General features: G+C 44.9%; 410 protein-coding genes, 4 tRNA genes, 1 other RNA gene and 10 pseudogenes (2 of these 425 only partly in view). 204 read left to right on the top strand and 221 right to left on the bottom strand.

Going from position 1 to position 461,373, the window contains the following annotated elements:
* The 7 genes from NQ546_RS08700 to NQ546_RS08670 form a co-directional block, all read right to left on the bottom strand.
* Positions 1 to 2,039, bottom strand: partial view of a TonB-dependent receptor gene (locus tag NQ546_RS08700; protein WP_004289744.1) — the 5' portion only. 898 nt of this gene lie to the left of the window's left edge; the window shows 2,039 of its 2,937 coding nt (coding positions 1–2,039); the start codon lies at positions 2,037 to 2,039; the stop codon falls past the left edge of the window.
* Positions 2,040 to 2,051: 12 nt separating this feature from the next.
* Positions 2,052 to 2,831 carry a glucosamine-6-phosphate deaminase gene (locus NQ546_RS08695; RefSeq protein ID WP_004289743.1) on the bottom strand — a complete coding sequence of 260 codons (780 nt, stop codon included), beginning with the start codon at positions 2,829 to 2,831 and terminating at the stop codon, positions 2,052 to 2,054.
* Positions 2,832 to 2,842: 11 nt separating this feature from the next.
* Positions 2,843 to 4,081: a beta-L-arabinofuranosidase domain-containing protein gene (locus NQ546_RS08690; RefSeq protein WP_004289742.1), complete on the bottom strand. Its 1,239-nt coding sequence runs from the start codon at positions 4,079 to 4,081 to the stop codon at positions 2,843 to 2,845.
* Between the two features lie 27 nt (positions 4,082 to 4,108).
* Positions 4,109 to 6,631 carry a family 20 glycosylhydrolase gene (locus tag NQ546_RS08685; RefSeq protein WP_004289741.1) on the bottom strand — a complete coding sequence of 841 codons (2,523 nt, stop codon included), beginning with the start codon at positions 6,629 to 6,631 and terminating at the stop codon, positions 4,109 to 4,111.
* 23 nt (positions 6,632 to 6,654) lie between these two features.
* Positions 6,655 to 8,058: a glycoside hydrolase family 28 protein gene (locus NQ546_RS08680; protein WP_004289740.1), complete on the bottom strand. Its 1,404-nt coding sequence runs from the start codon at positions 8,056 to 8,058 to the stop codon at positions 6,655 to 6,657.
* Positions 8,045 to 8,887 carry a sugar phosphate isomerase/epimerase family protein gene (locus tag NQ546_RS08675; RefSeq protein ID WP_239463451.1) on the bottom strand — a complete coding sequence of 281 codons (843 nt, stop codon included), beginning with the start codon at positions 8,885 to 8,887 and terminating at the stop codon, positions 8,045 to 8,047. The genes NQ546_RS08680 and NQ546_RS08675 overlap by 14 nt, the downstream gene beginning before the upstream one ends.
* 98 nt (positions 8,888 to 8,985) lie before the next feature.
* A complete protein-coding gene (locus NQ546_RS08670) occupies positions 8,986 to 10,224 on the bottom strand; it encodes an Nramp family divalent metal transporter (protein ID WP_004289738.1) in 1,239 nt (412 codons plus the stop codon).
* Between the two features lie 325 nt (positions 10,225 to 10,549).
* On the opposite strand from NQ546_RS08670, the gene NQ546_RS08665 reads away from it, so the two are divergent.
* Positions 10,550 to 11,629: a LacI family DNA-binding transcriptional regulator gene (locus NQ546_RS08665; protein WP_004289736.1), complete on the top strand. Its 1,080-nt coding sequence runs from the start codon at positions 10,550 to 10,552 to the stop codon at positions 11,627 to 11,629.
* Between the two features lie 162 nt (positions 11,630 to 11,791).
* On the opposite strand, the gene NQ546_RS08660 is transcribed toward NQ546_RS08665, so the two are convergent.
* Positions 11,792 to 12,259, bottom strand: coding sequence for an HU family DNA-binding protein (locus NQ546_RS08660; RefSeq protein ID WP_004289735.1), 468 nt, complete (start codon positions 12,257 to 12,259; stop codon positions 11,792 to 11,794).
* A 507-nt stretch (positions 12,260 to 12,766) separates the two neighbouring features.
* Between NQ546_RS08660 and NQ546_RS08655 the strand changes: the two genes are divergently transcribed.
* Positions 12,767 to 14,638 carry a BACON domain-containing protein gene (locus tag NQ546_RS08655; RefSeq protein ID WP_004289734.1) on the top strand — a complete coding sequence of 624 codons (1,872 nt, stop codon included), beginning with the start codon at positions 12,767 to 12,769 and terminating at the stop codon, positions 14,636 to 14,638.
* Here the strand turns inward: NQ546_RS08655 and NQ546_RS08650 are convergent.
* Both NQ546_RS08650 and NQ546_RS08645 read right to left on the bottom strand, forming a co-directional pair.
* Positions 14,635 to 15,249: an HU family DNA-binding protein gene (locus NQ546_RS08650; protein ID WP_004289733.1), complete on the bottom strand. Its 615-nt coding sequence runs from the start codon at positions 15,247 to 15,249 to the stop codon at positions 14,635 to 14,637. The two genes, NQ546_RS08655 and NQ546_RS08650, sit on opposite strands and share 4 nt — an antisense overlap.
* Before the next feature lie 275 nt (positions 15,250 to 15,524).
* On the bottom strand, positions 15,525 to 15,656 hold the full coding sequence (locus NQ546_RS08645; protein WP_004289732.1) for a hypothetical protein: 132 nt from the start codon (positions 15,654 to 15,656) through the stop codon (positions 15,525 to 15,527).
* A 129-nt stretch (positions 15,657 to 15,785) separates the two neighbouring features.
* On the opposite strand from NQ546_RS08645, the gene NQ546_RS08640 reads away from it, so the two are divergent.
* The 3 genes from NQ546_RS08640 (at position 15,786) to NQ546_RS08630 (ending at position 18,471) form a co-directional block, all read left to right on the top strand.
* Positions 15,786 to 16,469: a hypothetical protein gene (locus tag NQ546_RS08640; RefSeq protein WP_004289731.1), complete on the top strand. Its 684-nt coding sequence runs from the start codon at positions 15,786 to 15,788 to the stop codon at positions 16,467 to 16,469.
* 138 nt (positions 16,470 to 16,607) lie between these two features.
* Positions 16,608 to 16,817 (top strand): hypothetical protein, encoded by a 210-nt coding sequence (locus NQ546_RS08635; RefSeq protein WP_004289730.1) that lies wholly within the window; start codon positions 16,608 to 16,610, stop codon positions 16,815 to 16,817.
* Positions 16,818 to 16,824: 7 nt separating this feature from the next.
* Positions 16,825 to 18,471, top strand: coding sequence for an RluA family pseudouridine synthase (locus NQ546_RS08630; RefSeq protein WP_167319254.1), 1,647 nt, complete (start codon positions 16,825 to 16,827; stop codon positions 18,469 to 18,471).
* A gap of 23 nt (positions 18,472 to 18,494) precedes the next feature.
* Here NQ546_RS08630 and nfo read toward each other — a convergent pair whose 3' ends face one another.
* From nfo to NQ546_RS08615, 3 genes are all read right to left on the bottom strand, one after another.
* The gene (gene nfo / locus NQ546_RS08625; RefSeq protein WP_004294172.1) at positions 18,495 to 19,328 is read right to left on the bottom strand and encodes a deoxyribonuclease IV; all 834 of its coding nucleotides are present in this window, start codon (positions 19,326 to 19,328) and stop codon (positions 18,495 to 18,497) included.
* A 22-nt stretch (positions 19,329 to 19,350) separates the two neighbouring features.
* On the bottom strand, positions 19,351 to 19,662 hold the full coding sequence (locus NQ546_RS08620; RefSeq protein WP_004289727.1) for an MGMT family protein: 312 nt from the start codon (positions 19,660 to 19,662) through the stop codon (positions 19,351 to 19,353).
* Positions 19,663 to 19,789: 127 nt separating this feature from the next.
* Positions 19,790 to 20,272, bottom strand: a complete 483-nt coding sequence (locus tag NQ546_RS08615) for a PepSY-like domain-containing protein (protein ID WP_004289726.1) — start codon at positions 20,270 to 20,272, stop codon at positions 19,790 to 19,792.
* A 168-nt stretch (positions 20,273 to 20,440) separates the two neighbouring features.
* Here NQ546_RS08615 and NQ546_RS08610 point away from each other — a divergent pair, with 168 nt between their 5' ends.
* Both NQ546_RS08610 and NQ546_RS08605 read left to right on the top strand, forming a co-directional pair.
* Positions 20,441 to 20,896 carry a GNAT family N-acetyltransferase gene (locus NQ546_RS08610; RefSeq protein WP_004289725.1) on the top strand — a complete coding sequence of 152 codons (456 nt, stop codon included), beginning with the start codon at positions 20,441 to 20,443 and terminating at the stop codon, positions 20,894 to 20,896.
* Complete coding sequence (locus tag NQ546_RS08605) at positions 20,889 to 21,263, top strand: nitrous oxide-stimulated promoter family protein (protein WP_004289724.1); 375 nt, start codon at positions 20,889 to 20,891, stop codon at positions 21,261 to 21,263. The genes NQ546_RS08610 and NQ546_RS08605 overlap by 8 nt, the downstream gene beginning before the upstream one ends.
* Here the strand turns inward: NQ546_RS08605 and NQ546_RS08600 are convergent.
* Together NQ546_RS08600 and NQ546_RS08595 are read right to left on the bottom strand one after the other, a co-directional pair.
* Complete coding sequence (locus NQ546_RS08600) at positions 21,209 to 21,415, bottom strand: hypothetical protein (RefSeq protein ID WP_081446759.1); 207 nt, start codon at positions 21,413 to 21,415, stop codon at positions 21,209 to 21,211. The genes NQ546_RS08605 and NQ546_RS08600 overlap by 55 nt on opposite strands.
* A 2-nt stretch (positions 21,416 to 21,417) precedes the next feature.
* Entirely contained in the window at positions 21,418 to 21,882 is a 465-nt protein-coding gene (locus NQ546_RS08595) for a MaoC family dehydratase (RefSeq protein ID WP_004289723.1), read from the bottom strand.
* Between the two features lie 204 nt (positions 21,883 to 22,086).
* Here NQ546_RS08595 and NQ546_RS08590 point away from each other — a divergent pair, with 204 nt between their 5' ends.
* From NQ546_RS08590 to NQ546_RS08575, 4 genes are read left to right on the top strand one after another with little or no spacing between them, the layout of a single operon-like run.
* A complete protein-coding gene (locus tag NQ546_RS08590; RefSeq protein ID WP_004289722.1) occupies positions 22,087 to 23,976 on the top strand; it encodes a PAS domain-containing sensor histidine kinase in 1,890 nt (629 codons plus the stop codon).
* A 9-nt stretch (positions 23,977 to 23,985) separates the two neighbouring features.
* A complete protein-coding gene (locus NQ546_RS08585) occupies positions 23,986 to 24,396 on the top strand; it encodes a secondary thiamine-phosphate synthase enzyme YjbQ (RefSeq protein WP_004289721.1) in 411 nt (136 codons plus the stop codon).
* 9 nt (positions 24,397 to 24,405) lie between these two features.
* Positions 24,406 to 25,131, top strand: coding sequence for an SDR family NAD(P)-dependent oxidoreductase (locus NQ546_RS08580; RefSeq protein WP_004289720.1), 726 nt, complete (start codon positions 24,406 to 24,408; stop codon positions 25,129 to 25,131).
* Positions 25,132 to 25,171: 40 nt separating this feature from the next.
* On the top strand, positions 25,172 to 26,152 hold the full coding sequence (locus NQ546_RS08575; protein ID WP_039953146.1) for a lytic transglycosylase domain-containing protein: 981 nt from the start codon (positions 25,172 to 25,174) through the stop codon (positions 26,150 to 26,152).
* 57 nt (positions 26,153 to 26,209) lie between these two features.
* Here the strand turns inward: NQ546_RS08575 and NQ546_RS08570 are convergent, their stop codons facing one another.
* From NQ546_RS08570 to NQ546_RS08520, 11 genes are all read right to left on the bottom strand, one after another.
* Positions 26,210 to 26,983 (bottom strand): TIGR03915 family putative DNA repair protein, encoded by a 774-nt coding sequence (locus tag NQ546_RS08570; RefSeq protein ID WP_004289718.1) that lies wholly within the window; start codon positions 26,981 to 26,983, stop codon positions 26,210 to 26,212.
* A gap of 7 nt (positions 26,984 to 26,990) precedes the next feature.
* A complete protein-coding gene (locus NQ546_RS08565; RefSeq protein WP_039953144.1) occupies positions 26,991 to 28,256 on the bottom strand; it encodes a putative DNA modification/repair radical SAM protein in 1,266 nt (421 codons plus the stop codon).
* A gap of 209 nt (positions 28,257 to 28,465) precedes the next feature.
* On the bottom strand, positions 28,466 to 29,563 hold the full coding sequence (locus tag NQ546_RS08560) for a glycoside hydrolase family 88/105 protein (protein WP_004289715.1): 1,098 nt from the start codon (positions 29,561 to 29,563) through the stop codon (positions 28,466 to 28,468).
* Between the two features lie 39 nt (positions 29,564 to 29,602).
* The gene (locus NQ546_RS08555; RefSeq protein ID WP_167319253.1) at positions 29,603 to 31,138 is read right to left on the bottom strand and encodes a DNRLRE domain-containing protein; all 1,536 of its coding nucleotides are present in this window, start codon (positions 31,136 to 31,138) and stop codon (positions 29,603 to 29,605) included.
* Positions 31,139 to 31,180: 42 nt separating this feature from the next.
* A complete protein-coding gene (locus NQ546_RS08550; protein ID WP_004289713.1) occupies positions 31,181 to 33,238 on the bottom strand; it encodes a formylglycine-generating enzyme family protein in 2,058 nt (685 codons plus the stop codon).
* A 16-nt stretch (positions 33,239 to 33,254) separates the two neighbouring features.
* Positions 33,255 to 33,878 carry a fasciclin domain-containing protein gene (locus tag NQ546_RS08545; RefSeq protein ID WP_167319252.1) on the bottom strand — a complete coding sequence of 208 codons (624 nt, stop codon included), beginning with the start codon at positions 33,876 to 33,878 and terminating at the stop codon, positions 33,255 to 33,257.
* A gap of 23 nt (positions 33,879 to 33,901) precedes the next feature.
* Positions 33,902 to 35,350 (bottom strand): RagB/SusD family nutrient uptake outer membrane protein, encoded by a 1,449-nt coding sequence (locus tag NQ546_RS08540; RefSeq protein ID WP_004289711.1) that lies wholly within the window; start codon positions 35,348 to 35,350, stop codon positions 33,902 to 33,904.
* A gap of 23 nt (positions 35,351 to 35,373) precedes the next feature.
* The gene (locus NQ546_RS08535; RefSeq protein ID WP_004289710.1) at positions 35,374 to 38,436 is read right to left on the bottom strand and encodes a SusC/RagA family TonB-linked outer membrane protein; all 3,063 of its coding nucleotides are present in this window, start codon (positions 38,434 to 38,436) and stop codon (positions 35,374 to 35,376) included.
* A 24-nt stretch (positions 38,437 to 38,460) separates the two neighbouring features.
* On the bottom strand, positions 38,461 to 40,428 hold the full coding sequence (locus NQ546_RS08530) for a hypothetical protein (protein WP_004289709.1): 1,968 nt from the start codon (positions 40,426 to 40,428) through the stop codon (positions 38,461 to 38,463).
* Positions 40,429 to 40,495: 67 nt separating this feature from the next.
* Positions 40,496 to 41,734, bottom strand: coding sequence for a DUF2264 domain-containing protein (locus tag NQ546_RS08525; RefSeq protein ID WP_050764428.1), 1,239 nt, complete (start codon positions 41,732 to 41,734; stop codon positions 40,496 to 40,498).
* Positions 41,735 to 41,757: 23 nt separating this feature from the next.
* Positions 41,758 to 42,987 carry a DUF2264 domain-containing protein gene (locus tag NQ546_RS08520; RefSeq protein ID WP_004289707.1) on the bottom strand — a complete coding sequence of 410 codons (1,230 nt, stop codon included), beginning with the start codon at positions 42,985 to 42,987 and terminating at the stop codon, positions 41,758 to 41,760.
* A 193-nt stretch (positions 42,988 to 43,180) separates the two neighbouring features.
* Here NQ546_RS08520 and NQ546_RS08515 point away from each other — a divergent pair, with 193 nt between their 5' ends.
* Entirely contained in the window at positions 43,181 to 47,179 is a 3,999-nt protein-coding gene (locus NQ546_RS08515; protein WP_239463452.1) for a hybrid sensor histidine kinase/response regulator transcription factor, read from the top strand.
* A 307-nt stretch (positions 47,180 to 47,486) separates the two neighbouring features.
* Here the strand turns inward: NQ546_RS08515 and NQ546_RS08510 are convergent, their stop codons facing one another.
* The gene (locus tag NQ546_RS08510) at positions 47,487 to 47,663 is read right to left on the bottom strand and encodes a histone H1 (protein ID WP_004289703.1); all 177 of its coding nucleotides are present in this window, start codon (positions 47,661 to 47,663) and stop codon (positions 47,487 to 47,489) included.
* Between the two features lie 149 nt (positions 47,664 to 47,812).
* Between NQ546_RS08510 and NQ546_RS08505 the strand changes: the two genes are divergently transcribed.
* Together NQ546_RS08505 and NQ546_RS08500 are read left to right on the top strand one after the other, a co-directional pair.
* Positions 47,813 to 48,454 (top strand): AlbA family DNA-binding domain-containing protein, encoded by a 642-nt coding sequence (locus NQ546_RS08505; protein WP_004289702.1) that lies wholly within the window; start codon positions 47,813 to 47,815, stop codon positions 48,452 to 48,454.
* 79 nt (positions 48,455 to 48,533) lie between these two features.
* Entirely contained in the window at positions 48,534 to 49,160 is a 627-nt protein-coding gene (locus tag NQ546_RS08500) for a hypothetical protein (RefSeq protein ID WP_004289701.1), read from the top strand.
* Between the two features lie 62 nt (positions 49,161 to 49,222).
* Here NQ546_RS08500 and NQ546_RS08495 read toward each other — a convergent pair whose 3' ends face one another.
* The gene (locus NQ546_RS08495; protein ID WP_004289700.1) at positions 49,223 to 50,290 is read right to left on the bottom strand and encodes a GNAT family N-acetyltransferase; all 1,068 of its coding nucleotides are present in this window, start codon (positions 50,288 to 50,290) and stop codon (positions 49,223 to 49,225) included.
* Between the two features lie 110 nt (positions 50,291 to 50,400).
* On the opposite strand from NQ546_RS08495, the gene NQ546_RS08490 reads away from it, so the two are divergent.
* From NQ546_RS08490 to NQ546_RS08480, 3 genes are all read left to right on the top strand, one after another.
* Positions 50,401 to 50,985 (top strand): uracil-DNA glycosylase family protein, encoded by a 585-nt coding sequence (locus NQ546_RS08490; RefSeq protein WP_004289699.1) that lies wholly within the window; start codon positions 50,401 to 50,403, stop codon positions 50,983 to 50,985.
* Between the two features lie 75 nt (positions 50,986 to 51,060).
* Positions 51,061 to 51,133 (top strand) — tRNA-Trp (locus NQ546_RS08485).
* A 388-nt stretch (positions 51,134 to 51,521) separates the two neighbouring features.
* Positions 51,522 to 53,153 (top strand): glycoside hydrolase family 43 protein, encoded by a 1,632-nt coding sequence (locus NQ546_RS08480; protein WP_004289698.1) that lies wholly within the window; start codon positions 51,522 to 51,524, stop codon positions 53,151 to 53,153.
* A 177-nt stretch (positions 53,154 to 53,330) separates the two neighbouring features.
* Here the strand turns inward: NQ546_RS08480 and NQ546_RS08475 are convergent, their stop codons facing one another.
* Both NQ546_RS08475 and queD read right to left on the bottom strand, forming a co-directional pair.
* Positions 53,331 to 53,876: a 7-carboxy-7-deazaguanine synthase QueE gene (locus NQ546_RS08475; protein WP_004289697.1), complete on the bottom strand. Its 546-nt coding sequence runs from the start codon at positions 53,874 to 53,876 to the stop codon at positions 53,331 to 53,333.
* Between the two features lie 11 nt (positions 53,877 to 53,887).
* Positions 53,888 to 54,220: a 6-carboxytetrahydropterin synthase QueD gene (gene queD / locus NQ546_RS08470; protein WP_004289696.1), complete on the bottom strand. Its 333-nt coding sequence runs from the start codon at positions 54,218 to 54,220 to the stop codon at positions 53,888 to 53,890.
* Between the two features lie 121 nt (positions 54,221 to 54,341).
* Here queD and NQ546_RS08465 point away from each other — a divergent pair, with 121 nt between their 5' ends.
* Positions 54,342 to 54,701, top strand: a complete 360-nt coding sequence (locus tag NQ546_RS08465; RefSeq protein ID WP_004289695.1) for a YbaN family protein — start codon at positions 54,342 to 54,344, stop codon at positions 54,699 to 54,701.
* Between the two features lie 29 nt (positions 54,702 to 54,730).
* On the opposite strand, the gene NQ546_RS08460 is transcribed toward NQ546_RS08465, so the two are convergent.
* A complete protein-coding gene (locus tag NQ546_RS08460; protein ID WP_004289694.1) occupies positions 54,731 to 55,312 on the bottom strand; it encodes a 5'-methylthioadenosine/S-adenosylhomocysteine nucleosidase family protein in 582 nt (193 codons plus the stop codon).
* A gap of 319 nt (positions 55,313 to 55,631) precedes the next feature.
* Between NQ546_RS08460 and NQ546_RS08455 the strand changes: the two genes are divergently transcribed.
* The 4 genes from NQ546_RS08455 (at position 55,632) to NQ546_RS08440 (ending at position 58,786) form a co-directional block, all read left to right on the top strand.
* On the top strand, positions 55,632 to 55,925 hold the full coding sequence (locus tag NQ546_RS08455) for a hypothetical protein (protein WP_004289693.1): 294 nt from the start codon (positions 55,632 to 55,634) through the stop codon (positions 55,923 to 55,925).
* 14 nt (positions 55,926 to 55,939) lie between these two features.
* Positions 55,940 to 56,230, top strand: coding sequence for a cell division protein ZapA (locus NQ546_RS08450; protein WP_004289692.1), 291 nt, complete (start codon positions 55,940 to 55,942; stop codon positions 56,228 to 56,230).
* A 125-nt stretch (positions 56,231 to 56,355) separates the two neighbouring features.
* On the top strand, positions 56,356 to 57,900 hold the full coding sequence (rny, locus tag NQ546_RS08445; protein WP_004294189.1) for a ribonuclease Y: 1,545 nt from the start codon (positions 56,356 to 56,358) through the stop codon (positions 57,898 to 57,900).
* 136 nt (positions 57,901 to 58,036) lie between these two features.
* On the top strand, positions 58,037 to 58,786 hold the full coding sequence (locus NQ546_RS08440) for a copper homeostasis protein CutC (protein WP_039953138.1): 750 nt from the start codon (positions 58,037 to 58,039) through the stop codon (positions 58,784 to 58,786).
* Positions 58,787 to 58,819: 33 nt separating this feature from the next.
* On the opposite strand, the gene NQ546_RS08435 is transcribed toward NQ546_RS08440, so the two are convergent.
* From NQ546_RS08435 to NQ546_RS08420, 4 genes are all read right to left on the bottom strand, one after another.
* A complete protein-coding gene (locus NQ546_RS08435) occupies positions 58,820 to 61,519 on the bottom strand; it encodes a transglutaminase-like domain-containing protein (RefSeq protein WP_004289688.1) in 2,700 nt (899 codons plus the stop codon).
* Positions 61,520 to 61,642: 123 nt separating this feature from the next.
* Positions 61,643 to 62,056 (bottom strand): DUF2141 domain-containing protein, encoded by a 414-nt coding sequence (locus tag NQ546_RS08430; RefSeq protein WP_004289687.1) that lies wholly within the window; start codon positions 62,054 to 62,056, stop codon positions 61,643 to 61,645.
* Between the two features lie 50 nt (positions 62,057 to 62,106).
* Positions 62,107 to 64,032, bottom strand: a complete 1,926-nt coding sequence (locus NQ546_RS08425) for a TonB-dependent receptor plug domain-containing protein (protein ID WP_004289686.1) — start codon at positions 64,030 to 64,032, stop codon at positions 62,107 to 62,109.
* A gap of 157 nt (positions 64,033 to 64,189) precedes the next feature.
* The gene (locus tag NQ546_RS08420) at positions 64,190 to 65,089 is read right to left on the bottom strand and encodes a LytTR family DNA-binding domain-containing protein (RefSeq protein ID WP_004289684.1); all 900 of its coding nucleotides are present in this window, start codon (positions 65,087 to 65,089) and stop codon (positions 64,190 to 64,192) included.
* Between the two features lie 205 nt (positions 65,090 to 65,294).
* Here NQ546_RS08420 and NQ546_RS08415 point away from each other — a divergent pair, with 205 nt between their 5' ends.
* Positions 65,295 to 65,435, top strand: a complete 141-nt coding sequence (locus NQ546_RS08415) for a hypothetical protein (protein ID WP_021939747.1) — start codon at positions 65,295 to 65,297, stop codon at positions 65,433 to 65,435.
* 95 nt (positions 65,436 to 65,530) lie between these two features.
* Here NQ546_RS08415 and NQ546_RS08410 read toward each other — a convergent pair whose 3' ends face one another.
* The 5 genes from NQ546_RS08410 to NQ546_RS08390 all read right to left on the bottom strand — a co-directional run bounded on the left by NQ546_RS08410 (position 65,531) and on the right by NQ546_RS08390 (position 70,663).
* Entirely contained in the window at positions 65,531 to 65,905 is a 375-nt protein-coding gene (locus tag NQ546_RS08410) for a YccF domain-containing protein (RefSeq protein WP_004289682.1), read from the bottom strand.
* 47 nt (positions 65,906 to 65,952) lie between these two features.
* On the bottom strand, positions 65,953 to 67,050 hold the full coding sequence (gene dinB, locus NQ546_RS08405; protein ID WP_004289681.1) for a DNA polymerase IV: 1,098 nt from the start codon (positions 67,048 to 67,050) through the stop codon (positions 65,953 to 65,955).
* A 71-nt stretch (positions 67,051 to 67,121) separates the two neighbouring features.
* Positions 67,122 to 68,231: a DUF4136 domain-containing protein gene (locus NQ546_RS08400; RefSeq protein WP_259812423.1), complete on the bottom strand. Its 1,110-nt coding sequence runs from the start codon at positions 68,229 to 68,231 to the stop codon at positions 67,122 to 67,124.
* 611 nt (positions 68,232 to 68,842) lie between these two features.
* A complete protein-coding gene (locus NQ546_RS08395) occupies positions 68,843 to 69,550 on the bottom strand; it encodes a murein L,D-transpeptidase catalytic domain family protein (RefSeq protein ID WP_004289679.1) in 708 nt (235 codons plus the stop codon).
* 84 nt (positions 69,551 to 69,634) lie between these two features.
* The gene (locus NQ546_RS08390; RefSeq protein ID WP_039953215.1) at positions 69,635 to 70,663 is read right to left on the bottom strand and encodes a L,D-transpeptidase; all 1,029 of its coding nucleotides are present in this window, start codon (positions 70,661 to 70,663) and stop codon (positions 69,635 to 69,637) included.
* Positions 70,664 to 70,882: 219 nt separating this feature from the next.
* On the opposite strand from NQ546_RS08390, the gene NQ546_RS08385 reads away from it, so the two are divergent.
* Positions 70,883 to 72,838: a heavy metal translocating P-type ATPase gene (locus tag NQ546_RS08385; RefSeq protein WP_039953137.1), complete on the top strand. Its 1,956-nt coding sequence runs from the start codon at positions 70,883 to 70,885 to the stop codon at positions 72,836 to 72,838.
* An 18-nt stretch (positions 72,839 to 72,856) separates the two neighbouring features.
* Positions 72,857 to 73,291, top strand: a complete 435-nt coding sequence (locus tag NQ546_RS08380; RefSeq protein WP_004289676.1) for a Fur family transcriptional regulator — start codon at positions 72,857 to 72,859, stop codon at positions 73,289 to 73,291.
* Between the two features lie 5 nt (positions 73,292 to 73,296).
* On the opposite strand, the gene NQ546_RS08375 is transcribed toward NQ546_RS08380, so the two are convergent.
* Positions 73,297 to 74,313: a LacI family DNA-binding transcriptional regulator gene (locus tag NQ546_RS08375; protein WP_004289675.1), complete on the bottom strand. Its 1,017-nt coding sequence runs from the start codon at positions 74,311 to 74,313 to the stop codon at positions 73,297 to 73,299.
* Between the two features lie 140 nt (positions 74,314 to 74,453).
* Positions 74,454 to 74,850, bottom strand: a transfer-messenger RNA (tmRNA) gene (ssrA, locus tag NQ546_RS08370).
* Between the two features lie 321 nt (positions 74,851 to 75,171).
* Here ssrA and NQ546_RS08365 point away from each other — a divergent pair.
* Entirely contained in the window at positions 75,172 to 76,224 is a 1,053-nt protein-coding gene (locus NQ546_RS08365) for a DUF4831 family protein (protein ID WP_004289674.1), read from the top strand.
* On the opposite strand, the gene NQ546_RS08360 is transcribed toward NQ546_RS08365, so the two are convergent.
* The 15 genes from NQ546_RS08360 to NQ546_RS08290 form a co-directional block, all read right to left on the bottom strand.
* The gene (locus NQ546_RS08360) at positions 76,221 to 76,565 is read right to left on the bottom strand and encodes a PqqD family protein (RefSeq protein ID WP_004289673.1); all 345 of its coding nucleotides are present in this window, start codon (positions 76,563 to 76,565) and stop codon (positions 76,221 to 76,223) included. The two genes, NQ546_RS08365 and NQ546_RS08360, sit on opposite strands and share 4 nt — an antisense overlap.
* 10 nt (positions 76,566 to 76,575) lie before the next feature.
* Complete coding sequence (locus NQ546_RS08355) at positions 76,576 to 78,240, bottom strand: MFS transporter (protein WP_004289672.1); 1,665 nt, start codon at positions 78,238 to 78,240, stop codon at positions 76,576 to 76,578.
* Positions 78,241 to 78,429: 189 nt separating this feature from the next.
* Positions 78,430 to 78,792 (bottom strand): preprotein translocase subunit SecG, encoded by a 363-nt coding sequence (secG, locus tag NQ546_RS08350; RefSeq protein WP_004289671.1) that lies wholly within the window; start codon positions 78,790 to 78,792, stop codon positions 78,430 to 78,432.
* Positions 78,793 to 78,796: 4 nt separating this feature from the next.
* The gene (locus NQ546_RS08345) at positions 78,797 to 79,675 is read right to left on the bottom strand and encodes a hypothetical protein (protein WP_004289670.1); all 879 of its coding nucleotides are present in this window, start codon (positions 79,673 to 79,675) and stop codon (positions 78,797 to 78,799) included.
* 7 nt (positions 79,676 to 79,682) lie between these two features.
* Positions 79,683 to 80,207, bottom strand: coding sequence for an LptE family protein (locus tag NQ546_RS08340; RefSeq protein ID WP_004289669.1), 525 nt, complete (start codon positions 80,205 to 80,207; stop codon positions 79,683 to 79,685).
* A complete protein-coding gene (locus NQ546_RS08335; protein ID WP_004289668.1) occupies positions 80,194 to 81,447 on the bottom strand; it encodes a sigma-54 interaction domain-containing protein in 1,254 nt (417 codons plus the stop codon). The genes NQ546_RS08340 and NQ546_RS08335 overlap by 14 nt, the downstream gene beginning before the upstream one ends.
* Before the next feature lies 1 nt (position 81,448).
* A complete protein-coding gene (pdxA, locus tag NQ546_RS08330; protein ID WP_004289667.1) occupies positions 81,449 to 82,546 on the bottom strand; it encodes a 4-hydroxythreonine-4-phosphate dehydrogenase PdxA in 1,098 nt (365 codons plus the stop codon).
* A 2-nt stretch (positions 82,547 to 82,548) separates the two neighbouring features.
* The gene (locus NQ546_RS08325; protein WP_004289666.1) at positions 82,549 to 83,607 is read right to left on the bottom strand and encodes a DUF4837 family protein; all 1,059 of its coding nucleotides are present in this window, start codon (positions 83,605 to 83,607) and stop codon (positions 82,549 to 82,551) included.
* Between the two features lie 69 nt (positions 83,608 to 83,676).
* Positions 83,677 to 84,714, bottom strand: a complete 1,038-nt coding sequence (rlmN, locus tag NQ546_RS08320) for a 23S rRNA (adenine(2503)-C(2))-methyltransferase RlmN (RefSeq protein WP_004289665.1) — start codon at positions 84,712 to 84,714, stop codon at positions 83,677 to 83,679.
* A gap of 149 nt (positions 84,715 to 84,863) precedes the next feature.
* A complete protein-coding gene (locus NQ546_RS08315) occupies positions 84,864 to 87,002 on the bottom strand; it encodes a peptidylprolyl isomerase (protein WP_004289664.1) in 2,139 nt (712 codons plus the stop codon).
* A gap of 123 nt (positions 87,003 to 87,125) precedes the next feature.
* Positions 87,126 to 88,382 carry a hemolysin family protein gene (locus NQ546_RS08310; RefSeq protein ID WP_004289662.1) on the bottom strand — a complete coding sequence of 419 codons (1,257 nt, stop codon included), beginning with the start codon at positions 88,380 to 88,382 and terminating at the stop codon, positions 87,126 to 87,128.
* A 4-nt stretch (positions 88,383 to 88,386) separates the two neighbouring features.
* Entirely contained in the window at positions 88,387 to 89,013 is a 627-nt protein-coding gene (gene lptC, locus NQ546_RS08305) for an LPS export ABC transporter periplasmic protein LptC (protein ID WP_004289661.1), read from the bottom strand.
* A 4-nt stretch (positions 89,014 to 89,017) separates the two neighbouring features.
* Positions 89,018 to 90,337: a tetratricopeptide repeat protein gene (locus NQ546_RS08300; protein WP_004289660.1), complete on the bottom strand. Its 1,320-nt coding sequence runs from the start codon at positions 90,335 to 90,337 to the stop codon at positions 89,018 to 89,020.
* Between the two features lie 48 nt (positions 90,338 to 90,385).
* Positions 90,386 to 91,648, bottom strand: coding sequence for a membrane protein (locus NQ546_RS08295; RefSeq protein WP_004289659.1), 1,263 nt, complete (start codon positions 91,646 to 91,648; stop codon positions 90,386 to 90,388).
* Positions 91,635 to 92,366 (bottom strand): type III pantothenate kinase, encoded by a 732-nt coding sequence (locus tag NQ546_RS08290; protein ID WP_004289658.1) that lies wholly within the window; start codon positions 92,364 to 92,366, stop codon positions 91,635 to 91,637. The genes NQ546_RS08295 and NQ546_RS08290 overlap by 14 nt, the downstream gene beginning before the upstream one ends.
* Positions 92,367 to 92,780: 414 nt before the next feature.
* On the opposite strand from NQ546_RS08290, the gene lnb reads away from it, so the two are divergent.
* From lnb to NQ546_RS08265, 5 genes are all read left to right on the top strand, one after another.
* Complete coding sequence (gene lnb, locus NQ546_RS08285) at positions 92,781 to 94,004, top strand: lipoprotein N-acyltransferase Lnb (RefSeq protein ID WP_004289656.1); 1,224 nt, start codon at positions 92,781 to 92,783, stop codon at positions 94,002 to 94,004.
* On the top strand, positions 94,004 to 95,572 hold the full coding sequence (locus NQ546_RS08280; protein ID WP_004289655.1) for an alkaline phosphatase family protein: 1,569 nt from the start codon (positions 94,004 to 94,006) through the stop codon (positions 95,570 to 95,572). Before lnb ends, NQ546_RS08280 begins: the two co-directional genes overlap by 1 nt.
* A 175-nt stretch (positions 95,573 to 95,747) precedes the next feature.
* Positions 95,748 to 99,044, top strand: a complete 3,297-nt coding sequence (secA, locus tag NQ546_RS08275) for a preprotein translocase subunit SecA (protein WP_004289654.1) — start codon at positions 95,748 to 95,750, stop codon at positions 99,042 to 99,044.
* A 126-nt stretch (positions 99,045 to 99,170) separates the two neighbouring features.
* Positions 99,171 to 100,265, top strand: coding sequence for a DUF6340 family protein (locus NQ546_RS08270; protein WP_004289653.1), 1,095 nt, complete (start codon positions 99,171 to 99,173; stop codon positions 100,263 to 100,265).
* A gap of 67 nt (positions 100,266 to 100,332) precedes the next feature.
* Complete coding sequence (locus NQ546_RS08265; protein ID WP_004289652.1) at positions 100,333 to 100,779, top strand: hypothetical protein; 447 nt, start codon at positions 100,333 to 100,335, stop codon at positions 100,777 to 100,779.
* Between the two features lie 169 nt (positions 100,780 to 100,948).
* On the opposite strand, the gene NQ546_RS08260 is transcribed toward NQ546_RS08265, so the two are convergent.
* A complete protein-coding gene (locus NQ546_RS08260) occupies positions 100,949 to 103,633 on the bottom strand; it encodes a valine--tRNA ligase (RefSeq protein ID WP_004289651.1) in 2,685 nt (894 codons plus the stop codon).
* 216 nt (positions 103,634 to 103,849) lie between these two features.
* Between NQ546_RS08260 and NQ546_RS08255 the strand changes: the two genes are divergently transcribed.
* Positions 103,850 to 104,950, top strand: coding sequence for a DUF3810 domain-containing protein (locus tag NQ546_RS08255; protein ID WP_004289650.1), 1,101 nt, complete (start codon positions 103,850 to 103,852; stop codon positions 104,948 to 104,950).
* A gap of 3 nt (positions 104,951 to 104,953) precedes the next feature.
* Positions 104,954 to 105,748 carry a nucleoside triphosphate pyrophosphohydrolase gene (gene mazG, locus NQ546_RS08250; RefSeq protein WP_004289649.1) on the top strand — a complete coding sequence of 265 codons (795 nt, stop codon included), beginning with the start codon at positions 104,954 to 104,956 and terminating at the stop codon, positions 105,746 to 105,748.
* A 77-nt stretch (positions 105,749 to 105,825) separates the two neighbouring features.
* Here mazG and NQ546_RS08245 read toward each other — a convergent pair whose 3' ends face one another.
* The 7 genes from NQ546_RS08245 to NQ546_RS08215 form a co-directional block, all read right to left on the bottom strand.
* Entirely contained in the window at positions 105,826 to 106,305 is a 480-nt protein-coding gene (locus tag NQ546_RS08245; RefSeq protein ID WP_004289648.1) for a hypothetical protein, read from the bottom strand.
* A 32-nt stretch (positions 106,306 to 106,337) separates the two neighbouring features.
* Positions 106,338 to 106,706 (bottom strand): hypothetical protein, encoded by a 369-nt coding sequence (locus NQ546_RS08240; RefSeq protein ID WP_029429360.1) that lies wholly within the window; start codon positions 106,704 to 106,706, stop codon positions 106,338 to 106,340.
* A 48-nt stretch (positions 106,707 to 106,754) separates the two neighbouring features.
* Positions 106,755 to 107,309: an RNA polymerase sigma factor gene (locus NQ546_RS08235; protein ID WP_004289646.1), complete on the bottom strand. Its 555-nt coding sequence runs from the start codon at positions 107,307 to 107,309 to the stop codon at positions 106,755 to 106,757.
* 53 nt (positions 107,310 to 107,362) lie between these two features.
* Complete coding sequence (locus NQ546_RS08230) at positions 107,363 to 108,277, bottom strand: ribonuclease Z (RefSeq protein WP_004289645.1); 915 nt, start codon at positions 108,275 to 108,277, stop codon at positions 107,363 to 107,365.
* A 158-nt stretch (positions 108,278 to 108,435) separates the two neighbouring features.
* Positions 108,436 to 110,229 (bottom strand): 30S ribosomal protein S1, encoded by a 1,794-nt coding sequence (gene rpsA, locus NQ546_RS08225; protein WP_004289644.1) that lies wholly within the window; start codon positions 110,227 to 110,229, stop codon positions 108,436 to 108,438.
* Between the two features lie 182 nt (positions 110,230 to 110,411).
* Positions 110,412 to 111,239 carry a type II pantothenate kinase gene (coaW, locus tag NQ546_RS08220; protein ID WP_004289643.1) on the bottom strand — a complete coding sequence of 276 codons (828 nt, stop codon included), beginning with the start codon at positions 111,237 to 111,239 and terminating at the stop codon, positions 110,412 to 110,414.
* Positions 111,240 to 111,297: 58 nt separating this feature from the next.
* A complete protein-coding gene (locus NQ546_RS08215) occupies positions 111,298 to 113,550 on the bottom strand; it encodes a DUF5686 family protein (RefSeq protein WP_394366442.1) in 2,253 nt (750 codons plus the stop codon).
* A gap of 237 nt (positions 113,551 to 113,787) precedes the next feature.
* Between NQ546_RS08215 and NQ546_RS08210 the strand changes: the two genes are divergently transcribed.
* Positions 113,788 to 115,977, top strand: coding sequence for a glutamine synthetase III family protein (locus tag NQ546_RS08210; RefSeq protein WP_004289641.1), 2,190 nt, complete (start codon positions 113,788 to 113,790; stop codon positions 115,975 to 115,977).
* 297 nt (positions 115,978 to 116,274) lie between these two features.
* Positions 116,275 to 116,976 carry a Crp/Fnr family transcriptional regulator gene (locus NQ546_RS08205; RefSeq protein ID WP_004289639.1) on the top strand — a complete coding sequence of 234 codons (702 nt, stop codon included), beginning with the start codon at positions 116,275 to 116,277 and terminating at the stop codon, positions 116,974 to 116,976.
* 84 nt (positions 116,977 to 117,060) lie between these two features.
* Here the strand turns inward: NQ546_RS08205 and trxB are convergent, their stop codons facing one another.
* From trxB to NQ546_RS08190, 3 genes are read right to left on the bottom strand one after another with little or no spacing between them, the layout of a single operon-like run.
* Positions 117,061 to 117,996: a thioredoxin-disulfide reductase gene (gene trxB / locus NQ546_RS08200; protein ID WP_004294224.1), complete on the bottom strand. Its 936-nt coding sequence runs from the start codon at positions 117,994 to 117,996 to the stop codon at positions 117,061 to 117,063.
* 29 nt (positions 117,997 to 118,025) lie between these two features.
* The gene (locus tag NQ546_RS08195) at positions 118,026 to 118,658 is read right to left on the bottom strand and encodes a LolA-like putative outer membrane lipoprotein chaperone (RefSeq protein WP_004289637.1); all 633 of its coding nucleotides are present in this window, start codon (positions 118,656 to 118,658) and stop codon (positions 118,026 to 118,028) included.
* Between the two features lie 20 nt (positions 118,659 to 118,678).
* Positions 118,679 to 121,186 carry an FtsK/SpoIIIE family DNA translocase gene (locus tag NQ546_RS08190; protein ID WP_004289636.1) on the bottom strand — a complete coding sequence of 836 codons (2,508 nt, stop codon included), beginning with the start codon at positions 121,184 to 121,186 and terminating at the stop codon, positions 118,679 to 118,681.
* A 183-nt stretch (positions 121,187 to 121,369) separates the two neighbouring features.
* On the opposite strand from NQ546_RS08190, the gene NQ546_RS08185 reads away from it, so the two are divergent.
* From NQ546_RS08185 to NQ546_RS08145, 9 genes are all read left to right on the top strand, one after another.
* The gene (locus NQ546_RS08185) at positions 121,370 to 121,924 is read left to right on the top strand and encodes a DUF5063 domain-containing protein (RefSeq protein ID WP_004289635.1); all 555 of its coding nucleotides are present in this window, start codon (positions 121,370 to 121,372) and stop codon (positions 121,922 to 121,924) included.
* Between the two features lie 10 nt (positions 121,925 to 121,934).
* Positions 121,935 to 122,567: a 3'-5' exonuclease gene (locus tag NQ546_RS08180; RefSeq protein WP_004289634.1), complete on the top strand. Its 633-nt coding sequence runs from the start codon at positions 121,935 to 121,937 to the stop codon at positions 122,565 to 122,567.
* Positions 122,568 to 122,591: 24 nt separating this feature from the next.
* Entirely contained in the window at positions 122,592 to 123,773 is a 1,182-nt protein-coding gene (locus NQ546_RS08175; RefSeq protein ID WP_004289633.1) for a class I SAM-dependent rRNA methyltransferase, read from the top strand.
* A gap of 390 nt (positions 123,774 to 124,163) precedes the next feature.
* Positions 124,164 to 125,429, top strand: coding sequence for a nucleoside permease (locus NQ546_RS08170; RefSeq protein WP_004289632.1), 1,266 nt, complete (start codon positions 124,164 to 124,166; stop codon positions 125,427 to 125,429).
* Between the two features lie 4 nt (positions 125,430 to 125,433).
* Positions 125,434 to 126,012: a bifunctional nuclease family protein gene (locus tag NQ546_RS08165; RefSeq protein ID WP_004289631.1), complete on the top strand. Its 579-nt coding sequence runs from the start codon at positions 125,434 to 125,436 to the stop codon at positions 126,010 to 126,012.
* Positions 126,013 to 126,018: 6 nt separating this feature from the next.
* Positions 126,019 to 126,717: a 16S rRNA (uracil(1498)-N(3))-methyltransferase gene (locus NQ546_RS08160; RefSeq protein ID WP_004289630.1), complete on the top strand. Its 699-nt coding sequence runs from the start codon at positions 126,019 to 126,021 to the stop codon at positions 126,715 to 126,717.
* A 6-nt stretch (positions 126,718 to 126,723) separates the two neighbouring features.
* The gene (locus NQ546_RS08155; RefSeq protein WP_004294227.1) at positions 126,724 to 127,830 is read left to right on the top strand and encodes a DUF4836 family protein; all 1,107 of its coding nucleotides are present in this window, start codon (positions 126,724 to 126,726) and stop codon (positions 127,828 to 127,830) included.
* Between the two features lie 10 nt (positions 127,831 to 127,840).
* Complete coding sequence (locus tag NQ546_RS08150; protein ID WP_004289628.1) at positions 127,841 to 128,485, top strand: ATP-binding cassette domain-containing protein; 645 nt, start codon at positions 127,841 to 127,843, stop codon at positions 128,483 to 128,485.
* A gap of 29 nt (positions 128,486 to 128,514) precedes the next feature.
* Positions 128,515 to 129,732, top strand: a complete 1,218-nt coding sequence (locus NQ546_RS08145) for a hypothetical protein (protein WP_004289627.1) — start codon at positions 128,515 to 128,517, stop codon at positions 129,730 to 129,732.
* A 10-nt stretch (positions 129,733 to 129,742) separates the two neighbouring features.
* Here the strand turns inward: NQ546_RS08145 and NQ546_RS08140 are convergent, their stop codons facing one another.
* Positions 129,743 to 133,831, bottom strand: a complete 4,089-nt coding sequence (locus tag NQ546_RS08140) for a hybrid sensor histidine kinase/response regulator transcription factor (RefSeq protein ID WP_004289626.1) — start codon at positions 133,829 to 133,831, stop codon at positions 129,743 to 129,745.
* Between the two features lie 447 nt (positions 133,832 to 134,278).
* Here NQ546_RS08140 and NQ546_RS08135 point away from each other — a divergent pair, with 447 nt between their 5' ends.
* The 4 genes from NQ546_RS08135 (at position 134,279) to NQ546_RS08120 (ending at position 143,884) form a co-directional block, all read left to right on the top strand.
* Complete coding sequence (locus NQ546_RS08135) at positions 134,279 to 137,344, top strand: SusC/RagA family TonB-linked outer membrane protein (protein ID WP_021940051.1); 3,066 nt, start codon at positions 134,279 to 134,281, stop codon at positions 137,342 to 137,344.
* Positions 137,345 to 137,359: 15 nt separating this feature from the next.
* Positions 137,360 to 139,306, top strand: coding sequence for a RagB/SusD family nutrient uptake outer membrane protein (locus NQ546_RS08130; RefSeq protein ID WP_004289623.1), 1,947 nt, complete (start codon positions 137,360 to 137,362; stop codon positions 139,304 to 139,306).
* A 97-nt stretch (positions 139,307 to 139,403) separates the two neighbouring features.
* Entirely contained in the window at positions 139,404 to 141,863 is a 2,460-nt protein-coding gene (locus NQ546_RS08125) for a glycosyl hydrolase 115 family protein (RefSeq protein WP_021940050.1), read from the top strand.
* Positions 141,864 to 141,871: 8 nt separating this feature from the next.
* A complete protein-coding gene (locus tag NQ546_RS08120; RefSeq protein WP_021940049.1) occupies positions 141,872 to 143,884 on the top strand; it encodes a glycosyl hydrolase family 67 middle domain-containing protein in 2,013 nt (670 codons plus the stop codon).
* Between the two features lie 232 nt (positions 143,885 to 144,116).
* Here NQ546_RS08120 and NQ546_RS08115 read toward each other — a convergent pair whose 3' ends face one another.
* Positions 144,117 to 145,226, bottom strand: a complete 1,110-nt coding sequence (locus NQ546_RS08115) for an endo-1,4-beta-xylanase (RefSeq protein ID WP_004289618.1) — start codon at positions 145,224 to 145,226, stop codon at positions 144,117 to 144,119.
* A gap of 52 nt (positions 145,227 to 145,278) precedes the next feature.
* Positions 145,279 to 147,150, bottom strand: a complete 1,872-nt coding sequence (locus NQ546_RS08110; protein ID WP_004289617.1) for a sialate O-acetylesterase — start codon at positions 147,148 to 147,150, stop codon at positions 145,279 to 145,281.
* Between the two features lie 447 nt (positions 147,151 to 147,597).
* Between NQ546_RS08110 and NQ546_RS08105 the strand changes: the two genes are divergently transcribed.
* The 6 genes from NQ546_RS08105 to NQ546_RS08080 all read left to right on the top strand — a co-directional run bounded on the left by NQ546_RS08105 (position 147,598) and on the right by NQ546_RS08080 (position 160,049).
* Entirely contained in the window at positions 147,598 to 149,307 is a 1,710-nt protein-coding gene (locus NQ546_RS08105; protein WP_004289616.1) for a GH35 family beta-galactosidase, read from the top strand.
* Between the two features lie 43 nt (positions 149,308 to 149,350).
* On the top strand, positions 149,351 to 150,982 hold the full coding sequence (locus tag NQ546_RS08100; protein ID WP_004289615.1) for a sialate O-acetylesterase: 1,632 nt from the start codon (positions 149,351 to 149,353) through the stop codon (positions 150,980 to 150,982).
* A 45-nt stretch (positions 150,983 to 151,027) separates the two neighbouring features.
* Positions 151,028 to 152,524 (top strand): MFS transporter, encoded by a 1,497-nt coding sequence (locus tag NQ546_RS08095; RefSeq protein WP_004289614.1) that lies wholly within the window; start codon positions 151,028 to 151,030, stop codon positions 152,522 to 152,524.
* 89 nt (positions 152,525 to 152,613) lie between these two features.
* Positions 152,614 to 153,585: a glycoside hydrolase family 43 protein gene (locus NQ546_RS08090; RefSeq protein ID WP_004289613.1), complete on the top strand. Its 972-nt coding sequence runs from the start codon at positions 152,614 to 152,616 to the stop codon at positions 153,583 to 153,585.
* A 79-nt stretch (positions 153,586 to 153,664) separates the two neighbouring features.
* The gene (locus tag NQ546_RS08085) at positions 153,665 to 155,674 is read left to right on the top strand and encodes a hypothetical protein (protein WP_021940047.1); all 2,010 of its coding nucleotides are present in this window, start codon (positions 153,665 to 153,667) and stop codon (positions 155,672 to 155,674) included.
* A 280-nt stretch (positions 155,675 to 155,954) separates the two neighbouring features.
* Positions 155,955 to 160,049: a two-component regulator propeller domain-containing protein gene (locus tag NQ546_RS08080; RefSeq protein ID WP_004289610.1), complete on the top strand. Its 4,095-nt coding sequence runs from the start codon at positions 155,955 to 155,957 to the stop codon at positions 160,047 to 160,049.
* A gap of 75 nt (positions 160,050 to 160,124) precedes the next feature.
* Here NQ546_RS08080 and NQ546_RS08075 read toward each other — a convergent pair whose 3' ends face one another.
* From NQ546_RS08075 to NQ546_RS08060, 4 genes are all read right to left on the bottom strand, one after another.
* Positions 160,125 to 162,707, bottom strand: a complete 2,583-nt coding sequence (locus tag NQ546_RS08075; RefSeq protein ID WP_004289609.1) for a glycosyl hydrolase 115 family protein — start codon at positions 162,705 to 162,707, stop codon at positions 160,125 to 160,127.
* Between the two features lie 91 nt (positions 162,708 to 162,798).
* On the bottom strand, positions 162,799 to 165,990 hold the full coding sequence (locus NQ546_RS08070; protein WP_004289608.1) for a glycosyl hydrolase family 95 catalytic domain-containing protein: 3,192 nt from the start codon (positions 165,988 to 165,990) through the stop codon (positions 162,799 to 162,801).
* 84 nt (positions 165,991 to 166,074) lie between these two features.
* Positions 166,075 to 168,516, bottom strand: a complete 2,442-nt coding sequence (locus NQ546_RS08065) for a glycosyl hydrolase family 8 (protein WP_004289607.1) — start codon at positions 168,514 to 168,516, stop codon at positions 166,075 to 166,077.
* Between the two features lie 63 nt (positions 168,517 to 168,579).
* Positions 168,580 to 170,526, bottom strand: coding sequence for a glycoside hydrolase family 97 protein (locus NQ546_RS08060; protein ID WP_004289606.1), 1,947 nt, complete (start codon positions 170,524 to 170,526; stop codon positions 168,580 to 168,582).
* A 243-nt stretch (positions 170,527 to 170,769) separates the two neighbouring features.
* On the opposite strand from NQ546_RS08060, the gene NQ546_RS08055 reads away from it, so the two are divergent.
* Together NQ546_RS08055 and NQ546_RS08050 are read left to right on the top strand one after the other, a co-directional pair.
* Positions 170,770 to 173,877: a two-component regulator propeller domain-containing protein gene (locus NQ546_RS08055; protein WP_004289605.1), complete on the top strand. Its 3,108-nt coding sequence runs from the start codon at positions 170,770 to 170,772 to the stop codon at positions 173,875 to 173,877.
* A 261-nt stretch (positions 173,878 to 174,138) separates the two neighbouring features.
* Complete coding sequence (locus tag NQ546_RS08050) at positions 174,139 to 176,592, top strand: glycoside hydrolase family 31 protein (RefSeq protein ID WP_004289604.1); 2,454 nt, start codon at positions 174,139 to 174,141, stop codon at positions 176,590 to 176,592.
* A gap of 111 nt (positions 176,593 to 176,703) precedes the next feature.
* On the opposite strand, the gene NQ546_RS08045 is transcribed toward NQ546_RS08050, so the two are convergent.
* The 4 genes from NQ546_RS08045 to NQ546_RS08030 form a co-directional block, all read right to left on the bottom strand.
* A complete protein-coding gene (locus NQ546_RS08045; protein ID WP_004289603.1) occupies positions 176,704 to 179,097 on the bottom strand; it encodes a beta-xylosidase family glycoside hydrolase in 2,394 nt (797 codons plus the stop codon).
* 43 nt (positions 179,098 to 179,140) lie between these two features.
* On the bottom strand, positions 179,141 to 180,289 hold the full coding sequence (locus NQ546_RS08040) for an alpha/beta hydrolase-fold protein (RefSeq protein ID WP_029429358.1): 1,149 nt from the start codon (positions 180,287 to 180,289) through the stop codon (positions 179,141 to 179,143).
* 311 nt (positions 180,290 to 180,600) lie between these two features.
* Positions 180,601 to 181,239, bottom strand: a complete 639-nt coding sequence (locus tag NQ546_RS08035) for an HU family DNA-binding protein (RefSeq protein WP_004289601.1) — start codon at positions 181,237 to 181,239, stop codon at positions 180,601 to 180,603.
* Positions 181,240 to 181,253: 14 nt separating this feature from the next.
* Positions 181,254 to 181,622: a hypothetical protein gene (locus NQ546_RS08030; RefSeq protein WP_004289600.1), complete on the bottom strand. Its 369-nt coding sequence runs from the start codon at positions 181,620 to 181,622 to the stop codon at positions 181,254 to 181,256.
* A gap of 311 nt (positions 181,623 to 181,933) precedes the next feature.
* On the opposite strand from NQ546_RS08030, the gene NQ546_RS08025 reads away from it, so the two are divergent.
* Positions 181,934 to 182,461, top strand: a complete 528-nt coding sequence (locus NQ546_RS08025) for a BT4734/BF3469 family protein (RefSeq protein WP_004289599.1) — start codon at positions 181,934 to 181,936, stop codon at positions 182,459 to 182,461.
* 40 nt (positions 182,462 to 182,501) lie between these two features.
* Here the strand turns inward: NQ546_RS08025 and NQ546_RS08020 are convergent, their stop codons facing one another.
* The 8 genes from NQ546_RS08020 to NQ546_RS07985 all read right to left on the bottom strand — a co-directional run bounded on the left by NQ546_RS08020 (position 182,502) and on the right by NQ546_RS07985 (position 199,691).
* Positions 182,502 to 184,490, bottom strand: coding sequence for a cellulase family glycosylhydrolase (locus tag NQ546_RS08020; protein WP_004289598.1), 1,989 nt, complete (start codon positions 184,488 to 184,490; stop codon positions 182,502 to 182,504).
* Positions 184,491 to 184,594: 104 nt separating this feature from the next.
* The gene (locus NQ546_RS08015; RefSeq protein ID WP_004289597.1) at positions 184,595 to 186,754 is read right to left on the bottom strand and encodes an endo-1,4-beta-xylanase; all 2,160 of its coding nucleotides are present in this window, start codon (positions 186,752 to 186,754) and stop codon (positions 184,595 to 184,597) included.
* Positions 186,755 to 186,765: 11 nt separating this feature from the next.
* Positions 186,766 to 187,812 carry a DUF5627 domain-containing protein gene (locus NQ546_RS08010; protein WP_004289596.1) on the bottom strand — a complete coding sequence of 349 codons (1,047 nt, stop codon included), beginning with the start codon at positions 187,810 to 187,812 and terminating at the stop codon, positions 186,766 to 186,768.
* A gap of 29 nt (positions 187,813 to 187,841) precedes the next feature.
* Complete coding sequence (locus NQ546_RS08005) at positions 187,842 to 189,650, bottom strand: RagB/SusD family nutrient uptake outer membrane protein (protein WP_004289595.1); 1,809 nt, start codon at positions 189,648 to 189,650, stop codon at positions 187,842 to 187,844.
* A 16-nt stretch (positions 189,651 to 189,666) separates the two neighbouring features.
* On the bottom strand, positions 189,667 to 192,531 hold the full coding sequence (locus NQ546_RS08000) for a SusC/RagA family TonB-linked outer membrane protein (protein ID WP_004289594.1): 2,865 nt from the start codon (positions 192,529 to 192,531) through the stop codon (positions 189,667 to 189,669).
* A 44-nt stretch (positions 192,532 to 192,575) separates the two neighbouring features.
* Entirely contained in the window at positions 192,576 to 194,519 is a 1,944-nt protein-coding gene (locus tag NQ546_RS07995; RefSeq protein ID WP_039953214.1) for a RagB/SusD family nutrient uptake outer membrane protein, read from the bottom strand.
* 11 nt (positions 194,520 to 194,530) lie between these two features.
* Positions 194,531 to 197,692 (bottom strand): SusC/RagA family TonB-linked outer membrane protein, encoded by a 3,162-nt coding sequence (locus NQ546_RS07990; protein ID WP_004294249.1) that lies wholly within the window; start codon positions 197,690 to 197,692, stop codon positions 194,531 to 194,533.
* 265 nt (positions 197,693 to 197,957) lie between these two features.
* Entirely contained in the window at positions 197,958 to 199,691 is a 1,734-nt protein-coding gene (locus NQ546_RS07985; RefSeq protein WP_004289591.1) for a glycoside hydrolase family 43 protein, read from the bottom strand.
* 751 nt (positions 199,692 to 200,442) lie between these two features.
* On the opposite strand from NQ546_RS07985, the gene miaA reads away from it, so the two are divergent.
* The 12 genes and pseudogenes from miaA (at position 200,443) to NQ546_RS07925 (ending at position 214,748) form a co-directional block, all read left to right on the top strand.
* Entirely contained in the window at positions 200,443 to 201,363 is a 921-nt protein-coding gene (gene miaA, locus NQ546_RS07980) for a tRNA (adenosine(37)-N6)-dimethylallyltransferase MiaA (protein ID WP_004289588.1), read from the top strand.
* Between the two features lie 69 nt (positions 201,364 to 201,432).
* Entirely contained in the window at positions 201,433 to 202,359 is a 927-nt protein-coding gene (locus tag NQ546_RS07975; protein ID WP_004289587.1) for a diacylglycerol/lipid kinase family protein, read from the top strand.
* Positions 202,360 to 202,427: 68 nt separating this feature from the next.
* The gene (gene kdsA, locus NQ546_RS07970) at positions 202,428 to 203,228 is read left to right on the top strand and encodes a 3-deoxy-8-phosphooctulonate synthase (RefSeq protein ID WP_004289586.1); all 801 of its coding nucleotides are present in this window, start codon (positions 202,428 to 202,430) and stop codon (positions 203,226 to 203,228) included.
* A gap of 76 nt (positions 203,229 to 203,304) precedes the next feature.
* Positions 203,305 to 206,124, top strand: a complete 2,820-nt coding sequence (locus NQ546_RS07965) for a M16 family metallopeptidase (protein ID WP_039953213.1) — start codon at positions 203,305 to 203,307, stop codon at positions 206,122 to 206,124.
* Positions 206,125 to 206,224: 100 nt separating this feature from the next.
* Entirely contained in the window at positions 206,225 to 207,712 is a 1,488-nt protein-coding gene (locus NQ546_RS07960) for a DUF5687 family protein (protein WP_004289584.1), read from the top strand.
* Between the two features lie 25 nt (positions 207,713 to 207,737).
* Complete coding sequence (locus tag NQ546_RS07955; protein WP_004289583.1) at positions 207,738 to 208,502, top strand: ABC transporter ATP-binding protein; 765 nt, start codon at positions 207,738 to 207,740, stop codon at positions 208,500 to 208,502.
* Positions 208,499 to 209,011: a C40 family peptidase gene (locus tag NQ546_RS07950; protein WP_004289582.1), complete on the top strand. Its 513-nt coding sequence runs from the start codon at positions 208,499 to 208,501 to the stop codon at positions 209,009 to 209,011. Before NQ546_RS07955 ends, NQ546_RS07950 begins: the two co-directional genes overlap by 4 nt.
* Before the next feature lie 101 nt (positions 209,012 to 209,112).
* Positions 209,113 to 209,766 (top strand): annotated as a pseudogene (locus NQ546_RS07945) (HAD family hydrolase); the annotation flags it as partial.
* A 360-nt stretch (positions 209,767 to 210,126) separates the two neighbouring features.
* Positions 210,127 to 210,444 carry a 50S ribosomal protein L21 gene (gene rplU, locus NQ546_RS07940; protein WP_004289580.1) on the top strand — a complete coding sequence of 106 codons (318 nt, stop codon included), beginning with the start codon at positions 210,127 to 210,129 and terminating at the stop codon, positions 210,442 to 210,444.
* A 22-nt stretch (positions 210,445 to 210,466) separates the two neighbouring features.
* Positions 210,467 to 210,736 carry a 50S ribosomal protein L27 gene (gene rpmA / locus NQ546_RS07935; RefSeq protein ID WP_004289579.1) on the top strand — a complete coding sequence of 90 codons (270 nt, stop codon included), beginning with the start codon at positions 210,467 to 210,469 and terminating at the stop codon, positions 210,734 to 210,736.
* Positions 210,737 to 210,931: 195 nt separating this feature from the next.
* Positions 210,932 to 212,206, top strand: a complete 1,275-nt coding sequence (serS, locus tag NQ546_RS07930; protein ID WP_004289578.1) for a serine--tRNA ligase — start codon at positions 210,932 to 210,934, stop codon at positions 212,204 to 212,206.
* Between the two features lie 235 nt (positions 212,207 to 212,441).
* Positions 212,442 to 214,748, top strand: coding sequence for a bifunctional dihydroorotate dehydrogenase B NAD binding subunit/NADPH-dependent glutamate synthase (locus NQ546_RS07925; RefSeq protein WP_004289576.1), 2,307 nt, complete (start codon positions 212,442 to 212,444; stop codon positions 214,746 to 214,748).
* A 169-nt stretch (positions 214,749 to 214,917) separates the two neighbouring features.
* Here the strand turns inward: NQ546_RS07925 and panD are convergent, their stop codons facing one another.
* Both panD and panC read right to left on the bottom strand, forming a co-directional pair.
* Entirely contained in the window at positions 214,918 to 215,271 is a 354-nt protein-coding gene (gene panD, locus NQ546_RS07920; protein ID WP_004289575.1) for an aspartate 1-decarboxylase, read from the bottom strand.
* Positions 215,272 to 215,295: 24 nt separating this feature from the next.
* Positions 215,296 to 216,141 carry a pantoate--beta-alanine ligase gene (panC, locus tag NQ546_RS07915; protein WP_004289574.1) on the bottom strand — a complete coding sequence of 282 codons (846 nt, stop codon included), beginning with the start codon at positions 216,139 to 216,141 and terminating at the stop codon, positions 215,296 to 215,298.
* Between the two features lie 246 nt (positions 216,142 to 216,387).
* On the opposite strand from panC, the gene NQ546_RS07910 reads away from it, so the two are divergent.
* Both NQ546_RS07910 and NQ546_RS07905 read left to right on the top strand, forming a co-directional pair.
* Positions 216,388 to 217,212: a glycogen/starch synthase gene (locus tag NQ546_RS07910; RefSeq protein ID WP_004289573.1), complete on the top strand. Its 825-nt coding sequence runs from the start codon at positions 216,388 to 216,390 to the stop codon at positions 217,210 to 217,212.
* A 22-nt stretch (positions 217,213 to 217,234) separates the two neighbouring features.
* A complete protein-coding gene (locus tag NQ546_RS07905; RefSeq protein ID WP_004289572.1) occupies positions 217,235 to 218,839 on the top strand; it encodes a DUF4270 domain-containing protein in 1,605 nt (534 codons plus the stop codon).
* A gap of 86 nt (positions 218,840 to 218,925) precedes the next feature.
* Here the strand turns inward: NQ546_RS07905 and NQ546_RS07900 are convergent, their stop codons facing one another.
* The 4 genes from NQ546_RS07900 to NQ546_RS07885 all read right to left on the bottom strand — a co-directional run bounded on the left by NQ546_RS07900 (position 218,926) and on the right by NQ546_RS07885 (position 224,536).
* Positions 218,926 to 220,356, bottom strand: coding sequence for a glycoside hydrolase family 57 protein (locus tag NQ546_RS07900; protein WP_004289571.1), 1,431 nt, complete (start codon positions 220,354 to 220,356; stop codon positions 218,926 to 218,928).
* A gap of 17 nt (positions 220,357 to 220,373) precedes the next feature.
* Complete coding sequence (locus NQ546_RS07895) at positions 220,374 to 221,639, bottom strand: glycosyltransferase family 4 protein (RefSeq protein WP_004289570.1); 1,266 nt, start codon at positions 221,637 to 221,639, stop codon at positions 220,374 to 220,376.
* Between the two features lie 14 nt (positions 221,640 to 221,653).
* A complete protein-coding gene (locus NQ546_RS07890; protein WP_004289569.1) occupies positions 221,654 to 223,594 on the bottom strand; it encodes a glycogen debranching enzyme N-terminal domain-containing protein in 1,941 nt (646 codons plus the stop codon).
* Between the two features lie 345 nt (positions 223,595 to 223,939).
* Positions 223,940 to 224,536, bottom strand: a complete 597-nt coding sequence (locus NQ546_RS07885) for a MarC family protein (protein ID WP_004289568.1) — start codon at positions 224,534 to 224,536, stop codon at positions 223,940 to 223,942.
* Positions 224,537 to 224,716: 180 nt separating this feature from the next.
* Here NQ546_RS07885 and NQ546_RS07880 point away from each other — a divergent pair, with 180 nt between their 5' ends.
* Complete coding sequence (locus NQ546_RS07880) at positions 224,717 to 225,385, top strand: Crp/Fnr family transcriptional regulator (RefSeq protein WP_004289566.1); 669 nt, start codon at positions 224,717 to 224,719, stop codon at positions 225,383 to 225,385.
* 77 nt (positions 225,386 to 225,462) lie between these two features.
* Here the strand turns inward: NQ546_RS07880 and guaA are convergent, their stop codons facing one another.
* Positions 225,463 to 227,016, bottom strand: a complete 1,554-nt coding sequence (gene guaA, locus NQ546_RS07875; protein ID WP_004289565.1) for a glutamine-hydrolyzing GMP synthase — start codon at positions 227,014 to 227,016, stop codon at positions 225,463 to 225,465.
* A gap of 114 nt (positions 227,017 to 227,130) precedes the next feature.
* Here guaA and NQ546_RS07870 point away from each other — a divergent pair, with 114 nt between their 5' ends.
* From NQ546_RS07870 to NQ546_RS07850, 5 genes are all read left to right on the top strand, one after another.
* Positions 227,131 to 228,093 (top strand): Abi family protein, encoded by a 963-nt coding sequence (locus tag NQ546_RS07870; protein ID WP_004289564.1) that lies wholly within the window; start codon positions 227,131 to 227,133, stop codon positions 228,091 to 228,093.
* 317 nt (positions 228,094 to 228,410) lie between these two features.
* Complete coding sequence (locus NQ546_RS07865) at positions 228,411 to 229,121, top strand: DUF5039 family protein (RefSeq protein ID WP_004289563.1); 711 nt, start codon at positions 228,411 to 228,413, stop codon at positions 229,119 to 229,121.
* Positions 229,122 to 229,228: 107 nt separating this feature from the next.
* Entirely contained in the window at positions 229,229 to 229,318 is a 90-nt protein-coding gene (locus NQ546_RS07860) for a hypothetical protein (RefSeq protein ID WP_259812422.1), read from the top strand.
* Positions 229,319 to 229,332: 14 nt separating this feature from the next.
* A complete protein-coding gene (locus NQ546_RS07855; protein ID WP_259812421.1) occupies positions 229,333 to 229,431 on the top strand; it encodes a hypothetical protein in 99 nt (32 codons plus the stop codon).
* Positions 229,432 to 229,437: 6 nt separating this feature from the next.
* The gene (locus tag NQ546_RS07850; protein WP_004289562.1) at positions 229,438 to 229,851 is read left to right on the top strand and encodes a DUF2442 domain-containing protein; all 414 of its coding nucleotides are present in this window, start codon (positions 229,438 to 229,440) and stop codon (positions 229,849 to 229,851) included.
* Positions 229,852 to 230,222: 371 nt separating this feature from the next.
* On the opposite strand, the gene NQ546_RS07840 is transcribed toward NQ546_RS07850, so the two are convergent.
* From NQ546_RS07840 to NQ546_RS07815, 6 genes are all read right to left on the bottom strand, one after another.
* Complete coding sequence (locus NQ546_RS07840; RefSeq protein WP_004289561.1) at positions 230,223 to 230,447, bottom strand: hypothetical protein; 225 nt, start codon at positions 230,445 to 230,447, stop codon at positions 230,223 to 230,225.
* A gap of 3 nt (positions 230,448 to 230,450) precedes the next feature.
* Complete coding sequence (locus NQ546_RS07835) at positions 230,451 to 231,260, bottom strand: glycosyltransferase family 2 protein (protein ID WP_004289560.1); 810 nt, start codon at positions 231,258 to 231,260, stop codon at positions 230,451 to 230,453.
* Between the two features lie 307 nt (positions 231,261 to 231,567).
* A complete protein-coding gene (locus NQ546_RS07830) occupies positions 231,568 to 232,464 on the bottom strand; it encodes a glycosyltransferase family 2 protein (RefSeq protein ID WP_004289559.1) in 897 nt (298 codons plus the stop codon).
* A gap of 18 nt (positions 232,465 to 232,482) precedes the next feature.
* Positions 232,483 to 233,778 carry an O-antigen polymerase gene (locus tag NQ546_RS07825; protein ID WP_004289558.1) on the bottom strand — a complete coding sequence of 432 codons (1,296 nt, stop codon included), beginning with the start codon at positions 233,776 to 233,778 and terminating at the stop codon, positions 232,483 to 232,485.
* Entirely contained in the window at positions 233,771 to 234,493 is a 723-nt protein-coding gene (locus NQ546_RS07820; protein ID WP_004289557.1) for a glycosyltransferase family 2 protein, read from the bottom strand. The genes NQ546_RS07825 and NQ546_RS07820 overlap by 8 nt, the downstream gene beginning before the upstream one ends.
* Positions 234,494 to 234,787: 294 nt before the next feature.
* Positions 234,788 to 234,973 (bottom strand): hypothetical protein, encoded by a 186-nt coding sequence (locus NQ546_RS07815; RefSeq protein WP_004289556.1) that lies wholly within the window; start codon positions 234,971 to 234,973, stop codon positions 234,788 to 234,790.
* A gap of 172 nt (positions 234,974 to 235,145) precedes the next feature.
* On the opposite strand from NQ546_RS07815, the gene NQ546_RS07810 reads away from it, so the two are divergent.
* A complete protein-coding gene (locus NQ546_RS07810; RefSeq protein ID WP_004289555.1) occupies positions 235,146 to 237,257 on the top strand; it encodes a BT4734/BF3469 family protein in 2,112 nt (703 codons plus the stop codon).
* 151 nt (positions 237,258 to 237,408) lie between these two features.
* On the opposite strand, the gene NQ546_RS07805 is transcribed toward NQ546_RS07810, so the two are convergent.
* A complete protein-coding gene (locus NQ546_RS07805) occupies positions 237,409 to 237,633 on the bottom strand; it encodes a DUF4248 domain-containing protein (RefSeq protein ID WP_021939644.1) in 225 nt (74 codons plus the stop codon).
* A gap of 199 nt (positions 237,634 to 237,832) precedes the next feature.
* Between NQ546_RS07805 and NQ546_RS07800 the strand changes: the two genes are divergently transcribed.
* Complete coding sequence (locus NQ546_RS07800; protein ID WP_004289553.1) at positions 237,833 to 238,300, top strand: HU family DNA-binding protein; 468 nt, start codon at positions 237,833 to 237,835, stop codon at positions 238,298 to 238,300.
* Positions 238,301 to 238,357: 57 nt separating this feature from the next.
* Positions 238,358 to 238,465, top strand: coding sequence for a smalltalk protein (locus tag NQ546_RS07795; RefSeq protein WP_021939643.1), 108 nt, complete (start codon positions 238,358 to 238,360; stop codon positions 238,463 to 238,465).
* Positions 238,466 to 238,673: 208 nt separating this feature from the next.
* Here the strand turns inward: NQ546_RS07795 and gmd are convergent, their stop codons facing one another.
* The 8 genes from gmd to NQ546_RS07755 all read right to left on the bottom strand — a co-directional run bounded on the left by gmd (position 238,674) and on the right by NQ546_RS07755 (position 246,130).
* A complete protein-coding gene (gmd, locus tag NQ546_RS07790; RefSeq protein ID WP_004289550.1) occupies positions 238,674 to 239,765 on the bottom strand; it encodes a GDP-mannose 4,6-dehydratase in 1,092 nt (363 codons plus the stop codon).
* Positions 239,766 to 239,808: 43 nt separating this feature from the next.
* Positions 239,809 to 241,002 carry a glycosyltransferase gene (locus tag NQ546_RS07785; RefSeq protein ID WP_004289549.1) on the bottom strand — a complete coding sequence of 398 codons (1,194 nt, stop codon included), beginning with the start codon at positions 241,000 to 241,002 and terminating at the stop codon, positions 239,809 to 239,811.
* A complete protein-coding gene (locus NQ546_RS07780; RefSeq protein WP_004289548.1) occupies positions 240,995 to 242,086 on the bottom strand; it encodes a DegT/DnrJ/EryC1/StrS family aminotransferase in 1,092 nt (363 codons plus the stop codon). Before NQ546_RS07780 ends, NQ546_RS07785 begins: the two co-directional genes overlap by 8 nt.
* 87 nt (positions 242,087 to 242,173) lie before the next feature.
* The gene (locus NQ546_RS07775) at positions 242,174 to 242,812 is read right to left on the bottom strand and encodes an acetyltransferase (RefSeq protein ID WP_004289547.1); all 639 of its coding nucleotides are present in this window, start codon (positions 242,810 to 242,812) and stop codon (positions 242,174 to 242,176) included.
* A gap of 9 nt (positions 242,813 to 242,821) precedes the next feature.
* The gene (locus NQ546_RS07770) at positions 242,822 to 244,174 is read right to left on the bottom strand and encodes a lipopolysaccharide biosynthesis protein (protein WP_039953208.1); all 1,353 of its coding nucleotides are present in this window, start codon (positions 244,172 to 244,174) and stop codon (positions 242,822 to 242,824) included.
* A gap of 211 nt (positions 244,175 to 244,385) precedes the next feature.
* The gene (locus NQ546_RS07765; RefSeq protein WP_004295517.1) at positions 244,386 to 245,021 is read right to left on the bottom strand and encodes a sugar transferase; all 636 of its coding nucleotides are present in this window, start codon (positions 245,019 to 245,021) and stop codon (positions 244,386 to 244,388) included.
* A 37-nt stretch (positions 245,022 to 245,058) separates the two neighbouring features.
* A complete protein-coding gene (locus tag NQ546_RS07760) occupies positions 245,059 to 245,541 on the bottom strand; it encodes a UpxZ family transcription anti-terminator antagonist (RefSeq protein ID WP_021939850.1) in 483 nt (160 codons plus the stop codon).
* A gap of 55 nt (positions 245,542 to 245,596) precedes the next feature.
* Positions 245,597 to 246,130: a UpxY family transcription antiterminator gene (locus tag NQ546_RS07755; protein ID WP_115615904.1), complete on the bottom strand. Its 534-nt coding sequence runs from the start codon at positions 246,128 to 246,130 to the stop codon at positions 245,597 to 245,599.
* 662 nt (positions 246,131 to 246,792) lie between these two features.
* Here NQ546_RS07755 and NQ546_RS07750 point away from each other — a divergent pair.
* Positions 246,793 to 247,968 (top strand): TlpA disulfide reductase family protein, encoded by a 1,176-nt coding sequence (locus tag NQ546_RS07750; protein ID WP_004289544.1) that lies wholly within the window; start codon positions 246,793 to 246,795, stop codon positions 247,966 to 247,968.
* A gap of 130 nt (positions 247,969 to 248,098) precedes the next feature.
* On the opposite strand, the gene mscL is transcribed toward NQ546_RS07750, so the two are convergent.
* Complete coding sequence (gene mscL, locus NQ546_RS07745; RefSeq protein WP_004289543.1) at positions 248,099 to 248,533, bottom strand: large-conductance mechanosensitive channel protein MscL; 435 nt, start codon at positions 248,531 to 248,533, stop codon at positions 248,099 to 248,101.
* 141 nt (positions 248,534 to 248,674) lie between these two features.
* Between mscL and gap the strand changes: the two genes are divergently transcribed.
* The 6 genes from gap (at position 248,675) to NQ546_RS07715 (ending at position 255,122) form a co-directional block, all read left to right on the top strand.
* On the top strand, positions 248,675 to 249,685 hold the full coding sequence (gap, locus tag NQ546_RS07740; protein ID WP_004289542.1) for a type I glyceraldehyde-3-phosphate dehydrogenase: 1,011 nt from the start codon (positions 248,675 to 248,677) through the stop codon (positions 249,683 to 249,685).
* A 141-nt stretch (positions 249,686 to 249,826) separates the two neighbouring features.
* On the top strand, positions 249,827 to 251,884 hold the full coding sequence (locus NQ546_RS07735; RefSeq protein ID WP_004289541.1) for a M3 family metallopeptidase: 2,058 nt from the start codon (positions 249,827 to 249,829) through the stop codon (positions 251,882 to 251,884).
* The gene (locus tag NQ546_RS07730; protein WP_004289540.1) at positions 251,881 to 252,399 is read left to right on the top strand and encodes a DUF4847 family protein; all 519 of its coding nucleotides are present in this window, start codon (positions 251,881 to 251,883) and stop codon (positions 252,397 to 252,399) included. The genes NQ546_RS07735 and NQ546_RS07730 overlap by 4 nt, the downstream gene beginning before the upstream one ends.
* 14 nt (positions 252,400 to 252,413) lie before the next feature.
* A complete protein-coding gene (locus tag NQ546_RS07725) occupies positions 252,414 to 252,851 on the top strand; it encodes a dCMP deaminase family protein (RefSeq protein ID WP_004289539.1) in 438 nt (145 codons plus the stop codon).
* Between the two features lie 74 nt (positions 252,852 to 252,925).
* Positions 252,926 to 254,671, top strand: coding sequence for a S41 family peptidase (locus tag NQ546_RS07720; protein ID WP_004289538.1), 1,746 nt, complete (start codon positions 252,926 to 252,928; stop codon positions 254,669 to 254,671).
* Positions 254,583 to 255,122 carry a 5-formyltetrahydrofolate cyclo-ligase gene (locus NQ546_RS07715; protein ID WP_004295412.1) on the top strand — a complete coding sequence of 180 codons (540 nt, stop codon included), beginning with the start codon at positions 254,583 to 254,585 and terminating at the stop codon, positions 255,120 to 255,122. The genes NQ546_RS07720 and NQ546_RS07715 overlap by 89 nt, the downstream gene beginning before the upstream one ends.
* A gap of 28 nt (positions 255,123 to 255,150) precedes the next feature.
* Here the strand turns inward: NQ546_RS07715 and NQ546_RS07710 are convergent, their stop codons facing one another.
* A complete protein-coding gene (locus NQ546_RS07710; RefSeq protein ID WP_004289536.1) occupies positions 255,151 to 255,441 on the bottom strand; it encodes a DUF721 domain-containing protein in 291 nt (96 codons plus the stop codon).
* The gene (gene recF, locus NQ546_RS07705) at positions 255,438 to 256,574 is read right to left on the bottom strand and encodes a DNA replication/repair protein RecF (protein WP_004289535.1); all 1,137 of its coding nucleotides are present in this window, start codon (positions 256,572 to 256,574) and stop codon (positions 255,438 to 255,440) included. The genes NQ546_RS07710 and recF overlap by 4 nt, the downstream gene beginning before the upstream one ends.
* A gap of 181 nt (positions 256,575 to 256,755) precedes the next feature.
* On the opposite strand from recF, the gene NQ546_RS07700 reads away from it, so the two are divergent.
* From NQ546_RS07700 to NQ546_RS07660, 9 genes are all read left to right on the top strand, one after another.
* Positions 256,756 to 257,439: a tetratricopeptide repeat protein gene (locus NQ546_RS07700; RefSeq protein WP_004289533.1), complete on the top strand. Its 684-nt coding sequence runs from the start codon at positions 256,756 to 256,758 to the stop codon at positions 257,437 to 257,439.
* 132 nt (positions 257,440 to 257,571) lie between these two features.
* Positions 257,572 to 258,066 carry a 6,7-dimethyl-8-ribityllumazine synthase gene (ribH, locus tag NQ546_RS07695; RefSeq protein WP_004289532.1) on the top strand — a complete coding sequence of 165 codons (495 nt, stop codon included), beginning with the start codon at positions 257,572 to 257,574 and terminating at the stop codon, positions 258,064 to 258,066.
* Between the two features lie 72 nt (positions 258,067 to 258,138).
* Positions 258,139 to 258,221, top strand: a tRNA-Tyr gene (locus NQ546_RS07690).
* Positions 258,222 to 258,229: 8 nt separating this feature from the next.
* A tRNA-Gly gene (locus NQ546_RS07685) sits at positions 258,230 to 258,302 on the top strand.
* A 116-nt stretch (positions 258,303 to 258,418) separates the two neighbouring features.
* On the top strand, positions 258,419 to 259,633 hold the full coding sequence (locus NQ546_RS07680; RefSeq protein WP_050764423.1) for a site-specific integrase: 1,215 nt from the start codon (positions 258,419 to 258,421) through the stop codon (positions 259,631 to 259,633).
* Positions 259,634 to 259,702: 69 nt separating this feature from the next.
* A complete protein-coding gene (locus NQ546_RS07675) occupies positions 259,703 to 260,698 on the top strand; it encodes a hypothetical protein (protein ID WP_229094540.1) in 996 nt (331 codons plus the stop codon).
* A 256-nt stretch (positions 260,699 to 260,954) separates the two neighbouring features.
* Positions 260,955 to 261,437, top strand: coding sequence for a hypothetical protein (locus NQ546_RS07670; protein WP_004289528.1), 483 nt, complete (start codon positions 260,955 to 260,957; stop codon positions 261,435 to 261,437).
* 68 nt (positions 261,438 to 261,505) lie between these two features.
* Positions 261,506 to 261,679 carry a hypothetical protein gene (locus NQ546_RS07665; protein ID WP_004289527.1) on the top strand — a complete coding sequence of 58 codons (174 nt, stop codon included), beginning with the start codon at positions 261,506 to 261,508 and terminating at the stop codon, positions 261,677 to 261,679.
* Positions 261,657 to 263,459 carry a DEAD/DEAH box helicase family protein gene (locus NQ546_RS07660; RefSeq protein WP_004289526.1) on the top strand — a complete coding sequence of 601 codons (1,803 nt, stop codon included), beginning with the start codon at positions 261,657 to 261,659 and terminating at the stop codon, positions 263,457 to 263,459. The genes NQ546_RS07665 and NQ546_RS07660 overlap by 23 nt, the downstream gene beginning before the upstream one ends.
* 167 nt (positions 263,460 to 263,626) lie before the next feature.
* Here NQ546_RS07660 and NQ546_RS07655 read toward each other — a convergent pair whose 3' ends face one another.
* On the bottom strand, positions 263,627 to 264,427 hold the full coding sequence (locus NQ546_RS07655; protein WP_004289525.1) for a hypothetical protein: 801 nt from the start codon (positions 264,425 to 264,427) through the stop codon (positions 263,627 to 263,629).
* Positions 264,428 to 264,637: 210 nt separating this feature from the next.
* A complete protein-coding gene (locus NQ546_RS07650; RefSeq protein ID WP_004289524.1) occupies positions 264,638 to 264,883 on the bottom strand; it encodes a hypothetical protein in 246 nt (81 codons plus the stop codon).
* Positions 264,884 to 265,530: 647 nt separating this feature from the next.
* Here NQ546_RS07650 and NQ546_RS07645 point away from each other — a divergent pair.
* The 22 genes from NQ546_RS07645 (at position 265,531) to NQ546_RS07540 (ending at position 280,610) form a co-directional block, all read left to right on the top strand.
* Positions 265,531 to 266,553 carry a DUF3871 family protein gene (locus tag NQ546_RS07645; protein WP_004289522.1) on the top strand — a complete coding sequence of 341 codons (1,023 nt, stop codon included), beginning with the start codon at positions 265,531 to 265,533 and terminating at the stop codon, positions 266,551 to 266,553.
* Positions 266,554 to 266,919: 366 nt separating this feature from the next.
* Positions 266,920 to 267,567 (top strand): recombinase family protein, encoded by a 648-nt coding sequence (locus tag NQ546_RS07640; protein ID WP_004289520.1) that lies wholly within the window; start codon positions 266,920 to 266,922, stop codon positions 267,565 to 267,567.
* A gap of 514 nt (positions 267,568 to 268,081) precedes the next feature.
* The gene (locus NQ546_RS07635) at positions 268,082 to 268,594 is read left to right on the top strand and encodes a lipocalin family protein (RefSeq protein WP_004289518.1); all 513 of its coding nucleotides are present in this window, start codon (positions 268,082 to 268,084) and stop codon (positions 268,592 to 268,594) included.
* 52 nt (positions 268,595 to 268,646) lie between these two features.
* Positions 268,647 to 269,021 carry a hypothetical protein gene (locus NQ546_RS07630; RefSeq protein WP_004289517.1) on the top strand — a complete coding sequence of 125 codons (375 nt, stop codon included), beginning with the start codon at positions 268,647 to 268,649 and terminating at the stop codon, positions 269,019 to 269,021.
* 118 nt (positions 269,022 to 269,139) lie between these two features.
* Positions 269,140 to 269,526 carry a HEPN domain-containing protein gene (locus NQ546_RS07625; protein ID WP_004289516.1) on the top strand — a complete coding sequence of 129 codons (387 nt, stop codon included), beginning with the start codon at positions 269,140 to 269,142 and terminating at the stop codon, positions 269,524 to 269,526.
* Positions 269,505 to 269,801 (top strand): nucleotidyltransferase family protein, encoded by a 297-nt coding sequence (locus NQ546_RS07620; protein ID WP_004289515.1) that lies wholly within the window; start codon positions 269,505 to 269,507, stop codon positions 269,799 to 269,801. Before NQ546_RS07625 ends, NQ546_RS07620 begins: the two co-directional genes overlap by 22 nt.
* A gap of 146 nt (positions 269,802 to 269,947) precedes the next feature.
* Positions 269,948 to 270,051, top strand: a tRNA-Gly gene (locus NQ546_RS07615).
* A gap of 132 nt (positions 270,052 to 270,183) precedes the next feature.
* A complete protein-coding gene (locus tag NQ546_RS07610; protein WP_004289513.1) occupies positions 270,184 to 271,461 on the top strand; it encodes a phage integrase SAM-like domain-containing protein in 1,278 nt (425 codons plus the stop codon).
* 349 nt (positions 271,462 to 271,810) lie between these two features.
* A complete protein-coding gene (locus NQ546_RS07605; RefSeq protein WP_004289512.1) occupies positions 271,811 to 272,812 on the top strand; it encodes a DEAD/DEAH box helicase family protein in 1,002 nt (333 codons plus the stop codon).
* A 68-nt stretch (positions 272,813 to 272,880) separates the two neighbouring features.
* Positions 272,881 to 273,693, top strand: coding sequence for a hypothetical protein (locus NQ546_RS07600; protein ID WP_004289511.1), 813 nt, complete (start codon positions 272,881 to 272,883; stop codon positions 273,691 to 273,693).
* Between the two features lie 257 nt (positions 273,694 to 273,950).
* Positions 273,951 to 274,223 (top strand): hypothetical protein, encoded by a 273-nt coding sequence (locus NQ546_RS07595; RefSeq protein ID WP_004289510.1) that lies wholly within the window; start codon positions 273,951 to 273,953, stop codon positions 274,221 to 274,223.
* 930 nt (positions 274,224 to 275,153) lie between these two features.
* Positions 275,154 to 275,447, top strand: coding sequence for a hypothetical protein (locus NQ546_RS07590; RefSeq protein WP_004289507.1), 294 nt, complete (start codon positions 275,154 to 275,156; stop codon positions 275,445 to 275,447).
* A gap of 18 nt (positions 275,448 to 275,465) precedes the next feature.
* Positions 275,466 to 275,642: a hypothetical protein gene (locus tag NQ546_RS07585; protein ID WP_004289506.1), complete on the top strand. Its 177-nt coding sequence runs from the start codon at positions 275,466 to 275,468 to the stop codon at positions 275,640 to 275,642.
* 14 nt (positions 275,643 to 275,656) lie between these two features.
* Positions 275,657 to 275,989 carry a hypothetical protein gene (locus NQ546_RS07580; RefSeq protein ID WP_004289505.1) on the top strand — a complete coding sequence of 111 codons (333 nt, stop codon included), beginning with the start codon at positions 275,657 to 275,659 and terminating at the stop codon, positions 275,987 to 275,989.
* Positions 275,990 to 276,000: 11 nt separating this feature from the next.
* Positions 276,001 to 276,297 (top strand): hypothetical protein, encoded by a 297-nt coding sequence (locus NQ546_RS07575; protein WP_004289504.1) that lies wholly within the window; start codon positions 276,001 to 276,003, stop codon positions 276,295 to 276,297.
* A 4-nt stretch (positions 276,298 to 276,301) separates the two neighbouring features.
* Entirely contained in the window at positions 276,302 to 276,559 is a 258-nt protein-coding gene (locus NQ546_RS07570; protein WP_004289503.1) for a hypothetical protein, read from the top strand.
* A gap of 474 nt (positions 276,560 to 277,033) precedes the next feature.
* The gene (locus tag NQ546_RS07565; protein ID WP_004289501.1) at positions 277,034 to 277,321 is read left to right on the top strand and encodes an LPD11 domain-containing protein; all 288 of its coding nucleotides are present in this window, start codon (positions 277,034 to 277,036) and stop codon (positions 277,319 to 277,321) included.
* A gap of 36 nt (positions 277,322 to 277,357) precedes the next feature.
* Entirely contained in the window at positions 277,358 to 277,591 is a 234-nt protein-coding gene (locus NQ546_RS07560; RefSeq protein WP_004289500.1) for a hypothetical protein, read from the top strand.
* Positions 277,592 to 278,347: 756 nt separating this feature from the next.
* The gene (locus NQ546_RS07555) at positions 278,348 to 278,731 is read left to right on the top strand and encodes a single-stranded DNA-binding protein (protein WP_004289499.1); all 384 of its coding nucleotides are present in this window, start codon (positions 278,348 to 278,350) and stop codon (positions 278,729 to 278,731) included.
* Between the two features lie 377 nt (positions 278,732 to 279,108).
* The gene (locus NQ546_RS07550) at positions 279,109 to 279,636 is read left to right on the top strand and encodes a hypothetical protein (RefSeq protein ID WP_004289498.1); all 528 of its coding nucleotides are present in this window, start codon (positions 279,109 to 279,111) and stop codon (positions 279,634 to 279,636) included.
* A 418-nt stretch (positions 279,637 to 280,054) separates the two neighbouring features.
* The gene (locus NQ546_RS07545; RefSeq protein ID WP_229104432.1) at positions 280,055 to 280,225 is read left to right on the top strand and encodes a nitrate ABC transporter permease; all 171 of its coding nucleotides are present in this window, start codon (positions 280,055 to 280,057) and stop codon (positions 280,223 to 280,225) included.
* A gap of 70 nt (positions 280,226 to 280,295) precedes the next feature.
* Positions 280,296 to 280,610 carry a hypothetical protein gene (locus NQ546_RS07540; RefSeq protein WP_004289495.1) on the top strand — a complete coding sequence of 105 codons (315 nt, stop codon included), beginning with the start codon at positions 280,296 to 280,298 and terminating at the stop codon, positions 280,608 to 280,610.
* 181 nt (positions 280,611 to 280,791) lie between these two features.
* On the opposite strand, the gene NQ546_RS07535 is transcribed toward NQ546_RS07540, so the two are convergent.
* The gene (locus NQ546_RS07535; RefSeq protein WP_005777181.1) at positions 280,792 to 281,073 is read right to left on the bottom strand and encodes an HU family DNA-binding protein; all 282 of its coding nucleotides are present in this window, start codon (positions 281,071 to 281,073) and stop codon (positions 280,792 to 280,794) included.
* A 434-nt stretch (positions 281,074 to 281,507) separates the two neighbouring features.
* Positions 281,508 to 282,140 carry a recombinase family protein gene (locus NQ546_RS07530; RefSeq protein WP_004289492.1) on the bottom strand — a complete coding sequence of 211 codons (633 nt, stop codon included), beginning with the start codon at positions 282,138 to 282,140 and terminating at the stop codon, positions 281,508 to 281,510.
* A gap of 235 nt (positions 282,141 to 282,375) precedes the next feature.
* Here NQ546_RS07530 and NQ546_RS07525 point away from each other — a divergent pair, with 235 nt between their 5' ends.
* From NQ546_RS07525 to NQ546_RS07495, 7 genes are all read left to right on the top strand, one after another.
* Entirely contained in the window at positions 282,376 to 283,425 is a 1,050-nt protein-coding gene (locus tag NQ546_RS07525; RefSeq protein ID WP_004289491.1) for a hypothetical protein, read from the top strand.
* A 26-nt stretch (positions 283,426 to 283,451) separates the two neighbouring features.
* On the top strand, positions 283,452 to 283,904 hold the full coding sequence (locus NQ546_RS07520) for a hypothetical protein (protein WP_004289490.1): 453 nt from the start codon (positions 283,452 to 283,454) through the stop codon (positions 283,902 to 283,904).
* Between the two features lie 10 nt (positions 283,905 to 283,914).
* Positions 283,915 to 284,313, top strand: a complete 399-nt coding sequence (locus NQ546_RS07515) for a hypothetical protein (RefSeq protein WP_005777184.1) — start codon at positions 283,915 to 283,917, stop codon at positions 284,311 to 284,313.
* Positions 284,310 to 284,888 carry a hypothetical protein gene (locus NQ546_RS07510; protein WP_004289488.1) on the top strand — a complete coding sequence of 193 codons (579 nt, stop codon included), beginning with the start codon at positions 284,310 to 284,312 and terminating at the stop codon, positions 284,886 to 284,888. Before NQ546_RS07515 ends, NQ546_RS07510 begins: the two co-directional genes overlap by 4 nt.
* A gap of 2 nt (positions 284,889 to 284,890) precedes the next feature.
* A complete protein-coding gene (locus NQ546_RS07505; RefSeq protein WP_005777197.1) occupies positions 284,891 to 285,733 on the top strand; it encodes a hypothetical protein in 843 nt (280 codons plus the stop codon).
* A gap of 221 nt (positions 285,734 to 285,954) precedes the next feature.
* Positions 285,955 to 287,412: a MobV family relaxase gene (mobV, locus tag NQ546_RS07500; RefSeq protein ID WP_004289486.1), complete on the top strand. Its 1,458-nt coding sequence runs from the start codon at positions 285,955 to 285,957 to the stop codon at positions 287,410 to 287,412.
* A gap of 55 nt (positions 287,413 to 287,467) precedes the next feature.
* On the top strand, positions 287,468 to 288,958 hold the full coding sequence (locus tag NQ546_RS07495) for an OmpA family protein (RefSeq protein ID WP_004289485.1): 1,491 nt from the start codon (positions 287,468 to 287,470) through the stop codon (positions 288,956 to 288,958).
* Positions 288,959 to 289,041: 83 nt separating this feature from the next.
* On the opposite strand, the gene NQ546_RS07490 is transcribed toward NQ546_RS07495, so the two are convergent.
* The 8 genes from NQ546_RS07490 to NQ546_RS07455 form a co-directional block, all read right to left on the bottom strand.
* A complete protein-coding gene (locus NQ546_RS07490) occupies positions 289,042 to 289,185 on the bottom strand; it encodes a hypothetical protein (protein WP_153880974.1) in 144 nt (47 codons plus the stop codon).
* A 68-nt stretch (positions 289,186 to 289,253) separates the two neighbouring features.
* Positions 289,254 to 292,286, bottom strand: a complete 3,033-nt coding sequence (locus NQ546_RS07485; protein WP_004289483.1) for a fimbrial protein — start codon at positions 292,284 to 292,286, stop codon at positions 289,254 to 289,256.
* Between the two features lie 24 nt (positions 292,287 to 292,310).
* The gene (locus NQ546_RS07480) at positions 292,311 to 293,357 is read right to left on the bottom strand and encodes a FimB/Mfa2 family fimbrial subunit (RefSeq protein ID WP_004289482.1); all 1,047 of its coding nucleotides are present in this window, start codon (positions 293,355 to 293,357) and stop codon (positions 292,311 to 292,313) included.
* A 35-nt stretch (positions 293,358 to 293,392) separates the two neighbouring features.
* A complete protein-coding gene (locus tag NQ546_RS07475; RefSeq protein WP_224200307.1) occupies positions 293,393 to 294,373 on the bottom strand; it encodes a fimbrillin family protein in 981 nt (326 codons plus the stop codon).
* Positions 294,374 to 294,644: 271 nt separating this feature from the next.
* On the bottom strand, positions 294,645 to 295,739 hold the full coding sequence (locus NQ546_RS07470; RefSeq protein WP_004289480.1) for a fimbrillin family protein: 1,095 nt from the start codon (positions 295,737 to 295,739) through the stop codon (positions 294,645 to 294,647).
* A gap of 85 nt (positions 295,740 to 295,824) precedes the next feature.
* On the bottom strand, positions 295,825 to 296,850 hold the full coding sequence (locus NQ546_RS07465) for a DUF5119 domain-containing protein (protein ID WP_004289479.1): 1,026 nt from the start codon (positions 296,848 to 296,850) through the stop codon (positions 295,825 to 295,827).
* Positions 296,847 to 298,109, bottom strand: coding sequence for a DUF3575 domain-containing protein (locus NQ546_RS07460; RefSeq protein WP_004289478.1), 1,263 nt, complete (start codon positions 298,107 to 298,109; stop codon positions 296,847 to 296,849). The genes NQ546_RS07465 and NQ546_RS07460 overlap by 4 nt, the downstream gene beginning before the upstream one ends.
* Before the next feature lie 304 nt (positions 298,110 to 298,413).
* Entirely contained in the window at positions 298,414 to 299,073 is a 660-nt protein-coding gene (locus NQ546_RS07455; protein ID WP_004289476.1) for a recombinase family protein, read from the bottom strand.
* A 659-nt stretch (positions 299,074 to 299,732) separates the two neighbouring features.
* Between NQ546_RS07455 and NQ546_RS07450 the strand changes: the two genes are divergently transcribed.
* On the top strand, positions 299,733 to 300,647 hold the full coding sequence (locus NQ546_RS07450; protein WP_004289474.1) for a hypothetical protein: 915 nt from the start codon (positions 299,733 to 299,735) through the stop codon (positions 300,645 to 300,647).
* A gap of 204 nt (positions 300,648 to 300,851) precedes the next feature.
* Here NQ546_RS07450 and NQ546_RS07445 read toward each other — a convergent pair whose 3' ends face one another.
* From NQ546_RS07445 to NQ546_RS07430, 4 genes are read right to left on the bottom strand one after another with little or no spacing between them, the layout of a single operon-like run.
* Positions 300,852 to 302,216, bottom strand: a complete 1,365-nt coding sequence (locus NQ546_RS07445) for a WG repeat-containing protein (protein WP_004289473.1) — start codon at positions 302,214 to 302,216, stop codon at positions 300,852 to 300,854.
* Between the two features lie 12 nt (positions 302,217 to 302,228).
* Entirely contained in the window at positions 302,229 to 303,284 is a 1,056-nt protein-coding gene (locus tag NQ546_RS07440) for an SH3 domain-containing protein (protein ID WP_004289472.1), read from the bottom strand.
* Positions 303,281 to 303,994, bottom strand: coding sequence for a hypothetical protein (locus NQ546_RS07435; protein ID WP_224200305.1), 714 nt, complete (start codon positions 303,992 to 303,994; stop codon positions 303,281 to 303,283). Before NQ546_RS07435 ends, NQ546_RS07440 begins: the two co-directional genes overlap by 4 nt.
* A 19-nt stretch (positions 303,995 to 304,013) precedes the next feature.
* Positions 304,014 to 304,910, bottom strand: coding sequence for a BatD family protein (locus tag NQ546_RS07430; RefSeq protein ID WP_004289470.1), 897 nt, complete (start codon positions 304,908 to 304,910; stop codon positions 304,014 to 304,016).
* Positions 304,911 to 305,569: 659 nt separating this feature from the next.
* Between NQ546_RS07430 and NQ546_RS07425 the strand changes: the two genes are divergently transcribed.
* The 3 genes and pseudogenes from NQ546_RS07425 (at position 305,570) to NQ546_RS07415 (ending at position 308,702) form a co-directional block, all read left to right on the top strand.
* Complete coding sequence (locus NQ546_RS07425) at positions 305,570 to 306,793, top strand: site-specific integrase (RefSeq protein ID WP_004289468.1); 1,224 nt, start codon at positions 305,570 to 305,572, stop codon at positions 306,791 to 306,793.
* Positions 306,794 to 306,824: 31 nt separating this feature from the next.
* Positions 306,825 to 307,934: pseudogene (locus tag NQ546_RS07420) on the top strand (site-specific integrase); the annotation flags it as partial.
* Positions 307,935 to 308,222: 288 nt separating this feature from the next.
* Positions 308,223 to 308,702 carry a hypothetical protein gene (locus tag NQ546_RS07415; RefSeq protein WP_004289465.1) on the top strand — a complete coding sequence of 160 codons (480 nt, stop codon included), beginning with the start codon at positions 308,223 to 308,225 and terminating at the stop codon, positions 308,700 to 308,702.
* 44 nt (positions 308,703 to 308,746) lie between these two features.
* Here the strand turns inward: NQ546_RS07415 and NQ546_RS07410 are convergent, their stop codons facing one another.
* The 13 genes from NQ546_RS07410 to NQ546_RS07350 all read right to left on the bottom strand — a co-directional run bounded on the left by NQ546_RS07410 (position 308,747) and on the right by NQ546_RS07350 (position 321,368).
* Positions 308,747 to 311,437 carry a calcium-translocating P-type ATPase, PMCA-type gene (locus NQ546_RS07410; RefSeq protein ID WP_004289464.1) on the bottom strand — a complete coding sequence of 897 codons (2,691 nt, stop codon included), beginning with the start codon at positions 311,435 to 311,437 and terminating at the stop codon, positions 308,747 to 308,749.
* A gap of 26 nt (positions 311,438 to 311,463) precedes the next feature.
* Positions 311,464 to 311,637 carry a hypothetical protein gene (locus NQ546_RS07405; RefSeq protein WP_004289463.1) on the bottom strand — a complete coding sequence of 58 codons (174 nt, stop codon included), beginning with the start codon at positions 311,635 to 311,637 and terminating at the stop codon, positions 311,464 to 311,466.
* A 46-nt stretch (positions 311,638 to 311,683) separates the two neighbouring features.
* Positions 311,684 to 312,004, bottom strand: a complete 321-nt coding sequence (locus NQ546_RS07400; protein WP_004289462.1) for a hypothetical protein — start codon at positions 312,002 to 312,004, stop codon at positions 311,684 to 311,686.
* 49 nt (positions 312,005 to 312,053) lie between these two features.
* On the bottom strand, positions 312,054 to 313,532 hold the full coding sequence (locus tag NQ546_RS07395) for a helix-hairpin-helix domain-containing protein (RefSeq protein ID WP_004289461.1): 1,479 nt from the start codon (positions 313,530 to 313,532) through the stop codon (positions 312,054 to 312,056).
* A 12-nt stretch (positions 313,533 to 313,544) separates the two neighbouring features.
* Positions 313,545 to 314,927 (bottom strand): PP2C family serine/threonine-protein phosphatase, encoded by a 1,383-nt coding sequence (locus NQ546_RS07390; RefSeq protein WP_004289460.1) that lies wholly within the window; start codon positions 314,925 to 314,927, stop codon positions 313,545 to 313,547.
* Between the two features lie 2 nt (positions 314,928 to 314,929).
* Entirely contained in the window at positions 314,930 to 315,976 is a 1,047-nt protein-coding gene (locus NQ546_RS07385) for a TerY-C metal binding domain-containing protein (RefSeq protein WP_032597359.1), read from the bottom strand.
* Positions 315,977 to 315,982: 6 nt separating this feature from the next.
* On the bottom strand, positions 315,983 to 316,618 hold the full coding sequence (locus NQ546_RS07380) for a vWA domain-containing protein (RefSeq protein WP_032597360.1): 636 nt from the start codon (positions 316,616 to 316,618) through the stop codon (positions 315,983 to 315,985).
* Positions 316,619 to 316,679: 61 nt separating this feature from the next.
* Positions 316,680 to 317,318, bottom strand: coding sequence for a vWA domain-containing protein (locus NQ546_RS07375; protein WP_004289457.1), 639 nt, complete (start codon positions 317,316 to 317,318; stop codon positions 316,680 to 316,682).
* Positions 317,315 to 317,926 (bottom strand): TerD family protein, encoded by a 612-nt coding sequence (locus tag NQ546_RS07370; RefSeq protein WP_004289456.1) that lies wholly within the window; start codon positions 317,924 to 317,926, stop codon positions 317,315 to 317,317. The genes NQ546_RS07375 and NQ546_RS07370 overlap by 4 nt, the downstream gene beginning before the upstream one ends.
* A 29-nt stretch (positions 317,927 to 317,955) precedes the next feature.
* Complete coding sequence (locus NQ546_RS07365) at positions 317,956 to 318,591, bottom strand: hypothetical protein (RefSeq protein ID WP_004289455.1); 636 nt, start codon at positions 318,589 to 318,591, stop codon at positions 317,956 to 317,958.
* A 10-nt stretch (positions 318,592 to 318,601) separates the two neighbouring features.
* The gene (locus tag NQ546_RS07360) at positions 318,602 to 319,255 is read right to left on the bottom strand and encodes a TerD family protein (RefSeq protein WP_234231018.1); all 654 of its coding nucleotides are present in this window, start codon (positions 319,253 to 319,255) and stop codon (positions 318,602 to 318,604) included.
* 45 nt (positions 319,256 to 319,300) lie between these two features.
* Entirely contained in the window at positions 319,301 to 319,858 is a 558-nt protein-coding gene (locus NQ546_RS07355) for a TerD family protein (RefSeq protein ID WP_004289453.1), read from the bottom strand.
* Between the two features lie 112 nt (positions 319,859 to 319,970).
* Positions 319,971 to 321,368: a hypothetical protein gene (locus tag NQ546_RS07350; protein ID WP_004289452.1), complete on the bottom strand. Its 1,398-nt coding sequence runs from the start codon at positions 321,366 to 321,368 to the stop codon at positions 319,971 to 319,973.
* A gap of 781 nt (positions 321,369 to 322,149) precedes the next feature.
* Here NQ546_RS07350 and NQ546_RS07345 point away from each other — a divergent pair.
* Complete coding sequence (locus NQ546_RS07345) at positions 322,150 to 322,446, top strand: helix-turn-helix domain-containing protein (protein ID WP_004289450.1); 297 nt, start codon at positions 322,150 to 322,152, stop codon at positions 322,444 to 322,446.
* 32 nt (positions 322,447 to 322,478) lie between these two features.
* The gene (locus NQ546_RS07340; RefSeq protein ID WP_039953117.1) at positions 322,479 to 322,772 is read left to right on the top strand and encodes a helix-turn-helix domain-containing protein; all 294 of its coding nucleotides are present in this window, start codon (positions 322,479 to 322,481) and stop codon (positions 322,770 to 322,772) included.
* A gap of 88 nt (positions 322,773 to 322,860) precedes the next feature.
* Here NQ546_RS07340 and NQ546_RS07335 read toward each other — a convergent pair whose 3' ends face one another.
* Genes NQ546_RS07335 through NQ546_RS07325 form a run of 3 tightly spaced genes read right to left on the bottom strand, consistent with a single transcriptional unit; the run spans position 322,861 to position 325,749 of the window.
* Positions 322,861 to 323,235 (bottom strand): transporter, encoded by a 375-nt coding sequence (locus NQ546_RS07335; RefSeq protein WP_039953116.1) that lies wholly within the window; start codon positions 323,233 to 323,235, stop codon positions 322,861 to 322,863.
* 13 nt (positions 323,236 to 323,248) lie between these two features.
* On the bottom strand, positions 323,249 to 324,499 hold the full coding sequence (locus tag NQ546_RS07330; RefSeq protein ID WP_004289447.1) for a site-specific integrase: 1,251 nt from the start codon (positions 324,497 to 324,499) through the stop codon (positions 323,249 to 323,251).
* 20 nt (positions 324,500 to 324,519) lie between these two features.
* Entirely contained in the window at positions 324,520 to 325,749 is a 1,230-nt protein-coding gene (locus tag NQ546_RS07325) for a site-specific integrase (protein WP_004289446.1), read from the bottom strand.
* Positions 325,750 to 326,034: 285 nt separating this feature from the next.
* Between NQ546_RS07325 and NQ546_RS07320 the strand changes: the two are divergent.
* Together NQ546_RS07320 and NQ546_RS07315 are read left to right on the top strand one after the other, a co-directional pair.
* Positions 326,035 to 326,277 (top strand): annotated as a pseudogene (locus NQ546_RS07320) (tyrosine-type recombinase/integrase); the annotation flags it as partial.
* A gap of 28 nt (positions 326,278 to 326,305) precedes the next feature.
* Positions 326,306 to 326,671, top strand: a complete 366-nt coding sequence (locus NQ546_RS07315; protein ID WP_004289443.1) for a hypothetical protein — start codon at positions 326,306 to 326,308, stop codon at positions 326,669 to 326,671.
* 36 nt (positions 326,672 to 326,707) lie between these two features.
* On the opposite strand, the gene NQ546_RS07310 is transcribed toward NQ546_RS07315, so the two are convergent.
* Positions 326,708 to 327,019, bottom strand: a complete 312-nt coding sequence (locus NQ546_RS07310; protein WP_004289442.1) for a helix-turn-helix domain-containing protein — start codon at positions 327,017 to 327,019, stop codon at positions 326,708 to 326,710.
* Positions 327,016 to 327,309, bottom strand: coding sequence for a helix-turn-helix domain-containing protein (locus NQ546_RS07305; RefSeq protein WP_004319131.1), 294 nt, complete (start codon positions 327,307 to 327,309; stop codon positions 327,016 to 327,018). The genes NQ546_RS07310 and NQ546_RS07305 overlap by 4 nt, the downstream gene beginning before the upstream one ends.
* Before the next feature lie 542 nt (positions 327,310 to 327,851).
* Between NQ546_RS07305 and NQ546_RS07300 the strand changes: the two genes are divergently transcribed.
* From NQ546_RS07300 to NQ546_RS17445, 8 genes and pseudogenes are all read left to right on the top strand, one after another.
* Positions 327,852 to 328,103 (top strand): hypothetical protein, encoded by a 252-nt coding sequence (locus NQ546_RS07300; protein ID WP_004303766.1) that lies wholly within the window; start codon positions 327,852 to 327,854, stop codon positions 328,101 to 328,103.
* Between the two features lie 12 nt (positions 328,104 to 328,115).
* Positions 328,116 to 329,108 carry a hypothetical protein gene (locus NQ546_RS07295; RefSeq protein ID WP_004289438.1) on the top strand — a complete coding sequence of 331 codons (993 nt, stop codon included), beginning with the start codon at positions 328,116 to 328,118 and terminating at the stop codon, positions 329,106 to 329,108.
* A gap of 45 nt (positions 329,109 to 329,153) precedes the next feature.
* Positions 329,154 to 329,564 carry a PcfK-like family protein gene (locus tag NQ546_RS07290; protein ID WP_009132163.1) on the top strand — a complete coding sequence of 137 codons (411 nt, stop codon included), beginning with the start codon at positions 329,154 to 329,156 and terminating at the stop codon, positions 329,562 to 329,564.
* 2 nt (positions 329,565 to 329,566) lie between these two features.
* Complete coding sequence (locus tag NQ546_RS07285) at positions 329,567 to 330,850, top strand: PcfJ domain-containing protein (RefSeq protein ID WP_004289436.1); 1,284 nt, start codon at positions 329,567 to 329,569, stop codon at positions 330,848 to 330,850.
* A gap of 42 nt (positions 330,851 to 330,892) precedes the next feature.
* Positions 330,893 to 331,210, top strand: coding sequence for a hypothetical protein (locus NQ546_RS07280; protein WP_004289435.1), 318 nt, complete (start codon positions 330,893 to 330,895; stop codon positions 331,208 to 331,210).
* A gap of 45 nt (positions 331,211 to 331,255) precedes the next feature.
* Positions 331,256 to 331,396 (top strand): annotated as a pseudogene (locus tag NQ546_RS07275) (DUF6956 domain-containing protein); the annotation flags it as partial.
* Positions 331,397 to 331,549: 153 nt separating this feature from the next.
* Entirely contained in the window at positions 331,550 to 331,792 is a 243-nt protein-coding gene (locus NQ546_RS07270; protein ID WP_039953114.1) for a hypothetical protein, read from the top strand.
* A 390-nt stretch (positions 331,793 to 332,182) separates the two neighbouring features.
* Positions 332,183 to 332,644, top strand: coding sequence for a plasmid mobilization protein (locus NQ546_RS17445; protein ID WP_004289433.1), 462 nt, complete (start codon positions 332,183 to 332,185; stop codon positions 332,642 to 332,644).
* Positions 332,645 to 332,932: 288 nt separating this feature from the next.
* Here the strand turns inward: NQ546_RS17445 and NQ546_RS07255 are convergent, their stop codons facing one another.
* From NQ546_RS07255 to NQ546_RS07235, 5 genes are all read right to left on the bottom strand, one after another.
* A complete protein-coding gene (locus NQ546_RS07255) occupies positions 332,933 to 333,793 on the bottom strand; it encodes an RteC domain-containing protein (RefSeq protein WP_039953202.1) in 861 nt (286 codons plus the stop codon).
* A gap of 180 nt (positions 333,794 to 333,973) precedes the next feature.
* Positions 333,974 to 336,721, bottom strand: coding sequence for a fimbrillin family protein (locus NQ546_RS07250; RefSeq protein ID WP_004289431.1), 2,748 nt, complete (start codon positions 336,719 to 336,721; stop codon positions 333,974 to 333,976).
* Positions 336,722 to 336,739: 18 nt separating this feature from the next.
* Positions 336,740 to 337,060 carry an HU family DNA-binding protein gene (locus tag NQ546_RS17340; RefSeq protein WP_004289430.1) on the bottom strand — a complete coding sequence of 107 codons (321 nt, stop codon included), beginning with the start codon at positions 337,058 to 337,060 and terminating at the stop codon, positions 336,740 to 336,742.
* Positions 337,061 to 337,253: 193 nt separating this feature from the next.
* Entirely contained in the window at positions 337,254 to 338,210 is a 957-nt protein-coding gene (locus tag NQ546_RS07240; RefSeq protein WP_004289429.1) for a DUF5119 domain-containing protein, read from the bottom strand.
* Positions 338,207 to 339,505, bottom strand: a complete 1,299-nt coding sequence (locus tag NQ546_RS07235; protein ID WP_039953199.1) for a DUF3575 domain-containing protein — start codon at positions 339,503 to 339,505, stop codon at positions 338,207 to 338,209. Before NQ546_RS07235 ends, NQ546_RS07240 begins: the two co-directional genes overlap by 4 nt.
* Positions 339,506 to 339,845: 340 nt before the next feature.
* On the opposite strand from NQ546_RS07235, the gene NQ546_RS07230 reads away from it, so the two are divergent.
* The 10 genes and pseudogenes from NQ546_RS07230 to NQ546_RS07185 all read left to right on the top strand — a co-directional run bounded on the left by NQ546_RS07230 (position 339,846) and on the right by NQ546_RS07185 (position 344,971).
* Positions 339,846 to 340,502 carry a recombinase family protein gene (locus NQ546_RS07230; protein WP_004289426.1) on the top strand — a complete coding sequence of 219 codons (657 nt, stop codon included), beginning with the start codon at positions 339,846 to 339,848 and terminating at the stop codon, positions 340,500 to 340,502.
* A 59-nt stretch (positions 340,503 to 340,561) separates the two neighbouring features.
* On the top strand, positions 340,562 to 340,996 hold the full coding sequence (locus tag NQ546_RS07225; RefSeq protein WP_039953112.1) for a VOC family protein: 435 nt from the start codon (positions 340,562 to 340,564) through the stop codon (positions 340,994 to 340,996).
* A 197-nt stretch (positions 340,997 to 341,193) separates the two neighbouring features.
* Positions 341,194 to 341,667: pseudogene (locus NQ546_RS07220) on the top strand (DinB family protein).
* 159 nt (positions 341,668 to 341,826) lie between these two features.
* Positions 341,827 to 342,162: a DUF3795 domain-containing protein gene (locus NQ546_RS07215; RefSeq protein WP_199176032.1), complete on the top strand. Its 336-nt coding sequence runs from the start codon at positions 341,827 to 341,829 to the stop codon at positions 342,160 to 342,162.
* A gap of 33 nt (positions 342,163 to 342,195) precedes the next feature.
* The gene (locus NQ546_RS07210) at positions 342,196 to 342,324 is read left to right on the top strand and encodes a VOC family protein (protein WP_004289421.1); all 129 of its coding nucleotides are present in this window, start codon (positions 342,196 to 342,198) and stop codon (positions 342,322 to 342,324) included.
* A gap of 25 nt (positions 342,325 to 342,349) precedes the next feature.
* Positions 342,350 to 342,511 (top strand): VOC family protein, encoded by a 162-nt coding sequence (locus tag NQ546_RS07205; RefSeq protein WP_004289420.1) that lies wholly within the window; start codon positions 342,350 to 342,352, stop codon positions 342,509 to 342,511.
* 8 nt (positions 342,512 to 342,519) lie between these two features.
* A complete protein-coding gene (locus NQ546_RS07200; protein ID WP_004289419.1) occupies positions 342,520 to 343,071 on the top strand; it encodes a ClbS/DfsB family four-helix bundle protein in 552 nt (183 codons plus the stop codon).
* 21 nt (positions 343,072 to 343,092) lie between these two features.
* Positions 343,093 to 343,731, top strand: a complete 639-nt coding sequence (locus NQ546_RS07195) for a GyrI-like domain-containing protein (protein WP_004289418.1) — start codon at positions 343,093 to 343,095, stop codon at positions 343,729 to 343,731.
* Positions 343,732 to 343,750: 19 nt separating this feature from the next.
* On the top strand, positions 343,751 to 344,365 hold the full coding sequence (locus NQ546_RS07190; protein ID WP_004289417.1) for a DNA alkylation repair protein: 615 nt from the start codon (positions 343,751 to 343,753) through the stop codon (positions 344,363 to 344,365).
* 16 nt (positions 344,366 to 344,381) lie between these two features.
* A pseudogene (locus NQ546_RS07185) lies at positions 344,382 to 344,971 on the top strand (type 1 glutamine amidotransferase family protein).
* 512 nt (positions 344,972 to 345,483) lie between these two features.
* Here the strand turns inward: NQ546_RS07185 and NQ546_RS17335 are convergent.
* Together NQ546_RS17335 and NQ546_RS07175 are read right to left on the bottom strand one after the other, a co-directional pair.
* A pseudogene (locus NQ546_RS17335) lies at positions 345,484 to 346,077 on the bottom strand (N-acetyltransferase).
* Between the two features lie 2 nt (positions 346,078 to 346,079).
* Positions 346,080 to 346,247, bottom strand: a complete 168-nt coding sequence (locus NQ546_RS07175) for a hypothetical protein (protein ID WP_007219681.1) — start codon at positions 346,245 to 346,247, stop codon at positions 346,080 to 346,082.
* Between the two features lie 459 nt (positions 346,248 to 346,706).
* On the opposite strand from NQ546_RS07175, the gene NQ546_RS07170 reads away from it, so the two are divergent.
* From NQ546_RS07170 to NQ546_RS07140, 7 genes are all read left to right on the top strand, one after another.
* Positions 346,707 to 347,192, top strand: coding sequence for a hypothetical protein (locus NQ546_RS07170; protein WP_007219816.1), 486 nt, complete (start codon positions 346,707 to 346,709; stop codon positions 347,190 to 347,192).
* Between the two features lie 17 nt (positions 347,193 to 347,209).
* Positions 347,210 to 347,635: a PcfK-like family protein gene (locus tag NQ546_RS07165; protein WP_004289410.1), complete on the top strand. Its 426-nt coding sequence runs from the start codon at positions 347,210 to 347,212 to the stop codon at positions 347,633 to 347,635.
* 2 nt (positions 347,636 to 347,637) lie between these two features.
* A complete protein-coding gene (locus tag NQ546_RS07160; RefSeq protein WP_004289409.1) occupies positions 347,638 to 348,903 on the top strand; it encodes a PcfJ domain-containing protein in 1,266 nt (421 codons plus the stop codon).
* 441 nt (positions 348,904 to 349,344) lie between these two features.
* Positions 349,345 to 349,695 carry a hypothetical protein gene (locus tag NQ546_RS07155; RefSeq protein ID WP_004289407.1) on the top strand — a complete coding sequence of 117 codons (351 nt, stop codon included), beginning with the start codon at positions 349,345 to 349,347 and terminating at the stop codon, positions 349,693 to 349,695.
* On the top strand, positions 349,692 to 349,886 hold the full coding sequence (locus NQ546_RS07150) for a hypothetical protein (RefSeq protein ID WP_004289406.1): 195 nt from the start codon (positions 349,692 to 349,694) through the stop codon (positions 349,884 to 349,886). The genes NQ546_RS07155 and NQ546_RS07150 overlap by 4 nt, the downstream gene beginning before the upstream one ends.
* 12 nt (positions 349,887 to 349,898) lie before the next feature.
* Positions 349,899 to 350,183 (top strand): hypothetical protein, encoded by a 285-nt coding sequence (locus NQ546_RS07145; RefSeq protein ID WP_005776176.1) that lies wholly within the window; start codon positions 349,899 to 349,901, stop codon positions 350,181 to 350,183.
* Between the two features lie 331 nt (positions 350,184 to 350,514).
* Positions 350,515 to 350,883 (top strand): hypothetical protein, encoded by a 369-nt coding sequence (locus tag NQ546_RS07140; protein WP_004289403.1) that lies wholly within the window; start codon positions 350,515 to 350,517, stop codon positions 350,881 to 350,883.
* 58 nt (positions 350,884 to 350,941) lie between these two features.
* On the opposite strand, the gene NQ546_RS07135 is transcribed toward NQ546_RS07140, so the two are convergent.
* The 17 genes from NQ546_RS07135 to NQ546_RS07055 all read right to left on the bottom strand — a co-directional run bounded on the left by NQ546_RS07135 (position 350,942) and on the right by NQ546_RS07055 (position 368,432).
* Entirely contained in the window at positions 350,942 to 352,627 is a 1,686-nt protein-coding gene (locus NQ546_RS07135; protein ID WP_004289402.1) for a zincin-like metallopeptidase domain-containing protein, read from the bottom strand.
* A 5-nt stretch (positions 352,628 to 352,632) separates the two neighbouring features.
* Positions 352,633 to 353,244, bottom strand: a complete 612-nt coding sequence (locus NQ546_RS07130; protein ID WP_004289401.1) for an OB-fold nucleic acid binding domain-containing protein — start codon at positions 353,242 to 353,244, stop codon at positions 352,633 to 352,635.
* An 84-nt stretch (positions 353,245 to 353,328) separates the two neighbouring features.
* Positions 353,329 to 353,505: a hypothetical protein gene (locus NQ546_RS07125; protein WP_004289400.1), complete on the bottom strand. Its 177-nt coding sequence runs from the start codon at positions 353,503 to 353,505 to the stop codon at positions 353,329 to 353,331.
* 12 nt (positions 353,506 to 353,517) lie between these two features.
* Complete coding sequence (locus tag NQ546_RS07120) at positions 353,518 to 355,026, bottom strand: glucosaminidase domain-containing protein (RefSeq protein WP_004289399.1); 1,509 nt, start codon at positions 355,024 to 355,026, stop codon at positions 353,518 to 353,520.
* Positions 355,027 to 355,030: 4 nt separating this feature from the next.
* Complete coding sequence (locus tag NQ546_RS07115) at positions 355,031 to 357,364, bottom strand: zincin-like metallopeptidase domain-containing protein (protein ID WP_004289398.1); 2,334 nt, start codon at positions 357,362 to 357,364, stop codon at positions 355,031 to 355,033.
* A 32-nt stretch (positions 357,365 to 357,396) separates the two neighbouring features.
* Positions 357,397 to 359,202 carry a hypothetical protein gene (locus tag NQ546_RS07110; protein ID WP_004289397.1) on the bottom strand — a complete coding sequence of 602 codons (1,806 nt, stop codon included), beginning with the start codon at positions 359,200 to 359,202 and terminating at the stop codon, positions 357,397 to 357,399.
* A gap of 15 nt (positions 359,203 to 359,217) precedes the next feature.
* The gene (locus tag NQ546_RS07105; RefSeq protein ID WP_039953110.1) at positions 359,218 to 359,502 is read right to left on the bottom strand and encodes a hypothetical protein; all 285 of its coding nucleotides are present in this window, start codon (positions 359,500 to 359,502) and stop codon (positions 359,218 to 359,220) included.
* Positions 359,503 to 359,525: 23 nt separating this feature from the next.
* Positions 359,526 to 360,356: a M23 family metallopeptidase gene (locus NQ546_RS07100; RefSeq protein WP_004289395.1), complete on the bottom strand. Its 831-nt coding sequence runs from the start codon at positions 360,354 to 360,356 to the stop codon at positions 359,526 to 359,528.
* Between the two features lie 25 nt (positions 360,357 to 360,381).
* Positions 360,382 to 361,047 carry a hypothetical protein gene (locus NQ546_RS07095; RefSeq protein ID WP_004289394.1) on the bottom strand — a complete coding sequence of 222 codons (666 nt, stop codon included), beginning with the start codon at positions 361,045 to 361,047 and terminating at the stop codon, positions 360,382 to 360,384.
* A 14-nt stretch (positions 361,048 to 361,061) separates the two neighbouring features.
* The gene (locus NQ546_RS07090) at positions 361,062 to 361,745 is read right to left on the bottom strand and encodes a hypothetical protein (RefSeq protein ID WP_004289393.1); all 684 of its coding nucleotides are present in this window, start codon (positions 361,743 to 361,745) and stop codon (positions 361,062 to 361,064) included.
* Between the two features lie 27 nt (positions 361,746 to 361,772).
* The gene (locus tag NQ546_RS07085; protein WP_004289392.1) at positions 361,773 to 362,468 is read right to left on the bottom strand and encodes a hypothetical protein; all 696 of its coding nucleotides are present in this window, start codon (positions 362,466 to 362,468) and stop codon (positions 361,773 to 361,775) included.
* Complete coding sequence (locus NQ546_RS07080; RefSeq protein WP_004289391.1) at positions 362,449 to 362,946, bottom strand: PH domain-containing protein; 498 nt, start codon at positions 362,944 to 362,946, stop codon at positions 362,449 to 362,451. Before NQ546_RS07080 ends, NQ546_RS07085 begins: the two co-directional genes overlap by 20 nt.
* Positions 362,943 to 364,331 carry a toprim domain-containing protein gene (locus NQ546_RS07075; protein ID WP_005776169.1) on the bottom strand — a complete coding sequence of 463 codons (1,389 nt, stop codon included), beginning with the start codon at positions 364,329 to 364,331 and terminating at the stop codon, positions 362,943 to 362,945. The genes NQ546_RS07080 and NQ546_RS07075 overlap by 4 nt, the downstream gene beginning before the upstream one ends.
* Before the next feature lie 41 nt (positions 364,332 to 364,372).
* A complete protein-coding gene (locus tag NQ546_RS07070; RefSeq protein WP_004289388.1) occupies positions 364,373 to 365,821 on the bottom strand; it encodes a toprim domain-containing protein in 1,449 nt (482 codons plus the stop codon).
* 8 nt (positions 365,822 to 365,829) lie between these two features.
* On the bottom strand, positions 365,830 to 367,404 hold the full coding sequence (locus NQ546_RS07065; protein WP_004289387.1) for a hypothetical protein: 1,575 nt from the start codon (positions 367,402 to 367,404) through the stop codon (positions 365,830 to 365,832).
* Positions 367,405 to 367,428: 24 nt separating this feature from the next.
* Positions 367,429 to 367,653: a hypothetical protein gene (locus tag NQ546_RS07060; RefSeq protein ID WP_004289386.1), complete on the bottom strand. Its 225-nt coding sequence runs from the start codon at positions 367,651 to 367,653 to the stop codon at positions 367,429 to 367,431.
* Positions 367,654 to 367,673: 20 nt separating this feature from the next.
* Entirely contained in the window at positions 367,674 to 368,432 is a 759-nt protein-coding gene (locus tag NQ546_RS07055) for a DUF4099 domain-containing protein (protein WP_004289385.1), read from the bottom strand.
* Between the two features lie 140 nt (positions 368,433 to 368,572).
* On the opposite strand from NQ546_RS07055, the gene NQ546_RS07050 reads away from it, so the two are divergent.
* Positions 368,573 to 369,367, top strand: a complete 795-nt coding sequence (locus NQ546_RS07050; RefSeq protein WP_004289384.1) for a M23 family metallopeptidase — start codon at positions 368,573 to 368,575, stop codon at positions 369,365 to 369,367.
* 104 nt (positions 369,368 to 369,471) lie between these two features.
* Here the strand turns inward: NQ546_RS07050 and NQ546_RS07045 are convergent, their stop codons facing one another.
* The 5 genes from NQ546_RS07045 to NQ546_RS07025 all read right to left on the bottom strand — a co-directional run bounded on the left by NQ546_RS07045 (position 369,472) and on the right by NQ546_RS07025 (position 372,229).
* Entirely contained in the window at positions 369,472 to 369,732 is a 261-nt protein-coding gene (locus tag NQ546_RS07045) for a hypothetical protein (RefSeq protein ID WP_007219807.1), read from the bottom strand.
* Between the two features lie 12 nt (positions 369,733 to 369,744).
* Entirely contained in the window at positions 369,745 to 369,894 is a 150-nt protein-coding gene (locus NQ546_RS07040) for a hypothetical protein (RefSeq protein WP_004289382.1), read from the bottom strand.
* A gap of 476 nt (positions 369,895 to 370,370) precedes the next feature.
* Positions 370,371 to 370,955 (bottom strand): GNAT family N-acetyltransferase, encoded by a 585-nt coding sequence (locus NQ546_RS07035; protein ID WP_004289380.1) that lies wholly within the window; start codon positions 370,953 to 370,955, stop codon positions 370,371 to 370,373.
* Between the two features lie 4 nt (positions 370,956 to 370,959).
* Positions 370,960 to 371,718 carry a LytR/AlgR family response regulator transcription factor gene (locus tag NQ546_RS07030; protein WP_004289379.1) on the bottom strand — a complete coding sequence of 253 codons (759 nt, stop codon included), beginning with the start codon at positions 371,716 to 371,718 and terminating at the stop codon, positions 370,960 to 370,962.
* The gene (locus NQ546_RS07025) at positions 371,693 to 372,229 is read right to left on the bottom strand and encodes a sensor histidine kinase (RefSeq protein WP_004289378.1); all 537 of its coding nucleotides are present in this window, start codon (positions 372,227 to 372,229) and stop codon (positions 371,693 to 371,695) included. The genes NQ546_RS07030 and NQ546_RS07025 overlap by 26 nt, the downstream gene beginning before the upstream one ends.
* 35 nt (positions 372,230 to 372,264) lie before the next feature.
* Between NQ546_RS07025 and NQ546_RS07020 the strand changes: the two genes are divergently transcribed.
* The gene (locus NQ546_RS07020; protein WP_004289377.1) at positions 372,265 to 372,552 is read left to right on the top strand and encodes a hypothetical protein; all 288 of its coding nucleotides are present in this window, start codon (positions 372,265 to 372,267) and stop codon (positions 372,550 to 372,552) included.
* 410 nt (positions 372,553 to 372,962) lie between these two features.
* Here NQ546_RS07020 and NQ546_RS07015 read toward each other — a convergent pair whose 3' ends face one another.
* Positions 372,963 to 373,139, bottom strand: a complete 177-nt coding sequence (locus tag NQ546_RS07015; protein ID WP_004289376.1) for a hypothetical protein — start codon at positions 373,137 to 373,139, stop codon at positions 372,963 to 372,965.
* Positions 373,140 to 373,370: 231 nt separating this feature from the next.
* On the opposite strand from NQ546_RS07015, the gene NQ546_RS07010 reads away from it, so the two are divergent.
* The 16 genes and pseudogenes from NQ546_RS07010 to NQ546_RS06935 all read left to right on the top strand — a co-directional run bounded on the left by NQ546_RS07010 (position 373,371) and on the right by NQ546_RS06935 (position 387,510).
* The gene (locus NQ546_RS07010; protein WP_004289374.1) at positions 373,371 to 373,817 is read left to right on the top strand and encodes a hypothetical protein; all 447 of its coding nucleotides are present in this window, start codon (positions 373,371 to 373,373) and stop codon (positions 373,815 to 373,817) included.
* Positions 373,818 to 373,861: 44 nt separating this feature from the next.
* Positions 373,862 to 374,233 carry a hypothetical protein gene (locus NQ546_RS07005; RefSeq protein WP_007478980.1) on the top strand — a complete coding sequence of 124 codons (372 nt, stop codon included), beginning with the start codon at positions 373,862 to 373,864 and terminating at the stop codon, positions 374,231 to 374,233.
* A 51-nt stretch (positions 374,234 to 374,284) separates the two neighbouring features.
* Positions 374,285 to 374,698 (top strand): single-stranded DNA-binding protein, encoded by a 414-nt coding sequence (locus tag NQ546_RS07000; protein WP_004289372.1) that lies wholly within the window; start codon positions 374,285 to 374,287, stop codon positions 374,696 to 374,698.
* Between the two features lie 593 nt (positions 374,699 to 375,291).
* On the top strand, positions 375,292 to 376,125 hold the full coding sequence (locus NQ546_RS06995; protein WP_004289370.1) for an SH3 domain-containing protein: 834 nt from the start codon (positions 375,292 to 375,294) through the stop codon (positions 376,123 to 376,125).
* Positions 376,126 to 376,166: 41 nt separating this feature from the next.
* Positions 376,167 to 376,595, top strand: a complete 429-nt coding sequence (locus NQ546_RS06990) for an energy transducer TonB (RefSeq protein WP_004289369.1) — start codon at positions 376,167 to 376,169, stop codon at positions 376,593 to 376,595.
* 30 nt (positions 376,596 to 376,625) lie between these two features.
* Positions 376,626 to 377,486 carry an energy transducer TonB gene (locus NQ546_RS06985; RefSeq protein ID WP_004289368.1) on the top strand — a complete coding sequence of 287 codons (861 nt, stop codon included), beginning with the start codon at positions 376,626 to 376,628 and terminating at the stop codon, positions 377,484 to 377,486.
* A gap of 26 nt (positions 377,487 to 377,512) precedes the next feature.
* The gene (locus NQ546_RS06980; protein WP_004289367.1) at positions 377,513 to 378,409 is read left to right on the top strand and encodes an SH3 domain-containing protein; all 897 of its coding nucleotides are present in this window, start codon (positions 377,513 to 377,515) and stop codon (positions 378,407 to 378,409) included.
* A 13-nt stretch (positions 378,410 to 378,422) separates the two neighbouring features.
* Entirely contained in the window at positions 378,423 to 379,727 is a 1,305-nt protein-coding gene (locus NQ546_RS06975) for a hypothetical protein (protein WP_007478974.1), read from the top strand.
* Positions 379,728 to 379,733: 6 nt separating this feature from the next.
* The gene (locus NQ546_RS06970) at positions 379,734 to 381,488 is read left to right on the top strand and encodes a hypothetical protein (RefSeq protein WP_004289365.1); all 1,755 of its coding nucleotides are present in this window, start codon (positions 379,734 to 379,736) and stop codon (positions 381,486 to 381,488) included.
* A 374-nt stretch (positions 381,489 to 381,862) separates the two neighbouring features.
* Positions 381,863 to 382,618 carry a ParA family protein gene (locus NQ546_RS06965; RefSeq protein ID WP_004289364.1) on the top strand — a complete coding sequence of 252 codons (756 nt, stop codon included), beginning with the start codon at positions 381,863 to 381,865 and terminating at the stop codon, positions 382,616 to 382,618.
* A 7-nt stretch (positions 382,619 to 382,625) separates the two neighbouring features.
* Complete coding sequence (locus NQ546_RS06960) at positions 382,626 to 382,880, top strand: plasmid partition protein ParG (RefSeq protein WP_004289363.1); 255 nt, start codon at positions 382,626 to 382,628, stop codon at positions 382,878 to 382,880.
* Positions 382,881 to 383,342: 462 nt separating this feature from the next.
* Positions 383,343 to 383,594 carry a hypothetical protein gene (locus NQ546_RS06955; RefSeq protein ID WP_007219414.1) on the top strand — a complete coding sequence of 84 codons (252 nt, stop codon included), beginning with the start codon at positions 383,343 to 383,345 and terminating at the stop codon, positions 383,592 to 383,594.
* A 53-nt stretch (positions 383,595 to 383,647) separates the two neighbouring features.
* Positions 383,648 to 385,419 (top strand): annotated as a pseudogene (locus tag NQ546_RS06950) (ParB/RepB/Spo0J family partition protein).
* A gap of 56 nt (positions 385,420 to 385,475) precedes the next feature.
* A complete protein-coding gene (locus NQ546_RS06945) occupies positions 385,476 to 385,643 on the top strand; it encodes a hypothetical protein (protein ID WP_004289359.1) in 168 nt (55 codons plus the stop codon).
* Positions 385,644 to 386,056: 413 nt separating this feature from the next.
* Positions 386,057 to 386,572: a DUF4313 domain-containing protein gene (locus tag NQ546_RS06940; protein WP_004289356.1), complete on the top strand. Its 516-nt coding sequence runs from the start codon at positions 386,057 to 386,059 to the stop codon at positions 386,570 to 386,572.
* Positions 386,573 to 387,033: 461 nt separating this feature from the next.
* Complete coding sequence (locus NQ546_RS06935) at positions 387,034 to 387,510, top strand: hypothetical protein (RefSeq protein ID WP_004289354.1); 477 nt, start codon at positions 387,034 to 387,036, stop codon at positions 387,508 to 387,510.
* Positions 387,511 to 387,728: 218 nt separating this feature from the next.
* On the opposite strand, the gene NQ546_RS06930 is transcribed toward NQ546_RS06935, so the two are convergent.
* Together NQ546_RS06930 and NQ546_RS06925 are read right to left on the bottom strand one after the other, a co-directional pair.
* Entirely contained in the window at positions 387,729 to 389,027 is a 1,299-nt protein-coding gene (locus NQ546_RS06930; RefSeq protein WP_004289353.1) for a type II toxin-antitoxin system HipA family toxin, read from the bottom strand.
* On the bottom strand, positions 389,024 to 389,338 hold the full coding sequence (locus NQ546_RS06925) for a helix-turn-helix domain-containing protein (protein ID WP_004289352.1): 315 nt from the start codon (positions 389,336 to 389,338) through the stop codon (positions 389,024 to 389,026). Before NQ546_RS06925 ends, NQ546_RS06930 begins: the two co-directional genes overlap by 4 nt.
* Before the next feature lie 369 nt (positions 389,339 to 389,707).
* Between NQ546_RS06925 and NQ546_RS06920 the strand changes: the two genes are divergently transcribed.
* The 6 genes from NQ546_RS06920 (at position 389,708) to NQ546_RS06895 (ending at position 392,650) form a co-directional block, all read left to right on the top strand.
* Complete coding sequence (locus tag NQ546_RS06920; protein WP_005776149.1) at positions 389,708 to 389,905, top strand: hypothetical protein; 198 nt, start codon at positions 389,708 to 389,710, stop codon at positions 389,903 to 389,905.
* Positions 389,887 to 390,189, top strand: coding sequence for a hypothetical protein (locus NQ546_RS06915; protein ID WP_004289350.1), 303 nt, complete (start codon positions 389,887 to 389,889; stop codon positions 390,187 to 390,189). Before NQ546_RS06920 ends, NQ546_RS06915 begins: the two co-directional genes overlap by 19 nt.
* A 10-nt stretch (positions 390,190 to 390,199) precedes the next feature.
* Positions 390,200 to 390,472 (top strand): hypothetical protein, encoded by a 273-nt coding sequence (locus NQ546_RS06910; RefSeq protein ID WP_004289349.1) that lies wholly within the window; start codon positions 390,200 to 390,202, stop codon positions 390,470 to 390,472.
* Between the two features lie 40 nt (positions 390,473 to 390,512).
* Positions 390,513 to 390,890, top strand: a complete 378-nt coding sequence (locus NQ546_RS06905) for a hypothetical protein (RefSeq protein ID WP_004289348.1) — start codon at positions 390,513 to 390,515, stop codon at positions 390,888 to 390,890.
* 235 nt (positions 390,891 to 391,125) lie between these two features.
* Positions 391,126 to 391,311 (top strand): hypothetical protein, encoded by a 186-nt coding sequence (locus tag NQ546_RS06900; protein WP_004289347.1) that lies wholly within the window; start codon positions 391,126 to 391,128, stop codon positions 391,309 to 391,311.
* 238 nt (positions 391,312 to 391,549) lie between these two features.
* Positions 391,550 to 392,650 carry a PDDEXK nuclease domain-containing protein gene (locus NQ546_RS06895; RefSeq protein WP_007219420.1) on the top strand — a complete coding sequence of 367 codons (1,101 nt, stop codon included), beginning with the start codon at positions 391,550 to 391,552 and terminating at the stop codon, positions 392,648 to 392,650.
* An 87-nt stretch (positions 392,651 to 392,737) separates the two neighbouring features.
* Here NQ546_RS06895 and NQ546_RS06890 read toward each other — a convergent pair whose 3' ends face one another.
* The 27 genes and pseudogenes from NQ546_RS06890 to NQ546_RS06760 all read right to left on the bottom strand — a co-directional run bounded on the left by NQ546_RS06890 (position 392,738) and on the right by NQ546_RS06760 (position 417,899).
* The gene (locus NQ546_RS06890; protein ID WP_008666805.1) at positions 392,738 to 394,924 is read right to left on the bottom strand and encodes a type IV secretory system conjugative DNA transfer family protein; all 2,187 of its coding nucleotides are present in this window, start codon (positions 394,922 to 394,924) and stop codon (positions 392,738 to 392,740) included.
* Between the two features lie 7 nt (positions 394,925 to 394,931).
* Positions 394,932 to 395,420 carry a hypothetical protein gene (locus NQ546_RS06885; protein ID WP_004289344.1) on the bottom strand — a complete coding sequence of 163 codons (489 nt, stop codon included), beginning with the start codon at positions 395,418 to 395,420 and terminating at the stop codon, positions 394,932 to 394,934.
* A gap of 4 nt (positions 395,421 to 395,424) precedes the next feature.
* A complete protein-coding gene (locus tag NQ546_RS06880; RefSeq protein WP_004289343.1) occupies positions 395,425 to 396,096 on the bottom strand; it encodes an Lcl C-terminal domain-containing protein in 672 nt (223 codons plus the stop codon).
* 7 nt (positions 396,097 to 396,103) lie between these two features.
* Positions 396,104 to 396,616 (bottom strand): hypothetical protein, encoded by a 513-nt coding sequence (locus NQ546_RS06875; RefSeq protein ID WP_004289342.1) that lies wholly within the window; start codon positions 396,614 to 396,616, stop codon positions 396,104 to 396,106.
* Positions 396,613 to 397,464 carry a conjugative transposon protein TraN gene (traN, locus tag NQ546_RS06870; protein ID WP_004289341.1) on the bottom strand — a complete coding sequence of 284 codons (852 nt, stop codon included), beginning with the start codon at positions 397,462 to 397,464 and terminating at the stop codon, positions 396,613 to 396,615. Before traN ends, NQ546_RS06875 begins: the two co-directional genes overlap by 4 nt.
* A gap of 9 nt (positions 397,465 to 397,473) precedes the next feature.
* Positions 397,474 to 398,286, bottom strand: a complete 813-nt coding sequence (locus NQ546_RS06865; protein ID WP_004289340.1) for a DNA-methyltransferase — start codon at positions 398,284 to 398,286, stop codon at positions 397,474 to 397,476.
* Positions 398,283 to 398,636 carry a hypothetical protein gene (locus NQ546_RS06860; protein ID WP_004289339.1) on the bottom strand — a complete coding sequence of 118 codons (354 nt, stop codon included), beginning with the start codon at positions 398,634 to 398,636 and terminating at the stop codon, positions 398,283 to 398,285. The genes NQ546_RS06865 and NQ546_RS06860 overlap by 4 nt, the downstream gene beginning before the upstream one ends.
* 13 nt (positions 398,637 to 398,649) lie before the next feature.
* Positions 398,650 to 399,801: a conjugative transposon protein TraM gene (traM, locus tag NQ546_RS06855; protein ID WP_004289338.1), complete on the bottom strand. Its 1,152-nt coding sequence runs from the start codon at positions 399,799 to 399,801 to the stop codon at positions 398,650 to 398,652.
* A 72-nt stretch (positions 399,802 to 399,873) separates the two neighbouring features.
* Positions 399,874 to 400,257 carry a hypothetical protein gene (locus NQ546_RS06850; protein WP_004289337.1) on the bottom strand — a complete coding sequence of 128 codons (384 nt, stop codon included), beginning with the start codon at positions 400,255 to 400,257 and terminating at the stop codon, positions 399,874 to 399,876.
* A gap of 13 nt (positions 400,258 to 400,270) precedes the next feature.
* Positions 400,271 to 400,885 (bottom strand): conjugative transposon protein TraK, encoded by a 615-nt coding sequence (gene traK, locus NQ546_RS06845; RefSeq protein ID WP_004289336.1) that lies wholly within the window; start codon positions 400,883 to 400,885, stop codon positions 400,271 to 400,273.
* 27 nt (positions 400,886 to 400,912) lie between these two features.
* Positions 400,913 to 402,046: a membrane protein gene (locus NQ546_RS06840; protein WP_004289335.1), complete on the bottom strand. Its 1,134-nt coding sequence runs from the start codon at positions 402,044 to 402,046 to the stop codon at positions 400,913 to 400,915.
* Positions 402,047 to 402,059: 13 nt separating this feature from the next.
* Positions 402,060 to 402,827, bottom strand: a complete 768-nt coding sequence (locus NQ546_RS06835) for a DUF5045 domain-containing protein (RefSeq protein ID WP_004289333.1) — start codon at positions 402,825 to 402,827, stop codon at positions 402,060 to 402,062.
* Between the two features lie 67 nt (positions 402,828 to 402,894).
* Positions 402,895 to 403,659 carry a DNA-methyltransferase gene (locus NQ546_RS06830; RefSeq protein WP_004289332.1) on the bottom strand — a complete coding sequence of 255 codons (765 nt, stop codon included), beginning with the start codon at positions 403,657 to 403,659 and terminating at the stop codon, positions 402,895 to 402,897.
* 156 nt (positions 403,660 to 403,815) lie between these two features.
* On the bottom strand, positions 403,816 to 404,538 hold the full coding sequence (locus NQ546_RS06825) for a hypothetical protein (RefSeq protein WP_004289331.1): 723 nt from the start codon (positions 404,536 to 404,538) through the stop codon (positions 403,816 to 403,818).
* Positions 404,535 to 407,081: a hypothetical protein gene (locus NQ546_RS06820; protein WP_005776136.1), complete on the bottom strand. Its 2,547-nt coding sequence runs from the start codon at positions 407,079 to 407,081 to the stop codon at positions 404,535 to 404,537. Before NQ546_RS06820 ends, NQ546_RS06825 begins: the two co-directional genes overlap by 4 nt.
* Positions 407,082 to 407,115: 34 nt before the next feature.
* On the bottom strand, positions 407,116 to 407,526 hold the full coding sequence (locus NQ546_RS06815) for a DNA-directed RNA polymerase subunit alpha C-terminal domain-containing protein (RefSeq protein WP_004289328.1): 411 nt from the start codon (positions 407,524 to 407,526) through the stop codon (positions 407,116 to 407,118).
* 23 nt (positions 407,527 to 407,549) lie between these two features.
* A complete protein-coding gene (locus NQ546_RS06810; protein ID WP_080546218.1) occupies positions 407,550 to 410,255 on the bottom strand; it encodes a TraG/VirB4 family ATPase in 2,706 nt (901 codons plus the stop codon).
* A 106-nt stretch (positions 410,256 to 410,361) separates the two neighbouring features.
* On the bottom strand, positions 410,362 to 410,658 hold the full coding sequence (locus tag NQ546_RS06805) for a DUF4133 domain-containing protein (protein WP_004289326.1): 297 nt from the start codon (positions 410,656 to 410,658) through the stop codon (positions 410,362 to 410,364).
* A gap of 12 nt (positions 410,659 to 410,670) precedes the next feature.
* Positions 410,671 to 410,865, bottom strand: coding sequence for a DUF4134 family protein (locus NQ546_RS06800; RefSeq protein ID WP_004289324.1), 195 nt, complete (start codon positions 410,863 to 410,865; stop codon positions 410,671 to 410,673).
* A gap of 24 nt (positions 410,866 to 410,889) precedes the next feature.
* Positions 410,890 to 412,701, bottom strand: a complete 1,812-nt coding sequence (locus NQ546_RS06795) for a reverse transcriptase/maturase family protein (protein WP_004289323.1) — start codon at positions 412,699 to 412,701, stop codon at positions 410,890 to 410,892.
* 562 nt (positions 412,702 to 413,263) lie between these two features.
* Positions 413,264 to 413,521 (bottom strand): annotated as a pseudogene (locus NQ546_RS06790) (DUF4134 family protein); the annotation flags it as partial.
* 74 nt (positions 413,522 to 413,595) lie between these two features.
* Positions 413,596 to 413,922, bottom strand: coding sequence for a DUF4134 domain-containing protein (locus tag NQ546_RS06785; protein ID WP_004289321.1), 327 nt, complete (start codon positions 413,920 to 413,922; stop codon positions 413,596 to 413,598).
* Position 413,923: 1 nt separating this feature from the next.
* Positions 413,924 to 414,370 carry a hypothetical protein gene (locus tag NQ546_RS06780; RefSeq protein WP_004289320.1) on the bottom strand — a complete coding sequence of 149 codons (447 nt, stop codon included), beginning with the start codon at positions 414,368 to 414,370 and terminating at the stop codon, positions 413,924 to 413,926.
* 240 nt (positions 414,371 to 414,610) lie between these two features.
* Positions 414,611 to 415,498, bottom strand: coding sequence for a toprim domain-containing protein (locus NQ546_RS06775; protein ID WP_004289318.1), 888 nt, complete (start codon positions 415,496 to 415,498; stop codon positions 414,611 to 414,613).
* Positions 415,499 to 415,579: 81 nt separating this feature from the next.
* Complete coding sequence (locus NQ546_RS06770; RefSeq protein ID WP_004289317.1) at positions 415,580 to 416,704, bottom strand: AAA family ATPase; 1,125 nt, start codon at positions 416,702 to 416,704, stop codon at positions 415,580 to 415,582.
* A complete protein-coding gene (locus NQ546_RS06765) occupies positions 416,682 to 417,056 on the bottom strand; it encodes a helix-turn-helix domain-containing protein (RefSeq protein WP_004294465.1) in 375 nt (124 codons plus the stop codon). The genes NQ546_RS06770 and NQ546_RS06765 overlap by 23 nt, the downstream gene beginning before the upstream one ends.
* Before the next feature lie 198 nt (positions 417,057 to 417,254).
* Complete coding sequence (locus tag NQ546_RS06760; protein ID WP_007478951.1) at positions 417,255 to 417,899, bottom strand: hypothetical protein; 645 nt, start codon at positions 417,897 to 417,899, stop codon at positions 417,255 to 417,257.
* On the opposite strand from NQ546_RS06760, the gene NQ546_RS06755 reads away from it, so the two are divergent.
* Positions 417,804 to 418,097 carry a hypothetical protein gene (locus NQ546_RS06755; protein ID WP_224200298.1) on the top strand — a complete coding sequence of 98 codons (294 nt, stop codon included), beginning with the start codon at positions 417,804 to 417,806 and terminating at the stop codon, positions 418,095 to 418,097. The two genes, NQ546_RS06760 and NQ546_RS06755, sit on opposite strands and share 96 nt — an antisense overlap.
* Positions 418,098 to 418,156: 59 nt before the next feature.
* On the opposite strand, the gene NQ546_RS06750 is transcribed toward NQ546_RS06755, so the two are convergent.
* Together NQ546_RS06750 and NQ546_RS06745 are read right to left on the bottom strand one after the other, a co-directional pair.
* Positions 418,157 to 419,287, bottom strand: coding sequence for a site-specific integrase (locus NQ546_RS06750; protein WP_004289313.1), 1,131 nt, complete (start codon positions 419,285 to 419,287; stop codon positions 418,157 to 418,159).
* Positions 419,288 to 419,465: 178 nt separating this feature from the next.
* Positions 419,466 to 419,975 carry a hypothetical protein gene (locus NQ546_RS06745; RefSeq protein WP_004289312.1) on the bottom strand — a complete coding sequence of 170 codons (510 nt, stop codon included), beginning with the start codon at positions 419,973 to 419,975 and terminating at the stop codon, positions 419,466 to 419,468.
* A gap of 51 nt (positions 419,976 to 420,026) precedes the next feature.
* Between NQ546_RS06745 and NQ546_RS06740 the strand changes: the two genes are divergently transcribed.
* The 7 genes from NQ546_RS06740 (at position 420,027) to NQ546_RS06710 (ending at position 426,115) form a co-directional block, all read left to right on the top strand.
* A complete protein-coding gene (locus tag NQ546_RS06740) occupies positions 420,027 to 420,917 on the top strand; it encodes an AAA family ATPase (RefSeq protein ID WP_004289311.1) in 891 nt (296 codons plus the stop codon).
* Positions 420,880 to 421,932 (top strand): DUF3871 family protein, encoded by a 1,053-nt coding sequence (locus tag NQ546_RS06735; protein WP_004289310.1) that lies wholly within the window; start codon positions 420,880 to 420,882, stop codon positions 421,930 to 421,932. The genes NQ546_RS06740 and NQ546_RS06735 overlap by 38 nt, the downstream gene beginning before the upstream one ends.
* A gap of 939 nt (positions 421,933 to 422,871) precedes the next feature.
* Complete coding sequence (locus NQ546_RS06730) at positions 422,872 to 423,498, top strand: WG repeat-containing protein (protein WP_004289308.1); 627 nt, start codon at positions 422,872 to 422,874, stop codon at positions 423,496 to 423,498.
* 11 nt (positions 423,499 to 423,509) lie between these two features.
* Complete coding sequence (locus NQ546_RS06725; protein ID WP_039953197.1) at positions 423,510 to 423,920, top strand: pepsin/retropepsin-like aspartic protease family protein; 411 nt, start codon at positions 423,510 to 423,512, stop codon at positions 423,918 to 423,920.
* The gene (locus NQ546_RS06720) at positions 423,907 to 424,437 is read left to right on the top strand and encodes a hypothetical protein (protein WP_004289306.1); all 531 of its coding nucleotides are present in this window, start codon (positions 423,907 to 423,909) and stop codon (positions 424,435 to 424,437) included. The genes NQ546_RS06725 and NQ546_RS06720 overlap by 14 nt, the downstream gene beginning before the upstream one ends.
* Positions 424,427 to 424,852, top strand: a complete 426-nt coding sequence (locus tag NQ546_RS06715; protein WP_004289305.1) for a hypothetical protein — start codon at positions 424,427 to 424,429, stop codon at positions 424,850 to 424,852. Before NQ546_RS06720 ends, NQ546_RS06715 begins: the two co-directional genes overlap by 11 nt.
* Before the next feature lie 378 nt (positions 424,853 to 425,230).
* Complete coding sequence (locus NQ546_RS06710; RefSeq protein WP_004289304.1) at positions 425,231 to 426,115, top strand: YitT family protein; 885 nt, start codon at positions 425,231 to 425,233, stop codon at positions 426,113 to 426,115.
* Positions 426,116 to 426,134: 19 nt separating this feature from the next.
* Here NQ546_RS06710 and NQ546_RS06705 read toward each other — a convergent pair whose 3' ends face one another.
* From NQ546_RS06705 to truA, 4 genes are all read right to left on the bottom strand, one after another.
* Positions 426,135 to 426,785, bottom strand: coding sequence for a DUF3256 family protein (locus NQ546_RS06705; RefSeq protein WP_004289303.1), 651 nt, complete (start codon positions 426,783 to 426,785; stop codon positions 426,135 to 426,137).
* Between the two features lie 50 nt (positions 426,786 to 426,835).
* Positions 426,836 to 427,306 (bottom strand): GAF domain-containing protein, encoded by a 471-nt coding sequence (locus tag NQ546_RS06700; RefSeq protein WP_004289302.1) that lies wholly within the window; start codon positions 427,304 to 427,306, stop codon positions 426,836 to 426,838.
* A gap of 18 nt (positions 427,307 to 427,324) precedes the next feature.
* Complete coding sequence (locus NQ546_RS06695) at positions 427,325 to 428,224, bottom strand: DMT family transporter (protein ID WP_004289301.1); 900 nt, start codon at positions 428,222 to 428,224, stop codon at positions 427,325 to 427,327.
* Between the two features lie 76 nt (positions 428,225 to 428,300).
* The gene (gene truA / locus NQ546_RS06690; protein ID WP_004289300.1) at positions 428,301 to 429,056 is read right to left on the bottom strand and encodes a tRNA pseudouridine(38-40) synthase TruA; all 756 of its coding nucleotides are present in this window, start codon (positions 429,054 to 429,056) and stop codon (positions 428,301 to 428,303) included.
* A 149-nt stretch (positions 429,057 to 429,205) separates the two neighbouring features.
* Here truA and NQ546_RS06685 point away from each other — a divergent pair, with 149 nt between their 5' ends.
* On the top strand, positions 429,206 to 429,886 hold the full coding sequence (locus NQ546_RS06685) for a DUF5715 family protein (RefSeq protein ID WP_004289299.1): 681 nt from the start codon (positions 429,206 to 429,208) through the stop codon (positions 429,884 to 429,886).
* 27 nt (positions 429,887 to 429,913) lie between these two features.
* On the opposite strand, the gene NQ546_RS06680 is transcribed toward NQ546_RS06685, so the two are convergent.
* On the bottom strand, positions 429,914 to 431,428 hold the full coding sequence (locus NQ546_RS06680; RefSeq protein ID WP_029429348.1) for a bifunctional ADP-dependent NAD(P)H-hydrate dehydratase/NAD(P)H-hydrate epimerase: 1,515 nt from the start codon (positions 431,426 to 431,428) through the stop codon (positions 429,914 to 429,916).
* Positions 431,429 to 431,602: 174 nt separating this feature from the next.
* Between NQ546_RS06680 and NQ546_RS06675 the strand changes: the two genes are divergently transcribed.
* The 12 genes and pseudogenes from NQ546_RS06675 (at position 431,603) to NQ546_RS06620 (ending at position 441,700) form a co-directional block, all read left to right on the top strand.
* Positions 431,603 to 433,141, top strand: coding sequence for a peptide MFS transporter (locus tag NQ546_RS06675; protein WP_004289297.1), 1,539 nt, complete (start codon positions 431,603 to 431,605; stop codon positions 433,139 to 433,141).
* Between the two features lie 569 nt (positions 433,142 to 433,710).
* The gene (locus NQ546_RS06670) at positions 433,711 to 433,875 is read left to right on the top strand and encodes a hypothetical protein (protein ID WP_004292428.1); all 165 of its coding nucleotides are present in this window, start codon (positions 433,711 to 433,713) and stop codon (positions 433,873 to 433,875) included.
* Between the two features lie 183 nt (positions 433,876 to 434,058).
* Positions 434,059 to 435,099 (top strand): DUF3871 family protein, encoded by a 1,041-nt coding sequence (locus NQ546_RS06665; RefSeq protein ID WP_115615903.1) that lies wholly within the window; start codon positions 434,059 to 434,061, stop codon positions 435,097 to 435,099.
* A gap of 97 nt (positions 435,100 to 435,196) precedes the next feature.
* Positions 435,197 to 435,703, top strand: a complete 507-nt coding sequence (locus tag NQ546_RS06660; protein ID WP_004289295.1) for a hypothetical protein — start codon at positions 435,197 to 435,199, stop codon at positions 435,701 to 435,703.
* A gap of 12 nt (positions 435,704 to 435,715) precedes the next feature.
* Positions 435,716 to 435,997 carry a hypothetical protein gene (locus tag NQ546_RS06655; RefSeq protein ID WP_004289294.1) on the top strand — a complete coding sequence of 94 codons (282 nt, stop codon included), beginning with the start codon at positions 435,716 to 435,718 and terminating at the stop codon, positions 435,995 to 435,997.
* A 105-nt stretch (positions 435,998 to 436,102) separates the two neighbouring features.
* Complete coding sequence (locus tag NQ546_RS06650) at positions 436,103 to 437,710, top strand: hypothetical protein (protein WP_004289293.1); 1,608 nt, start codon at positions 436,103 to 436,105, stop codon at positions 437,708 to 437,710.
* Positions 437,679 to 438,662 carry a zinc-binding metallopeptidase family protein gene (locus NQ546_RS06645; RefSeq protein WP_004289292.1) on the top strand — a complete coding sequence of 328 codons (984 nt, stop codon included), beginning with the start codon at positions 437,679 to 437,681 and terminating at the stop codon, positions 438,660 to 438,662. The genes NQ546_RS06650 and NQ546_RS06645 overlap by 32 nt, the downstream gene beginning before the upstream one ends.
* Positions 438,637 to 438,810: a hypothetical protein gene (locus tag NQ546_RS06640; protein ID WP_157442395.1), complete on the top strand. Its 174-nt coding sequence runs from the start codon at positions 438,637 to 438,639 to the stop codon at positions 438,808 to 438,810. Before NQ546_RS06645 ends, NQ546_RS06640 begins: the two co-directional genes overlap by 26 nt.
* Positions 438,797 to 439,144 carry a hypothetical protein gene (locus tag NQ546_RS06635; RefSeq protein WP_004289290.1) on the top strand — a complete coding sequence of 116 codons (348 nt, stop codon included), beginning with the start codon at positions 438,797 to 438,799 and terminating at the stop codon, positions 439,142 to 439,144. Before NQ546_RS06640 ends, NQ546_RS06635 begins: the two co-directional genes overlap by 14 nt.
* A gap of 169 nt (positions 439,145 to 439,313) precedes the next feature.
* Entirely contained in the window at positions 439,314 to 439,997 is a 684-nt protein-coding gene (locus NQ546_RS06630) for a recombinase family protein (protein WP_115615902.1), read from the top strand.
* Between the two features lie 4 nt (positions 439,998 to 440,001).
* Positions 440,002 to 440,235, top strand: a complete 234-nt coding sequence (locus NQ546_RS06625) for a hypothetical protein (RefSeq protein WP_004295253.1) — start codon at positions 440,002 to 440,004, stop codon at positions 440,233 to 440,235.
* A 243-nt stretch (positions 440,236 to 440,478) separates the two neighbouring features.
* Positions 440,479 to 441,700, top strand: a pseudogene (locus tag NQ546_RS06620) (IS256 family transposase).
* Positions 441,701 to 441,989: 289 nt separating this feature from the next.
* Here NQ546_RS06620 and NQ546_RS06615 read toward each other — a convergent pair.
* The 5 genes from NQ546_RS06615 to NQ546_RS06595 form a co-directional block, all read right to left on the bottom strand.
* On the bottom strand, positions 441,990 to 445,724 hold the full coding sequence (locus tag NQ546_RS06615; RefSeq protein WP_004289287.1) for a beta-galactosidase small subunit-related protein: 3,735 nt from the start codon (positions 445,722 to 445,724) through the stop codon (positions 441,990 to 441,992).
* A 149-nt stretch (positions 445,725 to 445,873) separates the two neighbouring features.
* Positions 445,874 to 448,456 carry a glycoside hydrolase family 31 protein gene (locus NQ546_RS06610; RefSeq protein ID WP_029429404.1) on the bottom strand — a complete coding sequence of 861 codons (2,583 nt, stop codon included), beginning with the start codon at positions 448,454 to 448,456 and terminating at the stop codon, positions 445,874 to 445,876.
* A gap of 73 nt (positions 448,457 to 448,529) precedes the next feature.
* On the bottom strand, positions 448,530 to 450,224 hold the full coding sequence (locus tag NQ546_RS06605; RefSeq protein WP_004289286.1) for a RagB/SusD family nutrient uptake outer membrane protein: 1,695 nt from the start codon (positions 450,222 to 450,224) through the stop codon (positions 448,530 to 448,532).
* Between the two features lie 11 nt (positions 450,225 to 450,235).
* Positions 450,236 to 453,292, bottom strand: coding sequence for a SusC/RagA family TonB-linked outer membrane protein (locus tag NQ546_RS06600; RefSeq protein WP_004289285.1), 3,057 nt, complete (start codon positions 453,290 to 453,292; stop codon positions 450,236 to 450,238).
* A gap of 709 nt (positions 453,293 to 454,001) precedes the next feature.
* Entirely contained in the window at positions 454,002 to 456,767 is a 2,766-nt protein-coding gene (locus tag NQ546_RS06595; RefSeq protein ID WP_004289283.1) for an outer membrane beta-barrel protein, read from the bottom strand.
* A gap of 750 nt (positions 456,768 to 457,517) precedes the next feature.
* Between NQ546_RS06595 and NQ546_RS06590 the strand changes: the two genes are divergently transcribed.
* Positions 457,518 to 457,661 (top strand): hypothetical protein, encoded by a 144-nt coding sequence (locus NQ546_RS06590; protein WP_157442394.1) that lies wholly within the window; start codon positions 457,518 to 457,520, stop codon positions 457,659 to 457,661.
* 262 nt (positions 457,662 to 457,923) lie between these two features.
* Here NQ546_RS06590 and NQ546_RS06585 read toward each other — a convergent pair whose 3' ends face one another.
* The 4 genes from NQ546_RS06585 to NQ546_RS06570 form a co-directional block, all read right to left on the bottom strand.
* Positions 457,924 to 458,874, bottom strand: a complete 951-nt coding sequence (locus NQ546_RS06585; protein ID WP_004295246.1) for a WD40/YVTN/BNR-like repeat-containing protein — start codon at positions 458,872 to 458,874, stop codon at positions 457,924 to 457,926.
* 83 nt (positions 458,875 to 458,957) lie between these two features.
* Positions 458,958 to 460,511, bottom strand: a complete 1,554-nt coding sequence (locus NQ546_RS06580) for a hypothetical protein (RefSeq protein ID WP_017141318.1) — start codon at positions 460,509 to 460,511, stop codon at positions 458,958 to 458,960.
* Positions 460,512 to 460,695: 184 nt separating this feature from the next.
* Positions 460,696 to 461,160: a hypothetical protein gene (locus NQ546_RS06575; RefSeq protein ID WP_004289279.1), complete on the bottom strand. Its 465-nt coding sequence runs from the start codon at positions 461,158 to 461,160 to the stop codon at positions 460,696 to 460,698.
* 152 nt (positions 461,161 to 461,312) lie between these two features.
* A protein-coding gene (locus tag NQ546_RS06570) for a hypothetical protein (protein ID WP_017141317.1) crosses the window boundary here: on the bottom strand, positions 461,313 to 461,373 show its 3' end. It continues 143 nt past the right edge of the window; only the last 61 of its 204 coding nucleotides appear in the window; its start codon lies off the right edge, out of view; the stop codon is at positions 461,313 to 461,315.

Raw genomic sequence — 461,373 nt, 5'->3', positions numbered from 1 at the left:
TTCGGGTCAAAGCTACGTTCTATCTTATTAGCCTTATATTTTACATGAGTTTGCTCTACACGTACACCTGCCAAAATCATCAAATTTTGCAATTGGATTTTATTCATCGCATATCCGGCCAATACTCGTTCATTGGCATCATAGAAGAAAGCATCTGCAGCAGAATTTGATGTATAGGGATTATACTCAATATCATTGCTATTTGCGCTATTACTCATATACGCACGAATTTTGTTTATATCAGCAGCTGGACCAAAAGCAAGATTTCCATTTAGGAACTTATTGGACAGTTGTTCTTTGTATAAGAAATTAGACAAACAGTTAGCCTCACTGGCTGTAATAGAATAATTCTTCGTATCTTCCGGCATCCATCCTTTATTTTTCATAAACTTACCTTTCACACCAAATGAAAAGGTAGATGCATTATCTTTAATAAAGTAGTTTTTTGCACTATTCATACGGAAAGTAAAGTTTTCTCCCCGTGTTTCATTATTAAAGTTTTCAACAACATATAAATTATACCTGGAAATATCATCCGGACTTGCCGTGCCTAACTTTTCACCAGAAGGTTCAAATATATAATTATAACTTAAATACTTACTATTCATATCAGTTAGTGTCCCCATTACTTCATCAGGTAATTTCTGACCGTTGACTTTTTTGGTAGCCCTCCATTCCGGAGTCTGAAAACCATCCATCTCACTTATATAACTACGTGAAGATTTTGAATAAAACAATCCACCGTCAATTTTCCAAGTTCCTATTGTTGATTCACCGTCCAAATTGATATTAAGATTCTTTATTTTTTCATCAGAGGCTGTAACCTGAGTAATATTACGCATGCGTTTTGAACCAATACTACCATCTTCCATCAAATAATACTTTCCTCCATTATCTCTGAAACGGAAACGATTGCGATAACGTTCTCCTTCATTATCACGTTGATTATACATAGTACTCAGTACGAATTTCGTATATTGTGTTGGAGCCCAATCAATGGCTAAAGATGCCCCATGACGTGTAGATGTTCCTTTTTGGTATCTATAACGAAAATCCGTAGGTACATAAACATCTTCCTTCACTGACTCTCTTGTCTTATTATCAACCAATTCATAAGGCTCCCAACCTTCAGCCTCTAAACGGTCATATCCATTATGATTTACTAAATAGCTATAATTAGCACGAATTCCTAATACACCATTATCATTTTTTTGTGTTTTAAAGAAACGTTGTGCATAAGATGCTTTTACATTATAATCTGCTTTTTCACGTAAAAAAGTATATCCTGTTCCTAAATCAATGGAAAATTTAGGGGTGAGAGAACGAGCCGTACCAGTACGCATATTAATAACTCCAGCAATTGCATCTCCATCATTAGAGGGAAGTAATGTTTTCTGTACTTCCATAGAAGAAAGAATATCGGCAGGAATAACATCCATCGACTCATTACGTTTACCACCTTCTTGGCTACTCATTATTTGTTCACCATTAATATTGATATTAGTGAAATTAGCAGGAGTACCGCGTAACTGTACCTCTTTGCCATCAGAAGTAACCCCACTAAGTCTACGCAAAGCATCAGATACATCCAAATCAGGGAAACGTCCCATCTGATCCGCTGACAACACTTGCATCATGTTATCAGCCACTTTCTGCTGATTCAAAGCACGTTGTTGCCCATCAACAGCTGCTGAAATAACCACATCTCCTAACGCAATGGCAGACTGCTTCAATACAAAATTAGCAGTAGCAGTACCATTAGCCGTAATATTAATCATCTTAGTAACAGGTTCATACCCTAAATAGTTACATTCAATTTCACAAGTACCGACCGGAATACCCGACAATGTATAAGCTCCATTCAAATCTGTGGCAGTTCCTTGAGTGGTTCCCTTGACAATAATGGCAGCTCCCGGAAGAGTTTCGCCCATATCATCTTTCACTACACCACTAAGATTTCCTTTACCCTGTGCATAACCAGATATAACCGGTATGGTTACAACAGTAACCCACAACAAAAGTCTAAAAATGTTCTTCATAATCGTATAAAATTAAATGGTTAATATTAATTCTGCAGCTTCTTTATCTAAAAACAAGGTTGCATCAGAATGGGTACGTAACACAGAAGCCGGACAAGCAACTGAAACCGGACCACAAAGTGTCTGACGAACAGCCTGTGCTTTCCGCCCCGTAGGTACAATACAGATCACCTTTTTGCATGACATCAACGCAGGAATTGTAAGAGTCAGTGCCGTTTCCGGTACATCACTTAATGTCCCGAATTCACCATCGTTAACCTGTTGCTGACGACATATATTATCCAAAGAGGTTTGTCGTATCCATGCTTCTTCATCAAAACGAGCTTCATGCGGATCATTAAAGGCAATATGTCCATTTTCTCCTATTCCCATACTGACAATATCCAGCGGCGCCTGTCTCAATAAGCCTTCATACCGTTTACATTCGGCACTAATATCAATTGCATCGGACTGTATATAATTAACTTCATGGAAAGGTTTTCTGGAAAAGATTGCCTTTCTCAAAAAATTACCAAAATTTTGAGAAGCGTCTTTTCCCAGCCCCATGTACTCATCCATGTGGAATCCGGTAATACGAGTAAAATCGATTTCTGTATCCTCTGCCAATGCTTTCAAAAAGTCATCCTGCGAATGAGCGGCAGCAAAAATAGCCCTTACTATTTTTTGTCTGACCATAAGTTCCCGGACATGTTTTTTGTAAAGTTCATAGGCAGCTATCCCCATGTCTTTCCGCGAATTATACACATGTATAGTCAGTGTATCTACTTTCAGTGTTTTAATTGGAACTATCATTTATATTTGCATTATTTATTAAACTTCAAATTATAATAAGCTGCCAAAAAGCGCAATCCAAAAGAAGTTCCGACATCCCTTTGAGTAAGCCATATCTGTCCTTTCTTCATACGCATACGAGTATTAATTACTCCACCCCGCAAATTAGGATCAGGATGATTGGCTGCATAACGGTTCTTAATAATCCAACGAAGGCTACGTTCGTAATTAGGAACAAATTCATCATAACCGTAACCTGCCAATCTAATCCAAAGAATACCGGCAAAAGCGACTGCTGAGCCGCAAACAGACCCCTTATCCGATGGCTTTCCATCCGTATAATTGTCATAGAATATAGTTCCGTCTACTTTTTGTGCTTTGGCATATGTCCGGGCTGTTTTGGCAGCGGCTTCCAAATATTTTCTATCTTTTGTCATTTCATAAGCCTCAAGAAGCGACTCGGCATACCAAAGATTAAATCGGGGGTGAAAAGAAGAAACCTCACGATGATTAGGGATATAACGCATCCAAATGCCGTTTTCATCCTGCTTATCAATCAAAGAGTTACAAAGCAACAAATGAGCATCCTTAAAGCGTTTATCTTTCGTAAATTCATAAGCATCTTTGAAAGGCGAACCTTCTGTATTCGGGCGGGAAACATCATCCAACACTTGTTGTTTCTTATCTTTATAAAAAGGGCTCACTTTCTGAATCTCGCCGGTTTTCAAGTCTGCTAAATCATAACAAACCCCTTCTTCAGGATAATACATATGTTCCAGCATCCAACCAAGTGCATTGCTGGCCACTTGTGCATATTTCTTATCACCGGTAACCCGCGACAATTCAAAAATCCCATGCGTACCGTCAGTAACGGTTGCAAAAACTATTTTGTCATTGCCTATATCGTCACCATGTGTAGCACCTACCATTCCTTTCAATGCCGGATTATCCTTGATTTCCAATCCAATCCACCAATCACCGGCTTTACGTGCCGCTGCAAGTGCTTGAGGTGATTTGGTAATTTCATAAGCATCCAGCAAACCCAAAATAATTTGTCCCGTATGCCATGGCTCTTCATAAGGATACCATTTTCCCTGAACCATGTTATAGTCACAGCGTGATTTTCCACTTTCATCCAACAATACATTTGTTGCATAAGTGGTACATCCCTCAATCGCTTCCAAAATCTCCGTCTTCCCCGGAAGAGGAGATTGGGCTTTCACCGTACCGGTTAGCAATAAAGCCGATAATAAAATAATGTGTTTTTTCATACTGTTTGTTTTTTTTATTATTCTTATTTAGAGATAATATTTTTGTTTATGAGACTTTACTATTCTGCCATCAACGCGAAATGAAAATTTCCAGTCGTTAACCAATTGGCGTGATTTTATTAGAATTCTGTTACTTCCGGCTTTCAGATGAAGAGATAATTTGTATTTATCTGCCACAAACTCATTCTCTTTCGCCGTATGTCCGACTATTTGTCCGTTACAATAAATAAGGTTTTCACCACTACCTCCATACAATACTTGCACAATCTGCTCCTTATCCGAATAGAGCATAGCTGTGGCGTATGCCACTCCATTATTTACAGAATGGAACATTTCATTAAAATCCATGATAAAACCATTATCCGACACGCAACGGGTCCACTTATATTCGTCTCCACCCACATCAAAACGTTCACCCGGTAATGGAGTCACATTTATTTCACCTCCAATTGTTGCCAAATAGTCGGTATTCATATCACCGTTCAGAAAAGCGCCACAAAATAGCCAACAAGAGAAATAGTTACTATTGATATTGCGTACGTCCAATCCCGCTGCCGTTATATCATCCGGCTTCCTTCCACGATCAATAAAGTCTATGGCCCGAAGCAAAACCGATTGCACACGATGTATCTGATCTAATTTCTCTTTATATAATTCCAAGCCTTTATCAAGAAAATACGACTGGTTTTCGCAAATCCAAAGCTCCGTATATTGTTGTTTAAGTGTCAGGATCTGGGTCTCCAAAGGATTGACATCTTTCAATGCCATTATCAAAGACTTCCGGGCTTGTTCGGGAGATTCGGCATACTCCTGCAAACTCTTCCGATACCAATCCGCCATTTTAAACATTCTTTCCCTTGCATCGACAATAAACTCATATTGCGCTACTGTATATCTCAAAGCCTTCTCATCAATATGCTCTTTCTGCAAATGAACGGCACTAACCGTTCGCTTGACAGAGGCAAGAATATTCCTTGCAATACCTAATTCTTCTTTATTGATATTCAGTGGATTGTTTATATCCGGAGTGAATCGTTCATAAAAAATACGGTCGTTCATTTCATAAGTCATGCCCAATTTAGCAAACTTCATCAGCTCATTTAAAGCTTGAACAAACATCGTATCTTCACTACCAAAACGCACCATACAGTATCTTCCCTCAAAGTCATCTGCATCAACATTTCGTGAGGCATTCCAACTATATTCAGAAGCTAATGCCACGCCATACATTATAGAAGCAAAACTGTGAAATGCCGAATCGTCCCACGATGTATATAACACACCTTGTGCCCCAGCTCTGTAACCGTCTGTAATAAATTGCATATTCTCCCTTGTCATATTCAGATCAGGAAATAGCCTGTTCGAATTCAAAATGCCAGGACAGACCAGATAACAGCTCCGGTTTTCCTTGAAAGGATTTATCCATGCATCATAATTTGTACCGCTATAATTCCAACTCAAATAAGTGATATCCTTTGGCAATTCGGATAACAGATGCGGATATTTCATAATGATATCTCCCCACATCATCACTTTCTTATTCTTTGCTTTCAGGACATCATATAAAAAACGAATATGATCTGCATAAAACTTATCCGCCCCTACCCTACGCACATATTCTTTAGACTTACCATTCTCCAAATCCCATGTTTCGTCACAGTTAATATTAAAATAATCCGAAGAAAAAGCATCTGCCAGTTCTTCAATAACTGATTTCAAGAATGCTTGCGCTTGTGGTTTCAGCGGGGCAATCATAGAGGGAGTATCACCTAACGGTGCATATTTTTCCAGAGAAAGTATCTTCTCAAAATGTCCGAAGCACTGAAAACTCCCGATAATTTCCATTTGATATTCCCGAGCATAGCTACAAATCTCCTTTACGTCATCCATCGTTAACTTACCATTTTCCGGTGCAAAATCGGGATAGGAAAGCGGTTGTATGACATGCTCTATATAGAATGTGAATGCGTTGTATTTTAACTCCGACAAGTCTCTTATTTGTTTCTTTATATAAGTAACATTAGAAATCGGGCCTCTGCTTATATCATCAAAAAATATTCTTTGGGGATAGTCCGGCCAATCGGCCAAAGCAACCGACGGCGCATAACCGCCACGTACCAATTGCTTTGCTGATTGAATACCGTACAATAATCCTTTGGTTGTCTTCGAGATAACATGAATACATGAGTCCGATTTAGAAAGCAGATAGCCTTCCGGACCAATACTGTCAACGTAATGTTCATCCAAAGAATGTTCTCTGCAAAAAGCCCTCAAGACCTTCTTTGAAGAACTTTGTTCCCCTATTATTTTCAATCTATCGGGACAACTATCCCGAAAAAATTCTTTAAATTCCTCCTGCACACAATTGTAAAGCTCCGGATTTGTATTTCGCCATATGAAATCAATATCACCATATACCTTTTCTCCCTTATTTGCTCCATCAACAGTAGAGATTACTTTAGGTAACGGTAATACAGGCAAACCGGCTGCATGTCCCATACAAGTCAGGCTTACTATCTCAATCAGGCATAAGAAGAATTTCTTTTTCATATATATATATTTTTTAATACCTATTATTTTATTACGATTTTTTTCCCGCCTTTTTCTCCGTAAGTCATAATCTGCTGTATATCCGCATTATCCACATCATCACAAATTATAGCCGGCCTGCCATCCTCTTTCAACAGTTCGAAAGAAAGACCATATAACTGTATATTCCTGGCATGCCGCACATACATTCCATACGCAGGCAGTATGCCAAACATAGTAGACTCCGGGTAAAGGGTCTCAAGCTCCTCAACTTTTTTATCTGCCAGTTCTTCCGATTCACCACCTGTACAGACAAAACGGCTATTACAGATAGTAAGCCCTTCAATCTTCCCTTCCGGTATTCCCATAACCGAGCATCCTATCGGAGCAGTTGCTACGGCAGTTATATTGGAAATCAAAATATTCTTCATCGCACCAACAGAGGGGGTAGGCGCCTCCGCATAATGCTTACGTGCACGATTGCCCAAACGAAGAAATAAAGGAACCCGCTGGCCATCTATGGCAACATTCTGGATAGTTATATTTTCCATAGTTCCACCGTCAACAATTTCAAGCGATATACCCGAAATTCCTTCTGCAGCCCCAGAATTCACCGTAGAAGCCGACGATCTACGGATTACGCAGTTGCTAATAGCCACATTTTTGAATCCGGCGGTCGTCTCTGTCCCAAATTTCAGGGCATTACAATGGCTGCTTAATAGACAATCCGAAACGATTATATTTTCGCTCATCCTGTCACAAGTACTTTTAAAAGTTATTCCATCATCATCCGAATCTCCTGTCACACGTGTTATAATTACATCCCTACAACCATCAATATCCATCATATCATTATTCAGGTTGGAGTGATTGAAGATTCTCACACCATCAATCTTCAACTGGTCACAACGGATATAAGACTGCATCCACATGGCGGAATTCCGGAGTTCTATTCCAGTTATATTGATATTCCTACTATTGGCAAACCACAAAAGATAAGGGCGGTCTCTATACTTATCCGGTTTCTTTTTGGACTGCACCGGAAATGAACCGCCACGTCCATCAATTGTACCATCCCCTTCTATCGTAACATTCTCTATGTCATGGGCAATTATTAAAGACTGATACGTCCATGTATCTCCCCAAAAACGGAAACCAACAGTTTTTTTCGGATAATCCGCCAAATTTGTAGAGCCCAATAAATGTGCACCTCTTTCTAAACGAAGAGTTACATTACTCTTCAAGAAAAGAGTGCCTGTTACAAACTCACCTTGCGGAATAATCACCTTTCCACCTTTTTCCGCACATAAATCTATAACACGCTGGATTGCTCTCGTATTAACAGTTTTTCCATCTCCCCTCGCTCCGAAGTCAGACACCGAATAATCCATTGCAGAAACATTTACTGCAAACAGTCCCAAAACCAACAAACATTTAATAAATTTCATAAGCAGCTATTTTTTCTTCTAAAAAGCGAGCGGTTTGTAAATAAGCCCCATCAATATCGGCAACATGGCTTTCATCACCACCCACATCAATTGAAAGTTCTCCGGAAAAACCTATTTGTTTCAAAGTCCCGAAAAACAAATCCCAATCTATCGTTCCATTGCCTGCGGCCTGATGCTCTATGCGTTGTCCATAACTATCAGAGATATGTATATAGTCCAAATCCTTTCCCAGTTTAAGCAAACCTAAAGACAGATTTTCATGCATATAATACAGATTCGATGTATCAAAATTGAACTTTAGATTTTCCCATCCCAATTCTTCTTTCAGCAACAGATAACCATTCGTTGTATCCGTCAAAGAGCCCACACAGGGATGCATATAATAGTTCAACCCATAATCTGCCGCAAATTTGCAAGCTGTATCCATCCGAGACAGCAAATTGTCCCAATATACTTTCCACGACAGTCTTTGCGGCAAACGCACATTACGAAGTACGTCCGGTGAATAATGCCGGTGAATAGGCATATCTGCCGGAAATTCATAAGGAACAAGAGGGCCGTTATCCAATACCCCTCTGGCTCCGAAATAAGCTCCGAGTTCACAGCCTGTTTTAAATAAATCCAAACTCTTTTGTGCAATTTCTCCCTGTGGGGAAGCTATCCCCGGAAGTACGGTACAAAACACAGGTAATGCTAGCCCCCGGTCTTCCAATGCCTGTTTTATCTCTTTCCGATGTTTGTAAACTGTCTTCAGATGTGCTTCCCCTATCCCTTCCAGTTCGATAGATTGAAAACCAAGATCGGCCATTTCATGTACATATGTAACCATATGTTCTGCATCAGGCGGATAGCCATATCTTGTAATACTATAAAGAAATGCACAAGTTATGTGTCTGTCAAAAACGTTTCTCATGTTTATACTATATTTTAATAATTAATAATTCCCAGAATAGCTACAATGGCAACAATGAGTGCAAACAACAAAGTTATGCCATACAGAACATTGTCTTTTATTGTAGCCCTATGTTTTCCCATTAAAAGTTTCTTATTCAACAAAATAATCATCAATGCAATGACAAGGGGAGTAGATATAATCGCCAAAGATTGAGAGAAGATCATCACAAAAACCGGACTACCGCCAAAAACCGGCACCACAAGCCCACATAAAGTAGTTGCTAATGCCATAACCCTGGCCCAACGCTTAGTCAAATCTCTATCTATACCTAAAAAATCGCTGATGAGCCATGGCCCTAATACTATAATAGGAAATAAAGAGGAAACACCTGCGCACACAATTCCTGCCACAAACATAGACACAGCCAGTTGTCCGGCCAATGGTTCCATCAGTTTCACCATATCTATTGCATTATCCACAGTAAGCCCTTTCGTGAACATTGTTCCGGCAGCACACGCCATTACAGCAAAGCTCAACAGAAACATTATACTCACTGACACAGCAGCATCACGTTTCTGTAATTTCATATCTTCTATATGCCAGCCTTTCTCACTAATCAAGATGGAACGAACCACATAAAGGACGCCCCCCATAGTAGTACCTACCATTCCTGCCACAATTAAAAAAGCATTCGGATGATTGGGAAGAGTAGGAACAAGTCCTTTCAATATACTGGCAGGTTCCGGCATTACAATAAACATGGTAGCAAGAAAACAAACTCCCATAACAAAAACAAACAGGCTAAGTATCTTCTCAAAAAGAGCTTGCTTTCCCTGCCAAAATATATAATATAATAGTATGCAGATAACACCTGCCACTACTATCATATTGAACCCTTCGCCATCATGAGTGATAGGACGAGACCACTCTTGGATTACTTGCGCCACTACCCCCATAACTCCCATACAGGATACAATTTCGCTTATTAATAAAGAAAATAAAATAAAGATGGTAACTCCTCTACCAAAGTTATTCTTAAAACTAAATAATGCAGTTTTTCCTGTAATTATAGTATAACGCGAAAAAGCAATTATTAAGACATACGTAAACAAGCAAGAAAGAGCCAATGCCCATGTCAGCGTCATTCCATAACTTGCCCCGGCAGAAGCCATCGTTGTAATACTACCTGTCCCGATATTATATCCTACGAGAAAGATACCCGGTGCAATAGTCGCCCAAAACAATGCTATCTTTTTAATTATATTTTTCATATTTACACAGCTCATTTTCTAATTCGTGTTATTGTGTATTTTAAAATTTCTCTTTCTTATCAGTACTGATTATTTCCACAAAAAGAAACATATCTCCGCTTTTGCAATACAAATATCCTGCTTCTTTTGATATTAATAACACTCTACACACTGTTATAAAACACATTTTCAGCGTTACAAGAAAAAATATAGTGTTTTTATTCGTGTAATCGTGTAAAATGCCATTTTTCCATTTCATGTTTATTATTTATTCGTGCATTTATCAGTTCTATTATATCTTTTAGTATATTTGCAACTAAAATCAATAAAACAGAACGGAACTACGATGGGAGAAAAAGTAAAATATAGAATCAGCGACATCGCAGCAATTGCAGGCGTGTCATCAGGAACAGTAGATCGTATACTTCACAATAGAGGTGGCGTATCACCGGAAAGCCGCAAAAAAGTGGAAGACGTTTTACAACAAATTAATTATGTGTGTAAAATCCATTCAATAACTCCTAAAAACGAACGTCAAATACGTCTATTAGTTATATTCCCCCAACATGCCCCCGGAGAATATTGGGAACAAATAGAGACCGGCATCGAAAAAGCGTTAAGCCATTTTGCCAATACCAAACTGAAGATCCGTTACTTATACTACGATCAGTTTGATGTTTTCTCATGTCAAAAGGTGTTCAAAGAAGCACTTGCCCTAAGAAAAGACGCAGTAATCATAGGTCCGGCATTCTATGACGAGACTGTATTATTTGCCAACCAGCTTTATATGAAGGACATTCCATACGTGTTTGTAGATACTCCGGTAAACAATACAGAGCCATTGGCAACCTTTGCCCTCCATGCCTTTCAAGCAGGCAGGACACAGGCTAAGCTACTGACATCTATCATGGAGCCCAATAAGGAAATCGCTTTATTTCAGGCCAAACGAATAGGCGATGAAACATCTATCCAATCTGTTGTGTGCCAACATGGTTTTTTCTCTTATTTAAAAGAAAATTCGCTGAATATAAATATCGTATATGCACAATACAACCGTACCGATGCAAAACAAAATGAAGAAATGCTAACCGATTTTTTCCGTACCCACCCTAATATCGGCGGAGCTGTAGTATTCAATACTTGTGCATATATCATATCCGATTTCATGAAACGCAATAACATCAAAAACGTCAAACTGATAGGGTTTGATATAAATACCCGGAATGTTAATGCCCTGAAAGAAGGATATATCTCCCACCTGATAGCCGAGCGTCCGGAATATCAAGGATATATGGCCATCAAAGCCATCTTGGAATATTTAATCTACAATAAGAAACCTGAAGTCTACAATTATACACCCATAGATATTATAATAAATGAAACAGTAGATTTTTATACTACTACAAATTTTGCATTCGCATTATAAGAAAGATGTCATAAGGAGCGGATCCGCATACAGTTTCCGGTTGCGTTTAATCCAGCGTACCAGTGTGCGAAAAGTGTTTGGAGAAAAGATATGAACCTTTCCTGAGAAAAGTTCATATCCCACTCACTTGCTGAGATTTACCTTAGGAAATTCGAAAACATATTATCCCAGCGGATTTTCTTCCTCTTCCCCATTTCCACCAGTACCGGGATTGGAACCTCCTCCTGAAACGACCTCCGAGTTATCCCACCCGGCTCTCGTCACGCTGGCACGTGTCAGCATCTCCTTGAATTGCTGGCCCGGAGTGAAAATTATCTTCCGGCGGTAAACCGTATCCGACTTCACATCTTCCTCCTTATCCTGACTTTTTGCATTAAGTCCCGGACGGAAACAGCCGAAATCTCCCAATTGCACCGAGAAGCCTTTATTGATATTCATATTCAGCGTATCTATCAGGCCGTCCAACACCATTTTCACCACACCGCGCGGCGCCATACCTACCTTGGTGACCTCGTCGCATAAGTCTCCAAATTCCACCATGCCCAGTGTTTTCAATTGAGCCACATACTTTTCCGTTTTTGTCTTATCAAAACCGAACACTCTTTTTTTCACTTCATAATTTAAAGCCATAATCTTTGAATTTTTAATCGTTAATAATAATATGTATATCAAGAAGCTCTTATCTCATCCAAGAAATCAGGAAAATTTCACTGTGAGGCCTCAAGCAGTTATACTTTCTGTTTCTCTAAATCGATATTGCAAAGTTAGGGTGAGAAGAAGGCGAAAGCAAGAAAATGGCATCTACAGCCAAAACGCATAAACCACTCATAAACAACAGATTAAAAAAACCTTATCTCTACAAGTGCAGCTAAGCCCCAAAAGAAGAAAAAGTAAAGAAAGAGCATCACACCCTCGTAATCTCTACAAGTGATGCAGCTAAACAACTGATAATGAAAGGTGGCTTTGCAGAATGTCTCTACAAGCGATACCTCACAGGCATAAATTCCTAAAGTCAGAACAGCCTCCCTATTTACAACACGAAATATTTTTCTATTTCACCGAATTTACTTATATTCGCATTCTTAGCCCAATATCTCATTAATTACAAAAGTTATTTGTGCAGGGAGTAAATATAATATGAGAGCAAACAAAACTCGTGCAGGCTTATTAGTCTGTTTATGCTTCCTGCTTATTCTGGGAAGTTGTAAGGAAGAAGAAGATGCAGTTCTAAACCTTTCGATGTCGGAAATAACCTTCGGTTCAAAGAGCGAGGTTAAATCTGTCGAAGTCTATGCCAATACATCTTGGAGTGCCGAAATAGCCCCCTCAGCTTCCTCATCCTGGATCAGTCTGAATGTTGTCTCCGGAAAATCAGGAACATCTGCGATACAGATTACTTTGACGGAAAACGATACGCCCGACGAACGTACCGCCGAGATCATTTTCCGCGGGAGTTCGACGTCACAGACTTTGAAAGTCACCCAAGAGAAAAACGAAATTTTAGAGCTTCCTTATGAAGAAATTGGTTTTTGGCAGATAGGAGGAATATTCCCGTTAGAAATTAAACGGAATATCGAATACTCAGTCGAAATAGAACCGGAGGCCAGGGAATGGATGAAACTGGTCGAACCGAAAGAATTGTCGTCAGATTTGATTAATATAAGCATAGAAGAAAACTTCAGTGGGCTTCCCCGGATCGGCAGTGTTTATGTAAAAGGAAAAGATTCTTCTTTAGCCGATACGCTAAAGATCTACCAATATCCGTTAGAACTTAGCCTGTCGCGTAAGACCCTTGATTTTGGAATGTCTGCCGAGAGCAGGACGGTAATCGTGACGACGTCTCATCAGGATTACGACGACATCCCTTTACTGGAACTCAAGCTTCCCGAAGACGCAAAAGACTGGTGTACGGTCGAAGTCGACAACCAAGGCATACTTTCCGTATCAGTATCAGAGAACCAAACCGGTATTGACCGCGAGACAGAACTAACTGTTACCGCCTCGATTCTGGAAAGGACATTACACATCGCACAAAAAGCAGAAACAAAGGAATATTATCGGGACGGCGAATATATGCAGCTACAGGCAGCCACCAAAGGCAAAGGGATTAATATCGTTATTATGGGAGACGGATTCCTGCAAACCGACTTGGACAAGGGCGGGTATTATGAAACCCTGTCCCGTCAGGCCGAACATTATTTTTTCAATATTGAACCATACAAATCTTTCCGGGAATATTTTAACGTCTACATGATAGCTGCCGTTTCCGAAGAGGAAGGTGTAAGCGAAGAGATTCCCGGACGAAAAGTGAACAACAGATTTGGTTCGACTTTCGGTGAAGGGACGGATATCCAGTGGGATGAAAAGACATGCAGGAATTATATGGACCTGATCCCAGGTTTAGATAAGGTGGTGGAGGTAACCGGCATCCTTATTCTGAATAGTCGCAAATATGCCGGAACTGCCATAATGTATTCCAATGGATTCTCTGTTGCAGCTTGTCCTATCAGCGGGAACATACCGACCTATGACTTTGAAGCACTTATCCATCACGAAGTCGGCGGACACGCTTTTGGCAGATTGGGTGACGAATACAGGTATTATGGTGTAATTCCGTCGAAAGATAAGGAAAGACTGAAATATTGGCAGTCGTACGGTTTCTACCCTAATCTGGATTTAACAAATGACCTGACCCAAATTCTATGGGCCGATTTTACTAAGATACCGAAATATGCCTATGTCGGTGCTTTTGAAGGAGGTTTTCTCTATAATTATGGTGTATGGCGGCCCGAATACTTGAGCTGCATGGAAAATAATATCCCGTATTTTAATGCTCCGAGCCGCTGGCGAATCGTGGAAAGGATTGCAAAACTGGCTGACGTACCGATAACGTTTGACGATTTCGTGCGTCAGGATCATGTTTCGCCTCCTACCGATGCGATGACGAGAGCTGCCCGGAGTAGGAAACACATTCCGCTGGGAGAACCTATTTTAATAATACAGGATTAGGGTTTGGGAAATACCTTTGCATACACCACATTCCTTCCCGCCCCATAGCGCATCAGCACCCCCTCGGCAACAAAAGTATTCAAGTCGACAACAGCCTGTTTGTAACTACGGCCTGCCATGCGGGAGTATTGCGCCCGGCTGATGCAAGGAGCTGTCAGGAAATGCGCTTTAAGCAGTTCAAGACAATGTTCGCGCGAAACGGATTGCGGTGTAGACACAGACGACTTCGGATGACGCTCGAAACCGGCTTTCTCATTCAGCGTCCGATAAAAATCCCTGCTGACACGAAAATTCAGTCCACGCAATGAAACCGAAGCGGCCCGCACCTCTTTCTTTTCCATGACAGGACGGCAGTTCAGCGAAGGAGAAAAATAACCGAGCTCACCCAATTCAACCGTCCAGCCTCCTACCAGACAGTCGCGCAACTCGTCCATGAAAGCCGTCATGCTACCTTCGAGCACACTGCGGCTGATACCCGTAAAACGATGTACACGATCTATAAACTCCTTTTTGTCAATGGTTCCCTTAGGGACTGCACGAGCATAGAGAGATTGCGGTTCACCCGTCTGCCGGACATCCGGCTTCTTTATCAAATCATAATAGATACTCATTCAAGCTGTCTTTTTAATTGTTATTTCTTTCCCTATACCTACGTTTTCCCTTGGAAAGAATCAAGAAGCAAACGTGTAGATATTAAATCATTCCATTATGGGGTAGTTTTCATTCCACCATGATGGAACGAAAACTACCCCATAATGGAACATAACGTTCTCTATGGTGGAACGATTTAATATAAGTGATCAAAGATACTGATTCCTGCAACAAAAGTCAAGCCTTCCCGCCATTCTTTTGCTTATAGTTTAAACTTCCTCGTGGAGAGACTGACTCACAGCACTTTCCAAAACTTCCGGAAGTTCCGATACTGCCCGTAACACACCAACCGGTCTCCCGCCTGTATCAGGTCATCATCCGGCAGTCCGTTTACAGAAACCGACAGGAAGCAAATAGGACAATCCAAGCAGTTCCACGCGGATAAAAAGAAAAAGCAATGCAAAAAAGGCAAAATAACAGCATATAAGCGGATAAAATGGCAAGGATAAAATTTCTTTCCTTATCTTTGTATTGATAAAATCAAGTATTGAATGGCATGAAGAAGTATTTCATTGGATTGCTGGCATCAGCTTTAGCGTGCAGCAGTTGCGGTACAAGCCAAATGGCATCAGGCGATCCCGGTGCCATATTTGCCGGAGCAGCCATCGGCGGAAATGTGGGCGGCGCCATCGGCGGCCTGATAGGTGACAGCAACGGTGGCTGGAGAGGCGGCTACCGCGGATCTGCCATCGGCACAATTATCGGAACCATTGCGGGAGCCGCCATTGGAAATGCCGTTTCCGCACCGAAGCAAGAGGAGTACGGTTACCGGATAGAAAGGACGGAACCCTATGAACAACCGCAGCCCGAAACCTATCCCGCCCCTTCGGTCTTCGACAACCTGAAGATACGCAACATACGCTTCATCGACGATAACCGCGACCACGTCATCACCTCCGGCGAAAGCAGTAAAGTGATTTTTGAAATCATGAATGAAGGCGACCGGACAGTCTATAATGTGGTCCCCGTAGTGACCGAAACTACGGGAATGAAGCGCATCTACATCTCCCCGTCCGTAATGGTGGAGCAGATTGCTCCCCACAACGGCGTGAAATACACTGCCAACATCAGTGCAGGCGAGCGGATAAAGACGGGAAACATCACCATACGCGTGGCCGTAGCCAACGGCAACGGACAACAATATGACCGGCAGGAGTTCTCACTGCCCACCGAACGATAAACAAATTTTCGTGGTTTATACAGACTGAGCACAGAAACGCAGACAATTTAACAGCATGAAGGAATTTAGACAGAGCCTACCCTGCCTCTGTGTGTGTGTTTGGAAAGCAAGAATTGAATACTTTATAAACGACTTATTATGGCCGACAACTATTTGGAAAATCAATACGAACAATACCAGGCGCGAAAAGCAGCTTGGGAAAGAGAGCGCAAGTACGGAAAGAAAAAGAAGTCTGTGCACCCCCGTCCTCTTCCGCAGCACAACGAAGAGGAAGTTGTGTCCGATCCGGAAGACGACAACAGCTCCCTCTACATCAATACAGACAACGACAATCTAATCGACGACTAACATCAACATGCTGCACCATTTCCACACCTCCGTCGCAGGCATACCCTTACCGGAGAAGTTCACTTTTCCTTTTTGCTATACACCTCATCCACTCTGCGTGGCTGCCGCGAAAGAGGTGCAGGACTATCTTGCCTTGCAGGACGCATGGAAAGAAGAGCTGGCGCAAGGCAAGATGTTCGGCGTATTGGTCGTAAAGACCCAAGAAGGCAAAGTGGGATACCTGGCAGCCTTTTCCGGCATTTTGGCGGGCAAGAACATGCATCCGTTCTTCGTGCCGCCGGTTTACGACTTATTGCAACCACAAGGATTCTTCAAAAAAGAGGAAGAGCAAATATCGCAGATCAATGCCCGCATCAGGCAGTTGGAAGAGGATGAAACATACCGGCGGCAACTCGAACAACTATCTGCCCTGCAACAAACCGCCCGGAATGCTTTAGAAGATGCCAAAGCACAGATGAAAGCCGCCAAAAAGAAAAGGGAAGAACGGAGGCGGAAAGCGGCTTCACATCCCGGCTTTCCACTCAGCCCCGAAGAAGAAAAGGACCTGATACGAGAAAGCCAATTTCAGAAGGCGGAGTACAAGCGCATGGAACGCGCGTGGAAAGAACAGATTATTCCTTTGCAACAATCAGTCTCCGGCCACGAAGCCGGCATACAGGCCTTGAAAGCCGAACGGAAGGCACGTTCCGCCGCATTGCAGCAAAAACTGTTCGAACAGTTTAAGATGCTGAACTACCGGGGAGAAGTCAGGACACTTTGCGACATCTTCGAACAGACCGCCCACAAAACCCCTCCCGCAGGAGCCGGTGAGTGCGCCGCACCCAAACTATTGCAGCATGCCTATCTGCATGGGTGGAAGCCCGTCGCAATGGCAGAGTTCTGGTGGGGAGAGTCGCCCAAAACAGAAATACGGCATCATGGGCATTACTATCCCGCCTGCAAAGGCAAATGCGAACCTATATTGAAGCACATGCTGAAAGGTCTTGAAGTGGATGAAAACCCGATGCAGAAAGCGTTGTTGCAGTCCGCCGCACAAGAATTGGAAACCGTTTATGAGGACGAATGGCTGTTGGTGGTCAACAAGCCGGCGGGCATGCTGTCCGTACCCGGCAAGGAAGAGGCGGTATCTGTTTACAGTGTGATGCGCGGGCGGTATCCCGAAGCGGACGGCCCGCTGATTGTGCACCGCTTGGATATGGCTACATCAGGGTTGCTGGTGATTGCAAAGACCAAGCAGGTTCACCAAAACCTGCAAGCGCAATTCAGAGACCGCAGCGTAAGTAAGCGCTATATCGCGTTGCTTCAAGGCATAGTCTCTCCAGATACAGGAACGGTTGAGCTGCCGCTATGCCTGAACCCGCTCGACCGCCCGCGGCAAATGGTACATACCGAGCATGGCAAGCCCGCCGTAACCGACTTTGAAGTGCTGGAACGCAAGGACAATCATACCCGCATCGCCTTTTATCCCCGCACCGGACGCACCCATCAACTCCGGGTGCATGCCGCCCATCCTCTCGGACTGCACTGCCCCATTATCGGCGATGAGCTCTACGGAAAGAAAGCCGAACGGCTGTATCTGCATGCCGAGGCTCTGGAATTCACGCATCCCATAACCGGTAAGCGAGTGATAATCAACCAAAAAGCAGACTTTTAGCCCATTCATTTGCCACAACAACTTCACTCAAAGCTACGCAACAGCCTGATTTCTTCCGCCCAAAGTGATTCATCGGGAGTTTCGAGTACAATCGGCATGCCATTGAACCGCTCATCTTTCATAAAGCGTTTAAAGAAATCCATACCGATAAGCCCCTTTCCGATGCTATCATGGCGGTCCACACGAGTGCCCAACGCCTTTTTGGAATCATTCAAATGAATCGCGCGAAGAAAGCCGAAGCCCACCGTCTTATCAAAATCCTCGAATACCTTGTCGTACTCGTTTACAATATCATATCCTGCCGTATACGTGTGGCAAGTATCAAGGCAGACACCTACGCGGGACTTATCTTCCACCCGATCAATGATATACTTTAAATGCCAGAACTCATTGCCGACATTGCTGCCTTGCCCGGCTGTATTCTCAATGACCGCCGTAACGCCCTGCGTCTTACCCAACGCAATGTTAATGGATTCGGCAATCCTATCCAAGCAAGCCTCAACGGAAATCTTGTTCAGATGACTGCCCGGATGAAAATTCAGCAACTTCAAATCCAACTCTTCGCAACGCTGCATTTCATCCAAAAAGGCTGTACGGCTTTTCTCCAGCCCTTCTTCTTCCGGATGCCCCAAGTTTATCAGATAACTGTCATGGGGAAGAATGTAACGTGCATCCAAAGCATATTTCCCGCAATTCTCCTTAAATAAAGAGATGCTTTCCTGCGTCAGGGGCTTCGCCACCCACTGGCGTTGGTTCTTGGTAAACAGGGCAAAAGCGTTCGCCCCTATTTCATGGGCATTGACGGGAGCGAACTCCACACCGCCGCCGGCAGATACATGCGCGCCTATAAATTTCATATTTCGATTGTTGTTCATTTGTTTATTGTTCTTTCATAAATTCCCATTGAGACTTTTTCATATCTACAAAACCGTTTGCCTTGAACCGGACACCTTCATTTTCCAGCAACGCTCTTTGCTCCGTCCAGCCCGGTACCAGTCTGCCCTGACTGTTCACCACCCTATGGCAAGGCAGGTGCAAATCTTCCGGCACGTTGTGCATCGCCTGCCCCACCATACGCGAGCACTGAGGCCTGCCTACCAGATAGGCAATCTGTCCGTAAGTCACCACGCACCCCGTAGGAATAGCGGCAACAACGCTGTAAACATCTTGCAGAAAAACAGAGTGATTCATAAGATACAGTCATTCTTTCCGGCAAAGATAAGGCAAACGGAGAGTATAAAAAACAAGTCCGCTTATTTTTCACACCGAATGGCAGCATGGAATGCTTGCTTGTCAGAACAAGGACACACCTTTCTATTTATAGGAAAGTGCTTGCTCCAAGCGTGTTATAGGCGTTAGTGATATTCTGTTGGCGAAGTACTTCGCCTTTCGGAGTAAACAATATCTGATATTTCATCTGCATGTTCGGCTTGCCCACCTGTATGGCTACGATAGGCTGCCATTCGGGAAACTGCACCCATGTAACGTTCTGTACCACCCCGTCCGAAAACTCACTGGCGGCAAAAGCATTGAACACTGCGGCAGGCACTTCATCCAGCGTTTCCCAGTCCGTCTGTTTCATCACCCATTCGGCATCCGGAGTGAACCAGACCCTGGTGTCGAACCCGTTCATCACAAAATCTGCCACATAATATGCCTTGTCCTGCGACCAAGCTATGCCGGCGGCTGTGGGATACATCTTTTTAAGAGCTATTTGCACGCTGTCGGGAGCATAACCGGCAGAGGCGGATATAGATGCCAAAAGCATCAGAATCAATAAAGAAGTTTTCAATTTATTCATAACCGTTCAGGCATTAATGGTTCACCGCAAATGATACAACAAGCATGGATTACACCTATTATACTTATTACACGAATTATCACTGACTAATCAACAGTATTACTTCGTTTTTTGTTTGGTATTATACCTGTAAAGATTAATTTTGCAACATAAATCCATGAAAGCTATATGATAAATATATGCCCTGTTCTCCATAACAAGAAACAATACCTCGACCTCCTACTCCTGGCCGACGAGCAGGAATCCATGATAGACCGTTATCTGGAACGTGGCGAAATGTTCGTCCTGACAGATGCAGGCGACACAAAAGCCGCCTGTGTCGTTACTCGTGAAGCGGAAGATGTTTTCGAAATAAAGAACATTGCCACCCACCCGCAATGCCAACGGCAGGGATATGGCAGGATGCTGATGGAGTATCTTTTCAAGCGGTATGCAGGCAGATGCCGAACCATGCTCGTGGGTACGGGCGACAGTCCTCTGACCGTTCCTTTTTATGAAAGCTGCGGATTCACATATTCGCACCGCATCCCCGACTTCTTTACGGACAACTATGACCATCCCATATACGAAGCCGGCAAGCAACTGAAAGATATGATTTACCTAAAACGCAGCATGAATGAATAAAAATAATCCCCACCCATCACGCATCGCCCAAGAGCAACGCACCGTAGCGCAGATGATCCGCCTCTACTGCCGCAAGAAAGAGGGCAACAGGGAGCTATGCCCGCAATGCCGCGAACTGCTGGAATATGCACACATGCGCCTGTCCCGCTGTCCGTTCGGCGAAAAGAAGAACACTTGCAGACTCTGCACCATTCATTGCTACAAGCCCGAAATGAAAGAACGGATGCGTGAAGTGATGCGATATGCCGGTCCAAGGATGCTGCTCTATCATCCTGCCGCGGCACTCCGTCATCTATGGAAAGAGTACCTGCATCAATATTTCAGCAAACGCTTCGGGCTGCCATGCCAGGAACAGCACAAGCAATAGACTTCCGTCAAATCATACCCTTCCAAAGATGCTGCGGGGTCTTTGGGCACAATCTCCCCCTCGCGGGAAACGTATACCGGCAGGCGCTCTCCGCTGCTGTTCAGAACAAAAAAAGCCCCCACTTTACATTGGGGGCATATCATTTTACGCATCATCAGTTGAAGTAATATAAGAAGATGGCGATACCTTCGAGCGCTTTCTTCTTTTCGCCCTCTATTTCAATGGCAAATTTGATTTCAGCCTTCGCCACACCGCGCAGGTTTGCCAGCGAATGCAGAGATGCCACCAAACGGATACGCTGCCCGGACAGCACAGCCTGACCGAACTTCATCTTGTCCATACCATAGTTAATCATCATTTTCAGATTGTTCACCTCAATAATCTGGTTCCACAGATGAGGCAGCATGGAAAGGGTGAGGTAACCATGCGCAATGGTACTCTTAAAAGGACTTTCGGTTTTGGCACGTTCTGTGTCAACGTGAATCCACTGATGATCCAACGTGGAATCCGCAAAGAGATTGATACGTTCCTGACTTAGTTCCACATACTCCGAAACTCCGATTTGCTGACCTACCAACTTTTCAAAGTCCTCATACGAATTGATAATAACTTTTTTCATATATTTTTAATTTTATTGAGTAAATAGCATTGTTAACGGTAACAAAGATACCGTTTATCTCCGAATAAATTACAAACAGAGAGAAATAAGTCTGCTTCTTTTCATTTCTCCGCGTTTTTCTTTTCTCTAATCGAAGATTATCTGTATTTTTGTAAGCAAATGCATAAGTCTGATTAAAATATAAATTACCACAAATATTCCTGTATGGACGATAAACCGGATTACAATCTACTATCAGAAATAATGCGTAATGCCAATATGGGTTGGTGGGAAGCCGACCTGCAAAGCGAAAGTTACGTTTGTTCTGAGTATATCTCCAAACTGTTGGGGCTAAAGGAAGACGGTTTTATCAGTTTTGAAAATTTCAACAAACGCATCCTGAAAGAAGAACAGCCGCACACGACCATTCATTCCTTCGACAACATACAGCAGACAAACGAGGCTGTCTATCTGCTCAACACCACCAAGGGACCCGTATGGATGCGCAGCAAAATTTGCATGCAAAAAAACGAGGGGAAGGGAAACAGCAAGGTTTACGGCATAGCCGAAGTGCAAGATGGCCCATACATGTCGTCCGCCTCACAACTGTTGCAACAACGGGAACTGCTTTTGCACAACATCTACAAAAACTTGCCGGTGGGCATCGAGCTCTACAACATGCAAGGTGTGCTGACAGACCTGAATGACAAAGAACTGGAAATGTTTCATCTGCAACAAAAAGAAGACCTGCTGGGCATCAATATCTTTGATAACCCCATTTTCCCGGATGAGATGAAAGAGAAACTAAGGAAGTTCGAAGACGCAGACTTCACTTTCCGCTATGATTTTTCCAAAATAGGCAACTATTATAACTCGCAAAAGAAGACAGGAACCATGGAGCTGGTAACCAAAGTAACCACGCTCTATGACGAACATCACACGCCTATCAACTATCTGCTGATTAACGCGGACAAGACCGAAGCCACCATAGCTTACAACAAGATACAGGAATTCGAAAGTTTTTTTAAACTGATAGGCAACTACGCCAAAGTAGGATATGCCCACTATAATCTCCTCACCCAAAAAGGAGACGCCCAACACAGTTGGTATATCAACATCGGTGAGAAAGAAGAGACACCTCTGTCCGACATCATCGGAGTGTACAATCACATCCATCCCGATGACCGTCACTATATGTTAGATTTTCTTAATAACGCCCGAAAAGGAACAGAAAACAAATTCAACAAGGAGGTACGTGTACTCAGAGAAAACGGCAGCTGCTCGTGGACACACGTCAACTTATTAGTGAAAGTATATGCCCCCGAGCAAAACAGTATCGAACTGATTTGCATCAACTACGACATCACCCGGCTGAAAGAAACGGAAGCCATGCTGATACAGGCTAAAGAAAAGGCCGAAGAATCGGACCGACTGAAATCGGCTTTCATTGCCAATATGAGCCACGAAATACGTACACCGCTGAATGCCATTATCGGTTTCTCCGGCCTGTTGCCCTATATGGAAGACGCCAAAGAGCGCGAATACTATATCTCTCTGATAAATCACAACAACAAATTGTTGCTGAATATCATCAACGAGGTACTGGACTTGTCCAAGATAGAAGCCGGACACATGGAGCTGACTCCCGTCTGGTTCAGCCTCTCGGAACTGATTGACGAGAGCTGTACCGAATATCGAAGCAATGTTCCGGAAGGCGTAACACTCAAAAAACGTTACCCGGCATCTCCCTTCCTGATAGAACAGGACTCAATGCGCATCAAGCAGATACTGAGTAACCTCCTCTCAAACGCATTGAAGAATACGACACAAGGATACGTTGAAGTTTCCTACGAGACAGAGCAATCCGGAGTAAAGATAAGCGTTACGGACACCGGACGCGGAATACCTCAAGAAAAACTTGGCGTGATATTTGAACGGTTCGAAAAAGTAGACTCCTATATACAAGGCGCCGGATTGGGTTTGTCAATCTGTAAATCCATTATAGAACAGATGAACGGAACAATCGAAGTGGCATCCGTCTTGGGCGAAGGCAGCACGTTCACCGTAACGTTTCCCTGCCGGATACAGTTGGTGGAATCAAAACATACAGAATAAGAAATAGATATGATAGACCAGAAAGAGTTTACCCTCACCCCGCATCGACGCGGCTTTCACTTGATTACCGAAGAAATTACGCGCAACCTGCCGCCACTACCGCAAACCGGCATATTGCACCTGTTCATCAAACATACAAGCGCAGCCCTCACCATAAATGAGAACGCCGACCCGGATGTACAAACTGACATGGAAGCCATTTTCAACCGTCTTGTCAGAGAACGTGAGCCCTATTACCAACATACCTGCGAAGGTGATGATGATATGCCGGCACACGCCAAGTCCACCATTGCCGGAACCGGTCTCACCATTCCCATCACCAACGGACGGATGAATATGGGTATATGGCAGGGAATCTATCTGTGCGAATTCCGTAATCGCGGCGGTGGAAGAAGAATTGTAGCAACTGTCATCGGATAACTCCTGCCCATGAAGAAAGCCATTATCATAGGAGCCACCTCAGGCATCGGTCAGGAAGTGGCCCGTATACTTGTACAGCAGGGCTGGCGCATAGGCATTGCAGGCAGACGTGAAGACGTTTTGCTGCATATGCAGCAGGCCGTTCCCGGTCAAATTGAGATACAGTGTCTTGACGTGACAAAGAATGATGCCGCCTTACGCCTCAACGAATTGATAGACCGCTTGGGCGGTATGGACTTGTTTTTACTCAGCTCCGGCGTGGGCTTCCAGAACAGGAGTTTAGAACCGGAAATCGAACTCAACACCGCACGTACCAACGTTGAAGGGTTTATACGAATGGTTACAGCCGCTTTCCACCATTTCAAGAAAACAGGTGGCGGACATATTGCCGTCATCAGTTCCATAGCAGGTACTAAGGGATTGGGAGTAGCCCCTGCCTATTCTGCCACCAAGCGGTTTCAGAACACCTACATCGACGCATTGGCGCAACTGTCCCGGATGCAAAGACTCAATATCCGTTTCACCGACATCCGCCCGGGATTTGTGGCAACAGATCTGCTGCGAAACGGCAAGTACCCAATGCTGATGCGTGCCGACAAAGTGGCGCTATGCATCGTCCGGTCATTGGAACGGAAAAAAAGAACAGTCATAATCGACAGGCGCTATCGTCTGTTGGTATTCTTTTGGCGGATGATTCCGCGTTGGTTGTGGGAACGGTTGCCTATAAAGAATTGATTTCGTATCTTCACGCCAAGAAACCTAAAACACCCGAATTATGAGAAGAAATACCAGATATATAATACTCACAGCCACTGTCGCCTTGTGTACAGGCGTTTCACTACCTTTCCTCCTCGGAAGCAGCGTGCTGAATACGGAGCAGCAATCAGTAAAATCAGAAGTGCCCTATTGCGTCACCTCTCCCACCGTACCCTCCCAAATCTCTTTTGCCGGACAGGACGTAGACCTTCTGCGTTACGACCACCGCGAACGCATGGACCGCGAGCTGATGTCGTTCACCTATATGCACTCCACCACAATGCTCACCATAAAACGGGCAAACCGCTACTTTCCCGTCATAGAGCCTATATTGAAAGCAAACGGCATACCGGATGATTTCAAATATCTTGCCGTAATAGAAAGCGCCCTTAATCCTCTTGCCAAGTCGCCCGCCGGCGCAGCCGGACTGTGGCAGTTTATGTCCGGTACGGGACGCGAATTCGGTCTGGAGGTGAACAGCAATATTGACGAACGCTACCACGTGGAGAAAGAAACAAGAGCTGCCTGTAAATATCTGAAAGAAGCATATGCCAAATACGGCAACTGGCTCTGCGTGGCAGCTGCCTACAATGCCGGACAAGGACGCATCTCCACACAATTGCAAAAGCAAATGGTCAGTCAGGCCGCCGACTTGTGGCTGGTAGAAGAAACCTCCCGCTACATGTTCCGTCTGCTGGCAGCCAAGGCCGTCATCAGCAATCCCCAACGATACGGCTTCCTGCTGAAACGGGAACACCTCTACCCGGCCATCCCCTATACGGAAGTAACAGTTACCACAGGCATCGACAATCTGGCACAATTCGCCAAGAACAAGGGCATCACTTATGCCCAACTGAAAGATGCCAACCCCTGGCTGCGCGACACTTCATTGATGAATAAGAGCGGACGCACCTACATACTGAAGATACCAACCCAAGCCGGAATGCACTACGATCCGAAAAAGACCGTACCTTATAATAAGAACTGGGTAATCAATTAAAAAATGATGATGCAGGAGTTCCCGGAAATAATCGTGGAACGGATAGAATATGAAGATTTATTGCTGCTTCTCCGTCAGATACTTCCAATAGCGCACGGGCATATCCTGCCTGTGCTTGCGCGGATTCATCCTCTCCTTGATACAAATAGCCTTGAAATAGGTTTTCCAGAGTTGCTGGAAAAGTTTTTCATCCTTATCCATAAGGCTCTCATCAAGCATCCCCGTGACAAGGTGCCCCTCACGACTATCTTCGCCGAATGTCACTTGCCATACTTCCCTCAAATCGTAGTAATACCCGTATGCCCGCTTGATGTCATAAATCAGCCAGCGCTGGTCGGCAAAGCGGTCTTTAAAGTGCTCTGTCACTAAAGGGAGCGCATTTTTCTCCGGCTCTACGGCGGCAAAGTAAGTCCCGTCTGCCGCCTTTTGGAAGCGGATGAATTGCATCATGCGCATCCGTTCCCAGTCCACCCGCTTCCACATGCGCGAAAACTCCAAGACATCGGCATCGGCAAAGTTCGTTTCAATGGAACGGGGCGCATCTATCGCCTTGCGGATATAGCGGAACAAGAGCGGAGCGGTTTCCGGTTCTTCCGCCAGCCAACATTGAGCCAGACAAGCCAAAGCGGACTGTGAGAGTTTCTTTTGCAATCCACGCCAGACGCGCCGGGCTTTCTTCTCATCGGAAATCACCGTAAACACCTCGTCGTGAAACAACGGAAGCGGCTCTCCCTCTACTATCAAAGCATCTGGAAATGTGCGGCGGGAATAGGCTTCAAAAACGGAAGTCAGCAATCCCTCAAAGGTATTATCGTATAGAAAGACATTCATGCAACAGTCATTCTTCTTGGAAATCAAGCAATAACTGCCGTTCGTCCACTTGTTTTTTAGTTTTTTGTATTAAAAGGCTGCGCACTCTTTGTGGCGTCATTTCGTTCACCGTACGTATGGGCAGTTCACTGCAAGTGATGAAATACTGCGCTTTTTTCATCACCACCCCTATCTTCTTCAACTCATAGAAACCCAACTTAGAGAAGCGACGAGACGCCACAATCAGCCGAGCGGACTTCACCCCGATACCGGGCACGCGGAGTATCATTTCATAATCCGCCTTGTTTATATCCACAGGAAACTGTTCGGGGTGGCGCAACGCCCACGACAACTTAGGGTCTATCTCCAAGTCGAGGTCGGGATAAGCGTCATCCACTATCTCGTCTACCTTGAACTGGTAGAAACGCAACAGCCAATCAGCTTGATAGAGCCGGTTTTCGCGAACCAGAGGTGGCTGTTTCAAAACAGGCAGCCGCTTATCGTAAGTGTTCACCGAGATATAACCAGAGTAATAGACACGCCGCATGGTAGGCTCTTTATACAAGGAAGACGATAGATAAAGTATATCCTTATCCGTATCGGTGGTAGCGCCTACAATCATCTGCGTGCTTTGTCCTGCCGGAGCAAAACGGGGAGCATAGCGATACTTCTTGCATTCTTCCGCACTCTCCAGTACACCTTGTTGTATGTAGCGCATCGGGGCGAATACACTCTGGTGGTCTTTCTCCGGGGCGAGACGTTTCAAGCTCTCTTCTTTCGGGATTTCCACGTTGACGCTGAGACGGTCGGTATAAAGCCCAGCTTCCATCACGAGTTCGCAGCTGGCGCCGGGAATACTTTTCAGGTGGATATAACCATTGAAACGGTGCACCGTGCGCAGGTCTTTGGCGACGCGCACCAAGCGTTCCATAGTATAATCGGGATTACGCACCACGCCGCTGCTAAGAAACAAACCTTCGATATAGTTGCGGCGGTAGAACTCCATAGTAAGATCCACCAGTTCGCTCACGGAAAGAGTGGCTCGGGGCAAGTCATTAGAACGGCGGTTAATGCAGTAGGCACAATCGTAAATGCAGTAGTTCGTCAGCATCACCTTCAGCAGCGAAATGCAGCGCCCGTCCTCGGCAAAGCTATGGCAGATGCCCCAGCCGCCCACAGTATTCCCCACCATGCCCTTTTTATTGGAGCGCACAGTACCACTGGAAGAACAGGAGACGTCATACTTTGCCGATTCTACAAGTATCTTCAACTTATTTAATACGTTTTCATCCATAATACCCGAGACAAAAGTAAGCAAAATGCCTGGATTTCACGCATGAAATCCGGGCATTTATATCTTAAATAATGTTCGGCAAAGCATTAACATTCGCTCCGAATTTATCTTTGCACTTTACCAATAAAGTCTGTCCACTCTATAAAAGATGAAACGTCCCAACATTCAATAAAAAAGTTCAGGACTTTGTTAGAGAGAGAATTTATCAACTACAATCCCTTTATTATTTCACTTCCTACGAGCAAGAATGCTCCTACACCATATACATCGGTCGCATCATATCCCGCAGCTTTGGGAGCTGCACCTACCGGTTGGATATACCCCAATTTACCATCGGCATGCACTGCGCTTACAAGTGATCTCCAACCTTTTTCTAAAACCTTACCATAAGTTTTCTTCGGCAAATAACCATTCCTTATTCCCCAGGCTATCCCATAGCACATGAAAGCAGAACAACTATTTTCAGGCATATCATAAGAATCCGGATCTAAAAGGCTCGTACGCCAATCACCTCCTTTACATTGAGTAGCTTTCACTGATTCTGCCATTTCAACAAACAGACTGATGTAATAGTTACGGCTGGCACATCCTATTGGCAAATTATCAATAATCAAAGGAAGTCCTCCAAATACCCATCCGTTACCTCTTCCCCAAAACTGTTTTTTACCATTCTTTTCTCTCAAAGGAATGCGCTTGCAATCACGATAAAACAAATGTTCCTCCTTATCATAAAGCGAATCCACGCATGCTTTGTATTCGCTATCCATATAATCCAAATAAATCTTTTCGCCCGTTATCTGATATAATGCAGCATACACTGGAGGAGCCATAAATAAAGCATCCGACCATGACCAGCGTTCATCCTTGCCAATTGCATCGATTTTTAGCAAAGGAGCCTTGGAAGGATGACTGGCTACATAAAATGCACGTTCAAGCGTGGGTTGCAACATGCGCCTGTCTCCCATCTTGCGATACATTTCAATGAAAGCCTGCCCCACACAAATATCATCGGCATGATAAACACGATCCCACACATTCCAATTATGCTTCTCCCCTATTTCATTGACAAAATTATAGCAATCCTGATTACCAGATGTTTTACCCCATTCTGTCATCCCACGATATAAAGTACCGTTAGTCCAGTCGAGCTGATTATGCTTCACCTGTTCATGGTTAACAATCTGCCATTTGGCAACTGCATTACAAACTTTTTCTACATCACCTTTCTTCATACTACCCGAGAAAGGATTTGCCGCACATAAAGAACTTCCTATGAAAAGCATTGAAAATATAAGCTGTTTCTTCATACAATTAGTAAATTACAATATTATTAAAATAATCATTTTTTATTTTATAGGCAAATACTTCCGAATCTCATTCAATTGTTTTTGATTAGCCTCCACATTGTACATTCGCCTACGAGTATTGACTATCCATTTTGCATAAGGTATAATAGGAGCATTATCCATAAAATAAAACCACCTCGGAGTATTATATATAGACTGATAATAAAGGAAAACTTCATGATGTAAATGCATCTGTTTTACATTGTTGAAAGTTGTAATATCATTAAGTCTACCTGCATAAGCTCTCTGTACTTCCACCAAATCATTTTTAAAATCCATTAAGTTTTTATGCTCCATGTTTTCAATAGGTTCTAAATATTGGCGAAAGATATCAACAACTTGTGGGGGTAATCTTAGCTTCTCTTTTGTTTGACGCATGGTTTTATCCATATTCTCTAACATACCCTTTTTATCATAACTTACCCATATCTTTTTATTCTCTTCTAACGCCGATTCTTCCATACGTCCGAAAACACCTTTACCAAACAATGCAGATAACTGCCAGGGAGATAATATTTCTGCTAAAGGCCCTGATGTATACCAGTCTGTCTCTCTTAAATACTCCCAAACCAAAAGATATTTACGTACATCTTTCATCAACGTACGCGTTCTTGCCTCGTCATTTTTAGCCACAGCCTCATCAATATTAGCAAAAGTTTGTCCTAAAGGTATTTGATAACGATTCAGTAAAAAGTCTCTACGAAAAATGACATCATAATAATAAAATAATTTGGCTTGATCTCTATCCATTTCAGCTAAAAAAGTAAAGTTAGCCAAGCGCTTAGATGCTCTTAACCATTTATTAAAGGCATTCTCTTTTATAGCTAAATAACCATGTTCCTTCTTTTTATTTTGTGGATTAGTCTTAGTTTTGACTAACTTCCTTTCACCCGTTCCCTCAACAACCAACTGTGGCCCCTTACCCGAATAATGCTCACTGGCATAAAAATATAAATGCTCTCCCCACTGATTTTTTTGTGGTATCGCTTCAATGCACATGCCCTTATTTGATTCCGGGTGTTCCAACCAATCCTGTACCAAATCAGAGGGAATTTCGAATTCGACCCAGCCCCCTTCATCTTTTGATACTGTTTGCTTCTTTATAAGCGTATATGTCTTATCTTTCCATTTACCCCATGAACATCCTTTTGCTGATAGCTCACAAATCCCCATGCCTTCTTCCCAATTTTCTTTTCCCTCAACTTTATAAAGACCCACTTCTACTGGAAATAATTGAATAAAACAATTTGGTTTATACAAGCGTACCTTAGCAGAACGTATCTGATTAAATTTCACATCCTGCATATCAAACCTAAGCAACGACTTTGCCGTATGTTCCACGTATATTCCCACCATTTTACCAACCTCCAGAAGATATGCTCCTCCAAAGTTCAACTCACTAAATTCCCCATCTAACAAAGGGGCATCTTCTATCCGATTTTTATCAGAAATAATAAATGACTTAGCAGATAGTGGTATATTAAATATAAAATAAATCCCTATCAACAAACATATCCTTTTATACATATCATTCATATTTACGAGGATGCTTTCATTAGAAAACATCCTCATATGTCACTATTTAATTCTAAAATATCTAAATCCCATATTCCAATTAGGACTAACCCTATTCATTGTTGATACAGTATTTGTCACCAATAAATGCTTACTATTGGATTTTTCATTTATACTACCTCCCTTTCTGTACCCCGTGACATCATCACGCGTTTCATTAATCCATTCCCAAGTATTTCCTGTCATATCAAATATTCCTAACTCATTTTCTTTTTTCAACCCCGGAGCTTCAAGAGCAGCCCCGTCAGTCCAACCAACTTCAAGGACATTGTTGCTTCCACTATATTTAAATCCGGATGAACTTCCCCCACCAATGGCAGCATATTCCCAATATGCTGCCGGTGGAATCATTCCTCCTCTCCATTTTGCATATTCATAAGCCCCATACCATGATATAAATCCGGCAGCCTTTCCCGATCTTCCCTCTGCAGCACTCCAAGTATTCGAAACTGCATGATATTGAAACGATGCCTGAACTGGATTAGTATCGGGATTATAAACAATGAGTGGTTTATTGGGGAAATCGCTATTAATATGAGTATTAAAATTATCTCCCGTTGCACCATAAGCAGTTAAGAACTCAGCAAATTCATCCGTAGTTACTTCAAATTTTGCAACATAAAAATCAGACAAAGATGTATCGGTCACTTTAAGACATTTAGGACTGTATGTCGCTCCCGGAATATAAACCAACTCTGACAAATCCGGAATCTTGAAAGTTATAGCTTCACCATACCCTACACCAGTTACAGCGTTTACCGCATATGGACGAACATAATAGACTTTACCTGACGATAAATTTGTTATTGTTGTAGATATTTCGCCTAAAGCAGTTCCGGAAATAATAATCTTCTGGGAGGAAATTGTCGGTTCAGGTACATCTGCATAGCAGAATCCTTTCTCTGTAATATTAGAACCTCCCGTACGTATTATATTAGCTGATACATTCACCGAATTAGACGAACCTTGCAACATTGTCATATCCATTGCATAAGGTGCAGACTCAATGACGGGTTCTGATATTGGTAGTGTTTTGAAAGAAACAGGTTCTTCAGAGTAAGCAATTCCGTTACCGTTTTTCGCATAACTCCACATATAATAAATAGTATTTGGCTGAAGCCCTTCTAAAACTAAATCATAATCACCTAAATCTGTATTATCTGCCACAACACGTAACTTTGCTTCGTTCGCCTTATCCGAAGTTCCTGCACAAAAGCCCTTTTCAATAACATCAGATGCACCTTCATAAGCCAAATTTCCATATCCCTTAACTGATGTATAAGAAACCATTTCTTTTTCGTCAAATTGAGTAATTGAAACCAGTGGCGTCAGTTTTTCTTGTGTTTCAAATGAAAATTCTTCACTAAATCCGGTTCCAAAATCATTTTTAATGAAAGCTTTACAATAATAGGTTGTTTTAGGCAATAGCGATTGTATAGATACAGTAAATACTGAATCTTTAGGATTCATTTTTTCTGTAGTATGAACATAATACAACTTGTCATCAACATTTTCTGAAGCTAAGTCAATATCTCTTTCCGGCAATGCCTGCCTATTTGTCGTATAAACCACTCCTTTCACAATATCTTCCCCTTTCAATCCTCCATTAAATGTGATAGGGCAAGATAGCACTGCGCTATTTTCACTAAATTCTTTTAAAGTTATCACTCCTATTTCAGGAACTCCAGGTTCACGAGCTGTTACAAACGTTACAACATCTCCATACTTGAAACCTGAGACAACCTTTATATAGGCACGAACATTATATTCCGTATTAGGAGCTAAATTTACAATTTGACAAGCAAATGCCCCTTTTTTCGTATTACGTGCTCTAACCGTATCGTTTATAATTGTAGGCAAAGAGTTGTCTTTACTAAAACAAACACCCATTTCGAAAACATCTCCTCCTGTTGTAACAAAACCACCACCAATAGCACTCGAATGTTCTATTTCTGAAAGCTTTGCCGTAACAATCAAATCTTCTACATTCTTCTCGTCCTGACAAGAACTGAACACATGCAGAAACATGCCAACAGCAAACAATATAAATATCTTTTTCATACTTTCTGTTCTTTTGTTAGTTCATAAAGTTATCATCAAATCTCATAGCATCCTTAACAGCCAAAACATCTATGATATGTAATGCACCATTCGTAGGCTCAAAATTAGAATTTCTAACTGTCACTGTAAACTCACCAACATAACGAAATCTGAAATCTGCCAAACGATAGATAGACAAAGCGGTATGATTCATCGTTTTTACAATAAGATCCTTATTATCTTCCGTAACCTCAGGGCTTGTAGATAAATACTTTTCCCCATAAATAACATGAGTTTTCAACATCTTTTCCAAAATAGAAACAGGAACATCTTCTATTGTCTTCCATTTATAATTTTTATTTGAAGTTGCATTTAAGAAATCCTTAATAGCATCATCATTCGGAGCAAAAATAGTTCGTGTTACAGGATTACTGTAAAGAGTATCCAGTTCTGTTTTATCCAATATAGATATTAAATCTTTAAAAGTTCCAGGCTTATCATTCTCAACAGAAAGAATCCATTCATAAGCGTTCTTTGTTTTATCTAACCTCGTATAAACCGAATCGTCCCACTCTGCAGACGTTTGGAGCTCACAACCATTAAATAACAAGCATAAACATGTTATAAAGGAAACTCCTATTATCTTATATAATTTGTTCATAATCATAAGTTTTTTATATTTAATTATTCTCCAGTACTCTGATAATAAGGATTCTGTACAAGATTGGGATTCACTCTCATAACAGATGTGCCTACCGGCCAATAATAATTATAAGGATCAGTTATCTTTGTTGTCAAAGTTGGATTAACAAGTTCATCCACTCTGCCCGTCCTCACAACATCAAACCAGCGCTTTCCTTCTGCCAGAAATTCAATTGCTCTTTCCTCTAATATGGCCAATTCCACTTCATCCATACTATTTTTGTTTATATTAGTCAGAGGCGTTATTCTTCCAAACCTTTTTGCTCTCAAAGTTTCCACGATTTCAATAGCTTCTATTCTTTTACCTAATCTATTTAATGCTTCAGCTTTTAAAAGTTGAATATCAGGCCAACGGTATATTATTAAGTTATTATCATGTATTCCTCCCGATGGAAAATTTTTACCTGTATATTTCCATATTTCCGTTGTTTCGCTTTTTACGTCTTTTATAGTTTCGGCAACTCTTATATCTCCTTCATTCTGTCGATTTGCAAAAAGCTCCAAGCAAGTCAAATTAGGTCTAAAATCACAGTAACCAGTCCATCTACCATTGAAGCCACTGGTACTAAACTCTTCTTGTGAAAATTGCAATTCAAAAATAGATTCCTTCGAATTACCAGCACCAGCTTCATTAGTTGCAGATTTAAACATTTTACCCCAATCTGCCGGAGCTACATAATCATAGGATATATTTCCCATGGCATTTTTTAAACTATCCGCATAAATTACAGCTTCTTCATATTCATGCATCCACATTAATACATCCACTCGTAACGCATAAAAAGCAGAAAGAGTGGCCCTTCCTCTGTTTTTCCTATTATCTTTAGCATAATCTTTTACAATACCAATACGTGCCATATCCAAATCGGAAAGTACTTGTTCTAATAGTTTTTCCGAAGAAACCTGTTTCACAAACATTTCATCTTCTGTACTAGTAGTTGGTTCCGTCACTAAAGGTGCACTTTCCCAAATACGTGCAACATAAAAATATGCTAAAGCTCTCGCCCAGTAAGCCTCACTCAACAAGGCTGAACGCTGAGCATCAGTAAACGTCTTATCGACAACCTTCGGTATATTCTTTATACAATAATTAGCATACCCAATCCATATATAAAGAGGATCCCAACTTGCCGAACTCATACCTGAATTTAAAAGATTAGTAGTCAATCTTTCAGCTTGGTCCGAACTATTATCACGGGTTAGTAATCCTCCACGAGCATCTCCCCAATAGGCATAATTAGCTTTTAAGGCAACTTGCATCTGATTGTATATGCCTAATACAGCTGCTTCTGCTTCTTCTTTACTATTCCAAAAATTATCAAAAGTAAAATTACTGTCAGGACCAACATCTATGAGACTTTCACATGAATTTAACAATAACGAACAAGACATTATTATTAATATAATCCTTGATTTTATATATCTTTTCATACTTATACTGTTTAAATTATACCTTAAAATGAAGCTTTTAAGCCAAATGTGAAGGTACGCGCAGAAGGATATACTCCTGTATCACGACCTATTTCCAAAGCACTGGAGGTTGCATTAACTTCCGGATCATAGCCGGAATAATGACTAAACGTCAACAAATTGGTACCCGAAACATACACCCTCAAGTGAGTTAACATTGCTTTACTAATCCATTTCTTTGGTAACTCATAAGAAAGCATCACACTCTTAATCTTAAAATAAGAACCGTCTTCTATCCATCTATTAGACTGACGACCATTTGATTTAGGATCTTTACGCATAGCAATAGGTACATTAGTCACATCACCCGGCTTTCTCCAACGATTTAAAACATCACGTGTGGCATTGTTTACAGCATCCATACCGTCCTGAGTTGAACGGACGTCATTATATATATCATTGCCATATGAGAAAGTTGTATATATATTTAAAGAAACACCTTTATATGAAAACTCATTGGAAAACCCTCCATAGAAAAGAGGCTGTCCGCAACCTATAATCTTTCTATCGCTATCATCTATAATACCATCACCATTAATATCCTCCCATTGAACATCTCCTCCAGTAAAAGGTGCACCACCGGCACCAAACAATAATTGATACTCTTGAACTGTGCCATCTGGTTTCATTCTTACATAGTAATTATCTTCGTCACGAGAATAAACCCCCAACATATTCCAGCCATAAAATGATCCGACAGGCTCTCCTTCGCGTACAATACTGCGTCCTGATAAGATATCGGCACCATCTGGCAATTTATCAACAATAGTTCTATCAAACGATATGTTGAAGTCGGAGGTCCAGTTAAATTTACCTTTGATATTTACTGTATTAAGTTGCAATTCAAGTCCTTTTGTACTCAAATTACCTAAATTAGACCACACAGAACCAAATCCCGATGTTTGAGGTAACCTCACATTAAACAAAAGATCTTTAGTTTTCTTCAAATAGATGTCCCCTATAAAATTGATTCTATTATTCAGGAAATTCAAATCCAAACCTAAATTATACTGTTCGGTATTCTCCCAAGTCAGATTCGGATTCTTCAAACTTGTAGGATAAATAGCCTGACTTCCCATATAATTACCAGTTACTGCATAGGCTCCATGAGTAATAAAATTCGGAATACTTTCATTGCCTGTTAAAGCATAACTAAAACGTATTTTACCATTAGAAAGAAAACTTAAAGATTTCATCCATGACTCATCCGAAAACCTCCATCCTAATTGTACAGACGGGAAATTACCATATTTCTTATTATTTCCAAATCGGGAAGAACCATCTCTACGAATACTTGCAGTAAACAAATACCTGCTCATATAATCATAATTAACACGTGCCAAATAAGAAATAATAGCATGTTTAGTATTTTGCGTATATGCTTTTGTTATGACAGACGCTGCATTTAAAGTAGTAATACTGCCCGAAGAATATCCTTCACCATCTATGCCTGTATATTCTGATTGCCAAGACTGCTGGGTATATCCGGCCATTAATGCCAAATTGTGTTTTTTATTGAATGTTTTATTATAAAACAAAAGATTCTCATTTACCCAGGTGAAACTTTTTGTCGAACGGGTTCTTGCCTGATATTGACCCTTGCTATCCAATATCTTATCTGCAAAAGAATCTTCTTTCGTTATAGAAAGATCATAAGCAAAGTTTGTTTTAAAACGCAAATTCTTAGTGAAGAATAATTCTATATATTCGTTTGTCACAATTCTATTATTATGGCTATTACGCTTCGCAGCCTGCGCAGCTGCATAAGGACTAGTCTTTCCGGATAATCTTCCAATCAAACTGCCATCGGGATTATGTGAACTAAACACAGGAGGATACGTTAAGACTGCAACCACAGACGCTTCGCTATTTCCCTGAGTAGTTCTCTTATTACGACCGTCATTAATAGACGTACTGCTCCCAACCTTAAGCCATTTATTAGCACGATAGTCTACATTTATACGAGTCCCGATACGTTTATAACCCGTATTTATTACAGTTCCTTCCTGATCAAGATAAGAAGCACTCATTGCATAACGCAAATCTTTTGTTCCTCCTGATATACCCAAGTCATATTTCTGCTGAATTGCGCTCTGATAAACCATTGATTGCCAATCATTATCTGCACTTGTTGTTGGATTCAAAGAATCAACTACCTGCCAAATCGGCTTTGGGTCTCCTGCATTTTCATACTCATCCAATATCAATTCTGAATATTGGCGCCCGTTTAATACCGCTTTTTTCTTGGCAATATTGCTAACTCCCAATGAAGCATTAAAAGTTATAACCGGTTTTCCGCTTTTTCCTCTTTTCGTAGTTATAATAACAACTCCGTTTGCTGCACGTGAACCATAAATAGACGCTGACGCAGCATCTTTAAGGACTTCAATTGAGGCAATATCCGAAGGATCTATATTTGCTAACGGACTCAAGGCAGTTCCACCATGATTCATCTGTGTATTTTCTACCTGTATAGGTACATCATCTACAATATATAAAGGTTCAATACCAGAATTCAAAGACGATTGCCCACGAATTCTCATAGTAATACCTCCACCGGGTTCCCCACTATTAGCTATAATAGAAACACCTGCTGCTTTTCCCTGAAGAAGTCCTTCTAAAGATTGAGAAGCATCTTGTTCTATCTGCTTAGATGTCACAGAAGATATTGCACCCGTTAAATCACGTTTAGCCACAACACCATAACCAACAATCGTTACTTCTCCCAATTCTGTAACATTCTCTTTCATGGTGACATTCACACTCCCTCTCCCTTTTATCGGAATTTCTTCTGTTACATACCCCATAAAAGAGAAAACCAAAGTAGCATCCAGATTAGGTACCGAAACTGAATATTTGCCATCCAAATCTGTAATTGTCCCACCAGAAGAATCTTTGACTTTGACAGTTACTCCAATCAAAGGTTCCCCTTCTGCTAAAACAGTTCCTTTGACTATCTGCTGTGCATATGCACCCAAAGGAATCCAAAGCAATATACTCAATAGAGTAATCACTACATACTTAAAATTCAACATGCTGTTCTTCATAGATTATCATTTAAAATCAAATATTTATCTTCCAGTCACCTTATACTCTGCTTCCTTCCCCGGCACATCAAAATAGGCAGCTTCTGCATAACCGTTTCTGCAATACAGGGAAATTCCGCTTCGTTTCATTACACTCTTTCGAGGAGAAAGAGCCTCAAATGTTATATCTCCGTCGCGCAGAGAAAGACTCACTTTATTATTTGTCATATTCACGCGTGTCATTTCTTCACCATCATCTACCAACATCGGGTAGTACACCCGCATAGATTGTACCTCTCCCTGCAAGTTATCTTTCACGATCAAGCCTTTTTCGTTAATGGTGAATTGTTGGGTTATCCGGGACACTCCCCCGAAGTTACCTATATAAGCTACTTCAAAACTTACTTTTTGGAGAGTCTGTTCTTTTATAGTAACTTTAATCTCAGGTAACGATGTACCCGTATATGCCGAATAGAGTTCTGTATTAGGATAACTTATATTAGTATACTCCGCCAAACGATGTTCCACTCCTTCTTTATCGAACCATGCAGGACCAACTGATAACAATTCTCCTCCCAAATCCTTCTTCTTTTTATTGTCCCATTTATGCGGTATTGCATCCGTAGGCCCCAATTGAGGATTACTATTCTTCAAGTGAATACGAATCAATCCCGTAGCATTGTATCTCGGATCTCCGCTGAGCTCATATTCAATGTAATTACCTCCTACATTAGCAAAGAGTTTATGAAACACATCCTGCATGGGAATGATATATCCTCCCACATCGGCAGGTGAAGGCAGTTCCTCTATGGAATCATCAGCATAGAGATAAGCAACCGACATCAGCCAACAGGCAAGTAAATTGTATTGTGATTGTGCTGAATAACTTTCATAACCATGCATCGTTTCTATCGGAAAACGGTTCTTAACGATGAATCCTGAACCGTCTTCACGTTTCCAACGGGAAATACTTTTCAGTGACAGATGAGCCGCACGTTTAAATGCTCCAGCTTCTTTCATTTTCCCTTGAGATGCATACTGGGATGCATAGATTTCATAGGTAACTGCTGCTGCTGCTTCATTCCAGATATGCTGTGCACTCCGTCCACCTGTGGGAACCTCCCCGTAAGGCGACTGCATAAATATTGAAGTCCATGCACCGTCAAGAAGTTTACGAGAATAGAAATCTTTGCAAGCCCCATCATATCCTTCCACAAGAATAGAAGTCATGAATTGACGGGTAAATTCATCATACACCATCGGCGGATTGGTTTTGCTATCAATGTACAGTCCGTTGGCAGACATGTATTGTTTTTGATGTTCAAAATGTATTTCAAGAAAGTTCCTGTCTATGGCTATGTTTTCTTTCATGCGGATATATTCTCCCGCCAAAGCCACCACATTATGATTATAACAGAATTTCTTTTTCTGCAAATTATCTTTATATAGCAAATAAGGATCGACTTCGGCTATTTTCTCTTTCCATACGGTCATCTGTGCTTCCGATACATATCCTTTATATAAATCAAGTGCTAACATAATGGGTTGAATGAAAAACTCTCCGTGATGATGCGCGCAGCGGTTTTCATTCATTTCGGCAATGGAGCAATCCAATGCTCTGATGCCGCTCTTAAGAAGTATAGCGTCTTTTATAAAACCTGTTTTATTAAGCAAACCCACCGAAAGAGCATAACACGGAGTAGAGTATTGCCATTCTATTTTATAAACAGGATCAATAATAGCGCCAGTTTCCTTATTCTGATAAGGATAGAAAGCCCTAACCTGTCGTTCTATCTGAACCAGATATTCCTTATTATCAAATCCCGTAGCAGTAAAACCGATACATTTGGTTTGATTTTTCAAAAAGCTTATTATCCTGTCGCCATAAGGATGATTTGCATAGATAGTTTCAGCCTGAGCCGGCAGGATATTTACTACTTTCCGCAAGGATGAAGTCGCAAACAGACTGCTCTGAATCAGCAAGCTACTTAACAAGATAAATAGTGTTTTCATAGTAACATACACAATTTTGGTTATACTTAGTCTCTTTACTTCATAGACCTAACCCACCTACATAATTTTACAGTTTTATTGCCTTATCCAAACGGACATCCGGACACCCGCCCCATATTCTCTTGCCCGTCCATGCTGCATAAGGAGCTGTCCAGAATTTACTGTTTACAGGAAGCCCCAATGCTACGAATACCGAAGTGCACAAGTAAAGGCTTCCTGTAGATATATATCTTTCAGCAATGGCTGGCTGATGTCCACAAAAACCTAATGTAAGCCAACCTTTAGAGTCGAAATTACCGGAGACATTCATATGTTTTTTTATCACAGCCGTCAGGCCGCAACGTACTTGATTTTCCGTTACACTTGCGGGAAGATAACCCTGAAGCGCAGCCTGCGAAAGAACCTGAAAAGTCCCAAAGCGATAAGCTATGGAGCGGCCGACCACGGGATAGGAACCATCTGGTGAAATGAAACGTTCCTGCTGTTCCGCATACCGGGTGAAACGCGCTTTCTCAATGTTGAAGAACTCTTCCTCACCTTTCTTGTGTTTATGCATGACAGTCAATACATCAAGCAGCATGGGGTGGATGACATAGCTATTATAATAATCCATGTGCAAGTTTGCTCCGTCTCCATACCAAGCATCCCCTTTATACCATTCCTTGAATCGTTGCAGTGCATATTCCACAGGATCTGGATTCCACTTACCGGTAAATTCAAGAATTGCAGCCTCAACTATGGCCGAGAATAATAACCAATTGCTTTCAACGGGTTTTATCTTTCTGATATCCTGTAAAGCATTCAGCACATCCTGTTTAGTCTTAGAAGAAAGATTTCCCCAAACCTGTTTCGGTGCACGAAGTAACCCTTGACAGAAAAAGGCAGCGTCAACCAAAGGCTGACGTGTTGTTACGAAATTAAGATAGTCGGGAGATGCCGGGTCAAAACCATGAGCTATGGATTTCACCATAAGGTCTATATACTTAGCCCTTAGCTTTCCCTCCGGCGAGCTATCCGGACCGAGTTCTAACCACGGGGCGATTCCTGTTAGTAACCTGCCCAATGCTTCTAAATGGGTGGTCTTGATGTTCGGAGGATTCGTAACACCCGATGCTGTTTCCACAGGCATTGCTTTCTTTAAATTACCCTCACTCATATTTACCAATACAGGATCGGCTATTTTCGTGAGTACACTCACCCAATATTCCCGGTCTTGCAGCCCGGTTGTTTCCTGAGCCGTCGTCATGTTTGTTTGATAGAATATCACTACCAAAGTAGTACATATTTTACAGATCACATTTTTCATCATATCTTTTCGTTTTTCGTCTTTTATTCTTTAATAAATTTGTCTATCGAAAATGCTTCACCAGAGAAAGCCTTCTTACTTGTCCAGTTTTCGGGAGGGGCTGCCCAAAATTCATCTGTCGCAGGCAGACCAAGAGTAACAAACCCCAGACTGCACAAATACACACAAGGAGTAGACAGATAAACATCCCCTAATTCTGACTGGTTACCGCATACGCCGATAGTAAGCCATCCTTTATCATCGAATGTTCCAGGCTGTTCAAACAATCGTTCCATTACGGCAGTCAATGCACAACGAACCTGTGCCGGTTTAATGGTTTCGGGAAGTTCTTTCATCAAAGCCGTACGTGCCAAAACTTGAAAAGCAGCAAAACGATAAGTAACTGAGCGGCCTATAACGGGATAAGTGCCGTCAGGTGCAATCATCCGTTCCTGTATCTCAGCATAACGCTTGAAGCGAATTATTTCCTTATTATAGAATTCCTGATATTCGGGTTTATACTTTTTTGTCACTTCAAGTACTTGAAGCAGTAAAGGATGAATAACATAGCTGTTATAATAATCCAAGTGGAACGCCGCTCCGTCACCATAAATACCATCACCTTTATACCATTCAGCATGAGAGTCTAAAGCATGTTTCACTACATCAAAGTTCCATTCACCGGAAAATTCTTTCAGCCCACACTCAACCATTGCTGAAAAAAGCAGCCAATTATTGTTTCCTGGCTTCATGGTACGAGTAGATTTCCATTGCTCTATCAGCCTTTCACGGGTTACTTCATCAAGATTTCCCCAAAGCTGCACCTGCGCTTTCATTAAGCCCTGTATAAGGAATGCGCTGTTGACAAGAATTTGGCGGGTAGCCGTACTATTGAAGTAATCATTTGAAACTGGATTTACCGAGTTTGCTAACGCTTTGCAAGACATCTCGATATACTTCGCACGCAATTGACCTTCGGGAGTTTCATCAGGACCAAGCTCCAGCCATGGTGCCAAGCCGGCAAAGGTTCGCCCCACCGACTCCATGTGTGTAACAAATTCACGGGTACTTGCCTTGGCAGAGGAAGAACGTCCTACTGGAATACTGACTTTGAGTTTATCCTCACTAAGATTACGAATAACAGGATCTGCTATCCTGATTAATGTATTTACCCAATACTCCCGGTCGGCTACCGGAGTTGAATTTTCTATTGCTTTCACTTTTGGGAAAGCAACAAAAGCTGAAACAAATAATACAATAATTGTGTTTCTCATAAATTATATTTTTTTGTCGAAAGCAAAGATAGAGGATAGGCCGCCAAAGAAATAACCCGCAGATTCATACTTATGTTAAATTCATACAAAGACAACAGATAAAGACAATCGTACAATATCACTATTGTTCGTACAATATCATTATCACTTCAACTTAAAAAGTTACTATATTTGTTTGTAACAAATTACAGATATGAAAAGAAGCTTTATCCTTTATGTTTTATTTTCTGTGCTTACCTTAATTTCTCCTACAAGGGCACAAGGCAATATAAGAATACATTCCTCACACCTGCAGACAAATGAAGGGATGCATCAAACTACTGTTTATTCCATTTACCAAGACGAATTCGGTATCATGTGGTTCGGAACTAAAAACGGTTTGATAAAATATAACGGTAACAAAACAGAATACATAGACAAACTATATCAGGATGTGCCCACTGCCGAGAGCCTCATCCGGAGAATATGCGGCGATAAAAAAGGGAAAATATATCTGGATACCCGTTCAGGAGTTATCCAACTGGATATCCGCTCCAACAAGTTCACACACATCATTCCTTATACCAATACCATTAACTACGGTAACTCCACATTATGGGTAGGAATTAAAAATACCGTTTATCAATGGGACAATAATCAGTTAGTTAAATATTATAGTCTACCCGATTCCACCTCCGTTATCGACTATATCATAGAGACCCCACAACAGGATATATGCATCGGAACGAAAGATAACGGAGTATTCCTCATTGAAAAGGATATGACTATAAGGAATATTCTTCCCCACATAAAGCAAATACGCCAACTATTATTCGACTCGGAACAAAACATATGGATTGCCACCCGCCGGAATGGTTTGTTTAAATTGGGCAAGCGCAATCAAATAGAGAACTATTTACATGTTCCCAGTAACCCCGAAAGTATTTCAAGCAATATAATCCGAGCTATCTGTGAAGACAACTCGGGAAATTTGTGGATTGCCACTTTCAACGGACTGAACAAATATCAAAGGAACAATAACAAATTCATTCACTACGAATATCTAAGTGATAATCTTTATACTCCAAATGACGGTTCCATTTATTGTCTAGCAAAAGATGAACAAGGCACTATCTGGAGCGGTTCTTTCATTGGAGGAATCAACTTCTTCAATCCGGAGTATGAAACATTCACTTATCACTTCCCTGTCAAACAACATATTAATTCAAATGAGAACCTACTATTTGGCAAAACAACCGAGGATAAGAAAGGTAACTTATGGATTTGTGCCGAACGGGGAGGTATATACCAATTCAATAACCAAAGCAGGGAACTCGTACCTTTCTCTATAAAAGGAGAAAACTACAATGCACAAACTTTGTATCTCGACAATACAAATAATACTCTATGGGTGGGCACGCTGCTTGAAGGATTAAAAGAATTGAACCTGAATACCAAGTCTATACGCACATATAAGGACAAAACTCTTATCGATGACAATATTCGCGAAATAATACCCTATAAGGACAAACTTATTTTAGCGACCCATAGTGGCGTCGGGGTGTTCGACAAGAGTAAAGGAAGTTGTGAGTACCTGTCTTCCTCAAATGAATACCGATTAAATGAAAAGAGCATAACAAATCTTATGCTCGACAGAAAAGAAAGGCTTTGGATTTCGACCAGTAACGAACTGTTCAGATATAACTTACTAAAGAAGCAAATGGAGCAAATCCACCTGTGTACAGGTTCAAACTACTCCGTTAATAAAATATATGAGAGCAGCAACGGTAACATCTGGATAGGAACGGCAAGACATGGGTTATATCTTAACCCCAAAGGAGAGAACGGATTCACACACATAGACAAAAAAAAAGGACTGAACAGTAACTTCATTTTAGATATTACAGAGAATAGTAAAGGAGATATTCTGGTTGCCACAGGCAATGGATTGAGTTGTGTAAAAGCAAACAACTGGGAAATTATCAATATTAATAAGAATAAGTTCATCTCCACTTTCAACATCACAGATTACAGTTTGTATGTCTCTAAGAAGAACCATGTATTCCTTGGAGGGCAGAATATTTTTTGCGAATTCCCATTTGAAAAGTTGTATATTGAACCACAAGACTACCGGGTAAACCTATCCAACCTAATAGTAAACGGTGAAAAAATAGAAGTGAACGATGCAAGTAAGATATTGAATGAGAATTTGTTGCTTTGCAATAAGATAAAACTGTCCCACAAAACCAACTCTTTTTCTATCGAAGTGTTCACTAACAATTATGCCAACGAACTGAGATGTGGCATCCGCTACAAGTTGGAAGGACTTGACAGAGATTGGAAGCGTGCTAACAGTTTGAACGAAATAACTTACACGAACCTGTCTCCCGGTAAATATATTCTCCACATTCAGGGTGAATCAAGACTCCCGTCGGGCAAATATCCCGAAAGGACTTTGGAGATAGAAGTGCAGACTCCTTTCTATCAGACCACCATTGCATACATTATATATATATTAATCAGCCTCTTCATTTTATATGAAATCTACCAAATATTAATGCTACGCTCTTCATTAAAATTGGAAAAGGAACAGAAGAAACAAATTGAAGAGCTGAATCAAGCCAAACTGCGTTTCTTTACTAATATATCACATGAATTTAAAACACCTCTTACTTTAATTTTCAGTCAGGTGGAGATTATGCTCCAATCCAAAAGTCTGCCTCCTAAGTTGTATAACCGTCTATTAAGCATTTGGCGCAATGCCACCCGCATGAATAAACTGATTGTCGAACTTATGGAGTTCAGAAAACAGGAACAAGGTTTTCTTAAATTACATGTGAACTATAATAACATTGTTAATCTGGTTAATGAAATCAGTTTGTCATTCAAGGAATATGCAGACACTCGCAAGATTAACCTAAAAGTGAAAACCAGCGATGAAGATATATCTTTTTATTATGACTCGCGCCAGATGGAAAAAGTACTATTCAACCTACTTTCCAATGCATTCAAGTTTACTCCCGATAACGGCAATATCACTATAGAAATCAATAAGAATGCAGATAAAGTTCAAATTAAAGTGATTGATACGGGTATCGGGATCAGTTCTAAAGAAATAAATAAGATATTCGACCGTTTCTATCAGAGTGAAGACACTAATTACAGCAATAAATACGGCACAGGCATAGGACTTGCTTTCGCCAAAAACATTGTAGAAGCACATAAAGGAACTATACAAGTAAAAAGCAGGAAAGTGGAGGGCAGTAGCTTCATCATTGAAATGCCTCTAAACATAGAATATCCTACCGAGCAAATACAATCGGATGCGGATGTTGTCCTAAACGACTTTGATCGGCTGGAAGAGCATTCAGAAGACAATATTCCCGATGATAAATTCTTCAATGAACTGATTAAGCAACAAGAGGAAGCAAACACAAGAAATTCCAAGATACTCATTGTGGAAGACAACGAGGAAGTAAGGAATTTGCTTGTTTCTATCTTCGAACCTATCTACATAGTAGACACTGCCGTCAATGGTGCCGAAGGATATGAAAAAACTCTCAATATAAAACCGGATATTGTATTGAGCGATGTAGTAATGCCCGAAATATCGGGCACAGAACTTTGCCGGAAGATTAAAACCAACATAGAGACATCACATATTCCAATTATACTATTAACCTCACAAACTGCATCCGAATATATCATTGAAGGTTTGAAAATAGGTGCAGATGACTATATTACAAAGCCTTTCAGTATTAAGCATCTCATCATCCGTTGCAATAATCTGGTCAACTCAAGAAAGATGTTGCAAGCAAAGTTTACCAAGGAAATCAACACTTCAGTTGAAATGATTGCCACCAGTTCATTGGACCAAAGCCTCATAGAAGACTCTATCCGCATTATTAATGAGAACTTCGACAATCCGATGTTTAACATAGATTTCCTTGCACAACAAGTGGGAATGGGAAGAACCAAATTCTTCTCAAAGATTAAAGGTATCACAGGTTTGACTCCCAACGAATTTATTATTAACACAAAACTGAAAGCAGCCATAAAGATACTCAGAGAAGACAATAACATATCAATCAATGAACTCGCATTCCAACTTGGATTCAGTTCAACAAGCTACTTCATCAAACTATTTAAAGAATTGGTTGGAATGACTCCTACTCAATATAAACTAAGTCTAACTAGAAATAAGAATGAATAGCACGTACTAAAAATAGGAAGAGAAAGGAAAACGTATAGAAGGTCTTAGACAAGATAGATAATACTAAGAAAGGAACGGTTACCCACATGAGCATGTGGGTTATCGAAGATCAGGATAATGAAGGCATCTCACAGGATAGTCTCGAATTGAGCGTTGATTTTTAACCAATTTATCACTATATTTGAAAACAGGATTCAAGTATAAAACCTGAACCCTGAAGTTTTCTATTTATACAAAATGATGGACAGTGCCAAACAAAAAAGACCGCCGGTGGGCAGTCTTTCACAGCATTAAATCTGCGTTTTCCTTACTTCTTAGAAGCTTCCAAAGATGCTTTGCGGAATTCTTTCATTGCTTTTTCGATTTCCAAAGAAGCCTTACGTGCACGAGTTCCGGCTGCTTTATTACCGTTTTCCAACTGAGCTTTTGCATCTTTCTCGAATGCAGCATACAATTCTGCAACTTTTTCAACTAATTCTTTCATAATCCTTTTTTAATTACTTCGTTAATAATGTCCGACAAAAATACATTCTTTCTTGAAATAAATGCAGAAAAACAATATTTTTTTTGAAATAATCTGCAAAATCGACATAAAAAAAGGCTTATACGTGTTTTTTATCTAATTTTGCAGGTATGAAAACGCTTACTGATGCCCAATATATACATGCTCTCATAGCCGAAGGAGAGCATCAGCAGCAGGATTTCAAGTTCGAAATATCCGATGCTCGAAAAATAGCCAAGACACTTTCGGCATTTTCAAATACAGACGGCGGACGTCTTCTTATCGGCGTAAAAGACAATGGGAAAATTGCCGGAGTGCGTTCCGATGAAGAACAATATATGATAGAGGCAGCAGCCCGGCTATACTGTCGCCCCGAAGTAAGTTACAGCATGCAGACCTACCAAGTGGAAGGCCGCAGCGTGTTACTTGTGCAGATTGATGAAAGTGACCAGAAACCGGTGTATGCCAAAGACGAAGCAGGCAAATACCTTGCCTACCTGCGCATCAAGGATGAAAATATACTTGCCACCCCGGTACACCTGCGCATCTGGCAGCAAAGTGAAAGTCCCAAAGGAGAATTAATGGAATATACCGAACGGGAACAGTTATTGCTTGATTTATTGGAGCAAAACGACCGGCTTTCACTGAACCGCTATTGCCGCTTGGCGCATCTGTCACGTCGTGCCGCAGAGCATCTGCTGGCAAAATTCATCCGTTACGACATTGTGGAACCCGTCTTCGAAGGACATAAATTTCACTTCAAACTGAAATGAAGTAGAAAAAGAGTTGGAGCGCTGGTAAAAAGCAAGTTATTTGCTACCTTTGCACCCGTAAATTAGAAAAATTATCATCATGGGTATATTTGCCAAACTATTCAACAAGAATTCAGAAGAAGTCTCTTCCAAAAATGTGGAAGACTTCGTTTCATTGACACGCGTCTATTTCCAATCTGTGATAGCTGCAAATTTGGGTATTACCAACATCCGCTTTGTTCCGGATGTGGCCAACTTCAAGCGTCTGTTCAAGATCCCCACACAAGGCGGTCGTCTGGGGCAGGCAGAAAAAACAGCTTCCCGCAAGATGTTGATGCAGGACTACGGAATCAGTGAAAACTTCTTTAAGGAAATCGATGCTTCCGTAAAAAAGCATTGCCGCACACAAAATGATGTACAAGGTTACCTTTTCATGTATCAGGGATTTTCCAATGACCTGATGATGCTGATGGGCAATCTGATGCAATGGAAATTCCGCATGCCGTCCATCTTTAAAGGTGCATTACGCAGTATGACTGAAAAAACAGTGCATGAGGTCTGCACCAAAACCGTTTGGAAAAAAGATGATGTACACAAAACAGCCATGACAGTCCGCCAGTACAAAGAACGTCTGGGATACTCAGAGCAATGGATGACCGAATATGTGTACAACATCGTTCTGCTGGCAAAGAAAGAACCGAAAAATAAAACAGCGGAAGACAAATAAAACAAATAAGGACGCAATGGAGTTACTGCTGCTATATGCAAGTATCCCATTGCGTCCTTGTTTTAGAATATAGTGAACCAATGCATTGCTTTGCATACCAGTAGTACTGAAACCACCACCCAACTGATTAGCCCTACAACTGAAGTAAAATATAGCAAACGGCAGGTTATCGATTTCCGGGCTATGAACTCGTCTCTATTGAATATCTTCTTCAACTTAGGATAGTGGAAAGAAACCAATAAATCAAAATCCTGTATCTTTCCTTTATAAGTATTCATATACCTGATGCCACTCCGTATCTTCAGGATAAAAAGAATATTTATTATGGCGCCCCATATTCCCACTGTAACCAGTACAGGAAAAGTATCCGGCAATATTTCTTTTTCATAGAAATAGGCAAAAGTGGCGAACAAGGCAAACAGAATGGTAGTCTGCAAACTAAACTTAGTCCAATTCAAATTGTCCTCATGGATGTAAAGCTGCACAAGGTTCTCCATACGCGACACCATAACATCTCCCAGATCATCCGTCCCGTCTATCGTGTTGTTCAAACGCAGATCGAACATAATGTTCCCCTTCGCTTCGGCAGAAGGTTTTATCCAAGCCGCCCTTTTACGCACAACACCGTCGGGATCGGCATCCGGAACGAAATTCAGGAATTCATGAAATCCCTTCTCCTGATGAAAATAAGAACTTCCGGAATTGAACGGATCAAGCACGACAACAGCCACTAAAGGCTTTTTTCCGCCAATAATATCCTGCAAATAATCATAAAGGAATGAAGCGATTCCTTTTCTTTGAAAATCCGGGCTCACGAATACCTGCTTTATCAATACGAACTCCTTATTCAAAGCATATTTCAACAACATATTAGATTTTTCATCCATTTCAATATGCTTACTTTCATAAGCCAATAACACTCCTGCCAGTTCTCCATGCACCACTATCTTATAGAAGTATTCATATCGCACAGCAAAATCACGATACTGCTCCTCTCTAAAGCCGGATACCAGAAATCCGTCCTTGTAGTCTCGTCTGTCATTCAGCAACAACTCATTTTGTAACTCCACGATTTGGGAAGCATCTGCCACACTAACCTTTGAAATCTCAATCGCTTTTCGGTCTATCATACTATTAGATTTTCTATAAACAACTCAAAGTGTCTCTACAAATATATCGATTATTCTTTTAATAATTTATACAGAATAACGATATTTGCAAAAGAAGAAGAAAACTGGATATGGCAAAACCGGAAATAGAACAGCATCCTTTGGAACCTTTTCTCCCCGCCAATGCACAATTGCTGATGCTGGGGAGCTTCCCGCCGCAGAAAAAACGGTGGTCAATGGACTTTTACTATCCCAATTGGAACAATGACATGTGGCGCATTACAGGTCTCTTGTTTTTCAATGATAAAGACCATTTTGTAGATAAATCCCTAAAAGCCTTTTGCAAAGAGCATATCATCAGTTTTTTGAACGAAAAAGGTATAGCCTTGTTCGATACTGCCACGTCCATACGGCGGTTGCAGGACAATGCCTCTGACAAGTTTCTCGAAGTGGTTCAGCCTACCGACATCGCGGCACTGCTACGGCAATTACCGCTATGTAAGGCAATTGTCACTACCGGACAGAAGGCCACAGATACACTCTGTGCGCTATTTTCATTAAAAGAACCCAAAGTGGGAGACTTTACAGAATTCATTTTTGAAGGTCGCCTCATGCGCCTCTATCGCATGCCTTCTTCATCAAGAGCCTATCCACTTGCTTTAGAAAAAAAAACGGCAGCGTATCGCATTATGTATCAGGACTTACAAATGCTATAAGCAACTTTCCCTTTAAAATAAAGCGACAAAGAGCTTGCGGATTTGAAAGATTCTATTACCTTTGCAGCCGCAAATACGGGAGTAGCTCAGTTGGTAGAGCACCGGTCTCCAAAACCGGGTGTCGGGAGTTCGAGCCTCTCCTCCCGTGCAATGATAGAAAGCTGTAAGTTTACCACTTATAGCTTTTTTCTGTTTATGGGCCGGGTGAAAGTCGGACAAATTGAATACCCAGTAGTTTGACATCTCATATTTTCATATTCCGAAATATGTAGAAAAAGCAGTATATCCACATAAGCTGAAACAGCTTAAACAGGTGGTTCCTTATCTCATAACGAATAATGTTTTTCCTACTTTACTTCTTGTATTTTACGAAAAATATTTTCGTTACTTTAACAAAAAAGTTTACAGAAAGAATTGGGGATAATCTTTTTGTTGCTTAACTTGCAAGCTATAATTGTTTCATATCATTTTATTTGAGTAAATAATAATTCCAATCTAACATTATGAAGTATTTATTTTCTTGTCTATTGTTAAGTATGCTGTGCACCATTAGCGTTGCCCAGCCGGTGAAAGAAGCACCGATTAAAAATCCGATGTTGTGGGCCGATGTGCCCGATCCCGATGTCATTCGTGTGGGGGATACGTTTTATCTGGTCAGCACCACCATGCACCTGATGCCCGGCGCACCGGTAATGGCATCGAAAGATCTGAAAAACTGGAAAACAGTGAGTTATATTTTCGATAAGCTGACAGACTCCCCCAAGTATGACCTTTCGTTCTCATTGCCACTCGACCAGCAGAAGGGCGAAGGTGTAGGTACCGTCTATGGACGCGGACAGTGGGCCACATCACTGAAATTTCACAACGGTAAGTTCTGGGCACTGTTGGCCCCTAATGAACAGGGCGCTATGGGCGACACCTATATATTTACCGCACCGAAAGCCGAGGGACCATGGACCATCCATGCACGTATGCGCCATTTTCACGATGCCACCTTGTTCTTCGATGACGACGGCACGCCTTACGTTTTCTTTGGAACGGGCGAGATGTGCCAGCTGACACCCGATTTGAAAGGAGTTGTCGAGGGTAGCTTGCGCCACTATTTCCAGCGTGAAAAAGAAGAGACCGGATTGTTGGAAGGCACCCGCGTCATCAAGCATCGCGGCACCTATTATGCTATGCTCATCAGTCAAGCCTATAGCAGTGGGCTGAACCGGCGTGAGGTGTGCTACCGCACCAAAGACTTGAACGGCAAGTGGGAGAAGCACGTTATTCTGGAGAGTGATTTCGGTGGTTTCCGCCATCTGGCACAAGGCACTATTGTGGATACCGAGGAAGGCGACTGGTACGGCATTATGTTCCAGGATCGTGGCGGTGTGGGTCGTGTGCTGACATTGTCTCCTGTCCGCTGGATTGACGGCTGGCCGATGTTGGGCGATGAAAACTATAAAGTGCCCGAAATCATGCGTCCATACAAAAGCGGGCAACCGGCTACAAGCATTGTTCTGCCCGATGATTTCGACGACACCCGATTAGGCTTACATTGGCAATGGAACCACAATCCCGTAGACCAGGCGTGGAGCCTGACTGAGCGTCCGGGATTCCTGCGACTGAAGACCAGCCGCGTGGTACCTAACCTCTATTTAGCCCCCAACACGCTGACACAGCGTATGGAAGGACCGGCTTGCAGCGGCTACATCTGTATGGACTTGTCGAAAATGAAAGATGGCGACTGTGCCGGACTGGCTGCATTCAACGGCGACAGCGGTGTGCTGACCGTAAAGAAGAATGGCAAAAAACTGACACTTGAGATGAGTGAACAGAAAGTCACCTTGACCGAACGTGAGAAAGCCGTAACGAATGTTGATGAGAAGATAATCGAGACCGTCGATATAACCAAACTTGTCAATGCCAAACAGCCAAAGATCTGGTTACGTCTGGACGGCAAATTCCGTCCCGGTCAGCGTGGCGGACGCGATGCAGCCAACTTCTTTTACAGCTTCGATGGCGGGCAGTGGATGCAGATTGGTACAAAGGACTACCGCATGGTGTTCGACTATCGTCGTTTCTTTATGGGTACGAAGTTCGGCATCTTCAACTATGCAACCAAAAAGACCGGTGGATACGTTGACGTAGATTTCTTCAAGTACCAATGTGAAGAGAAATAAATAAGGAAACGTGCCCGGACATATTTTGAACCTTTCACAAGTTTTACTCTGATTGTCAGTGTGCGGTATGTTCAAGTATGTCCGGGCATATTGAATATGCCACACACTGCTCCACTTTTCTTTTCGCTACAACACTATCATGCCATAACACACTTCCAGACACAAGGCAGCATATAACTACCGGATATCAATCAGCTTATGTGTCTGCAAACTCAATCTCCATTTCGGATGCTGCATTACGCAAGCCACAGTTTCCGCAACATTGCTGCATGAACAAGGCTGCAGAAAAAAGTGTCCGGCAGGAAGCAACTCATATACGGTTATATCCTGCCCTTCGTACACCACTTTCACTTCATCCATACGCGAAATGACCGGCTTTGCACCTTGTTTGGGCGAGCAAGTCACCCAGTCTATATTATCCGGCAACGCGCGCGTTCCATTAGTCTCGATGCAGACATACTTTCCTATCCGGTGCAGACGGTCCACAAACTCCCGGTCGATCCAAAGTGAAGGTTCTCCGCCCGTCAGTATCACCGTTGTAGCAGGATACTCCCCTACCGCGTCCAAAATTTCCTCATCGGACATCAGAACTCCCTCCTCATGCTGCGTATCGCAGAAAGAACACTTCAGGTTACAACCGGAGAAGCGTATAAAGACCGCCGGAGTGCCCGTATGAAAGCCCTCTCCCTGCAAGCTATAAAATATCTCGTTGATCTTTCTCATAAACAACCTCGTCAATCCTCCTCATAGACAGCTATATTCGATTCGGACTCCTGCACTTCTACCTTGAAGCAAGTCGGTATCTGGTCGCATATCCAGCGCGCGATATTCTCGGCAGTAGGATTAAAAGGAAGGACTTCATTGATATTCCGGTGGTCCAGCTTTTCTTTCACCGCTTGTTTGATATGGCTGAAATCAACCACCATTCCATCGGAATTCAACTCTTTGGAACGGCAGAAAACTGTGATTATCCAATTGTGACCATGCAGATTCTCACATTTACTTTGATAGGAAAGTTTCAGGCTATGGGCAGCCGAAACTTCCATTCGTTTAATGACTGTATACATACTGTTAATACGCTAATTAAAATATCATTTTTATAGAACTACGCATCTAATGTCACCTCGATGCAGCAGCAAAAGTACAAAAAACACTGGAATTGACAGTTATTTATTCTATTTTTGCAACATGAAAGCCCTTTATATTCTATTCGGTACACTTTCTTTAATACTTGGCATCATCGGAATTTTCCTTCCGTTGCTGCCAACAACCCCATTTCTGCTACTCACAGCCGCCCTTTACGTACGCAGCTCTCCCCGTCTTTACAACTGGCTGTTGCACCAGAAATATCTGGGAAACTATATCCGTAACTTCCGCGAGAACAAAGCTATTCCGTTAAGAGCGAAAATCGTTTCCGTATCACTGATATGGATAACAATCCTCAACTGCGTCTTTTTTATTGCTCCCTATTGGTGGCTGAAAATACTGTTGCTACTGATTGCAGCGGGAACAAGTTATCACATCCTCTCTTTCAAAACGCTGAAATGAGGCGGAGCCTTGCTATTACGAAGTATACACTAAACCACTCCTCCCAATGCTTCAAGAAATTCTCCCAATCCCTTGCGGGCATCTGCAAGTTTATCTTCCCAATGCTTCACAGAGTTCTGCCCGATAATATCCGTCACGTACTTCACTGCAATGAACGGCGTATTCTTGGCGCGGCACACCAATGCCTGGGCATAAGCCTCCATGTCCACCACATCCCCTTTTACATCCGACAATTCCGTCAGAAAAGTGTCACCGGTATTGCACACTCCCTCTCCCTGCCAATGTAGACAGTAGCCTTTTTGCTCCAACAGTTCCGAAGAATCTATCTCACACTCCATGTCAAAGCCAGACAGTCTCTGCATATCGCGGTCTATGAAATGACGGCATACCAAAATATCCCCCACCTGATGACGGACAGTACCTGCCGTACCCACATTAACAACCAAATCCGGCTGTGCACTACTAATCGCTTCCGCCAGATAAAAAGCCGATTTCACTTTTCCTATTCCGGTGCGAAGATAACCCACCTGCACTTCCTCTTCTCCTATCAAACCGGGAAACTTCAATTCCGTAAACTCACCCTGAACGGCATAAGTAACTAAAATTCTCATACTGTCTTATTCCTTATTCCTATTATTCAAAAGATTTCTCAACGCAATTCGTTACAACTGCAACAGTCCAAACGATCACTGACACAAATATGAACAGTTTATTTCATAAACCAAACTATTTTGTGAACTATTTTATGAAGATAAAGTTCATGGCAATTATTAAAGATAAAAAATAGAGGAACATTGCATGAAACTCTCATTTTGTTAGATTATGCAGCCTTATTTTCCCCTTATTTCAACATATACGAAACATTTTTCCTCGAAAAGCTTTTGTAATCTCCAAGTTAATTGTATTTTTGTGTACAATTTTGGTGTAGTAATGACAGACGAAGAAAAGAAGCTATTAAGTACTTTTGAAGCCAGACTGCGGCATTTAATCTATCTGCATGATGAATTAAAACGCGAAAATGCTGAACTTAAGCAACTTCTCGAGGCAAAAAAGGAAGAATACGAGAAAGTGCAAGCTGATTATAAAGAGCTGGAGATTAACTATACAAACCTAAAAACAGCAACGACAATCAGCCTTAACGGCAGTGACGTAAAAGAGACGAAGCTGCGATTGTCCAAATTAGTGCGTGAAGTCGATAAATGCATCGCTTTGTTGAATGAATAAAAGAAAGAGGATGTATGAACGATAAGATAAAGATAAACCTGCAAATGGCAGGAGCGACCTATCCCCTCACAATCAATCGCGAGGACGAGGAAATAGTAAGGGAAGCTGCCAAGCAGGTAAATATCCGGATCAATGCGTATCGGGAACATTATCAGAACATCTCTTCAGAGAGAATTATAGCTATGGTAGCTTATCAATTTGCTTTGGAGACCCTTCAATTGAAAGACCGTAATGATACTGCCCCCTATACAGCCAAGATAAAGGAACTGACAGAAGTATTGGAAACCTATTTCAAGGAAAAATAAGGAAACGATTTTCTGTTCTGTTTTTACGAGAGAACAACATTACGCACTGTACAAAAGCCTTGTCTTGTAACAGACAGGTTTTTATGCAGTGTTTTTTATTTATATACTTAAAACAAATTAATAAAATGTCAGAAACAGTAGTTACAATAGTAGTATCCATTGCCTGTTTCATTGTCGGCGGATTTGCTTCGTACATGTTCTTCAAGCATGGGTTGAAGTCCAAATACGACAAAATCCTCAAAGAAGCCGAAACAGAAGCGGAAGTGATTAAAAAGAATAAGTTACTGGAAGTAAAGGAAAAGTTCCTGAACAAGAAAGCGGATTTAGAGAAAGAGGTATCACTTCGTAATCAAAAGATACAGCAGGCAGAAAACAAGTTGAAACAACGCGAACTGGTGCTGAACCAGCGTCAGGAAGAAATTCAACGCAAGAAAGTGGAAGCCGAAGCGGTGAAAGAGAATTTGGAAGCCCAATTGGTTATCGTCGACAAGAAGAAAGAGGAACTGGAACACATGCAGCGCCAGGAAATCGAGAAACTGGAAGCTATTTCCGGCCTTTCCGCCGAAGAAGCCAAAGAACGTATGGTAGAGTCCTTGAAGGAAGAAGCCAAGACACAGGCGCAATCCTACATCAACGACATCATGGACGATGCCAAGCTGACAGCGAGCAAAGAAGCCAAACGCATCGTTATACAATCCATTCAGCGCGTAGCAACAGAAACGGCTATCGAAAATTCCGTTACTGTATTCCATATCGAATCGGATGAAATCAAAGGACGCATCATCGGTCGTGAAGGGCGTAACATACGTGCACTGGAAGCAGCCACCGGCGTGGAAATCGTTGTGGATGATACTCCGGAAGCTATCGTATTGTCGGCATTCGACCCGGTTCGTCGTGAGATTGCCCGTTTGGCATTGCACCAGCTGGTAACGGACGGACGCATCCACCCGGCACGCATCGAGGAAGTAGTGGCCAAAGTGCGCAAGCAGGTGGAAGAGGAAATAATCGAAACCGGTAAGCGTACTACCATAGACTTAGGTATTCATGGCCTGCATCCTGAGCTAATCCGTATCATCGGTAAGATGAAATACCGTTCTTCTTACGGTCAGAACCTGTTACAGCACGCCCGCGAAACAGCCAACTTATGTGCTGTAATGGCATCCGAATTAGGATTGAATCCCAAGAAGGCAAAACGTGCCGGATTGCTGCATGACATTGGTAAGGTGCCTGATGAGGAACCGGAATTGCCACATGCACTCTACGGTATGAAACTGGCAGAGAAATTCAAAGAAAAGCCGGATATCTGCAATGCTATCGGCGCTCACCACGACGAAGTGGAAATGACCAGCCTGCTGGCTCCTATCGTACAGGTCTGCGATGCTATCTCCGGTGCACGTCCGGGAGCACGCCGCGAAATAGTAGAGGCTTACATCAAACGTTTGAACGACCTTGAACAATTGGCAATGTCCTATCCGGGCGTAACAAAGACCTATGCCATCCAGGCAGGACGCGAATTGCGCGTAATCGTCGGTGCAGACAAGATTGACGATAAGGCAACAGAAAACCTTTCCGGCGAAATTGCCAAGAAGATACAGGATGAAATGACTTATCCGGGACAGGTGAAGATTACCGTTATTCGTGAAACACGTGCAGTGAGCTATGCCAAGTAAATAAGAGAAAACAAATATTGAAACGATAAAAGGAGCGCCGGTATCAAATCCGACGCTCCTTCTTTTTTAAATTCATCTGCTTCCGGAGTTCGCAGAGTTTTCTTATTTTTGCGGATACAAAACAAAGATAAAAGCTATGAGGGAATATTTATTTGAAGTCTGTGCAAACTCCGTAGAGAGCTGTATGGCCGCCCAGGCGGGTGGTGCCGACCGGGTAGAATTGTGTGCCGGGATACCCGAAGGGGGAACCACTCCTTCTTATGGCGACATTGTCATAGCAAGAGAAGTTTTGCAAAACACCAGGCTGCACGTCATTATCCGCCCTCGCGGCGGTGATTTCCTGTACTCTCCTATCGAGCAACGCATCATGCTAAAGGATATTGACAATGCCCGCCGCTTAGAGGCAGACGGTATTGTGCTGGGATGCCTTACTCCGGACGGAGAAGTTGACATTCCTCTGATGAAACAACTTATGGAAGCAGCTCAGGGCATGTCGGTAACTTTCCACCGGGCTTTCGATGTCTGCTGCAATCCCCAAAAAGCACTGGAAGAAATCATCAGTCTCGGATGCGACCGTATCCTGACCTCCGGGCAGCAACCTACTGCCGAGCTAGGCATTCCTTTACTGAAAGAGCTCCAACAGCAAGCCGCAGGGCGCATCACTCTACTTGCAGGCTGCGGGGTGAATGAAACCAACATTGCACACATCGCCAATGAGACCGGCATCCACGAATTCCATTTTTCGGCAAGAGAAACCATAGCAAGCCGTATGCAATACCGCAAAGAGCAGGTTCCCATGGGCTCAACCGTACAAATCAATGAATTTGAACGGAACGTGACAACCAAAGAAAGAGTGAAAGCCACAATCGCCGCCATACTTTCGTAATCAGCATTGCGACCTGATATCGCATCTCACCAATCACAGCCCTTTCACCGTCTTCATCAGTTGTTCTCCCAGACCGATTGTATAGCCTTGCGACACAAAGACTACCCGGTTGAATGTATCTGCAATGATGAAAACCGGCAGTGTTTCCTTATGCCTGAACTTCATATCCTCTGCTATCCGGGCAGAAATGCCATCTGTGTCCACACCATAAATAACGGTAGACGGCAACCCCGGAAACTCTTCCGGACGGAATTTCTTGCACCGGGCCTCATCCGGGAAAAGCAAAACCAGCTTACGTCCCCACCTCTCCAAATCATCCTTCAAGGCAGCAATATCCCTCAATGCATGGTTCGTCGGTTCTTGATTGACACCCAATATCCCGACTACAAAATAGCCACGTCCGCATACCTGCAATAAACTTTGCTTGGACAAAGTGTCAACCTTGAATCCTGCATCACATGGAGCAAAAAGAGACTCAGAATTAAAACTGCCAATCACCTGTATTTCGTCCTTACTCTCACGCATGACCAGCTTTGTCTCGGCATACTCATCCGCAGCAACGCTCAAAGATGTCATTCGTGCCAGCACTCCCCCATTTGCAAGGCGCGTACCTGTGACCATGACATAATATCCGGCCGGCATAGGCCGCCCTACCTTCAACAGAGTCTCCCATGTTGTATTCTCTTCGTCGTAATTCTGCAAACGAAGCATGCCATTATCAAACTTCGACAATGTGAAATGAGAATAATATTTAGGATTATCAACCACCGCTGTCGGGTGATAAACGGCTCCCACCCTCCCCAAAAGCGGAACGATTTCCGTCAGTTCCTTTTCAAAATCTACAATATATGCAGCCCCTTCCTTCAAGTTCGGATGATGCGCCAAATCTTGATAATGCACTTTTCCCGTCACTTCGTCTATCCATGCAGGAACACCTACGCTACGCGCCATTGCCACAAAGAAAATATCCCGCGAGCGCCTGTCCGCTATCCCGGATTTCCACACTCCCTCAGGCGACATCAGGATTCGTTGCGAATTCAGTGAATCATTCAGCACAATATTCCTGATACACCACTCCACCAGCAGCTGCGGCTGTGAGCGATAGGCTGCGGCAGTCTTTTCATCCAGCACTTTGCGGAAGAAAGACTTATATGCCGTCAACTCTTCTGTTGAAATACGGGGATTGAGCAATGCGCTGTAATAATAAGAACCGGATGTTTTTGCAGGAGTATTCCGGAGATGATCGTTCAGAACCTCAAGGCGGACATCCCGCAAATCTTTCGCAGAGAGCTGTCCCAGCAAAGATATGGCAAGTCCCGTATTATTATCGGTCGTTGACTGTTTCAGAAACTCCTGCAACACAGCGTGATTGCCACAAGAAGCCACCAAATATTTCACAGCCTGCTCCACTTCATGCACATTCAAACTCACGCCTAAAGAACGTACAAAACCGGCAGCCTCATCTTCCGTCATGAACGTTGCCGTATAAGCATTGCGTATAGAATCCTCCTGCGCCAGCCTGCGGTCGTTCTCCGCACGCTGTTCCGGCGTAACTTCGGGCAGGTTGGCAGTTTCCGGTGGCGGTACAATATCTATATCTACGGCGAATGTGTCCCCCTCTTTTTTGTCAAGGCACACCGTCAGTTCCTGCTGCTTGCCGAAGGAAAGTTTGGCAAACCCGAAACGTCCGTCCTTGGAAGCCCACACCAGCATATCTCCTTTCCCGGCTGTCAGTCCGCAAGTGCCGTCGGCGTCGGTGTGCTTGACAGCAACCGTATAAAATTCCGCGTAGTTGTAAAGTTTGAACTCCACGCAGGCATTATCTACGGGCTTTCCATCCGCATCCACAACGGTTACAGAGGCTTTTGCTGTGGGTGCATAATTATCAATCACATTGATTTCGGTGTAGTTGGGAGTAACAGACATCACCTCTTCCGTTCCCTCATAGCGCCCGAACACTTTTGTATGCATCAACATGCCCCGGCTGGCGGGCGCATTGAACCAACCGAGATTAAGCACCGGTTCGGGTTCGCAAGCACCCAGAAAATACCACTTCCCACCTGCCCACGCTTCTACCCAGGCATGGTTGTCATCGGTATGCGCCCAACGGGGCGTATAGACCTGCCGCGCCGGAATACCTACCGAACGGAGTGCCGCCACCAGCAATGTGGACTCCTCGCCGCAACGGCCGTAGGCGGTACGTACCGTTGCCAAAGGAGAGCTTGTACGGGCATCGGAAGGTTTATAGACAGCCTTCTCATGGCACCAGTGATTCACTTCCAAAATGGCATCCTGCAAAGAAAGAGATTTCACCCGGTCTTTCAATTCCTCGTAGAAGACGACACGCGCGCTGTCCAGATGCTCGTTGTTCACACGCACCGGCAGAACAAAATGCCGGAATACATCTTCGGGAATATCCCTCCCCCAAGGCATTTCACCGGCAGCCCGCCGGGAAGCACGCACATTCATCAAATGAAACTCTCCGGGATAATCCGTAATATCGGCCAGAGGCATATAGGCATAAAGAAACTCCAGCGCCTCACGTTCGTAAACCGGCAGATCCGAGTTGAATATCGAGAAAAAGCCGCCTTGCGTCATCAAAGCCTGCTTTTGCAGAAAATCCTGCTCCACCCGACAGCGGTAGGAAGTATCCGTCATAAAATGCGGCTCACTGCAAGCTGCCAAGAGAAGTACCAGCCCCAAAACGCCGAAAAGTTGTGTAGTCCGTCTCATAAAATGTATTATTAAGGTTGGACTACAAAAATAGGGATTATATTCAGAGTCCGCCTCATTTCCCTCATAAAAGTTTCACCTCCCCTCCTTTTTTGATGAGAAAGCCGACAGGCTCCTGCATGCCTACTTCACGTGCACCACCAAAGTCGTATCTTGGGTAAAATAGAAAACACATTTATCGTAGCTTGGAGGCCCCATCACCCCTCTGGCATCATTGCTGAAACCATATTTCTCCGTAGGAGCGCCAAAGGCGGTGGTGTCCAGCTTATCGTTCCCGTTCTCATCCTGAAAAAGGGCGACGGCATAGGCACCGGCCGGAAGCCCTTTGCAAGGAATGGAGAGAGTCGGCGCCACCACATCTACTCTGAAAGTGGCCAGCGGTTCTTTCATAAACGTTTCCTGCGAATGATAAAAGGTAACATTAAGCCGTCCTTTTATCGCTTCGAAACCACGTACTTCGAGGGTCAGTTTCTGAGCAAACAGCAGTCCGGCTGCTCCTTGCCACGCCAGTACAAAAAGAATAATCATTGTTTTCATTATCACTGCATTTTAAAGAGTTATAAGTCAAATTGTTTTAGAATCATCAATTAGAAGTTAGATACATCGTAGGCCGCTTTCTTTCCCAAAGTGATGTAGACGCCCACATAGAAAAAATGATCGGAGGATGCCAGAACCGCTTTATTATCAATCTTTCCAAACTCGTTTTTCCGCGCCAGAATATTGGTTGCGGAGGCATGGACAATCACTTTTTTGCTTGCCAGATAAGTGATTCCCACATCAAGGCTGTTATAGGGTTTTACCTCGTCATTCATCAAGCCCGGCAGTGCAGGGTTGTGGTAGGGGCGTCCGCTGCTGAATCGGTTCGTCAGACTGACAATGGAGTGCAGGCCCGGCAGGGTGTACTTCAACACAGCCGCCGCATTATGGCGCGTGGCATACTGGGGAGTGGTCAGTTCCGGGTATTTCTGATATTTACGTTTGGATATATTATAGGTATAAGACAACTGATATTCCAGATTCCTGAACAAGGAACGGTCACGAAAAAACAAGTCAATGCCTTTGCTATGGCCGTATCCATTGGAAGTCAGAACTGCCGTCCCCGTATCGGCAGCGGTTTCCTCCAATGCCAGCCGGGCATAATCCTTATAATAGAGTTCGGCTTTGTAGAGACGTCCTTCATTGCTATATTGGGCGCCTAAGTTATACTGCACACATACCTCGGAGAGCAATTCATGCCGGCGTGCCAGCCAGTTGTTCTCCGGCAACTGCGTATAACGTCCTGCAGTGGCAGACAGCACTACATCTCCCCAGTAATAGTTCAATGCCAAACGAGGAGAGAAATTCACTTTCCGGTTCAAGGAGGTATATTCCGTACGGAAAGAAAGCTCCGCCTTCAACTGCTCCACCGGATAATAAGTTGCCGAGAAAAATCCGGCGCTGATTGTAGGCGACATGCGGTTATAGTCCTTGATTCCGGGCAGCAGATAGTGGTTTGCATAATGGCGGATATAGCTTTCAAGTCCCATGTCAAAACGCAGTAGGGATGAAAAGCGTTTAAAGGTCTTCAGTTTGAGATGCAGTTCCTGCTGGCGTTCCAGCCAATCATCCCCCGCCAGAGCCGCACCGTTTATTTTCTCCTCATAATAGGAAAAAGCAGCTCCCGCAAACCAGTCCCATTCGGCAGTTGTACGATGGCGCAAGGTAGCATTGACATAAACATTGTCCTCGCCCAGCCCGAACAGGCGGCGCTCGCCTCCTTCGTAAGTAGAGAAATCCGTCCGGTCGTATTGCGCATAGACCTTCAAAAGCGTTGCGCTGCCGGGAGCATAGCGAAACTGGGCAGCTCCGGCAAACAGGCGATAAGGCTTCTCGAAATCAAGCCTTCCGGAATAAACCTTATCGTAATACTTCAGGTTCTGATAATTCAAATCGACAGACAAAGATCCTTTGTCGAAAGTCCCCGTACCTCCTCCGCCCAAACCGACAGAGGAGAAGTTCATTCCCAGCTTATTGATGTCGCTGTGATCTTTCGTCTCCAAAGGCAGCACCGCCGAAAGCGCCTCCCCATACTCCAGCGGGGCGCCTCCGGAAGCCAGATTGACACCGCTGAACATAAACGTGGAGTAACGGCTGCGCGCCGGAGTGTTTATCCCGTTCGAGGTATAGGGATTCAGCACATGCATACCGTCTATGTAGGTCTGGGTTTCGTAGCTGCTACCTCCCCTCACCAGCAGTTCCCCGGTTTCGCCCTGCACCTGCGTGCCCGGCAATATCTGCAACGCTTTGTACAGGTCACCGTTGGCGCCTCCCACCGTAACCAGATCCACCGGAGTCATATCGCTCCAGCGGCTGTTGGCTACCGGTGTCCTGCGGCCTTTCACCACCACCTCGTCCAGACCTACACTGTCGAGATTCAATTGGAGATATACGGTATCAAGTACCGCTTTCTGCGCTGCGGCAGACTGTAAGATCAACAAGGCTCCCAATACTGAAAAAAATGTTTTCCGCTTCATTCCGTTTTTCTATTTCTGATTCTACTTTTTTGTTTTCGGCAGCAAACATAAATGAAGAATCAGAAGCAAAAAAATATCCGGGACAGACCGCCCGGATATGTGACAAAACGCTTGTGCCCTGTGACAAACAGCGTATTTCTGTGACGAATAACAAAGCCTACACCCTATCTTCTATCAGGGCTTTCACCTGCTTCACACAGGCTCTGGATACGGGTACTTCCTCCCGGCAGCCTCCCAGCCTCAGGCGGCATCCCTGCGAGTTTCCATACACTTCCACCACCTTCTGCACATTGACCAGAAAAGCACGATGGCAACGGATGATGAGGGGACAACGTGCAACGGTCTCCTCCGCCTGCTTCATCGTTATACGCAGCAACTTCCGCACCGGTTTCCCATCTCCGGCAGCAGCAAAAACCACCCTCACATAATTTCCCTCGGCCTCCGCATAAAGGAAATCACAATCGCTCACCTCCAGCACATCCTTTGTCCCGCCGGAAAAGACCAGCCTGCCTGTGTCTCCTTCTTTCTTTTCGGGAGAGTTTCCGTCACCCTCCGCAGACATCTTCCTCGACAGGAAAGAGTTTATTTCGGCCGCTTCCTTCAGATTGCGCGCCAACACCATATTCCGGTTCCATATCAGGCAAAAGACAAGCGGGAAAGGAGCCAGAATCATCACCCACGTGCATACCAAGAGGAACAATGAGCCATTCATCCCTATGCCGCTCAGCCACGATATATAAAGCCATAACCCCACCGCTATCAGAAAGAAGAGCAGAAGCAGGTCCAAGACATATTTGCCCAGCGTCCAATGCTGCTCTTTATAGTAAGAAGGAAACAGTGCCGGCAGCAAATAATGGCAGATGACAGACGCTCCCGCCGTAATGCCCCCCGACCCTATGGCTATCCCCAACTTGCTTCCTTCTTTCAAGGAGATGCCAAACGGCTGGAACGCATAGAGTATAAAGGCCACAATGGCCGAAGGTATAACCACCGATTTCCACCGCTGAAACAGCACCGGATAAGGGCTTCGCAAAAGTGAGACCAATTTATTCATCATATTCCTCCCGAATGTAACCGTTTTGTAATACCGGAGGCAAAACTACGTATTTTTACCCTATAATTGACCTATTATGAATATTCTTATGTTGTACAACATGTATTTTCATAAATAATTCGTATCTTTGCAGTGTTGATAATAGAGAAAACAATAAAAGATGTTTAACAGCTTTCCGAAACGCGGAAGGCAAAAAAAGAAGAAGATTATGAAAAAGAGTTCTAATGAGATTTTTATGTTACAGTACCGTATCAAACGCTATCAGGCAATGGGCAACGGAGCTATGTGCCAAACACTGAACGGCAGACTGCAAAAACTGCTTGCAAAGCAAGCCTCCATAACCATGTAAATTACACCTTTAAATAAAATGAACGAGGGCAGGAAATTTTTCAGTTTCCTGCCCTCTTCTTTTACAGTTCTCCCGCCTGTGCGGGGCCGGCATACCTACACCGTCACGATGTCCTTTCCGAAAGGAGCCAGTGCCAGGGCTGCAAGCTTAAAATGCTGCATGCCGAAAGGAATACCGATTATAGTGATGCACAGCAATATTCCGAATCCTAAATGCGAAAGGCAAATCCATATTCCTCCCAGAAAAATCCACAATACATTCATCAGAATGTAAAGGCATCCGCTTGAACGGTCGCCACTGCGCACATCCTTGCCGAAAGGCCACAAAGCAAGCCCCGCCATTTTCATGGTCTGCATGCCGAAAGGAATTCCCACGATTGTAATCATCATCAACAAACTGGCTATCATGTACTCTACGGCAGTAAAGATGCCGCCAAACACCAGCCACAAGACATTCATTAGACAACCCATTGCATCATTTTTTTTATGTTCGGTACAAATATAACATTCTTTTCCGCTTATTTATCAAATTCCCAGTCCCTAAATTCAAAACTCAGTTGTTCCCAAACGCCTTTTTCATCGTTTTCTTCACGAGGATTGGAGACCGAAAGGCCTATCAGCCGGATGGGATGATGCTCGTAGTCCACTTCCTTCAACAGTTGCTTTGCCAATGGAAGAATGGCATCGAGCGTGGTCAGCTCCCCGGATTGCGTAATGCTGCGGGTGATCTGACTGAAATCATGGAACTTGATTTTCAGCGTCAGCGTATTCCCCCGGAAATTCTTATGCTCCAAACGTCCCACCAGTTCCACCGCCGCATGATACAGTTCGATAATGACCGATGCCCGGCGGTTGATGTCCTTTTCCAGGGTATGCTCACACCCGACAGACTTGCGGACACGCACTGCCTCTACCGGACGAAGATCAATCCCCCTGGCAAAATCATAATAAACACCTCCCACTTTCCCAAACTCACGCATCAGCATTGCCTGCGAACAGGCACGAAGCTGTTCGCCATTGTGTATTCCCAAGACATGCATCTTCTTTGCCGTCACCGGGCCCACTCCCCAAAAACTCTCTATCGGCAAACGAGCTATAAACTCCAAAGCCTGATCGGGATGAATAGTGCATAAGCCGTCCGGTTTACGATAATCGGACGCTATTTTGGCAAGAAACTTGTTATAGGAAACCCCGGCAGAAGCCACCAGACTCAGCCGCTCGCGCACTTTCCGCTTGATTTCTTTGGCTATGTCCACAGCCAAAGGAATGCCGGGCTTGTTTTCCGTCACATCCAAGAAAGCCTCATCCAACGAGATCGGTTCTATGACATCCGTATATTCATGGAAAATCTCATGTATCTGACGGGATACCGACTTATACACATCCATGCGCCCCGGAATGAAGACCAGCTGCGGACACAGCCGCTTCGCCTTCTGCGACGACATCGCCGAACGCACCCCGAACCGGCGGGCTTCATAGCTGGCAGCAGCTACCACGCCCCGCTCTTCCGCATGTCCCACCGCCACCGGCTTACCACGCAGTTCGGGATTGTCGCGCTGTTCTACGGATGCGTAGAAGGCGTCCATATCAATATGTATAATCTTCCGTCCGGTCATCTCCAGCTAACTACCGACGCAAAGATACACTAATTTTTATTTATCCGCAGCAAAGCCGCAGCCGACACCGACTACTGAATATCCAAAACCTCATAACTTTTAACATTATCAAAATGAATCGTTTCTTTCTTACCGTTCTTGCGCTTAATGAGCATATCAAAACTGGTATTACCGCTGTCTTCGTCAATGAATTTTTCTTTCCCATATTTCACAAATTCATCTCCAGCTTTTAATCCGGCCTTTTCCGCAGGCGATCCTTTCAAAACATGATAGATGACTTTAGGCTTCTTTTTTTCAAAAAGAAGGCCGACTGCCTGATAGTAACATTTTTTACTAATAGACTGGTTATAGGGGTGAACTATCGGGAACTGGCAAAACATGAATTCAGCAACATCTGTACAAAAGGGTTTTAAAGGAGGGATAACACTGAAATCAGGAACTTCAAAATCGGCGTTCCAAATTATGGGAGTTACCTTGCAGCCTTTTCTCACTTTCTCTGCATCAAGCATTGTAATGGTGAATTTCATCAGATTCAACACTTTGGTATACCCTCCTCGTGTTTGTGATTCTATATATTGGCGGGGTCCCCAACCTGAACCAATTTCATAACCATACTTATAACGAGTTATAATTTCTTGTGTAGGCGGTGTATAGTTTTCACGACGATCCGAATAATAATTGATAAAGATAAGAACGTCCGGATTATCCTTATCCCGCTTTAGATTCTTTTTGTTCAGTTCTTTTTCTATGATTCCGGAAATCTCTTTTTGCTGGATCACGTTGTTTTCTGTAAACTCAAAATCAAATGTAGAGTAATCATACAAAGAAACCTCTGGATCAGAATAAACTTGCGTATTTTTATAAATGAAAGGATTACTATTCCATGTTCTATATCCGACAAGGCCATACTTTGTTTTTCCCTTATCCATGACTTCCAGTTCTGTGAGATAGCTGTCTTTCTCCAGTTCCATATAGCTTCCTACATTCACAAGTTGTTTACTTCCTCCAACATGATAAACATTATTAACCGTATCTGAGCTTGTCAGCAGGTCACCAGCCCTAAGGCCTGCCATATCAACCTGAGAATAAGGCTCTACCTTAGTAATGTACCAGCACTCTTCTTTTTCTCCATGCACCACATTAGTAATTCCGTACATATCACAGCCGAAAAACTCTTCCATCTCCTGCGCCACCACATTCAGAGACATAAGCACCATAATCATTAACAACACATGTTTCTTCATACTATTAAATTATTAATGCACCCCGTCCCCTGCTGATGCAATTATAAACAAGTAGCGTGGGAACTATTGAATATTACTGCACTGAGGCCCTGAACTGCCCTTCTTCAAATAATAAACAATAGCCCACGCCAAACGATATATAAACTCCCCCTACGCATGGGGCAGATATATAACTCTGACATGAGCGTCTCCGTTTATTATCCTTGAAGAATGAAATTGTTCAGGTTTCAGTACAAGATAATATTCTTAACGCCCTTTCTTTACTAATAAAAACACCTTCCAGACCTTAACGCATTAAGCGCCTGAAATCATTGCAAAGATATAAAAACAACTTTTATATGCAAGAATTTATAATTATTATAATGCAAACCGATGATTCAAACAGGATATATGATTCCACTATATTGGGAACACAATTCAGCCCTATTGGGAATATAGTTCAGTCGTATTGGGAACATGGTTCAATCGTATTGGGAAAATAGTTCCCACACTATGAAAAATAGTGGGACTATGACCCTATTGTCACTCAGCACTTTACAAAAGCAGTTTTATGCCCGATATCCGGAAAGTACGGAACTGTGCGCCAGATAGTCGGGAGTTTCGGCATAGATATACATCACGCTTCCTCCCTTGATGGCGTCGATGATGGGGCGGGTGAGTTTCTGCGGAACAGCCGGACAGCCGAAGCTGCGCCCCAGACGTCCGCCTTTGCCCACAACCGAAGGGTCGGCATAGGCAGCTCCATGCATCACAATGGCACGTTCGCGGGCGCGGTCGTTGATACCCCTTTCCAGCCCGTTGAGGATGAGGGAGTAACCGTTTTTTCCCTGATAGGTGGTCTCCGTCAGGTAGAAACCTAAGGAACTTTTATAAGAGCCGTATTCGTTGGAGAAAGAAGTGGCATACACCCCGCCGCTGTTCTTCCCATGCGACACAACGGAGGAGAACAATAGCCTGTGCTGTTTCATGTCGAACACAAAAAGGCGCTTCTCGGTGGACGGGCGGGAGAAATCGATCAGTGTCAGTACATCCCGTTTGCGGCCTGCTATTTTATGATAACCCGTTACTGCCTGGCGGAAAGCATCCCACCCCACTATGCCTTCCAGCTGCATGGTGCGGTACAGCTGGGCACATGCGGCAGCCTCCACCGCCAACGCAACATCCTTCCGGTCCGGCACATCGGCAGAATACCTGTTTCCAAAAAACAGGAAACAGGGAAAAAACAAGAGTAAAAAGGACAAGCAAAATCGCAACATAAGTATCGACCTGAAAAATACCGGCGACAAAGTTAGCAGTTTTCATCCACATCACTATCACACAGATAGTTAAAAAGGAAGGTACTATTCGATAACAACTACTAAAGAACGCTCCTCCGGCGCCCAGTCGAAGATGAATTTAGCGTGTGAGGTGGCATTGCGCACACACATGTGCGAGCGCGGTGTGGTGCCCAGCGACCAGCTATATTCAATCATCTCCGTACGCGGAACGTTCACCGGCACTCCATGAATGTAGGCCCCATTGGTGAAACGGCTGGCATAAGGCGCATATCCTCCCGTCGCCGCAGAACCGTCTTTCAGAAAGACCATGCGCGACTTCTTTTGTTGGAGCAGATACATGCCCAGCGGGGTTTCCTGCGCATATGGCGGTGCATGCCTCCCCGTAGTGGCGGGATTCATGCTACGGATTTTCCAGTGTCCCTTGTCCACACGTTCCAGCGTAGTGATGTTCTGGTCCAGACGGTCTACGAACACCACGTGATTAAAGGCGGTACTATCGTCCAACCGCTTCAGATAGCGGTGGGGAACCAGCCATTCATCTTCCAAAGTAATGGGAAGGATACGGTCGAAGCTGCCCTCCATTCCCCGCAGGCAGGCCAATGTCCCGTCCCTGCCATAACGTTCGGGAACCAGTGTATCGCCCGGCAGGTACAGAGGAACGGATTGGTAACGCTCCACTCCGAGCGTATCTGCCACACGACGGCAAGTGTTACGCACGAAATTACGCACCAAAGGAGCCTCCCGGTTCATATTCTTATAATTCTGCAACACCACCCACTGCACAGAGTCCCGTTGCATGTTCTCAATATAAGCCAGACAGTTGCGAATCACATCCCACTTGAAGGAACGCACCGTATCCTTATACGGATAGGTGTCTTCCAGCGTATAAGTGTCATAAAGCAAATCTTTGGTAAGCGTCACATCGTCCGCCGTCAGCAGCTTCTCTTTTCGGGGGACTTCCACTACGGGCACAACGGTGTCGGCAGATACAGGCATCTGTGCAACAGAAGATAAGGAATGTTCCTGACGTTCATTACATCCTGCCAACGCCAAGCATACAGCCAAAGCGGAAAAAAGGAAGAATCGTTTCATAAAGATAAATTTAAGTTCGTAATCGGGTTCAAAATCTTCATGAATACCTAATTCTACGAACAAAGATATAATTTTTTTCTTAACTCAACAACGATTGATATCCTATAATTGTTGCCCGGCAGGAGCATATAAACCCACACTTGGGCGGCATCAATCTAACTTTGCAACTTGGTTGCATCTCCTATCCCTTATCTTTGCATTAAAAATAAAAAAAGCAGTATGGCACATCATAGTTGTACATGTTGCTGTGCGCATGACAATGCACAGACCAAGAACATGCCGGAAAAAGCCGGCTTCTTTAAGGAATACTGGAGAATATTGCTCTCATCCGTCATTCTTTTCAGCGGAATAGCCCTGAGCATGGCAAATACGGAATTCTTCAAGAACGGAACCGTTACCTTTGTCTGGTACTCACTGGCATACCTGCCCGTAGGCTTGCCCGTCCTGAAAGAGGCTTGGGAAAGTATTCTGCAAAAGGACATTTTCAGTGAGTTCACACTGATGTCCGTCGCCACTTTAGGAGCTTTCTACATTAGGGAATATCCGGAAGGAGTAGCCGTAATGCTGTTCTACTCACTGGGAGAGCTATTCCAAAACAAGGCTGTCAGCAGGGCAAAGCGGAACATCGGCGCACTGCTGGATGTCCGTCCGGAGACAGCGACAGTCATCAGAGACAACGCAGCCGTTACCGAATCGCCCCGCAACGTACAGGTAGGCGAGATTATCGAAGTGAAAACCGGAGAACGTATTCCGCTGGACGGGAAAATGCTGGGTGAGGCCGCCTCATTCAACACCTCCGCCCTCACAGGCGAAAGCGTGCCGCGCACCATCCGGAAAGGTGAAGAAGTGCTTGCCGGGATGATTGCCACCGACAAGGTGGTCAGGGTGGAAGTCACGAAACCCTTCGAGAAAAGCGCCCTCTCCCGCATACTGGAGCTGGTGCAGAACGCATCCGAGCGCAAAGCGCCTGCCGAATTGTTCATCCGCAAGTTCGCACGTATCTATACACCGATTGTAACAGGGCTCGCCCTATTGATAGTGCTGTTGCCCTTCCTCTATTCATTGATGAATGCACAGTTCATATTCGTTTTCAACGACTGGCTGTACCGGGCGCTTGTGTTCCTGGTTATCTCATGTCCTTGCGCTCTGGTGGTAAGTATTCCTTTGGGATACTTCGGAGGCATCGGCGCTGCATCCCGCTTGGGCATACTGTTCAAAGGAGGGAACTACCTGGATGCCATAACCGGAATCAATACGGTGGTATTCGACAAGACAGGTACGCTGACCCAAGGCACATTCGAGGTACAGTCCTGCCATACGCGCCCCGACATATCCGAAGAAAAACTGATACAAGCCATCGCTTCCACCGAACGCAACAGTACGCATCCCATAGCAAAAGCCATTACAAGCTATGCCGGACAAAGACAGATACCGCTTGTTTCAGCAACGGACATTACGGAAATCGCAGGTCATGGCCTTGAAGCAATGATAGACGGGCAGCACGTCCTCGTTGGCAACACCCGCTTATTGTCCAAATATAAAGTGGAATATCCCCAAGAGCTATCCGAAATAGCCGATACAATAGCAGTCTGTGCCATCAACTCAACTTATGCGGGCTATCTGCTGCTGTCCGACACGCTGAAAGCAGACGCACACAAAGCCATAAAAGACCTGAAAGCCTTAAATATCAATAATATTCAGATATTATCGGGCGACAAACAGGCTATTGTCACTAACTTTGCACAGAAATTGGGAGTGGCACAAGCCTATGGCGACCTTCTGCCCGACGGAAAAGTAGAACACATAGAGGAGTTGCGGCAAGATGCGGATAACCGGATAGCCTTTGTTGGCGACGGCATCAACGACGCTCCTGTCCTTGCCCTCAGCCACGTGGGAATTGCAATGGGAGGATTAGGCAGCGACGCCGCCATCGAAACCGCCGACGTGGTAATCCAAACCGACCAGCCCTCCAAAGTGGCTACCGCCATTCGTGTGGGCAAGCAGACGCACCGGGTGGTCTGGCAGAACATTTTGCTGACGTTCGGGGTTAAGTTATCGGTGCTGATCTTAGGCGCCGGCGGATTGGCAACCCTATGGGAAGCTGTCTTTGCAGATGTCGGCGTAGCCCTCATTGCCATAGTAAATGCTATCCGAATACAGAAACTGGTAAAATAAGAAAAGCCGGACCACATTATGGAAGAAAAAGATTATTTAGACCTATTGGCCAAAAGAGAGATACAACCAACCGCCATACGTATCTTGGTGTTGCAAGCCATGCTGAAAGCAGGACGTTCCGTCTCTCTGCTCGATTTGGAAAAGATACTGGATACGGTGGATAAATCTTCCATTTTCCGCACCATCACCCTTTTCCTGTCCCACCATCTTGTGCACAGCATTGACGACGGGACAGGCTCTTTCAAATATGCAGTCTGCAGCGCCGGTTGCTCCTGCGAGGTCAACGACCTGCATACCCATTTTCATTGTGAGGGATGCAACAAAACGTTCTGTTTCAACAACATCCCCACCCCGGTAGTACAAGTGCCGGAGGGATTTACCCTCAGCAGCATCAATTATGTGCTGAAAGGGCTATGCCCCGAATGTGCCGCAAAATCTCACAAGAAAGGCTGATCATATTATTTTTTCACACTGCTTTCCCTGATTTGCAAATGAGTGGGAATAACCACCTGCTTGATCGTTTTGTCTCCCCTTATCTGTTCGATGAGTAAACGGCAGGCCGTTTCACCCATCAGATAGGTTTGGTGGGATATGGCCGAGAGCTTAGGCTCTACATAATTAGCATGCTGCTCATCTGTGTATCCTATAAGAGCTACGTCTTGCGGAATACGAAGCCCATGCCTCTTTATAACTTCCATTGCCGCGAATGCCAACGTATCATTCATGGCAAGAATAGCATCAGGCGGCTCAGGAAGGGACAATAATGTTTCTGTCGCAATCTTGCCTTCCTCATAGTCAATCTTACGGCACACCACCAGTTCCCTTTCAATAGGTATCTTATTCTCGCGCAACGCCTCCAAATAGCCATGCTTTCTCCGTTTCACTATGTCCAGATGATTGGCCCCGCCAATGAATGCAATGCGCCTGCTTCCATTATCCAATAAATGCTGCGTAGCTTTTTGAGCCGACTGAACCCCGTCTGCCACCACAGTGGAAAAGAGTTCCGGCAAACAGACGCGATCAAACAGAACAACCGGCATGTTGATATCGGACAGAGTTGTGAAATGACGATAATCGGTAGTCTCCTGCGACAGGCACGCTATAATGCCCTCTACACGCATATTCACCAGATTCTCTATATTTCTTTTCTCGTGTTCGTACAACTCATGCGAAGTAGCTATAATCACAAAATACCCATTAGCTATCGCCATATCCTCTATACCACTCAATATGGAAGAAAAGAAATGCGTTACGATTTCAGGTACTACCACCCCTATAATCCTCGGAGTGTTCTTCCGAAGGCTCATAGCAAAAGGATTGGGACGATAGTTCATCTCCCTCGCCAATTGCTTGGCCCTGGCACAAAGTTCACGACTGATTTCCGGGCTATCCTTCAAAGCTCTTGACACTGTGGGAATAGATACTCCAAGTATCCGGGCCATATCTTTCAGTGAAGTGTGTTTTTGGTGTTCCATTCACAGATTATCATTAGGTTTACTTCACAAAGGAAGCATATTTTTTGCTAATACCGTAAGAATGATCCCATAAAAATATCAATCATTAATGAAAAGAAAAGTCCCTGAATCACTGAAATTCAAGGACTATTTAATCGCAGCTGTGGAGCTGGAGGGAATCGAACCCTCGTCCAAACGAGGAAATCATAAGCTTTCTACATGCTTATCTTTGCCTAAGTTTTCGTGTAACGGCAGAACCAAAGCCATCAACCGTTACCTTATCCTCTAAAGTTTCATTCGCACTCCGAGGCAAGTACGAACTATCCCCGATGTAACTGCACCACTTTACCGGAACGCTTCGGAGCAACAGCTTCCGAGTGATGTCTCGTCCCAACACCTTGTATCGGGATTAAGCTAATCTACTATGATTCGATTAAGCAGCAAGAGCAAATTGTCTTTCGCCAGATAAAATTTTGAAGACTGAGATTTAAGTGCAAATCAACGACGCACTGCATGCTTACTTACCATTTCTGCCCGCTGTCAAATCCAGTCAACCCCGGATATTTATAACTTGCAGAAGTTATGTGGCGGCAAAGATAAGAATTATTTTCCGTATTCTAATTTTTACCCGGCAAATTTATAGCTTCCATATCTTCGACATCCGAAGAAAACCGCCAAAAACATGCCGAATTAATTCCGGCAACCAGTGTATTGCGCCGAATGATGACCGCGCATGAATAGCGGAAGTAGTACTGAAAGAAAGAGGAAGCCTGCTTTAGGAGCCTGCCATTAGTTAATCTTTCGTAAATGAGTTTCCGGGAACAAAGAACTTCGCTAACTTTGTTCTTCAAACTCATTGTTATAAACTGACGGAGAAGTATGAAGAAAAAAATGATATGTCTTGCCGGACTTTTAATAGCTGCAAGCACCTATGCCCAAACAGATGTCACCACCGGTATAATGCGCGGCAAGGACTATGGAGTGACTTACCTCCTACCCCAAACCGAAATCGAAATTGTGGTGGAAGCCACCAAACATACGTATATGCCCGGAGAATTCTGCAAATATGCCGACCGCTACCTGCGCATGAACGATGTTTCGGCCGATCCGAATATCTACTGGACCATCGACAAGCTGCAAACACGCGTAATCGGCTTGCCCGACAAAGATAATGTATACTTTGTCAAACTGAAAGACAAGACCGTAGCTCCGCTAATAGAACTTACCGAAGACGGCATTGTACGTTCCATCAACATGCCGCTTAGCAGCCGTTCGATACCGGCAACCAAAATCACCGCCGCTGCGCAAGAAGCCATAGACCCGCGCAAATTTCTGACTGAAGAAATACTCATGGCAAGCTCCAGAGCAAAAATGGCGGAACTGGTAGCCAAAGAAATCTACAACATCCGCGAAAGCAAAAACGCATTGCTTCGTGGCGAAGCAGATAATATGCCGCAGGACGGAGCGCAACTCAAAATCATGCTCGACAATCTGAATATGCAGGAACGTGCCATGACAGAGATGTTCTCCGGTACTCTGAAAGAAGAACCCCAAACCTTTACAATCCGCCTGACGCCCAAAGAGATGAACAACGAAATAGCGTTCCGCTTCTCCAAGCGGCTGGGGGTAGTGGCCAATGATGACTTGGCAGGCGAACCGTACTATATCACCATAACCGATATGAAAACTCCTGCCATCCCGGAAGACGACGGAAAGAAGAAGGTGGACGGAATTGCCTACAACGTTCCGGGACGTGCCCATATCACGCTGACCGGCAACAACAAGAAAGTATTCGACGGTGAGCTGCCTATCACGCAATTCGGCACGATAGAATACCTTGCCCCCGTATTATTCAATAAAAATTCTACGATAAAAGTATTGTTCGATACAGCCACCGGCGGGCTGATAAAAGTAGACAGGGAAAACAATTAAAAAGAAAGCTGGATAAATCCGTCCTTTTGTAACTGCATAATATATTTCGTGACGCGGAAAGGATAGTTGTCATCATCCCGGAAGTGTCCGGCAAGCAAAGAGATTATTTCCTGCACAGTCCGCTGTCCGTCTATCAAACGCCACACAGCAGTGCCATGCTTCTCCAGCTTCACATGTATATCGGCCGACATGCCTTTCGGCAACAGGAAACGACGCATCCACTCATATTTAAACCGGGGGAAGGAAAGCACTGCGCACTCTCCCTCCCACTCGGTTGTAATGTGCCCGCATTGAACGGGAACGACATCCAGCAGATTTACTTTTTCTTTCGTATCTGACATATTGCCGTTATCAAGCCTTAATATTGGGCTCTTCCAAACCAAGCCCTTTCTTCTTGTCAACAATCTTAAGGATAAATCCCAGCACCAAAGCGGCAATGCCAAGGCAAGCCAGCATCACAAGCGGTGCGGTGTAATCGTACGAAACGGCAGCCTCTTCCGGAGTGATCACTCCGTTTTTCAAATCAGCCACAAGCTGCGTATTAGTCTTGTCGAGCACCTTTCCGATGAGAAGCGGAAAGAGCCAAAGACCTATATTCTGAACCCAGAAGATGAGCGCATAGGCACTACCTATGATTTTGGCGTCGACCAGCTTCGGAACACTGGGCCACAAAGAAGCAGGAACCAATGAGAAACTTGCCCCAAGCACCAATATGGTAAGATAGGCCACGATGATACCTCCGATCGCATTATCCCTGAACTCCGGAAGTACAAAGGCGAAAGTGAGGTGACACAGTACAAGCAGCATGGAACCGACCATCAGCATCGAAGCCGCCTTGCCTTTATGGTCGACATAGTTGCCAAGTATCGGAGTGATGCCCACAGCAAGCAAAGGGAATACGGCAAATACAGTTTCCGCACTTTGGCGCATATAACCCATATAGCAGAAAACAGCCAGCAGGACACCGGCAACAGTGAGCAAACCATATTTCATGCCCGCTTTCTTCATAAAGTTACTTGCAAAAGAAGCACCTGCCACAACAAGCATAATGCAATACTGGAGAACCGTCACCGTATTGGTAGCCCAAAAAGAATCGGAAGGTACTTCATTGAACACCAGATTGCATTGCAGCATGTTCACAGCATACTTTTGAAACGGGAATATGGCGGAGTAATAGAGTACACAAAGGAGCGCCACCAGCCAGAAACCACTGCTCGAAAGGATGGTACCGAGGTCGCTGATCTTGAACGGATCGTCCTTCTCCTCAGCCTCACCGGTCTGCGCATCGAGCTTTCTATCCATGAAGAAGTAAACAATAAACATGATAAGTGCGATAAGCAGCAGAACTACGCCGAACGCCACCGAACGGGAAACGTCGATAACGCCCCCTAATTTAGCAAATACCGGAGAGAAAATCATGCAAGTAGCAACTCCCAGACGGGCAAGAGCCATTTCCGATCCCATGGCAAGAGCCATTTCACGACCTTTGAACCACTTGACAATACCGCGAGACACCGTAATACCTGCCATTTCGACTCCACAACCAAAAATCATGAAACCTATTGCCGCAAACTTAGCCGATGCCGGCATGCCTCTATAAAACGGAGAGATGCCCAATTCGTCGAAACCGGGAATATAGTTCAGGTTGTTAGTGAACCAGGTTTGAAGCCCGCTTCCCTGAAAAGCATCCGTCACCGCATACCAGTTAATGGTGGCGCCGACAAGCATCACAGCCCCGGAAAGGATTGCAGTGAAGCGCACTCCCATTTTGTCGAGGATAATACCCGCGAAAATGAGGAAGAACACAAATACATTCAGAAACGTCTCCGAACCCTGCATCGTACCGAATGCAGTTGAGTCCCAGCCACGTGTAGACTGCATCAGGTCTTTAATAGGTGAAAGAATGTCCATAAAGATATATGAACAGAACATGGCGAATGCTAAAAGCAGTAACACCAACCAGCGCATACCTGCCGAGTCGCGTAGCGTCTGGTGAATTTTGTCAGTAGTTGTCATTACAATATATTATAATATGGTTTATAGTTTCAAACGGATAATACCCGGTTACAAAAGTAACCAAATATCAGGGGGTGCTTAAACTTTCTCCTTAAAATTTAAAACAGGCACCAAAATAAAGACAGGCAGAATTGCACAATATTTATTGTACAATTCCGCCTGTCAAGAAATTACAGTATTTCTCGAATATCAGTTTGCTGCAGAATCGCCAACTGCCGGAGCAGGAGTTTCAGCTTGCGGAGCAGCCGTACCTACGGGCATATTGTACGGATTTGTTTTTTCTTCCTGTTGTGCCTGTTCCAGAATTACATCACCGCCCTTATGAGAAGCAGAAGGAATGACGTAAGCAGAAGCAACACTCATCACCACCAAAAACACAGCGAGGCCCCATGTTGCCTTTTCCAGAAAGTCAGTAGTTTTGCGTACACCCATGATTTGATTGGATGATGAGAAACCCGAAGCCAGACCACCGCCTTTGGAATTCTGAATCAACACAATGAAGCACATCAGTAAGGATGCAATCACCATTAAGATAACTAATAATAAGTACATTTTGTTATTTTGATTTAGCGTTAATAATCAATTTCTCTAAAAATCTTATTTGGTCTGCAAAGTAAGCATTTTTTTTTGGATAATTCAAACTTAATTTTTTAATAATTTCAAGTGCTTTATCATATCTGCGTTGTTTTACGTAGATTTTAGCCAAAGTTTCTGTGAAACAGCTATCGTCCATACCGTCTTGCACAGCCTGTTCCTCATAGACACCGTCTCCATCGGGAAGAGGCGTTTCATGCTTCGGCAGAGACATTGAAGCCTCCTCTTCTTCCTCGAAAGATGTTTCCTCCTCTTCAAAAGAGCTGTCTTCTTCTTCCGGAGCTCCGGAGTCTTCCGCAAGATACACCGGTCTCTCAAACACAGACAACTCTGTCGATTCGCTCTTACGGATGAACCCGTCTATCAGCTCATGCCCGCGCAGTTTAGGCGCTTCCTGCCCGTCGTCCGGTGCGGAATCCGACTGCCCGTCATCTTGCAACAAGTAAGTGGTGTAGTCCATTGTATAGTCCAACTCCGTAACCTGAGAATGTTCTTCAGGAATGGTTGCCAAGAAAGCATCTATTAAAGAAAGCGTACGGTCCACACTAGGCTCTTCTTCCAGCACTTTGGAAGAAAGCAAAGACGGTTTTCGGGATTTCAGCGTGTAGCGGTCGCCTTCTATCAGGTAGAACAAAACACGCCTGTCCGCCACATACAGCACAGCCTTACGCAATTCCGCACCAAACGTGATGTCATGCAGCAGGTAGAGGTTCTTCAGATATAACAACCGGAGTGACTGGAAATAAGGATACCGGGCCACTAACGTACGAAGCTCGTACAGAGTGTCCTTATTCAACATTTCAGGATGTTGTATCCATTGTTGCAAATAGGCAGAAGTCATTCCTCGGTTACCAGTTAGCTACGGTTGAGTTAAATATTTGTTCTGTGATATCTTTTATCATCTTGCTTATCAAGTCATCCTGCACATCTGTCAGCAACAAGGATGAGTCGTAAGTCTGGAAAGCGGAGAACTGTTGTTCAAAGTCTTCCTCATGGTTGGTGTTGTTCACATAGCGCACATTAACGGTCATGGTCAGCTTCACTTTAGAAGAAAAGCCGTCGGCGGCAACAGCTTCGTTATACTGGTTATAGCCTGTTATCTCACCGTCTATTTCCAAATCGCCGTTGGCGTTCACCAGTTGCAGACGGGTCTGCTGGATAAACATATCCTTGAGTTTCTGGTTGAACTCCGTAGTCATGGGAGCATACACATATTCCGCACGATTAGGAAATTCGGCAATCGTGATAGTCTTTACTTTGCTATAATCAATAGAGCTGATCGGGGCAAGTCCCATGGAGATGCGGCAGGAATACACCACGCACACCAAGCCCACTAACGCTGCCGCCAGTGTTATTTTCTTAATCCAATCCATATTCTTTTATCTTTCTGTATAGCGTGCGTTCTGATATGTTCAGATCCTTAGCCGCACTTTTGCGTTTTCCATGATGCCTTTCAAGCGCCTTACGTATCATCTCCTTCTCCACTTCGTCCAGCGAGAGGGATTCCTCCACGTACTCCTCCGTATCTTGAATATCATCATCCATTTCAGGAGCAGACTTTACGGATGGGTGTATTATGGTGGGCACTCCGGCGGCAGGCACAGAGGTCACTACGGCAGGTGCAGGCGTATAATAGGCGGCAGGCGTTACAGCCTGATTCCCCACCGATGCGCGTTCAGTCATGATCTCGTGTACCAGTTTCTTCAACTCGGTAACGTCCTGACGCATGTCAAAAAGCACCTGATACAGTATTTCGCGTTCACTCTCAAAACTCTTTCCCTCGTTCTTTGCGCCTAACAGGGCGGGCAGACGCTGCGAATTGCTCTGTTCGGGCAAATAATTCTTCAAAATAGAAGCATTGATCTCTCGATTCGTTTCAATGATAGAAATCTGCTCCGTTATATTCTTCAGTTGGCGTACGTTACCGGGCCATGCATATGCCAGTAATACCTGTTTGGCATCCTCGGTCAACTGAATGGCAGGCATACGGTATTTCTCGGCAAAGTCCGATGCAAACTTGCGGAACAGCAACACCACATCCTCTCCACGTTCACGCAGGGCCGGGACCTGAATAGGTACAGTATTAAGACGGTAATACAAGTCTTCGCGGAAACGTCCGTCGGCAATCGCCTGTGTAAAATTCACATTAGTGGCAGCCACAATACGCACGTTCGTCTTCTCCACCTTAGAGGAACCCACCTTGATGAACTCGCCCGTTTCGAGCACACGAAGCAGACGCGCCTGTGTAGACATAGGGAGCTCCCCTACCTCATCAAGGAAAATCGTTCCGCCGTCCGCTTCTCCAAAGTAACCTTTCCGTTCACCGATAGCACCGGTAAAAGCGCCTTTCTCGTGACCGAAAAGTTCCGAATCGATCGTTCCTTCAGGAATAGCGCCACAGTTTACGGCGATGTATTGCCCATGCTTCCTCCGGCTGTACTGGTGGATAATCTGCGGAAAACTCTCCTTACCCACACCACTCTCTCCGGTAATCAGCACCGACAGATCGGTAGGAGCTACTTGAATGGCAATATCAATGGCACGCATCAGTGCCTCGTTATTACCAATGATGCCAAAACGTAATTTTACTTGTTGTATTTCCGCTTTCGTCATACTACAAATCTTCTTCTACACTATCGAGTTTCAGTTTATCACTGTCGTCACGTCTCTCGTAATACTGTTTCCGCAGAGGATTGGCATGTGCCTCCTTTTCACGCAGGCGGTTACGGAACACGTCGATTGCCACGTAGACAGCCTGGCGGAACGAGTCTTCAGAGGCAAGTCCTTTTCCGGCAATATCGTAGGCCGTACCATGCGCAGGAGAAGTACGTACTACGGGAAGTCCTGCAGTATAGTTCACACCTTCGTCCATAGCCAATGCCTTGAATGGAGCGAGTCCCTGGTCGTGATACATTGCCAATACACCGTCAAAATGGGTAAAGTTACCGGAACCCATAAAGCCGTCGGCAGGATAAGGGCCGTAACACAACATGCCTTTTTCAGCCAGTTCTTTAATGGCGGGAATAATTATCTCCTGTTCCTCCGTCCCCAACAGACCGTCGTCACCGGCATGCGGATTCAGAGAAAGTACGGCAATGCGCGGCGCTCCTATGCCAAAGTCCTGCTTCAACGAGCGGTTGAAGATCGCCAGCTTCTCCTGTATCAGTTCCTTGGTAAGCGTCGATGCAATCTCCCTTACAGGAATATGCCCGGTCACCAATGCCACCCGGAAATCGTCTTTCATCAGAATCATCAAAGCCTTCCCGCCATTGCCCAGCTTCTCTTCAATATACTCCGTATGGCCGGGGAAAGAAAACTCTTCCGACTGTATGGTATGTTTGTTGATAGGAGCAGTGACAATAACGTCAATCAGTCCTGCCTTGTATTCCTCAATCGCTTTCTCCAAAGCGCCAAGTGCGGCCTTGCCAGCCTCAGGGTCGGGTTTGGAGAACTCAACCTTCACTTCATCATCCGTACAGTTCACAACACTCAAACGATTCGGCGCAGCCTCGGACGCAGAATTTACAATACTGAAATTCGTCGGCAAGTCCAGTGATTTGCGATGATAGGCAGCCACCTTGGGCGAACCGTAAATAATCGGAGTGCATAACTCCAGCATTGTGGGATCCGAGAAGGTCTTTAAAATCACTTCATATCCCACTCCGTTTATATCTCCTTGAGTTATGCCGATTCTTATTTTGTTATCTTCCATTCTTATTTTTCTGTTTTAATAGAATCTTTTTTTGTTATAGCCAAAGGCATTTCGTTTCCTTCCTGTTTGCTTCCCGGCAATTTGAGCGTGTATAATGACGCTTCCATCTGGCGCACCAGGTTACGTTTCATCTTATCGGGCGAGTATACAAATATTTCAGATACGATAATGCGCTGATTAGCCTTATCCAAACGGACATGAGACACATACGGACCACCCATATAGTCACCCTTCACACGCCACAGGCCGCGGGCTTCCAAAGCATATTCACCCTGCACACTGATAGGGCGCACATCCGTCATCAGCGAGTCCGTTTCCATGTACATGCCCTCGCTCGCACCGGGAATGTTGATTTTCATCACAGAGTCCCGCTTATGCACGAAGTACTCCTTCGTAAATGTATCCTTGTCTGTATAAGGATAAGAATAGATGACAAAGTTCTGATCACCGGTAGCCGCATTCGTTCCTGCCCAAAAGAAGTTTTCCCCCTGCTTGCTTGCGGTCAGTTCACCGGGTATCCACACGTCACAGTCGAACATGCTCTTCACTTTTGTAGAAGCATAGTCACTGTGTTTATTCTCCAGCACTGAAATTTGGCGGTTCATCTCGGCACGAGTAAAGAAATCTATAATCACCTGTTTGTTTTCTTCCACAAACTTTTCAAAAGATTCCTCGTCCGGCGCCTGAATAGTCAGAATAGACTGCGGAGCAGCATATACATTCTTTGCATATTTGAATTTGGGCTGCGTGTACAAATCCTTGTTCACCTCGACGATGATAATATTACGGATCAGCTTCAAGGTGGCATCATAGTTGGAGGGAGAAGTGTACATAATGCGGAATGAACGTTCCGACTGCGGCAATCCCGGTACATCGGAATCAAGCACATCATAAAGTGCGCGACCGGCAGGACGTTCCCACAGTCCCTGATCAACCACTACCAGAATTTCATACGCCCGGCCACTTGATGTCGGAGTAAACACACCCTTCTTGCCATTACCGCACGCTGAGAACAGCGCGAGTACCAGGGCCATACTTAAATAAAACAGGTGTCTCTTCATATATCCATGTATTTTAGTTTTTACAAAGCTACGAAAAAGCCATATAAGCTTGACGTCAAAGTTAATAATTTATATTAATTCTTCTTTATTCCCCTCTTGTTTGGCCGTTGAAAGCATACCGCATGCAGCAAATATATCTTCACCGCGAGAAGCACGAATGGTAGTAAATAATCCATGTGATGTCAGATAATCGCGAAGCGCTGTCATGGTCTCCATATCGGCTCCTTCCAGATCCACTCCCGGAATAGCATGGAAACGGATCAGATTAATGCGGCAATCCAAGCCGCGCAACAACTTCAACAATTCTTTGGCATACAGCAATGAATCGTTCACTCCTTTAAAAACAATATACTCGAAAGATAGTCTGCGTTGTTTGCTAAAATCATAGTTTCTTAACAGTTCTACAATCTCGGTAATGGAAAAAGCCTTTTCCGCAGGCATCAGTTCACGCCGTTGCTGGGGAACCGGGGAGTGCAGGCTGATTGCCAAATGGCAGTCCGACTCTTCAACGAAGCGTTGCAAGCCTTTACGAAGCCCTACGGAAGAAAGTGTGACCCGTTTCGGACTCCAACCGTAACCGTAGGATGCGGTCATCACCTCCAATGCTTTCAGCACCTCATCGAGGTTGTCCAAAGGCTCTCCCATGCCCATCATAACCACATTGGTCAGCTTGTCGCGTTCGGGCAGAGAGTTTATCTGATTGATAATCTGACCGGCAGTCAAGTTGCCGGTAAATCCTTGCTTACCTGTCATGCAAAACTTGCAATTCATCTTGCAGCCAACTTGAGAAGATACACACAGCGTAGCCCTGTCCTCTTCCGGAATGTAGACAGCTTCCACATAATGCCCTTCTCCTACGCGATAGAGGTACTTCACCGTACCGTCCACCGACCGCATGGCATCCACCGGCGCTTCACCTCCCACTTCATATATATCTTTCAGCAGGTCCCGGTGTTTCAACGACAGATTCGTCATTTCATCTATGGAAGCTACTTTCTTGCCGTATAGCCACGAAGCAATCTGTTTAGCAGCAAATCCGGGCATCCCCAGATTCTTCACTACTGCCTGAAGTTCGGTTAATGTAAGACCTAAAAGAGGTTGTTTCATTCTAAATTATATATTTACGATAAAAACGATAATCCATCCGCCGGATAAATTACCATTTGCAAAGGTATGAATAAAGTTGCACAAATGAAAAAAAGCCGTTCGACATTTATCGAACGGCTTTCCAAGTATTGTAAGTTTATACTGTTTTCTTAGAAATACAGATAACGGTTGTCTTTTACCTCTGCTTTCAGATACAGGTCATTGATGAACTGCCCTGCCATGCGTGCGTGCATATTCTCCAGGGTGGTCTCCTCTGTTTTCTGATCGTAAGTCTCGCTCAACTTTTCCTTGGCATAGGGCTGGAGAACAAATACACCGCCGTTACCCTTAATAGGTGCGCTCAATTTGTTCAACTCGGCAGTTGAAGCATAAGCGCCTACCAACGGCTCACTGCTGCGCAATACCGGAACATAAGCCGGAGCTGCAAAAGTGACGTGTTTTACAGAGTCGCTGACAGCATTTGCCATATTCTTATACTGATCGAAAGAAGTTGCACCGGCAGCCTTCATATCCGCCATGATCTTCTCGGCTTTCTTGTCGCGGAGGATTTCGCTTCTCAGCTGTTCTTTAACCATAGACAACGGGCGGTAGCCTTCCGGAGCAATGCCTGTAACAGCCACTACCATCATGTGGTCGCTTTCGCCACATTCATACAATCCGGACACTTCACCGGCTTTTGCCGTAAACGCCCATCTCAAGGCCTCTTTTGTACCTTTTACACCACCGATAGCATGTTCCGAGCTATACAAGTCTGTTCTATCCAACAGTCTGTAACCGGCATCTTCCGCATTGGCAGCCAGTTTCTCTAATGTATTATTAGCAGCAATGAATTGGCTGAAATCATTGTATGCCTTGCTATAAGTTTCCTTGCTGAATTCAACCGGACGCTTGATAACAGCCACTTTGTATTTATCCTTTACAGCCTTCTTGCTCATTACCTGCAGAATAACGTTTGCCTGTCCCAAAGCGAGGTTAGCCAGTTCGTTCTGTCCTAAAGAAGTAACGGCTGCAATATACTTCAAGTTATCACCGTCAATCTGGGCTCCTTCGTAATTAGCGGAAGAAATCCAGGTAGGCTCACCTGTCTGGCCATACTTCTTAGCTATTTCTGCAAAGTCAGCACCACCCTTGATAGCGTTATAAACGCTGTCAGCCAAAGTCTTGGTCTTGGCATCATCTCCAGCTGTAATCTGAATCTGACGGAACTGGATGGAGTCTGCCATAGCGGCAGTAGCCAGTTTCTTGAAAGAGTTGATCGTATTGTCCGACGCATTGTAGTAAGGGCCATAAACCTCGCCGACTTTCACTGAATCCAGACGGGCAACAACATCAGCCGGCAATGCTTTGTCGGTATAATACAGATCGGTATACTGCTGGGTAGAACCGGTTGAACGGATGAAGTTTGCATAATCGGAAGAAGTCTCTCCTAACTGTGCCGTATATTCTTCCACTTCTTTCTGGATATCGGCTTTATCTTCCGGACTTGCGGTAACCTGTACGTCGATATACTTAATGTTACGGGTTTCCACATACTGTCTGAACTGTTCTTTCTTCTTGTCGTATGCTTCTTTCAAATCGGATTCCTTGATGACGATTGTAGAGTCCACGATAGAAGAGTAAGGAACAGCGGCCAACAACAAGTCGGACTGATCTACACGTGCATTGAAAGCATCTTCAGCCTCAACAGGGTTGGAGAACAATGATTTCGTGATCAAAGCCTGGTATTTTTCTTGCAGACGTGCCTGGATAAGCGACTTTTCAACGAAAGCCCAGAAGTTATACATAGACTCGTAGTATTCTGCATATTGAGCCGGCATCTGAGCCTTATTCATCTTAGAATAGTCCACCAGGAACTTCTTCAGCATATCCTTGTCGAAAGCACCGGTTTGCGGGTTACGGAACGGTGTTTGTTGCAGCATCGGATGTGCACCGGCATCGATAATAGCCTGAAGCTCTGCCTTAGAGACAGTCAAGCCCAACTTTTCAGCTTCGTTCTCAATCAATTTATTGTTTACGTATGCTCTCCATACTTCGTCTTTGATCTGGTTTGTTTGCTCATCACTCAGAGCGTTCATGCCGCTGGAGAATTTCACTACTTCCGTATATTCCTCTACCAATGCCTGAAAATCCTGAGCGGAAATTGTTTCCCCGTTCACTTCACCTACATCTTGTGACTGGTGCGGCTGAAGTACTTTCCACGCGTCTCCCGCGATGAAAGCAAACAGCGCCAAACCAATAACAATCACCAATAAGGGCCCTTTAGACCGAATGTTTTGTAATGTTGCCATTTTTGTTAATATGAATTATTTGTTTATTATTATTTTCTTTCCAAAGTTCATTTTAGCGCACGAAGATACAAAAAATGCTAATACGCATCTATTTATTCTTTAAAAATTTACGCTGAAACGAAATTATTCCGCGACTTTCAACCGTACCAGCTCTATTTTAGTGGCTGTCACCTTTATTATCTTAAATTGATATTCGTCAATAGTGACCACTTCATGCAGTTTCGGAAAACTCTGGTAACGATTCAGAATCAATCCGCCTATCGTAAGATATTCGTCCGATTCCGGAAGTTCAAGATTGAAAGTTTCGTTCACTTTTTCTATTTCAAGACGCGCGGACAAGACATATTCATTCTCACCGATCTGTTTACAGATATAAGAGGTGTTATCGTGCTCGTCCTCGATATCTCCGAATATCTCTTCCACCAGATCCTCCAAAGAAACGATGCCGGATGTGCCGCCGAATTCGTCCACAACAACGGCAATCGTCTTTTTTTGCTGCATAAAGAGTTTCATCAGCTTATGCGCTGCCATCGTTTCGGGCACAATGGGTACTTCCTTCACATTGTTTCTCCAGTCCGCCGGATTTCTGAACATCTCGGACGAATGGATATAGCCGATCACATTATCTATGTTTCCGTCATACACGATTATCTTTGAAATGCCCGATTCCACAAACAGGCTTTTCAGCTCCTCAAGCGAGGCGGTCACATCCACCGCCACTATCTCCGTACGGGGAACGATGCAATCGCGTATCTTTATGTTGGAAAAGTCGAGTGCATTCTGAAAGATCTTCACTTCCGCGTCCAGCTCCTCTTCATTCGCAGCATTCTCTATGCCCGACTGTACAAAATAATCCAAATCCACCTTGCCGAAAGCCTTCTCGGACGCTTCCTTATTTATCTTCATGCCAAACAGCCGCAGAAAAACATAAGACAGTCCGGAAGAGAGCTTGGAAATGGGAAACAAGACGACGTAACAAACAAACAGGGGAACTGAAAATACTCGCAGCGCCAAATTCGGATTGATTTTGAACAGGGTCTTGGGAAGAAACTCACCCGTCACAAGGATAACGAGCGTGGACAGGATGGTCTGCACCAGAACCATAATGAAATGATTGTCAATGACACCTGCCAGCAAGTTCACCTCGATAATCTGCGCCATAAGGATACCGTAGATAACCAGCGCGATATTATTCCCCACCAACATGGTGGAAATAAAGTTATTAGGATTACGGAAGAAGCAGGAAAGGATGCTCGACGTAACGCCCGGCTTACGCTCCATTTCAAAGCGCAACTTATCTACGGAAACAAAAGCAATCTCCATACCCGAAAAGAAGGCCGAGAAAGCCATGGTTATCAACAAATAAATAATAGTATCCATTATATCATCTGATGCTGTCCGTTCTCAACGTATCAGAAGGTGCGGCGCTATCCTCGTCCACATAAAAGATTCCCTCTGTCTTGAAAAAACGATATTTTGTTAATTGTTCATTCGATTCGAAACCAATGGCGTAGATTACCTGGTCGGGCTGTTCTATGCGCACCCTCCTGTCGGAATACACACGCTTTTTATTCTGGTCCCAGTACAGCAACTCCGTATCAAACTTCTCACCTTTCAGATTTTGCACATGTACATTTCCCATAAGCTTCCACAGTTCTTTCTTATTATAGTAATAAGCCGTATCCGCCTTGATGCTGGCCTCCGTATGAAACACAGAGTCGAACTTTTCCAGATAGATACCCTTCTCGAACGCCCAGTAAGGCGGGTTCTTACGGTCATAGATCAACCACTCCGCCGTATTGACGCGATAGCGGGTAATACCCGAATCGGAAATCAGCGTCGTCACTCCTTTGGTGTCCATAACCGGTAACGAATCACGCTCGGTAATGGCAGCTCCCATATCTTTTTTCCGTCCGGAACAGGAAGAAAATAAAAGAAGCATAACCATTACCCCAAGGGCAATGGTTATGCTCATATTCTTATGTCCGACAACGTTGGGTTGTAGCGACATATTCTTATCTGATGGTTGTAGACTCACCGATCCAACCGCCAATCGTGATGCGGTCACCTGCCTTGTAACCCAGCATGAAGAGGTCCTTAGCCTGCGGAGTATGGGCGGCGTATGTTCTGATCAGTTCATTCACTTTATCCGTAACGCTTGGGTCTACGGCTTTGGCACGCTGCAATTTGTCGATGACTACAAAGTAAGTACATCTGTTCAAAGCAGGCTCATCGCTCCAGTTGGGGCTTGAACCGTACATTTGCGCCAACAGGATATAGGGCTCGCCATAGTTTTCGTTAAAGCTGATAGCCTTTTGGGCATAAGTTCTTGCCTGAGACAGTTTCTTGGCCTGCCACAAAGCAGCAGCGGTAGCATAAGCCATTTCAGCTTTCTTCGCATTGTCTGTTTCCATGCCCAATGCTTCATCGAAATACTTCACAGCAGTATCATAATCGCCTTTCTTGTAGTACATATATGCCACACCTACCGCAGCATCGGCACTCGGATTGACGCGATACAGATAATCGGAAGCCTTGAAGTATGCTTCGCTTTCATTACACTTCATCATCTTCAGGATGGTGATAGTCTTCTTCAAGAAAGCAGAGTCGGATTTGTTTTCTTCGACTTTCGGGCCATAAATATTCTGCAAAGATTCGCAATCGGCCACGCCGCTATTCACGAACATAGCTACCAGATTATCCTTTATGGTTTGCAGGACAGCCTTTTTCTTAGGATTGTTTTCAGCGGCAATTGCATCGTCGGCATATTGTGAAGCATTGATATAATCTTGGAAGAATTGGTCCGTATGGTTAGTGTTGGCTTTCACCTTCTGCATGGACACATCAATGAAATAGTGCAGCACAGCACCGTCCGATTCACCTTTCGCTGTTTCCGCAGACTCTTTCAGCCATGCATAAGCCTGGTTCACATCCGGAGCCGGGGCATATTGCAGATAATCCACCGCTTTCGTACCTAAAGCAGAAGCCACACTCGGCACGCCTTTCATTTTTGTTGCGAACTCAGGAATATACTTCATTTTCTGATCATGCACAGTCATCAACTCATCGAAAAGTTTCTTATACTCTGCAGAGTTACGATCCTTAATCTGGCTCATCAAGCCTACAAGGATTTTTTGCGCATCGGTATAAGTGTAATATCTCAGCGTCGGGCAATCTTTCAGGACAGCCATACAAGGAGCATAAGCGTCTTTATAGTTCTTTGCTCTTACCGCTTCATGCGAAATACTACTATTGGCATTACAATCACTTTGTGCGAAAGTACTGGTCACTCCACCCGAAAGGAGCAAAACAGCGACAAGCGTTTTAATTTTCATTGTATTTAATTTTTAGTTGTTATATTGTCTATTCTCATCATCCGGACATTAATCGACTTTCCGTTTGAAGAACCAGCGCTCGTTAAAGGTCACCCCTACACATACACGCAATGTATTTTCATTCAGGAATGCGGCGGTTTTACCTTTGGTTCTTACATACTGAGCCGAAAGACTCAACACTGAACGCGTACGCGGAATAGGAAGCCCGAAGCCGGCAGTCACTCCATATTCGTCGGCGGCACGCACACCGTCTATTTTGTAATAGGGTTGGGAATAATAGGCTCCCAAACGATATTTCACATGCGCCAGATAGCTTCTTCCCATAGGATTCGGAAGGAATTCGGCGCCTAACGCTATCTTCGTACGGTTGCAGAAAGCATTCTTCGTATTCATATATGTAACCGAACTCCATTTCTGGAAAGTGAAGTCCGCCCCTATCGTCAGACGATTGTCGTACACATAGCTAAGACCTACACCCAAACTCATCGGGCTGCCGAAAGTGGCAACCGTATCCCTGCTGTTTATTGTAGCGCCCGTATTGCTGTCTCCCAACTGGTCCTGCACATTCGAGTCGTTGCCCAGATCATGCCCCGGTGAAAACACAACGCCCAGTGTAGCTTCATGCTTCTTGCCGAACGCCTGCGTATATTGCGCACCGATGTCCAGTTTATAGCTTTGTATGGACGTACCCGTCACCGTAGTCAATGGCAAAGTGGACGAATTGCCCGGAAATGTCATCGCTCTTGTGTGTGTTATATCCCCCCAAAGGTACGAAATGTTCGCACCGACGGAAAGGTTTTTCAATATTTTAAATCCGGCTCCTAAATATAATTGGTGCAATCCGCCGTCCCCATAATATTGCAACGCGCTGGACTGGGAAGGATAGTCCGGATCTTCCCGGTATTCCGTCATGCTATACCCTACATTTGAATAAGGCAACAATCCCAAACTCATAGCCGCCCACTTACTCAAGCGAAATTGCATTGTAATGTAGTCGAAACTGGAGTTTTTGGCATTTTGCTTCACCGTACCATTGCTGAAATTCGTGTTTTGCAAAGAGATGCCGCCGTCAAAAATAAATGTAAGCGAGTCTATCGCCGTATAGGACGCCGGATTCGCGAAATTCACCTGATATTTATCCCGTAATCCGTATGCAACACCACCCATGGCTTTGCTATTACCCGAACCTTGGTCTGCCAATTGCCCGTATCCGTATCGTGTATAGGGAGAATTCGTATTATTTTGAGCGATTGTCGCTCCGGACAACATCATGAGCAAGAACACCAAGAGTGTTTGTCTATATCCTATCATTATTATAGTTTAAAATTCTATTTAATCCTTTCAACACTAAAAATCTGTCTGCAAAGATGATACTTTTTAAGTTTGTATCAAAAGAAAAATCATCACCGCCCGTTAAAAAAACCAAAAGTTCAGGATATTTATGTTTCATAGTCGTTATGTAACCCGAAATTTCATATTCCATACCTTTCAGTACACCTTCACGCATTGCCGTATCGGTGTCCTTGCCCAACGGCAGCCGGCGCCCTTCCCGAACAACCTGCGGAAGCCGTCCGGTGAACTCATGGAGCGCCTTGAAGCGCATTTGCACGCCCGGCGAAATGTTTCCGCCATGATAGCGTCCGGCAGCATCAATAAACTCGTAAGTGATGCAGGTTCCGGCATCTACCACCAGAATATCTTTTCCGGGAAATTGTTCATTGGCTCCCACAACAGCCGCCATGCGGTCGTACCCAAGTGTTTGGGGCGTCTCGTAAAGGTTCTCCACCGGAAGCGGTGTTTTTTCGTCCAGCCACAACAGCGGAACAGGCAGGTGTGCCAACTGCGCCAGCACCCGTTCGCCCAAATCAATAACAGTGGCGACAATCGCTTTATCAATCGGATATTTTGCACAGATATCCGGTAGTTGCTCAAGGGTTTGATTGGAGTCGTAGAATATCTCTACAATACTTCCGTCCCGAAACACCGCTATCTTTGCTATGGTATTGCCTATATCAATTACAAGATTCATTCCATGTTTTTTTAAGCGGTGCAAAGGTAGCACTTTAATTTCGCATAATCCAAGATAATACAGGGTATTTTAATCATAAATAATTACATAAAAGTGAAACAGTTTATGAAACAGCAAATGAAACAGTTTACGTTCTATCAGCCAGCGCATTACAAGCAAGGCTGAAACAGCAGGTGAAACAGTTTGTGAAACCAATATAAAAAGATATACCAAAATAGATACAGGTCTATTTCCTTTGTTTTTTTGTTTTTTCGGGAATGCCGGGATTCTAAAATAACAACAGTTTTATTCCTCCACCGGAAGAAAACCGCATAAGTTCCGAGCATATCCGCTGATCCTCCGAAGAAAAAAAACATTCCGCCTTTTTCCGCGCTTCAACCGCTTATTCCGAAGATTTTCCGTAAATTTGCATCCATGAAACAGTATTTAGTCTTTTTATTATCCCTATTGACCTGCCTGCCTTGCTCCTCCACCGCCACCGCACATACGGAACGAGCAGCAAAGGCCTCCCCTACGGCGGATTCCATACGCATCAGCCTGCTGACATGCGCTTCGGGAGAGGAGATATATTCCCTTTTCGGACATACCGCCATACGATACGAGAACTACACACGCGGCATCGACGCCGTATTCAATTACGGCATATTCAATTTCAATGCACCAAACTTCATCCTCCGTTTCGCTTTAGGTGAAACGGACTACCAACTGGGAGCTGGCGATTATGAACGCTTCGCGGCGGAATATTATTATTTGGAGCGCGATGTCTGGCAGCAAGAACTGAACCTCACCCCGGCGGAAAAAAAGAAGTTGGTCGCCCTGCTTGAAGAGAACTACCGTCCCGAAAACCGGGTGTACCGCTACAACTTCTTCTACGACAACTGCGCCACACGTCCGCGCGACTTAATAGAAAAATCCATTGACGGCACACTGCAATATGCCGACAACATGACCGACACAAACACCGGAACCTCTTTCCGCGACCTATTGCACAAATACAGCAAAGGCCATCCATGGTCACGTTTCGGCATGGATTTGTGCATGGGCAGCCAAGCCGACAAGCCCATCAGCCGCAGACTGATGATGTTCGTCCCGTTCTACGTGCAGGATTACTTCAACACAGCCCGGATCATCGGCAGCGACAAGCAAGTGCGCCCCCTGGTACTGAACGAAGAGAAAATCATAACAACCGGAATGGAAGAGACGGGACAGCCGTCCGAAGGATTCACCCCGTTGCAGGCCGCCTTGTTGCTGTTTATACTGACCGCAGCCGCCACCCTCTACGGCATACGCCGAAAGAAAACGCTTTGGGGAATAGACCTCGTGCTGTTCTTTGCCGCAGGAATGGCGGGATGCATCCTGACATTCCTCGTCCTGTTCTCCCAGCACCCGGCCGTCAGCCCCAACTATCTGCTGTTTGTGTTCCATCCTCTCCACCTCCTCTGCCTGCCATGCATGCTGAACAGGGTGCGAAAAAGGAGAAGAAGCCGTTATATGCTGGCGAACTTCCTGGTTTTAACACTTTTTATATTGCTTTGGCTCATAATACCGCAAAGATTTCCGTCAGCTGTATTACCTTTGGCACTTTGTTTGCTGATACGTTCTGCGAGCAACCTAATTCTCACATACGATAAGAAATAATGAAGAAAGGACTGATAACTTCCATACTCGCACTGACATTCGGCAGCCTGCAAGCCCAGCCGATGCCACCTTCACCCAAGCTGGTGGTGACACTGACAATCGATCAACTGCGTACGGACTATATGGAAGCGTTCTCTTCGCTCTATGGGGAAAGAGGATTTAAACGGCTGCTACGGGAAGGGAAAGTATTCCGACAGATGGAATATTCATTCAACGTCACCGACCGCGCCTCAGCCATGGCCGCCCTCTATACAGGCACCACACCATCCATGAACGGCATCATAGCCGAACGCTGGTTTGATCCGAAAACCTTGCGCCCGAAAAACTGTGTGGATGATTCGGCCTTTATGGGCAACTACACCGACCAGAACACAGCCCCTACGCAACTTCTGACCTCCACCTTTGCCGATGAGCTTAAAATAGCCACTAAAAATGCCGCACTGGTCTATGCCATCGCCCCTTTCCGCGACGCTGCCGTCCTTTCAGCAGGACACAGCGGGAACGGCGCCTTCTGGCTGAACCACACAACCGGAAAATGGTGCGGAACAACTTACTACGGTGAGTATCCCTGGTGGCTGAGCCAATACAACGAACAGCAGTCACCCGACTTCCGCATCAAAGAAATGGAGTGGAATCCCCTCCACCCCATCACAAGCTATACCTTCCTGCCCGAATGGCGCACTATCCCTTTCAAGTACAAGTTTGAGATAGAGAAGGATAACAAATTCCGCCGGCTGATCACCAGCCCGCTCATCAACGACGAAGTAAACCGCGTGACAGAAGATCTGCTGGACAAAAGCAACATCGGCAAGGATGAGATAACCGACCTGCTTGCGGTGACCTATTATGCCGGCAACTACAACCACCGCAGCACACAAGAGTGTGCTATGGAAATGCAAGACACCTACGCCCGCTTAGACCGGAGCATTGCCAACCTGCTGGACATACTGGAGCGTAAAGTAGGCCTGCAAAACGTACTGCTGTGCATTGCATCCACCGGATATACCGACCCGGACGGAGCCGACATAGGCATCTACCGTATTCCCGGCGGAGAATTTCACCTGAACCGTTGCGCCACTTTGCTGAACATGTATCTAATGGCCACTTATGGCGAAGGGCAATACGTGGAAGGATTTTATAACCAACAGATATATCTCAATCATAAATTAATAGAGGAGAAGCAGTTAAGCCTTTCCGAGGTACAGGAAAAGTCAGCGGAATTTCTGGTGCAATTCAGCGGGGTGAACAAAGTATATTCCGCTTACCACCTGCTTTTGGGCTCCTGGTCACCGCAAATAGACCGCATACGCAACGGCTTCCACCGCCACCGTTCCGGCGACCTGATCATTGAAGTGCTGCCGGGCTGGACCGTCATGCAGAAAAACAGCAATGACAACCGCGTGGTGCGCGCTGCCGCCATACCTGCTCCCCTCATCCTACTCGGCAAAGGAGTAAAACCGGAAATCATCCGTACACCGGTCGCAACAGACCGCATTGCTCCCACCCTGTCAAATGCGATGCGCATCCGCGCTCCCAATGCGTGCACAGCCACACCACTCACTTACTGATAACTGATAAAGATTCGTTGCAAAGCGCACATAAAAACGAAGAACTCCATGAGCCCCTGCGCCCTCTGTGGAGATTCCTTAAAATAATCAGTGTAACGTTACGTTATCTGTTGCAAAATCAGTAACTTTGCGCACCATAATAAACTTAGATAATAATAATAAAAACAAATACATAATGGGATTTAATGAATTTTTAAGCTCGATTTTCGGAAATAAGGCTACTCGCGACATGAAGGAAATAAAGCCATGGGTAGACAAAGTAAAAGCCGCCTATCCGGAAATAGTCGCATTGGACAATGACGCCCTGCGCGCTAAAACCGAAGAACTGAAGGCATACATCCGCAACTCGGCAGCAGAACAACGCGCCAAAGTGGAAGAGCTGAAAGCAAGCGTTGAAAACACAGAGCTGGAAGAACGTGAGGAACTCTTTGCTCAAATAGACAAAATAGAAAAAGAGATTCTGGATACTTACGAAAAGGCACTGGACGAGGTTTTGCCCGTTGCCTTCTCCATCGTAAAAGAGACGGCCAAACGCTTCTCCGAAAATGAGGAGATCGTAGTGACCGCTACGGAGTTCGACCGCCATCTCGCCGCTACCAAAGACTTTGTACGCATCGAAGGTGACAAAGCCATTTACCAGAACCACTGGGTGGCCGGCGGCAACGACACGCTATGGAACATGGTGCACTACGATGTGCAGCTGTTTGGCGGTGTGGTATTGCACAAAGGCAAGATTGCCGAAATGGCAACCGGTGAAGGTAAGACATTGGTTGCCACCCTGCCGGTATTCCTCAACGCACTGACCGGAAACGGCGTACATGTGGTAACCGTCAACGACTATCTGGCAAAACGTGACTCCGAATGGATGGGCCCGCTCTATATGTTCCATGGTTTGAGCGTGGACTGCATCGACAGGCATCAACCCAACTCCGACGCACGCCGCCAAGCTTATCTTGCGGACATCACTTTCGGTACGAACAATGAATTTGGTTTCGACTACCTGCGCGACAATATGGCTATCAGCCCGAAAGACCTCGTACAGCGCCAGCACAATTACGCAATCGTCGATGAAGTGGACTCTGTATTGATTGACGATGCCCGTACCCCGCTGATTATCTCCGGCCCGGTTCCCAAAGGCGACGACCAGCTCTTCGAGCAGCTCCGCCCGCAAGTGGAACGTCTGGTGGAAGCGCAGAAGAAACTGGCCACGCAATATCTTGCCGACGCCAAGCGCCTGATAGCATCGAACGACAAGAAAGAACAGGAAGAAGGTTTCCTTGCCCTCTACCGCAGCCACAAGTGCTTGCCGAAGAACAAGGCATTGATTAAGTTCCTCAGCGAGCAGGGCATCAAAGCCGGTATGCTCAAGACCGAGGAGATCTACATGGAACAGAACAACAAACGCATGCACGAGGTCACCGACCCGCTGTATTTCGTGATTGATGAAAAACTGAACAGCGTAGACCTGACCGACAAAGGCGTAGACCTGATTAGCGGTAACTCCGAAGACCCCACATTCTTCGTACTCCCCGACATCACCGCCCAACTCTCCGAACTGGAGAACGAAAAGGAACTGACGGACGAAGAACGCCTTGCCAAGAAAGATGCCCTGATGACGAACTTCGCCATCAAGAGCGAGCGTGTACACACCATCAACCAGTTGCTGAAGGCCTACACCATGTTCGAGAAAGACGACGAATATGTGGTAATCGACGGACAGGTAAAAATTGTAGACGAGCAGACGGGACGTATCATGGAAGGCCGCCGCTATTCCGACGGTCTGCACCAGGCTATTGAAGCCAAAGAAGGCGTGAAAGTGGAAGCCGCCACACAGACTTTTGCAACAATTACTTTGCAGAACTACTTCCGTATGTATCACAAGCTGTCCGGTATGACCGGTACTGCCGAAACGGAAGCAGGTGAACTTTGGGACATCTACAAGCTGGACGTAGTCGTTATCCCGACAAACCGCCCCATTGCCCGCAATGACATGAATGACCGCGTTTACAAGACCAAACGCGAAAAGTATAAAGCCGTCATCGAAGAAATCGAGAAAATGGTAGAAGCCGGCCGCCCTGTGCTGGTAGGTACCACCTCCGTAGAGATCTCCGAAATGCTGAGCAAAATGCTGACCATGCGTAAGATTGAGCACAACGTTTTGAACGCAAAGCTGCACCAGAAGGAAGCCGACATCGTGGCCAAAGCCGGTTTGAGCTGCGCCGTAACCATTGCCACCAACATGGCAGGTCGTGGTACGGACATCAAGCTGAGCCCGGAAGTGAAAGCTGCGGGCGGTCTTGCCATTATCGGTACGGAACGCCACGAATCGCGTCGCGTAGACCGCCAGTTGCGTGGTCGTGCCGGACGTCAGGGTGACCCCGGTTCATCCGTATTCTTCGTATCTCTGGAAGACGACCTGATGCGTCTGTTCTCCTCCGACCGTATCGCCGGCGTAATGGACAGGCTCGGCTTCAAGGAAGGTGAGATGATTGAGCACAGCATGATCTCCAAATCCATCGAACGCGCACAGAAGAAAGTGGAAGAAAACAACTTCGGCATCCGTAAACGTTTGTTGGAATATGACGACGTGATGAACAAGCAGCGTACCGTAGTCTACACCAAACGCCGCCACGCTTTAATGGGCGAACGTATCGGCATGGATATTGTGAACATGATTTGGGACCGTTGCGCCAATGCCATCGAGGCTCCTACTTATGAAGACTGCAAAATGGACCTGCTCCAGACCCTTGCCATGGAAACTCCGTTCACTGAAGAGGAATTCCGCAACGAGAAAAAAGAGAAACTTGCCGACAAGGCCTTCGACGCCGCTATGGAGCTCTTCAAGCGCAAGACCGAACGTATGGCGCAAATCGCTTATCCGGTCATCAAGCAGGTCTACGAAAATCAGGGACATATGTACGAAAACATTCTGATACCTATCACCGACGGCAAGCGCATGTATAACATCTCCTGCAACCTGAAAGCGGCCTATGAAAGCGAATGTAAGGAAGTGGTGAAATCATTTGAGAAGTCGATCCTGCTACACGTCATCGACGAGGCATGGAAAGAAAACCTGCGCGAGCTGGACGATCTGAAACATTCCGTACAGAATGCCAGCTACGAACAGAAAGACCCGCTGCTGATTTACAAGCTGGAGTCTGTGAACCTGTTCGACACGATGGTAGACAAGATAAACAACCAGACAGTCTCCATCCTGATGCGCGGACAAATCCCGGTACAGGAACCGCAGGAGGTTCGTCAGGCCGCCCCCGAACAACGTCAGGACCTCAGCAAGTATCGCGAACAAAAGCAAGACCTGAGCGATCCCAACCAACAGGCTGCCGCCCAGCATGACACACGCGAACAGCAGAAACGTGAACCTATCCGCGCAGAAAAGACAGTGGGACGCAACGATCCCTGTCCTTGCGGAAGCGGCAAGAAGTATAAGAATTGCCATGGGAAAAATGCGTAAATAGCGGAATAGTGATTAGCGGTTCACTAATCACTAACAAAAGCCTCGAACGGTTAAAAACTGTTCGGGGCTTTTATTTATTCAAGTAAAAGATTACTTTTGTTTTCAGAACAAAGAATAAAGGCTATGGCTAAATACTATCATTATCTGTTATTGTCTTGTTTGCTACTTTTGGCAGGCTGCCAAAGCGTTGAATATCTCGCTATCGACTATATGCTACCGGCGGATGTCAGTTTCCCGCCAAGCCTGAAGCGGGTGGGCGTCGTCAACAACATGCCCGCAGTTCCGGAAAACAAGCCTATCCTCGCCAAAGAGAAGAAGAAAGACGACTTTGAAATAGCCCGGAAGGTGGACTATTACAACGGCAATGCCACCATTGCCACCGAAACACTTGCCGAAGCGCTTGCTGATGAGAACTACTTCAACGAAGTGATAATCTGCGACTCTGCCCTGCGCACCGGCGACATCACTCCGCGAGAGGCAATGCTATCACAGGAAGAAGTGAACCGGCTGGTGGATAATCTGGACGTAGATTTCCTCATCGCACTGGAAAACGTGCAGATACACACCACCCGCAAAATAAAGTATATGCGCGACTGGGGTGTCTACTACGGAACGGTGGACGCCAAAGTCTATCCCACCGTCAGTGTCTATCTGCCCAATCGCGGCACACCTATGGTGACCGTCAACAGTAAAGACAGCATCTTCTGGGAGGAAGCCGGAAACGGGCCTTTCGTACAGTCCCACCTCATCAGCGAAGAAGACGTGATAAAACAAGCCTCTGAATTTGCCGGAACCATCCCCGTAAAGAAGCTGTTGCCCTATTGGAAAACAGCCAGCCGATACCTCTTCTGCGGCGGTTCGGTGAATATGCGCGATGCCGCCGTATATGTCAGGGAGAAGCAATGGGAAACCGCCATCGACTTGTGGAAGCAGACCTACGCCACCAAAAAAGGGAAGAAAAAGATGCAGGCTGCCTATAATCTGGCTGTCGGCTACGAGATGCTGGACAGCATCACCACTGCTGTCGGCTGGGCTTTGAAAGCACAAACCGAAGCACGCATTGTGGACGGCGTAGACAAAAAAGATTTGACTCACCTGACCCAGGCAGACCTCCCCAACTACGTCCTCACAACCCTTTACGTCACCGAATTAAAAGAACGTGAAGAAGGCTTGGCACGCCTAAACATGCAAATGCAACGATTTAATAATGATTTTTAGTCAAATACAGTAAATGTAACTGTTTTTTTTATACCTTTGAACATCCATTTAGTAAAGAAAAGCAATTATGAAACTCAGTCAACCGGCATTATCTCTCCTCGAAGAAACCATTAAACAGGCAATCGGCAAGTACACTTGCGGTTGCGAACAAACAATCGTTACGGATATTCATCTGCAAGCAAACCAAAGTTCGGGCGAATTCTGCATTTTCGATGATGACGACAGGGAGCTTTCCAGCACCGTTATCGAAGAATGGATGACTTATGAAGGCGATGACTTCTATGAGAACATAGAACGCATCCTGAGCAACCTGCTCTGCAATATGAAGAGCAAGGATACCTTTGACAAGCTGACTATCATGAAGCCTTTCTCCTTCGTGCTGGTGGATGATGACAAAGAGACCATAGCCGAACTCCTGCTGCTGGACGACGACACCCTGCTGGTAAACGAAGAATTGCTGAAAGGACTGGATGAAGAGTTGGACGCTTTTCTGAAAGACTTATTGGAGAAATAGGCAGTCGGAGTTGCCAAAGACCATAATCGGAAGGTAACTATACATTGCCTTACAATGTGAATCCTTGTTAAACAATAGAGTATATCAAACTATAATCCCCCTATAAACAATTAAAGATTTATAGGGGGATTTGCTGTAAGATAATATAGTCACCTATCGGAAATACCGCTTACGCCTTTTTCAAAGCGGCAATGCTTTCTTTCAATGAGTTGATGATGCTCTCCGCATCCGCCTGTTTCTTGCGTTCCATTTCAATAACGGCAGCCGGAGCATTGTTCACGAACTTCTCGTTGCTCAGCTTCTTCAAGACTCCCTGCAAGAAACCCTCCTTATGTTTCAGTTCGGCTTCCATACGGGCTATTTCGGCTTCCACATCAATCATGTTACCCAAAGGAACGGCATATTCCGTTGTACCCACCATGAAGGCGGCAGCACCGTCGGCTTTCGCCTCAACCACGCTTATGGCAGAGAGGTTGCACATCTTCACGATGACGGCGTCGAAAGCAGCCACCGGATTTTCGCCGACAACCTGCAACTCCAATGCCTCCTTCTGGGCAATGTTCTTCTGCAGGCGGATAGAGCGTACATTACTGATGACCTCTTTCACCACCTCGAACTGCTGCACAAAGGCTTCATCAACTTCCGTTGACATGGAAATAGGACTCACCATAAGGCTCTCCCCGTCTTTACGGTCGAAGATATGCTGCCACAGTTCCTCGGTGATGAACGGCATGAACGGATGCAGCAGATGCAACAGGTTATCGAAGAAGCCGATAGTCGTTTCGTACACCTTTTTGTTGATGGGCTGGCCATAAGCAGGCTTGATCATCTCCAGATACCAGGAAGAGAACTCGTCCCAGAAGAGCTTGTACACTGCCATTAACGCTTCACTCAAACGATACTTGCCAAACAAGTCCGCCACTTCGGCAGCTACGGCATTCTGTTTGGACTCAAACCAGCGCATTGCCAGTCCGGCAGCTTCCGGCATGGGCACTTCGGCACTTACTTCCCAACCCTTGATCAGACGGAAAGCATTCCATATTTTGTTGTTGAAGTTACGTCCCTGTTCACAAAGCGCATCGTCAAAGAGGATGTCGTTGCCGGCGGGAGCCGAAAGCATCATACCCATACGCACACCGTCGGCGCCGTAACGGTCTATCAGATCCAGCGGGTCGGGTGAATTGCCGAGCGACTTGGACATCTTGCGTCCCAGTTTGTCGCGTACGATACCGGTGAAGTAAACATTCTTGAACGGCATCTTGCCTTCGTATTCATAGCCCGCCATAATCATGCGCGCCACCCAAAAGAAGATAATGTCCGGTCCGGTCACAAGGTCGCTGGTGGGATAATAATAGTTGATTTCCTCGTTGCCCGGATTCAGGATGCCGTCGAACAGAGAGATGGGCCACAGCCAGGAAGAAAACCATGTGTCGAGGCAGTCCTCGTCCTGACGCAGATCTTCCGCTTTAAGAGCAGGATTTCCCGTCTTCTCCTGTGCCAGCTTCAATGCCTCTTCGGGAGTGGCTGCCACCACATATCCACCTTCCGGCAGGAAATAGGCAGGAATACGGTGTCCCCACCACAACTGGCGGCTGATGCACCAGTCCTTGATGTTCTCCAGCCAGTTCTTATAGGTATTCTTGTATTTGGCAGGGTAGAATTTCAGGTCATCGTTCATCACCGGCGGCAAAGCCATGTCGGCAAAGTGCTGCATCTTGAGGAACCACTGCATGGAGAGCTTCGGCTCGATTGCCACATTGGTACGCTCGGAGAAGCCGACCTTGTTGGTATAGGCCTCCACCTTTTCCAACAGTCCGGCATGCTGCAAATCCTTTTCTATCTGCTCGCGTACATCAAAACGGTCCATACCGACATAGAGTCCGGCAGCTTCGCTCAATGTTCCGTTGTCATTGAAGATGTCGATGGCAGGCAGGTTGTATTTCTCGCCCAGCATATAGTCATTTACGTCGTGCGCGGGAGTTACCTTCAGACAGCCCGTACCGAACTCTACATCCACATAATCGTCCTGTATAACGGGGATAACCCGGTTCACCAGCGGCACAATCACTTTCTTGCCCTTCAACCATTGGTTCTTCGGGTCGGCGGGGTTAATGCACATCGCCGTATCACCCATGATTGTTTCGGGACGCGTAGTAGCCACTACGGCATAACGCCTGCCGGAAGCATCACGATGAACCACTTCACCTTCGGCCCCCGTCTCACCGGACATGTCATCATCGGCAACGTAGTATTTCAGATAATACAGTTTGCTATGTTCTTCCTTGTAGATAACCTCTTCATCGCTGAGGGCGGTGAGCGCCTTCGGATCCCAGTTCACCATGCGTACGCCACGATAGATCAGGCCTTTATTGTAGAGGTCTACAAATACTTTGAGCACGCTTTCGCTACGCTTCTCGTCCATGGTAAAAGCAGTACGATCCCAGTCGCAGGAAGCACCCAGCTTGCGGAGTTGTTTCAGGATGATACCGCCATGTTCGTCCGTCCATTCCCAAGCGTATTTCAGGAATTCATCACGAGTAAGATCCGTTTTCTTGATACCCTGTGCGGCAAGTTTGTTCACAACCTTGGCTTCGGTGGCAATGGAAGCGTGGTCCGTACCCGGAACCCAGCAGGCGTTCTTGCCTTCCATACGTGCGCGACGTACAAGAATATCCTGAATGGTATTATTAAGCATGTGTCCCATGTGGAGCACACCGGTGACGTTAGGGGGCGGAATGACGATGGTGTAAGGCTCACGACCATCGGGTTTAGAACTGAATAATTTGTGGTCCAACCAATACTGGTACCACTTTCCCTCTACGTCAGCGGGATTGTACTTACTTGCTAATTCCATGTTTCTAAAATCTATATTTTGTTATAATGGGCGCAAAATTAATAAATTAATAGCTTTATACGGCAAAAGCAATGAAAAGAATTACATACCTTTGCTTCACAAATGATAATTTTATATGAAGTTATCGGAACAAGCACGCAGTGCCGCACCGGTTTCAACAGATGAAACTGAAAATCCAAAGCATGCGGCAGGCGAAGCACATAAGGGAAAAGTAAGATGAAGCATAACATAGGCATATCAGGAATAAGGGTCAAAAGCAATTCATTACTTTTGGCACTTTTTTTACTGCTTGTATGGTGTGTACAGATAGTGCCCGGCTTGGGAAATGCTTATGCCCAATATGTGTATCCGGCTATTGCCCGGGTACTTTCCTCTTTCTCCCGACTGGTACCATTTGCCATCGGCGACTTGTTCATTGCGCTAAGCATCGCCGGCCTGCTTCTTTACCCTGTCTATGCGCGCCACATCCGCAAGCAGAGGTGGAAGTCCATTCTGCTTGCAGACGCCAAGTATCTTCTATGGGTGTACGTATGGTTCTATCTGGCATGGGGATTGAACTACTCGCAAAAGAACTTCTACGAACGGACACACATCCCCTATATCGCGTACACTCCCGAAAACTTCCAGAAGTTTGTAGACAGCTACATCAAAAATCTGAACGGTTCTTACACAGACATTACATCCATCGATGAAACGTTGGCGTGCCATGAAAGCGTACGAGCATACAATCAAATCAGTGACTCGTTAGGAGTGCATCGCCCTTTTCACCAATCACCTCGCGTAAAGACAATGCTGTTCACCCCCTTGATTTCGATGGTAGGCGTCACCGGCAGCATGGGGCCTTTCTTCTGTGAATTCACCCTGAACGGCGACTTGCTTCCTTCGCAATACCCCGCCACTTACGCACACGAGCTTGCTCACCTGCTGGGCATCACCAGCGAAGCGGAAGCCAACTTCTACGCCTATCAGGTATGTACCCGTTCGCAGGTGAAGGAGATTCGCTTCAGCGGCTATTTCTCCATATTGCCGCATGTGCTGGGCAATGCCCGGAGACTTATGAATGAAGAAGAATATGCACAACTCCTCCAGCGCATACGTCCCGAAATTATCAGACTGGCGCAAACAAACAGCGAATACTGGATGAAGAAATACAACCCCGTAATCGGCAGTATTCAGGACCGGATATACGACTTATACCTGAAAGGCAACAAAATAGAAAGCGGACGGAAAAATTATTCGGAGGTAGTAGGTCTGCTGATTTCGTATGAGGAGTGGAAGAAAAATCGTATCTTTGCACCAGTCATTAACCAACAGTAATCCATGCAACATACAAGAAAAGAACAAATGGAGGCTTTCGGCCGCTTCCTCGATATACTCGACGAACTGCGGGTGAAATGTCCCTGGGACAAGAAGCAGACCAATGAAAGCCTGCGTCCCAACACCATTGAAGAGACTTATGAACTTTGTGACGCCCTGATGCGCGACGACAAGCAGGAAATCTGCAAAGAACTGGGAGACGTATTGCTTCATGTGGCTTTCTACGCCAAAATAGGTTCGGAAACCGGAGATTTTGACATAAAGGATGTATGCGACCGCCTTTGCGAGAAGCTGATTTTCCGTCATCCCCACGTATTCGGCGATGTGAAAGCCGAGACTGCCGGACAAGTATCCGAGAACTGGGAACAGCTGAAACTCAAGGAAAAAGGTGGCAACAAAACGGTACTAAGCGGTGTGCCCGCCGCCCTGCCCTCGCTCATCAAGGCATATCGCATTCAGGACAAAGCCCGCAATGTGGGTTTCGACTGGGAAGAACGCGAACAGGTGTGGGATAAAGTGAAAGAGGAAATACAGGAATTTCAGGACGAGGTGGCCCACATGGACAAGCAGAAAGCGGAAGAGGAATTTGGAGATGTAATGTTCAGCCTCATCAATGCCGCCCGCCTGTACAAAATAAATCCTGATAATGCCTTGGAACACACTAACCAGAAGTTTATCCGCCGCTTCAACTATGTAGAGGCACACAGCATCAAGGAAGGCAAAAACCTGCACGATATGACACTGGAAGAGATGGACAAACTGTGGGAAGAGGCCAAAGCATTGGAGAATAAAAAATAGATCATCCGTTTGGGTCAAACAGATGATCTATCAGCCTTCAACACATCATCCGTTTCGTACAAACGGATGATGTGTTTTTATCTCTTGTCCGGTTGGCGTTTCGGAGCCTTACCTTTGTTGTCATTATGCCGCATCCCTTTCAGCAGCTCCCGGTGAAAACGCATCTCGGCTTTCTGCACCAGATATAGTTTCTTGGCAGACAATATCTTCTTGAACCTAACGAAATAAGTCTTATCCAAACGGTCGGAAGCGATACGTGCATCATACACGCCTTCCATAATCGCATCATATTGGGCTTCAGTGGTCTTTTCGTCTTTTCCCTGACGGATCAAGTTCCACGCCTTATCGTTCTGCTCTTTCTTCTTGTCCTGCAATTCAAAGTAAAGGGGGAAAAACTTAGCCGCCTCTTCCTTGGTCAATCCGGCTTTCTCTGTAATATATGCTTGCTGTTTGGCACGAAACTCTGTGGGAGACAAATGCTGCTGGCATCCGTCCGCAGCCCAAAGCACCGGTGCGAAACCGCACATCATAATTAGTAAAACAATCAGCTTTTTCATTTCTTCTTCAATCGGTTAAAGTTATTGCAGCCTCATTCTGCATCAGAATCGGCCAAATAGACGTATAATGAGTAGTCGTCAAGCATAGTGTTGTCCACTGCCATGTCGATGTATTCCATTTCTACCTCGGTTTCATCGGCAGCCATACAGTCTGATGCAGCCGGAGCATGGTTGGAGGAAGCTACGCGGATAATCAATGCCGCACCTACAAACATGGCCGCCATATATACCCAAGGCTTTGCTCTTTCCCACATTGTAACCTCTTTCTTCTCGGAAGCAGGTTTCTCTTTTTCGGGAAGCCGGTTCATAATCTCCGAAGTGAGATTCTCAAAGTATCCTTCGGGAACATGAAAAGCATTTTCCGTCCCAATCTTTTTGAGCATGTAATCTTCTTCTTTCATAAGCTCTTCTCCTCTCTGTTTGGTTAGACTTTTTTTCACGTTAAAGGTTTAATCATCTTCTCCTAATATCTTCTCTATTTTTTTCACCGCATGATGATAGGATGCTTTCAAAGCGCCTACGGAAGTACCGAAGATCTCGGACATCTGCTCGTATTTCATCTCCTGGTAGTACTTCAGGTTGAACACCATACGTTGCTTTTCGGGCAAGGTGAGCAACGCTTTCTGTAAAGCCATCTGAGCCTTGTCGCCCGAAAAGTAAGGATCGCTCTCCAGCCTCTGAAGGGAATCGGCTTCGGGATCGTCCAATGAAACGGTGTTGACCGCCCGCTGTTTATTCAGAAAAGTGAGGCACTCGTTCAGCGCAATACGATAGAGCCACGTGGAGAGCCTCGCCTCCGCCCGGAAATAATCGATATTGATCCATGCCTTGATAAAGGTGTTCTGAAGCAAGTCGTTAGCATCTTCATGCGAAAGCACCATACGCCGGATTTGCCAGTATAACTGCTCGCTGTATTGCGCCACAATCATCTCAAATCCCTGCTTCTGCGTACTTTCCTCCTGAAGAAGTGCCAGCACTTCACGTTCATTATAAGAAGGATTCATATATTCTATTCACATTTATAGCTTTACACCGACAAAGATAGTAAAAGTTTAATTCACACCGATATGCAAAGCGTTTCTTTGGCAAGCTGTGTATTCGGAAAAACCGGACGCGCCTCTTCCAGCAGCACCTGTTCGTCATCGTAACGGGCTGAAAAATGACCTATCAGTAGCTTCTTCACCTCCGCATCGCGGGCTATTTGTGCGGCTTGCGAAGCGGTGGTATGGAACGTCTCTTTGGCACGCGGGGCGGCATCTTCGGCAAAAGTGGCCTCATGGAAAAGCAGATCGACTCCTTTTATCTGTTCCGTTATGGAGGGAAGATAAATCGTATCCGAACAATAGGCATAACGGCGTGGAGCAGCCGAGGGACGGGTGAGACGGGCATTGGGTATCACCTCTCCTTCCGGCGTAACGTAATCCGCACCGTTCTTGATGCGGTTCAGCTCGTACACCGGCACTTGATAGAAGTCTATCATGTCGCGCAGGATATGATTGGGGCGCGGCTTCTCGGCAAACAGAAAACCGCAGCAAGGCATGCGATGCCGCAAAGGAATGGTTGTCACCGTAAGCGAACGGTCTTCATAAATCAAAGCGGCTTCTTTCGTCTCGAACGCGTGGAAGAAAATTTTATAGGTCATCTGATGATTGAAGAATGCAAGCATCGGCGTAAGAAGTTCTTCCAAACCTTTGGGAGAGTGGATATGCAGGTCGGCTGTACGCCCCAAGAGATTAAGTGTGGATATCAGTCCCGGCAGCCCGAAGCAGTGGTCGCCATGCAAGTGGGAGATGAAGATACGGTTCAGACGCGAGAACTTGAGACGTGACTTGCGGAATTGCAACTGTGCGCCTTCTCCACAGTCTATCATAAAAAGTTTGTCACGTAAGTTCACTACCTGCGAAGTAGGAAAATGGCGGGTGGTAGGCAATGCCGAACCGGAGCCGAGAATATGTAGTTCGAATTTCTCCATGATGATGCAAAGATAAGGGTATTCATCACAGAATATATAGATTTTACGATTTTTTGTTGAGATATGGAGTTAATCCCTCCCCTGTACTCCTCCTCCAAAAAAGAAAGGGTACTTGTGTTTGCCACAAGCACCCTTACCTTATTTATATAGAGAAGCAATTACTTCTTTCCGGCTTCCATCTGCTCTTTCAAAGCAGCCAAAGCGTCGATGTCGCCCAAAGTAGTAGAAGCAGCCTGGTTTTGGATTGAAGCAGAAGCTTCTTCTCTCTTACCGGTAGACTTCTTGGCAGCTTTCTTTTCTGCTCTTTCTTCTGCCTTAGCTACATCTTCGAAGATACGGCTGTGAGACAGGATGATGCGCTTAGCGTCCTTATTGAACTCGATAACTTTGAATTCGAGTTTCTCGTCCAACTGAGCTTGTGAGCCGTCTTCCTTAACGAGGTGTTTCGGAGTAGCGAAACCTTCTACACCATAAGGCAGAGCAACTACTGCACCCTTATCCAGCATTTCGATGATAGTACCTTCGTGTACTGAACCTACTGTGAATACAGTTTCGAATACATCCCAGGGGTTTTCTTCGAGTTGCTTGTGACCGAGGCTCAAGCGACGGTTTTCTTTGTCGATCTCCAACACCTGTACATCAATATCCGCACCGATCTGAGTGAATTCGGAAGGATGTTTAACCTTCTTAGTCCAAGACAGGTCAGAGATGTGGATCAAACCGTCAACACCTTCTTCGATTTCTACGAATACACCGAAGTTAGTGAAGTTGCGAACCTTAGCTGTGTGCTTAGAACCGATAGGATATTTCTCTTCGATAGTTTCCCAAGGATCAGCTTTCAGTTGCTTGATACCGAGAGACATCTTACGTTCTTCGCGGTCCAAAGTCAGAACTACTGCTTCAACTTCGTCACCTACCTTCATGAAGTCTTGTGCAGAACGCAAGTGCTGTGACCAAGACATTTCAGATACGTGGATCAAACCTTCAACACCCGGAGCGATTTCGATGAATGCACCGTAGTCAGCCATAACGACAACTTTACCCTTCACGTGGTCGCCTACCTTCAAGTTAGGATCGAGAGCGTCCCAAGGATGCGGAGTGAGTTGTTTCAAGCCGAGAGCGATACGCTTCTTCTCATCGTCGAAATCAAGGATAACGACGTTGAGTTTCTGGTCGAGCTCAACCACTTCTTTCGGATCGCTGACGCGGCCCCAAGAAAGGTCTGTGATGTGAATCAAACCGTCTACGCCGCCCAGGTCGATAAATACACCATAGGAAGTGATATTCTTAACGGTACCTTCGAGGACTTGTCCTTTTTCGAGTTTACCGATGATTTCTTTCTTCTGTTGTTCCAGTTCAGCTTCGATAAGAGCCTTGTGAGATACAACGACATTCTTGAATTCCTGATTGATCTTAACAACCTTGAATTCCATAGTTTTGCCAACGAATACATCGTAGTCGCGGATAGGCTTAACGTCGATCTGAGAACCCGGCAAGAATGCTTCGATACCGAATACGTCAACGATCATACCACCCTTAGTGCGGCACTTGATGTAACCCTTGATAATTTCTTCATTTTCCAAAGCAGCGTTAACGCGATCCCAAGAACGGGTAGCACGAGCTTTGCGGTGAGACAGAACCAACTGTCCTTTTTTGTCTTCCTGATTTTCGATGTATACTTCTACAGTATCACCTACTTTCAGATCGGGATTGTAACGGAATTCATTCAAAGGAATGATACCGTCTGATTTGTAACCGATGTTCACAACTACTTCACGCTTGTTCATTGCAATTACGGTTCCGTCAACTACCTCGCGGTCGTTAACTTTGTTCAGCGTGTTGTCATACGCCTTCTCCAAGTCTTCGTGACTTGCGTTTGTTACGGTTTCACCGTTCTCGTAAGCATCCCAGTTGAAGTCTTCAATGGGAGCAACATTTTTTAAATTTTCCATTAATAAATAAATTGTTTAACTCGTTAATTAAGTGAGACTTTATGTTGACTCATATTTAAATCGGGCGCAAAGATAGAAGTATTTTCTTGAATGACAAAAAGTTCTCTCTGAAAATATCCGGTATTCAGGTCTGATTTCTAAAGTTTTCACCTTATTATATAGCAGAAATCCCCCATTACACATCATGAGTTCTCTCTGACGTATGCCAAAGCTGCCCCGATAGCCGTACGATATTCTGCATAAGGTGGAATGTGAAAGCGCACATGATAAATGCTTTCCATTTTCGGGAACACTTCCCGGCATTGCGGCAACTGAGTGAGATTGCCTATCAGCACGAAATCCCTCACCGGACTGTTCAGTGCGGAAAGCACAGCCGCTCCGCCTATGGTCTGGAGTACGGTATAAATGATGCCGCAAGCTATATCTTCCTGAGAGGCATTGCTGTCCGCCTTTCCGAACAAGGAAGCGGTGGCAGATACCGGCAAGTCGGGTAATGCGTTGTTACAGATATCACCGATCTGCAGATTTACGCGGGTTACATCGCCTTTTGCAGCCAAATCAGCCACCCGGTGGATATCGTGTGTCTTGAGCAGCAGACGTGAAAGTCCCTGCAACGTACCTCCACCGATGCCCATACCACCGATATGCTGAATTTCATCTCCGCTGATTTTCACAAAAGACGTCCCCGTCCCCATGCTGACAACTATCAGCTGGTCGATGTCCGTAGCATGGCGAGCCCCCAGCCCGTTGGCTATGAATTCGTCGGTCTTACGGGTGGGAAGTCCGTAAAGCGGACTGTCTACAAACGCGCTGCCTACACCGGTCAGCATCACCTGTTCCACATCGGACAACTGAATTCCATTATCATAAATGTATTTGCCGAACGCTCCAAACAAAGACGTAACCGGATCGGTCGCCGTAATAAACATCGGTGACTGTATCTGCCCTTTATTGATTCCTACGATTTTAGTGGTACTTCCACCGACATCTATACCTATTACAATTCCCATAATCGAAAAATTTATTGGCAAAGATAAAGCATAAATTCCTATAATTCCCTATTCCGGCTCACCGATTGAAGAGCTCGAACGTAAACTTGACTCCCATCTCCTGATACTTCCAGTTGGCAAAGCTTGCAAAAACGCCAAAGTCGAAAACATGCGTACCAATGCCATAGCCCACTTCAAGATAAGGATTCAAGTGAGGAACAACCAACGCATTCAGATACAGACGCTCATTCAGCACGTATTGGGTATACTTTTTCAGATGACGAAGCAGCAGAAAAGGAGCTTCATACGTAAAATGTCCGCGGACATATTCGCGCGAAGAGTTGTACCAACGTCCGTCGAGCAACTGGAACACTCCTCCGATTTCATCATTCCACCCGACAGGAAGATTGGAACGCGCCAGATTGGCAAAGTCCACAAAATAGAGTTCCTTCTGGTTCGTAAAAGCTCCCCAACCTAAACGGTAATAAATATCGCGCATCAATCCCAGCGGGATATTATGCTGGAAGTCCACTTCAATGCGCTCATACTTTCCGGTGCTGTGCATAATTCCACTGAGACCGCGCTCCCAGTCCACCGATACGGTGGGATATTTGGAATAGAGATTGATTTTGCGGTCACCACTCATATAGTAATATTGTCCGGGCGTCCATGTCACACGCACACGCGGAGCAAAACTATTATAACTATGGCGAAACTTCTTCAGCACCGAAGGATCGAACCCCGGATAAAGCGGCGGCATGGCTGTCGACATGACACTTGGTCCATCCGGATATACCAGCACAAACTTGGAACGTTCCACCTCCGTACGCCTGTGCAAGGAGAGACCTACATCCAAAGTAAGCCCATTAACAACCTCCCAACTATGGCGTATATGCAAATACAAGTCCTTGAAATAATCCAAATGTATCTGGTCAAAATCAAAGATGCTGTCGGGGATGGCTTTCAAATCCTCCAGCACATCACTACTGTAAATACGGTTACCATTACCCACACTGACATGCAAGGCGGCACGCTTGCGGGGCCAATAATCGAAATCGGAATTGATCGACCAATAAAACTCCTTCCGTTTGAAATTATAACCCAGCTTAGGGACGACGCGTAGCAGGCGGTCGCCCGTAAACAGACGGTTATACTTAAACTCCTGACGATAGGAGAAGCCGTTGCTTCCACTGTAACTCAGCAACAAAGGATTGATAAGAGGCGAGCAACGCACACTTCCCATTTTAGCAAAGTCCACTGTGTACCTGCTTACCAGCGCATCGCCTATCTGTCCCCAAAACTCCAGCCTTTTGTTTTTCGGCTTTTTCTTATATAGAAGCGTGTCGCGACGCAAAAAGAAATCTTCATACAAAGTCTGTTCATGCGGTGTCAGCGGGATGGGGCGCAAAGTATTGAAGTAAGCCGTATCACGCTGGTAAGCGTTGGTATCCGTCAGCAGTGTATAGGAGTCGGACAAGTCATATTTACTCTTGAGCCTGTTCCGTCCGGCTGCGGCTGCCGGATCTTTCTGATGAATATCTTTATAGTCAAGCACTGCCGTATAGCTACCGTCTATCACATTGCCAAGCAAACGGAAAGTCGCATCCACATTAAAATGTACGGGCAGAAACTCATCCTTGCTTCCCACCTGTCCCATTCTCACCTGATTATTAAAACGGAGCATCTCGGAACGCCCGGAAAAGCGTATTTCACGTACGCTCCACACATTGTCGCTCACAATCATATAACCGCCTACAAGTTGGAAACTCTTGCTCTTCGGCATAAACCGGATACGGAATTCGCGATTGTGCGCCTCGCCCATTATGGAATCTATATAATAGGTATAGTACTTTTTCGCATTGGCGGCCAGTGGGGAGAGAAGTTTGTCGTACAATAAGGTGGAAGAATAGATGTTGATGTGGAAGTATTCGAGCAAGCGGCCGTCCAACTCCCATAGTTCAGAGGTGGTACCTACGCTTGCTTTCACTTTCTGGTCGTAAATGTCGGGGGCAGTGTAGTGCAGCTCACTATATGTTTCCATCATATACTCCCGCACCCCTTTCTTGATACGGAACATGGAAGGGATAAAACGAAGCAGGTGATTCTTCTTCCGGATATTCGCCCACCCTTTTATATAGAGCTCCGCCTTATATTCATCGACAATACGCTCATAAAAAGGAGCAAAGAAGATAACCCTGTCCATAATGGAATCTGCATAAGCCCTCTGTTCCGCATACGATTGAGGAACAGCCGTAGCACCCGCCTTCTGCAAACCTGCACACAAGAGACAGACTCCTATCCATATGCATATTAGATGTTTCAACCGCGATATCTTCTTACGTGGGAGCAAATATAGAAAAAAAGTAATAACTTCCACCTAAAATCTTTTTTCATTTTCCGAAAGCGAAGGAGAGCACAAAATGCACATTTTAGCAATCAGCCCCTACTTTTGAGGGGGTATATCAGCAAAAAACATATAAAACTCCAAGATTACCCCCTAAAAAATAGGGGGTAATTCAGAAAAAACATATAATTTTGCGCCCAGCAACCAATAAAAGAAGAGACAAATATGTCAAAAATGAGATTTTTTGCTTTGCAAGAGCTCGCCAACCGTCGTCCTCTTGAAGTTATCACCCCTTCAAACAAGTTGTCCGATTATTACGGCAGCCATGTTTTCGACCGCAAAAAGATGCAGGAATACCTGCCGAAAGAAGCCTATAAGGCTGTAACAGACGCTATTGAAAAAGGCACTCCCATTAGCCGGGAAATGGCCGATTTAATAGCAAACGGCATGAAAAGCTGGGCAAAATCCCTGAATGTCACCCACTACACGCACTGGTTCCAACCTCTGACGGACGGCACAGCCGAAAAACACGACGGCTTCATCGAATTCGGCGAAGACGGGGATGTCATCGAACGCTTTTCCGGGAAATTGCTCATCCAACAAGAACCGGACGCATCTTCTTTCCCAAACGGCGGTATCCGCAACACATTCGAAGCACGCGGATATACAGCATGGGACGTCTCCTCACCGGCTTTCGTCGTAGAGACCACCTTGTGTATTCCGACAATCTTCATTTCTTACACAGGTGAAGCGCTGGACTACAAAACACCTTTACTCAAAGCACTTGCAGCAGTGGACAAGGCAGCAACAGATGTGTGCCAACTCTTCGACAAGAACATAACACGCGTATATACCAACTTAGGCTGGGAACAGGAATATTTCCTTGTAGACTCCGCGCTCTACAACGCACGCCCTGACTTATGCCTGACAGGACGCACGCTAATGGGACACTCCTCCGCCAAAGACCAGCAACTGGAGGACCACTATTTCGGCTCTATTCCGCCCCGCGTTACGGCTTTTATGAAAGAACTGGAAATAGAATGTCACAAGCTGGGTATTCCCGTCAAGACACGTCATAACGAAGTGGCTCCCAACCAGTTTGAGCTGGCCCCCATATTTGAAAACGCCAACCTTGCCAACGACCACAACCAATTGGTAATGGACCTGATGAAACGTATCGCCCGCAAACACAACTTTGCCGTATTGTTGCACGAGAAGCCATACAGCGGCGTGAACGGTTCGGGCAAACATAACAACTGGTCGCTCTGCACTGATACGGGGATAAATCTTTTTGCTCCGGGGAAAAATCCGAAAGGTAATATGTTATTCCTTACTTTCCTCGTAAATGTGCTGATGATGGTATATAAAAATCAGGACCTACTCCGCGCATCCATTGCAAGCGCAGGAAACAGTTACCGACTGGGAGCCAATGAAGCCCCCCCTGCCATATTGTCCATATTCCTGGGAAAGCAGCTATCCTCCATTCTCGACGAGATAGCCCGCCAGGTGAGCAACAGCAAAATGACCGCCGAAGAAAAGACAACTCTGAAACTGGGCATCGGACGTATTCCCGAAATTCTATTAGATACGACGGACCGCAACCGAACGTCCCCCTTTGCCTTCACCGGTAACCGTTTCGAATTCCGCGCCGCCGGCTCATCCGCAAACTGTGCCGCAGCCATGATTGCCATCAACGCTGCAATGGCAAGCCAACTGAACGAATTCAAAATTTCCATCGAAAAGCTCATGGAAGAAGGCGTCGGCAAGGATGAGGCAATCTTCCGCATACTGAAGGAAACAATCATCGCTTCCGAACCTATCCGTTTTGAAGGAGACGGATATTCAGAGCAATGGAAACAAGAAGCTGCCAGCCGCGGACTGACAAACATCTGTCATGTGCCGCAAGCCTTGATGCGCTACATGGACAACCAGGCCCGTTCGGTACTCATCGGAGAACGTATTTTCAATGAAACAGAATTGGCCTGCCGCCTCGAAGTAGAGTTGGAGAAATACACAATGAAGGTACAGATTGAAAGCCGCGTTTTAGGTGATCTCGCCATAAACCACATTGTCCCGACTGCCGTTATTTATCAGAACCGCTTACTGGAGAATTTGCGAGGACTACGGGAAATCTTCCCACCGGAAGAGTATGAAGTGCTCAGTGCCGACCGCAAGGAACTCATACGCGAAATATCCCACCGCGTAACGGCTATCAAAATGCAGGTACGTGAAATGACGGAAGCCCGCAAGGTTGCCAACCATATGAATAATTACAAAGACAAAGCCTTTGCGTATGAAGAAACAGTGCGCCCCTATCTGGAAAGTATTCGCGAGCATATCGATAATCTTGAGATGGAAATAGATGATGAGATATGGCCGTTGCCGAAGTATAGGGAACTGTTGTTCACCAAATAATGGGGTAGTTTTCTCCATATAATACACAGAATCTCACAGAGTTTTCTTTAGACAAAAGAGCAGAGCCTATTGCTTTTCATATATAATAGGTATTCTTACGCATAGGTAATGCACTTATGCCCGTCTGCCCCCAAATGATAAAGAAGAAAACCCTGTGAGACTTTGTATTGGCCTACGATGAAATAAACTTCCATTATCTTACCGCCCGCCACTTTCCTGCATTTTTTTGACACAAATGTATCATTTTTAATTTTTTCTTTTTACATTTGTGCTGTACAACACAGTTTTGCAGCATTTATGGTAAAAATAAACTTATCCGATATTAATGTTCCGGAGTTGATCCCTGATATATGGTCACCCCTGAATGAAGAACAGCGAGAGTTTCTCGCTAACCATTTTACGCTTCAGAATTACAAGAAGAACGAGATTATTCACTGTGAAGGCGAGACACCCACTAACCTGATGTGCCTGCTGAACGGAAAAGTCAAAATATACAAAGATGGTGTAGGCGGAAGAAGCCAAATCATCCGTATGATTAAACCGACCGAATACTTCGGATACCGTCCCTACTTCGCAAAAGCGGATTATGTAACAGCGGCTTGTGCATTCGAGCCCTCATTGGTCTGCCTGATACCGATGACCGCCGTCATGACACTGTTGTCGCAAAACAACGAACTGGCGATGTTCTTCATCAGACAGTTATCCATAGACCTCGGCATTGCCGATGAACGGACTGTAAACCTCACCCAAAAACATATCCGCGGCCGACTGGCAGAATCTCTCATTTTTCTCAAAGAAAGCTATGGCCTGGAAGAGGATGGCTCCACATTAAGTATTTATCTGTCTCGTGAGGACTTGGCGAACCTTTCCAACATGACGACATCCAATGCCATCCGCACTCTTTCGCAGTTTGCGACGGAACGCCTGATTACCATTGACGGAAGGAAGATTAAAATTATTGATGAGGAAAAGCTAAAGAAAATAAGCAAAATAGGATAAGAAGTTATTAAATTGAGAATAAAAAAGAAGGCTGCGCGGCATAAGTGTTATATAACGAATGCCGCGCAGCCTTCTTTTTTATTCTCAATTCAGCAAGAATCTTTCTGCTTCAATTGCTGCCATACATCCCGTAGCCGCTGCTGTGATGGCCTGACGATAATGAGGATCGGCAACATCTCCCGCTGCAAACACCCCGGGGACTTTTGTACGGGGAGTGCCCGGTTCTGTCAGAATATAGCCTGTTTCATCCGTATCGACATAAGGCTTGAAAATATCAGAATTAGGCTTATGACCGATAGCCAGGAAGAAACCGTCGATTGCCAAATCATAACGCTGTTCATCCGATTCGCCCATACGTTTCACCAAGTGCACGCCTTCCACGCCGTTATCCCCATACAGCCCTACCGCATTATGTTCAAACAGCACTTCGATTTTCTCATCCTTCATCACCCGTTCCTGCATGATCTTGGAAGCACGCAAGAATGGTTTACGTACAATCAAATACACTTTGCTTGCCAGGCCAGCCAGATAAGAGGCTTCCTCACAAGCCGTATCACCTCCGCCAACTACCGCTACGACCTTCTTACGATAAAAGAAACCGTCGCAGGTGGCACAAGCGCTGACACCCATACCGGCATACTTCTTCTCATCTTCCAGTCCCAAGTATTTGGCAGCAGCTCCGGTTGCAATAATAATGGTTTGCGCCTCAATAACCTTTTCCTCATCAATGGTTATCTTATACGGAGAACGGCTCAAATCAGCAGCCGTAGCCACACCGTAACGCAAGTCCGTACCGAAACGCTCGGCCTGCCTGCGCAAATCGTCCATCATCTGCGTGCCGCTGATGCCTTCCGGATAACCGGGGAAATTCTCTATATCGGTGGTGGTAGTCAACTGCCCACCGGGTTGCAACCCCTCATAAAGCACCGGAGAAAGATTGGCGCGCGCTGCATAAATAGCAGCTGTATATCCGGCAGGACCGGAACCTATGATCAAACACTTTACTTTTTCTGCTTCCATATTATACTCTTTATTATTAATTACATTTATCATCTTAAATCAATTATCTCAGCCGTAGGGAAAGCCCTCTTATCAAACACAAACAGGCTGTCATCATAACTCTTTCCCGCTTGATAGGAATTTATGAACACTACCACCGCATCTTTGCTCCCTCTCTGAACCATACTAAGCCTCAACGGGCGGAAAGAGCCTTTCTCTATATACAAGATAAGACACTGAATGTCCTGACTTCGCTTGGTGGCTGTCATTACCACTTTATAGGTTGTATTGTCCGAAGCATTGCCAATTTTGGCAACCTTCAGCTTATAATCCTGATTGTAGAGAGATAACCATGAATAAGGATTAATACTTTGCAATTCCTCCGGCGTAGGTTCGGAAACATTGATCTCATCACTGGAAGCTAGATAACTCCATTGCGTACGTCCGTCAAACCACGTTTTCATGCCTTCCGTTTCCAATAGGAATTTATCGCCTTTCAAGCAAATGGTTCCGTTTGAATTGCCCTCAGGCGCGCGAACAGAGAATCCTATTTTCACTCCTCCCTCCCTACGAAAAGCATCCGCCGTACGGTCAAGTATATCTTTGGCATCCGGTTCTTGCGCTACCATCGGCAAAGCCAGACAGAGCATCCCAAGAATAAACAAAAGACTTTTGATTTTCATATAATTTAAACAGTGGTTTATTACAAATTGTTCAAACGCGCCTCCAAGTCCGTTATGTCCGTACAGAATACCTCACGCGCTTTACTGCCTTGTGCCGGGCCTACTATCCCGGCTTTCTCCAACTGATCCATTATGCGCCCCGCACGATTATACCCGATGGCAAACTTACGCTGGATGAGCGAAGTGGAACCCTGCTGCTGATAAACAATCAGCTGGGCGGCATCTTCAAACAACGGGTCAAGACGGCCCATGTCCACATCCCCCAAATCGCTGCCTGCGTTCTCGTCTACGTATTCAGGCAGATAGAAAGCCGTAGGATAGCCTTGCTGACGGGCTATGAACTTTGTAATCTCTGCAACCTCCGGCGTGTCGATAAATGCGCACTGCACACGAACAGGATCAGCTCCCTGCAAGAACAGCATATCACCGCGACCAATGAGTTGATTGGCTCCCGGCCTGTCAAGGATAGTACGGGAATCCACCATCGCCGATACGCGAAAAGCGATACGCGCCGGAAAGTTGGCTTTGATCGTACCTGTAATGATATTCGTCGTAGGACGCTGCGTAGCGATAATCATGTGTATACCTACGGCGCGTGCCAACTGGGCGATACGCGCAATAGGCAATTCCACATCTTTACCGGCGGTCATAATCAAATCACCGAACTCATCAATTACCACCACGATATACGGCATGAACTTATGTCCCTTTTCCGGATTCAGACGGCGATTGATAAACTTCTCGTTATATTCCTTTATATTACGCACGTGTGCAGCCTTCAACAAGTCGTAGCGGGTATCCATCTCAACACAGATAGAATTCAGGGTTTGGACAACCTTCGTTACGTCCGTTATAATGGCATCCTCACCGTCGGGAAGCTTGGCAAGGAAATGGTGTTCGATAACTGAATAGATACTGAATTCCACTTTCTTCGGGTCTACCAATACAAACTTCAATTCCGCCGGATGCTTCTTATACAACAAAGAGGTAATAATGGCATTCAACCCGACAGACTTACCCTGACCGGTAGCACCGGCCACAAGCACATGAGGCATCTTGCACAGATCCACCATAAAAACTTCATTGGTAATGGTCTTGCCCAATGCAATAGGCAGATCATACGTAGACTCCTGAAACTTCTTGCTGCCAATGATGCTCTGACCGGAAACAATCTTCGGATTGGAGTTAGGAACCTCAATACCGATTGTTCCCTTTCCTGGTATCGGAGCAATGATACGGATGCCCAGTGCAGACAAGCTCAATGCAATATCATCCTCCAAACCGCGTATCTTAGAAATACGGACGCCTTGTTCCGGCGTTATCTCATAGAGTGTCACCGTAGGGCCAACCGTAGCCTTGATAGTACTGATTTCAATGCCAAAGCTTCGCAGTGTATTGATAATCTTATCTTTATTGGCATTTTGCTCCGCCATATCAATCGTAGGTTCGGCATTGTCATAATGCTTCATCAGGTCAATTGTAGGATAATGGTAGTTCTCCAAGTCAAGACAAGGGTTATACGGTTCTATTTCAGGGCCATGATATTCTTCATCTTCCACCGTCTCCACTTCAAACGTAGGCTCATTCCCCTCCTGTTGTCCCGATGCGGGAGCAGCAGAAGCGACATCGGGCGACGAAGCTTCAATCGTCATGGGCACTTCACCCTCTTTGGCAGCCGCAGCTTTATTCTTTGGCGCACCTCCCAAGTCGAGCATTATTTCATGGGCATCTTCTTCGTTATCTTCTTCACCGGCTTCTTCCAAGTGCCCGGAGAACTCTTCCTGCTCTACACCAGAAAGCTCTTCGGGCTCCGCAGGCTTTTTCTTCCCTCTCACCGTCCAAGAGTCCGTAAACTCCTCCGGTGTTTCACCTGACTCTTCCTCCTTTTTCTCCTTACGTTTCAAAAAACTAAGGCTAAACAAGTTACGCAGCCAGATAACCGTACGTGCACTCAAATAAATGAGGAAGCAAATGGCAGTAACCAGCAATATCATCCACACCCCCGGCACCCCCACCTGAGACACCAGCCAATTGCTGACATTATATCCATGCATACCGCCCAAATAAAGGAAAGAGTCCTTATATTGGTCAACGAACACGAAGCCAAAGAACACCGAGAACCAAATCAACAGCAACGAACATCCGATAAACCACTTCCATAAGCGCACCACGCGGACACGCATCAGCTTCAGTCCAGCCACCGCCAGGAACACCAGAATGAAAAAGGATGATATGCCGAAACAGTCGTTTATCAGGTAGCTGGCAAGCTGCGCTCCACGCGAACCTGCATAGTTCTTCACACCGTTATGTGTGGAAATCAAGTCCTGCGCATTACCGGAGTCTATAATACTTTGGTCGGCCGCCCCTGTAAAAAAGAACGACGAAAAAGCCAGCAACAGGTAAACCGAAAAGATTACCAATATCAAACCGACCACAAAATGAACAGTCTCATTCTTTAAAACGGCTACTGCTTTTCCTAAGAAAGAAATAGAACTCTCTGTATCTTTGGTTGTATTTTTCTTGACCATAAAATGTATTCCACTAATATCCGTATAATGACGCAAAAGTAACAAAAAAAAGCTTATGCGATAATGCTTTCAAACCTTTTTCGTACCTTTGCTCTGCGAAAATAGGCAGCACCTTAGCAAAATGCAAATAAATTTGCTTCTACATTCGGTTTGCACTATCTTTGCGTTCCAAATCAAGAAGATATGAAAAAAGAAAGTCAAGTGATATTCGACCGTAATGTTGTGGAATTTGTAACCGTAGCCGCCGAGTTCTGTAAGTTCTTGGAACAGACGGAAACAATCAAACGTTCCACATTCGTCGATACATCCTTAAAAATACTTCCCCTGCTTTATCTCAAAGCGTCCATGCTGCCCAAATGCGAGACAATAGGCAACGAAGCCCTCGAAACATTTGTGACAGAAGAAACCTACGAGATACTCCGTATGAATCTGGCAGGTCTACTCGCCGAAAAGGACGACTACCTGGATGTATTCGTATCGGACATGAAATACAGCGACCAGCCCATTACAAGAAACATCTCCGAAGATTTAGCCGACATCTATCAGGACATCAGAGACTTCATCTTCGTATTCCAACTGGGGCTTAATGAAACAATGAACGACTCGCTCGCAGTCTGCCGGGAGAACTTCGCCCTGTACTGGGGACAAAAGTTAGTAAACACCCTGCGTGCCCTGCATGACGTGAAATACAACCAGCCGGAAGACGAGGAAGAAAATCAAGACGAGGAAGACGAATAAACTTTAAACTATGATCATCAGAAGAAGTATAGATAAAGAAGAAGTGAAGGATATGCCGAAAGCACTCTTCCCGGGACAAATACACGTCATACAGACCCCCCAGGAAGCGGAGCGTGCTGTGGCCTACCTGAAAAAATGTCCCATACTGGGCATTGACAGTGAAACGCGCCCGTCCTTCACCAAAGGGCAATCCCACAAGGTAGCCTTATTACAGGTTTCATCGGAAGAGCACTGTTTCCTTTTCCGTCTGAACCTCACCGGTTTGACTCTTCCGATCATCATGTTGCTTGAAAATCCCGGCATAACAAAAGTAGGGCTTTCCCTGCGCGACGACTTCATGATGCTGCACAAGCGCGCCCCGTTTGAACAGCGCGCCTGTGTCGAACTGCAAGAATATGTCCGCACATTCGGTATCCAGGACAGAAGCCTGCAAAAAATATATGCCATCCTCTTCGGCGAAAAAATATCCAAGAGCCAACGCTTATCCAACTGGGAGGCCGAAATGCTGACGCCGTCCCAGCAACAATACGCTGCCACCGATGCGTGGGCGTGTCTCAACATATACAACCGGCTGCAGGAGCTGAAGCGCACCGGTGACTTTGAAATGGCAATCGATGAAAGTTGCCGTACAACCGCATTATAACATTTCCACATCTTAATTATAATTATGTATAAAGTATATCTAAAGCCCGGCAAAGAAGAATCACTGAAACGTTTCCACCCTTGGGTGTTTTCCGGCGCCATCGCACATTTCGACGGAGAACCTGAGGAAGGAGAAGTGGTTGAAATCTATACATCCAAAAAAGAATTCATAGCAAAAGGACATTTCCAGATTGGCAGCATTGCCGTTCGTGTGCTTAGTTTCTATCAGGATGAAGCAATCGACGCCGACTTTTGGAAACGCAAACTCAGCATAGCCTATGACATGCGGCGCAGCATCGGCATCGCCGAAAATCCTGTTAACAACACCTATCGCCTGGTACATGGCGAGGGCGACAACTTACCGGGACTTGTGATTGACATCTACGCCCGTACTGCTGTCATGCAGGCACACTCTGCCGGCATGCACCTCGACCGTATGGCAATAGCCGACGCCTTGACCGAGGTTATGGGAGATAAAATTGATAACATCTACTATAAATCCGAAACGACCCTCCCTTTCAAAGCCGATCTCTATCCGGAAAACGGCTTTCTGAAAGGTGGAAGTACAGACAATGTCGCCATGGAATACGGCTTGAAATTCCATATCGACTGGCTGAAAGGCCAAAAGACCGGCTTCTTTGTGGACCAACGCGAAAACCGTTCGCTGTTGGAACGCTATGCCAATGGGCGCAATGTACTGAACATGTTCTGCTACACCGGTGGCTTTTCGGTCTACGCCATGCGTGGCAATGCCAACCTGGTGCACTCCGTAGACAGTTCTGCAAAAGCCATTGATTTGACAAACAAGAACATAGAGCTGAACTTTCCCGGTGACAGCCGTCATGCAGCCTATGCAGAGGATGCCTTCAAGTATCTCGACCGCATGGGTGACCAATACGACCTCATCATTTTGGACCCGCCGGCATTTGCCAAGCACCGCGACGCATTGCGTAACGCCCTGCAAGGCTACCGAAAACTCAATGTCAAGGCTTTCGAGAAGATTAAACCGGGCGGCATACTCTTCACTTTCTCCTGCTCGCAAGCCGTCAGCAAAGAAAACTTCCGTACAGCCGTATTCACAGCCGCCGCCATGTCCGGACGCAGTGTGCGCATCCTGCATCAGTTGACACAGCCTGCCGACCACCCCGTAAGCATCTATCACCCTGAAGGCGAATACCTGAAAGGACTTGTTTTATACGTAGAATAAACAGGGATACCTCAGTCCCATACAGAGGGTATCTCTGTATGAGACTGGGATACCCTCGGTATAGAGCCCAGCCGGCAGACATAATTATCCAACCATAAAATCGCATCATATCCAAACGCCACTTATCATTCTAAGCGGCACTAATAAGCCACACAAAGAATTAAAACATGTTAATATATAGAAGAAAGCGAGCAAAAGACTATGTTATATAACATAAAACCGCTTATCTTTGCACTGTGTTTTTCATGGTATTAGATTTAAGGTTAACAAAGATTGGCTGTCTGGGATAGATAGCCTTCTTTTTTTATATACACTTCTTGTTTTTCTGCCCGCTGCGTCGTACATTTGCACCTAATCATAAATTCACAAAATTCAAATAAGGCTAATATTATGAGCATTAAATTCCGACTCACAGCTATGCAGTTTCTTCAATTCTTTATTTGGGGAGCATGGCTCATCTCGTTAGGCGGCTATATGGGCGGCACATTACACTTTGAAGGCGGTCAAATCGGCGCAATCTTTGCAACTATGGGTATCGCTTCGCTTATCATGCCCGGACTCATGGGAATTATCGCCGACAAATGGATAAATGCCGAACGTCTGTACGGCACGCTTCATCTCATCGGTGCCGGTGCTCTGATTTATGCATCCACTGCCACCACATACAGCAATATGTATTGGGCAATGCTGCTCAACATGCTCGTGTATATGCCCACACTGTCCTTGGCCAATACGGTTTCATACAATGCACTGGAACAGTACAAGCTGGACTTAATAAAAGACTTTCCTCCCATACGGGTATGGGGAACCGTAGGTTTTATCTGCGCCATGTGGGCAGTGGACCTTACCGGATTTAAGACAGGGCCTGCACAACTCTACGTAGCAGCCATTTCGGCCATAGTCTTAGGACTTTACGCTTTCTCCCTGCCCGCCTGTCCGCCTGCCCGCAGTGAAGGAAAAACAATGCTCTCTGCTTTTGGACTCGACGCACTGGTACTTTTCAAACAGAAGAAAATGGCTATTTTCTTCTTGTTCTCCATGCTGTTGGGGGCAGCACTGCAAATTACAAATACCTATGGAGACCTATTCCTAAGCTCTTTTGCCTCAATTCCTCAATATGCAGATTCTTTCGGAGTAAAACACTCTGTCATTCTGCTATCCATTTCTCAAATGAGCGAAACATTATTCATTCTCGCCATACCTTTCTTCCTGAAACATTTCGGAATCAAGCGTGTGATGCTTATCAGTATGTTCGCCTGGGTATTCCGTTTCGGATTATTCGGTTTAGGCGATCCGGGCAGCGGTTTATGGATGCTCATCCTATCCATGATTGTATATGGCATGGCTTTTGACTTTTTCAATGTTTCGGGCTCATTGTTCACCGAAATGGAGGCTCATCCGAGTATTCGCGCCAGCGCACAGGGATTATTCTTTATGATGACAAACGGGTTGGGAGCAATCATAGGCGGATATGCCAGTGGCGCCGTAGTAGACGCATTCTCTGTATATGCACCCGGCGGCGGTCTGATAAGTCGTGAGTGGACACCTGTATGGCTTATATTCGCTGGTTATGCATTAGTTATTGGAATATTATTCGGAATCGTATTCCGTTACAAACATACAACGGAAAAGGAGACCGGTAAAGTAGTGGAATGACAGAATGAATAAAAAGAAAGTTGAACTGCAGGTATTGAACATTTCAAACAGCCAAGCGCAAGCCGGAGCCTACGCTATGGTGCTGGGCGAAATAAACGGCCCGCGGCAATTACCGGTCATCATAGGCGTAGCCGAAGCACAGTCCATGATGATTGAAATGAGAGGCATCACTCCGCCCCGTCCGTTGACGCATACCTTATTTGCATCCGTCCTCAAAGCACTGGGAGCAAACTTATTGCGCATCCTTATCTATAAGGTGGAGAATGGCATTTTCTATTCCTACCTCTACATGAAAACAGAAGAAACCATCCTGCGCATTGACGCGCGCACCAGCGATGCCATTGCGCTTGCTTTGCGTATGAATGCCCCTATCTTCATATATGACGATATCTTAGAAACCGAATGTCTGAAGACGGAACACAGCACTATCGCAAACGAAAATGAAGATACCGATAAAGAGGCCGCTTCCCCTAAAAAAACATTAGAGCAGTTGAAAGCCGCCCTCCAAAATGCCATAGACAAAGAGGACTATGAACGGGCTGCACAACTGAGAGACATTATCAATCAGCAAAAAAAACAATAAACAACCATGCACGTATTCTACACACCTGATATACAATCACATGCCGAATTACCTGAGGAAGAGGCTGCTCACGCCGTCCGCGTATTGAGACTACAAACCGGTGATGAAGTGACGCTGACCGACGGCAAGGGCAACTTCTATCGTGCGGAAATCAGTACCGCCACGAATAAGCGCTGCCTTGTCAACCTGCTCGAAACCATTCCTCAGACACCTTTATGGAGCGGGCATCTGCACATCGCAATGGCTCCCACCAAAAACATGGACCGCACCGAATGGTTTGCAGAGAAGGCTACCGAGATAGGTTTTGACGAACTGACTTTCCTCAACTGCCGCTTTTCGGAGCGCAAAGTTATAAAGACGGAACGCATCGCCAAAATACTTATTTCCGCCATTAAGCAATCTCTCAAAGCACGATTGCCCCAGCTGAATGAGATGACCGATTTTAATAAATTTATCAGCCAACCTTTCAACGGCCGCAAATTCATAGCCCATTGCTATGAAGGAGACAAGCCTTTATTGAAAGATATTGTTCGCAAAGGAGAAGATGCGCTGGTGCTTATCGGCCCCGAAGGCGACTTCAGCGAGGAAGAGGTGAAGAAAGCCATTGAAAACGGTTTTGAGCCTATCAGCCTCGGCCGTTCCCGGTTGCGTACTGAAACAGCTGCGCTCGTCGCCTGTCACATTTTGAATCTGCAAAACCAATAACACAATATGAAAAAGAGCATTTCCTTCCATTTACTGCCGGTTTTAGTGATGTTACTGTGTCTAAGTTCATGCAGCGAAACCACGAAAAAGACAGAATACACCCATTCCATTCCCTCCAATGTTACGGAAATGGCATCACTCGATGTAAAGAGCATCGTCAGTAAGGCCGGACTGAATGATGCAGCCAGCAAGGCCACTTTGCAAGAGCTGCTGGGAGCGCTTTTCGAAAACAAAAACGCCGCTCTGAAAGAAGAAGCTGAAACTCTGCTGCAAGATCCTGCCGAAAGCGGAATAGACTGGAGCGCCCCGGTCTACCTATTCAAAGCCCCTACCCTACACAGCACAGCGATAGCCCTGAAAATAGCCGATTTAAAGAAATTTGAAGCCATGCTCGAACTATTTGCCCAAGAGCAGCTATGTACCGTTCCGGTAAAAGTCCAAGGCTACCACAGCGTTGAAATTAAAGATGCTGGAGTATTGATAGCTTATAACGACGGCACTCTGCTTGGAGTTTACGGCGGAAGCTCGGAACAACTACAAAAATTGCAACCGGCTATCACTGCCCTCATGCAACAGCCCGCCGACAAAAGCATCCATGCAAACAAACATTTCACTTCAATGCTACAGCAAAAGGGAGATATCCGCCTGTTGGCAACTCCTGATGCCCTGCCCATGGATGTGCGTGGTGTACTGAACTGGCCGCATGGTACGCAACTACTGGGTTACGTCTTGTTTGAAAACGGCCGCATATACGCCACTCTGCAAAGTGCCGACTTCAAAGGAGATACCAAAGAGGACAACCAGCCCTTCCATCCCAAAAACTCACGAGAATTACAACAAGCCATGTTGAGTATGATGCATGGAAGACCTTTCAACATCTCATTGACCAGCGACGAATTGCTCACACTAAGTAACCTTCGTGTCCTCATGGAATATGCCTCGGATGAACCGGAAATCAAGAACCTCTATCAAATGATTATGAAAATAGAAGAACTGAACCTACGGGGAGACAAGAACCGGACCAATTTTACAATAGTTCTGAATGAGAAAAAAGAGAATGCATTGAAACAACTTGTCGACTTTGCCAAGCTATTTGCAGGAAGTAACCCATAACTCATAATCAATGAATCGCATCCATTTACAGCAGACTTTACCTCAGGTTTTTGCTGGTCGTGACACTGTCACTTCACAGATATGGCACCAAAACATTGTGTTCAGCAAGGGAAAGCGTTATTTAGTAGAGGCTGCTTCCGGTACCGGCAAATCGTCTTTATGCAGCTATATCTATGGATATCGTCAGGACTATCAAGGTATCATCAATTTTGATGAACAGAATATCCGTTCATTATCTGTCAATGAATGGGCAGATATAAGGAAACATTCACTCAGTATTCTTTTTCAAGAGCTTCGTATTTTCCCCGAATTGACAGCTCTTGAAAATGTATTATTAAAGAATCGCCTGAACGATTATAAAAAGAAAAAAGAGATTATCGCTCTCTTCGAAGCAATCGGTATTCCCGATAAAATCAACGAAAAGGCCGGCATGCTTTCTTTCGGGCAACAACAACGGGTCGCTTTTATCCGCAGCCTTTGCCAACCGTTCGATTTTATCTTCTTAGATGAGCCTATCAGCCATTTAGATGACGAAAACAGTGCTATAATGAGCCAACTACTCATGGAAGAAACAGAAAAGCAGGGAGCCGGAGTTATTGTTACGTCTATTGGAAAACACTTGGAACTGCCATATGACGAGACTCTCCGGCTATAATTCATAAATTACAAATCATAAATCAAAAAATGAACAGACTTGTTTGGAAGCTCCTTCGCCAGCATATCAGTGTAGGCCAGTTGACAGGTTTCTTTCTGGCCAACCTCTTCGGCATGATGATTGTACTGTTGAGCATACAATTCTATCAAGATGTGCTCCCTATTTTCACGCAGGGAGACAGCTTTATGAAAAAAGAATATATCATTGCTACCAAAAAAATCAGTACCCTCGGCAGCCTTACCGGAAAAAGCAACACTTTCTCCCCAAAAGATATTGAGGAAATGAAAGAACAGCCCTTCACCGAAAATGTAGGAGTTTTTACCCCCTCTTTATTCAAAGTATCTGCCGGATTAGGCATGCAGAAAGCCGGAATACATCTTTCCACCGAAATGTTTTTTGAGTCTGTACCCGATGAATACGTAGATGTCAACCTCGATAAATGGCTTTTTGACAAAGAGACCCGAGTTATCCCTATTATCATTCCTCGCAATTACTTGAATCTCTATAATTTCGGCTTTGCACAAAGCCGAAGTCTTCCGAAACTCTCTGAAGGGCTTATTAGCATGATACAGATGGACATCACATTGCGTGGCAACGGACGTGTGGAACAATTCAAAGGGCAGATTGCCGGTTTCTCCAACCGTTTGAATACAATTCTTGTTCCTCAAACATTTATGGACTGGGCTAATACGAGCTTTGCCCCCGGTAAAGTTGCTCACCCCTCCCGTCTCATCGTCGAAGTAAAGAACCCTACCGACACTGCCATCAGCGACTACTTCCGGCAGAAACATTATGAAACCGAGGGTGATAGCCTGGATGCCGGAAAAACGACTTATTTTCTACGTCTCATCACCGGTATTGTCATGGGAGTAGGATTATTTATCAGCATATTGTCTTTCTACATCTTGATGTTAAGTATCTTCCTACTACTGCAAAAGAATACCGTAAAACTGGAAAACCTGCTTTTGATAGGATACACCCCCAAGCAAATAGCGTTTCCCTACAATATTCTGACAGTTAGCCTGAACCTCTTGGTATTGACGCTGTCTGTCGGCGGAGTTACATGGCTGCACAGTTATTATACAGAGATCATCAGTACACTATTTCCGCAAATAGAGACAGGAACACTACTTCCATGCTGGATAGTGGGATGCACTTTATTCCTTGCTGTTTCTTTACTGAATATCATACTGATACACAGAAAAATCGCAAGCATTTGGAAAGGTAAGCAAACATACCGATATTAGAACCCACGAATTACCGGTGCTGATTCATATACTCTTTTGGTGACATTCCGTATTTCTCCCGGAACGAACTGGAGAAATGAGACAAGTTGGTATATCCTGTGGCATAGGCTATCTCCGAAATAGTAAGTTTATGGTCTTGTGCCAACAAAGCAGCAGCCTGTTGCAAACGGATATTCTTGATGAAATCGCGTGTGGAAAGATTTGTCAACTCTTTCAGCTTGCGGTGCACATGCACCCGGCTCAACCCGACTTCGGAAGCGAGCATTTCAACATTCAGCGCAGGATCATCCAAATGTTCGTTCACCACTTTCATAATCTTGTCCATCAATATCTCGTCACTGGACTTCATAGTGATTTTTTCCATTTTATCTTCCTGCTGTTGTGCCCCGCTGAATTTATTACGCAACAACCTGCGATTATTTATCAGGTTAGCAATGGTCTTTTTCAGTAATTCCGTATTGAAAGGTTTCACCATATAAGCATCCGCACCCGTCTCCATGCCTTCCAAAGTGTCCTCCGGTTTGGACTTGGCTGTCAACAAGATTACAGGGACATGGTTTACGTTGGTATTCTGCTTTATCTTCCGGCACAGAGTCAGCCCGTCCATTTCAGGCATCATAACATCGGAGATAGCTAAATCAGGAGTATCACGCAAGATCAAATCATACGCCTCCTTACCATTACTGCAGGTCTCCACTTTGTATTCATCCGATAATTCAGATTTCAGATAAGCCTTGATTTCATCCTCATCCTCCACAACCAATACCCGTAAGCGTGTCTTTGATTTCATATTGGTTTTAGATTCCTCCTCCTCTTCTTCGGCAACCAACCCTTCCAGTTTCGCCAAAACAGGCTTTTCAATAGTATGGAACATCGCTGTTTCTTCATCTACAGTTTCCAACTCATCAGTGCGCAAATGCGCCGATCCCAACGGTATACGTATAATGAAACGGCTTCCGGAAGCATCTTCCCTGTTTTCGGCAAAAATCTCACCATGATGTAACTGCACTAATAAATGAGACAAGTGCAAACCGATACCGGTACCAAAATTTGACTTTGTTACGTCATTATCTATTTGATAGAAACGTTCGAAAATACGTTCTATTTTATCCCTGTCGATACCGATACCACTATCCGTTATCACAATTTCAAAATACTCGCGCAACGCATCCCGCCGCGTAGCATTCTGACCTGTTGTCAAACTGATCTGTATCTCTCCTCCATCCGGAGTGTACTTAAATGCATTGGAAAGGATATTCATCAATACCTTATCAAAATTATTCAAGTCTATCCACACTTTTAGCTGCGGCATCTCATGTTCAAAAGTAAAATGGATATTTTCTTTATGAGCCAAATACTCAAAAGTCTGCATTACATCATTGATAAACCCTACCAAATCTGTTTCACGAAACTTTAGGAACATCTGCCCCTTATCCAGTTTACGGATATCCATCAGCTGATTAATCAACCGCAGGATACGTTGAGAATTACGATAAATCATCAGATACGTCTTATGCAGCTCACTGTCTTTCTTTTCCGCCAGCAATTTTTCCAATGGATTGATTATAAGCGTCATAGGAGTTCTTATTTCATGGGATATATTGATAAAGAACTGCAATTTCGCTTCATTGAGTTGTTCGGCATGCTCCCTCTTCATCATTTCACGACGATGCCGTATACGGGACCGGATATAGTTCACAATGCCCAATACCAGCAATCCGAGTAAAACAGCGTAAATACAATATGCCCACCAAGCCTGATACCAAGGAGGAGTAATTACAATCTTTATCGTGCACACTTCCGAGTAATTGCCATAATTAAGTGCGCGCACACGAAAAGTATACTTACCTGGCGGTAAATTATTATAAGTCACACGATTATCACCAGGTTCGGAGCTGAGCCATTGTGAACCCAACTCATCAATCTTATATTGATAGGATATCTGCTCGGGATTGTTATACTGCAATGTCGAGAAAACGATACTGAATGTATTATCCTTATAAGACAGCCGGAACTTTTTAGCATCCTGCACCGAAGTAGAGATTACCGGCTTCCCTCCTGAAAGAGTATTCTTATGTACAGGCTTATTGAATATATAAAAATCAGTAATCCATACCTTAGCTTCTTTTGAAGTATTGCCTATGTTTTCCGGAAGAAAAGACGTAATACCATTAACACCGCCGAAGTATATCTTTCCGAACTTATTCTTGTAGAAAGCACCATGAGTGAATTCATTGCCTTGTAACCCGTCTCCCGAATAGTAATTAATAAAGCGATTATTGTTTATATCATACCGACTGATCCCCATGTAGGTGCTAATCCAGATGTCATGCTGGAAATCTTCGCTAAGCCCGCAAATCACATTACTAGGCAAACCGTCTGCCATTGTAAACCTCTCCAGCCTATTCGTCTTTTTATCAAAACAATATAGTCCATCTGTTGTACCGGCCCAAATCTTACCCGAAAAATCTTCTTGGATAACATAACCCACACAACCGGGAATCAATGTGTTAACCTTTTTATAATTAATAAAACTCTCCGTCGACGGATTAAAACAGCTTACTCCTTTATAATGCCCCAACCATATCAGTCCTTCGCTATCACAATATATATAGTTCACCCAATCATTAGCAAGCTCATTCCTTTTTAAATCATTGGTTTCATCTTTAGAAGATTCATAATGCTTTAAATCTCCGGTCTTCAAGTTATATCGGTAAAAGCCAGCGCCTAATGTCCCGATATATAAGTTTTTCTGTTTGTCTTCTGTTATTGAAAATACGCTTTCATCATCAATAGGCAAAAGATATTCACAGTCCCCGGTTCTCCGATTGAACTTAGCAACCCCACGCGTATAAGAACCAAACCATAGGTTTCTGTCTGTATCTTCATAAATACACATTATCGTACTAGCCACAGAACGGGCAGCATTTCCCGGTTGATAATGCCTCAACCTTTTTCCTTTTGCATCCAGCTCGTATACCCCCTCATTGTCTGCACCAATCCATAAATGGTCATTGCTATCTTGAAAAATAGACATGATACATCCTTGTCCGATAGGATTATAATAAATGGACTTGTGCCCATAATATTCAAAAGGATTTTCTTGTTTCGGTATCAAAACGATCCCTTTCTGAAATAATCCCAACCATAAATTATCATCCTTATCTTCCAAAATTGTATGAATCTTTCCATCCGAAAAATTTATTGGAGCTGAATTAATGGTATAATCTTCCAACTCTCCCTTTGCAGGATTATACATTTTTAATCCCTGTCCATCAGTACCAACCAATAACCGGTCATTCACCAACGACATGCAACGAACAGATAAAACCTCATTCCCTATATAAGGAACAAGAGTAAAGTTATTCTCCTTTCTATTGTAACGTGATAGCCCTTGCTTTTTAGTACCTACAAAAAGATTTCCCTGCTCATCCTCTATTATGGTAGTAATATTGTTATCGGCAAGAACCGGATCTTTGAAAATACGCACTTCCTTCGTTGCAGGCATATAACAAATCAGTCCATTTCCATAAGTTCCTATCCAAATATTGTAATAAGAGTCCTCATAAAAAAAGGATTGAAAATTGTAATTAGACTGTTTCAGAAGATCATCTACAGAAACAGCCTGCGTCTGCCGCTCATCCAGACGAAACATGCCTTGACCGGTAGTTGTCATCCAAATTTCCCCATTATGTAATTCCTGCATCTGTGTTATATGCGGAAACACCCGCTTACCGGCGCGGAACATTGGAATTTCCAGAAAGGTATCTGTCTCACGATCATACTTCATCAGCCCATCAATACAACCTATCAGCAAATTACAACGACTATCCTCAAATAATGTACGCACATAATTATTTTTGATAGAAGACGAATCAGCAGAAACATGCCGGTAATTGGTAAAACGTAAACCGTCGAACTTATTTAGCCCATACTCAGTTGCAACCCAGACAAAACCTTGCTTATCCTGAAATATTTGATTTATCAAGCTACTGGACAATCCCATATCTGTGGTATAGATCTTCCCTGTCTGCGCCCCAACACCTTGAGCTATACAACACAAGCATATTACGAGTATCTTCCAAACGCATCTTTTCATAGTTTTTCTTTTTATTAGATACAAAAGTGCGACAAAGATAAACAAAAAGCAATTTATTCCGATACATATCTAGTTTTTGTGATTAAAAACTTTACTTATTTACAAAACACAAAAAAAATAATTTTAATTATTTTTATCTCCATATTCCCCTTTATCACATCTTTTTTCGTCAATGTAACATATACAAAAAAGAATGTAACGCAAATAAAAACTCATGTTACAAAAAGCAAAATACAGGTATCATTCATAGCCTATTGTCTATTAAATGATTAATATTTTTGCTTATACCAAAAGTTGAGGATATATTCCTCACTTCGCTGTTAACTAATGTAGAGAATCAAAACAAATGTCTAACACAAAAAAGATAGCATATGAAAACATAAAAAGAACCTTAATGAGTCTACACTTTGATTTAACATTTTTATTCAATTAAAACCTTGTTTTTTTATGAAATGCACAACTTATTATTTTAGGCCTTTGGGGCTATTATTGTTACTCTGCCTGATACCTCTGTGCAGTATTGCTCAGAATATCATGGTAAAGGGTATTGTGAAAGATAATTTCGGTGAACCGGTTATTGGCGCCAACGTAACAGAAAAAGGAACAACCAATGGTATGATAACCGATTTGGACGGAAACTTCTCGTTGACTGTACAGAAAAACGCAACTTTAGTAATTTCTTATATTGGATATGTCACACAAGAGATTGCTATCAAAGGGAACACTAATCTTAACATTACATTAAAAGAAGATTCCAAAGCATTGGAGGAAGTAGTAGTTATTGGTTACGGTACGGCAAGAAAATCAGATGTAACGGGGTCTATCGCATCAGTAGGCGGCGATAAATTGCAAGAAATGCCTTCTACAAATATTACATACGCCTTGCAAAATCGTGTAGCCGGTGTGGACATGACGCAGACGTCTTCACAGCCTGGTGCTACCATGCAAATCCGTATTCGTGGTACTCGTTCACTAACAGCTTCTAATGACCCGTTAGTAGTATTGGATGGTATTCCTTTTATGGGAAACTTGTCTGATATCAACCCCGGTGACATTAAAAGTATGGATATTCTGAAAGACGCTTCTTCCACAGCTATTTATGGTTCACGTGGTGCCAATGGTGTCATTTTAATCACAACGAACAGAGGAGCACAAGGTACACCCGCCAAATTTACATATAATGGTTATGTAGGTGCAAAATCTGTATTCTCTAAATATCCGATGATGGACGGACCAAAATATGCTGAGATGCGTAAATATGCCGGTAAATTCGAAAACTCCTTAGACGAATCAGACGATACAAATACTGACTGGCAGGATCTTCTATACCGCACAGGTATGGTAAACAGCCATGATGTCAGCGTAGCTGGTGGCACAAACAATGGAAGTTACAGTTTTGGTGCGGCCTACTATAAAGATCAGGGCGTTATTCCTACACAGAATTACACCCGTTACTCATTACGAGGCTCATTTGACCAAGGCGTAGGTAAATACTTCCGTTTCGGATTAACGACTAATAGCAATTACAATATAACCAAAGGTTCTAATGTCGGCCCGTATAGCGTACTTAACAACACTCCGCTCGCCAACCCATACAATGCAGACGGAAGCCTGAAGAGAACAGTTAAGCTCAACAGTCAGGATGAAAACTTTGTTGTAACACGTGACCTGGTAGAAGATTTAGAAGATAGTTGGTTGAATGAGAAGAAAGGTTTTGGTACCTATAACAACCTTTTTGCAGAAGTACAATGCCCATGGGTTAAAGGTTTAAAATATCGTGTCAACCTAGGTCTGAACTACCGTTCTACCAAAGGTGGTGTCTTTACTGGTGAAGGTATAAACAGTTCAACTGCTGATACTCCTTCTACTGCATCTCTGGAACACACAGAAACAACTAATTGGGCAGTAGAGAACCTAATAACTTACGACCGTACATTTGGTAAGCACCAGCTGAACATCGTAGGTATGTATTCTGCTGAGGAAACCGTTTACACCAAATCGCATATTGCTGCACGTGACATTCCTGCAGAATATTTGCAATACTATAATTTAGGTCGTGCAGAAGGCAATATTACAGTTAATCCGGACAATTGGGATTACCAGAAAAGCGGTTTGATGTCTTGGATGGGACGTGCCATGTACACCTACGATAACCGCTATATGTTGATGGCAACTGTTCGTGCCGATGCATCTTCCCGCTTGGCAAAAGGTCATCAATGGCATACATACCCGGCTGTATCTGCAGGTTGGAATATTGGTCAAGAGTCATTTATGGATGACCTTGAATGGTTAGATATCCTTAAAGTACGCGTGGGATACGGACAAACTTCCAATCAGGCCGTAAACCCATATTCCACATGGGGAAAATTATCTACACGTCCTTATAACTTCGGACCTACTGGCTATGCTACCGGCTACTATGTTTCTGCATTGCCGAATTATGATTTAGGTTGGGAATATTCTTCTACATGGAACTTCGGTTTGGATTTCACTTTGTTTGGCGGTCGCTTATCGGGAACATTTGAATATTACATTCAGAAGACATCCGATTTGTTGCAAAACGTTAATCTTCCTTCAACTTCAGGTGTAAGCAGTTATGTAGGTAACGTAGGAAAGACCGAAAATAAAGGTGTGGAATTTACTTTAAACGGGACAATTCTTGACAACCACAACGGATGGACTTGGGATGCAAGTATTAATATATCAGCAAACCGCAATAAACTGACAGAATTAGCATCCGGAGCAGATCGTGATGAAGCCAACAACTGGTTTGTCGGCCATCCTATTGATGCAATTTATGACTATGAAAAAATAGGTCTATGGCAAGAAGGTGACCCTTATCTTGATATCTTGGAACCAGGCGGAAACGTTGGTATGATTAAAGTAAAATATACCGGTGAATATAATGAAGATGGTACCCCTGTCCGTCAGATCGGACCAGACGACCGCCAAATTATCAGTATGGAACCGAAATTCACAGGTGGTTTCAGCACACGCGTTGCCTATAAGGGATTTGATCTGAATGTCATCACAGCGTTTAAATGTGGTGGAAAACTCATCAGTACATTGCATCACTCCAACGGTTATCTGAATATGCTGACCGGTCGTAGAGGTCAAGTAGATGTGGACTATTGGACAGAAGAAAACACCAATGCCAAATATCCGAAGCCGGGTGGTATCCAAAGTGGTGATAATCCCAAATATGGTAGTACATTAGGCTATTTTGACGCTTCTTATTGGAAAGTCCGCAACATTTCTTTAGGTTACAAATTCGATGAACAGAAATGGCTGAAGAATTTTGGTATCCAAAGCTTGCGTGCCTATGTATCAATACAGAACCCGTTTGTTATATGTTCTCCATTCCATAAAGAAACAGGTCTGGATCCGGAAACCAACTCTTATGGCAATGAGAATGTGGCAGTAACAAGTGGCATTCAAAGACGCTTCTTGACTGTGGGAACCAATGCTCCTTCCACACGTAATTATTTATTCGGCATTAACTTGACATTCTAATTAAGCTTTGAAACTATGAAACCAACATTTACTAATATAAGAGTTCTAGGAACTACGGCATTAGCCTTAATCTTTGCAACTTCTTGCTCAGATATTCTGGACGAACAGCCACGTAGTATTTATGAACCAACCTTCTTTCAAACTGAAAGAGGTGTAGAAGGTGGTATAACTTCCATGTATGCACACTTACGTTACATTTACGGACAAGCATACTATTACAATTCTTGTTTGACAGGAACGGATGAAGCAACTTATGCTCAATCCGCTGATGGAAACTTTAAAGACGCCGACTTATCAGGCGTAGGAAGTTTGACAGCTAGTAGCAGTCGTTCGGATGTATTGTGGGGAACAGCTTTCTCTAATATCAATACAGCTAATGGTGTTATTGAAAATGGATCTAAAGTAGGTGTTTCTGATGCACTTCTCGCTGAAGCACATTTCTTCCGCGGTATGGACTATTTTTTATTGGTACAGACTTTCGGCGGTGTGCCATTGGATTTGGGTGCCGGTGAATTAAAATTCAACATATCAACTTCACGTACTTCCGTACGTAACACCGTTCCTGAAGTGTACACTAAAGCAGTTTTTCCCGATTTAAAGACAGCTGTCACCGAATTGCCGGATAAACCTCGCGTAACAGGTGGGGTTACTAAGACTGTAGCGCGTTTATACTTGTCAAAAGCATATCTGACTTATGGTTGGTGGTTGGAAAATCCTAATAATATTCCAACATATCCGGAATGTAACCGCACAGATCCCGATGGACACGATGCAGCATGGTATTATCAGCAAGCTTATGATATTGCAACTGAAGCTATTGACAATCCTGGCCCATATGGTTTGATGGAAAGTTTCTACCAAGTTAACGCCGGCCCATACGATCGTAACAAAGAAATTCTGTTATATGCAGATCATACGCAAGAAGATGAATATTACAATGGTGGTAGCTTGACTTATGGTAGCGGTGGCGCTCCTGATAACTTTGCAGGCTGGATGATGAATTGGAACTACACAGACATCCAAGCTAAAGACAAAGATGGTAATACTATTTCACCCGTAATTCGTGTCGCAGAACAAGCCTATGGACGCCCATGGACTCGTATGGCTCCTCCTCATGGTGTATTCACAAAAACGTTTAAGGATAAAGCCAAAGATTCCCGCTACGACGGAACATTTACAACTGTTTACCGCGGTAACTGGTCTACAAATGGAAAAGATTGGACAACCGTTATAGGAGCTAATGGCATGGAAGTAACTGAAGGAGAACCGTTATTAAAGTTCCTCTCTGAAGATGATCCCAGCATTCAATATCCGGATGGTGCAGGCAATAGCAATACTGGAGCAGGAGTTATAGCAGGATACAGTTATTATGTTATGGGCCCCAGTGCAATCAGCCGCCGCGTATATCCAGGTCTTTGGAAACTTGGTCCCTATCGTACAGATAACGGTACTGGCGCAGGCCAGCCGAATGCCGGTAGCACACGTCCATACAATATTGCCAAGTTCTCCGAACTTTACCTTATTGCAGCAGAAGCTGCAGTAAAAGGTGCAACAACTAAGCCTGATAAGAGTGCGCGTGAATTAGTTAATGTTTTACGCGATCGTGCTGGAAAATGGACATTCAGTAATGCAGAAAACGAAGAAATGGACGAGGACTATGGTTCTCAATTAACAGCTGAAACTCCGGCAACAATTGACATCAATTTCATCCTAGATGAACGTTCACGTGAATTCTATGGTGAGGGTTATCGTTGGTTCGACCTTGTCCGCACACAAAAGTGGAACGAATATGCCGATAGCTACGAAATCTGCGGAGATAATAAAGGGGATCGCAACATCGTTACTTATACGCGTACTATCAAACCCGGACATTATTTACGTCCTATCCCACAAGGACAACTTGACGGTATGGAAATGAGTGCTGACGAGAAAAAGAACTACCAAAATCCTGAATACAGATAACTGTCTTTTTAGGATAAGTTCGCAATAGGTATTCATCGAAACCGCTTGTAGATGTCCCAAGGTATCTGCAAGCGGTTTTTTTATAAATATTGATATTATGAAAAAATATAACTTTTGTATTATTTTATTTTTAGCAAGTATGTGTTGGCAGTTACCGCTAAAAGCTGCCGAACGTTTTGTAACAAATGACGGTGTCGGTTTTGAATGGATACAGAAAGACAAGTCTTGTCCGATATTGGTAGATAATGAAGAGTACAAAGGAGTACTGAGAGCCATTACAAATTTACAGACAGATGCACAAGCAGTAACCAACGTAAAGCCCTTTATAACAAATACCGTTACAGAAAAGCGAGTATTGATTATCGGTTCTATTGACCGTAGCAACTGGATAAAACGACTTATATCATCGGGAAAAATTCCAGCCGACGAATTAAAAGGGAAACGTGAGAAATACATTCTATGTACTATTAAACAGCCACTGGAAGGAGTGGAAGAAGCCGTAGTGATTGCAGGTAGTGATAAAAGAGGCACCATCTATGGCATCTATGAACTGTCTTCTCAAATGGGCGTATCCCCTTGGTACTATTGGGCAGATGTTCCTGTAAAACGCCAAAATAATATTTCAATTCTCCCAGGTAGTTATACGGATGGAGAACCAGCCATAGAATACCGAGGAATCTTCTTGAACGACGAATGGCCTGCCTTGGGAAACTGGACACAAAAAGCCTTTGGCGGCTTCAACAGCCAGTTTTATGAAAAAGTTTTTGAACTCATACTTCGTTTGAAAGGTAACTTCATGTGGCCTGCCATGTGGGCCAGCGCTTTCTATGATGATGATGTGCAAAATGGAGTATTGGCAGATGAAATGGGAATTGTAATGGGAACTTCCCACCATGAGCCGATGGGATTAGCTCAACAAGACTGGAAGCGTCGCGGAACAGGCGCCTGGGATTATACCCAAAATGCCACCGTACTCCGGGATTTCTGGACAAAAGGAATGGAACGTTGTAAAGATTGGGAGTCTGTAATTACCATAGGTATGCGCGGAGATGGCGATATGCCGATGAGCAAAGATGCCAATATTGATCTATTACAGAATATTGTCAAAGACCAACGTAAAATCATAACTAAAGTTACAGGCAAGAAGATTTCCGCAACTCCTCAAGTATGGGCACTATATAAAGAAGTACAAGAGTATTACGACAAGGGGATGCGTGTCCCTGATGACATCACATTATTGCTTTGCGATGACAATTGGGGCAATGTAAGAAAACTGCCTTCATTAACAGATAAACCCCGTAAAGGTGGCTATGGTATGTATTACCACTTTGACTATGTAGGTGGCCCCAGAAACTACAAATGGCTAAACTGCAATCAGGTGGAACGCGTATGGGAACAGATGAATCTCTGTTATGAGTACGGTGTCAGGAAACTTTGGATCGTAAATGTAGGTGACTTGAAACCTATGGAGTATCCCATCCAATTTTTCCTTGATATGGCTTGGCGGCCTGAAGCTTTCAATCCTAATAATATATTCGAACATACCATAACCTTTGCTGCACAACAATTCGGCGAAGAGCATGCCAAAGAGATAGCAGACATTATTAAACTTTACAGCAAATATGCACGTAGAGTCACTCCCGAGCTACTGAATGCAAATACATATCAGTTCAGCTATGATGAATGGCCTACCGTTGTCAGAGAATGGAATAATTTGGAACTGCGAGCCTTGAGAGTCTATCAGAAACTCGATCCCCGTTGGTATGATGCATATGAAGAACTCGTCCTATTCCCAATTCAAGCTATGCAGAACATCTACGAAATGTATTACTCCGTAGCGATGAATGCTAAAGCAGAATCCCCAACAGAAATCAACTATTGGGCACAGCGCGTTGAAAAGCTATACGAAAGAGACTCCTTGCTTTGTGCTCATTATAACCATGAAATCGCAAATGGAAAATGGGATCATATGATGGATCAGGTACACATCGGATACACCTATTGGCAACAACCTGAAAAACAAGTTATGCCCAAGGTGAAAAAATCCGATGAAGCCGCTTACTTATGCCATAAGGAAACCGATGGATACATTTCTATAGAAGCAGGTAACTTCAAAAACAACCACAAGGCTACCGTAATTCCCGACCTCGGCAAAACAGAATGTGCTGTCACTACTCTGCCTGCTTCCGTAACTCCGGATAATGCCTATGTAGAATACGAAATCGAAACTGTATCTTCAGGTAAAGCAAAACTAAGCATATTGCTTGCTCCCACCCTGAACTTCAATGCAAACAAAGGACTATGCTTTGCCATTAGCGTAGACGGTGGACAAGAACAGATTATTAATTTCAACGGTCATTATAGTGGTAAAGTCGGCCCATGGCAAGCTGCCAGCATCATCAAAACAGATATGGAAGTTGATTTTGGGCAAGCCGGCAGACATGACCTTCGTTTCAGGTTTGTAGATCCAGGCGTTGTAATGGAAAAAATGCTTATAGATTTCGGTGGTCTCAAATCATCATACCTCGGAGCTCCCTCTTCTAAATTAATTAAATAAATGCCTATATGAAGAACATTAAAACTTTTATTATTATTATTTTTTCCATACTGAATTTCTCGGCATGCAATACTCCCGAGCCTATAGACCAGGATGGAACCATGCTTTGGCTGGCAAACGGACGAAGCTATGAAGAAGTGTTGGGTTCGGTTGAGACCCGGATAGACAGTGCTCTTTCCAAAGAAGAGTATCACATTTACAATGCCGATGGCAAACGCTATATCGATGGCGGTTCGCAAGCGGCAATCCGCTATGGAGTGTATGCCCTGCAAAGGGCAGAGGTCCTCGGTAAAGCCAATACCGACCTGGATATTCACGAAAAACCATATTACGAATACCGTATTCTCAACCATTGGGACAATCTTGATGATACTGTGGAAAGAGGTTATGCCGGACTATCCATGTGGGAATGGACAGCAAAAGAAATTCCCGCAAAGAGAATCCACCACTATGGTGAGCTCTGTGCCTCTGTGGGGTTGAACGGTGCTGTCCTCAACAACGTCAATGCCAATCCTCTTATCTTGGACAAAGAACATATCGAAAGAGTCGCTCAAATAGCCAACATACTCAGAGAATATGGCATAACCACCTACCTCTCCATCAAATGGACAAGTCCTATCACTCTTGACGGATTAAAATCAGGAGATCCTCTTGATCCAAAGGTACGTCAGTGGTGGAAAAATAAAGCATCTGAAATCTACGCTGCCATTCCCGATTTCGGTGGTTTTCTCGTAAAGGCAAATTCCGAAGGGCAGGCCGGTCCGCAAGATTATGGTCGGACCCATGCCGACGGCGCAAATATGCTTGCTGAGGCAGTAGCTCCCTATGGCGGAATCATTATGTGGAGAGCCTTCGTATACAGCCCTAGCAGCAGCGACAGAGCCAATCAGGCTGTAGAAGAATTCAAATCACTTGACGGACAATTTGCAGACAACGTTATTATCCAAATAAAAAACGGTCCTATTGATTTTCAGCCACGTGAACCTTTCAGTCCTTTATTCGGACAGCTATACAACACTCCCATGATGATGGAATTCCAAATTACTCAAGAATATTTGGGATTCTCCAATCATCTCGTCTACCATGGCACTACTTATGAAGAATGTCTCGACAGTGATACTTATAGAGACGGAAAAGGTTCGACCGTAGCGAAAATGGTTAAAGCCATTGCAGGTGTTGCAAATACCGGTCAAGAGCCTAATTTCTGCGGTTACATATTCGCTCAATCCAATTGGTATGCTTTCGGCCGCCTTGCCTGGAATCCTACATTAAGCGCTGAACAGATTGCAGATGAATGGGCACGCCAGACTTTCATCAAACCCAAAGGAATGACATCCACAGCTTATGAACAGAAATTTCTTATCCCTGTCAAGGATATGATGATGAGCTCCCGCGAGACAGCCGTAAATTACATGATGCCACTTGGATTCCATCATATATTTGGCGGTTCGCATTATGGGCCGGGACCATGGGAAAATAGTATAAGACGTCCCGACTGGTCGCCTATATTCTATCATAAAGCAGACAAAGACGGAGTGGGATTTGACCGCACACGCAACGGTTCTGCTAATGTAGACCAATACCATGAACCGCTGGCTTCACAATTCAATTCACTGGAAACCTGTCCTGAAAATCTTCTTCTTTGGTTCCATCATCTTCCATGGAACTATAAACTTTCTTCAGGTAGAGAACTTTGGGACGAGATATGCCTGCATTATGACAAAGGTATCTCGCAAGTTGAGGGATACCAAAAGACATGGGCAAAGCTCAAGCCCTATGTCAGTGAAAGCATATTTAATGAGGTATCCGAAAAACTGGATATTCAGAAGAATGACGCCGAATGGTGGAGAGATGCTTGTGTAGGCTATTTCCAAACTTTCTCCAACAAAGAGCTTCCTGCAGGTGTAAGACCTCTGAACGCCCCCATTGATTCCCTAATGAACAGCAGAGTGAAATCCAATCGTTACGGTATGCCTTACCATGATGAAAATCACAAGCCTATCATTATCAAACGTAGTTAAAAACATCTCACCCATGTACAGAACATCCTGTGCATGGGTAGAATGTTTAAAGGATTAAGAACATTTTCATACCTTCTCTTGCAAACAGTAAGCAAAGGTAAGGGGCTATCCGTCGGACAGCCCCTTTTTATAAAATGTTTTGTGTTTGTCTATATAGGGCATTCTCAATAGCCCTAATCAATGTTTATAACTAACCTATTATCTCAAAAAGTCCTGAAAACATCCTCCAAGTTTATTCCAATATCTTTTTTATAAAGTCTTTCGGCTGATAATCACGATCGAAGAGCAAAGCATAATCCTTACGGCCTCTCACAGGGAAACCGTTCTTCCAAGAATCACCGTCACTTACCCCCCAGGCAGTTACACGACTCACAAAATCGGAATGTTTAATGAAGAGATTTAAGAAATCAGACATACGATTGTTCCATTGTTGGGAAACGCTATCGGGCAAAGATTCCGGATAGGGATTCAGCATCTTTTTATACGCAACCGTATCGGATACATTGGCAGTACGTTTCAAGGTAGGCAATGCAGACATATCCCATTCTGTTATCATTACCTTAGCTCCGGTAGAAGCATAAGCAAGCATACTCTCCTCAAAATCTGTCAAAGAAGGGTAATCCAGACCGACATGGCCCTGCATACCGATAGCATCGACACGAAGTCCTTTCGATTTCATGTCATTTACAAGCTTCACAACAGTTGCACGCTTCCCTGCTTCATGCATATTATAGTCATTATAATATAATTCGGCTTCAGGATCAGCCTCATGCGCATACTGGAAAGCGAGAGGAATAAATTCTTCTCCCAAGATTTCATAGAACTTACTCTTACGATAGGAACCGTCTTCAAGGATAGCCTCGTTCACAACATCCCACCCCTTAACACGTCCTTTATAGCGGCTGACAATAGTCGTGATATGATCTTTCAACCGTTGCTTCAGCACCTCCGGAGCAACATTATTGCCATCCTTGTCAACACAGAACCAGGGAGCAAGTTGAGAATGCCAAACCAAGCAATGACCAATTATATACATTCCATTGTCTTCACCAAATTTTACGAATTCATCCGCCTGACTGAAATCGTAACGGTCTTCCTCCGGATGAATGGTCTGGCACTTCATACAGTTCTCCGCAACAACTGAATTAAAGTGGCGTTTTACGATCTTAACTGCCGCGGTATCCACACCAGAAGATTGGCGGGTATTCAGTGCCACACCTACCAAAAATTTATCACCCAACACTCCTTTCAAAGAAGCATCATTTTCCGTCGTAACACGAGTAGTGCACGAGCTTAAAGCCAAGCCCGCCAACACTGCCAATAGCGTTTTTCGGTTTTTCATGTTAGTTCTTAATTTATAATTATTATTCAGATAGTAATTTTCAAATAGTTTATTACCAATTATCAGTTCTAAAAGGCGATGCCAGCAATCCTTCTTTATTGCACAGATTGGCATCCTCCGGATTATTACTCCAAGCATAACGTACTGCCACCGGATTCTTCACAAGCTCACTGCTCACCACTACTTTATTGCCACGTATCACAGCATCTGCCCACACAAATTTTCGGTCTTCACCTGCAATAGCAAAATGCTTAAGCTCCTTCCCCTTACAAGTCAGTCCGCGACCTGTTTCAGTAAAAGTCAGAATTATTTTATCCCCTTCCACTTTCATTTCCTTATACAAAGGGCCGGAAGCAGTAACTTTTTCTCCATACACAAGCCTACGGGCTCCCAGGAAAAGCCGCTGTGCAACCGCTTTCTTATTCAAAGGATGTATGTCATTCCATTCGCCCACATCATAAGTTACCGCCAATGCAGTATGCGGTACATTCAATGCTGTTTTAAACTGAGCCTCACGTATTCTTGCCCATCCACTATCGGAAGGTTTATCACTCTTCTCCATATAATTGGGTAATTGCACCAGTAAGAAAGGCATATCAGGCATTTTCCAAAGCTCCCGCCAGTTCTGAATCAAAGCCTCCAATAAAGAAGCATACGTCTGCGAACGACCGGAATTACTTTCGCCTTGGTACCAAATGGCACCTTTCACCTGATAATTACTAATCGGATGGATCATTCCATTATAGAGTCCGGAACCTGCCTTCTTAAGATTCTTAAGTTTCCCGGCATATTTCATCACTTCATTCTGATTAATACCTATCTTATATTTCCATGTACCGGTAAGATCTACTTCTGCATCATCCCCTACGATCTTATACTTTTTATCTTTTACAAAACCGCCATTGGAAGAATTAGCTGTAAGTCTTACGGCTATCACATTTTCACCTTGTGTCAGAACTCCTGCCGGAATATCATATTTACGAGGAGGGTAAGTGTAGGAAGTGAAACCAACGAAAGTCCCATTCACAAAGACAGAATCACTGTCAACCATCCTTCCCATATAAAGGCGCGCATGTCTTCCCACCATTGATTCGGGAACACGAAACTCTTTTCTATACCATATAGTACCTTTTATACGGATACCATTCTCCTGCCAATATCCCGGCACATCCATTGTTGCCCAATCTGTGTCATCAAACTTCTTCTGTTGCCAACTGCCTGCTCCCTTATCTTGCTGTGCCAATTTCATACTGTCCAAAGCAGCCTTATCAAAACAAAGCTCCGGGAATGTTTTCAGATGTTCCTGACTTATCCAGCTTTCTATGGCAGAACCTCCTAAACTGGAAACCAACATTCCTACAGGTACTTTATATTTATTGTATGCCTCTTGAGCAAAGAAATATGCCAATGAGGTCCAGTTCAACACATCGGAAGCTATGCCCGAATACCAGCCGGCATTACCCGCGATTTCATCTTTCAGTTCTCCTACTGAATTCTGCGTAGGTACTTTATAATGCCGTATCATGTGATTGTTAGATACATTAATTTCAGGAAACATCTCCGTCAGACGTGCAATAGGAGTTTCCTGATTGGACTGGCCGGAACAAAGCCAAACATCCCCCACCAGAACGTCACGAATAGCAAGTTCATTCACTTCCAAAAGAAAAGGGCCGCCTGCCTGCTGCGGCGGCAGAAGAACCAACCAATTTCCCTTTGCATCAGCTTCCGTATTATAATGCTTTCCCCGAAAACGTACAGTTACTTTCTCTCCGGGAGAAGCCCAGCCCCATATTTTTAATTCCGTATCACGTTGCAACACCATTCTGTCACTTACCAAACGAGGAAGTCTGACTTTAGCCGAAAGCGGCAGCGAAGCCGTACAAGCCAACAAAACAAGGCTAACAATAAAAAATATCCTTTTCATATTTGTATTAGAATTATTTACAGGTCAAAATTAGACAATCCTTCTGATACGGACCACCAAGTACGTAACACTTTCTTTAATAGGGATTACAAGTTCACCCTCAATGTTACCTTTTCTTTTTTCTATGTAACACCCCCATTAAAATTCATCATATCAGCGCCTCAAACCGCAGAATATATTGTCATATAACAACTGTAAATTTCAGCCAGATGTTTTTCCAAATTTTATAATCCATGATCCGATTTCAAAAACAGCATCCACAAATGCAGCATCCAGATGCTTCATAAAGCTTAAAAGCTACAAATAAAACATATCATAGTGAAGAATGTAACATATAAAACAAAAGATGTAACATACAACAAGTTTTGTGATACATATTCTAAAGTAAATTAAAAAGTAGTTGACTACCTTTGTAAAGTTTCATCAAACAGCCTATTTGAGAACTATATGAAGAAATTAATTCTATTTCTAATTTTAAACTGTTTAGCCATTGAATACATCATTGGTCAAAACAGTTTTTTACAAAAACAAGGAACCGCCACTCAGCTAGTAGTGCATGGAATGCCTTTCCTTATATTAGGAGGAGAATTAGGCAATTCATCTGCTGCTTGTCCGCAAGATATCGAACGTATTTTCCCGAAACTTAAAAAGATGGGCTTGAACACCGTATTGGTTCCCGTCTATTGGGATCTGACAGAACCGGTTGAAGGACAATTCGACTTCACGCTTACAGACAAAGCACTGCAACAAGCACGAGAGAATGATCTCAAAATTGTTTTTTTATGGTTCGGTGCCTGGAAAAATTCAATGAGTTGCTACGCACCTTTGTGGTTTAAAGAAAACCACAAGAAGTATCCACGTGCATATACCCAGAGCGGAAAGCCTCTTGAAATAGCCAGCGCTTTTTCCGAGGCTGTATACGAAGCCGATCATCGTGCATTTTCCCAATGGATGCAACACATAGCAACGGTCGACAAGGAGGAAGGCACAGTGATTATGATACAAATAGAAAATGAAATCGGCATGCTGGAAGATGCTCGTGACTATTCACGTGAAGCCAATAAGATATTCAACGCTCCTGTACCGGCTGAATTCATGACCTATCTACAGAAAAACAAAAAGGCGCTTCATCCGCAAATGTTGAAAAAATGGGAAAGTCAAGGATGTAAAAAGCAAGGCAATTGGCAAGAAGTATTCGGGGCAGACATCTACACCGATGAAATCTTCATGGCATGGCACTATGCCAAATATGTGGAAGGACTGGCACAAACAGCCCGTTCCATCTATAACATCCCACTATATGTCAATGCGGCAATGAACAGTAGAGGGCGCAAACCGGGTGAATATCCCTCCGCCGGTCCTTTGGCACATTTAATTGATGTATGGCATTGCGGAGCACCCAGCATCGATATTCTTGCACCCGACCTGTATGATAATGGATTCACAGACTGGGTAGCACGATATAAGTTACACAACAATCCTTTGTTCATTCCGGAGATCCGTCTGACAGATAATAACAGTGTCCGGGCATTTTATATTTTTGGCGAACACGATGCCATTGGCATCAGTCCATTTTCAATAGAAGACGGTTCCGACTCTCCTAACTCGCCATTAGTCCAAAGCTATGCCAAATTAACGGAGTTAATGCCTTTACTCACCAAATATCAGGGTAAAGGATTAATGAAAGGGTTACTTTTTGACAGTGAAAACAAAGAACGCATCATCGCAGATGATGATTTGACCATAACCGCCCGACATTTCTTCACTCTCCCTTGGGATCCACGCGCCACAAATGGCAGTATATGGCCCGAAGGCGGCGGTATTTTATTAAAGCTCTCTAAAAATGAATATATCGTAGCCGGCAGTGGCATCGTTCTGGAATTTGCCAAAACGTCAGAAAAGCAAACGATTGAAAAACAAAAGCAGTTGGAAGAAGACGGATTTGCTTTGAGAAATGACCAAATAAAAACGAAACATGACAAATTCAAAGGAATGCGTTGCGGCATCGGATATGTGGATGAAGTTAAAGTAGACAAAGACGGCAAGCTTCATTATGTCCGTCGGCTCAATGGAGACCAGGATCATCAGGGGCGCCATGTACGCATTTCTGTAGGAGACTTCAAGATATTACATGTACAACTGTACGAATATCAATAAACATGACAGATTCTTTTGAATTTGGCAATATGACAGAGAAGATATGAAAAGTTTGATTTATGATAAAATTAGGTTAGGAGTGGCAGTGCTACTTTACCTTTGCGCTACCTCATGGGCAGATGCAAAGGTAAAGTTGCCTGCTTTAATTTCAGACGGAATGGTGCTGCAGCGCGAACAGTCGGTCAAAGTATGGGGTACAGCGGATGCAGGCGAAAGTATCACCGTAAAGTTTCAGAAAAAGAGCTATCATGCTACCGCTGATGCCAACGGACGCTGGAGCATTACGCTGCCACCGTTGAAAGCAGGCGGTCCTTTCCCAATGCAAGTCAACGACATCAAACTGAATGACATTTTAGTAGGCGATGTATGGCTCTGCTCAGGACAGTCAAACATGGAACTGCCTGTGAGACGGGTAATGGATATGTTTTCTCAAGAAATACTCAGCTATAACAATGAGAAAATACGACATATCCTCATACCCCAGGAATACAATTTTCACGCACCTCAAGAAGAGCTCTCCGAAACAGGCTGGAAGACGCTGACGCAAGAAAATGTGATGGATTTCTCCGCCCTTGCCTATTTCTTTGCCAAAGAGATGTACGAAAAGACCGGCATACCAGTGGGGCTCATCAACTCCAGCTGGGGAGGTACTCCCGTAGAAGCATGGATAAGTGAAGAAGGGTTGAAGGAGTTCCCTTTATATATCAACAGTAAACGTCTGTATGAAGATGATGCCTATTGCAGCCACATCAAGAAATTAGAGGGTGAGAACTTCTACCGTTGGAACCTGTCGCTCTATCGCGGTGATGCAGGTCTGCACGAATCCATTCCCTGGTATGCAGCCAATTACGATGACAACAGTTGGCAAACAGTAAATATGTTTTCACAATCATGGGGCAATAACGGTCTGAACCCGATTGGCGGTTCCCATTGGCTACGCCAAGACATAGAGATACCGCAATCATGGAACGGTAAAGAAGCCACATTGCGTTTAGGCTGTATTGTGGATGCCGATTCCGTATATGTGAACGGAGTATTTGTCGGAACCACCGGTTACCAATATCCTCCCCGTATCTACCGGATACCTGCCGGTGTATTGAAATCCGGGAAAAACAATGTGACCGTCCGAATCGTCAGCAACGGCGGACAACCGAGTTTCGTACAGGAAAAACCATACAAAATTATCTGCGGCAACGAAGAAGTCAATCTGAAACAGGAATGGAAATACCGGTTAGGAGCTCCCATGCCACCCGCTCCGGAGATGATGTTCTTTTGGTACAAACCGGTATGCCTATACAACGCCATGATAGCTCCACTGCAAAACTATTCCATACGGGGAGTGCTATGGTATCAAGGCGAATCAAACGTATCACGCCGAAATGAATATGTGGCACTTTTATCGGCAATGATTGCCGATTGGCGTCGTACATTCAGCCAGTCCGAACTGCCTTTCCATATTGTAGAGCTGGCCGATTTTCTGTCGAAAGACGATCTTGACGGTCGGAGAGCTTGGGCGGAAATGCGTCAGGAACAAGCCAAAGCGGCCGCTGTCAATTCCAATACTTATCTCATACGTAACAGTGACCTGGGAGAGTGGAATGACATTCACCCGCTTGACAAAAAGACTTTAGGCAAGCGTGCAGCAGAAAGTGTTTTGAGTAACACAAAACAATGACACACCTTTTTTAAATAATGATCCAACTAATAAAAATTTAATAGAATGAATACACTTAACCAAAAAGTGTCCATAGCCGAAAAGATCGGTTATAGCCTCGGAGATTGTTCAGCGAACTTTGTGTTCCAGATGATGATGATTTACCAGACTAAGTTCTATACAGACGTATTTGGTCTGGAAGGAGCTGTTGCCGGTAGTGTAATGTTGTTAGCGCGTATTGTAGACGCCTTTGTAGACCCTACGGTGGGAATTCTGTCCGACCGCACAAAGTCCAAATGGGGTAAATATCGTCCATGGGTTCTTTGGACAGCTCTACCTTTCATGGTGTTTTACATTTTGGCATTTTACAATCCGGGCATTGAAGACAAAGGACTTGTGGCGCTGTACGCAACAATCTCTTACACCTTATTGATGACTCTGTATTCATTCAATAACACTCCTTATGCTTCATTGGGAGGTGTCATGACAAGTGACATTAAAGAGCGTAACAGCATAACCAGTATACGTTTTGTGGCAGCCACTATCGCACAATTCATCGTACAAGGCCTAACACTGCCGTTGGTCAGCAAGTTTGCCGGTGAATCCGGTGACAAAGGCCATGGGTGGCTTTGCACAATATCGTTGTTTGCCGTCATCGGTCTGGTATTCCTCGTCATTACTTTCTTTTCCGCACGTGAACGCATTACACCGCCGATCAGCCAAAAGACAGATACCAAACAAGATATTAAAGATGTTTTCAAGAACATACCATGGCGGGCTATGTTCATTCTGACATTATTCATATTTACGACCCTTGCCATGTGGGGAAGCGCAATGAACTATTATTTCGAGAACTATGTAGACGCCGGTGCGCTTTATGCCTTCCTTGACAAGATAGGCTTAGTGGCCACTGAAGCCGGAGACGGAGTAGGATACAGCATATTAAATGCTTTCGGATTAATAGTCAGCAGTCCGGACAAAGCATACGAGGTAGGTTTTGGCGTATTCAACATGCTGGGTGCATTGGTTCAGTTCTTTGGCGTAATCCTGCTTTCCAGTTTTCTGGCAAACCGTTACGGCAAGAAGCGCGTATTCATCATTTGCCTTGCGTTGACTGCACTGTTCACAGCCTTCTTCTATTTCCCCAACGAAACAGATGTAGAGACGATGTTCGTGCTGAACTTCCTCAAGAGCCTTGCATATGCCCCGACAGTGCCTCTGCTGTGGGCCATGATTGCCGATGTAGCCGACCATTCAGAATATGTCAACCACCGGCGTGCCACAGGCTTCGTCTTTGCCGGAGTTGTCTTTGCATTGAAAGCCGGTCTGGGCATCGGTGGCGCCATATTGGGTTTCCTTCTTTCCGGTTTCGGTTATGTGTCGGGAGCAGGAACGGAGCAGACAGACTCTGCCATCCAAGGCATCCTGCTTTCATCCAGTTTGATTCCTGCTGCGACATTCTTTGTAGGCGTTATCGCCCTCTACTTCTACCCCATTACCAAAGAGTATAACGAACGTATGCAGGCCGAACTGAAAGAACGAAGAAGCAAAGCAGACTATTAAAAGTTCAACAGCAATGCAAAAACAGGCAAGTAATAATTCAAATTCTATAAAAAATAATTCAATAACTTATAACTAAATTCTGATTCACCATGAAAAAAGAAATGAGATACTTAGTTCCGGGAGATTATATGGCAGACCCTGCCGTACATGTTTTCAACAACAGAGTTTACATCTACCCCAGCCATGACTGGGAAAGCGGTATCGAAGAAAACGACAATGGCGATCATTTCAACATGAAAGACTATCATGTTTTCTCCACCGACGACATTATGAACGGTGAAATCAAAGACCATGGAGTAGTCCTTCAGGTGGAGGACATACCTTGGGCAGGCCGCCAGTTATGGGACTGCGACGTAGCCCGGAAAGACGGAAAATATTATATGTATTTCCCCCTGAAAGACCAAAACGATATTTTCCGCATCGGTGTAGCTGTCAGTGACAATCCGGAAGGACCGTTCGTTCCTCAAGCCAATCCGATGAAAGGCAGTTACAGCATCGACCCTGCCATCCTGGATAATGGAGACGGTGATTTCTACATGTATTTCGGCGGTTTGTGGGGTGGCCAGCTGCAACGCTATCGCGACAATAAAGCTTTGGAATGTGCCGTTTTGCCCGAAGGCGACGAACAGGCTCTCCCCGCTCGTGTGGCCAAACTCAGCAAAGATATGCTGGAATTTGCAGAAGAGCCGAAAGCCGTTGTCATTCTGGATGAGAATGGCAAACCTCTGACGGGAGGCGACAATGAACGCCGTTTCTTCGAAGCCAGTTGGATGCACAAATACAACGGCAAATATTATTTCTCCTACTCCACCGGCGATACGCACCGCTTGTGTTACGCCATCGGCGACAATCCTTACGGACCTTTCACCTATCAGGGTGTCATCCTCACGCCGGTAGTGGGTTGGACCACGCACCATGCCATTGTAGAGTATAAAGGAAAATGGTATCTGTTCCACCACGACTGTGTGCCTTCCAATGGAAAGACATGGCTCCGCAGTCTGAAAGTCTGCGAACTGGAATATGACGCCAATGGCAGAATAATCACTATCGAAGGACAATAATCCGATGCACCAAGATGCCAATGTGCCGCTGACATACTTGCGGCATAAAGGCCATTCATCAACTTGTAAGTTTAATGACATGAAATACAGAATATTTTCGCTTTTCTATATTGCAATAGTATTCGTTACCCAAATGGCTGCCGAAGACGGTAGCCATTTGTGGCTTCGACTACCGGCCAATGCCCATGCCGAAATTTCCGCCCCCCGCCAATCACCTACGCTAAACATAGCTGTCGAGGAGTTGCAGCAGGCATGGAAAGGAGCCCCTGTCCGGCTCGTTATACAAAAGGACAAACAGTTGCAAGCGGAAGGTTTCCGCATCCGGCATGAAGATAATAAGATCACCCTCACATCTCCCACCGAAACAGGATTGCTCTATGCCGCCTATCACTTGCTCAGGATGCAAGAGACCGGACAGAACGTGGTTGAGGCTCAAACAACAGAGAATCCCGCCTACAACCTGCGCATCCTCAACCATTGGGACAATATGGACCGCACCGTAGAACGCGGTTACGCAGGACAATCACTTTGGAATTGGGAAGAACTGCCGAATACACTGTCCGACAGATATAAGGAATATGCCCGCGCCAATGCTTCCATCGGCATCAACGGCACTGTGCTGAACAACGTAAACGCTTCCCCAAAAATCCTTTCTGCCGAATACCTGCAGAAAGTAAAAGCATTGGCAGATATTTTCCGCCCGTACGGACTGCGTGTGTACCTCTCCGTTAATTTTGCATCCCCTATGGCTCTCGACAGTCTGAGCACTGCCGATCCTCTTGACAAAGAAGTCATCCGCTGGTGGAAAAACAAGGTTAAGGAAATCTACCGCATCATCCCCGACTTCGGCGGCTTCCTGGTGAAAGCCAATTCGGAAGGGCAGCCCGGTCCCTGCGACTTCGGACGTACCCATGCCGAAGGCGCCAACATGCTGGCAGATGCGTTGAAGCCTTACAAAGGCATCGTTATGTGGCGCGCTTTTGTATACAGTCCTTCCGATGCCGACCGCGCCAAACAAGCATATCTGGAATTTGAGCCTTTGGATGGGCAGTTCCGCAACAACGTCATCGTCCAAGTAAAGAACGGACCGATAGACTTCCAGCCCCGCGAACCGTACAGTCCATTGTTCGGTGCGATGCAGCATACACCGCTAATGGCAGAGTTCCAAGTGACACAGGAATACCTGGGACACTCCAACCATCTTGCTTATCTGGCACCGATGTGGAAAGAGTTCTTCGAATTCGTAGCGCCCGCTTCCTTAAAGGCGGTAGCCGGTGTAGCCAACATAGGTACAGATGCCAACTGGTGCGGACACACCTTTGCGCAAGCCAACTGGTATGCTTTCGGCCGCCTGGCATGGCAACCCTCTTTATCTTCCGGAAACATTGCCGATGAATGGCTGAAGCAAACGTTCGGTTCCCAGCCCTCGGACATCAATGCCCAACTAAAGAAGATGATGCTCGACAGCCATGAGGCTGTGGTGAACTACATGATGCCCCTCGGCCTGCACCACATCTTCGCATGGGGACATCATTACGGCCCCGAACCTTGGTGCAGCATCCCCGGCGCCCGTCCGGACTGGCTTCCGTCCTACTATCACAGAGCCGACAAACAAGGGATAGGCTTCGACCGCAGCAGCAAAGGAAGCAATGCCGTTGCACAATATCCGGAAACTTTGGCTAAACAATACGACAACATCGACACTTGTCCCGAAGAATATCTCCTGTGGTTCCACCACGTGCCCTGGAGCCACCGCATGAAAAGCGGGCGCAGCCTATGGGACGAGCTCTGCCACCACTACGACAATGGAGTCCGGCAAGTCAGAGACTTTCAGAAGATATGGGACGCCGCCGAAAAGTACATTGATGCGGAACGCTTCCATGAAGTACAGTCCAAGCTGAAGATACAAGCCCGCGATGCCGTTTGGTGGAAAGATGCTTGCCTGCTTTATTTTCAGGAATTCTCAGGCATGCCCATACCTTACGAAATCGAGCGCCCCATACACGAGTTGAAAGACTTGCAGAAGGTACATCTCCCCATCAGCAACTACGAATGTCCCACCAAAGAACTGCTGAATAAAAACAGATAAGGAAAGACACATGCAGGCGTGGCAGAAAGACGTGACAGATACCATTCTTCACCTCTCTCTGCCACGCTTGTTTATACCCCCTTAAAGAACACCATCAGTTTATTAGGAATAAACCGTAAGTTTAATAGGAATAAACTTGCAATTTAAAGCCAATAAACTGCCAGTTTAATTCGGTGAAACAAAAATAAACTTTTGGTGAAACAAATCCTCCCTTTTCTCTCTGTGAAATATTACGTTATTGAGTTTTTTTCCGTAATTTTGTCAACACAAACAATATACTATGATGAGACAAAAATCAGCAATCTGTTTTTTATATCTGTTCCTCTCTGTTTTATGTTACGGGCAAACAGGCAAACTCTTTACTGTGGACAACGAGTTGTCAAGCAGCATGGTCAACAGTATCTATCAGGACAAAGAAGACATTATATGGATTGCCACCGAAGACGGACTGAACCGATACGACGGCGCCAAATTCAGCGTATACAAACATGACTCCCACGATGAACATTCCCTGCAGAACAATTATGTCCGTATTCTTTTTGAAGACAAGAAAGGCACCTTCTTTGTAGGCACATTAAACGGCCTGCAGACATACGATCGTGCAACCGGCGTTTTTTCCCACATTCCCATGACCTTCAGAGAAGGAGGTAGACTGGAAGCAAATGTGTCCGCCATTATTGAGCGCGACAACGGAGAAATATTAATAGGTACATCCGGACATGGAATATTCTTGCTGAATGTCACAGAAGGACGCATGACAGCCCGGCAACTGCCCGGGTTTGTCCCAAGCTATCTCATCAACCAACTCTACGAAGACCGTAACGGAACATTGTGGGTAATCACCAATGACAAAGGAATATACAGCGTAGACGCCAACCAAAGGGTGACGCACTATCCGAATGGGAGAGAAATGGTGTGGCCGTCTTCCATCTGCGAAGACAAAACAGGAAATATCTACGTGGGATGCCTGAAAAACGGACTGTTCAAATACAATCCTCAAACAAACGGCTTCACCCGCATTCAATGTCCTTCGCATCCGGAACTGCCCGTCAAGACCCTCTATAACATGAACCAGGATGAAATCTACATCGGAACCGACGGAAACGGAATGAAAGTGTATAACGTCCAGCAGGGACAGATAATGGAAAGCCCTGTCAACATTACCAGTTTCAACTTTGACAAGTCCAAGGTACACTCCATCCTCAAAGACAAGCAAGGGAACATATGGCTGGGATTCTTCCAGAAAGGAGTTATGATAGTGCCACCCGTTATCAACAACTTCAAGTACATGGGATATAAATCGTCCACCCACAACACAATCGGTTCCTGCTGTATCATGTCCGTATGTAAAGACCATTCCGGCTCCTATTGGATAGGGACAGACAATGACGGCATCTACCGCATAGCCCCGGACGGAAAGCAACAGGCGCATTTTGAGCAACGTCCGGGCATCGGCCACTCGGTATCCTCCACCATTATGAGCATCTGCGAGGACTCGGACCGAAACCTGTGGATAGGTTCGTACCGCGACGGACTTGCCAGACTGAATCCTCAGACCGGACATTGTGAATACATCTATCTGCCGGATAAAGACCAAAAACCGGTACAAAGCATATACAGTATCATTGAAGACAAACACAGGCAGCTTTGGGTAGGCGCTATGGGAGCAGGACTTTACCGTATCAATCTGGACACCAAAGAAATATACCGCTGCCCCAGTACCGCAAACGGTTTTGAATACCGTCCTTTAAGTAATATACTACACAATTCATGGATTAACTGTCTGCTGTGTAGTACAAACGACAAACTTTACATTGGCACCTATGACGGTTTAGGCTGTCTCGACATCCCAACAATGGATTTCGTCTCCACTTACGAGATAAACAGACTGCTGCAAGGCGATGTGATTTATGCACTTTATGAGGATTTGCATCACAACATCTGGGTGGGAACCTCACAGGGACTGAAGCAATTAAATCCCCAAACACAGAAAGTCAGGGAATATACCATATCCGACGGCCTTCCCAGCAATTCCATTTCTGCCATCGAGGGAGACGCCAACGGTAACCTATGGATAAGTACGAACTTCGGCATATCCCGCTTCAATCCCGGTACACAAACATTTGTCAATTTCTATGCAAGCGACGGCCTGCAAGGAAATGAATTCAGCAAAGGGGTATCATTTGCCAGCACCCAAGGAGAAATTATCTTTGGAAGCACCAGTGGTATTACCTACTTTAACCCCGGAGAAATCACAAGCCCCAACAAAAACCCGGAAATACGCATCACAGACTTTTACGTGCACGATAAAGCGGTAAGATTGGGCATGAAATCCGGACGCTACGATATTGTCACAACCTCTGTGACGAATTCCGACAAGTTCCACCTGTCGCACAAAGACAACTCGTTCAGCATCGAACTCTCTGCCATGGAGTTTTACAGTCCTGAGCGCATCAGCTATTCCTATACATTCAACAGCAATACATGGGTGAATCTGCAGTCCGGTGTCAACCGAATATCATTCAGCGAACTGACACCGGGCACTTATCACTTCCAAGTAAAGGCAAGGGACTATAATTCCTATTCCGAAATAAAAAAACTGACTATTATCATTTCCCCGCCCTGGTATGTCTCATGGTGGGCAAAAACCATATATTGCCTGGCGGCTGCCATCATCGCCATTTTCATCATAGTGCAAATACGCCAACGGTATCGCGCACGCCAGGAAATGCTGGAACATATACATGCCGAGCAACTGAATGAGGCCAAGTTACAGTTCTTCATCAACATCTCCCACGAGATACGCACCCCGATGTCGCTCATCATAAGTCCGTTGCAAAAACTAATGGCAACGGACTCCGATACGGAACGCCAGCAAAGTTACAATATAATCTACCGCAACGCCGAACGCCTTCTGCGCCTCGTCAACCAACTTATGGACATCCGAAAAATAGACAAAGGCCAGATGCAACTCAAGTTCCAGGAAACGGATATCGTGAGCTTCATACAGGACTTGCATTATACATTTGCCTACCAAGCCAACACCAAACATATCAAACTGGCCTTTCATTCCGAAGTGAAAGAACTGAAAGCATGGATAGACCCGAAGAACTTCGATAAGGTTATCTTGAATATACTCTCCAACGCATTCAAATTCACACCGGAAAATGGTAACATACAAATCCGCTTACGCACCGGCAATGATCCGGATGCCGCTGAGAAAGCGTTGAGCCACTATTTCGAAATCAGTATAGAAGATGACGGAATCGGCATCAATGAAACCGAATTAGAACGTATCTTCGACCGCTTTTATCAGATACGCAACAGCCAAAACAACTCAAACATAGGTACGGGAATCGGGCTGCATCTCACCCGCTCACTGGTAGAGCTGCATCATGGCAGCATCACCGTTGAGAACAATCAAGGAACCTCCGGATGCCGTTTCATCGTCCGTCTGCCCTTAGGAAAGGAACATCTCAAACCGGAAGAGATAGACAATTCAGCCATTAAGCAGGATTCCGTACACATAACTACGGCGTTGCCCACACCACCGCTTATAGAAGCATCCCCGAAAACACGCTCAAAATCCAAGTATCGCGTACTAATCGTGGAAGATGATGATGAAATACGCCGCTACATCTGCCGGGAACTGGGGCGCGACTTTCACATGCAAGAGTGCTGCAATGGCAAAGAAGCATTTACACAGATTCTCAAAAAAGCTCCTGATTTAATTATCAGTGACATCATGATGCCCGAAATGGACGGTATGACTCTCTGCTCAAAAGTGAAACAGAACATTAATATCAACCACATTCCCGTTATCCTGCTCACAGCCAAAAGTCGTGAAGAAGATAATCTGGAAGGACTCAGCATAGGGGCCGATGCCTATATAACGAAACCTTTCAGCATTGAAATACTCCGGCAAAGCGCTGTCAACCTGATCAAGAGCCGGGAAAGACTGAGAAACAATTTCCAGGGCAGCCAGGCACAAAAAGAGCGAATCCAGAAATTAGAGATAGAATCACCGGATGAACGCCTATTGGACCGCATTATGAAAGTTATCAATGACAATATAGCCAACCCGGAACTGAGTGTCGAAATGGTAGCTGAAACCGTAGGCATCAGCCGCGTCCATCTGCACCGTAAACTGAAAGAGCTGACCAACCAGTCCACTCGCGACTTGATACGCAACCTCCGGCTGAAACAAGCAGCAAGCCTGCTGGCAAGCAAACGCCAAAGCATCAATGAAGTTGCAGCCCTGACAGGTTTCACCAACGTTGCCTATTTCTCAACCGCCTTCAAAGAGTTATACGGAATGACGCCTACTGCCTATATGGAACAGAATGCAGCATCGGCATCTTCCGACACAGAGTGATACAAATGAAAGGGGTTGTTTCATTCAGAAACAACCCCTTCATCTGTCTAAAAGACCTTGTGTTTAAGAGTCTCTTTATTTGTCTCTCTGACAAGGAGACTCATTCATAAATAAATAAGTTTTCCGGTAGCCGCCAAAATCCACCACGATCTTCTCAAATACAATTCCCGGATCCAAAGGTTTCAATGTAAGGGTCTGCAACCCATTCTGCGGTGCCGGTAACTCCAGTTTCACCTTACTTTCAACCACTCTTCGGGCAACTGTGGGGTATAAAGCTGTGTACACATTCTCCGGTTCTTCATTCAAATTGGCATTGAAATTAATTGTTTCTACATTGCCGCCGTTAAAGCCCACTTCATATTTATGCCCTTTTATATCGTGAAATGCCAGTGTTGATTTCACCACAATGTGGACAGTTACTTCCGTAATATCTTTGGGTATTTCCATTTTATAAGAAAGGGAAGCACCGGCAACATCTTTAGTGTAAGGCATCAACGCCATACCGCTCAATGTACGTCCCATATAAGGAATAACCGTCCATTGTGCCTCGTCAGCGTCCTTCTTCTCAAAATAGTGTTCGGCTTCCATTGCCACTACACCGTCCGAGGATTTGAAAACATATCCCCCCACAGCATTTTCCGGTTCTTCGATGCGATATACCTCCGGCTGCTTATCTGCCGGGAAATTATCATTCCACGAAGTATAACCGATGTGCTTCTGTATCATCATGTTTTTCCATTTACCTCCCGACATCACATTGTTGTAGTCATCGCACAAGTCCTTGTCACGCTTAAAAGTCTGTTCAACCTTGTCGGCCCAATAATTTGCCTGCGGATTATTCTCCTTGTAAAGCTTATGGTTCATAGCTTGCGCATAGTACATCTCATACAAATTGGCCATTGCCTGCACAGGGAAAAGAATCAGTTGCTTATAAGCATCCTTATATTCCGGTTTGAGTGCCGTATACTGGCGCAACGCTTCCGCTTCGAGCTTAATAAACTCATCAGAAACCTGCTTCCACTCTCCGGTCTCCAGATTGTAAGTCTTGCGGTCAAGCATTTCAGCAGTAACTCTACCGGCATATTTACTATATAAATTCAAAATGCGCATAGCCTCGTCCGCCTGCTCTTCACCAAACTGCTGGGCGCAGAATTGACGTGGATGATCCAACAGGTTATCAACCGTATAGCGTTTGGGATTCCAAGCCATGTCGAGGAATAAAGTGATGGGATATTCCATCGGTTTCAAGTCGCCGACGTTAAGTACCCACAGCTTGTCAACTCCATAATCGTAGGTCAACTGCAATTGTTCCCACATATTCTGAATCGGAGTCACATTGAGCCATTTTGTGTTTCGGGGTGCTCCCACATAGTCCACATGATAATAAATACCCCAACCTCCGGGACGTTTTCTTTCTTCCGGATTCGGCAAACGACGTACATTTCCCCAATTATCATCGCTCAACAGCATGATCACATCATCGGGTACTCTGAGCCCCATGTCATAAAAACGCTGCACTTCTTTATACAAAGCCCATACCTGCGGACGTTTTTCCGGAGCCTTCCCCGTCACTTCCTTAATGATGCGCCGTTGGTTCTTGAAAATCTTTTCCATTAAACGCATATTCTCTTTGTCGCGCGATACATATTTATCATCCTCTCCTTCTTTTCCACCCATAGGTGTATCGCCATCTCCCCGCATACCGATAGTTATCAAGTCCTCCGTATCAACGGCACGTTCAATGCCTTCACGAAAAAAGCGGTCAATCACTTTCTGGTTGGAAGCATAATCCCACGCACCATACTCTTTACGTTTTCTCGCCCACTCCTGATGATTGCGCGCCATAGGTTCATGGTGGGATGTACCCATAATAACTCCCATTTCATTGGCCGTCTTGCTGTTTTCCGGATCATCCGCATAGAAGCTCCAACCCCACATCGCAGGCCACATAAAGTTACCGCGCAGACGCAAAATAAGTTCAAACACACGTGCATAGAAACGATGATCGCCATAGTTCGTGCCATAAGTATGTTTCACCCAACCTGTCAAACAAGGGGCCTCATCATTCAAGAAAATGCCACGATACTTCACAGCCGGCTCGCCCGCCGTATAGCTTCCACGAACAATAGACAAATTCTGCTGAGGAACCACCGGTACATCAGCCCAGTCATACCAAGGAGAAACACCTATCTGTTCTGAAAGCTCGTATACTCCGTAAATTGTTCCGCGCTTGTCACTTCCTGCAATGACCAACGCTTCTTCCACATCCTTTAAAGGAGCAGACACTACCGTCATCAAATATTTTTCATTCTTACCGTTCAGCAATGAAGCGTCTATCTTCTTCGATTTCACCAGTTCTTTGATATAACGGCTTCTAAGAGTGCCCACTATAACCATACGCTTGGCACCCGGCTCGAACTGCAAATCAGCAGTCTTACCGGTTACCAGCTTAAAATCGTTCTGAAGATTTTTTGCCGCTATCATCACACCGGCATCTTCCTGCTCATCTATCAATATGGCATTGGGCGCTCCATTTTCCACAAGCGTAAAACGGTCGGAAGCCAATTGGCTAAAGGTTATCCCCTTATTATCTATGGCCCCTGCATTCAAACACAAAACGGAAAGTAATAACAGCCCCAAACTTTTTTTCATTTTCATAATGTGAATTCTTTATTTATCATATGTAACAGTGAGGAATTTACAGTTCCCCCTTAATTTATAAACAATTATTTATGTTTACAGCGCATTATCAATTCAACGTAGCTCTTTCAAACATATATTCCTTACCGGGTTCTGTCTCTACATCGTACTCGTAAACCTTATAAAGTACGGGCAACTGAAGCGTATTCAAGCTCTTCGATTTCAGAGGTGCCGCAACTTCAGCCGGTGCATATAGCATATTCGGACAATCGCCTACCGCCGGTTTCAAGCCATCTCCCTTTAAAGGAACATAACTGCGAATACGCAACATACCACCAATACGCGAATGTACTTTAGCCTTAAGCAGTTGCGCTCCTTCCCATTGCATGTCAACAACAAAACCGCCACGAGCTACCAAACCACTGATACTTCCTTCATTCCACTCCTCCGGCAAAGCAGGAAGCAATTGTACTGCCCCATCATGGCTTTGCAGCAACATTTCAGCCACACCTGCCGTATAGCCGAAATTACCGTCTATCTGGAAAGGAGGGTGTGCATCAAACAAATTGGGATAGGTACGGCCTTCGGGAAATTCCCGCATTTTGTCGTCGCCCGGAAGAATACGAAGCATGTTCTTTATAATTTTATAAGCATGATTACCGTCGAGCATACGTGCCCAGAAGTTTATTTTCCAACCGATACTCCAACCTGTCGCAGCGTCACCCCGTTGCAAAAGTGTGTTTTTAGCTGCTTGAAAAAGTTCGGGATGAAGCCGCGGTGATATCTGGTTACTTGGATACAAACCATAGAGATGTGAAATATGACGATGATCATCACGAGGATTATCAGCATCTATCAACCATTCCTGAAGCTGATTATGACGTCCTATCTGCATAGGCGGCAACTGCTTGAAAGCAACGGCCAAGGAATCTTGATATGCCTGGGACTCACCTAATATACGGGCTGCAAGCATTGTATTATAAAGTGCATCGAAAGCTATCTGATTGTCCATAGTACATCCTGCAGTAATGGAAGAACCGGCATACCCATGTTCAGGCGATACAGAAGGAGCTGTTACCAACCAACCGTTCTGAGGATGTTTCACCAAATGGCTCAAATAAAAATCTGCCGCGCCTTTCATTACCGGATAATAGCGGCGCAAAAACTCTTTGTCACCGGTGAAAAGATAATGCTGCCATAAGTGCTGTGTAAGCCAAGCCCCCCCATTGGGCCACATTCCGAAATAGGCAGCATCTATCGGCCCACAAGCACGCCACAAATCTGTATTGTGATGAGCCACCCAGCCACGTGCTCCGTAAACAGTTTCAGCAGTTTTCTTGCCGCTTACGCTCAAATCGCTAACCATATCAAAAAGCGGTTGGTGGTTTTCCGACAAGTTTGTCACTTCGGCAGGCCAGTAATTCATTTCCGTATTAATATTGATCGTATATTTACTGTCCCAAGGAGCATATACGCTATTGCACCACAAACCTTGCAGATTAGCAGGCTGTCCACCGGGTTGCGAAGAAGAAATAAGCAAATAACGACCATACTGAAACATCAGTGCCATAAGGTTCTGGTCCTTTCCTTCACCAAAAGCAGCAACCCGTTTATCTGTCTCCAACGTAGATGTTTCGGTAGAAGGTATGGAGAACTTCACACGATCGAACTGCTTCTTATAGGCAGCTATATGATTGGCCAGAGCTTGCTCATACGGTATTTTTACAGCACGTTTCAGGCTGGTAGAAACGAGCTTTGAAGCATTACCACTCACATCATGATAGTTCACGAAGTTCGTCGCAGCAGATATGTAAAGAGTCGCTACGGTAGCTTGGTTTACAACCACAGATTCATTCGACTTTCCGGACTTTCCATTATGTTTCACCAATACCCTGCATTCGGCATTTAATGCCGCAGGAATCCCTTCCTGCTCCGCACCTTCACATTTCACTATCAGTTCATTTCCCTTAGCCGTTACCGCATGTTTCAATGGTGAGTTATAACTCAAATCAAAGTTCAACGCTTTCGGCTTATCAGCCTCCATGCGTACAACAATTACATCATCGGCAAACGACGAAAAGACTGTGCGTGTATATGTCACCCCATCCACCATATATCGGGTAACGGCTACGGCATTTTCTATATCCAGTTCACGATAGTAGTTTTCAACATTCTTATGTTCCGGTTGGTTTATGAACAAACTGCCCATGGTGAGAAAACGCATACCATGCTGTCCGGTAAAAAAATTCTCATCTATCATTTTTTGTGCTTCCGACAGACGGTTGGCGAACACAAGCTCACGCACTTTAGCCAAAGCCCCTTTTCCTTTCGGATTGTCATTGCTATAAGGACCGCCTGCCCAAAAAGTTTCTTCATTCAGCTGAATTTCTTCCTTATCTGTACCACCGTAAACCATAGCGCCCAAACGAGAGTTACCCACCGGCAACGCTTCTACCCAGCGATGTGCCGGTGCCGAGTACCATAATTTCATCCGAGTTGCTTCCTGCTTGTTCACCAATGCCCTATATCCCAACAACTGCAACATTGTTTCAGCATAACGTGCACCCAACATGCGGTATCCACGAGCGGTAAAATGCAGATTATCCCCTGCTGCCGGACAACCGGCAGATGAAACGACATGCGCCGTTGGGATTACCTGTGGCAGTGTATCTATGATTTCATTCATACTTGCACAAATACCCTTTTGGTCGGCATGTACCACTTCTCCGGCCAAAAGAGGCACTTCCTCCGCTTTCAGATTTAAATCAGCCAATAAGTTTTCATAAACGCCTTTCAGTTTTTCCGGCCATTCCCTGTCACCTGTATTTGATTCCCCCTGATGCACCAGAATACCTTTAATCACCCCGTCTTTCTGTGCTCTCTTAGCTAAGTCTACCAACCAAGCATACGGATTATTATCATAAGACTTCACGATATTTTTCAGCCAACCCGGTTGAGTAGCAATATGTTCTGCACAATTCTCTTTATCGAACAGTTCAATACGACATCCCCCGATAGCCACATTGATAACACCCACTTTGACATTCGGTGGCAGATTATCCACCATAGTACGTCCAAAATAGTCGCAAGGGGTCAGTCCCGTATGGCAACGAGACAATGGAGGAAGAGCCTTATACCACTCTCCTTTTACTCTTCCGCGCTCAGGACAATCCACAGCAGACATCATCAAGAAACGTTCGCTTATTCCTATGCTATCCTGCGGCTCCACGCGTGCGTTGCCTTCCATATTAGATTGCCCGAAAGCCAAATAAATATGAAAGTCCCTATCTTGCGCGTACATAGCTGAGCAGCTCCCTAAAAAAAGGCATACCAGCAATAAATCAATCACTCTGTTTTTCATTTCTATTTTTCAATTTTATAATAATTAATGTCCTTGAGGAAATATAATCCGATAGTTCCCGCTCAAATGCATAAAAGCAAACAAACGAAGTAGTCCGTCATAATAAGCGTCAAAATAACCGTCATCGTAAGGCACGTGTTTGACATTCCATAAACGATCGACAAACTCCCGGCTCTTATCATGTGTACAAACCAATGAGACCGCAGCAGTAGTAGCAACCAGTCCCAAAGAATGTCTCAATTTCTTATACCCTCCGGCACCCAGCAGTTCTGTCACCGTTGTACCATCTACATTGTATTGATCTACAAAGCTATCTATACCTTGGGAATAAAAAAAGTTTTGTATCTTATTTCCATATTCTTGCTGCCATTTTCTGTCCGCACATGCCCATGAATAATCCAATGCTATATTCATAGGTACACGCCATGAATCAAAACGAAAAGCATCTCCTATAACCCGTTTACTGCCAAGCAATGTGCCATCATAGTTATTATAATCAGGATTAAGCCCTGTTACAGGGTGAATACTTTTATGCAAATATTCACGACTTTTCCGGGCACACGCCCGCCAGAATTCGCTCCTGCCGTCTTCTGCCCACCTGGCCCATACCTCATAAAATGCGGGAACATGGTAAGAAGGATCCGTAAACCTTCCTCCAAAAGGATCCGGCGTAAATGTTATCAACTGATGTTCCAAATTAATCAAAGGGGCAACACGCTCCATACCTATTTTCTGCATCGAGCAATCCAATATGTTTTGAGCCTCGGCAAGATAATTAATTCCCGTTGAATTACCCCAACGATTAGAAGCAAAAATAAGTGATGTTACATAATAAAGTTCCCCATCGGACGCCGGTCCTTGAGCATTACGCGTGCCGTCCGTCTTACAGCTCCATGCAAAATAACCTTTCAGCGGTCCCTCCTGATGCTGCATATATTTCTTGCCCCATCGCCACAAACGATCAAAAATATCTTTCCTATCAAACTGAACGGCAATCATCAATCCATAAGACATTCCCTCTGTACGTACATCATGATTTTTTATGTCGCTGATATAAGCCATTGAATCCCCCACTTCAAAATAGACCTTATCCGGTCCATAAAAAACACTTTCGAATACCGATTTCAACTTTTTATCAATGTCCTTTTGCTTATAGCCCAATTCCGCAAAGAGATTACGATAGCGTCTCGTTGCAAAAGCACCTTTGGTATAGGGCAGCCTCTCTTCGCCTAAACGTTCTATCTCATTTGCCCAAGGCATCCATTTCAAATAGTCCACATCCTCAAACATATCCGCTTTCGAAACAAAGGTATCTACGTCTGTTTTACCCAACAGAAATTTATCAATAAAAGCTTCCACTTCCGGATACTGACTCTCCGGCAACATACAATGCATATGACCTCCCTGAATAGAAAAGCCCATACGATCTTCTATGCCAAAAGCCTTCCATACCATTCGTGCAGCCTGACAAGATACGTAGTTCGACTCTTCTGCCAACCATTCATAATCTGTATTTCCAAGTACCAGCAAAGCACGAGGAGCAATCAATGCTGCCAGTTCATGATGATCAATCGGCAACCGATTTACATTCTTACCTGCAAACTGGCGCATACTCTCCAAAAACCATGCATAACTGGTACGCCCCAAAGTTTCCACATTTCCTAAGGTTTCCGAAACACGCCAAGCATCAACCCCTCCGCCTCCGGGTTCTTGGGCGATAGTCAACGCAATACGCTCATCAAAAGCACCTGCAAACAATGCCATTTTACCGGCAAATGAACAACCGGATACTGCCAAATGTGAAAGATCGATACGCGATTTTTTTCCAACCTTTTCCAACCCATCAATCAATCGGCTGATCCCCCATGGCCATGCACAGTAAGCCCCCATATCCGTTTGATCTGGATATAAACGATTTATCGGCTCATTACCACGCTTTTGTGTATGAGACATGACCTGTGTGAAATTAAATGTAATCTGTGCGATTCTCCTTTTATCAAACAACTGTACCGGAAGAGAACCTGTGGGTCTGCCAATCCCAATAATAGCAGGAAAAGGGCCATTGCCCTCAGGATACTTGATAGGAGCCGTCAATAGCAGCGTCTCACCATTCTCATGTACAACAACCCGCAGCGTATCGTTAATTAAAGTAGCCTCTATACTATCCTTTGAGACAACCGGCTTCATCCCCAATTCATAATGTTGTAATTGACGGGCTATCTCAAAACGATGACGTTCCCAATCCTTGAAGTCTGTTGAACGCCCGCTTCCATCAGCCCATGCAAAAGGATCCGGAAGAGTAGTTATCTCCGGCAATTTGTCTATTGCAGGCATCTCGGGAACACGAAAGTTGTCATTTGCACATTCTTTGTCATAGACCAAAGGTATCGCTGTTTGCCCGAAAGTCATCATCTGAGATAATAACAAAGCAACTAAAGTAATTCTCGTTTTTTTTGTGTTTGCCATAATATGTAATTTTTTAAGGTAACATGCCTCTACTTTTTAAAGAAATGATATAGCAAGGGAATATCAGCCAATTATCACCATTCCGCCATTGCAAGGAATAGTGATTTGCACTTCTTGCCTTTTGTTTAATTTTACAGTCTGCAAATCTCCCTCTAAATCTTTATTATCGCTATAAACTTTCACTTCTTTTCCTGCTTCAATCATAGGAAGTTTTACTTTTAACTTCAATGGCTCTTTTTGCGCATTTACTCCGGCAATGTACCAAGTATCCGCATGGCGACGGGCAAGCAAAATGTATTTTCCCGGATAACCGTCGATAAACTTCACCTCGTCCCAAACTGAAGGAACGGTCTTCATAAAGTCCATAGCCCAAACAGGGGCATCAGTCAAATTATTAGGAGCTAAAGCGAAATGCTGTACAGGACTTTGAAATAGGACAGCCGTAGCCAATGCAAACACATCGGAAGTAACACGACGGCTGCCACCCGGTTTATTCCCTGCATTATAATATTTATTCAAAGCGCTGCCACCAAAATCCATACTTCCCACCGTATTGCGTATAAACGGGTGTAAACAAGCATTGAATGATTCAGCATCACAACTGCCCTGAGAGAAATGCAGATTTTCACTGGCAAGTACAGCTTCACAAGCTACAAAATTAGGATACATCCGTTCCCATCCGCGAGGTAGTGTACAACCATGGAAAATAACCATCAGTCCATAATCATTGGCATCTGCAAGAATATCTTCATAAAGCTGCATGGTTACCTGCTTGTCACTGCCGATAAAATCAACTTTTATTCCTCGTATACCTATACTTTGCATCCATTTCATTTCTTTCCGGCGCATAATTGTATTATTCATAATGCCTCTCGGAGATTGAGGAGCATCATTCCAATACCCGTTGGAGTTATACCAAAGATAAAGTGCCACCCCTTTAGATGCAGCATAATCAGCCAATTCAGCTATCTTGTCCCGTCCTACCCAGCTATCCCATAGCGCATCGACCAATACGGAACTATAACCCATATCCGCACTAAAGTCAATATAGCGTTTTTGTTCATCATAGTTCATGCTATTATCACCACCAATAATCCAACTCCATGTACCGCATCCATACTGGAATTCCTGCGAAGCTTCATATAACGGTTTTACCACATCAAACATAACAGTAGTTTCCACTATTGGCGCCAATGTTCTCCCAACAGTGACAGTACGCCAAGGAGTTTCACCCGGCAAGGCCATACCCGGTGATACTGTTCCATTTCCATTATATTCACCTTCTTGTGGAAAACCGATTGTGTACAATCCATTTTCTTTTCCCAACAAGCGGCTTCCGCAATAAGCGCTACTTACTCCGGTTTCTGAAATCAATACCCAACCTTTATCTTCATTCTTGAACAGACAAGGAAAAGTATAACCATTCCCCCAACCGTTCTTCCCTATCACATCGTCCACTGTATAACTTGTTTCATAACTGGGAGATGTCCTTGCAAATCCCCCCATCGGCGCTGCCTGCGGACAAAGGAAAGTCGTACTGCCCTTGGGAAGCACAAATCCTGTAGCCTCTTTCTTTACAATACAACACAATGTATTGCCTTGTGGATAAATCCGATATTTAAATGCTATGTCATGATTGCTAACTTGAAAAACGATATCATATATCTTTTTTCCTTCTTTGGAGAATGTGTAAGTCTGCACATTTGCCTGATATTGCGGATTACTATTCTTAATCGTAAGAAGCTGATATTCTTCATTGACAGATGAAAGCTGACCAACGTTAGTTAATGCCATCTGCTGAGTAAAATCCCCAAGATTTGTTTCGATTCCTAATGGAGATTTCTGAAGGAAAGTGACACCTTCATATAACACACTGTAAGAAGGCATTCCCCCTTCATCCGACACAATAACACACAATTTCCCGTCCGGACCATACAACTTACTTTCTTTGCCAAATGCAAACGTACTTACCCAAACGAACACACAAAAAAACAAGATATGTTTTACCATTTTCTTTTAGATTAATTCTTTAGTCAACTATATATTTGCAAAGAAAAGCATCCTTTATCAAATTGCATTCTGACCATGTTTCAGAAACTTTCGCCTATGTTACAAATTGGCTTCTTTTACGCATATACTTCTTCTAAAAGCATTAAAATTCATCATAAAATCATATTTCGTCAAAAACTTTATAGAAATTATCAGGCATAACGAAAGTTTCCATAAATTTGCCCTTAATAGAAAACACGCAATATGAAACACATAATCACTATATTTTTTATATTTCTTTCATTACCTGCCATCGCAGAGAAATACTGTGTTTTTACTCCGATCAAGGGGACAGAAGGTTTGGGTGGAAACAGAGTACGCAACATTACCCAATTACCGGACGGTCGCATGATGATAATCACCGAAGGCTTATTAAACCTATACGACGGAACCGATTTCAATTATTTACACTATAATCAAAAACATTTTTGCCCATTGTCTGCATATTCAGGTTTCCATCACGAATACATAGATTCCCACGGATATATGTGGATCAAGAACCAATATCAACTTATGGTTGTAGATATAAAGCATGAATGTCTTGTGGAACAACCGGACAGCCTACTCGCCACATGGGGCATCAGTTCCCCTATAAAAGACTTCTTTATGGATAAGACTAAAAATATATGGATTATAAATGATAAAGACGAATTAATCCTTGTAGACAAAGACAATATGAAGGCAAAAACATTTTTGCCTTATGCATCTTCAACAGGCAACACTACCGACCAGCTCTATGATCTTGGTGTACTGGAAGACCAATTATACCTTTTTTACCGTTCCGGTTTATTGATTTGCTATAATCTTAAATCACATCAAGAAATATACAGACAAAAGCTACCGGATGAACTCCCTGAAGGGAAATACGAAAATACTTCCTATGTAGTACCCGGTAACAATACTTTTTATCAATTGCGTAACGGAAACAAAGGAGGAGTAATGCTGAATTACGATATAACAAGAAAAAAATGGAATATTGTATTTCAGACGGACTATCGGCTAAACAGCCTGTCTATCGATAAAGACAATAGCATATGGATCAGCTGTTATATGGGATTATGGAACATTGATGCCGGACTGACAAATAAACAATATATACCTAACCTCAAATTAGTAGACGGACGCACTATAAATACAGAGGTGAGCACACTCTATAATGACAATCAAGGAGGTATGTGGTTAGGCACTTTGGACCGGGGAATACTCTATTATCATCCTAATCGTTTCCGTTTTCAAAATATAGGTAACAGTTTGTTTCCAACCGCCAAAGACGTAAATATATCCGTAACATGTTTTACAACAGATCAAAAAAACATATTAGTAGGCACGAAGAAAGGCCTGTTTTATTATACTCTTGCCGACGGCAATTTAATCTCATACTCACAGGAATTATCCACTATCCATTGCAATGTTTTACTAAAAGATAGCCAGCAACGCATCTGGCTGGGAACTACCGGACAAGGGTTAATTTGTATAATGCCAAACGGCATAATCAAACAGAATATATTACCCGAACACACCATCCGCTCCGTCATAGAACTGTCAGACGGAACGCTATATTTATGTATCGACAATCAAGGGTTCGGTAGGTTTATCCCTGCCACTGAAAAATTTGAAAAAGTTACAGAAGTGCCTGAAATAAGTACTTTTACAGTTTACCAATTGATTCCCTATAAAAAAGACTGCTTAGCAGGTATCGGACAAAAAGGCTGGTTTATCTATAATTACAAAAAGAAAGAATACCGCTTTTTCCCTACTTCCCATATATGTAATTCTATCCTAACAGATAATCAAAAACAAATATGGATTGGCCTGGAAGACGGATTATTGCTATGGAACCCGAATACCGAACAACAAAAAACGTTCTATACAACTGACGGATTAGTCAACAATTCCATACGGTCCATTATTCAGAGTGAAGATAATATAATTTGGCTATCCACTTCCAATGGGATAACACGTATTACAGCAAATAATCTTCAAGAACCATTATCTTATTCATTTGCCAATTTCAATCAATATGACGGTGTAATAACGGACGAGTTCTGCGAACGCTCCGTTTTTATAGCAACCGACGGTACAATTTATTGGGGCGGTATCAATGGCTTTAACAAATTCACAATATCTCCGACTGTAACAGACAAACCATATTCAAGTCCCCTATTTACTGGATTCAAATTATTAGGAGAACAAGTAGAGAAAGGCAAAAATTACAATGGTAATCCAATATTGTCTCAACCTATAGCTCAGACTAAGGAAATCACACTAAAACATAACCAGAATTTCTTTTCTTTAGAATTTTCCGCTTTAAATTATATTAATCCCACACAGACGTACTATCGTTACCAGCTAACAGGCATTGATCATTCTGAAAGAGAAATCCGTTCTTCTGCCGGCAAAGGACATGCCACCTATACCAACATTCCACCCGGAACCTATACTTTTCGGGTACAAGCAGCCGATAATAATGAGATATGGTCAAATAAATATGCAGAAATGAAGATTACAGTAAAAGCTCCATTCTGGAAAACGACATATGCTTACATATTTTATATTCTGCTCATCTCAGGAAGTATCTTACTCTTCATCCTTACATATATACGACGCAAGCGCCGGAAGCTGTTGCGTGACCAAAAAGAAAAATTGGATGAGATGAAAACTACTTTCTTACAGAATGTCAATGAAGAATTGAAAGAGCCTGTCAACCGAATAATATCCCCTTTAGACAGTATGCTGAAATATATGAATGAAGGGAAAGACAAACTGCAACTTGAGGAGATCCGAAACCATGCCACAGAACTGAAAAAACTAATCAACCAGCTTTCAGAAGGTATACTTTCCCCTTTATCATCGGATGAGAATGAATGGACACAAGAGGAATTACTGGTTAACATGCGCCAATTACTGGAACAGCAAGAGAAGCGGAAAGAGCAGCTCAAAACAGCTCCAAAGCCAGTCTCCGACAATTCTTTACTATCGGTTGCCGATGAAGCTTTTCTTCGTAAAGTGCTGCAATATATAGAACAAAATCTCGATAATCCCGAATATTCAGTGGAAGTCTTGAGTCGTGATATGGGAATGGACCGCACCGGACTATATCGAAGATTGATTTCAGTGGTAGGAAAAACACCTACTAATTTCATCCGATCCATCCGCCTAAGACGTGCAGCCCAACTCCTGAAAGAAGGCTACACTGTTGCCGAAGTTGCCGACCTTGTTGGATTCAACACTTCCAGTTATCTAAGTAAATGTTTTCAGGAAGAATTTGGCATGCGGCCTTCCCAGTACATAAATCAGTGGAAAAACCGATAAACCGCCCTATTTTTCAACGAGAGTGTTGCTTTCCGCAACATTTGTAATCAACCTCCAAGTAGTTTCAGCCTACTTTTGCAGTATTATTCAAACATAAAAACAAAGTATCATGAAAAATGCAAAAGTGGGAATTAACGGAATATTTTTTCTAATATCCGACCGGGTAGCCACACCCCCAAAAAGTATAATACATAATAAAAAACTACTCAAAGCCCAATCTGTGTAAGTTTAAATAATATAAACATATAACATATTATCAATATGAGAAGAAGTATTATCATCATGGCTTTATGCCTGCTCACGTCATGGACATGGGCACAAGAATTCCAGAAAACCACATCGGGTATTAAAACTACTATTTCCGGAAAACAAACCGATATAGAAATTCAGTGGTTCGGTCCCAATACCCTTCGTGTTTTAAAAACGCCCCAAGGCAAAAGCGTTAAAAAAGAAAGTCTTTCTGTCATTGCCCAACCTCAAAACTCCGGTATTAAAATTACTACTCCCGGAAATGGCTGTATTGTCATGAAAAGCCAAACGCTGACAGTGATTCTTAACCCCCAAACAGGTATTATTACTTATGCAAAGCCTAATGGTGACGCATTACTTATTGAACAAGAGAATGTCAAGGCTTTTACTCCTGTTAACGATGCCGGACGCTCCACCTATAGCGTTTATCAAGGCTTCACAACAAGCAAAGAAGAAGGTCTTTACGGACTCGGACAGTTGCAAAATGGGCAAATGATGCAACGTGGCATGACTAAGCATCTGGTCCAAGGCAATGTGGAAGACGTTTCCCCATTTTTCCAATCTACCAAAGGCTACGGAGTGTTCTGGGACAACTACTCAGGTACAACCTACACCGACAACGAGCAGGAAACCTCCTTCTGTTCCGAAGTTGGCGATTGCATAGACTATTACTTTATGTATGGCGGTTCTGCCGATGGAGTTATAGCCGAAGTACGTGCATTGACCGGTGATGTACCGATGATGCCTCTATGGAGTTATGGTTTCATGCAGAGTAAAGAGCGGTATAAAAGCCAGGAAGAAACAGTAGGAGTCGTGAAAAAGTATCGCGAGTTGGGGATTCCCCTGGATTGTATCATTCAAGACTGGCAATACTGGGGGCACAATTATCTTTGGAACGCTATGGATTTTCAGAATCCTGCTTTCAGTCGTCCCAAAGATATGATTGACGAAGTACATGCCCTGAATGCCCGTATGATGATTTCCATCTGGTCCTCATTCGGCCCTGCTACCAAGCCTTACAGAGCTTTGGATAAAGAAGGATTACTCTTCGACATCGAAACCTGGCCGCAATCCGGTGTTGACGGTTGGCCGCCCAACTTGGAATATCCCTCCGGAGTACGTGTATATGATGCTTACAGTCCCAAGGCCCGCGATATTTATTGGGAACATCTCAATAAAGGAATCTTCCAACTTGGCATGGACGGTTGGTGGATGGACTCTACTGAACCGGATCACTTCAACCACAAAGAAAGCGATTTCGACCGTCAGACCGGACTAGGCTCCTACCGTAGTGTACGCAATGCCTATCCACTTGTCAGCGTAGGCGGTGTTTCCGATCATCAACGTGCCCTAACACAAGACAAACGTGTCATCATCCTGACCCGCTCCGGTTTCTTAGGGCAGCAACGTTACGGTTCCAATGTTTGGTCTGGTGATGTCCAATCCTCTTGGGATATGTTCCGCAAACAAATAACAGCAGGGCTAAATTTCTCGCTGACCGGTATGCCTCACTGGAACTCAGACCTCGGTGGCTTCTTTGCCGGTTCATACAATACAAGTTGGGGAGACAACAGTGCAACCCGTAATCCGATGTATCAGGAGCTTTATGTCCGCTGGTTGCAATTTGGTGTTTTCTGTCCAATGATGCGCAGTCATGGCGCTGATGTCCCCCGCGAGTTCTATTGGTACGGCAAAAAAGGCGAACCGATTTACGATGCCTTGGTTGATGCGGTCAAACTACGATACACTCTGCTGCCTTATATCTATTCCACCTCTTGGGATGTAACACATAACCGCTCTACTTTCATGCGTGCACTCTTCATGGATTTCGTGAATGACAAGCAAACATGGAATGTCAATGACGAATACATGTTTGGAAAGGCATTTCTCGTAGCCCCGGTACTTCACGCCCAATACACCCCGGAGGTACAACAAAAGACTTTAGAGGAAAATGAAGGTTGGAACCGTGATTCCAAGAAATCAGCCAAAACACCTATACTTACTGACTTTACCCATTCCAAGAACATGGAAGTCTATCTGCCTGCCGGTACCCGGTGGTATAACTTCTGGACTAATGAAGCCATAGAAGGCGGACAGAAACTTGTCATTTCCACTACTTTAAACCGTATTCCTCTCTTTGTACGTGCCGGCAGTATCGTTCCATGCGGACCGGATGTTCAGTACACCGGCGAAAAGAAGTGGGATAACCTGACCCTATGTGTATATCCCGGCGAGAACGGCAATTTCACCCTTTATGAGGATGAGGGAGACAATTATAACTATGAAAACGGAGCTTATACCGAAATCCCAATGAATTGGGATAATGCCAGTAGAATTCTTACAATCGGTGCACGAAAAGGAGAATACAATGGTATGCTGCAAAAACGTCAATTCATAGTGAAAGCCATAGACGGCAACAGTAAAACAGTGACTTATACAGGAAAAAAAATAAGGGTTAAATTGTAATTATCCCTTGCACCTATAAATATACCGCCGCATGACAGCTAAATACCAGCTATCATGCGGCAGTCATTTAATGTCATCGCATTTTATCGGCCTTATCCGGTTTAAATCTCTCTATATTCCGGCCTCTCTTGCAAAGAAGTCTATCATTTTCTTGAGAGTATTTTCATTGAAAGTGACAGGACCATGTTGTCCGCCGGGAACAGAAATAAATTCTTCCAAACGTCCCTGTGCCCTCAGAGCCTCAGAGAAAAAGATACTTTGACAATTGGGAACCACAGTGTCCGCTTCACCATGAATAACAATAAATTTAGGATCGTTTTTATCTATATAAGTAATGGGATTTAGAAGAGCCAACATATCCAAATTATCGGCGGGTACCCCGCCGATCAAAGCTGCCTCAGGAGAATTAGCCCCTTTAGTGGTATTACAGTTCTCCATGCGTGTCATATCTATCGGTCCGAACCAATTAACTACCGCATCCACCCGGCTGCTGAAAGAAGGATACAACCCTACATTACCTTCTAAATCTACCGTCTTAGCCCCTATCGTATAAGATTTCACACCATTGGTTGTCCCCGCCAAAGAAGCTAAATGTCCACCCGATGAAAAGCCGGTAATTCCTATAAAAGAAGTATCCAACTTATACTTGGCAGCATTAGCACGAATGAAACGAATTGCAGCCTTCACATCATTAATCTGTGCCGGGAATTTGGCATCCCCGCTTGAACGGTGATTAATGGAAACCACTGCAAAACCTTTATCAAGCAACGACTTACCAAAAACCTGAAAGGCTGCTTGTTTCATATTATTAGCAAACCAGGCACTGCCATAAATAAGTACCACCACCTTATAAGAAGGCTCGTCCATATCAGGCAAGTAGATATCCAACTTATGACCTTCCAGTTTGTCATCCGCATAACAGATGTCCTCCCAACGACAATCGGAAATCTTATCTTCTATCTTAAAATAATCAAAATCAGCATATCCTCCCACTTCTTTCGTTGCGTAATTGAACAAAGCAAAGCGATAGCCCATGAAGTGCGGCATGGTATATTGCATCTTCAGGACGTTACCGATAGCTTTCCAATTACTTCCATCCAAGCTATAATAGAAATAGCCTTTATCGACTTTGTTCCTGAAGTCACACTCTGCTTTGAAATAAACAACCTGCTGGTTCAACGGTACTTTTTCCACCTCTGCGGGAGTTTCATTCTCACCATTCACCATCACAATATATTTCTTGCCATCAGTAACCTTAACACCTACCTGTCCATATTTACGCTGGAAAAGAGACAGTCCCGCAAAGTCTCCCTCTTTCATTCCTGAAACATCCATACTGACCGAACCTGTACAAACAGGACCGATAGTACGTTGCGTCAATATATTCTTAGCTTGTGTAAAAGAAGTCTCCATCCGACCAGTTGTCAACCGCAAATATCCCTTACGGGCAGAAAGAGACCACAACGCATTGTCCGGATTATGATTCCATTGCCATACTAACGGCAAGGCACGCTCTCCTTTCTTCCGGTTGAAATCATCAGAAGCAACAATACCCGGAATGAGTCCACGACTATCGGGCAATTCCAACTTAGCAGGAGCACGCCCATTCACACCCAAAACAGGCCATCCATCTTTCCACTCAACCGGAACAAGATAAGGAATACGACCTACCGCACCGCAATCCTCAAACAGATAAGCAAACCAGCGTCCATCCGGTGTATCCACCAGCCCACCTTGTGCAATTCCACGATCCTGAAAAACGACTCGTCCTTCATAAGGTCCAGTTATCTTATCAGCACGATGCACAATCACAGTACGCACTCCGCCACGTGGCCAAGTGATATTAAAAAGATAATACTTCCCGTTTACCTTGAAAAGTTGTGAACCTTCAGCACCCAGCATGATATTATCTCCGGCCGGTGCACTGGCATTCTCTATCAGCACCCTCTCCGTACCCGGCTTTACGCCTGAAAGATCCGGTTTCAGCTCTGCCAAAAAGAGTTTCCCATTACCATATATCATGTAGATATGCCCGTCCTCATCAAAGAAAAAAGAATGATCATGATAAGCGGGAGAGAATTCCGTACACTTCCAGGGACCTTTTTCAAGATTTTTAGTGGTATAAAAATATGTCTTGCCCGTAGTCTGAGCGAAAGTGGAGAGATAGTACACTCCCTCGTGATAGCGAAGACAACTCGCCCACGACCCACGCCCATAAGTATTTTTCCCGTCATCCAAGTTCATGGTAGGTATATTGGCAAGCGTATCGTAAGCATAATTCACCAATTTCCAATTCACCAAGTCATTTGATTTCATAATAGGAACTCCCGGAGACATATGCATCGTAGTGCTGCTCATGTAATAAGTATCCCCCACACGCAGCATTGACATATCTGGTGCATCAGCATAAATCACAGGATTAGTTGCAGGCTTTTGCGCCGACAGCGGTAATAGTATGCAACAAAACAAGTTACATAAAAGTAAAAGAGTTTTTTGTTTTTTCATATTTGTATTAAACTACATGTAATTATCGTCTTTATATTAATTCTTATTGAAATAGCAATTGTGCGTACTGATGCAACGCCCTGCGCCAAGTCAGCCACTCATGTGCAGTTTCAGGAGATTCATAATAGGTATATTTTATCCCCTGTTTATCCAACATTTGCCTGAAAGCTTTTACAACACCGGGAAAAGGAGCCGGCTCGGAAGTCCCCAAACCCAGAAAGAAAGACTTGAATTGCCTGTTTACCGCTTTCCCATCTTTAAATTTTCCACCTAAAAAAGTATCAGCATCCAAAGGTTCCGTACTCGGATAGTTGGATGTACCGCTAAAACCACCATAATAGGCAAAAGCCTCCGGATAATTCATGGCAATGCGCATCGTTTGATTTGCCCCCATTGATAAACCGGCAATAGCCCGGCTCTCACGATTAGGCAATGTACGGAACTTCTCATCAATCATTGGTATGACCTCTTGCATCAGCACTTCCTCAAATACCGTTGTCTGGAAAGGAGTTTGTTCGCTCGGCCTGGTTGCATAACCATTATCCATGACAATCAGCATCGGGACTGCTTTCTTCGCAGCAATCAGATTATCCAATATCAAATTCGCTTTACCCTGACTGCCCCAACCCGTTTCATCCTCAAAGCTGCCATGCTGAAGATAAAGCACCGGATAATGCCTCTTCGTATTGACTTCATATCCAGCTGGTGTATACACGAAACAACGTCTCCACGACTGTGTAATTTTAGAATAATAGTTCAACTCACTCACCAAACCATGAGGTACATCTTTCAAAGCATAAAAATCCTCATCACGTGCCGGAATTTCAATTCCACTCCCCCAACGTCCTGCACCATAAAAATATTTCGTACCCGGATCGGGAACAGATGCCCCATCCACATTCAACTGATAATAATGAAACCCCTCTTGCTGACGTTCTGATTCTCCCGTCCAAAACCCTTGCTCATTCTTTATCATGTCATATTTTACACCACCAATATCAAGCTGTACTTTTTTGGCTTCCGGTGCATAAAGTTGGGCACGTACCCTCCCTTCGGAATTAACCTGAGGGTATGCTTTCCCTAATTGGTTTACGCTTGAAGGTCTGAAATCTTCAAGAACTTGTGCATAAGAGAGCGAATTAAGATTCGTCAGTAATGCAAAAGCGCCAAATAATGTGATAATCTTTTTCATTGCCATATTGTGAAACTGGTTTAACAATATTACAAAGAAAAACATCTTTTGCTAATTTCTTTTCCAAAATCTGTTGCAGATTCTTTTGCTTATGTTACATATTTCAGAAAAGTATACAGCCCAGTGCAAATTCTATAAATATTATATTCTACTGTCTAAAAGTTTAGTTTATCTCATAATTTAATCAAAGGCCCAAAAACAAACAAAAAAAGCCGCTGAGAAGATAACTGTAGCGGCTTGCTTACTGAAAACGCTCAAATAAAACAGGATCCAATGAGTTATAAAAAAGATTTTGCCAGTACGCCAAACTCTTAGTTTTCGGTCTTTTCTCCCACTATAATCTTTTCATTATCAGCCTTTACATATACTTTATGCGAACCTTGTCCCACTGTTGTCAAGTATCCTTTTTTCACCAACAAATTAAGATCATTCAGTGCTTTATTCTTCAAAAGTCCCGTAATACCGCTATAATCTTTGCGGGTAATGAAAGGATGTGTCTCCAAAAAAGCCAATAGTCGACGGTAACGTTCCGCACCACTGATTTCGGCACTATGCCTGAAGCCATATCCCGCCTTGACACGTTCCACAAAACCTGCGCACTGCTTACGAAAGCCAGGGGATACCCGAAAATGTACTTTGCCGAAGAATATGCTCTGTGCATGAATCTCCTTCTTGTCCTCCACCGGACGGGACACCAGTCCTGCCGAGAAATATCCCATGTTGCCCAGCTGCACATGATGCCCTTCGGAAAGATAGTAGGAAATGCGGTCCTCAAATGCCGCCAATAATCCTTCGATGTCTCCGGGAGTAAAGCTGGATGCATGTGAAATATCACTCACCAGCCGTTTGGTAGTGATAGTTCCCCTGTTTACGATGCGGGGATAAAGGGGTTGTAACTCGCCGTCGCCTTTTGGATTGGGCTTTCTTTGGAAGTCATATTCTGCTGCCATGGCCCTTTTAGTTTTTATTTGATTAATAATATTGTTGCGGTTCCACCACAGAGTATCACAGTTTTTTCAGAAATAAGAACAAAAGAACAGATTCTGCTGCGGTGCATGGTTTTTAATCTTATGTCCTTCTGTCTAAAATAAAATAAGGAGAAAAAAACTCTGTGAGACCCTGTACTCTCTGTGGTGTAATCTAAATTATCATTTCCCCCGTCGTTTTTGTCTTTTTGCTTCAGCAAAAATGCCGTTATGCCTGCAGTATAACTTCGTTTTGCATCTGCGGGCTGTGCGGGGGACAATTGCGGGCCAGACAGCCCGCAGATGGAAACCGTCCGGCCCGCAATTGAAAAACGAGGTTTTACTACTTTCAAAGATACAAAATCCATGAGGTAAAGTCAAGTTTTTGCAGGTTTATTTTTCAATTTTTCTTATTGTATCATATCGGTTATATCAGGCAAAATATTTCCAAAGAAGAGGCTGTATTTACTCGCTTCGGCACGTTTTGTAATATAACTTGCAAGCTCTAAGAGACGAAGTGTATTCTTCAATAATTAAAAAAAACAAAAGTCAGCAATGAAAGTAACCTTGACGAAGGAAGATCAAGACCACGGGACAGAAACTATCTATCAGTACTTGCGAAGCGGAAACGTTTATCAGCAAAATCAAGTCGGAAACCAAAGGAAAGTATATCAACGGATTGCGTACTATACTGGAATATACAAGTGGCAACAGCGGTGGACATTACGAACACATAGACCGCCTGCCACACATCTGTCCCGCATTGGAATATGGACGTGCACACGAGGGCAAGCAGCGAGTGAAACGTTGCAACAGCATTGTACTGCTGGAAGTGCGGAACCTTTCCGGGCTGTCGGAAGTGGAGCCGGTGAAAGAGCAGGTGTCACTATTGCCGCAGACCTATGCCACATTTGTCGGAAGCAGTATTCAAGAGATGTACCGCTATGCTTCGTTCATAGGGACGAACAACTTTTCCATTAATACTAAAAAACGTGGAACAGAATCAAAGAGAACAAACAAAGGCATACAATACCACATTGTAAGGTCTTCAATTTTCTCAAAAAAACAAGTGACGGCAAATTATTGCCGTCACTTACCTACGCACTTGCCAACACAAACCAACAATCACTTATATTTAGTACATCTTTCAGGGAAATACCTTCCTTTGCAGCGTATTTTGTTTTCCATGTCAGTTTTTGTTTACTAATTATTAAAAATAGAGGTTTGCCAGTCATTGTAACCGGATATCATTCCAAGTTTACCCGATTTATAATAATCGGCTTGTTACCAGTAGACCAGAATCCGACAATGTATAAATGAGAAGGATCAATCTTTGTTCCGTTCTTGTCTTTCATATTTTGCAGGTCTACTGTAACCTTACGTGATGAACCGAAATCGTAGGTCGCGGGATCCGTCCAATAATTATTTTTGTCAAAGATGCGAAAAGAGGCACCACTCGTATTATCATTGCCCAGTTCCACAGTTATCGTGCGATAAGCAGAAAGATTCAGTCCGGAAGAGAATTGCCAACCACCAAAGCCATATTGTCCGGTTATCAACGTGCGAGTATTTTCATCAAAGCTGCCTTTTTCCCAGATAGAAGGATCAAAAGCTTCTTTCGTCAATGAAAAAGGATGAAGAACCGTAACTGCAAGTGTCAGTGTACCGGAAGCTCTCGTCACAGGATGCTGATAGTTTATTGTCACTGTTGCATTTCCCGGAGCAACTCCTACCAGTTTGCCCGCCCGCTCCACAGCCAGCACTGAAGAGTTGGAACTGCTGATATCGGCTTCTGCCGTAACCATTCGTGTAGAACCGTCGGAATAGACAGCGCGTACTTTAAGGTAATTCACTCCACCCATCGGCAAGTTCAAAGTACCCTCCTGCCCCATAAGTTCCAATCTTACAGGTGCACCGTTCACCACCACACCATCGGCATACTCCTTAAACCAATGGTACATAGCCCATGGGCAAGCCTCAGGATCATTGAGGAACGTATAATTGCCGGAAGTGCCCGGTATATCTTTAAAAGCTGCCAGTTCATGTGACCTCGTGGTAAAGAAAAGCCAGGATACATTACCCGAATTATCGGCAATATATTTGAAGTTGGCCCCAAAGCCCTTTTCTCCTGCCACTCCCGTTATACTCTTTCCCCAAGTGGCATTGTACTTCTTGGGCGCCCAGTCTATTTCAGTCACCATGATAGGAGCAAAAGCCGCCACCGGCCCTACTTGGGCATCCCAACCACGCTGGAAGCTTTCATAACCTCCACCGGTAGAAGAGCCTATACCTTCGCTACTGTCTTCCTCAGCGTCACTGCCATACCAACCGGGATAGCAATGTACGGCAAAACCGATATTCTCACCTTGGATACGGTATTTAGCATAACCGGCATAAGACGACTGATAAGACAATCCCGGTACCCAGATAATATTACGGCTGTTGGCACGAATCTTATCTACTATGGCTTGGAAATAGAGTTGAAGGTTCTGGAAATGCCCGTCACCCGTACTGCCATAAGTACCGTCCGTACCTTTTATCTTGACGGGTTCATTGGCAAGTTCGAACATTACGCCAGTGTTGTTTTTCAATTTAGGATGTTGTGAAACGATATTCCATACCTTGAGCAAGAACTGCTGATAAGAGTCTCCCAACTCAATCCCCTGATAGGGTGCTTCGTTGGGGCATACACCCGGCGGACGCATCACTACGTACATGCCCTTGGACATAAAATATTCCGCCATCGGTACAAACAATTCATCAAGATACTTCCGGAAACGGAACTCGGAGAAACGTTCATGCCCCTCATACCGTACAGACTGCATAGCAGGATCATCGCTCCAATAAGGATCGAGGTGCATTCGTACAAAGTTAAACTTCCAGCCGGCAGCTAGAATCCCGTCCACCATACTCTTATTATAATTGAGACAGCCCTGCACATCATAATTATTCCAAGCATTATTATTAAAGAAAGGGCTGTAAGTCTGTGTAAAACCATGCAGATTAATGATTTCTCCCTTTTCATTTTTCAAATAACGCCCCACCACACTCAAAGCGGGTAACACACTGTTTTGATTATTTCCACAATTTTCCGAATCATCATCGGGGTTTGGTTCTTCCACATCCGGTTGGGGTGGTTCTGGTTTCAACTTCTCCGGTATCGAATCATCGGAACAAGCTGAGAGAAACACGAACAAAAATAAAAGAATACTTACTGTATTTTTCATGTTTTTCATTTATCTTATCGAATTAACTAACCTAATTCCCTATAACGGACAAAAGGCTATAAAGGCGACGGGTGCGCCCTGCGAATCCCGTCGCCTTTTTCTATAAGATGCTTTTATTTACCAGCTAAGCCATCGGCAAAACCAGCATAGGTATGCTTACGATTATAATTCAAATCCCAAAGACCGATAGGTTGTCCTTTTCTCCAACCTGAATCTGCAGGACTGTCCGTAGCAGCCCACTGTGTAATTCCATACTGTTGTGCTACCGGAATGATTTCAAAATACTTCTGAATAATGAATTTGTAGAAATCAGACATCTTCTGATGCTGTTCAAAAGTAACCAATTCAGTCTTGATACCTTCACCAAATGCCTTTTCCACAATACCCATATCTAATTCTGTAATCTTAATCAACTTACCACTTGCGGCCAACAACTCAAACATATTAACAATAGATTCTTCCTGTTTCTTCTGATCAGCCTCATTCAAGATATAGCTAACATGCATCTGTGTACCGATACCGTCGATCTTTGTTTCACCATCAGATTCCCAACGTTTGATCCAATTAATCAAACTCTTTACTTTTTTATTGTCATCCCACCAAGATTCCAGATTATAGTCGTTGATGAAGAGTTTCAAATCTCCAGAATTACCACCATTTTCTGCAAAATATTTGCGGGCAAACTTGATTGGAACACGAGCATAATCATCGCCCAAGAAGTCTTGCCAGTAGAAGTTCTGTCCCCCTACTCCATTATCGTCCGGATTGGTAGCTGATTGAAGAGCATAATTACCATTACCATCATCACCACCTCCAGAAATAGGTTCATTCACAACATCCCATGCAGTTACAGAGCCTCCGCAGGCTTCCATCATGCCTTTTATCCAACGTTCAAGCTCGTTGGTGAGTACTTCTTTCTTTTCTTCAGGAGTTAAAGGAATACCACTACTTGATTTCTGCCAATAAATAGATAAATCTTCAATATAAATAGTACCGGCATACTTACCATAATTTAGAAGGAAACGAGTGGCAGCATCACCTGTACAATTTGTATTTACCGTAACCTCTTTCCAATCTGTTGTAATCGCTATAGAAGGAAAATCTCCTCTCCCTTCATATCCTTCAGGTTTCTGGAAAGCAGCTCCAATGCTACCAGCTACACTACCCTTAATTTTCATTTTCAAGAAATAGGTAGTTCCTTCGGTTAATGGAGATGAGAAATCGTAACCAGCCTGTGCCTCCCAAGGATTTACTTCAGACGGGTTCGTTAATTCCATCACTCCATTATTTACTACCCGAGTGGAATTATTACCCCAGCCAATCATATTATTACTGGAGAAATCGTCCTCTACAACATATACATCGGTTAATACACCTCCCACTGATTCTAAATGCGTCACCTTCACACTTTTTATATCAATAGTTCCTGCAAAATTACCAGATTGTAACATTACAAAACTATCACCAGTATGTTTGCCTACGAGTTCAGCAGATACCTCTTTCCATTCATTAGTAATATCTATCTTCACATCGGAAGTTTTTCCCCAATTTCCTAAAACCAAGGTAATCTGTCCTGCAGATGAAGCTTTTATATTCAGTGTAACCTTATAACTCGTCCCTTCTACAGTAGGAATTTTATCAGCTATATGGTACTGAACACTATAAAATTCTTGCCTTACCGAATTATTAGTTACAGTCAATGCTCCATCCTTTACTTCAATAGCATCAGGACCTTGAGACCAATATGAATAACTACCAAGAGTTGAGTAATCCACAGCACCATCTTCCACCTCTTTTTTCGCATCCGGATCGATTTCCACTTCCTTATCTGCAATCAAACTATTCAGCCACTTATTATTCTGCTGTGAATGCCAGCAAAGCGTATGCCCATAAACTGTCAATCCAGCAGTCTTTGCCGCCTCTACAAACTTCGTCACTGTACCGAAATCCATACTTCCATCATCTGCCACAATGGATGCATACTTCATAGCATTACCTGCTACTACCTCATCAAAATTAGTAACAGCCACGCTACGAACCATTTCTCCTTTCAGAAAATCATTAGCTGCGACCCCTGTTCCCAACTTAAAGTTAGGATGAGTACTACGGTCTATATATGTCTTCAATGCGTCATACGCATTAAGATACTCATATTGGGCTATGCTCTCTGGTTTCTCCGTCTTAAAATCGACGAATTTATCGTCGGCACAAGAGGCTGAAATAAACAACAAAGCCAAACCGAAATATTTATTTATGCTATTTTTCATAATCATATCTCCAAAATTTAATTAGCTTTATACTTGGGAGCAAATACCTCCAACTTATTAGTTCCGCGTGTTTGCAACACCAACGTATCTTTCGTAGCAATTTGTTTAAATCCGAAATCCACATCGTATTCGAGATAGATAGCATCCCGGTCCTTATTTCCCCAAGAATTTTTCTCTCCATCTTCTACAAACTTTCCAGAGCCTGTTGCCGAAACTCCTGTAGTTCCCGAAGTTATGGTACATTCGTTATCATCATTGAAAGTCAATAGCAAATCACAGTTCACTGTTGTACCATTAGTAGAAGTCGTACTAATAGGAAAAACAGCTGTGTTTAACGAACGGGTAGTAATACCACAAACTTCATCCTTTTCCACAGACTGAGCATGACGTTCAGAGGTTGTAACCGTTCCATTTTCTGTAATTTTGTCTATTCCACGACGCAAATAAGAAGCATGCCATGGGTTCATATATTTTACACAATAGAGAACATAATCCTTTGGCAACACACTCCAATAATCAGAATTAGTACGCACCGGTTTATCGCCTTCAATCAGAGGAGTGCCTGTTAAAATTCGGTCGGCACCAGTCTGTCCTTTCATCACCACAGGAATAACATAATTGCATCCTAACGCTTTTTCATCAGCAAAAAATGCATCTGTGAGTTGTACCTCTACATTTCCCCAATGTTCACCATTGTAAGAGATTTTATCTCCAGCCAGTGTGTAATAGGTGGAAGGCATAGGCAATACCGGTGTCCCATCTTCAAAAAAGAGATTGTCGCAAAGTGTATTGTCCACAGCAATATCTATAGTAATATCTCTACCTCCGTATGCACCTCCCATCGTGGCATAAATGGCACACTTATGCTGACGGTCAAGAGAATTGTCTACTATTTCATCATTACCGAGCACTATTGTACGTACCGGATACTGATAGGCAAAATACACAGAGGTCCCCCCCTCATAATCGGGAAAAGATTTATCTGCATTCTCGCATGAAGCAAAAGCAAATGCCAAGCCTCCTAAGGCCATTGTAGATAATAATTTATATAATTTCATTTCCATATTCTTTTTTGCATTTTATAATTATGAGATTACCATCCCTTATTTTGTTGCAGATTACTCCATTTCAACATCTCGCCATAAGGAATAGGGCCGTAATACATATAATCTTTATAGTTTCTGTTTTCTACCTCAATCACCTTATAATTCAGGCTCTCACCCGCTTTTTCTATCTGCATACCTTTAGCTTTCTCGTCCAAAGGCATTTTCCAGCGGCGAATGTCCCAGAAACGTTTATTTTCAAAACAAAGTTCTATACGACGTTCGTTACGAATGAGCTGGGCCATTTTGTCTTTGTCCCCTTTGACACTTTCCAAATAAGCATCTCCATTATCAGTTCCCACTCCACCGCGGGCACGAATTGCCTTTATCACATCATAGGCACTATAGGCATTACTACCCTTGCCTGTCGGTCCCCAAGCATCATTAGCAGCTTCGGCATAAGCAAGAAATATCTCCGTATAACGAATACGAACCGGAATATGATACTTAGCATTCAGCGAATTTGGGTTAGCGTTACAATCCTCACGTAACAACTTACGCATATAATAACCCGTACGTGTGGAGGTATTCAATTGGTTCAAACCATTATCTTGTTTATTATCCTCGTCAGGATAAAGACCGGTAATAATAGTCTTATCCTTAAATTCAGCACCGTTAAACAAAATATATTTCTCCAAACGAGGATCACGACCAGTGTAAGGAGCGTTTTCCGAATAACCGCTATTAGCCTTATCAGCGATAGGATAACCATTGGCCATGGGGAAAGCATCTACTAAGTTTTGGGTAGGATTGATACGCCCGCTACCATAAAATGTAGGTGGGAAATTGTCTTTTTCCTGCTTTATTCCCATATCCCAATCTTCCGTTCCAATGCTTTTATTCCCTCTCCAAAGAATTTCAGCAGGAACTTCACCCGAACCTAAATTGTCAAGTTCTTCCGTATTCATATACCAAGTATGACCTTTAGGATCAAGGCCTGTTACACCACCAATACGGTTCAACACTGCCGCTGCATAATTTGCAGCCGTTTCTGAAGTAACCTCTGAACCATCTCTGTACGCAGGACTAGCAGCAAGTAACGCTACTTGCGCCTTAATAGCTTCAACAATTCTCATTGTAAGGCGGCCACGTTGATAAGTACCAAAAACAAGATTATAGTTTCCCAACTGAGCACCTATCTCTTTGTATTTAGCAGGCACTTCAGCATCACTGTCAATATTTTCATAATCTAGCGGTAATAGTTCGGATGCCAATTTCAAATCTTCAAGAATTTGCTGTACACACTCACTAAAAGGAGCACGTGCCTGATTGAAATCAGAAGTAGTACTTTCCGGTTCAAGAAGCATTGGTACACCTAATAGCTTACCATCTTCTGTCCAGCCACCATGAGCCATTAGCAAATAGTAATAATTAAGTGCACGAAGTCCATAAGCTTCTCCACTGAGTTTATCAATAAACATTTTATTGGTCACCTCATTTTTTGCCCAACTCACCTGATCAACAATGCTCAAAAATGTATTAAGGTATTGTATGGCGGCTTTACGGGCTTGCCACTGCTCCATAGGATTGTTGTTTGATGCCCATGCCCCAAGAGCCATTTTAGAATAATTGCTTTCCTTATCATTGGTTACTGCATCATCTGTAGCGATATCACTTACACTAGTGTTTTCGTACGGTAACATAGCATAACCATATCCCAATAGACCTACTGCATAATTGGGGTCTGTAAGCATCTCTTCAACGCCACGATTGTTTTCCTTAGCAGGTTCAAAAAGATCCTCACAAGCGGAAAGAGTAGCTAGTAGAACTGTAGATAATATGATATTTCTTAGTTTCATTTGTTCTATTTTTTAATTAAAATACTGCTTTTACACCAATATTATAGAACCTGGTTTGCGGTGCACTCCCCACGTTCATCTCCATATGTTTGCGCTCTTTTGAGATTGTAAGCAGATTTGCACCACTTACATAAGCAGAAAATTCACGAAGGAAAGTATTGCGCAATACCCGTTTGGGTAAATCATAGGTAATCTGTACTTTTGCCAAATCAAAACGATTGGTTTTATACAACCAATAGTCTGAAGAACGGAAGTTATTACTTGAACTTTTAGCTGATAAGCGTGGATAAGTCGCAGTAGCTGCTGTTTCTTCAGTCCAGCGATTACGAACGATAGCAGAATATTTATCATCTCCATCTACCCAATAGTAAGAATTATTCTTCATACCATAAGCACCGAATCCTCCTGTACCCAATGCAAAAAACGTAAAGTTTTTCCACTTAGCCGTAAAGTTTATGCCGAGCGTGAAAGGCGATCCATACCATCCTCCTTTACCTAAATAAATTTCATCTTTCTCGTCAATTACATCATCTCCGTTCTGGTCTACATATTTTATATCACCAGGTCGAACTGTGCTACCCAACTTTTGTTCCGGACTGTTTTTTATCTCCCCCTCACTTTGAAACAATCCTGCACTTTGAAGTCCCCAAACGCCATCAACAGGTTTACCCTTACGATATCGATAAGCATCATCATAAATTTCATCACGTTTAGTTATTTTGGTATCATAATATGTTCCTGATACACCAAGTGACAAATCAAACTCCCCAAAACGCTTGTTAGCATTCACGCTAAAATCAAAACCCATACGGCGGTTATTATTATAATTCATAACTGCCATGAACGATGCAGCCGGATAACCTGTATTAAGATGCGACGGGAAGAAAGTGGGCTGATTAATCAAATATCCTTCAGTAGAATTAATGAAGAATGAAGCATCTGCTGTTATCAATCTATTCCACAGTGACGTCTTGAGATTTGCAGAAAACTCTTTACGTTTTATGAATGAAAGGTCTTTATTCTGTCCCCTGGTAGAAATAGTATACTTACCAGCCGGACCATCATACCATGAATAACCATCATTTTGCGTCCATACTGATTCATAAAGGTAAAATTCCTTATCTCCCATCACCAAATCAATGTCCTGATTAAGAATACTACCAGATACACTGAATAGCAAATCATCAACAACAGGAGAATCTTTCAGGAAGTTTTCGCCACTCAAACGCCAACCCAATGTCAGCGAAGGAGAAAGAGCCTGACGATGTCCTTCAGCAAGTTTGGCCGAGTGAATGAGCGCTGCACCAAAATCTGCATAATAACGCTGCTGATAATTATAACCTAACTGCAATGCCAAATTAGCATTACTGATGCGATGATATTGAGCAGAAACTGTCTGCTGATAACCATTAGCTATAAGCATAGCCGACACATTGTGATGCTTTTTGAACGTATTTTGATAATTAAATTGCCCAGAGAATGCAATCATCTGTTTATCAGAACTTCCACCAACATTTTGAGTTCCAGGTTTCTCATCATTACCTTCTTTGGTGAGTGCTACAATAACATCTTTTCCACCGTAGTTGGCCCAGGTAGGAATGAACACTGCATAGTTATTATCAAAAGAGGTTGAATAAGAAGTAGCATAATCTACTGCAAACATTGCATTAAAAGAGAGACCTTTCAACACTTTGTCCAAATTAACATTCACTCCTGTATCAAACTGAAATTGACGACTTGTCCACTTGCTGCTTCCTGCTGCATAACTATCAGCAAACGCATTAGTAGGATTTGCCTGACTACCGGATAAGAAATACTTACCATCAATAATATTGGAAGTAGTGCTTAACAGTTCCCATACAGCCGAAGCATTAGGATCAATCATGTCTAAAGGAATAAGTGGAGCTGCATTTTGCGGGAAGTTAGGACGTACTGTTGCCGCAGCATTCCAATAGTCACCTTTCGCGCTTTTCGAATTATAAAATGTAGCATTCGCATTAATATAAGCGCTGATAAAACTATTGATATCCACATCCACATTACCACGTACGTTGAAACGATCCGTCATATTATTCTTAGCTTCACCAAAATCAAGAAAATCGCCATTACGATAATAGCTCACATTACTGTAGAAACGCGCACGTTTTCCACCACCGGTAATTTCAGCTGTTACTTCCGAACGATTATACGCTTTCTTTACATAATCCGAAGAATAATAATTGATATTAGGATAACGATAAGGATTCAATCCTGAACCATGATTATAGATTTGCTCTGCTGTATAAAGAGGCTTTGCAGTAGGATCATCATTCAAAAGAGCTTCATTATAAAGGGTCATATATTCGGCAGAACCCAAATATTCAGGATATGCCTTAGCCACATGAACTCCTGTATTAGCCCTAACGCTAACATTTAATCCCTCTACATTACCACGTTTAGTAGTAATTACAACTGCACCTTTGGCTGCTTTACTACCATAAAGGACCACAGCTTGTGCACCTTTCAGGAAGGAAATCTGGGCTATTTCAGAAGGCATTACATTATTTGCGTCACGTGGCACACCATCAACTAAAACTAAGTAGCCAGCATTATCGCCATCCATTCCCCACAGCGAGTTACCATTCCAACCACCGACATAGCCTTGCATATTATCTAAGCTATAGGTGTTATAATTCTTTTTCGTAAGTTCCTCTACATTGACAACAGAGACACCACCCAAAAGGTCTTTCTGGGCTACCTTACGAAAAGCTACCTGTACCATTTGGTCTTTTTTGTTTGCCAATGAATCGGTTTCATTCCAATCTGCAGCCTGAGCACTGGCAAACACCGAAGAAGTGGCCAGCATAGTACAGAGAATGAATCTTGCTTGTATATATTTCATTGTTTATTCATTTATTGTTAAACATACTTTGTAGCTTTCCACGATTACCAACCGGGATTCTGTCCGAATTCAGGATAAAGATACACATCGTCATCGGGCAAGGGGAACCAATAATGCTTCGTACCAAACACACGCTTTACAATCAATTCATGACGATAGTTTGCAACTTCTGCATTCGCAGGATCGTTTGTCTTATAAAATTCAGGACTTTCTACGCGATCGAATTCTACAGAATATTTCTCTGTATAAGGAGCTTCTGTAAGTAACAACCAACGCTGGAGATCATTAAAACGAAAACCTTCCATAGATAGTTCCACAGCACGTTCACGACGTATTTCATCCATAAATTTCTTATTATCCGCTATATAAGAAGTATGAACGCCTTTTGCACCACAGCGAGTACGAATCTTATTAATTGCATCAAGAGCGGTTAGTGAACAGTTCTCCGATTTGAAAGATGCACCACCGACAGCAGCACAGCTTTCAGCGTACATTAAATAAATATCCGCCAAACGCATATACGGTAAATAAGTATGTAAGTTACTACCCCAATCATATTCCTTATCACCTTCATTACAAGTGTGAGGAACAAGTTTCTGGAAGAAATAACCTGTACGACTACCGAGATCTGCAGAACGCATGTCTGCACCAGTAGAAAGATCACAATAAGCATAAGGTTTTTGCGCATCAGATAATTTATCCTCAGCCAAAACAAAGTGGAAGCCATCAAATACTATATCATGATAAAAACGCGGATCTCTATCCTTAAACGGATATCGCTCATCAAATCTAGAGTTCGGATCATCAACAGGAAGCCCATTTGCCATGCCATACATTTTTACAAGGTTAGCAGTCGGCAAATGTATAATCTTATCATGAGCAACAAGCCCTGCAACTTTCGGCCCCCATAATTTTGTCATATTCCAGTTACTTCCATTATAATCAGCAGAAGGTCCACGGAATATAGCTTCAACAGAACCTGGCATTAACCAACCTTGCCGGCGTGTATAAAAAATATCAGAATAGCAAGTCTTAGCATCATTCGCTTTCTCATGATTATAAATATTCTTATAATTAAATTCAGCAAGAGCATATTGCGTATCTCCATTCTCTACTAACGTCAGTAACTCACCGAATGCTTGTGCGGCTTTTTTACAATATTCTTCATCATAATTGTAAGTATTAGCACCTCCAAGTTGTGCACCATTTTTCATTAGAGGACTGCCAGCCCACAGATAATTTTTACCAAGATAACCCAATGCCATTATTTTATTAATTCGCAATTGGTTCTTGCCTTCTGTTGCTTTACCAGTAGATGTTTTATCCCAATCAACTGGAAGTAAATCTGCAGCCTTACGAAAATCTGCTGCTGCTTTGTCTGCACATTCCTGATAACTTAATCTCGGCAAAGTCAATTCTTGAGTAGCATCAAGCACTTGATCAATATAAGGCAGTCCACCCCAATAAGTCATCAATTCAAAGTGCCACCATGCACGAAAGAAATAAAGTTGACCTGCGATCAAATCTTTTTCTTCCTGAGTACCAACCAATTTATCTAAATTAGCAAGACCTACATTAGCCTTACGTATGCAATACCAAGAATGCGGCCACAAAGAATGTTGAAATTTATCAGTAGATGCCGGATTACTGGGATTTCTATATAGCCAGCACTGACCATTACTTTGCCAAGCGCGGAAATTACCTAAATCGGCCTGATGCGTCATATGTGCATCTCCCATAGAATTGAAAAGTTCATCATCACCCCAATTCCAAGATGTACAGTAATTACATTTTTCCTTATCAGGTATGCAATTGTATATTTCTTCTATGAACCCTTGAAAATTACGAAAGTTCTTGAACGCATCTTCTTCAGAGACCGTCGATTCTGGACTCTTGTCCAAATAATCTTCGCAAGATGTCATGCAGAATCCTACTGAAAAAGACAAAAGACCTGCATAAAACAGAGTTTTATATGTATTATATTTCATCTTGTACATTATTATAATGTGAATTTAATACCAAAGTTATAACGTTTCACCGTAGGATAAGCACCTAAATAACCAGCTCCTGAAAGATTTGCCTCGCGGTCATCGGGCATACGTGTCCATAACCAAAGATTATTGCCATTGACATAAATCTTTAAATTGCCTAATCCAAGTTTCCTGATCCATCCTTTATTCCAAGTATAAGCTAATTCAACATTCTTTAAACGAATATAGGAACCGTCATATAGGAATTGAGTTCCATCATTATAACTTGGTGTAGAGTTCCAACGAGGTACAACTACATCTGCATTGGGAGTAGCTTTTGACCACCATGTACCATTATCGAATACAGTGTTCAATTTACTGCCAAAACTATTAAGGGCAACGTCACGAGTGACATTAGTCACACCGTAGAATTGTGCAAATGCACTGAATCCTTTCCACTCAAATCCCACTGTCGCATTAAACGTATTCTCAGGCGAATTTGTATAGCCATAGGGTGCTTGGTCTTTGTTATCTACCACACCATCACCATTGAAATCGACAATGTAGTAATCTCCTACTAGTTTTTGAGAATCGTTGGCATCATGAGCTGGAGCACCAAACAATTGGTCATAACTCTGAATAAAACCTGCATCGATATAAGAAGTATATTGATTTACACTATGTCCAGCAGATTTTTGATATGCAGGACGCAAAGCCTGGTCATCTTTCACTAAAACCTTATTTCTAGCATGAGTCATACTGAAGTTTCCCCAAAGACGTAAATCATTAGCAAATGTCTTGTTGATACGTAGCTCCAGTTCATATCCGCTTGTACGAATCTTACCTTTATTAACAGATGGAGGTGTTCCACCAAAATAAGACGGAATAGAACGATCACCACCATAAACAAAAATATTAGAACGTACATCCCGGAAAAATTCCACACTACCGGCAAATAATCCCTCAAGAAATGAATAGTCTATACCAATATTCAGTTTTTTCACAACTTCCCATTGAATATCTTTGTTGCCAATAGCTGACTCACGATACCATGTATAAATACTTTCTGTATGATTTAGATCCATCACAGTGTGCCCACCATAAGCCCACTGGTTCATATAGAGCCAACGACGACTAGAATCAAAAGGATCGGGCCCCAATTGGTCAGAACCAATTTCACCATAAGAAGCACGTACTTTCAGCATGTCAACTATTTTCTTTTCACGGAAGAACTTCATAAAAGGCTCCTCACTAACCATCCAACCGATAGCTCCTGAATTGAAAAAAGCAAAACGATTCTCAGGACTAAACTTTTCAGAGCCATTATATGCGCCATTATACTCAATAAAATAACGGTCTGCATAATTATAAGTAGTACGGAATGCCCAGTCTTCACGATAAGTAGGCATTACACTCCCTCGTGCATTTTCCTGGCGGCTAAACAATCCCATAGCTGTTACGTTATGTTTTCCAAAACTACGTACCCAATTTAATTGTGCCTGATAATAAAGATTACGAACAGTTTGACCATTATCTACTGCACCAGGAGAAGTACTCCAATTGACACCTTGGGTCCAATCAAAACCATTATTGGTATCATAGGATTGTTCATATCGTTCCTGACCTGTATCTGGATCGATCCACTTGTGTTGTGCACTATTAAACAAATCATTGATACCACGATTGTTTTCAACAAAAACATTATCCCAAGAAACAGTAGCCCGAGCAGAAAGTCCTTTGGTTATAAACTTCAAATCTTGTTCTAATGTAAAATCTGTATTGATACGTGTTGTTGTAACCTGCATCGTACCACCTAAAGAAATATTTTCCGCCGAGTTAGTTGTATTGGATACAAGTGGATACATACCCCAACTACCATCAGAATATTGCGGTAGAAACACATCTGGAGCAATATTGTATGCACCTGACCATTGCTGACCAATCTGCCATTCAGAATGTCCTGTATTACTCCATGGAGCTTTACGAATGGCATTGGAACCTGCTAAATTTACTTTTAACACAGTAGTTTTTGTAATATTGAAATCCAAATTACTGCGCACATTAATACGGTCATATCCATAACCAGAGTTATACCCACGCCCGTTATCATAAACTCTAAAAAGGTCTCCTTCATGCACATAATCAGCAGAAGCAAAATACTTTACAAACTTCGTACCACCGCTAATATTTATATTAGCATTATAAGACATTGTATTATCTTTAAACAAAGCTTTTTGCCAATCGACGTTAGGATAACGTTCTCTCTGTTCAACAGTAGTCTGGTTGCGATAGTTTTCAATAAACGATTGAGGACGAATATATTCCCATGAATCCGGCCTCAAAGCCAACTCATGTTCAATAGCCGTATTACGGAACATCAGTGCATCATAGGAGTCATACTTATTAGGCAGTTTTGAAGGAGATTTTAAAGTAGCATTGAAACCTACATCTATTTTAGCACTACCCTCCGTACCACGTTTTGTTGTTACAAGAATTACACCATTAGCACCTTTTACACCATAGACAGCAGTTGCTGAAGCATCTTTCAATACAGAAATAGATTGTACAGAACTAATATCTACAGAACTCATAGGACGCTCGATACCATCTACTAATACCAATGGGTCTTCGTTGTTATTCCATGAGCTTGCACCACGAATAGTTATTTTCGGCTCTTCTTCGCCAGGCATACCCGTACCTTGAGTAGTAACAACCCCCGGTAAGTTACCTGTCAAAGCAGCACCTATGTCTGAAACACCAGCTGCCCGTTCCAAAACCTTACCTGTTGTTTGGGTTATGGCACCAACTACCGATGCTTTCTTTTGCTGACCATACCCAACTACCACTACCTCTTCTAACTGCTGAGAATCATCTTCCAAGGTTATTTTGATCAAACCTTTCGAAGTCGCTTTTACCTCTTTGGACTTCATTCCCACAAACGAAACAATAAGAGTAGGGTTTTCATTGGGCACAGTCAGTATGAAATTACCATCTATATCTGAAATCGTACCTATTGAATTATTACCTTTTAATACCACTGAGGCACCAATGACCGTCTCACCGTTATTGTCAAAGACAGTTCCCCTTACCGTTATCCCACTTTGTGCCGATGCCATCAGACAGCTGAACAGCATAAGTAAAAACAGGTAAGGAATCTTTTGATTTTTTTTTGTTACATTTTTCATTACCACTAGTTTAAGATGTTAATTAACTACATTGTTCTCTAATCATCAGTCATTTTTTAATAGCCTTAGCTATCGTCATACATACATTTCATTTTTATTAGTATAAGATTAATAAACGCTAACAGTTAACATGTTTTATTTTACCGCACAAATATATTTAATGTATATAAAAAATAATTGTGGAGGTGTTCCACATACCCACATAAACGTTACATAGGATTTGTTGCATGTAACAGAAGTTGTCCTTCATGTTACATGCAACAATAAAAGATCATTTACAAGTGGCGTACAGTCCTATCACGCTACCTGTAAATCCACCAGCCGTAGTTGTGGAAAGATAGCTTGCATCAACGTCTTTACAGAGCAATGTCCAATCTTTTTCTCCTTTCAAGGAATAATAAAAATCATAATGAGTACCTTGAGATATAACTTTCAAATAAATCTCTTTTGTGTTTCCAGAAATAGTATCAGAAGCCAATATCTGTTCAGACTCTCCAATTCGTTTCAGGAAAACGGACTTATTTTCTCCTTGCCTATTTACTGCAAATAAATACTGATGCTTTTCATCTTTAAACAATAACATACCAGCCTTATCCTTTTCATTGGAAGGATTAAACAACATACGGGTAGTAGATTCGAATTTATGATGCTGCATACGACGGCAAACAAAAGCAGGAGTATCTTTTTCAGCAGCACTGACATCAGCACACTTCAAGGTCAAAAAGCCCGGAGTGTCGGATAAAGAATACAATTCAGTAGCAGGAGCACGCAATGTTATCCACTGCATACCCAAAGAAGCATTATCAAAATCTTCAATCTCTTCAAAGTTACCAAAGGTAACACTGGCATCACGCTTTACGCCAGTTCGTTTTAGAATCAGAGGAACAGTTTCATTCCCTTGCGTCATATAAGGGAAGCCATCTTCGCTCCACCTTACCGGCATTAAAAATGTTTCACGCCCCAAATTTTCAAACTTATTATTTATAGGACGGCATGCCAAAAATACAGCCCACCAATCACCTTCTTTGGTTTGTATCAAGTCAGCATGACCGGCACACGTAATCGGATTAGGACGTTCGGCACTGAGATGACGTTGTGTTAATATTGGATTTTTCGTCCAAGGAGTAAAAGTTCCCATCGGAGAATCACTGCGGAAAATAACTTCAGAATGCCAGGTACTCGTGCCACCTTCTGCATCCATAAGGAAATATTTTCCATTGATCTTATACATATGAGGACCTTCTATCCAAATAGGTTTTTCCTCCGGATGCACACCTTTGTTTACCAGTATTTTGCGAGGTCCAATTGTTTTATCCGATTTTACATCAAACTCTTGTATGCGGATTGTGCGATGCCCGCTATACTCAGGTTTATAATCCGGAGCATCATCATTATTTACAATATAAGCTTTCCCATCTTCATCAAAAAAGAAAGACGGATCTATTCCGCCCACTTCAGGCAGCATAATAGGATCAGACCACTCTCCAAAAGGATCCTGAGTTTTCACAAAGAAATTACCGGCTCCAACATTGGTGGTTACCATATAATAAGTCTTATTGTGGGGATTATATGAAATTGCCGGTGCAAAAATTCCTCCACTCACATGCTGTCCTTTCATATTGACCAGTTGGGAAGGACGGCTAAGAACATGTCCCACCTGTTTCCAGTTTACTAAATCTCTACTATGAAAGATAGGTACGCCCGGAAAATAAGTAAAAGTAGAAGTCACTAAAAAATAGTCTCCTTCCCCATTCGTACATATACTCGGATCCGAATACCAACCAGGCAAAATAGGATTATAAAACGACTCATCATCGGGCAATGGATTTTCCTTATAAAAATCATCATTACCTTTATAAGTAAAATAATCAAAAAGGGCTGTAGAATCCTTAACAGCAGGCAGATTTCCATTTGCTTTAGATAAATTGCAAGACGAAAAACCTCCCAATGTACCGGCAGAAACTACTAAGGCCGATAAAATTGCAAAAAAAGATCTTTTATTCATCAATACTCGATTTTATAGTTATTAATATTTTTAAGGCAGACGAAAGATAAAGTGTTCTTCATATTTGCATGTTTCATAATATGAGTAGTTTTATATTTCTGGCTTTTCTGCGACAAATGTACAAAAGGCACACATGCGATTAAAAAAATCGTATTACATGTTTTTTTGACAACATTACATATTTCTTTCGTATGTTACATTCTTTATCGTACATGTAACACACGCTTAAGTAATCCATTATATATCAAAAGTTAAATTCGAACACCTTTTACATCGCCGCAACAGCCTTATAAAAGCAATAAAAGCATAGAATATAGCATAAAAACAGAACGAAAATATTTCATCCCTAAAGAACAAGTATAGATATAGGCTAATCACATTGTATACCTATAAGGAAAGAATATACTCAGATTTTTACATTTTTGTCCTTGATTTGCAGCAAGAAAAGAAAAGTACAGAGCAAAAAAAAGGAGTACCGCTGTACTCCAACCTTTGTTAACCTTAAATCTAATACTATGAAAAACACATTGCAAAGATACGGACTCTTGGGATATTTGCAAACTATCCAAGAAAAAAAGCATGTTTCATAACACCTTTTAAGAAGAGCCACTCTGTTTTTTACTTCCTTTTTCAGACAGTCTTCTCAAGTGTAAAGAAAAGTTGCATCTTCTCAGAACAAAATGAACCACTTCATTTTATTCTGCCCATAAATTACACTATCTTTGTATTCAAATTAATAAATACTCATTATATGCCTGACTATGATTTAATTGCCATATTAGGTCCCACAGCATCCGGCAAAACTCCATTTGCCGCTGCATTGGCAGCAGAGCTAAATACAGAAATAATCAGTGCCGACTCTCGGCAAATATACCGTAACATGGATCTTGGTACAGGTAAAGACCTTGCCGACTATACAGTGAATGGCAAACAAATACCTTATCATCTCATTGACATTGCCGATCCGGGATATAAGTACAACGTCTTTGAATATCAACGTGATTTTCTGACCGCCTATGAAAGTATTAAACAAAAGGGTTGTCTGCCCATTGTATGCGGCGGAACTGGAATGTATTTAGAATCGGTACTCAAAGGATACAAATTGCTGCCCGTACCCGAAAATCCGGAATTACGCATCCGCTTAGCAGGCAAGTCCTTGGAAGAACTCACCGAAATGTTGAAAACCTATAAAAACTTGCATAATACGACGGATGTAGATACGGTGAAACGGGCAATCCGCGCCATTGAGATTGAAGAATATTATGCCCACACACCGGTAGACAAGCGTTCTTTTCCGCTATTGAACAGCCTCATTATCGGTGTGAACATAGACCGCGAACTGCGGCGTGAGAAAATCACCCGCCGCCTGCGCCAAAGGTTGGACGAAGGAATGATAGACGAAGTGCGCCGATTGATAGAGCAAGGGATTCCACCCGAAGATCTCATCTACTACGGATTGGAGTACAAATATCTGACACTTTACGTCATTGGCAAACTGACCTACGACGAAATGTTCAACCAACTGGAGACAGCTATCCATCAGTTTGCCAAACGCCAGATGACCTGGTTTCGGGGAATGGAGAGGCGGGGATTTACCATCCACTGGATAAACGTCCAATGGCCTATGGAAGAAAAGATAGCCTTTGTAAAGTCAAAACTCAAAGAGATTTAGTATCTTTGACGGCAACGCTGGCTAAACAGCAAATATGGAAATGTTAGACTTATTAAAAGGGACGAACATATGAGTGTAGAACCCAATAAATGGGGAGTGATCTATAACCCCAAAGCCGGAACGCGTAAAGTACAGAAACGGTGGAAAGAAATTAAAGCATATATGGACAGCAAAGGTGTGTCTTATGACTACGTGCAGTCCGAAGGGTTCGGTTCGGTAGAGCGTCTGGCGGGAATTCTTGCCAACAACGGATATCGCACCATTGTCATTGTAGGTGGTGACGGCGCACTGAACGACGCAATCAACGGCATCATGCTCTCCAATGCAGAAGATAAAGAGAATATTGCTATCGGCATCATCCCCAACGGAATAGGTAACGATTTTGCCAAATACTGGGAGATGAGTTCGGAATACAAGGATGCGGTAGATTGCATCATAAACAACCGCCGTCGAAAAATAGATGTAGGCACGTGCTACTACTATGACGGCGAAAAGCATATGACCCGCTACTTTCTGAATGCCATCAATATCGGGCTTGGAGCCAGTATCGTAAAAATCACCGACCAATGCAAACGTTTTTGGGGTGTGAAGTTCCTGTCCTATTTCATGGCATTCCTTTCACTGATATTCGAACGGAAACTATACCGCATGCACCTTAAAATAAACGGCGAACACATACGCGGGCGCATTATGACAGTATGCATAGGCAGTGCATGGGGATACGGGCAAGCTCCCAGTGCAGTGCCTTACAATGGTTGGTTGGACGTATCAGTTATCTATCGCCCCGAATTATTGCAGCTTTTTTCGGGAATATGGATGTTAATGGAAGGAAGAATCCTCAACCATAAAGTGGTAAAACCCTACCGTACCCAAAAGATAAAAGTATTACGTGCCCAAAACGCTTCCGTCGACTTGGACGGGCGTATTCTCGACCGTCATTTTCCATTAGACATCGGAGTGCTGCACGAAGCAATCACACTGATTATACCAAACTGAGGAATGAACTTTTTTCACACCTCTCAATTCATAACTTGCAATTCATAATTTATAATTCATAAAAACGTATGATTAAACTGAAAAATAATCCTGCCGGAAACTTCTTTCTGCTGGCAGGCCCCTGTGTCATTGAAGGTGAAGATATGGCAATGCGCATTGCCGAACGTGTGGTGACCATCACTGACAGATTACAGATTCCTTACGCATTTAAAGGTTCTTACCGCAAGGCCAACCGTTCGCGCTTAGACTCATTTACGGGCATAGGAGATGAGAAAGCCTTGAAAATTCTAAAAAAAGTGCATGATACGTTCGGAGTGCCTACCGTAACAGATATCCATGCCGCGGAAGAAGCTGCCATGGCTGCCGAATTCGTAGATATTCTGCAAATCCCCGCTTTCCTTTGCAGGCAAACCGACCTACTGGTAGCCGCCGCCCAAACCGGTAAAATCATCAATATCAAAAAAGGTCAATTCCTCTCCCCGCTTGCCATGCGTTTTGCGGCAGACAAGGTGGTGGAAGCCGGCAACAAGAACGTAATGATTACAGAACGCGGAACAACTTTCGGCTATCAGGATCTTGTGGTGGATTATCGCGGAATACCGGAGATGCAGACTTTCGGTTTTCCCGTTGTACTGGACGTTACCCATTCCTTGCAGCAACCCAACCAGACCAGCGGTGTCACAGGCGGCATGCCGCAACTGATTGAAACGATAGCCAAAGCCGGTATAGCCGTAGGTGCAGACGGCCTGTTCATCGAGACACATGAGAATCCGTCCGTAGCCAAAAGCGACGGTGCCAATATGTTGAAGTTGGATTTACTGGAAGGACTCCTGACTAAATTAGTCCGCATCCGGGAAGCAATTAAATAAAAAACAGAATTGTTTTGTGATTTATCGCCTAATCGCTTCGACAGATAAGGCAAAAACATTTTTAAATCAAATGATGATGAAACATTTATTACGTAACTTATGGATTGTTGCACTAATTGTATGCTGTAACTTCCAACAGGTATTTGCACAACAATTACCACCCATTCCCATCGACAAGGATGTCCGTATCGGCAAGCTGGACAACGGATTAACTTATTACATCCGTAAAAACAGCCTTCCCGCTAACCGGGCCGACTTCTATATAGCCCAAAAAGTGGGTTCCATACAGGAAGAGGACAACCAACGCGGTCTTGCCCACTTCCTCGAGCACATGTGCTTCAATGGAACCACCCACTTTCCCGGAAACTCCCTAATACAGTATCTGGAACGTATAGGTGTAAAATTCGGCGAAAACCTGAACGCATACACATCCATAGACGAAACGGTCTATAACATCTCCAATGTGCCTGTCAACACTCCCGGAGCCATTGACTCCTGCCTGCTGATCCTGCACGACTGGAGCAACGACCTGACTTTGGACACGAAAGAAATAGATAAGGAACGCGGCGTTATCAATGAAGAATGGCGCACCCGCATGAGCGCCATGCAGCGTTTTCAGGAAAAAATGCTTCCGGCTATGTTTGCCGGAACCAAATACGCCAACTGCTTCCCTATCGGAACAATGGACGTTGTGATGAACTTTAAGCCTCAAACATTAAGAGACTATTACGAAAAATGGTACCGTCCCGACTTGCAGGGTATAGTAGTGGTAGGCGATATTGATGTCGACGCCATTGAAGCCCTTATCAAGAAAAGATTCTCGGACATCCCCGCACAGCCCAATGCCGCCAAGCGTGAATATTATCCCGTAAACGACAACCAAGAGCCTATCGTATTGGTTGCCCGCGACAAAGAGCAGCCATATGTACAGACCTTTATCTTCAACAAGCATCAAGCTACTCCCAGAGAAGAAAAGAATAATGTGGGTTACTTGATGCAAGACTATGCTGTCACTCTGATTACCAACATGCTGAATGCACGTCTGAACGAGTTGCTCCAAGTTGCCAACCCGCCCTACATCTATGCAACGACCTACGATGATGATTTCTTTGTTGCCAAGACCAAAGATGCTTTCACCGGTATCGTAGTCTGCAAAGAAGATAACATTGAGGAAGGTATCTCAACCATTCTCCGCGAAATAGAGCGTGCACGCCAATTTGGATTCACCGAAACCGAATACAGTCGTGCACGAGCAGAATACCTGCGTCATTTGGAATCTGCTTTCCAAGAACGCGACAAGCGTAAAAATGAAAGCTACGTCAAGGAATATGTCCGCCATTTCCTCGACAATGAACCCATTCCGGGAATCGCCAACGAATATACTATCATCAATCAGATAGCACCGGCCATTCCTGTGACAGCCCTAAACCAGATAATGCAACAACTGGTGACGGACAGCAACCAGGTAGTGGCACTGTTCGGACCCGAAAAAGAAGGCTTGAGCCTTCCGACAGAGGAAGCCATCAAGAACCTGTTGAAAGAAGTGAAGTCGGAGAAGCTCACTCCGTATATAGATAAGGTATCCGACGAACCTCTGATGAAAGAAGCTCCGAAAGGCGGTAAAATTGTTTCCGAAAAGAAAGATGACATCTTCGGAACCACTATGTTGACCTTATCCAACGGTGTCAAGGTTATAATCAAGAAAACAGACTTCAAAGCCGATGAGATTCGCATGAAAGGCGTAAGTATGGGTGGTAGTTCACTCTTCCCCGACTCGGAAATCATCAATATCAACGGACTGGATGCAGTGGCATTGGGTGGTTTAGGCAATTTCAGCGCCATAGAACTGGAGAAAGCCCTGGCAGGTAAAAAAGCCTCCGTAAGCTATGGCATCGGCGACAAGACAGAAGCCGTAACCGGAAATTGCTCTCCCAAGGACTTCGAGACAATGATGCAGCTCACCTATCTGACTTTCACTGCTCCGAGACGCGATGATGACGCTTTTGCATCTTACAAGAACCGCAGCAAAGCCGAATTACAGAATATGGACCTGAACCCCAGTTCTTCTTTCAGCGACTCTATCACGTCCACTCTCTACTCGAAACATCCCAGAACCCTGCGGATAAAAGCCGACATGGTGGACAAGATGAATTATGACAAGATTCTGTCCATGTATCAGGACCGCTTTAAAGATGCCAGCGACTTTACCTTCATTCTGGTAGGAAACGTTGATGTGGAAGCAGTGAAACCCCTAATCGAGTCTTATCTGGGTTCATTGCCCTCCATCAACCGCAAGGAGACATTCAAGGACAACCACATCGCAATGCGCAAGGGCATCTGCAAAAATGAGTTTATCCGCCAGCAGGAAACTCCGAAAGTGAACAACTTCATCTGTTATAGCGGTACTTGCAAATACAATCTCCGTAACGAGATTCTTATGAGCATGACCGACCAGCTTCTTAACTTCATCTATACCGAAAAGGTACGTGAAGACGAAGGCGGTACCTACGGCGTATATCCCATGGGACAGCTCATCAAGTATCCCACAGAAAAAGCCGTTCTGCAGATCTTCTTCAACACAGCTCCCGATAAACAGGAAAAACTGATAAAAATCATCTACGACGAAGCAGAAGCCTTTGCTAAGAACGGTCCCGATGAAGCCAGTTTGAACAAGGTAAAAGAGTATATGCTGAAGAAGCACAGCGAAGACCTCAAGGAAAACGGCTACTGGCTGAACAGCATAGACGAGTACCTGTACACCGGCATCGATCCGGTGAAGGACTACGAGCAAATCATTAACAGTATCACCCCCAAGGACGTTCAGCAATTTGCCAACGAACTCCTGAAGCAGAAGAACCAGATCACTGTTTCAATGATCAGTCCTGAAAAGAAATAAGGTTACCAACTTTCGAAGTGCTGAAATTACAGTTTCCAAAAAGGCTGCGTTGTTAATAAAGCAGCGCAGCCTTTTTCATATACATTAATTTCCATTCATTATGAGCCTCTTTATAGAATTACGCAAGCAAGGGAAGCTGGCCGCCAAGCGAAATCCGATGTACGAGAAGAACAAATTCGGTAAGTTCTGGATGTACTTTATGGCCGTCTTTTGGGCCGGCTATCTGATCTTCTTCGGAACCACTTTCGCTTTTGCCTTCGATGGTGGCGCAACTGAAGCATACCATGTATTGAACAGCGGACTGATATTTGTCCTGGCTCTGGATTTTCTGATGCGCTTCCCGTTTCAGAAAACGCCCAGCCAGGAAATCAAGCCTTATCTCCTGTTGCCGATAAGGCGCAACCGCCTGATCGATTTTCTGCTGATACGTTCCGGATTGAACGGTTTCAATCTGATATGGCTGTTTTTCTTTGTCCCGTTCGCTATCATCAGCATTACTAAATTCTACGGTATAACGGGCGTATTGACTTATAGCATCGGAATATGGCTGTTGATGATACTCAACAACTATTGGTTCCTGCTATGCCGCACGTTGATGAACGAACGCATCTGGTGGGTGATGCTGCCGATATTGGTATACGGAATTATTGCCGCCGGCCTATTCATTCCGGAAGACAGCCCGTTATTCGACTGGTCCATCGACCTGGGAGAAGGATTTATCCTCGGACACCTGCTTACTTTCATCGGAGTATCCGCAACGATCGTGGCACTGTGGTTCATCAACCGCGAACTGATGATCAAGCTCATTTATAACGAGATCAACAAAGTGGAAGACACCAGAGTAAAGCACGTGTCGGAATACAAATTTCTGGACCGCTACGGAGAGATTGGCGAATACATGCGGCTGGAGTTGAAGATGTTGTTGCGCAACAAAGTCTGCAAGACAGCCTTGCGTACAGTATTCATGGTGGTCATCGCCTTTACATGTATTCTGAGTTTCACCGAAGCATACGACGGGCAGGGCATGAAAAACTTTATCATGGTCTACAACTTCGTGATTTTCGGAATCTTGTTTCTATCAAGCCTGATGAGCTACGAAGGCAACTACATTGACGGATTGATGAGCCGCAAAGAGTCTATCTACACCCTGCTTCGCGCCAAATATATCCTATACAGCATCGCCATACTCATACCTCTCATCCTGATGATACCTGCCATGGCAACCGGCAAGCTGTCTGTGCTGAGTTGTATAGCCTGGGCCACATTCGTAGCCGGCGGCGTTTACTTCTGCCTGTTCCAATTGGCTGTATACAACAACAAAACAGTGGATTTAAACGCCAAGATGACCAACCGCCAGAATATGGGAACCGGATTGCAGAACTTGATTTCCGGAGCAGCATTCGGCGTGCCTCTGCTTATGAACTTTGTGCTGACAACTTTTTGGGGACCTACGGTTACGGCCTGGATACTGATTGCCGTCGGTGCCGGTTTTATACTGACTTCACGCTTCTGGCTGAAAAACGTATACCACCGTTTCATGAAGCGGCGCTACAAGAACATGGAAGGATTCAGAGACAGCAGACAATAAGATTTATGATTTTAGATTTATAGCTATGATTCAGATAAATAATTTACAAAAGAGATTCGGTGAAAAGACCGCTGTAAATATTGATAACTACCTCATCAGTCAAGGTGACATGTTGGGTTTGGTAGGAAACAACGGAGCCGGAAAGACCACCCTCTTCCGACTGATACTGGATTTATTGCAGGCAGATCGTGGGAATGTCACCATCAATGATATAGATGTATCCCAAAGTGAAGACTGGAAGAGATTTACCGGCGCTTTCATTGACGACGGTTTTCTTATAGACTACCTCACCCCGGAGGAATATTTCTATTTCATCGGCAAGATGTATGGATTGAAAAAAGAAGAAGTAGATGAACGTCTCGTTCCTTTTGAGCGCTTCATGAATGGTGAAGTCATAGGACAGAAGAAGTTCATACGCAATTTCTCCGCTGGAAACAAGCAAAAAATAGGTATTATCTCCGCCATGCTGCACCACCCCCAACTGCTGATACTGGATGAACCGTTCAACTTCCTCGATCCAAGTTCACAGTCCATCATCAAGCAACTGCTGCAGAAATACAACGAGGAACATGGAGCCACTGTCATCATCTCCAGCCATAACCTCAACCATACAGTAGATGTATGCCCGCGCATCGCCCTATTGGAACATGGAGTCATCATTCGTGACATAGAAAACGAAAACAACTCGGCAGAAAAGGAACTGGAAGCCTATTTCAATGTCAGCGTAGAAGAAAAGGTTGAAACGGAAAACGATACAGACGAAGAAACACCGGAAGAAGAACAAGCATGAAACAGCCACTTGCCCATATAATCGCCTTTGTCGGACTGGTGCTCTGCCTGAGTTCCTGCCACACCTCCGCACCCCGCCTTGACTATAAAGCATTGGCGCAAGCCTCCGTACGCTTGGGCGTGGATATAGAGCTAACAGACAACCACAGGCTGTACATCAACGCTGCCGAATGGATAGGCACCCCCTACCGGGCGGGCGGTAGCAGCAAACAAGGAACGGACTGTTCCGGCTTGGTGTCCCAGCTTTACAAGAAAACCTACCGCATACGTTTATCGCGCAGTACCGACGGACAACTGAAAGAAAGCAACCGAATAGCCCGCCGCAACCTGCGCGAAGGCGACTTGGTCTTTTTCACCAGCCGGGCATCCCGCAAGAGGGTGGCCCACGTGGGCATCTACCTGAAAGACGGCAAATTCATTCACGCCAGCACCAGCCAAGGAGTCATTGTGAGCAATCTCAAGGAAAGGTATTATACGCAATACTGGCTCTGCGGCGGAAGAGTGAAGTAATCACCGGCATCCCATGCCAAAGCCCGTTGCCGATTGAAGTTAATCAACCGGCAACGGGCTGATAATTCCAATTTATTCATAACTTTGCCGCAAAAAGGCATATGAATTATACAACCTACCTTTTCGACTTCGACTATACGCTTGCCGACTCTTCACGCGGCATCGTCACCTGTTTCCGCAACGTACTCAACCGCCATGGCTACACGCAACCTACCGATGACGATATCAAACGCACCATTGGCAAGACTCTGGAAGATTCCTTTTCCATTCTTTCCGGTGTAACAGATCCCCTGCAGCTCGCCGAATTCAAGAAAGAGTACGTAAAAGAAGCCGATACACACATGACCGTCAATACGGTGCTTTTCCTCGAAACAAAATCGGTGCTGATAGCACTGAAAGATTCCGGCGCCCGCATCGGAATCATCTCCACCAAATTCCGCTACCGCATCAAGGAATTACTGGACCAGCACTTTCCCGAAGACTTTCTGGACATCATCATCGGCGGAGAAGATGTAAAAACTCCCAAGCCCTCGCCCGAAGGGCTCTTGCTTGCCATCAAGCAGCTACACGTCACTAAAGCCGAAACGCTCTATATCGGCGACAGTACGGTGGATGCAGAAACCGCACAAAAGGCGGGAGTGGACTTTGCCGGCATCACGCATGGCATGACCACCGCCGAAGAACTGCAACGCTACCCGCATAAAAAGATTATGGACAGCCTGGAAGAACTGTTGAAACAGGAACCATTACCCGCCAAAGCCCCGAAGAATTCAAATGTACGGCAGATCATATTCCTGTTGGCGCTATCTGCCGCACTCGCAGCACTCTTTTATTTCCTCACCTGAATATAAAAGGGCTTCCCGCATAAATCAAATCGTTCCTTCATGGAGTAAGTTTCGTTCCACCATGATGGAACGAAACTTACTCCATGAGGGAACAAAACTTTCCCCACACACGAAAGCAGTAATTATACTAAAAAAGAGATAGAAAGATTTGCCCATTCCAAATAAAAGAAGTAATTTTGTGCCCGATTATTCCGCACCGGGTTTAATTAAGTGCTTTCTAAGTGATTAGAGACCACCCGACGGAGCTAACTTATACATTATATATAAGAAATGTACGCAATTGTAGAAATCAACGGTCAGCAATTCAAAGCAGAAGCTGGCAAGAAGCTGTTTGTACACCACATGCAAAATGCTGAAGCAGGTGCAACAGTAGAATTCGAGAAAGTTCTTTTGGTAGACAAAGACGGTAACATCACCGTAGGCGCTCCCACAGTAGAAGGAGCAAAAGTGGTTTGCGAAGTTGTTTCCGCTTTGGTAAAAGGCGACAAGGTTCTTGTTTTCCACAAGAAAAGAAGAAAAGGTTATCGTAAACTGAACGGTCATCGTCAGCAATTCACAGAGTTAACAATTAAGGAAGTAGTAGCTTAATCAATTAAAAAAGTAAGAAGAAATGGCACATAAAAAAGGTGTCGGTAGTTCTAAGAACGGCCGCGAATCACAGAGTAAGAGATTAGGCGTTAAGATATTTGGTGGCGAAGCTTGCAAAGCAGGTAACATCATCGTTCGTCAAAGAGGTACTGAATTCCATCCGGGTAACAACATCGGTATGGGTAAAGACCACACTCTTTTCGCCTTGGTAGACGGAACTGTACAGTTCAAAGTAGGTAAAGCAGACAGAAGATCTGTTTCTGTTATTCCTGCCGAAAACGCAGAAGCATAAGTTTCCGGATAAAAGAATAATAAAGAAAGGGATGCAATCTGGTTTGATTGCATCCCTTTCTTTATTATCGCACTATTCATTCAAAAAAGCACCTTATTTTCATATTTTCTGCTGTTTATTATACTTTTTCATACAATGAATAAGCATTTTCTCTATCTTTGCAGTAATAAAAAAACATAATAACAAGTATAAGATATGCTTACCATTAAACAAATTACAGACAACACCGACGCCGTAATCCGCGGTCTGGAAAAGAAGCACTTCAAAAATGCCAAAGAAACAATCGGGCAAGTGCTGGAAACGAACAACAAACGACGCAATACCCAAACAATCTTAGATAAGAACCTGTCGGAAGTCAATTCCCTTTCCAAGTCCATCGGACTGTTGATGAAAGAAGGCAAGAAAGATGAGGCGGAAACCGCCAAGAACCGGGTGGCCGAATTGAAAGAAGCCAACAAGGCCCTGCAAGAAGAAATGGACCAAGCTGCAACCGACTTGCAAAACCTCCTCTATACAATCCCCAACATCCCTTATGACAGCGTGCCCGAAGGCGTAGGCGCCGACGACAATGTGGTAGAGAAAATGGGCGGCATGGAGACCGAACTACCTAAAGACGCGCTCCCCCACTGGGAACTGGCAAAGAAATATGATTTGATAGATTTTGACTTAGGTGTGAAAATCACAGGTGCAGGTTTCCCTGTGTATAAGGGCAAAGGCGCACAGCTTCAGCGTGCACTTATCAATTTCTTCCTGGATGAAGCACGCAAGTCGGGCTATACGGAGATAATGCCGCCAACGGTAGTGAACGCCGCTTCCGGCTATGGCACAGGTCAGCTGCCCGACAAAGAAGGACAAATGTACCATTGCGAAGTAGATGATTTATACCTGATCCCGACAGCCGAAGTTCCCGTAACGAACATCTATCGCGACGTGATTTTGGACGAAAAGCAACTGCCTATCAAGAACTGCGCTTACACGCAATGTTTCCGTCGCGAAGCCGGCTCATACGGTAAAGACGTACGCGGACTGAACCGCCTGCACGAATTCTCCAAAGTAGAATTAGTGCGCATCGACAAGCCGGAACACTCCAAAGAATCCCATCAGGAGATGCTGAACCACGTAGAAGGATTGCTCCAGAAGCTTGAGTTGCCTTATCGCATCCTGCGTTTATGTGGCGGCGACATGAGCTTTACCGCTGCTCTCTGCTTCGACTTCGAGGTCTATTCCGAGGCACAGAAACGCTGGCTGGAAGTCAGTTCAGTATCCAACTTCGATACCTACCAGGCCAATCGCCTGAAATGCCGTTACCGCACAGCAGAAAAGAAAACAGAGCTTTGCCACACATTAAACGGCTCCGCATTGGCCCTGCCGCGCATCGTAGCAGCTCTATTGGAAAACAACCAGACACCGGAAGGTATCCGTATCCCGAAGGCGCTGGTTCCGTATACAGGATTCGAGGTGATAGACTAAGAAAAGTTTCCATCCATTATATTTCGGGCACAGATTACAAGAAACAGCATGGTTCTTCAATGGACAGAACCGGCAGGATTCTTGAAATCTGTGCCCGATTTGCAATATCATATTTCGTCCTGCATCCATTCTTTTTTCCCCTCACATTCTTTGTTATTAATAAATAAGCAGTATCTTTGCATAATCTATCAATCTGAAAGAGATTACGTAATTATACCAACAAAATTATTAGATAATGAATAAAATCATTAGCAAAGAGCATTTTTCAGAAAAGGTCTTCAAATTAGTAATTGAAGCACCGTTAATTGCTAAGTCACGTAAGGCAGGACACTTTGTAATAGTACGCGTAGGTGAAAAAGGCGAACGCATGCCACTGACCATAGCCTCTGCCGATCCCGTAAAGGGAACTATCACTTTGGTTGTGCAGGAAGTGGGTCTCTCGTCTACCCGCCTGTGCGAACTCAATGAAGGTGATTATATAACCGATGTTGTTGGTCCGCTGGGACAAGCCACCCATATTGAAAATTTCGGCACCGTAGTTTGCGCCGGCGGTGGTGTGGGAGTAGCTCCGATGCTCCCTATCGTACAGGCATTGAAAGCTGCCGGCAATCGTGTAATCACAGTATTGGCAGGCCGCACCAAAGAACTGATTATCCTTGAAAAGGAAATGCGTGAAAGCTCCGACGAAGTCATTATCATGACTGACGACGGTTCATACGGCCGTAAAGGATTGGTAACAGAAGGTGTAGAAGATGTCATCAAACGCGAGAAAGTTGACAAATGCTTCTGCATTGGCCCCGCCATAATGATGAAATTTGTTTGTTTGCTGACGAAGAAATACGAAATACCCACCGATGTCTCTCTAAACACAATCATGGTAGACGGAACAGGCATGTGCGGCGCCTGCCGTATCACCATCGGCGGCAAGACCAAATTCGTATGTGTAGACGGACCTGAATTTGACGGTCACCAGGTAGACTTCGACGAAATGCTGAAACGCATGGGAGCATTCAAAAGCATTGAGCGCGAAGAAATGCACAAACTGGAAGAGCCACAGACATGCCAGGCAACCGGAGAAAGCACAGCGGAGCCGGATGAAAAAAGCCGCAATGCCGCTTGGCGTCAGGAATTGCGCAAATCCATGAAAGCCAAAGAACGCACAGCGATCCCTCGCGTGGAGATGAACGAATTGGATGCAGACTACCGTTCCCACAGCCGCAAAGAAGAAGTAAACCAGGGATTGACCAAGGAACAGGCACTGACAGAAGCGAAACGTTGTCTGGACTGCGCCAATCCGGGCTGCACAGAAGGTTGTCCGGTAGGAATAGACATCCCACGTTTCATCAAGAATATAGAACGCGGTGAATTCCTTGAAGCCGCCAAAACACTGAAAGAGACCAGTGCGCTTCCCGCTGTTTGCGGTCGTGTCTGTCCACAAGAGAAGCAATGCGAATCCAAGTGCATCCACCTGAAGATGAATGAAAAGCCGGTAGCTATCGGCTATTTGGAACGCTTTGCCGCGGACTATGAACGCGAAAGCGGGCAAATCTCCGTACCGGAAATCAAAGAAAAGAATGGCATCAAGATTGCCGTAATCGGTTCAGGCCCCGCCGGGCTCTCTTTCGCCGGAGACATGGCAAAATACGGATACGACGTTACCGTATTCGAGGCGCTGCACGAGATTGGCGGTGTATTGAAATATGGTATCCCCGAATTCCGTTTGCCCAACAAGGTGGTGGATGTCGAAATCGAGAACCTTGCCCAAATGGGCGTGAAGTTCATCAAAGACTGCATCATCGGCAAGACATTAAGCGTAGAGCAACTGGAGGAAGAAGGATTCAAAGGCATATTCGTTGCTTCCGGCGCCGGACTGCCGAACTTCATGAACATCCCCGGAGAAAACTCCATCAACATCCTGTCATCCAATGAATATTTGACGCGTGTCAATCTTATGGATGCCGCCAGCGAGGACTCTGATACACCTGTGCCTTTTGGCAAATGCGTAGCCGTTATCGGCGGCGGCAACACAGCCATGGACTCTGTCCGTACAGCCCGCCGCCTGGGTGCAGAACGCGCCATGATTATTTACCGACGTTCAGAGGAAGAAATGCCTGCCCGCATCGAAGAAGTAAAACATGCCAAAGAAGAAGGAGTGGAATTCCTGACACTTCACAATCCGATAGAATACATTGCCGATGAGCAAGGAAAAGTTAAGCAGGTCATCCTTCAAAAGATGGAATTGGGCGAACCCGATGCCTCCGGGCGCCGTAGTCCTGTTCCCATTCCGGGAGCCACTGAAACGATTGATATAGACCTTGCCATTGTCAGTGTGGGCGTATCCCCCAACCCTATTGTTCCCAGCTCTATCAAAGGACTTGAATTAGGTCGCAAAGGAACGATTGCCGTAAATGATAGTATGCAGTCGTCCATTCCGACCATTTACGCCGGCGGCGACATTGTTCGCGGTGGCGCTACCGTAATCCTTGCTATGGGTGACGGCCGGAAAGCTGCTGCAGCCATGAATGAGCAATTGAAGAAATAAACGCTCCACCATAAAAAAAGAAAGTCCCGTTCACAATTAGTAAACGGGACTTTTTCTTTTTTCATTTTCAGCTGCTACCCTCCTGAGAACAGGTAGCGAAAGAGAAAGAGGAAAACATACTCAAAAAGGCTGAACAAAAGCTCTTATGAGTAGGATTTCAAACCTGTTCTTACTTCACCACTTTATTTGTTGCCGGATCAGGAAAGATCACTGTCGGCTTAAACGTCTTGGCTTCCTCAAAGTCCATCAATGCATACGACATGATAATTACAATATCGTCCGGCTGGACCTTACGGGCCGCCGCACCGTTCAAACATATTTTGCCCGAACCGCGCTCGCCTTTAATGATATAAGTTTCAAAACGCTCACCGTTATTATTGTCGGCAATGTAAACCTTTTCGCCGGCAATCATGTTGGCGGCATCCATCAAATCCTCGTCAATGGTGATGCTCCCCATATAGTTGAGGTTAGCCTCCGTAACGCGGGCACAATGGATTTTCGACTTCAACACTTCAATCATCATAAGATTGTTCTTTTTTTATGTTTATTACTCCTTATACTTGATATTGTCAATCAGACGGACTTCTCCACAGAACACCGTAATACATCCCACTGCATAGGAAGTATCTTCCCAATTGGCAATCTTCTGCAACGTATTGCCGTCCACCAGTTCAAAATACTCCAGGCGCAAACCGGGAGCCGCTGCAATGGCATCTTCCACAAACCTCTGTGTTTCAGCGACTGTATGCGAGGCTGCAAAGGTACGACTTTCAAATAAAGTCTGCGAGATTTTTAAAGCATTTTTGCGTTCTTCGTCAGACAAGCGGGCGTTACGGCTGCTCAAAGCCAGTCCATCCTCCTCACGCACAATAGGGCAACCCACGATCTCCAATGGATAATTCATCCGGCGCACCATTTCGCGGATAATGGCCAACTGCTGGAAATCCTTCTCGCCGAAATAAGCGCGATCCGGCTTCACCGCATCAAATAGTTTGCTCACAATCTGACACACACCATTAAAGTGCCCCGGCCGGAAAGCCCCCTCCATCACAGTATCCAAAGGAGCGTAGCTGAACCGGCGTGTATCCGGTTCCGGATACATCTCTTCCACCGTAGGGGCAAAAACAAAAGCAGCCCCACACTCTTCCAGCAAACGACAATCAGCCTCCAGCGTACGAGGATATTTGGCCAAATCATTCTGATCATTAAACTGAGTCGGATTCACAAAAACACTTACCACTGCGGCATCATTCTCTGCCACACAACGTTTTACCAATGAAGCATGACCGGCATGCAAGGCTCCCATTGTAGGCACTAAACCCACTTTTTTACTTTGGGCTCTCATAGCCGAAAGTCCGGCCTGCAAGTCCTTGATAGTATGTACTATTTCCATTTTATTGGTTATATAATAACTTAAGTTGTTTGCAAAAACGGTGCAAAATAAGCTATTATTTACCATATAAAGAAGAAATATCGTAAATTAATGCAAAAGTTGTCCCGGCTTCAGAGGTGTATCCGCGCCTATTTTTCATTGATATACAACCGGTTAACAATTCATAAGGAATTATAGGCGAGCCCTGTTTGCGTTATTGCCCGATTTTTTTTATATCTTTGCAGAATAATTGAGAACATTGTTATTATGACAAAGGCGAACAAGGTTTTATTTATAACACAAGAAATTACCCCTTACGTTTCAGAATCCGAGATGTCCCTTGTTGGCAGAAACCTGCCGCAAGCAATCCAAGAAAAAGGCAGAGAAATCAGAACGTTTATGCCCAAGTGGGGGAACATCAATGAGCGCAGAAATCAACTGCACGAAGTGATACGTCTCTCCGGTATGAACCTTATCATCGACGATACCGACCATCCGCTTATCATTAAGGTAGCATCCATACAATCCGCCCGCATGCAGGTTTATTTCATCGACAACGATGATTACTTCCAAAACCGCCTGCAAGTGATTGACGAGAACGGTGTTGAATACGAGGATAATGATGCACGTGCCATTTTCTATGCTCGTGGAGTATTGGAAACAGTAAAGAAATTGCGTTGGTGTCCGGACGTTATCCACTGTCATGGCTGGATGACAGCACTGGCTCCGCTATATATTAAAAAGGCGTATAAAGACGAACCTTCATTCAGAGACGCCAAAGTGGTCTTTTCACTGTATGACAATGACTTCAAACAGCCATTTCATTCCGACTTCACCAGCAAACTCCTGCTGAAAGGCATCAACAAGAAGGATATTGCCGACTTAAAAGAACCGATAGACTATATTGCTCTTTGCAAATTGGCAATAGACTACTCTGATGGTATTATCCAGCAAAGCGAACATGTAAATGAGGAGCTCATGGAGTATGCCCGCCAAGCCGGTAAACCTATCTTAGGCTATCAATCTCCTGAAAACTTCGCAGATGCCTGCAACGACTTCTACGATCAGGTTTGGGGAGCTGAACAAGAATAAGTTGATTTCAAGACGAAGAATTATGAAAGTAAAATATTTAGGAGTATTACTTTTAGCACTCCTGTCTTTGTACGGATGCGACGATAACACCGGGACGTTGGGTATGGATATGCTGCCCGATTCAGACGGAATTTCGGCTAAAACAGAAACATTTGACGTTAGCACAAAATCCATGCTTGCAGATAAAGTTTACTCCAAGACAAGTACAGGATATATCGGTAAGTTCACAGACCCTGATCCCAAAGGATTTGGAAACTACGAAGCCAGCTTCTTAGCCGAATTGAATTGTACGGAGAATTTCACATTCCCTGCCGTATATGAAGAAAGCGCAGACGGAAAAAGCGGCAAAGGAACAATGGTGAAAGACGAAGTGGAGAAAATCCAGTTAGTAGTCTACTATTCCAGCTGGTTCGGAGACTCCTTAAATGCATGCAGAATGAGTGCATACGAATTGAACGACGAATGGCTGAAAGTGCGTAAAGATCCTGATAAATACCGATATACCAATATCGATACAAAGCTATATCACGAATCAAAGGCTTTAGGAAAAAAAGCATATACAGCTTATGATACCTCTGTGCCCGACTCCGTAAGAAAAGCAACCGATTCAAACGGTAACTCAACTTATTACCCCAACATCACTTTCCCATTGGATAAAGAGCTGGGAAATAATATTTTGAAATTGAACCGGCAATATCAAGAAAAGAAGAATGACTTTTTTGACAACTCTGATAAGTTTATCGAAAATGTATTCAAAGGTGTTTACCTGCAAACAGACTACGGTGACGGAACCATTCTCTATGTAGACCGCGTAGACCTGCAAATGCAATTCCGATTCCACTATGTGGACAGTTTAGGAGTTAAGCTGACCAAAAAAGTCACAGACAAAAATGGTGAAGCCGGCACAGACTCCACATACCTTGCTACGGCAGTTGCTTTTGCCTCTACCAAAGAAGTGATTCAAGCCAATAAATTTGAGAACTCAGAAAAGCTGGCAGAGAAAGTAAACAATGACAATGAAAAAGGCTGGAGCTATCTCAAATCACCGGCCGGTATCTTCACAGAAGCAACTCTGCCTTATGATGAAATAGCCAAGAAGTTAGCTAATGATACGTTGAATGCGGTCAAGCTGACTTTTACGAACTACAAGCAGGACAATCAGGAATATAAATTCAGCATGAGTGCGCCACAAACAGTTCTGCTGGTACGCCAAAAAGACATGGAATCTTTCTTTGTCAACAATGAACTTGCAGACAATGTTACTTCTTTTGTGGCAACCCATAACAGCGTAGAAACCAACCAATACACCTTCAAAAACATAGCCCGCTTGGTTTCCACTTGTATCAATGAGAAAAAGGCTGCCAAACAAAAAGCGAAAGAAGCGGCAGGAGCAGCATGGGACGAAGCAGCATGGGAAGATGAATGGAACGAAGGCGAAGGAAAAAACTGGAACAAAGTAGTGCTGATCCCCGTAGTTGTGACATACGATACAAGCAGTAACAACCCTTCCATGATTGGCATCCAACACGACTTGAAACCGACATATGCCAAGCTCAAAGGCGGTGATCCGGCATTTGGCGGCAGCACTTTGAAGATAGAAGTCACCCATACTTCTTTCAATAAATAGAATCCCTATCAATCAGATACATAAAAGAACTCCCGTTCCAAGTATTGGAACGGGAGTTCTTTTATGTATATAGCAGAAGAATGAGCCTATTCAGCCTTTTTCTTCGGTTCTGCTTTCTTGGCAACCGACTTTTTAGCAACAGTTTTCTTGACAGCAGCCTTTACGGCAGCTTTAGGAGCAGTTTTGGCAGCAGCCTTTGCTTCCTTCTTCTTCTCTGCTGTCTTCTCCTTCTCCAGCTTATGCTGTGTTTTTTCCAACTCTTTGTGTAACTCTTCTATTTCGTCGCCTTGATTTTTGATAGTAGTCAGCAAAGCATTCAGTTCCTCATTATCGATATCTATCGGATAGAGAGAGTCAACACGTTTGATGAAATCGCCCAGAATATTCATGTAATTGGTAAATGCGTCATAAGGAGATTCATAGATGCCGCGATTCAACCCCACACCGCTATTCTTGGTTGTCATAAAACGGAAGTTATTGCTTGCCTGCAAATAGTCCCAGTCTTGCTTGATACGGCGGTCATCGCAGATATGTACACGTTCGGCTACGCTATACAGCTTATTGAAAGCCTCACGTTGCATCACGTTACCCAGCCAGCAACTTGTATCTCTCTCCTCATCCACCCACGACATAGGATATGGAACATCCAACTGCGAAACAGACTTCAACTTAGTGACAATCTCCGTAGGAGTTGAGAAAGTGATACCCTTTTCCTTTGCGCATGCAGGCAACGCTTTCAGGAATTCCAGAATATTGGAAGACAAAGGCTGTGACATACCCAATGAACAAAGTTCCATAAATATGTTGATAACCTGTTCTTCTTGCGGGAATGCATCAATCCAGCTAATGTACTTATCGGCAAACAACGGATATTCACTCCATTCGGAATTAGAGAAACGCAGACTGATGTCATCCGACAACTTGAAATCACGCAACAACAGTTTCAGATTCGGGTTCATATTGCAGTGATAAACATAGTGCGGACTCTTCCAGCCAAGCACATGTTTAGCCCCCTCGGTCAGCATACCCTTGAAGCCCATACTTGCCACTACCGCACCGATCTCGTCATTATAGATCAGACTGGAATTACGGAACACCTTCGGAGCCTTACCGAACATCTGTTTCATCTTGGCACTCTGGCGCATTACCTCTTCCTTAAAGCAATCCTCATTAGCCAAAGAAGAAAGTCCATGAGAGTATGGCTCGGCCAAGAACTCGCAGCATCCCGTATCATTGAGCTGGTGCAACAGGTCGATTACGGCAGGCGCATGGATTTCCAACTGCTCCAATGCCACACCGGAAATGGACAAAGCCACCTTGAACGCACCGTCCGAGTTCTTCACCATTTCAATGAGCGTATTCAAGGCGGGAATATACGAGCGTTCAGCAACTTCATTTATACTTGTCTCATTAGCATAATCATCATAGTAATAATGATTTGTACCGATATCAAAGAAACGATAACGTTTCAGATGTATAATTTGATGTATCTCAAAATAAAGACAGATAGTTCTCATTAGTATTTATTGTTTTATTATTTACCATAGTTTCTTAACACATCCTCATAAAGAGCACGAATTCTCAAACCTACCTTTTCCCAGGTTATTCCGTCCACTTCCTTCTTACCCTCCTCCTGAAGATAGCGGAAAAGAGACGGATTAATACAGATGGAGTAGATAGCATCGGCCATAGCATGAATGTCCCAATAATCGGTTTTTATCACCTTATCGAGAATCTCACCACATCCTGACTGCTTGGAGATGATGGAAGGCGTTCCGCACTGCATGGCTTCCAACGGCGCGATACCGAAAGGCTCGGAAACGGAAGGCATAACGAATACGTCACTATTCTTATAAACCTCATACACCTGCTTGCCCTTCATGAAACCGGGGAAATGGAAACGGTCGGCAATGCCCCGTTCGGCAGCCAGGTTTATCATGGCATTCAGCATATCGCCCGAACCTGCCATTACGAAACGTATATTACGGGTACGTTGCAACACCAATGCTGCGGCTTCCACAAAGTATTCCGGGCCTTTCTGCATAGTGATACGTCCGAGGAAGGTAACCACCTTCTCTTTGGAATGATCCGGGCGCGGAATATCCTGCAACTCCTGCGAAAGCGGATACACCGCATTATGCATGGCAAACACCTTTCGCGGATCCTGATGATACTCATTTATCACTGTGCGGCGAGTAAGCTCCGATACACACATGATGCAGTCTGCATAATCCATTCCGTTCTTCTCCATAGAATAAACGGTAGGATTCACCTTGCCGCGCGAACGGTCAAAGTCCGTTGCATGCACATGGATGCAGAGCGGCTTGCCACTTACCATTTTCGCATGTACTCCGGCAGGGTATGTCAGCCAGTCGTGAGCATGAATAATGTCGAATTCCTGCTGACGTGCCACAACTCCGGCTATGATTGAAAAGTTATTGATTTCTTCGTGCAGATTTCCCGGATAACCGCCGGCAAAGTCCATACACCCCAAGTCATTGACATGCATATAAGAGAAATCCGAATAAATATGATCGCGTAACGCATAATACTGTTCCGGACTCATCGTTGACAAACGTGACTTCAAATAATCATAATTAACATCACGCCACACGATAGGCACTTGGTTCATGCCTATTATATTCAAGAAATTCTCTTCCTCACCTGTGGGCTTTGGCATACAGAAAGTCGTTTCCACATCCCCCTGCAAGCTCAGTCCTTTGGTGATTCCGTATGATGCAACTGCAAGACCGCCATATATTTTGGGAGGAAATTCCCAACCAAACATTAAAACTTTCATCTTCGTTCCTCCTCCTATAAATTATATTTAGACAACAATTTCAAGATACGCAGAATTTCCGCCACATTCATGGCAAATGACACCGCTCCCCTGCCTTTGAACGGCGGATTTCCGTCGAACAATTCGGGCAGCGATCCTATGCAATGGCTCGTCATCTCATCTTCAAAACCAATCAGATAGCGTTCCACAAACGAAATGCCGCTCATCTTATAAATGCGCAGATACGCCTCCATGTAGAATCCCATGAGCCATGGCCATGCTGTGCCCTGATGATATGCATAATCCCTTTGGACCTGAGGGCCTACATAATTAGGATTGTATCCCCCGCTCTTAGGGCTTAAAGTACGCAGGCCTTTCGGAGTCAGCAACTCTTTTGTCACAATGTCGAGTACCTGTTTTTTCTGTGCGCGATCCAGTGGAGAGTAGTCAAAAGCCACAGCAAATATCATGTTGGGGCGGACACTCCAATCCATCATATAGCCGTCCACGTAGTCAAACAGATAACCGTATTCATTGCGGAAAACCTCTACAAAGGATTTTCCCGCCATTTCGGCCAGATCATCCAATTCGTCCGCAAATATATCGTTTCCGCCCTCACGAACTAAATCTGCAACAAAGCGCAAGGCATTATACCACAAAGCGTTCACCTCTACGATATAACCGGTACGAGGAATTACAGGATGCCCGTTGGCAGTAGAGTTCATCCATGTAACGGCTTTCTCCTTACCGTTTGCATAAAGCAAACCGTTTTCGTGCAAGAACAGGTTGTCATGCTTACGGCCGCGAATATAATTCATAATGTCCTCCAACAGTTTGCCATACTTCTGCCGGCACAGCTCACGCGATGTTTCCTTAGCATACTGCTGCAAAGCCCACACCGCCCATAAGAGCACATCCGGATGCTCCATTTCATAGATTTTATAGCCCACCGGCCTATCTTCCATAAAATCGCGGACAGCCTTCTCTGCAGTTTTCATAACATCTTCAAATTCCGATTGTTCGTCCACCGCCAAAGTCAGGCCGGGCAAAGAAATAAACAAGTCGCGTGCACGACACTTGAACCAGGGGTAGCCTGCAAGTATATAATGCTCCTCTCCTTGTTTGTTATGGAATTGGTGGGCCGAATTTTTCAGACAGTGGTAGAAGCTATCCCGCGGAGTACGGTCTTCCGCTTCCGCCTCAAAGGTCTGTTTCAGTTTGCGCGGTGAAATCTCCGAGATACCTGCTGAGAACACAATGCTTTCACCTTTCTTTATGTCCACCTCAAAATAGCCGGGCACATACAGGTCTTCATTAAAATCATATCCGCGTTCCTGTTCCTTCGGATATTCAATGCCGCGATACCAGTCCGGCTGATAATGAAATTCATTCTTTTTGTTCAGTTGCATATAAAGTTCCGGGTATCCGGGATACATACAGGTCTTGATGCCGTTTTCCACCGGTTGATAGTCGCGGTTGGCCTGTGCATTTTCGTGCGTATATTCACGCACGCTGCGAAATGCCAGAAAAGGGCGGAACCGGAGTGTTGTTGCCGAATGGGCATCCACCAAGGTATAACGAATTAGAATCCGGTTCTCGTGATGTACAAAAATTTTCTCTTTACGGAGGATTACCCCTCCTACGCGGTAAGTTGTTGCCGGGATATGCTCACAGTCAAATTCTCGGATATACTTATGCCCGTTCGGGCTGAAGTTGTTTCCTTGATATTTGTGCAAACCCAGATTAAACTCTGCGCCATGTTGAATTACCGTTTCATCCAAAGAAGACAGCAGCACATGGTTTTCATCATCCAGGTTGGGAACGGGAATCACCAACAACCCATGATATTTTCGTGTGTTACAATCTACAATTGTCGTACAATGATAGGCCCCCGATTTGTTAGTCCGAAGTATCTCCCTTGGCAAAGATTCTTGCAGATTAACCATCAAGGTCTTGTCAAATCGTAAATAACTCATAGTTGTGCATTATTTAAAGGTTAATTATTTCAGGTATGCGCGCTACACAACTTGTAGCGATGCTCAAAAGTACAAATTTCAGCCTATACGCAAAATAAAAAGTCAGTTTTTTTTCGTTTTTCAAGTAAATAATTCATAGCATTGTACGAAAATCATCAATTCGTGTACAATATATGAAATATGATGCCCGACAAATAGTTCTGACTGCGATTATACCGCTATTTCTAACTATTCATCCCACAATATGAAAGAAAGTCCCAAAAGAGGATAATTGAGGAAGAGGAAAAAACAGTGAAGGGAAAGATGCACACCCCTCCTCCCCGGACAGTAATAAAAAAGACCGTCTTAATTATGAAAACTCTCCAACAGCAATGATATATTTGCCATAAACAAGCGTACGGAAATCGCCAGCAGGATAATGCCGAAGAACTTGCGGATAATATAAATTCCGCCCTTACCGAGAAAACGCTCCACGCGTCCCGTCATGCTGACAACAAAATACACCCATATCATATTCAGCACCAGCGCAATGATGATGTTGACACTGGCATACTCGGCACGCAAAGAGAGCAACGTGGTGAATGCTCCGGCTCCCGCCAATAACGGAAACACCAGCGGCACCAATGTAGCCTCCTTTATAGGCCCCTGATTCTTAAATATCTCAATATCGAGAATCATCTCCAACGACATCAGGAAGATGACAAACGCACCTGCTACGGCAAACGACTCGATGTCTACGTGAAACAGTTTCAGCATCATATCACCTGCATAGAAAAAGCCTATCAACAGTGCAAACGATATCAACGTAGCTTTTAATGCATTTACGTCTTTTCCTTTCTCTTTCAGGTTGATGATAATAGGAATAGAGCCTATAATATCTATTACGGCAAACAACACAATAAAAGCGCTGGTCATTTGTTGCCAATTAAATGCTGAAAACATACGTTCCTCCTTTTTCTTTTCTGCAAAGATAATCTATTTTTATACATTCTGCAAAATTTCTTAAAGCTGAATGAATAGCACGTTTAAGAAATAATAAAAAAAACAAAAAGAGAGGGTAAGTGTTTACGGCAGAGAGCGATTATACCTACTTTTGTTCTTGAACCATAATACAGAAACTATATGGAAACAATGTTCGATACACTATTACAATTACCCCTTTTTCAAGGACTTGCCCAAGAGGACTTCACCTGTATCTTGGAAAAGGTAAAATTGCATTTCACGAAACATAAACCGGGAGAGCTTCTTTTGCAAAAAGATTCTTCCTGCCACGAACTGGTGTTCATTCTAAAAGGAGAAGTAGCATCTTCCACATTATCCGCTGATGCTTCTTACAGCTTTACGGAATATTTTCCGGCTCCCTACCTGATCGAACCTTATTCCATGTTCGGCATGAACACATCCTATGCTTCTACACACCGCGCCAATACGGAGGTACATACGGTCAGCATCAGCAAAGCGTTCGTGATGAAAGAGCTATTCAGCTATGAGATATTCCGCCTGAACTATATGAACATGGTGAGCAACCGCGCCCAAATGCTGCATAACCGCTTATGGAAGGTGGCAGGCAACGATCTTGAAGCACGTATTTCCCATTTCATCCTCAGCCACGTAGAACGCCCGTCGGGAAAGAAAGTACTGAAAATCAAGATGGAAGATTTAGCCCAAATAGTCAACGAGACTCGCGCAGGGATATCAAAGGCTCTCAACAACATGCAGGACAGAGGATTGATAGAGCTGCACCGCGGAGAAATCGTAATACCCTATGCGGAAAATCTGATACTTGCATGAGAGTGATGCACTGCCTCACGTAAGAAACTAAAAGGGGATGAATTCAAAATGAAATTCATCCCCTTTTCTGGTATTACTTATTCCCATTCAATTGTGGAAGGCGGTTTTGAGGAGATATCGTAGGTTACGCGATTCACCCCTTTCACCTTGTTGATAATATCATTGGAAACCTTGCCCAAGAACTCATAAGGCAGATGCGCCCAGTCGGCAGTCATGGCATCGGTAGAAGTAACAGCACGCAAGGCAACAGCACGTTCATACGTACGTTCATCTCCCATTACACCGACAGACTGCACCGGAAGCAGGATAACTCCCGCCTGCCAAACCTGATGATAAAGCACCGTTTCATTTCCGTCGGCATCCTTCACCTTCCAGTCGCGCAAGCCCTGAATGAAGATATCGTCCGCATCTTGCAAGATACGCACCTTTTCCGGAGTTATATCACCCAAGATACGCACAGCCAACCCCGGTCCGGGGAAAGGATGGCGGGTAATCAGATGATCCGGCATGCCCAGCTCGCGTCCTACGCGGCGAACTTCGTCCTTAAACAACAGACGCAACGGCTCGCACAGCTTCAAATGCATTTTTTCGGGCAATCCTCCCACATTGTGATGGCTCTTGATAACCGTTCCGGTGATAGAAAGCGACTCAATGCAATCCGGATAGATAGTACCCTGTGCCAGCCACTTTACATCTTTTATCTTATGGGCTTCTTCATCAAACACATCAATAAATCCCTTTCCTATAATCTTGCGTTTTCGTTCCGGCTCGGTCACTCCTGCCAGCTCCGCAAAGAATTTGGCACTTGCGTCCACGCCTACTACGTTCAGTCCCAGACACTCATAATCGTGCAACACATTCTTGAACTCATTCTTACGCAGCATGCCATGATCCACGAAGATACAAGTCAGGTTCTTACCGATAGCACGATTCAGCAGTACGGCAGCAACGGAAGAATCCACTCCGCCACTCAGGCCAAGCACCACTTTGTCATCTCCAAGCTGTTCTTTCAGTTGGGCAACGGTAGTTTCAATGAATGATGCAGCGCTCCAATCCTGTTTGCAACCGCACACTTCCACAACAAAGTTTTTCAGCATCTGCGTGCCGTCCTCGCTATGGAACACTTCCGGGTGGAACTGAACACCCCACATCTTCTCGCCTTCCACCTGATAAGCGGCAATCTTCACTTTATCTGTCGAAGCTATCGTTTTGAAGTTGTCAGGAATTGCTGTGATAGTGTCACCATGACTCATCCATACTTGTGTGTTCTCCTTCACTCCCTTGAAAAGCACATTGCCTTTATCAAAAGAATTCAGATGTGCACGTCCGTATTCACGACTACCCGCAGGCTCAACCTTTCCACCATTGGTATAAGCGATGAACTGTGCACCGTAGCAAATTCCCAATACAGGGTATTTACCGCGAATCTCGTTTAAATCTATTTTAAACGCACTCTCATCATATACGGAAAACGGGCTGCCCGAAAGAATAACTCCCTTTACACTCTCATCTCCCTGAGGAAATTTGTTGTAAGGCACAATTTCGCAATATACATTCAGCTCGCGAACACGACGACCGATAAGCTGCGTGGTCTGTGAACCGAAATCAAGAATAATAATCTTTTCTTGCATAGAAACAGAGGTGTTAATTATTTGGAGCACAAAGATACGAAGAAAAATGAGATTGAGCACAAAAATTAAACGACTTAAATATCGTATCTTTGCAGTTACTAAAAAAACAGAAATATGAATACCTACAATAAAGCACCATTAACATATACGGAACAGATTGAACTACTGAAATCAAGAGGCCTAATTTTTTCTGACGAAAGACGAGCCCAAAGGCATCTTGCTAATATCAGTTACTACCGCCTCAGCGCTTATATGCTACCATACAAACAAAGTGAAAATGGAATAATTCTTGATACGTTTCGTGATGGAATCACTTGGGAGATGATATACAACTTGTATGTATTTGACAGAAAACTGCGTATATTAGTCTTTGATGCCATTGAGCGGCTTGAAATAGCCATTCGTACACAAATAATCTATCAACTCAGCCATAAATATGGTTCACATTGGCAAGACAGACAAGATATTTTTAATCCTCCGGCACTCGTAACCCTACGTAACGGGAAGACCGTTACAATAGACGTATATAACGACATTCAAAAACACATCAAGGAACAACTACATAACAACAAGGCAGAAGTATTTATTCAACACTACAGAGACAAATATGACAAACCGGAAAATCCTCCATCTTGGATGAGTATTGAAGTGATGTACTTCAATCATCTTTCACGCATATGCACAGGGCTGAAGCAACGTGCAGATATAAATGGTATTGCCGCCTATTTCGCATTACCTCCAAAAACATTCTGTTCGTGGCTTCATACAATCAATTATGTTCGTAATATCTGTGCACATCATGCCAGACTTTGGAACAGAGACTTGAATATAGTCCCTGAAAAACTTTCTTTTTCTAAAACCCTTGATTGGATCAGCAATCCAGATACAGCCAAAAGGAGCAAGCTATATTATTTCCTGTGTATGCTGAACTATATGTTACAGACTGCCAATCCGACATCGCCATTCAAAAAAAAATTAAAAGCGTTATTAACAGAGAATGAGGACATTATTTCACTTAATGCAATGGGATTTTTCGAGAACTGGGAAAATGAAATAATATGGAATAACAAGAAATAGTGAGAAAAAGACATTGCAGTTTAGATAAAAATGCGTATCTTTGTAACAAATTAAAAGGCAGATGTTTTAATAACAAAAGATAATAAGCCTCTCAGGCGCGTCGCAAGACAGCATACTTGAGGGGCGTTCTTTATTTAAGGAAGTTTTCATCAGTTTTATTATAATATTGATCTTGTCTGTCTAATATCCTTATCTAATCAAAAATAGACTATAAAAACACCCGCACAGCTTATCCTTCAAAAAACCAAAGGAATTATTGGAATTATAAAGTAAAGAATTTATATTTGCTTTCATTACTAACCCAAACATCTAATATCATGAAAAGAAACATTCTATCAGCGGTCTTTACTCTTTGCTGCCTATTGCCGATAACAGCACAGTCCCTTTCCAAGACAGATTCGCTACAAATTGAAATCGCTCAATTAGAAAATGCACTGGCAAACATACAGACTGATTTGCAAGAAAAGACTTTGCAGTACAATTGGGAAATAACAGAAAAGTACATTGAGTATTGCAAAAAACTCTACAAAATTACAAACTTCAATCAAGAACCCCGGCTGGTACAACTTGCCACTACCATAAAGCCTGAAGAACTGGAACCTCAGAGATTGGCCTATGAAAAGACTAAAAAAGAAGTTGAAACACTACTGAAATCCTACCCGGAGTATATCACCCTCGATTCTTTATACAAAAGAGCCACCAATACGGAACAAAAAAAAGACCGCAAAGTAGCCTTAGACGGTTTCTATCAACGCATATACAATGAGGATAAAGCTTACCGCCCGCTACTCGAAAAAAGACGCAAAACCCTCAAAGAGCATTATATTGCCTGCGCTTCCTACCTACTGAACGAATGTAAAAGAAACGGAGAAATAGTACCGGAAATCTATGATTATAAAACAGCACGAATTCTCAAAGAGGCTAATCCCAAGCTCCGCCAACTATCCATAGAGATCAGCACACTTGAAAGCCTTCAACGGGAAACAATTCGCAAATATCAAAAGCTAAAATACAATTTGGAGGACTAAAAAAATAAGACAGAAAATTGACCCTTAGTCAGAAAAATTACGGAGACTATAATTTTAGTACAAGAAAAATAGAATAGTTAGCGGCGATTTTATTTGGTTTTCGTTTTATGTTTTACGCTAATGACCATGAGCCTATACACGTTCCTGTAATCAAAGGAGATATAAGTGCTAAATTACTTTATTTCCAGTTACATTAATCAAAAATAATGGCTTGAAGTCATCTGAGCTGAAACTTGTAGAATCAGTTATAGAAGAAAATCAAGAAGTAATAGCAGAGCATTGGAATAAATTTTTTAATAAATCAAAATAAGTGGCTATGGAAAATATCATAGTTGAAAAGGTATGGTTAACTGATACAGAGGTATGGATACGTACCACTGACGGGAAGGAGGCATGTGAGAAGTTTTCTGATTTCCAAAGGCTAAAATGGGCTACTCCTGCGCAGCGCGCAAATTTCACAACGAGCCATGACGGAATACATTGGAGAGAGCTTGATGAAGATTTGAGTTTTGAAGGATTCTTTCAGGAAAGGAAATCTAATCCTCTGTATGATTTATTTATAGCTCATCCTGAATTGAATGCTGCTGCCATAGCACGACGCTTAGATATTTCTCAGAGTTTGTTTGCTCAATATGTAAGCGGAACAAAAAAGCCGTCTAAGAAACGTTTTGAAGATATTATAGAAACAATACGTTCAATAGGGTGTGAATTAATGGCTGTACCGGCATAAGTTATATATCAATATAATAATCATCACCATCTACCGTTAAATGATACTGGCGACCAATAAACGCAAAAGCCCTTACCCATTTCCTAAAGAAAGTCAGTAATACGCCGAGTAAGATTCTTCTCTATATCAAGCTCACATTGTAATGCCACAGTACCCCAAAAACTAAAATTATAAGGGTCTTTAAACGCATATTGCGCCAAGTCTAAATGCTCTCTCTGCACTATTCTTTACCTTAGAGATGAGTGATATATGATATTCCCAATAAAAACAGCCGAAACCACTTCTAAAAAGCGATTTCGGCTGCGCCTAAAACAAAGTAACCGCTGTTACCCGTCATTTACCAGTATCACACTGCATCACATAATGTCATACTACACTTGTGAAGCATCTCTCCGCCTACGTACCACCAATGGTGCTCCGAGCTCTTCACGCTCCACTACTTCGATATATCCGGCCTGCTCCAGTTCAAACAAGGCGGGGTATACGCGGAACTTGTCAGCACCGGAATTTTGAATAATATCATCTACCGAAACAGCACCATAAAAAGAAGCTATATAATCGATAATTTTCTGCATATCAACTGCTTTGTAGTCCATATTTTATCGGAGTATTGTTTTATACACAAATTTCCTCAAAGAATTAGGGATAATTCGGGTCAAAAAACGAACAAAAATATTCCTTATATATTGGGGGAATGATATAAAATGTAACTGCCTTAACATTTTCTGAAAACGAAATTCATTTATAGCATATTTCCATCCACCACGTCTTTTGAACACTTTCGAAGAAAAGCGGAAATACAACAAACTTTCTTGAATATTATAAAATTTAGCACCATTCATCAGCATACGCACCCATAAATAGTAATCTTCAAATAAAGGGAAATGGCGATAACTCCCCACAGATAGTACTGCACTTTTACGAAATGCCGCTACCGGATGATTTATCGGATTTCGATATTTAGCAAACTTTTGGATAGCATTATGAAATTCTGGCAATTTTCTTACAGACTTTATATCAGAAACGTCCTTTTCAAATTCCTCAACCCAAGCACTTACAACATCCACATCCTGATACATTTTTAAAACAGCCAATTGTTTTTCAAAACGTTTTGGTTTAGCAATATCATCAGTATCCATACGAACAACGATATCAAAAGAGCAATGTTTCAGTCCCTCATTCAATGCCTTTCCTAACCCTTGATTATCTGCTAATGAAAAAACTTTTAGATAAGAATAGTACTTTGTATACAAGTCTATCACCTTGTTAAGTTCGTCAGTCAATGGTCCATCTTTTATCAAAACAACTTCCGATGGCAACAATGTTTGAGAAAATACACTTTCTAAACTCTCTTTCAAATACTCAGGATTCTCTTTGTTATAAACAGACAGAAGTACGGAAAATTTCATTATAAAATATATAAGTTCATTATTATATCAAGTTTTTGGGAATTTATCCTATTTCCTAATTTAGTGTTCAATCTTAAGATGTCGCATAGAAGAAACTGTTTTTATAAAACATGTACTAAAATAATATAATGCCCTCATCATTGAGAAACAGTCACAATTATTGATGAAAAAAGTCTCCATATTTTACTTAGTCAAGCGCCTTTGATGAATAAAATAATAAAAACATGAATTAAAGGAGTAATCTTGTTATAAATAAATAGATATTCAAATCATTGCAACAGTATCTCGTTTTTAATAACCATAGCCATTATTTCTTCCACATAGGTAATATGTTAAATCTATATGCTAATATAATGCCATCACGAATCCCTTTCCATATGTTTTTTATATAGAGAAGTCGAGGCGGCACACACAGAGGATAATAAAAAAGTTTTACCATATACTTTATTCCATTAGAGACTTTCCAATAAATCGGAACATAATTACGCCGTAATAAAATAAAATAATTACGATACTGATAATAGGTTCTGAAACAAGTAGGTATAGGAACTTTCTTCCATAAGAAATGGCGATCCCCTTCTCCTAAATGATGACTCAATTTTATAGTTTCTACTATAAAAAAACGCCCACCCATTCTCAAATTAGCACGCCAACACCATTCATGATCAACACCATCAATAAATAACGTTTCATCCATTAATCCAACCTTTTCAAAATTCGAAATAGCTATCAATGAGGCGGAGCTAATTAATTCAGAAACTTCTGTAATCTCATTGTTTATTTTCTTTCCCTTTTTAACATTCCCCCTATATTCCTTATTTTCACAACGATTAAATGCTCTTGGACCAATAGCACCAACAGTCATGAAATTTGAACACAAGTAATCATACTGCAACAATAGTTCATTGATAATATTCGCAGGAGATATACTATCTTGATCTAAAAAAAATAAATAATCAAAATTGTTCTCAATAGCATACCTTACACCATAATTCTGAGCTGCTGCAATACCAATATTACCTGGCATTTTTCGGTATATAATACAAGAAGTTTTTTCATCAATAAATGGTAGATGTAACGGTTCGATAGAATTATCCGAAATCCATAACAAATCAACCTGAGGCAATATGGCAGAGATAACTTTAGAAAGTAATTCGACATTCGAATTATAGAGAACTAAGACACAAATTACTTTTTTTTTCATACTGAATAGAATAAAAAATCATTTACACATACACCTTTTCACCCTAAGAATAGATAAAATCAAATAATAACAAAGTATTAAAAAGAACAGGACAAGCATAACAATAAATAAAGAATTGTATAAACTAATAGTATAACTTACATCTCCTTCCAAACCAAATATATATCCATAAGACAACACTATAAGAAATTTAATAAGTAGATTCAAATCACATGCCTTATAAAACAAAGCATGTATAGTTCCAATTATTGCTCCCAATAGGAACGAAAAGAGTATGCTCCCATACATACCAAAAAGTACATATCCCATGACATTATGTCTAGGGTTAGGTCCCGTCAATAAATCAGTATCTACATGCATACGGAAAATGGATATCCCCATAGGTTCTGGGAGTTCATTCCAAGGAATAATTCTATAAGATCCTAAAATATCAACAAAAATAGTTTCAAATGGTCGACTTCCATCTATTCGTTCTATATAGCCATTAGGATAAGTCTGCCAATATACATCACCAGAAAAAATAAATCGTTCACCGAATGCTATCAATGACTGAATAAAATTTATTTCATCGTTACTACTGATAAATACAACAAAACTTCCTGCCACAATACCTATTAGCAGAATTTTTTTTTCATGTTTTCTAATTTGACAAAGAATATGATCTGAACATATCACACTATATAGAAAGAAAGTAGTTACAAGTCCCCAAAAACCAGCTTTAGATCCATTCAGAATAGAAGTTATTATAGAAAATAGTATGAAACAATATGCTATATATCGCTGTTTATTTTTCTTTTCTATATTATAAAATGAAAAAAGTAAAGCCAAAGTTCCCCAAACAGTAGTAAATCGGAATAATAGCCCTGCTCCACTTCCACCAGAGGAAGCTTCCAAACGCGAATCCATAAATAGAGGAATACCAATATTTTTATATATTATAAATTGAATTATAACAACAGAGAAGATAACTATAATGTATATTATTCGTAACAGTTTATTTTCATCAAGAATATAGAATTTATTCTTCAATTTTCTAAATCCTATTCTATTAAATAGCAACATGCCACTAATAAAAGCAAATTGGGTCAATAAATAGCTTACAAAGTATTTTAATTGAATAGCATTACATAGAAAAAGGAAAATCACGACCCCAAATCCACATGCAGACAGTACCGCCGATAAGACAAAAGGATCTAAAATAGATATATACCAACTTTTAAATATTAGAATATAACAAATAAAAGAAAAAGATATGCAAAAAAGCAACGCTTCCCAATGCTCATATGCTAATTCTATAAAATCAAGATTAGACATTGCTTAAGAATATTGACTTTACTTTCAAATAAAAATGTACAACCTGATAATATACAAAACATGTAATTCCTAAATTTTGTAAAATAATCATAGAATTATTCTTTAAGAATCTCAAATCGTTCTTCCTAATAGAAGATCTTCCACAATCATTAAAATCAGCTATAACAAAAGGTAAATACACAAATTTAACACGCTTATCTCCCCACGATTGAATATTAAAAACATAATCCGCAAATAATCGATAGTCCACATCATATAATCGTTCATCATAAACACTACGATGATACAATATAGCTTGATGGCATATGTTATGAATAGCTAACTTATAACGAGAAAATGGTCCATCATAATTTATCTTCTGATTAACCATATATACATTTCCATAATAAATAGTATGCGTACGTGTTAACAATGGAGCAATATAAAAAAATACGTTCTCACATAAGAGATCATCAGCCCCTAAGAAATATATATATTCCCCCGTCGCCACCTTTATCCCCTTATTCATCGCATCATAAATCCCCTTGTCCGGTTCGCTCACCCAGTACGCAATTCTGTCAGCATATTTCCGGATAATTTCAACAGTGCCATCAGTGCTGCCGCCATCAATAATAATATACTCTATGTCATGATACGTCTGATTAAGTACGGACAGCATGGTCTTTTCAATCGTGTCCGCAGCATTGTAGCAAACAGTTACTACTGATATTTTCATTTTTATCTGATATTCAATAATTTAACACTCAAAAAAATAGTAGTTTGTGACACCCTGTCACCACCCTTGTATAACTTTCCCTCACGCGCGCAGGAGAGAGTTTTTTTTATCCAAGTCTCAAACATGTATTCTTCATGCGTGCACATAAAGAAAAGTTCTGCAAGAGCGATGCCAGGGTGTCAAGGCACTACCTGTTGCAATAATCCAGTTTGAGACGTTCGTACAGTTCTTTCAGTACAATACGCAGGGTATCAGAGTCTTTTCGGACGATAAGTTCGTCCAAGTAGAAACATATCACTGTATAGTACGGCAAGAGGTTTGAAACGGAGCCCCTTTTAAAGCAGTATAAGTTTTACTACTCATGCCGGTGCACTGGCAAATGACACGATCCGTAAGATGCTTGCCACACACCTGCACCGTTTCCTGCAACAAGGCCAGGAGTTCTCCCAATTCGGCATTGGGAGCGAAATTTTGCTTCATTGTTTATCGTTTTTAAAACGTAATTATTAAATAGTCGTGCGTAACAACTCAAGCCAGCGAAGTTAATTTCAGTTAAATATCGGTCTCATGTTTTCCACATGAGGAAAACACGCAGCCATAAAGTTCCGGTTATTATCCCCACCTTTACAGCCATTATTTAAAATTCATACAAATGACAATGGAAAATATTTTAGTCAGTCTTTTTAAAGGTTATGCGGACACCTGCCCGATAGAGGTTCCCCTGAAAACAATCATCAGCCTTCTCCGCGACAATCAGGCGGTGATCGAACACACCGAAAAGCATCGCTATTATCTGGAGCAAAAACAAGTCACCGCCGCTGCACGCGAAAAAGCATCCTGCCCCTGCTTTGCCGTCAGCGTGCGCTTCGAAGGCGGAAAACAGAAAGCAAACATCAGCGAGTGGACAGGAATCTGTCCGGTAGACATAGACCACGTGCCGCCCGAACGCATGGAACAGTGTTTGGAACTGCTCAAAGCCGACAAGCACACCTTGCTGCAATATGTCACCATCAGCGGACATGGTATCCGGTTACTCTGCCGATACACCGGACTCACCGACAACTGCGAGAAAAACCACCGACTCCACACCCGCACTTTTACCGCCATTAACGAGTACTACACCCGTCTCACCGGACTTGAATGTGACCTGAAATGCAAAAATGCCACCCGCCTAAGCGGACTTGCACACGACGAGCATCTGTTTTTCAATCCCGATGCCGTACCTTTCAGCCGGAATGCGGAAACTGCCGCGCCCAAGCATAGCCCGGCATCTGCCAAAAACCACCGCCGTCTGCAAAGAGTGATTGACGCTGCCTGCCGTCGCCTTGCGGATGAAGGTGTGGAATATGCAGAACATCACCACAACGAATATATCATGCGCATGGGCTATCTGCTCAACGCCTACGGAGTGGCACAGAACGTAGCCACCCAATGGGCAACAGAACGTTTTGCCGACTACAATGGCGACGTGACAGGCATTTTCGCCTCCTGCTACCTCAACATCGAAGAGCATGGCAGCCTCTCTCTTCCTCCACTCCGCAAGTCGCAAAACAATGATGAACGGCAGGAGTTTATGGCATCGGTGGCAGACATCGAACAGTTTCTCAACGGTCAGGCATCTTTTCGCAAGAACACCGTAACCGGCAAGTGCGAGGTGCTGACAGCCGGAAGCGGCGGGAAGTACGAAGAACTCACAGATCGCTACGTCAATACCCTGTGGTGCCGTATGTGCAAAGAAGCGAAACCGGGACAGGCCGCCCACATACGGGCAGTGCTCGATTCGGAATTTGTTGATACCTTCAACCCCTTCGAGCAATATTTTAAAAACCTGCCACCCTGGGACGGAACCACCGATTACATCGCGCAACTTGCCACCCACGTACACGTCCGGAACAACACCATTCCCTTTGCCTACTACTTCAAGAAATGGCTGGTGGGAATGGTTGCCGCCCTCTTCGACAAGGAAGTGGTGAACCATGAAATATTGGTGCTGACCGGCCGGCAAGGCATCTATAAAACCACTTGGCTCAACAATCTGCTTTCACCCGAACTGCGCCGTTACTTCTATCTGAAGTCCAACGCCCGCCGCATCACCAAAGACGACCTCCTCACCCTTGCCGAATTTGCCATTGTGTGCCTGGAGGAACTGGACGAAATGGAAACGCAAGAGGTGAACCAGATAAAGGCGCTTACCACCATGAAGGTAGTCAACGAGCGCGCCGCATACGCACATTACAAGGAACACCGCGACCACATAGCCAGCTTTTGCGGAACCAGCAACAACACTCACTTCCTCGCCGACCCCACCGGAAACCGCCGTTGGCTCCCCTTTGAAGTGGAGAATATCGACAGCCCTTATGACTTTCCGGTGGACTATGCCGGGGTTTACTCCCAAGCATACACCCTACTGCAAAACGGCTACCATTACTGGCTGGAAGACAAAGAGATTGAAGCCCTGAACCTGCACAACAGGCATTTCGAAATTCCCTGTCTGGAGCAGGAACTGATATTGACCCATTACCGCCGTCCAATGCCGGGCGAGAAATGTATGTTCATCACCAACTCCCAGATACTCTGCCGCATCAACTCCGGCATCCGCCAAAAGCTGAGTCCCGTCAAAATAGGCATGGTGCTGAAACAGGAAGGTTTCGAATCCATGCGCTCAGGCGGCAAGCGGGGCTACCGGATGGTGGAACTCACTGGCGATGAGATACAGGCTAACCTCTATGCCATGGGAAGATATACGGAAAAACCTGAAAGTTAGAAATCTTACAACTGTAAAGGTCTGCTTTAGGTTTCCAGAGTTGAACTTTACAATCGCAGAGTTAAACTTTACAATCACAGAGTTGACCTTTAGGAATCCTAAACCGGACATTACACATCCCGGCTGCTCACGCTCTGCTTTCAGTTCTCAACTAAACATCCGGCTCTCCCAGTGCCTCAACAATCAGCCGCACCTGTGCCGGTGTATATGTCCGCACCCTGTCCGAAGGAACCAATGCATGGAGTTCATGCCGCAAGGTGGGATGGAAATCTATCCACTGGTTCAGTTTACGAAAAGCGGCTTGAGGACAAAGGGCCGGACAATAAAGTTGAGCGAGTTCCGTCCGCCCATAGGTACGTATTTTAAAAATCTCCATATCTTTTGAGTTCATTAGTTCTTACAGAACAAAGATACGGAAATATCTTCACATCTAAGCAACTATTTCCACCTATAACGAACGCTAACAGACCCTAACATACAGAAAGTGACAAACCCTCCTGTGCGGTGTCATATCTTCGCATCGTGATCACAAAGAGATAGTAAACCGATTGTTAATAACTCAAAAAAACAAAACAATGATTCGTTACAAAAAGTATCAGATGACAGGTGAGAAAAGCCCTTTGAAAGGACTTTGGTACGCCCGCCCCGTAATTGAAGAAACCTTCAATATCGAAACTCTTGCCAAACACATGGCAAACCACAACACTCCCTACTCCGCCGGAGTTATCAAAGGAGTGCTTGCCGATATGATTTCATGCATCAAAGAACTCATTCTGGATGGCAAGAACGTCAAACTGGACGATCTCGCCATATTCTCCGTAGGCATCGTCAGCAAGAAAGGTGCAACCTCAGCCGCCGAATTCTCCCTCGCCGACAACGTCAAGGGGCTGAAACTCCGGGCACGCGCCACAGGAGAGTTGAGCAATGCTCAGATCAATTTGGAAGGTCAACTGAAAGAGACTTCCCAATATAACGTTGATGACAGCAGTTCGTCAGGAGGAACCCCTCCCGACAACGGTGAGGAGGAAAACCCGCTGGGCTAATGTCGACAGTGAGAAGAAATACCAAATCAAGTATTAATCATTAAACACTAAAATCACATGAGCGCAAAATCAAAATCAGTATGGGGTATCATCCTCAAATCTATTGTAGCGGTAGCCACAGCACTGGCAGGAGTATTCGGTCTCAGCTCCTGCATAGGCCGATGAGAACCGCCACGCCTATCATCATTCACTGCTCGGCCACGTCTCAGGGCGTGGCCCCGAGCTTCGAACAAAGGTGGTTTAGGCTTATATAATATATTGACCGGCAGCATGATTATTTGTGATATATTTCACAAAATACACATTCTCTTTGATAAGAGAGAGAAAAACATACCAAGTGGTACTTGCAATAATCAAATTTGTATCCCGCAACTTATTTCACAATCCCCTTTTCCAAATACTCCGCAAGATTGGTACGGATATGTCCTGCAACGCGCTCCACTGCCACCTTTTCCATATCATGTTTCATCATGATACTTACCAACTCTTCAAACGAAGTTTTCATCGGATTCCATCCCAACTCCTTACGGGCTTTAGTGGGATCTCCCCAAAGGTTCACCACATCCGTAGGGCGATAGAAATCCTCCGACACCTCTATCAGCACACGTCCCGTAGCTTTGTCTATGCCTTTTTCTTCAAGCCCTTCGCCCCGGAACTCCAGTTCGATACCTGCGTAGTGGAAAGCCAACTGACAAAACTCCCGAACCGAATGTTGCTCACCTGTGGCTATCACGAAATCTTCCGGAGTCTTGTTTTGCAGAATAAGCCACATACATTCCACATAGTCTTTAGCATAGCCCCAATCGCGCAATGAAGACAAATTACCCAAATACAGTTTGTCCTGTTTACCTTGTGCAATACGGGCAGCAGCCAAAGTTATCTTTCGTGTAACGAATGTTTCGCCCCGGCGCTCACTCTCATGGTTAAAGAGAATACCCGAACAACAAAACATATTATAAGCCTCACGATATTCCTTCACAATCCAATAGCCATAGAGCTTTGCCACCGCATACGGACTATAAGGATGAAAAGGCGTGTTCTCGTTCTGCGGAACCTCTTCCACCTTGCCATAGAGTTCCGAAGTGGAAGCCTGATACACCTTACAGGTTTCCGTCAATCCACTCTGACGAACGGCTTCCAGCACACGTAATACGCCTGTGGCATCCACGTCTGCCGTAAACTCCGGCGCATCAAAGCTGACCTGAACATGACTTTGTGCAGCCAAGTTATAAACTTCCGTAGGACGTATCTTTCCGATAATCTGCATGATACTCATGGAATCTCCCAAATCGGCATAATGCAAATGGAAGTTTGGAGTGCCTTCAAGATGGGCAATGCGTTCACGATAATCTACTGAAGAACGACGAATGGTTCCATGTACTTCGTATCCTTTTTCAAGAAGAAATTCGGCAAGGAAAGAGCCGTCCTGACCGGTGATGCCGGTGATGAGTGCGATATGTTTCATAAAAAAATCTATTTACTGTTTATAAACGAGTGGTCTCTAGTTCTTAGACGGATGAACATTTATCATTACACTGTGCAACCTCAGTTATGAGTTTATCAATATCAAAACAAGCCTGTTGGAAATTAAGCTCACACTGCTTCTCAACAATTGCGACCGGCAACGGTTTCAATGGATGATCCAAATGTCCTTTCATTTTTAAGCATAAATCCTCGGAATCTCCAACTTTAAAAAAGCTAACTCTATCGTTTTCAATTTCCTGATTTATCTCAATATCTGATATTATAGCAGAAGCCCCATATGCCACTGCATCATACGTTGCTCCTCCACCAGGTCCTCCTTCAAACAATGTTGTTTGAATCACCGAAATACTACTTCTCAAAATTGCTAATTGCTCATTTTTAGGTATATAACCCAAAAAGCGAACATGGTTTTGAATCTCTAAATCTTGTATCAATTGTTCAACCTGTCCCCAATAATCTAGATTACGATAATCATAGGTAACACCACTACATATCAATTCTACGTCCTTATACCGTTCATCTTGCAACAGCAGCCTCATAGCTCGTAAAGCTGTTGGCAAGTCTTTATGTACCCATAACTGATTGGAAAACATAAAGTATCGTTTGGGCAATTTGTATTTTTCGATATTAACATTTAATACATCATAAAGATTACTTCCAAACGGCAAGAAATCCATTGAAAAAAAATTACATTTTTTACTTTCCTCCAAATATTGTTCTTTCAAATCTTTGCAGGTATGTTGTGAATTCACAAAAATAGTTCCACATTCCCTCATCATCTTGATAAAATGTCTATTACGAGAAGCTCTCTCCTCTTCTGTAAACAAATATGGAAGATGAATATGCTGCAAATCCGGAATATAACCAATGATTTTATTGCGTTTCACATTCTTAATAGGACTCATGTTCAAAAAAACGACATCTGCCTCTTGCATACAAGTCGGTATCGAACCTCTACGATACATTTGAATTTTAATATTTTGATAATCAGACCAAAATGTGCCATAATCATAACATTTACAAGTTGAATAGCCTACAATTTTCTTGACACAATTTTTAATCAAACGAATTATCTTTTGATCATATTGATCATAAGGTATAGCTACTATCGTCCTAATATTTTCAAGTTGATTAAGAATTGAAAGATAATATTTCAGAAAGTCAATTCCTCCTCCCCATCCAAGAAGCCCCTCTGTATGGACAACAACCTTAATCATTGCAAAAATAATTATTAACCTGTTCCGCAATGAATCGCACATCCCCCTCATTCAATCCGGGATAAGACGGCAGATTTATTCCACGATGAGCAATATTTTCTGCTATGGGAAAACGTTTGTATTTTGTGCTAAACATAGGCATCGTATGAACAGGATAAAATAAAGGGCGAGTTTCAATGCCGACATCAGCCAAATGTTCTCTCAATGGATCTCTATCCTTAGAATCGGGTACTAAAATTGAACACATCCAATAAGTATTAAGTGTTCCCTGACGTTCTCCATGAAATTCAACCTTTGTAGTCAAATATTTTTTATACCATTGTGCTATTCGACGTTTTCTCACAAGAATATTGTCTATTGTTGTCATTTGGGCTACTCCTATAGCCGCACAAATATTAGTCATTCGATAATTATACCCAATTATATCATGCCAATATTGACGATATTTAGCAAGCCCTTGCCCCTTAAGATGCATACAACGTCCATAAAGTGTTTCATCATTTGTCAATACCATCCCGCCTTCGCCAGTAGTGATACTTTTATTTCCAAAAAAGCTAAAAGCTGATATATCACCAAAAGAACCGACTCTTTGCCCATTGATAGTTGTACCAATGGCTTCCGCACAATCCTCAAGAACAAATAACTTATATTTTCGAGCAATATCACAAATTGATTTCATATCACAAGCATGTCCATAGAGATGTACAGGCATGATTGCTTTGGTGCGAGGAGTTATAAGTTCTTCTAAACCCGCAGGATCCAATTGCCAATAATCCTTTTCAGAATCTGCAAAAACAGGAGTAGCACCACAATAAATAATAGTGTTAACCGAAGCAATATAAGTAAATGTTGGAACAATAACCTCATCTCCCTCTCCAATGCCAAGCGCCATAAGAGCTAAATGTAACGCCATCGTACCATTACACACTGAAGCCGCGTACTTCACGCCGATATAATCAGCATATTCTCTCTCAAAACGTTCAACGTACTTTCCTTTGGATGATATCCATGACGAATCAATACAGTCGTTAACAAACTCTTTCTCCTTGCCATTAAAGTATGGCTGGTATACAGGATATTTCATAAGCTACAAGCGTTTAAACTGTCCAGTAATCCATTTAAGAATATACAAGATGACTTAAACTTTTTATTATTAATTAAATTATAAAATTCACAACTTTTCCTTGGCAGGCACGCCAACCCATGTGGAACAATCTTCTATTGGCTTCAAAACTACACTACCAGCTCCAATAGAATTGCCATTTCCCACATGTTTCCCTTCAATTATGAATGCTTGTGCACCTATAAGGTTTCGATTTCCAACCGTCACGCATCCCGATATATTACAAGAAGGGAGTATTGAATTATAACTACCGATAACAACATCATGCCCGACATAATTGAAAACATTGAAATAATTAAAGTCTCCAATTTGTATATTATCGGTAAAGAAACAATGGTGAGCAATCAAATTTCCTCGTCCAAGGCTTACTTGCCCTACAAAATCTACACTAGGATGAATGATATTTGGAAACAGACAAAGATCTCCAAACCGTTGAGCTACACTAAATCTAGGACCTGGCTTCCCTATCGCAATAACAGCACAAACCCGCCTATCTTCCATACAACGTTTCTCAAATGCCATTTCACTTATAATAGGAAAACGAATACCATTAGCTACCACGCTAGTACGAGTGATATCGTCTTTATCTACAAAAGCCACAACATTATATTGCGGTAAATCTTGTAACAGACATACTGTCTCTTTACCAAGTCCTCCGGCTCCGAATATGTATATATCTTGTTTCATTCAATCTTATTATTTAGCCCAAACTCCTCCAGCAGTCCTATTTAGTATTTTGTTTACTTGCACCATTCCAAGTATTGCCCCAGGAAGTGATACAACGCATAAAGCATACAAAACTCCCGCTACTCCTATATAATTACCCATTAACACAGATAAAGGGATATATAATACAGCCATTAAACTACCAACAATCAACTGAATTTGAATCTTACCAATACCATTTAGCAACATTGCTGTTACATTACCCCAATTTGCTATGGTAACAAAAAGAGTACATCCAATAGACAAAGAAATTGGAATCTGACTAGCCACTTTCACACCAACCCATAATTCATATGCCCATCTAGAAAAGACTAACATTAACACTGAACAAAGTACAATACTTCCCCAAATCAACAAAGTTTTATGAAAAGCATTCCTCATCCAAATATAGTCTCCTCTAACATAGGCTTCTGTATAAGCATTCCACATGGGAGCCATCAAAACAGTAAAAGCCATCGTTGCTATTGAAAAATACTTAAATGCTATGTTATACATAGTTACTTCCGAAGGACCAAAAAGTTGAGTTATAATAAAGTTTGAAGTTGTAAAAAGAATTAAAGCTGCAGCTTGAACGATAAAAAACTTAATACCAAGGCCTACAAGATCCTTAGTATATTTAAATTTTATATACTTAACAGATGGACTTATACTTCTATATTTACCCCCAAAAACGATAATATAGGCTATCATTAAAACCACAACCGGAACAATCGAAAATGTTAAAGCAATAGCTAGTAAATTACCTTTAGGAGTTACTAACGTTAATAACCAAATCACAATCAAAGCCCCCAAAGAGCCAAGCATATTCAGAAAGTCGGCAATAGCCGCACACTGTGTTGCATAGAAAAGTGCAGTAACAACTTTTAAGGCAAATTGGATACAGAAAAAAGTAATAGTATAAAATGCAACTTTTCCTAATGTTTCTAATGAAATAGTTTTTGAATTGAAAACTGTTTGCCAATCTATAAAGCCACAACATAGTCCAAATATTACGAGCAATACAAACATCAAACTCACCAATAGGAAAAGCGTGGTACTTAGATATATTTTTGCACGTTCATTATCCTTGACAGCCAAAGCTTCTGTAAGTTTATTACGCAATCCGTTCGTTAGCCCTATATCAAAAAAAACAATCCATGCCAGCATAGATGACAAGGTCAGCCATATTCCATATTCTTCTTCCGACAAATATCCTAACGTAATAGGTACAATAAATAAAGATACAAAAACACCAACAGTCTTAATTCCTATTGACATTATAATATTACGCTTAACAGTCTGAGATAAATTAGATTGTCCGTTTCTTTTTAACCTTAAAGTCATTTGATAACAAAAAAACATCTTAAGAATAACACACAAGTATGAAAAGCAATAGTTACGCAACTATAAATAAATATATACTATACATGCAGAAAAGAATGAATACAAGCAAATATTATAAAATAGTAAACACTACCGCGTCCAAAAACTAAGTTACAAAAAAACACAAATATCGAGACTTCCTAACAGGATTCTGCTTATCCCGGAAAATAGTTTAGAATTTCTTCCCGAACACTATATTCATAAACGTCATAAAAAGTATCTTGATGTCAAAGCCCCAAGAACGGTGTTCCAGATAGAACAAATCGTAACGCAGACGGCGGAGCATTTTCTCCAAAGTATCGGTATAGCCATTGTAAAGAGTGGCATACGATGTGACGCCCGGACGGATCTGGAACAAATAACGATAGCGAGGATCCTCCTTCATTATTTGGTCGATAAAGAACTGACGTTCGGGACGGGGACCGATAAAGGCCATATCACCACAGAACACGTTCCAAAGCTGGGGAAGCTCATCCAAGTGGTGGTCGCGAAGAAAACGGCCTACTTTAGTCATACGGGAGTCTCCCTCACCGGCATACAGGGCCGGGCCATGCTTCTCAGCGTCCAGCTTCATACTGCGAAACTTATAGATGTTGAAAGGACGACCGAAACGCCCGATACGCTCCTGCTTGAAGATAGCGGGACCACCGTCTTCACGCTTCACCGCTATATAACAGAGTAAAAATAAAGGAGAAAAAACAATGAGCGCGCCAAGGGCCAGAATACAGTCGCCGATGCGCTTTACGTTACGCTCAAAGGCATTCATTCCGTCGGGAATGAAATGATCATCCTTCTCAATTGGTTCCATAAAAATATAAAAGTCTTAGTTTAGTTCTATTTTCTTCCTATTCTATCACTTCGTAAGGATAAGGGTTCTCCTCAATGTTACGAAGCTCTTCAATGATCTCGGCCTGTCCGGAGGACAGTGAGGTATTGTCCCAGCTTCCTATTATCTCGTGGGCTTCACGAAGCAGGGCCTCTTCATAGACCTCACCATAGCAATAAGTGAGCAAGCGCACTTTCAGCAAGGAGGCGGGAAGCTGTTCGAGCACCTCAAAAGCACGATCAAGCACAGACTGCTTATTACGCTCCTTATTACCGTAGTCATAAATCGTGGCATTATAACCTAAAAGGAGAGCCAGACAGAGATTGGCCTCTTCATCGGAGGTGCTACCCCGGAGCAAGAAAAGAGAATCGCACTGCAGAAGGACATCCTTATTCAAACGGCAAAAGGTGTCTGAATAGATAGGCTCACCGTCTACACCAAGATAAATCAGCTCGTGAGCCAAACGCTGGAGCTCAAGAGCGCGAGAAGTCAAATTATTCATTGAGAAAGGGATTTTGATGGAATATTATTGTTTCTTGAAAACAATGTTTGAATTATTACTTGATTATCTTCAAATAAGATTTGGGAACCTTGACACTTGCGGTCAGGATGTCCTTGATACGGATAACGACATACGTCCTGTTGGCATTTGTGGCAACCTCGCCTTCAACACCGGTGAGATCGCCCTTGACAACACGCACCCTGTCGCCTACAACAAGGGAGACATTGTCGAAGCTGACACCGTCGGGATTCAGGTCCATCACGAACATGAAATCGGACATCTGTTTGTCCGGAACCACAAGCATGGAACGGGTGAAGAGGTCTTTCATATAGAAAAGACGCACGCCATAGACATTGGAAAGGTCGCAGGCCGTCTGCTTGGTGGTACGGATAAAGACCAGATTGCGGATGACAGGGACTTCACTGCGCTTGCGGCGGTACTTCAACTGGGAAACCACAATACGGGTGGGAAGGTAATAATCGACATCCAAATGCTCCTCAGACTTCAACCGGGAAAGGGATTTGCATATGGCAAACTCCTGCTTGTCACGAGTGCGGGCAGCAAACCAATATTTCTGTGTTTCAGACACTTAAAAGTAATATAATTTAAAGGAATCCTTCGGGTTAGGGTGCGCTTCGCGGTTTGAACGGGACATTTCTGACCATTCAAACCGTACGATGTTAGTTTAGCGTCTATAAAGCATTGCAAACGAATGAGTTAAAAGCAAAAAGTGTTTTTTAAACGTTCGTTTAAAAAACGTCAATATTTCAGAATAGAGAACTATTGAAATACAGAAAAACAGATAGAAACTTCAAATAATATATAAAAACGATAATTAACTAATACACAAACACTTAAACCCTACATTGTAATAACAGAGATAATATTTTTATTAAACACTTTGTTCATTTCAAAAATACCTCTTATCTTTGCGAACATTAAACGAACGTTTAAAAAACACTTTCTACGTTCTTCAGACTCTTCTAAGAACAAGCTATTGCACATTTATTTTCCAATCATACTTTAATCTAATTATACATGGAATTCCAACAATCTTTAAGTTGGAAAAATCAGAAAAAGTTTCAAAAACAGTCATTATCCTGATTGTTAATCAAATTTCCTACCATTTGCTTGCAGATGACTAAAAATTTTACGAATATTGCATACGAGTTTGGGGATATAGTATTTGTAAAAATCAAGGTTTTAGCTTTATTATTTCGCCAACATAATGTGTAACTAAAAACCGACAAAATGAAAGGACGTATTATGACTATCTGTTTCCTGCTGACAGGAGGACTGTTGGCTGGTTGTTCCTCTACCCCCAAAGTGCCCGAAGGTGAATTTCTTATGCAAGGAGAGCTGACGAATGTACCGGACAGTACGGTAATTCTACTATTGAAAGAAAACGGAAATCTACTCACAACCATCCAAAAAGATACAGTAATCAACGGAAAATTCTCTTTCCAAGATACTATCAGCGGTGTAACCCCTAAAAAATTATTCTTACTATCCAATGACAAAGGATTCCCCGGCATGTTGCTGAATGTATGGATACAATCCGGAAAATACATCCACATAACAGGAAACGACCGTCTCCTTCCTTTATGGAACGTCAGCAGTGACATACCCCAGCAAAAAGCATCCAATGATTTTATGGCTTTATGCTCCTCAGAAAGAAAACGCATTATGCAATGGACGGCTCAGGAATATGACCTGTTTCGGCTTGAAAAAGAACAAGGTCTTGACTGGAAAAAGATAGATTCCTTGCGTGCATTGCGCAATCCATTGGACAGCCTTGTCTACATGGCCGAACTGAACTACATGAAAAAAGCTCCGATTACGCCTGTATGGCTGGACAAATATCAACTCTTTTGCTCCTTTTTGCAATACAATCAGAAATTTGGCAATCAAGACTTAATCCGTTCGCTCTACACACGCATGTCCGAAGCCGACAAGCAGACCGAAACAGGACAGCTTATTACTGCTTATTTAAATCTGCCGGAAGAAGTGAACGTGGGTGATGAAATGGTAGATGGTGATTTATACGATTTGGATGGAAATGTCCGCCACTTGACCGAGTTCAAAGGCAAATATATTTTATTGGATTTCTGGAGTCAGGGATGCGGTCCATGTGTACAATCGCTTCCCGAAATGGAAGAGATCACCGAAATGTATAAAGGCAGGATGGAAGTGATAAGCATCAGTCAAGATCCCAAAGACGAATGGAAAAAGTTTATAGCCGAAAAACAATTGAAAGGTAACCAATGGAATGAACTCCGCAAAGGAAGCACCAAACTCGGAGCCAGCTATCAAGTAAAAGGCATCCCTCACTATGTAATGATTTCGCCTGAAGGAAAGGTGCAACATATATGGGCAGGCTACGGTAAAGGTTCGCTGAAAGCAAAAATGAAAGAACTGATAAAGTGAGAACGCTTCAGGCTCCACCCATAAAATTATTACAAAGTCACAAATATAAATATCCTTGGAAGAAATCTGATCATCTTCCAAGGATATTTACATTTTGCAGACAGCCCTTATACCAACGGGCAGTCGAGAATTATTTTTCTTTCAAAATGTCACGAATCTCGGTGAGCAACACTTCTTCCTTAGTGGGTGCAGGTGGTGCCGGCGGTGTGGCAGGTTCTTCTGCCTTTTTCTTCTCGGTCAGCTTGGTTATCAGCTTAATAAACATAAAAATAGAGAAAGCGATAATGAGAAAGTCGAAAGTGGCCTGCAAGAAATTACCGTAATTCAGCGTTACAGCGGCTATCTCCTTGCCGTCCACCACTTCAGCAGGCTTCATCACCCATTTTAAATCGGTGAAATTCACACCCCCTATCAGCAAACCCAAAGGAGGCATAATCACATCAGCCACAACAGAGGATACAATCTTGCCAAACGCACCTCCGATGATGACACCGACAGCCATATCGACCACATTGCCTTTCATGGCAAAAGCCTTAAATTCCTGTAAAAATGAACTTTTTCCCATCTTTTCAATTATTTAATTATGATTTTGGATACGAATATAAAAACATTTTCTTACTTTTGCACCGCAATTCGTAAAAGAAATGCAGAAAAAGTTTGAAAGTTTAATTTTAAACATTATAAAACCCTTAAAAGTTTAAACAAAATGATTAAAGTAGGTATTAATGGATTCGGACGTATCGGACGTTTCGTATTCCGCGCTGCAATGAAGAGAAACGATATTCAAATCGTAGGTATCAACGACCTTTGCCCGGTAGATTACTTGGCTTACATGCTGAAGTATGACACAATGCATGGCCAATTCGACGGTTCTATCGAAGCAGATGTTGAAAACAGCAAGCTGATTGTTAACGGTCAGGCTATCCGTATCACAGCTGAAAGAAATCCGGCTGACCTGAAATGGAACGAAGTTGGTGCTGAATACGTAGTTGAATCTACAGGTTTGTTCTTGAGCAAAGACAAAGCTCAGGCTCACATCGAAGCAGGTGCAAAATATGTTGTAATGTCTGCTCCTTCTAAGGATGACACTCCGATGTTCGTTTGCGGTGTTAACGAAAAGACTTATGTTAAGGGTACTCAATTCGTATCTAACGCTTCTTGTACTACTAACTGCTTGGCTCCTATCGCTAAAGTATTGAACGACAAATGGGGTATCACTGACGGTTTGATGACTACTGTTCACTCTACAACTGCTACTCAGAAAACAGTTGACGGTCCTTCTATGAAAGACTGGAGAGGTGGTCGTGCTGCTTCTGGCAACATCATTCCTTCTTCTACCGGCGCTGCTAAAGCAGTAGGTAAAGTTATCCCGGCTTTGAACGGCAAACTGACCGGTATGTCTATGCGTGTTCCGACTTTGGACGTTTCTGTAGTTGACTTGACTGTTAACTTGGCTAAACCGGCTACTTATGCTGAAATCTGCGCTGCCATGAAAGAAGCTTCTGAAGGCGAATTGAAGGGTGTTCTGGGTTACACTGAAGATGCAGTTGTTTCTTCTGACTTCTTGGGTGACACTCGCACTTCTATCTTCGATGCTAAAGCTGGTATCGCTTTGACTGATACTTTCGTTAAAGTTGTATCTTGGTACGACAACGAAATCGGTTATTCTAACAAGGTTCTTGACCTAATCGCTCACATGGCATCTGTTAACTGCTAATATACAGTTAGAAAATAATAAAAAATAGGCGGCTTCTTTTATGAAGTCGCCTATTTTTTTTGCACATTTGCAATTAAATTATTTTTTTCTATAAATAGGTATATGACAAGATTTAAACTTACACTAATATTACTTTGTTTTATGACCATGATACAAGCCTCAAACCCTTTCTTTGAAAAGTATTCAACTCCGTACGGAACTGTTCCTTTCAATCTGATAAAGACTGAACATTATGCACCTGCCATACACGAAGGCATCCGCCGGCAAAATGCAGAGATAGATGCTATCATCAATAATACTGCCACTCCGACTTTTGAAAACACAATAGTGCCTTACGAAAAGTCCGGAGAACTATTGCAGCGTGTAAATACCGTATTCGGCAATCTGCTCAGCGCCGAAACCAGCGATGAATTGCAGGAACTTGCCCGGGAAATCATGCCGCTGATGAGCGAACATGAGAATAACATCAGCCTCAACGAAAAGCTATTTGCCCGCATCAAAGCCGTATATGAGCTGACAGACAAAAACAAACTTACTCCGGAACAATCCAAGTTACTGGAAGACATCTACACCGGTTTTGTCCGCAACGGAGCAAACCTGCAAGGAGATGCCAAAGAAAAGTACCGCAGCTTATGCAAAGAGCTAAGCCTGCTGACGCTGCAATTCAGTGAAAATGCCCTGAAAGAGACAAACGACTACCAACTGGCACTGACCGATAAGTCACAATTGTCCGGTCTGCCCGAAAGCGCCGTTGATGCCGCCGCAGAAACAGCGCAGGAAAAAGGAGTGAAAGGTTGGGTATTCACCCTGCATGCCCCAAGTTACAGCCCTTTCATGACGTATGCCGACAACCGCGAACTGCGCCGCAAACTCTACATGGCATATAATACAAAATGCACGCACGACAATGCCTGCAACAATTTGGAAATCGTAAAGAAAATTGCCAACGTCCGCATGGAAATTGCCCAATTGCTGGGCTACGACAACTTTGCCGAATACAACCTGAAAGAACGAATGGCACAAAACAGCGACGCCGTATACAAACTGCTGAACCAACTGCTGGAAGCATATACACCCGCCGCACAAAAAGAATATGCTGAAGTGCAGGCACTGGCACGTAGCGAAGAAGGAGAAAACTTCAACCTTATGCCATGGGACTGGAGTTACTATTCTCAAAAACTGAAAGACCGGAAATTCAACATTAATGATGAAATGCTTCGCCCCTACTTTGAGCTAAGCAAAGTAAAAGAAGGGGTATTCGGACTGGCAAGCAGGTTGTACGGCATCACATTCAAGAAGAATCCTGACATCCCCGTCTATCACAAGGATGTGGAAGCCTACGAAGTGTTTGATAAAGACGGCACATATCTTGCCGTACTCTATACGGACTTTCATCCCAGAGCCGGAAAACGCTCCGGTGCATGGATGACGAGCTACAAAGGGCAGTGGATAGATGAGAAAAGCGGCGAAAACAGCCGTCCGCACGTGTCTATCGTGATGAACTTCACCAAGCCCACACAGAACAAGCCCGCCCTACTGACTTTCGACGAAGTGGAAACTTTCCTGCACGAGTTCGGACACAGCCTGCACGAGATGTTTGCCAACTCCACTTACGAAAGTTTAAGCGGTACAAATGTTTATTGGGACTTTGTAGAACTGCCTTCCCAGTTCATGGAAAACTTTGCCATTGAAAAAGAGTTCCTACACACCTTTGCCCGCCATTACCAGACCGGCGAACTCATCCCTGACGAACTGGTGCAGCGCATTGTAGACTCATCGAACTTCAACGTAGCTTATGCCTGCCTGCGCCAAGTGAGCTTCGGATTGCTGGACATGGCATGGTACACACGCAACACCCCGTTTGAGGGGGATGCCAAAGCCTACGAAAAGAAGGCTTGGGAAAAAGCGCAAATACTCCCTGTTGTGGAAGAGACTTGTATGAGCACCCAGTTCTCGCATATCTTTGCAGGTGGATATTCTGCCGGATATTACAGCTATAAATGGGCGGAAGTACTGGATGCAGATGCTTTCTCGCTGTTCAAGCAACGCGGCATTTTCAACCCGGAAGTAGCCGATTCTTTCCGCCGGAATATCCTGTCGAAAGGAGGTACGGAACATCCCATGACGCTCTACAAACGTTTCCGCGGACAAGAACCGACCATAGATGCACTATTAATCAGAAACGGAATAAAGAAATGAAAAAGAGAATAAATATAAAATCAATAGGCTATGTCCTGATGATGCTGACCATGTTACTTGGTTTCAGTGCTTGCAACAACGAAGACGACGTAATGGAAATCTTCAACGACAAGACTTGGAAACTGAGCCGCATAACTACTGAAAAAGGAAAGGAACAGTTCTATCAAGGTTTGTGGAGTAATGAGGCTGAAGAGAAAGCCAGCAGGGAACTGCTCAAGATAACAGAAAATTTCACATTGAACTTCAACTGTGCCGATGTGAACGGCGAGGTGACCGGTACGGTCAGCGCCCATGCCGTCAAAGCAAACATCAGCGACGCCATCCTGAAAATAGACGGAAAGGAACACACCATAAGCATCAGTGGGAAAGCCTACGGCAGTGAAAGCGACAAGCTGGCAAAAGTATTCATCAGCGGCCTGTTCAATGTTTTCAAGTACGAAGGGGACGTGCACAACCTCACCCTCTACTTTAAAGACGGAAATACAACAAAAGTCATGGGATTTACAGCCCGCTAAATTCAGCTAAAGATATGGACGAAACTACGAAAAACAAACAAGAAGCGTTGGACAAACGTTATATACGCATGGCAAGTATCTGGGCGGAAAACTCTTACTGCCAACGGCGCCAGGTCGGTGCACTCATCGTAAAAGATAAAATGATTATCTCTGACGGATACAACGGCACGCCTTCCGGATTTGAAAATGTATGCGAGGACGAAAACAACATTACCAAACCGTACGTTCTCCACGCCGAAGCCAATGCCATTACCAAAATAGCACGCTCCAACAACAGCAGCAACGGCGCCACGATGTACGTTACGGCATCTCCCTGCATTGAATGTGCCAAACTCATCATCCAAGCAGGCATCAAACGTGTTGTATACTCTGAAAAATACCGCTTGGAAGACGGTATCAATCTATTGAAACGGGCAGGTATCGAAGTGGTATTCGTTTCAGTTGAGAATTGAGAGTTGGAAGTTAACTGCTTTGCACGCAGCCAACTAAATATAGTATAGTAAAATTGAAAATAGTACATATCATTATGGGCACAAAAAACTCTTCCCGCTTCACGCCGCTTATTATCGCAATCAGCGTAGTGGCGGGCATCCTTATCGGAACGTTTTATGCCAAACATTTCGCAGGAAACCGTTTGGGTATTATCAACGGCTCGTCCAACAAACTGAATGCTTTGTTACGGGTGGTGGACGATCAATATGTGGACAGCGTCAACATGACCGACCTCGTAGAAAAAGCAATGCCGCAGATACTGGCAGAACTTGACCCCCACTCCACCTATATCCCTGCACAGAAGTTGGAAGAAGTGAACTCCGAACTGGAAGGCAGTTTCAGCGGCATCGGTATCCAGTTTACCATACAGGAAGATACCATACACGTAAACAGCGTGATCCAGGGAGGCCCTTCCGAGAAAGTAGGACTCATGGCGGGCGACCGCATTGTCATGGTGAACGACAGCCTGTTTGCCGGCAAAGGACTGACCAACGAAAAAGCCATGCGTAACCTGAAAGGGCCAAAAGGCACACAAGTGAAGTTAGGAGTAAAGCGGGCGACTGAAAAAGACTTGCTGGACTTCACCATTACACGTGGAGATATTCCGCAAAACACGATTGATGCCGCTTATATGCTAAATGATGATTTCGGCTACATACAAGTCAGCAAGTTCGGGCGCACCTCCCACGTGGAACTACTGAATGCCATTGCCCAGCTAAGTCACCAGAAATGCAAAGGTTTCATTATCGACCTGCGCGGCAACACCGGAGGTTATATGGAAGCGGCTACACGCATGGTCAATGAGTTCCTGCCGGAAGGAAAGCTCATTGTATACACCAAGGGACGCAAATATCCGCGTATGGAAGAATATGCCAACGGTACGGGCAGTTGCCAGAAGATGCCGCTTGTGGTACTGGTGGATGAAGGTTCTGCCTCAGCCAGCGAAATCTTTGCAGGCGCCATTCAGGACAACGACCGGGGAACTATCGTAGGACGCCGTTCATTCGGCAAAGGATTGGTACAGCAACCCATCGACTTCAGCGACGGTTCCGCCATTCGCCTGACCATCGCCCGCTACTATACCCCTTCCGGACGATGCATCCAACGCCCCTACGAAAGCGGCAAAGACTCCAAGTACGAAATGGACTGGCTGACCCGCTACGAACATGGAGAGTTTTTCTCTAAAGACAGTATCAAACTCGACGAGAGCCTGCGTTACTCCACCGGACTGGGACGCCCCGTCTATGGCGGAGGAGGCATCATGCCCGATGTATTTGTGCCGCAAGACACAACCGGAGTATCTTCCTATCTGATAGAGGTGAGCAACAAGGGACTGATCATACAGTTCAGTTTCCAGTACACCGACCGTAATCGTGCCAAACTGGCCGAATTCGGCAATGAACAGGACTTACTGAAATACTTGCGACGTCAGGGCATCGTGGAACAATTCATACGTTTTGCCGACTCCAAAGGGGTAAAAAGGCGTAACCTCCTGATACATCGCTCCTACAAGCTGCTGGAACGAAACCTCTACGGCAATATCATCTACAATACCTTAGGCAAAGAGGCCTATATCCGATATATCAACGAGAGTGACGCTACCGTAAAGAAAGCATTGGAAATCTTGGAACGTGGCGAGGCTTTCCCAAAAGCCCCGCTACAAGCCGGTCAGGAAGAGGACAATAACAACAATGGAAAAGAAAAAAGAACTGCGCAAGCGTATGGCTTTACTGAAGACCCTTCACAAATCTACCATTACGCATCAGTCACAATCTGCTGAAATACTCGCCGCCCTCGAAGCCCATCCGGCTTTCAGGGCGGCAAGCACTATATTACTGTACCATTCACTGCCTGATGAAGTAGATACACACAGCTTCATCAGGAAATGGAGTGCGAAAAAACAAATATTGCTGCCCGTTGTCACAGGTGACGATCTGGAGCTTCGCGTCTATACCGGGCCGGGCGACCTTGCCACCGGAGCCTACGGCATAGAGGAGCCCACCGGAGCTTTGTTTACCGACTATGACGCGATAGACTTTATTGTCGTTCCGGGAGTAGCGTTTGACCGTAACGGAAACCGCTTGGGAAGAGGAAAAGGATATTATGACCGTCTGCTTCCCCGCATACCTTCCGCATACAAAGCAGGCATCTGTTTCCCGTTTCAGATTGTAGAAGAAGTCCCGGCGGAGACGTTCGACATCCGTATGGATGAGGTCATAACCTGCGAGTGAAGAGAAAGCTGACCGCCGCCCGGTTGCACTATCTGAATATAATATTGGTTATCACCTGCGCTCCTACGTGCCTGTTCAGATTGCGCACCAGCAAATCCCGGCCCATCATCAGTTCCTGACGAAGGGCTGCGGAAGTAAGATGCACGTACAATACTTGGTTCTTGATATAGAGTTCGCGTGTATAAGACGCAATGGTAGGTCCCAGCACCTCCGCCCATGAACTGATGAGCCGCCGTTCATTCAATGGCGATTCCAAACTTTCCTGCCTCAGAAAATTACGTATCAGTTTACCAATCTGTTCAGCGTCATTCCGTTTCATCCCTCACTCTCCTCATCGTTCAGCGCTTGGCTCTCCGCCATTTCGGAAACGGCCCCTTGCTCTACGCAGAACATTTTATAGTCGCTACCTACCTTATGCAGAATACGATCCAGATGCTCCCGGTTGGTATCCGTTATAAAGATTTGCCCGAAATTATCACCTGCCACGAGCTTGATAATCTGCTCCACACGCGAAGCATCCAGCTTGTCAAAAATATCATCGAGCAATAGCAACGGAACCGTAGCACCCGTCCGTTTCAGGAAATCGAACTGCGCCAGCTTCAAAGCCACCAGGTAAGTTTTGTTCTGTCCCTGCGAACCCTCCCGTTTGATAGGAAAGTCACCCAACAACATATTCAATTCATCCTTATGAACCCCACGCAGGGAAAATCCCATAATCTGATCACGCGTACGGCTCTCCTTCAACACCTCCAGCAAAGAAGCGTCACGAGCATGCGAGTCGTAAATCAGCCCCACTTTCTCCTTATCCTGAGAAATAAATGAATAGAAAGACTGGAAAATCGGTATGAACTCCTTGATGAACTCTTCCCGCTTACGGAACACCACTTCACCGGCTTGTGCCATCATCTCTTCCCATACCAGAAAAAGTTCTTCTTCCACCGGCATCTCATTCTTAAGCAAGGTGTTCCGCTGCGCCAATGCTTTGTTGTAGCGGATCAGTGCATCCAAATATTCTTTATCGTACTGTGAAATCACCACATCCATAAAACGGCGACGCTCATCACTACCTCCGTTTATCAATGCCGAATCGGCAGGCGACACCATCACCAACGGCAAAAAGCCGATATGGTCGGACAAACGTGTGTACTCTTTCTTATTCCGTTTGAACTGCTTCTTCTGCCGGCGCTTCATACCACAGTAAATCTCCTCCGGCGTACCGTCGGAGGCCTCGTAAAATCCCTGAATAACAAAGAAATCCGCATCATGCCTTATATTCTGCGAGTCGATGGGATTGCCGGCACTCTTACAGAAAGAGAGGAAATAAACAGCATCCAGCAAGTTCGTCTTTCCCATTCCGTTTTGCCCGAAAAAAGTATTCAGTTTCGGAGAGAAGGCAAGTTCCACTTGTTCCAGATTCTTGTAGTTGAGTATGGATATATGTTTCAGTATCATATTGGCGGCTTATCTTTTCTTTGCTTTTCAGGGCAAAGATAATGCAAAGCAAAATAATTCTACGGTTTTGAGATGTAAAATAAAAAAAGATGCCGCTAAATTTCGTTGATAGCTATAAAAAACTTACTTTTGCGGGTCGAATCAGCTATTAATGAATAATAACAAAAAGAATATATAAAAAATGGCAGAACAAAAAAAGACGAATGAAGCCTTAAACGTGGAAGACGCACTTACACAATCAGAGGCATTTCTCATCAAAAACAAAAAGGCAATTATCGGTGCTATTTTAGCTATAATCATTATTATAGCAGGTATAGTAATGTACAAAAACCTCTATGCGGAACCTCGCGAGGAAAAAGCACAGGCAGCCCTTTTCAAAGGACAAGAATATTTTGAGGCTGATGCTTTTGCAGAAGCTTTGAACGGTGACAGCATCGGTTACGTTGGCTTCATCAAGATAGCCGATCAATATAGCGGCACAGATGCAGCCAACCTTGCAAAAGCATACGCAGGCCTTTGCTACGCACACCTCGGCAAATTTGATGAAGCCGTAAAAGCATTGGATAGCTTCGATGGAAACGACCAAATGGTAGCTCCCGCCATGAAAGGCGCCATGGGTAATTGCTACGCTCAGCTCGGTCAGCTCGACAAAGCATCTTCCATGTTGCTGAAAGCTGCTGATGAAGCAGACAACACCACACTCAGCCCTATTTATCTGAAACAGGCCGGAGAAATCTTGGTTAAGCAAGGTAAGTATGATGATGCTATCAAAGCATATACTTCCATTAAGGAGAAATACTTCCGCTCATATCAGGCTATGGATATTGATAAATACATCGAGCAGGCTAAACTGTTGAAGAAATAATTTACACCTTATTATATAATAAGACATTTCGAGCACGAATTATACGGATATATACGGAAGTCAACGCCGTAAGTGCCGTATAATTCGTGTTTTTTTCTCTCTCTATTTTCAAATCTTAAACTTTAATTTATCATGGCTACAGCTTATCACAACCTTTCGGATTATGATTTCAATTCAGTACCCAGCGCTGAGAATATGAAATTCGGCATTGTAGTATCCGAATGGAACTACAATATCACCGGTGCTCTTTTAAAAGGAGCAGTCGACACCTTAAAAAAACATGGAGCGAAAGATGAAAACATCATGATAAAAACCGTACCCGGTAGTTTTGAGTTGACTTTCGGAGCCAATCAAATCATAGAATACAGCGAAGTTGATGCAGTAATTGCAATTGGTTGCGTAATTCGTGGAGATACGCCACATTTTGATTACGTCTGCATGGGCGCAACACAAGGAATTACTCAGCTAAACGCAAGTGGCGATGTACCAGTAATTTACGGATTAATTACCACCAACACAATGGAGCAAGCAGAGGACCGCGCAGGTGGCAAGCTGGGAAATAAAGGCGATGAATGTGCAATTACTGCAATAAAAATGATCGATTTTGCTTGGAGTTTACAAAAATAGTCGTATCTTTGCACCACAATTGAGAAACAAAGCTACTTAAAAAGAGATTTAAAGTAGTTCTCGATAGCAAAAGGGCAAATACCAGAGTGGCCAAATGGGGCAGACTGTAAATCTGCTGGCTTACGCCTTCGGTGGTTCGAATCCATCTTTGCCCACTAAAATTGCGGAAGTAGCTCAGTTGATAGAGCATTAGCCTTCCAAGCTGAGGGTCGCGGGTTTGAGCCCCGTCTTCCGCTCTTCTGAAAATCAGATAGTTATCGCAAGATTTCTATCTGATTTTTGTTTTTAGGCACTTCCGATTTGGCTATGGTTTAACCGCATGAGTTAAACCGAGAGTTAAACCAAAATCAGTATGAACGCTACAATTTCAGTGGTATGTTACAAGTCAAAGACACTATCAAATGGCGAATATCCATTAATGCTCCGTATCTGTAAAGACGGAAAGAAGAAATACCAAAGTTTAGGTATATCTGTCCTACCCCGTTATTGGGACTTTACACGAAATAAGCCAAAACCAAACTGTCCCAATAAAGAGTATATTCAGAAAATCATTCTTGATAAACAAACAGAGTTACAACAACGAGTGTTAGAGTTCAACTCTGAACAGAAAGAATATACTACCACTACTCTACTCAATGACAAAAACAAAAAGTTTGAATTGAAAACAGTCTGTCAATTCTATCAAGAACTAATCGAACAATACAAAAACAATGATAAATGCGGCAACAGACTTATCTATAAAAGTTCTTATAACTCTTTGAAAGTATTTACAAAAAATCAATTGGATATACCGTTCAGCGCAATAGACATATCGTGGCTCAATAAATATGAGAAATGGTTACGTTCAAAATGCAATAAGGAAACAACCATGAGCTTAATGTTCCGTACTCTCCGTAGTGCATACAATAAAGCCATAAAAGCTAAATGTGCCCGTAAATCTGATTATCCTTTTAACGAATATAAAATCAATAAGTTCGATACGAAAACACAGAAACGTGCAATAGCCAAAACAGAAGTATTGAAATTCACTAAAGAAGTTGATTACATTGGTAAACGACAATACGTCCAACTTAGCAAAGACATATTTATTTTCAGTTATCTGTGTGGCGGCATTAATTTTACAGACATCGCAAATCTGACAAAAGCCAATATCACAAATGGCAGGATACACTATATACGTCAGAAAACAGGCAAACTGATAAAATTAGGTATATCAGAGGAAGCTATGCAAATCATAAAAAAATATGAGAGCGAAAGTAAAGGCTATCTGTTCCCCATTTTAAATGCCAATATTCACAAGACACCACTCCAAAAACAGAACAGAATACATAAGATGTTAGGTAACGTCAATAAGAACCTAAAGCTAATTGCAGCACAATTAAATGTTGATGCCAATATGACAACCTATGTCGCACGCCATTCATTCGCCAGTGTTCTGAAAAAATCAGGTGTAAGTATAGCATTGATAAGTGAAGCATTGGGACATTCAGACTTATCTACAACGCAAGTCTATCTTGACAGCTTCGATAATGAACAGATAGATGCCGCTATGCAAAACCTGCTGTAAAAATAAATGCCGCTTTGTCTCTTTATGATAAGGTGGCATTTTCCTATCTTTACAGACAAAATCAACAACATGGAATATCAGATAATACCTATTGAAAGCATAAAGCGTATTGAGACATGGCTAACGACTGAAACTGGTTTCAGCCGTTCAATGCTGCATTGTGAACTGGATTACATTTCAGATGTGTATCTTCTGCCAAAGAAATTTGCAGAAGTACAGGACTTGTATCTGTCAATAAGGAAAGAGGAACAGAATATACCGTATCCCAACAGGGGAACAGACGAGGACATATACGAGTTCTGCATGACCGTTGGAAAGAACCTTATACTTGAAAGTGGCAGCTATCAGGCTGAATACATTGAGACGCTATGGAATACCTATAATACAAATGAGGATGAAACCTGCATACAGCAAGACCAAGACATATTTTACGGCATTCTTCTTATTGTCTGCATTTACCATAAATACAAACAGACATGCGGTTATTTCGATTTCGGTGATTACATTGCAGACCCTGTGCAATTGCAATACACCTATTCCGTCCGTCCCGATATGCTGCGTCTTTACAAGATGTTCCACGAAAAGAAAAAGACGAAGCACGATACCGTTACAATCGAATACAACAAACAGAAGATAGAACTTGCCAATGACGACAACTGGTTTCTTCAGATGATAACTCCTTATCTTGACAAGTATTTGGGAGTTTCCTCTTTGGAAGAAGTGGAGACAGAACTTGAAAAGGATTATCCCAGCATCGGTAAAAGAGGCAGAAAACGGGAGAATGCGATACTTGACACAGTAACCTTAAGTGTCTATAACCTGCTACGCCATTCCTCTTTTGCCATTAAAGGTAAGGGGCTGACAGACAATGAGGGCAACTTTATCCTCGAATTGCTGAAATATCTTGGACTGCTTGATGAAGACAGCCCCAAGAATGACATACTGAACCTGCGAGCCACTATCAGAAACCTGCAAAAATATGAAGTCCGTCCCAACTGGTGGAACATACCGATATGCAAGACCTCCCCCAACAATCCCGTTGAACATCTGAAATCCTATTGGTAAAACACATAAAATTAAAAAAAGGAATAGCTGTGTATTCAATTACATGGCTATTCCTTTATATACATATCTTATTAAAGATAAGAGAGTTACGTACTACGCTTCCACATAAAAAATAAAACATAAAAAAAAGGATTTCTTTATGTTTTTTTCTTCATTTCATACGCCAGTCCTACCATATACCTTTGCACTGTAATCAAAAACATGGTGTGCACCTCGTTCGAGATTTCAATGTTTAATTAATAAAAAATTAAAAGCTATGGTATTAAATTTTTCAGAAAAAACGGTTGAAAAGAAGTATGACAACGCAAGTGCAATGAACGCATTGAAAGTTATAATGAACAGAGGTGAGCAGTTGTCAGTTAAATTCTATACAAGCAAGGACAACTTTCCTTGCGCATGGATTGAGTCCAAGAAGATAGCAGGCTTTAAACTGATATTAAATCAAGAGGGTCTGAACTGGTTGCGCACTTACCTGCAAACAGGCGAAACGGAAGATTTCGGCTTCAACCCGAATAACATTGAAGCCTATTCAGAAGAAGAGGACAAAGACATCCAGCTTGCAATCCTCATGCAGCTAATCGCAAACGAACCGAAAAGATTGCAGTTCATCCCTCTGTTTCGCGAAAAGGGTGAATATATAAGTGCATACGCATCCTACATGAAAGGAAAGATATTCTTTCGTGTATCAAGAACTACCGAACTTGTAGATGATTTAACAGAAAGAGAACTTATAGCATAAACCGATTATCCAAAGGGGAAGGGAAACTCCCTTCCTCACATTCATAAACATTTTAAACGATAGATATTATGATAAAGATTAAAATTACGACCTTTGCGGCAGCAACCCAGTTTGTCAACGAAGCCAGCTCTCAAGTTCAGACCTTAGAAGAAACACCCGACTTCGACATGATAAAGCAGGAAGAATTTGAGAATTTTATTAATATACCCGATTATTACAATGACGAAGACAATCAATATTAGTGTCAATGAACTCGGTAAGGTACAATACCTTACCGAAGTCCTCCCCCAAATACCGACTGATACAATCTTGTATAAGAAACTGACAGGACTTGGAGCGACTTACGGTGAAATCAAGGCTAAACGGAACTCCATTATCATAGAACCGAATGTACCTGTAATTATCGGTAAATGCAATGACCCTAAACACCGGAATGACAACCTGTTCGGAGTTTATGAAGGCATATATACAGATGACATCGTAAAATATTTAGAGAAAAGCGGTAAGAAATACTATAAGATACTAACTACCCCCGAAAGTTTTCAGAAGGTTAAGGCTGCCTTTGAGGATATGGAGACTGATATGTACAGTACCTGTTTTCTTCTTTTTGATGAATGCCATAAACTTGTAAAAGATATGGATTATCGAAGTGATATAATATTTCCGTTGAATGATTTCTTCCGTTTTGAACATAAAGCACTGGTTTCCGCAACACCGATACCGTTGCATGACCCCCGTTTCAAGGAACAGCATTTCCAAACAATAGAGGTACAGCCCTCTTTCGACTATAAGAAAGAACTATGGATATATCATACCAACAATACACTGCAAACGCTGAAACTCCAGCTTGACACATTGGAATACGACCCAGTTCCTGTTTGTATATTTATAAACTCAACGGATATAGTCCATTCCGTTATGAGGCAGCTAAATTTATTGGAGTGCTCTGCGGTGTTCTGTGCTTCCAAGAGTGTAGACAAACTGAAAAAAGACAAATTTAAAAATGCTTACGAGCAGTGGAAAGCAGACAGGATGAAGAAATACAATTTCTTTACAAGCCGTTTTTTTAATGCTGTGGATATGGAATTGGAAGAAAAACCTCATGTAATAATGCTGACCGATGTCTTCTTTGCGGAACACACCATGATAGACCCGCATACGGATGCCATTCAGATAATCGGACGTTTCAGAAATGGTATATCTTCTGTCACGCATATAAGCAATACCAACAACGGATTACCACAGCGGACAAAGGAAGAGATAAAAGGCTATCTCGTCTGTTGCAAGGAGATATATAAAACAATGAAGAACTTTTATAACTGCGCCACAGACAGGGCTTCCCGCGAAGCATATCATGCCGCACTGGAAAGCCTTCCCTTCAACCGTATGCTTGACAGGGACGGTAAAGAGAACTGGTTTGCAATGGATAACTACATGGATGAGGAACTTACAAAGGGTTACTATCATGAAGAAGCTACCCTTTATGACGCATACGATAATTGTACTTCGTTCACCGTATATAAAAAAGGCTTCTATTATTCCGTAGGGGACTGCGAACGTCTGAAAAGGGAGAACAAGTCGGTATCACTTAAGGAGAAACGTAGGGAAATTGTCCGACAGTTGGAGATGCTTGGAGAATGCGTCACCGAAATGGAACTGGAATATAAGAGGGACTTGATTGCGGCTGACCCGTTTATCGTCGATGCTTACGATACAGTGGGCAAGGCTGTCATTGAACAACTGAACTATTCCAAAAAGAGGATTACGGAAGCCATGATACAGAAACAATACCATGAAAAAGCGACAGGAACGGAAGTCATACGTCTAATAAAGAATTCCTTCCAAGTAGGCAGCAAGTATTCCCGTAAATATATAAAAAAGGAAATCCTGCGGATTTATGACCTGTTACAGATATATCCCCCGAAAGCCGTTACAAGTAAAACAATATGCGACTTTTTTACGGTATCCGACTGCAAGGTTGGAGGAGACAGAGGATATTTGCTCATCAGTGAAATTATATAAGGACAAGGACATTTTTTTGAAGAAAACACTTTTATAGTCCCCGACCAAAAAATGTCCCACACTCCTAACCTTTAAAGCTAAAGCATGGTTTGGTTGCAGAAAAGAGGGTTTCTTCAAAAGGAATTATCCGAAAAAGGTCGGATTTATATCGTTTGCAAGCCTGCGGTTTATAACAGCACAGGCGGATATTCCTTTTGTGGCTTTTCCGCAATGTCCACATTCAATACTTTTGCAAGATATGTCCAAGTGCAATTTGTGCCTTTGGGTATTCTCTTCCTCTTTAAAGCATCGACCATATAGTCGGAACTGCCGCTAAAGTGGTATATCATCTTCCATACGGAAGGTCTGTCATAGGCGGGCGGTATCAGTCCTTGCTGGCACAGGTAATTACGAACGGAAATATAGAAAGCGTCTTTCCCCGTCTTTGCCAAATCTACAATAAAGAGCCTTGTGTCTGTAAGTGTGTAACCGTTTTCTTCCTCACGCAGCAATTGTAATCTGGTACATAAGGCAAGATAGGCATTTATTGTAGGTCGGGAGATATGAAGCAGCTTGCTGATTGCAGATTTGCCATACCCTGTATAGTTTGTGTTACTCAGACATATACATTTCAGCAGTATAAGGAAACCTTTCAATTTATTCGGTATGTCTGCATGTAATAAATCTGTACTGATACGTACCCATTCCGTAGCTGGTTTATAAAGATGATAGGTACAGGTGTCAAAATATCCCTTGTTACCCGTATGATGCTGTTTGTCTTTGTAAAGGATTAGTTCTTTGGATATTAGTGTTTTAATGTGCGTTGATATGTATTCCTTATTTATGCCTGTAAGTTCCGAAAGTGTGTCAAGCCTTACATGGGATACGTATGTATTGTAATCTGATTTTGTCAACAAACAAAAATAGGTATATGCTTCATTGGCTGTAAGCCCCAGTATCTTTTTCTTCGGTATTAGTACGTACCCCATAGTTTGCAAATGGTATATCGTTAACAAAAGAGAGCATCTGTTCCTTAAGCATCCTGTTGAACCTTGAAGTGCCAAGAGCGATTTTGGCTTCTTTCCTGTTTCGATAGGTTTCTTTAGTCAGTCGGTTTATGTACATGGGATAGAAATTGAGATGAATACGTCATGCGGACTTCGGAAGAAGTCCATGCTTATTTGTTACTGTCTTTTTAATTAATAGTATAGCGCACCATGTTTTTTTACATTACCGCACCTATGTTTTTTTACAAGGTTCTTTTGAGGGAGTAACTCCAGCTTTTCTGCCACTTTTGCCAATTGGCGGAGCAATTCGGGGGTAATTTCCTTCAATCGGTTTCTGTCTATCTTTATAGTATGGGTGTTGTAGATGATATGCTCCACCGTATCGTCCGTAATGGTTATATTGGCATCGGGGGCTGTGTAAATGGTTGCTTCGTTCATAGATAATTGTGATTTAATGATTTAAAAATAAGATTATCTGATTTTTACTTGGATACAGGTTTTAGAGGGATGATAAAAAGCCGCACAAGAGTAGACGTCTAATCATACTCAAATGCGGCTTTTTTTGTGTAAAGTCCATAATGCCTATTAGTACGTTGTATATAGCACCATTGATTTTTACACTGTTGGCAGATTTTTTATCAGCAGTGAAACGGACAGGTCAAACTACAAATGAAACTATCAATAATAAATAGGAAGATTATACCATGAATAGAAAAATATCGTCCGTTTCATGGGGATATACAAAGATAGTCATCTTTAATAAGGTAAAAAAACGAATGGCGGCTATTCTTTAAAATCCGCATATACATAGAAACGGGATTTACACAATATATCCGTTTCTTCCACAGTCTTGAAAATACAGGAAAACACGCACACTAAAGTACAGGTACTTATATAAATCACCCCCTACCCTCTTTTCTTGAAGCTGGAATATATATCAGCTTGATTATCCACAGGTTTACTGATTGAAAGTTACGCATATATGTGTTGAGTACGCTCTAACACCCCCTTAGAGTACTTGAAGATAAACGAAATGTTTATCATTTCATTCTATCAGTTTATAAACCATTTAAAATTAATTCATTATGAACGATTTAGTAATTGGCGGTATGCCACAGGAAAGAAAGACGTTAAATTTGGGTGATTATGCGGAAGAAGCCGTTTTAATAACGGAAGAAGAACCTGCAAAGCAGAAAAGACCGCTATTCATTGAAGCCAATACGGTTGACGTTACTATGGAGCATTTAAAGAACGACTGCATTATCCCCGTATTTGCAAAGGATAATGAAGCCACCTTGTCCCACCCTGCATTTATAGAGACTGTGCAGGATGCCGCAAGCACATTCTTTCAAGGTGAAAAGATTGGACTACCCGATATAAGGGTGTCCCATGTAATTAAGGGAAGAATACCCGAAGCCATACACAAGCCAGCCAACCAACTGTTGGAAAGTGACAAGACCATTTATTACGAAAGATGTGCCTTTGCGATAGAAATACCAACCGTTTATGAGACGGTAAACGGGAACAGGCTTACTTTGACCGTTGGCGGTGTTCGTGCCTATAATCACACTAACTTGTACAGCAAAAAAGGCATGGAACGGTTTAAGGTGTTTGTAGGCTTTATTTGTAAGGTATGTACAAACTTATGCGTATCTACTGACGGCTATTTAAGCAATTTGGAAGTAACCAATACAAAAGACCTGTATAGGGGTGTATTGGAAATGCTTCATGCCTACAATCCCGCAAAGCACATACATCTGATGCAGAGTTTGGGCGATACCTTTATGAATGAGCACCAGTTTGCCACATTATTGGGTAAGATGCGTTTGTACCAGTGTTTGCCACAAGGCTATCAAAAGCGGTTGCCACGTATGCTACTTACAGATACACAGGTTAATGCAGTGGCTAAGGCATATATCAGTGATAATGATTTTGGCGGTTTTGGCGGTGAATTGTCTATGTGGAAATTCTATAATCTGTTGACAGGAAGCAACAAAAGCAGTTATATAGACAGCTTTTTGGATAGGGCTTATAACGCTACGGAACTTGCAACGGGGATAAATGCCGCTTTGCATGGTGAGGAACGTTACAGGTGGTTTATTGATTGAGTGAACGGGAGAATATTCTTTTAAACGGGTATTCTCCTTTTTGTCTGACTATTTAAAGATTAAAAATCATGTTTTATAGAAGATTGCTTGTTTGGCTGTTTGTGTTAATTGTCTCACTTTTTACAGGCTGTGTGCCTATTATATTGTTTGTACTGTTCTATTTTCCTATAAGACATTGGAGTATTGAGAAAAGCGAACGTGCAGCGGAAAAAGAAATGAGGAAACAGCATAGGTATTATAGCGGAATACGCAGGAACAAGGAGCGTAACGCATAGAAATGTAATCAAAAGGAAGTTGTGTTCAAATAAATCTGAAAAGGTGGTTTGAACACGCTTCTTTCTGTTATCAACCAATTCAAAGAATAATATGAAAACAAAAGAGAAAAGAGCAGTAATATACGCACGTGTCTCGTCTGCAAATGACAGACAGGATACAACAAGGCAGATAGAGGATTTAAAGAGATATGCCGTTTTACAGGATATAGAAATAGTACGGATATTCCAAGAGCATATAAGCGGAGCAAAGAAGATTGAGGAAAGGCAGGTACTTGCGGAATGTTTGGAATACTGTACGAAAGAGGGTGTTAACTACCTGTTATTATCCGAACTTTCAAGACTGGGAAGAAGTACATTACAGGTGCTTCGCTCTTTAGAGATACTGCATGATGCAAAGGTATCCGTTTACATACAGAACTTGGGCTTATACACATTGCAGCCAAACGGAGAGGTAAACCCGATTGCTTCGATTATGGTAACTGTACTTGCTGAAATGGCTAACATAGAACGGGCAAACATACAATACCGTTTGAACAGTGGTAGGGCAAACTACATTACTAAAGGTGGGAAATTAGGTCGCAAGGTTGGAAGTATTAAGACAGAGGAAAGGAAAAGGGAAGAATACAGGGAAACGATAGCTTTATTAAAGAAAGGCTATTCAGTGAGGAATATTGCCAAATTACAGGGTATAGGTGTTTCGACTGTTCAAAGGGTTAAAAATCTGTTTATAAGAATGTAAATATCAATAGCAATCCGCTTTTAATAAACAATAGTTCTTGTTAATCAAACGTAAAATAGTAACTTTGCAGCAATTTCAGACACTTAATGAGTTAAGGCTGAAAGGACATAGTTAACAAAGAGCGTTTGACATATTATCCTTGTTCAGAAAATCGCCAAATTAATGAACAACTCAAGGATGATAGACAAGAACGCTCACGTCAATGTTATATATTCACTTGAACAAGTGAACTATATATCGTTTGGCGTGGGCATTGTTTATTATTTGAGTTGTGGGTGTTTGGCGATACCTCTGAACAGATAATATTCAATGTTCCCACGCTTCTTTTTTGTATAACAGCCAGTAGGGAACACTGACTACAATACATATCGCCAAGAAACAGACAGTACTATTTTCTAATGTAGCTAATTATTAAAACGGTGTGCAGCTATTGCTGTGTTCCCCGCACTATTCCATAACTATTTATTAACCGCGCTTTCTATGGGAATGAGGAAGCACAAACTATATTAAAACAATGAAAACTTTAAGATTAATCGGAATGGCAGTAATTGCCGTAATTATGAGTGTTAACTTTGCAGCTTGTAGCGATGATGACGATGATACGATAGATACAAGTTCTTTAGAGGGAACTTGGGGACTTGTACGTAGTGCAGGTTGGGAACTTTGCAGTGAAGAAACAGAAAAAGACACTTGGGACTATACTAATGACCCATACAATCCCGATTATGATAGTGAAAAAATCGTTATCAAAAAACTTTCAGATAACACTTATTCAATAACTTCATATTATTATTCAGGTTCAGGTTGGCAAATGGACGGTAGTCAAACAGGTACTTTAGACGGAAAGACAATTGTATTAAAAGAGCATGACGGTTGGTTTGAGTATGCAAATCCTGCAATAGAAACACTGACAACGGATAAATTAGTTCTCCGTATAAAGTATGATAATGTACAGACTGACCCCGATTATGACCCTGAACATCGTCATAGTGGAGATTTTACAGAGACATATACGAAAATGAAATAAAAAGTGCTGTACGATATAAATTATGTATTATCTATAATAATATTGTATTTTTATGAAAGTACTGAAATTTTTGGGTATAGCCATTATGACTACAATTATAAGTATTAGCTTTATTGCTTGTAGTGATGATGAAGACAAACAATCTAATCCTGTTATTGGAACGTGGGAAATTACAGGCGGTAGTGATATTTATGACATTGGAGATATATATACATTTTATTCAAATGGAACAGTTTCCGTTGACATTGAGGGAGAAACCAATGTCTATAATTATAATCTTAATTCTGATAATACCATTTTGGCTATTGACTATGAAGATGGTGATGGCTATGAAAAAGTGTATTTAGAAATTACAGATAATAGCCTGATGAAATGGTCATATATTAATTATGAGGGAGAATATACGATTTTAAAAAGAATCAAGTAATCATTTAATCCAAAAAGACAGCATTTGAAGTAATTCATTTGCTGTCTTTTTTAAATGTTACAGCTAAATCATTGTGATTTAAAAGGGAATAATTATCTTTGTATTAAACATATTAAGCATGGATAGTAAAGTTACCTATTGGATTGAAATGTCAGATTATGACTTGGAAACAGCAGATGCGATGTTGCTTACAGGTCGTTATCTCTATGTGGGTTTCATGTGTCACCAAACGATAGAGAAAATACTCAAGGCATATTGGACTAACTGTTTGACAGAAGTACCTTTAAAGATACATTCACTATCCAGATTAGCAGAGAAAACAGAATTAGATAAAGAGCTATCAGAAGAACAGTTGGATTTCATTGATAAACTTGAGCCTCTCAACATTGAAGCCCGTTATCCCTCTTATAAAGAAAGATTGATGAAAAGTCTGACTAAAGAATATTGCACAGGACTTTTAAGTCAAACTAAAGAATTACAGTCATGGATAAAGAACAAGCTATAGCCCTCGCCAAACGATATAAAGAAATGGTAGCAGAGAAATTACCATTAAAGGCTCTCTACCTCTATGGCTCGTATAGTAAGGGGAATTACAGAGAGGATAGCGATATAGACATTGCCGTAGTAGTAGAGAGTTTGAACGACAATTATTTTGAAGACACCCCTCTATTATGGAAACTTAGACGTAAGATAAGTAACCTTATAGAACCCGTCTTGCTTATAGAGGATATGAACAATCCTCTTTACTGCGACATTGCAAGAACGGGTATTCTTATCTAAATAAATGATACAAAATAAGAGAAGCAGTATTTAAAACAGATTATTAACATATTTATTAATCAATTCTTGGTATCATCCTAAAGTTAAACCAAAAGTTAAACCGCAGAAACTCTAAAAATAATCAGTAAGAAAGATAACTATTGTAAAAGGAAGTAGCTCAGTTGGTTGCTGACGAAAGCGCAGCTTTTGGCAGCCGTAGAAGAGCATTAGCCTTCCAAGCTGAGGGTCGCGGGTTTGAGCCCCGTCTTCCGCTCTTAGAGAGGATTGATAATCAAAAGGTTATCAATCCTTTTCTTTTATATGAATTCTTTGGAAAACCCTTTCATTATACTATAAATTATGTAATTGTTGGTCTATTGTTGTTCCCCCAAAAACAATAGATATGATAACAATCAAAGCCGAAGTATTAAAAGGCAAACAAAAGAGTGATGGTACGTATAATGTCAAAATCAGAATGACTTATAAGAGAGAAGTCAAAAGACTGCCTACTTCTATCTATGTAAGGAAGGAAGACCTCACCAAGGCATTCAAAATAAAGAATCCCAAGTTTATTAAGGAAGCAAATAATATTGTTAGGCAATATCAAGAATTATGTGCTTCCCTCCCATTGGAAACAGCTAATTACAGCTTAAATGATATAATAGAGTGCATCAAGGTTAAAAATGAAAGAAAGACTACCATAGATTTCATTCAGTTCTCAAAAGAGTGGTTGAAGACTACTCAATTAAAAGGAAAAGCCAACTACCAGACATCTATTAATGCTTTCATCACTTATCTTGGAAAAGAACACTTGAATACAGACCAAATAACTAAAAAGCTATTAAAAGATTTCATGAACTATCTACAATTAAAAAGAGCCCAAAGAATTGAGGAATTAAAGAAACATGGAAAACGAATACCTTCCAACAGAATGCTCTCTTTATATATTGGATGCCTCAGACATCTATACAATGAAATCAAAAAAAGATATAATGACTATGATAGAAATATCATCTTAGTGCCCAATTCACCTTTTGATAACTTAGAAATACCTAAGCAAGAGGCTACAAGAAAGAGAGCCATACCAGCAGAAGCCATCAAAAAGATATGGGAATTACCTTATCAATACAACAACACAGGAAAAGAGAAGAAATGCCCATATAATTTAGCCAAAGATTGCTTCATTATATCTTTCTGCCTGATGGGAATGAACTCAATAGACTTATACAGTTGCTCTACACTGGAAGGAAAAGCAATCACCTACTACAGAAGTAAAACCAAAGACAGAAGGTTAGATAAAGCCAAAATGAAAGTTATAGTTCCCCCTATTCTTCAACCACTAATGGAAAAATACCAAGACCAAACAAAAAATAGAATATTTAATTTCTATCATACTTATTCAACTGCTGGCAACTTCAATAAGGCTATAAATATAGGACTCAAAGAGATTGGAAAACTTTTGAAAATAGATGATTTGGAGTACTATGCAGCAAGACACTCATGGGCTACTTTAGCAGTCAACAAGGTAGGTATTGATAAATATGCTGTTCATGCAGCACTTAATCACATTGATGAAGCCATGAAAGTCACAGATATATACATTGAAAGAGACTTCAAGATTGAGAATGAAGCAAACTTGAAGGTTCTTCAATATGTATTTGGGAGTGAAGAGTTGAAATAGGCTTAAAAGAATCTCTGTAGTTAATTGGATTATGGGGATTCTTTATCTCTGATAATTAGTCGTATAAAAATAAATATCCCAATTTATTTGTTTTTGTCGATAAAAAGACATTACTTTGCAACCCCTTTCTAACAAATAGCTTCATGCTATTCTGTTTAGTGTACTCCGAGAGGTGGCAAAAAGCAATACCTCTGAGTAAAATTCATAAAACTTTCGTGGGAAGAAAAGAAATGTATGCTTGTATGTGGCTGTACAAGTAAGTGATATCTTTTTGTCGAATTTTCTACCTTACTCCTTAAAAGGAGTAGAATAGTTTTTCGACAATATTAGTAATTTAACAACAAAAAAAATGAGAAAAAAAGAATTAGGTCTTTCTACTCATGAGATAGGTAGAAAGACTGTGATAACTGCACCTACTGGAGCAGTATATCTCAGTGAATTTATGGAAACATTGCCAGCAGGAATTTTGAATAAAAAAGAAACTGGTTGTGGAGCAACTACTGTTGTATTGGAAAATGGAGAAAATGTTATTGTTGCTTGTCCTACGAGACAACTGATAATCAATAAAGTAAACCAATATCCCAATACAAGATGTTCCTACAAATTATTTGCTGTGCAAAAAGGTATCGGGCAAAATCATATTGAGGACTATATCAAAGAGTGTCAAGGCAAACAGCCTATCAAGATAATGGTTACTTATGATTCTTTTCCAAGAGTATATGCTGTAATGAAGCTGCAATCAATTGAATGCAAAATAGTTGTGGATGAGTACCAAGAAATTTTAGATGCTTATATTTACAGAAATGCTGCAATAAGGAGTTTATTGAATGTACTGAAAGGTGTTCCAAATGTAACCTATCTTTCTGCAACCCCAATTCCATATCAATGGAGACCATCAGAACTTGAAGGATTGCCTGAATATGAGATAGAATGGGAAAATTCAGTCAGGATAATGCCCTTTAGAATAAAATCAAATCATCCATTAGCTATAGTTGCCAACATTATCAGAAATCATAAACTGGGACATCCTTTTGAATTAAAAGGCAATAAAGTTGAAGAATATTTCTTTTTTGTAAACTCGGTATCTGCAATTAGGGGTATCATAAAATCAGCCAAATTATCTCCCAATGAAGTGAAAATTATATGTGCCAAGGATGAAATCAATAAAAAGAAATTAGAGGGTTTTACTATTGGGGAGGCAAGTGGTACGAATAAAACTTTTACTTTCTGCACGAAAACAGCTTTTTATGGAGCAGATTTTTATTCAAAAGCAGGATTAGTGGTTATTACAAGCGAAGGATATGCAAAAAGCTCCCTTTTAGATATATCAACAGATATAGTACAAATATAGCTGGAAGAATCAGAACTAAAGAAAATCCTTTTAGAAATGTCATCCTTCATATATATAACACAGGAATTATGTGCGAAAGCAGAAAAGAGTACGAAGAAAAATTGAATGAGAGATTAGTTAGTGCTGAAAAGACAATTGAGGCATATCACAATCTTAGAGATGATTTGAAAACTGTTATAGTAGAAAAAATAAGGCTTGATGACCCAGAAGAATTTGCTTGTTATAATGCAGAAGAAAAAAAAGTTGAGATAGATAAAATGAAAATTGCCCATGCACAGTACAAATTTGAAACTATTGATAATATTTATTCAAACGGAATTTCATTAAGAGAAGCATATTTGAAAGCAGGATATGATGTTGAAGATGAAAATTCTTGGGAACAAAACATACATAATAATATTTGTTTTGGAATGGGTGAAAGTGCATTTGAGATACTTTATAAAATGTATTCCGTAGAAAGAAAAGAACATCCAGTTGCAATGTCAGATTTAGCAAAAGATATTGCAATGCAAAATGATATTATCCCTTTGGCATATAATATATTAGGTGATGAAATAGTGGCAGAGTTGAAGTATGATGAACTTGAAATCAGGAATATGATACACTTTAAATCACCTGAAACTCAGGCTGCATTACAAGAGGAGTTGAGGATTACATTTAAAGAAGGCGGTAGATACTCTCTGAAAGAAATAAAATATCAGCTTGGATTATGTTTCCAAAAATTGAGAATAGATATTACAGCAAAAGCAAGTTTCATTAAGCAGTATTTTAACGTTAGAAAAGTTAAAATATCAGATTTCGGCAAAAGGATTGATGGCTTTGAAATTCTGAACAAGATATTTTTTACCTTTGGCTGGAAAGTCAAAAATGCTAAATTCTAAATATTGTGCTATATAAAATGTGATTTGTAAGAATCGGCATCTATTCATAATCCCTTGTTTTCAATCAGAGAGCAGGGGATTAGTATATATATCGCATTGTAATAGTATAACTGTTTTTACTGACCTAAAGAATTATCCAAAATTATTTTTTTATTTTTTCTCCTTTGGATTTAAAAGCGAGATATATGCCAACCAATCACCTCCCCCATCACTCAAGGTGGGGATAGTCCCCCTACAACAATAATAAATTTACAATTATGGAAAGAAATTTAAAGTTCTTAAAGACAATGAGTGTGGCTGAATTTAAAGCACAGCACAATGTGGAAAAGATTGAAGTGAAAAGAAATGAACACACTGGCAAGTGTTTCTTTGTCTATGGCTTTGAAACTGGAGCTTGTTCAAGGAAGGTGGAGACTGGAGAGCTGACAATACCAGTCATTTCAGAAGTATGCTCTGCTGAAACTGGAGATATATTCCTTCTGTTACATCAGAAAGGGGAAGGAGGAGCTACTACATTGGCAACTCTATAGGAATCAATAATAAGGGTATTTTTCTAATACCCTTATTAAAAATTTCCCCATATAGCAGGATTGGTAATAATATTAGCTATAATATTTGATGTAACATCTGAACCAAAACTTTTGATTTTATCAATCAGTTTAGTCTTGACTTGAATAGGATTAGGTTCATTAGTAATAAATCCAATCTCTCAAAAATAGTATATATAATGATTTGAAATTCAGTGTGTTGAAAATTTTATAGTTTTAATTGAGGAACAAATAAGAAACAAAATTGCTAATTAAAGGCATTTCCCGATTTTTTGTTTTCACTCTGTTTCTTTCCTTGCACTTACTTATAATCGGGACTTCTTGAACCAGCTTCCTACCAGAATTTTTTTCCTCGTCCGACGGTTGTATTTGAACTTCCAAGAACCATTGCAGCCAAAAGAAAAGCAAGCCTTCTTTAATTCATACAAAGATAAGGAAAAACTTATAGGCAGGCAAATTTGTCTGCCTAAATATAGTTTACTTTGATTTAGCATATATATAGGCTAATGGACTAAACTAAACCTTTTCCCGAACTTCGTAAAACACTCTGGTCCCATTGTGCAGCCAAAAGAAAAAAAGATTCCACGGCATATTTTTCTTTTCGCTGCAACTCCCTTTTTATAAACCATCAACCTTTTACACGAGATCTTCTCTTCCCTGTATTCGCACATCCGCTTTCGGGCTGTCTGATATGAATTGTGTCGCAAAGGTACTTGACATGTCTTTCTTGTATGCAAGGTCACAGCCTGACGGTTCACGACAAAATCTCCACGCTCCGCTTTGCGGAGGTAGTATTTGGTTGTGAAACCCTGCATAAAGAGCCATGTCACCTTTTGAAGCGACATAATTAAATCAAGCCCGAAAGTAGCTGATGCTACAAGAGGGAAAAAAGAAAACTCAAAATTTAAGATTATGGCGAACTATGCAACAAACATTTTTCACGCAAGTACGGAAAACAAGCAAGACCTCGATAAAATAGAGGCATTTCTGGACGATAATTTCAACGGTTTTGTCAATCGGTATGGCGACACTGTAGATGCAGAATTTTCTTCCCGTTGGGAATACCCAGAAAAAGAAATCGACGAACTGGTAGCTTCTTTGGAAGCCAAAGATAAAATCTATATCCGCATACTGACATACGAGTTAGAGGACGAATACGTGAGCTTTCGGATATTCTCGCAAGGCAAGTGGGACATTAAGCTGTAACCTAAAAACGCATTCACTATGTACGAATACGAAGAAGACAGCGATATTATCGGTTTGTCTTGCACACTGCTCAATCCATACAAAGGTTACACGGAAGGTACAATCGTGGGCAACTATGGTAACACCATAGTTGTCCGCCTTGAAAGCGGCAAGGAAATTTCAGAATACCGTGATGAAGTGATTATCCATGATTAAACGATAGCAAACGTATGACACAGATAGCAACAAAATTCGTCAAATGGGATATTCCCGAACTGGCGACATTACAGGACAGCAAGGTTTACAAATTGCGGGTACACCTGAACAACGGAGGCAAGTTAAACCGGAAAGAAAAGAACTGGATTACCCGTAACGTGTGGGAAAGCATCTATTTCAAACGTGGAATTGCCTTGAGCGGTTATCATTTTGATTTTTCCGACGTTCTCAAACGGTATTTCGTCAAACAGCACGGAAGCATTCACGAGTATTATGCGATTGACAAAACAGCGTTACGCTCGATACTGTACGGCAGAATCGAGGATATTGTAGAAGTAAACAGTTAAACAACAAGGATATGGGAGAATACAAATTTTATCAAGACCGTAAGGTTACAAGTTGGGAACGGGATTATTTCAGTGTAAAAGCAAATAGTTACGAAGAAGCCGAGGCAATCGTCCGCTCATGGAACTGTGAGGACGTGTCGAACATCATTGACAACCGTCTTTGCTATGAAGAGTGGCAAGCATTGACCGATACATCGGAATCTATGCTCCCCGAAGAAAACGACGGCAACCCGACAATAGAGATTTTCAACGAAGACGGAGAATCAATAATGACCAATGTACCTAAAACACCTCAATCAAACCAATAGAACCATGAACGTAACAATCGAACACGTCTTTTGCCGCTATAGCGATGAAGCGGAAGAAATCTATTTCCGAATCATGAACACGATTCTTTTTGCAACTGACGAAACCGAACTTCGTGCAAGTATGGAACGTTTGAAGAACGAGACCTCACTCGATGAGTATTTTATATTCGGATACGGAGCACACCATATCTGGATAAACCAACGGCGACCGAGTGATAAAAACAGAATTTTCAAAAATCGGATTATGGTAGCCCATTTCTGACGGGAACGGGCAAGAGACCTCCGATGTACTTTTGCGGGCTAAACCGGAACTGCCAGTTTCAGCCCGTTTCTTTTTCTCTCGGCAGACATGCCGGCGCAATACCTTTTTTATCCTCATAATTAAAATTCTTATACAACCCGGAGGCCCATTTATATTTTCTTTTCGCTGCAACCCTTTTATATAAGCTATCGAACCTTTTGCAAGAGACCTTCTTTTCCCTGTGTTCGCACGTCGCTTTCGGGCTGCCTGATATGAATTGTGTCGCAAAGGTACTTGTCATGTCATTCTTGTATGCAAGGTCAAAGACTGACGGTTCACGACAAAATCTCCACCCTTCGCTCCGCACGGGTAGTATTTAATCGTGAAACCTTGCATAAAGAGCCATGACACCTTTCGAGGCGACATAATTAAATCAGGCCCGAAAGTAGCTGGTGCTACAAGAGGGAAAAAAGAAAACTCAAAATTTTATAGATTATGGCAAACGATGTAACAAATTCAAATGGACGAGTAACGGCAGACGAAGTAATACACAAGGATTCGGTTTTCAGATACCAACTGTTAGACCGCTTACGGTCAGATTGCGAGTATTACCTTAATTACGGTAACAGACACCCGAAATCCTTATGGGCTGGCGACGAAAAATTGCAAATTGAATTTATGATAAAACTGCATGAGAGTTTCAAAGAGGACGAAAAACCAGAATGGCTTACGATGGATGAGATTTTAGAATACAGCAAGAAAATGATAGCTCAAGAAGAATAAAATTACAACTAAGGAACAGACTAAAAATGTGATTTTATGGCATGGTTAGCAGTAAATAAAGACGGAACAGAATGGATAATGCCCGGAAAGCCCGTTCGAGGCTGGTGCGGGCATTGGGAGTACTCGGAAAAAGTGTACGTCGAGAGCGAGCAAGGGTACGTATCAATCGAGATAGAACTCCCCAAGGGGTCTGTTTACAAACTACTCGGTAAGGAGCTGACATGGGATGATGAACCGGTGGAATTGCAGACCGAAACAGAAAAGAGGTAAAAGCAAGCGGGCTGAACGTAGCATCGGTTTCAGCCCGCTTATACCGGCTAAACAGGTACACACCGGCGGGAATCCCTTTTTTATCTCCGTAACAGACATCCATACCGTTTCCTTCGGAAATAACCTTTTATACCTTTTGGCAGGCTATATCCTTTTGTAGAAAACGTCCGTTCGTGCGAAGGCGGTTCCTCCGCTTTGTTTCAAGACAGACTTCAGCCCTTTTTCCTTTTCCTCTTCTTTCCCTCATTTCTCTTGCCGGATAGAGACAGCGACATCAATACGCTGCATACATCTTTTGTCGGCTCTTCGTTTGGGCCCCCTTTCCACTATGCAGCGTACATGGTTGTATAAACGGTATATCGTTCTTGCCGCTTCAACCCCAAACAACCGATACGCTTTCTTGCCAGATGTTCTTCCCGCCCACCTGCCGGAACGGGAGCGGTCTTGTGTCAGTGGACGGACAGGTCTTTCATGTCTCCGAATCCGCTGCGGATTGTTTCGCCTCGACTTTTTCGCGACCGCTTTCTATTTGAAGTCGCCATATCGTTTTTCGTTGCAAAGTTAGTATGCAGACGGGCGCGACCTGGTGGTCTTGACCAATGGCGTATCGCACAAATCTTCCTTTATCGGGCCTGCGGTTTGGGGCTTCGCCTCCAAAATAAAGAGTATTTATGCGCTATCCTTGGTGCAGCCCTTTACTGCACCTACTTTTTATGCACCGTAAAACTGATTTATTAACTTCAAAAAGCAATCGCAATGAAAAAGATCGAGAACAATTTCGCAGTAACCGGATTCGTGGCAAAAGATGCCGAAGTCCGTCAGTTCACCACCACAAGTGTCGCACGTTTCCCGCTGGCAGTAGCCCGTCAGGAGAAGAACGGCGAAGAAACCAAGCGCATATCCGCTTTCATGAACATTGAAGCGTGGCGCAAGAACGAGAATACCGGGTCGTTCGACCAGCTCACCAAGGGCACGCTGCTTACCGTGGAGGGCTACTTCAAGCCCGAAGAGTGGACCGACAAAGACGGCGTGCTGCACAACCGCATCGTAACGGTCGCCGTCAAGTTCTATCCCGCTGTCGAGAAAGAGGAGGAAGCTCCTGCGGAACCGGTAAAGAAGCAGGAAAAAGGCAAGAAGTAATTCCTGCCTTATCCGGACAAAGCGGCTTGAAAGCCGCTTTTGTTTTACTCGTTACCGTTCCGGAACGTCCACACTTTTATACTCCTTCATACTCCACACGAAGAGTCCGCCGCCGTCCATTGATTTTCCCGTGCAAAGTTAAGGCGGTCGGGAATCGGCAAGGCGCGGCTTCATTTGTCGTTAACAACCATCAACTCGCAAGCTCGTCAATACTTGTTCAACACAAATGAAATCGTCCACGGGACTATCCGCTTCCTCCTTGCCTTATTTCCCTTCTGTCCGCCTTGTGGCCCGCACGTAAATCAAATCCCGCCGGACGAGGGAAACCCTCCGAAAGCAGGGATAAAAACGAAAGTCAAACTTAAAATTCAAAATGTATGAAACAGATGATTTGGTCAAGCTATGACCTGTTGGACGAAACGGCAAAAGAAGAATATCAAAATTCCCAGCGGGAAATATTGGACGATGACAGTTACGAGGTCAGCGATGAAGAATGGGCAGAAGAAGTATATTGCCGGCTGGACGACGAACGAAGCAATCTGAATAAAGAAGTGGACGGCATTATTGTCGTGTTCGGCAACTTGGGATTATGGAACGGCCGGAGACGAGGCTATCAAATATTGGGCAGCACCATTGCCGATATTTTGAAATCCCAGTGCGACGATGCAGAATGGTACGGCGACGGCTACAACATTCGCGGACGGATGGACCATCATGACGGTACGAACTATACCTTATACCGTATCGCCAAAGGCCGTGACGAAGCGGAACGTATCGCCGATAAGATTTACAACCGTGAAATCGACGAAGAAGGCTTCCGCCGGAGAACACGTTCCCTCTATCCGTATGTAGCCGCCGTGTACGGCTGGAAAACAAGGCAGCGCAAGCCGGACAAGGCCGCATAAAAATGCTGCCCGCAAAATACCGCAACGCACCCGCCAGAGGTGGTTGCGGTATCCTTTATTGAATGACTGAAATACAGAACCATCACCTTTTATAATCAGCTTCGTTCCTTTTTTATCTCATGTTTTTTGTGAAACCGGGAATGGACGAATATTTTGAACTGACGGACGAAGGTTACGAGTGGGTCTCCTAAACATTCGGTACAGATAATGACAGGTACGGGTTCGGGATACATTGGCAATGGATGTGTCCTGAATCCTTTTGCCGGAATTACCCTTTTATATCTTCATGACTCTTTCCCTTTTATCGAAGCGTATTCCGTACCCCATTGTACTCCGGCTAACCAACCGGAAAGCAATCCTCTTATAACACCTTAGCTTCCCCATTTTACTCCTTACAGCCGTTCCCCAGACACACTCCATGCCGAAAGCCCGCTTATTTTTTCTGCAAAGTTCGATTGCCGGCTGCCAGTCCCGGCAAGGACCGCTGGCGCTTGCAACCGGAAAATCTTCCTCTCCGACTTCGTTGGAGAGCGTATTTCCCGTTGCCTCCTTGTCTGGACTGACCGTCAATCCTGTGGCAGAAAAATAACCAGCCTCTCGGTACGAGATTGTACCAAAGGGAAAAACAAAAAATAGTTCAAACTTAAAATTTAAAGCGTATGACATTTAGAGAATTTATGCGAGAAAACGGTTACGAGTTACAGACAACTTTTTGGGAGGACTTCTCAATAGCGGACCGATTCGGTCTGTCAGCTATACAAGACACTTTCAAACGTGCTTTCGAGGAATGGAAAAATAACTATAAATACCTCACGGAACTGATATTGGTACTCAATCATAAAATCTGGCAGTATTATGAAACGAAACCGGAATTTGCGACACTTTACAATACCCTTTGGGAACAGGCAGGTCAATATGCGGTAGAGAACCTGAAAGATGACGAGTTAAGTTATTATTACGAGGTGACGGATTAAGCAAGGGAACACAAAGAGTCGGCTTTCATCGGCGGCTCTTTGTGCCACTTCCTTTTTTATAGCATACGGCAAAACAAATACCGCAACCGTCCGCAAAAGACAGTCGCGGTATCGTGTTATCCTGTATAACCATTGTCAACGGTCTCCCGAAACACTATGAAGAAAACCGTTTATACTTTCTTTATTTTCCCTCTTTTACCGCATCTAAGAATGTCTTTGCAGGCTTGAACGCAGGAACAGAGTGAGCCGGAATCACGATGGTCGTATTCTTTGAAATGTTACGAGCCTTTTTCTCTGCCCTTTGTTTGATGATGAAACTTCCGAATCCTCGCAGGAACACCTCGTTCCCGGCAATCATCGACTCCCTGACACTCTCCATGAATGCCTCCACTACAGTTGTCGCTACCGACTTTTCTATTCCGGTCTCCTGTGCGATCCGGGCAATAATATCTGCTTTTGTCAGACTGTTTTATTATAAAATCCGTTGCAAAGATAATAACATATCTCTTTGTCGTCTGGATTGCCAGCCTGATAATGTTACGGAAAACGATAATCCACCTTTATCTCACGGTGTTCCTTCGGCACGAACCAGACAATCGGAAAGCCCCGATAAAAGGAGAGAAACATAAAAAACATACAAATCCGTATCCTGTAGTCAAGGCAGGCAAACACCCGATCACCATTTATCGGTCATGATGGTAATCACTCTTGCTGAAACCACCGAATATAGCTTTCAGAATCTTTCCGATAACATAGAAAACCACTATAAAAACGATAAGTTCTCCCATATTCTATACTACTTAAAGTTAATATAAAGATACTAAAAATCAACGAGAACAGAAAACATATAGCCCTGATTCTCAAAAAAATCCATTTCAATCCGGCTAATACGAAAGCTCATTGCCCATCTTTCGGCTTACGCTTGCCCAACGGTCCTTTGAATTTTCCCCTATTGAGCTTTACCCCGTGCCGGTTGAGCACACTGAACACCGAACTCCGGCTGTTGTACCCGCTTACCGCCATGATGTCCTCGAAAGAATGACCGTTGACATACATATCAACGATGGTATTCTCCCGGTCGGCCTTATCCATCGCCTTCATCGTTTTTCTCGGGACCTTCGCTTTCTGTTGCAGATTCATGACATGTGCGGACGAATACCGCAATACCGCCACCTCTTCGGGTAGCGCCCCGAACATATCCAGTACATCGGCTGCCGTCGTTTCGGGGAACAGTTTTCCCCGCGAGTCGATCCGGTCATGGATGGAAATGATACGCACCACTTTGATTCGGCACAACTCAATAAACGCGGACAATTCGCGCGACCCACGGAGAGCGTTGCTGAATTTGGCCACGACAATCTCGTCACCTCTTTCGAGATTCGCTACAAGCTGTTTCCATCTGGGGCGCAGAGCCTCGTTTTCGACAAGTTCCTCTATCACTTGTACACAACCGTATTTCTGCATCCACTCTTTATCAGCCTCGAATCCGTCGTAACGATCCGCCTTGAATATGTAACCTACTTTTGCCATATCATTGTGCACTTCTATAAGAATAAGTACAAATATAAGAGTTTTATTTTAAACTAAACCATACTTTGAACGAAAATGATATGAAGGGCTTTCTGTGTCCTTCGTTTCTTTCACTTATTTTCATTGAAAATCAAACTATTAAGTGCAATGTTAAAAATGGTTTATAAAACGATTTTCGGCGCTTGTCATCTTGAAAAGAATACTTAGATTTGTGCTGTAAAATACAAAATGAACTATGAATTGTAAAAATCAATACTTAAAAATTGTACTATCGATTGCTGGACTTTCTGCCGTTCCGATTGCCATTTTCACACTTACATCGTGCGACGGTTCGAACGTCAAATCACTGGTTGAAGCCCAACCTACTCCAGCCGGTCTGTATCGGGAGTATCTGTCCGAAACACGCGGGCAAAAAGAACTTTCCTTTGAGGATTTGACCGCGTATATCGGGAAGTGGCAGACCTTGAAAGATTCCGTGACCGCAACCATGCGCCGGGACACGACCTATCGGGCACATTCCGACATACGTGAAGAGTGCATTCTGCTGCACGATTCCGTCCGTGCGGAACTTTCTCGGCTGGCGATGTCGAAACCTCGCACCTATAAAGAAGTGCTGATTCTGAAAGAACGTTTCTCTTCCTATACCGGAGACGTGGAACTGCATCGTTCCGCCGAAGAAATCCGTCCGTTTTTCGCAGAATTGGATAAACGTCCGGCCTGTCGGGGTAACAAGGAGCAAATTCTGTCAGCATATCGTAACGTGCTTGCCGAAACCCTGAACAATGGAATACATGGGAACGGCGACCTCAAAAAATTCATCGAAAGGGAGGATGCCGCTTTTCGAGCTTTCCTGTCCGGGTTGCACGAGCTTGGCGAAGCGAATATGGCCGACATCACCCGTGACACAGAGAAATGCTGCTCCGAGGTGTTTTTCGCCGCTGGGCGCAAGGAAATCACTTACAAGGACGCCACGATATACATGGCCTTACGTACCGACCGTCGGCTGATCCAGAACGTGCGTGCCTGTCTTGACAACATACGCCGTGGAAAGGTCGTAACGCCCGAACAGGCACAAGCCTATGTCTGGATGATTCTACAGCCCTACGCTTCCTTGGACGGCCTCTGCATGACGCTATTGTCCCCGGAAGATAAGGAAACCCTTTACAGGATGGCCGCAGAAACACCCGCCGCATTCGAGAAACTGCGCAGAATCCTGCCGTCGGAGGGCGACCGGTTGGACGAACTGCCCGGTATGCTCATGGAGATATTCATCGCCTCGTTGTAAAAGCCTATTCACAAAATAAACGATATATGATTATGTTACGACACTTTCTGGATGACTTCATGTCGTTCGTACCCCTGCAAATGCCGCAGCTTCTCAATGTGGCAACGATGGAGGAGCCGCAGTTCTACGGTGACTATGTTCTGCTCACATTCCCGCTGCGGGACCCCTATGATCTGGAGGAGGTCATGGACATATTCGAGGACGACATGGAGCTGATTACACTCTACCACCATGTGCCGGTCGGACTGGAGAAATCCGGTCATAGCACCTGTGCCTACTCCAATCCCGCTTTCGGGCAGATGTTCAAGATGAACGCCCGGACAGACGCGGACGGCAAGGTAAACCGTATCATCGCGACCATTTACGATTCGTTGGAGCTGATGTACGGCGACCTGTGTCTCGATCTGAAACTCCACGCCGGGAACGGCAGCTTCAAGTACAAAAAGAATCAGGAAGACGTGTTGTTGGATTTCATGTAAAACAACCCCTATGCGAAACACGATATACCGCCAAATGGTTTTCTGTATCGACACGTACCGCACGTGGATAGAAGTGGCCGATGACAACCTCTACAAGGAACACGTCATTTCGAGAAACACCCGGACCGACTTCCTTGTGACCCGCACGCTGGTACTGCGGGCCTACAAACCGCATGGTCCATACGAAAAGGGCATGACGTGGACGATTCCGGAGCATGATCTGGACACGGCACTGGCTACATATCGTAAGCAGAACGGCACATTCAAATCCCGGATGAAGAAAGGCGCGTCGTCCCTGACAGCCGAAGACACCGAGAACATTATCCGCTTGGCCACCCACGGGATTGTCCGATTGGAACTCGTGGTACGGCCCGTTCATATACCTTCAAAACCCTATTACCTGTTATGACCTGGATTATATTACAATTCGTATTTCTTGCAATGCCTGTCGTCCTTCCGGCACTGTTGTACAGAAGCAGGCGTTGCTTCATGGCAAGATTCTACGATAAAATGGTGTGGAGCGAAAAGGCCCGCAGGCTGTACGCCCATGTGCTGCTTATCGTATTACTCTTGTTTCATTATGTCTATACGAGTGGACACCCCGGCGAGTTCGGTATCGTGCCATCTACCATCGTGTGTGCCGCATGGGTCTCTTTCAGGCGGGCGGACCGATGGATGCGCGGCTTGCTCGACCGGCCGAAACGTTTCGTCTGGTTTGCGCTCTTGGCATTGGTCATCGGCTTCGTGCCGCATCTGTACACGATGGCCGTAACAATCGCCTTTGTTCTTTTGGCTGCCCTGTTCTACCCGTCGGCAAGGGTCATGTCCGAAAAGACAGACATACGCAAATTCCTCGAATGGCTGGAATGTCCCGGAGCATTAGCCGACAGTTATCATAGTATCATCACGCGAGGCTGCCACGATAATGCGGATAATGGCAACCTGAAACTATCCGCACATTATGAATCATCAAAAACAGAATGAAAATGAGAAATAGAAATGAAGCGCCCGCCGCCATACTGGCGAACGTGGAAGTGTTCGACTACCTGAAAGAAAAAGTCGGCGAGCGGAAAACGAGAACGGAAGCCTACTGCGATTTGTTGGATAAATCGCTGGCAGGTTTCGTCTCCCCGTTTTTAAGAAGGCAGGACTACGACCTCTCTCCCTGCCAGTGCCATGTAACCGTTTCCGACCTTGCATCGGAGTGGCATTGGCATCGGGCTACTGTCCGCTCGTTTCTGGACACGCTCGAAGCGCTCGGACAGTTAGAACGCATCCGGCTGGCAAAAAGCGTCGTCATTACCATGCCCCTGCGGACCGGCACGCCTGCCATGCCGGACAGCGGACGGGAAGAAGCGGACTTTGCCACAAGAATACAGGAAGCATTGTACGACTGGATAATCGGCAAAGCAACCTCTTTCGATGTGGGTAAATCATGTGGACAAATCATGCGCCAGACCTTGACGGAGATAGCCGGACGGGACAGTCGTATCTATCCGGACAGTCATTCCGACACGGCATCGGCACAGACCGTCCGGTCGGAAGAACAGCTGTGTGAGACCGTCTTGGAATGTATTGCCCATGCCGCCCTCTGGCGGGTTCTGCGTAAATCGAGGTTCGACGACGGCTCGCCGCTCGTGCAGTTCTTCCGGCTCGACCTCAGCGGGGAATGGGCGGCGTTCATCGAGGCCTCGAAAGAGCTTGCAGAGCTTGTTATCGACGGAAAACCGGACGGGACAGGCTTCGGTACGGACGAAGAGACGGAACGCCTTGAATCGCTTCGCAAACCCTTTTTATCGCTTCTGGCGAAGGCGCAGGAGGAAAGCTGAACGGGGATTCGCGGACAGAGATTGTATAACCACGGGCAATTCTCCCCAGTTCAGGTTCAAATATCCTTCCAGTTATAGCAGGCATCCGGGCTTGCCCGTCTGCCACTGAACAAAGGGAAGGGGGAGCCTAATACCCCTGCTGACTGACGTCGCAGGGAGAAGTGTCCAAGCAAGCAGCAAGCTGGGACACGGGGAATTGTCCGAAACAACACGAAAACAGTATGGCAAATGCAAAACAGGTTCTCGATGTTCAGGTATCGAAAGGGATCACCGCCGCCCAAGGCAACGAACACCTGCGTAATCGCAGCGAAGAGGCGGAGAAGTACGCCATGAGCAAGGGCAACTACGACCCCACCCGCAAACATCTGAACTTCGAGATTGTGCCCGGAGGCAAGGTTCGCCCCATCGACACGAGCCGCAATATCCCGGAACGGATAGCGGACATATTGGGCCGTCGCGGGATCAAAGACCCCAACGAGGGATTGGTTGAACCGAAATACCGCACGGTGGTAAACATCATTTTCGGCGGTTCGCGGAAGCGGATGCACGAACTCGCTTTCGGCACGCAGAAGGTGGATTTTGAAAAAGGTGCGGACAATACCCGCATCAAAAGGAAGAGCGACATCGAACGTTGGGCGAAGGATGTCTATGCATTCGTTTGCGGCAGATACGGCGAGCAGAATATAGCCGCCTTCATTGTACACCTCGACGAATTAAATCCGCACGTGCATTGTACGCTTCTGCCAATCAAAGACGGGAGGTTTGCGTACAAGGAGATATTCGCCGGAAAGGACAAGTTCGAATATAGCGCGAGGATGAAACAGCTCCATACGGACTTTTTCGCCGAGGTCAACACGAAGTGGGGAATGGAGAGAGGCCGGAGCGTCGCCGAGACCGGCGCACGGCACAGGACGACGGAAGAATACCGCCGTATGCTCTCGGAAGAATGTACCACCATTGAGCAACAGATTGGCCGACATCAGGAAGTCCTGTCCGCCCTCCATTCGGACATTCGGCTGGCAGAGCGCAGAGTCAAAGGTTTGACCTCGATGGTGGAAAACTTGAAAAGGGAGAAGAGCGAAAAAGAGGCTCAATTGTCGGCACTCGAAAATGATATGGATACCCGGAAAGGTGATGCTTTGACCCTATCTGCCGAGAAAGAAAAGCTCGAAAAAGAGCTGACTGCTATCCAAGGGAAACTGGCAGACAAACAGGAGAAGCTACAAACCGCCGACCGACAGCTTTCCGACCTCAAGGCAAACATGGATGCCATTGAGGAACGCACGGAACAGCTCAAGGAGGAAGCCTACGAATACTCCCGTGATGTCCACTCCAAAGTGGACAGCCTACTCAAGGACGTCATGCTGGAAAATATGGTCGATGAGTGGAGGGAACTGTCGGCGCGGATGAAGCCTTCCGAACGGCAACTTTTCGACGACACACTCGTGCGTTCCGTGGCGGAACGGGGAGCGGAAGTCATGCGCTGCGCCACGATGCTCTTTCTCGGTATGGTCGATGATGCCACTACGTTTGCCGAAACACGTGGCGGAGGAGGTGGCGGAAGCGACCTCAAATGGGGACGTGATGAAGACGAGGACAACCGGGCATGGGCGCTTCGCTGCATGAGGATGGCGAGCCGCATGATGCGCCCTTCCATCGGCAAGAAGCCCAAGCGTTGAATGGCAAGGTTTATAATAAAGAATCAGATAAACAACAAATTAAGGATATAAGAATATGACGAAAAATATCATTTTCATTATTGCGGCGCTTTGTTCGCTGCAAGCCCGTGCGGATGTACAACCTACGGAAAGGGATACTGTACACCGCACGTACCGTTACGATGACACAGAACTGCTGCAGCCGTTACAGCCCTTATACCTTGACGGAGTGGTCGTTCCGGCACGGGGAAACGGCAATTGGTTTGTCAGTATCGCCGGAGGTGCGACAGCCTTTCTCGGCACGCCGCTCGGTTGCGAAGACCTGTTCGGGAGGTTGAAACCCTCGTACAGCCTTGCCCTCGGCAAGTGGTTTACCCCGTGGGTAGGTGCACGCATAAATTACAACGGGTTGCAGTTCAAGGACGGCACGCTGGCCGTGCAGGAGTACCATTATCTCCATGCGGATCTGCTGTGGAATGTGCTTGGCGGTAGCTATGTCCGGCAGAAACTGGTGCGCTGGCATCTGGCACCCTTTGCGGGTATCGGACTGCTGCACCATGCGACCAACGGGCATAACCCGTTTGCAATCTCCTACGGCATACAAGGGCAGTATCGCATTTCCAAAAGGGTAAGCGCCCTCATGGAACTCTCCGGTACGACCACCTTCCAAGACTTCGACGGGTATGGCAAGGCGAATCGGTTAGGCGACCACATGCTTTCACTCACTGCCGGATTCTCTTTCCATATCGGCAAGGTCGGCTGGAAACGGGCCATAGACCCAAGCCCCTATATCCGCCGCGATCGGCAGCTCGTCGATTATATCAATGTACTGTCGGAACAGAACAGCCGCTACGCGGGACAGCATGACAAGGATAGCCGGACGCTGGCCGAGCTGAAGAAGATACTGGAAATCGAAGGATTGCTCGACACGTACAGCCATTTCTTCGATGATGACGATGCTATCGAGCGCAAAGGTTATCCGAGGAACAATTACAGCGGGCTGAACTCCCTGCGGGCAAGGTTGAAGAACAAGCATTGGAACGGAAAATCACCATTGGAAGGACAAGCCCCGAATGGGAATGGCCGGGCAGACAGCCTGCAGCACTGGCCGGATAGCGTGCCTGGTCTCGGAACAGGACAGTTCGAGAATCTTCCCGACAGCACTTTGGCAGACTATGCCGTTCGGATGCAGTCCGGACGGGAATGCATCGGTGCTCCCATCTTCTTTTTCTTCGAACTCGGCACGTCGCACCTGACAGACCCCTCCCAATTGGTCAATCTCGACGAACTGGCACGGGTGGCAAAGAAATACGGTCTGAAAGTTAAAGTCACGGGAGCGGCCGATAGTGCGACCGGAACAATTGGTATCAACAATGCCTTGAGTGCTTCGAGAGCCGACTATATCGCCTCGGAGCTGAACAAGCGGGGTTTGTCGCCCGACAGGATGACCAAGACCGGCGAAGGTGGCATTTCCGATTACGCCCCCACGGAAGCCAACCGACATACAAGGGTGGAACTGTTCTTCGGCAAATGTGAAGAAAACGAATGTTCGTCCGTAAACAGGTAGAAAGCAAGAGAGTACCGATGATAAATATCGGTACTCTCTTTATTTGTTATGTGCTGTATCCCGGATTCTTTAAGCAGACCGTATCAGTTGTCCGGATTGAAATTCTTGTCGTAATCCAAAAGGAACTTTGCCAGTACAGGGTTGTTGTGGTCCACTTTCAACTTGCCGGTGTCCAGACGGCGAATTGCCTTTCTGTCTTCTTCCGTTAACTCGAAATCGAGATACAAGATAAAAGAAACGGTTCTGTCCCGATGATAGGAACGGAGCCGTTTCTTTTATCGACTGGCTTACTATGTTATTGTTCGTCTTTCACGCCGCGTACATACCCGCCGTCGGCATCTGAACTGGTCGCACCGATGGAGTGGTCTTGGGCATTGAAACGGAAACCGCCGTTCTTGCCTGAAATGGAGCCGTCTCCGTCATAAGTTCCGCGGCTGAAGCTGGTATAGGTCATGTACATGGCTTTGCTCTCATGTCTGTAAAGAAGCCATCGACCCTCATACGTTTGCCATGCGTCATCGGGTAAGCGGGTACCCATGATAAGCAGCTCGCGCAAGTTGGGCACGCGATAGCCGCTCGGTGTAATAGAAGCGGTCTGATACCATCTCCAATCCTGAACGCCTTCCCAACTCCAACGATTTAGTGCATTCACATCTATGCTCGGTGTAGGATAGTCTGCGTCATTTGCCGCTACCCGGAACTTGGCATACGGTCGGTTATAAGGCGACAGGTCATTATGCGTGGGCAACGAACTGGCTTCATAGCTTAGGCGGCGTGCCTTCTCGCTAAGGTTGGAGACATCAATCAGGTAGGTACCGTCGGGTTCGGCCTGTGTCACTTTGGGAATGAGTGGTGTGGGTTCAACATTCGGATCGTCAAGACCGATACCGAGGTTGCGTATGCAACGGTAGGCATATTGTCCGCCCACGGTGTTGTGCGAGCCGTCGTAGTTACCCAATGCGGCACATTCTTCTGCCCACAACACCCACGAATGGTCGCCGTCAGCGGAACTACTGGTATAGTGCCAATAGGTCTGGTAATCCCTGTCCGCGGGATTTTGGGGATAGAGGCGCGAAGCGTCGTCCAGCGCATATTCGCCGATATAGAGATCCACGAGCTGGTCGATGGCGGCCAGATACCAGCGTATTTCGTTAGGCTGCACGATGTTGTCGCCGTTCAGGTCGCGGTTACGCAACAGCACAGCGTGCAGGGCGTCTTGGTGGTCATCGGTCAGACCGTAGTGCTCGGAGGGGTTGAGCACCTCCGTCCAATGCAGGGATCTGTTGGATACATAGTTTTCGCCCAGAATACAACGTATGGTATTGAGCCGGCCGTTGCTGGAGGAAGTACTGTTTCTCACGTCACCTTCCTTCCAACGCGTGCCCTCCATGCGGCTTTCAAGCCCCCATGCGGTGGACAATTCATTCTCGCTCTTTTTCACGTTGTACACCGTGCGTATGGACTTCTGCTTGAAAGTCTGTATGGCTTCCACCACGCTCGACGCGCCATCGGGACTGTAATGCGAGTTGTCTCCGTTGATAAAATAGAGCAGGCGGTCTTCGGCCTCCACGTATCGGCGCCACTGCGACAAAAGCGGGGTATTGTCCTCGTCTGTATTGGGGTCATCCGGCTCGCGCACGTACACGTACTCGTCGATGAAAGCGGTAACGGTAACCGTACCGGTGGTCTTTCCTTCCTCGTACTCCTGCTTCAGGCGTTGCAGCAACTGGTGTACGTCGAGTAGGCGGGCGTCAGAATGGCCCGCATGTCCGTCATACCCCGAAGGTTGGTTCTTTCCGCCCTTGTAGTTCTGGTCACCGGGGTATTTCACGAACAGCTCGTCGTCTTGGCCATAGTCCTCGTTGATGGCGAACTTGATCCACTTGTAGTCATGGATACCTGTACTTTCCGGACTGTCCGTTTCGCCGAAACCGCCCGCATAGATGGCCTTGTCGAAAGCTGTCTGCACGCCCCATGTCATGGTTGGAACCATGCTTCGGTTTATCGTAATGAGCTCGCGGTCGTAGTGTGCATCCAGCTCGTACAGCCCATCTTGACTGAATATCACGTTGCCTTCGTAGCCGGGCCTCTGTTCGTTCTCCTCCCCATCGGACTCCACTTCAAGCCGTATATCGTTGATACCACGCAGGGTGACGGTGTAGATGTAGCGGGTATTGCGGCGGGTGTCGTAGTCGTTGGGGTTGCCGTCGGCGTAGCCCAGATGTACGGTGAAGGTCACGTCGGCATTGACGGTATTGCCTTTGTCATCCTTATAGGACAGTGTGCCGGACATTTCCACGTAGGTGGCGTTGGCGGGGGCGTAGGCAAAGTCGCCGTTCTCGAACTGCTGACCGGGTTTGTCCGTATAGTCGCCCGTGTTTTTGTGTTCGCGTTCCTCGCGTAGGGCGTACTGTTCCGCAGCGCTAAGCCCTTCGCCGGAGATGGCCTGTTTGGGAGTCTTGCGGTTTTCCGGCATGTAGAACACGAAGCCACCGGAAGTGTAGAGGTAATTGTCATCCCGCTCGGTAGTCTCGAAAGGCATCTCCTCGGTTGTGAAGTAGGTGCAACCGTCACCATCGGCATCGCCTGTCCCGTGGGGCAGCAGCAACGACTGGGCCGGCACGTTCACCACCCGCCAGCCGCGCGGACGGAAGTCAAGTGCCGTCCAGTTCTTATCGGAGGGTTTCTCGGTTTTCACCACGAACTCCACCCTCGCGTCCGTCCGCTCGGGCCGCAGCGTACACTCCAGCGAGGCGGGACCGCTTTCCGTACCGGGAATGTTGACAAGGTTGCTCGTGGAATTTTTATCATCGTAAGCATAGCCTGTCATCATGAACTGCGTGGAGCGTTCCACGGTATGCTCGTCCATCTTCATTACGAAGGCTTCGAGGTCTGACCGCGATGTTATAGACTCCATGTCCGATTTTTTGACATCATAGCCGGAACTTACGGATTCAGTAGATAGATTGGCGATGCAGACTATCTGTACCTTGTTCAGAGAGGTGGTCTCTATCATGACGGAACCTTTGCTGTAGTCTCCGTTATAGCTGATGTCGTCAGTAAAGAAATTGCGGTAATGCACCTCCCCGGCGGGGTTGAAGATGAACACGTAGAGGTTGTTCACACGGTTCTCGTAGGTAGCGTCCTGCGCGGCACGGGTCTCCACGCAGCTCTTCTCGGACCGGAAGTCCAGCATTACACGTGCGGGAAGCCCCTCTGCCACGCGGGCACGCTCCTCGAACAACGGGTCCTCGGTACACGAGTACAGTCCTACCGCCAGCAGCATGGCCGCCAGCAAGGTCAATATGTTTTTATGTCTTGTTCTCATAACTCAAATGACATGCAGTTTCGTTTAATTGAACGGGGGAACGGTTATCTCTTCCGTATCCCAGTCCTTTACTTCAAATTTTAGCGTGAGGTTGGCCTCCGAACTGAGTGTGGCGTGTATGTTCACTTGCTTGTTACGGGCGATAGAGTTCAGAGCGCCGCCGTATTCGTTGATGAAAGGTATGGCGTCATAGGGAGCTGTACTTGTGGTGAAACCGATGGTATATGGCGAGTTCTTGCTTGCATCCGTCCATGCGTATGAGGGATAGATGTAAAGGGCCAGCGTCTTGCTGCCGTAACCTCCGATTTCGACAGAGAGGCTCTCGTAGTTTTGAACATCATACTCCGTGTCGTCGGGAACGTCAAGGGTCTGCTCGCGGAACAGGTAGAGCCGGTCGCCGAAGAACTCGCCGAAAGTCATGGAAGTGATGGTAATCGGGTGGCTCAGCGTGTTGTTCATAATGACGTTGAGCTTGGCCACGGAGCGCTCCAGTTCCACTTCGATGGTCTGCGGCGTGCCGTCGGATGGAATTATCTGCACATCGCGATGCCAGCTCATGGGTAGGCCGTGTTGTGCGATTTCCTGCTCCGTAAAGCGTTTTGGGAAGTGCGTGCGGTGTTCATCCATCACCAAAGCTTTTTTGGTGTTGCCGACCTGCACGAGGTTGTCCTCGAAGTCTGCCATGTCGGAATAGTCCTTGCCGAGGGCGGCCTCGTTGGCCACGGCATAGATGTCCACAGTACCTACCGGCACACCCTCGATGGTGACACTGCCGCCGGAGAGGTCGGCTTCCTTGAACTGTTTGTTGATGACAGGTTTGTCCTGCGAGAATACCAATATGCGCAAGGTGTTTATCTTCTCTTCAGCGGCCTTGTACTCCTCGTCCGTGGTGTGCGTGGAACGTATATCGGCCATTGGTACGTGCAGGGTAACGGAGGCTGTGCGTCCGTCGGGTATCCATTCGTCCACTCGGTCCGTGCAGCCGGCCAACAGGCTGGCAGCCCATGCGAGGGCGGCTGGCAGAAGCAGGGAGAAAGGATGCGGTAAATATCGTTTTATATATGCTTTCATACACCGTATGTATTGTTGTCTATAAATTTCTCATTTTATTGCCATGACACGGAGGTGTCCTGTTCATCCCAGTCGAGAACCTTCACGTTGATTGCGAGCGAAGCGGCCGAAACGGTCAGGGTGTAGGCATATTGGCTGCCTGCATCCCATTGTTTCGCATTCCCGCCAGAGAGGTTGACCGTGGAATTCCGGTCGGCGGTCTCGCCCTCGAAACGGTAGCTCACGGCGATTTCGGTACCAGTCAGGTCGGTGTGCGGGAGTAACAGCACGTCGCCCAGCATGTTGCGGGTCTCGCCGGCTGTGATGGAAATATCCTTTGCGGCCAACAGGGCATCGCTGTCGTTTGTCTTGGCGGTGTTGCTCCACGAGCTTCCACCGGAGGCATTCCAAGTAAGGTCGCCTTTGTAAGTCACGCCGTTCACTTTGAAGGAAGTAACCGTTACACCGCGCCCCACGGCCCTGATATTGAAGGCCAGCCTTGTGAGCCGATGGGAGAATTTGAAGCTGACAGATTCGGGGGCTTTGTCTGCCTCGATTACTATATTTGTTCGTTCCGCCGTCATCAGGTCGTGCCCTTTCGTGGCGACGAAGTTCTTGACGGTAAAGGTGCCGTCCGTGCAGGCGACGGACACGGCATCGCCCAGCGTTCCGGTGGACGGATAGAGGGCGTAGAAGTCGTAGGTGTTGCCCGACTGCCAGTACAGCAGGCCGCCTCCGTAGGTCCAGCCTGTACCGGAACCGTAGGTCACGGTCGTGTTGTCGAATATCTGCACGTCGTTGTCCGTGCCGCTGGTGTGGCGGTAGCTGCCCCACACGCTGAACGACTGGCCGTCGGTGTTCAGGTCGTCCGCACTCCCGATGGCGGAGCGTGTCAGCGTGGGTAGCGAAAAACGTATCGCCCCGCTGTCTCCGGCTGTCTCCATGTCCTGCACCACGCTTTCCGTGCAGGAAGCCGCTGACAACAGCACCGTCGCCAGCAGGGGCAGGATTCCGAGGGTGTTCTTTCTTCTGTTCATATATCTCATCATATAAAGGTTATTCCGTTCTTGCAGGAAAGCTGCATGTGTGCGGTCTGTCCTGTATCATTGTGGCCGGGAAGGGAACATTCAACCCCGCCCGGCCTGTATTCTTCGGTCCGATTGGCCTAACCGGCCGAGCTGCGTATCTCGTTTCGCTGAGTTAAGTTTCTCGTCATGGTGAGTTGCTCAACTCGCCGCGCTGAGTTGCTCAACTCACGGAAGTGGGTCGCGCAACTCACGGAAACGGATTGGCTGGTACGGTAAGCGTTTAGTTCTTTTTATCAGTCAAATTAAGGTCATCACCCGGCGTAGTATCTTTCCACTTATCTACGGTTACATCAAACTTGATAGGCTTGGCGTTCGGGTCGGTGTTGATGTCTTCCATCTTCAGCTCTGCCGTGTAGTTGTAGTAGTACCCGGCTGTCCATGTGTTCTTCTGCAAGCTGGTTTCGCTGTTGCTCGGATTGTAGCTCAATGTGGCACTGAAATCCTGCTGTCCTATCGTTTCTTGGGCAGCGTTCTTTACCACTGCGGTGAATTGGACGCTCAACGTGCCGCAGGTCTGCGGAATAACGAACAGCGGTGCGCATGTCTGGCTGAAGTATCCCTGTTCGTTGGCAGCGTCGGCAGTCACGTCGGTGATGTTGTCGAAAGTGTATGTGCCCGTAGTGTTTGAGAGCTGGTCAGTACTCCACGTGATTGTGCCTTCGTTGGCCTTGTGGTACGTTCCCGTGGACTTGGTCGTTGCGCTCTCTATCCGTAGGTTGTTCACAGCCACGGTGTAGGTGTTGGCCATCTTGGTCTTGAACGTGAAGGTCAGCTTGGACAGCATGTGCCGGAACGTCATGCTTACTTTCGGGGCTTCGCCCGACGCTGTGCCGTCCCATGTGTAGTTGGACTCGTTGCCCATTGCGGCTACGAGGTCGTTCTTCCCGTCCGTGCTGTACGCCGTGAAAGTCAGCAGGCCGGAGGTCGATCCTCCGCTCTGCGAGCCCGCATCGTAGCTGACAATCGACTTGTTAAGCTGGCTTTCCCCGTTGGCATAGCCCGCAAAGCGGAATTCCTTGTTTTTTTCCCAGTAGTAGGTGTTTATGGGTAGCCATTCGTTGTCGCCTGCTTTGCTCACCTGCACGTTGGTAAAGGCGTCTGCCCAGTTCTGGTCGCCTGTGCCTTTGTTCTGTGCGAATACCCAGAACTTCTGGAAATTTTGTGATGTGACATCACCGGAACGGGTGGTCTTGTCCACAAAAGTTGTAAACTCGATGGGCTGGTTGGCGTATTCGGCCACGTCCATCACTTCCTGATTGCTACAGCCGGAGAACACCGCTGCGGCGACTCCCAGCAAAAATAAACTCTTTTTCATGATGCAAAAGCTTAAATTAAAAATACATTATTGTTTGGTTAATCATTTAGTTATCAATACATCTGTTTTATACAGGTCACCCTTCTTACAATGGCAGGGGGATGTCGATGTAATCGCCCCATCCCTCCACGTCGATGTCGAAACCGCTGTCGAAGCCTGCCGCACCTTCCTCGTCGGTGATGACAAGGCCGTCGGAGACGATAATCACGCCGCCACGGGGCTGGGCCTTCACTTGGTCCGTCACATCGAACTCGAAGGTCTTCATCGCGCCGTTGTGCAGACGCACTTCGAGATTGAGGTGGTAGGAGCGTTCCGTGGTGCGGGTGCCGTCGCCGTAGTGGTCGCCGGGGTAGTCGGGAATGCCGAAGGATTTCACTGTGGCCTCCGGACCGTAGTCACGCAGGGTACAGTCGAACATCACGGTAGCCGCTTCCGGTCCGGTGTGTCCGTCGTTCAGATAGACGCTCTCGGCCATGCCTGCCAATGCTCCGCGTGCGAGGGCCACGTACTGAAACCCCTGTTGGAACTCGTAGCGCACGAGGTAGGTATAGGTGAGCGGCTGCAAACGCACGGGCAGACCGACAGTCTCCTGCGTGGGCAGGGCCTCGTAGCTGCCTATGTATGCGCCGTAAAGCATGTCGGGCTGGTTCACGGTACGTTCCCCCGCGTGCAGGGCTTCGAAAGCCCCCCGCGTCAGGCTACGGGTGGTGGCACTTGCGGAAGCCAGTGCGGCGATGTCGTTGAAGACGATGTATTCCGTGTCATTGTTGTAGAACAACAGGTCGTGCGTACCTTCGTTCATATAAAGACGGCCTCCTTCGGGCGACAGGTTGCCCTCGTTCTCGGCGGTGCCGCCGGTATAGATGCGTGCACGGATGCCGGTGGGCACGTCGGGGCGAAGGTCGTCATAGCGTTGGGGCCATGCAGGGTTCCACACGGACTGCCAGTCGGTCTGGTAGCTGCGTTCCCATTCCTGCTCCCACGTGGCGGTGAGGTTTACCTGAACGGAGAAAGCATGGTCGGGGTGGTCGTAACAGAGATCCTTTCGGCAACCGCCCAACAACAGAAGCGTGGCGGCGTATAATGCCATATATAGCGGTGTGCGTCTCATCGTGCGCCTCCTTTCTTCTTATCCGTGTCCCACAAACGCCAAACGAGCGTCAGTTTCAACTTCAGCGGCCCGAAGTAGTCCAGCTTGCTGGTCTGCCGATAGACGTAATGTGTGCCGCCCAGATAAGGTATCGGGTCGTACACCTCATACTTGCTGTGCATGTACCCCACGCCGATACCGGCTTCTAAGGAGAGCCGCCGTCCGATGGGGAACATGTAGCCGTAGCTGACTCCGACCATTTCGGCTTCGCCCTGATAGCCCTCCTTGCCGTTTTCGAGGTCGTACCACGTGAAGCCTCCGAACACGCCGAGGTAGTGGCCGTGCCACGGGCTGCCTTGCTTTTGCCCGAACCACCAGCGTCCCTCCGGGCTGATTGTTGCCACTTGATAATACCTGTGCTTGCCGTCGTTCTTCCACCATGCCATCTCGCCTTCAAGGTTCACCGTCCAGCGGTCGGCGATGCGGTACTCTACTTCGAGCGAGGGCATCAGTATCGCATCGTAAAGCAGGTTGGTCTTGATGGCCAGTCGCTGCACCATCGCTCTCTGAGGTTGCACGGTCGCTTCCTGCCGCACCGTTGCTGGTTCGGAGGTCGTTTCCGCCACGCTATCGGGTTGCAGGACCGGTTCCGGTTCTTTCACTTCCGACTCTTTTTGGGGAATGACTTTTACAGGCGGTTCGGGTTTCCGGTAGCAGACCACCGAAAGGCTGGAGCGTAAATCTGGGAAGAAGTTCTCCAGCATGTAGGTGTACGGCATACCGCCGCGCAGGTCCATGAGCTGCTTTTTTCGTCCGTCCACTACGCGACCCGCCTTGTCGAACACCCATACCGGTGTATGGTCGAGGATGTGCAATACCTCTTTTTTATAGAGCATATCCGATGCGGCGACCATCCGGCGCAACATATCCCATGCGATGCCCTCGCCATGTATACAGACCAAGTTGTCGGGAATTTCGGCGTGGCGCACGAGATAGGTTTTCAGGGAATCGGCCCTGCGATCTGACAACACCTCGTTGAGATGGTTCACACCTTCGGGCGATGACCACGAACGTACCACAACGCCTTCAAGTCGGTTCGCCCCGTATTCTTCGCGTAGAATGCGGATAAAACGCTCCAATTCCGCGCGATTATCCCTGAAGAGCACGTCCACTTCTCTGTGGCCCTGCCGGTAATAGATACGGACCGAGTCCAACTCTTGTGCATGAACATACCCGCCGCAGAACAAGAGAAATAATAACAGTATTCGTTTCATTGTCATAGTCTATGCCTATTTATATATCAGCTATTTATTCAATTCTCTCGTGCCATGCCTTTTCATTTAAAGGCAAAAAAACACCAAACCAACAAATAATCAGCCTGATAACTGTCTGTTATGCCGATTTATTTGTTGGTTAAATCGTTCATTAAAAAAGCTATCGAAAAAAGGTCGTATTATTCGGACACTCCGGGAAAATTCGCCCTACTCAAAGAGCTGAAACGCAATTTTTTGCAGATTTTTGTTGTGGATAGCTCATGTTTTTGTAATTTTGTGGCTGAAAACGAACGATTTAACCAACGTAAAATCATACCGTCCGTTTTTGTGACATTCCTTTTCGTCTTATCTCTTTTTCTTTCATGGCTTTATCTATTTCTTTATAGCGGCTGCGGAATTTCAGAAATGTATCTCGCGAGATGTTGAAACGCCTACATATATCGGCAATCGTGCAGTCCCGTTTCAACATGCCGACGACGACTTTCCGGTTTTCGATCAGCACATTCATTTTCGTGTAGCTGCCTTTTTTTCGTCCGAGGACGACACCCTCGGCTTTCCGCAGGGCGAGCGCCTCTTTGGTGCGCATCGAAATTAGATTGCGTTCAATCTCCGCTACCAAGCCGAAAGCGAAGCAGAGCACCTTGCTGTTGATGGAGTTGTCAAACGAATACCCCTCCTTGGTCGTGTAAAGGTTGATTCCTTTCTCCAGACATTTGCCCATGATGGCCATGAGGTCCGTTAGCGTGCGGCTTAGACGCGATATTTCTGTGACAATCAGCGTGTCGCCATGCTTCATGCGCCGTATCAGCCCTCCTAATTTGCGGTCGCACTCCTTCTTCTTGCCGCTGGCGACCTCCGTTACCCATTGGCTGACGGAAAGATTTCTACTGTCGGCGAAACGCCGGATCTCGTCTTGCTGGTTAGCCGGATTCTGTTTGCCCGTACTGACCCTTAAATAACCTATTATCATAGTCCTTAATTATTTTACGGGAGCGACATTGCTCCCGTCCGGTATAAATAAGGCATGATGGTTCGATATGAAAGGATTTTGTATATAATTGTAGGCGTAACATCTTATTTTACAATTATTTTATATCTTTCCGCTATACCCTTTTCCCTTTTCTTCCCGTTAACATTCTCTCGCCGGTTGGATTTTTCCATGCAAAGGTACAGCAGTCGTCCGGCGTCAAGCACCGCCATGCTAACGGCTCGTGGATTTGCCCGGCAGCCTTCCCAAATCAGAGATGTCCTTTCAGTCCCCCGCCATGTCGTACCTGTCGGGTTGGGTATTCCGTGAAATCCCCGGTCGTTTGCTTGCCTTTCCGTCCTTTCCCTACTGTCTGACTTGCATGTAAAATCTCTCCCGGCAAGGAAAGCCGAAAAGCTTCCGAAGAGAGGGAAAAGAAAAACGATGTTTAATTTAACTTTTATGTATTATGCGTACAAATGTTAGTCAAATTACGGACAGGAAAATTTGGGACGGATAGGAAGTGTCTCCGAATGCTATGCTTTAAGCAGAATTTGGACAAACTGTTTGGTTGAAAAGGAATTGCAGCTGTTGGTAGAACCTTATCGACAAGTTCAAAATAGCGGATAGAAGGATATATTAATTTTTAATCTTATCAAAATATGAGTATAATATGTACACGATGTGGCGGCACGCAGGTAGTATGCGAAGCCACGATAAACCCCAACACTAAAGTGATAACGGAAATTTCCGACGATTCTTTGCAATTCGGCCGGTGCGAAACTTGTAAGGTACGAAGCGTCCTGACGGATGTAGAGAAGACAAAGGCCGCCATCAAGAGCGGATTTGCCGGATTTGTCGAGGCAAACGGCAGGAATCCCCATTATGCAAGCTGTCGGATAGTATGGAAGTACACCAACGATTCCGAAGACGTAAAAATCCGGCTGCTGGAAAGCGGTGAAAGTATTGGAAACGACATGTTCTTCTCCTGCAACAGCCTCCATGCCCTCGAATCTCTGGCGAAGTTCGGAAAAGAACCGTTCATCGTAACGGAATGTTACGGGTTCAAGACCTTTACAGAAGAGGAAATCTCCGATGAAAAAGCGTATGAATACGAGTTCGGAGACGAGAAAATCGTTGTTACAGGTAAAGAAGTACGTGCATTTTACTCGGAAGTATATAGGCTGACGGCACAGGACATCGAACAGTTTGCAGCCTATAATACGGCAAAACGCAAGTATTATCGGAAAAATGATTGTCAGCTTACCCCGGAGTTTGTCCGACGGCTGCTTGATGAAGAACATTTGATGAAAGCAGGTGAATCCGACAGTTTCACGATTCAGTTGTTCTTCCTGTGGTATGTGCGGATTCGGAGAGAACCTGAAAATCTTGCACCGTTCAAATACGCTTTGGAAGCCTGTTGCTTGGATAATGTACAGACTTTCAGTCGCCGATACATCACGCTCGAAAAAGCATTGCTTCATTGCCTGAACGGTTTCAATGAGAATGCGGTCATTCCGAACCGTTACCAATCCCTGCAAAACTATTTTTGCAGACATACACATGGCAAACGCTAATCCCCGGCAGAGGATTGTCTTGCAGTACAAGTCTCCGATCCTGTAAAACAGGTTTCGGAGACTTTATTCTGCACGGTCATTTCTCCGGTTGTCTTTCTATGTCGGCAGCTTCCTTGTTTAAGCCGGTACTCTATTCCTTTTATATTCAGCCGAATTATTTTTTATTCTATGATTTTTATTATAATTGTGTATACTTTAATGTTGCTATTCATTCAATTTTACCCACTTTCGCTGGTTAGTACCAGACTCCATGACAAGACATTTTCCGTTTTCTATCATGTAAATGTGGATATATTGGCAAGGGACAACCTCTTTTCCCTGCCGGTTGACAACACCGTTCCGGTACGTGTATTTGGCGACAGCTTTGACCGCTTCGGCATACTGGCCGCCACCCAAGTTGAAGCTTTCAATGCGGACATATCTGTCACAAGGAATAACCAACTTGGCTTCTTCTACGGTAGCACGTCCGGCAAAACCATCCTTTCCGCTTCCTTTGATATAAAGTTTCAGCCAATCGTCATATACATACATTTCATCATAGATTGGTTCGAGCACAATATTTCCGTCCGGGTCTATCATGCCATATTTCCCATCAAGGGAAACTTTGAGCAGGTTGTCCCTATATTGCTCTATTTTGTTATAAACTTGGGATGTGACTTGCTTGCCTGTCCGGTTATCCACCAGATAACAAAGACCGTCTTTATAAAGCGCATACCTGTTTCCCGGCAGCGTTCTCGAATAGTCGTATATGGGCGGAATGACCTCTTTTCCGTTCGAGTCAATGTAGCCAACCTTGTCGTTGAGAATGACATGGGCAAGGTTTCCGTCTGTAAACGCACCTATTTTCTCGTATTTGCATGGTGTCAGTACATTGCCTTCAAAGTCCATCAGACCGTATCTGGAATTATACGAGATGCGGTAATAGGGAGTGTCGTCTTTTGTGCGCAGCACTATCAGGGGCTTGCCTTCTTTATCCTCTATGGTATAGTAACCGTATTGGCAGGGCAGAATCATTTGTTTCTGCGCATTGAGGAAACCCTCCCTGCCGGCTTGGTTAACAACGAATAGCCCGCTTTTCAGTTGTTCTATTTTATCGTATTCAAACGGCACGAGCACTTTACCCTCCGTATCGATGATGCCTGTCTTTCCGTTCTTTACCGCATAGGCTTCGTGTGAGGCAAACGGCGTGATACGTTCATAAATACAGGGAATGATTTCCCTGTTTTCCTTGTCGATGAAACCATACAGTTCCTCTTTTGCCACCAATGCCCTGCCTTGGAGGAAGTAAGCAGCCTGAGTATATTGTAGCGGGATGACGATTTCTCCTTTACGGTCTATGTACCCAAAGTACCTGCCCACTTGCACTACTGCCAAATCTTCGGAAAATTCTTCGGCATAATCGTATTTGCCTTCTATACATTCCTTGCCTTTTTCATCGACATAGCCGAATTTCCCGTTTTCGCAACGGTGCGGTATAAGGGTAGATGGTGGTTGACTGTTACATGACACTATGAGCATAAGCGGAACAGCCAAGAATAAATGTTTGAGCATACTTCTGATCGTTTTCATAATGGACGATGTTTAATTTATTCTGATATATTGAGAATCCTCCTTTCGCCACGTCTTGCCTGAACCTGTTACATCTTTGTAGATTCCAAAGCCATGTTCGTAGGCTTCATACGTACCGTCATAATCTTCAATTATGATATTTCCGCGACTTCCATTGCTCCCTCCACTGCCGGAGAATGCTGCCAGCCCCAGCCACAGTAAAGCTCCAAGTATCAAGGTGCTCAACATTCCAAGAAAAGAAATTCCCAAACCAAAAGCAAACACCGTGAACGAAAGGCTCATCCAAATACCACAATCTCTTAACAAATAGAGCAATACTGCCATATAGGCAACGAAAGCAAGTACGAAATGCCAAGTCTCGTTAAAGAACGGAGTTTCTGGCGAATCAGGGGTGATACTGTCGTATCTATTGTAATTAAAAATACCTAAGAACAGGATTACTCCTACAATGATAAAGATACCAAACAGAAGTTTTCTCCAAAAGCCATCGAAAAGACTGCCCGTAAACTCCCGGTAAATAGTGTACTGGAAGAACAGGATGCCAATAGCTACAAAAAAATTGATAATAGTAAATATCCATCCTACATCCGAAGGGTCGCAGAACCAGACGAGTGCGCTGTCACTCCCAGCTCCGAACATGAACAGTTCAGCCCCGCCCCATAAAAGGCAACCTGCGTGGAACAACGATCTGGTATCTGTACGTAGTCCGATGAAGGCAATGACGGCAAACAGCAATATGGCAAAAGGGGTATAATGCCGGAGTTCGGAAAGACCGACTGTGGAGTAAGATGTTCCAGCCGGAGCAGCCAGAGTGGAGAAAGGCTCAAGGTATTGTTCATGCACATAGCCCGTGCGACCGTCATTCAAAGACACTTGTGCCCAATCATCTTCGCACGCCGTCACCTGCACGAGATCTCCATTGGACAACGATCCGATTTTAGCCCCACCCGGTGCATTGCGCACATTGAGCGTGGAGTTAACGTTTACCCGATATAGACCGGGAGCAATGGCGGCAAAAGCGGTCATCGCAAAAAGGACTACCGCCAGTATTAATAAAAATCTTCTCATGGCAAAACGAACGGTTTATCAAATGACGACTGGCGCAATCTCCATAAGACTGCCGCACATAATGCAATCCAACACAGGTCGATGGCAATATACCCGCATGGCAGCAGAAACATGTTCAGCAGGATAGATACCACCATAACTGTCGCACCCGCAATGCCTAATACTTTGTCTTTCTTAAACAGTAAGGCAAAGACAATGGCAAATGCCAAGAAAGCTGCCCAAAGCGCCCAATTACCGTAATAATTCAAATCGTTCATCCAATTCCGATTATTCCCTACACGGGACGAAAGCAGAAGCCACATAAAAGGATAATCAGACTTGCCTTCCGTTTCCCAATAATTCTCCAAAGAACGGTACATTTCATCTCCGTCAAAACTGGATACCATATACAAGTCGTAAACGGTATTCACCAAAATCGGAACGAGACTGACACACCACAGCACAAAAGCCGTTTCGCCCAGCCACTTGTTTACGTGTACTTTCACTTTGGCGAAGAAAAGCGTCGTGAAGAAATAAAAGCAAACTGTGTAAGGAAAGTTAAGCCACACATAAAGAGGATATAGGGTAGTCGTGCTGTTTCCTCCGAACTCACTATACCAACCAACCTTTACCATTTCATCCTTACCGAAACCGGACAGGAACATCAGATTGACTAACAGCACATACGCCGTAGCCAGCAGCATTGCGGTTACAATTGTTTTCGTTTTCATATCCATAAGTTTTAGCTGTTTATTCGTGTGCATGGAGAGTGATGCCCTGACAGTTCACCCGTTGTTTTACGAATTGGTGGTTGCCGTCCTCAAAAAATGCTTCAAACGGGTCTGAAGAAAGATTGTACCGCCTGATATAAACATCCATGTACAGGTCTCCTATACGAAGTTCTCCCGCCCGTAGGGGATAGAGTAATAACTTCCGGAACACCGCCACCTGATAATTCTTTCCATTCCGATGCTCTATTTGCCATGCGCTGCCCCGCAAATCTATCGGTTCTATTTTGAAATCGTCCGAAGAGATGAGTTGTTCCATATTGGCGAGGCTATCTGCAAGGGATGTGGTATATAACTTGCATTCCAACACGACGGGTTCATTTATACGAGGAGAGCGTTCTGATACGTTCATTGTCATAAAGACATCCGGTTTTGGTTGTGGGTCGGAAGAAGGAGGTAATTTCCCGTCAGGTACGACATTCACTGCGAGTTGCTGCGAATGTAGCTGATGCCCGTTCACCACAATACTTGCAGAGGGAATGGAACACCTGCCCACCTGTAATGCCTGCAACACATAAGTATAAGACTCTTGATATTTCCGGTTTATTTCTCCATCTACTTTTTCCACATTGGTGGCACTGCTTTTGGTGGGGCCAAGTAACACCTTAAGGCCTTTCAATTCGGGCACAGCAAGATTCTGTATTTCAACAGTAGCAGGTTTCTCCGGGAAAGATACAATAAATGTCAGCCGGAACTGTTTATTAATTTCGATATTCTCCGGAGCAGAAACTGTAAACGTAGGATCATTATTTGCGTATGCTTTTGCCGCTGTTCCGATAGCGCATAAGCAACATACCCATGCAATAAGTCGTTGGGAAAGAAATGTCTTTTTTGCGTGAACCGATAATTTATCCATCATCCTAAGTTCTTTTATGTCTTCCCAGTCCTTAGAAGGCTGTTATTAAATAATAAAAGCGTGAACTGCAAATGCCACGTCTTAAATCGAAGGTCGTAGGAAACCTGTAGTACAGATATGGATATAGCAGCCCACGCTATAGCGTGAGAACCACTATGCCTTCCTTGTACTACATCTGAAAATTTCCTACGTTTTCGATTTACAAGATAAGCATAACGCTTCTTTCTTTTCTAAATATGTCTTGGATAGAGTTGTCTCAATCCGATTGCAAATATACGAAGAACTCGCAAAAAAACGACAAAATTTGGATAAATAAAGTAAGTGTTTGGTATTGAGGAGAGTTAAGCCAAATTCTTCTATGCCTTTCCAAATCGCTAAAATGCAGGATAATGAAAGGTTAAGAGACAGATTTGCTACTTATCCGTTGCCTTTTTTAGCCCCGGATAATCCGGCAAAATAACGCTTGACCACCCGCGGTTTTACCGTTCACCATGCAAAGAACCCTATATTTTGCCCGTAAAGATAACCGTTTTTTTCCGTTTTTCATGGAAATACAGGTTATGTTACCGGCATCCGGGGTTTTATTCTTTGTTCCGCTATAATTTTCATAACTGTAAATAACTCTATATCAAGTAATTTTGCAACATAAAAAAAATAGAGTTATGAAACAGACGGATGTAACGGTTACGTTCTACCTCAAAAAGAGCGAAATGAATGACGAGGGACATTGCCCGGTCATGGCGAAACTTGTTGTCGGCAAATTTTCAGAAGCGGCTTTTAGTGCGAAAATGTCCGTACCCGCTGCACTGTGGGCATCCGGACGTGCCACGGGTAAAAGTAACGCCGCGCGGGAAATCAACCGGCAACTGGACGATTTGCGAGCTTCAGCCATTTCCATTTATGACGAACTGTCAGCCACCCGTGAGAATGTAACGGCTGAAGAAATAAGGAATCTGTTGTTGGGGAGGGCTTTCGGGCAGGAAACCCTGTTGGGTTATTTCCGGACGTTCATCGAACATTTCGAAAAACGTGTCGGCGTGAACCGGGAAAAGGGAACAGCGCAATCTTACCGCTATGCTTGTAACTGTGTGGCTGCTTTCATCCAGGAGAAATACAAGTTGTCGGATGTTCCTTTCACGGCCCTGAACCGTTCATTCATCGACAACTATGACCTCTACCTACGCACGGAGCGCCGCTTTGCCCTGGGAACTATCGTGTTGCTTGTCACACGGTTGAACACGATTGTCGGGGAAGCCATCGCGGAAGGGATTATCACTGCCGACCCATTCGCGGGTTATGAAGCCGAACATCCCGAGCGGGAACAGAAATACCTTACCGCAGCGGAGTTACAACGGCTGATGACCACACCCCTGCACGACCCGAAACTCTACCATATCCGCGACCTGTTCCTCTTCTCCTGCTACACGGGTATCCCTTACGGGGACATGTGCCGCCTGACGACGGAGGATCTGGAAGTGGCCGAGGACGGTGAGGTATGGATCAAGACCGCCCGCAAGAAGACGAAAATCGACTATGAAGTGCCGTTGCTCGACATACCGTTGCTCATCCTCGACAAGTACCGGGATATGGCCCCGGAAGGAAAACTGCTGCCGATGTACAGCAACAACGAACTCAACCGGACACTGAAACGTATTGCCGCCATTTGCGGAATTGAACGGAAGCTCGTCTTTCACTGCGGACGCCATACCTACGCCACCGAGATCACGCTTTCGCATGGTGTCCCGCTTGAAACCGTCAGTAAAATGCTGGGGCATAGCCGCATTTCCACGACGCAGATTTACGCCAAAGTGACCGATGACAAGATCGACATGGATACCCGGTCTTTAGAGGAAAAGATTGCCGACCGCTTCTCCGTAGCTATTTAATCTATCATTGACAATCAAATTCACAACGATTATGGAAACGAATAATAAAGAGATAAAACGTCGCAGCACGTTCTCCCTGCTGTTCTACATCAACCGCACGAAAGTCCGCAAGGACGGAACATGTAAATTGTTATGCAAGGTAAGCATCGACACCAAGTCGGCCCCGATCAATATCAACGCGTTTGTCGATCCATCGCTTTGGAATCCGGAAACCAAAAGGGCGAACGGACGAAGCGAGAACGCCCGAACGGTAAACCTGGCAATAGAGAAACTGACCGAAAAAATCACCGGACATTACCGTCATATTCGTAAAAGCCTCGGTTTCGTGACGGCCGAGCTGGTCAAAAACGCCGTGGAAGGAATCGGGCAGAAACCGTTCACCCTCCTTGCCTTGTTCCGCGAGCATAACGAGGAGTTCCGCAAGCGTGTCGGCGTGGATCGCAAGGAAGAAACCTATGAAAGTTACGAGAACTCCTATAATATTTTAGCCTCCTTCGTGAAAAAAAGGAAGGAAAAGGAGGATGTAGCGTTGCGGAGCCTTGACCGGGAGTTCTACGATGATTTTGAAATATTCCTGCGTACAGATCGTGAAATGAAACCCAAGACAGTACACGAGCATCTTTACCGGTTGAAGAAAATGACCAAGCGGGCTGTCAGTCAGGGTACACTCCGGCGCGACCCTTACGGGAAGCTGCACCCGGAACTGCCCCGGCGCAAGAGCCGCCATTTGAAACTCGAAGACCTCAAAAAGCTGATGGAAACTCCCGTCGATAAACCCAACCTCCAGCGGGTGCGGGACTGGTTTCTCTTCGCTACCTTCACGGGGTTGTCCTACGCCGACCTGAAACGCTTGTCCGAAAAAGACATCACGCAGTCGGACGACGGAACGTACTGGATACACATCCGGCGCCAGAAGACCGAAACGCCCTCGGCCATCCGCCTGCTGAACGTGCCGTTGCAGATCATCGAGAAATACCGCCACGAGCGTAAAAGTGACAGGATTTTCAACCTCTATTGCCGGGGGTATCTCATCAAGCTCACCAGAGAACTGGGATGGACATACGGCTTCGACATGACCTTTCATTGCTCAAGACATATTACTTTCTCTTACTCATTGAAAACAAGGGACTTACAAAGATTGTCAGCTTGACAGGTAACGACTTGGAAACCAGCAGGCTTCTATATTCTGCTATGTTCTGCACTAATCATAAGAACGCTTTTCTCATTTGCAAAAGTAGTGTTTTTCTTCCTTATTGCCAAAGTTATTCCTCTGAAAAATAGAGTAAATCAAACATCTTGTCATTATTGTACATTTGTTGCACATCTTGCTGATGAAAATCAGTAGCACTGTCCTACTTTTAATTCAATACCGTTTCCACATTGTATTTGAGCCTAATCGTTTGCGAATAGCCTGCCTGCGCGCTTGTCTGTGTGCCGGCAGGCAGGCACGCAGGCAGACCGGTCGGCAGGCAAGCAGGATGGCTGGCAGGTCGGAGTGCGGGCAGGCTTGCAGGCCAGTGTGTGTATGTCCGCACGTGTTTGCATTCACGAGAACCCACACGCAGTCTGGCTTGCAAGCATTCATGCGGATATAACCACTCTCTTATGCCCTCTTATACCCTCATTTCCTTTCTTCTTTTGGGCAGCTTGGGCATCGGGAAACGATGCTTTGAAATCCGAAATAACAGCACTAATTCAAATCCGTTTGCTGACGGATTTCTTGTGCTCTCAAAAGCACAGCAAGGTGTCCTTCGAGTTACCCGAAGGCTTTTCGGTTACTGCCGAAAAGTGGCAGCAGCAAGGTATGTTTCGAGTTACTCGAAACCTTTCGGGTTACTCCCGAAAGCCTTGCCGCCGGGCTGCTCCTCCGAAGTCGGGCAACCTGTATATATTGAAAAAGAGGATATAGGTTTATACCCCACATCCTCTTTACTTGTTTTCTTGAAAAGCAATTTATCCCCTTTTGGTTAGTAAGTGCCATAACTCTCTTGCCCAAAGAACCAGTGAGGAAAGAACCACTATTATCACCCAGTCTATAAGTTTCATTGGAGTACAGTTAAAGAAATCATAAAGGACTTCAACTATCACTATCTGCCCAATGAAAATAATAGCGACAATAGTAAAGAACTCTTTGCTCATCTTAAGTTGGAAGAAACTTTTTCCTGTTTCAAATGAACGGGTATTGAACATATACCAAAGGTGCGTCCACACAAAAATTGAAAACAATAGAGTCTGTTCGTATGGTGACAATCCATTGGCTTCACCGAGCTTGCAATGCAACAGGTCTGTCATTTGCGTGATTTCAGTGTGCTGGAATATATAAAGGAACACAACAAGCAGCAAGAAGAAAAATCCGCCAACACCGAGAATGTCTTTCATCATAGGTTTGGTAAGGATGAAGGCTTTACGGTCACGAGGTTTGTCTTTCATTACAGATTGTGAAGGTGGTAATGAGGCAAGAGCCATAGCACCGAATGTATCCATTATCAAGTTCACCCACAGCATTTGCGTCACGGTCAACGGAGATTCTGTTCCCATGAATGCACCCACCAACACGATAAAACATGCAGCCACATTGACCGTGAGTTGGAACAATAAAAAACGCTGAATGTTTTGATAAAGCGAACGCCCCCACATTACTGCACGACAAATACTGCTGAATGAATTATCTATAATGGTAATGTCCGAGGCTTCTTTGGCTACGGAAGTGCCGTCACCCATTGACAAGCCCACATGAGCCGCCTTGAGTGCAGGAGCATCATTCGTACCGTCACCTGTTACTGCTACCACTTGATTGTTTCTTTGTAAGGATTCAACCAGACGTTTCTTATCCAATGGACGGGCACGAGCGATAATCTTCAATCCAAGCACTTTCTTATCAAGTTCGTCATCTGAAAGTTTCTCAAACTCCGCTCCTGTTATTATTGCACTGTCACTATCCTTTTTAGTCCATAATCCGATTTGCCGCCCTATTTCTTTGGCTGTTCCGGGAGTATCTCCTGTTACGATTTTTACATTAATGCCTGCGGCCATACACTTTTGCACGGCTGCTGGAACATCTTTACGGACAGGGTCGGCAATGGCAACAATCCCCATGAAAGTAAGGTTATCAGCAACCACTTTACCGTCTGCGATAGCCATATCACTGTCATTCAATACTTGGTATGCAAAACCTAAAGTACGCATTGCACGATTTTGATAGTCCGTCAGTTGTCTGTCAATATCGGCAATATTCACATTCTTGTCGATTTGCTTGCAAAGGGAGCGGATTATTTCGGGAGCACCTTTAACATAGAGGATTTTCTTTCCTTCCAGTTGGGCAGAGTCAACAACTGTCGCCATATATTTCCTTTCCGTCGAGAAAGGCAATTCTTCCACTACATTGGCATCTTCTTTCAGATTGCGGTAATCAATGCCATTATTTCTAAGCCATAAAAGCAATGCCCCCTCTGTGGGATTGCCCAATACCACAGGCTTGTCAGGATTACTTAAATCCAATGATGCCGTAGAATTAAGCGCAATGCCCTCTTTTATTAAACGGCTTGTTTCATCTGTCCCCAATGCCTGATTAGCCAAACCGTAGAATTGAGCTTCCTCAACGCTCATCTGATTTTGGGTCAGTGTTCCGGTTTTATCCGTGCAAATTACAGTTGTGGCTCCCATCGTTTCACATGCGTGCATCTTGCGTACAAGATTGTTAGTTTTCAACATCCTACGCATACTATATGCAAGGCTCAAGGTTACAGCCATAGGCAATCCTTCGGGCACAGCAACGACAATTAGAGTGACGGCTATCATTAACGTCTGGAGTACATATGCCGTAATATGTGCCCATTCCATTGAATTGTCTCCCAAAAAGTAAATCAACAAACGACCGATAACTACTAATGCAGCAAATCCATAGCTTAATTTGGTTATCAGGTCACTTAACCCATCCAATTGTTCGTTGAGTGGTGTCTTTACACTGTCATCAATTTGCGCGGCTACGAAAACCTTGCCGTTTTCTGTTTTATCCCCGACCGCAGTCACACGGAATATACCATGCCCCTCCATCACCTTAGTTCCTTTAAGAACGTGATTGGTAGGATATGTCGCATCTGGGTCAAAATCCTTTTCGTCAACGCTCTTATGGCACATCGGTTCTCCCGTAAGCGTGGATTCATCTACATTCAGACTGACACATTCCAGCAGTTCACCATCTGCAGGAACTTCTGCACCAGTATTAATGATGACAACATCCCCAACAACCACATCTTTCTTGGGAATTTGAGTTGCATTGCAGTTTCGTATGACTTCAACCAGTTCGTCATCATTCACTTGGTTTAATATGGCAAACTCCTTATCCGCCTTTAATTCAAAATAGAAAGCCAACCCGGTAGCAAGTAAAATTGCCACAAAAATGCCAATGGGTTCAAAGAACACAGTAAAACCTTCATTGAGCCCGAAATACTCGTAAAATGAAATTCCAATGGACAAAACGCCCGCTATCATCAGGATGATGATAAGTGGGTCTGTGAACTTCTCCAAAAATTGTTTCCATAACGGTTCTTTCTCTGGTGGAGTAAGGATGTTTACTCCATACTTTTTACGGCTCTCCAAGACTTCTGCATCTGTCAAGCCAATGTAATGCTTTTTCTGTTGCATATACTGAAAAACTTATTGATTAATAATTATTTGCCAAATAGGACTTTAAGTAGAGCTTTTCCCAATTTACGCTCCAATCCAGCCTTGGATGTTGGTATTCCGGTTTGACGGGCAAATTTCTGTTTTGCCTGTGTTATGCCCAGCGCACGTTTCCAAGAAAAACTTACTCCCGGTATTCTTACGATTTTCTTCCTTGCCATATTATTAGTTCCGATTTATCCAGTTTGGTTGATACAGTCAATGTTTTCACAAAACAACTAATATCAAAAGCGTAAAAAAGATACATACAATCAACGAAGTGTCAAGTTGCAAACGTTGCCCCATTTGTATTTTGGGAATAAAGCCTAAGATATTCTGCAATCTCATGAATATTCTTTCTGTTATGCCAAAAGCCTTTTGATATTTAGGGAATAGCTGTTGCTTAAAGGGTGCTATTTTCCAATAAAGTACGAGCATAACCAGAAATATGGCACACAATAATTTCAGTCCGATAATCCAATTACCTCTTGTCAACGTACCTAATAAAATTAATGCAATACCAATTAGCAGAGCGATTGATTTTTTCATTTTGCTTTATATCTATTGCTTCGTGATTTTATAAATGATTATTATCGTTCTAATTGTTAACAAGTTGAACAACAATGAGTCGTCCTCCCTGTCCTTTGTCAAGCAATATCTGCCTTCCTTCTGTTAGCGGCACATATTCGCCTATAGCGATAGGCTTCTTCTCTGTAACATCCATCATGTCAGGAAGATTGCGATTTATCAGAATCCACTGATTATTGAAGAAATGAAAATCCCCAACAGGCTTTTTGTCAGCTTCAGATGTCCGTTCACTTGGAGATACTAAATTATTTGCGTGCCATTTGTACAGAGTTTGCTTGTCATATACCATCAAACGATAATTTTCCGATATGAATTTGCCATGTGAGGGAGCATAATAAAAATTCAATATCGGCAATTGTCCGTGATATGGCTGGCCACAAAACGGGCATTTAGGCTTGGTAGTGTTGTCAAATACAAACCACTTGGCTTCACAATTAGGATTCTGGCATGGCTGTACCAAATCGGTTGTCTTGACTAAGGCATCTTCCCATTCCGCTGCACTCGGACGCTTTGACGGGTCGTGCAAACCTTCTACGAAAGCACGGTCAAACAATTTCTTCAGATACGGGCCACAAATAGTATATGGCATCTTTGCAGGGTCGCCTTGTGGCAACTCGGCAGGGGATAGTTGCTGGGCTTTAACCCTATTGGACTTGTCTGTTGGATTCTCAATAAACAAGGCTTTTGCACCCATAGACAATTCCTCATCACGTCCACTGTCATTGACATCATTCACCTTGCCGCCTCTTAACGGATGCCTATTAAGCAGGTACATATATATCAGGACAGCTAATGCATGACGGTCTGTATAGATACTCGGTAGTTTCCGTTGTTTATCATCTAATGCAAGATGCTTGGTCTCAATGACTTCAGGGGCAATGAAATCTGGTGTACCTATAACCTCAGGAGGAAATTTGCCCGGAACTACTAAACTGTCATCATCAATGATACATGCACTTCCTGTAATCGGGTCAACCAGTATGTTCTTGTAAGACAAATCCGAATGTGCCAATCCTGCCGCATGGAGTCGTCGGACAGCACGTGCAATCTTGATACACATATGAAGGTTAGTCAGCCAATTTCCTTTTTGGTCAGCAGGCAAAAATTTGTTACGCAATTTAGCGGAAGCAAACCATTTTCCCTCTTTTTCTTTACCTTTAAATGGTCCTGAAGAAAAGAAGAACCTTTTGTCATAAAATGGCATTATGATGCCTGTCTTTCCATTCCATTCTACCATTTTTGTAGGCCATGCAAACAGATTTTTCCAATAATTCCCCTCTGGAGTATCGAAAATCCGCTGGCGATAGATACCAACAATATTGGTGATACGCTCTCTGTCATTAGCATTGATTGGCTTGCGATAGAAAGCGACAACATAGGTTTTGTCAGGACTAAAATAAACATCCTTAACCCCACCTTGAGCTTTTATTTCATCATAAAACTCAACGATACTTCCGTCATTTGCTGTCAGAGTTATTTTATTTGCCATTATGCTTTACGTTTAATACAATATTGCAATGGTTCTATCGTCATGGTTTCCCGGTGACCAAAAGTCCAACCAATTCAACAACTGATTTGCAGCTTCCTCATTATCATCCGTTAATTCCACTCCATTCTCTTTAAGGTCAGCCCATAATTCATTCCACTTATCATAAGACTTCAGATTAGCGTCGGTTTCAAACTTGGGGTCGCTAACGCCATCCGTCATAAGGAATAAAGCTGTAAAGTCCGGAACAATCCGGCAATTCATTCTTTGGTAGAATTTATTGGAATCCGAAAATATCTCAGGCATTGTAAGGAAACGTGTTTGCCCGGCATATTCACCCTCATCAGGCATACCGAGCATCATCGCAGTTTCATTATCTTGGTTGTAAAGACATATTGCCCCATCGCCGACCCAGAATGAGGCAACAAACCAACCAAAATCATATTTTTTGCAGATAGCCAGTAACAATGTTGTAGAGTATTCCTTGGTCTTGCGACCTTTTGGTTGAGCCTCTGCCGCTATTGCCTTATGCGCTTTTAAGGCGGCATTACCTACGATTTTGTATATATCCGCACTAATAGCTTTACCTGCCGCTTCCGATTTTTGGTCAAGATGATAGAGATTGATGTCATCATCAAAATTTTCAGAATCAGCCAATTGTTCTTTACAATGCTCAACTGCTACATTGCAAGCTATTCTTGAACCTTCACGGGAATAGGGTGCAGACCCCGCTCCATCGGCCACGGCAATGACATACCAATTCGTTTTTTCGTCATGATACAAACGGAAATCGTCATCACGTGGCTTACCTTCTTGTGCATGTGAACGGCCTCTTTTGCTTGCAGCCACAATATCTTTTTGCGGAGTTCCATCGGAAAGTGCAGCAACTTTTACATATTCTTTTGCCGTATTATCTTTCGGATACTCTATATCTTCGGGCACAGGAATATCTTTCCATAAATCCCTTGGGTCTGGATTGATGATAATTTGTAACATACGTTCCAGATAAGGACGCTCAACAGATAAACCACGATATTTGTATCTTAACGTGACATCAAAAGTTCCGCTTTCTTTGGGAGTTCCACTTATCTTAAAAGATTTGCCATCCTCCTGCTTCTCAATTATAAGCCCTTGCACTTCTTCTGTGAGACCTGATAATGTTATGTCGGTCATTTCTTCGCACGGTATTGATACAATCGCATTATACGGCTTTCTGATAGACGCATTAGGTATAACGATAGGCAGTTCTTTTACCTTGTTCTCTATCACAACAATTTCATTCATAAGATATTCATTATATTCAGCCCACAGCTTGTTAGCATAATATTTGATGAAGCCACTCATGCGTTCATCAGATTCTCCATTGCTTAGGAGGTCTATTGCTTTTTCTATGTTCATAATCAACCTCTTCCCCGTGTTATATCCAAACCGCCATCACCAATAGCTCCTAATGAGCCTTCCATTCCACACCACGGACAAGCGGTAGTTTGACCGTCTGAACACATAATGTTGCCACATTCGCATACGACTACGCCGAATTGATTGCCACAACAAGGACAAGTGGGTACTCCTATCAAAGACATGGTGTTGATGTTGCGGTTGGACTTGCCATCGCTTAATTCTTCATAAGCCTTATCGTCAATTGGATAAGCCCCCACAAGTTTGTAGTCTATTCCTTTTACGTCAAGTTGCTCTAATCCGGGTATTTTACCTACTCGCTTGGCGTATTTGATAAGATATTCCTTTTTTGTATTTGAACATTTGCCGAGCAGTACGACAAAGTTCTCATCCACAGTGCAGTCTTTAGTCGTATCCACCTTTTCAAGGTCAATTCCCGATGTGGAAGCAAGTTGGATTTCATCAGTTCCCATATCGGTAACAGAAACACTTGTTGACTTGATTGAAGCCGTAACCCATTTGAAAAAGGCCTTGAAGGATTGTTCCCCTGTATCATTCAATCTCAACACATTGTCTGAGATTTTTCCAAGCATTTTAGTATCAGTATTGTCACCGATTGAAATACAAACCAAATTCGCTTTTCTCTTATAATGTGCGTTCCATCGGTTGAAGGCTTGCTGTGGATTGTCGGTTGGCATCCCGTCAGTAAAAAGGAAAATGATAGGCTTCCAATCGCCTTTCATTTCAACAGTTGTTTTCTTTACGGACTTGTCAATATCGTTCATCAGGCAGTCCAAAGCAGTGCCTAACGATGTTCCTCCGCCTATAGGAAACTGCGGTGGATAGAACTTGTACAACTCAGTTAAAGGAGACAAGACCTTTTCCTTTCCTGCAAAAACGATGACAGACACAAATACTGTTTCAAGAGCATACGGGTCAGTCCTTAGCTCTTGTATGATATTCCTCATGCCTTTCTCTACCTGAATGATTGGTTCTCCAACCATTGATTCTGAAACATCAATCAGAAAATATATCGGTAATCTTCTCATAAACAATTATATTACTATATTCACTTCCGCAGGTGGTCCTGGCAATTCCAAAGAATCCGTTGTTCCCACACTTTTTCCTCCTACACCTATAACATCAGAAACCCACACAAAGAATTTCTTAAACGATGTGGCATCCATTGTATCAAGTGTAAACACTTGGTCTGTGAGCTTTTTTAGCGGTTCTATCTTTGCTTTGGGACCGGCTGCACAAGCGATTATACTTGCAAAATTTTTATTTTTTACTTTGGGGATGATATTCTCATAAACCTGAATGTCGGAAGGCTTGCCATCTGTTAACACGAAGAGTAATGGACGCCAATCGCCTTTTTGTTCAGGTGTACCCTTTTGAACTTCAACTTCAATCCGATTGCAAAGCATTTCCAATGCCTTTCCAAGAAATGTCGGGCCTGAATCCGGCGTGATGATATTGGGTATCTGTAAATCGGCAAGTTCGGTCAAAGGTAAAATCTGATTTACTTCCCTGTCAAAAGTTATTATGCTTATACAAACAGTTTCCAACGCATACGGGTCTTGACGGAGAGTTGCAATCATATCAGACAAGCCAACCTTGACACTTTCTATCGGTTCACCCTTCATAGACCCGCTGGTATCAATCAAAATATATACAGGTAAATGTCTCATTCTTGATAAACTTTATAGCATAAGTGGCACAAACTGTTTCGTGCCACTTTGCTTTGTTTCTTTACACAACGATATTTACTTCTGGAGGTGGAGGAGGTAGCTCGCTCATCGATGCAACATCGCCGTGAGTATCCTCAACTTTTTGGCTGCCTGTACTGATGCTTGCGCTTACCCATTTGAAGAACGCCTTAATTGTTGCGCTGTCGGCTGTATCAAGCTGAACGACATTTTCTGTAATCTTCTTTAACGTATTCGTGTTAGCACCTTGCCCTGCGGCACAAGCTACGACCATACCGAATTTTCTTTTCTTGAACTCGTCAAGCCCCTTCTGCAAATCATCTGTAGGTTCGCCATCTGTCATAAGAAAAACCAAAGGCTTCCAATCTCCTTTGACTTCTTGTGTGGTTTTGACAATTTCGGTATCAACCTTTTGTGCAAGCAAGGTCAGTGCTTCGCCCAAAGCAGTACATCCGCTTGCTTCAATTTGGGGTTGTTGAAAAGCCGACAATTCTGTAAGAGGTGTTACCTGTTGAGCCACAGAATTGAAAGTTATGATACTAATATATGCTGTTTCAAGGGCATAAGGGTCTCCTCGTAAGGTTGAAATAAGTGTCTGGACTCCATTTTTGACCGCCTCTATCGGTTCCCCGTACATAGAGCCAGATGTATCCAATAACAAGTAAACGGGTAATCTTCTCATAAATATTTTTGTTTGACAGTTTGTAAAGTGCTTTCGAAATCTCTATCTCTTGTCGGTTCACCAATGGCGTTGAATTTCCATTCCCCATTACGTTTATAGAAAATTCCCATTACCATTGATACACTCCCCGCAAAAGTTGGGTCATTCGCAATATCATAAGTAGCAAATACTTCCCGTACCTTTGTAGGAGTTCCTTCATAAATTCTAATAGACGCAAAAGGAATTAGTTTAAAATCTTGACCACGAAAGCTGTTCAATACAAAGGCAATCTTATCTGTTCGTGGATTAACTTTGTGCAAATCAACAGTTATAACTTCATTGTCCAACCCATCGTCTCCATCCATATCTCCTGTTAAATCATCGCCACTATGTTTGATTGCCCCATCATTAGAAGCGAGATGTCTAAACCAAACTTTGTCAATGATATTACCTTGAGCATCAAACTGAGCACAACTGGCATCTAAATCTACCGCTTCAGTTGTAGTAAAACCCAACCAATTCTTTTTCTTAATTGCACCCCAATTGACACCTACACAGATGCTTTGTAGCTTCGCACCATTATCTTTTTCAAGATTAATGCGTTGTCCTTTTTCTAATCGTATTGCCATAAAATATTTTCTTTATAAATTATTCAACATTAGTCCTTGCTTCCTGGCGAGTAGTTAAATCCCCATCCATACATCATGTCACAATCCTTATGTCCATCATGGAACGTAATCAGTCTTTTAACCGTAATGGAATCATCACCACCAAAATCCAATTGAGCTATGGCGCAGAATGTTTTATTTGAAAATTGTTTTCCCATTTCAACGATTACATCTTCATGCCCTGGTACTTTAATCGTAACAACGGCATTTGTTTCAGACCATTTTGCCACGCCTTCATATATGAAAGTATAGACGATTATACGCTTTATCACATTGACCCCCTTAGGGTTTACATAGATTGTTTCCCCAGAAGAAGAGCTACCACCTCTGTCATCACCTTGATGCCAAATGTAAGGCGCGTAATCGTAACATCCCTGCCTTGTTTGCTGATGGCGGTTTCCTCCTCTGTTATGAGAGAATTGCAATCCATCAATCAACATTTTCTTTCCATCCCGAAGCTCATAAAAGCATCCGAGGTCAAGGTCTATGGGCTTTCCAAAAATTTGTTTCATCAAACTTCCCTTACTCCAATTGAGATTTATAATGATTTCTCCCATAGAGGAAGCCCCACCTTTTTCAAGGTTTATGCGATGTTGGTCGCCACTTTTTTCAAGAACTATAGCCATAGAAATGAAGTTATCTGTATTTTTCAACTAATTCCTCAAGACCGCCATGATGCCCAATGCCTGTCGCTTGAATTTTCCATTCCCCTTTGTAGCGATATAACCTGCAAAATTCAATGGAAGCACATATTGAGAAATCCTCATTTAGATCATATCTGAAGTCTTCCTGACCTTCGGTTTCTTGCCCCTGCTTATAAAGACGGACATAAGCACGTTCTACCTGACCAAAGTTTTGTTTACGGTTTTGGTAGTCATATATGCTTACTGTGATTACAATTTCTTGAATGTCATTTGACACTTTTGATAAATCTATATCCATAATTTCATCATCGCCATCTTCTGAGGTAGAACCATCTTGGTCATCTATTGACCCTATAACTGAAAATTCCGGTGAAACGGGTCTTGTCTCCTCTTTCCAATGCATATCAGCCGAATGATAGCAGCCTTGAGTATCAGTATAAGGTGGATATTTACTTGCAGAAAAAGGTTCGAACCGTGTCAAATTAGATGGCAGAACTCTATGTTCACTATTATAATATACCAAGAAATCATCATTGAGTATTTTCTTATTGGCTCCAATCATGAATGCAGACACATCAAGGTCAAATGGATATGGTGATGCCCCTTCATTCACGTCCCATCCAAGCCCAACATGAAAAATATTCATGTTGAGCACGTGATTCTGTCCTTTTACAAGATTTATAGGCATGGTTTATTGATATTTGTTGACCAATGCTTGCAATCCACCTTTGTTACCTATACCCATAGCTTCGAACTTCCATTCTCCGCCACGGCGATACAAACGCCCGAACTCAACGGCTGTTTCAATAGAGAAATCCTCGTCCAAATCATAGCGTGCTATTTCTTCGTTGGTGATTGAATTGTAGATGCGGATGTAAGAGTTTCTAACCTGCCCAAAATTCTGTTTCCTTTCGTCTGCCTTATAAATTGTAGCAACAAACAGAATCTCCTGAATGGAAGGGTCAACTTTTTGCAGGTCAACATTCAATGTTTCATCATCCCCTCCGTCACTATTGCCTCCAGTAGTGTCATCACCTGTAGATTCCACCGCTCCGTCTGGAGATTTCGGATTATTGTAGAATATGAAATAATTGTCATTGGGAATTTTCTTGTTGCTTCCCAACATAAATGCAGAGGCATCCAAATCGAAATCAAAACCTGTACCTTCATTCGGGTCCCATCCGAGACCTACACTAACTTTAGATAGACCTATGCCTATCCGCTGTCCTTTTTCCAATGTAATTGCCATAATCGTATTTGCTTAAATTTTTACGCAAAATTAGGCAATAAGTATTTGATTTACAGAAATCTGCAATATTACACCCGATAAAGGAAAAAATCGTCTGCAAAAAGTTGCAAGGTTATAAGGCCAATACCCGGCTCCAAAAAGCAGAATCCTCAAAACGGCAAATTTGCTTTGCTTGCATATCGTAACATAGACACAGTTCCGGAGGAATGGCTACACAGTAATTGCCAAAAAGATTTCGTTGAACCAAGTAGTCATCGGCATTGCTTAATAATTCTCCGATTTGGCGAATTTGTTGTTTAATCAAACTTAACATTGGCAACCTGTTTTCCGAAAGATATATTTTCGGTGCACGAGATTTATCGCCGCCAAAACCTTCATAAATCATCTCATACTTTAGCTGTATGAGTTGCATACGGTGGTCAAATCTTTTTAGAGCTTTTACATTTTCTGGTTTACTGAAATTTATTCCACCACTTCCTGATTCCAACAAAAATAAGGCATACAAGGCTTTCTCTCTTCTATGAAGTTTTGATAACTTTATTTCGGCCTCAGGCAAGAGAATCTCTCCATGAAGCAGGTCTATAACAACACTGCTTCTGACGCCTTTTCTATCTGTAAATATGTCAAATACCTGCTTGTAGTAACCGCGATAAACAAATCTTTCCTTACCTTCAAAAGAAGGATTCAATACTCTTGGCTTATACAATTTCATGAACAAGTCTGTAAAATCCCTTGCTATATTGAGAGCGTCCTTTTCGAGAGTTATCGAAAGAAAATTTGAGTATATCTTACCTTCAACAAGCGAATCGTTTATACACAAAAGCATCGACGGTAACGATTCGTTCAAGTCTTTGAGATTCATTTTCCCGACAATGCCTTCCTTGCAGAAATCAGAAGTATTCAACGAGGTTAACTGCCGTATCATATCTCCCATCTGTTTTTCTGAAATTTTAGGATACAGAAATGAAAGCAATGATAATAATTTGCTTTGTGGCAATGACTTATAATGCTCGCATACCTTTGGGAGATAGACAAAATTCAAACCTATCAATCGGAATTCATTGGATATTTCCCTGTAAGCATCAGAGATTTCTTTATTTGCCTCCTTGTAATATTCCCCTTCAATATAAAGTATCTGTGATTTTTCGGCTAACGTGTTATTGGGTAAAACTGTCGAATATATTTCAGCTTGTGTGAAATATTTTTCAGACAAACAAGCTATGATGGCAAGTACAATAAGCCCCTCTTCTCGACTAAAAGCGTTGTCTGACAAGGCCAAATTGTAAAAATCTCCAATAATGTCATGGATTAGACCTGGAGATAAATTCTTTAACAGGCAAACAGCATCGGACAAAGTCATGGAATCGCCCATAGCTTCATCATCTTTCGTTATGCGGTACTTGTCTTTGATTCCATCCAAGTAATCAATTTCTCGTAAGTCGATAATAGAATCAGCTTTCACAATGTCTGAAACTATCCGCATAATACCAGCACGTTCATTCTGCTTCATTGCCGAGTCAAAGTGCGGACTTGATTCCCGGCAAGCCTGCTGTTACACAAAAAGATTTAGACAAAAGAAAAGCGTGGGAATCATGCTTGTTACTCGTCCCACACATAGAGGCTCTGGCATCGCCCTGTTAGTCGAAACGAGCAACGCCGAAGCCCACGCCGATATGTATATAAACGAATATGATGCAAACAACCGACAAGGTCTGCCTGCATACAATCAATCGGATATAACATACCCATGGACATCTACCGTTGCTTTGAATTTGACTAACAATTCGAAACTGCCAGATTTCTATGTGTCAAGAACAAAGCGTCAAGTAAACGCCTTCACATTTTGTCTGTCCTCAATCCCGACCCATCATAGCCCACTGTTATCCATTTAGGGGGATGACAGCCCGGCGTGAGCAGCCTTTCTATACACAACCTCTTTTGAAAGGATGAGCTTAGAAAGAAGTCGAGGACTGTTGCAAAGATAACCAATTGCGTCTTAAATCAAGAAAGAAATATGAAAAAGTTTATTATTGCAGAGCGAGATTGTTTTATTAAGACCAACGGGATGATATGCCTCCACACTACTTAAAGTAGTATGGGAGCAAGCCGTTTCGGTATGCCCGAAACACAAACTTGCTCCTATCAAAACTCCGTTGGACTAATTTAGAATAACTCTGAAAACGCCACTCTCTGCCACAAGCTGCCACGATTGTGCCAACCCATTGTTGATGCACAAAGCCCATTTACTTTGCGTCCAAAACCGAGTATCAACAATAAAAACAGTATCGACAATGGAAGTATTGATTTTTCAGAAAGAGGCGTTTGAGGAAATGGCGGCGAAGTTCAGCCGCTTCTCAGACCGTGTGAACGAACTCCTTGCCAAGCAAGGCGGCAAGTCATTAAACCGCTGGATGGACAACCAAGAGGTCTGCCAACATTTGAACATCAGTCTGCGCACCTTGCAGACGCTACGTGACAACGGCACGCTGGCCTATTCGCAGATAAACCACAAGGTGTTTTACCGACCGGAGGATGTGCTGCGTATTGTCAAACCTGTGGAAGACAGACGGTCAGGTAAAGGCTCTTGATTTTTTATATGGCCACTAAATCCAACGTAACAATGAGTGAAATGATTACCAAGAACCATGCGCTTGTCGCCGAGTTCGGCAACAGCCTTGACCGTCTGCTGGACGGCATCGAAAACTTCATGGCAAACAGCCGTCCGACATTGGGCGGTGAACGTTTCCTGACGGACAGGGAGGTGTCGGCACGGCTGAAAGTGAGCCGACGCACCTTGCAGGACTACCGCAACAACGGGGTGGTGTCCTATTACCAGTTAGGTGGCAAGATTCTGTACAAGGAATCGGACATCGAACGGATGCTTGCCGCCAATTACCGGGAAGCGTTCAGATAGGCTTATAAAAACGGTGTTACCCTCAAACGGCGTAAGAGGTAGCCTTACACGCCGTTTGAGGGTATTTCATACGCCGTCTGAGGTCGGTTCAACTTTCCGCTCTCTTTCCACATGACGGGGAGAGCGAAAAGAAAAGGTTGATGGGTTGTCTGTCGCTTATGGTCAGCCTGCCCATAATGAACCGTCTGAAAACCATGCTCTCCCGACTTCTCAACCTGAAGGAAACGGCTATCACCATTTCAAGGCTGTAAACATCGTAGCAAATCCTACCATCCTTCCTGACGTGCCGCTTCGTTTCGCTTTCCAATAACTCGCCATTCTTGTATATGGCGTGTATAGCCTTGCGGATGTAACATCCGAACACGTTGAACGCATCGGACATTTCCTGCTGCGTCATCCAGACGGGAGCGGTCGGCATCGTGACCGCCCCGTTTTCAGTGATTGTGATTATTCCCCGTTCCATTGGCATTCCTCATTTATTCATTATCAATGTTTGTTTCTTTTAACAGTTCTTGTTTTTTGTACCATTTGCCCGTCCCGTACATCATTCTGACCGCCATCAGGTTGTCCATGTCCTTTGAAATCTTCTTGTCCGTAATCTCCGCGTACCGCTGGGTGGTTTTTATACCGGAGTGTCCCATCATCCTGGCGATGCTCTCGATGGGTATTCCCTCAGAAATCAAAAAAGTTCCGAAGGAGTGCCTGCTTTGATGGTAGGACAAGTTTTCTTTCCGCCCTATCGCCACGCCCAACTCGTGTATCTCGAACCACATCTCGTCACGGCTCGGAAGCGGAAAGACGGGCTTTGTGTCGTCCGTCGTATTATAGAGGTCAAGTATCTGTTCCGCTATCGGGTGCAAGGGAATGAACGCCTCCACGTTGGTCTTCTTGCGGTTGATGCGGATGTAACGCCTGCCGTCAGCAGTCGTGCCGATATGGTGGGGATGGAGCAGCATGATGTCCACATACGCCAAGCCCGTGAAAATCGAAAACAGGAACGCCCTCCGACCCAGTTCCTGTAACGGGTCGAGCATCGGGGTTTCAAGGATGGCTTTCAGTTCCGCACGGCTGATGTGCCTGTGCTTCGGTGCGGGTTTCTTCTCGTATTCCATGTCCTCCAACGGGTTGGCACGGAGTATCTCGTAGTCCACAGCGAGGTACACCAGCTTGCTCAGCCAGCACAGGCACTTGTTCATTTGTGACGGCCCGAAGTTCTTGTAGCGTTTCAGGAAGGCTTTATAGGAACTGCCGAACTCCTCCGTGATATCGCTGAACTCGATGTCCTCCTTGCCCAATGACGTGAGGTAATCTTTCAGGTACTTCTGGTAATACTTTGAGTTCCTGTATGTCGATGTGGAGTTTATCTCCTTTGAGCGGACAAGCAGACGTTCAAGTTCCCTTTCGCCCATCTGCAACAGCTTGGCGGGAATGACGGCTTTCCTTGCCAGTGCGTTCTTCAGTATCTCCGCGCTCACCACGTTCTGTTTCTTCAGCGAATCTTCATAGGCAAGTTCAACGGATTTGCGGAACTCCTGCAAGCGGTTGTTCTCTCTGACGGTGCGGATTACGCCCGTCTTGTTGTTCCAGTCCTCCGGCCTGCAATAGATGCCCGTTGCCATCGTGGAACTCTTGCCGTCTATGGTGATGCGGCACAGGACGGCGGTCGTGCCGTCAGCTTTCACTTTGCTTCGGTTGATATACGGTAATATGGAAAATGTACTGCGCATGGTTGTGATGTTTTTATCAGTTAGAGAATAAGTTTCAAATCTTTGGTCGCTTCGATGTATTTGTCCATGTCTTCAAAGAGCTTCTTCGGAATGACACGGGCATAAACTTGGGTGGTGGTTATATCGGAATGCCCCAGCATCCGGCTGATGGTTTCAATCGGCACTCCGGCTTCCAGCGTAATCAGCGAGGCGAAGGAATGACGTGCCTGATGATAGCACAAGGTGCTGCTCACCCCTGCGAGGACAGCAAGCGATTTCATGTGCTGCCGAAGATTAGGATGCCGCACCATAGGGAACAATGTCGGGCGGTTGTCATCATGGTATTTCTCAATCAGGGCGAGTGCTTCCGGCAACAGTTTCACGCTTGCCTGAAGCTCGTTCTTCTTGCGGCGGTATTTAAGCCAAAGGTTTCCATCGTCATCCGTGTACAGATTATCCCTTGTTACGCTCACCGCATCCGCATAGGCAGTGCCCGTATAGCAGGCAAACAGGAAGAGGTCACGCACAAGGATGTGCGTGGTGCGGCATGCAGGTATCTCCACATCGCGTATCTTCTCGAAATCCTCGCGGCTCAAGGCTCTTGGAGTGCGTTCACTCTGTTTTGGCAGGGTGAAATTGGCGAAATGGCATCTTTCGGCATATCCCTCCTTGTAAGCTATGCGGCATATCTTTTTCAAGATGGCGAGGTAATGGCGCACCGTATCTACAGCATATCCTTTCACGTCCATCACGAAGTTCTGGTAATCGTGTATGAACTGTTCGGAAAGCTGCCCGAAAGCAATGTCCTTCGTCTTGAACTGCCACTGGATGAACTCGCCCAGTGTCCGTCTCATGTAGTAATAGGCGGGATAGGTTCCTTTGGCACGGTCAATACCGATACGCGCCTTCAAGTCCTCGCAGATGCGGTCGGTCATCCTCAGGAGGGTCATCTGCGTGTCCATGCTTCCCTGAAACAAGTCCTTGACCGCCGTAGCGTCAAAGTCCTGTCCACGCTCAACCAATGTGTCGAAAGCATTATTGACCGCAAGCAGAAGCTTGTCTATTTTCGCATTGGTTTCCACCGCCTCACGGCTCTTGCCGTCCAGACGGCTTTCCCTTGCGTTCCACAACTCCGGCTTGCACGACAGCTTGCATCCGAACTGCGCCATCGTGCGGTTCACCGTTATCCTTCCCATTATCGGGGCTTTGCCCGACTTGTCCGTTCCGCTCCTTTTCAGGTAGAGCAACACCTTGAATTTTTCCACTTTCATACGCTTACTGTTTTTGTCGCAAAATTAATTCATGAGTAAGCGTCCATTGATTTGCAGAACGGTGCGTATCAGTGCAATCAGCACGGGCTTGCAACAATTTCATTTTCCGTGCGTTACCTGTTCTTGCTTCGGTAACTGACGGCTAACGGCTTGGAAACTGAAATGGCTCAATATTCCGCACTCCGTTGCGTTTCCGGTATTTGGCAGAATAATGAAAAACCGCTCATTTCAAACGGGTTACGTTTTGTTGTTACTTGTTTGCTGACGGCTGCTTTGTGGGTTCTGTTCCACAAGGCGAGGCACAATTTCGGGACACATATCACGCTCTCGTTGGGTGTGCCTATCGAAACTGTCAGCCGCATGATGGGACACAAGAGCATTTCCACCACGCAGATTTACGCCAAAGTGACCGACCGCAAGGTGGACGAGGACATGAAACGGCTGAAAGAACAGACCAAAGGCCGGAAAATAAATCTCTACGAGGAGGACGAACCGGAAACGGCAGATATTATAACGGTAAACGGTTGAACAGTATAACAAAAATTGATAAATTTGTATGACTATGACGACAAGAGAACCTATCAGCATTGAAAACGGGCGGGTGGAAATCCACGCGCCGGAGAACCGTGTATGGCTCACGCGCCACCAGATTGCCGACCTGTTCGGAGTCTTCGTTCCTGCCGTGGGGAGCAACATCCGCTCCATACTCAAAAGCGGCATACTCTGTGAGGAGAGGGTTTACCGCCGGGAGCGCAACCGTGACGGCGGTATTGTCGAGCTGTATTCGCTCGAAATGATCGCCGCGCTGGCTTTCCGCTTAAAATCCGGGAATGCCGAAGCCTTCCGACGGTGGCTTGTCCGAAGGGCCACGACGACCGCCGTCGTCTGGCAGCTCCCCGGCATGAACACGATATTGAACTGAAAAAGAAGAACGGCCAATGTTTTGGCCGTTCTTCTTTTATACCCATTCCTGTCCCCCGATACATTTCTTCCGGGAATCTTCCAGGAATTTCTGTATCTCGGATTCCATGTATAGTACCTTGCCCTGAATCAAATAATAGGGAATGATCCGCGCCGTGCGGTATTCCTGCAATGTACGCCTGCTGATTTTCAGCAGCCGGGACAATTCCTCGTCGGTGACGAACCGCTCTCCCTTGAGTGTCCGGCCTCCGGAGGATTCCAGTTTATCCAGTGCCTTGCCGGCCTTTTCCAAGCGCCGGAAGAGATCCGCCACACACGGATCGTGCTTGTCGATGAAATAATGGCTCATAACGCGGCGGTATTAGGATAGTGCGACGATTGCAGCAGTTTCCCGACATCTTCCGGTTTGTAGAAGATTTTGTGACGGATGCGGCTGAAAGGCAGCAACCCTTTCTCCCGGTAGGTTTGCAGGGTACGTTTCGATATACCCAGCACGTCACAGACATCCTGGTTGTCCAGCCATTTTTTCAAACTCACGTCCTCTTGCCTGCGGCATAACGCCTCGGCTTTTCTTTCAATGGCTTCCACGTGCCCTGCCAGCGCGTCGAAAGCCTTCACGTCCATACTTATTATTTCCATGTTCTGTTTCATTTTTTGTTTCCCGGATGCCCAAAAGTACACAAATGAACAGTATCTTGTTATCAGCCAGTGGTATATGGACGTATCCGTCTTAAAAGTGGCAGCGAGTGGCTCCACGTCCGGCGGAAACGATCCTCCGCCGATACGGGATCGGCACGTTCCGATACGCCAATCGCCCGTGAAAGGAAATGTTCGCGGGCGATTTATCATTCCATGCAGGGTGAGCCGTGAACCGACTTTCGCGAGCGTTCACGGCATATCGTTTTCTCCCCGTTTCTCTCCCATAACCTTTTCCTCTCTTTTTTTTCATGCCGCGGAGCGCGGTATGGAAATCTGTTGTCAGTAGCAAAGGTAGTTACGGGGCTCACGCTGCTGCAAGATCGGGCCGCGGGGCGGTTTGCCGCAAAATCTTCCTCTTTCCCTGCGGGCGAGCGTATTTTCCGACAAAATCTTGCAGCAGCTATCCCCGACACCTTTTGATGCTACCGAAACAGATTCCATCCATACCGGCTCCGCTACGGCATAAAAAAAAGTCAAAGGTTATGAGAAACGAAGAGAAAAATAAATGGAAACAGAAATCCTCCAACCTTCCACTTGGCATAAAGGCAAAGGTCGGGTTGGCGGTAAAGGTCGGGGCGGTGGCTTTGGGCTTCCACGTGTGGGGTATCGATTTTATTTGGGTCGTTTTGGGCTTCACGTTCTGTTATGACATCCTGCGGGGCATTTTCTCCTGCCTTGTTTCTCTCGTGGCTCTAACCGGCTTTTTCTATTTCCTATTCACTCACATCTTCTAAATTTTTACAGGTATGACAAAGTACATTTCATTATTCGGAGCGACTACCACGGACACGCAGGTGCAGGTAGTCAAGGAAAACCAGGTAATCATCGGTATCGGTGCGGGTGCGAGCAGAAAGCGTTACGTCGTTTACAAGGTGGAACACACCGCCCGTGGCTACGTGTACCACATGGTCGATACCGAAACAAAGGAAATCAGCCAAACGGACATTCTGCGACCCCTCTCGCAAACATTCGGTATCGGCAGGTACTACGACGACGTGAACCCCGAGTTCATGGACGCTTTCGAGGCGGCTTTGCTCGTGAGGCAGGCGGAAGAGCAAGCCACGGCGCAGGCCATCGCCGCCGCCAAAGAGAAAGCCGAGCATGACCGCATAGCGGAAATAGGAGCGCAGAGGTTACGCCGCATCATGCCCGAAGGGGTGCAGGGCGTAATCATCGCCGAACTCAACGAAACGGAATACACTGACCCCTCTTACGAGTGTTCGACCACCCGAAGCGTGCGTACCGTCATTCTCGGCTTTTCGGCCACCTCCCGCAACGGCTTCGGGGAGTTGAGAAAGGCGGCGGCCAATTTCCCGCAAACGGCGCACCTCTCCGAATACGACCCCAAGAACGAACACCGCTATCCCGTTTTCACGCTCGGCAAAAGTCCGAAATACGGGTGGAGTGTCTGCAAACTGACCCACTACACCCGTGAAGGGTACATCGACAGGCTGGCATATATCGCAGGAAACGAGGAGAATATATGTCTGCCCGAGCCGAAAGACGAAAAACGGGCGGAACGCACTGAAACGAGCGTGCAAGGCGGGTTTATCATCGTGGACTATTCCGAGAAGGCGATAGCCGTATTCGGGGACACCAAGCCCGTCAAGGACGCCCTTCACGCACTCGGGGGACGCTTCAACGCACGGCTGACGCATGACGGGCAGAAGAAAGCGGGATGGATTTTCCAAAAGACCAAAGAGGACGAGGTGCGGCGGCTTCTCGGAAAGGACGAATAAATGTTGAACACGGGGCGGTTCGCCGCCCCACAATACCAAAAAATCATGGCACAAGGAACAGATTATTTCAAACTGACGATACAGAACTATCTCGACGCACGGGCACGGGAGGACGAACTTTTCGCACCCCGATACGCCAACCCGAAAAAGAACATTGACGATTGCTGCACTTTCATCATCAACCAAGTACGGCAGAGCGGTTGCAACGGGTTTGCCGACGAGGAAATATACTCTATGGCACTCCACTATTACGACGAGGAGGACATCGACATCGGCAAACCCGTCAGTTGCAAGGTAGTGGTCAATCACACCGTCGAACTGACCGAGGAGGAAAAAGCCGAGGCACGGCGGAACGCCATACGGAAGGCCGAGAGCGAAGCCTACGCCAAGTTGGCGAAAGCCAAGTCCAAACCCAAGAAAATCGAAGATAACAAACTAATGCCCAGTCTATTTTAGTTATGAAACCGAGAACAAAATTCCAACAGAGCGTTGTGGCGGCAAGTAAACACCTGCCGCCGCTTACCCCCGCACAAATCGAATGGGGGTACAAGAACTGCATCGAGCATATCGGACGCCGCACGCCGAAAGGACTTATCACCTGCACCGAGTGCGGCCACACGTGGCAGAGCGAAAACGGAGAACTCACGGACAATCTGTTAGGGTGCGAGTGTCCGCACTGCCACACCACGCTGAAAGTGGAAACCACCCTGCGCCGCAAGTTCAACGATTACGAGTATTTGTGTATCGTAACCCGCTGCAAGGGTTTTCAAGTCCTGCGCTTCGTCTATATCGAGTGTTGGGCGAAAGTGGGACAGATGCCCGTTTACACCCATATCGAAGCCGTACAGCGGTGGATTGCCCCCGACGGACGCTCCGCAACCTTCGCACGGCTGCGCCCGATGGGCTTCTTCGTTCACGGGTGGAGTTGGTCGAGCGCATTGGAACTGCGGGCGGAGAACGACGGGAAATACAACATCACGCCCACACGCATCTATCCCCGGCAACGGCTTATCCCCGAACTGCGCCGAAGCGGTTACGGCAAACAACTCCCCGATGTAACCCCTTTCGACCTTATCCACCTGCTGCTCTCGGAGAACAAGGCCGAAACGCTGCTTAAAGCGGGACAAACGGCACTCGTGCGATTTTTCGCCTGTTCCTCCCGCAATATCGCAGACTATTGGCCGGCCATCCGTATCGCCATCCGTAACGGGTACGCTATCGGGAAACCGACGGAATGGTGCGACTACATCGACCTGCTGCGATTTTTCGGGAAAGACCTGCATAACGCCCATTTCGTGTGTCCCGCAGACCTGCCCGCAGCGCATGACCTCTACATGGCAAAAAAACGGCGGCACATGCAAATGGAACGGCGGCAGGAGGAACGGCGCAAGGCGTTGGAACAGGAAGCCTCGTTTGTCGAAGCCAAAGGGCGGTTTTTCGGAGTGGAGTTTTCCGACGGGGAAATCTGCATCAAGGTATTGGACAGCGTTGAAGCCATACGGCAGGAGGGCGAGGCCATGCACCATTGTGTGTTTACCAACGAATACTATCTGAAAGCCGACTCGCTCATACTCTCGGCCACAATCGACGGCAAACGTATCGAAACGATAGAGGTGTCCCTAAAACGCATGGAGGTCGTGCAGAGCCGTGGCGTGTGTAACAAGAATACCCCGTACCACGGGCAAATACTGAAACTGATGAAGGGGAACATGTCCCTTATACGGAAACGAATGACAGCATAAAAATCGGGGCGGCGAAAGCCGCCCTACAAAAAAAACAAAACAATGAAAATCATCTATAAAAGCTACATGGCACGCCCGCCCAAACCCTTCGGGGAGTGGGATTGGGAAGTTCGGGAAGCAGTCAAGACGGCCCTTGCGCTCATCGAGGGGAAAAACGGGTTCAAAACCCATTCCGAGATATGGCGAAGGTGCAACCTCGTCATTACCGTGGGACACAACATCTACACCACGAGTATCGAGATACGACCACCCGAGCAGGACGTGATACGCCGCAGGAGCAACTGGCATAACGGCTACGCCTACTACTGCAACGGCGTGTTCTGGGCGAACATGAGCAGGGTTAGAGTGGAACTTGTCTGATTAAAAAATTTCGGGGCGGCAAAAGCCGCCCGTAAAAGCGAGAATATGAAAACGAATGAAGTAAACAAGGAAATCTCCTATGAAACGCTGCTCGTAACCTTCGGCGAGGGTATCGGGCGGCTCGACACCATGTTCGACGACCCGCAGGTGTGGGGCGTTGCCACGCTGAAGCAGTGGATCGACGGGGATGTTATGTAAATTTTTGCATAAGATATGCCCGCTCCGCCTTTCTGGGTGGAGAAGGCCACGAATTTCGTTTTCTCTTTCATTGTTCCATGCGTTTTTAGTTATACAATCGGGTAATCGTTCATCTCTTCACGTATCTGGGCAAGTGACGGCATGAGATTTTATGCTGGTATGCCGGCACGCATATATGCTGGTGCGCTGGCAGGCTGTTACGCCGGTATGCCGGTGCATGGGCGCGTGTCCGATTTTATACTCACGCGCAACCGCATTTGCTTATCCGGACAAAGACCCGCTTTTTCCTCTGCACACGGTGTTTTCTGCATCCGTCCGCACGTGTGCGGACAGGGGGATGTGTCATTACCCGTATCCGTTCTCACGTGCAAAGTAAACCCTTAAAAACACGGGTTGTATGCTCTTTTTCCGCTATGGCCGCGTGTGGCGTCAAAGTGGACGCAAGTGGCATAATCGATTATAGTACAAGCGATTGAATAGGTCGGTATCTTTGCCTCGTGAACGATCCCGACGCTAATGAAGCCGTCCTTGCCCCGTTTTACGGCGGCTCTTTCAATGTTCTGTCCGCGAGCGGGCAGAAGGTATTTGCAAAGGGCAAATAGCAAGCTGTGTTTTCTGCTGCACGATTCTCGTTTTGCAGCAGAAAACAGCTTGCCCGCAAGGGGGAGAAAGCACCTCCGGAGTCGGTGCTTTTCAGAAAGGCGGCAAGCCGCGAAGGGATCGGAATTTTCAGGAACCGGTGGGGCCCTGGCCTCTCCTTAAAATTTCGATGCGATGGAAAAGAACAGAAAGCCCCGAGGGGGCAAAGGGGGACGACCCGCGAAAAACGACCCGGCCGTTTACCGCTTTTCGGTAAACTTTTCAGCCGTGGAACATGCCCGTTTCCTCGACCTTTACGAGCAGTCCGGGCTATTGTCAAAAGCCGCTTTTATCAAAGCGAGAGTGTTCAACGAGGCGTTCCGGGTGGTAAAGACCGACCGGGGAACGCTCCTTCAGGACACGGCGGATTTCCGTGAGGGAATAATACAGCTTCCGGTTGATGGTCGAACAGGTGATCACGTGATCCGAGCGGAGGCGTTGAAGGGTACGCCCGCTGATGCCCAGGTAACGGCAGACCTGCTCGCCGTCCATCCATTCGTCGTTTATATACTCCTTATTCCGTACACGCTCCTTTCCAGGGGGAGAGGCGATTGCGGCCCCTCTATTTTCTCTATACGTCCGACAAGCTCGTTATAGGCTCGCGAACCGAACACTATGATTTTCATACTCTTTTTTTTTAGTCTGTTACAAAGGTCGGGGTTATATGGACAGCTTAAGACGAGGTCGGTACGACTTTTTTTTGATAATTTGCAGTGAACTGATTCTCAACGGTTCATGCGGTGAAGACATACGGGTGCAAACACGGGTGTTCAGAAAAGTTCCAAAGACAGTTACGAGGGAAAACCGACCTCGGTTTTTTTTGTTATATACAACGCTGATTATCAGTGCTTCTATAAGGGATAAAGTGCCTTACCGGTTCATGTTCTACTCGGAATTGCCGTTTTTCTTGTTTCGCTTCCACGTCTGCATACGTTTAAGCAGGGCCTCTGTCGCCTTGTCAAGCCACGGTGTCGGGTTGTTTCGGATTTTCATATCGCAGAATGTCCTCGAAAGGTTCATGTCGAGGTGTACGTTGAAAGCGTTGGAAATGTAGCTGGCCAGTTGCGTGAGTGGCACATTGCCGAAGCAGCCTTTACTGTCGAGCAGGTAAATAAGTTCCGTCAGATCCGTCTTCGAGTCCTGCCATGTCGGACGCACGTCAGGCAATGGGAGAACCATGTTCCGGTGGTTCGTACTCTCCAGTGATTCCAATTCGCCCATAAGATAAACCGACAACATGTCGTTGGCCAGGATTTTCGCCACCTTGAAATCCGCGTTTGTCGAAAACTGCGGGTCGAGTTCATAGTAGAAGGTTTCCAGGTATTGCTCCGTGTCGGTCTGCCCGCGCAGGAAATAGAGGCTGTCCAGGTGTGTGGCGCCGCTGCGGTAATAACGGATAAAGTCAAGCCGTTTGCGGGTGTACCGACCCAGATCATCCATCTCCGTCAGGAGGTACTCCTTCTGCGATTCGATACTCCCCACCGGACGGTTCATCTCGATATTGTAAATCTTCCGGTAATAGATTAACCGGGAAAACAGGCGGGGTTTTATCTCCTTGAAAAACAAGATTTCTTCCTCCTCGCTGGCGAACTCGTAAGAGATGATGAACTCTTTCAGACGCTTGAACGCGTCACCCAAAACACGTGATGCCTCGATAGACTTGTTCAGTATACTGTGATCGGAGGTCTCTATCTGGACGATCTTACGCTCGATCTCTTTCTGGAGTTTTTGTGTAAATCCTGTCATTTCCATGGCTTTGAATCGTTATAGATGAATTGACTGATAATTTAAAAGCAAAGCGGCGGGCGGGTGTTATCCCATCCGCCGCCTGCGATTTAGATTTTCTTAGGATTGAAACAGCAATGACACGTTGCATGAACGGTTGTCATCGCTGGAGTCTCACTATTTTAAGCATCTCCCGCACGCTCATTCCCTAACGGGTTGCACCAAGTAGGCGCTGGCGTTGCTGTAGGTGTTTTCCGGGGCAACTATATAAGGCCGGCGGATGACAGTGTTAGTAGCATATACGGCCTTCCAGCAGGTACCATCTATACCGCACATGGTAGGCTTGCCTCTCTGATAGGGGCGTTGACCCGCAAACGAAAAGAAGACTGTACCGCCCGCAGTGTCGTAACTTCCCTGGCCCATCATCTTGTTACAATACAACTCCATACCAAAATTATAGGTAGCCTCCGTGTCGTCGCGATAGGGAGTATTAATCTTGTCGTAGCCGCTTCTGTGCGTGCCATCAAACGTAAATCCCGTGAAGGCGTTCGACGCAGGCAGATGGTAGCCGACGGGCGAGGGATCGTAAATCGTCTTGACCACCGCATTGTCGTTATGCACATTATACTCCATGTTGTCGGCACTCCAAAGGTTGTAATAATGAAGAGCACCGGAGAACCAACTGGATATTCTCACGCCATAAAATATATGCGGGTTCTGGATGCTAGCGCCGATGGAGCTTTGGTCATTCGAGAGTTTAAACGCGTAGCCGTCGGAATAGCAACTCTTATCGACAGAGGAACCAGAAGCGTCGAGCATACCGGGCAGCATCGGATCCTTGCGGCCGAACTGATAATAGGGCGCATTGCCGGGATTTACGACTGCAGGCGTTTGTATGAGCGTTATGACCTTTATAGCACCGGTTTCCGCCTGTGTAAAGCGCACCTTCACGCTGCGGGCATCGTAGGTGGTGATGCCTTCATAACAATAGCCGATACAGTTTCCCATAAAGGTATATTGCACCCCTTGGTAATTGGTCACGACCTTGTCGCGCTGGGTCTTCCGGGGATCGTAACGCTCCTCCACGGTCGGGGGGAGTCCCGGCACGAAATCCGTCACCCATATATGCCAGCTCCACATGATGGTGTTGGCGGCGTCACGCACGGCGACGATGGCGTTTCCCTGCTTGATCGATTCCTGCGGCACGTCGAAAAGCAAGCCGCGCTTGTCAGGCGAAAGGCGGACGTTCGTCACCAGTTCCGGCTCGTCCTGCCATACCAACGTGGCATTGGCGGGCGTGCAGTTCGCGTTGTTGTAGATATACGGATCGGTGATAACCGAATCGAGATGGTTTACGAAGTGTGTCAAGTAACGCTCTTCCTCATCCGGGATGTCGATGACCGACGGGATATAGGCCGAGGTGTTGGCCGCCCCGTTCTTGACGGCGTTGCCATAAACCAGCGGCAAGCTGTATGTACCGGGGGCGTTGATAACGTAGCAGTTTGCCGTGTTCACAGGTTCGGTGCCGCCCTTGGTCGAGAGGTCGTAGGTACCGCTCACGGGAGCTGCCGCCCGCAACACCTCGTTATGCGGGTTGGAGGTAACGCCCTGCTGGGCCGCGATCGTGGCAGATAGCATCGTGGCAGACGTGCCACCGTTACCGCTCGCGGTGAAAGCAGTGAGCCATTCAGGACGGTCGATCACGTTGTAGCCCCCGCTACCGTCATCCTCGACGAACTCGGCCGTCCACGCCAGCGGCACACCCTGCGTTGCATCGCCTTCACGGGAGACGGCGAGATAGCTGGTCACCGAGTACTCGCTGGTACCTCCTTGATAGGTGAAAGCCTCGGGAGCAGTCACCTCGAAAGTCGGCACGACGAGGATGCTCGAGGTGGAAATCCGGTAAGTGACGGTCTTGCCCTGGGGCCATGTCGCCCCGGCGATGTCGGCTTTCAGCGTCCGCTCGGTTCCCGTCAGGTCATCGGTAAAGACCACCTCGATCTCCGCGCCCTGGGGCAGCTGCTGCGGGATCATCATGAAAGTGCCCTCCCCGGAGGTGATCTCATTCCCGGGCTGGCCGTCCACTTTTTTATCAAGCGTCTGCGAGAAATCTTTCGTTTCCTCGAAAGCACTCCACGAGTCTCCGTCCATATCATAAACGGCCTTGCCGTACACGCCGCGGAGGGCTATTTTCGTCACACTTCCTTTTTGCATGTCGTCACCGACAACGAACCGGACGGCGGTCAGGGCGTGGCTGAAGGTCAGCGGGGCCGTGGCGTTGTGGTCGCCCGCCATCTCCCCGGAAGCGGCCACGAGCAGGTCTTTCTGGTCTTGTACCTTTTCGGGAACAGTATAGGTTAAGCCGGGGTATCCCGCCTCATGCTGTGCGGGTAGCTCGATCCCCGGAGTGTTGTAGGGCGCATAAGCGAAGAAACGGAGTTTCTGCCCCTCGCCCGGCCAGTTGTGATCCGCCGCGGGCGACCACACGCCGCCATCGCCGCGCACCTCCGTGTTGTACATGAAACCGGGCGTGGCGCTGCCGTCCCACGCCCCCGTGTAGAGGTAGGCCAAGACCCCGAAATTCCCGTAGGTCTCCATGTCCTTCACGGGAGCGGAACGGGTGCCGATCCGTTCGTCATCCGCAAGGGCGTTGCCGGTATTGTCGGAGATCATGGCGTGCAGGTACAACCCCTCGCCGCCGTCCGCGGCCTGCAGGGGCAGCACGCCCAGAAGGGAATCCCTCGGGGTCGTCTCTTCCGCGGGGCTACCCTCGGCTCGCGTGGCACGCCATCCCGCCCCGTCGGAAACCGAGAAGCGGATGCCGGGCCCCGTGTGTACACTCGTTTGCAGGTCGTCCTGGCACGAGGCGAACAGGAGAACCGAAAACAATACCGGCAGGCTCCGGTTCCCGAGCCCCCGGCATAAATTCTTTTTTAGATCCATATTCATGTCATTTAGTCATTTATATCATGTTTCCTTATCGGTGCATCGAGCACGCCTCCCGTGGATTCCTTTCTTTATGACAGCCTCGCGCAAGGACTTTCCCGGGGAAAATTTCACGACCTTACGGGTCGGAATCCTCATCCCCAACCCCGTGAACGGGTTGCGTCCCGGGCGAGCCTTGTGTTCCCGCACGCAGAAGGCGCCCACGCCAGACCACGAGAGTATTTCCCCTCGCGCCATACAGTCCTCCAAAATATTCTCGAAAGCGCTCATTTCTTTCGAGGCATCCACGACGCACAACCCGCTCGCGGCGGCTACCGCTTTTATCAGCTCCTGCTTGTTCATGGCCCTGTTTTTTATATCCTGTTTTTTTGTTCAGGCGAAAATTGCCTTTAGTGACCGGAAGGGGACAGGGAAAGCCCTCTCGCGGCTCTCCCCCCGGAACGTGTCGCGCGTGTGCCTCTTCACCTACGACACGTTTACCCGGTTCAACCCCTTCCGGCCCGTTTGCCCGGCCGTCGCGCGACCGGAGGGTTGGTTACATAGTTGTTATATCCTGCGCGCCGGCGTCTTCCCACTCGCTAACCTCCACGGTGAACTTGATGGGGCTGCCCAGGATATCCTCGCCCGGATCGAACGGGTCAACGGTAGGATCTTCAGGTTGTTCTTTCTCCGGATCGACCTTACCGGCACCCTCCGAGAAGTCAAGCGTGTAGATGTACTTCTTACCGGCCTGCCAGTTCGTGCCGACAGCCACGGCGGCCCAATCATACTCGCCGACAGATTCTGCCGGATATACACGGGCCCCGTCCTTGGTCGTGATGTTCACTTTCACGGCAAGGTAAGCGCCCTTGTTCGCGTTGGGCATGTCCGTGCCGGGCAACAGGCCTCCCGCGAGGCCTGAGATCGAACCGCTGACACCAAAGACATATTTCAGGTTCTCGACGTTGCGGATCTCGACCGTGTACCTGCAAACCGACTGTTCCGGGTAAAGCGTGATCCTCTGCCGAACCGGGACATGTTTCAGCTCGATGCTTTCCGCGTGGTCGCTCCAAAGCATATCCGGGGACAGCGCGACGCGCTCGTCTTCAGCCCCGTCAGCCCTCGGGGCACCCTCGGAGCGCACGCCCAGGGCGGAAAGGCCCCCCAGCAGCGGGCTCGTCTGGGTCGTCACCTCGAAAGTACCCTTGCGTTCCGTGTTCCGGTAAACGATATTTTCGGTGTCGGAGTTCAGGCACAGCGCCTCGTACTTTCCGATAGGAACGCGGATGGTGCCGCCGTCGCGACCCGTGAAATCATAACGCAACGCCTCGCCGTCACCCGGGAACAGGTAGAGCGACATGGAAGCCGGGGCGGCGTTGGGAGCGTTACGCCAGTCGAAGACCACCTCCACCTCCACCGCGTGCGCGTGGTCGAGGCACAGCTCCTTGTGCTCGCAGGATGTCGCGGCGACAAGGAGTGCCGCCATTGTCACCGTATGGAATATCTTTTTCATCGCTTGCCTCCTTTCTTTTCGTTGTAATTACCCCGGCCGATCAGCCACACGAGGGAGATTTCCGCTTTCGTGGGCCCGAACCAGTGGCGCTGCCTGGTCTCTTTCCAGACATAATGATCGTCGACGGGGTCGTATGTATGGTATTCGCCGCCCCAGTAGCCCAAGCCGATGACGAAATCCAGGTTCAGGCGACGGGCGACGGGCAGCGAGTAGCCGTATTCCAGACCCACAGCGTAGTTCATCTTCTCCCAAAGCGTGCCGCCCGGTTTGCCGCCCATGTAACCCGTACCCCCGAGCTCGAAGTCGTACGTGAACAGCTGCCCGTAGAGTCCCAGGTGATGCCCGGTAAGCGGTTTTTCTGCCGCGCGACGACCGAAGTATTTGCGGATCTCCAGCTCCCCGCCGTAGAGGCGCCAGTAATTATGACGCTTCTTGCTGTTCCACCAGGCGTACATCCAATTACCGCCCAGCGACCAGCCGCGGCCCAGGTAGAACTCCGCTCCGATATTCGGCACCAGGGCCACGTCGTAGAGCAAGTTTGTTTTCAGCGACATGTAGAAGGGTTTGCGGGCCGGGACAATAGGGCAAAGTACATCCATCGTGTCGCGTCGGATGACCTCCACCGTGTCCCGGTGCTCTACGACAACGGTATCGCGCGGCGGGGCGACCGGTTCAGGGCTGGAAGTATCCTCCCGCCCGGTTTCAACGACGACGAGCACTCCCGAGGCGCGCAGTTCCGGGAAGAAGCGCTCTTCCATGTAACACCACGGCTCGCCGCCGTGCAGCATGCCCAGCTGACGCTGGCGGCTATCCACGACCTTGCCCTCACGGATAACGAACTCGGGAGTATGATACAGTATCTCCAGCACTTCGTCCCGGTAGGACATATCGGAGGATTCGACCAGGGAGGCGAGGCCCTCCCAGTCCACGCCGGGAGATTCGACCTCAAAGGCGTGACCATCCAGGGAAACCCGCTTTTCGAGATAGGAGCGGATGGCCGTGGCACGCCGTTCCGACAAACTCCTGTTGATTTTGGAGGAACCCTCCGGGGAAGCTCCGGAAACGACGCGAACCGATCGAATCTGGAAGGTGGTATCACCCCGAAACGAGGCCAGACGGCGGGAGAACGAGTCCAGGCGGGAACCGTTGTCCCGGAACGTGGAATCCAGCGTGGCCTGTCCCTGCTGGAAATAGACCTTCACAGCGGCGGTGTCACGCGGTAGTGGCTCCTGGGCCACCGAGAAACCGGCGGACAGCAGCAACAGAAACGGCAAGACGAGTAAGCTTTTTCTCATATATTCTGTTTTATCCGTACCGGGAGGCATGTGCAGGAAACAGCCACCCCGGTACATTACATTATTAAATTGCAAGCACGCGAAAACAAGCAGTGATTCACTTTTTATCCTTCGTTTTTTAGTGAAATTATTATTTTATTGATTCGAAATACTTTCTAAAGCTAATCCCGTCTTTTAATGTTCTATTATTCAATATTTTGCACGAAATGCTTGTCTAGTTGAAATAAATACAATACCTTTGCCTCTGAAAACGAACGATTTATCGTGCAAATAAATAGAGTGATTATACCTTTTAATTGTCGGGAAAAGGCAATTTCGTGCTTTTTTAATTTTTCCGACTATGGTAGTAGCTTATTTAAGGGTCAGCACGGGAAGGCAGACGCTGACTAACCAACGACACGAGATCACGAGATTTGCCGGTAGTAGAAACATGGTGGTGGATTGCTGGGTCACGGAAGTCGTGAGCGGCAGCAAGAAAAGACGCGACCGGAAACTCGGGGCAACGGTAAAGCGGTTAAAAGCCGGGGACACGTTGATCGTGACAGAACTTTCCAGGTTAAGCCGCACGCTTACCGATATTATGACGATCGTGGGGGAACTGCTCGAAAAAGGCGTGTTCCTGTACAGTACCAAGGATCGCTATTCTTTTGACGATACCATCAACAGCAAGGTGTTATGCTTTGCGTTCGGCCTGGTGGCCGAGATCGAGCGAAACCTCATATCCGCCCGCACCAAAGAGGCCCTGGCGGCACGACGGGAACAAGGCGTCATACTGGGTCGCAGGAGGGGAAGCTATACCAAGCTCCAACGCCTGATCGACGCGGGAGAAGAAATAGCCGGCTTGTTAAATGACGGGCGGACGATCGCCATGATATGCGGGAGGTACGGCGTCGCAAGAAACACATTCGACCGTTTCAGGGCACTATTTCTGCAAGCCACGGTTATAGAGGGCAAGCGAAACTACAGTTTCGATCCTGATATACGGATAAACAAGTGAAATACTGTTAACTCCAGGAGTATAGATTCGACACACAATAACTAAAATATCATGTGAATATGAATAAAATTACTTGTATTTGCCTTGGTGTCCGCAACATGAGCCTTGCAATAAGATTTTATCGTGATGGACTCGGTTTCGAAACCTGCGAGAAAGGAGATGAACCACAGGTTATATTCTTCAATACACCAGGTACGAAGTTTGAGCTTTATCCGCTGGGGCTGCTCGCCAAAGACATCAGTGAAACGAATCCACCGAAAATTGCCGAGGGCTTTGCGGGAATTACACTCGCCTACAATGTGGAAAGACGTGAAGAGGTGGATGTGGTTATAGAAAAAGTATGCAAAGCAGGAGGCAGAATCGCGAAAGAACCCGCGGAAACTTTCTGGGGCGGTTATCATGCCTACTTCTCCGATCTTGACGGGTATTATTGGGAGGTGGTGTGGGGGCCTATGTTCGAATACGATGAGAATGGTCTGCTAAAAGATTTGTGATTTTTAATCAAGCGAATTGGATATAAGGTGAAAACTGTGCCTAGCTCATGTTGTCTCGTATGCAAAGAAACCGAAGTGCAACGAAATTAGGATGAAGACGATTCTAATAATCATCGCAAAGAGTAAAGTACAAACTCATCTGATTTGCCTGACGTTGAGGAGTTGAATGTTTTACTGTTTTTGACTCAATAAAACAAATAATAAAAATGGATTTTTCAAATGTTACAAATGGGATTCTACGGTATATTGATACTTGGGAGCAAAAATTGATTGATTTACCAGTTGATACAATTACAAAAAAGAGGAATAAACAAAACAGGACTATCAAACAGATACTGGATCATTTGGTTGATTCTGCTGCAAATAATCACCAACGCGTGGTTCGATTACAGTACAACGATAAACTTGACTTTCCCGATTATCAACAGGATAATGACTTGTGGATCGCTTTACAGGATTATCAAAATGCTGATTGGAATATTACGATTCAGTTGTAGAAGTATTACAATCTGCACATGATTCAAGTGATAAAATCGGTTGACCATACTAAGCTTGAAAATTCATGGCAGAATTTCGAGGGTATTGCTGTAACTCTTCGCCAAGTGATTGATGGATATTTGGGACATATTGAGTTGCATCTTAACGAGATACAGGAATTAATAGAACAATAAAAGCACGACGGTACAAAGAAAATTATTATTTTTGCAGCATAGAATAAATGGGGAAAGAGATATGCGAATTGACTGCATTGACATAGAAATGCTCGCTCCCTGCGGTATGAACTGTATGGTCTGCCATAAGCATTGTCATACACGGAAAACGCAAAAAACTTGCGTCGGCTGTACGCGGGAAGGCAAAGGGAGACCGGAACATTGTCGCAAGGCAGGATAAAGGACTGCGTGCTGCTGAAAGAGATTACTTATTACTATCAGTGTGGCGACTTCCCTTGTAGACTTATAAGAAACCTCGAAAGAAGTTACAACAGCCGTTACAAGGAAAGTCCGGTCGAAAATAGTGAGATTGTAAAGGGAAACGGGGTATTTTATTTCATTTCATGGAAACACACCCCGCTCGATACACCTGCACGGAATGTGGCGGCATTGTCTCATTGCACGACAAGGTTTGCACGGAGTACGGAAAAAGAACACGATAAGAATGAAGATTAAAAAATATATGCCTGTTGGATTTATGTCAGTGATTTGCAACGGTCGAAAAAATTCTATCGCAATATAGGGTTTGAGATAAAAGCCATTGATGGCGACCGGATAGAGTTCGATTTGGGCGAGACATCGTTTGCCATCCTGAAAAGAACCGGAGAGAAAAGGTGAAGTTGTTGCCGGCAAGACAAGGATTATGTTGGAGGCGGAGGATATCGAACTTGTCCGGGATGAGTTGAGAAGCAAAAATGTGAAGATCATCGGCAACATCAGAGAAGAGCTATACGGCGAATTGCTGACTTTTGAAGCCCCCAACGGGCATTGCCGGAGTTTTAGCAAGGAACTCTATGATAAATAATAACGACTATGGCAAGAGCAACGACAAAAGGGGATTTGATAACATCTGCCAACGGACAATTCGACAAGATGTGGAAACTCATCGACAGTATGAGCGAAGAACGGCAGAAGGCAGCCTTTGCCGACGAAATGGCAACGGCCGGGAAAGAAACACATTGGAGCAGGGACAGGAACCTGCGTGATGTGCTTGTATATCTGTACGAGTGGCATCAACTGCTACTAAGGTGGATAAAAGCCAAGCTTGACGGCGGGTACAAAACCGTCCTGCCCGAACCGTACAACTGGAACACATACCCGGCAATGAACGTGGAGTTTTGGAAGAAGCATCAAAGCACGCCATTGACACAAGCAAAAGCGAACTTAAAAGAGAGTCACAAGGAGGTAATGACTCTGATAGGGCAATTCTCCAACGATGAACTCTTTGTCAAGGGGGCGTTCGATTGGCCTGGCACTTCCACTTCCACTTCCACACTCGGTGCTTACTGTGTTTCGACAACGGCAAGCCATTACGACTGGGCGATGAGGAAGATAAGGATGCATATCAAAACAAGCAACAAATAGATAAGATGGAGGAATAAACCAATGGCTTTTGACTACAAAAAAGAATACAGGGAATTCTATATGCCCCCCAGCAAGCCCGGTATCATTACCGTGCCAAGCATGAACTACATAGCCGTTCGAGGACAGGGAGACCCGAATGCAGAGGAGGGAGAATACAAACAGTCGATCGGGCTTTTGTATGGAATCGCGTTTACCATCAAAATGAGCCAAAAAGGCGATCATCGGATCGAAGGGTATTTCGATTATGTCGTGCCGCCGCTCGAAGGCTTCTGGTGGCAGGATGGCGTAAAAGGGATCGACTATGCCCGAAAGGAAAGCTTCAAGTGGATATCGGTCATCCGTCTTCCGGACTTTGTGACAAAAGCAGATTTCGAGTGGGCAATCCGGGAAGCAACGAAGAAAAAGAAAACCGATTTTGCCAAGGTTGAGTTTCTCTCCTGTGATGAGGGCTTATGCGTCCAATGCATGCATGTCGGTTCTTATGATGACGAGCCGGTTACTGTCGCACTTATGCACGAATACATGAAGAGCCGGGGCTACGTCCTCGACATTACGGATAAGCGCATGCATCATGAAATCTATCTCAGTGACGCCCGGAAAGTCGCTCCCGAAAAGCGAAGGACTGTGATCCGGCACCCGATAAGAAAAATGGAAGAATGAAGAATTTTACACTCAACAAATGAATATCGATAACTTATTAAACAAGATACGGCAAATAGAGCATGGTTTTCACCACATCCTTGATGGGGCTAATGAAATCCTTTCCGCATACCCGAGGAAACAATTTTTTGAACTTGCCCTCGAACTGTTCAGGCATGAAGCCTACCAATTCAGGATGCTGGCGACAACGCTATTGGGTAGATTGGCAACAGAGAATAATAATGCTCTTTGTTTTCTGAAAGAGACGGTCAGTATAGACAAGAATTGGCGTGTACAGGAAATGCTTGCAATGGCTTTCGATGAAGTTTGCAAGTATAGAGGATATGAAGCGTCTTTACCGCTCATCGAAGAGTGGCTGAATGACGACAATCCGAATGTTATCCGTGCCGTAACTGAAGGGTTGAGGATTTGGACAACTCGTCCGTTCTTCAAGGAGAATCCGTCAATTGCCATTGCGTTGATCTGTAAGCACAAGGCACATGAAAGCAAGTATTTAAGGAAATCCGTGGGAAATGCCTTGAGAGACATAAGCAAGGAGCACGCAGAATTGATACGGGATGAGGTTCAGCGATGGGAGTTGTCCAATCCCCGAATTCTCTTTACCTACAAACTTGCGGCGAAGTTATTAAACTAAGAAGATAGATACATCAATGAAACAGAAAGTTTTATTTGTCTTGTTAAATGGGTACGCAGACTGGGGGGCTTTTCTCTCCACGGCCCTTCATGTGGCCGTGATACCGGATGGTGAAATCAAGTACGAAGTGCATACCGTTGCACCGACATTGGACACTGTCCGTCCTATCGGCGGTTTCAGAACTTTGCCCGATTATTCTTTTGAGAATATGCCGAAAGACTATGCAGCCTTGGTGCTTATCGGCGGCAACCGTTGGGATTCTCCCGAAGCGGAACTTGTCGCCCCATTGGTAAAAGAGGCTTTGGATAAAGACAAAATCGTCGGGGCGATATGCAACGGTGCTTCGTTCTTGTGTTCGCACGGTTTTCTGAACCATGTAAAGCATACGGGCAACGGTATTGACCAACTCAAAAAATGGGGTGTACAGTTTATACTAACGTAGAAAATTATGTGGAAGCACAAGCTGTCAGTGATAAGAACATCGTTACGGCAAACGGTGTAGGACACTTGGAATTTACCCGTGAGATGCTTCTGTTACTGGGAGCCGACAACCCCGAGCAGATTGACAAATGGTATGATTTCTACAAAAACGGGTGTGTGAGATAAAACAGTAGTTCTGAAATTCTAATTTACCCCTCTGTGCAAACCACCGAAATATAGCGATAATCACACTCATTTACAGTTACTTACCTCCTATTCTCCCTCTAATACCCTTTCCTCGAATAGTTCCGATTAAGTCTTTCATGAAGTAATTACTTTTTTTCGTTTTTACCGCTTGTACTCTTGGTTCTTCCGTTTGAATTACTTATTTTTGCCTCAGATTAAGAGTTATTTGACAGTATTGAGAAATATAGTGGTTCTAAACACTTTCCAATTTCTTATCCGTTGCCCGTTCTCGTGTGAGTTCTTCCCAATCTACTAATAGCCAGTTAAATATATTCTAACTGCATCAAATATACGAAAAAACTATCAATAAACTCTTTTCCTGATTAGAAAAGAAATTGCTATTCAGTAAATTATATAACTTGAACCTTATGACCGCATTTGGCGACTGCATAATATGCACATAAAAAACGGCCTCGAATGATTATTCCGAGACCGTTTCTGTCAAATTCAAGTTATATCAGTCCTTTATATGGCAAGCGCGTTTTCAAAGGTGCGTCTTGTGGAATGTCATAAATATTGCTTTTCTATCTCTTCTGTCTTGTATAGAGGAAGAAAGCCGTTTTTGTCGTAATACTTAAGCACCCTTTCCTCGTTGTACGCATCCACTACGATAAAGCGGCATCCCGTTTTATTGTCCTCGTGACGGAACCAGTCTTTTATAAAGGTCATCAGTTGCTGTCCTACATGGCTCGGTGTGCCCTGATATTCCCGGTTTACCCCCAGTCTTCCTATCAGTACAGCCGGGTAGCTACGCCCACGTTTTGGGTTTACGATATTACGTTACAAACGATTTTTGTCATTGGAAGAGATTAATTTGGTCTTGATGCTGTCATTAGCCAAGGTAAACAACGCTACAATACGGTGCGGAAATTCAGTCGTCACCCAACAATAAGTTTTCCCTAAAAGTTCATCCGCATATAAATCGGCATCATGAAGGAAAAAATCATCAAGATCATCCTCGCCGCAAGTGAAAGGGAGACACTTTTCCCGCACTTCCCTATATAGGCAGGCATGACGCAATCATCGTATAAAGAAATCCCGTCCATTGTTAGTTGAATCGGAATGAACGGGATTTCTCCAATACCTTTTGTAGCCGTTTCTTGGCCGCCACGGACAACTGTGGAGTTACCTTTACGGCATTCTTTTCTGCATTACGCACGAAATCTTCTGCCGTAGCACCTTCCAAAACCGGAATATTCTTAATCGTTATAACCATAATCATTAATTTTATGCAAATACTACTTTATTACCATACAACAAAATGGTACGCAGAATTTAACAATAACAGGGTTATATCAATTCACAAACAATTTGCCACTTTTTTATGTGGTTATTCTAACCATATTACATTCCTCTTACTATCCTGTCGTCGCTCCCTCGCCGGTTAGATTTTCCCATGCAAAGGTACAGCGGTCGTCCGGCGTCAAGCACCACTGTGCTAACGGCTCTTGAATTTGCCCGGCAGCCTTCCGCAAATCAAAGATGGCCTTTCAGTTCCCCGACATGCCGTGCCTGTCGGGTTGGGTATTCCGTGAAATTCCCGGCCGTTTGCTTGCCTTTCCGTCCTTTCCCCGCTGTCTGGCTTGCATGTAAAATCTCTCCCGGCAAGGAAAGCCGAAAGGCTTCCGAAGGGAGGGAAAAGAAAAGCAAGTTCAACAAATTAAAATTCAAGGTTATGCACAGCAAGATTTTTCAAATTACTCGAACACGAGTGGACAAGGACGACTACATGAACGAGGACACCCTCATGCAAGGCGATGACAGCTTTTTCGATTATTGTGCCGAGATTGACGACGAAGAACGCCAGTACCATATCGACAACTTGGTAAACAACATTCTGCCCAAAGGCATGTTCGAACTTGTTTCCGACGATACCATACGCTACAATGGCGGTGCGGCACAATGGAGAGAAGAGTTTGTCGCAGACATTCGAAGCAGGGCGGAAGCCATTACCCCCGAAAGCGTACAGGAATGGATTGGCCCGGTCTATCAGCTTGAAAAATTTCTGAAAAACCCGCTCGATACCGCCTACTGGTTCTACATGGACGAAGAGGGATTGCAATCCCACGCCGAGCAATCCTACGAGTTCCTGCGGCAGGTATGCGAATTTGAACCCGGCACGCTACTCTATATCGGCGGTGTTATCGACTATCATTTTTAACCTCAAAATGCAAAACGATGAAAGGTACGGAACATTTCAAACAGACTATCAAGGAATACTTGGACGGCAGGGCGCAGACAGACGAACTTTTTGCTGTCTCCTATGCCAAAGAAAACAAGAACTTGGACGATTGTATCACGTTTATTCTCAATCAAGTAAAGGCAAGCGGCTGTTGCGGAATGACTGACGACGAGGTGTGGTCGCTCGCCATTCATTACTATGATGAAGACAACATCGACGTAGGAAACCCCATTAGCTGCGGTGTCGTGGTCAACCACAAAGTAGAACTGACCGAAGAAGAAAAGGCACAGGCACGAAAGGAGGCGCTGAAAGCCTATCAGGAGGAAGAAATGCGCAAGATACAGCAACGCCACAGCAAGCCGAAGCCGACTGCCAAAGCCGCACAGAGCAACCAAACAGAACTTTCACTTTTCGATTTCTGACCATGAAAGCACGAACGAAATTCCAACATAAGGTAGTAGCCGCCAACAGGCGGTTACTGCCTATCACGGAGAAGCAAACAGAATGGGCGTTCCGTCATACCGTCGGACATTACGCTTTTCGCACGCCCAGCGGACAAACGACCTGCCTCGATTGCGGGTATCGGTGGAACGAGACGAAAACTAAACATTGCCATTGTCCGAACTGCCATGCCAAACTGACGCTCAAAGACACGCTTTGCCGCAAGACGGACGAGAAAAGTTATTTTTCCGTCATCACCACACAGGACGGATTTCAGGTACAGCGGATTTTCAGAATGACCGTTTATTATCACAAGAGCCGGAAAGCTCGGACGGACGTGTGCGAAGTGGCCAGGTATTGGTTGGACGAGAACGGTAAAACTGCTCTGACGGCCTTACAACGGGCAATGGGACGTTACTTGGATTGTTTTCTGTACGGGTCGGGATTGGAACTGCGGAACGACAACTATGTTTATAAATATATTGCGGATTGTTACGTTTATCCGAGATATACATCTATTCCGAAATTACGACGCAATGGTTTGAAAGGTTCGTTCGCCGACATCGCCCCGCAAAAGCTGATGAAAGCTCTGCTGTCTGACAGCCGTGTGGAAACGATACTCAAAAGCGGACGCAAACGCGACCTCAAGTATTTTATAGACCACCCGCAGGATTTGGATTTCTGTTGGCCGTCCTACAAAATCGTGTTACGCCAGAAGTATCGGATAAAAGACATGGGAATATGGACAGATTATCTCCGTATGCTCGACAGGTGCGGCAAAGACTTGCACAACGCCCACTATGTTTGCCCTGCCGATTTGAAAGCCGAACACGACAAGTACCAGAACAAGGTGCGTATTCTCCAAGAGCAGAAAAAACGCATGGAGCAGATGAAACGGGCAAGGGAAAACGAGGCACGTTTCAGGGAGTTGAAAGGCAAGTTCTTCGGTCTGGAGTTCACGGACGGGACGATAGTCGTCCGTGTGCTGGACAGCGTGGAAGCCTACTACGACGAGGGCAATGCGTTGCATCACTGCGTAGGACAGTGCGAGTATTACCTCAAGCCGAATACGCTGGTATTCTCCGCACGGATAGAAAACAAGAGGGTCGAGACCGTAGAGTTGAGCCTCGAAACATTCAAGGTGCTGCAGTCGAGAGGGCTGTGTAACAAAAATACGAAATACCATAAACGGATTATGAACCTTGTGCATAAGAACATCGCACTTGTCCGAAAACGTATGACCGCCTGATACCGGCTGCTGTCGGTCAACCACCTGCCAATCGGGACAGGTGGTTGTTTATATTCCGGCCGTTGCCGCATACTTTTGTAGGCAGCTATCTTCACTTGAATAGCCCAATCAGCCATTTATATGCCATGAGCAGGCAGGACGTTTATAGTTTGCTTCTCCCTTTTATACCGTCGGATTATCATTTCCTCGAAGCCCGTCACCGCCACAGGCTGTTTTTACCGTGCAAAGGTACGGCGGACGAACGGCTGACCAAGTATCGCAGAGCTACCTTGCTGAAATTTGACGAAAACTTTCCGAAATCACAGATCCCGGTATTTCATAAAATTTCATCGGCGGTTCCTTGTTTGCGGTTCTTGCTTCCGCCGTCGGGTATCGCACATAAAAACCGACCCTGCGGCGGGCTGAAAAGCTCGGAACAAAGGGAAATAAAAAAACGAAACGATGACAACAACAGAACAAATTATCGCAGTAGCCACAGGATTGGGCTGGCAAGCATCGACAACGAAGTACGAAAATAGAGTGGTGTTCGATTTTCAGCAATATACGCCCAAAGGGCAGGATTTCAACGTCTCTGTTGAAATGAAAGACGGGGATTTCGACAGGTTTCTGTGTGAATTGGAAAATTTCTACGAAGGCTTCGACCCCGACTATGAAACCTACCTGTGGATAGGCAATGACGGGCACGGCAAAAACGGTGCGCCCTACCACATCAAAGACATCGTAACCGATATGGAAGAAGCCGAGAAAATGATAGAAACCCTGTATGAAACATTAAAAAAAGCAATAGCATGAGAATGAAAACACTTTACACAAAAGATGCGGAAAGGACAGGAATAAGCCGCTTTCCAAATTTCCACAAGACAGGAAGCATCACCGGAATGAAAGAACTGTATTATGGCAAAAACGCCCTTTTGGTACGTTGTGGCAATTACATCTACAATGTATCGAGCGAACCCGAAATTTATTATAACATAGCACATTAAATGATATTCATTATGGAAAGGACAAGTTGTAAGACGGATTTTCAGAGTTGGAAAGGTATAATGGCTCTAAAATTACTCTGCTGCAATATAATTGCAGGCCGTTTTGATTGGAAGAAATATTGTACGCCACAACCTTACTGTGGTCAGGATATTTGCGTCATACCATTACATTGCTCCTACGGACAGATAGGCTATACCGTGTATTTCCCTTATGCTGATATGCCGGAAGTGGAATACGATTGGGAAATGAACAAATTAACTATCGACAAAGAGAACTGGGAAAGCTATTTAACGTGAGTATAATTCAAATATAGCCAGTTGCCCGTCTTTGAAAAACATACATCAATGGCGGGCTTCTTTCAAAAAACAGTATGTTGTTATGGTAGAAAGGGAGTTGGAAATAAAGTTGTATTAAAGGAGCGGGGCATGGAATATTCATTCAACCATATATTTTCCCTGAAATTGAGCAATTTCTTTGCAAAAATCATCTGCTATACGATAAATCTCCGTAACTTTGGTCTCTGAAAACATCATGGTAATTGCTTAAATGTCGTTAATTGAATACTATAAATTCAATGCTTTTATTGCTATGTGCCTAATTTATTTACAGAATTAGAATTGAAAGAATATGACACAGACTTTTTATACCAAATGGCAATCTTCTGTCCTTGCAGATGCAGGGAATTATGTATCAAAGGAATACAATAACTTCCAAACGGCGTTGTTGAGTGAAATATCCAAATATGCAAAAGCCGTGGATGCGGCAGTTGTAGCCGAGAGCAAGGGGCATTACCTTACAAGTTGCTTTATTGAGCGTAACGGTAAATTCGTGTACATAAGCCATTCTTCGGATGCGCGGATGGACGGTGGGGTAAAGATAGAACTTGATTCGTTCCTGATACGGACTGCCCGGCACGTAAAGGATTATACTGGTGGTATCAATCAATATTGCGATATGTCACAGCTACAGTCAATGATTGACAAACTGTTGTCTTAATGTAATGTATAAGAATGTGAGGTGGCTTCACTTCAACGCCACCTCACACTCGTTTCCGTTATCGGTGCAGACCGCTGATGTAGCTTTCCTCTTGCACTTCGGCCTGGTATTCTTCCATACCCTCCAGTTTCTCGTTCACGCTTTGCAGGTTGGCTTCCATCGACAGACAATGGTTGTAAGCGAAGCGGTGTCTGTCGGGTATATCCGTACCGGTAAACGGTCCGGCATTGAGCGTGTCGGTTTCCCTGTTATACCAGACGAACAGATGTTTTCCGTTCGGCATCTCGAACATCGGGAGTTTCTGATGTTTCAGGACATCAAACTCTTCCGCCGCCATATCCTTGGCCACCTCTTTCACATCATCGCTGGCGCGGTCGGTTCCGTAACGCCGGATATGGTCTCGCACCTCCTGTTCCGTGTACTTCAGCATGATGTCGTAAGTGCCCCCGACACTTCCGTTGTACACTACGGCAAAGTCTTTATCCTCGATTAGCAGATCATCTCCCCGGTTCTGGAGGGGAGAAGCGAATGTATGCTGCTCGTCCATACCGTTGCCGTCGTAATACTCCTTGGCGAGTGCCAGCAATCCCTTGTAGTCGCCTTTGTCCTTCAATTCGTCCAGTTGCGTCGTGTCATCGGTGGATTGGAGATAAGCCACCGATGCGTAAAAGATACGTTCCTTGGTCGAGTGTTTGTTCTCTTGCTCTTCAGTAACATTTTGTTCCAACTCCTGTGCAATCTTATCCACCTTTTGAGTAACGATTGACGAAGCCCTTTTCACGTCCAGAAGCGTCGTCTTGATAAACTGTGGCGATTCCTTCAATTCATCGAGCCACCCTTTGAGGTATGCGCAACTGTCTTCCTTGATATGCTTGGTCATGCCATAGCGTTGTGCGATCAGTGCACTGCCGAGTTCGGCCACCAGTTCCTCGCGGGCATACTCTTTCGAGCCGAAAGATGTCGGCTGGAGGCGGTCGAGAACACCCTCGGCGCCGGTGGAGTGGACCATTTCATGAAACAGCGTTCCGTAAAAGGCTTCTCCGGACTGGAACTGTTCTTTTTCGGGCACGATTATCTCGTTTCTCGTAATCGAGTAGTATGCTTCGTCCTGATGTCTCGGTTTGATAGGACAAATCCAAAGGTTATCCCGAATCATCGTATCGACGGGCGCGAAACTGAAATGTTCGCCGTTTTCGATCCTTTTCCCGTTCTCTACCTCCAACTGCTCCCACAACTCCGGTCGTGCCTCCCGCAAGTTGGTCTGGGCGACATTGAACACCCGGAACACCTGCATTTTGGGATAGACGTTGTATTGCGCCTTCTCCTCGTCGGAGAGCTTCTTGTAATCGTCATACTTGATTTTTTCCTTTGTCTCCTTGTGTATGCAGGTGAATGTGGTCAGCATCACGGGAAAGGATTTCTCGCCTTTCAGCACAGATACCCTTGGCAGTTCTTGTCCGTCCTTACCGGGTTTGTTGAGCCGCTGCACGCAGTCGAACGTACAGAAACGGGGAATCTTGTACCCTTCGTTCTCACAATGCAGGAGCAGCATCAGGGCGTTCATACCGTTGTACTCGCGCCCCGACAGGTTACGCGGCCATTGCAGTACACCCTCGGTAAACCACGGCTTGTGCCAATCTTTCTGGATGCTTTCGATTTTCTCGATCATCATCTCGGCAAAGAGGTCCAGCGCCTTATCCTCGCTGTTCGGTCCCTCTGTATTTCGCTTTCTATAACCGGCCATGACTGCTACTGATTGGAGTTATCCGATTCGGGAACATATTGCATCAATTCTTCCACTCGGCAGGAGATGTCCGGCTTCCCGTTATGTACCGAGACCGTCAGTTCGCCCTTGGCCTCTACCTTGACACCCGGTTGCAACCACTCTTCGCGTTGCCTGTCGAAGCAGAAGAAGCGCACCCACTGGTACTCGAAATTCTCATCGACCTTCTTGATGCTGAATGCCGAGAACATCGTGTAGGGTTTGTCGTTCCTGTCTTTCCGTTCCTCGATATTTTTGCCCACTTTACCGCGAAATGCCATATCTCCTTTGAGAAAATCCGCCGTGTCTGAGGCAACCGGATCGATACGGTCTGCAAAAAGGTTGAAATAGAGTTTGTCACCCCTGCGTTTCAGAAACAGCGTTCCTGTAATCTCCACGTGCGAACCGTTCCGATAACCTGATGCCTCCTCTTGGGAGCCGTCTTTGCTGACACTGATTTCGATAACTTCGTTTTGACCGTCTCGGTCCGGAATCGTGACACGTAGCGGAAAAGACAGAAACGAATTTCCTTCCTTGTTTGTTCTCGCCGAAGCATTGCGGCCTATCGTGCCGCATACCGTAACATTACATTTAATCATTTTGCTTTTGTCTTTTAATGATACACATATACCATCTGACAAACAGGGTCCTATGAATTGAAGTTGAACAGACTGGTGGCGGCCCTAATCAGGAGCACGTATCCTTATGTAGATGAATCCTGCTGCAATCAGCAACTGCACCCCCATGACGACGAGCGTTGTCACCCAGCCCAGCAGCAGGTAACAGAGCAGAATGTGCAGGACGCAGACGGATAGTCCGAATAGATACCCGCATAACCGTATCATCACGCGTTTTATCATGGCTTTCGGATTTTATCGTTTCAGGATTTCCGTCTGTCCCCGTTGCTCGGCCATTCCCTGCTCGAAATTCAGCGAGGCTGCCTCCGAGAGGATGACCGTGTTCAACAGTCCAGTCACACGCAGTCGTTTGGCTTCTTCCGAAAGAGAACCGTCGTTAAGCGTCACCGACAGGCGGCTTAACTCGGCAGAGGTCAGTTCCCGCGATACCTGGACGCTTCCGTTGTCCGCTTGCAGGACAGCCCGCCCGTTTTCCCCGATCACGAGGTCGCAACTTTTCATGCCGGGCAACAGCGATGTCAGGTCGATTTCCCGGCGGTCCATCGCCTCGGAAATGGCCGCCTTTTGTTCTTCCTCGTTTTTGCTGTCGATTTGCGTCGCCAGCAACATCAGGGAGGTAAAAGCGGTCATGGCCATCTCCACGATAGGGTCGCTACACCCTGACAGTCCCACGCCGCTGTCCTCCGAGGAGAGCAGTTTTTTCATCCATGCATCGGGTGAAAGGTTTTCCTTGGCATTCTCCGGACTTTTATATTTGGCGAACAGGTCGTTGCCGTTATGCAACACTTGTTGTTTGATGTTGCCCTTTTGTGCGATTTCAGCCAGATACGCTGCCGGATCGACGTCCCGTTGCGTACCGTCCGCATGAATTTGCCGGACACTGAAATGCAGGTGTTCCCCGCTCTTGCCCGATTTACCGAGCCGATTTCCGGCCTGTACTGTATCATCGGTTCTCACGAATACCTCGCCGAGGTTTTTGTAGGTACACTGTATTTTGCAGCCGTCCGCACGGGGGTATTCCACCGTGAGCGATTTGTTTCCGACAGCGACGACCTTGCCGCCTTGTTCCGTCGCCAGCACTGCATCGCCGTTGTTACATCGGATGTCCATGCCTGTGTGCATTCGTTTTGTCCCGTCCTTGGTGTCTTGCCGCATACCGAACGGTGAGGTGACGAAAAGAAACTCTTTCCGTTCCACCGGAAACGAATAGTCCACTGCATTTCCGGCTTCCCGGAGCGGGTTCTCTTCCACACCGAACCGCTTTCCCTGCGCTTCCATCTCCTGCATGACCTGACGGTCGTACTTTTGCAGCCCGTTCTGCTCGATGATACGTTGCAGACTGTCGGCATAATGCCCGCCCGTGGCATAGCCCGCCTTTTCGAGCCCCAGCGTCCAGCCTTTGTAGTCGTCGGGAGAGAGCGAGAAACAACGGGCATAGCGGTTGTTCTCTTTCAGGAAGCGTGAGTGATGCTCATACGAATCGCCCACACTGTCGTAACTGCAGAACTTCTCGTTCGGCTTGTCATCGGAATACAGGCTGTACCGGCCACCCTCGGCAATCCATTCGGGCGTGGCCTTGATACCGAAGTGGTTGTTCTCATTCTGCGCCAAACGGCTCTGTCCGTTGGAACTTTCCAGTATGCCCTGTGCCAGCGTCACGGAGGCCGGAATGCCGTACCGCCGCATCTGTTCCATCGCATAGTCTGCATATTGTTCCGTATATTCTTGATTCTTGTTTGCCATATTTCTACCTCCTCATGGTTGGACGTTGTTCGTTCTCTTCGTCGGTTGTTTCTGCAGGCCCGTTTTGCTGTGCCTTGGACATACCGTCACAATCCATCACGTATGCCCGTAGCGCATGAATTTGCTGCCTTGTTTCCTCATTGTCATGCTCGAATACCAATATGATTTTGTTTGCATCATACGGAACGCGTTCTTTGCTCGGAGGCAGGTTCAGTTCGTTCGCAATGGTCTCCGCATCATACATGGAAGCATAATAGTTGTTCCCATGTTTGAAAAGGACGACCGCTTCCGGTTGTTCTTCTTTGATTTGCTCATACTTGCCATACAGTTGTTCCGGCATATCTTTTATGGACAACTCTTTTAGGGATGAACCGGCTTTCTGGGCTTCCCCGGCGGTTTGTTTAGGATTCTTGTCTTTATCCTGCTGCTGGGTATCCTCTTCTCCTTGTTTCTTTCCGGCACTCTCTTCCTGCGTCTGTCCTTTGCGCAGTACGTCGGCGAAAAGCGTGGCCGCCAGATGGCATTTGTATTTGGCACGGTCCTCCGCCACCCACATGCGTTGCCATTGTTGCCGGGTGACGCTTCGGGGTTGTAATTTCTTTCCGTCAATGGTCGCCACGCACAGAGTCCCTTCTTGTTTGGTCTTGAACACGGACACCCGCTGAATCCGGTTCAGGTCAATGTCCTGCGCCCCGCTGCTGAACAGGTCCACTTTCAGGTCGGGTTGTGTTTCCGCCAGCGCATAATACTTGTGCGCCAGCTCCATGCGTACATTTTCGATATTGTCCATCGACTGTTTGAGGGTGGAGAAGAAGCGGTTCAGGTCGTCCTTGTCGGGATAGATACTGTACCCGCTCTGATGTTCGGGCTTCAGATACAGTGCCCAGCGGTTCTTGTCGTCCTGAATCATCTGTACTTGGTCGAAGCCGATTTCGTCCGCCCGTTTGACCGCAGGCGTTACGTCCAATGTGGAGAGCATCTCCAGCGCCCAGTTCTTCAGCCGGGCCAGTGACACCTGTTTTTGGGCGAAATAAGTATCATCGGGCCTATACCCCCATGCGCCGTCAGGATTGAAGAAACGCACGTTTTCGATCCCTTCCCTTCGCAAAGCCCTGCCGATACGGGCCTTGTTCATGCCCGGCACTTCATTGTCCACTTCCGGCGACGCACCGGCAGGGAGTATCACATCCGCCGATTTCGAGGACGGGTCGATGACAATGACAATGGTCTTGTCCTCCTTGTTCGGGTGTTTCCGGATCTCGTCAGCTACATAGAAATGCTTGGGTAACTGCTCCTGCATGTCCGAGGTCTGCCGGCGGTTGCGCATCGTGGCATATTCGATTTTCTCGCCCCGTTCTGCCTTATGGATTACTTCGAGGGCGTTGTTCACGTCGCTTTCAAGGGCGTCCACCAGGTTGGGGTTCTCCTTGAGTTCCCGGTTCCAGTAGTCCACCAGTTCAAGGCTTTTGTCGGACAGACGGGCGGGCAGTCCCAATTCCAGCATTTTGATTCCCGAAGCCACCTCCACGATTAGCCGTTCCTGTTTGAGGGCATCTTCCGAGGGACCCATACCGTTTTTCATCACCATGCCTTCACGGGCCAGCCGTTGCTGGTGTCCCGTGGCACTTACGATTTGCCGCAGTGCCTCCTGTACATAATCGTTGTAGTGTCCGAAATCCCGTTGGCGCGGCATATAGACCGCATCGCGGTCTGTCTCGTAATGGGGCATTCCGCTTCCGTCCGAACGCACGGGCACGAGATTGTCCCGCATTTTCAGCAGGAAGTCGTTGAAACGGATATGCAATCGCCGTTCGTCGGCCTCGGAATATCCCCGTTCCACGGCACTGCCGTCTTTCAGCAATACCATATCGTATTCCTCCTTATCCACGTAAGGCAGTGTCGTTTGGTCGATATTGAAAAGTGTGCGGATCTCCCGGTTATGTATGCCCTTGTACTGTTTCTGCACCTCCTCGTCCAGTTTCAGATAGGCGTCTCGGCTGATGATGTCCTCCGGATTGTTGCGATGGACGTACTTATTCCAGTTATAGAACAGGAACGGGACTCCCTGCTCGTGCTCACGGACAGATGTGCCGCGAGCCTTGGCATCGCTGTAAAGGGTAAACAGGTTGGTCTTGCACCCGTTCCGGTCCGAATGCAATGCCATAAACAACCCGTTGAACGGGCTGACGGCGACACCGCGCGGGTAGAATTTTGGAAAACCTTTGCCAGCGGCGTTGAGCCAGTGGCCTCCAGCGTTCGATGCTTCGTTCAAAGCCGTGGAGAGCAACTCTATCTGTCGCTCCTCGGCATTCTTTTCTATCTGCGATTTCTCTTTCATATTCCAAAATTTTTGTCGGTTACGAAATGATATTACTGAATGCCCCGTGTCCGCACGATGGTCTCCTGTTGTCCGTTGTCATAGTTCTGCGAAGCCATCTGGCGAAGTCGGTCGCTTTGGACGAGCACGGCATTGGCCAGCGTGTTCAGCGGCAAGGCACCGGCACGGTAGGCGTCCGCCACCGTGGAATTAAGCTGCACCGTGCAGGGCACGTGGTCTATCGTGGCAATAAGGGTATTGCCTTGCAGTACCGGATTCACAATACGTGGATTGAGCGGCTCATCGGGATAGCGTCTGTACTGCACCTTTTTGTCGGTCGTGGCCACATTTCCGTTTCTCTCCGTCCTTTCTTTTCCCAGTGCCTCGTGCCCCGCCTTGTTCAGCAGGTTCGCACCACCCAAGCCGATAAGCAACATCTTTAGCATCGGATTCTTGACGAATATGCCCGCCACGATACTCGCTATCGGCAGCAGGTTTTCTTTCAGTCCCAGTGATTGCGTCTTGCCTGTGAATATACCCAATAGCATGTCTGGCAGCATGGCCAACACACTGCCCGGATTACTCATGACTTCGCTGAAACCTTCCAGTCCGAGGAAACGGGTCAGTCCATCCCAACCGTTCTCGTTGGTCTGTATGGTCTGCGGTTCTTGCCCGGACGGCTCTTCCCGTATCGTTTTCTCGGTGGAGACTGTGGAAACCTGCACTTCTTTCGCCTCTTTTTCCCTCTGTTCGGATTCCTGACCGGCTTGTTCCGTTTCGGTATTCCCTCTTTCCAAGTCTTGCAGATAGGCTTCCTCCTGTCCGGGAGCGACCACCATCGGCACATCTTTATACCGTTCCGCCCGCTTCCGTTCTTCCCCGGCAGTTTCTTCCCGCCACGGCATATTTATACTGTCTGTTTTCCACCAATCCATAAAATCGAATGTTATAATCGGTATCTTTTTCTGTAACTCTCCGTTGGCTTCGGCCAAGAGTGTGTTCTCTTTGGGTGGAATCGCCGCTGCTTCCTTACGGAATCCCTCGAACACATTGCTTTCGCTGCCGAACACACCCTTGCTGATACACTCCTCTGCAGAGAGCGTCTGTGTCTCTTCTGCCCCGAAGTGATCGGCAACGGCCGAGATGGCTGTATCCGCTCCGATGAACCGTGCGAAGCTCGCCCACGAACCTGCACCGCCCAGCATGACGGTATCGGCTGAAGCCCCCAACACCCAACCTGCTCCTTTTTCCAACTTGCTCGGACGATAGGCGGCCTCTCCGCGTTTCTCTATCTCTTCGGCCAGCGGCGAGCGGCTCAACGCCTGAGGCAACCCCAACAGGCTTGATTCAGCCGCTTTGCGGATGATGTAGTCCGCCGAGGACTTGGGCATACGTTCCTTCACCAGATGGTCTATCATCAGTTGCTCCACGCGGTAGTCCACGAAAACGTAGGCGAGGTCACAGCCCAATTCCTGCGACAGTTCGTCGTAACGCTCGCGTCCGACTTCCTGCACGACGGTATCGCGCCACTCTCCGGCCATGTAGGCGAGATCGTGCTGTATTTCTTCCGACGAGAGAATCCGTTTATTGCACATCTCGATGTAGTCCTCTGTCGTTTTGGAGTTCCATTCTCCCGTTACCTTGAGTGTTTGGTACGGGTCGGAGAGCGGTTGGCCCGCCGACGCCATCATGCCGAGTATGCCGCTTATGGAAGTCGAATACTCCTTCATTTCCTCGCCCTGCTTCTCGGTCAGGTAGGTTTGCGTCTGCGTCATGACGGGGACGAGATGATGGCGGAAATAACTGCCCATGAGGGTCTCTATTTCCGCAAACCTCCTGCTATGTTTGATTTCGTCCATATAATCAATATCTTTCTATATCATGTTTATCTGTTTCAGCAGTTGTTTCTTCGTTTGTTCGATGGCGTTGTGGTACACTTCCATTTGCTTGGGGAAAAACTCTTCGAGCCATGCATCTTTTTCGATACGGTCTTGAATGAAGCGTACCGCCTGTTCCCGTTCGATTTCCACCGAGGCTTCCCCTTCTTCCCTGTTGTTGAACCATGCTTTCGTCCACCAGCGGACTCCGGCGCGGTCGGGATAGACGGAGACAATCCTCGATATGTCGAAACTCTGGATGTCGATGTCCAACTCCGCCAGCGGGTCGATGAGTCCGCAGCCCGCTACAGCTTCGTCATGAAGTTTTTTTTTACCTCGCCGCCCATTGTGGAGAGGTACACCTCATGCCGCAGGGCAAGGTAGTTCAGGAAATCCGCTATCAGCAGGTTCTGAACTTTGCAGGCAAGCGGCATGGCTTTGCGCCCCAGTCCGAGGGGATTGGCTATGCTCGGCATCTGCTCGTAGAAATACTCTTTCATCGCTCCCATCGTGAAGATGTGGCGGAGCGACTGTTCCGTATGTGCGGGCACCGTGTACGCTCCCCGCTGCAAATCCTCCATGTAAAGCGGCAGAAAGCGGAGCATCAGCTCTTCTATTTCCCTTTGGTCCTTCTCGTAGTCGTTTTTTACTCCCGTTTCCGCATCGTAAAAACCTGCAGGGCCGTTGCCGTCGGTTTCCTGCAAAGCCTTGATGTTGCCGTACAACATGGTCAGGAACTCTATCGGGTTCAGCTCCTCGCCCTTGAATTTGACTTCTATATGCAGCCGTTCACCGCTCAAAGCCACCGTTTGTCCGGCTTTCACCCGTTGTCCGAATTGTGCGAACACATTCGACAGAAGACCGTATGTCACCTCGTACCCGCCGTAACGGACTGTCTGGCAAATGCCGTGTACCGGGTCGTTTCCCACGCCCGACACGATGCCACTGGCCACAGCCGACAGTATGTAGTACCGCGCTTTGAAGTCTATCCCGTGATGAAAGAACTTTTCTCCCGTTGTCGGGTGTACCTGCTCGCCGTAACCGAGCGACAGTTCCACGTCTTTTCCCCGCGGCTCTTCGAACGGCATACAGTAACCGCTGTCCGAGTGCAGGATCATTTCTTCCGTATATTTCATTGTGATATATATTTTTTATGTGTTCCTACCTTCTCATTCCTCCGCTTTGCGCTTGTTCCTCCGGAGAGAGTGTCGGCGTCTGTGTCCTCGATACCGTTTCCGAGGGAACCGTGCGGACAACGCCCGCATTGTTGCCGATAAGCATCATGCCCAGGAACAGACCGGCGATTTTACCCAGCCAGCCGGAACGTCCGAACACGAGGTACGCCGCCGCAATCAGTCCTGCAATGTTCAACCCCGACACATTGCCTCCTCCGAGGTTTCGCAAAAAGCCGCTGAGCATGTTGAACAACCCACCGCCGGAGGCTTCCCGCAGGAAGTTCGACACCCCGTTCAGTTTCGAGTCCGCGCCTCCCACAGCCTCGCCTATGGCAGAGACCGTCTCTCCGGCTTTGTCTTTCAGTTCCTTCATGTCTTCGGTCGTACCTGCAAGGGCATCCGTGGCGGATTTGCCGACTACGGCCTCACTGACGATCCGTGCGACACTTTTGTCGGTGGTCAGTTTTTCCCAGCCCACATAGCCGACGGCAGCTCCGGTAGTGGCCATTTTGACCGCCTGCCCGGCTCCCCGAAGGGTCTGCGAGGGATGCAGTACCGCATGACCGGCACTTTTTCCCGTCGCATTGGCGGCCTTGCCCATGCCTTTCATGGCCTTTCCGCCGTATTTCAATATCGTATCCCAAGCTCCCATATTTTTATTCTTTTTTAGGGTCTAACATTTCTTCCATTTTGCCGCCATCGTCTTTGGGCGGCTTTCACGATGTCGTACTTGTCCGCAACAGGGCGTGCACCCTCGTCGATTTCCCGCCAGATGTCGCCCATCCTGGTATATTTCACGGCTTTAGTCAGCCGTTGCAGCGTCCGGTTCATCGACCGGAGTTTCGGACGTATGCCGAACACGATCTCCATACGTTCCCTTTCCGTCATCTTGTTGTCCGACAGGCAGGCCGTGCGGATGTCGTTCACAATCTCCACGCTGTTCAATATCATCTCCCGGTAAATCTGGTTGCGCCGCGTGGAGAGGGCGACAGCCAATGCACCCGTCGAATGTCTGCTCAATTGTTTGGTGAAGTCGCCCATGTTGTCCGTAAGCTGCGATATTTCATGGTAGAAACCGTAAATCTGCGCCGCATAGCAGACAATCGAACGGAACGAGTTCAGGTAATTGTTGAACTCCCGTTGCAAGTCCGTCGTACCTTCCACTTCTTCTTTTGTCCACACATGCCCTGTGGTTTGCATCAGCATGACCTTCTCTTGGTTTTTCAGTTCCTTCTCGGCCTTGTTGGTATAAACCAGAATCATTCCCGCAAGGGTCGCATCGTTCTGCGCCTGTACCTTCGAGATACCGGCGCACAGCAACAGAATCCATATCGAGATTATCCGCTTCATCGTTCTTCGTTTTTTATTGTCCTTTTTTCAACGGGCGGTGGCTGCCGCCCTGCGCCAGCGGGACATGGCCAGACGGGCCACTTCGCCGTTGCTGCGGTCTATCATACCCGCCGTTATGTTGTTCCACACGTCGTTCAGGGTATAATAGCGCAGGCTCAAATAGAGCAGATGCAGTTTCCGGCTGAATGCCGCGAGCTGGTCGTTCAAAGCCCACAGGGTTTTGCTCCGTTCCGCCCCCGTGAGCATGTTTTCCATGCCGCCTTTGGCCACGGCATCGTTCAGCAGCGTGAACACGGAGACCAGTTCCGTCGCTGTCTCGATATAGAGGTTGTTCATGTTCATGCTGGCGACGATACCCTGCGGGTTGTTCCGTATCGCTTTGCCCAATTTTTCCAGTGTGAGGAAAATCCGTACACCGTCATTATAGAGGTGCGTGCAGGCTTTCAGCGACGAGGCATAGCCGCTCGCCGTCTTGAGGTAGCTGTTGTACTGTTTCTCCCACTCGTGTATGCGATTGAACTCTGCTGCGATACTGTTTTGCATCAAGGCGGTCTGCGTCTGTCCTTTGATTTGTTTGTCTATCTGGCCGTTAATCAATTCATTGCCCTCGGCCAACGCCGCCCATTCCAGCGGGTTTGAGGCGGCAATCTGCGCCTTGGCCAGTTGCGGAAGCAGACCGGCAAGTATCAAGACCGCCCATATACTAATGATTCGTAATCTCATAGATTCCCTTTTTTCGTTTATTGATTTCCACACGTTCACGGATAATCGCCACGATGTCGTTTCCGCATCGGACGCCGATAAGGTCGAGCCTTGGCGTGTTCCGGTCCATCGAGAGAATGCGAACCGTCTTTAACCCGCAAATCTGTTGCAGGAGGCTCTGGTGTTCTTGAAAGTCCACGATACGGTACAGTTCCATGTAGTCCACCCTGCGTATGAAAATGCCGTGTTCGCTGACAAGCTGTTCTTCGCCGACCCTGTAACGTATCCGACGCAGGTAGATGAAGCGATACAGCAACACGAGGAGCAGAAATAAGGAAACGATTCTCGCCATACTGCTCAACGGCAGACCTTCCATGCCGCCGTACACCAGCCCCGCCATGCACACGAACATCAGCGGCAGTTCGTCGATGACGAATTGCCCGGTATGCGGCCGCAGAAGGATATTCCGCTCGTCTTGTATGGAATGCTGCATAGTCATCGGCGAAAATGTGTTTGTCGTTCTTGTTCAGGTTCTTCCTCTCTGACCGACTCTTCACGGACCGATTCTTGCTGTTGCTCTGCCAGCAATTGTTCATTCCAGCCTGTATAGCGACAGTCCGGCATTTCACGGGAAATGGCGACATCATGCTCCTTGTCGATACCGAGAAAATCCTGTAATTTCTCACGGAACTCACGGTAACACTTCCTCATGGTATCTATTTGGTCCTGCACATCTTCCGGGGCACACAACCTGCTCGAACTCATTGATATGGCTTCTTCCCGTTCGGCATCGAATCGTATGCAGCTCTCTTGCAAGCCGCCTTTGGGCAACAGATAAAATTCTCCTTCGTCCAGATCATTGCCGTCCGGTATGGAATCGAGATATGGTTTCCGCTCCGGTGTCTCCTCGATGGTGGAGCGTATCGTGCGGCAGATTTCCTTTTGCAGGGTTTGGGCAAACTTCCACCCCTCCCGACCGGTGTCGAAACAGATATGCTGCCGGGCCGGGATCGTAAGCTCAAGCACGCCTCGCATCTGTTTCTCGGTAGGTTCGCCGCCCGTTGAGACGAAGACCGCCTTTCGTAGCTCTTGGTTTTTCGCCTGATGAAGCTGGTAGTAGGCCATTGCCTCGCTGGCACTCTCGAACCAGTAGATATGCTTGGCTTCCGAAAGAGCTGTCCGGGCAGGACTGGCAATCCATACACCTTCCCCCGAATGGTTGCCCTCGGTCATGTCGTCGTAGCTGGAGTTACCGTCCGTGTAGGCGTGTCCTCGCTTCTCGAATCCTACGATCTTATCCGCATCTTCGGGTAACGTCATCGGAAAGGCGAGGCAAGTGCGCCTCTGACCGTCCTCGCTGTGTCGGGTCGCCAGACAGAAGTCCCGGTGAAAGGTTTGCTGCGTACAGAGGTCGATACCCCTTTTCTCGAAATAGGGTGCAAACTTCTCCTGCGTACCCCTGTCCTGCGGATCGAACTTCTGAATGTTGTAGTCCGCAATGTCGAACGGTCGGGTGTCCCGCTGGGGTTGTCCTGTGCGGGTTTCCTGTTCGGGAATAGGGTAATGCAGAAGGCGGTAGCATACGAGTTCCACCAGCCGATCCGGATTTATGCCCTCATGGTATTCTGCAAAAAGATGCGGGTGTTCCTTGATGAACGAAACGACGTTGTATTCCTTCTGCCGGGGTGGCTGGCAACAGCACTTCCCATGCTGTGTGATGACGAACTTGTCGCCCCGGATACGCTTTCCCTCACTGTCCGTGCGGATAAACGAAGAGAGACGCAAACCGAAGCGTCGGTTCTGGCGATAACCGGCATCGAGCAGTACATCCCGGATGTCGAGCCTTTGCAAAAAATCGTCATGTGTCAGTTCTTTGTCATTCATTGTCTTCTCTTTTGTTGTTTCATGTGGGGTGTGCCGCATTGTCATCGGTGGAAACGTGCTTGCCGTTCCTGTTCGGGTTCTTCTCTTCTGGCCGGCTCTTCGTGAACTGATTCTTGCAGCTTGGCTTTTGCCAAGAGCTGTTCGTTCCAGTCCTTATAGCCTTTGTCAGCGGGCTCGTACACGATAAGGTCGGTGCTGTCCTCGCCGGGAGCGGGAAGATTACGGATCGCATCCTCTATGGCCATGATATTTTGTCTCATGCCCTCCAGCGTTTCCTCACTGGCCGAACCCTCGGCAAGAGCCATCTCGTACTCATCTTGGCACACCATGCTCATCTCCTGCAAATATCCGTCGCCGATTGTCCGATAGTCAAGCGTACCATCTTCCCGATAGATTTCTTTGGGACGTAAAAGCGTGCCGACTATCCTGTGAAAGTCGAAGGGTTCGAGTTTTACTTCGTAGTTTTGGTTCTCCTCGCCACTGATACGGACCAGCAGTTTGTCGTCTTTCGTCACGTTACTGGTGAATGTCTTGCCCGCATGGGTGAGCGCGAAGTTGATGGCGAAGATCTGCCCGGCACGGTCCCCGTCGAAGCAGAGATGGTGGTAAGCGTGTGGAGTGGCCTCTATCATGGCTTTGAACTGTTGCTGGCTCGGTGCTCCGCCAGTAGAGACGAACACTCCCTTTCTAAGTTCCTTGTCCCATTTCTGGTTAAGCTGGTAATAAGCCATTGCGTCGTAGGCACTCTCGAACCAATAGATACGCTTGGCTTCCGCAAGTGGGGTCTTGGCAGGGCTGGCAATCCACAGCCCCTCGCTCGAATTGCTGCCCTCGGCCTTGCCTTTGTAGCTGCCGCTTCCGTCCATTCTTGCACGTCCCCGTTCTTCGAAGCCCACGACCGTACCGTCGCCTTTGGGCAAGGTCAGCGGAAAAGCGAGATTGGTGTATGCCGCACCGTCCTCACGATGTTTCGTCGCCAGACAGAAGTGGCGGTGGAAGGCATATTGCGTGTAGAGGTCGATACCCCGGCTCTTGAAATAAGGATAGAACTTCTTCTGTGTCTCCCGGTCCTGCGGGTTGAACTTGTGCAGGTCGTAGTTTGCGATGTCGAACGGGCGGATGTCCCGCTTGGGCTGTATAATCCGCGTTGTCCGGTCCTCGATAGGATGGTTCAGCAGCCGGTTGCACACGAGGTTCACCAGTCGGTCGGGGGACATGCCCACACGGTATTCCGTGAAGAACTGCGGGTGCTCCTTGATGAACGAGATGATGTTATAGACTTTCTGCTGCTGGGCTTGGAAGCAGCATTTTCCCTGTTGCGTCACGATGAACTTGTCGCCGCGGATACGCCGTCCCTCGCTGTCTATACGAACATACGAGGGATAGCGCAGGCCGTCGCGCCGGTTCAGGTGGTAGCCCGCGTCAATCAGCACGTCCTGAATGTTCAGCCTTTGCAGGAAGTCGTCGTAGGTAAGGTCTCCTTCTCTCATAGTTGTCTTTATCTCCCTCTTCTCATATCGTTAATATCCTGATTCATCTGTGCCTCGAAATTGCGTATGGCCACGTCTCTCGGCGTATCGACACCGGGTTTGAAATACGGGTGTGGCGGGCCACCGAAACGCTCGCCGTAGAACTCCGGACCGTGATGATGATGCCGCAAGCCGTGGACGACGCCCGCCGTGATGACCGTTCCCGCTGTGAGGGCGGCGAAAATTTTCACGCCGAGACTGCGCTGCGCTTCCGGCCGCATCTTCATGTCCACCTCGCTGAATATCTTCGAAAAGATTTTCATGCGATGGTAGTCATCGACCGCAAGGAATTTATCGTAATCCTTCTGGCTGATCTCGTGAGTGATGACTTGCCCGTCGATGACGGCCGTCATCTTGTACTTGCCCTCTATGGGGGATGGATGTACGGCTATTTCGCCGACCTCGACCTCCCTGCCGTGCCGTTCTTCCCGATACCAGCCCTTGCGCTCGTCGAGCACGGAAATATCCCGTCCATCGACGGAAGCGGTTGCGCCATACGGCATCTCCTGCCGGAGCTGGTTTTCCAGAGGGGAGAGGATTTCCTGCTCCTGTTGCTGGCGTTGCGTCAGTTCCTCCTGCACTTCGGGGTGCAAGCCGAGGGCGATACGCCGCTCGCTGTCGAGATCCGCCATTGTTACCTTGTCGGCGAAATCCGCCCTGATTACCCCGTTCAGGACTTCCAGTCGTTTCTCGACAGGTTGTTCCTCGATGGAGTTGGAGGTCAGGACGGCCGTTTCTTCTTTCGTCAGGTCATAGACCATATCGGCGGCCACCTTTTCGGACTGTACGGTCAGGGTCCGTGCCTCCTTATCGACGATAAGACCGTGGGAGGCAAGACACTCCTGCCATTTCTCGTTGGAAAAATAGACCGGAGAAGCAATCAACTCCTTGTAGGTACGGGCCGGTTCTGTACTGCGCGGACGGCTGACTATCGGCGTGATGACCGTTTGCAAGTCCTGCAGGACATCGGTCTGTCGTGCGGACTGTATAGGCTGCCCGTCCTTGTACTTGTAATAAAATCCGTAGCCGCCCGATTGCAATTCGCCCGGCTTCATGCGCCCGTCCCACCGTTCAGGGACAATGGGTGGTCCCGGATAGAACAGCTGTCCGCCGACCCGCCGCAGATGGAAACCCCACTGGTGGCGTGGCGTCCAACCGAGGAACGGAGGCGGCATACCCAGCCGTCCCACACGTCCGTATTCGCCCATACCGATACGGTAGCCGTGCAATCCCATAGCGACACGGCCGTTGGCGTTACGGGTATGGACGAAGTTCTTGGGCATATAAAAGTCTTTCCCTACAATGCTCGTGAACACGTTGTAGGCTTTCTTGTTGGCCGAGTTTGTCCCCCAGTCCGTCAGGGCCAACATCTGACGCTCGGTAAGGTCGTAGGTCAGCAGCGGCGAGTCGTGGCCCTGTACCACGAGCCGGTAGCCCGTGCCGTCACTGACCACGTGGGCCTGCATACCGTTACGCCTCAATATGTCCTGCATTTCGGGTTGCAGGTCCATCATTCGGGGGTTGGTATTCTTTCGTATCGCCATAATCCGTTGTTAAAAAGGTTTCCGTTATGCGTCTCCGCTCTCCATCGCCGCTTCCAGTTGTTCGTCCTTGTAGTGGACGAACTCGGCGGCCGATTCATTGCCCACCATGAGACCGTGCTCCTTGCAATAGCGGGTATATTCCTCCTGCCATTCGGGTGAGAAATGATTCACATAGTCAAGCCAGCCGTACTGGCCGCGCTCCATCTTCTCGATAAGTACCTCTTCGGGATAATATTGGTGTTCTGCCATATTTGATGAATGTTAAGATGTTATTTGTGAAGTCCCGCCGCACGGTTACGCTCGGCGCTTTTCTTCTGTTCGTTCCACAGTTCCTCGGTATATTCCTCTTCGGGAACGTAGTCGAGATTGCCGTCGTCGTCCATCACCCAGCAGCCGTACACGCCGAAAGTGTATTTGTCCCACTCGCGTTTGGGTTGTTCTTTCCATTTTTGGCTGTCGCCCGAACAGAAGCGGATGCCGGTCTTGTCGTGCAGGTCGATACCCACTGTGACGGGTTCGTCGTCTACGACCAGCGTCAGCGGTTCGCCGTTCTGCATTCCGTTTACCTCTACCGGACCGAGATGCATTATTTCGGCCAGCACTTGCAGGTTGCGCCCGATAATCGGCGTGGGAACATACATCACTTGCTTCGTTCCCTCGTCTATCTGCACGAATGCCTTGCTGTGCCGCCCGTCCGCCGTCTCCACGTCCGCAATGATGGCTTTGCCGTCAAGAAGCTGTTTCTGTTGCGCCTCGTCATAGCGTTCCAGCGGCGAGGATTCCAGAACGGGATAGAACACCACGTCCGGTCGGCCGTCGTCCCTGCGGACAAGGGCGAAGCGGCTGCGGCTCTCTATCAGTTCTCCTTTCTCGTCACGGACACGCACCGGAAGCACGGGAGAGTGTCGACCGTCGCAAATCTCATCAAGGACACGCATCGGCAAGTCCTCGATCATCTCCTGTGTAAGCCCGAATCGGGCCAGTGTCGGATAGGGCAATTCAATTAGTTCAAATCGTACTTTATTCATAATTGATTTTGTATTTTGAATTATACTTTGCAAAGATAGATTCTTTTCATTTCGCTGTATATAATAGAATAATATTAGTGTATTAAGAGTGTTTATTTTTATGTTCAAAGTATGATTTTACACATAAATTCATACTCTGAATGCTTTTTTTGTTGTACTTTGGTCGAAAAAGGTCGTGGAAACGGGACATCTTGGGCAGAGCTGGTTATATTTGCCGCATGAGAAAGAAACTACTGTTTTTGATGGCGGGTGCTGCAAGTGTCGCAGGCCCCGTTCAAGCACAATTCAATACGGTTTCGACCGTGCCGTTCCGATACAGGGTTGAAGTCGTTTCTGCCGGTAGGGATAATGCGGTAACCTTGCCCGGATACACGCTTTCCGTCCAAGACACCTTACCACCGTCAGGAGACGCTGCCCCGGCATTGTCTGCCGACACCTGCAAGCACGTATGGATAGAACGCTATCTTAGCGTAAGCTATCCGCTGCGCCGGATGAAAATCAACTCGCTTTATGGGTATCGGAAAGACCCTTTTACCGGAAAAAGAAAGTTTCACAACGGAATCGACCTCCATGCGCGGGGCGACGAGGTAATGGCCATGATGGCGGGAGTGGTAGTGAAAGTCGGGCAGGACAAATCCTCCGGCAAGTATGTAACCCTCCGGCATGGAAACTACACGGTCAGCTATTGCCACCTGTCGCGTATCCTTACCCGGAAAGGGGCTGCTATCGGGCCGAGGGATGTCGTCGGCATTACCGGTTCTACAGGACGCAGCACCGGTGAACACCTGCATATTTCCTGCAAGCTCGACGGCAAAAGTGTCGATCCGTTAATGGTACTGGATTACATCAAGTCCATACGCGAAGAGTGCGTGGCGGCACTGGCCGAATCCAGAGAAACTTCCTCATTAAGTCTTGCAGATGAAAAATACAGATAATTCTCGTTTATTTTTGTTAATTATTTTATGGAAATGGTAAGAAAGGGGGGCTATGCTTACCCTATGGAAAGTAAAATTAAAGCATAAAAGGGTCCGTTGTTGTTCTATCGTTGGTACTGACGGCTTTGGTATGCAGTTCCGGTGCGCAGCATGTTCCGGCGGCCGGTGTGGCGGCTGCGCAGGAATGTTGTGTCCGAAATACGGACAACGCCTCTTTTCTGCAATTTCATGACAGAAACTCTATCCGGCAAAAAAAGGACAGCGACATAACAGGCATAGTCGGAGAAATCCCCGATGTGGCTTGCCGTGCCGGCGCATAGGTAAATGGGGTGCATCTTCGGTACATATCCGTGGAAACGGCCCATCTTCTCCGAACTTTACAGCGGTATCTCATTTGCCGCATGAACAACCTGACCTATTGTTGTACCCTCGTGCATGACTCTTCCCGTAGCCCGAACTGGGACAATGCCTGCGAGCATTATATTTTCGGGATGAGACGGATTCTGATTTAGCAGTTTGTTTTTCATGGTTTATACTGATGTCTACACTTGGCTGAAAAGCGAGGTGTAGCTGTTCGTGGTGAATATATTGAATAATCAAAAAAATAAAATTTTCGCACGGTATGAATCAAAATATTTTCGCTTCCGAAACGCTGTTCTCGGCGGCATATCTCAATATTGAACAAACTACTGATATTTCACGTCATTATCTCCGTTTCTCTCTGCACGGTCGGACTGTTCATCTTGTTTTGTTGTTGGGACTGCTACGGGCAAGCCTGACGGTGTTTCCCGTGAGGCGAGCAACCCAGTATGACCCGTCGGTATGAAGCTGGACATCATTTAATCTGAGCGGAAACAGGAGCAATATTTCGCTTTATGCCTATGCGGCGATAGATAAAAAAGAGTGGGGTTGGTGTGGATTGGATGCCAGCCCCCTTGTTATACAGAATAAACATACAAAAAGCAATGGCTTGTCCCGCCGGAACAACAGGCTTCGTGTCCGGCTACAAGTCTTCTACGAAATGATTGGTTGCCTCGTCCCAATATTTCCTGTACACGAACTCGTTGTCGCCATTCAGGTTTAACTGGTACATTCTGAATATCACGGGGAAGTTCTTGGGTTGCCACAGTTCTTCGTATGAGTAACGGTACGTCATGCCGAGCTTCCGCATCACGTTTCCGCTTCTCGGGTTGTTCCTGTCGTGCGTGGCGGTGATGTAGGGCAGACCGTCTTTCCTCACTTGGGCGATGACGGCTCCGCCCGCTTCAGTGGCAATCCCCCGATGCCAGAACTCCTTGCGGAGCCCGTAGCCGAAATCGTGGTGTTCCTCCATATCGACTTTCACGTAGCCTATCGGGAAATTGTCCGTTTTCAGGCAGATGGCATAGGCGTAGGCTTGCGGCTGTCCGTATTTCGCCGCATACCTTTCCTGATAAAACCGCCGGGTTTCTTCGAGGTCTTTCACCGGATACCAAGGCAGGAATTTATTGGCTTCTTCGTCTTTGAGTATCAGGAAGAGGGCTTCCATGTCTCTTTCCGTGAACTTCCGCAGTATCAGGCGGGAGGTTTCCAATATAGGTGTATTCATAAGCTTATCTGTCTAACCATCCTTTCAGCTCCGCCGCCCTTTCCCGGCTTACGATGATTTCCACATCGGGATACTTCTTCAAACGAATCTTCAGTCGGGAGTTGAACCAGTTATTGATACTCAAGATACTGTCTATATGGATGAGGTACTGGCGGTTGGCGCGGAAAAAGACATCGGGGTTGAGCTGGGATTCCAGCTCGTCGAGAGAATAAGGCACGGTCTCGGACGTGCCGTTGTTCAGGCAAAGGAGCGTATTGCGTTCGTCCAAAGCGATGTGGCTGATATCTTTCACCTGCACGGAAATATAGCCGTCGCGGTAAGGCAGAAGAAAACGCTCGCGATAACGGTAATTGCTTTGCCGCATATATTCCAATAGCTGGCGCACCTCTTCGCCGTTTGTCTGCGGGGAACTTGCGCGGCGCACTTTTTCCATGGCGGCGGCAAGCTCGTCGGCCTTGACGGGTTTCAGCAGATAATCGAAACTGTTGTATTTGAAGGCCTGGATGGCATACTCGTCGTAAGCGGTGGTGAAGATGACAGGCGAGGGCACTGCCGTCCGGCGCAGCACGTCGAAACTCAGGCCGTCGGACAGGCGGATGTCAGCGAATATAAGCTCCGGGGCAGGATGTGCCTGTAGCCATTCCACCGCCTCCACAATGCTTGCCAACGGCCCGTCGATGCGGAATGTGCCGTCGATTTCTTCCAACAGCCTTTTCAGCCGGTTGAAGTTCCGTTTTTCATCTTCTATGATCAGGATGTGCATAATCGTCGGGTATAATAGGTAATTTGACTATATATGAATGTTCGCTTTTCTTGATGACAGGCTTTTCCTCGCACAACAGGAAGTAACGCTCGATGATGTTCCGTTGTCCGATACCGGTAGATGACAGGTCGGACGACACGGGGCAAAGGTCGTTTTTCACCACAATGTGGTTTCCTTCCCGAAAGACGTGAATATGCAGCGGTTGGTGTACCGACAAGCGGTTGTGTTTGATGGCGTTTTCTACCAGCAGCTGGAGGCAGACGGGGGGAATCCGGCCGTCTGTCCGCTCCAGTTGTTCATCCACATCGACGCTTATGGCATTCTCGTAGCGCATCCCTATCAAGTAGAGGTAGGAACGCAGGAAATCCAACTCTTCGCTTACCGGCACGGTGTCGCGCTTCAAGTTTTGGATGACGTAACGGTAAACGCTCGACAGATTCTCAAGGAAGCGTTCCGCCAATGTACGGTTTTCCACTATCAGTTCGGACAGAATGCTGAAGTTATTGAACATGAAATGCGGGTCTATCCACCAAACTGGCAAAAGAAATGAATATCACGATGAATGACCGTCTGGAGTTTGCCCATGACGAGAACAATCCCAAAGAATGGTTTCTGCACAAGACCGCCGACAAACAAGGTTTCCCGCTGCAGTTCAACAGGGGAGGAACACGCTTGAGGAATAAGTACATCTGTAAGACCATTTTGGATATAGCGAAAGTCAAGGAGAGCGCGACATTCTTGGTATCGAAAGACCCGGTAAAGACCGAGCTGGGGTCATTTTACAGAATAATACTCTCTTGTCCCATTCTCCCGAAGAACAAGCCCAAACTATAAGCCTGTAACCTCTGTGGTCTGTCCGAAGGGCGAATGCCTTTCGGACAGATTGCAGGGCAACCGATACCTTTTATAGCACGATTATCTCCTTTTTTACCTTCAGGCTGTTTTCCCTGTTATACGTCGGCTTTCCCAACCCCGTAAACAGTTGGAAGTCTGTGCCGTAACAAGTCGTCAAGGAAAGGGACGGGAGGCCGTTCCAAACCGGCGGCAGCCCGGATCGTGCCGTTCCATGCCGGAGCTTCGACCTGTCGAAACAACACGGTATTCCACAGCCCGACCGGTCTTTATGCCGCTGGTTTCGGACTTTCCGCCTCCTGTTCCGTATCTTTCCCTTGTGACCTGCCACGTCAAGGGCAAACAGCGATACTTCTTATCCGCCCCGCGCTTTCATTCCGCCCGGTCGAAATTCAGGCGTGGAGCGGATAAGGAGAATCCCGTTCGTGTTTGCCCCGGCAGACCCTTGCTTGACCCGCCCAAGCCGCATTCTTTTCTATTTCATTTTCTCCTGCATTTATATCCGGCAAGGCCGTACCCCCCTTTTTACCATCATATTTACCGGCCTGTTCCGGTTTCCTCTCCGCCATCGCCGTCCGGTTTTCCAGCTGCAAAGGTCGGCTGCCGCGCTTGATCCGGCGGCTTGAAGTGCATTCCCTGCAAATTCTTCCTTTCTGCGAAAGAGTAATTGGCCGGGAAAACCGCCGTATGAAGCCCTGCCGGCAGTCGTGTACCGCATCTGTAAAATCCCGGAACGGTTCAGGCAGAGAAAAGAACCGAAAAAAGGGTAAAAAACAGATGTTTCACATAAAAGACAAGAGATGGACAAGAAAAACTGTAAAACAGGCAAACGCACAAAACGGCAGGTTGAAAAAATCCTGATGGTTATCGACGTCAAACGGGAAATCATAGATATTCTTCAGATAACCAATCGGCGTTTTATGTACAATCCGCAAACGGGAACTTTAATTTTAGGAGATGAAATGTACGGCAAAAGCATTTGCAGCTCCCATGCTCAAGAGTTCCATGCGTCACAAGCGGAAGGACGCTTCGATGATTATTTGCGTGGGTGGATAGGTGTCTCGAAAAGCTATCCCCACGGTATTGTTCATTTTGCCCCCGCTGTCAGCATGGAACAGTTCGACTGTGGATTTGACGCGTTGCAAATGTTCGCCAGACTTGAAGGTGTAAACGAAGATACTATCGTTCGTGGATTTTGCACTATGCCGGAACAGAGGATGGGGGATTTGCTGCCTTCCTCTCTTTAAGATACCGGCCCGGTCAAAACTGGCTATAAACGGGAATCGTGCCTATGGCAACACCATTGGCGGAGGGCACGATATCCGTTTATAAATACCGCAACTCCGTTGTCGGCTTCCTTTTATACCTCTCTCTTTCCCTCTGCTCTTATACTTTGGCGAAGCCCTCTTCCTTTTATATCAGTTATAGGTATAATCTCTACGGTCTCCTCTCTGCCGTCGCCGTCCGGTTTTTCAGATGCAAAGGTCGGCTGCCGCGCTTGATCCGGCGGCTTGAAGTGCATTTCTTGCAAATTCTTCCTTCTACGAAGAGTAATTGGCAAGAAAAGCCGTCGCATGAAGCTCTACCGGCAGCCATGTACCGCATCTATAAAATCCCGGAACGGTTCAGGCAGAGAAAGGAACCGAAAGAAGGGAAAAAATAAACAGTTTAGGTAACGCAGGACCAACCACCTTGCCACAAACAATTTTCTATTATGTTACATGTTCACACTATCGGACGCATCGGCAAAGACTGCCAGGTTATTTCAGGAGTACACGGCTCATTCATGGCTATGGACATAGCCGTTGACGATTATTCAAGAGGACAAAACACTACCACTTGGATAAGGGTACGCAGCAACAAGGACAACCATATCCATTTGTCCGAATATCTGACGAAAGGAAGACTCATACTCGTTGACGGTACACTGTCATCTTCCCTGTGGAAAGACAAGAACGGCGAGAGCCAGATACAGCTCTCCATCACGGCAGAAAGCATTGCCTTTATCAATACCGGAAAACGCGAGGATGCGGCAGCCGGAGCGGACAACGATGTAAACGGTGCAGACAGCGTACCCGTTCCTCCCGCCGATTTTCCGCAGGACGAAAAGGAGGATTTGCCCTTCTGATAAGATAATAACTATCTGAAAATAAGCAGATACTAAATATAGTATTTACTAATCATAGTAAAATAGGAAATTAGTAAACCTATTCTTGTTAAAATTAGTAGATACTATATTTTTGTTTTTTAGTTTCGTCCTTTCTTAAGAGTTCATACATCTCAAACATTTTTTCTATCCTTACAGAGTTTTTCAGAAAATGTTAGCCCATTATTTAATAGATTTGTCTTTCTTGCAGTTTATTTAATATTGGTTTTAGAACAATAGACTTAAAATCCACTCATAACTTTAAGAAAATCACGGTATATAAGGTCCTGTTTCATGAAATTTCACTACCTTTGTGCCGGATTGAGGAAACTCTTTCCAAGACATATTAGAAAAGAAAGAAGCGTTATGCTTATCTCGAAGTCGGGAACGTAGGAAATTCAAGACTATTCAGAGGGAAAAGCGTAATTGGTTTCTCACGCTATAGCGTGGGCTGCTATTACCATACTCTGAATAAAGGTTATTCCTACGACCTCCGACTTAGAACGTGGCATTTGCAGTTCCACGCTTCGTGGTTTAATCAAGCAGACTCTACGGGACTGCAAGAGTCTTAATTTATGATGAACAGATATAGCCAGCAAAGTATTTGTATGCTGAAGAATATGTTCGTTAGCAGAAACATTATTAAATGGGTTTTGTTTCTAATCCTTAATTTTTCCCTATGTACGCAATCTTTTGCAGATCATTATCGAGTGACCGCTCCCAACGGTCTTAATGTACGAGCTTCAGCCAATAAAAACGGAAAACTATTAGGACAATTGTCTAAGGATAACGTGATTGATGTTGTATCTATAGAAAACGGATGGGCTAATATCAATTATAATGGCTGGCAGGGTTATGTCAGCGCATCGTATCTGGAAGCCGTAACAGAAACAGACGAAGCGGGTACTTCCACCAAAGAAGAGTCATGGGACTTAACCTCTTGGTTGTTTGATTCCGAAGGAGAATCGGCTTGGTTCACAGCGATAAAGTGGATACTGTTTTTAGGCATAGCCATCTACATTATTAAGATTGTGTTACAATTCTTCGCATTGATGCTGGTTGTAGGTTTGATTGTTGGAGCGATTGGATTGGCAGTAGGTTTTATTCTTGATTGGCTGGGTTGGATAGACTCTGGTACCATGTGGGATATGGCCCAATGGGGATTCAGTATAGGCAACGGGATAGGTCTTATTATGGGTATTCTCGGTTTTAAAGACTTGCATAAGGGAGCGACGGAGTCTTGGAGCGGTTCATCATCAAGCAGTTCAAGTGGTTTGAAAACAGCAAGTTTTACTGATTCTGGAACATTATATCATCTTACACAAGATTCTCCCTATAGCGAGTGTGATTACACCGACCAATTTGGCGGCAAATGGGGACGCGACAGTTCCGGATTTTATCGCAAATAAATGAATAATGTAACGTATTGATAATTAAATAATAAAACTGTATGAAAAAACAAATTATTTTGAGCAGTTTACTATCCGCACTGCTGATTGGCAACTGTTTGGATACACAGGCTGCAAATGAGGCAAGAACTATCAATGATTTGCCTTCGATGGCAAAAGTTTCCCAGAACAAGAGAGAGGTGTCTCCGGAATTTCCCGGTGGTATCACCGCATTGGTACAATTTTTATCAAAGAATCTAAAGTTTCCGACAGTTTGCAAGGAACAGAAAATACAAGGCAAAGTGTTGGTGAAATTTACAGTCAAGAGCGATGGCTCTATCTCAAATATTCGTGTTACCAAGTCTGTAGATCCTTATTTGGATAAGGAAGCTGTCCGCGTAGTGAAGTCCATGCCTCGTTGGATTCCCGGTACACAGGATGGCAAACCGGTAAATGTGGAATACACTCTGCCTATCACGTTTAAACTCTGATGAATCTAAAAACTATAAAACGATATACGTATGAAGCGATTATCTATTTTACTATGCCTCATTGTCTTAGGGGCATTCTTCATGAGTCATGCGACTTTTGCGCAAACAAGTTTTTCCATTCCTCCCAAGAGTTATCCGGTAAATGTGCCGTTCAAATGCGATGCCGGAGTGGATCGTTATTGGCATGTTACCAGCGTTACTTGTACGGGACGCGCTAATGGCGGCTATAAATTTCAGATAAAGGGAGTGGCACAGAAGACAAGCCGCAGTTTGCCCATAGACTTGTTCTACCTGATGCCGGGCAATCGGATAAAAACAGCGGGTACTTATTATTTTCCACGTATCGAGGAGGGAAAAACATTCAGTTTCGAAGTGGTATCGGCATTCTCCGGGTACGCTCCTTCTAAGTTCAACGGTTTTCTTATCTCCAGTGAAGTGTTGCAAAGAACATTACAACAGGAATTGGAAGAGCAAAAAGAAACAGACAAAGATACTCCCGAAAGAAGATTTGGTATGCCAACCACTCCGAAGGAAGATAGACGAGAACCGGCACAATCCAAGGTAAGCCCCAATAAGGTGTACAAAGGCAGCGAGGTGGATAAGGAGCCGGAATACCCCGGTGGAAACCAAGCATTGCTGGCGGATATTGCCCGAAGCATACGTTATCCCATGATCTGCAAACAGCAGAAGATTCAGGGCGATGTGCTTGTTTCCTTTATAGTGGAGAAAGACGGTTCGGTATCTGATGTTACGGCTGTGAAAAAGGTTCATGCCAATCTCAATACCGAAGCCGTAAGAGTGGTCAAGTCCTTAAAGGAATGGACACCCGGAATCAAAGACGGACAGCCTGTACGGGTACAGTCTGCCGTATATGTCACTTTTAGTCTTTAATTTTAACCATATAAAGCAACAGCATAATGAAAAAATTGATATGCCTAAGTTTGATAAGCCTTGTTTGTGGCTTCTTGAGTGTACACGCGTCTATACAAGCAGATGACACAAAACCCTTTGTGGGCAAATGGGAATATTGGGAAGGCAACAGCCAAATTCAGTTGGAAATAGACCTTTACAACACACCGACAGATGGCAGTTACGGTGCTTACAATGTGTTTGAAGGAGGCTATGGGCTTACCTATAGTATTGTAGACGTCTATCACATTGATAATACAGAGGCTTCGGTTGCCGTAGAAAGCAGTATGGGAAAACAAAAAGCGGAGTTCAAGTACAATCCCACCACGAAGGAACTGTCCTTCTTGCCACCCGGTTCAGAGCCGGTAGTGTTTAAGCAGAAAGATAAATGTAACTACGTATTCATCAGTGGAGGAGATAAAATCAATGTCCGTTCCACCCCTGTATCGGGTAGTTCTTTAATGAAAGCCAACCGTGGACAAAGCTTCAGATTCTTGGGGAAAGAAAAGGGATGGTTCAAGGTAGAGCTTTCTGCCCAAGACAAACGTATCGGATATATTTCTCCGAAGTATGCTTTTTACTTGAAAGATAACACCATCCCAGAACATGCTTTTTCAAAAAGTTATGCCAATGCTCTGACATCGTTCACACTGGAAAAGAAAGGAGAACAAGTTTTTATGGTCAAAACGACCATGTATCCTCCACAAGGTGAAAGCATTCCTATGTCAAGCGTGGAGTCGTATGCCGGAAAAATAGAGGGTAACGCACTGGTCTTTACCTATTTTAGTGGAATGCCCACGCAGGACATCAATGAAATGTCGAAAGTAGAGCCTTATGTGGTGTATTACTGGAAAGAGTCGGGAATGTTTATCATGGAGGGCGAGAATTATGCAGCAGATATGTAAAAAGAGCAGCAGCATGAAAAGAATGGTTTACCTTGTCGCTTGCCTGCCTTTTTGGCTGACATCGTGTGAAGAGAAAGTCACCGCCTTGCATTTCAACGAGGCGGAACAGGTATTTGAAATCGGAAAAGAGAGTGAACTGCGTTTCCTGAACGAAACGTTCGAAATCAAGGATAAAAACATGGAAGCACAAACGCTGCTCACCGATGCAGGCAAGGAGATTCCAGCAGATGAAGTGCGGATTAAACTGGTGAAGGACATCGAAATCAGCGGTGAATGGACACCGATTAAATTCCCGGTTAGGGAGTTCGACGGCAACGGACATACCATTACCTTCGACGGAATACGGGTGGTCATTGAAGAGAGCTCCAAAGGAGTATTTGATGTCGGTCTGTTTGAAGAAATGGGTGGTGAAAAAGAAGCTGTGGTCAAGGATCTGACATTGGCAGGTGACATGACCATCGACGCTCAAAAGAGAGAAGACGGTTATAGCCTGCTTGCCGGTTCTCTGGCGGGAGAGTTCAAGAATGGATGTATCGAGAATTGTACCAGCAAGGTGGATATCTCATTCGCTGACAATAAGGGTATCTGTACACTCTGTCTGGGTGGACTTGTCGGAGACCTGGATAGCTACGGCTCCGAAGTGGAAGTGGCTTTGCGTGGCAAGATAATCAATGAGGGCAACCTCACCGTTAATCCGTGCAGTGATGCCTACATAGGTGGAGTCATCGGGAGGGCCACCAATTATGGTAAAATCTTTATCAAAGAGAATGTCTGCGTCGAGAATAAAGGCGATTTGACCGTGCAGTGGAAGGCCGATGCCCAACCTGATCATAGCTACATCGGTGGTGTTGTCGGACTTTTCAAAACCAATGAAACTGATATAGAGCATCTCCATAATTGGGGAAACATCCGCTTGGACACACAGAATACATCTGCTACATTTAATATCGGAGGGGTATGTGGCGAACTGACACCTCACAACTACGAACGAATCTATCCGTTGGATCTGTACAATGCAGGCAACATCGAAATCAAGCATGACCTGCTGGCTGAATTTTCCGCCATCGGAGGAGTAATCGGCAGTTTCGGAGGTTCCTCTTTCCATCAGGTGGTGAATGAAGGCAAAATCATTGTGTCGGGAAAAGGATGCAAATACATCTCCGGATTGCTGGGTTCGGAAAGCTCGATACACGGGAACTGTTATCTGCATTCGTGCTGTGTAGATAAGGTCGGAGCTTATCCCGTCTGGAATATCTCTTATCATCCTGTCACCAAGCAGGTCCCCTGCAAGGAAAATCATCCAACAAATCAAAAATAACGGAACATGAAAGCATTACAGACCATACAAGCTGTCGCTCTTTCTTGCTTGCTGTCGATAGGAGCAGCAAGCTGTGGCAGTGAAGAAAGCAACCAGCCTTATACACCGCTTCAGGTGTATTTTGATCCGGTAAGAGTGGATATGAATGCGGAACATCTGATGCCTTATTTCGTAAACTATCCTACGGATTGGGCAAAGATGGGATTGCGCAACTATCCGAAGCTGGTCACCTACGAATACCACAATGCACAATGGGGTGTGACAAGCACCTCGCAATACGAGTTCTTGCCTAACGGCCGTTTATCCGAACAGCGGCGCACTTCTTTCAATGTGGGTGCAACCGGATTTGATGTCATTTCGTATGAATATAACGGCAATTCCAATCTGACCCAAATCAAATCGGTAGATGACGGACGTTACAAACGCCGGAAAAAAGATGACGGCTTCACATACGACAGTGCAGGTCGGTTGATACGTCGCGACAAGAACGGGCGGGGACATTATGACACAACCACTTTTCTGTATGCCTATCACGGTAATGGGGTATTGCAATCCATCCTGCCCGAAAAAAAGAATGGCACGGTCAATGAATCGGGCGTGACGCTTCATGAGATGCAGTTTGACTCGCTCGCTCACTTGAAGTCTTTTGAAACACCGAAGACCACGAACATGTTCTTGAAAGACATCGACAGTTACAAGACAGGACAATCGGTGACAACCTATGTCTATACAGGCCATCTGTGTACACAAGCCGTAGAGAAGATTCCCGTTGAATTTGACGGGGGGAACGAAACACTGACTTGTACCAGCAGCTTTGCGTATAACTCACACGGAGACTTGGCTACTTGGACGTATAGCGGAGGTGTATATAAAAGTAAAGGCAACAACTGGCGGGTGGATGACATGACGTTTACCGTCTCCTACGATTATGTATATGATGAAAAAGGAAACTGGACACAAGCTACCGTTACATTCCCGGCTAACATCGATGAGATACCTGCATTGCGTACCTACTATAAGGCTTTCAGAGACGGATTTACATCGAATCGGGATCGTTCTTCTGCTGTCAAAGCGGGTGAGACTCCCAGCCTGACAGCTGTCCGCAGCATTGATTACTGGGACGATGAAACGATTGCTTCCATGAAAGCTGCAAAAGAAAACGGTCAACCTGTCCTAATGGGTAGTTTACGCTACAAAGGAACGGATATTTATGGGTTGTCCGGTAAAGTCAAGTCGGTAAACGGCAATGAGGAATCACTCAAATTTGACCAGGCGGGCAATCTGATTGCCATGCAGAACAAGTTCGGAGACGAAGCGGCCTATCAATATGTCACAGCTACTTCCTACAAAGTGGAAGGATGGGGAGATTATGTGGTGAACATCGAATCAAAAGATGGTATGCGGACGGATATTTGTCCGGATGCTGATACCAACACGGAACTTGACCAGACCTATATGTTTGATAAGCGCAATCGTATCATCAGTCATCAGTTTACTTCGCACATGGCATACGTCACTTGGAAATACAGCTATGAAGGTGACAGCAAATACCCGGCCACGATGATACAGGAGCACCCGGAAGAAGGTAACACCACTTATCGCTATACCTATACCAAGTTCGACAAGCACAAGAATTGGATAGAGCGGAAGGTAAGCTACACCACCGAATACGATAAGTATGATGACAATGGGAACTATGTCGGCGATGAATATACTGCTCCAGAAGAATATACAGAGAAACGAACCATCGAGTATTGGTAAATTTGTAAAATCTCTATTGATTTACTTTCTGACCCTTTCTCATTTGAAATTTGCTGATAAATAAACCAAGCCTTATTAGACAAGAGAATCTATTGCTACAATAATTGCTATGGATTCTCTTGTTTTTTTGTACTCATCTGTAAAGTGTACTCGAAGGATTTTTTCTGAAGAATACACTTAATTCTTGCATTTAAAAAGTACTGTAGTACAGAGCAAATCTGCCTTACTGTATAGTATATACTATATTTAGTATAATAGTAAATACTATAATACTAATATACTAAAATTATATATTGTAGTAAATTAGTATATACTAAAATTAGTAATTACTAAAAATAGTATTATCTTTGTATTGAATTTAAAGGCAATATGTTATGACAAAAATAATTGCGGTTCTAAACCATAAAGGCGGGGTCGGAAAGACGACCACCACCATCAATCTGGCTGCGGCCTTGCAGCAGAAGAAAAAGCGCGTGCTGGCTATCGACATGGATGGTCAGGCAAATCTCACGGAATCCTTCGGCCTCTCCATTGAGGAGGAACAGACCGTGTACGGGGCGATGAAAGGCAAATACCCCTTGCCGTTAGTTGAAACGGCAGGAGGTGTTACCGTCGTACCGTCCTGTCTCGATCTCTCGGCTGCCGAGGCCGAACTCATCAACGAGCCGGGACGGGAACTGATATTGAGCGGGCTAATAGCCAAATCGCTCGATCACCGGAAATTCGATTATATCCTTATCGACTGTCCACCCTCGCTGGGATTGCTTACACTGAACGCCCTTACTGCGGCAGACTACCTGATTATCCCGGTACAGGCACAGTTCCTCGCCATGCGCGGCATGGCCAAAATCATGAACGTGATTGCCACCGTCCAGGAACGCTTGAACCCGAAACTCGCCATTGGCGGTATCGTCATTACGCAGTTTGACAAACGCAAGACGCTGAACAAGAGCGTGGCCGAACTCGTCAAGGATTCATTCTGCGACAAGGTGTTCAAGACCGTTATACGGGACAATGTATCTTTGGCCGAAGCGCCCATAAAGGGCAAGAACATCTTCGAGTACAGCAAGAACAGCAACGGGGCTAAGGACTACATGGCTCTGGCGCAAGAGGTACTGAAATTAAAATAACCCCGATATGAGCAAGAGCGATTTACTGAAAGACAGTATGAAGGGCGGACTGGACGGGTTGCTGTCGTCCACGAAAAAATCTACCGGCGGAAAACAGCCGGTAGCAGCCCCCACGGAGAAAGAAACGGCGGTTCATTGCAACTTCGTCATCAACAAAAGTATTCATACCCGTATGAAATTCCTCGCCATCAAGAAGAACATGTCGCTGAAAGACATCGTGAACGAGGCAATGAAAGAATATCTGGAAAAGAACGAACAGTAAACAGGCATGGCTGCCGCATCTGCCCACCCCGGAGACGGTAGCCATGCGTCCTTTTTTATCCGCCCGCTGTTTTCCATAGGGCGCATTCCACCTTTATAGTCTTACCATCTTTTTCTTTTTACCTGCCCGCAAGTACAGGCATATTGCCCGTTTTATCCCTATTCTAACCCTGACGGGCATATCCCTTTTTTACCGATTCCTTTACCGCTGTCCCGGCTTCATTCTCTGCCGTCACCGTTGTGTTTTATCAGATGCAAAGGTCCGCTGTCGCGCTTGATACGGCGGCTTGAAGTGCATTTCCTGCAAATTCTTCCTTTCTACGAAAGAGTAATTGGCAGGAAAAGCCGTCGTATGAAGCTGTACCGACAGCCGTGTACCGCATCCGTAAAACCTCAAAGCGGTTCAGGCAGAGAAAGGAACCGAAAGGAGGGAAAGAAAAAACAACGTAAAATTGACAGCGATATGGATAAAATCAAATTGGTAGTTTATAACGAGTACGCACTGGGTTATATCATGCCCGAACAACCCGACAAAGTTTGTACGTTGGTGGATAGGATAACGCTCGGCGCACCGTTTCGGACAATGAATGAACCCTATTTCATCGGGAAAAGAGATACCGTCAGACTGGCGGGCAGAAAGGACTTTGACACTTTTCGGGTAGTGTTCGACGGGTACGACAATCCGCAGGAGTACGAGTTTGACACCGCACAATAAAGACAATAGTAATCAAACAATCTAATGTAATAACAAATTGAAATTTATGAATTATGGAAACAGCAAACATTCAATCAGTAGTAGAGAACAACATCGTATCGGTTGCATTGATGAATATTCAGCCGAGCAGTTATAACCCACGCAAGCACTTTGACGAGGTGAGCCTTGCCGAACTGGCCGAGAGTATTCGTCAGCAGGGAGTGTTGCAACCTATCGGCGTGCGCCCCATTGCGGACACCGACCGCTTCGAGATTGTTTTCGGAGAGCGCAGGTATCGTGCCGCCCTTATGGTAGAACTGACCGAGATTTCAGCCGTCATCTTGCATGTTTCGGACGAGACCGCCGCCGAAATGGCCGTGACGGAGAATCTGCAGCGCAAGGACGTTACCCCCATAGAGGAAGCCAACGCCTACCAAAAACTTATGGAGAGCGGTCGCTATGATGTGCAGTCATTGGCCGAGCAGTTCGGCAAGAACGAGAACTATATCCGTACCCGTCTGAAATTCGTCTCACTGATACCCGAAATAGCCGAACTTTTGGAAAAGGACGAAATTACAATCAGCGTGGCGAGTGAGATTTGCCGATACGGTACGGATATTCAAAAAGAGGTGTACTACAAACATTTGAAAGACAGCGACAGCATGTTGTACGACTGTTGGCGAGGACTGAAAGCCGCCGAGGTGGCAAAGTTTATCGAACGGGATTTCACGACAGACCTTAGCCGTTACGCATTCGACAAGACCTTGTGCGCCTCATGCCCCCACAATACCAACAACATGATGTTGTTCTGCGAGGGTGGTTGCGGAAATTGCGCCAACCGGAGTTGTCTGGCCGAAATGAACGCTTCCTATCTCGTGGAGAAAGCCGTGCAGTTCGTGGAACAATACCCCTCCGTATCGCTATGCTACCAAGATTTCAACAACAACATGATTGCGGTGGAACGCCTTACCGCTATGGGGTACGAGGTCGAGCACCTAAATACCTATGCCACGCCATACCCCGAAACGCCGGTAGCTCCCGAAAAGGAAGAATACGACACTATCGAGGAATACGAGGAGGCATACAAGGAGTACGAGCAGGATTTCAGCAACTATATGGAAAAATGCAAGTCAATCCATGAACGAATTGACACGGGCGAACTCACGTTTTATATTAGTATCGGACAGAAAGAAATTACGCTGTGTTATATGGCAAGTGCTGCCGCCAATGCGGACATGGCTACCGAAAAACAACTCTCCCCGGTGGAAAAACTGGAGAAGCAGGACAAACGTAACAAGGAAATAGCCGTCGAGAAAACCGTTGCAGACGCTAAGAAACAGATTTTGGACGTCGATATGTCCGAAAGCAAATTCACGCAGGACGAGGAAAAGATGATATATTTCTTCCTGCTGTCGTCTCTCCGCAGGGAACACTTCGGGGTATTCGGTATCGGGGAGAAAAAAGCCACCAACACCTTGAGGACGAAGAAAAGATGAACATCATCGCCAACCTAACGGCCAAGCAGAAAGCCGTTATCCGCAGGGATTTCTTGATAGACAACTTCAAAGGCGCATACGGCAATAACGCTACTGCCACCCTCTTGCTCGATTTTGCCCGTAAGCACATGCCCGACACGCTCGCCGAAATTGAAAGTGGATATAATGAGGTGTATGAGAAACGCCATAAACGTATCGAGGAACGCAAAGCCGCCTTGTTGGCAAAGGAACGGCAGACAAAGCCCGAAGAAACCGCCGAGGCGGAAAATACACAACCCACGGCAGAGGTACAACCCGAAGAACATACGCAAACCGAAGAACATACGCAAACCGAAGAGGTTGCTGCTTGACCATAATTCAATAGCAGGACGGAGAAATCCGCCCTGCTGGTTTCTAAAAAGAGGTAATGATGAAATGTAAGGACTGCAAACATTACAACGGTGCAACAATGCCCGGAGCAGGATTGTGCAATGCGACACAGGCACGTACCTTTGCCACGACGGTTTGTTTCAACGGATTGTTTTCTCCGAAGAAACGGAAAGACAAGCCGGATAGCAAGGCCGGAAAAAAATAGCGCAACGCTACAGGGAGATAGCCGCAGGAGTGGCTGTCTTTTTTAGCACTGCCGCCGGCAGATCTCCCTTTTTACCCCTTCGTTTTCCTTTTGTATGGAAATCCCTTCGCCGACGGCTCTGCCCGTCGGGACATGCTTTTTCCGGTGCAAAGGTATTGCCTTGGAGGAACATTCAAGTACCGCTACGCTATTTGAACACAATTTTTCAGCAGCTTTCCCGATTTTCAATCGTCCATATTTCGCGGACGCTCAATACCGCAACTATAAAATTCTGCCCAAATTCCTTGCCTGTTTCTCCCTGAAAGGCAATCTTTGATGCACGTAAAAATCAAATCCCGACGGGAGAAGCCTGAAGGCTTCCGAAAGGAGGGAAAAAATAAACAGATTGTTCAACTGATTAATGTTAAAATTTTATGGAAATTCAATTTGCTATCGTGCGTTCCGAAAACAGAGAGTATTTGTGCTACAAAGCAGGTGAAGCGTATGTAGATGCCAGTAACCCTATGATTGCTTTTGCCGCAGGTGAAGATGAATTTGAAATCGTAGAGCCGGACAGCTCTTTCAGGCAGAAAGAATACGAGTTCAGAGGCGAACAGTATTACCTCGTACCAGAGTTTTACCGCAATGGTTGGTTGGCTCTCACCTTGGTAATGGTGGAAGATGAAGACGAATATATCGTGCTTTCCGTTAATTTGGAGGAAATGGACGCACTCGGTCTGCCGGACCGTACATTTATCGACGTCAATCATTACCCCGAAGCAATGGAGTTCTTGGTGAAAAACGGACTGGCGACCGATTCCGAGTATAAGCGCAGGAGCGGCTTCGTGGAATACCCTATGGCTATGTTGAACCTGCCGCTTCTTTATCAGCATAACCCGCAAATTTTCCAAAAAGCGAACATCGAGCTATTCGGAGAAGAATGTTTTTGAAAAAGGATTGTTCCACGAATAGAAAAGCATCGGGTTCCGAAAATTGAATGTACAAGATAGCGTACCGATAATACAGTCAGTGCGCTGTCTCCTTTGTCTTTATCGCCCGCCTTCGTCCTTTTATAGTCAGCCTCCCGGATACCCCGCCACCGCCCATTTCCTCTTATAATTGCATTCTTTCCCTTTTGTAGCGGTATGAACCGCCTGTTCTTCCCATCCGACTTTTCCGGCCCTCACCGCACGGGTTTTATCCGATGCGAAAGTCGGACGTCGCGCTTGATTCGCCGGCTTGAAGTGCACTTCTTGCAAATTCTTCCTTCCCAAGTGAAGCGTAATTGGCAAGAAGAGCCGTCGTATGAAGCCGTGCCGACGACCGTGCATTGCATCTGTAAAACCTCGAAGCGATTCCGAAGGAAAGGAATCGAAAAAAGGAAAATAAATAATCAATAACTCACAAGACAATGGGAAAATACGATTTTATCAAGACCGGGAATCTGCTTTATTGGCATGACCCGGACAACGGTTTGTCCGACGGGGCTTACCGAGTGATTTCTGCACCGGAAAACATGGAAGACGACAGCATTATTCTGATTTCGTCCGGTACTTCGGAAGCGGAGGTTTTGCCTTCGGAATTATCACCGATAAGTACGGGCAGAAGTCACAAAGAGGATTTTTTGCGCTGGAAAGCGGAACGTGAAGCCGAAGGCATGGAGTTTTACAATCGCCTTTCCGAAGTCATGGATACGGAGGACGATTTGGCTGTAGGCGACATAGTGGCATTTACAAACGATTATGGAGTAGTATTCGGCCCCCAAGAGGTATTAGCTTTCAGGAAGCCTTGGAACGGTGACAGATGTGTGTATCTTGACAGCGACGCCTATTGGTTTCCCGACCGTCCCGACCAGTTGACCCTCCTAAGCAAGAAAGGGGCGGAATGACAATGACAAGAGAGTGTGTCAAAACTCAATTTTTGAAGCTATGAACTTAGAATTTGAAATTTGAGTACCCTCAAAGGCTAAAAAAGGGTCGTATCATTACTCAATACAGAGCTTAATACGACCGTTTTAAAATGTCATAGTTACAATCTATAACTTTTCGGAGGGGACATTTTAGTTTTGACACACCCCCTCATTTCCCCTACATGAAATCCCACGCTCTATTTTAATCGGTCTGCCCGGTTGTCGCTCACGCACTCTATTCGTGCGGCGATTTCCTTTTCTATCGTTCCTATCCATTCCTCTCCGACACCGGCCTCCCGGCCGTATTCCGGGTAATGCGAGACGATACCTATGGCCTTTTCTATGAACGGCTCTGCGGCCTTTATACCATACCGGCGGGCTACTTCCAGCAAATCCTCCGCAGTAATGCCCTCCGTCTTGTTGTTGATTGTCATGCTGTGGCGGTTGACGTAATACGGTGCGTCCGGATCGACCGAGAACGTGTAGTCATAGGTCGGAGCAACGTGCCAATGCCCGTCGTCGTCCATCAGGAAGCTGAAATTCTTGTTATGGTCATCGACGTTCCCGCCCAGAACGTTCAGCACCATCGAGCGGAACAGTTGCCGGAGTTCCCCCGGCGGCACGCCGATACGGCAAGCTGCCTCGAACAGTGCTTCGTAAGAATCCGCCGAGGGGTTCATGGCAGCCAATGTCTGGATATGCACCTTCTTGCCGTTCTGGCGGTCGAAACGCTCGGTCAGGAAGTGCGCTGTCTGCTCGCCTTCAAGCAGGCGGCTCGGCATCATCTGAAGCTCGGCATCCACAGCCATCAGGTAATAGCTGTATTCTATCCGTGTCGTCGGCATCTTCTGGTGTTCGTCGAACTTGACGATCATCGGCGTGTAGCCCGGATAAGGGGTCGCCACCTGTCCGGAGTAACATTGTCCCTCCTCGAAATTGACGTTGACCACTGCCTTGGGCCGTCGCCCTCCTGCGGACGTACCCACCTTGAACAGGCTTTCGACCATCAGGTTGCCCGATACCGGGACGTTGAACCGTCCGGCTTCCTCGAAAGCCTGCCGGGCCAGTTGGTAGAGATCGGCGATCTCGACCTTGAACGGTGTCTCCAGTTCCTCGGCAGTGGGCGGGACGAACTCCAATGCCCCCATGCCACGCCGTCCGATATAGGCGAGACGGTCGAGGGCGGACAAGTCCCTCATACGGATATGATGCACTTTGGCCCATTCGTTGAACACGGTGTTTCCCCAATGGTCGGGCAGTGAATCGGCTATGAACGACGGCAGGCCGCCGAAAAGCCGCTCTTCATCGGGATAGACCGGCAGGCCGCGCTGTGCGGCAACCCCTTTTACCGGCGCACGGAGCGGGGCGATATCATAGCCGTTGCGGACATAATCGCTGTCGAAGTAGAAACAGGCTTTGCTGCGGTGTCCTTCCCGGTTGGCGACAAGCGTGCCGACCTTTTTATCCCATAGGATTACATCGAGACTTTCTATCATTTCTTGCCCCTCCTAACTCGTTTAGGTATCAGTTTCTCAATTTCCCGAAGTGCCATCGGCGGCATGGGCAGTTCCGGCAGGATTTCCGCGAGCCGCTGTTCCTGACCGAGCGCACGCAGCAGGGAGATGAAATTGGCCAAGGTTAGGTTACGGCTGACCCCTTGTTCAAAATGGCTGATTGTCGTCTGGCTCACGCCCGACTGTTCGGCCAGCTCCTTCTGGCTCATGCGAGCTGCCAGACGGTACTCCTTGACACGCAACGCCAGAAGCGTCAGCATATCGCTGTTTGTGGTATAGTTCGTTGCTCCCATAATATCAATATATCACTATTTATATGCAAATATAGCAACAATTATCCATATATAGATATATAATTTTCTTTTTTAGTTTCCAGCCGTCCTTTTCTACCACTTTCAGGTCTCCGTATTCTCTTCCGTCTGGCTTTCCTGTCCGTCACCGCATCGGTTTTTATCGGTGCAAATATGGGCTGTCGCGCCTGATTCCGTCGTTTTGAATTGCATTTCTTGCAAATTCTTCCTTCTACGAAGCGTAATTGGCAAGAAAAAACGTCGGAAAGGGCTTTTTCGCCAGCCCCGGAAAGCACCATAAAACCCGAAGCGGCTCCGGTAACAAGGAAGCCGAGCAGAGGGAAAGAAAAACAATCATTAAAAATTCAACAAATGAAGACATTAGAAGAATTATTGCAAGAACTGGGGTGTGAAGGTAACGCATTCGACAGCACCGGAGAATTTACAAAAGCGGGAGAAAAGGCGTATGACCGCTTGGAGCATTTGCTGTATGACATAGAAAGGCTTACAGGCAAAGAGGTGACACCCATAATTAGGGAACTTGACAAAATATGCAACGAGAACTATTAAAATTCAAGAATATGGACATTAAAGAAAGCAAAGAATACCGCCTCGCCAAAGACTGGGAAATGGCGGTAAACAGTTTCAGTTTCAACCCCGAACGGTTCGCAGCGGCAATCCCCGACATGCACCCCACGCTTCAGCAAAGCCTGTATCGCCTGATTAAGGCGTGTATCAAGGTCATGGCGGACGAAACGCGGCACTATGACGAACGAAACCAAGCCTCGCACGAGGAAGCGAAGCGCATCATGGAGTACCTCAATGAACACGGACGTAATATACCATTAAAATAAGGAGGATAATATGAAAACAAATGAAATTCAATTTGGCGGCAAGAGCTATGTATGCCGTATTGTGGAAGCCAACGATGGCGAAGAACTGCTGATTGCCCCGACCACCCTGCTGGATGCTCTGCAGCCCGGTAGTTTCAATGACGAAAACGAAGGTTTCGCCAGTAAAGAAGCCGAAAGCATTTATGACGAAGTTTTCTTCTTTACCGATGAGAGAACCCTTCAACTGCCCGAAAACGAGCTGGTAGCCGAACTCAAAAAGGATAACCCGGACTGGTTCGAGTGAATCATGGAATAATAATTTATAAACTTACAAACTTAGAGTTATGGAAAAAGAATATGTAATGCAGGTTGCACAGATCATTAAGGAACAGTTAGTAGCGTTAACCCCCATGACCGTCCTCATGTCATGGAGTATCGAAGAATTTGCCGCCACTCTATACAGGGATTTGCCGGCACTCCGAATCAAGGTAAACGGACGACTGCACGCGGGATATGTCATCGTCGTGCTCAATGGTTCGGACTATTACGAGGTTTATCTTGTGAAGGGAATGGACGTGGAATGTGTGAACAACGAGGTTTGTTTCGATGAACTGGGCGGTGTCATCGACAGGGCTATCGAAAGCGGTACGGACAAAGCCAAGTATGATAAATTCTGTGAACAGGAGCGACAGAATTTATATGTAACTGTTGTCACTGTCTGATTCCTCTTTTTGGGGGACGAGAGCCGTGCCTTGTCGGTAAACGAACAGGGTACGGCTTTTCTGTATATAATGCAGAAAAGAATAAAAATCTGCCGTTTGTAAATGATTTCAGTCGTTCATAAAACGGATTGTCTGTGACTGCCTGCTCCCTTTATATTTGCGATGCAGGTTCACAAAGTAATAACGGGGGCATTACTCCGGCTATGCCTTCGACCTGATTCCCGTAAACGGCAATATGATGGAATTCAAGAGTTTCTGTCGTGGTTTTCTTAGAGTAAGAGAGTTTGACCAGTTGATTTCCGAGAAAGAAAACAGTCAGGGAGTACCGTCGTGGATGCACATCGGGTATAAGAACTCGGAGGGTAAACAACGCAAGCAGCTGCTGTCTATGATAGGCGGCAAATATTATCCCATGACTTGATTTGACTCGTTTCAGGTAATCACCATCGGTCAGAGTGCAAGCGTCGGGTTCGTGCACCCTCCCTCTATACATTTTAATGCCGTTATTATCAATTCAACAGCAACAAACGACCGGTGTCTCCTGTATTTTTCCTATATTTGTTTCCGATTTACAGTCAGATATGGAACAATTAGCAAATTCAATACAAAGCATATCCTTTGAGCAGTTGGCTCAAAAGATTATAACCGTCGATGATTCAATGCGTGGGGTGGCGGTTAAAACCATCAATCAGGCAACCACGTTACGCAATTGGATAATCGGATGTTATATTGTTGAATACGAACAAAATGGCAGCGACCGGGCCAAGTACGGGGACAATCTGCTGAAAAGTCTGGAAAAACGTATCGGGCAAAAGGGCCTGAATGTCACCCTTTTCCAACTTTCACGATTGTTTTATAGAGATTATCCGCATATCGGTACACTGGTTTCCGCAAATCATGCGACGGCGTTGCATAAATTGCCGTTATCAGAAATTTATGCGACAGTGTCGCACAAATTGCCGGAAATTGACTCTTTCGCTGTTAATAAGAAAAATGCAGGCAAGCTTTCTGAACAGTTCAATACACCCCCTGAGAATTTGGTTTCTGCACTTTCCTTTTCGCATATCAGGGAGTTGCTTACGATAGAAGACCCGTTGGTACGTTTTTTCTATGAAACGGAATGTATTCGGGGAACATGGAGTGTGCGTGAATTACGCCGTCAGATTGTTTCCAACCTTCACATTCGCATCGGACTGTCGGAGGATAAGATGAAAGCGATGATGCTTGCAGACAGCAAGGCAGAGCGACACACCCCGCTTTTGCAGATACGCGACCCCTATACGTTTGAGTTTCTCGGTCTCCAAGCCAAAGATGTCGTTACGGAAAGCGATATTGAAGAAGCCCTGCTCGGACACTTGCAGGAGTTCTTGCTGGAACTTGGGAAAGGCTTCTGTTTCGAGGCGCGTCAGAAACGCATCATCATAGACGGAGAATATTATTTTGCGGATCTCGTTTTCTACAACCGGTTGCTTCATTGCAATGTCATTGTGGAATTAAAAAATGACGAGTTCCGCCATGAACACATAGGACAGCTGAATGCCTATGTCAGCTATTATGCCGAGAATGAAATGCAGCCGGGCGACAATCCTCCGGTCGGTATTTTGCTTTGTACACACAAAGGAAAGAAGATGGTGGAATACGCCCTTGGCAGTATGGATAATCATCTTTTTGTTTCGACATACCAGTTACAGTTGCCAAACCGTCAGCAATTAGAACAGTTCTTGATGGACGAATGTCGGGAACAGTCCTCGGAAGTGTGAAAAATAGATAGGAAACACCGAAACGCCTGCAATAATCACGGAATCATTGCAGGCGTTTTGCTTCTTTCCATAACGGAAGCCGACTTTCTATTTCGCACCCCTTTTGTTCAGCACGTCCTTTATCATTTCTTTCACCTCTATTCCCACATTCACGAAATTCCGGTAAAGAATGCGTTCCCGTTCCTCCCTCGACTTGAACGTGTAGAACTTCGGCAGTGGTACATACGCAGCTTCCTCCTTCTTGATTTCCTTCATGTCGAAATCCGTTTTGCAGAAGAACTTCGAGGTCTTGAACTCCTCCGATTCCTGTACGTTCATCGAACCTCCTATACCGGTTTTTGTTTGGATGAAGTCCCGTGCCGTCTGACCGCATATCCAGCCCGTCGGCATATCCGAGATTTTCGAGGCGGGTACGAGGCTGTCCATGTTTTCATTCAGGTTGATGGAAGTTTTGTCCCGGTCTATCGTGACACCCTTTTTGATTTGCACCACCTTGCCGAATATGTCGCTTGACAGCCATTCCAGCGTCTCCTTGGCACGGGCTGAACCGCTCACCACATTGCCCACCGTCGTGATGATTTTTTGCATACCCACCTTTCCGTAATCCGCTTCGAGCTGCGGCAGCTCTTGGAAACCGAGCGTCACGCTCACCTTGTTGCTTCGTGCCGTACCGATCAGGCGGTCTATCTTGTGGAAATAAAGTGTCGGCAGCTCGTCCACGATAATGCTCACGGGGATGTTCTTGCCCTGCCCGGTATTTACGCGGGTAACGAGACGGTTCAAAATAAGGGCGTTCAGTGCCCCGATAATGCTCTCCATCTCCGGGTCGTTCGCTATCAGCAGGTAACTCGGATTCTTCGGGTCGCTCACCTTCAGGTCGAAGTCGTCGCCGTCACGATGGAATATCCAGTAACTCTCTTTGGTCGCCAAGCGCGAGGTATAGACACGCAGCGTACCTATCATACCTTCCAGCTGCTCCATTGCCTTGTTTTTGAAAGCCGTCTGGAACGGACCGAGCAATGGGGCTACCTCGTTGTCGGTCTCCAGTACCTCGAAAATGGTTTGGTAACTCTCATTCAGGAACGACAGGATATGCGGCATGTCCGAGTATTTTCCCAGCCAGTAGGCAGGTTCAACGATTTCTCCGCCCTCTTTGTCCCGCACCACACCCGTTGGCTTCCAGAATTTCGTTTCAGGGTCTTGCCGTTTCTCTGCGTACAGTTTGTTTCCTTTGACATCATAAGGCTCGCGCTCGTAGTTCACGAAGAAATAGATGCAGGCGGCGAGGAAGTTCACAGCCGAGGTCTGGAAGAACTGGTCGCTGCCACCGCCTCCCTCTTTCTTGCCTTTTTGCAGGCTCTCCAACAGCGTCTCCGCCGTCTCGCTGGCCGCAGCGAGGTTGTTGATGTATTTCGCCTGAATGGGATTTACCCGGCGGCTGTACTCCACGTCCACGAAATTAATCATGTTGAACTGGCAGCCTTGGGGCAGCTTGCCGAGTTTCTGGTTTTTCTTGTAGTGGTAGTACAGCTTCGTAGCCAGAGTCGGGAACTTATAGTCATAGACCACCATTGCGAATCCCTTGGCCGAGTGCTGCCGGATAAACGGCTCGATGATACTGAATGTCTTACCCGACCCCGGTGTTCCGACTACCCACGTTCCACGGAAACAGTTGGTTATGTTGGTCCAGCCTTTACGAAATTTGCCCTTGTAGTAATACCGCATAGGGATATTCACGCTGTACGGGGTCTCTATCAGTTCCTCGCACTGCTCGAAACTCTCGTTCTCGAAGTTGAAGCGGTCCTTCATCAGTCCCTCCTTGAGGAACTTGGAGATGTTGTCCAGTGCGACATGCACGAGGATAACCCCCACGAGGGAAGTTGTCATATAGAAGATAATATTCAGCGGCAGCGTATAAAGTCGTGCCTCCATCGGATAACCGAACAGCCATACGGACAGCACTAACAGAACAAAACCGCTTATGAGTGGGTACAAGACCTGCCGCCGGGCGTTGAACTCCAAATGTTTCTTGGCTCTGGTGCCTATACATGTAATGCAGATGAGTAGCACCGTGGCGACCTTACTGTACACGAGGTTTCCGTCGTTATAGATGGTCCACTGCTTGATACGTCCGTGAATGTCGCAGAGTATGCCGCCCCAGTGGTCCAGCATAGCCGGGTCGATGGCATACTCGAAAAACTCCATCAGTACGGAGACATATACCACCGCACGGAATATCCGGTAAAATCCCTGTAATTCCTTGCTCTCTTCCATTGCTATGTCAATTCTTTTTAATGCCCCAGAGAACATGGATATGAGGCCATTGCATACGGTTATCAGCAGTAAGCTGGCAGACATGGGAAACTGCATATAGAGGTTTAAGCCTTAAAGCGTCATATATTGCAGAAGCCCGTACTTCCGCTGTAAACTTCTCAAGGAAAATCCGGACAGCATCGTTAGAGCCACAAGTCATGAAATCAATGAAACCTTCAATCAATTCTTCATTGACATAGTAGAGCTGCCCTTGGAAAATATCATGGTAACGGCTGATACGGCCGTTCCATTCCGTCCGGATTTCTTCCCTGCGGTTCTTTGCGGAAGGAAACCTCTCGTAGCAGTCTATTCCATCATCGAGGAATATGTAATTACCGGAAACGTCCTCTTGCTTAGGACATTTGCATCTCAACAGATACCCGAAAAATCCTTTGTCCGGATGTACTATATCCACATATTGTGGTGCATTGAAATCTTTAATTCCGTTCATAATCATAAATTCAGTTGTTGATGGTTATAATGGGACGCACTTTATGCGCCTGCGTCTTGGGCGTTTCCTGCATGGCTCCGCTGGCTGTCGAGTAGAGCCATGCTTTGACCGTCTGCTGTCCTTCCACCTCCGTCGATGTCCAGTACCAGCACTCGTCGGCTTCGGTCGGAAGCGGGTCTCCGCCGCATTTCTCGATGACCGGATTGATAATGCCACGTGCCGCATACAGCAGGCGCATCTGAGCCACCGAGGGAACATAGGCGCTCTGCCCGTATTTCCACAGGGCAAAAACGGCTTCAGCCATCGGTGAGGCTGTCTCTTCTGTTTCATACAAGGCGAACGTGTTCTCATTCCCGTCGTATGCCGTGATGTCTGCTGACGTACCCTGCTCGACACCAAGGCTGTCGGCAAAAGCTTTCGGCGTCATATCCCACAGATAGACGGCATAGCCGTTTCCTTCCGTTTCCCCGTCGGAGCCGATATGGAAGACGACGGCAATCGCCTGTTCCTTGGATTGTTCGTACTCACTGTACGGTATTACTGTCCCGTCCACACAGAGGACGTGTACGGGATATTTTGTTTCTTCGGATTCTTCTATATGTGCGTCGCAGGCAGCCAACGCCCCGGTTATGAGGAGAACCGGCACTACCTGGCACGTTTTTCTGATAATGTTCTGTTTCATCTTTCCCTTATTTTATAGGTAGTTTAATACCGAGGGCAACCCCTGTACGCAGCACGTCGGCCCCCTTTATCATTACGTCTCCCTTGACTTGCCAGTATAGCGTCCAGCCCGCCCGCAACACATAGTTGTGCTCGTAGCCGAAATGCAGTCCTGCAAGGAACTTCTTCGTGTCGCTTCCGCCCGAAGCCCCGATTCGGAGGCTTCCGTAATGGTTGCGTCCCCTCGTGACGCAGGGTTTGTAAGCCACGCCGAAGCTGTAGGTGCGGTAGTTCCGCCAGAAAGATTTCGGGCATACATGCTTGCAGGATTCGCACTCTGCCCATTGCAGGTAGCCGTTGGCAAAGAACTCCCACGCATGGCGGTAGTTCATCTCGTGTTCGTAGGCCAGCGTCACGTCCAGCCCGTTCTTGTACAGCAGCCCCGCACCGAGTGAGAGGCGGCCGCTGCCTCGCTGTGCATACGCTCCTACGGCGAGGCACATGCAGGCAATCGTCAGGATAATCGTCTTTTTCATCGTCATTCCTCCTCCAGCAATGCCGCGCTGAACGAATCGGCTGACAGCACGTCCTCATAGTCGATATTCAGGCTGATGTTACGCCCGCTGATTTGTTTCTCCGTCATCTCGATGGTCAGCACCTTGTCGTTCGGGAACGTCATTTTCTTGACCACGACCACATTCCGGTAGCCGTGCCGGAACGTCTTGCCCGCCTCCAGCACCAGTGCCGGGGTCAGTTCGATGACCTGTGCGTTGGTCGCCTTGGTCAGTTTCTTGTCTGCCAGCTTCACCCGTATCTCGTCGATGTCGAAGCGGATGTTCGTCCGGTTCTCTATCGAGAAGTCGATGAAGAAATACTCACCCACGGAGTAGATGTTGTTCAGCCGCATGGTCATGCGATGTGCCTTGGTGGCGACGTTGCGGATCTTCGCGGGCGAGTTCCAGATACGCCGGGCGAAGCGTGTCATATCCACGGTGGACATCGAGACCGCCGGGTTGTGATAGGCGTTCCGTTCCTGCAACTGGATTTCCTTGTCAGTTACCGCCTCCCGCACCCGTGTGGTGTAGAGCAGCGCATACTGCGTGCGGTAGCGTTCCGTTACGATAGTCACGATGGCCAGCACCTCGCCGTCCTCGTGTCCGCCCTCTTTCGGTTTCAGGCGGACGATATTGTCTATCGGTTGGTCGCCGACAACCTTATCTGTGGAGATGTCCACGAAGCGTACCGGTTCCGAGGCCGTGATGACCGTCGTTACCTGTTCATTTACCGTAAGTTGTTCCATCTCCTCGTAGGTTCGTTGTGCCTGTACATTCGGCGTTCCCAGCAGCCCTGCCGCCAGAAGAAATGCCGTTACGATTCCTTTTTTGTCCATGTCATTGATTTATTGATTTTGTTTTTCTTCCCTTATCTCTTTTTCCTCTTGTACCTTGTTCCTGCATTCCAGTTCCTCCTGAATCCGCCGCTCGGCAATCTCGCAGTACGCCTGTTCGATTTCAAATCCGATGTAGTGCCGTCCCGTGCGGATAGCGGCCACGGCGGTTGTGCCTGACCCGATACAGTTATCCAGTACAACATCGCCTTCGTCGGTGTAGGTCCGTATCAGGTACTCCATCAACGCCACGGGCTTTTGTGTCGGGTGGTAGAACGCGCCTTTCTTGTGTTCCTTCGGCATGAAGATGACCGAGGTCGGATATTTGTCATCGGCTATGCGTACCGGTGAGAGTTTCATCGTTCCGTAACAACGGTTGGTAAATCCCTCCGTTTTACGCCTCCCGTGATTTCTCCGTTCCGGAGGACACGGTGTCATCTGCGGATGATAGGCCGGCTGTTTTTTATAGAATACCAGAATATCCTCGTGCTGCCGGAACGGCATACGTTTGGCATTGAGATGTCCCGTCACCCGATCTTTCTGCCACACGAGGTTGTACCGCCATAGCCGGGGTTGCGACAGCATGAGCCATGCGGAGAAAAGCCCCTGCCCGAACAGGATAATGGGGCTGTCCGGCTTGGTAATCCGCCGGTATTGCTCCCACAAGGCTGCTAACGGTATCTGGCGGTCCCAGTTCACCGACGGATTGCTGCGATTTAACACCCCGTAAGGTAGGTCGGCGATTATGGCGTCCACGCTACCATCCGCTATCTGTTTCATGCCCTCCATGCAGTCCATAAGGTAAATGCGATCCGTCTCTATCATATTGCGTCTGTTTTCGGTTCTACAATTTGCCGGGCGCTCATCCAGGTACAGCGTTCCGTCCGGGTTTTCCGGATTTCACACTCCCAGAGGGTATTCTTCTCCACATGTTTGAAATTGACCGCACCGTCTCTCGGCCCGTAAAAACCGGTATGCTTCTGGAAGGCGAATAAGGCAATCCTCCGCCCGTCCACTGCCTGAAAGTTGCATATCAGGGCGAATCGTACCCCTTTGTGCCACCATTCGGTACTTACGAGCTTCCCAACGAATGTTTCGGGCTTATCGGGAGCGATGTAGTCTTCGTAATAGAAGCCGTCCGTTCCCTTATGAAGTTTTGATATATCTGTTTCCATTGTCACTGACCTTTTAGTTCCTGTTTTCCCGTCCGTTCACCAGATACACAAACGTCCCGTATTTCAGCTTCACCTTGTTTTTCTTGATGGCCTTGCTGATGGCGTTACTCGTTTTCTGGTAGGCATTGTTCACCGCCTGCATACCCCATTGGGCGAGGCTGTTACCGTATCCGCTGGTATTCATGTTCATACTGCCCGACATGGCACTGCTCGCCACGTCCTTGCTTGTCTCGCGGAATTGGCTGATGGGTACGTAAAGTCCTTCCAGCCCGTCCGTATCGTAGATTGACAAGCTGACCTTGACCAGTTCGTCCTCCACCAATATGCTGTTGATGCTTCCTTTTACACGTCCGGAAGAGAAACCGCTGACTGTGGCATACAGGTAAGTACCACGCCTGACCACGCTCTCGTTGATTTCGATGTCGTCCAGCAGGCGCAGCCGCACACGCGAGCCGTCCACGGCCTTGATGTTTTCGTCGATGATCGCCTTGATGAGTTTCGGTTCCCGTGCATCTTTCGCCAGTGTGTTGAAGTAGTCCGAAGTCGTCTTTACCTTCTTCACCACCTCGCTTGCCTTGTCCGTCTCCGCAGGAGCTTTGACCGAACGGCTTTCCTCGTCGATGGTTCCCTTGGTCTGCGTCATCGTGTCCGGCGGAGCCACCGTTGCGGTGCTGTCCGTTGCGGACGGCATGACCTCCCGTTGTCCTCTCAACCTCGCTTCGGCGAGTGCTTTTTCCAGTTCTGCGAGAGCTTCCTGCTCCCGCCTCTTGGCATCGGCCGCTTCCGCTGCCAGATCTTTCTCCTTTTCCTGCCGGTCAAGCAGGGCGATATCCTCTTCGGTGTATTGCGATTCATATTCCTCTTGGTTATCGTCCGGTTCGTCCCGCTCGATGTTGTCCACAGCGGAATAATCTTGTATCTTGCCCCATGATTTGGCCATGTTCTCATACTTGCTGCCGATACCGTCGCCGCCCTTGATTTGGGCGTCCGGCAATTCGGGATTCAGGAACTCGGTCGTCTGGAGTGTCTTGTCCTGTACCTCGGCCTTCTCGGTATGGAACAGGTCGAAAATGAAGTACGACGTGCCGAGAAGGGGGATATAGAGGATAGCCGGAAGCATATACTTCGGCTGCCTGAAATTGATTCTCTTGAAGATATTGTTCATTGTTTCCCTTTAATTGAGTTGCACATACTTGCTTATAGTTCTCTCAAACGGCATATTCATAAGCCTGCCGTTCTATTCCGGCCTTTCCGTACCGCTTTCCTTCGTATCGAATCTTCGTACATGCGGTACGGAAAGCATCTTATGCCGTTCCCGGAGCACGGAATCCTGCATTTCCGTGGCCGTTCGGCGGACTGGATGATGGCAGTACACCACCGTCAGGCGGTAAATATTCCATGTCAGCCCGCAGATGGCGAAGCCGAATACGATGACGAGAAACAGCGTCCGGTGGGCGTTGGCGAAACCCTGTACTTTGGCCACTGCCTTGTCGATACGTGTCGCTTTGGCGAAGCGTCGCCCGGCATCCACGTCGCGTTCGTAGCGCTCCTTGTATTTCGGGTCGTTTTTGTCCGGCATCTTCTCGCCGAACAGCATACGTCTGAATCCTTTGATATTCATAGGGCTGGTAGAGTTAATAGTTGCTTTTTGTCTTTTGCTCGATGTCCTTGTTCAGCAGCGTGCGCCAGTTCACGATGAGCAGCCCGTGCGGGTTGTTCTCCGTCCGGGGTACACGCTTGAGCTGTCCCGCCGTAACCAGTTCGCGCATCAGGATATTGCTGCGCCGTTCGATACGCTGCCGCCCGTAGTAAGTGAACTCCATCTTCTCCTTGTTGAAGGTGATACTGTCGCAGAAAATCGAAAAGACGGCACTCGTTCCCAAGATGTTGGAATAGAAGCCTTTCTCCTTGAGCGTATTGTACTGCGCCAAGCCCGTTTCGTCCACTAAGTACATCGCTTTCTCCATCGTGTAGCGGATGTACTTGTCGTCGGGAGCAAGGGTAAAGAAGTAGTGGTGGAACATTTCGACATGGTTCTTGGCTTCCACGTCGAGCGTTTCCTCCATTGTCGTGCGGCGTACCAGTATGGGCACGTTGCCGTCCAGCACATACACTTTCTTTTGAGCGTCCGTAACCATCGTGCGGGCCGTCCAGATACTCGACACGCTGATGATGACGCAGCCCACAAGAAAGGCGGTGCAAATAATTCCGACCAGTTTGATTTTGTTCTCTAAATTCTTGATGACCATTTTGTTTGAATATTTATCGTTACTTTGTTATCTCATTACCGTACCCATTGCGCCTGTTGCCGTCATTTTAGCCTGCTGCGCCACGCCCTCGCCGAAGTTTCGGGTTGAGAACGCCGTGTCACCCTCCGGTATCATCCATGCCGCAAGGTCGGGGACGAGGTTCAGGCATTTCAGGGCCACGATGCTTGCCGCCATCAGATAGCCCGCCGAGAAGAAGGAGTTTTGCAGGTAAGCTGCCATCGTCTGCTCGCTTGTCGTTATCGCCGTCAGGTTCTCCACCTGTATGCAGAGCACGATGTCGAACAGCAGCAGTACGTAGAAGCCCACGAAGTAGAGCATCGCCCCGTAGAAATGCACCGTCAGATACCTCGTGAGCCACTTCGCCCATGCGCCTTCCCATTTGGGCAGGAGCGAAAACGCCCACTGGATAGGTCCGAAAATGGTGAGCATTCCCAAAAGAATTTGCTGGCAGTAAATCGTCGACCACCAACCGATACGGAACACCACCAAGGCGATAAGTATGATGATTTTGTCTATTCCCACGATGACACCCGATGTCAGCGACGTGAACCACAGCTTCGCTGCATCCTTCTCCATGTTCGTAACCTCGTCCACGCCAGTTTGTTCCATCGTTGCCTCGATAAGGTTGGGATCGGACGTACCCGTGTGGGCGACATCGGCTTGTGCCTGCAGGGCAGTGTACATCGTGTCGCGCACGTAAATCAACTCCTGCACTTCCTCGAACTTGTCCGAGATTTGCGAGGCTTCGGCCTCGTACAGGTCATGTGTGTACGAACCGACGCAGTTCGGGATATAGGAGAGGAAATCTAAAAAGCACCAGTTGCTCCCGCTGTTTGCCATGCCCGTGTCTGCCGGAGGATACCACCAGCAGAGAATGAGCGACACGGCCAGCGGTCTGAAGAGCTTCATCACGTCCAAAGGCTCGTGCTTGACCATCATTTTGTACGCCATGCCTGCCGCCATGACGATAGCGAACAGGGCGGCCAGCGCCATGCACATCTGCAATATCCACCAAAATGGACCTTGCGAGCCGGTAAAGGTCGCGTCGGTCAGGAACTCGTTGGTCTGAAAAATCACGTCGTCGATCTCCTCTTCCAAGAGGTCGATACCGAAATCCGAAAGAATATTTCCGTCTGCCATAGGTTATATGCTTTTAGTTCCCTCTGTTTACCGTCTCGTCTCCGTCGCCCGTTCCAGTGCCGCCGTCCGACTGTGAACCTCGCACCGCAAGGCGCGATTCGTTCCAGCGGCTCATGGCGTTTCTGACGACGCTGCTTTTGTCCAAGGTTCGGTCGGCGGTTGCGTTCAGCAATCCGTCCGTGGCCGTGGCGTTCTGTCTTCGGGCAAGGTAGCCGACCAGAATCTCGTTCTGCCGTACCACGTCTTCGTAGATCCGCAGGTATTCTTTCTTTCGTTGCGCATTGGGCATATAAGCGTCCTTCGTTGCGTCGATGGCACACTGGTACACATGATAGTATTCCGTCCACCGCTCCTTGTCGTCCGTCGTGCCCCCGGCAAGGAGAATCCGGTCTATGTTGCGCTGAAACCGCTCCATTTGAGCGTTTATCTTATCGCCCTCGGCCAGCCATGCGAGGTCAATCTGCCGGTCGGCCACGTTCAGCGCCTCGATTTCGGCACGTTTGACCAGAGCCGAGTCAATGGCTTCCGCTTCATCTGTCTGATTGTAGAGATTGACACCCGCCAGCGTGCGGAACGACAGTTTGTTCTTGCTTGCCGCCGACTTCTTGTACTTGTTATGCAGCAGCGTGTAGTAAAGTTCGGGCGACAGAGCGCCCGTACCGGTTTCCATGACCGTAATCTGGTTCTGTTTCGGCGAGTCATGGTTGTAAGTAACCGACTGCGCCTTGACACCGCTCGTTGCAACTGCTGCAACCGCCATGAGTAAGAGAGTTCTGTTCATATTAATTTCCGGTTATTCATTATTTTACAGTTATTTATATCGTATAGTCATACTTTGAGGGCCTGCTTCAAAGCCGTAAATATTGGTACTCATTCCTGACTCGTTTCTCTCCCTGCGAGAAATGCGTCTCGTCTTTTTCAATGCAAATACATTTTCTATGCGTATAGATACAGGCAATTGCGGTGCTCATGCTCCCCGATGCAAAATCAAGGACAGTATCTCCTTCCTTTGTGTATGTTCTTATCAGATACTGCAATAATGCAATCGGCTTTTGGTTGACATGAATCGTTTTGCCTTCCGATTCCGCTGTTTTGAAGTATATCACACTTCGTGGATACCTTGTCCCTTTGTTTTCATTTCTGAATGTAGGATTGGGGACATTGTTTATTCCTGTCCAATTGCTTCCTCTCTTCGTGCGATTCCCGTAAGGCTCACCTTCCTCCATGATGGGATAATAAGGGGTTCTACCTTTACCAAAGACACTTATTAGCTCATGTGCTTTTAGAGGTTGTTTTTTAGCGAGAAGAAAATTGCTTGCTTTTGACTTTTCCCAAACCCAGTCATATTTAAATTCCTCTAAATTACCGCAGCGTAGAAGGCTGCTGAACGGTTCGCTGCCAAATAAGACCGTAGGTGCATTTTCTTTCCTGACTCTCCTGATCTCTTTCCACATTTCCGGGAATGGTATTATTTTATCCCACTGTGAAGCTGTGATTCCAAAGGGGGGATCACATAAAACCAAGTCGATACTTGATTCCGGAAGAAAAGGCATTACTTCAAGACAGTCGGCTTTATATAACGTAATGTCTTTTGCAAAAACAATCTTTTCCATTGCATCAATCTAAATGTCTCTTTATCCCTTGGTTATAATCCCAATAGGCTTGTTCGTACTAAAAATTCTTTCTCTGTTTTTATTTCCCGATGTCGATGGCATGGAAGTCAAACTCCAACCTGTAGATAGTCTGTCTTCTTTCCCTTTCATCGTTCATTAATAATCCAGCCGTCCCGCTTTGCGCCATCGTCCGAAAGCTCCGTCGATAATCTCCTTGACCTTGGGACGGTAAATCTTCGCTTTCCAGTAACCGATACGCACCTGTATGTACCGCCATGTCTCGATATACGCCCGGTTCAGGTGTCGCTCGATGTCGTCCAGCGACGTGTTCACCGCTTCCAGTACCAGCAGCAGGTCGGAGGTCGAGCAGGCCGCCGCCCCGGTGGCATACAGCACAAGGTCGCTCACCGACTTGTAGAGCTGCTCCCCGTCATTGGCGATGTCCCGTATTGCCTTTTCGTTGATGGCCAGTATCACGGCATCGCCGGGGTCGATGCGTCCCCGTTTCACGATTCTCTCGTTGAAGTCCTCCAACAGTTTCTTGTAATCGCCGATACGGTCGCTGACCGCCGTATAAGTGCTTTTCACGTTCAGTACCGTCCGCAAGGACTGGTACATCACGTCGATGACATCGAAGGCACGGGTGTAGCGATCCAAGTCCACATTCAGTTCCTTGTACTCGCCGATCTCCTTGCGGCTGTATTCGTGCAGCAGCTTGTTGCTGTATTCCAGCGTACTGCGGGCCAGCAGCAGGCTCCGCTGTTTCTTGTGGTCGTTGATGTAGGCTTCCACTGACACGATGTCGAAGGTCCATTGCGCCTTGGCGATGCCGGGCAGGAGAACCAGCAGCACGACTGTCATCAGCAGGGCACGTTTCATGGCCGCACCTCCTTTCCGCTGTCTTTGCCGTTTCCGTTCCGCAGGTTTCGCGCATTCTCCACCCAACGTTCGTGGCATTCCTCCACGAGCGTCAGCCTGCGTCCCTCGTCCATGTCCAGTTCGGGCAGCACATCCTTCAGCACGTCGATGATGCTCCGCTTATAGTGCATCATCTTTTCCAGCGACACGAGGTCTGCATATATTTTTGTAATCCGGGAATCCACTTCCCGTGCGATTTCGAGCCGGTCGCTCGACCACAGCAGATGGTACACCTCCCCGGTCGGAGTCTCTTCCAATGGCGGGGTACGGGCGTATTCCGTCGTGATCTTGCACGAAGGGTGTTCCCGTGCAATCTCCGCAATACGGTCGTTCACCAGTTTCGTTTTCTCCGCGTCCGACAGGTTCGGGTCGAGTGTCAGCACGTCGGCTACATACGTGTCGGTATATTCCGTGGTCAGTTCCCAACTGATCTGCACGATGGCACGGTGTATCTTGATACCGAGGAAATATTTCGGTTTGCGGGCTATCGAGACCGTCGCCTTGAACGTGATGACCCCGTTGATGTTCGGCATGGTCGCCTTACGGACATAGGTGTAGCCGTTCCACGCCCCGCCGTCCTGCCATGACAGGCTGTAAGCCGTCTTACAGTCCTGCATGATGGCCGGTATGCGGTAATAGTCGTCCGTTGCCACATCGTTATCGCCCGCCGCCTCGGCTTTTGCGTCGGTGTATTCCCGTTGTTTCTTCTGCCATTCGGACAGCTCGCTTTTCAGGCGGTCTATCTGTGTTTTGTTCGCATTGTACTGCTGTCGGTACACCGCCGCATCTTCCACGCTCGCCTCGGCGATTTTTTTCAGCAGGTCGGCATTCTCATTCTCCAACGCATTGATTTGCGACTGAAGGGCGGCCACCTGGTTCTCCGCCTCCTGCAGCATGGCGTCCAACTCGGACAAGTCCAATTCGTTCTCCGTAACCGTGGTCTGCATGGCACACTCCTTTGAATGGGCGTTCAGGGATTTGCCGCACTTTCTGCACTTGTACTGCGTCGTGCCCTGACCAAGCGTAGCCCCGTCCGAGCAGGTTACGCTGATGGTCACGCTCTCGCAGCCCTGCAACTTCGCAGCGTCCGTCGCCTGATAGTAGTTCCGCGCATCGGATGCGATATAGTAAGTATAACCCTCCTCGTTGTCGTTGAACTCCAAGAGGCGGGCATTGAGTTGCGCCTTGAACGTGTTCAGGTCCATCGAATAGGAATCGAACACCTCCTCGTAAATGATTTCCTCCCGGTTCCAGCTTTTCTTCACATGGATTTCATAGGCATAGGCTTTCTTCGTCTGTTTGCCGCCCCGACTGATGATGTAACCGTTCTGCCAGTAGTCGATGGTGTAGGTATAGCCGTCGTTCTGACTGTTGAGCAGCTGAACCCGGCTTCTCGACCAACCGGCGTACCGTTCCGAATTGGCGAGAACCTGCTCCCGTTGCGAGGCATTGGGATAGAAGCCGGGATCGGTCGTCTCGAAACGTGTCCACTCTCCGCCGTTCAATATGCTGTTGTCGTCCGTCGGCGGGTAGTAATCGCACAGGGCGATACTCCCTTGCTCGCGACGGGCGATATACCACCGTTGCGTGTAGTAGTTTCCCGCTGTCTTGTCCAGATAATCTGTCATCCACGAGGTAAGGTCGTAGTTGCTGAAATCGAACAGTCCCGCCACGTTGTCCTCTCCGCCCACCATATCAATCAGCAGACCTCCGAGGTCATGTTCCGCCTGCTCGAAGAGCGCACCGTAATGGTCATACAGGTCGATGACCTTGCTGACCCTGCCGCCCATCAGATCATGGAAAGAACTGGTCTGCAGCAGGACGTCACCGATATTTCCGATACCAGCCGAGGCGAGACCGACACCCATGTTGTAGAGGTTGTCGATGTCGTGTTGCAGGTTCTCTTTCGTAAAGTTACCCGGCACGCTGGCGAGATCGTCCAACATACGTTGCCAGTCGATGTCGCCCACTTCCGAGAGTTTCAGCAGAGGGGCGATGTTTCGGTTGATTTCCAGAAACACGATGTCCGAAAAGCCCAGCGTGCTGTTCGTCACCACACTCTCGAACTGCATACACAGACTTTTCGTCTCGTCGCAGATTTTCATCAGGTAGCTGCCCCAGTAGATAGCCGTTTGAGGCGAGCGGAGCATCAGTTTCGCCACCACCCATATCTTCGGCATGATTTTCTCCGAGACCATGCGGTAAATGCGGCGGTAGTAGTAATTTTCTGTACTGCTATTCCAGATACCGAGGTCGGAAAAGGCTTTATGCTCCAAGAACTTGGAGGCAAAAATCCCCGCCGTAGCCACTTCCGCCGCATTGTAGTGCTTGAGAATGTCATCGACCTGCTCCCGGTAATAGCTTTCCGCCACGGCTTCCGTACCGAAAGCGGTAGCCATTGCCGCCACCGTGCGTGCGTCGTAGTTCACGCTGTAATACTGCGCGTGGACCTGCTGCACAACGGCGAGCGACAGGAGTATAAGGATAAGTGACAGCCGTTTCATCATGGATTCCTCTCCGGTTAAAAACAGATATCCGTCAACGGTGCGTCATGCCTCTTAGTGCACGTATCAGTCCGTCGGCCTCATATACGGCGGAATTTGCCACCAGACGGTGATGTATGAATACCTCCTTGGCGATCTCGTACCTGCGTTGTTCCCACTTCGCCTCTTCTTCCTCGTCCTGTACGGAATTTTCTATGCCGGCGTATTCGTCCAGTTCCTTACCGAGCATCCCCAACCGGAGATTGTATCTTTCCAGAACATCCTCTATTTCCTCAATGCTTTTTCTTCCCATGTCGCGTACCCTTACCAAGTCCTTTCCGGGCCATTGGCACAAATCCCGGATGGTCTTGATGTCGAACTCACGGAATATCCGCTGGATACGGGCTTCATATTTGCTCCCGAACTCAAGTGTCTTTACACTTTGGCTAATGTCTATCTTTTCCATTTTTGTAATTAATGATTTGATTGTTATTGTTTTACATGAAGGTTCAATACCTGCCCGGCCTCGTTGACCTTTTGGGCGAACGGCAGGGACTTCCCGATACCGCTGGCGTTCCAGTCCCGGCAGTACGCCTCAATAGCTTCCTGATGACTGCACCGCAGTTCCCGTTTATAGAGTTTCAAGGCTTCTTTCTCCGCCCGCTCCGTGGTGTAGGTCATGTAACATTCTCTTGGTTCTTCTACACCGTACACGCCGCTGGTCGTTCCCCGGCGGATGAACACCTCGCGGAAGAAACTGCGCCCTTCCTTGTTTTCCAGCCGGTTGATGGTGAATATCTTCTTGCAGTCCACGTCAGTAAGGCCGAGGATAGCCTTGATTTCATCGAACCGCTCACGGAACTTGCTCTGGTCGAGCAGCATCACCACGTCCGAGTTGTTGATGATGGCTTCCTTGACGATAGGGCTGCCGATGATGTCCTGTATCTCCTGTGTCACCACGCCGACCGAAGCCCAGAACTTACGGGCCGTCTTGTACATAAACTTGATGTATTCGGCCATGAGCGGGCTGGCAATCGCCTTCCACGCTTCCTCTATGACCAGGACTTTGCGGTTCTTCTTGATACGCATCTTCTGTAAGAATACGTCCATGATAATCAGCGTGACAAGAGGGAACAGGAGAGGATCATCTTTTATACTGTCGATTTCGAAGACGATGAACGTCTCATCAAACAGTGAACTGTCCATGTTCTCGTTCAGCGTCTTTTCATGATTGCCTCCCCGGTAGAAGTCCTTCATCATGTAACGGTACGTCGAGATGTCGATGCCCGAAATGTGGTTCTCGGTACAGATGTCGGGGATGCGCTGCACGGAAAACTCATAGAACGAGTTGAACGACAGCTCTTCCACTTTTAGCTCCTTACGGCGGCGTTCCATCTCGTCGATCATGCGCTCGATACGCCCGGCCCGCTCTCCTTCGTCCTCGTCCCGCTTCTCGGTACGGTTACGGTCGTCGATGAGCAGCCCCTTACGCAAATCCTCCCGTTGCAGGGGCGTGAAGCCGTCGAAACCGTTGAAATAGGTGTCGTAATACTCCGTGATGACCTGTTCTATCAGGCGGTCCTCCGTCTTCGTGACCGTACCCTGCGAGCCTTTCCAGATGAGCAGTACGAGGTTTTTCAGGAAGCCCGTTTTCTCCACATTCATTTCAACCCGGTTGATGCGGAACGGGTTCATGGTAATCGGTCTTTCCTCGGTATAGGAAATGTACTTGCCGCCGAGGTATTCGCAAAGGCCCTCGTAGCTGTTACCCGTATCGACCATCACCACGTCTGTGCCCTGCTCGTACAACTGGCGCACGACAGAGTTCATGTGGAAGCTCTTGCCGCTGCCCGAAGGCCCTAAACAAAAGAAATTCGAGTTGTCCGTCAGTTTGTTTTTCCCTTCCTTTCCCGTGATGTCGATAGCTACCGGCACGCCTTGGCGGTCCGTGTAGTAAATTTTCAGCGGTGTTTCTTCGCTGTGCTGTATGTGCTCCTTATACATCAGGCACACCGCCGCGTCACCCAGCGTCAGGAAGCGGTCATAGTCCTCGTTCATGCCGTAGCAGTTACCCGGAAACGAGTTTACGAACAGTTCCAGCTGGTTGTACGCCCTTTTGGAAATATGGATACCCATACGTCCGAAAGCATTCTCCAAATGGTTCGTGCATTTTTGCAGGTCCGTACCAGTCGGTACGGCGACAATCAGGTTGAAATGAGTGTACACGAGCTGCTTGCTTTCCCGCGCGATGACCTCCTGTACCCGCTTGATGTCCTCCACGGCCATCTGGTTGCTCGGATTGGGAATACTGGCGTGCCGGTTCTTCTTTTTGTCCAGCAGGGCCAGTTCCCTTTTCTGATTGGGCAGGAAGACAATCTGGTTATAGATGACAGCCTCCGCACTCGGAATGCTGTCAATGGCAGCCAGCAGGTCCACGGGCATATCCGTGTTATTGACCTCTATATTGGTATAAGGTCTTATCAGTGAAGGCAGTGCGGCGCAGTCCACATCGACAAGACTATATACCTTGCAGCGTTTGTCGCCCATCGAGACTGTCTCGTCGTCTGCCTTGAAGTTGGTCATCGACACGATCCGGTCCTTGAAGTTCATGGCGAAATAGCGGTCCACGTATTCGCTCGCCTCGGCTTTGTTCAGGAACTTGGCCTGTACCCCGGCATCGTGCAGCTGGTCATGCACTTTGCGGATCTTGACCAGAAAATCGCGCCACTTCTTGTTGTCGAACGAGAACAGTCGGCTCTTCTTCGCCTCCTGTGTGATAGTCAGGTAACACACGCTGTCCGTGTAGTTGCGCCCCTTGAAGTAACGGAAGTAGGCCGACGAGAGGAACTCGTGTTTGTCGCCCGTCTCGTTCTCGAACTGTTTCCTGACGAAGATGTCCTGTTTGTGCAGGGCATATCCTTCGCCGAGCGTCTGTGCGAGGGCGGTGAAAAGGTGCGTGAACTCATAGTAGCTGTCAATGTTCGCGCAGTATTTTTGCACGGGGTTCTCTATTTTCAGGATAGCAGAATATTCGCCCGTCTTGGTATAGAGCACGCCCACGCCGTTCGTCTCTTCCACGGAAAAATAGATGTCCTGAAAGATACGCTTGCGCTTGCCTCCGGTACCGAACGCATAGACCGACAGGGCCATGCCGGCACACAAGGCGATAAAAAGTAGAATGATGTACAAAGTCATCTTAAAATACGATAAAAAAGGCCGGGCCGCCCGGATTTCAGGCGGCCGGCCCGCGTTCAACATTCAACAAGACCACACGTTGCCCGTGATGGTTTTTCTTTTCTTCTCACAGCTTCTTCGAGTGGGCGTAGATATACACCCCGCGCCCGTCTTTCTTGGTATGCAGCCCTTTCCGCTGTTTGAGCATGATAAGGGCGATACCCGTCGAGACGACCGCAACCAGCACGACCAGTCCGACCACGAACCCTGCGAGACAGTAGGCGATGATAAAGCCGACGATGGCTCCGCCGGCAACGCCTGCCGCCCAGTAGATATAGCGTCCCTGGATGCCCATGAACTCCAAAGGCCGTTGAAGACCTTTGAACAGCGGGTAGTCAGGGTAACGTTCGTCCTTGCCTTTCATCGTGCGGAAGGTTTATGCGCCGATACCGAAGAACATCGGAAGTGCTTGTGCGGCAGCGATTAAGAAAATACATGCGCCCACGACCATCATGATTTTCTTCTTCACGTCCTGTTCCTCGTTGTGTGGGCTAAGCACCCAGCGCCATACCCACCTTGCGGTGGGCGGTTTCCGAGTACTCGCCCCCAAACCGTACTTACATGTCTCCATGTATACGGCTTTCCATTAGTAACATTACTCTTTACCATAGTTCTGAATCATAGAGTTGCAGTCCTCACAGACAACCAGTGTCTTGCGATGTCTTTTGAGCATCAGTTTCTCCCACTCATTATTGCCTTTCAGCTTGGTGAGAGTCCTCACATGATGCATGACTACTTTTCCTTCCTTACCACATAGTTCACATCTGCCATCCTTCAACCTTTCCACAAGGCTCGGATATGGCACGTACATGGTCTGTGGCAGTTTGTCATAGTCAACATCGAACTGAGCATTTCTCTTTTTGAAACCCTCATTGTAGAAGACTCTGTATTTCTGCTTTCCCTTGGCATCGTTGTACGGAATGACAAAGTCCTTGTCCTTCTGATACTTCTGGCGAACTTTCCTTGCGGAAGTGTTCAGTTTCCAGCCAAGTGTCTTGAACATACTCATCTTCATAATGAAGGCGAAAGATGCACATTCTTTGGACACGTTTGCAGCAAGTGAATAGTAGTTGTAAAGTCCTCTGGTTTCCGCATTGTATTGGGCAAGAATATCTTCGGGCTTCATTGGAGTCATATATCTGCGAGGCTTTGACCACCAAATGTCTTTGCCATCAATGTTTCTGACCTCCAACGCGTTGTACTCAGTGAGCTTCTTTTGTATCACAGCCGAGTTAAGGGTTAACACCACTGCGCCGTTGAAGTCTCTTTTGAGAACTCCGTCCTTATTCCTTTTCACTGCGTCTGACTTTCTGATGAAGATTTCATATCCAAGGAATTTCGCCTTGTCTTGTGCGTGTGTTATCAAAGTTTTCTCATCAGACAATTCAAGTTTGAGTTGTTCTCTCATGAATTGGGTGATGTCCGCTTTGATGGTCTCGCATTCAGACTTGCTTCCGATAACCGATATAAGGAAATCGTCCGCATACCTTACATACTGCATTCTTCTAAAGTCCGCATCCATTGCATCCTTGTGAGGAGTGGACAGCATCTGTTTGCTCAGTTGGGCAATTTCATACAGATAGCTTTTCCGTATCTGCTCATCGGATGTTTTCTGCAACTTCTTTTTCAGCCAGTTCTTCTTATTGTTCAAACGCCAGTATTCGGGATTGATGCTGCGTCTGTCACCTTTGCGGAATTTGGCTGCGTACTCCTTGATGTACTTGTCGAACTTGTCAAGGTAGATGTTAGCCAGCATGGGGCTGATTATTCCACCTTGCGGAGTTCCTGAGTACGTCTTGTTGTACTTCCAGTCCTCCACATACCCTGCATTGAGGAATTTACGGATAAGTCTGAGGAAGCGTTCATCTGATATGCGTTCACGAAGAATGCTAATCAGTACGTTGTGGTCTATGTTGTCAAAGAAGCCTTTGATGTCTCCCTCGATAAACCACTTTGCTCCCGCAAAAGACTTCTGTATCATACCCAATGCCGTGTGGCAGCTTCGATGCGGTCGGAAACCATGTGAAGTGCCTTCAAAATGACCTTCATAAATAGCTTCAAGCAGCAGTCTAACTACCTCCTGCACCAATTTGTCCTCGAATGAGGGAATACCGAGCGGACGTTTCTTGCCGTTCTTCTTCGGTATGTACACTCTGCGTGCAGGGTGGGGTTGGTAACTTTCGTCCTTTAAGGACACAATCAATCTTTCAATCCTTTCAAGACTCATCTCATCGATGGTCTTGCCGTCAGTTCCGGGTGTCATGTTGCCTTGCTTCGCATAGATGCGTTGGTAGGCTACAGCGAACATCTCTTCACTGAACAGATACCGATACAGTCGCTCGTATTTATAATCCGAACTTTGACTGTGGTCACTTAGAGCTTTTAATACTCTTTCTGATTTTTCCATACGTCTTACACGTTTTCAAAATTTGTATTAAAACATTACTAACTGTTCCCCTTCGCCATGTACAAGGCATTACCTTGCTCGGACTACTATGGGAACTCCGTTACCATATTGGATATTCAGAGCCAAAGCCCATAGCCACTTTCATGGCTTTCCAACTTAGGTAATCTCCGTTTAGCTGTATGATAACTATTAGCACGACAGATTGTCGGATACGACTTCCGCCCTTTTCTCCGCTTACTGCGGTTGCGTTGTGGCTGGTTCTTTGCTATAACACCAATGACGTTGTCTTAGTGCCACAATGCGACGTTTGTAAAAGCCTTCCGTCGCAGCTACATCTTTTGCCGCTGGGCTATCGTTCAATCAGTATGGACTTTATCCTCATATCTGTCTTTCTCCCTCGCAATTCAGTCGCAGTCTGGCTTTTGACTGACTTATTGCTTTCCCAAAGTGCTATTTTCACCTTTAGGTTTCCCCTCGGGCTTATTTGGGTGGAAGTAGATCACTTGAACCCTGACCTATCCTCTTGCTAAAGAGGAATTTATCATGCAACCATTACGGACGCACTCATGGCGATGTACACCGAGATAGCGCCTACGATAGCCACAACACCGGCAATGGCGTAACACAGTTTGACCATGATGGGAACGTACTTGGCGATTTCCTCCGTCACGGTAGCCAGTGCAGTCGTACCGGCGGAATAATCGCCTGCGGAGTTCTGGGCCATGACGGCCGTCGTGCCACACAGCAACATCAGTGTGAGCATCTGTACTTTTTTAGCAGAAAACATTTTTTTCATTTGTCTTTTTGTTTTTTGAAACATGATTATTTATTTTAGGGTAAGTATTGCAGTTCTTTCGAATCGTTATGGCGGTACTTGATTCCTGCCTCCCGTTTCTATATGCGATAGCCGAAAAAGGCAGGAAAGACGAGGAACGCACCGATCAGGAACAGGCACGCGCCCACAAGCGTTACGACGGACTTGGTAATGCCGTCCTCGCCCGTGTTCATCTTTACGTAAATCTGGAATCCGGACACAATCACACAAATCCCGGCGATGGCACAACAGAGAGCTTGGACGTAAAACATCATTGTTACCACGTAGTCGTGCATCGTCGCCAGCGCATCCGCACCCCAACTGTAATTCACGCTGCCGCTTTTCGCCAGAGCTGAACAGGGGATGATGGAACAAAGCGCACATAGTATCTTTTTCGTTTTCGACATCTTACAGCTTATCTTTGACCGGTCTCCATTTCAGGCAGGGACGGTTGTCCAAGCGTCCTTTGGAAATCAACGCCTTATACATCTCTTCGTCGGTAAAGCCGTCGGACAGGTAGGGAGCGATCTCTTCCATCTGCGCCTCCGCCTTGGCCTTCAGCCTTTCAAGCCGCTCTTTCGCGGCTGCCTCCTTTTTCCCTGTATCGCCGTCTTGTACCGCAGGCGGGGCAGCTACGGCTTCCGTGTCGCATGTCTCATTTCCGATACTAAACCCGGTCTCGTTCTCCGAAACCTCGACACTCTCTTCCGTGGCATCCATCGGACCGAGGTCGAAAACTTCTTCGTCAGTCTTCTCCGTTCCCTTCTTTCCATACAGGTCACGGGTAATATTGACCGCGTAATAGACGATGTACAGCACCGTCAGTACAAGGGCGAATATAAAGTATGAACTCATCTGTTTTAAGTATGAAATTAAACTTTAATTGAACTTTGAAAGTACAAAAGCAAAGAAAAGTATTATATTTGATATAATGAAAACTCTTTATATCAAACAATATTTTATTACGTATAAATAAGTATGAAACATATAAATTGAACTTTAATTTCATACTTTAAGGCGAATGTACCGGGAAAAACGGGCATAAAAAAAGCCCTCCGGGAGGAGAGCTTTCAAGGGAGGGGTAACGATAATGCCTTACCGTTTCTTTCCGCGCAGGTAATCGTTCAGGTCCTTGTACTCGTGATAACGGAGTGCTTCGTTGTGCACCCGCTTGCCGTACATGCCGGCGATGGTCTCTTCCGTTTTCTGTCCGGCGAGATCATTGTCGAGATAACAGTGTATTTCCTCGTACACCTGCAAGTGTTCCAAAGCCTTTTTCAGGTTGTTCACCGAGTTCATCACGAGGTAATCGCAAGGTGCGCCGATGCAGACCGTATCATCACCCGTCTGTTTCAGCGTCAGGTAAGAGAGAAAATCCATGAAGCCTTCGAACACGCAAACCCGGTTCTGTGCTTCACTATGAGAATGCCTGATGACAGAGATGTCCTTACACCGGATACAGCCCTTATAATAAGGATTGCGAACCTCGTACCCGCCCGCCACGTTACCGAAGGCAAGGGCGAAGTAGCGCCGTTGCCGCAATTCATAATGGACCTCCCGGCAGAACATGCGGCCGATGTCTCCGTCGATTCCACGGGAATGAAGGTACGAGAGCAGCGCATGGTGCTGCAACGGTACGACGAGCACGTCCTTCATGTCGGCTTCGACGGGTCGGGGCGTTGTCCCCGGAATCCGCACCCTTTGTATCGGGATAGCGTTCTCGTGCTTCCCTATATAGGCAAGCACTTCGCTCACGCTGTCCGTCTGGTAAAGGTGTTTGCCCAGTTCCACAAGGTCTCCGCCCGTCGCTGCGCCAAAGTCATACCATTCGTTGAGCCGGTCATTGACCTTGAACGACGGGGTACGCTCATTGCGTAGCGGCGACAAATACCAGTATTGTTTCGATGTTACACTCTGGGGGTGGTAGCCGAGACTGGCAAGATAGTCCACGATACGCAGTTGTTTTGCTTCCGCTATGGTCATGTCATTTTCTTTTCACTTGTTTTCAAAAAACGGTTTACTTTGGTTTTTCTCCTATATATACCCGGACCAAAGTAAACTAAATTATTTTTCACCTTCTGCGTCCTCGCATTCTTCGTCGAAAAGCAAGGCTTCGGTCGGGGTCACATCGTAATAAAAGAGCTTGTCCCGTTTGACGATCAGCTTCAGGTTTTCCGTCAGGTACTGCAGCAGTTTTATCATGACGCTGCGTCCCCGTTTGAACCCGATAGCCTCATAGGAGGCCATGAGAGCCTGCAGTACGTTCTCGAAACCTTTGATGGGCCTGTCCCCGAAAGCGGCGGAAAGCGCCTCCCGGTGCTGCTCGATGGACAAATCCATGAAGCTGCTCCGGGCCTTCGGTCTCACGCTGCCATCAAACGAATAGTTATCCACCATGACCGGCAATCCTTCGTCATCAACGGAAAAAGCAAACGGTTTGAACTCCTTCTCGCGGATATGCAGCGCATGAACTTCACTGATAACGGGATTCTCCGCACTCTTGGTGATGACCAGCACCGTTTCCGCCTTATTGCTCATTTCCGTGCCGATATGCCCGCGCACATTGTTGTCGCCTTTATTCAGGTGCAGCACACAATGGATATGCAGGTCGTATTTCGACGACCATTCCATCATCTTGTTGATAACCTCCACCGATTCGCTGGTGCTGTTGATGTCGAGCATCAGGTCGCGGATGCCGTCAATGATGACCAGCCCGTACCCTTTGTTCTGTCGCAGAGCGTAGTCGATGACCTCAATACGCACGGCCGGCGTGTATTCCCGCAGGCAAATGAAATCGAGATTCTCGTTGTCGGTTGTGGTGGGCAGTCCCGCCAGGCGGAGAATACGTTCCAACACGTTATGGCAATGGAAACGGCTCTGTTCGGTGTCCACGTACAAGATCCTGCGCTTGCCTTCGGGCAGATGCGCCCGGTAGTTCAAAACCTGCCGGCCCGCCAGTGACGCAGCGACAATAGCAGAGACATTAAACGTCTTTTTCGCCTTCGCCTTACCCGTCGAAGCGCTAAAATTGCCGAGCGTCGCTATGGTGGAGTTGTCGATCCATATAATCTGGGGCGGAGTCACGTAGGTGTCCGTGGCCTTTATCTGCGATGCCGTGAGAATATCCGACAGGCGATTCTCGTCCAGTTCCGCCCACGAGTTACGGTCAGTTCTTTTTTCGTTTTCCATAGCGCTTCTGGTTAAAGAACGGTTGGGTTGCGGATACTTCCGTCGCCATACGCATGGCATCGTCCACCGTAGGTTCGTAGTTTTGCAAGAGCCATGCGTCCAGCTCTTCCTTCGCGAAGTAAAGCATCTTGCCGCGAGGTTTGTAGTGCGGGATTTCCTTGTTCGATGTGAGTTTGTACAACATACTTTCGGACACGCCGATATACATGCACGCCTCTTGAAAAGTGAAGACTTTCTTGGTCGTGTAAATGGTATTTTCCAGTAAAGCCACACGCTCCAACAGACCTTCCACCGGTTCCAACTTCTTGAGAACCGCTTCTATGGCGGTCAGCCGTTCGCTTAACCGCTCCATGAATGTTGTTCTGTTTTGCATAAAATACATGTTAAAATTAGACAATGGAGAGTTACCTCCGTTATGCAGCGCGCTAACGGAGGTCAAAGTTATGTGATGTGAACCGGACAGCCGGAAATTCCGGCATGATACTATGCACGTATCACGGCAACTATCACTGTTTTATCTTTCACATACTTGGCTTTTTGGCACTTCGTGTCATATTTTCAGCCGACTGATGGCTTTTCGTATGCCGAGGTTTGCCGATGTAATGTTGTTCCTCGCCGCAGAGAGGGCAGACGAGAGGCTTGAAGCGGTAACATATCTTGTGCCGTCTTTGGACAACAGGAACCGCCCCTTGTCGAGAACCGACTGCCAGTGAGGTAGGATAAAGGTGTTTTCGAGCAACGCATCGAACAGAACCGCCACATGGCGGATATTGTTCACACGTATACAGAAATTCTCCTTGCAGGCAAAAAGCGCTTCCATGTCCTCGATGCGGAGAGTGGAAACGCAAAACAGATGATAAGCGTTGGCGCAAGCCACAATACCTGTCATCTGTTCACGGGAAAAATTGCAACCAAAGGAGAGAGGTGGAGCGTTTCTGGAATCTTCTATACGTGAAGAGTCGAACCATACTCCGGCAATGTCGTACTTTTGTTTCAAGGCCATGCACTCCTCGAAAGAAAATGTTTCTGCGGTAAAGAGGCTTTTGACGAGACTTGTACAATCGAGCAACAGCCCTCTGATGATATGAATGTTCATTTCATGGCAATTCCTGCAAACCGCACTGTTGCAGTCGATGTACCGGTGGCTGTTTATAAAGTCATCCACGTAGCGGCCATATCGTTTGCCGCCTGTCATGACGTCTTGAAGATAAAGCTCCCTTGCTTCGGAGAGCAACTCGTAAAATTCTTCCGCTACATCCTGTTCCGTAGCGAAGTGGTGCAGATGTGGTCTCCCTTCAAAAAAAGAGAGGACCTGTTGTTTTGTCCTTTCATGTCGAATTGTTTTTTATGGGTTTATACTTATTATAATAGTGGCATTACTTCGACCATTTGAAATATCGGAGAAAAGCCGGAAATATTTACCTTAAATTGAATTTGACATGTATGACTACATCAGTCGAATAGGCCGTTAACCAAATTGACTGCTTCGTCTTTTTTCTGGTTGATGATTTTGGCGTACACCTGTGTCATTCTCACGGAGGTATGGCCAAGCAGCTTCGATACGGTATAGAGATCCGCACCGAGCGTCAGCATCATGGTCGCGAATGTATGCCGGGCGGTGTGAAAAGTAAAACGCTTGGTGATTCCGGCCGCTTCGGCCCACGGTCTGAGATACTGATTGATATTTGAAGGCAGGTTGAACACAGGATCGTCTGCAGCCTTGTCCTCACGCTCCGGCATCCATTTCAACGCCTCGTTGGAGAGTGGCAGGTAAATCGGTTCTTTGGTCTTCTGCATAGCTACCGCCAGACGGTATTGGCCGTTATCGACAAAGACATTCTTCCATTTCAGGCCGACAATATCGCTGATACGCAGTCCGCAGAAGCAGGAGAACAGATAGGCATTTTTTACCCTCCCTTCCTGCATCGGAGTGGCAATCAATGCCCGTACCTCTTCGATGGTCATATAGGACCGCACGCTTTCCGGCATTTTGGGCTTCTCCGACTTTTCCATCTCGTTAAACGGATTTCTCAACAACCGTTTAGCCCGAACGGCAGCATTCAGGGCGCCATTGAATATCTGATAATAGGTGTTGCGTGTAGAAGCTGCTATCGGCTTTCCTTTAGGGCGGAAGGTTGTCAGCATGTAGTCGATATAGCCTTGGCAAAAAGCGAGGTCAACCCGATCCAATATAAATCTTTCCCCTGCATATTCTTTCAGGATATGGGTAACGGCTTTGATTTGACCGATGCCCTTCTTGTCGCGTTTCTCTTGGTACTCCAGATAGGTTTGCATCCAGTCCAGCAGATAAATCTTATCCGTATGGTTCACGATACCGGCTTCACCACTGGTCAGCTCGATAATACGTTTCGACTTGATGGCATTTGCGGCAGCCATTGTTATTTCATTTTGCCGACGGGTATTGCTGTCCGTTCCCGGAATAAGATACAGCTTCAGGTACTCGTATGTCCGTTTGCCGTTGCGGTATATATCCAGATACAGACTTTTGCTGCCATCGGACAAATCCTTCATCCGAAGACGGATTGGTTCTTTTACTTTTTTAGGCTTCTTTATTCGTGGCATAATCGTATTCTTTCATTCGTTATTTTTCGTATGCAAATGTACGAATTAAAACTGAAATCAAGAAACAAACAAGAAACAAAAATGTACCCAAAAAGAACCAATTAACAGAAAATAGTGAAAACAACTGAAAGAAATAACTACCCTATAAAGAACTGATATAAAGCATATTTAGTTGTATTTATTTGGATTTTATTTTCATCTTTAATATGCCTGTTTGTTTATTAATAATAATTTCTTTGATTTCTTTTTGCTGCTTACCTGTAAGTTCATCTTTTATAGCTTCAACAAAAATCTCAAATGCAATAGTTTGTTGTTGTGACTGATTCTGATTCACATTTACATGGATTGATTTGTCAATCATACTTGCTTCTTTTGATGCTATTGGAACTTGAGGAATAATTAAGCATGAATTTAATATACCTAACATTTTATCAAATACAATGGGAGATTTGTATGATTTTGAGAATTCTTCAGAAGTTTTCTCAAAATCATTAATGCATCTATCTCCAGGAAAATTGACAGAGAGAAATCTTATAGTCATATTTTTCCATGTTTCATATTTTTGATTATCACTTAACTGATAAGCTCTATAAGTTCTTATTACTCCAGCAGGGACATTAATATATGAAATCTGTTTTTTTATTTCGGAACCTTCTTCTATAAGTTGTTCTAAAGTTATTGTTTTCATGCATCTATGTATTTTTAACAATGCAAATTTACTAATTAATTATTAATTTATATGTTAAATTTAAGAGTATCATCAAAGAAGCAGGCTAAGATAAAGCTTGCTCTACAAGGCTGTGCAGGCTCAGGAAAGACCTATTCAGCCTTATTATTAGCCTATGGTCTGACTAAAGATTGGACTAAAATAGCCATCATAGACAGTGAGAATGGAAGTGCTGATTTGTATGCCAGTTTAGGCAACTACAATGTATTACCCCTTCAAGACAACTTTACACCTGAAGCCTATATTGAAGCTGTAAAAGTATGTGAGGATGCTAAAATGGAGGTGATAATCATTGATAGTATCTCTCAGTGTTGGGATAACCTTCTGGAGTATCATGCTAATCTACAAGGCAATTCATTCACTAACTGGCAGAAGATTACACCAAGAATTAATGCCTTCATGCAGAAGATTCTACAATCTCCAAGCCATGTTATTTGTACTATGAGGTGCAAGCAGGATTATGTTCTTAGTGAAAAAAATGGCAAGATGATTCCAGAGAAAGTGGGGTTAAAAGCTGTCATGAGGGATGGAATAGATTATGAATTTACCATAGTCCTTGATATTAACATGAAGCATCAAGCCATTGCATCAAAGGATAGAACAAGTCTATTCATGGGTAAACCAGACTTTACTATTACACCCACTACTGGGCAAATAATACTGGATTGGTGCAATAATGGAGTAAACTTGGATATGATAAAGCAGAAGATAAATCAGGCTAAAACCATTGAAGAACTTACCTCCATTTATCACCAATACCCAGAATGGTATCAGCAACTTACATCAGATTTCATGCAGAAGAAGATGCAGTTACAAGAAGAGAGCAATAAACCTATTATCAACTATAATCCTAATTTTATACATTATGGAAGCAATGCAGTTAATGCCAGTACACAGAACTAATATGTTGATGCAAACATTTAGTCAGCCAAAGTTTGAGATTGAAACCCCAGTTGAAACTATAGAGACTGAAATTATCAGCTCCAGAAGGGAAAACAAAAGATTACCTTTTATAGAAGCCAATACCAAAGAAGTCACTATACAGCATCTAAGGAAAGAATGTGTAGTGCCAGTATTCAGCAAGGATAATGAGATAACTATCAGTCACCCTTCATTTATTGAAATGGTTTGGGAAGCTGCCAATCAGATATTTCCCAATGAGAGGATTGAAGAACCAGCTATCAGAGTAAGCCATGTCATTAAAGGCAGAACACCCGAAGCTATTCATAAACCAGTGAAGGATTTACTTGAATCAGACAAGACCATTTATTATGAAAGAATGATGTTCTGCTTTGAGATTCCCACTATCCATGAAGATATAATAGGCAATAGATTGAATCTTACTATTGGTGGAGTAAGGGCATATAATCATGAAAACTTGTATAGTAAGAAAAGTGTAGAAAAATTCAAGGTATTTATAGGCTTTAAGAACTTAGTTTGCTGTAATATGTGTGTCTCAACTGATGGTTACAAGTCTGAGTTAAAGGTGATGAGTACTGCTGATTTATTTAGTTCAGTGATGAGGCTATTTCAAGAATACAACATAGCCAAACACCTATACTACATGAGTACATATAAAGATAGTTATATGACTGAACAGCAGTTTGCACAGTTTTTGGGTAAGAGTAGATTATATCAATATCTCCCAGTTGAACAGAAGAAAAGGCTTCCTCAAATGCTGATGACTGATACACAGATAGGGCTTGTAGCCAAGGCATATTACAATGATGATAACTTTGCTCTTCCTGAGAATCAGAATGCTGTTTCCATGTGGAATGTATATAATCTGCTCACTGGAGCCAACAAAAGCAGCTATATAGATAATTTCTTGGATAGGTCACTGAATGCCACACAACTTACAGAAGGGCTAAATAAGGCTCTGTATGGAGAAAATGAATATTCATGGTTTATACAATAATCTTATAATTCCCATTCCTTTCTGGAGTATTTGCTCTTATTTATCCATTATATTAGGAAATTCTGTAGTGTCGAAAAAACTTGTAATGTACCTTATAGGAATAAAAATAAAAATTCGACACTTCACACTTACTTGGTTATATTTATATAGGAAGTAAGCAAGGGGTATTTTCTATGGTGGCTGAATGGAGAACTGGAAAATAAGCTCCAGAAGGTAGTTTGGAAGAAAGATTGGATATGAAATGTCTTCCATCTTTTTCTTGTTTTTCCTTCTGGAGTAGCTGGCTGTAGTTGGGTATTAAGATATTTGAACTGATTATAACATGGAGATAATGATAAAAGGCATTTTGAATATCACTATTGGATTGATATTCATGTGTATAATGGCTAAAGAGAGATAAAGGTGAGTAGCCTTTGTATTGTGTTTATTATTGTTGTAAGCCTCGGTTCTTGTAAGGAATTGGGACTTTTATTTTGAAAAGATATGAGAATCAGAGATATGTAATAGAATTAATGGTACATTTGCCACTGGTGGATATGAAGGTTATTATTACTTTTCCACTTCAAGAGCCTTAATGACAGATAAGAGAATAAGCTCATGCCTATGGTGCTAATATGGTCTGAAAACCTATTAAAAGTAGTCTTCGGATGATTGTTTATATGTGGAAAGTCTTAACTTTGCAACAGAAACAATCAAATGATTGCTAATGAAATAGAAGTTTAACAAGACATATTAGAAAAAGAAGTGTTTGCTTCTTACTTGTGAAGTCCTAAAATCACCACTTTGAAGACTAACAATCACAGCAGTAAGGGAGTGAATGCTCATACCATCAGGTGTGGGCTTTCCTTGTTTGTGATTGTAGGTGTTGTGGTGATACCTTGGACTCAGCAGGAAAGTACCACACTTTCTTTTTTGTAGTATGGCTACAAAAAGAGCAAAATGAGTGACCTTATTGTCTTTCAAAAGAACAATCTATTTGGTGCAAAATATCCATCTGGGAGAATTGCTATCACTCCTAAATATAAGGAAATGTACCCTTTTAGTTGTGGCTTGTCATTAGTCAGAAATGAGAAATATCAATATGCTTATATTAATATCACAGAAAAGCAGATAGTTTCATTTGGAACATACATTTGGTGTGACCCTCAATTTATTTGTGGCTATGCCCGAGTTAAATTGATGGATAATATTCATTGGGGGGTAATTGATACCTTGGGTAAAATAGCCATTTATCCTAATCTTGACTATATTTTGCCACTTGAATCTTTTAAGATATGGGGTAATAATAATGCTGTAAAAATTGCAGGAAGATACAAAGGAACAGAAGTAGCATATATAATTGACCCAATGAGTAGAATAAACCTACCCATTGATTTTGAGTTTATGCCTAATTTTGATTTAGAAGAGTATTCATTTCCTCAGAAAGCCACTTCCACTAAAAGAAATAACTTATTTACTAATGATAATAGCAATAAATCTTCTTCATTAAATGACAAAGAGGAGTGGGAAGACCAAACTATTGATACTTTTGAAGGAGATGAAAGTAATTATTGGAATATAGAATAAACAAAATAAAAATGGAATTTCCACTAACATTTGGTCTGCAAAAAGCAGGTTTACCACTGATACTGACATCAGGAAAAACAAATAACCTTTGTTTCTTGATTGATACTGGTGCTACTCATAACACCCTATTTGATTTTGTATATGAACATTTTAAAAGTGAGTTTAAGCTACTTGAAGGAATATATAGAACAATGGGGATAGAGGGACATTACAAAGAAACTCCTATCATTGAAGCTACATTCAATTTTGAAGGGAGGGATTATACTTCCACTTTTTCAGTTTTGGATGCTTCTGGGGCAATAAGACAAGTGCAGGATGAAACTGGAATACAGATTCATGGAGTACTTGGGGTACAATTCCTCATAGAGAATAAATGGATTATAGATTTTGAACAAATGAAAGTTACAGATGAAAAAGAATAGTTGGATTATTTTTTTATTGCTTCTTTGCCTAATGGGATGCACATTGCAAAGCAATAAGCAAAATGAGAATCAAGAAGATGTTGTAGAGAAAGATACTGCATATATGATAAAACCTTTTTTGAGGGATGGCATTACATATATTTGTAAAGACCCAATAATCAAATCTTACCTCATTGACTATAATTATTCTCCTCCACAGAAATATGAGTTAAACCAAATAACAGCTAAAATACAGGGAAACAGGGTTATAGTAGGTACAGACTGTTATACTACCCATATCATAAAGTCTGGAACATTTTGGAAAATTGAAAAACAGGGAAATAGCTGTTCATTTCCTCAGACAAATTTGGCAATCTTGGAAACAGACATAGGTGAAGTTAGAATAGCAGAGGTGGATGGTATCTTAGAGGATTTTTGTGTACTTGAGATTAAGTATGGTAATTATGAGGCAAGTACAGTTTATCCTTCAAATTATTGCAAGCTACCACAAGAAAGAATTTCCCAATATGCAAGATAAGAGAAGTTTGTTTATACGCATAAAAGGCATTGGCTTTACATTCCTTCTTGACAAAAGAATGAAACACAATTTGATTAGCCCTACTTTCTTGGCTTTCTTCAAAATAGGTAAGCAGAGGGATTCACTTTTGAATAATGATATAGGAGAAGTAAATATAAAACCTGAATATAATAGCTCACTTCCCTTTCTTCCTTCTTATGTAAATAGTATTTCACTGGAAGATACATTCCATTATGTTGGGAAGAAAGTTGTTTGGTGCAGTGATAATAAGTTTAGGGAGTGTAAGGCAGTCAAACTCAATTTTGAATATGAGGGACACCCTAACTCTGAACTATTCTTTGTTGATAAGAGTGTTGAAGAGGACTATGCTATTTTAGGCTCTACCTTCTGGAGCAAATGTGATATTTTAAAATAATAGAAATTGTTATGAGAAAGAAACAAGAAACTTAGCATTACTAAATGCTGCTATTGGTATTGTATAAACCTTACCAATGTTGGTCAATAGTTGTTCTATTGACTTTTATAGAAGTAATTAACAGACTAACAATCAAATAATTGAATAGTATTATCAAAGAGCCTTCCAAGCTGAGGGTCGCGGGTTTGAGCCCCGTCTTCCGCTCTTCTGAAAATCAGATAGTTATCGCAAGATTTCTATCTGATTTTTGTTTTTAGGCACTTCCGATTTGGCTATGGTTTAAAATTTTATTCATCCAGCTTCAATAATACCCGGCAGCATTATCTCTTGAAATTAAGAAAATATCTATCTTTGCCGCAAATTTAGCTGCAAACTACAATGAATGTGAACATTCCTTCCCGACAAAACATTTTCCGCGAAATGCGGGATTATCTAATGATTGCTTTAGGCATGGTTATGTACGGTATAGGGTGGACAGTTTTCCTGCTTCCCAACGACATTACCACAGGTGGAGTACCGGGTATTGCCTCACTGGTATATTTCGCAACGGGATTACCGGTACAATATGTTTATTTCGGTATTAATTTTATATTGCTACTGCTCGCTATCCGCATTTTAGGATGGAAATTCAGCATTAAGACAATCTTTGCCGTCTTTACCTTGACCTCCTTTCTGTCCATCATTCAACAACTGACAGCCAATGTCCAACTGCTGCACGACCAGCCTTTCATGGCATGTGTCATCGGCGCATCTTTTTGCGGAGGCGGTATCGGCATCGCTTTCTCTTCCAATGGAAGTACGGGCGGAACAGATATTATCGCCGCTATCATCAATAAATATAGAGACATCACATTGGGGCGGGTAATGCTGATTTGCGATCTCATCATTATCTCCTCCAGCTATTTTGTACTGAAAGACTGGGAGAAAGTAGTATACGGCTACGTCACCCTGTACATTTGCAGTTTCGTATTGGATCAGGTAGTGAACAGCGCACGCCAGTCCGTACAGTTCTTCATCATCAGCGAAAAGTATGAAGAGATAGCCAAACATATCAATGTATATCCCCACCGGGGCGCCACAGTTATCAACGCTTCCGGATTCTACACCGGCAAGGAGATCAAAATGCTGTTTGTCCTTGCCAAGAAACGCGAGTCGACCATCATCTTCCGGTTGATAAAAGACATAGACCCGAATGCTTTTGTATCACAGAGTCAAGTGATCGGAGTATATGGAGAAGGATTTGACAAGATAAAAGTGAAATAAGACACCAGTCGGCAAGCGCTTATTCAGCAAGAACGAATTTTCCTTCTTTCCAAACATAACTTACAGGGCGGCGGAGAAACGGTTTTAGTTTTTCTGCCGCTTCTTTTTCCATATAGTCAGGAGTAGTGAAAGTAAAGGTCAGTGTGGCATCCTTACTCGAAAGATCCGCTTTCATCAAAAGCATATCAGCCTGAAGGCGGGCATCTTGATACCGATATACATCTGCCGTATCAGAAGCGGGTGCAATGAAGTTGTCCATATCGGGCACTGATGGCAGATAAGATGTAGATGGCAATTCTTTCCAGTCGGTAGTATAGAAATTAATATGACTGTCACAAACAGGGGCGCACACAGTGGAGACAGTACAGATGAGCCGGGTGCTATCATTCACTGCCAGAAGTTTCATTTGCCAGGAACTCCGGGGTGTTACCTGCACACAGATATAGTCGGAAGTAAGCTCCGTCATTTCCGATTTGCCGCCAAAGCGATTCGTGACTTCCGCTTTCATCTTACTCTCCAGAAAGTCGATGAAGTCTGCACGATTCACCGCTGTAAGCAGCGGACTCAAAGAGTCGGGCATATTAGTAAAACAAGTCTTTGCCAGTTGCGCTGACAAGGAACCGACTCCCATACATACTACAAACAAAAAAACTACCAACTTCTTCACCATGTCATTTCACTATTTTGCCAATATAAATTCCTTATTTCCTGATACACGCTTTACAAACAAGAGCACAACTCACGCAAAAAATAGGCATCCACATCATCAAAACCATTCAAACTTTCGCAGTCCACATCCAGCACACCCCATACTTCCCCACCTGTCCGAAGAAGCGGAACCACAATCTCCGAACGCGACAAAGAGCTACACGCAATATGCCCCGGAAAAGCATCCACATCCGGCACAACCAATGTTTCAGCTCTTTCCCATGCTTTTCCGCATACGCCCCGTCCTTTCTTTATCCGCGTACAAGCCACCGGACCTTGAAAAGGAGCAAGTACCAACTCCTCACCTTTTACCAGATAAAATCCTACCCAGAAGAAACCGAAAGTCTCCTTCAGCGCTGCTGCAACGTTGGCAAGATTGGCAATAAGGTCATTCTCATCTGCAATCAAACACTTAATTTGCGGAAGCAACGTACGATACTTTTCTTCCTTGCTGCCATTACTGATACACAGGTCTTCTGCCATAGTTCATCTGATAAAGTCTTATTTGCTCCCCAAATATAGGAAGAACATTCCAATCAACACCAAAATAAGATCCACCGCCTTGCTTTTTAAATTCTTTTCACGAAAGAACAGAGCCCCAAACAAGAACGAGACAACCACGCTACCGCGCCGCACCATAGAGACGATAGATATCATGGAATCCTCATAACTCAAAGCGTAGAAGTACACAAAGTCTGCCGCACAAAGAAAGACTGATATACCGATGATAGTCCAGTCCCAACGGAACGGAGTGCTCTCTTTTCTCTTGGGATACCACAGCAACAGGATAATGGGGCACATAATAAATACCTGATATATATTGTACCACGACTGCACCACCATAGGCGGCAATTGCTTCATCAGATACTTATCGTACAGCCCGCTGACAGCACCTGTCACAGCCGCCAGCACAATAAAAAGGATCCATTTATTATGTTTAAAGTCGATGCCTTCTTTCTTACCGGAACGGCTCAACATAAAAAAGGACAGCACCGCCAGCATCACACCTATCCATTGGTAAAGATTCAGCCGCTCACCAAATACGAGCATGGCTCCCACAAGCACCATTACGGGACGCGTCGCATTGATCGGCCCCACAATGGTAAGCGGCAGATGCTTCATCCCGAAATATCCGAATATCCACGAGGACAGCACAATGAAAGACTTGATGATAACAAACTTATGCACATCCCACCCCACAACAGGAACATCGAACATCGTACCGCTTAATACCGCAGGAGTAAAAGCCGATATGAGAATAAACGGAAGGAATATCAAACTGGAGAACACCGTATTCAGAAACAAGACCGGAAGTACGGCATTATCTTTAAGTGCCTGTTTCTTGAAGGCATCATAAAATCCCAGCAATGCTGCCGAGAGAAAGGCTAATAATAACCACATTGATTTTAATTATGAGTTATGAATTATGAATTGGTTACACTACAAGAAGAGGAAGAGGAAAAGTAATCACTTATCACTAACCGCTAATGAAAGCTTCTTCGGGATAGGTAACATCAACCAAGAACAACGCATTACCGGGCACAGAAGTTCCAGCCCGGCACCGGTCTTTCTGCTCAATGATACGGCGGAAACCTTCGACAGTGAGTTTACCCCGGCCTACCTCAAGCAACGTACCTACCACCGCACGCACCATATTCCGCAGGAAACGGTCTGCCTGAATGGTAAACACCCAAGTCACTTCATCCACCTGTGTCCAAGCTGCATGCATTATTTTACAATTGTTAGTCTTGACATCAGTATGCAGCTTACTGAAACTGGTGAAGTCCGTATATTCAAACAAAGTCTGTGCAGCCTCATTCATCCGTTCAAAATCGGGAGTTTGAAACAGGCGGCAACGATACTGACGATCGAAAGGCATCTTAGCGGTAGTGACATAATATTTATACATGCGTGCCGTAGCATCAAAACGCGCATGAGCATCGGGACGCACAGCCCGCAGACGGTAAACGGAAATGTCCGGCGGAAGCAAGCGATTCAGCTTGTCCGCCATGAAATCCACATCCAGCGGAGCATCACTATCAAAATGAGCCACCATTAAGGAAGCATGCACTCCGGCATCGGTGCGTCCTGCACCCACAACTTCCACTTCACGCCGCAACAAGGTGGAGAGCGCCTTCATTAAACATTCCTGCACACTCGCGCCGTTAGGCTGGATTTGCCAGCCATGATAGGCTGTACCGTCGTAAGCTAAATAAATAAAATATCGTTGCACGTTTCTTTTTACTACCTGAATTTGCCTACAAAGGTACAAAAAGAGAGGAAAAAAGCAGCAAACTCTTCCGATAGTTCTGGCAGATTGCACTATCTTTGCAGAGGTTATCACCACAAATCACGCAGATACACACAGATTCAGAATTAATTATGTATAGAAAAAGCCGTTTTATCTCTCTGTTTTTAGTAGCAAGTATAGCAATAACCTGCTGTCTGGCAGGATGTAAAAAGAAAGACATGTCCCTCAAGCTGAACGAACCCCGCAACATACGGGGTGTCATCAGTTACAAACGTTCTTTCGGCGATTTGAATGAAAAGCACCTGAAAGTTGCGCAGACCATTGGCATCCGTCCGTTAGCATCACGCGAAGAGGCGGAAAAGCTGAAAGAGAAATTACAACATATCGCAACGAACGACTTATATGCGGTCGATTCATTGACGCACTCCATTCCATACCTTATTCCGGGAGCAGCTGCCTTGCTTGACACAATAGGGTACAACTTCCTTGACTCACTGACCGCCAAAGGCCTGAACCCGAACAAGATTACAGTTACCTCCGTACTTCGCACCAAAGACGACGTGAAACGCCTGCGCCGCCGCAACGTTAATGCATCCGAAAACTCCGCACACTTCTACGGCACCACATTCGATGTCAGCTGGAAACGCTTCCAAAAGGTAGAGGATGAAGACGGACGCCCGTTACAGGATGTGAGTTCGGACACTCTGAAACTGGTGTTGTCCGAAGTGTTACGCGATTTGAAGAAGGCAGACAAATGCTATATCAAGTATGAACTGAAGCAGGGCTGCTTTCACATCACTACAAGGATGTGACTTTCACCGCAGAGGAACACAGAGCCATCATTCTTCTTCCAACATACGCCATGCCAACGGCAAGCAGTCGACAATGTCCCCCGCCGTCATCCCCATTGCTCCATGTTTCTTGCGGGCAATATCTCCTGCCAAGCCATGCACATAAGCCGCCAGACGTGCGGCTGTTTCCGTAGCATACCCCTGTGCCAGCAGAGCCAGAACAACACCTGTAAGCACATCACCGCTACCACCCGTTGCCATACCCGAATTTCCGGTGGAGTTGAACCAGCACTTGCCCTCCGGCGTGATGACAGCGGAATAAGCACCTTTCAGTATAAGATGCACACCTGTACTTTGAGCCAGTTCACAAGCTTTCGTCAGACGTTCGTATGAGTTTTGGCATTTCCCTACCAACCGTTCCAATTCTTTGGGATGCGGAGTAAGAATACTCCCTTTGGGAAGCCTGCCGATGTAACTGCGATGTTCTCCCAGCAGGTTCAGCGCGTCGGCATCCACCACCATCGGCGTCTGGCAAGATTCGATTTGTTCCAATAAAGCAGCCTCGGTATCTCCCGCCTTACCCAATCCGGGACCGATGCCTACCGCCTGATAATCATCCGTATCGGTGGCGCAGGAAAAACGCACGTCGTTTATGTCAATCTCCGTCATGGCTTCCGGTACGGAAGTCTGCACTATAAAATTATTGCAGAAAGGAATATGGACAGTCAGCAACCCTATGCCGGAACGCAGACAGGCGCGTGCCGCAAGCACCGAGGCTCCCGCCATTCCTTGCGAACCGGCTATCAGCAAGGCCCGGCCGAAGTTTCCCTTGTGCGCAAATTTGCTGCGTACTTTCAGCATCGGAGGCATATCCCCATGTTCCGTCAATGCAAAATCTGTCTCTTTCTCATTGATAGCCTCCTCGCTCAAGCCGATATCCAGCAGTTGCCATTCACCCACGAACTGTTCGTTCTCGGCAAAAAGGAAAGCCAACTTAGGCAGTTGCAAGCTTAACGTCAAGTCGGCACGAATGATATTGGCTTGAATGTTATAGGTATTATCCTCTCCCATCAGTCCGGAAGGAACATCAAGGGCAACCACCGTCGCCGGAGATGAATTGATATACTTCACTACCGCAGCAAAGCCACCGCTCAAAGGCTTGTTCAATCCGCTGCCAAACAATCCGTCAAGCACGACATGCCTTGCCGTCAGCTCCGGTGGAACGAACTGTGTGGTTATCTCATGAAAGTCTATTCCGGAAAGTTCCGTCAGGCGCTTCTTATTTGTTTCGCAATCCGGAGACAAACTTCCTTTCGTATTAAAAAGATATACTTCGACACGATACCCCTGCTGCGCCAGCAGACGCGAAACGGCAAGGGCATCTCCGCCATTGTTTCCGGGTCCGGCAAATACTGTGAAAGGAGTTTCCGTATTCCAACGTTCGGATATTGTTTTCGCCAATGCCTGCGAGGCGCGTTCCATCAGGTCTATGGAAGTAACAGGCTCGTTCTCTATCGTATAGGCATCCAGTTCTTTTATTTGAATGGTAGGAAATATTTTTATCATCGCAGCTTATTCATTTAAGTTACGAGCAAAGGTACAAAAAATAATGATTAGTAAGGAAGAAATCATATCCGGCGAATAATCACTATCTGTTAAAATTAGGTTCTCATTCAAAGAATAACTGCTTTTGCAGCCAAAACAGCTATAAAGACAAAGACTATAAACACATAATCAATGAGTACATCCAAACATCCCAAGGGGCTTTATCTGATCTTCGCCACCAGCACCGCCGAACGTTTCAGCTATTATGGCATGCGCGCCATTTTCATCCTATTCCTAACGCAGGCATTGCTGTTCGACAAGGAACACGCCGCCTCCATTTACGGCAGTTACACCGGCCTGGTCTACCTCACCCCGCTTATCGGCGGATACATTGCCGACAAGTACTGGGGCATCCGCCGTTCTGTGTTTTGGGGAGCCATAATGATGGCGGTGGGACAGTTTCTGATGTTCTTCAGCGCATCCATGTTGGATGCCGTCCAACTGTCGCACTGGCTGATGTATGGCGGCCTTACCTTTCTTATATTAGGGAACGGATGTTTCAAGCCGACAGTGTCCTCCCTCGTGGGGCAACTGTATGAACCGGGAGACAGACGGCTGGACTCGGCTTACACCATATTCTATATGGGCGTCAATGTAGGCTCTTTCCTCGCCCCGCTGGTTTGCGGCTACTTTGGCGAGACCGGCAACCCGAACGATTTCAAATGGGGATTCCTTATCGCCGCAATCGTCACCGTTTTTACGGTCATACTCTTTGAAACACAGAAGAACAAATACCTCATCGGCCCCGACGGCAAGCAACTCGGCATCATCCCCGACGCAAAGAAGGAACAGCCCCGGTCCGCCTCAAACACCGGACATCCGGTGGTGGACAGCAGCAAGAAAAGGCGTAATTATCTTCTATTAGGAGCGTTGACGATAGCGCTTGCCATCTTCTTCCATCAATGTTTCGGCAATGACTGGATCAGCATCGGCATCTTCACCGCTTGCATCGTCTTTCCCGTCAGCATCCTGCTCGAAGGCTCACTCACGAAGATTGAGCGCGACCGCATCTTCGTCATCTATATCATTGCCTTTTTCGTCATCTTCTTTTGGGCAGCCTACGAACAGGCAGGTGCCTCACTGACGCTTTTCGCTTCCGAACAAACCGACCGCGTCATCCTCGGTTGGGAAATGCCCGCTTCCTGGATACAATCATTCAATCCTTTCTTCGTAGTGATACTGGCAGCTATCATGCCGGGAGTATGGGGATTCCTCAACAAACGGGGTATGGAGCCTGCCTCTCCCACCAAACAGGCTGTCGGACTGTTGCTGCTGTCTTTAGGCTATCTCGTCATCTGCTTCGGAGTGAAAGATGCGCAACCCGGCGTTAAAGTAAGCCTCATCTGGCTGACAGGACTTTACTTCATCCATACAATGGGTGAGATAGCACTTTCCCCCATCGGATTGTCCATGGTGAACAAGCTCACTCCTATCCGCTTTGCCTCACTAATGATGGGTATATGGTATCTTTCCACCGCCACAGCCAATAAGTTTGCAGGCACATTGAGCGGCCTTTATCCCGAAGCCGGAAAGGTGAAAACACTGCTTGGCTACCGCATAGAAACAATGTACGACTTCTTCATGGTATTTGTCGTAATGTCTGCCACCGCATCACTTATCCTCTTCCTGCTCTCAAAGAAATTGCAGAAGATGATGCATGGAGTGGAATAAATTCACTATATTTTATTCGCATACTGAATATCAATTATTTAAGAGCTAAAGTTCTCTTTTTTCGTACTTATATGCTTTAAGTAGAACACCACAAAGATATGAATTCTTTTTCATCCAAAGACATTTTACCCTGCCATTAAATTGGCAGGGTATTATTTTTTCTCCTCTCCAAAGCCTTCAAACTCTTATATATGAGAAAAAAGCTTGGAGCATAATACAGCACCATTAAGATAAGGTGCGTACGGCTTCAAGCATTAATGATAAAAACAATTACCGGGTCACGCTTATTTTCAGACGATGGATAAGATGGCGATTCGATGATGCGTAGCAATTCCAGTATGTGGACAAGACATAAAGTTCCCCACGAAAGAATGTATGCCGCATGATAGGCCAAGTAAATGCGAGGAGCTGTTTACAACGGTTCAACTATCACAACCAGTCGAAAGACCGGTTTATTTTTTTCTTCTCCCCTTTTCTTGATCGCCCCTCAAAGCCTTATATATGAGAAAAGTATATAAGAGAAACAGAGAATAGAAATAATAACTAACAATTTAAAACAATTAAGAGACATGGGAAATTTAATTAAAGGATTGAAGGTCGCAGCTTATGTGGCCGAGATTATCGTGGCAGGTTCAGTAGTAATAGAGCTTGCAGAAAAGTATAGTGGCAAATTCGGAAAAAAGAAGATTGCCACGGGTGAAGTCAAGGCCGTTGATGCTGCGACTGAAAACTGATAGTACGTCTGTGAATGGATTATGATAAAACACAAGACGTAATAATAACCGTATTGGAGGTAGCAACTTCAATACTCAAAGGGATAAAAAAGCTAAGAGGTATATTCATAAAAGCAAAGAAATGACACCTCTTGGCTTTTTGTTTCACCGCATTTTATTAACCGACTAAAAAATAACAAGAGTATGGAAACAATGACTAATGAACTTACTGTCATTCCAGGAACAATCGGAATGATGGGCGGAATGGGTATGCTTAAACCTGAATTTATCGAAGACGCAGTAATCGTATCGGAAGAACAGGAGGAGCATCCAAATTTTATTGAAAGTAACACTTCGGGTATTACGCTTGAAGAACTTGAAAGGAACTGTATCGTACCCAGCTTCAGTGACAACCAGCTAACCATCAGCCACCAGACATTCATACACCGGATCGAGGATGCTGCAAGGAGCTATTTTACAGGTGAGAACATTGGAAACACAGAGATCAGAGTGTCCCACAAAATCCTGGGCAGAGTGCCAAGTGCATTGACCAAAAGGAAAGAGGAGCTTAAACCTGAGGACGAGACCATCTATTATCAGAGAATGGCTTTCTGTTTTCATATCAGAACAATGAGCAGAATGATGAACGGCGAGGAAGTACATCTATGTATCGGCGGTGTAAGAAGCCTGAACGAGGAGAATCTATACAACCGAAAATCACCTGAGAAATTCAAGATATTCATAGGTTGGCGTGTGCGTGTATGTTCAAATCTAATGCTGACCAATGACGGACTGACCGGACGGCTGGAAGTGATGAGTGACACTGATATTTACAATTCAGCACTCAGATTGTTCCAGGACTTCAACCCGGAACACAATTTGAGACTACTTGAGAACTTAGGAAGAACAAAGATTTCACAAGAACAGTTCTGTCAGATTATAGGCAGATTGAGATTGTATCAAGTCTTGCCTGTATCCCAACTTAGAGAACTGCCGAAGGTGATTTTAGGTGACTCAAATATCAATGCGGCAACCAAAAACTACGTGGATAATCCTAATTTCGGGTTACGTGGCAGAGAGAATATTACCTGTTGGGATTTGATGCAGCTCCTTAATGATGCCGCCAAACAATCCTACATAGACAAGTTCCTGGAGAGAAACCAGAACTGCACTGATTTTGCGGTTGGTATCCAGAAAGCCTTGAACGGTGAGGATACGGAGAATTATGGCTGGTTTTTGAGTTAGACCGGAAAATAAATTAACTCACAAGGGAGAAAGATCTGAAATAACAAACATGGTTTTTCTCCCTTTTTTTTGTTGAACCCTTTTAAAAATAAATAACATGAGCAGATTGGATATACTTAAAGCCTCCCTGGAAAAGAAGCAGGCTAAATTTAATAGAAAACTGAATGAGTACTTTTCCGATGTGAAGAGTGCCAACGGACAACCTCTTAACGACAAGAGAAACGGATATTCAACGATGAAGCGTTGGGACAGGCAGAATGACACCCTTTCCAAAATGCAGAAAGAGATTGAAAAGACTCAGACAGCGATTGAACGGGAAGAAGGCAGAATAAGATGTATTGACCGTAACAGAAGTTCAATGCCCGAAGAGATTCAAAAGCTTATCAATGACGGTACTTTAAAACAATGGGACAGATATCCCCATATCATGTTTGTGGAAGGTGTGGATAAAGCACGTATCATATGGGATGACAGGAAGAAAGTGGTGATGCACAAGTTTGTAAGCTCCATTACTGATACAGAGCAGAGAAGGAAGTTCGCCCGGGTGTATAACTCACTCAATGCGTCAATAAATGAAGAGACAGGAAAACAAGGAAAAAAATAGCAGAAAGACATTATGGAAAGACAAGAATTGGAAAACAGCAGGGAGTTCAAGGCTGCAAAAGAACTTGAACATGCCCTGAACGATTATGGGTGGAATGAAAAGAGGTTCGCTTCGGCAGTAACTACATTCCACAGGACCCTACAACAGACCTTATTCAGAAGTATGGTTGAAGTGATTAAGATCATGGGAAGTGAAGGTTACGGATATGACCTGAGAAACAAATATTCCCATGAGATATGTAAGAAGATAGTGGAATCCGGAGTCTTGGAGGACAAAAGGATACCATTTATCTGAAACGGTTGAGACATACCGAAATTAATATTCCGGGGAGGGGTATTTCCGATTAAAAGGAAGTATCCCTCCTTTTTTATTTACCGACAATTTAAAAATCAAACGACTATGTTATACTATAATTTTTATAGTTATGAAGAATTCAAGGCCCGTTTCGGCCTTGAAAAAAGAGAGAATGGTACAGTGATAAGGAAAAACAGGATATTGCTGGCCCACCTGAAAAATCCAGTACTACTAAAGTATTGCAAGGAACATGGTGATTATACCTTGCTGCATGTATATGATATGGCAGACCTACAGAAGAAAACGGTTGAAGCCATTTTGAGTTCGGGAAAGAATGATGAAAAGCTGTCCCATAAAGTGGAGCTGATAGGTGAAACATACTATTCCTCCAAATATGAGACCGATGAATTCAGAGGCCTGTGTGAGGACCTTGACAAACATTCAATCCGTTATATCAACGTTGAACGTAACCGGGTTTTCAAGATGAGGGCCGGAAAGTTCATGAGGGAGCTTATCCTTGAGACAGAGATAGGGAAACTGCTTTCACCCTGTGTCGTGAACTGGATTGCAGGGGATGTATTTGTCCAAAGGTGGTGTACTTATACCTATGGATATACTCCCGATATGGAACTTCATGTCAACGACGAGTTCTGGAGAATCTATGACAGCAGCTATTGCAGGGGGAACTTCGGTTCATGTATGACGGATGAGGACCGTACTTCATTCTATTATTCTTCAGTGAAGGCCAAGGCGGCCTATATAACGGATAAGACAGGGCTGATTGTGGCAAGGGCAATCCTTTTTACCGATGTTACGGATCAGGACGGTAAGAAATGGAGGCTGCTCGAAAGGCAATATTCCTCAGAGAGCGATGACGTGTTGAAACGCCTGCTTGTGGATAAACTTATTCAGGAAGGTTATATTGACGGCTATAAGGTGATTGGCGCTTCCTGTCATGATGCAAATTCCTTTGTGGAGATTGACGGCAACTCATTATCCGACAGGAAGTTTGAGATAGAGTGCAATCTGGAAGAGACGGATACGCTTTCCTACCAGGACTCCTTCAAATGGTACAGTTACAGCCGCAGCAAAGCCTATAACTACGAGAACCCCGACTCCTCATACAACCTTGACACCACAGACCTGAACCTTTATGGCGATACCGATGAGGATGGAAGTCCATGGGACGAATATCACCAATACGACTGTGATGAGACCACACTCTGCTACCTGCATGGAAATGCGATAAATGTAGACTCCGAAAACCTGGATGACTTCCTGTGGATAAGTTCCACAGGGGAATACCACCATAAGGATGACTGTGTATGCTGTGACAATTGTGGAGAGAACCTGCTGGAAGGTGATGCGGAATACTCCGAGGTGACAGAAGAGCATTATTGCTGTAAGGAGTGTATGGAGAAGGCCGAGGATACATTCAAGCAGAAGAACTGGTACTATTCCGAATATGATGATGAATGGTATGAAAGCCTTGATGATATAACCCGGATCAATATCTGGAATGAATCGGAAAGTATCTATGAAGAGAAATCAATCCATGTAGATACCTTGAATCGTCTGATTGGGAATGAGGACGCATGGGAGTTTGGTGAGGATGTATTTGATGAAGTGAATCCAAGCACCAATCTCCCGTATGGTTACAAACTTAAAAAAGAAATGAATCATGAATACGCAACTGTTGAAGAGGCTGTATAGTATTTACAGCCCCAGTGGAAAGGAGCAGAAGATGATGACGTTTCTATGCTCCTATATAAAACAGCTCCCCGGAAACATATCCGTATCAAAGGATAAATTCGGGAACCTGTATGTGATAAAGGGAGAAGCTGAGACCTATCCCTGTCTGGTGAGCCATATCGACCAGGTATCACACTGCAACCATTCAAAGGATTTCAAGGCGGTAGAGACAAGGGAAGTCATATTCGGTTATTCACCCAAACATAAAAGGTTTGAGAATTTGGGAGCCGATGACAAGAACGGAGTGTTCATCTGCCTTGAATGCCTGAAAAGGTATGATCCTATGAAAGTAGTCTTTTTTAGGGAAGAGGAAACGGGATGCAGGGGAAGTTCTGAAGCGGTGATGTCTTTCTTTGATGATGTGAGGTTTGTTATCCAGCCTGACAGAAAGGGGAATTCGGATTTGATTACAAACATAGGATATTCTGACCTGTGTTCCGAAGGGTTCATGGAAGCGATAGAACCTGAGAAATGGGGTTACATGGAGGAGAACGGCTTGATGACCGATATTCTGACCTTGAAAGAAAAAGGATTGGAAGTTTCCTGTCTCAACGTCTCATGTGGCTATTACAATGCCCATACCGATGAGGAGATAACGGTAAAGAAAGACCTGATGAAAAGCCTGCTGTTTGTAGAGCATATCATAGAAGACTGTACCAACACCTATCCCCATACGCAAAGTGACCCATATTTCAGCCCCTATGAGTTCGAGGATGAGATTTATGATATACTGAACAATGATCCGACTTTAACTCCCGAAGACCTTTATGAAATGTATTCCACAGATTTTCCACACTTGAGACCGGATGATTACGAGAGGATATGCAGGGATTACCGGATGCTTTGGAAGGAATATGAAGAATACAAACTGATAAACGGCAGCGGATATGAAAACGAGAAGATTCTGTCCTGAATGCGGACGTATGCTTTTAAAATCAAGGATTAAAGGCTATGTATTCCAGTGTATGAACTGTGACGAGGATTTCTACAGGTTTGAAGTCCTTACGAGAAAACAAAAAAGAATGATGGATTTAAAAACAAAGAGTGATGGAAAGAGATAAGAATTACGATTTGGAACTGGCTAAGTATATCTGGTCAATTCTGAAATACAATCCCCCTGTCCTTATGTCCTGGGGAGTGGATCTTGATACGATAAAAGTGATAGACAGGGGCTTGCAGTTCCATGTGCAGGGTTTTCTTCTGACCGGAAATGTAGTGATAGTCTATAATGAAGGGACGGATTATTTCGACGTAACTTTCCACAGGGATGGTTCTCCTGAGGAAGTCCGGGTTTATAATAATGTCGCCCTTGACGGACTTGTGGATCTGATAGACTCGAAAGTGGAGAAAACCGATGAGTATGAGAAGAGAGTTTCTGATACATATGATACATAAGATATCGGCGGTTCTCTGAGCAAATCGGAATATGTGATAATAGGCTTTCTGTGAGGGAGTAGGTTTTATAAAAACTCGAAATCTCATGGAAAGCCGTTTTTATAAATCAGCTTAAAGGTTATTGAACGGACGTTTAGTAACCGAGAAGAGCGTTAAATAAGTGTTAATTATGAAACAGAAAAATTATGTAGCCTACCTACGACAGTCCACGATGAAACAGGAAATCTCAGGACTTGGCGTGGAGGCACAAAGAGAAATAATGCGGAATTACCTGAAGGATAAAAAAACGATTGCTGAATATATTGAAACGGAAAGCGGGAGAAAATCCAACAGACCTAAACTTGCTGAAGCTTTGGAGTTATGCAGAAAAACGAATTCTATCCTGATTGTAGCAAAATTGGATAGATTAAGTCGGAATGTGGCTTTCACCAGTAAATTGTTGGAGAGTGATGTCGAGATCGTATTTTGTGATTTTCCTGAGGCCAATAAACTTGTGCTACATATCATCAGCAGTATAGCAGAGTATGAGGCGGGATTGATCAGCCAAAGAACGAAACAATCCCTGAAAGCCAAGAAATCAAGAGGATATAAGCTTGGTAAATCCGAGAACTTATTAAACAGACTGCATCAAGCGGTAGAAAATAGCAATAAGACCAATCACCGGAAAGCTCTTGACAATCCTAACAACAAGAGGGCGATGGCATTGTTGAAAAATCTGGTGAAAGAAGACAGGAGCTTATCTGAAATGGCGAGAATCCTGAACAGTGAAGGATTTGTAACTTCCAAGGGATGTCAATTCAGAGCATCACAGGTAAGTATATTATTGAAAAGGTATAACTTAAAAGAAGATTGAGATTATGGAACCTAAGTATGTATTGATTTTGGATTTTTGTGTCGGCTGTCTGAATATCATAAAGCTGACAGATGAAGAACTGAGAGAATCGGAGAATTACGAGGACTTTGAATCTTTCCTTTCAACCATCGAGGGAAAATACGGATTCAAACTTAATAACTGCCAGTGGATGGTTACAGAAAATCTGGACATCTATTGCTATCGGAATGGAGAAGAGACAGAGCTCAATCTATTATAGTCAAATCAAGAAGAGAAACTGAGGTAATACTTGGTTTCTTTTTTTTCTTTCTTCAGGTTGGTCGGAGACAAGGGTATGAAACGTAAGTGGAATGCAATACATAACTGGAAGACAAAGTGATGAAAAAAGTCTGCAAATCAGGTACAAATGGGCACTATAAAATATTTTGTGTAAATGCGAAATACGGGATTCCCAAAAGAGTTCCGTATTTTTTATTTATAACTTTGTAAAATGCCAAAGAAAATGACTGTAAAGAATCAAGCAGTGCCCGATGAAGTTTTGAGCAAGGAATTTCAGAGCCAATTTAAAACGGAAGCCGATGTGATCCGGTTCCTGAAGCAGTTGCATGCGTAGGTATTGGAAAAGATGCTTGAAGGTGAGTTGGATGCCCATCTGGGCTATGAGAAAAACTCCATAAGTGGAAACAACAGTGGGAATTCTCGTAACGGCAAGTACCCTAAGAAAATCCAGACCGAGCATAGTGAATCCGTCATCTCCGTCCCCCCGTAACCGTAACGGAGAGTTTGAACCGATAGTTGTTCCCAAACACGAGAGCCTCGGTTTGTCTATTGAGAAGCTCGTCATCTCTCTATATGCCAAAGGCATAAGTGTCTCTGATATCGAAGAAGAGATGGGGGAAATCTATGAAATAGAACTCTCTACTTCTGCCATATCCATTATAACCAACAAGGTAAGCCAGGCGGCATTGGAGTGGCAGAACCGTCCTCTTGATCCCGTATATCTGATTGTATGGATGGACGGTATCGTCTTCAAGATACGCAATAACGGCAAGATTATCAACAAGACGGTGTACCTGTGTGTCGGGCTCAAACAAAACGGATTGAAAGAAGTCTTGAGTATGTGGGGCGGCAAGACTGATAGCTCCGCTTTCCGGATGGGTGTCCTGACCGACCTGAAAGTGCGTGGCGTACAAGATATCCTCATCACCTGTACGGATAACCTGAATGGGTTTACCGATACCATACGAAGTGTATTCTCTCAATCCTCCACACAAATATGCGTGGTACATCAAATCAGAAACTCTTGTAAATATGTTGTTTATAAGGATAAGAAAGAGTTTACAGCCGATATGAAGAATATCTATAATGCTCACAACAAGGAGGCTGCCGTCGTGGAACTTGATAATTTGGAAAGGAAATGGGGAGGAAAATACCCGTATGCCATACTTTCATGGAGGAAGAATTGGGACGACCTGACCGTATTCTTCCAGTTCCCTCTGGAAATCAGGAGTATAATCTATACAACCAATCTTATTGAAAATCTGAACGGAAAAATCAGGAAGTACACTAAGTCCAAACTATCATTTCCCTCGGATGATGCCGCAAAAAAGACGGTTTACCTCTCGTTGATGGAGATTGAGAAGAAATGGACGCAACCAATTCATAACTGGGGATTGATTATGAACCAATTTATACTTATATTTGAAAACAGAATACAGATATAGGAAGATATACCTGAATCCTGTTTTCTCATTTACACAATATTATGGACACTGCCATAGTAAAACCTAAACGAGGTTCGATTTCTGATATTTTTTGTATATTTACCATGTGTTTTTTATTTAGATTACTCCCATTTTGACCGTCAAACCGTTTTTTTGGGGAATACTTAAAGATCCAAAAAGGCAACTAACTCGCAATGAATTAGTTACCTTTAGCTTTCTTATTTTAGGGATATCTCTCCAATAAGCACAAAATAGTACAATTAAATCTTTGCTCCCTCTATTTGATGTGTTATTTTTTCAAAGGAGTGATAAAGATAGTCCGCTCATACTTAGTGACAGGAGTTTTGTATGAGCGAAATATTGAACGAGCAGTACATCCCACACCTGAGGTGCAATAGTCGATATTCAAGGTATTCCCTTTACTTTCTTCAAGTTGATATGTGTATACTGCTTTTGTGAGATTGTCTGTTGTAAACGGATAAATATTAAAATTAAATAAATAATCAGATTTAATCCGCAAACCATCACCATCCTTATCGCTAACCTCTAACCATCTATTGTCTGTACGCAAACCGTAATCTTGCGGAATTAGATAAGGCTCATACATATCTTGTACAGTTGTAGTATATATTCCTATGGGATACCCACTTTTACGGTCGGGATAGTTTTCTTCAGGTCCCCTTCCGTACCATTTCACTTTTTGCAAAGCTTTTGATAAACTCATTGTCAACCCCATGCGCATTAGCCACTGAGGTAGTACACCATTAGGTTGCACTATGTGCTTTAGACGTATGCTACCATCGGCCCGGATAGAAAATTGGAAGAAATTTTCAAAACCATTGGTTTGAATGCCAGAAATATACTTGTCTCTCTGTTTTACAGCATTATCACTGGTGAGCATGTACGAATAAATATTTACATTTACCTGATATTCAGAAATTTGAGTATCGTAATTAGCCACAATATTTACCAAATTATCCATACCGGTAGAGTACTGCTCAGTCACCGTACGCATACCATACTCCTTTTTCCATCCATTTCTGTTCTCCGACCATACAGTCCAATCATCGAGTTCGTTGGCTAAAGGTGCTCGCCAAACATTCATTAGTGGTGCTTCTATTAGCATCTCCTTTCCATTTACAACCATAGATATCAATTTACCTTCCTTGCGTGAGAAAGTGTAACTGAAGTTATTACCACTCACTACAGTAATAGAGTCGGTATTATCAACAATTAACTTGCCCTTACATGGTTCTGCTACTAACATCTCTATCTTATGCCAAGACAACTCTAATTGTTCCCAAGCTACTAAATGACCTTTCTTAGCCCAAAGTTCGTTGCCCTTAATGCAAGCGGTGAGTTCAATTCTATATTCAGCACCTGCCTTTATGGTAGGCATAACAATGGGTAACTTGACTTGCTTTTTCTGCAACGGTTCTATCGGGCAATCGATAATGCCTGATTGAATAACAGTATCATCCTCTTTCAAACTCCAAGTAATGTCATAATATTGAGAAGGTGTGAAACTTAGGTGATTCCATATTTGAATGATGTAATTAGTCTCATCAACCATTGAGAAGTCAAAAGGTTGGCATGTTTTTTTCATCTGCCACATTTCTGGTTGTGGAGTTCTATCCGGCCATACACTACCATAGGTTCTAGCCCCGATACCATAGCTGAAAAAGTTACCTTCTTTGAACTCTTCCTCAAAGTTTAACCAAAGCAAAGCCTTATCACTTTGCATCTTATCAAGAGAAAGAGCACTATTAAAGATACCGACATTGTCAATAATAGCATCACATATAGCCACATTTGTTTCACAATTATGTATTTCGGCATTACGCCCTACATTGATGGGATATGGCAGATTTCTTATTTTTCCACTTGCTTTACCTATTGCCTTTTCTACACCGTCAATATACAACTTCATCTCGTTGCCATTATATACGGCGGCAATGTTATGCCAACTGTACTCCCAATCATGAGGTAAAGTTGCAACAACTTCATGTAACTTATCAGTAAATATATAGAAGCGGAGTTCTGACTTGCCTTTTTGTTGAAGTCCAAACTGACGACTTCCTTTTGTAATAAAGGAACCACAATCACTGATAAGTCTACGTGGAAAAACATCGCAAGTCAGTGATAGTTGATTGCCGCTAATTTCAACATCATTCTTGCGATATATTTCCACCCATTCATCATGTCCGCTAAGATCAATCGCTTTGCCCGTTTTGCCCTTCACAAGTTTAGCATTGCCCATGATGTGGGCAGGAATGTTATGTGGAGAAGAATCGGACAAACGACGTATCGTCTCGGTGAGTCCGGGACTGATAAAATCCCATATCGCTCCACCGATGATACGTGGATGAGTATAGATAACTCTCCAATATTCATCAAGACTACCACAAGCATTACCAGCTACAGATAGGTATTCGTCCATAAACGAAGGACGATTGTCGTGATCAAATCCTAATCCTTCTTGTATTTCTAATTCATCTGGACGAGGATAACGAGGCCCGATAATATCTTCGGCCGGATGAGAGAATGCATTTCCGCCATACATCCAGCTTCGGGTATCATCATACTTCTTTCCTTCTTGCACTACTTCACTGATATTGAATCCCTCGCCCGATTCATTGCCGGCACTCCAAAATAGGATACAAGGATAGTTACGGTCACGTAACACCATTTTGCGTACACGTTCACGATACATATCTGTAAATTCGGGCTTTTTAGACACCCATTCGGTGGCATGCGCCTCTACACCTGCTTCATCAATAACATATAATCCATACTCATTGGCTAATTCAAGATATTTGTTTACCGGAGGATAATGTGAAATTCTTACAGCATTGAAATTGAATTGTTTAAGGATCTCAAGATCTTGGCGTATTACATTCTCTTTCATCATATGTCCCCATTCGGGATGTTGCATATGAGAGTTTTGAGCATTAATTTTTACCGGAACACCATTCAAATAGAATATCCCATTTTCAATCTTTGTTTGTTTAAATCCTATTTTTGTTTCGCTTTTGTCTATCAGTTGCCCGTCTTCTCCATACAGAGAAAGACGTAATGTATAAAGGTTAGGAGTTTCGGCTGTCCATTTAAGAGGTTGTTTTACCTTTGTTCTTAACATCACTGTCTCATCGCCTACTGATTGTAAATTGATTTTTATGGAAGGTAAGGATTGGATGTACTTGCCTACTTTGTCACACAATTCCCCTTTTAACGTAAGATGACTGATATTATCGGCTTCATATTTTTTTACGTTAACTTCCACATCAAGATTGGCATCGATATAATGCTTGTCAAAAGTAGTTCTGACATACCAATCAAATAAACGAATCGGTGGAGTGGCATAGATAGACACATCATCAAAGATACCGGACAATCGCCAATAGTCTTGCCCTTCAAGAAAGAACCCATCGGAATACTTCAAAACCAATACAGCAATAGTATTTTTGCCTGGTTTCAAAAAACGTGTGATGTTGTATTCTGCAGGTTCTTGAGCACCTTCATTATACCCCACTTCGTGCCCATTAATCCATACAAACGAAGCAGAAGCAACCTTTTCGAATCGTAGAAACACCTGATGACCATTCCAATTATTTGGTAGTTGAAACTCTCTGCGATAAGCTCCGGTAGGATTATAATCACTTGGTACAAAAGGTACATTTACATGGAAAGGTGCACTTACATTACGAAACATTTTATCACCATATCCCAACATTTCCCAATTCGAAGGCACTTCAATATTATCCCAAGAACGATCGTTAAATTTTGATTTAAAGAATTCGGTGGGAATATTTTGTGGCACATCGCTCCACATAAATTTCCATATACCATTTAATGAAATATACTTTGAAGGCATATAATAGCATCTGCCAGGCTCTTGATTTTGCTCAAAAATCGAAAGATTTTCAATATAATCAGACAAATGCTCCATGTAGGGGCTGCCTTGTGACTTCAGTATTATTCCATATAATAATGCCCCAATAAAAATAGATAATCTTTTTTTCATTTGTAGATATTCAATTTCGAGACTGCAATAAATCAACCTCTTTGTTTATAATGCGTTTAATAGTTATACATTTGTTTTCTGTTATTACATAATGGACTAAATATGTTTAAATTCGGAAACTAAATACTTTCTTCCGTCTCATAGTCTTATTATGGCAATTGGATTTTCATCCTTTTACCTTGATATACGACTGTTTTTTCCGCAGACGGACTTATGATACAGAAAGTCCTGTTGGCCTGCATGCCGAGATATTCTCCTTGTCGTTCTTCTATCGTCAATACTCGTTTACGGTCATTCCAGTTAAAACGGATGTTGCTATATGCCCCTTTTTCATAATTGTAATTATCTCCCTCATCCTCGTATAAAATGAATGAAGCGTCTTCACCCGGATAAATGTGTATCTCCAAGGGGGCGCTAAGATTTTCCGAAGCATATTGCTTTTTCATGCCTAACGGTAATATGGTACCGGCTTTTACAAATACCGGGATTTTCTCTATTGATGCCGGAATATCCACGTATTGTCCTCCCTCATAGGCCTTTCCATTCCAAAAATCAATCCATCCTGCCGCATGTTCAGGAAGGTAGGTTTTCCAGCTTTGTACATTGCTTTGGGTTATGGGATTAATCAGTAAGGAGTTTCCAAACATATATTCATTCTGCTGTTTCAAAGCCTCCTTATCTTGTGAAAAATCAAATATCAGCGGACGCATAAAAGTACCTCCTTGGTGTGAAACTAATGCAGTATGTGAGTATATATAGGGTAATAGGCGATAACGTAGGTCTAAGAAGTCGGAAACAATGTGTTCCACTTGTTCTCCGTACCGCCAAGGCTCTGTCTGGCTCATATAACCATGAATACGCATCAATGGCAGGAAGGTTCCGGCCTGTATCCAACGCAACATTCGTTCTTGGTAATCTTTATTCGTATACTGGTCGGAAGGGCGGAAAAAGCCGCCTGCATCATAGGTCCACCAAGGCAGACCGGTAGCCATTTGCCCTAATCCGCCAGCTATTTGCCGACGAAGTGTTTCCCAGTCATTGCCTACGTCTCCCGACCATGTTACTGCACCATATCGTTGTATACCGGAGAACCCGCTTCGGGTTAATATCATAGCACGCCGATCCGGGTCATCCTTACGTAAGCCTTCATAGACGGTTTTATTCACAAAAAGCGGATAAACATTGCGGTAGAATTCACCCGGGATTTTCCCATTGTTTATTCGCCGGTTCAGTAAATCATCATTTTCCGGTTCGGTAGCGTCCTGCCACCACGCATCAATTTTGTAGGGCCTCAATAATTTACTGCTAAAATTATGCCAATAAAAAGCTGCTGCATCAGGATTGAAAAAATCAATCCAATCTGTGCCGGGAATGTAAAAACCTTTAGACTCCATTTGCTTTCCAAGTGCCGATTGCTTATCTATTTTAGACCAAACGGACAACATCAGGTGTATGTTCATGTTATGAAGCTCACGTACCATTTTGCCGGGATCCGGATATTTGCTTTCATCGAATTGCATGGCATTCCACCCGTACTTTCCCCACCATTGCCAATCTTGTACGATTACATCCACAGGGAGCTTCCGTTTCCTAAATTCATGTGCGTTTTCCAACAGCTCCGCTTGTGTATTATAACGTTCCCTGCAATGAATATAGCCTAATGCCCAAAGTGGCAACATAGGCGCTTTGCCTGTCAACTGACGGTAACCGGCTATTATTTCATCGGCATTTCCGGAGAATACGGTATAGTCCAAAGAATGTGCTACCGGAGAACGGAAGACAGTCTCATCGGTTACTTGTCTCCAATATAATACGGGGGAATCTTCCTTTACGCCCTGTACTTCAACAGTATGTTCTCCTTTCGATAATTCTACTATAACGGAAGTTGTAGGAGGGAGCCACAAATTATTCACATCGACAATTTTATTTCCATCAATAGCGATGTAATGTTTGCGTGCCATACGCTGCCCTACATCCAACAGCAATCCGTACTGTCCGTCGGCCGGAACACTGAATGTTGCTGTGAATGACTTGAAGAGACGAGTCTCACGTTTATTGCCTTTTGTACTTGTCGCGTCCACTGTAACGGCTTGTCCCTCTGTCTTTGCCGGTAATAACTTTACAGACTCGTCGGCAGGATTAAAGTCTGTCAGACCATAGTTGTTCCACAAAATGCCATATCCCTTGTTGGAAAGAATAAAAGGAATTGCGATCTGTGTATTAACTTGTGTAAGGCGTCTGCTCAGTCCCCGCACATTTAAATAGCCATCTTGAAATTGTCCGGTGCCAAACAAGTATTCATCAGCCGGTGATAAGAAATGTTGTTCGGCCAAAAAGGTCGGTTCGCCTTGAACAGTAGAACTTTTCAATAAACGCCCTCCTTCTTTTTCCTGCAAGATAATTTGCCCTTTAGCATCGGTAAAAGTCAGTGTATGACGCTGTTTGTCATAAACTACAATCATTTTCTCAAGTGAAAGTTTCAGTGAGGTATTATTCTCTTTCACTTTATATGCAGGAGACGCTACATCTTCTGTATAGATTAATTCTTCTTTCGGAACAGCCTGCCCTTTGGTGAACCTTACGCGCACCGTATTCTGATTGAGCGGTTGTAAAGAAAGCTTTCCTGTTGGCAATTCAATGTTTACATTATTCTCTTTAAAGGAATTGCTTTGAGCAAAGACAGCAAGACAACCTATTAACAACACAAATAAAAATAAGGTTTTTCTTATCATATTCTACACTTTAGTAAGCGCGTATAGTGGATTATATCCACAAATACGCGCTATATTTACATTATATCAATAATTATCTCCAAGTTTCTGTCTGTAATAAAGTACCCTTATTTTTCTTTATTTCATCCGTTGAAATAGGAAGTAAATACATTTGAGGAGTAAATACCCTTTCCAATAATTTTTCTTCTTTATAAACTTTTTTTTCTGTATTAATATCTTTGGTTATAGTCATACCATAAATAGGACGATTTTCAATATCCATCGCTACTTTCCACCTGCGGAGATCGAAATAGCGATGCTCTTCAAAAGCAAGCTCCACTCTGCGTTCATTGTATAAACGCTGTCTCAAATTTTCTCCTGTCACAGTCTCTGGAATTTTAGGCATACCAACCCTATTACGTATTTTGCTGATGTACTCTCGACAAACATCCTCATGACCTAATTCAAATTGTGCTTCTGCATAATTCAAATAAATCTCTCCTAAACGGAAAAAGATCCATGGTATTGTATAAGTCGTTTGCCAGCTTAATGGTGTATCCTCCCCTGGCATAAATTTTCGTAACACATAATTGGTAAGCGGGTTATCTCCGCTCTGTCTATAATTATCAACCCCCCAACTCTTACCATCTGACGCTACCCACATTTCAAAAAAGTCACCATGATAGGTTGACTCATCATGTATCACAGTTGCATCCAAACGAGGATCACGGTCTTTATAAGGATTTTGTGGATCATATCCAGATACAGGATTAACACTTTTTACGCCATTGCTCCAGACAAATGCAGGCTCGCCATTAAGCATATCATAGTCATCAACCAAATTCTGAGAAGGACCATTACTAGCCCACCAGCCACCATATGCTCCATAGCGACGATTCAAATTATGCATTGGAGCTTGATGACCGTTCGTTGTAGTGAAATTGCGCGCCAAAATAATTTCTTGATTTTCCATTCCACTCGGCTGATTGAAGCATTTGGTATAATCTGGATAAAGTTCATATTGCTTATATGTTGTAAGAAAAGTCTCAGCAGCATCAGAAGCTTTCTCCCATTTAGTTTTATCATTATTTTTATTAAACAATGGTGAAGCAGCATACAAATACAATCTAGATAATAATGCCTGGCATGCAGCTTGTGTGGCTCTACCAAAATTTGCATCTGTTGTTGCATAGAAAGCAGGAAGTGACGGCATTGCTTCTGTTATATTTTCTTCTATAAACTTTACACATTCATCAAATGAAGCACTTGTAAATGTCATATCCGTACCCAATTCATAGGATTGTTTTACGATAGGTGCTTCTCCAAACCGTTCGATTAGCATAAAATAAATATAAGCACGTAAAAACTTACTTTCTGCAATAAGTCTATCTTTATCATCCATTACGAATGGACTTTCTTCCATTTTCTCAAGAAACTTATTTATTTTACGAATATTCTGAAATGCAGAATTCCAAATATAGAGATTACCTCCACCAGTCCAATCAGTATTGCTAACACTACCAACATTGTCTGGACTAATAGTGCCATAAGCTATAATCCCAGCCCCCCAATTAATAGAGCAATAGGCTTCATCTGTCATTTTAGACTGCATATTAATACAAAACCCATGCAGCAAACTATTATATAAATCTGTATGATAAGCTTTTATAAGATTTTCATCTGTCCAAATAGCATCATCAGAAATACGATCCTTAGGAGAAATATCCAAAATATCATCGCAAGATATAGCTAATAAAGTTAACGAAAATACAATTAATATTTTTTTCATTTGTTCTGATTTTAAAATTTAACATTTAATCCGACATTGAATACACGCTGCTGTGGATAATATAAGCCGCCACCATTGATTTCTGGATCTATATATTTTATTTCTTTTGCCCATGTCAACAGATTAAAGCCACTCACATAAATGCGTAAGCTTCCCAACTGTAATCGTGAAGTAAGGCTCGTAGGCAAGGTATAACCCAACTCCAATGTCTTCAAGCGTATAAAAGTTGCATCATATAAGAAAAATGTTGTATTTCCCGGTTGAAAAGCATCAGCCCTCGGCATTGTTCCATTAGGATTGTTAACTGTCCAGCGATTGGCAGCTCGATCTACAAAAGCATTTTTAGGATCTGCCCCACCCATATTATTTACAAATTCAGCATCATAGTTATAGGCACCAGTTTGTCCTTGGAAAAAAAGACTCAAATCTATATTTTTATATTTCACATATCCTGACAGCCCAAATACAAAACGGGGAGTTGATGTGTAATCGAATCGGAATTGGTCATCAGAGTTAATCACTCCATCATCATTCAAATCAATCACTTTAATATCACCAACCTGCGTACCATTTGCATGAGGATATGCATCCAGCTCTTCTTGTGTATTAAAAAGGCCATCAGCTTTATAATATAGATCAGCTCCCACAGGGCGTCCAGTCTTATCCTGATAGGCTTCGGCATGAGGAGTTTCATCCATATAAACGATTTCATTTTTAGCATATGACATATTCCCTTCTATGCTATAAAACCAATCATTTAAAGTTTGGTGATGAGACAATTTTAGCTCAAATCCTTTATTATTCACTTCACCAATATTTTCATCCGGTAAAGCAGAAAAGCCCAAAGTTTCAGGAACCGAAAGATTACGAGCGGCAAGAATATCTGTTCGTTTCTCTTTGAATAACGTCAGTTCCATACCCAATAGTCCATTCCACAAAGAAGCGTCTAAACCAAAATCAAATTTAGTACTTTTTTCCCAAGTAATATTAGGATTAGGCATAGTATTCGCATAGATACCAGATGCATCAGATGTACCAAATACATAATTTCCTCCAAATGAATATGACTGTAAATATTGATAAGAAGCAATCCTATCATTACCGGTTTGTCCTATTGACAAACGTAACTTTAACTGATCAAGGAAATTACAATTCTCTTTTAAAAACGGTTCTTCTGAAATACGCCAACCAATAGACCCAGCAGGAAAGAAGCCATATCTTTTTCCGCTCGGAAAATTCTGTGAACCATCATAACGGAACAATAATTCTACTAAATATTTAGAACTATAGTCATAATTAAAACGCCCAAAGAAATTATTACGCGCTGTTATAGAAGCAGAACCACCATTATTTTTATCTTCAGCGGCAGAACTACCCACATTTATTTGATCAATAGTTGAACTAATAAAATTCTTCCGATAAGCCATAGCATACGAATAGGTGTTCCTCTGCTGTTCTTGCCCTATCATAGCTCCAACATGATGTTTCCCAAACTGTTGTTCATATAGTAACCTAAAATTATACAACATTGTAGTCCAACGACTATAAGTATCTGTTAATTCTACTGTCGATGCACCTGTACCTGATCTTTTATCATATTCTTTACTTACCGTATTATATTCATAATAATAATAGGGCAAATTAAATAACTTCTCAAACTGATTATTGATATCATAGTTGAAAGAACCTTCTAATTTTAAACCTTTCACCCAAGGAATCTTATAAGTAGCTATAAATGTTGAATACATTGGAGTACTCTTAATCTTATTAGTACCTCTTTGATCCAATAATAGAGGATTTTCTCCTAATCTACCACCAGCGATCAGACCATTGGGATATTTTGCAACCAAAGTGGGACTTGATAGTAATATATTTGAAAAATTTATCCATGTAGCTACCGTTGTATGTTGTTGATTATTAATAATTGTACTAATATTTGCACCGAAAGTCAAATTTTTACTAAGATCTACATTTATATTTGCACGCACGGTATATTGATGATTTTTTACAGGTTGATGATAGAAACCTGATCCCTGTGTTAATGCGCCAAATGAAACTAAATAACGAACGGTCTCTGTACCACCACTCACTTGAAAATTAGTACGTGTCTGCAAAGCAAACGGTTTCAAGGTTTCATCTAGCCAATTAGTATTTGGATATAAAATAGGATCTGATCCATCTCGAAATTTTTGAATAACTTCATCTGAATAAACAGGTGTGTAATTAGTTTCTGGACGCCCTTTCCGGTACCAATCTCCTTCATTATAAACCTGAGCATATGTAGCGGCATCCAACATTTTAGGTTTAATTGTAGGTGATGAGAAAGCAGTATTAAAACCTAATGAAAATTCAGGTTTTCCCACTTTTCCTTTTTTTGTAGTAATAAGTATAACACCATTTGCTGCACGCGCACCATAAATAGCCGCTGATGCATCTTTCAGGACTGATATACTTTCAATATCTTCAGGATTCATCCGGCTCATATTACCGCGTTCCACTCCATCAATAATAATCAATGGAGAACTATCACCAAATGTACCAAAACCACGTATCACAATACTTGGATCGTCCCGTCCCGGTTCTCCAGAACGTTGATTAACTATCAGGCCTGGTAGTTTTCCCTGCAGTGAGGTACTTACATTAGGAGCTGGGCTCCTTTTAATCTCATCTCCCTTGACGCTCGTTACAGAGCCTGTCAATGTTTCTTTTTTTTGAGTTCCATAACCTACCACTACAATTTCCTCTAACAAGCCTGTGTCATCCTTTAAGATAATATTGATAGATTTTCTACCAGCTATTTGTACTTCTTGAGTGACATAACCTACATAAGAAATGATTAAAGTTGCGGTTGGTGATGTCTCTATCCTAAAATTTCCATCAAGATCTGTTATCGTACCGTTAGTGGTGCCTTTTACCATGATACTTGCTCCAATCATAGGCTCTCCAATTGAGCTAGAAACTCTTCCAGATATGTTGATTGTGTTTTGTGCATAAATCATATTAGTTGTAATTACTAGTATAAGAAAAAGAGGTATACTAATACGTTTAGCAAATAATTTTATTTCCATAAATTTAAGTATTATTTTTTGATTTTGTTTTGTGTTTATACACCATGGTATAATAAAAATAGATCAGTAAATTATTTACTTTTGTGTAATTTCAGTGATGTTTCATAGGCATTGAATTTAGAGGTTTATCCAGATTAATATAAATTATAATAAAAATGCATTTTATAATTATAATAATTCGCATCAAATATATAATACCTTTAACACAATTAAATCATTACTTTATTTAATTATCAACGTAAAGCATTACGTTACTTTTAATAATATTTAATTATTATAATTTCGCACCTTTGTATTTTCCCCCTTTTCAGATTACTTCAATCATTCAATACAAAGAAAATCAGGTTATTCAAAGAAGTTTAAAAATACGGTATTACGGAGCGGGAGTTATTGGCAGAAGCCTCCCGCTTAGGTGCTAAAGACAGCTTTGTTCCCATAGTAATCAATGGCGACGCGCCCTCCCCCGGTATATCTCACGAAACTTCCATGCCCTCCCCCAAAAAACATATACTATAGGAACTGTCCCAAAAGTAAAGTGCCCCCAAAAGGTTAGCCACAAAACTTTTGGAATACACTTCAATGAATTATTGGCTAATTTTATAATATTTTTGGGGTATTCTTATATAAAACTTAATGCAGAAAGTATTCATTTAGTTACAATATATTGTAATATAATATTTCCCAATGGTATTCATTTTGCATCATATTTTTATTTTCGGTAGTTTCTCAGATGCCAGACAAGCTGGAAAGCCACATAACGTTCAATACCCTGATTCACAATATTGTTGGTCCCGGAAGAATTGATGGTATGCGCATAACGCCGGGAATTATCATCGAAGAGGTCGTTGATGCCGATACTGATCTCTCCCAGACGATTACGGAAAATCCGTTTACCCAGATAAAGGTTACACAACAACGTCCTATCATTAAATGGAGCGGAGATACCCTTGTCCTGTCTGTATGAAAGTGAGCCTGTAAAAGTAACCCCTTTCCAGAAAGCCCATTTAAGCTGGCCGGAAACCGTATGTGAAAAATAGTCATTATTGTTTTTCCCAGCCTTCGTTGTAAACTCTCCCTGCACATACTCCCCCGTATAACTGACACGAAAATCCACATCCTCACTGATATTACTCGCTAAAGAAGCTCCTACTAAGTAATTATTGCGGTGTACGGGACTGTATTCTCCGTTAATAATCCCAGGCAGGACATTTATTACCGCCTGTGCCTGAATATTTAAGTTACTGCGCAGGGGATTGACCGGAAAACCGTAGGTTATCTTGCCATGCAAACGGTGATAACCGCCGATATTGACCGGACGGACGAACAGATTTCCCTCACCGAGCTTCACACCTTCCGTCACGATAAAATCAGGCTGGTCAGCCACCAATGAATCGCCGATATAGTTGCCGCTGCCATTATAGTTAAGTGAAACTGCCACCGTACTGCCTCTTCGGGCATCGGTATGTATGTAACGTATCCCAAAGCCATGAAGATATGAGGGAGACAAATTAGGGTTTCCCGCACTAACACGACTCAGATTAGCCAGACTGACCACATCCTGTAACAGATTTGCGGAAGGGTTCACAGTCCGACCCTTCGCATCGATACAGATCGTATTCTGACGGTTTATAACAAGGTTGGCTACTACCTCATAGGTCAGGTTACTGTAAGGCTTGTACACTTCCCCTGTTGCAGGAAGGATATTTGTCCCTTTAAAATTCATATGTTGAAAAGCTCCCCCTACCGTAATGGAAGTCTTACGAAAAGCATACTGGAAACGAGGTCCGATTTTATGGGTCAGGTATATTCCTCTATTCTCACTGGATTGACGAGCATCCGCAGTTGTACTCAATTCTCCGGTTTCATTATCACGAAGAAAGACCGTTTTAGCGGCTTCGTCACGACTGTAAATAAAAGCGTATTCCCAGCTCATACGAAACCGACGAGACAAAGGCTCCGTATAAACCACCCCCGTACGAGCCATGACCTTGCGTGTTTTACGGAAGTTCTGCTGTGAGGACACCGAACTTGCCAAAAGAGGGTCAAGCGGCATATCCGGTTTGCGGAAAGTATACTGTTCATTTAGCGCATCAGTCTCATTATCGTAATAATTACCCAACAACGACATGGAAAGGGAACGCCCCCTTTTATGGAAACGATAACGATAATTGAAAGTATTGGAAACATTAATACCCAAACGTTCATTCCGGTTATCCGAGAGCCGGTTATGAACAAAACGGATATCATCACAACCAAAACGATTCCGTACTAAACTTCTCTGTTCGGAGAAATCCGAAAAATCCTGGATATTCAGCGAAGGACGGATGATAAAACTATGGCGCTCACCGACGTTAAATTTCATTTTTGCAGAGAATCGGTGATTGTAATTCAAGGCTGTCAAATCTTTCTCCGCATCGGTAAGCTGGACCTTATTACCGCTATTCAGGTTTTCCCGTTGGGAAACCGGAACGTTACTGTTATCCGTACGGTTGAAAAAATAACTTCCTGAGAGCCAACTGGTATTAAAGTTCGTCCCCAAAGACTGTACGGAAGAAATACCAGGCATAGGTTTGACTACGAAGTTGGAATGTCCGTTCTTACCCTCTTCATCCGTCGCTCCCACAATATCCTCAGTGACAAAATTATGAAGACTGATATTATTGGCCAACCCAACAACTGAAAGACGGCATTTGGAATTAAAATTATTGATATTACCACCGGCTATGTATTTATCCGAAAAGCCATAACCCGCATACAGGCGTCCGAAAGTTCCCTTACGACGATCTGGTTTGCTGCGGATATTGATAGCTGTATACCCCCGGCCGTCATCCACACCTGTAAGCTCGGCCTCGTCGCTCAGCTTATTAAACACTTCCACATCCTCAATCATATCAGCTGGAAGATTTTTCAAGGCCGAAAGGACATCATTACCGAAAAACTCCTCTCCGTCAATCATTATTTTCTGCACAGTACGCCCATGGGCTTCAACGCCACGCTCTGAAACAGATATGCCGGGCATCTTGGTGAGCAACGATTCGGAATTGGCCCCCAGTACTACCTTGTAGGCGTCAGCATGATAACTGAGCGTATCCCCGTTTTGAGTGGAACGTAGAGCAGGAGTGCTGATTACTACCTCATCTAACAACTGCACATCTGGTTGCATCCGTATTGTGTCGGGAGAGAGAAAATGCGCATTCAAACGTATGCGGCGGCATGAAGGAATGTATCCCAGGAATGTTGCAGTCACACTGTAATCACCATAAGCGATCCTCTGAAATTTAGCCTTACCACTCCCATCGCTTACAGCGTGATATTTTGTAGAATCGGACAGATATACCAATTCCACCACAGCACCCTCGACTGTGTCACCATTGACAGAATCACACAGGCAAAACTCCACACTCCCTTCCTGTCCATAAGCGGAAAAAGACATGAAAAGGCACAGAACCACAATCACTCTTTGAAAAAGACTCATAATAATATATATGATACAAGATATAGGCAAAAGTTAAAATTAGAGAAGAAAAAAATAACAAAATTTATCAAAAGTTACTTTTACATATCAACCAAATGGAAACTCGGAGTTAAATCTTTAAAGCAACCGAACCGATCAGGACATACGTAACACCTGTAACCAGATACCTGTAACTCTGCTCCATTCCTGTCTAATAGAACTATAAAATCGATAAGAAAGAGAAGGGGGGACATTTTTATAATCTCAATCCAAGACAACCCGTTGTCAGACCGGATACAGTGACTGTTCATCCCTATGATAGGTTCTCCGCTAACATCCGGCAGGAAAAATTAATAAAGGTATGTTGTGTTAATCTACCATACGACCATGTTTCTCATCCGGAAGCTATAAAAATAAAAAAAGGGCTTTCTGAATGAAACAGAAAGTCCTTCAAGTATACCTGTTATATTATAGTTATATGCGACACCGATTCAGTTATCCGTATATTAGTTGACAGTTGGGGTTTCCTTATCCTCTATGAGAAATATAATAAGTATAAATAATTGCCACCGGTAACAGGCTTAATCAGGAGTAGTGAATTATATCACGATATAAAATGGCCCCGTCAGACATATGTAAGGTAATTCGCACTGTATATGTCGATGCACTTCCTGCAAGATTGACTATGCTGGAAGTTAGCCTCTTGTTGGAAATATGTACATTAAACAATTCATTGGCAGCGGTTTTCTCATCGGTTATTGATAAAATGTTATGAGATTCGGAGAAATCAAAGATGACATCTCCCCTGGAAATTACAATAGCTCCTTCTCCGAGGGGAGCATTACGGAAGTTTTCCGTAGAGAATGGCTGGATGTAAGTGTCGTAGTTCTTCCCGATACCCAATGGACAACCTGATGATATGTATAACCCGACGACACAGTTTCTCCGGCAATTGGGATTAGGGGTATCATGGTTATTTTATCTGATAATTATGTTAGCCGGCTGTTATATATTGTACGCTGCTTTCATGATACATCCATGGTAATTTCTGTATATCCGATACCAGCATCCATTTATTGTTTATCATCCTTAGGCATTTCCCAATTAATAAAGGAGTAATAAAAAAGCCGGAACTTAGTCCGGCTGATTTAAACAGGTTTAATAAGGTGCTGAGAAGTTATTGAACAGGGCATATTCCGTACAATTCACCTCTACCCATAGTCTTGGAAGTCCAGTTGATCCCATCAGTAGAATAATAAATAGCCCGTATGTAGTATCCTGAGGCATTCCATATTCTTCCTACCGCAACGAACTTCCCATTTCCGCAGCAAACAGCCATTATAGTGGGGGCGTCTGATATAGTTGTTGTAGTCCAACTGATTCCATCAGTAGAATAAGCAACATCCCCATCAGTTCCCACTACAACAAACTTTTCATTTCCGTAGCAAACACCATACCACCAATTACTTCCCACATTCTTGGCAGTCCAGTTGATCCCGTCAGTGGAATAAGCAACGCCTCCATCGTTCTCAACTGCAACGAACTTTCCATTTCCGTAGCAAACGCTATTCCAATCATTGCTTCCCACATTCTTGGCAGTCCAGTTGCTTCCGTCAGTGGAATAAGCAATCACTCCATTTTCTCCCACTGCAACGAACTTTCCATTTTCATAACAGACGGCCCTCAAATTTCTCTTTCCCGGTATAGTAACTGTTGACCAGCCGGCCCCGTCATCTGAATAACGAACATTTCCTCCCGTTCCCACTGCAATAAAATTTCCATTTCCATAACAAATTCCCGATAAGTCATTAAATCCTGAGGTTGCTGTCCAATTGATTCCATCAATAGAGCAGGCTGCACTGTTACTGTCTCCCACTGTTACATATCTCCCGTTTCCATAAGTGACTGCATTCCAATCATTACTTCCTATATTTGCCATATTATTGTCTCCTACAATTATAAATTCATTGTTCCAATTAATTATCCCATCTGTCGATATTGACTCTTGTGGTTCTTTGGGTTGATCTGTTGGTGGAATAACAGGTTCATCCGAAATAACCGGTTCATTTTTCTCACAGGTCATAAACACGCAAAGGCACAATACGATACAAAACAGTTTGATTTTCATGATTTTACTTTTAACTTCTACAGCTTTGATGTAAAATACCAATCATATTATATGTGATAAGCTACAAGTTTAAATAGATGAAATCAGATTTCTATCCTTTCAATATAACCGTTGCTTCCACAGACGATAAACCCTGCCGGTCCTCTTTCCTGGCTGCATGTGAAAAGGATAGTGTTTCCGGATTCTTCCTGGGTAAACATATCGTATTCCGTTCTCTCATTCCCAGTATTTCTACCGACATCAAACACCACATATTCGGGTATTCCGCTTCTGTCTATGGAGTTGAAGTTATCTCCCGAATGCCATCCTATAGAAAATCCTACTGTTTCCGTTTCTCCCGAATCTTTTCCGTTGACAAGCTTTCTTTTCAGGGAAGATACGTTGACCCTTTGTGTTCCACCTGTGGCCGGAACAGACATAGAGTCAGTATCTATGAAGAAGACATATTCCCATGTGATTACACCTGCTTCCTGAGACACCGCCACTTCATTCCTGCCTTCTCCATGGGATGCGGTAACGACAACGCTTCTTTCCTCTCCTGTATTCTCTACCGCTGTCAGTATGTTTTCCGATAACGACCAGCCGTTACTATGTGCGGGTATACTGAAAAACGGTGTTCCGGAACCGTCTATGTCTTCCTTACTGCCTGAGTCCCATTCCCTGATACCTTTCCTTTCCGCTGTTCCCGACAATAAGGATGTACCGCCTCTTGCACCTATTCTTACAGGGTCGGCCGATATGTTGACGGTCCAATTCTCCCAAGAATCCGAATAAGAGTTAGCAGCCTGATAAACATCAGCCCTACCAGAAGTACCAGTCTTACCGTTTAAGGTTACTGATAAGGTTACAGTGGCTACAGTGGTCCGACTTGAAGCGGTTGTTCCTTTAGAAGGTGCTGTAGTAGCTCCTTTAGAAGGGTCTGTTGTGCCCGTCCCGGAATTAGGCGCCTTAGTAAAAGTCAGTAAGCCGCCGGAAGTAACAGTTGTGGTTTTTCCAGATACCCAATGAACAACCTGACTATAAGAATAAGTAGGCATAGTGGCTGAAGCTCCAGACGCCGGAATATCTGAATTATAAACCAAGGAAACTGTTGGATTTGCATAAGAACTGATAGAATCTGCATTTTGTTTGTGAGTTGCAGCAGCTGTTTTCTTAGGATCAGAACCGAAAGATTCAGACTGAGTCCATGTAATGGTACCACTTTGCTGTGTTGATCCGGTATTTGCTCCATAACTGATAGTATCATTCGCGGCGGTCCATGTTCCGGAACCTGCCGTTTGATTGTTACTGGAGGTATAGGCTACGTTTGTCTGTGACCCTTCTACATAGATACGGTTTCCCGCATTACTGTAACTGTACTGTCTCTTATACGAGGTCACTGTGAATTTCTGTGATCCTCCCGCCGCGGATATGGTAGCTGTCGCAGGAGTTACAGAGAAAGTATATTCCCAGTCAAGACGCTCTATATGGTCTTCGGGAACCAGCTGGTCGGCCGCATAGGTATAACCCTTCTTTATATGCAGACCGGCCGCTTCGATTTGGCTTCTTGTGGGGCACATTGTAGTGTCTCCGGTAAAGGCTCCGGGAAGCAACGTGTTACAAAAGTCCTTTGTCGCTATTCTGAAATATTCTGCCATTATATAAAGTATATTATAATTTAACTTGGTGACAGGACTGTAGTGTATCATCATCCGGGGTATTGCCACAGCGGATATTCTTATGGTTACCGCCGTTAAAAGGATTAAGAAAACCGTCATGTTTCTCACACAACGGTTTTCGATACACACTATAGTCCGGAATTTACTTCATTCCGTATTCTCACTATCCTATTTGGACTCTTAAGATGACGGATACCGGACTTATATCCAGGGAAGCGTTCTTTATCCTGCTTGCCCCAAGAATTTTAGCACTCTTCCGGTATGCATCCAGAAAGTCGGTCCGGCTTATATGATAGGGATAGCCGAACCCGGGAACTGGAAGTGTGGGGAAAGGGACAGGCATCATAAAACCCTCGTATTCATGGGCGGTCATCATGAAGGCATCCGCATCCATTATGTCTTTCGTCGGATCTGCATTATAGGAACTGTAATCAAATCCCCTGTGGAAGGACATGGCAACCGCATTGCCGATTGTGTACAGCTCGAATCTGACTCTATCCTTACCAATTGCACTGTCCCAATACTCCTGCACCGAAGCTTCAACCGTATCCTTGTCCATTACCAGAAGGTCATACACCTTGCCAGCTATGAATATTTTCTTATCTATTTGAGTGTTGTTATTTTTCATACTATTTTTATAAATGTTTCTGGTTTAATAAATTACTATAATTTACGTTGTGATGATAAGGAACACAACGGTCCGTCATATCGGTCATTGTTCCCCCACGCCCTATTTCAGTTTATCCAATCCACTACAGTCTCTCCCTTATATCCCTTTTCTCATACAAACCAGGCATAGGCGATTGCATTTCCGTTGTTTGGGATGGCTGTAAAATCTCCA

Source organism: Bacteroides eggerthii, from assembly GCF_025146565.1.
In the GTDB taxonomy this organism is placed as follows: domain Bacteria; phylum Bacteroidota; class Bacteroidia; order Bacteroidales; family Bacteroidaceae; genus Bacteroides; species Bacteroides eggerthii.
This window is presented reverse-complemented; position numbering and strand designations above follow the sequence as displayed.

Excerpts from the sequence above, each read along its gene's own strand:
- NQ546_RS08695 (WP_004289743.1), bottom strand. The coding sequence starts at position 2,831 with ATGATAGTTCCAATTAAAACACTGAAAGTAGATACACTGACTATACAT.
- NQ546_RS08690 (WP_004289742.1), bottom strand. The coding sequence starts at position 4,081 with ATGAAAAAACACATTATTTTATTATCGGCTTTATTGCTAACCGGTACG.
- NQ546_RS08685 (WP_004289741.1), bottom strand. The coding sequence starts at position 6,631 with ATGAAAAAGAAATTCTTCTTATGCCTGATTGAGATAGTAAGCCTGACT.
- NQ546_RS08680 (WP_004289740.1), bottom strand. The coding sequence starts at position 8,058 with ATGAAATTTATTAAATGTTTGTTGGTTTTGGGACTGTTTGCAGTAAAT.
- NQ546_RS08675 (WP_239463451.1), bottom strand. The coding sequence starts at position 8,887 with ATGGTTACATATGTACATGAAATGGCCGATCTTGGTTTTCAATCTATC.
- NQ546_RS08670 (WP_004289738.1), bottom strand. The coding sequence starts at position 10,224 with ATGAAAAATATAATTAAAAAGATAGCATTGTTTTGGGCGACTATTGCA.
- NQ546_RS08665 (WP_004289736.1), top strand. The coding sequence starts at position 10,550 with ATGGGAGAAAAAGTAAAATATAGAATCAGCGACATCGCAGCAATTGCA.
- NQ546_RS08660 (WP_004289735.1), bottom strand. The coding sequence starts at position 12,259 with ATGGCTTTAAATTATGAAGTGAAAAAAAGAGTGTTCGGTTTTGATAAG.
- NQ546_RS08655 (WP_004289734.1), top strand. The coding sequence starts at position 12,767 with ATGAGAGCAAACAAAACTCGTGCAGGCTTATTAGTCTGTTTATGCTTC.
- NQ546_RS08650 (WP_004289733.1), bottom strand. The coding sequence starts at position 15,249 with ATGAGTATCTATTATGATTTGATAAAGAAGCCGGATGTCCGGCAGACG.
- NQ546_RS08640 (WP_004289731.1), top strand. The coding sequence starts at position 15,786 with ATGAAGAAGTATTTCATTGGATTGCTGGCATCAGCTTTAGCGTGCAGC.
- NQ546_RS08635 (WP_004289730.1), top strand. The coding sequence starts at position 16,608 with ATGGCCGACAACTATTTGGAAAATCAATACGAACAATACCAGGCGCGA.
- NQ546_RS08630 (WP_167319254.1), top strand. The coding sequence starts at position 16,825 with ATGCTGCACCATTTCCACACCTCCGTCGCAGGCATACCCTTACCGGAG.
- nfo (WP_004294172.1), bottom strand. The coding sequence starts at position 19,328 with ATGAAATTTATAGGCGCGCATGTATCTGCCGGCGGCGGTGTGGAGTTC.
- NQ546_RS08620 (WP_004289727.1), bottom strand. The coding sequence starts at position 19,662 with ATGAATCACTCTGTTTTTCTGCAAGATGTTTACAGCGTTGTTGCCGCT.
- NQ546_RS08615 (WP_004289726.1), bottom strand. The coding sequence starts at position 20,272 with ATGAATAAATTGAAAACTTCTTTATTGATTCTGATGCTTTTGGCATCT.
- NQ546_RS08610 (WP_004289725.1), top strand. The coding sequence starts at position 20,441 with ATGATAAATATATGCCCTGTTCTCCATAACAAGAAACAATACCTCGAC.
- NQ546_RS08605 (WP_004289724.1), top strand. The coding sequence starts at position 20,889 with ATGAATAAAAATAATCCCCACCCATCACGCATCGCCCAAGAGCAACGC.
- NQ546_RS08600 (WP_081446759.1), bottom strand. The coding sequence starts at position 21,415 with ATGCGTAAAATGATATGCCCCCAATGTAAAGTGGGGGCTTTTTTTGTT.
- NQ546_RS08595 (WP_004289723.1), bottom strand. The coding sequence starts at position 21,882 with ATGAAAAAAGTTATTATCAATTCGTATGAGGACTTTGAAAAGTTGGTA.
- NQ546_RS08590 (WP_004289722.1), top strand. The coding sequence starts at position 22,087 with ATGGACGATAAACCGGATTACAATCTACTATCAGAAATAATGCGTAAT.
- NQ546_RS08585 (WP_004289721.1), top strand. The coding sequence starts at position 23,986 with ATGATAGACCAGAAAGAGTTTACCCTCACCCCGCATCGACGCGGCTTT.
- NQ546_RS08580 (WP_004289720.1), top strand. The coding sequence starts at position 24,406 with ATGAAGAAAGCCATTATCATAGGAGCCACCTCAGGCATCGGTCAGGAA.
- NQ546_RS08575 (WP_039953146.1), top strand. The coding sequence starts at position 25,172 with ATGAGAAGAAATACCAGATATATAATACTCACAGCCACTGTCGCCTTG.
- NQ546_RS08570 (WP_004289718.1), bottom strand. The coding sequence starts at position 26,983 with ATGAATGTCTTTCTATACGATAATACCTTTGAGGGATTGCTGACTTCC.
- NQ546_RS08565 (WP_039953144.1), bottom strand. The coding sequence starts at position 28,256 with ATGGATGAAAACGTATTAAATAAGTTGAAGATACTTGTAGAATCGGCA.
- NQ546_RS08560 (WP_004289715.1), bottom strand. The coding sequence starts at position 29,563 with ATGAAGAAACAGCTTATATTTTCAATGCTTTTCATAGGAAGTTCTTTA.
- NQ546_RS08555 (WP_167319253.1), bottom strand. The coding sequence starts at position 31,138 with ATGAATGATATGTATAAAAGGATATGTTTGTTGATAGGGATTTATTTT.
- NQ546_RS08550 (WP_004289713.1), bottom strand. The coding sequence starts at position 33,238 with ATGAAAAAGATATTTATATTGTTTGCTGTTGGCATGTTTCTGCATGTG.
- NQ546_RS08545 (WP_167319252.1), bottom strand. The coding sequence starts at position 33,878 with ATGAACAAATTATATAAGATAATAGGAGTTTCCTTTATAACATGTTTA.
- NQ546_RS08540 (WP_004289711.1), bottom strand. The coding sequence starts at position 35,350 with ATGAAAAGATATATAAAATCAAGGATTATATTAATAATAATGTCTTGT.
- NQ546_RS08535 (WP_004289710.1), bottom strand. The coding sequence starts at position 38,436 with ATGAAGAACAGCATGTTGAATTTTAAGTATGTAGTGATTACTCTATTG.
- NQ546_RS08530 (WP_004289709.1), bottom strand. The coding sequence starts at position 40,428 with ATGAAAACACTATTTATCTTGTTAAGTAGCTTGCTGATTCAGAGCAGT.
- NQ546_RS08525 (WP_050764428.1), bottom strand. The coding sequence starts at position 41,734 with ATGAAAAATGTGATCTGTAAAATATGTACTACTTTGGTAGTGATATTC.
- NQ546_RS08520 (WP_004289707.1), bottom strand. The coding sequence starts at position 42,987 with ATGAGAAACACAATTATTGTATTATTTGTTTCAGCTTTTGTTGCTTTC.
- NQ546_RS08515 (WP_239463452.1), top strand. The coding sequence starts at position 43,181 with ATGAAAAGAAGCTTTATCCTTTATGTTTTATTTTCTGTGCTTACCTTA.
- NQ546_RS08510 (WP_004289703.1), bottom strand. The coding sequence starts at position 47,663 with ATGAAAGAATTAGTTGAAAAAGTTGCAGAATTGTATGCTGCATTCGAG.
- NQ546_RS08505 (WP_004289702.1), top strand. The coding sequence starts at position 47,813 with ATGAAAACGCTTACTGATGCCCAATATATACATGCTCTCATAGCCGAA.
- NQ546_RS08500 (WP_004289701.1), top strand. The coding sequence starts at position 48,534 with ATGGGTATATTTGCCAAACTATTCAACAAGAATTCAGAAGAAGTCTCT.
- NQ546_RS08495 (WP_004289700.1), bottom strand. The coding sequence starts at position 50,290 with ATGATAGACCGAAAAGCGATTGAGATTTCAAAGGTTAGTGTGGCAGAT.
- NQ546_RS08490 (WP_004289699.1), top strand. The coding sequence starts at position 50,401 with ATGGCAAAACCGGAAATAGAACAGCATCCTTTGGAACCTTTTCTCCCC.
- NQ546_RS08480 (WP_004289698.1), top strand. The coding sequence starts at position 51,522 with ATGCTGTGCACCATTAGCGTTGCCCAGCCGGTGAAAGAAGCACCGATT.
- NQ546_RS08475 (WP_004289697.1), bottom strand. The coding sequence starts at position 53,876 with ATGAGAAAGATCAACGAGATATTTTATAGCTTGCAGGGAGAGGGCTTT.
- queD (WP_004289696.1), bottom strand. The coding sequence starts at position 54,220 with ATGTATACAGTCATTAAACGAATGGAAGTTTCGGCTGCCCATAGCCTG.
- NQ546_RS08465 (WP_004289695.1), top strand. The coding sequence starts at position 54,342 with ATGAAAGCCCTTTATATTCTATTCGGTACACTTTCTTTAATACTTGGC.
- NQ546_RS08460 (WP_004289694.1), bottom strand. The coding sequence starts at position 55,312 with ATGAGAATTTTAGTTACTTATGCCGTTCAGGGTGAGTTTACGGAATTG.
- NQ546_RS08455 (WP_004289693.1), top strand. The coding sequence starts at position 55,632 with ATGACAGACGAAGAAAAGAAGCTATTAAGTACTTTTGAAGCCAGACTG.
- NQ546_RS08450 (WP_004289692.1), top strand. The coding sequence starts at position 55,940 with ATGAACGATAAGATAAAGATAAACCTGCAAATGGCAGGAGCGACCTAT.
- rny (WP_004294189.1), top strand. The coding sequence starts at position 56,356 with ATGTCAGAAACAGTAGTTACAATAGTAGTATCCATTGCCTGTTTCATT.
- NQ546_RS08440 (WP_039953138.1), top strand. The coding sequence starts at position 58,037 with ATGAGGGAATATTTATTTGAAGTCTGTGCAAACTCCGTAGAGAGCTGT.
- NQ546_RS08435 (WP_004289688.1), bottom strand. The coding sequence starts at position 61,519 with ATGAGACGGACTACACAACTTTTCGGCGTTTTGGGGCTGGTACTTCTC.
- NQ546_RS08430 (WP_004289687.1), bottom strand. The coding sequence starts at position 62,056 with ATGAAAACAATGATTATTCTTTTTGTACTGGCGTGGCAAGGAGCAGCC.
- NQ546_RS08425 (WP_004289686.1), bottom strand. The coding sequence starts at position 64,032 with ATGAAGCGGAAAACATTTTTTTCAGTATTGGGAGCCTTGTTGATCTTA.
- NQ546_RS08420 (WP_004289684.1), bottom strand. The coding sequence starts at position 65,089 with ATGATGAATAAATTGGTCTCACTTTTGCGAAGCCCTTATCCGGTGCTG.
- NQ546_RS08415 (WP_021939747.1), top strand. The coding sequence starts at position 65,295 with ATGAAAAAGAGTTCTAATGAGATTTTTATGTTACAGTACCGTATCAAA.
- NQ546_RS08410 (WP_004289682.1), bottom strand. The coding sequence starts at position 65,905 with ATGGGTTGTCTAATGAATGTCTTGTGGCTGGTGTTTGGCGGCATCTTT.
- dinB (WP_004289681.1), bottom strand. The coding sequence starts at position 67,050 with ATGACCGGACGGAAGATTATACATATTGATATGGACGCCTTCTACGCA.
- NQ546_RS08400 (WP_259812423.1), bottom strand. The coding sequence starts at position 68,231 with ATGGAAGAGTTTTTCGGCTGTGATATGTACGGAATTACTAATGTGGTG.
- NQ546_RS08395 (WP_004289679.1), bottom strand. The coding sequence starts at position 69,550 with ATGTTGCGATTTTGCTTGTCCTTTTTACTCTTGTTTTTTCCCTGTTTC.
- NQ546_RS08390 (WP_039953215.1), bottom strand. The coding sequence starts at position 70,663 with ATGAAACGATTCTTCCTTTTTTCCGCTTTGGCTGTATGCTTGGCGTTG.
- NQ546_RS08385 (WP_039953137.1), top strand. The coding sequence starts at position 70,883 with ATGGCACATCATAGTTGTACATGTTGCTGTGCGCATGACAATGCACAG.
- NQ546_RS08380 (WP_004289676.1), top strand. The coding sequence starts at position 72,857 with ATGGAAGAAAAAGATTATTTAGACCTATTGGCCAAAAGAGAGATACAA.
- NQ546_RS08375 (WP_004289675.1), bottom strand. The coding sequence starts at position 74,313 with ATGGAACACCAAAAACACACTTCACTGAAAGATATGGCCCGGATACTT.
- NQ546_RS08365 (WP_004289674.1), top strand. The coding sequence starts at position 75,172 with ATGAAGAAAAAAATGATATGTCTTGCCGGACTTTTAATAGCTGCAAGC.
- NQ546_RS08360 (WP_004289673.1), bottom strand. The coding sequence starts at position 76,565 with ATGTCAGATACGAAAGAAAAAGTAAATCTGCTGGATGTCGTTCCCGTT.
- NQ546_RS08355 (WP_004289672.1), bottom strand. The coding sequence starts at position 78,240 with ATGACAACTACTGACAAAATTCACCAGACGCTACGCGACTCGGCAGGT.
- secG (WP_004289671.1), bottom strand. The coding sequence starts at position 78,792 with ATGTACTTATTATTAGTTATCTTAATGGTGATTGCATCCTTACTGATG.
- NQ546_RS08345 (WP_004289670.1), bottom strand. The coding sequence starts at position 79,675 with ATGACTTCTGCCTATTTGCAACAATGGATACAACATCCTGAAATGTTG.
- NQ546_RS08340 (WP_004289669.1), bottom strand. The coding sequence starts at position 80,207 with ATGGATTGGATTAAGAAAATAACACTGGCGGCAGCGTTAGTGGGCTTG.
- NQ546_RS08335 (WP_004289668.1), bottom strand. The coding sequence starts at position 81,447 with ATGACGAAAGCGGAAATACAACAAGTAAAATTACGTTTTGGCATCATT.
- pdxA (WP_004289667.1), bottom strand. The coding sequence starts at position 82,546 with ATGGAAGATAACAAAATAAGAATCGGCATAACTCAAGGAGATATAAAC.
- NQ546_RS08325 (WP_004289666.1), bottom strand. The coding sequence starts at position 83,607 with ATGAAGAGACACCTGTTTTATTTAAGTATGGCCCTGGTACTCGCGCTG.
- rlmN (WP_004289665.1), bottom strand. The coding sequence starts at position 84,714 with ATGAAACAACCTCTTTTAGGTCTTACATTAACCGAACTTCAGGCAGTA.
- NQ546_RS08315 (WP_004289664.1), bottom strand. The coding sequence starts at position 87,002 with ATGGCAACATTACAAAACATTCGGTCTAAAGGGCCCTTATTGGTGATT.
- NQ546_RS08310 (WP_004289662.1), bottom strand. The coding sequence starts at position 88,382 with ATGGATACTATTATTTATTTGTTGATAACCATGGCTTTCTCGGCCTTC.
- lptC (WP_004289661.1), bottom strand. The coding sequence starts at position 89,013 with ATGTCGCTACAACCCAACGTTGTCGGACATAAGAATATGAGCATAACC.
- NQ546_RS08300 (WP_004289660.1), bottom strand. The coding sequence starts at position 90,337 with ATGAAAATTAAAACGCTTGTCGCTGTTTTGCTCCTTTCGGGTGGAGTG.
- NQ546_RS08295 (WP_004289659.1), bottom strand. The coding sequence starts at position 91,648 with ATGATAGGATATAGACAAACACTCTTGGTGTTCTTGCTCATGATGTTG.
- NQ546_RS08290 (WP_004289658.1), bottom strand. The coding sequence starts at position 92,366 with ATGAATCTTGTAATTGATATAGGCAATACCATAGCAAAGATAGCGGTG.
- lnb (WP_004289656.1), top strand. The coding sequence starts at position 92,781 with ATGAAACAGTATTTAGTCTTTTTATTATCCCTATTGACCTGCCTGCCT.
- NQ546_RS08280 (WP_004289655.1), top strand. The coding sequence starts at position 94,004 with ATGAAGAAAGGACTGATAACTTCCATACTCGCACTGACATTCGGCAGC.
- secA (WP_004289654.1), top strand. The coding sequence starts at position 95,748 with ATGGGATTTAATGAATTTTTAAGCTCGATTTTCGGAAATAAGGCTACT.
- NQ546_RS08270 (WP_004289653.1), top strand. The coding sequence starts at position 99,171 with ATGGCTAAATACTATCATTATCTGTTATTGTCTTGTTTGCTACTTTTG.
- NQ546_RS08265 (WP_004289652.1), top strand. The coding sequence starts at position 100,333 with ATGAAACTCAGTCAACCGGCATTATCTCTCCTCGAAGAAACCATTAAA.
- NQ546_RS08260 (WP_004289651.1), bottom strand. The coding sequence starts at position 103,633 with ATGGAATTAGCAAGTAAGTACAATCCCGCTGACGTAGAGGGAAAGTGG.
- NQ546_RS08255 (WP_004289650.1), top strand. The coding sequence starts at position 103,850 with ATGAAGCATAACATAGGCATATCAGGAATAAGGGTCAAAAGCAATTCA.
- mazG (WP_004289649.1), top strand. The coding sequence starts at position 104,954 with ATGCAACATACAAGAAAAGAACAAATGGAGGCTTTCGGCCGCTTCCTC.
- NQ546_RS08245 (WP_004289648.1), bottom strand. The coding sequence starts at position 106,305 with ATGAAAAAGCTGATTGTTTTACTAATTATGATGTGCGGTTTCGCACCG.
- NQ546_RS08240 (WP_029429360.1), bottom strand. The coding sequence starts at position 106,706 with ATGAAAGAAGAAGATTACATGCTCAAAAAGATTGGGACGGAAAATGCT.
- NQ546_RS08235 (WP_004289646.1), bottom strand. The coding sequence starts at position 107,309 with ATGAATCCTTCTTATAATGAACGTGAAGTGCTGGCACTTCTTCAGGAG.
- NQ546_RS08230 (WP_004289645.1), bottom strand. The coding sequence starts at position 108,277 with ATGGAGAAATTCGAACTACATATTCTCGGCTCCGGTTCGGCATTGCCT.
- rpsA (WP_004289644.1), bottom strand. The coding sequence starts at position 110,229 with ATGGAAAATTTAAAAAATGTTGCTCCCATTGAAGACTTCAACTGGGAT.
- coaW (WP_004289643.1), bottom strand. The coding sequence starts at position 111,239 with ATGGGAATTGTAATAGGTATAGATGTCGGTGGAAGTACCACTAAAATC.
- NQ546_RS08210 (WP_004289641.1), top strand. The coding sequence starts at position 113,788 with ATGTCAAAAATGAGATTTTTTGCTTTGCAAGAGCTCGCCAACCGTCGT.
- NQ546_RS08205 (WP_004289639.1), top strand. The coding sequence starts at position 116,275 with ATGGTAAAAATAAACTTATCCGATATTAATGTTCCGGAGTTGATCCCT.
- trxB (WP_004294224.1), bottom strand. The coding sequence starts at position 117,996 with ATGGAAGCAGAAAAAGTAAAGTGTTTGATCATAGGTTCCGGTCCTGCC.
- NQ546_RS08195 (WP_004289637.1), bottom strand. The coding sequence starts at position 118,658 with ATGAAAATCAAAAGTCTTTTGTTTATTCTTGGGATGCTCTGTCTGGCT.
- NQ546_RS08190 (WP_004289636.1), bottom strand. The coding sequence starts at position 121,186 with ATGGTCAAGAAAAATACAACCAAAGATACAGAGAGTTCTATTTCTTTC.
- NQ546_RS08185 (WP_004289635.1), top strand. The coding sequence starts at position 121,370 with ATGAAAAAAGAAAGTCAAGTGATATTCGACCGTAATGTTGTGGAATTT.
- NQ546_RS08180 (WP_004289634.1), top strand. The coding sequence starts at position 121,935 with ATGATCATCAGAAGAAGTATAGATAAAGAAGAAGTGAAGGATATGCCG.
- NQ546_RS08175 (WP_004289633.1), top strand. The coding sequence starts at position 122,592 with ATGTATAAAGTATATCTAAAGCCCGGCAAAGAAGAATCACTGAAACGT.
- NQ546_RS08170 (WP_004289632.1), top strand. The coding sequence starts at position 124,164 with ATGAGCATTAAATTCCGACTCACAGCTATGCAGTTTCTTCAATTCTTT.
- NQ546_RS08165 (WP_004289631.1), top strand. The coding sequence starts at position 125,434 with ATGAATAAAAAGAAAGTTGAACTGCAGGTATTGAACATTTCAAACAGC.
- NQ546_RS08160 (WP_004289630.1), top strand. The coding sequence starts at position 126,019 with ATGCACGTATTCTACACACCTGATATACAATCACATGCCGAATTACCT.
- NQ546_RS08155 (WP_004294227.1), top strand. The coding sequence starts at position 126,724 with ATGAAAAAGAGCATTTCCTTCCATTTACTGCCGGTTTTAGTGATGTTA.
- NQ546_RS08150 (WP_004289628.1), top strand. The coding sequence starts at position 127,841 with ATGAATCGCATCCATTTACAGCAGACTTTACCTCAGGTTTTTGCTGGT.
- NQ546_RS08145 (WP_004289627.1), top strand. The coding sequence starts at position 128,515 with ATGAACAGACTTGTTTGGAAGCTCCTTCGCCAGCATATCAGTGTAGGC.
- NQ546_RS08140 (WP_004289626.1), bottom strand. The coding sequence starts at position 133,831 with ATGAAAAGATGCGTTTGGAAGATACTCGTAATATGCTTGTGTTGTATA.
- NQ546_RS08135 (WP_021940051.1), top strand. The coding sequence starts at position 134,279 with ATGAAATGCACAACTTATTATTTTAGGCCTTTGGGGCTATTATTGTTA.
- NQ546_RS08130 (WP_004289623.1), top strand. The coding sequence starts at position 137,360 with ATGAAACCAACATTTACTAATATAAGAGTTCTAGGAACTACGGCATTA.
- NQ546_RS08125 (WP_021940050.1), top strand. The coding sequence starts at position 139,404 with ATGAAAAAATATAACTTTTGTATTATTTTATTTTTAGCAAGTATGTGT.
- NQ546_RS08120 (WP_021940049.1), top strand. The coding sequence starts at position 141,872 with ATGAAGAACATTAAAACTTTTATTATTATTATTTTTTCCATACTGAAT.
- NQ546_RS08115 (WP_004289618.1), bottom strand. The coding sequence starts at position 145,226 with ATGAAAAACCGAAAAACGCTATTGGCAGTGTTGGCGGGCTTGGCTTTA.
- NQ546_RS08110 (WP_004289617.1), bottom strand. The coding sequence starts at position 147,150 with ATGAAAAGGATATTTTTTATTGTTAGCCTTGTTTTGTTGGCTTGTACG.
- NQ546_RS08105 (WP_004289616.1), top strand. The coding sequence starts at position 147,598 with ATGAAGAAATTAATTCTATTTCTAATTTTAAACTGTTTAGCCATTGAA.
- NQ546_RS08100 (WP_004289615.1), top strand. The coding sequence starts at position 149,351 with ATGAAAAGTTTGATTTATGATAAAATTAGGTTAGGAGTGGCAGTGCTA.
- NQ546_RS08095 (WP_004289614.1), top strand. The coding sequence starts at position 151,028 with ATGAATACACTTAACCAAAAAGTGTCCATAGCCGAAAAGATCGGTTAT.
- NQ546_RS08090 (WP_004289613.1), top strand. The coding sequence starts at position 152,614 with ATGAAAAAAGAAATGAGATACTTAGTTCCGGGAGATTATATGGCAGAC.
- NQ546_RS08085 (WP_021940047.1), top strand. The coding sequence starts at position 153,665 with ATGAAATACAGAATATTTTCGCTTTTCTATATTGCAATAGTATTCGTT.
- NQ546_RS08080 (WP_004289610.1), top strand. The coding sequence starts at position 155,955 with ATGATGAGACAAAAATCAGCAATCTGTTTTTTATATCTGTTCCTCTCT.
- NQ546_RS08075 (WP_004289609.1), bottom strand. The coding sequence starts at position 162,707 with ATGAAAATGAAAAAAAGTTTGGGGCTGTTATTACTTTCCGTTTTGTGT.
- NQ546_RS08070 (WP_004289608.1), bottom strand. The coding sequence starts at position 165,990 with ATGTACGCGCAAGATAGGGACTTTCATATTTATTTGGCTTTCGGGCAA.
- NQ546_RS08065 (WP_004289607.1), bottom strand. The coding sequence starts at position 168,516 with ATGGCAAACACAAAAAAAACGAGAATTACTTTAGTTGCTTTGTTATTA.
- NQ546_RS08060 (WP_004289606.1), bottom strand. The coding sequence starts at position 170,526 with ATGGTAAAACATATCTTGTTTTTTTGTGTGTTCGTTTGGGTAAGTACG.
- NQ546_RS08055 (WP_004289605.1), top strand. The coding sequence starts at position 170,770 with ATGAAACACATAATCACTATATTTTTTATATTTCTTTCATTACCTGCC.
- NQ546_RS08050 (WP_004289604.1), top strand. The coding sequence starts at position 174,139 with ATGAGAAGAAGTATTATCATCATGGCTTTATGCCTGCTCACGTCATGG.
- NQ546_RS08045 (WP_004289603.1), bottom strand. The coding sequence starts at position 179,097 with ATGAAAAAACAAAAAACTCTTTTACTTTTATGTAACTTGTTTTGTTGC.
- NQ546_RS08040 (WP_029429358.1), bottom strand. The coding sequence starts at position 180,289 with ATGAAAAAGATTATCACATTATTTGGCGCTTTTGCATTACTGACGAAT.
- NQ546_RS08035 (WP_004289601.1), bottom strand. The coding sequence starts at position 181,239 with ATGGCAGCAGAATATGACTTCCAAAGAAAGCCCAATCCAAAAGGCGAC.
- NQ546_RS08030 (WP_004289600.1), bottom strand. The coding sequence starts at position 181,622 with ATGGATTTTGTATCTTTGAAAGTAGTAAAACCTCGTTTTTCAATTGCG.
- NQ546_RS08020 (WP_004289598.1), bottom strand. The coding sequence starts at position 184,490 with ATGAAAAACATGAAAAATACAGTAAGTATTCTTTTATTTTTGTTCGTG.
- NQ546_RS08015 (WP_004289597.1), bottom strand. The coding sequence starts at position 186,754 with ATGATTATGAAAAATAGCATAAATAAATATTTCGGTTTGGCTTTGTTG.
- NQ546_RS08010 (WP_004289596.1), bottom strand. The coding sequence starts at position 187,812 with ATGGAAATGAAATTATATAAATTATTATCTACAATGGCCTTAGGAGGC.
- NQ546_RS08005 (WP_004289595.1), bottom strand. The coding sequence starts at position 189,650 with ATGAAACTAAGAAATATCATATTATCTACAGTTCTACTAGCTACTCTT.
- NQ546_RS08000 (WP_004289594.1), bottom strand. The coding sequence starts at position 192,531 with ATGAAATATATACAAGCAAGATTCATTCTCTGTACTATGCTGGCCACT.
- NQ546_RS07995 (WP_039953214.1), bottom strand. The coding sequence starts at position 194,519 with ATGAAATATAATACATATAAAACTCTGTTTTATGCAGGTCTTTTGTCT.
- NQ546_RS07985 (WP_004289591.1), bottom strand. The coding sequence starts at position 199,691 with ATGAATAAAAGATCTTTTTTTGCAATTTTATCGGCCTTAGTAGTTTCT.
- miaA (WP_004289588.1), top strand. The coding sequence starts at position 200,443 with ATGCCTGACTATGATTTAATTGCCATATTAGGTCCCACAGCATCCGGC.
- NQ546_RS07975 (WP_004289587.1), top strand. The coding sequence starts at position 201,433 with ATGAGTGTAGAACCCAATAAATGGGGAGTGATCTATAACCCCAAAGCC.
- kdsA (WP_004289586.1), top strand. The coding sequence starts at position 202,428 with ATGATTAAACTGAAAAATAATCCTGCCGGAAACTTCTTTCTGCTGGCA.
- NQ546_RS07965 (WP_039953213.1), top strand. The coding sequence starts at position 203,305 with ATGAAACATTTATTACGTAACTTATGGATTGTTGCACTAATTGTATGC.
- NQ546_RS07960 (WP_004289584.1), top strand. The coding sequence starts at position 206,225 with ATGAGCCTCTTTATAGAATTACGCAAGCAAGGGAAGCTGGCCGCCAAG.
- NQ546_RS07955 (WP_004289583.1), top strand. The coding sequence starts at position 207,738 with ATGATTCAGATAAATAATTTACAAAAGAGATTCGGTGAAAAGACCGCT.
- NQ546_RS07950 (WP_004289582.1), top strand. The coding sequence starts at position 208,499 with ATGAAACAGCCACTTGCCCATATAATCGCCTTTGTCGGACTGGTGCTC.
- rplU (WP_004289580.1), top strand. The coding sequence starts at position 210,127 with ATGTACGCAATTGTAGAAATCAACGGTCAGCAATTCAAAGCAGAAGCT.
- rpmA (WP_004289579.1), top strand. The coding sequence starts at position 210,467 with ATGGCACATAAAAAAGGTGTCGGTAGTTCTAAGAACGGCCGCGAATCA.
- serS (WP_004289578.1), top strand. The coding sequence starts at position 210,932 with ATGCTTACCATTAAACAAATTACAGACAACACCGACGCCGTAATCCGC.
- NQ546_RS07925 (WP_004289576.1), top strand. The coding sequence starts at position 212,442 with ATGAATAAAATCATTAGCAAAGAGCATTTTTCAGAAAAGGTCTTCAAA.
- panD (WP_004289575.1), bottom strand. The coding sequence starts at position 215,271 with ATGATGATTGAAGTGTTGAAGTCGAAAATCCATTGTGCCCGCGTTACG.
- panC (WP_004289574.1), bottom strand. The coding sequence starts at position 216,141 with ATGGAAATAGTACATACTATCAAGGACTTGCAGGCCGGACTTTCGGCT.
- NQ546_RS07910 (WP_004289573.1), top strand. The coding sequence starts at position 216,388 with ATGACAAAGGCGAACAAGGTTTTATTTATAACACAAGAAATTACCCCT.
- NQ546_RS07905 (WP_004289572.1), top strand. The coding sequence starts at position 217,235 with ATGAAAGTAAAATATTTAGGAGTATTACTTTTAGCACTCCTGTCTTTG.
- NQ546_RS07900 (WP_004289571.1), bottom strand. The coding sequence starts at position 220,356 with ATGAGAACTATCTGTCTTTATTTTGAGATACATCAAATTATACATCTG.
- NQ546_RS07895 (WP_004289570.1), bottom strand. The coding sequence starts at position 221,639 with ATGAAAGTTTTAATGTTTGGTTGGGAATTTCCTCCCAAAATATATGGC.
- NQ546_RS07890 (WP_004289569.1), bottom strand. The coding sequence starts at position 223,594 with ATGAGTTATTTACGATTTGACAAGACCTTGATGGTTAATCTGCAAGAA.
- NQ546_RS07885 (WP_004289568.1), bottom strand. The coding sequence starts at position 224,536 with ATGTTTTCAGCATTTAATTGGCAACAAATGACCAGCGCTTTTATTGTG.
- NQ546_RS07880 (WP_004289566.1), top strand. The coding sequence starts at position 224,717 with ATGGAAACAATGTTCGATACACTATTACAATTACCCCTTTTTCAAGGA.
- guaA (WP_004289565.1), bottom strand. The coding sequence starts at position 227,016 with ATGCAAGAAAAGATTATTATTCTTGATTTCGGTTCACAGACCACGCAG.
- NQ546_RS07870 (WP_004289564.1), top strand. The coding sequence starts at position 227,131 with ATGAATACCTACAATAAAGCACCATTAACATATACGGAACAGATTGAA.
- NQ546_RS07865 (WP_004289563.1), top strand. The coding sequence starts at position 228,411 with ATGAAAAGAAACATTCTATCAGCGGTCTTTACTCTTTGCTGCCTATTG.
- NQ546_RS07860 (WP_259812422.1), top strand. The coding sequence starts at position 229,229 with ATGTTTTACGCTAATGACCATGAGCCTATACACGTTCCTGTAATCAAA.
- NQ546_RS07850 (WP_004289562.1), top strand. The coding sequence starts at position 229,438 with ATGGAAAATATCATAGTTGAAAAGGTATGGTTAACTGATACAGAGGTA.
- NQ546_RS07840 (WP_004289561.1), bottom strand. The coding sequence starts at position 230,447 with ATGGACTACAAAGCAGTTGATATGCAGAAAATTATCGATTATATAGCT.
- NQ546_RS07835 (WP_004289560.1), bottom strand. The coding sequence starts at position 231,260 with ATGAAATTTTCCGTACTTCTGTCTGTTTATAACAAAGAGAATCCTGAG.
- NQ546_RS07830 (WP_004289559.1), bottom strand. The coding sequence starts at position 232,464 with ATGAAAAAAAAAGTAATTTGTGTCTTAGTTCTCTATAATTCGAATGTC.
- NQ546_RS07825 (WP_004289558.1), bottom strand. The coding sequence starts at position 233,778 with ATGTCTAATCTTGATTTTATAGAATTAGCATATGAGCATTGGGAAGCG.
- NQ546_RS07820 (WP_004289557.1), bottom strand. The coding sequence starts at position 234,493 with ATGAAAATATCAGTAGTAACTGTTTGCTACAATGCTGCGGACACGATT.
- NQ546_RS07815 (WP_004289556.1), bottom strand. The coding sequence starts at position 234,973 with ATGAAGCAAAATTTCGCTCCCAATGCCGAATTGGGAGAACTCCTGGCC.
- NQ546_RS07810 (WP_004289555.1), top strand. The coding sequence starts at position 235,146 with ATGACAATGGAAAATATTTTAGTCAGTCTTTTTAAAGGTTATGCGGAC.
- NQ546_RS07805 (WP_021939644.1), bottom strand. The coding sequence starts at position 237,633 with ATGGAGATTTTTAAAATACGTACCTATGGGCGGACGGAACTCGCTCAA.
- NQ546_RS07800 (WP_004289553.1), top strand. The coding sequence starts at position 237,833 with ATGATTCGTTACAAAAAGTATCAGATGACAGGTGAGAAAAGCCCTTTG.
- NQ546_RS07795 (WP_021939643.1), top strand. The coding sequence starts at position 238,358 with ATGAGCGCAAAATCAAAATCAGTATGGGGTATCATCCTCAAATCTATT.
- gmd (WP_004289550.1), bottom strand. The coding sequence starts at position 239,765 with ATGAAACATATCGCACTCATCACCGGCATCACCGGTCAGGACGGCTCT.
- NQ546_RS07785 (WP_004289549.1), bottom strand. The coding sequence starts at position 241,002 with ATGATTAAGGTTGTTGTCCATACAGAGGGGCTTCTTGGATGGGGAGGA.
- NQ546_RS07780 (WP_004289548.1), bottom strand. The coding sequence starts at position 242,086 with ATGAAATATCCTGTATACCAGCCATACTTTAATGGCAAGGAGAAAGAG.
- NQ546_RS07775 (WP_004289547.1), bottom strand. The coding sequence starts at position 242,812 with ATGAAACAAGATATATACATATTCGGAGCCGGAGGACTTGGTAAAGAG.
- NQ546_RS07770 (WP_039953208.1), bottom strand. The coding sequence starts at position 244,174 with ATGACTTTAAGGTTAAAAAGAAACGGACAATCTAATTTATCTCAGACT.
- NQ546_RS07765 (WP_004295517.1), bottom strand. The coding sequence starts at position 245,021 with ATGGAACCAATTGAGAAGGATGATCATTTCATTCCCGACGGAATGAAT.
- NQ546_RS07760 (WP_021939850.1), bottom strand. The coding sequence starts at position 245,541 with ATGAATAATTTGACTTCTCGCGCTCTTGAGCTCCAGCGTTTGGCTCAC.
- NQ546_RS07750 (WP_004289544.1), top strand. The coding sequence starts at position 246,793 with ATGAAAGGACGTATTATGACTATCTGTTTCCTGCTGACAGGAGGACTG.
- mscL (WP_004289543.1), bottom strand. The coding sequence starts at position 248,533 with ATGGGAAAAAGTTCATTTTTACAGGAATTTAAGGCTTTTGCCATGAAA.
- gap (WP_004289542.1), top strand. The coding sequence starts at position 248,675 with ATGATTAAAGTAGGTATTAATGGATTCGGACGTATCGGACGTTTCGTA.
- NQ546_RS07735 (WP_004289541.1), top strand. The coding sequence starts at position 249,827 with ATGACCATGATACAAGCCTCAAACCCTTTCTTTGAAAAGTATTCAACT.
- NQ546_RS07730 (WP_004289540.1), top strand. The coding sequence starts at position 251,881 with ATGAAAAAGAGAATAAATATAAAATCAATAGGCTATGTCCTGATGATG.
- NQ546_RS07725 (WP_004289539.1), top strand. The coding sequence starts at position 252,414 with ATGGACGAAACTACGAAAAACAAACAAGAAGCGTTGGACAAACGTTAT.
- NQ546_RS07720 (WP_004289538.1), top strand. The coding sequence starts at position 252,926 with ATGGGCACAAAAAACTCTTCCCGCTTCACGCCGCTTATTATCGCAATC.
- NQ546_RS07715 (WP_004295412.1), top strand. The coding sequence starts at position 254,583 with ATGGAAAAGAAAAAAGAACTGCGCAAGCGTATGGCTTTACTGAAGACC.
- NQ546_RS07710 (WP_004289536.1), bottom strand. The coding sequence starts at position 255,441 with ATGAAACGGAATGACGCTGAACAGATTGGTAAACTGATACGTAATTTT.
- recF (WP_004289535.1), bottom strand. The coding sequence starts at position 256,574 with ATGATACTGAAACATATATCCATACTCAACTACAAGAATCTGGAACAA.
- NQ546_RS07700 (WP_004289533.1), top strand. The coding sequence starts at position 256,756 with ATGGCAGAACAAAAAAAGACGAATGAAGCCTTAAACGTGGAAGACGCA.
- ribH (WP_004289532.1), top strand. The coding sequence starts at position 257,572 with ATGGCTACAGCTTATCACAACCTTTCGGATTATGATTTCAATTCAGTA.
- NQ546_RS07680 (WP_050764423.1), top strand. The coding sequence starts at position 258,419 with ATGAACGCTACAATTTCAGTGGTATGTTACAAGTCAAAGACACTATCA.
- NQ546_RS07675 (WP_229094540.1), top strand. The coding sequence starts at position 259,703 with ATGGAATATCAGATAATACCTATTGAAAGCATAAAGCGTATTGAGACA.
- NQ546_RS07670 (WP_004289528.1), top strand. The coding sequence starts at position 260,955 with ATGGTATTAAATTTTTCAGAAAAAACGGTTGAAAAGAAGTATGACAAC.
- NQ546_RS07665 (WP_004289527.1), top strand. The coding sequence starts at position 261,506 with ATGATAAAGATTAAAATTACGACCTTTGCGGCAGCAACCCAGTTTGTC.
- NQ546_RS07660 (WP_004289526.1), top strand. The coding sequence starts at position 261,657 with ATGACGAAGACAATCAATATTAGTGTCAATGAACTCGGTAAGGTACAA.
- NQ546_RS07655 (WP_004289525.1), bottom strand. The coding sequence starts at position 264,427 with ATGGGGTACGTACTAATACCGAAGAAAAAGATACTGGGGCTTACAGCC.
- NQ546_RS07650 (WP_004289524.1), bottom strand. The coding sequence starts at position 264,883 with ATGAACGAAGCAACCATTTACACAGCCCCCGATGCCAATATAACCATT.
- NQ546_RS07645 (WP_004289522.1), top strand. The coding sequence starts at position 265,531 with ATGAACGATTTAGTAATTGGCGGTATGCCACAGGAAAGAAAGACGTTA.
- NQ546_RS07640 (WP_004289520.1), top strand. The coding sequence starts at position 266,920 with ATGAAAACAAAAGAGAAAAGAGCAGTAATATACGCACGTGTCTCGTCT.
- NQ546_RS07635 (WP_004289518.1), top strand. The coding sequence starts at position 268,082 with ATGAAAACTTTAAGATTAATCGGAATGGCAGTAATTGCCGTAATTATG.
- NQ546_RS07630 (WP_004289517.1), top strand. The coding sequence starts at position 268,647 with ATGAAAGTACTGAAATTTTTGGGTATAGCCATTATGACTACAATTATA.
- NQ546_RS07625 (WP_004289516.1), top strand. The coding sequence starts at position 269,140 with ATGGATAGTAAAGTTACCTATTGGATTGAAATGTCAGATTATGACTTG.
- NQ546_RS07620 (WP_004289515.1), top strand. The coding sequence starts at position 269,505 with ATGGATAAAGAACAAGCTATAGCCCTCGCCAAACGATATAAAGAAATG.
- NQ546_RS07610 (WP_004289513.1), top strand. The coding sequence starts at position 270,184 with ATGATAACAATCAAAGCCGAAGTATTAAAAGGCAAACAAAAGAGTGAT.
- NQ546_RS07605 (WP_004289512.1), top strand. The coding sequence starts at position 271,811 with ATGAGAAAAAAAGAATTAGGTCTTTCTACTCATGAGATAGGTAGAAAG.
- NQ546_RS07600 (WP_004289511.1), top strand. The coding sequence starts at position 272,881 with ATGTGCGAAAGCAGAAAAGAGTACGAAGAAAAATTGAATGAGAGATTA.
- NQ546_RS07595 (WP_004289510.1), top strand. The coding sequence starts at position 273,951 with ATGGAAAGAAATTTAAAGTTCTTAAAGACAATGAGTGTGGCTGAATTT.
- NQ546_RS07590 (WP_004289507.1), top strand. The coding sequence starts at position 275,154 with ATGGCGAACTATGCAACAAACATTTTTCACGCAAGTACGGAAAACAAG.
- NQ546_RS07585 (WP_004289506.1), top strand. The coding sequence starts at position 275,466 with ATGTACGAATACGAAGAAGACAGCGATATTATCGGTTTGTCTTGCACA.
- NQ546_RS07580 (WP_004289505.1), top strand. The coding sequence starts at position 275,657 with ATGACACAGATAGCAACAAAATTCGTCAAATGGGATATTCCCGAACTG.
- NQ546_RS07575 (WP_004289504.1), top strand. The coding sequence starts at position 276,001 with ATGGGAGAATACAAATTTTATCAAGACCGTAAGGTTACAAGTTGGGAA.
- NQ546_RS07570 (WP_004289503.1), top strand. The coding sequence starts at position 276,302 with ATGAACGTAACAATCGAACACGTCTTTTGCCGCTATAGCGATGAAGCG.
- NQ546_RS07565 (WP_004289501.1), top strand. The coding sequence starts at position 277,034 with ATGGCAAACGATGTAACAAATTCAAATGGACGAGTAACGGCAGACGAA.
- NQ546_RS07560 (WP_004289500.1), top strand. The coding sequence starts at position 277,358 with ATGGCATGGTTAGCAGTAAATAAAGACGGAACAGAATGGATAATGCCC.
- NQ546_RS07555 (WP_004289499.1), top strand. The coding sequence starts at position 278,348 with ATGAAAAAGATCGAGAACAATTTCGCAGTAACCGGATTCGTGGCAAAA.
- NQ546_RS07550 (WP_004289498.1), top strand. The coding sequence starts at position 279,109 with ATGAAACAGATGATTTGGTCAAGCTATGACCTGTTGGACGAAACGGCA.
- NQ546_RS07545 (WP_229104432.1), top strand. The coding sequence starts at position 280,055 with ATGCCGAAAGCCCGCTTATTTTTTCTGCAAAGTTCGATTGCCGGCTGC.
- NQ546_RS07540 (WP_004289495.1), top strand. The coding sequence starts at position 280,296 with ATGACATTTAGAGAATTTATGCGAGAAAACGGTTACGAGTTACAGACA.
- NQ546_RS07530 (WP_004289492.1), bottom strand. The coding sequence starts at position 282,140 with ATGGCAAAAGTAGGTTACATATTCAAGGCGGATCGTTACGACGGATTC.
- NQ546_RS07525 (WP_004289491.1), top strand. The coding sequence starts at position 282,376 with ATGAATTGTAAAAATCAATACTTAAAAATTGTACTATCGATTGCTGGA.
- NQ546_RS07520 (WP_004289490.1), top strand. The coding sequence starts at position 283,452 with ATGATTATGTTACGACACTTTCTGGATGACTTCATGTCGTTCGTACCC.
- NQ546_RS07515 (WP_005777184.1), top strand. The coding sequence starts at position 283,915 with ATGCGAAACACGATATACCGCCAAATGGTTTTCTGTATCGACACGTAC.
- NQ546_RS07510 (WP_004289488.1), top strand. The coding sequence starts at position 284,310 with ATGACCTGGATTATATTACAATTCGTATTTCTTGCAATGCCTGTCGTC.
- NQ546_RS07505 (WP_005777197.1), top strand. The coding sequence starts at position 284,891 with ATGAGAAATAGAAATGAAGCGCCCGCCGCCATACTGGCGAACGTGGAA.
- mobV (WP_004289486.1), top strand. The coding sequence starts at position 285,955 with ATGGCAAATGCAAAACAGGTTCTCGATGTTCAGGTATCGAAAGGGATC.
- NQ546_RS07495 (WP_004289485.1), top strand. The coding sequence starts at position 287,468 with ATGACGAAAAATATCATTTTCATTATTGCGGCGCTTTGTTCGCTGCAA.
- NQ546_RS07485 (WP_004289483.1), bottom strand. The coding sequence starts at position 292,286 with ATGAGAACAAGACATAAAAACATATTGACCTTGCTGGCGGCCATGCTG.
- NQ546_RS07480 (WP_004289482.1), bottom strand. The coding sequence starts at position 293,357 with ATGAAAGCATATATAAAACGATATTTACCGCATCCTTTCTCCCTGCTT.
- NQ546_RS07475 (WP_224200307.1), bottom strand. The coding sequence starts at position 294,373 with ATGAACAGAAGAAAGAACACCCTCGGAATCCTGCCCCTGCTGGCGACG.
- NQ546_RS07470 (WP_004289480.1), bottom strand. The coding sequence starts at position 295,739 with ATGAAAAAGAGTTTATTTTTGCTGGGAGTCGCCGCAGCGGTGTTCTCC.
- NQ546_RS07465 (WP_004289479.1), bottom strand. The coding sequence starts at position 296,850 with ATGAGACGCACACCGCTATATATGGCATTATACGCCGCCACGCTTCTG.
- NQ546_RS07460 (WP_004289478.1), bottom strand. The coding sequence starts at position 298,109 with ATGACAATGAAACGAATACTGTTATTATTTCTCTTGTTCTGCGGCGGG.
- NQ546_RS07455 (WP_004289476.1), bottom strand. The coding sequence starts at position 299,073 with ATGATAATAGGTTATTTAAGGGTCAGTACGGGCAAACAGAATCCGGCT.
- NQ546_RS07450 (WP_004289474.1), top strand. The coding sequence starts at position 299,733 with ATGAGTATAATATGTACACGATGTGGCGGCACGCAGGTAGTATGCGAA.
- NQ546_RS07445 (WP_004289473.1), bottom strand. The coding sequence starts at position 302,216 with ATGAAAACGATCAGAAGTATGCTCAAACATTTATTCTTGGCTGTTCCG.
- NQ546_RS07440 (WP_004289472.1), bottom strand. The coding sequence starts at position 303,284 with ATGAGAAGATTTTTATTAATACTGGCGGTAGTCCTTTTTGCGATGACC.
- NQ546_RS07435 (WP_224200305.1), bottom strand. The coding sequence starts at position 303,994 with ATGAAAACGAAAACAATTGTAACCGCAATGCTGCTGGCTACGGCGTAT.
- NQ546_RS07430 (WP_004289470.1), bottom strand. The coding sequence starts at position 304,910 with ATGATGGATAAATTATCGGTTCACGCAAAAAAGACATTTCTTTCCCAA.
- NQ546_RS07425 (WP_004289468.1), top strand. The coding sequence starts at position 305,570 with ATGAAACAGACGGATGTAACGGTTACGTTCTACCTCAAAAAGAGCGAA.
- NQ546_RS07410 (WP_004289464.1), bottom strand. The coding sequence starts at position 311,437 with ATGCAACAGAAAAAGCATTACATTGGCTTGACAGATGCAGAAGTCTTG.
- NQ546_RS07405 (WP_004289463.1), bottom strand. The coding sequence starts at position 311,637 with ATGGCAAGGAAGAAAATCGTAAGAATACCGGGAGTAAGTTTTTCTTGG.
- NQ546_RS07400 (WP_004289462.1), bottom strand. The coding sequence starts at position 312,004 with ATGAAAAAATCAATCGCTCTGCTAATTGGTATTGCATTAATTTTATTA.
- NQ546_RS07395 (WP_004289461.1), bottom strand. The coding sequence starts at position 313,532 with ATGGCAAATAAAATAACTCTGACAGCAAATGACGGAAGTATCGTTGAG.
- NQ546_RS07390 (WP_004289460.1), bottom strand. The coding sequence starts at position 314,927 with ATGAACATAGAAAAAGCAATAGACCTCCTAAGCAATGGAGAATCTGAT.
- NQ546_RS07385 (WP_032597359.1), bottom strand. The coding sequence starts at position 315,976 with ATGAGAAGATTACCGATATATTTTCTGATTGATGTTTCAGAATCAATG.
- NQ546_RS07380 (WP_032597360.1), bottom strand. The coding sequence starts at position 316,618 with ATGAGACATTTACCTGTATATATTTTGATTGATACCAGCGGGTCTATG.
- NQ546_RS07375 (WP_004289457.1), bottom strand. The coding sequence starts at position 317,318 with ATGAGAAGATTACCCGTTTACTTGTTATTGGATACATCTGGCTCTATG.
- NQ546_RS07370 (WP_004289456.1), bottom strand. The coding sequence starts at position 317,926 with ATGGCAATACGATTAGAAAAAGGACAACGCATTAATCTTGAAAAAGAT.
- NQ546_RS07365 (WP_004289455.1), bottom strand. The coding sequence starts at position 318,591 with ATGGCTATAGTTCTTGAAAAAAGTGGCGACCAACATCGCATAAACCTT.
- NQ546_RS07360 (WP_234231018.1), bottom strand. The coding sequence starts at position 319,255 with ATGAATATTTTTCATGTTGGGCTTGGATGGGACGTGAATGAAGGGGCA.
- NQ546_RS07355 (WP_004289453.1), bottom strand. The coding sequence starts at position 319,858 with ATGGCAATTACATTGGAAAAAGGACAGCGGATAGGCATAGGTCTATCT.
- NQ546_RS07350 (WP_004289452.1), bottom strand. The coding sequence starts at position 321,368 with ATGAAGCAGAATGAACGTGCTGGTATTATGCGGATAGTTTCAGACATT.
- NQ546_RS07345 (WP_004289450.1), top strand. The coding sequence starts at position 322,150 with ATGGAAGTATTGATTTTTCAGAAAGAGGCGTTTGAGGAAATGGCGGCG.
- NQ546_RS07340 (WP_039953117.1), top strand. The coding sequence starts at position 322,479 with ATGAGTGAAATGATTACCAAGAACCATGCGCTTGTCGCCGAGTTCGGC.
- NQ546_RS07335 (WP_039953116.1), bottom strand. The coding sequence starts at position 323,235 with ATGGAACGGGGAATAATCACAATCACTGAAAACGGGGCGGTCACGATG.
- NQ546_RS07330 (WP_004289447.1), bottom strand. The coding sequence starts at position 324,499 with ATGCGCAGTACATTTTCCATATTACCGTATATCAACCGAAGCAAAGTG.
- NQ546_RS07325 (WP_004289446.1), bottom strand. The coding sequence starts at position 325,749 with ATGAAAGTGGAAAAATTCAAGGTGTTGCTCTACCTGAAAAGGAGCGGA.
- NQ546_RS07315 (WP_004289443.1), top strand. The coding sequence starts at position 326,306 with ATGACTATGACGACAAGAGAACCTATCAGCATTGAAAACGGGCGGGTG.
- NQ546_RS07310 (WP_004289442.1), bottom strand. The coding sequence starts at position 327,019 with ATGAGCCATTATTTCATCGACAAGCACGATCCGTGTGTGGCGGATCTC.
- NQ546_RS07305 (WP_004319131.1), bottom strand. The coding sequence starts at position 327,309 with ATGGAAATAATAAGTATGGACGTGAAGGCTTTCGACGCGCTGGCAGGG.
- NQ546_RS07300 (WP_004303766.1), top strand. The coding sequence starts at position 327,852 with ATGAGAAACGAAGAGAAAAATAAATGGAAACAGAAATCCTCCAACCTT.
- NQ546_RS07295 (WP_004289438.1), top strand. The coding sequence starts at position 328,116 with ATGACAAAGTACATTTCATTATTCGGAGCGACTACCACGGACACGCAG.
- NQ546_RS07290 (WP_009132163.1), top strand. The coding sequence starts at position 329,154 with ATGGCACAAGGAACAGATTATTTCAAACTGACGATACAGAACTATCTC.
- NQ546_RS07285 (WP_004289436.1), top strand. The coding sequence starts at position 329,567 with ATGAAACCGAGAACAAAATTCCAACAGAGCGTTGTGGCGGCAAGTAAA.
- NQ546_RS07280 (WP_004289435.1), top strand. The coding sequence starts at position 330,893 with ATGAAAATCATCTATAAAAGCTACATGGCACGCCCGCCCAAACCCTTC.
- NQ546_RS07270 (WP_039953114.1), top strand. The coding sequence starts at position 331,550 with ATGAGATTTTATGCTGGTATGCCGGCACGCATATATGCTGGTGCGCTG.
- NQ546_RS17445 (WP_004289433.1), top strand. The coding sequence starts at position 332,183 with ATGGAAAAGAACAGAAAGCCCCGAGGGGGCAAAGGGGGACGACCCGCG.
- NQ546_RS07255 (WP_039953202.1), bottom strand. The coding sequence starts at position 333,793 with ATGACAGGATTTACACAAAAACTCCAGAAAGAGATCGAGCGTAAGATC.
- NQ546_RS07250 (WP_004289431.1), bottom strand. The coding sequence starts at position 336,721 with ATGAATATGGATCTAAAAAAGAATTTATGCCGGGGGCTCGGGAACCGG.
- NQ546_RS17340 (WP_004289430.1), bottom strand. The coding sequence starts at position 337,060 with ATGAACAAGCAGGAGCTGATAAAAGCGGTAGCCGCCGCGAGCGGGTTG.
- NQ546_RS07240 (WP_004289429.1), bottom strand. The coding sequence starts at position 338,210 with ATGAAAAAGATATTCCATACGGTGACAATGGCGGCACTCCTTGTCGCC.
- NQ546_RS07235 (WP_039953199.1), bottom strand. The coding sequence starts at position 339,505 with ATGAGAAAAAGCTTACTCGTCTTGCCGTTTCTGTTGCTGCTGTCCGCC.
- NQ546_RS07230 (WP_004289426.1), top strand. The coding sequence starts at position 339,846 with ATGGTAGTAGCTTATTTAAGGGTCAGCACGGGAAGGCAGACGCTGACT.
- NQ546_RS07225 (WP_039953112.1), top strand. The coding sequence starts at position 340,562 with ATGAATAAAATTACTTGTATTTGCCTTGGTGTCCGCAACATGAGCCTT.
- NQ546_RS07205 (WP_004289420.1), top strand. The coding sequence starts at position 342,350 with ATGTTGGAGGCGGAGGATATCGAACTTGTCCGGGATGAGTTGAGAAGC.
- NQ546_RS07200 (WP_004289419.1), top strand. The coding sequence starts at position 342,520 with ATGGCAAGAGCAACGACAAAAGGGGATTTGATAACATCTGCCAACGGA.
- NQ546_RS07195 (WP_004289418.1), top strand. The coding sequence starts at position 343,093 with ATGGCTTTTGACTACAAAAAAGAATACAGGGAATTCTATATGCCCCCC.
- NQ546_RS07190 (WP_004289417.1), top strand. The coding sequence starts at position 343,751 with ATGAATATCGATAACTTATTAAACAAGATACGGCAAATAGAGCATGGT.
- NQ546_RS07175 (WP_007219681.1), bottom strand. The coding sequence starts at position 346,247 with ATGGTTATAACGATTAAGAATATTCCGGTTTTGGAAGGTGCTACGGCA.
- NQ546_RS07170 (WP_007219816.1), top strand. The coding sequence starts at position 346,707 with ATGCACAGCAAGATTTTTCAAATTACTCGAACACGAGTGGACAAGGAC.
- NQ546_RS07165 (WP_004289410.1), top strand. The coding sequence starts at position 347,210 with ATGAAAGGTACGGAACATTTCAAACAGACTATCAAGGAATACTTGGAC.
- NQ546_RS07160 (WP_004289409.1), top strand. The coding sequence starts at position 347,638 with ATGAAAGCACGAACGAAATTCCAACATAAGGTAGTAGCCGCCAACAGG.
- NQ546_RS07155 (WP_004289407.1), top strand. The coding sequence starts at position 349,345 with ATGACAACAACAGAACAAATTATCGCAGTAGCCACAGGATTGGGCTGG.
- NQ546_RS07150 (WP_004289406.1), top strand. The coding sequence starts at position 349,692 with ATGAGAATGAAAACACTTTACACAAAAGATGCGGAAAGGACAGGAATA.
- NQ546_RS07145 (WP_005776176.1), top strand. The coding sequence starts at position 349,899 with ATGGAAAGGACAAGTTGTAAGACGGATTTTCAGAGTTGGAAAGGTATA.
- NQ546_RS07140 (WP_004289403.1), top strand. The coding sequence starts at position 350,515 with ATGACACAGACTTTTTATACCAAATGGCAATCTTCTGTCCTTGCAGAT.
- NQ546_RS07135 (WP_004289402.1), bottom strand. The coding sequence starts at position 352,627 with ATGGCCGGTTATAGAAAGCGAAATACAGAGGGACCGAACAGCGAGGAT.
- NQ546_RS07130 (WP_004289401.1), bottom strand. The coding sequence starts at position 353,244 with ATGATTAAATGTAATGTTACGGTATGCGGCACGATAGGCCGCAATGCT.
- NQ546_RS07125 (WP_004289400.1), bottom strand. The coding sequence starts at position 353,505 with ATGATAAAACGCGTGATGATACGGTTATGCGGGTATCTATTCGGACTA.
- NQ546_RS07120 (WP_004289399.1), bottom strand. The coding sequence starts at position 355,026 with ATGGCAAACAAGAATCAAGAATATACGGAACAATATGCAGACTATGCG.
- NQ546_RS07115 (WP_004289398.1), bottom strand. The coding sequence starts at position 357,364 with ATGAAAGAGAAATCGCAGATAGAAAAGAATGCCGAGGAGCGACAGATA.
- NQ546_RS07110 (WP_004289397.1), bottom strand. The coding sequence starts at position 359,202 with ATGGACGAAATCAAACATAGCAGGAGGTTTGCGGAAATAGAGACCCTC.
- NQ546_RS07100 (WP_004289395.1), bottom strand. The coding sequence starts at position 360,356 with ATGAAATATACGGAAGAAATGATCCTGCACTCGGACAGCGGTTACTGT.
- NQ546_RS07095 (WP_004289394.1), bottom strand. The coding sequence starts at position 361,047 with ATGGGAGCTTGGGATACGATATTGAAATACGGCGGAAAGGCCATGAAA.
- NQ546_RS07090 (WP_004289393.1), bottom strand. The coding sequence starts at position 361,745 with ATGAAGCGGATAATCTCGATATGGATTCTGTTGCTGTGCGCCGGTATC.
- NQ546_RS07085 (WP_004289392.1), bottom strand. The coding sequence starts at position 362,468 with ATGAGATTACGAATCATTAGTATATGGGCGGTCTTGATACTTGCCGGT.
- NQ546_RS07080 (WP_004289391.1), bottom strand. The coding sequence starts at position 362,946 with ATGACTATGCAGCATTCCATACAAGACGAGCGGAATATCCTTCTGCGG.
- NQ546_RS07075 (WP_005776169.1), bottom strand. The coding sequence starts at position 364,331 with ATGAATGACAAAGAACTGACACATGACGATTTTTTGCAAAGGCTCGAC.
- NQ546_RS07070 (WP_004289388.1), bottom strand. The coding sequence starts at position 365,821 with ATGAGAGAAGGAGACCTTACCTACGACGACTTCCTGCAAAGGCTGAAC.
- NQ546_RS07065 (WP_004289387.1), bottom strand. The coding sequence starts at position 367,404 with ATGGCGATACGAAAGAATACCAACCCCCGAATGATGGACCTGCAACCC.
- NQ546_RS07060 (WP_004289386.1), bottom strand. The coding sequence starts at position 367,653 with ATGGCAGAACACCAATATTATCCCGAAGAGGTACTTATCGAGAAGATG.
- NQ546_RS07055 (WP_004289385.1), bottom strand. The coding sequence starts at position 368,432 with ATGAATAAAGTACGATTTGAACTAATTGAATTGCCCTATCCGACACTG.
- NQ546_RS07050 (WP_004289384.1), top strand. The coding sequence starts at position 368,573 with ATGCTTTTTTTGTTGTACTTTGGTCGAAAAAGGTCGTGGAAACGGGAC.
- NQ546_RS07045 (WP_007219807.1), bottom strand. The coding sequence starts at position 369,732 with ATGGGCCGTTTCCACGGATATGTACCGAAGATGCACCCCATTTACCTA.
- NQ546_RS07040 (WP_004289382.1), bottom strand. The coding sequence starts at position 369,894 with ATGAAAAACAAACTGCTAAATCAGAATCCGTCTCATCCCGAAAATATA.
- NQ546_RS07035 (WP_004289380.1), bottom strand. The coding sequence starts at position 370,955 with ATGAATACACCTATATTGGAAACCTCCCGCCTGATACTGCGGAAGTTC.
- NQ546_RS07030 (WP_004289379.1), bottom strand. The coding sequence starts at position 371,718 with ATGCACATCCTGATCATAGAAGATGAAAAACGGAACTTCAACCGGCTG.
- NQ546_RS07025 (WP_004289378.1), bottom strand. The coding sequence starts at position 372,229 with ATGTTCAATAACTTCAGCATTCTGTCCGAACTGATAGTGGAAAACCGT.
- NQ546_RS07020 (WP_004289377.1), top strand. The coding sequence starts at position 372,265 with ATGAATATCACGATGAATGACCGTCTGGAGTTTGCCCATGACGAGAAC.
- NQ546_RS07015 (WP_004289376.1), bottom strand. The coding sequence starts at position 373,139 with ATGGCGGAGAGGAAACCGGAACAGGCCGGTAAATATGATGGTAAAAAG.
- NQ546_RS07010 (WP_004289374.1), top strand. The coding sequence starts at position 373,371 with ATGGACAAGAAAAACTGTAAAACAGGCAAACGCACAAAACGGCAGGTT.
- NQ546_RS07005 (WP_007478980.1), top strand. The coding sequence starts at position 373,862 with ATGGCAACACCATTGGCGGAGGGCACGATATCCGTTTATAAATACCGC.
- NQ546_RS07000 (WP_004289372.1), top strand. The coding sequence starts at position 374,285 with ATGTTACATGTTCACACTATCGGACGCATCGGCAAAGACTGCCAGGTT.
- NQ546_RS06995 (WP_004289370.1), top strand. The coding sequence starts at position 375,292 with ATGATGAACAGATATAGCCAGCAAAGTATTTGTATGCTGAAGAATATG.
- NQ546_RS06990 (WP_004289369.1), top strand. The coding sequence starts at position 376,167 with ATGAAAAAACAAATTATTTTGAGCAGTTTACTATCCGCACTGCTGATT.
- NQ546_RS06985 (WP_004289368.1), top strand. The coding sequence starts at position 376,626 with ATGAAGCGATTATCTATTTTACTATGCCTCATTGTCTTAGGGGCATTC.
- NQ546_RS06980 (WP_004289367.1), top strand. The coding sequence starts at position 377,513 with ATGAAAAAATTGATATGCCTAAGTTTGATAAGCCTTGTTTGTGGCTTC.
- NQ546_RS06975 (WP_007478974.1), top strand. The coding sequence starts at position 378,423 with ATGAAAAGAATGGTTTACCTTGTCGCTTGCCTGCCTTTTTGGCTGACA.
- NQ546_RS06970 (WP_004289365.1), top strand. The coding sequence starts at position 379,734 with ATGAAAGCATTACAGACCATACAAGCTGTCGCTCTTTCTTGCTTGCTG.
- NQ546_RS06965 (WP_004289364.1), top strand. The coding sequence starts at position 381,863 with ATGACAAAAATAATTGCGGTTCTAAACCATAAAGGCGGGGTCGGAAAG.
- NQ546_RS06960 (WP_004289363.1), top strand. The coding sequence starts at position 382,626 with ATGAGCAAGAGCGATTTACTGAAAGACAGTATGAAGGGCGGACTGGAC.
- NQ546_RS06955 (WP_007219414.1), top strand. The coding sequence starts at position 383,343 with ATGGATAAAATCAAATTGGTAGTTTATAACGAGTACGCACTGGGTTAT.
- NQ546_RS06945 (WP_004289359.1), top strand. The coding sequence starts at position 385,476 with ATGATGAAATGTAAGGACTGCAAACATTACAACGGTGCAACAATGCCC.
- NQ546_RS06940 (WP_004289356.1), top strand. The coding sequence starts at position 386,057 with ATGGAAATTCAATTTGCTATCGTGCGTTCCGAAAACAGAGAGTATTTG.
- NQ546_RS06935 (WP_004289354.1), top strand. The coding sequence starts at position 387,034 with ATGGGAAAATACGATTTTATCAAGACCGGGAATCTGCTTTATTGGCAT.
- NQ546_RS06930 (WP_004289353.1), bottom strand. The coding sequence starts at position 389,027 with ATGATAGAAAGTCTCGATGTAATCCTATGGGATAAAAAGGTCGGCACG.
- NQ546_RS06925 (WP_004289352.1), bottom strand. The coding sequence starts at position 389,338 with ATGGGAGCAACGAACTATACCACAAACAGCGATATGCTGACGCTTCTG.
- NQ546_RS06920 (WP_005776149.1), top strand. The coding sequence starts at position 389,708 with ATGAAGACATTAGAAGAATTATTGCAAGAACTGGGGTGTGAAGGTAAC.
- NQ546_RS06915 (WP_004289350.1), top strand. The coding sequence starts at position 389,887 with ATGCAACGAGAACTATTAAAATTCAAGAATATGGACATTAAAGAAAGC.
- NQ546_RS06910 (WP_004289349.1), top strand. The coding sequence starts at position 390,200 with ATGAAAACAAATGAAATTCAATTTGGCGGCAAGAGCTATGTATGCCGT.
- NQ546_RS06905 (WP_004289348.1), top strand. The coding sequence starts at position 390,513 with ATGGAAAAAGAATATGTAATGCAGGTTGCACAGATCATTAAGGAACAG.
- NQ546_RS06900 (WP_004289347.1), top strand. The coding sequence starts at position 391,126 with ATGATGGAATTCAAGAGTTTCTGTCGTGGTTTTCTTAGAGTAAGAGAG.
- NQ546_RS06895 (WP_007219420.1), top strand. The coding sequence starts at position 391,550 with ATGCGTGGGGTGGCGGTTAAAACCATCAATCAGGCAACCACGTTACGC.
- NQ546_RS06890 (WP_008666805.1), bottom strand. The coding sequence starts at position 394,924 with ATGGAAGAGAGCAAGGAATTACAGGGATTTTACCGGATATTCCGTGCG.
- NQ546_RS06885 (WP_004289344.1), bottom strand. The coding sequence starts at position 395,420 with ATGATTATGAACGGAATTAAAGATTTCAATGCACCACAATATGTGGAT.
- NQ546_RS06880 (WP_004289343.1), bottom strand. The coding sequence starts at position 396,096 with ATGAAACAGAACATTATCAGAAAAACGTGCCAGGTAGTGCCGGTTCTC.
- NQ546_RS06875 (WP_004289342.1), bottom strand. The coding sequence starts at position 396,616 with ATGACGATGAAAAAGACGATTATCCTGACGATTGCCTGCATGTGCCTC.
- traN (WP_004289341.1), bottom strand. The coding sequence starts at position 397,464 with ATGGACAAAAAAGGAATCGTAACGGCATTTCTTCTGGCGGCAGGGCTG.
- NQ546_RS06865 (WP_004289340.1), bottom strand. The coding sequence starts at position 398,286 with ATGATAGAGACGGATCGCATTTACCTTATGGACTGCATGGAGGGCATG.
- NQ546_RS06860 (WP_004289339.1), bottom strand. The coding sequence starts at position 398,636 with ATGGAAACAGATATATCAAAACTTCATAAGGGAACGGACGGCTTCTAT.
- traM (WP_004289338.1), bottom strand. The coding sequence starts at position 399,801 with ATGAACAATATCTTCAAGAGAATCAATTTCAGGCAGCCGAAGTATATG.
- NQ546_RS06850 (WP_004289337.1), bottom strand. The coding sequence starts at position 400,257 with ATGAATATCAAAGGATTCAGACGTATGCTGTTCGGCGAGAAGATGCCG.
- traK (WP_004289336.1), bottom strand. The coding sequence starts at position 400,885 with ATGGTCATCAAGAATTTAGAGAACAAAATCAAACTGGTCGGAATTATT.
- NQ546_RS06840 (WP_004289335.1), bottom strand. The coding sequence starts at position 402,046 with ATGGCAGACGGAAATATTCTTTCGGATTTCGGTATCGACCTCTTGGAA.
- NQ546_RS06835 (WP_004289333.1), bottom strand. The coding sequence starts at position 402,827 with ATGAACAGAACTCTCTTACTCATGGCGGTTGCAGCAGTTGCAACGAGC.
- NQ546_RS06830 (WP_004289332.1), bottom strand. The coding sequence starts at position 403,659 with ATGGAAAAGATTGTTTTTGCAAAAGACATTACGTTATATAAAGCCGAC.
- NQ546_RS06825 (WP_004289331.1), bottom strand. The coding sequence starts at position 404,538 with ATGAAACGTGCCCTGCTGATGACAGTCGTGCTGCTGGTTCTCCTGCCC.
- NQ546_RS06820 (WP_005776136.1), bottom strand. The coding sequence starts at position 407,081 with ATGAAACGGCTGTCACTTATCCTTATACTCCTGTCGCTCGCCGTTGTG.
- NQ546_RS06815 (WP_004289328.1), bottom strand. The coding sequence starts at position 407,526 with ATGGAAAAGATAGACATTAGCCAAAGTGTAAAGACACTTGAGTTCGGG.
- NQ546_RS06810 (WP_080546218.1), bottom strand. The coding sequence starts at position 410,255 with ATGACTTTGTACATCATTCTACTTTTTATCGCCTTGTGTGCCGGCATG.
- NQ546_RS06805 (WP_004289326.1), bottom strand. The coding sequence starts at position 410,658 with ATGAAAGGCAAGGACGAACGTTACCCTGACTACCCGCTGTTCAAAGGT.
- NQ546_RS06800 (WP_004289324.1), bottom strand. The coding sequence starts at position 410,865 with ATGGAGACATGTAAGTACGGTTTGGGGGCGAGTACTCGGAAACCGCCC.
- NQ546_RS06795 (WP_004289323.1), bottom strand. The coding sequence starts at position 412,701 with ATGGAAAAATCAGAAAGAGTATTAAAAGCTCTAAGTGACCACAGTCAA.
- NQ546_RS06785 (WP_004289321.1), bottom strand. The coding sequence starts at position 413,922 with ATGTCGAAAACGAAAAAGATACTATGTGCGCTTTGTTCCATCATCCCC.
- NQ546_RS06780 (WP_004289320.1), bottom strand. The coding sequence starts at position 414,370 with ATGAGTTCATACTTTATATTCGCCCTTGTACTGACGGTGCTGTACATC.
- NQ546_RS06775 (WP_004289318.1), bottom strand. The coding sequence starts at position 415,498 with ATGACCATAGCGGAAGCAAAACAACTGCGTATCGTGGACTATCTTGCC.
- NQ546_RS06770 (WP_004289317.1), bottom strand. The coding sequence starts at position 416,704 with ATGGAAAACGAAAAAAGAACTGACCGTAACTCGTGGGCGGAACTGGAC.
- NQ546_RS06765 (WP_004294465.1), bottom strand. The coding sequence starts at position 417,056 with ATGGAGCGGTTAAGCGAACGGCTGACCGCCATAGAAGCGGTTCTCAAG.
- NQ546_RS06755 (WP_224200298.1), top strand. The coding sequence starts at position 417,804 with ATGGCAATTCCTGCAAACCGCACTGTTGCAGTCGATGTACCGGTGGCT.
- NQ546_RS06760 (WP_007478951.1), bottom strand. The coding sequence starts at position 417,899 with ATGACAGGCGGCAAACGATATGGCCGCTACGTGGATGACTTTATAAAC.
- NQ546_RS06750 (WP_004289313.1), bottom strand. The coding sequence starts at position 419,287 with ATGCCACGAATAAAGAAGCCTAAAAAAGTAAAAGAACCAATCCGTCTT.
- NQ546_RS06745 (WP_004289312.1), bottom strand. The coding sequence starts at position 419,975 with ATGAAAACAATAACTTTAGAACAACTTATAGAAGAAGGTTCCGAAATA.
- NQ546_RS06740 (WP_004289311.1), top strand. The coding sequence starts at position 420,027 with ATGTTAAATTTAAGAGTATCATCAAAGAAGCAGGCTAAGATAAAGCTT.
- NQ546_RS06735 (WP_004289310.1), top strand. The coding sequence starts at position 420,880 with ATGGAAGCAATGCAGTTAATGCCAGTACACAGAACTAATATGTTGATG.
- NQ546_RS06730 (WP_004289308.1), top strand. The coding sequence starts at position 422,872 with ATGAGTGACCTTATTGTCTTTCAAAAGAACAATCTATTTGGTGCAAAA.
- NQ546_RS06725 (WP_039953197.1), top strand. The coding sequence starts at position 423,510 with ATGGAATTTCCACTAACATTTGGTCTGCAAAAAGCAGGTTTACCACTG.
- NQ546_RS06720 (WP_004289306.1), top strand. The coding sequence starts at position 423,907 with ATGAAAAAGAATAGTTGGATTATTTTTTTATTGCTTCTTTGCCTAATG.
- NQ546_RS06715 (WP_004289305.1), top strand. The coding sequence starts at position 424,427 with ATGCAAGATAAGAGAAGTTTGTTTATACGCATAAAAGGCATTGGCTTT.
- NQ546_RS06710 (WP_004289304.1), top strand. The coding sequence starts at position 425,231 with ATGAATGTGAACATTCCTTCCCGACAAAACATTTTCCGCGAAATGCGG.
- NQ546_RS06705 (WP_004289303.1), bottom strand. The coding sequence starts at position 426,785 with ATGGTGAAGAAGTTGGTAGTTTTTTTGTTTGTAGTATGTATGGGAGTC.
- NQ546_RS06700 (WP_004289302.1), bottom strand. The coding sequence starts at position 427,306 with ATGGCAGAAGACCTGTGTATCAGTAATGGCAGCAAGGAAGAAAAGTAT.
- NQ546_RS06695 (WP_004289301.1), bottom strand. The coding sequence starts at position 428,224 with ATGTGGTTATTATTAGCCTTTCTCTCGGCAGCATTGCTGGGATTTTAT.
- NQ546_RS06685 (WP_004289299.1), top strand. The coding sequence starts at position 429,206 with ATGTATAGAAAAAGCCGTTTTATCTCTCTGTTTTTAGTAGCAAGTATA.
- NQ546_RS06675 (WP_004289297.1), top strand. The coding sequence starts at position 431,603 with ATGAGTACATCCAAACATCCCAAGGGGCTTTATCTGATCTTCGCCACC.
- NQ546_RS06670 (WP_004292428.1), top strand. The coding sequence starts at position 433,711 with ATGGGAAATTTAATTAAAGGATTGAAGGTCGCAGCTTATGTGGCCGAG.
- NQ546_RS06665 (WP_115615903.1), top strand. The coding sequence starts at position 434,059 with ATGGAAACAATGACTAATGAACTTACTGTCATTCCAGGAACAATCGGA.
- NQ546_RS06660 (WP_004289295.1), top strand. The coding sequence starts at position 435,197 with ATGAGCAGATTGGATATACTTAAAGCCTCCCTGGAAAAGAAGCAGGCT.
- NQ546_RS06655 (WP_004289294.1), top strand. The coding sequence starts at position 435,716 with ATGGAAAGACAAGAATTGGAAAACAGCAGGGAGTTCAAGGCTGCAAAA.
- NQ546_RS06650 (WP_004289293.1), top strand. The coding sequence starts at position 436,103 with ATGTTATACTATAATTTTTATAGTTATGAAGAATTCAAGGCCCGTTTC.
- NQ546_RS06645 (WP_004289292.1), top strand. The coding sequence starts at position 437,679 with ATGAATACGCAACTGTTGAAGAGGCTGTATAGTATTTACAGCCCCAGT.
- NQ546_RS06640 (WP_157442395.1), top strand. The coding sequence starts at position 438,637 with ATGAAAACGAGAAGATTCTGTCCTGAATGCGGACGTATGCTTTTAAAA.
- NQ546_RS06635 (WP_004289290.1), top strand. The coding sequence starts at position 438,797 with ATGGAAAGAGATAAGAATTACGATTTGGAACTGGCTAAGTATATCTGG.
- NQ546_RS06630 (WP_115615902.1), top strand. The coding sequence starts at position 439,314 with ATGAAACAGAAAAATTATGTAGCCTACCTACGACAGTCCACGATGAAA.
- NQ546_RS06625 (WP_004295253.1), top strand. The coding sequence starts at position 440,002 with ATGGAACCTAAGTATGTATTGATTTTGGATTTTTGTGTCGGCTGTCTG.
- NQ546_RS06615 (WP_004289287.1), bottom strand. The coding sequence starts at position 445,724 with ATGAAAAAAAGATTATCTATTTTTATTGGGGCATTATTATATGGAATA.
- NQ546_RS06610 (WP_029429404.1), bottom strand. The coding sequence starts at position 448,456 with ATGATAAGAAAAACCTTATTTTTATTTGTGTTGTTAATAGGTTGTCTT.
- NQ546_RS06605 (WP_004289286.1), bottom strand. The coding sequence starts at position 450,224 with ATGAAAAAAATATTAATTGTATTTTCGTTAACTTTATTAGCTATATCT.
- NQ546_RS06600 (WP_004289285.1), bottom strand. The coding sequence starts at position 453,292 with ATGGAAATAAAATTATTTGCTAAACGTATTAGTATACCTCTTTTTCTT.
- NQ546_RS06595 (WP_004289283.1), bottom strand. The coding sequence starts at position 456,767 with ATGAGTCTTTTTCAAAGAGTGATTGTGGTTCTGTGCCTTTTCATGTCT.
- NQ546_RS06590 (WP_157442394.1), top strand. The coding sequence starts at position 457,518 with ATGAGATTCGGAGAAATCAAAGATGACATCTCCCCTGGAAATTACAAT.
- NQ546_RS06585 (WP_004295246.1), bottom strand. The coding sequence starts at position 458,874 with ATGAAAATCAAACTGTTTTGTATCGTATTGTGCCTTTGCGTGTTTATG.
- NQ546_RS06580 (WP_017141318.1), bottom strand. The coding sequence starts at position 460,511 with ATGGCAGAATATTTCAGAATAGCGACAAAGGACTTTTGTAACACGTTG.
- NQ546_RS06575 (WP_004289279.1), bottom strand. The coding sequence starts at position 461,160 with ATGAAAAATAACAACACTCAAATAGATAAGAAAATATTCATAGCTGGC.